The 461373-nt window shown below is 54.7% G+C and carries 435 protein-coding genes, 3 tRNA genes, 1 other RNA gene, 4 pseudogenes and 1 other annotated feature (2 of these 444 cut by a window edge); of the genes and pseudogenes, 243 read left to right on the forward strand and 200 right to left on the reverse strand.

Going from position 1 to position 461373, the window contains the following annotated elements:
* The 5 genes from artM to QMG90_RS08525 form a co-directional block, all read right to left on the reverse strand.
* Positions 1-270 carry the 5' portion of an arginine ABC transporter permease ArtM gene (gene artM, locus QMG90_RS08505; protein ID WP_283283393.1) on the reverse strand. It extends 399 nt beyond the left edge of the window, so 270 of the gene's 669 nt are visible here — the first part of the coding sequence; its start codon is at positions 268-270; its stop codon lies off the left edge, out of view.
* Positions 270-986 (reverse strand): arginine ABC transporter permease ArtQ, encoded by a 717-nt coding sequence (gene artQ, locus QMG90_RS08510; protein WP_283283394.1) that lies wholly within the window; start codon positions 984-986, stop codon positions 270-272. Before artQ ends, artM begins: the two co-directional genes overlap by 1 nt.
* 7 nt (positions 987-993) lie before the next feature.
* Positions 994-1725 (reverse strand): arginine ABC transporter substrate-binding protein ArtI, encoded by a 732-nt coding sequence (artI, locus tag QMG90_RS08515; protein WP_283283395.1) that lies wholly within the window; start codon positions 1723-1725, stop codon positions 994-996.
* A 19-nt stretch (positions 1726-1744) separates the two neighbouring features.
* Positions 1745-2473, reverse strand: coding sequence for an arginine ABC transporter ATP-binding protein ArtP (gene artP / locus QMG90_RS08520; protein ID WP_283283396.1), 729 nt, complete (start codon positions 2471-2473; stop codon positions 1745-1747).
* Positions 2474-2706: 233 nt separating this feature from the next.
* A complete protein-coding gene (locus QMG90_RS08525) occupies positions 2707-3222 on the reverse strand; it encodes a lipoprotein (protein ID WP_283283397.1) in 516 nt (171 codons plus the stop codon).
* 114 nt (positions 3223-3336) lie between these two features.
* On the opposite strand from QMG90_RS08525, the gene QMG90_RS08530 reads away from it, so the two are divergent.
* Positions 3337-3660 carry a heavy metal-binding domain-containing protein gene (locus QMG90_RS08530; protein ID WP_038154748.1) on the forward strand — a complete coding sequence of 108 codons (324 nt, stop codon included), beginning with the start codon at positions 3337-3339 and terminating at the stop codon, positions 3658-3660.
* Complete coding sequence (locus tag QMG90_RS08535) at positions 3657-4481, forward strand: N-acetylmuramoyl-L-alanine amidase (protein ID WP_283283398.1); 825 nt, start codon at positions 3657-3659, stop codon at positions 4479-4481. The genes QMG90_RS08530 and QMG90_RS08535 overlap by 4 nt, the downstream gene beginning before the upstream one ends.
* Before the next feature lie 72 nt (positions 4482-4553).
* Here the strand turns inward: QMG90_RS08535 and QMG90_RS08540 are convergent, their stop codons facing one another.
* The 4 genes from QMG90_RS08540 to poxB all read right to left on the reverse strand — a co-directional run bounded on the left by QMG90_RS08540 (position 4554) and on the right by poxB (position 9868).
* Positions 4554-5567, reverse strand: a complete 1014-nt coding sequence (locus QMG90_RS08540) for an NAD-dependent epimerase/dehydratase family protein (RefSeq protein ID WP_283283399.1) — start codon at positions 5565-5567, stop codon at positions 4554-4556.
* An 87-nt stretch (positions 5568-5654) separates the two neighbouring features.
* Positions 5655-7097, reverse strand: coding sequence for an SDR family oxidoreductase (locus QMG90_RS08545; RefSeq protein WP_283283401.1), 1443 nt, complete (start codon positions 7095-7097; stop codon positions 5655-5657).
* A 12-nt stretch (positions 7098-7109) separates the two neighbouring features.
* A complete protein-coding gene (ltaE, locus tag QMG90_RS08550; RefSeq protein WP_283283402.1) occupies positions 7110-8111 on the reverse strand; it encodes a low-specificity L-threonine aldolase in 1002 nt (333 codons plus the stop codon).
* A gap of 38 nt (positions 8112-8149) precedes the next feature.
* Complete coding sequence (gene poxB / locus QMG90_RS08555; protein WP_283283403.1) at positions 8150-9868, reverse strand: ubiquinone-dependent pyruvate dehydrogenase; 1719 nt, start codon at positions 9866-9868, stop codon at positions 8150-8152.
* A gap of 153 nt (positions 9869-10021) precedes the next feature.
* On the opposite strand from poxB, the gene QMG90_RS08560 reads away from it, so the two are divergent.
* Complete coding sequence (locus QMG90_RS08560) at positions 10022-10456, forward strand: DoxX family protein (protein ID WP_283283404.1); 435 nt, start codon at positions 10022-10024, stop codon at positions 10454-10456.
* 46 nt (positions 10457-10502) lie between these two features.
* On the opposite strand, the gene hcr is transcribed toward QMG90_RS08560, so the two are convergent.
* The 4 genes from hcr to aqpZ all read right to left on the reverse strand — a co-directional run bounded on the left by hcr (position 10503) and on the right by aqpZ (position 15003).
* Complete coding sequence (gene hcr, locus QMG90_RS08565; RefSeq protein ID WP_283283405.1) at positions 10503-11471, reverse strand: NADH oxidoreductase; 969 nt, start codon at positions 11469-11471, stop codon at positions 10503-10505.
* 10 nt (positions 11472-11481) lie between these two features.
* A complete protein-coding gene (gene hcp, locus QMG90_RS08570) occupies positions 11482-13134 on the reverse strand; it encodes a hydroxylamine reductase (protein WP_283283406.1) in 1653 nt (550 codons plus the stop codon).
* 144 nt (positions 13135-13278) lie between these two features.
* Entirely contained in the window at positions 13279-14178 is a 900-nt protein-coding gene (locus tag QMG90_RS08575; protein WP_283283407.1) for a LysO family transporter, read from the reverse strand.
* A gap of 129 nt (positions 14179-14307) precedes the next feature.
* On the reverse strand, positions 14308-15003 hold the full coding sequence (gene aqpZ, locus QMG90_RS08580; RefSeq protein ID WP_283283408.1) for an aquaporin Z: 696 nt from the start codon (positions 15001-15003) through the stop codon (positions 14308-14310).
* Between the two features lie 403 nt (positions 15004-15406).
* On the opposite strand from aqpZ, the gene QMG90_RS08585 reads away from it, so the two are divergent.
* The gene (locus QMG90_RS08585; RefSeq protein WP_283283409.1) at positions 15407-17065 is read left to right on the forward strand and encodes an ATP-dependent nuclease; all 1659 of its coding nucleotides are present in this window, start codon (positions 15407-15409) and stop codon (positions 17063-17065) included.
* Here the strand turns inward: QMG90_RS08585 and QMG90_RS08590 are convergent.
* Positions 17062-18018, reverse strand: coding sequence for a VirK/YbjX family protein (locus QMG90_RS08590; RefSeq protein ID WP_283283410.1), 957 nt, complete (start codon positions 18016-18018; stop codon positions 17062-17064). The two genes, QMG90_RS08585 and QMG90_RS08590, sit on opposite strands and share 4 nt — an antisense overlap.
* Positions 18019-18180: 162 nt before the next feature.
* On the opposite strand from QMG90_RS08590, the gene macA reads away from it, so the two are divergent.
* Both macA and macB read left to right on the forward strand, forming a co-directional pair.
* Positions 18181-19296 carry a macrolide transporter subunit MacA gene (gene macA, locus QMG90_RS08595; RefSeq protein ID WP_283283411.1) on the forward strand — a complete coding sequence of 372 codons (1116 nt, stop codon included), beginning with the start codon at positions 18181-18183 and terminating at the stop codon, positions 19294-19296.
* A complete protein-coding gene (gene macB, locus QMG90_RS08600) occupies positions 19293-21236 on the forward strand; it encodes a macrolide ABC transporter ATP-binding protein/permease MacB (protein WP_283283412.1) in 1944 nt (647 codons plus the stop codon). The genes macA and macB overlap by 4 nt, the downstream gene beginning before the upstream one ends.
* A gap of 67 nt (positions 21237-21303) precedes the next feature.
* On the opposite strand, the gene cspD is transcribed toward macB, so the two are convergent.
* On the reverse strand, positions 21304-21525 hold the full coding sequence (gene cspD, locus QMG90_RS08605) for a cold shock-like protein CspD (protein ID WP_038154727.1): 222 nt from the start codon (positions 21523-21525) through the stop codon (positions 21304-21306).
* 322 nt (positions 21526-21847) lie between these two features.
* On the opposite strand from cspD, the gene clpS reads away from it, so the two are divergent.
* A complete protein-coding gene (gene clpS / locus QMG90_RS08610; protein ID WP_038154726.1) occupies positions 21848-22168 on the forward strand; it encodes an ATP-dependent Clp protease adapter ClpS in 321 nt (106 codons plus the stop codon).
* Between the two features lie 30 nt (positions 22169-22198).
* On the forward strand, positions 22199-24475 hold the full coding sequence (gene clpA, locus QMG90_RS08615) for an ATP-dependent Clp protease ATP-binding subunit ClpA (protein ID WP_283283413.1): 2277 nt from the start codon (positions 22199-22201) through the stop codon (positions 24473-24475).
* A 124-nt stretch (positions 24476-24599) separates the two neighbouring features.
* Here clpA and infA read toward each other — a convergent pair whose 3' ends face one another.
* From infA to trxB, 5 genes are all read right to left on the reverse strand, one after another.
* Positions 24600-24818, reverse strand: a complete 219-nt coding sequence (gene infA, locus QMG90_RS08620; RefSeq protein WP_001040187.1) for a translation initiation factor IF-1 — start codon at positions 24816-24818, stop codon at positions 24600-24602.
* Positions 24819-25089: 271 nt separating this feature from the next.
* Positions 25090-25794 (reverse strand): leucyl/phenylalanyl-tRNA--protein transferase, encoded by a 705-nt coding sequence (aat, locus tag QMG90_RS08630; protein ID WP_283283414.1) that lies wholly within the window; start codon positions 25792-25794, stop codon positions 25090-25092.
* A gap of 42 nt (positions 25795-25836) precedes the next feature.
* Complete coding sequence (gene cydC / locus QMG90_RS08635) at positions 25837-27558, reverse strand: heme ABC transporter ATP-binding protein/permease CydC (RefSeq protein WP_283283415.1); 1722 nt, start codon at positions 27556-27558, stop codon at positions 25837-25839.
* Complete coding sequence (gene cydD, locus QMG90_RS08640) at positions 27559-29325, reverse strand: heme ABC transporter permease/ATP-binding protein CydD (protein ID WP_283283416.1); 1767 nt, start codon at positions 29323-29325, stop codon at positions 27559-27561.
* Positions 29326-29440: 115 nt separating this feature from the next.
* Positions 29441-30409 carry a thioredoxin-disulfide reductase gene (gene trxB, locus QMG90_RS08645; RefSeq protein ID WP_283283417.1) on the reverse strand — a complete coding sequence of 323 codons (969 nt, stop codon included), beginning with the start codon at positions 30407-30409 and terminating at the stop codon, positions 29441-29443.
* A gap of 567 nt (positions 30410-30976) precedes the next feature.
* Here trxB and lrp point away from each other — a divergent pair.
* The 6 genes from lrp to QMG90_RS08675 all read left to right on the forward strand — a co-directional run bounded on the left by lrp (position 30977) and on the right by QMG90_RS08675 (position 40034).
* The gene (gene lrp, locus QMG90_RS08650; protein WP_002439523.1) at positions 30977-31471 is read left to right on the forward strand and encodes a leucine-responsive transcriptional regulator Lrp; all 495 of its coding nucleotides are present in this window, start codon (positions 30977-30979) and stop codon (positions 31469-31471) included.
* A gap of 134 nt (positions 31472-31605) precedes the next feature.
* Entirely contained in the window at positions 31606-35142 is a 3537-nt protein-coding gene (locus QMG90_RS08655) for a DNA translocase FtsK 4TM domain-containing protein (protein ID WP_283283418.1), read from the forward strand.
* Positions 35143-35248: 106 nt separating this feature from the next.
* The gene (gene lolA / locus QMG90_RS08660; RefSeq protein ID WP_283283419.1) at positions 35249-35860 is read left to right on the forward strand and encodes an outer membrane lipoprotein periplasmic chaperone LolA; all 612 of its coding nucleotides are present in this window, start codon (positions 35249-35251) and stop codon (positions 35858-35860) included.
* A gap of 8 nt (positions 35861-35868) precedes the next feature.
* Positions 35869-37212: a replication-associated recombination protein RarA gene (gene rarA, locus QMG90_RS08665; protein WP_283283421.1), complete on the forward strand. Its 1344-nt coding sequence runs from the start codon at positions 35869-35871 to the stop codon at positions 37210-37212.
* Positions 37213-37305: 93 nt separating this feature from the next.
* On the forward strand, positions 37306-38598 hold the full coding sequence (gene serS, locus QMG90_RS08670; protein WP_283283422.1) for a serine--tRNA ligase: 1293 nt from the start codon (positions 37306-37308) through the stop codon (positions 38596-38598).
* Positions 38599-38885: 287 nt separating this feature from the next.
* Positions 38886-40034, forward strand: coding sequence for an MFS transporter (locus tag QMG90_RS08675; protein WP_283283423.1), 1149 nt, complete (start codon positions 38886-38888; stop codon positions 40032-40034).
* A 47-nt stretch (positions 40035-40081) separates the two neighbouring features.
* Here the strand turns inward: QMG90_RS08675 and pflA are convergent, their stop codons facing one another.
* The 4 genes from pflA to ycaO all read right to left on the reverse strand — a co-directional run bounded on the left by pflA (position 40082) and on the right by ycaO (position 46385).
* Positions 40082-40822, reverse strand: coding sequence for a pyruvate formate lyase 1-activating protein (gene pflA / locus QMG90_RS08680; RefSeq protein WP_038154709.1), 741 nt, complete (start codon positions 40820-40822; stop codon positions 40082-40084).
* 203 nt (positions 40823-41025) lie between these two features.
* A complete protein-coding gene (gene pflB / locus QMG90_RS08685) occupies positions 41026-43308 on the reverse strand; it encodes a formate C-acetyltransferase (protein WP_283283424.1) in 2283 nt (760 codons plus the stop codon).
* A gap of 51 nt (positions 43309-43359) precedes the next feature.
* Positions 43360-44220, reverse strand: coding sequence for a formate transporter FocA (focA, locus tag QMG90_RS08690; RefSeq protein WP_283283425.1), 861 nt, complete (start codon positions 44218-44220; stop codon positions 43360-43362).
* A gap of 398 nt (positions 44221-44618) precedes the next feature.
* Positions 44619-46385, reverse strand: coding sequence for a 30S ribosomal protein S12 methylthiotransferase accessory factor YcaO (gene ycaO, locus QMG90_RS08695; protein WP_283283426.1), 1767 nt, complete (start codon positions 46383-46385; stop codon positions 44619-44621).
* A 136-nt stretch (positions 46386-46521) separates the two neighbouring features.
* Here ycaO and QMG90_RS08700 point away from each other — a divergent pair, with 136 nt between their 5' ends.
* The 14 genes from QMG90_RS08700 to QMG90_RS08765 all read left to right on the forward strand — a co-directional run bounded on the left by QMG90_RS08700 (position 46522) and on the right by QMG90_RS08765 (position 62347).
* Positions 46522-47214 (forward strand): DUF421 domain-containing protein, encoded by a 693-nt coding sequence (locus QMG90_RS08700; protein ID WP_283283427.1) that lies wholly within the window; start codon positions 46522-46524, stop codon positions 47212-47214.
* A gap of 163 nt (positions 47215-47377) precedes the next feature.
* A complete protein-coding gene (serC, locus tag QMG90_RS08705) occupies positions 47378-48463 on the forward strand; it encodes a 3-phosphoserine/phosphohydroxythreonine transaminase (protein WP_283283428.1) in 1086 nt (361 codons plus the stop codon).
* 71 nt (positions 48464-48534) lie between these two features.
* Positions 48535-49821, forward strand: a complete 1287-nt coding sequence (gene aroA / locus QMG90_RS08710) for a 3-phosphoshikimate 1-carboxyvinyltransferase (RefSeq protein WP_283283429.1) — start codon at positions 48535-48537, stop codon at positions 49819-49821.
* A gap of 147 nt (positions 49822-49968) precedes the next feature.
* A complete protein-coding gene (gene loiP, locus QMG90_RS08715; RefSeq protein WP_283283430.1) occupies positions 49969-50727 on the forward strand; it encodes a metalloprotease LoiP in 759 nt (252 codons plus the stop codon).
* 174 nt (positions 50728-50901) lie between these two features.
* On the forward strand, positions 50902-51588 hold the full coding sequence (gene cmk / locus QMG90_RS08720) for a (d)CMP kinase (protein ID WP_283283431.1): 687 nt from the start codon (positions 50902-50904) through the stop codon (positions 51586-51588).
* Between the two features lie 121 nt (positions 51589-51709).
* On the forward strand, positions 51710-53383 hold the full coding sequence (gene rpsA / locus QMG90_RS08725; RefSeq protein ID WP_283283432.1) for a 30S ribosomal protein S1: 1674 nt from the start codon (positions 51710-51712) through the stop codon (positions 53381-53383).
* Between the two features lie 152 nt (positions 53384-53535).
* Positions 53536-53823: an integration host factor subunit beta gene (ihfB, locus tag QMG90_RS08730; RefSeq protein ID WP_049848543.1), complete on the forward strand. Its 288-nt coding sequence runs from the start codon at positions 53536-53538 to the stop codon at positions 53821-53823.
* 206 nt (positions 53824-54029) lie between these two features.
* Positions 54030-56294, forward strand: coding sequence for a ComEC family protein (locus QMG90_RS08735; RefSeq protein WP_283283433.1), 2265 nt, complete (start codon positions 54030-54032; stop codon positions 56292-56294).
* A 36-nt stretch (positions 56295-56330) separates the two neighbouring features.
* The gene (gene msbA / locus QMG90_RS08740; protein ID WP_283283434.1) at positions 56331-58079 is read left to right on the forward strand and encodes a lipid A ABC transporter ATP-binding protein/permease MsbA; all 1749 of its coding nucleotides are present in this window, start codon (positions 56331-56333) and stop codon (positions 58077-58079) included.
* Positions 58076-59059 (forward strand): tetraacyldisaccharide 4'-kinase, encoded by a 984-nt coding sequence (gene lpxK, locus QMG90_RS08745; RefSeq protein WP_283283435.1) that lies wholly within the window; start codon positions 58076-58078, stop codon positions 59057-59059. Before msbA ends, lpxK begins: the two co-directional genes overlap by 4 nt.
* A gap of 40 nt (positions 59060-59099) precedes the next feature.
* Positions 59100-60329, forward strand: coding sequence for a winged helix-turn-helix domain-containing protein (locus QMG90_RS08750; protein WP_283283437.1), 1230 nt, complete (start codon positions 59100-59102; stop codon positions 60327-60329).
* A 54-nt stretch (positions 60330-60383) separates the two neighbouring features.
* Complete coding sequence (gene ycaR / locus QMG90_RS08755) at positions 60384-60566, forward strand: protein YcaR (protein ID WP_283283438.1); 183 nt, start codon at positions 60384-60386, stop codon at positions 60564-60566.
* On the forward strand, positions 60563-61309 hold the full coding sequence (gene kdsB / locus QMG90_RS08760; RefSeq protein WP_283283439.1) for a 3-deoxy-manno-octulosonate cytidylyltransferase: 747 nt from the start codon (positions 60563-60565) through the stop codon (positions 61307-61309). Before ycaR ends, kdsB begins: the two co-directional genes overlap by 4 nt.
* 144 nt (positions 61310-61453) lie before the next feature.
* Entirely contained in the window at positions 61454-62347 is an 894-nt protein-coding gene (locus tag QMG90_RS08765; protein ID WP_283283440.1) for a YcbJ family phosphotransferase, read from the forward strand.
* On the opposite strand, the gene elyC is transcribed toward QMG90_RS08765, so the two are convergent.
* On the reverse strand, positions 62324-63103 hold the full coding sequence (elyC, locus tag QMG90_RS08770) for an envelope biogenesis factor ElyC (RefSeq protein WP_283283442.1): 780 nt from the start codon (positions 63101-63103) through the stop codon (positions 62324-62326). The genes QMG90_RS08765 and elyC overlap by 24 nt on opposite strands.
* Positions 63104-63223: 120 nt before the next feature.
* On the opposite strand from elyC, the gene cmoM reads away from it, so the two are divergent.
* From cmoM to QMG90_RS08805, 7 genes are all read left to right on the forward strand, one after another.
* Positions 63224-64018, forward strand: a complete 795-nt coding sequence (cmoM, locus tag QMG90_RS08775; protein ID WP_283283443.1) for a tRNA uridine 5-oxyacetic acid(34) methyltransferase CmoM — start codon at positions 63224-63226, stop codon at positions 64016-64018.
* Entirely contained in the window at positions 64011-65333 is a 1323-nt protein-coding gene (gene mukF, locus QMG90_RS08780) for a chromosome partition protein MukF (protein WP_283283915.1), read from the forward strand. The genes cmoM and mukF overlap by 8 nt, the downstream gene beginning before the upstream one ends.
* Positions 65314-66021 (forward strand): chromosome partition protein MukE, encoded by a 708-nt coding sequence (gene mukE / locus QMG90_RS08785; protein WP_038154673.1) that lies wholly within the window; start codon positions 65314-65316, stop codon positions 66019-66021. Before mukF ends, mukE begins: the two co-directional genes overlap by 20 nt.
* Positions 66021-70469: a chromosome partition protein MukB gene (gene mukB, locus QMG90_RS08790; protein ID WP_283283444.1), complete on the forward strand. Its 4449-nt coding sequence runs from the start codon at positions 66021-66023 to the stop codon at positions 70467-70469. Before mukE ends, mukB begins: the two co-directional genes overlap by 1 nt.
* Before the next feature lie 181 nt (positions 70470-70650).
* Complete coding sequence (gene ldtD, locus QMG90_RS08795; RefSeq protein ID WP_283283445.1) at positions 70651-72450, forward strand: L,D-transpeptidase; 1800 nt, start codon at positions 70651-70653, stop codon at positions 72448-72450.
* 178 nt (positions 72451-72628) lie between these two features.
* Entirely contained in the window at positions 72629-73180 is a 552-nt protein-coding gene (gene mepK, locus QMG90_RS08800) for a peptidoglycan L,D-endopeptidase MepK (protein WP_283283446.1), read from the forward strand.
* Positions 73181-73195: 15 nt separating this feature from the next.
* A complete protein-coding gene (locus QMG90_RS08805) occupies positions 73196-73843 on the forward strand; it encodes an MBL fold metallo-hydrolase (RefSeq protein ID WP_283283447.1) in 648 nt (215 codons plus the stop codon).
* A 47-nt stretch (positions 73844-73890) separates the two neighbouring features.
* Here QMG90_RS08805 and QMG90_RS08810 read toward each other — a convergent pair whose 3' ends face one another.
* The 4 genes from QMG90_RS08810 to pncB form a co-directional block, all read right to left on the reverse strand.
* Positions 73891-75081 carry an amino acid aminotransferase gene (locus QMG90_RS08810; protein WP_283283448.1) on the reverse strand — a complete coding sequence of 397 codons (1191 nt, stop codon included), beginning with the start codon at positions 75079-75081 and terminating at the stop codon, positions 73891-73893.
* Between the two features lie 184 nt (positions 75082-75265).
* On the reverse strand, positions 75266-76366 hold the full coding sequence (locus QMG90_RS08815; RefSeq protein ID WP_283283449.1) for a porin: 1101 nt from the start codon (positions 76364-76366) through the stop codon (positions 75266-75268).
* Between the two features lie 567 nt (positions 76367-76933).
* Positions 76934-78334 (reverse strand): asparagine--tRNA ligase, encoded by a 1401-nt coding sequence (gene asnS / locus QMG90_RS08820; protein WP_283283916.1) that lies wholly within the window; start codon positions 78332-78334, stop codon positions 76934-76936.
* Between the two features lie 165 nt (positions 78335-78499).
* Positions 78500-79702, reverse strand: coding sequence for a nicotinate phosphoribosyltransferase (gene pncB, locus QMG90_RS08825; RefSeq protein WP_283283450.1), 1203 nt, complete (start codon positions 79700-79702; stop codon positions 78500-78502).
* A 325-nt stretch (positions 79703-80027) separates the two neighbouring features.
* Here pncB and pepN point away from each other — a divergent pair, with 325 nt between their 5' ends.
* Positions 80028-82643 (forward strand): aminopeptidase N, encoded by a 2616-nt coding sequence (gene pepN, locus QMG90_RS08830; protein ID WP_283283451.1) that lies wholly within the window; start codon positions 80028-80030, stop codon positions 82641-82643.
* Between the two features lie 39 nt (positions 82644-82682).
* On the opposite strand, the gene ssuB is transcribed toward pepN, so the two are convergent.
* From ssuB to ssuE, 5 genes are read right to left on the reverse strand one after another with little or no spacing between them, the layout of a single operon-like run.
* On the reverse strand, positions 82683-83450 hold the full coding sequence (ssuB, locus tag QMG90_RS08835) for an aliphatic sulfonates ABC transporter ATP-binding protein (protein ID WP_283283452.1): 768 nt from the start codon (positions 83448-83450) through the stop codon (positions 82683-82685).
* On the reverse strand, positions 83447-84238 hold the full coding sequence (gene ssuC / locus QMG90_RS08840; protein WP_283283917.1) for an aliphatic sulfonate ABC transporter permease SsuC: 792 nt from the start codon (positions 84236-84238) through the stop codon (positions 83447-83449). Before ssuC ends, ssuB begins: the two co-directional genes overlap by 4 nt.
* A gap of 10 nt (positions 84239-84248) precedes the next feature.
* Positions 84249-85394: an FMNH2-dependent alkanesulfonate monooxygenase gene (gene ssuD / locus QMG90_RS08845; RefSeq protein WP_283283453.1), complete on the reverse strand. Its 1146-nt coding sequence runs from the start codon at positions 85392-85394 to the stop codon at positions 84249-84251.
* Positions 85391-86365: a sulfonate ABC transporter substrate-binding protein gene (locus tag QMG90_RS08850; RefSeq protein ID WP_283283454.1), complete on the reverse strand. Its 975-nt coding sequence runs from the start codon at positions 86363-86365 to the stop codon at positions 85391-85393. The genes ssuD and QMG90_RS08850 overlap by 4 nt, the downstream gene beginning before the upstream one ends.
* Positions 86358-86930: an NADPH-dependent FMN reductase gene (gene ssuE / locus QMG90_RS08855; RefSeq protein ID WP_283283455.1), complete on the reverse strand. Its 573-nt coding sequence runs from the start codon at positions 86928-86930 to the stop codon at positions 86358-86360. Before ssuE ends, QMG90_RS08850 begins: the two co-directional genes overlap by 8 nt.
* 229 nt (positions 86931-87159) lie before the next feature.
* Between ssuE and pyrD the strand changes: the two genes are divergently transcribed.
* Entirely contained in the window at positions 87160-88170 is a 1011-nt protein-coding gene (gene pyrD, locus QMG90_RS08860; RefSeq protein ID WP_283283456.1) for a quinone-dependent dihydroorotate dehydrogenase, read from the forward strand.
* A 186-nt stretch (positions 88171-88356) separates the two neighbouring features.
* On the forward strand, positions 88357-88899 hold the full coding sequence (gene zapC / locus QMG90_RS08865; RefSeq protein ID WP_283283457.1) for a cell division protein ZapC: 543 nt from the start codon (positions 88357-88359) through the stop codon (positions 88897-88899).
* Here the strand turns inward: zapC and QMG90_RS08870 are convergent.
* A complete protein-coding gene (locus tag QMG90_RS08870; RefSeq protein ID WP_283283458.1) occupies positions 88896-90005 on the reverse strand; it encodes a YcbX family protein in 1110 nt (369 codons plus the stop codon). The genes zapC and QMG90_RS08870 overlap by 4 nt on opposite strands.
* Before the next feature lie 97 nt (positions 90006-90102).
* Between QMG90_RS08870 and rlmKL the strand changes: the two genes are divergently transcribed.
* The 6 genes from rlmKL to rmf all read left to right on the forward strand — a co-directional run bounded on the left by rlmKL (position 90103) and on the right by rmf (position 98026).
* Positions 90103-92211, forward strand: a complete 2109-nt coding sequence (gene rlmKL, locus QMG90_RS08875) for a bifunctional 23S rRNA (guanine(2069)-N(7))-methyltransferase RlmK/23S rRNA (guanine(2445)-N(2))-methyltransferase RlmL (RefSeq protein ID WP_283283459.1) — start codon at positions 90103-90105, stop codon at positions 92209-92211.
* Between the two features lie 12 nt (positions 92212-92223).
* Entirely contained in the window at positions 92224-94131 is a 1908-nt protein-coding gene (locus tag QMG90_RS08880) for an ABC transporter ATP-binding protein (protein ID WP_283283460.1), read from the forward strand.
* Positions 94132-94144: 13 nt separating this feature from the next.
* Positions 94145-95413, forward strand: coding sequence for a membrane integrity-associated transporter subunit PqiA (gene pqiA / locus QMG90_RS08885; protein ID WP_283283462.1), 1269 nt, complete (start codon positions 94145-94147; stop codon positions 95411-95413).
* Positions 95403-97043: an intermembrane transport protein PqiB gene (pqiB, locus tag QMG90_RS08890; RefSeq protein WP_283283463.1), complete on the forward strand. Its 1641-nt coding sequence runs from the start codon at positions 95403-95405 to the stop codon at positions 97041-97043. Before pqiA ends, pqiB begins: the two co-directional genes overlap by 11 nt.
* Entirely contained in the window at positions 97040-97603 is a 564-nt protein-coding gene (pqiC, locus tag QMG90_RS08895; RefSeq protein ID WP_283283465.1) for a membrane integrity-associated transporter subunit PqiC, read from the forward strand. The genes pqiB and pqiC overlap by 4 nt, the downstream gene beginning before the upstream one ends.
* Before the next feature lie 255 nt (positions 97604-97858).
* Positions 97859-98026: a ribosome modulation factor gene (gene rmf, locus QMG90_RS08900; protein ID WP_054179110.1), complete on the forward strand. Its 168-nt coding sequence runs from the start codon at positions 97859-97861 to the stop codon at positions 98024-98026.
* A 92-nt stretch (positions 98027-98118) separates the two neighbouring features.
* Here rmf and fabA read toward each other — a convergent pair whose 3' ends face one another.
* Both fabA and QMG90_RS08910 read right to left on the reverse strand, forming a co-directional pair.
* Complete coding sequence (fabA, locus tag QMG90_RS08905; protein WP_283283466.1) at positions 98119-98637, reverse strand: bifunctional 3-hydroxydecanoyl-ACP dehydratase/trans-2-decenoyl-ACP isomerase; 519 nt, start codon at positions 98635-98637, stop codon at positions 98119-98121.
* 69 nt (positions 98638-98706) lie between these two features.
* On the reverse strand, positions 98707-100467 hold the full coding sequence (locus QMG90_RS08910) for an AAA family ATPase (RefSeq protein ID WP_283283467.1): 1761 nt from the start codon (positions 100465-100467) through the stop codon (positions 98707-98709).
* A gap of 184 nt (positions 100468-100651) precedes the next feature.
* Here QMG90_RS08910 and matP point away from each other — a divergent pair, with 184 nt between their 5' ends.
* Complete coding sequence (gene matP / locus QMG90_RS08915; protein ID WP_283283468.1) at positions 100652-101107, forward strand: macrodomain Ter protein MatP; 456 nt, start codon at positions 100652-100654, stop codon at positions 101105-101107.
* Positions 101108-101194: 87 nt separating this feature from the next.
* On the opposite strand, the gene ompA is transcribed toward matP, so the two are convergent.
* Together ompA and sulA are read right to left on the reverse strand one after the other, a co-directional pair.
* Positions 101195-102247 carry a porin OmpA gene (gene ompA / locus QMG90_RS08920; protein ID WP_283283469.1) on the reverse strand — a complete coding sequence of 351 codons (1053 nt, stop codon included), beginning with the start codon at positions 102245-102247 and terminating at the stop codon, positions 101195-101197.
* Between the two features lie 353 nt (positions 102248-102600).
* Complete coding sequence (gene sulA, locus QMG90_RS08925; protein WP_283283470.1) at positions 102601-103110, reverse strand: SOS-induced cell division inhibitor SulA; 510 nt, start codon at positions 103108-103110, stop codon at positions 102601-102603.
* Positions 103111-103330: 220 nt separating this feature from the next.
* On the opposite strand from sulA, the gene QMG90_RS08930 reads away from it, so the two are divergent.
* Positions 103331-103993, forward strand: coding sequence for a TfoX/Sxy family DNA transformation protein (locus tag QMG90_RS08930; protein WP_283283471.1), 663 nt, complete (start codon positions 103331-103333; stop codon positions 103991-103993).
* Here the strand turns inward: QMG90_RS08930 and yccS are convergent.
* Together yccS and QMG90_RS08940 are read right to left on the reverse strand one after the other, a co-directional pair.
* Complete coding sequence (gene yccS / locus QMG90_RS08935) at positions 103914-106070, reverse strand: YccS family putative transporter (protein ID WP_283283472.1); 2157 nt, start codon at positions 106068-106070, stop codon at positions 103914-103916. The genes QMG90_RS08930 and yccS overlap by 80 nt on opposite strands.
* Before the next feature lie 18 nt (positions 106071-106088).
* Entirely contained in the window at positions 106089-106535 is a 447-nt protein-coding gene (locus QMG90_RS08940; protein ID WP_054179102.1) for a YccF domain-containing protein, read from the reverse strand.
* A 123-nt stretch (positions 106536-106658) separates the two neighbouring features.
* On the opposite strand from QMG90_RS08940, the gene helD reads away from it, so the two are divergent.
* A complete protein-coding gene (helD, locus tag QMG90_RS08945) occupies positions 106659-108713 on the forward strand; it encodes a DNA helicase IV (protein WP_283283474.1) in 2055 nt (684 codons plus the stop codon).
* A gap of 35 nt (positions 108714-108748) precedes the next feature.
* Here helD and mgsA read toward each other — a convergent pair whose 3' ends face one another.
* Positions 108749-109207 (reverse strand): methylglyoxal synthase, encoded by a 459-nt coding sequence (mgsA, locus tag QMG90_RS08950; protein WP_283283476.1) that lies wholly within the window; start codon positions 109205-109207, stop codon positions 108749-108751.
* A gap of 101 nt (positions 109208-109308) precedes the next feature.
* Entirely contained in the window at positions 109309-109971 is a 663-nt protein-coding gene (csgI, locus tag QMG90_RS08955) for a curli synthesis inhibitor (protein WP_283283477.1), read from the reverse strand.
* A 172-nt stretch (positions 109972-110143) separates the two neighbouring features.
* Here csgI and QMG90_RS08960 point away from each other — a divergent pair, with 172 nt between their 5' ends.
* Positions 110144-110557: a CoA-binding protein gene (locus QMG90_RS08960; RefSeq protein WP_283283918.1), complete on the forward strand. Its 414-nt coding sequence runs from the start codon at positions 110144-110146 to the stop codon at positions 110555-110557.
* Positions 110558-110586: 29 nt separating this feature from the next.
* Here QMG90_RS08960 and hspQ read toward each other — a convergent pair whose 3' ends face one another.
* Positions 110587-110904, reverse strand: coding sequence for a heat shock protein HspQ (gene hspQ, locus QMG90_RS08965; RefSeq protein ID WP_283283478.1), 318 nt, complete (start codon positions 110902-110904; stop codon positions 110587-110589).
* Positions 110905-110965: 61 nt separating this feature from the next.
* Complete coding sequence (gene rlmI, locus QMG90_RS08970) at positions 110966-112195, reverse strand: 23S rRNA (cytosine(1962)-C(5))-methyltransferase RlmI (protein ID WP_283283479.1); 1230 nt, start codon at positions 112193-112195, stop codon at positions 110966-110968.
* 152 nt (positions 112196-112347) lie between these two features.
* Between rlmI and QMG90_RS08975 the strand changes: the two genes are divergently transcribed.
* The 6 genes from QMG90_RS08975 (at position 112348) to yccX (ending at position 119094) form a co-directional block, all read left to right on the forward strand.
* The gene (locus QMG90_RS08975; RefSeq protein WP_283283480.1) at positions 112348-113979 is read left to right on the forward strand and encodes a sensor histidine kinase; all 1632 of its coding nucleotides are present in this window, start codon (positions 112348-112350) and stop codon (positions 113977-113979) included.
* Positions 113976-114692 (forward strand): two-component system response regulator DcuR, encoded by a 717-nt coding sequence (gene dcuR, locus QMG90_RS08980; protein WP_283283481.1) that lies wholly within the window; start codon positions 113976-113978, stop codon positions 114690-114692. Before QMG90_RS08975 ends, dcuR begins: the two co-directional genes overlap by 4 nt.
* Before the next feature lie 636 nt (positions 114693-115328).
* Positions 115329-116669, forward strand: a complete 1341-nt coding sequence (gene dcuB / locus QMG90_RS08985) for an anaerobic C4-dicarboxylate transporter DcuB (protein ID WP_283283482.1) — start codon at positions 115329-115331, stop codon at positions 116667-116669.
* A 12-nt stretch (positions 116670-116681) separates the two neighbouring features.
* Positions 116682-116951 (forward strand): hypothetical protein, encoded by a 270-nt coding sequence (locus tag QMG90_RS08990; RefSeq protein WP_283283483.1) that lies wholly within the window; start codon positions 116682-116684, stop codon positions 116949-116951.
* A 106-nt stretch (positions 116952-117057) separates the two neighbouring features.
* Positions 117058-118704 carry a class I fumarate hydratase FumA gene (gene fumA / locus QMG90_RS08995; protein ID WP_283283484.1) on the forward strand — a complete coding sequence of 549 codons (1647 nt, stop codon included), beginning with the start codon at positions 117058-117060 and terminating at the stop codon, positions 118702-118704.
* Between the two features lie 108 nt (positions 118705-118812).
* Positions 118813-119094, forward strand: coding sequence for an acylphosphatase (gene yccX / locus QMG90_RS09000; RefSeq protein WP_283283919.1), 282 nt, complete (start codon positions 118813-118815; stop codon positions 119092-119094).
* Here yccX and tusE read toward each other — a convergent pair.
* Both tusE and yccA read right to left on the reverse strand, forming a co-directional pair.
* The gene (tusE, locus tag QMG90_RS09005; RefSeq protein ID WP_283283486.1) at positions 119091-119420 is read right to left on the reverse strand and encodes a sulfurtransferase TusE; all 330 of its coding nucleotides are present in this window, start codon (positions 119418-119420) and stop codon (positions 119091-119093) included. The two genes, yccX and tusE, sit on opposite strands and share 4 nt — an antisense overlap.
* A gap of 87 nt (positions 119421-119507) precedes the next feature.
* Positions 119508-120167: an FtsH protease modulator YccA gene (gene yccA, locus QMG90_RS09010; protein WP_038154607.1), complete on the reverse strand. Its 660-nt coding sequence runs from the start codon at positions 120165-120167 to the stop codon at positions 119508-119510.
* Positions 120168-120438: 271 nt separating this feature from the next.
* Here yccA and QMG90_RS09015 point away from each other — a divergent pair, with 271 nt between their 5' ends.
* Entirely contained in the window at positions 120439-122067 is a 1629-nt protein-coding gene (locus tag QMG90_RS09015) for an ABC transporter substrate-binding protein (protein WP_283283487.1), read from the forward strand.
* Positions 122068-122209: 142 nt separating this feature from the next.
* Positions 122210-122297: transfer RNA gene (locus QMG90_RS09020), tRNA-Ser, on the forward strand.
* A gap of 153 nt (positions 122298-122450) precedes the next feature.
* Here QMG90_RS09020 and QMG90_RS09025 read toward each other — a convergent pair.
* The 9 genes from QMG90_RS09025 to QMG90_RS09065 form a co-directional block, all read right to left on the reverse strand.
* Positions 122451-124184, reverse strand: coding sequence for a nitrilase-related carbon-nitrogen hydrolase (locus tag QMG90_RS09025; RefSeq protein WP_283283488.1), 1734 nt, complete (start codon positions 124182-124184; stop codon positions 122451-122453).
* A 50-nt stretch (positions 124185-124234) separates the two neighbouring features.
* Complete coding sequence (locus QMG90_RS09030) at positions 124235-124876, reverse strand: ANTAR domain-containing response regulator (protein ID WP_346733140.1); 642 nt, start codon at positions 124874-124876, stop codon at positions 124235-124237.
* A complete protein-coding gene (locus tag QMG90_RS09035; protein WP_283283490.1) occupies positions 124860-126032 on the reverse strand; it encodes a transporter substrate-binding domain-containing protein in 1173 nt (390 codons plus the stop codon). The genes QMG90_RS09030 and QMG90_RS09035 overlap by 17 nt, the downstream gene beginning before the upstream one ends.
* 92 nt (positions 126033-126124) lie before the next feature.
* The gene (locus tag QMG90_RS09040) at positions 126125-127114 is read right to left on the reverse strand and encodes an acetamidase/formamidase family protein (protein WP_283283491.1); all 990 of its coding nucleotides are present in this window, start codon (positions 127112-127114) and stop codon (positions 126125-126127) included.
* Between the two features lie 31 nt (positions 127115-127145).
* Complete coding sequence (locus QMG90_RS09045) at positions 127146-127865, reverse strand: ABC transporter ATP-binding protein (protein ID WP_283283492.1); 720 nt, start codon at positions 127863-127865, stop codon at positions 127146-127148.
* Positions 127862-128596 carry an ABC transporter ATP-binding protein gene (locus QMG90_RS09050; protein WP_283283493.1) on the reverse strand — a complete coding sequence of 245 codons (735 nt, stop codon included), beginning with the start codon at positions 128594-128596 and terminating at the stop codon, positions 127862-127864. Before QMG90_RS09050 ends, QMG90_RS09045 begins: the two co-directional genes overlap by 4 nt.
* Positions 128593-129654, reverse strand: coding sequence for an ABC transporter permease subunit (locus tag QMG90_RS09055; RefSeq protein WP_283283494.1), 1062 nt, complete (start codon positions 129652-129654; stop codon positions 128593-128595). Before QMG90_RS09055 ends, QMG90_RS09050 begins: the two co-directional genes overlap by 4 nt.
* Positions 129655-129663: 9 nt before the next feature.
* Positions 129664-130533: an ABC transporter permease subunit gene (locus QMG90_RS09060; protein WP_283283920.1), complete on the reverse strand. Its 870-nt coding sequence runs from the start codon at positions 130531-130533 to the stop codon at positions 129664-129666.
* A gap of 97 nt (positions 130534-130630) precedes the next feature.
* On the reverse strand, positions 130631-131797 hold the full coding sequence (locus QMG90_RS09065) for an urea ABC transporter substrate-binding protein (RefSeq protein ID WP_283283921.1): 1167 nt from the start codon (positions 131795-131797) through the stop codon (positions 130631-130633).
* Between the two features lie 908 nt (positions 131798-132705).
* Here QMG90_RS09065 and QMG90_RS09070 point away from each other — a divergent pair.
* The 5 genes from QMG90_RS09070 to QMG90_RS09090 all read left to right on the forward strand — a co-directional run bounded on the left by QMG90_RS09070 (position 132706) and on the right by QMG90_RS09090 (position 137930).
* Entirely contained in the window at positions 132706-133599 is an 894-nt protein-coding gene (locus QMG90_RS09070) for a GNAT family protein (protein WP_283283495.1), read from the forward strand.
* 25 nt (positions 133600-133624) lie between these two features.
* A complete protein-coding gene (locus QMG90_RS09075; protein ID WP_283283496.1) occupies positions 133625-134587 on the forward strand; it encodes a glycosyltransferase in 963 nt (320 codons plus the stop codon).
* 132 nt (positions 134588-134719) lie between these two features.
* On the forward strand, positions 134720-135175 hold the full coding sequence (locus QMG90_RS09080; protein WP_283283497.1) for a MarR family transcriptional regulator: 456 nt from the start codon (positions 134720-134722) through the stop codon (positions 135173-135175).
* A 27-nt stretch (positions 135176-135202) separates the two neighbouring features.
* Entirely contained in the window at positions 135203-136381 is a 1179-nt protein-coding gene (locus tag QMG90_RS09085; RefSeq protein ID WP_283283498.1) for an HlyD/EmrA/EmrK family protein, read from the forward strand.
* A 10-nt stretch (positions 136382-136391) separates the two neighbouring features.
* Positions 136392-137930 carry a DHA2 family efflux MFS transporter permease subunit gene (locus tag QMG90_RS09090; protein WP_283283499.1) on the forward strand — a complete coding sequence of 513 codons (1539 nt, stop codon included), beginning with the start codon at positions 136392-136394 and terminating at the stop codon, positions 137928-137930.
* A gap of 14 nt (positions 137931-137944) precedes the next feature.
* On the opposite strand, the gene QMG90_RS09095 is transcribed toward QMG90_RS09090, so the two are convergent.
* From QMG90_RS09095 to QMG90_RS09125, 7 genes are read right to left on the reverse strand one after another with little or no spacing between them, the layout of a single operon-like run.
* The gene (locus QMG90_RS09095) at positions 137945-138751 is read right to left on the reverse strand and encodes a phosphate/phosphite/phosphonate ABC transporter substrate-binding protein (protein ID WP_283283500.1); all 807 of its coding nucleotides are present in this window, start codon (positions 138749-138751) and stop codon (positions 137945-137947) included.
* Positions 138748-139752, reverse strand: coding sequence for an ornithine cyclodeaminase family protein (locus tag QMG90_RS09100; protein WP_283283501.1), 1005 nt, complete (start codon positions 139750-139752; stop codon positions 138748-138750). The genes QMG90_RS09095 and QMG90_RS09100 overlap by 4 nt, the downstream gene beginning before the upstream one ends.
* Positions 139749-140720, reverse strand: coding sequence for an ABC transporter ATP-binding protein (locus QMG90_RS09105; RefSeq protein ID WP_283283502.1), 972 nt, complete (start codon positions 140718-140720; stop codon positions 139749-139751). The genes QMG90_RS09100 and QMG90_RS09105 overlap by 4 nt, the downstream gene beginning before the upstream one ends.
* A gap of 4 nt (positions 140721-140724) precedes the next feature.
* Entirely contained in the window at positions 140725-141366 is a 642-nt protein-coding gene (locus tag QMG90_RS09110; RefSeq protein ID WP_283283503.1) for an ABC transporter permease, read from the reverse strand.
* Positions 141363-141986 (reverse strand): ABC transporter permease, encoded by a 624-nt coding sequence (locus QMG90_RS09115; RefSeq protein ID WP_283283504.1) that lies wholly within the window; start codon positions 141984-141986, stop codon positions 141363-141365. The genes QMG90_RS09110 and QMG90_RS09115 overlap by 4 nt, the downstream gene beginning before the upstream one ends.
* Positions 141986-143530 (reverse strand): HAL/PAL/TAL family ammonia-lyase, encoded by a 1545-nt coding sequence (locus QMG90_RS09120; RefSeq protein WP_283283505.1) that lies wholly within the window; start codon positions 143528-143530, stop codon positions 141986-141988. Before QMG90_RS09120 ends, QMG90_RS09115 begins: the two co-directional genes overlap by 1 nt.
* 9 nt (positions 143531-143539) lie before the next feature.
* Positions 143540-144427, reverse strand: a complete 888-nt coding sequence (locus tag QMG90_RS09125; protein ID WP_283283506.1) for a glycine betaine ABC transporter substrate-binding protein — start codon at positions 144425-144427, stop codon at positions 143540-143542.
* 202 nt (positions 144428-144629) lie between these two features.
* Here QMG90_RS09125 and QMG90_RS09130 point away from each other — a divergent pair, with 202 nt between their 5' ends.
* Positions 144630-145508 carry an NAD(P)-dependent oxidoreductase gene (locus tag QMG90_RS09130; protein WP_283283507.1) on the forward strand — a complete coding sequence of 293 codons (879 nt, stop codon included), beginning with the start codon at positions 144630-144632 and terminating at the stop codon, positions 145506-145508.
* Positions 145508-146083, forward strand: coding sequence for a DUF1349 domain-containing protein (locus tag QMG90_RS09135; protein ID WP_283283508.1), 576 nt, complete (start codon positions 145508-145510; stop codon positions 146081-146083). Before QMG90_RS09130 ends, QMG90_RS09135 begins: the two co-directional genes overlap by 1 nt.
* Positions 146084-146165: 82 nt before the next feature.
* Here QMG90_RS09135 and QMG90_RS09140 read toward each other — a convergent pair whose 3' ends face one another.
* Entirely contained in the window at positions 146166-146558 is a 393-nt protein-coding gene (locus QMG90_RS09140; protein WP_283283509.1) for a VOC family protein, read from the reverse strand.
* A gap of 423 nt (positions 146559-146981) precedes the next feature.
* On the opposite strand from QMG90_RS09140, the gene QMG90_RS09145 reads away from it, so the two are divergent.
* The gene (locus QMG90_RS09145) at positions 146982-148640 is read left to right on the forward strand and encodes a methyl-accepting chemotaxis protein (RefSeq protein ID WP_283283510.1); all 1659 of its coding nucleotides are present in this window, start codon (positions 146982-146984) and stop codon (positions 148638-148640) included.
* 60 nt (positions 148641-148700) lie between these two features.
* On the opposite strand, the gene QMG90_RS09150 is transcribed toward QMG90_RS09145, so the two are convergent.
* Entirely contained in the window at positions 148701-149978 is a 1278-nt protein-coding gene (locus tag QMG90_RS09150; protein WP_283283511.1) for a glycoside hydrolase family 10-like protein, read from the reverse strand.
* Between the two features lie 348 nt (positions 149979-150326).
* Here QMG90_RS09150 and QMG90_RS09155 point away from each other — a divergent pair, with 348 nt between their 5' ends.
* The 14 genes from QMG90_RS09155 to hybG all read left to right on the forward strand — a co-directional run bounded on the left by QMG90_RS09155 (position 150327) and on the right by hybG (position 163954).
* The gene (locus QMG90_RS09155; RefSeq protein ID WP_283283512.1) at positions 150327-151721 is read left to right on the forward strand and encodes a cytochrome-c peroxidase; all 1395 of its coding nucleotides are present in this window, start codon (positions 150327-150329) and stop codon (positions 151719-151721) included.
* A gap of 213 nt (positions 151722-151934) precedes the next feature.
* On the forward strand, positions 151935-152606 hold the full coding sequence (locus tag QMG90_RS09160) for a helix-turn-helix transcriptional regulator (protein WP_283283513.1): 672 nt from the start codon (positions 151935-151937) through the stop codon (positions 152604-152606).
* A 14-nt stretch (positions 152607-152620) separates the two neighbouring features.
* Positions 152621-153700 carry an alanine racemase gene (locus QMG90_RS09165; RefSeq protein ID WP_283283514.1) on the forward strand — a complete coding sequence of 360 codons (1080 nt, stop codon included), beginning with the start codon at positions 152621-152623 and terminating at the stop codon, positions 153698-153700.
* An 18-nt stretch (positions 153701-153718) separates the two neighbouring features.
* Positions 153719-154879 (forward strand): M20 family metallopeptidase, encoded by a 1161-nt coding sequence (locus QMG90_RS09170; protein WP_283283515.1) that lies wholly within the window; start codon positions 153719-153721, stop codon positions 154877-154879.
* Between the two features lie 18 nt (positions 154880-154897).
* Positions 154898-155359 (forward strand): RidA family protein, encoded by a 462-nt coding sequence (locus QMG90_RS09175; RefSeq protein WP_283283516.1) that lies wholly within the window; start codon positions 154898-154900, stop codon positions 155357-155359.
* Positions 155360-155458: 99 nt separating this feature from the next.
* Positions 155459-156742, forward strand: a complete 1284-nt coding sequence (locus QMG90_RS09180) for an MFS transporter (RefSeq protein ID WP_283283518.1) — start codon at positions 155459-155461, stop codon at positions 156740-156742.
* A 656-nt stretch (positions 156743-157398) separates the two neighbouring features.
* A complete protein-coding gene (hybO, locus tag QMG90_RS09185) occupies positions 157399-158517 on the forward strand; it encodes a hydrogenase 2 small subunit (RefSeq protein WP_283283519.1) in 1119 nt (372 codons plus the stop codon).
* Between the two features lie 2 nt (positions 158518-158519).
* On the forward strand, positions 158520-159503 hold the full coding sequence (gene hybA / locus QMG90_RS09190) for a hydrogenase 2 operon protein HybA (RefSeq protein ID WP_283283520.1): 984 nt from the start codon (positions 158520-158522) through the stop codon (positions 159501-159503).
* Positions 159493-160668: a Ni/Fe-hydrogenase cytochrome b subunit gene (gene hybB, locus QMG90_RS09195; RefSeq protein WP_283283521.1), complete on the forward strand. Its 1176-nt coding sequence runs from the start codon at positions 159493-159495 to the stop codon at positions 160666-160668. The genes hybA and hybB overlap by 11 nt, the downstream gene beginning before the upstream one ends.
* Positions 160665-162368, forward strand: a complete 1704-nt coding sequence (gene hybC, locus QMG90_RS09200; RefSeq protein WP_283283522.1) for a hydrogenase 2 large subunit — start codon at positions 160665-160667, stop codon at positions 162366-162368. Before hybB ends, hybC begins: the two co-directional genes overlap by 4 nt.
* Positions 162368-162862, forward strand: a complete 495-nt coding sequence (locus tag QMG90_RS09205; protein ID WP_283283523.1) for a HyaD/HybD family hydrogenase maturation endopeptidase — start codon at positions 162368-162370, stop codon at positions 162860-162862. The genes hybC and QMG90_RS09205 overlap by 1 nt, the downstream gene beginning before the upstream one ends.
* The gene (gene hybE / locus QMG90_RS09210) at positions 162855-163343 is read left to right on the forward strand and encodes a hydrogenase-2 assembly chaperone (RefSeq protein WP_283283524.1); all 489 of its coding nucleotides are present in this window, start codon (positions 162855-162857) and stop codon (positions 163341-163343) included. Before QMG90_RS09205 ends, hybE begins: the two co-directional genes overlap by 8 nt.
* Complete coding sequence (gene hypA, locus QMG90_RS09215; RefSeq protein WP_283283525.1) at positions 163336-163677, forward strand: hydrogenase maturation nickel metallochaperone HypA; 342 nt, start codon at positions 163336-163338, stop codon at positions 163675-163677. Before hybE ends, hypA begins: the two co-directional genes overlap by 8 nt.
* A 22-nt stretch (positions 163678-163699) precedes the next feature.
* The gene (gene hybG / locus QMG90_RS09220) at positions 163700-163954 is read left to right on the forward strand and encodes a hydrogenase maturation factor HybG (protein ID WP_283283526.1); all 255 of its coding nucleotides are present in this window, start codon (positions 163700-163702) and stop codon (positions 163952-163954) included.
* 41 nt (positions 163955-163995) lie between these two features.
* Here hybG and QMG90_RS09225 read toward each other — a convergent pair whose 3' ends face one another.
* The 3 genes from QMG90_RS09225 to QMG90_RS09235 all read right to left on the reverse strand — a co-directional run bounded on the left by QMG90_RS09225 (position 163996) and on the right by QMG90_RS09235 (position 166822).
* A complete protein-coding gene (locus QMG90_RS09225) occupies positions 163996-165384 on the reverse strand; it encodes a diguanylate cyclase (protein ID WP_283283528.1) in 1389 nt (462 codons plus the stop codon).
* Between the two features lie 138 nt (positions 165385-165522).
* Positions 165523-166005: a hypothetical protein gene (locus QMG90_RS09230; protein ID WP_419097923.1), complete on the reverse strand. Its 483-nt coding sequence runs from the start codon at positions 166003-166005 to the stop codon at positions 165523-165525.
* The gene (locus QMG90_RS09235; RefSeq protein ID WP_283283530.1) at positions 165998-166822 is read right to left on the reverse strand and encodes a winged helix-turn-helix domain-containing protein; all 825 of its coding nucleotides are present in this window, start codon (positions 166820-166822) and stop codon (positions 165998-166000) included. The genes QMG90_RS09230 and QMG90_RS09235 overlap by 8 nt, the downstream gene beginning before the upstream one ends.
* A 572-nt stretch (positions 166823-167394) precedes the next feature.
* Between QMG90_RS09235 and agp the strand changes: the two genes are divergently transcribed.
* The 10 genes from agp (at position 167395) to QMG90_RS09285 (ending at position 178277) form a co-directional block, all read left to right on the forward strand.
* Positions 167395-168636, forward strand: coding sequence for a bifunctional glucose-1-phosphatase/inositol phosphatase (gene agp, locus QMG90_RS09240; protein ID WP_283283531.1), 1242 nt, complete (start codon positions 167395-167397; stop codon positions 168634-168636).
* Between the two features lie 260 nt (positions 168637-168896).
* Complete coding sequence (locus QMG90_RS09245; RefSeq protein WP_283283532.1) at positions 168897-169520, forward strand: fimbrial protein; 624 nt, start codon at positions 168897-168899, stop codon at positions 169518-169520.
* A 61-nt stretch (positions 169521-169581) separates the two neighbouring features.
* On the forward strand, positions 169582-170310 hold the full coding sequence (locus QMG90_RS09250) for a fimbrial chaperone (RefSeq protein WP_283283533.1): 729 nt from the start codon (positions 169582-169584) through the stop codon (positions 170308-170310).
* Between the two features lie 25 nt (positions 170311-170335).
* A complete protein-coding gene (locus tag QMG90_RS09255) occupies positions 170336-172915 on the forward strand; it encodes a fimbria/pilus outer membrane usher protein (RefSeq protein ID WP_283283535.1) in 2580 nt (859 codons plus the stop codon).
* Positions 172906-173469 (forward strand): fimbrial protein, encoded by a 564-nt coding sequence (locus tag QMG90_RS09260; protein ID WP_283283536.1) that lies wholly within the window; start codon positions 172906-172908, stop codon positions 173467-173469. The genes QMG90_RS09255 and QMG90_RS09260 overlap by 10 nt, the downstream gene beginning before the upstream one ends.
* 11 nt (positions 173470-173480) lie before the next feature.
* Entirely contained in the window at positions 173481-174044 is a 564-nt protein-coding gene (locus QMG90_RS09265) for a fimbrial protein (protein WP_283283537.1), read from the forward strand.
* Between the two features lie 15 nt (positions 174045-174059).
* Complete coding sequence (locus QMG90_RS09270) at positions 174060-174656, forward strand: fimbrial protein (protein ID WP_283283538.1); 597 nt, start codon at positions 174060-174062, stop codon at positions 174654-174656.
* Positions 174657-174668: 12 nt separating this feature from the next.
* Positions 174669-175376, forward strand: a complete 708-nt coding sequence (locus QMG90_RS09275; RefSeq protein WP_283283539.1) for a fimbrial protein — start codon at positions 174669-174671, stop codon at positions 175374-175376.
* 11 nt (positions 175377-175387) lie between these two features.
* The gene (locus QMG90_RS09280; RefSeq protein WP_283283540.1) at positions 175388-176587 is read left to right on the forward strand and encodes a fimbrial protein; all 1200 of its coding nucleotides are present in this window, start codon (positions 175388-175390) and stop codon (positions 176585-176587) included.
* Positions 176588-177089: 502 nt separating this feature from the next.
* A complete protein-coding gene (locus QMG90_RS09285; protein WP_283283541.1) occupies positions 177090-178277 on the forward strand; it encodes a fimbrial protein in 1188 nt (395 codons plus the stop codon).
* Positions 178278-178322: 45 nt separating this feature from the next.
* Here QMG90_RS09285 and QMG90_RS09290 read toward each other — a convergent pair whose 3' ends face one another.
* Together QMG90_RS09290 and wrbA are read right to left on the reverse strand one after the other, a co-directional pair.
* The gene (locus QMG90_RS09290; RefSeq protein WP_283283542.1) at positions 178323-178550 is read right to left on the reverse strand and encodes a YccJ family protein; all 228 of its coding nucleotides are present in this window, start codon (positions 178548-178550) and stop codon (positions 178323-178325) included.
* 36 nt (positions 178551-178586) lie between these two features.
* The gene (wrbA, locus tag QMG90_RS09295; RefSeq protein WP_283283543.1) at positions 178587-179183 is read right to left on the reverse strand and encodes an NAD(P)H:quinone oxidoreductase; all 597 of its coding nucleotides are present in this window, start codon (positions 179181-179183) and stop codon (positions 178587-178589) included.
* 384 nt (positions 179184-179567) lie between these two features.
* On the opposite strand from wrbA, the gene QMG90_RS09300 reads away from it, so the two are divergent.
* Entirely contained in the window at positions 179568-179735 is a 168-nt protein-coding gene (locus QMG90_RS09300) for a con-10 family general stress protein (RefSeq protein ID WP_283283544.1), read from the forward strand.
* A gap of 104 nt (positions 179736-179839) precedes the next feature.
* A complete protein-coding gene (rutR, locus tag QMG90_RS09305) occupies positions 179840-180478 on the forward strand; it encodes an HTH-type transcriptional regulator RutR (protein WP_283283545.1) in 639 nt (212 codons plus the stop codon).
* Here the strand turns inward: rutR and QMG90_RS09310 are convergent.
* From QMG90_RS09310 to QMG90_RS09320, 3 genes are read right to left on the reverse strand one after another with little or no spacing between them, the layout of a single operon-like run.
* A complete protein-coding gene (locus QMG90_RS09310) occupies positions 180475-180870 on the reverse strand; it encodes a lysozyme inhibitor LprI family protein (protein ID WP_283283546.1) in 396 nt (131 codons plus the stop codon). The genes rutR and QMG90_RS09310 overlap by 4 nt on opposite strands.
* Positions 180871-180918: 48 nt before the next feature.
* Complete coding sequence (locus tag QMG90_RS09315; RefSeq protein WP_283283547.1) at positions 180919-181401, reverse strand: hypothetical protein; 483 nt, start codon at positions 181399-181401, stop codon at positions 180919-180921.
* Positions 181394-182230: a winged helix-turn-helix domain-containing protein gene (locus QMG90_RS09320; RefSeq protein WP_283283548.1), complete on the reverse strand. Its 837-nt coding sequence runs from the start codon at positions 182228-182230 to the stop codon at positions 181394-181396. Before QMG90_RS09320 ends, QMG90_RS09315 begins: the two co-directional genes overlap by 8 nt.
* 272 nt (positions 182231-182502) lie before the next feature.
* Between QMG90_RS09320 and QMG90_RS09325 the strand changes: the two genes are divergently transcribed.
* A complete protein-coding gene (locus tag QMG90_RS09325) occupies positions 182503-183483 on the forward strand; it encodes an IS5-like element ISKpn26 family transposase (RefSeq protein ID WP_000019473.1) in 981 nt (326 codons plus the stop codon).
* The gene (locus QMG90_RS22460; protein WP_346733141.1) at positions 183465-183674 is read left to right on the forward strand and encodes a hypothetical protein; all 210 of its coding nucleotides are present in this window, start codon (positions 183465-183467) and stop codon (positions 183672-183674) included. The genes QMG90_RS09325 and QMG90_RS22460 overlap by 19 nt, the downstream gene beginning before the upstream one ends.
* 290 nt (positions 183675-183964) lie before the next feature.
* Here the strand turns inward: QMG90_RS22460 and putA are convergent, their stop codons facing one another.
* Positions 183965-187927 (reverse strand): trifunctional transcriptional regulator/proline dehydrogenase/L-glutamate gamma-semialdehyde dehydrogenase, encoded by a 3963-nt coding sequence (putA, locus tag QMG90_RS09330; RefSeq protein WP_283283549.1) that lies wholly within the window; start codon positions 187925-187927, stop codon positions 183965-183967.
* Positions 187928-188340: 413 nt separating this feature from the next.
* Between putA and putP the strand changes: the two genes are divergently transcribed.
* From putP to phoH, 5 genes are all read left to right on the forward strand, one after another.
* The gene (gene putP, locus QMG90_RS09335) at positions 188341-189849 is read left to right on the forward strand and encodes a sodium/proline symporter PutP (RefSeq protein ID WP_283283550.1); all 1509 of its coding nucleotides are present in this window, start codon (positions 188341-188343) and stop codon (positions 189847-189849) included.
* Between the two features lie 200 nt (positions 189850-190049).
* A complete protein-coding gene (gene efeU / locus QMG90_RS09340; protein ID WP_283283551.1) occupies positions 190050-190883 on the forward strand; it encodes an iron uptake transporter permease EfeU in 834 nt (277 codons plus the stop codon).
* A gap of 57 nt (positions 190884-190940) precedes the next feature.
* On the forward strand, positions 190941-192071 hold the full coding sequence (gene efeO, locus QMG90_RS09345; protein ID WP_283283552.1) for an iron uptake system protein EfeO: 1131 nt from the start codon (positions 190941-190943) through the stop codon (positions 192069-192071).
* Positions 192072-192076: 5 nt separating this feature from the next.
* Positions 192077-193360, forward strand: coding sequence for an iron uptake transporter deferrochelatase/peroxidase subunit (gene efeB, locus QMG90_RS09350; RefSeq protein ID WP_283283553.1), 1284 nt, complete (start codon positions 192077-192079; stop codon positions 193358-193360).
* 570 nt (positions 193361-193930) lie between these two features.
* Entirely contained in the window at positions 193931-194719 is a 789-nt protein-coding gene (gene phoH / locus QMG90_RS09355) for a phosphate starvation-inducible protein PhoH (RefSeq protein WP_283283923.1), read from the forward strand.
* A gap of 12 nt (positions 194720-194731) precedes the next feature.
* Here phoH and QMG90_RS09360 read toward each other — a convergent pair whose 3' ends face one another.
* A complete protein-coding gene (locus QMG90_RS09360) occupies positions 194732-195166 on the reverse strand; it encodes a nuclear transport factor 2 family protein (protein WP_283283554.1) in 435 nt (144 codons plus the stop codon).
* Positions 195167-195170: 4 nt separating this feature from the next.
* Positions 195171-195734, reverse strand: coding sequence for a nuclear transport factor 2 family protein (locus QMG90_RS09365; protein WP_283283555.1), 564 nt, complete (start codon positions 195732-195734; stop codon positions 195171-195173).
* Positions 195735-195861: 127 nt separating this feature from the next.
* Here QMG90_RS09365 and QMG90_RS09370 point away from each other — a divergent pair, with 127 nt between their 5' ends.
* Entirely contained in the window at positions 195862-196755 is an 894-nt protein-coding gene (locus tag QMG90_RS09370) for a LysR family transcriptional regulator (RefSeq protein ID WP_283283556.1), read from the forward strand.
* A gap of 22 nt (positions 196756-196777) precedes the next feature.
* Here the strand turns inward: QMG90_RS09370 and QMG90_RS09375 are convergent, their stop codons facing one another.
* The 6 genes from QMG90_RS09375 to QMG90_RS09400 all read right to left on the reverse strand — a co-directional run bounded on the left by QMG90_RS09375 (position 196778) and on the right by QMG90_RS09400 (position 201094).
* The gene (locus tag QMG90_RS09375; protein ID WP_283283557.1) at positions 196778-198163 is read right to left on the reverse strand and encodes a heavy metal sensor histidine kinase; all 1386 of its coding nucleotides are present in this window, start codon (positions 198161-198163) and stop codon (positions 196778-196780) included.
* Entirely contained in the window at positions 198160-198834 is a 675-nt protein-coding gene (locus QMG90_RS09380; RefSeq protein ID WP_283283924.1) for a heavy metal response regulator transcription factor, read from the reverse strand. The genes QMG90_RS09375 and QMG90_RS09380 overlap by 4 nt, the downstream gene beginning before the upstream one ends.
* A 39-nt stretch (positions 198835-198873) precedes the next feature.
* Complete coding sequence (locus tag QMG90_RS09385; protein ID WP_430381677.1) at positions 198874-199644, reverse strand: alpha/beta hydrolase; 771 nt, start codon at positions 199642-199644, stop codon at positions 198874-198876.
* 151 nt (positions 199645-199795) lie between these two features.
* A non-coding RNA gene (locus tag QMG90_RS09390) (RtT sRNA) lies at positions 199796-199933 on the reverse strand.
* A 44-nt stretch (positions 199934-199977) separates the two neighbouring features.
* Positions 199978-200065, reverse strand: a tRNA-Ser gene (locus tag QMG90_RS09395).
* Between the two features lie 168 nt (positions 200066-200233).
* On the reverse strand, positions 200234-201094 hold the full coding sequence (locus QMG90_RS09400) for a pirin family protein (protein WP_283283559.1): 861 nt from the start codon (positions 201092-201094) through the stop codon (positions 200234-200236).
* A gap of 115 nt (positions 201095-201209) precedes the next feature.
* Here QMG90_RS09400 and QMG90_RS09405 point away from each other — a divergent pair, with 115 nt between their 5' ends.
* Positions 201210-202115: a LysR family transcriptional regulator gene (locus QMG90_RS09405; protein ID WP_283283560.1), complete on the forward strand. Its 906-nt coding sequence runs from the start codon at positions 201210-201212 to the stop codon at positions 202113-202115.
* Positions 202116-202262: 147 nt separating this feature from the next.
* Here QMG90_RS09405 and QMG90_RS09410 read toward each other — a convergent pair.
* A tRNA-Ser gene (locus QMG90_RS09410) sits at positions 202263-202350 on the reverse strand.
* Positions 202351-202622: 272 nt separating this feature from the next.
* Between QMG90_RS09410 and ghrA the strand changes: the two genes are divergently transcribed.
* The 4 genes from ghrA to QMG90_RS09430 all read left to right on the forward strand — a co-directional run bounded on the left by ghrA (position 202623) and on the right by QMG90_RS09430 (position 205544).
* Entirely contained in the window at positions 202623-203561 is a 939-nt protein-coding gene (gene ghrA / locus QMG90_RS09415; RefSeq protein ID WP_283283561.1) for a glyoxylate/hydroxypyruvate reductase GhrA, read from the forward strand.
* Between the two features lie 90 nt (positions 203562-203651).
* On the forward strand, positions 203652-204389 hold the full coding sequence (locus QMG90_RS09420) for a phosphatase (RefSeq protein WP_283283562.1): 738 nt from the start codon (positions 203652-203654) through the stop codon (positions 204387-204389).
* Between the two features lie 21 nt (positions 204390-204410).
* Positions 204411-204965 carry a TorD/DmsD family molecular chaperone gene (locus QMG90_RS09425; RefSeq protein WP_283283563.1) on the forward strand — a complete coding sequence of 185 codons (555 nt, stop codon included), beginning with the start codon at positions 204411-204413 and terminating at the stop codon, positions 204963-204965.
* Positions 204966-205061: 96 nt separating this feature from the next.
* The gene (locus QMG90_RS09430; protein ID WP_283283564.1) at positions 205062-205544 is read left to right on the forward strand and encodes a DUF1097 domain-containing protein; all 483 of its coding nucleotides are present in this window, start codon (positions 205062-205064) and stop codon (positions 205542-205544) included.
* Between the two features lie 39 nt (positions 205545-205583).
* Here the strand turns inward: QMG90_RS09430 and csgG are convergent, their stop codons facing one another.
* From csgG to csgD, 4 genes are read right to left on the reverse strand one after another with little or no spacing between them, the layout of a single operon-like run.
* The gene (gene csgG, locus QMG90_RS09435; protein WP_283283565.1) at positions 205584-206417 is read right to left on the reverse strand and encodes a curli production assembly/transport protein CsgG; all 834 of its coding nucleotides are present in this window, start codon (positions 206415-206417) and stop codon (positions 205584-205586) included.
* Positions 206418-206443: 26 nt separating this feature from the next.
* A complete protein-coding gene (gene csgF, locus QMG90_RS09440; protein WP_283283566.1) occupies positions 206444-206857 on the reverse strand; it encodes a curli production assembly/transport protein CsgF in 414 nt (137 codons plus the stop codon).
* A gap of 27 nt (positions 206858-206884) precedes the next feature.
* Positions 206885-207274, reverse strand: a complete 390-nt coding sequence (csgE, locus tag QMG90_RS09445) for a curli production assembly/transport protein CsgE (RefSeq protein ID WP_283283567.1) — start codon at positions 207272-207274, stop codon at positions 206885-206887.
* A 4-nt stretch (positions 207275-207278) separates the two neighbouring features.
* A complete protein-coding gene (gene csgD, locus QMG90_RS09450) occupies positions 207279-207929 on the reverse strand; it encodes a biofilm master transcriptional regulator CsgD (RefSeq protein WP_283283568.1) in 651 nt (216 codons plus the stop codon).
* Positions 207930-208688: 759 nt separating this feature from the next.
* Here csgD and csgB point away from each other — a divergent pair.
* The 4 genes from csgB (at position 208689) to QMG90_RS09470 (ending at position 210503) form a co-directional block, all read left to right on the forward strand.
* Complete coding sequence (csgB, locus tag QMG90_RS09455; protein WP_283283569.1) at positions 208689-209144, forward strand: curli minor subunit CsgB; 456 nt, start codon at positions 208689-208691, stop codon at positions 209142-209144.
* A 40-nt stretch (positions 209145-209184) separates the two neighbouring features.
* Positions 209185-209637 carry a curli major subunit CsgA gene (gene csgA / locus QMG90_RS09460; RefSeq protein ID WP_283283570.1) on the forward strand — a complete coding sequence of 151 codons (453 nt, stop codon included), beginning with the start codon at positions 209185-209187 and terminating at the stop codon, positions 209635-209637.
* Positions 209638-209696: 59 nt separating this feature from the next.
* The gene (gene csgC / locus QMG90_RS09465; protein ID WP_283283571.1) at positions 209697-210026 is read left to right on the forward strand and encodes a curli assembly chaperone CsgC; all 330 of its coding nucleotides are present in this window, start codon (positions 209697-209699) and stop codon (positions 210024-210026) included.
* A gap of 165 nt (positions 210027-210191) precedes the next feature.
* Positions 210192-210503, forward strand: coding sequence for a type 1 fimbrial protein (locus QMG90_RS09470; protein ID WP_283283572.1), 312 nt, complete (start codon positions 210192-210194; stop codon positions 210501-210503).
* Between the two features lie 32 nt (positions 210504-210535).
* Here QMG90_RS09470 and mdoC read toward each other — a convergent pair whose 3' ends face one another.
* Complete coding sequence (gene mdoC, locus QMG90_RS09475; RefSeq protein WP_283283573.1) at positions 210536-211696, reverse strand: glucans biosynthesis protein MdoC; 1161 nt, start codon at positions 211694-211696, stop codon at positions 210536-210538.
* A 254-nt stretch (positions 211697-211950) separates the two neighbouring features.
* On the opposite strand from mdoC, the gene mdoG reads away from it, so the two are divergent.
* Both mdoG and mdoH read left to right on the forward strand, forming a co-directional pair.
* Entirely contained in the window at positions 211951-213504 is a 1554-nt protein-coding gene (mdoG, locus tag QMG90_RS09480; protein ID WP_283283574.1) for a glucans biosynthesis protein MdoG, read from the forward strand.
* On the forward strand, positions 213497-216025 hold the full coding sequence (mdoH, locus tag QMG90_RS09485; protein ID WP_283283575.1) for a glucans biosynthesis glucosyltransferase MdoH: 2529 nt from the start codon (positions 213497-213499) through the stop codon (positions 216023-216025). The genes mdoG and mdoH overlap by 8 nt, the downstream gene beginning before the upstream one ends.
* Before the next feature lie 78 nt (positions 216026-216103).
* Here mdoH and QMG90_RS09490 read toward each other — a convergent pair whose 3' ends face one another.
* The 3 genes from QMG90_RS09490 to QMG90_RS09500 all read right to left on the reverse strand — a co-directional run bounded on the left by QMG90_RS09490 (position 216104) and on the right by QMG90_RS09500 (position 218871).
* Positions 216104-216478: a MysB family protein gene (locus QMG90_RS09490; RefSeq protein ID WP_283283576.1), complete on the reverse strand. Its 375-nt coding sequence runs from the start codon at positions 216476-216478 to the stop codon at positions 216104-216106.
* 102 nt (positions 216479-216580) lie between these two features.
* Positions 216581-217807: a multidrug efflux MFS transporter MdtG gene (mdtG, locus tag QMG90_RS09495; RefSeq protein ID WP_283283577.1), complete on the reverse strand. Its 1227-nt coding sequence runs from the start codon at positions 217805-217807 to the stop codon at positions 216581-216583.
* Between the two features lie 143 nt (positions 217808-217950).
* Positions 217951-218871 carry a Kdo(2)-lipid IV(A) acyltransferase gene (locus tag QMG90_RS09500; RefSeq protein ID WP_283283578.1) on the reverse strand — a complete coding sequence of 307 codons (921 nt, stop codon included), beginning with the start codon at positions 218869-218871 and terminating at the stop codon, positions 217951-217953.
* A gap of 222 nt (positions 218872-219093) precedes the next feature.
* Between QMG90_RS09500 and trhO the strand changes: the two genes are divergently transcribed.
* On the forward strand, positions 219094-220143 hold the full coding sequence (gene trhO, locus QMG90_RS09505) for an oxygen-dependent tRNA uridine(34) hydroxylase TrhO (RefSeq protein ID WP_283283579.1): 1050 nt from the start codon (positions 219094-219096) through the stop codon (positions 220141-220143).
* Between the two features lie 7 nt (positions 220144-220150).
* Here trhO and solA read toward each other — a convergent pair whose 3' ends face one another.
* The 6 genes from solA to mdtH all read right to left on the reverse strand — a co-directional run bounded on the left by solA (position 220151) and on the right by mdtH (position 225323).
* Complete coding sequence (gene solA, locus QMG90_RS09510; protein ID WP_283283580.1) at positions 220151-221269, reverse strand: N-methyl-L-tryptophan oxidase; 1119 nt, start codon at positions 221267-221269, stop codon at positions 220151-220153.
* Between the two features lie 107 nt (positions 221270-221376).
* Complete coding sequence (gene bssS / locus QMG90_RS09515; protein WP_283283925.1) at positions 221377-221631, reverse strand: biofilm formation regulator BssS; 255 nt, start codon at positions 221629-221631, stop codon at positions 221377-221379.
* A gap of 290 nt (positions 221632-221921) precedes the next feature.
* The gene (gene dinI / locus QMG90_RS09520; RefSeq protein ID WP_283283926.1) at positions 221922-222167 is read right to left on the reverse strand and encodes a DNA damage-inducible protein I; all 246 of its coding nucleotides are present in this window, start codon (positions 222165-222167) and stop codon (positions 221922-221924) included.
* Positions 222168-222282: 115 nt separating this feature from the next.
* The gene (gene pyrC, locus QMG90_RS09525; protein WP_283283581.1) at positions 222283-223329 is read right to left on the reverse strand and encodes a dihydroorotase; all 1047 of its coding nucleotides are present in this window, start codon (positions 223327-223329) and stop codon (positions 222283-222285) included.
* Between the two features lie 122 nt (positions 223330-223451).
* On the reverse strand, positions 223452-224012 hold the full coding sequence (locus QMG90_RS09530; protein WP_283283582.1) for a lipoprotein: 561 nt from the start codon (positions 224010-224012) through the stop codon (positions 223452-223454).
* A 102-nt stretch (positions 224013-224114) separates the two neighbouring features.
* Positions 224115-225323: a multidrug efflux MFS transporter MdtH gene (mdtH, locus tag QMG90_RS09535; RefSeq protein WP_283283583.1), complete on the reverse strand. Its 1209-nt coding sequence runs from the start codon at positions 225321-225323 to the stop codon at positions 224115-224117.
* 245 nt (positions 225324-225568) lie between these two features.
* Here mdtH and rimJ point away from each other — a divergent pair, with 245 nt between their 5' ends.
* The 4 genes from rimJ (at position 225569) to murJ (ending at position 229398) form a co-directional block, all read left to right on the forward strand.
* Positions 225569-226153, forward strand: a complete 585-nt coding sequence (rimJ, locus tag QMG90_RS09540; protein WP_283283584.1) for a ribosomal protein S5-alanine N-acetyltransferase — start codon at positions 225569-225571, stop codon at positions 226151-226153.
* Positions 226154-226178: 25 nt separating this feature from the next.
* A complete protein-coding gene (locus QMG90_RS09545) occupies positions 226179-226826 on the forward strand; it encodes a YceH family protein (RefSeq protein ID WP_283283585.1) in 648 nt (215 codons plus the stop codon).
* A gap of 2 nt (positions 226827-226828) precedes the next feature.
* The gene (locus tag QMG90_RS09550) at positions 226829-227752 is read left to right on the forward strand and encodes a Gfo/Idh/MocA family protein (RefSeq protein ID WP_283283586.1); all 924 of its coding nucleotides are present in this window, start codon (positions 226829-226831) and stop codon (positions 227750-227752) included.
* 110 nt (positions 227753-227862) lie between these two features.
* On the forward strand, positions 227863-229398 hold the full coding sequence (gene murJ, locus QMG90_RS09555) for a murein biosynthesis integral membrane protein MurJ (RefSeq protein ID WP_283283587.1): 1536 nt from the start codon (positions 227863-227865) through the stop codon (positions 229396-229398).
* A 63-nt stretch (positions 229399-229461) separates the two neighbouring features.
* Here the strand turns inward: murJ and flgN are convergent, their stop codons facing one another.
* From flgN to flgA, 3 genes are all read right to left on the reverse strand, one after another.
* Positions 229462-229884, reverse strand: a complete 423-nt coding sequence (gene flgN, locus QMG90_RS09560) for a flagella biosynthesis chaperone FlgN (RefSeq protein ID WP_283283588.1) — start codon at positions 229882-229884, stop codon at positions 229462-229464.
* 4 nt (positions 229885-229888) lie between these two features.
* Complete coding sequence (flgM, locus tag QMG90_RS09565) at positions 229889-230179, reverse strand: flagellar biosynthesis anti-sigma factor FlgM (RefSeq protein WP_283283589.1); 291 nt, start codon at positions 230177-230179, stop codon at positions 229889-229891.
* A 93-nt stretch (positions 230180-230272) separates the two neighbouring features.
* Positions 230273-230932, reverse strand: coding sequence for a flagellar basal body P-ring formation chaperone FlgA (flgA, locus tag QMG90_RS09570; protein WP_283283590.1), 660 nt, complete (start codon positions 230930-230932; stop codon positions 230273-230275).
* 158 nt (positions 230933-231090) lie between these two features.
* Between flgA and flgB the strand changes: the two genes are divergently transcribed.
* The 11 genes from flgB to flgL all read left to right on the forward strand — a co-directional run bounded on the left by flgB (position 231091) and on the right by flgL (position 240902).
* Positions 231091-231507: a flagellar basal body rod protein FlgB gene (gene flgB, locus QMG90_RS09575; protein WP_038154505.1), complete on the forward strand. Its 417-nt coding sequence runs from the start codon at positions 231091-231093 to the stop codon at positions 231505-231507.
* A 3-nt stretch (positions 231508-231510) separates the two neighbouring features.
* Positions 231511-231915: a flagellar basal body rod protein FlgC gene (gene flgC, locus QMG90_RS09580; protein ID WP_283283591.1), complete on the forward strand. Its 405-nt coding sequence runs from the start codon at positions 231511-231513 to the stop codon at positions 231913-231915.
* Positions 231916-231925: 10 nt separating this feature from the next.
* Positions 231926-232618, forward strand: coding sequence for a flagellar hook assembly protein FlgD (flgD, locus tag QMG90_RS09585; RefSeq protein ID WP_283283592.1), 693 nt, complete (start codon positions 231926-231928; stop codon positions 232616-232618).
* A 26-nt stretch (positions 232619-232644) separates the two neighbouring features.
* Positions 232645-233850, forward strand: a complete 1206-nt coding sequence (gene flgE / locus QMG90_RS09590; protein WP_283283593.1) for a flagellar hook protein FlgE — start codon at positions 232645-232647, stop codon at positions 233848-233850.
* 20 nt (positions 233851-233870) lie between these two features.
* Complete coding sequence (locus QMG90_RS09595) at positions 233871-234626, forward strand: flagellar basal body rod protein FlgF (RefSeq protein WP_283283594.1); 756 nt, start codon at positions 233871-233873, stop codon at positions 234624-234626.
* Between the two features lie 13 nt (positions 234627-234639).
* Positions 234640-235422: a flagellar basal-body rod protein FlgG gene (gene flgG, locus QMG90_RS09600; RefSeq protein WP_038154500.1), complete on the forward strand. Its 783-nt coding sequence runs from the start codon at positions 234640-234642 to the stop codon at positions 235420-235422.
* A 56-nt stretch (positions 235423-235478) separates the two neighbouring features.
* Entirely contained in the window at positions 235479-236177 is a 699-nt protein-coding gene (gene flgH / locus QMG90_RS09605; RefSeq protein WP_283283595.1) for a flagellar basal body L-ring protein FlgH, read from the forward strand.
* An 11-nt stretch (positions 236178-236188) separates the two neighbouring features.
* Positions 236189-237286: a flagellar basal body P-ring protein FlgI gene (locus tag QMG90_RS09610; protein WP_283283596.1), complete on the forward strand. Its 1098-nt coding sequence runs from the start codon at positions 236189-236191 to the stop codon at positions 237284-237286.
* Positions 237286-238236, forward strand: coding sequence for a flagellar assembly peptidoglycan hydrolase FlgJ (gene flgJ / locus QMG90_RS09615; protein ID WP_283283597.1), 951 nt, complete (start codon positions 237286-237288; stop codon positions 238234-238236). The genes QMG90_RS09610 and flgJ overlap by 1 nt, the downstream gene beginning before the upstream one ends.
* A gap of 75 nt (positions 238237-238311) precedes the next feature.
* Positions 238312-239952, forward strand: a complete 1641-nt coding sequence (flgK, locus tag QMG90_RS09620) for a flagellar hook-associated protein FlgK (protein ID WP_283283598.1) — start codon at positions 238312-238314, stop codon at positions 239950-239952.
* 14 nt (positions 239953-239966) lie between these two features.
* Entirely contained in the window at positions 239967-240902 is a 936-nt protein-coding gene (gene flgL, locus QMG90_RS09625) for a flagellar hook-associated protein FlgL (RefSeq protein ID WP_283283599.1), read from the forward strand.
* A 76-nt stretch (positions 240903-240978) separates the two neighbouring features.
* Here flgL and QMG90_RS09630 read toward each other — a convergent pair whose 3' ends face one another.
* Positions 240979-242181, reverse strand: coding sequence for an MFS transporter (locus QMG90_RS09630; RefSeq protein WP_283283600.1), 1203 nt, complete (start codon positions 242179-242181; stop codon positions 240979-240981).
* 109 nt (positions 242182-242290) lie between these two features.
* On the opposite strand from QMG90_RS09630, the gene QMG90_RS09635 reads away from it, so the two are divergent.
* The gene (locus tag QMG90_RS09635) at positions 242291-243223 is read left to right on the forward strand and encodes a LysR family transcriptional regulator (protein WP_283283601.1); all 933 of its coding nucleotides are present in this window, start codon (positions 242291-242293) and stop codon (positions 243221-243223) included.
* Positions 243224-243264: 41 nt separating this feature from the next.
* Here the strand turns inward: QMG90_RS09635 and rne are convergent, their stop codons facing one another.
* Positions 243265-246432, reverse strand: coding sequence for a ribonuclease E (rne, locus tag QMG90_RS09640; RefSeq protein WP_283283602.1), 3168 nt, complete (start codon positions 246430-246432; stop codon positions 243265-243267).
* Between the two features lie 570 nt (positions 246433-247002).
* Here rne and rluC point away from each other — a divergent pair.
* On the forward strand, positions 247003-247950 hold the full coding sequence (gene rluC, locus QMG90_RS09645) for a 23S rRNA pseudouridine(955/2504/2580) synthase RluC (RefSeq protein ID WP_283283603.1): 948 nt from the start codon (positions 247003-247005) through the stop codon (positions 247948-247950).
* 46 nt (positions 247951-247996) lie between these two features.
* On the opposite strand, the gene QMG90_RS09650 is transcribed toward rluC, so the two are convergent.
* Positions 247997-248581, reverse strand: a complete 585-nt coding sequence (locus tag QMG90_RS09650) for a Maf family protein (protein WP_283283604.1) — start codon at positions 248579-248581, stop codon at positions 247997-247999.
* Between the two features lie 141 nt (positions 248582-248722).
* On the opposite strand from QMG90_RS09650, the gene yceD reads away from it, so the two are divergent.
* From yceD to ptsG, 14 genes are all read left to right on the forward strand, one after another.
* On the forward strand, positions 248723-249244 hold the full coding sequence (gene yceD, locus QMG90_RS09655; RefSeq protein WP_283283605.1) for a 23S rRNA accumulation protein YceD: 522 nt from the start codon (positions 248723-248725) through the stop codon (positions 249242-249244).
* A gap of 16 nt (positions 249245-249260) precedes the next feature.
* Positions 249261-249434 (forward strand): 50S ribosomal protein L32, encoded by a 174-nt coding sequence (rpmF, locus tag QMG90_RS09660; protein WP_002435125.1) that lies wholly within the window; start codon positions 249261-249263, stop codon positions 249432-249434.
* 75 nt (positions 249435-249509) lie between these two features.
* Positions 249510-250544 (forward strand): phosphate acyltransferase PlsX, encoded by a 1035-nt coding sequence (plsX, locus tag QMG90_RS09665; RefSeq protein WP_283283927.1) that lies wholly within the window; start codon positions 249510-249512, stop codon positions 250542-250544.
* A gap of 6 nt (positions 250545-250550) precedes the next feature.
* Positions 250551-251504 carry a beta-ketoacyl-ACP synthase III gene (locus QMG90_RS09670; protein WP_283283606.1) on the forward strand — a complete coding sequence of 318 codons (954 nt, stop codon included), beginning with the start codon at positions 250551-250553 and terminating at the stop codon, positions 251502-251504.
* A 17-nt stretch (positions 251505-251521) separates the two neighbouring features.
* The gene (gene fabD, locus QMG90_RS09675; protein ID WP_283283607.1) at positions 251522-252451 is read left to right on the forward strand and encodes an ACP S-malonyltransferase; all 930 of its coding nucleotides are present in this window, start codon (positions 251522-251524) and stop codon (positions 252449-252451) included.
* Positions 252452-252469: 18 nt separating this feature from the next.
* Entirely contained in the window at positions 252470-253204 is a 735-nt protein-coding gene (fabG, locus tag QMG90_RS09680; protein WP_283283608.1) for a 3-oxoacyl-ACP reductase FabG, read from the forward strand.
* Between the two features lie 210 nt (positions 253205-253414).
* Positions 253415-253651 carry an acyl carrier protein gene (acpP, locus tag QMG90_RS09685; protein WP_000103754.1) on the forward strand — a complete coding sequence of 79 codons (237 nt, stop codon included), beginning with the start codon at positions 253415-253417 and terminating at the stop codon, positions 253649-253651.
* Between the two features lie 92 nt (positions 253652-253743).
* On the forward strand, positions 253744-254985 hold the full coding sequence (gene fabF / locus QMG90_RS09690; protein ID WP_283283609.1) for a beta-ketoacyl-ACP synthase II: 1242 nt from the start codon (positions 253744-253746) through the stop codon (positions 254983-254985).
* Between the two features lie 104 nt (positions 254986-255089).
* Entirely contained in the window at positions 255090-255899 is an 810-nt protein-coding gene (pabC, locus tag QMG90_RS09695; protein ID WP_283283610.1) for an aminodeoxychorismate lyase, read from the forward strand.
* 2 nt (positions 255900-255901) lie between these two features.
* Positions 255902-256924: a cell division protein YceG gene (gene yceG / locus QMG90_RS09700; RefSeq protein WP_283283611.1), complete on the forward strand. Its 1023-nt coding sequence runs from the start codon at positions 255902-255904 to the stop codon at positions 256922-256924.
* The gene (tmk, locus tag QMG90_RS09705) at positions 256914-257555 is read left to right on the forward strand and encodes a dTMP kinase (RefSeq protein ID WP_283283612.1); all 642 of its coding nucleotides are present in this window, start codon (positions 256914-256916) and stop codon (positions 257553-257555) included. Before yceG ends, tmk begins: the two co-directional genes overlap by 11 nt.
* The gene (gene holB / locus QMG90_RS09710; RefSeq protein ID WP_283283613.1) at positions 257552-258556 is read left to right on the forward strand and encodes a DNA polymerase III subunit delta'; all 1005 of its coding nucleotides are present in this window, start codon (positions 257552-257554) and stop codon (positions 258554-258556) included. The genes tmk and holB overlap by 4 nt, the downstream gene beginning before the upstream one ends.
* 10 nt (positions 258557-258566) lie before the next feature.
* Complete coding sequence (locus QMG90_RS09715; protein ID WP_283283614.1) at positions 258567-259361, forward strand: metal-dependent hydrolase; 795 nt, start codon at positions 258567-258569, stop codon at positions 259359-259361.
* Positions 259362-259659: 298 nt separating this feature from the next.
* Entirely contained in the window at positions 259660-261093 is a 1434-nt protein-coding gene (gene ptsG / locus QMG90_RS09720; protein WP_283283615.1) for a PTS glucose transporter subunit IIBC, read from the forward strand.
* A 92-nt stretch (positions 261094-261185) separates the two neighbouring features.
* On the opposite strand, the gene fhuE is transcribed toward ptsG, so the two are convergent.
* A complete protein-coding gene (gene fhuE / locus QMG90_RS09725) occupies positions 261186-263393 on the reverse strand; it encodes a ferric-rhodotorulic acid/ferric-coprogen receptor FhuE (RefSeq protein WP_283283616.1) in 2208 nt (735 codons plus the stop codon).
* A 344-nt stretch (positions 263394-263737) separates the two neighbouring features.
* Between fhuE and hinT the strand changes: the two genes are divergently transcribed.
* From hinT to QMG90_RS09765, 8 genes are all read left to right on the forward strand, one after another.
* Positions 263738-264091, forward strand: coding sequence for a purine nucleoside phosphoramidase (gene hinT / locus QMG90_RS09730; protein WP_283283617.1), 354 nt, complete (start codon positions 263738-263740; stop codon positions 264089-264091).
* A gap of 8 nt (positions 264092-264099) precedes the next feature.
* The gene (locus QMG90_RS09735; protein ID WP_283283618.1) at positions 264100-264474 is read left to right on the forward strand and encodes a YcfL family putative periplasmic lipoprotein; all 375 of its coding nucleotides are present in this window, start codon (positions 264100-264102) and stop codon (positions 264472-264474) included.
* A gap of 22 nt (positions 264475-264496) precedes the next feature.
* Entirely contained in the window at positions 264497-265129 is a 633-nt protein-coding gene (gene lpoB / locus QMG90_RS09740) for a penicillin-binding protein activator LpoB (RefSeq protein WP_283283928.1), read from the forward strand.
* On the forward strand, positions 265110-265934 hold the full coding sequence (thiK, locus tag QMG90_RS09745) for a thiamine kinase (protein ID WP_283283619.1): 825 nt from the start codon (positions 265110-265112) through the stop codon (positions 265932-265934). Before lpoB ends, thiK begins: the two co-directional genes overlap by 20 nt.
* An 11-nt stretch (positions 265935-265945) precedes the next feature.
* Positions 265946-266971 (forward strand): beta-N-acetylhexosaminidase, encoded by a 1026-nt coding sequence (gene nagZ, locus QMG90_RS09750; protein ID WP_283283620.1) that lies wholly within the window; start codon positions 265946-265948, stop codon positions 266969-266971.
* 38 nt (positions 266972-267009) lie between these two features.
* A complete protein-coding gene (gene ycfP / locus QMG90_RS09755) occupies positions 267010-267552 on the forward strand; it encodes an alpha/beta hydrolase YcfP (RefSeq protein WP_283283621.1) in 543 nt (180 codons plus the stop codon).
* 237 nt (positions 267553-267789) lie between these two features.
* A complete protein-coding gene (locus QMG90_RS09760; RefSeq protein WP_283283622.1) occupies positions 267790-269094 on the forward strand; it encodes an NAD(P)/FAD-dependent oxidoreductase in 1305 nt (434 codons plus the stop codon).
* 204 nt (positions 269095-269298) lie between these two features.
* Positions 269299-269838, forward strand: coding sequence for a glycine zipper 2TM domain-containing protein (locus QMG90_RS09765; protein ID WP_283283623.1), 540 nt, complete (start codon positions 269299-269301; stop codon positions 269836-269838).
* Positions 269839-269897: 59 nt separating this feature from the next.
* On the opposite strand, the gene QMG90_RS09770 is transcribed toward QMG90_RS09765, so the two are convergent.
* Entirely contained in the window at positions 269898-270533 is a 636-nt protein-coding gene (locus tag QMG90_RS09770) for a TetR/AcrR family transcriptional regulator (protein WP_283283624.1), read from the reverse strand.
* A 248-nt stretch (positions 270534-270781) separates the two neighbouring features.
* Here QMG90_RS09770 and bhsA point away from each other — a divergent pair, with 248 nt between their 5' ends.
* Positions 270782-271039 (forward strand): multiple stress resistance protein BhsA, encoded by a 258-nt coding sequence (gene bhsA, locus QMG90_RS09775; RefSeq protein ID WP_283283625.1) that lies wholly within the window; start codon positions 270782-270784, stop codon positions 271037-271039.
* Positions 271040-271117: 78 nt separating this feature from the next.
* Here bhsA and ldtC read toward each other — a convergent pair whose 3' ends face one another.
* The 3 genes from ldtC to QMG90_RS09790 all read right to left on the reverse strand — a co-directional run bounded on the left by ldtC (position 271118) and on the right by QMG90_RS09790 (position 276835).
* Positions 271118-272083 carry a L,D-transpeptidase LdtC gene (gene ldtC, locus QMG90_RS09780; protein ID WP_419097920.1) on the reverse strand — a complete coding sequence of 322 codons (966 nt, stop codon included), beginning with the start codon at positions 272081-272083 and terminating at the stop codon, positions 271118-271120.
* A gap of 155 nt (positions 272084-272238) precedes the next feature.
* On the reverse strand, positions 272239-275685 hold the full coding sequence (gene mfd / locus QMG90_RS09785) for a transcription-repair coupling factor (protein WP_283283626.1): 3447 nt from the start codon (positions 275683-275685) through the stop codon (positions 272239-272241).
* Positions 275686-275770: 85 nt separating this feature from the next.
* Positions 275771-276835, reverse strand: a complete 1065-nt coding sequence (locus QMG90_RS09790) for an acyltransferase family protein (protein ID WP_283283627.1) — start codon at positions 276833-276835, stop codon at positions 275771-275773.
* A gap of 195 nt (positions 276836-277030) precedes the next feature.
* Between QMG90_RS09790 and lolC the strand changes: the two genes are divergently transcribed.
* Genes lolC through cobB form a run of 5 tightly spaced genes read left to right on the forward strand, consistent with a single transcriptional unit; the run spans position 277031 to position 281972 of the window.
* Entirely contained in the window at positions 277031-278230 is a 1200-nt protein-coding gene (gene lolC, locus QMG90_RS09795; protein WP_283283628.1) for a lipoprotein-releasing ABC transporter permease subunit LolC, read from the forward strand.
* Entirely contained in the window at positions 278223-278924 is a 702-nt protein-coding gene (gene lolD / locus QMG90_RS09800) for a lipoprotein-releasing ABC transporter ATP-binding protein LolD (protein WP_283283629.1), read from the forward strand. Before lolC ends, lolD begins: the two co-directional genes overlap by 8 nt.
* Entirely contained in the window at positions 278924-280168 is a 1245-nt protein-coding gene (lolE, locus tag QMG90_RS09805) for a lipoprotein-releasing ABC transporter permease subunit LolE (protein WP_283283630.1), read from the forward strand. The genes lolD and lolE overlap by 1 nt, the downstream gene beginning before the upstream one ends.
* 51 nt (positions 280169-280219) lie before the next feature.
* Positions 280220-281131: an N-acetylglucosamine kinase gene (gene nagK, locus QMG90_RS09810; RefSeq protein WP_283283631.1), complete on the forward strand. Its 912-nt coding sequence runs from the start codon at positions 280220-280222 to the stop codon at positions 281129-281131.
* A 19-nt stretch (positions 281132-281150) separates the two neighbouring features.
* On the forward strand, positions 281151-281972 hold the full coding sequence (cobB, locus tag QMG90_RS09815) for a Sir2 family NAD+-dependent deacetylase (protein ID WP_283283632.1): 822 nt from the start codon (positions 281151-281153) through the stop codon (positions 281970-281972).
* Between the two features lie 40 nt (positions 281973-282012).
* On the opposite strand, the gene potD is transcribed toward cobB, so the two are convergent.
* Genes potD through potA form a run of 4 tightly spaced genes read right to left on the reverse strand, consistent with a single transcriptional unit; the run spans position 282013 to position 285862 of the window.
* On the reverse strand, positions 282013-283059 hold the full coding sequence (potD, locus tag QMG90_RS09820) for a spermidine/putrescine ABC transporter substrate-binding protein PotD (protein ID WP_283283633.1): 1047 nt from the start codon (positions 283057-283059) through the stop codon (positions 282013-282015).
* A 25-nt stretch (positions 283060-283084) separates the two neighbouring features.
* On the reverse strand, positions 283085-283864 hold the full coding sequence (gene potC, locus QMG90_RS09825) for a spermidine/putrescine ABC transporter permease PotC (protein ID WP_038154452.1): 780 nt from the start codon (positions 283862-283864) through the stop codon (positions 283085-283087).
* Complete coding sequence (gene potB / locus QMG90_RS09830) at positions 283861-284718, reverse strand: spermidine/putrescine ABC transporter permease PotB (protein WP_283283634.1); 858 nt, start codon at positions 284716-284718, stop codon at positions 283861-283863. Before potB ends, potC begins: the two co-directional genes overlap by 4 nt.
* A complete protein-coding gene (gene potA / locus QMG90_RS09835; RefSeq protein ID WP_283283930.1) occupies positions 284702-285862 on the reverse strand; it encodes a spermidine/putrescine ABC transporter ATP-binding protein PotA in 1161 nt (386 codons plus the stop codon). Before potA ends, potB begins: the two co-directional genes overlap by 17 nt.
* 223 nt (positions 285863-286085) lie before the next feature.
* On the opposite strand from potA, the gene pepT reads away from it, so the two are divergent.
* Positions 286086-287309: a peptidase T gene (gene pepT / locus QMG90_RS09840; RefSeq protein ID WP_283283635.1), complete on the forward strand. Its 1224-nt coding sequence runs from the start codon at positions 286086-286088 to the stop codon at positions 287307-287309.
* 63 nt (positions 287310-287372) lie between these two features.
* Positions 287373-287864 (forward strand): REP-associated tyrosine transposase, encoded by a 492-nt coding sequence (locus tag QMG90_RS09845; protein WP_283283636.1) that lies wholly within the window; start codon positions 287373-287375, stop codon positions 287862-287864.
* A gap of 113 nt (positions 287865-287977) precedes the next feature.
* On the opposite strand, the gene QMG90_RS09850 is transcribed toward QMG90_RS09845, so the two are convergent.
* The 8 genes from QMG90_RS09850 to rluE all read right to left on the reverse strand — a co-directional run bounded on the left by QMG90_RS09850 (position 287978) and on the right by rluE (position 295782).
* Complete coding sequence (locus QMG90_RS09850; RefSeq protein ID WP_283283637.1) at positions 287978-289099, reverse strand: ribosomal protein uL16 3-hydroxylase; 1122 nt, start codon at positions 289097-289099, stop codon at positions 287978-287980.
* An 82-nt stretch (positions 289100-289181) separates the two neighbouring features.
* A complete protein-coding gene (gene phoQ, locus QMG90_RS09855) occupies positions 289182-290651 on the reverse strand; it encodes a two-component system sensor histidine kinase PhoQ (protein ID WP_283283638.1) in 1470 nt (489 codons plus the stop codon).
* Positions 290651-291322 carry a two-component system response regulator PhoP gene (phoP, locus tag QMG90_RS09860; protein WP_283283639.1) on the reverse strand — a complete coding sequence of 224 codons (672 nt, stop codon included), beginning with the start codon at positions 291320-291322 and terminating at the stop codon, positions 290651-290653. Before phoP ends, phoQ begins: the two co-directional genes overlap by 1 nt.
* A 128-nt stretch (positions 291323-291450) precedes the next feature.
* Positions 291451-292821 carry an adenylosuccinate lyase gene (gene purB, locus QMG90_RS09865; protein WP_283283640.1) on the reverse strand — a complete coding sequence of 457 codons (1371 nt, stop codon included), beginning with the start codon at positions 292819-292821 and terminating at the stop codon, positions 291451-291453.
* Between the two features lie 3 nt (positions 292822-292824).
* Positions 292825-293466 (reverse strand): high frequency lysogenization protein HflD, encoded by a 642-nt coding sequence (hflD, locus tag QMG90_RS09870; protein ID WP_283283641.1) that lies wholly within the window; start codon positions 293464-293466, stop codon positions 292825-292827.
* A gap of 27 nt (positions 293467-293493) precedes the next feature.
* On the reverse strand, positions 293494-294606 hold the full coding sequence (gene mnmA, locus QMG90_RS09875; protein WP_283283642.1) for a tRNA 2-thiouridine(34) synthase MnmA: 1113 nt from the start codon (positions 294604-294606) through the stop codon (positions 293494-293496).
* Between the two features lie 52 nt (positions 294607-294658).
* Positions 294659-295120, reverse strand: coding sequence for an NUDIX hydrolase (locus QMG90_RS09880; protein WP_283283643.1), 462 nt, complete (start codon positions 295118-295120; stop codon positions 294659-294661).
* Between the two features lie 14 nt (positions 295121-295134).
* The gene (gene rluE / locus QMG90_RS09885) at positions 295135-295782 is read right to left on the reverse strand and encodes a 23S rRNA pseudouridine(2457) synthase RluE (protein ID WP_283283644.1); all 648 of its coding nucleotides are present in this window, start codon (positions 295780-295782) and stop codon (positions 295135-295137) included.
* 156 nt (positions 295783-295938) lie between these two features.
* Between rluE and icd the strand changes: the two genes are divergently transcribed.
* On the forward strand, positions 295939-297189 hold the full coding sequence (gene icd, locus QMG90_RS09890) for an NADP-dependent isocitrate dehydrogenase (protein WP_038154441.1): 1251 nt from the start codon (positions 295939-295941) through the stop codon (positions 297187-297189).
* Between the two features lie 580 nt (positions 297190-297769).
* A complete protein-coding gene (gene ymcF, locus QMG90_RS09895; RefSeq protein ID WP_283283931.1) occupies positions 297770-297964 on the forward strand; it encodes a cold shock small protein YmcF in 195 nt (64 codons plus the stop codon).
* A 125-nt stretch (positions 297965-298089) separates the two neighbouring features.
* Here ymcF and QMG90_RS09900 read toward each other — a convergent pair whose 3' ends face one another.
* The 3 genes from QMG90_RS09900 to QMG90_RS09910 all read right to left on the reverse strand — a co-directional run bounded on the left by QMG90_RS09900 (position 298090) and on the right by QMG90_RS09910 (position 302896).
* Positions 298090-301110, reverse strand: coding sequence for an autotransporter outer membrane beta-barrel domain-containing protein (locus QMG90_RS09900; RefSeq protein ID WP_283283645.1), 3021 nt, complete (start codon positions 301108-301110; stop codon positions 298090-298092).
* Between the two features lie 500 nt (positions 301111-301610).
* Entirely contained in the window at positions 301611-302135 is a 525-nt protein-coding gene (locus QMG90_RS09905) for a winged helix-turn-helix domain-containing protein (protein ID WP_283283646.1), read from the reverse strand.
* Positions 302136-302158: 23 nt separating this feature from the next.
* A complete protein-coding gene (locus QMG90_RS09910) occupies positions 302159-302896 on the reverse strand; it encodes a pirin family protein (protein ID WP_283283647.1) in 738 nt (245 codons plus the stop codon).
* Positions 302897-302963: 67 nt separating this feature from the next.
* On the opposite strand from QMG90_RS09910, the gene QMG90_RS09915 reads away from it, so the two are divergent.
* A complete protein-coding gene (locus QMG90_RS09915) occupies positions 302964-303911 on the forward strand; it encodes a LysR family transcriptional regulator (protein WP_283283648.1) in 948 nt (315 codons plus the stop codon).
* Positions 303912-303920: 9 nt separating this feature from the next.
* Here the strand turns inward: QMG90_RS09915 and QMG90_RS09920 are convergent, their stop codons facing one another.
* Complete coding sequence (locus QMG90_RS09920; protein WP_283283649.1) at positions 303921-304700, reverse strand: alpha/beta fold hydrolase; 780 nt, start codon at positions 304698-304700, stop codon at positions 303921-303923.
* Between the two features lie 141 nt (positions 304701-304841).
* Between QMG90_RS09920 and QMG90_RS09925 the strand changes: the two genes are divergently transcribed.
* Together QMG90_RS09925 and QMG90_RS09930 are read left to right on the forward strand one after the other, a co-directional pair.
* Positions 304842-305321: a MarR family winged helix-turn-helix transcriptional regulator gene (locus tag QMG90_RS09925; protein WP_283283650.1), complete on the forward strand. Its 480-nt coding sequence runs from the start codon at positions 304842-304844 to the stop codon at positions 305319-305321.
* 103 nt (positions 305322-305424) lie between these two features.
* Positions 305425-305622: a hypothetical protein gene (locus QMG90_RS09930; protein WP_283283651.1), complete on the forward strand. Its 198-nt coding sequence runs from the start codon at positions 305425-305427 to the stop codon at positions 305620-305622.
* A 65-nt stretch (positions 305623-305687) separates the two neighbouring features.
* Here QMG90_RS09930 and QMG90_RS09935 read toward each other — a convergent pair whose 3' ends face one another.
* Both QMG90_RS09935 and QMG90_RS09940 read right to left on the reverse strand, forming a co-directional pair.
* Positions 305688-306266 carry a DUF2239 family protein gene (locus QMG90_RS09935; protein WP_283283652.1) on the reverse strand — a complete coding sequence of 193 codons (579 nt, stop codon included), beginning with the start codon at positions 306264-306266 and terminating at the stop codon, positions 305688-305690.
* A gap of 95 nt (positions 306267-306361) precedes the next feature.
* Positions 306362-307096, reverse strand: coding sequence for an SDR family oxidoreductase (locus QMG90_RS09940; RefSeq protein ID WP_283283653.1), 735 nt, complete (start codon positions 307094-307096; stop codon positions 306362-306364).
* Between the two features lie 101 nt (positions 307097-307197).
* Here QMG90_RS09940 and QMG90_RS09945 point away from each other — a divergent pair, with 101 nt between their 5' ends.
* From QMG90_RS09945 to QMG90_RS09955, 3 genes are all read left to right on the forward strand, one after another.
* Positions 307198-308094, forward strand: a complete 897-nt coding sequence (locus QMG90_RS09945) for an AraC family transcriptional regulator (RefSeq protein ID WP_283283654.1) — start codon at positions 307198-307200, stop codon at positions 308092-308094.
* 20 nt (positions 308095-308114) lie between these two features.
* On the forward strand, positions 308115-308816 hold the full coding sequence (locus QMG90_RS09950) for a hypothetical protein (RefSeq protein WP_283283655.1): 702 nt from the start codon (positions 308115-308117) through the stop codon (positions 308814-308816).
* Positions 308817-309013: 197 nt separating this feature from the next.
* Positions 309014-309205 (forward strand): hypothetical protein, encoded by a 192-nt coding sequence (locus QMG90_RS09955; protein WP_283283656.1) that lies wholly within the window; start codon positions 309014-309016, stop codon positions 309203-309205.
* A gap of 41 nt (positions 309206-309246) precedes the next feature.
* Here the strand turns inward: QMG90_RS09955 and QMG90_RS09960 are convergent, their stop codons facing one another.
* Both QMG90_RS09960 and QMG90_RS09965 read right to left on the reverse strand, forming a co-directional pair.
* On the reverse strand, positions 309247-310140 hold the full coding sequence (locus tag QMG90_RS09960; protein WP_283283657.1) for a PhzF family isomerase: 894 nt from the start codon (positions 310138-310140) through the stop codon (positions 309247-309249).
* 35 nt (positions 310141-310175) lie between these two features.
* Entirely contained in the window at positions 310176-310451 is a 276-nt protein-coding gene (locus QMG90_RS09965) for a hypothetical protein (protein ID WP_283283658.1), read from the reverse strand.
* Between the two features lie 299 nt (positions 310452-310750).
* Here QMG90_RS09965 and QMG90_RS09970 point away from each other — a divergent pair, with 299 nt between their 5' ends.
* Positions 310751-311017, forward strand: a complete 267-nt coding sequence (locus tag QMG90_RS09970) for a DUF2534 family protein (RefSeq protein WP_283283659.1) — start codon at positions 310751-310753, stop codon at positions 311015-311017.
* A gap of 121 nt (positions 311018-311138) precedes the next feature.
* Here QMG90_RS09970 and QMG90_RS09975 read toward each other — a convergent pair whose 3' ends face one another.
* Positions 311139-311240: a YoaK family small membrane protein gene (locus QMG90_RS09975; protein ID WP_283283660.1), complete on the reverse strand. Its 102-nt coding sequence runs from the start codon at positions 311238-311240 to the stop codon at positions 311139-311141.
* Positions 311241-311283: 43 nt separating this feature from the next.
* Positions 311284-312315 (reverse strand): sensor domain-containing diguanylate cyclase, encoded by a 1032-nt coding sequence (locus QMG90_RS09980; RefSeq protein WP_283283661.1) that lies wholly within the window; start codon positions 312313-312315, stop codon positions 311284-311286.
* 343 nt (positions 312316-312658) lie between these two features.
* On the opposite strand from QMG90_RS09980, the gene QMG90_RS09985 reads away from it, so the two are divergent.
* Positions 312659-312964 carry a hypothetical protein gene (locus QMG90_RS09985; protein WP_283283662.1) on the forward strand — a complete coding sequence of 102 codons (306 nt, stop codon included), beginning with the start codon at positions 312659-312661 and terminating at the stop codon, positions 312962-312964.
* A gap of 134 nt (positions 312965-313098) precedes the next feature.
* Positions 313099-313806: a CTP synthase C-terminal region-related (seleno)protein gene (locus QMG90_RS09990; RefSeq protein WP_283283663.1), complete on the forward strand. Its 708-nt coding sequence runs from the start codon at positions 313099-313101 to the stop codon at positions 313804-313806.
* 42 nt (positions 313807-313848) lie between these two features.
* Here the strand turns inward: QMG90_RS09990 and QMG90_RS09995 are convergent, their stop codons facing one another.
* On the reverse strand, positions 313849-315033 hold the full coding sequence (locus QMG90_RS09995) for a CynX/NimT family MFS transporter (RefSeq protein WP_283283664.1): 1185 nt from the start codon (positions 315031-315033) through the stop codon (positions 313849-313851).
* Between the two features lie 96 nt (positions 315034-315129).
* Between QMG90_RS09995 and QMG90_RS10000 the strand changes: the two genes are divergently transcribed.
* A complete protein-coding gene (locus QMG90_RS10000) occupies positions 315130-315921 on the forward strand; it encodes an AraC family transcriptional regulator (protein WP_283283932.1) in 792 nt (263 codons plus the stop codon).
* Here QMG90_RS10000 and QMG90_RS10005 read toward each other — a convergent pair.
* Positions 315916-316362 carry a DUF441 domain-containing protein gene (locus QMG90_RS10005; RefSeq protein ID WP_283283665.1) on the reverse strand — a complete coding sequence of 149 codons (447 nt, stop codon included), beginning with the start codon at positions 316360-316362 and terminating at the stop codon, positions 315916-315918. The genes QMG90_RS10000 and QMG90_RS10005 overlap by 6 nt on opposite strands.
* A 205-nt stretch (positions 316363-316567) precedes the next feature.
* Here QMG90_RS10005 and yoaI point away from each other — a divergent pair, with 205 nt between their 5' ends.
* On the forward strand, positions 316568-316678 hold the full coding sequence (yoaI, locus tag QMG90_RS10010; RefSeq protein WP_283283666.1) for a small membrane protein YoaI: 111 nt from the start codon (positions 316568-316570) through the stop codon (positions 316676-316678).
* Here yoaI and QMG90_RS10015 read toward each other — a convergent pair.
* The 3 genes from QMG90_RS10015 to yeaG all read right to left on the reverse strand — a co-directional run bounded on the left by QMG90_RS10015 (position 316672) and on the right by yeaG (position 320575).
* A complete protein-coding gene (locus QMG90_RS10015; protein WP_430381688.1) occupies positions 316672-317154 on the reverse strand; it encodes a YbaK/prolyl-tRNA synthetase associated domain-containing protein in 483 nt (160 codons plus the stop codon). The two genes, yoaI and QMG90_RS10015, sit on opposite strands and share 7 nt — an antisense overlap.
* Before the next feature lie 120 nt (positions 317155-317274).
* Entirely contained in the window at positions 317275-318552 is a 1278-nt protein-coding gene (locus QMG90_RS10020; RefSeq protein ID WP_283283668.1) for a YeaH/YhbH family protein, read from the reverse strand.
* An 88-nt stretch (positions 318553-318640) separates the two neighbouring features.
* Positions 318641-320575: a protein kinase YeaG gene (gene yeaG / locus QMG90_RS10025; protein WP_049850335.1), complete on the reverse strand. Its 1935-nt coding sequence runs from the start codon at positions 320573-320575 to the stop codon at positions 318641-318643.
* A gap of 434 nt (positions 320576-321009) precedes the next feature.
* Between yeaG and QMG90_RS10030 the strand changes: the two genes are divergently transcribed.
* Positions 321010-321756: a MipA/OmpV family protein gene (locus QMG90_RS10030; RefSeq protein ID WP_283283669.1), complete on the forward strand. Its 747-nt coding sequence runs from the start codon at positions 321010-321012 to the stop codon at positions 321754-321756.
* Positions 321757-321830: 74 nt separating this feature from the next.
* Here QMG90_RS10030 and QMG90_RS10035 read toward each other — a convergent pair whose 3' ends face one another.
* From QMG90_RS10035 to gapA, 5 genes are all read right to left on the reverse strand, one after another.
* Entirely contained in the window at positions 321831-322739 is a 909-nt protein-coding gene (locus QMG90_RS10035; RefSeq protein ID WP_283283670.1) for a transporter, read from the reverse strand.
* 66 nt (positions 322740-322805) lie between these two features.
* Positions 322806-324248, reverse strand: coding sequence for a DUF1254 domain-containing protein (locus QMG90_RS10040; RefSeq protein WP_283283671.1), 1443 nt, complete (start codon positions 324246-324248; stop codon positions 322806-322808).
* 10 nt (positions 324249-324258) lie between these two features.
* Positions 324259-325611, reverse strand: a complete 1353-nt coding sequence (locus QMG90_RS10045) for a DUF1214 domain-containing protein (RefSeq protein WP_283283672.1) — start codon at positions 325609-325611, stop codon at positions 324259-324261.
* 373 nt (positions 325612-325984) lie between these two features.
* Positions 325985-326866 (reverse strand): D-hexose-6-phosphate mutarotase, encoded by an 882-nt coding sequence (locus QMG90_RS10050; protein ID WP_283283673.1) that lies wholly within the window; start codon positions 326864-326866, stop codon positions 325985-325987.
* 73 nt (positions 326867-326939) lie between these two features.
* Positions 326940-327935: a glyceraldehyde-3-phosphate dehydrogenase gene (gene gapA, locus QMG90_RS10055; protein WP_054178552.1), complete on the reverse strand. Its 996-nt coding sequence runs from the start codon at positions 327933-327935 to the stop codon at positions 326940-326942.
* A 340-nt stretch (positions 327936-328275) separates the two neighbouring features.
* Between gapA and msrB the strand changes: the two genes are divergently transcribed.
* Positions 328276-328689 carry a peptide-methionine (R)-S-oxide reductase MsrB gene (gene msrB / locus QMG90_RS10060; protein WP_283283674.1) on the forward strand — a complete coding sequence of 138 codons (414 nt, stop codon included), beginning with the start codon at positions 328276-328278 and terminating at the stop codon, positions 328687-328689.
* Between the two features lie 42 nt (positions 328690-328731).
* Complete coding sequence (locus tag QMG90_RS10065; protein WP_054178550.1) at positions 328732-329010, forward strand: YeaC family protein; 279 nt, start codon at positions 328732-328734, stop codon at positions 329008-329010.
* A gap of 48 nt (positions 329011-329058) precedes the next feature.
* On the opposite strand, the gene chiD is transcribed toward QMG90_RS10065, so the two are convergent.
* The 4 genes from chiD to sppA all read right to left on the reverse strand — a co-directional run bounded on the left by chiD (position 329059) and on the right by sppA (position 334056).
* On the reverse strand, positions 329059-330312 hold the full coding sequence (chiD, locus tag QMG90_RS10070) for a chitinase ChiD (RefSeq protein ID WP_283283675.1): 1254 nt from the start codon (positions 330310-330312) through the stop codon (positions 329059-329061).
* 170 nt (positions 330313-330482) lie between these two features.
* Complete coding sequence (gene pncA, locus QMG90_RS10075; RefSeq protein WP_283283676.1) at positions 330483-331124, reverse strand: bifunctional nicotinamidase/pyrazinamidase; 642 nt, start codon at positions 331122-331124, stop codon at positions 330483-330485.
* Positions 331125-331133: 9 nt separating this feature from the next.
* Positions 331134-332150: an asparaginase gene (ansA, locus tag QMG90_RS10080; RefSeq protein WP_283283677.1), complete on the reverse strand. Its 1017-nt coding sequence runs from the start codon at positions 332148-332150 to the stop codon at positions 331134-331136.
* Between the two features lie 52 nt (positions 332151-332202).
* The gene (sppA, locus tag QMG90_RS10085; RefSeq protein WP_283283678.1) at positions 332203-334056 is read right to left on the reverse strand and encodes a signal peptide peptidase SppA; all 1854 of its coding nucleotides are present in this window, start codon (positions 334054-334056) and stop codon (positions 332203-332205) included.
* A 165-nt stretch (positions 334057-334221) separates the two neighbouring features.
* Here sppA and QMG90_RS10090 point away from each other — a divergent pair, with 165 nt between their 5' ends.
* From QMG90_RS10090 to QMG90_RS10100, 3 genes are all read left to right on the forward strand, one after another.
* Positions 334222-334773: an NAD(P)H nitroreductase gene (locus tag QMG90_RS10090; protein ID WP_283283679.1), complete on the forward strand. Its 552-nt coding sequence runs from the start codon at positions 334222-334224 to the stop codon at positions 334771-334773.
* A 161-nt stretch (positions 334774-334934) separates the two neighbouring features.
* A complete protein-coding gene (gene selD, locus QMG90_RS10095; protein WP_283283680.1) occupies positions 334935-335978 on the forward strand; it encodes a selenide, water dikinase SelD in 1044 nt (347 codons plus the stop codon).
* Positions 335979-335982: 4 nt separating this feature from the next.
* Positions 335983-337923: a DNA topoisomerase III gene (locus QMG90_RS10100; protein WP_283283681.1), complete on the forward strand. Its 1941-nt coding sequence runs from the start codon at positions 335983-335985 to the stop codon at positions 337921-337923.
* A gap of 57 nt (positions 337924-337980) precedes the next feature.
* On the opposite strand, the gene gdhA is transcribed toward QMG90_RS10100, so the two are convergent.
* Positions 337981-339324, reverse strand: a complete 1344-nt coding sequence (gene gdhA / locus QMG90_RS10105) for an NADP-specific glutamate dehydrogenase (RefSeq protein ID WP_283283682.1) — start codon at positions 339322-339324, stop codon at positions 337981-337983.
* A gap of 250 nt (positions 339325-339574) precedes the next feature.
* Here gdhA and QMG90_RS10110 point away from each other — a divergent pair, with 250 nt between their 5' ends.
* On the forward strand, positions 339575-339850 hold the full coding sequence (locus tag QMG90_RS10110) for a YnjH family protein (RefSeq protein ID WP_283283933.1): 276 nt from the start codon (positions 339575-339577) through the stop codon (positions 339848-339850).
* 21 nt (positions 339851-339871) lie between these two features.
* Here the strand turns inward: QMG90_RS10110 and QMG90_RS10115 are convergent.
* Positions 339872-339946: pseudogene (locus QMG90_RS10115) on the reverse strand (pyrimidine (deoxy)nucleoside triphosphate diphosphatase); the annotation flags it as partial.
* 78 nt (positions 339947-340024) lie between these two features.
* Between QMG90_RS10115 and QMG90_RS10120 the strand changes: the two are divergent.
* Both QMG90_RS10120 and QMG90_RS10125 read left to right on the forward strand, forming a co-directional pair.
* On the forward strand, positions 340025-340591 hold the full coding sequence (locus QMG90_RS10120) for a carboxymuconolactone decarboxylase family protein (RefSeq protein WP_283283683.1): 567 nt from the start codon (positions 340025-340027) through the stop codon (positions 340589-340591).
* Complete coding sequence (locus QMG90_RS10125) at positions 340584-341195, forward strand: CDP-alcohol phosphatidyltransferase family protein (protein WP_283283684.1); 612 nt, start codon at positions 340584-340586, stop codon at positions 341193-341195. Before QMG90_RS10120 ends, QMG90_RS10125 begins: the two co-directional genes overlap by 8 nt.
* A 32-nt stretch (positions 341196-341227) precedes the next feature.
* Here QMG90_RS10125 and QMG90_RS10130 read toward each other — a convergent pair whose 3' ends face one another.
* The 6 genes from QMG90_RS10130 to xthA form a co-directional block, all read right to left on the reverse strand.
* Positions 341228-342538, reverse strand: coding sequence for a sulfurtransferase (locus QMG90_RS10130; RefSeq protein ID WP_283283685.1), 1311 nt, complete (start codon positions 342536-342538; stop codon positions 341228-341230).
* A 78-nt stretch (positions 342539-342616) separates the two neighbouring features.
* Positions 342617-343249 carry an ATP-binding cassette domain-containing protein gene (locus QMG90_RS10135; protein WP_283283686.1) on the reverse strand — a complete coding sequence of 211 codons (633 nt, stop codon included), beginning with the start codon at positions 343247-343249 and terminating at the stop codon, positions 342617-342619.
* A complete protein-coding gene (locus QMG90_RS10140; protein WP_283283687.1) occupies positions 343249-344784 on the reverse strand; it encodes an ABC transporter permease family protein in 1536 nt (511 codons plus the stop codon). The genes QMG90_RS10135 and QMG90_RS10140 overlap by 1 nt, the downstream gene beginning before the upstream one ends.
* A complete protein-coding gene (locus tag QMG90_RS10145; protein ID WP_430381678.1) occupies positions 344757-345929 on the reverse strand; it encodes an ABC transporter substrate-binding protein in 1173 nt (390 codons plus the stop codon). The genes QMG90_RS10140 and QMG90_RS10145 overlap by 28 nt, the downstream gene beginning before the upstream one ends.
* Before the next feature lie 9 nt (positions 345930-345938).
* Positions 345939-346613 (reverse strand): TVP38/TMEM64 family protein, encoded by a 675-nt coding sequence (locus tag QMG90_RS10150; protein ID WP_283283688.1) that lies wholly within the window; start codon positions 346611-346613, stop codon positions 345939-345941.
* A gap of 6 nt (positions 346614-346619) precedes the next feature.
* A complete protein-coding gene (gene xthA / locus QMG90_RS10155) occupies positions 346620-347429 on the reverse strand; it encodes an exodeoxyribonuclease III (RefSeq protein WP_283283689.1) in 810 nt (269 codons plus the stop codon).
* Positions 347430-347875: 446 nt separating this feature from the next.
* Here xthA and astC point away from each other — a divergent pair, with 446 nt between their 5' ends.
* The 5 genes from astC to astE are packed head-to-tail and all read left to right on the forward strand — an operon-like array spanning position 347876 to position 353902.
* A complete protein-coding gene (gene astC, locus QMG90_RS10160) occupies positions 347876-349096 on the forward strand; it encodes a succinylornithine/acetylornithine transaminase (RefSeq protein WP_283283690.1) in 1221 nt (406 codons plus the stop codon).
* Positions 349093-350127 carry an arginine N-succinyltransferase gene (gene astA, locus QMG90_RS10165; protein ID WP_283283691.1) on the forward strand — a complete coding sequence of 345 codons (1035 nt, stop codon included), beginning with the start codon at positions 349093-349095 and terminating at the stop codon, positions 350125-350127. The genes astC and astA overlap by 4 nt, the downstream gene beginning before the upstream one ends.
* Entirely contained in the window at positions 350124-351602 is a 1479-nt protein-coding gene (gene astD, locus QMG90_RS10170) for a succinylglutamate-semialdehyde dehydrogenase (RefSeq protein WP_283283692.1), read from the forward strand. Before astA ends, astD begins: the two co-directional genes overlap by 4 nt.
* Complete coding sequence (astB, locus tag QMG90_RS10175; RefSeq protein WP_283283693.1) at positions 351599-352924, forward strand: N-succinylarginine dihydrolase; 1326 nt, start codon at positions 351599-351601, stop codon at positions 352922-352924. The genes astD and astB overlap by 4 nt, the downstream gene beginning before the upstream one ends.
* A 9-nt stretch (positions 352925-352933) precedes the next feature.
* Positions 352934-353902 carry a succinylglutamate desuccinylase gene (gene astE, locus QMG90_RS10180; protein ID WP_283283694.1) on the forward strand — a complete coding sequence of 323 codons (969 nt, stop codon included), beginning with the start codon at positions 352934-352936 and terminating at the stop codon, positions 353900-353902.
* Here astE and QMG90_RS10185 read toward each other — a convergent pair whose 3' ends face one another.
* The gene (locus QMG90_RS10185; RefSeq protein WP_283283695.1) at positions 353903-354523 is read right to left on the reverse strand and encodes a helix-turn-helix domain-containing protein; all 621 of its coding nucleotides are present in this window, start codon (positions 354521-354523) and stop codon (positions 353903-353905) included. It abuts the gene before it with no gap.
* Positions 354524-354831: 308 nt separating this feature from the next.
* Here QMG90_RS10185 and QMG90_RS10190 point away from each other — a divergent pair, with 308 nt between their 5' ends.
* Genes QMG90_RS10190 through lpfE form a run of 5 tightly spaced genes read left to right on the forward strand, consistent with a single transcriptional unit; the run spans position 354832 to position 360234 of the window.
* Positions 354832-355362, forward strand: coding sequence for a fimbrial protein (locus tag QMG90_RS10190; protein ID WP_283283696.1), 531 nt, complete (start codon positions 354832-354834; stop codon positions 355360-355362).
* A 53-nt stretch (positions 355363-355415) separates the two neighbouring features.
* Positions 355416-356102: a fimbria/pilus periplasmic chaperone gene (locus tag QMG90_RS10195; RefSeq protein WP_283283697.1), complete on the forward strand. Its 687-nt coding sequence runs from the start codon at positions 355416-355418 to the stop codon at positions 356100-356102.
* A gap of 22 nt (positions 356103-356124) precedes the next feature.
* Complete coding sequence (locus QMG90_RS10200) at positions 356125-358653, forward strand: fimbria/pilus outer membrane usher protein (protein WP_283283698.1); 2529 nt, start codon at positions 356125-356127, stop codon at positions 358651-358653.
* A 1-nt stretch (position 358654) separates the two neighbouring features.
* Entirely contained in the window at positions 358655-359710 is a 1056-nt protein-coding gene (locus QMG90_RS10205) for a fimbrial protein (protein WP_283283699.1), read from the forward strand.
* Positions 359711-359727: 17 nt separating this feature from the next.
* On the forward strand, positions 359728-360234 hold the full coding sequence (gene lpfE / locus QMG90_RS10210) for a long polar fimbrial protein LpfE (RefSeq protein ID WP_283283700.1): 507 nt from the start codon (positions 359728-359730) through the stop codon (positions 360232-360234).
* A gap of 1 nt (position 360235) precedes the next feature.
* Here lpfE and QMG90_RS10215 read toward each other — a convergent pair whose 3' ends face one another.
* Positions 360236-360847, reverse strand: a complete 612-nt coding sequence (locus tag QMG90_RS10215) for a helix-turn-helix domain-containing protein (RefSeq protein WP_283283701.1) — start codon at positions 360845-360847, stop codon at positions 360236-360238.
* Between the two features lie 375 nt (positions 360848-361222).
* Between QMG90_RS10215 and spy the strand changes: the two genes are divergently transcribed.
* Both spy and ves read left to right on the forward strand, forming a co-directional pair.
* Complete coding sequence (gene spy / locus QMG90_RS10220) at positions 361223-361714, forward strand: ATP-independent periplasmic protein-refolding chaperone Spy (protein WP_283283702.1); 492 nt, start codon at positions 361223-361225, stop codon at positions 361712-361714.
* 204 nt (positions 361715-361918) lie between these two features.
* The gene (gene ves, locus QMG90_RS10225; RefSeq protein ID WP_283283703.1) at positions 361919-362494 is read left to right on the forward strand and encodes an environmental stress-induced protein Ves; all 576 of its coding nucleotides are present in this window, start codon (positions 361919-361921) and stop codon (positions 362492-362494) included.
* 21 nt (positions 362495-362515) lie between these two features.
* On the opposite strand, the gene nadE is transcribed toward ves, so the two are convergent.
* Entirely contained in the window at positions 362516-363343 is an 828-nt protein-coding gene (gene nadE, locus QMG90_RS10230; RefSeq protein ID WP_283283704.1) for an NAD(+) synthase, read from the reverse strand.
* Positions 363344-363564: 221 nt separating this feature from the next.
* On the opposite strand from nadE, the gene osmE reads away from it, so the two are divergent.
* From osmE to QMG90_RS10270, 9 genes and pseudogenes are all read left to right on the forward strand, one after another.
* Positions 363565-363903 (forward strand): osmotically-inducible lipoprotein OsmE, encoded by a 339-nt coding sequence (osmE, locus tag QMG90_RS10235; protein ID WP_038154359.1) that lies wholly within the window; start codon positions 363565-363567, stop codon positions 363901-363903.
* 301 nt (positions 363904-364204) lie between these two features.
* The gene (locus QMG90_RS10240) at positions 364205-364498 is read left to right on the forward strand and encodes a PTS sugar transporter subunit IIB (RefSeq protein WP_283283705.1); all 294 of its coding nucleotides are present in this window, start codon (positions 364205-364207) and stop codon (positions 364496-364498) included.
* 45 nt (positions 364499-364543) lie between these two features.
* Positions 364544-365524 carry an IS5-like element ISKpn26 family transposase gene (locus tag QMG90_RS10245; protein ID WP_117308960.1) on the forward strand — a complete coding sequence of 327 codons (981 nt, stop codon included), beginning with the start codon at positions 364544-364546 and terminating at the stop codon, positions 365522-365524.
* A pseudogene (locus QMG90_RS22465) lies at positions 365461-365685 on the forward strand (hypothetical protein). Before QMG90_RS10245 ends, QMG90_RS22465 begins: the two are co-directional and overlap by 64 nt.
* A 120-nt stretch (positions 365686-365805) precedes the next feature.
* Entirely contained in the window at positions 365806-367164 is a 1359-nt protein-coding gene (gene chbC / locus QMG90_RS10250; protein ID WP_283283706.1) for a PTS N,N'-diacetylchitobiose transporter subunit IIC, read from the forward strand.
* 54 nt (positions 367165-367218) lie between these two features.
* Positions 367219-367566, forward strand: coding sequence for a PTS N,N'-diacetylchitobiose transporter subunit IIA (chbA, locus tag QMG90_RS10255; protein WP_054178516.1), 348 nt, complete (start codon positions 367219-367221; stop codon positions 367564-367566).
* A 31-nt stretch (positions 367567-367597) separates the two neighbouring features.
* On the forward strand, positions 367598-368422 hold the full coding sequence (gene chbR / locus QMG90_RS10260) for a transcriptional regulator ChbR (protein ID WP_283283707.1): 825 nt from the start codon (positions 367598-367600) through the stop codon (positions 368420-368422).
* A gap of 108 nt (positions 368423-368530) precedes the next feature.
* Positions 368531-369877, forward strand: a complete 1347-nt coding sequence (locus tag QMG90_RS10265) for a 6-phospho-beta-glucosidase (protein WP_283283708.1) — start codon at positions 368531-368533, stop codon at positions 369875-369877.
* 11 nt (positions 369878-369888) lie between these two features.
* A pseudogene (locus QMG90_RS10270) lies at positions 369889-370260 on the forward strand (ChbG/HpnK family deacetylase); the annotation flags it as partial.
* Positions 370261-370292: 32 nt separating this feature from the next.
* On the opposite strand, the gene QMG90_RS10275 reads toward QMG90_RS10270, so the two are convergent.
* Positions 370293-371413 (reverse strand): IS3-like element ISSen4 family transposase gene (locus QMG90_RS10275; protein ID WP_108716776.1). Its coding sequence is split into 2 segments (ribosomal slippage): positions 370293-371155 and positions 371155-371413, totalling 1122 coding nucleotides; the frame shifts between segments, so codons are not numbered across the junction.
* A 72-nt stretch (positions 371414-371485) separates the two neighbouring features.
* Here QMG90_RS10275 and QMG90_RS10280 point away from each other — a divergent pair.
* A pseudogene (locus QMG90_RS10280) lies at positions 371486-371872 on the forward strand (ChbG/HpnK family deacetylase); the annotation flags it as partial.
* A gap of 40 nt (positions 371873-371912) precedes the next feature.
* Here the strand turns inward: QMG90_RS10280 and katE are convergent.
* Entirely contained in the window at positions 371913-374171 is a 2259-nt protein-coding gene (gene katE / locus QMG90_RS10285) for a catalase HPII (RefSeq protein ID WP_283283709.1), read from the reverse strand.
* A gap of 156 nt (positions 374172-374327) precedes the next feature.
* Here katE and cedA point away from each other — a divergent pair, with 156 nt between their 5' ends.
* Positions 374328-374573 carry a cell division activator CedA gene (gene cedA / locus QMG90_RS10290; protein WP_283283710.1) on the forward strand — a complete coding sequence of 82 codons (246 nt, stop codon included), beginning with the start codon at positions 374328-374330 and terminating at the stop codon, positions 374571-374573.
* Between the two features lie 57 nt (positions 374574-374630).
* Here the strand turns inward: cedA and QMG90_RS10295 are convergent, their stop codons facing one another.
* The 3 genes from QMG90_RS10295 to hxpB form a co-directional block, all read right to left on the reverse strand.
* On the reverse strand, positions 374631-376022 hold the full coding sequence (locus QMG90_RS10295) for an L-cystine transporter (protein WP_283283711.1): 1392 nt from the start codon (positions 376020-376022) through the stop codon (positions 374631-374633).
* 133 nt (positions 376023-376155) lie between these two features.
* Positions 376156-376746 (reverse strand): metal-dependent hydrolase, encoded by a 591-nt coding sequence (locus QMG90_RS10300; RefSeq protein ID WP_283283712.1) that lies wholly within the window; start codon positions 376744-376746, stop codon positions 376156-376158.
* 137 nt (positions 376747-376883) lie between these two features.
* Positions 376884-377552, reverse strand: coding sequence for a hexitol phosphatase HxpB (gene hxpB / locus QMG90_RS10305; RefSeq protein WP_283283713.1), 669 nt, complete (start codon positions 377550-377552; stop codon positions 376884-376886).
* A 167-nt stretch (positions 377553-377719) separates the two neighbouring features.
* Here hxpB and QMG90_RS10310 point away from each other — a divergent pair, with 167 nt between their 5' ends.
* Positions 377720-378256, forward strand: coding sequence for a YniB family protein (locus tag QMG90_RS10310; RefSeq protein WP_283283714.1), 537 nt, complete (start codon positions 377720-377722; stop codon positions 378254-378256).
* A gap of 34 nt (positions 378257-378290) precedes the next feature.
* Here the strand turns inward: QMG90_RS10310 and yciA are convergent, their stop codons facing one another.
* From yciA to QMG90_RS10330, 4 genes are read right to left on the reverse strand one after another with little or no spacing between them, the layout of a single operon-like run.
* The gene (yciA, locus tag QMG90_RS10315; protein WP_283283715.1) at positions 378291-378689 is read right to left on the reverse strand and encodes an acyl-CoA thioester hydrolase YciA; all 399 of its coding nucleotides are present in this window, start codon (positions 378687-378689) and stop codon (positions 378291-378293) included.
* On the reverse strand, positions 378689-379225 hold the full coding sequence (locus QMG90_RS10320; RefSeq protein WP_283283716.1) for a septation protein A: 537 nt from the start codon (positions 379223-379225) through the stop codon (positions 378689-378691). The genes yciA and QMG90_RS10320 overlap by 1 nt, the downstream gene beginning before the upstream one ends.
* A gap of 51 nt (positions 379226-379276) precedes the next feature.
* Positions 379277-380020, reverse strand: coding sequence for a YciC family protein (locus QMG90_RS10325; protein WP_283283717.1), 744 nt, complete (start codon positions 380018-380020; stop codon positions 379277-379279).
* A 25-nt stretch (positions 380021-380045) separates the two neighbouring features.
* Positions 380046-380450, reverse strand: a complete 405-nt coding sequence (locus QMG90_RS10330) for a YkgJ family cysteine cluster protein (RefSeq protein WP_283283718.1) — start codon at positions 380448-380450, stop codon at positions 380046-380048.
* A gap of 277 nt (positions 380451-380727) precedes the next feature.
* Here QMG90_RS10330 and ompW point away from each other — a divergent pair, with 277 nt between their 5' ends.
* Both ompW and QMG90_RS10340 read left to right on the forward strand, forming a co-directional pair.
* The gene (gene ompW / locus QMG90_RS10335) at positions 380728-381366 is read left to right on the forward strand and encodes an outer membrane protein OmpW (protein WP_283283719.1); all 639 of its coding nucleotides are present in this window, start codon (positions 380728-380730) and stop codon (positions 381364-381366) included.
* Positions 381367-381802: 436 nt separating this feature from the next.
* Positions 381803-381988 (forward strand): hypothetical protein, encoded by a 186-nt coding sequence (locus QMG90_RS10340; RefSeq protein WP_283283720.1) that lies wholly within the window; start codon positions 381803-381805, stop codon positions 381986-381988.
* A 179-nt stretch (positions 381989-382167) separates the two neighbouring features.
* On the opposite strand, the gene trpA is transcribed toward QMG90_RS10340, so the two are convergent.
* The 5 genes from trpA to QMG90_RS10365 are packed head-to-tail and all read right to left on the reverse strand — an operon-like array spanning position 382168 to position 388699.
* Entirely contained in the window at positions 382168-382977 is an 810-nt protein-coding gene (gene trpA, locus QMG90_RS10345) for a tryptophan synthase subunit alpha (RefSeq protein ID WP_283283721.1), read from the reverse strand.
* Positions 382977-384170, reverse strand: a complete 1194-nt coding sequence (trpB, locus tag QMG90_RS10350) for a tryptophan synthase subunit beta (protein ID WP_283283722.1) — start codon at positions 384168-384170, stop codon at positions 382977-382979. Before trpB ends, trpA begins: the two co-directional genes overlap by 1 nt.
* A gap of 9 nt (positions 384171-384179) precedes the next feature.
* The gene (gene trpCF / locus QMG90_RS10355; protein ID WP_283283935.1) at positions 384180-385538 is read right to left on the reverse strand and encodes a bifunctional indole-3-glycerol-phosphate synthase TrpC/phosphoribosylanthranilate isomerase TrpF; all 1359 of its coding nucleotides are present in this window, start codon (positions 385536-385538) and stop codon (positions 384180-384182) included.
* A 3-nt stretch (positions 385539-385541) separates the two neighbouring features.
* Positions 385542-387137 (reverse strand): bifunctional anthranilate synthase glutamate amidotransferase component TrpG/anthranilate phosphoribosyltransferase TrpD, encoded by a 1596-nt coding sequence (gene trpD, locus QMG90_RS10360; RefSeq protein ID WP_283283723.1) that lies wholly within the window; start codon positions 387135-387137, stop codon positions 385542-385544.
* Positions 387137-388699, reverse strand: coding sequence for an anthranilate synthase component 1 (locus tag QMG90_RS10365; protein ID WP_283283724.1), 1563 nt, complete (start codon positions 388697-388699; stop codon positions 387137-387139). The genes trpD and QMG90_RS10365 overlap by 1 nt, the downstream gene beginning before the upstream one ends.
* Before the next feature lie 34 nt (positions 388700-388733).
* Positions 388734-388828 (reverse strand) — a sequence feature (Trp leader region).
* Positions 388829-388986: 158 nt separating this feature from the next.
* On the opposite strand from QMG90_RS10365, the gene rnm reads away from it, so the two are divergent.
* Both rnm and QMG90_RS10375 read left to right on the forward strand, forming a co-directional pair.
* Entirely contained in the window at positions 388987-389862 is an 876-nt protein-coding gene (gene rnm, locus QMG90_RS10370) for an RNase RNM (protein WP_283283725.1), read from the forward strand.
* A 9-nt stretch (positions 389863-389871) separates the two neighbouring features.
* Positions 389872-390492, forward strand: a complete 621-nt coding sequence (locus QMG90_RS10375; protein ID WP_283283726.1) for an L-threonylcarbamoyladenylate synthase — start codon at positions 389872-389874, stop codon at positions 390490-390492.
* 35 nt (positions 390493-390527) lie between these two features.
* Here QMG90_RS10375 and QMG90_RS10380 read toward each other — a convergent pair whose 3' ends face one another.
* Genes QMG90_RS10380 through ttdA form a run of 3 tightly spaced genes read right to left on the reverse strand, consistent with a single transcriptional unit; the run spans position 390528 to position 393550 of the window.
* Positions 390528-391991, reverse strand: a complete 1464-nt coding sequence (locus tag QMG90_RS10380) for an anion permease (protein ID WP_283283727.1) — start codon at positions 391989-391991, stop codon at positions 390528-390530.
* A 48-nt stretch (positions 391992-392039) separates the two neighbouring features.
* Positions 392040-392645, reverse strand: coding sequence for a L(+)-tartrate dehydratase subunit beta (ttdB, locus tag QMG90_RS10385; RefSeq protein WP_283283728.1), 606 nt, complete (start codon positions 392643-392645; stop codon positions 392040-392042).
* Complete coding sequence (ttdA, locus tag QMG90_RS10390) at positions 392642-393550, reverse strand: L(+)-tartrate dehydratase subunit alpha (RefSeq protein ID WP_283283729.1); 909 nt, start codon at positions 393548-393550, stop codon at positions 392642-392644. The genes ttdB and ttdA overlap by 4 nt, the downstream gene beginning before the upstream one ends.
* 213 nt (positions 393551-393763) lie before the next feature.
* Here ttdA and ttdR point away from each other — a divergent pair, with 213 nt between their 5' ends.
* Complete coding sequence (gene ttdR / locus QMG90_RS10395) at positions 393764-394717, forward strand: L-tartrate utilization transcriptional activator TtdR (protein ID WP_283283936.1); 954 nt, start codon at positions 393764-393766, stop codon at positions 394715-394717.
* A gap of 209 nt (positions 394718-394926) precedes the next feature.
* Complete coding sequence (rluB, locus tag QMG90_RS10400; RefSeq protein ID WP_283283730.1) at positions 394927-395802, forward strand: 23S rRNA pseudouridine(2605) synthase RluB; 876 nt, start codon at positions 394927-394929, stop codon at positions 395800-395802.
* Between the two features lie 59 nt (positions 395803-395861).
* Here rluB and cobO read toward each other — a convergent pair whose 3' ends face one another.
* Entirely contained in the window at positions 395862-396452 is a 591-nt protein-coding gene (cobO, locus tag QMG90_RS10405; RefSeq protein WP_283283731.1) for a cob(I)yrinic acid a,c-diamide adenosyltransferase, read from the reverse strand.
* The gene (locus QMG90_RS10410; protein WP_283283732.1) at positions 396449-397207 is read right to left on the reverse strand and encodes a YciK family oxidoreductase; all 759 of its coding nucleotides are present in this window, start codon (positions 397205-397207) and stop codon (positions 396449-396451) included. The genes cobO and QMG90_RS10410 overlap by 4 nt, the downstream gene beginning before the upstream one ends.
* 257 nt (positions 397208-397464) lie before the next feature.
* Between QMG90_RS10410 and sohB the strand changes: the two genes are divergently transcribed.
* Complete coding sequence (sohB, locus tag QMG90_RS10415) at positions 397465-398511, forward strand: protease SohB (protein WP_283283733.1); 1047 nt, start codon at positions 397465-397467, stop codon at positions 398509-398511.
* Positions 398512-398546: 35 nt separating this feature from the next.
* Here the strand turns inward: sohB and QMG90_RS10420 are convergent, their stop codons facing one another.
* On the reverse strand, positions 398547-398798 hold the full coding sequence (locus tag QMG90_RS10420) for a YciN family protein (protein WP_283283734.1): 252 nt from the start codon (positions 398796-398798) through the stop codon (positions 398547-398549).
* A 385-nt stretch (positions 398799-399183) separates the two neighbouring features.
* Here QMG90_RS10420 and topA point away from each other — a divergent pair, with 385 nt between their 5' ends.
* The 6 genes from topA to acnA all read left to right on the forward strand — a co-directional run bounded on the left by topA (position 399184) and on the right by acnA (position 406687).
* Entirely contained in the window at positions 399184-401781 is a 2598-nt protein-coding gene (topA, locus tag QMG90_RS10425; protein ID WP_283283735.1) for a type I DNA topoisomerase, read from the forward strand.
* A 190-nt stretch (positions 401782-401971) separates the two neighbouring features.
* On the forward strand, positions 401972-402946 hold the full coding sequence (cysB, locus tag QMG90_RS10430) for an HTH-type transcriptional regulator CysB (RefSeq protein WP_283283736.1): 975 nt from the start codon (positions 401972-401974) through the stop codon (positions 402944-402946).
* A 327-nt stretch (positions 402947-403273) separates the two neighbouring features.
* A complete protein-coding gene (locus tag QMG90_RS10435) occupies positions 403274-403435 on the forward strand; it encodes a YmiA family putative membrane protein (RefSeq protein ID WP_072170945.1) in 162 nt (53 codons plus the stop codon).
* Positions 403436-403473: 38 nt separating this feature from the next.
* Positions 403474-403605 carry a hypothetical protein gene (locus QMG90_RS10440; protein ID WP_283284030.1) on the forward strand — a complete coding sequence of 44 codons (132 nt, stop codon included), beginning with the start codon at positions 403474-403476 and terminating at the stop codon, positions 403603-403605.
* A gap of 133 nt (positions 403606-403738) precedes the next feature.
* Complete coding sequence (gene ymiC, locus QMG90_RS10445; protein WP_235501647.1) at positions 403739-403837, forward strand: small membrane protein YmiC; 99 nt, start codon at positions 403739-403741, stop codon at positions 403835-403837.
* 174 nt (positions 403838-404011) lie between these two features.
* The gene (acnA, locus tag QMG90_RS10450) at positions 404012-406687 is read left to right on the forward strand and encodes an aconitate hydratase AcnA (protein WP_283283737.1); all 2676 of its coding nucleotides are present in this window, start codon (positions 404012-404014) and stop codon (positions 406685-406687) included.
* Positions 406688-406725: 38 nt separating this feature from the next.
* On the opposite strand, the gene QMG90_RS10455 is transcribed toward acnA, so the two are convergent.
* Both QMG90_RS10455 and ribA read right to left on the reverse strand, forming a co-directional pair.
* Entirely contained in the window at positions 406726-407175 is a 450-nt protein-coding gene (locus QMG90_RS10455; protein ID WP_283283738.1) for an NlpC/P60 family protein, read from the reverse strand.
* Positions 407176-407462: 287 nt separating this feature from the next.
* Positions 407463-408053 carry a GTP cyclohydrolase II gene (gene ribA / locus QMG90_RS10460; protein ID WP_038154295.1) on the reverse strand — a complete coding sequence of 197 codons (591 nt, stop codon included), beginning with the start codon at positions 408051-408053 and terminating at the stop codon, positions 407463-407465.
* Between the two features lie 181 nt (positions 408054-408234).
* On the opposite strand from ribA, the gene pgpB reads away from it, so the two are divergent.
* The 5 genes from pgpB to yciH all read left to right on the forward strand — a co-directional run bounded on the left by pgpB (position 408235) and on the right by yciH (position 411886).
* Positions 408235-408999 carry a phosphatidylglycerophosphatase B gene (gene pgpB, locus QMG90_RS10465; protein ID WP_283283739.1) on the forward strand — a complete coding sequence of 255 codons (765 nt, stop codon included), beginning with the start codon at positions 408235-408237 and terminating at the stop codon, positions 408997-408999.
* A gap of 151 nt (positions 409000-409150) precedes the next feature.
* Entirely contained in the window at positions 409151-409459 is a 309-nt protein-coding gene (locus QMG90_RS10470; RefSeq protein WP_283283740.1) for a LapA family protein, read from the forward strand.
* Between the two features lie 6 nt (positions 409460-409465).
* A complete protein-coding gene (gene lapB, locus QMG90_RS10475; RefSeq protein WP_283283741.1) occupies positions 409466-410635 on the forward strand; it encodes a lipopolysaccharide assembly protein LapB in 1170 nt (389 codons plus the stop codon).
* A 187-nt stretch (positions 410636-410822) separates the two neighbouring features.
* The gene (gene pyrF / locus QMG90_RS10480; protein WP_283283742.1) at positions 410823-411560 is read left to right on the forward strand and encodes an orotidine-5'-phosphate decarboxylase; all 738 of its coding nucleotides are present in this window, start codon (positions 410823-410825) and stop codon (positions 411558-411560) included.
* Positions 411560-411886 carry a stress response translation initiation inhibitor YciH gene (yciH, locus tag QMG90_RS10485; RefSeq protein ID WP_283283743.1) on the forward strand — a complete coding sequence of 109 codons (327 nt, stop codon included), beginning with the start codon at positions 411560-411562 and terminating at the stop codon, positions 411884-411886. The genes pyrF and yciH overlap by 1 nt, the downstream gene beginning before the upstream one ends.
* Positions 411887-411990: 104 nt before the next feature.
* Here yciH and osmB read toward each other — a convergent pair whose 3' ends face one another.
* The 3 genes from osmB to QMG90_RS10500 form a co-directional block, all read right to left on the reverse strand.
* Positions 411991-412209, reverse strand: a complete 219-nt coding sequence (gene osmB, locus QMG90_RS10490) for an osmotically-inducible lipoprotein OsmB (RefSeq protein WP_054178787.1) — start codon at positions 412207-412209, stop codon at positions 411991-411993.
* A 277-nt stretch (positions 412210-412486) separates the two neighbouring features.
* Positions 412487-413236 (reverse strand): DNA-binding transcriptional regulator YciT, encoded by a 750-nt coding sequence (yciT, locus tag QMG90_RS10495; RefSeq protein WP_283283744.1) that lies wholly within the window; start codon positions 413234-413236, stop codon positions 412487-412489.
* A gap of 1 nt (position 413237) precedes the next feature.
* Positions 413238-413420, reverse strand: a complete 183-nt coding sequence (locus tag QMG90_RS10500; RefSeq protein WP_283283745.1) for a YciZ family protein — start codon at positions 413418-413420, stop codon at positions 413238-413240.
* Between the two features lie 188 nt (positions 413421-413608).
* Here QMG90_RS10500 and QMG90_RS10505 point away from each other — a divergent pair, with 188 nt between their 5' ends.
* A complete protein-coding gene (locus QMG90_RS10505) occupies positions 413609-414478 on the forward strand; it encodes a crotonase/enoyl-CoA hydratase family protein (RefSeq protein WP_283283746.1) in 870 nt (289 codons plus the stop codon).
* On the opposite strand, the gene pdeR is transcribed toward QMG90_RS10505, so the two are convergent.
* From pdeR to pspF, 10 genes are all read right to left on the reverse strand, one after another.
* Positions 414475-416466 (reverse strand): cyclic di-GMP phosphodiesterase, encoded by a 1992-nt coding sequence (gene pdeR, locus QMG90_RS10510; RefSeq protein WP_283283747.1) that lies wholly within the window; start codon positions 416464-416466, stop codon positions 414475-414477. The two genes, QMG90_RS10505 and pdeR, sit on opposite strands and share 4 nt — an antisense overlap.
* A gap of 177 nt (positions 416467-416643) precedes the next feature.
* Positions 416644-418578, reverse strand: a complete 1935-nt coding sequence (locus tag QMG90_RS10515; protein ID WP_283283748.1) for an exoribonuclease II — start codon at positions 418576-418578, stop codon at positions 416644-416646.
* A 92-nt stretch (positions 418579-418670) separates the two neighbouring features.
* Positions 418671-419816 (reverse strand): carboxymuconolactone decarboxylase family protein, encoded by a 1146-nt coding sequence (locus QMG90_RS10520; RefSeq protein WP_283283749.1) that lies wholly within the window; start codon positions 419814-419816, stop codon positions 418671-418673.
* A gap of 190 nt (positions 419817-420006) precedes the next feature.
* Positions 420007-420795 (reverse strand): enoyl-ACP reductase FabI, encoded by a 789-nt coding sequence (gene fabI / locus QMG90_RS10525; protein ID WP_038154279.1) that lies wholly within the window; start codon positions 420793-420795, stop codon positions 420007-420009.
* A gap of 117 nt (positions 420796-420912) precedes the next feature.
* Positions 420913-421719, reverse strand: a complete 807-nt coding sequence (gene sapF / locus QMG90_RS10530) for a putrescine export ABC transporter ATP-binding protein SapF (protein WP_054178473.1) — start codon at positions 421717-421719, stop codon at positions 420913-420915.
* Position 421720: 1 nt separating this feature from the next.
* Positions 421721-422713 carry a putrescine export ABC transporter ATP-binding protein SapD gene (sapD, locus tag QMG90_RS10535; protein WP_283283750.1) on the reverse strand — a complete coding sequence of 331 codons (993 nt, stop codon included), beginning with the start codon at positions 422711-422713 and terminating at the stop codon, positions 421721-421723.
* Positions 422713-423603, reverse strand: coding sequence for a putrescine export ABC transporter permease SapC (gene sapC, locus QMG90_RS10540; protein ID WP_283283751.1), 891 nt, complete (start codon positions 423601-423603; stop codon positions 422713-422715). The genes sapD and sapC overlap by 1 nt, the downstream gene beginning before the upstream one ends.
* Complete coding sequence (sapB, locus tag QMG90_RS10545) at positions 423590-424555, reverse strand: putrescine export ABC transporter permease SapB (protein WP_283283752.1); 966 nt, start codon at positions 424553-424555, stop codon at positions 423590-423592. The genes sapC and sapB overlap by 14 nt, the downstream gene beginning before the upstream one ends.
* Positions 424552-426207 (reverse strand): ABC transporter substrate-binding protein SapA, encoded by a 1656-nt coding sequence (gene sapA, locus QMG90_RS10550; RefSeq protein ID WP_283283753.1) that lies wholly within the window; start codon positions 426205-426207, stop codon positions 424552-424554. The genes sapB and sapA overlap by 4 nt, the downstream gene beginning before the upstream one ends.
* Before the next feature lie 104 nt (positions 426208-426311).
* The gene (gene pspF, locus QMG90_RS10555) at positions 426312-427292 is read right to left on the reverse strand and encodes a phage shock protein operon transcriptional activator (protein WP_283283754.1); all 981 of its coding nucleotides are present in this window, start codon (positions 427290-427292) and stop codon (positions 426312-426314) included.
* Between the two features lie 152 nt (positions 427293-427444).
* Here pspF and pspA point away from each other — a divergent pair, with 152 nt between their 5' ends.
* The 7 genes from pspA to tyrR all read left to right on the forward strand — a co-directional run bounded on the left by pspA (position 427445) and on the right by tyrR (position 433280).
* Positions 427445-428113, forward strand: coding sequence for a phage shock protein PspA (gene pspA / locus QMG90_RS10560; protein WP_283283755.1), 669 nt, complete (start codon positions 427445-427447; stop codon positions 428111-428113).
* 64 nt (positions 428114-428177) lie between these two features.
* Entirely contained in the window at positions 428178-428402 is a 225-nt protein-coding gene (pspB, locus tag QMG90_RS10565) for an envelope stress response membrane protein PspB (protein WP_038154269.1), read from the forward strand.
* The gene (gene pspC / locus QMG90_RS10570; RefSeq protein ID WP_283283756.1) at positions 428402-428761 is read left to right on the forward strand and encodes an envelope stress response membrane protein PspC; all 360 of its coding nucleotides are present in this window, start codon (positions 428402-428404) and stop codon (positions 428759-428761) included. Before pspB ends, pspC begins: the two co-directional genes overlap by 1 nt.
* Before the next feature lie 33 nt (positions 428762-428794).
* Entirely contained in the window at positions 428795-429010 is a 216-nt protein-coding gene (pspD, locus tag QMG90_RS10575) for a phage shock protein PspD (protein WP_283283757.1), read from the forward strand.
* Between the two features lie 105 nt (positions 429011-429115).
* A complete protein-coding gene (locus QMG90_RS10580) occupies positions 429116-430513 on the forward strand; it encodes a YcjX family GTP-binding protein (RefSeq protein WP_283283758.1) in 1398 nt (465 codons plus the stop codon).
* Positions 430510-431559 carry a YcjF family protein gene (locus QMG90_RS10585; protein WP_283283759.1) on the forward strand — a complete coding sequence of 350 codons (1050 nt, stop codon included), beginning with the start codon at positions 430510-430512 and terminating at the stop codon, positions 431557-431559. The genes QMG90_RS10580 and QMG90_RS10585 overlap by 4 nt, the downstream gene beginning before the upstream one ends.
* A 179-nt stretch (positions 431560-431738) precedes the next feature.
* Positions 431739-433280, forward strand: coding sequence for a transcriptional regulator TyrR (gene tyrR / locus QMG90_RS10590; protein ID WP_283283760.1), 1542 nt, complete (start codon positions 431739-431741; stop codon positions 433278-433280).
* 41 nt (positions 433281-433321) lie between these two features.
* Here the strand turns inward: tyrR and tpx are convergent, their stop codons facing one another.
* Positions 433322-433828 (reverse strand): thiol peroxidase, encoded by a 507-nt coding sequence (gene tpx / locus QMG90_RS10595; protein WP_283283761.1) that lies wholly within the window; start codon positions 433826-433828, stop codon positions 433322-433324.
* A 101-nt stretch (positions 433829-433929) separates the two neighbouring features.
* Between tpx and ycjG the strand changes: the two genes are divergently transcribed.
* A complete protein-coding gene (gene ycjG / locus QMG90_RS10600; RefSeq protein ID WP_283283762.1) occupies positions 433930-434895 on the forward strand; it encodes an L-Ala-D/L-Glu epimerase in 966 nt (321 codons plus the stop codon).
* Here the strand turns inward: ycjG and mpaA are convergent.
* Positions 434886-435599 (reverse strand): murein tripeptide amidase MpaA, encoded by a 714-nt coding sequence (mpaA, locus tag QMG90_RS10605; RefSeq protein WP_283283763.1) that lies wholly within the window; start codon positions 435597-435599, stop codon positions 434886-434888. The genes ycjG and mpaA overlap by 10 nt on opposite strands.
* A gap of 189 nt (positions 435600-435788) precedes the next feature.
* Between mpaA and QMG90_RS10610 the strand changes: the two genes are divergently transcribed.
* A complete protein-coding gene (locus QMG90_RS10610; protein WP_283283764.1) occupies positions 435789-437405 on the forward strand; it encodes a peptide ABC transporter substrate-binding protein in 1617 nt (538 codons plus the stop codon).
* A 129-nt stretch (positions 437406-437534) separates the two neighbouring features.
* Positions 437535-438095, forward strand: coding sequence for a hypothetical protein (locus tag QMG90_RS10615; protein WP_283283765.1), 561 nt, complete (start codon positions 437535-437537; stop codon positions 438093-438095).
* Between the two features lie 30 nt (positions 438096-438125).
* On the opposite strand, the gene QMG90_RS10620 is transcribed toward QMG90_RS10615, so the two are convergent.
* Positions 438126-440195: a putative bifunctional diguanylate cyclase/phosphodiesterase gene (locus tag QMG90_RS10620; protein WP_283283766.1), complete on the reverse strand. Its 2070-nt coding sequence runs from the start codon at positions 440193-440195 to the stop codon at positions 438126-438128.
* Positions 440196-440516: 321 nt separating this feature from the next.
* On the opposite strand from QMG90_RS10620, the gene QMG90_RS10625 reads away from it, so the two are divergent.
* Positions 440517-441650, forward strand: coding sequence for a methyl-accepting chemotaxis protein (locus tag QMG90_RS10625; protein WP_283283767.1), 1134 nt, complete (start codon positions 440517-440519; stop codon positions 441648-441650).
* 10 nt (positions 441651-441660) lie between these two features.
* Here the strand turns inward: QMG90_RS10625 and QMG90_RS10630 are convergent, their stop codons facing one another.
* Complete coding sequence (locus tag QMG90_RS10630) at positions 441661-442803, reverse strand: GGDEF domain-containing protein (protein ID WP_283283768.1); 1143 nt, start codon at positions 442801-442803, stop codon at positions 441661-441663.
* Between the two features lie 197 nt (positions 442804-443000).
* Here QMG90_RS10630 and zntB point away from each other — a divergent pair, with 197 nt between their 5' ends.
* The 3 genes from zntB to QMG90_RS10645 all read left to right on the forward strand — a co-directional run bounded on the left by zntB (position 443001) and on the right by QMG90_RS10645 (position 445815).
* On the forward strand, positions 443001-443984 hold the full coding sequence (gene zntB, locus QMG90_RS10635) for a zinc transporter ZntB (RefSeq protein ID WP_283283769.1): 984 nt from the start codon (positions 443001-443003) through the stop codon (positions 443982-443984).
* Between the two features lie 274 nt (positions 443985-444258).
* Positions 444259-444405, forward strand: a complete 147-nt coding sequence (gene ynaL / locus QMG90_RS10640) for a proline-rich small protein YnaL (RefSeq protein ID WP_283283770.1) — start codon at positions 444259-444261, stop codon at positions 444403-444405.
* 150 nt (positions 444406-444555) lie between these two features.
* Positions 444556-445815, forward strand: coding sequence for a tetratricopeptide repeat protein (locus QMG90_RS10645; protein WP_283283771.1), 1260 nt, complete (start codon positions 444556-444558; stop codon positions 445813-445815).
* Between the two features lie 36 nt (positions 445816-445851).
* On the opposite strand, the gene ttcA is transcribed toward QMG90_RS10645, so the two are convergent.
* On the reverse strand, positions 445852-446787 hold the full coding sequence (gene ttcA, locus QMG90_RS10650; protein ID WP_283283772.1) for a tRNA 2-thiocytidine(32) synthetase TtcA: 936 nt from the start codon (positions 446785-446787) through the stop codon (positions 445852-445854).
* Between the two features lie 474 nt (positions 446788-447261).
* On the opposite strand from ttcA, the gene QMG90_RS10655 reads away from it, so the two are divergent.
* Positions 447262-447900: an EAL domain-containing protein gene (locus QMG90_RS10655; RefSeq protein WP_283283773.1), complete on the forward strand. Its 639-nt coding sequence runs from the start codon at positions 447262-447264 to the stop codon at positions 447898-447900.
* A gap of 85 nt (positions 447901-447985) precedes the next feature.
* Here QMG90_RS10655 and nifJ read toward each other — a convergent pair whose 3' ends face one another.
* Together nifJ and hlyE are read right to left on the reverse strand one after the other, a co-directional pair.
* Positions 447986-451510, reverse strand: a complete 3525-nt coding sequence (nifJ, locus tag QMG90_RS10660; RefSeq protein ID WP_283283774.1) for a pyruvate:ferredoxin (flavodoxin) oxidoreductase — start codon at positions 451508-451510, stop codon at positions 447986-447988.
* Positions 451511-451784: 274 nt separating this feature from the next.
* Entirely contained in the window at positions 451785-452696 is a 912-nt protein-coding gene (gene hlyE, locus QMG90_RS10665) for a hemolysin HlyE (RefSeq protein WP_283283775.1), read from the reverse strand.
* A 389-nt stretch (positions 452697-453085) separates the two neighbouring features.
* Between hlyE and QMG90_RS10670 the strand changes: the two genes are divergently transcribed.
* Entirely contained in the window at positions 453086-453352 is a 267-nt protein-coding gene (locus QMG90_RS10670; RefSeq protein WP_038154244.1) for a putative hemolysin, read from the forward strand.
* Here the strand turns inward: QMG90_RS10670 and hslJ are convergent.
* Together hslJ and QMG90_RS10680 are read right to left on the reverse strand one after the other, a co-directional pair.
* Entirely contained in the window at positions 453349-453771 is a 423-nt protein-coding gene (gene hslJ, locus QMG90_RS10675) for a heat shock protein HslJ (RefSeq protein WP_283283776.1), read from the reverse strand. The genes QMG90_RS10670 and hslJ overlap by 4 nt on opposite strands.
* Positions 453772-453895: 124 nt before the next feature.
* Entirely contained in the window at positions 453896-454885 is a 990-nt protein-coding gene (locus QMG90_RS10680) for a 2-hydroxyacid dehydrogenase (RefSeq protein WP_283283777.1), read from the reverse strand.
* Between the two features lie 270 nt (positions 454886-455155).
* On the opposite strand from QMG90_RS10680, the gene leuE reads away from it, so the two are divergent.
* From leuE to QMG90_RS10700, 4 genes are all read left to right on the forward strand, one after another.
* Positions 455156-455794, forward strand: a complete 639-nt coding sequence (gene leuE / locus QMG90_RS10685; protein ID WP_283283778.1) for a leucine efflux protein LeuE — start codon at positions 455156-455158, stop codon at positions 455792-455794.
* Positions 455795-455957: 163 nt separating this feature from the next.
* Positions 455958-458597: a YdbH family protein gene (locus QMG90_RS10690; protein WP_283283779.1), complete on the forward strand. Its 2640-nt coding sequence runs from the start codon at positions 455958-455960 to the stop codon at positions 458595-458597.
* 5 nt (positions 458598-458602) lie between these two features.
* Complete coding sequence (locus QMG90_RS10695; RefSeq protein WP_283283937.1) at positions 458603-458788, forward strand: YnbE family lipoprotein; 186 nt, start codon at positions 458603-458605, stop codon at positions 458786-458788.
* A 7-nt stretch (positions 458789-458795) separates the two neighbouring features.
* Positions 458796-459119, forward strand: coding sequence for a YdbL family probable chaperone protein (locus QMG90_RS10700; RefSeq protein ID WP_283283780.1), 324 nt, complete (start codon positions 458796-458798; stop codon positions 459117-459119).
* Here QMG90_RS10700 and feaR read toward each other — a convergent pair whose 3' ends face one another.
* On the reverse strand, positions 459120-460028 hold the full coding sequence (feaR, locus tag QMG90_RS10705) for a transcriptional regulator FeaR (RefSeq protein ID WP_283283781.1): 909 nt from the start codon (positions 460026-460028) through the stop codon (positions 459120-459122).
* A gap of 233 nt (positions 460029-460261) precedes the next feature.
* Here feaR and QMG90_RS10710 point away from each other — a divergent pair, with 233 nt between their 5' ends.
* A protein-coding gene (locus tag QMG90_RS10710) for an aldehyde dehydrogenase family protein (protein ID WP_283283782.1) crosses the window boundary here: on the forward strand, positions 460262-461373 show its 5' portion. It continues 388 nt past the right edge of the window; 1112 of the gene's 1500 nt are visible here — the first part of the coding sequence; the start codon lies at positions 460262-460264; its stop codon lies beyond the right edge, outside the window.

A 461373-nucleotide genomic window follows, 5' to 3' on the forward strand; every position in this document is an offset into this window, starting at 1 on the left:
CGGTTCCGACAGCAGATGCCAGATCACCGGATATTCCTGCAACGTCGGGAACTGACCCGGCCCGTAGTAAATCAGGAAGATCTGCACCAGCAGCGGCGTACCAGTGAACAGCGTGATATACGCGCGCACAATCCACACCAGCACCGGTGTTTTCAGTGTCAGAATGATGGTGAAAACCAGCGCCAGCACCAGCGCGACGAGAAGCGACGCGACGGTCAGCGTCAGGCTGGTGTGCAGCCCTTTCAGCAGTTCCGGAAAATACTCAACCATCAGCCTGGTCTCCGTTCAAAGCGAGTGGCACGCAGGTCAATGCGTTTGAGAATGTACTGGCTGAAGAGGGTGATCACCAGGTAAATGGCCGCCGCCACGATGTACCAGGTAAACGGCTCCTGGGTGCGCGTCGCGATGCTTTTAGTCTGCAACATCAGGTCATTCACGCTGATAAGCGAAACCAGCGCCGTATCCTTCAACAACACCAGCCACTGGTTACCCAGCCCCGGCAAAGCATGACGCCACATCTGCGGCATTACCAGACGGAAGAAAATCGCGCTTTTCGACAACCCCAGCGCCTGACCGGATTCCCACTGGCCCACCGGCACGGCTTTCAGCGCGCCGCGCAGAGTTTGCGAGGCATAGGCGGAATAGAGCAGCGACAATGCAATCACACCGCACAGGAACGGGCTGACGTCGAAGTTTTCGATCTCCATTTGTACGGGGATTTGCACCACGCCGAGATTCAGGGTGAAGCCGTCGGAGAGCATCAGCAGCAACTGAGAAGAGCCGAAATAGATAAACAGGACTACCAGAATCTCCGGTAGCCCGCGCAGCACGGTCACCAGCGCGGAACCCGCCCATGCGATCGGGCGCCATTTTGCCGACTCCCAGACCGCAAAGAACATCGCCAGCACAAGCCCGATGATCAATGCACAAAGGGCAAGGCCGACGGTCATCCCGGCGGCGCTTGCTAAAGGAAAAAATTCGTTCATTCAGGAATTACTTCTGAAACCATTTGTTGTAGATGGTTTCGTAAGTCCCATCTTTCTTCACTTTTTCCAGCGCAGCGTTAAATTTCTGCTGCAGGTCGGTATTGCCCTGACGCACAGCGATGCCGAGGCCGGTACCGAAATAGTCTTTATCGGTGACTTTGTCGCCGACAGCGGCCAGTTTCGGGTTGGCCTTCAGCCACTCGGTCACCACCGCGGTGTCACCGAATACCGCATCAATACGCCCGTTTTGCAGATCCAGTTTCGCATTCTGGTAGCTGTCGTAAGGCACAGTGGTGATTTCCGGATGTTTATCCATGATGAATTTCTGGTGCGTGGTGCCGTTCTGCACGCCTACTTTCTTGCCTTTCAGCTGATCAATGCTGGTGAATTTACCCTGCTGACCGATGAACAGTGCGGAGTTGTCGTAGTACGGCGTGGTAAACAGCACCTGCTTTTCACGTTCCGGGGTGATATCCATACCGGCCATGACTGCGTCGATGCGGCGGAATTTCAGGCTCGGGATCAGGCTGTCAAACGCCTGATTGGTAAAGGTACAGCTGGCGTCGATCTCTTTACACAGCGCGTTCGCCAGATCCACATCAAAACCGACAATCTTGTTGCTCGTATCCATTGATTCAAACGGAGGATAAGAGGCTTCCGTCGCAAAACGAATCGTCTGAGCAGCAGTGGCAGACAGGCTGACGCTGGCAAGCAGCGCGGCAATCAGTACTTTTTTCATTGTCATTGTCCCGAAAACTTTAGTGAGAAAGGTAGTTTTTAAAGGCATCGGTTTTCGGTTCTGCGAAACAGCTCGCGTCCCCTTGCTCGATGATATGACCGTTTTCCATATAGACCACCCGGCTGGCGGTTTTACGCGCCACTTCCACTTCATGGGTGACGATCACCTGGGTAATTTTAGTTTGTGCCAGTTCGCGAATGATACTGACGATTTGCGCGGTAATTTCTGGATCGAGCGCCGCCGTCGGTTCGTCAAACAGCAGCACTTGCGGCTCCATCATCAGCGCGCGGGCAATCGCAACACGCTGCTGCTGACCGCCGGAGAGGTGCAGCGGATAACGATCACTGAAAGGCGTAAGACGCAGACGTTCCAGCAGCTTATCCGCACGTTCACGCGCCTGATCTTTACTCAATCCCAGCACACGGCAGGGCGCTTCAATCAGGTTTTGTAGCACGGTCAGATGTGGCCACAGGTTGTATTGCTGAAATACCATGCCGACGTTCTGTCGCAGCTCGCGGATAGCCTTGTCGGATGGGGTTTTCGCAAAATCGAAATGATTGCCTTCAATGGAGAGCTTACCGGAACGCGGCATCTCCAGAAGGTTAAGTACGCGTAGCAAAGAGCTCTTGCCTGCACCGCTTGGGCCAAGCAGTACCAGAGTTTCACCCTGTTGACACTCCAGCGTAATGTCAAAAAGCGCCTGATGTGCGCCATAGAAGCAATTAATGCCGTCTAATTTAATACTCATCGATACTCTTCATGCTTACAGAAAGGGCAGACATTGAGGCCGGAAATAGTAACGTTGGCAGAATAGTTATGCAATATTTATGCGTTAAAACTTAAATATAAACCACATTACTTACTAAACTTAGCACAAAATAGCGATTGCGAAGGACGGAAGGCAGAAATGTCGGCATTCATCACAGAATGCCAGACATTTTATCGGGTTTATCATTTAATGAACGGTGGCGGCTGGCATAATTACCGTTTTTCCAGTACCTGGCGCAGCGTACCGGCTGGCGCGTGGGCATTGGCGCCAAGGTAACGCACGTCATCTACGGCCCAGCACTGGCCTTCGCGGATCATCAGCACCTCATCCTGCCAGCGTTGTGTGCCCTGTTTCAGCTCCACACGCAGCGGAATGTTCCGTGCATCGGTATTCGGAATGGTGGAGGCACTGGCAACATCAGCGCTTTCCGGCAGCGTGGTACGGCTGGAGAAGGGATCAGACTGCAGAATAGCGCGATCGTCAGGGTTATGGCTGGCATCATTCAGCAGTTTTGCCAGACTGTCACTGAGGTACGGGCGCAGACCCGTCAGGTCATTATTTTTGTGCTGAATGCGATAGTCATAAAATTGTTGAGCCACCGCGTCCGGTCCGCCATCAACACACGGGCCGCTGCGGGTGCCAATATCCTTAAATGCTGGTGTGACGGTAGTGCAGGCGCTGAGCAGCAGCGCGCCGGGAACCAGAAGAGCGAGTTTTGTATAGCGCATCAGGATTTCCTTATAAACTAATGTGTAAATATCTTTTCAAGCATAGCGTATCGATCCGATAATGCGTTTGCGTATCTGAGCTAACGCATTGAACCTAAACAAAGGAGCCTCGAAATGCAATTCTCAACGACCCCAACCCTGGAAGGGCAAACCATCGTGGAATACTGCGGCGTGGTCACCGGTGAGGCCATTCTTGGCGCCAACATCTTCCGCGACTTCTTTGCGGGCATTCGTGACATCGTCGGCGGACGCTCCGGCTCGTATGAAAAAGAGCTGCGCAAAGCGCGGGAAATAGCCTTTGAAGAGATGGGCGATCAGGCTAAATCGATGGGCGCGGATGCGATCGTCGGAATTGATATTGATTACGAAACGGTCGGTCAGAACGGCAGTATGCTGATGGTGAGCGTCAGCGGGACGGCGGTCAAAACCCGCCGATGAAACGCCTTTTACTGCTACTGGCTGTGCTGCTGACGGGCTGTGCCAGTGAGCAGGGTATTATCGACAAAGACGGGTATCAACTCGATACTCGTCATCCTGCGCAGGTCGCGCTGCCGCGTATCAAAGTGCTGGTGATCCATTACACTGCCGACGATTTTGATGTCTCGCTGGCAACGCTGACGGATAAACACGTCAGCGCTCATTATCTGATCCCACAAGACCCGCCTGTGCATCACGGAAAACCGCGTATCTGGCAACTGGTGCCGGAAGACAAACTGGCCTGGCATGCGGGGATCAGCTTCTGGCGGGGCGCTACGCGCATCAACGACACGTCAATTGGCATTGAGCTGGAAAACCGTGGCTGGCAGAAATCGGCTGGAATAAAACATTTCACACCGTTTGCGCCAGAGCAAATCAGCGCGCTGATCCCACTGGCGAAGGACATTATCGCCCGTTATGACATCGCGCCGCAGAATGTGGTGGCGCATGCCGATGTGGCACCGCAGCGCAAGGATGATCCCGGCCCATTGTTCCCCTGGCAGCAACTGGCGCAACAGGGCATCGGCGCCTGGCCGGAGCCTGCCCGTGTGGCGTTTTATCTCAATGGTCGTTCGCCGTACGAGCCGGTAGAGGTTGCCTCGCTGCTCGATCTGCTTTCCCGTTACGGGTATGAGGTGACGCCGGATATGACCGACGCGCAGCAAAAGCGGGTGATTATGGCGTTTCAGATGCACTTCCGCCCGGCCCGCTGGGACGGCACGGCGGACGCCGAAACGCAGGCGATCGCCGACGCGTTGCTGGAGAAATACGGGCAGGGGTGAGCTTATAGTGAAGCTTAACGGGATGTGTGATGCTGAGCGCCCAGGCCCGTGCAAACGGAGTGCCGCCGGGCGCTAGCGGTGCAGCTTCCCGTGGTCGCGCAGCCAGGCGGCGGTGCGCATAATGCCTTCATCCACGGAGATCACGGGCTGGTAACCCAGTTCGTCCTGTGCGCGGGTGGTGTCGAGGGTGAAATCAAAATTCAGCTTCGAGACACCGTAGTGCGTCAGGGCCGGTTCTTTGGCGGATTTATTGCCGAAGTGCTCCATGCTGCGGGCGATCATGTCCAGCATTGGGTAGGGCACCGAGCGGATGCGGCATTTGATGCCCAGCTCGTCGATGAGTTTTTGCACGATGCTGCGCAGTGTGCGGTGTTCGCCGTTGGTGATGTTGTATGCCCGCCCGGAGGGCAGCGCGTCGCACAACGGCTGGCTCGCCAGCCACATCGCGTGAACGGCATTTTCGTAATAGGTCATGTCCACCAGTGCCTCACCGCCGCGCGGCAACAGCACGCTGCCGTAGTGATGCATCATCTGCGCCAGACGGGGGATGAAAACTTTGTCATGGGGGCCGAACAGGCTCTGCGGGCGCAAAATCGTAAAACGGGTGTTGGGGTTGGCCTGCGCCAGCATCTGGATGACTTCTTCGCTTGCGGCCTTACTGCGGGCAAATTCATTGGCAAAACGGTGTGGACGAAAGTCTTCCTGAATATCCCGGTGATGGTGATAGTCGAAATAGAGCGACGGGGAGGAGATATGAATAAAATTACGCACGCCCCATGCCACAGCCCATTCGCCCAGACGACGGGTGGCGCGCACGTTAGCGAGATCAAACGCCTGCTGCGTGCCCCAGGGTGAAGTGAAGCTGGAGCAATGCCACAGCGTATCAACGCCCGCCAGCATCACTTTGGCCTGAGAGGAGACCAGTTCGGTAAGATCGGCATGGACAAACTCCGCACCCATTTTCATCAGCAGCGTGCCCATCGCTTCGTTGCGACCCGTCGCGCGTACGCTGATGCCTTTGTTGCGCAGGTATTCCACCGCATTGCGGCCTAAACCGCTGGTGGCGCCGGTGACCAGAACCTTCATATCCGTCCACATGATAAAAAAAGAATTTCGTGCGCATTTTTCCGTGAATTGCCACAGTATGCAATGGGAAACATGAAAGAACTGTTGTTATTTTAAGACCTTGATTGTGATTTGTTCTGCAAAACGCGCAATTGTCCGCGCCATGCCTCTGAAAATGAACAGATGTGCGGGGATCATCAGCAGCCAGTAAAACAGCCCCGGCATGCCATGCGGATGCCACCAGGCGCGTACATCCAGTTCGCGGTGCGAGCCTTTATCGCAAAGGGTAAAACTGAGGCGGCCGAGTCCTGGCGCTTTCATGCCGAACAGCAACGTCAGCTGTTTTTCTGGCTCGACAATAATCACTTTCCAGCTGTCCACCGCGTCGCCGGTTTGCAGGTACTGATGGTCAGGGCGACCTTTCGCCAGCTTATGGCCGACCAGCAGATCCAGACTGGCGCGGATTTTCCACAGAATATTGCCGAAGAAATAGCCCTCGTTGCCGCCGATGCGGTTGACCACTTCCCACAACGCGCTCAGGCTGGCAGAGGTCTGCACCGTGCAGCCCGCCTGTTTGGCGTAGTAGCCATATTCCGGGCGCCAGCGGGCAAACGCCTGCGGGTCGTAACCCCAGTCGCTGGAGTTCACCAGTTTTTCCTCTTCTTTCAGCGTGCGGCGCACCGCGTCATCAAAACGGATCAGCGACTGTGGAATGAGAACGCGCAGCGCGGCGTCATCGGCTAACAGATCGTGCTTCAACCCCTGGATCAGTGCCTTGGCGGTGGTTGGCGGCACGGAGGTAATCACATTGAGGAACCACACCGACACCCAACTGGTGGGGAAGGGCACGGGGATCAGCAGCCGGTGACGGCCACTGACCTGCATGAAATGCTCGAACTGCTGCTGATAACTCAGTACGTCCGGCCCGGCGGCTTCAAAAATGCGGTGATCAGGCGCAGGGTGATTTAACAGCTCTACCAGATAAAACAGCAGGTTTTCCAGCGCAATCGGCGTGGTTCGCGAGCGTACCCAGCGCGGCGGCGTCAGCACCGGCAGGTTGTACACCATATCGCGCATCACTTCGAAGGCAGCAGAGCCTGCGCCGACGATAATGCCGGCGCGCAGTTCCGTCACCGGGCAGCCCGCATCGCGCAGCACGTCGGCGGTGATTTGCCGGGCGCGCAGATGTTCTGACTGCTGACTTTCCGGTGCCTGCAGCGAGCTGAGAAAGATAATTTGCTTCACCGGCGTGTCACGCAACGCATCGCGTACGTTCAGTGCCACCTGCCGTTCATGGGCGACAAAATCGCCGCCTTCGCCCATGCCGTGTACCAGGTAATAAAGCGTGTCCACGCCGTTTAACAGGTCGGGCAGATTTTGTGGCCAGATGAGATCGACCTGATGGCAGCTGACGCCGGGCAACTGTCGTTTTTCCAGCCGTTCAATACGACGTGCCGCCGCCCGCACGGTATAGCCGCGCTGGCTAAGCTCAGTCACCAGATGTTGGCCGATATAGCCGCTGGCGCCGAGCACCAGAATGGGTTGCGACACGTACGCCACTCCTTAACGCTGTAAAAATGCCTGCCAGTGGCTGACTACCTGCGCCAGCTGTTCGCGGTTGACATCAAGATGCATTACCAGACGCAGGGCGGGAGCCGCGTTGATCAGCACGCCGCGCTCGCGCATAAACTCGCCCAGCGCGGCCGCGTGAGTTTCACCGACGCGAACAAACAGCATGTTGGTATCATGGCGCATGACATCGACGCCTGTTTCACGCAACTGCGCAGCCATCCAGGCGGCGTTGTCGTGATCCTGTTGCAGTCGCTGGACATTGTTTTTCAGCGCATACAACCCGGCGGCTGCCAGAATACCGGCCTGACGCATACCGCCGCCGGCCATTTTACGCCAGCGGGTTGCCCGTTTGATGTAGTCCGCGCTGCCGACCAGCAGCGAACCGACCGGCGTCCCCAGTCCTTTTGACAGGCAGATGGTGAAGGAGTCGCAGTATTGCGTCACGTCGCGGAGCTCGCAGCCGTAATCCACCACAGCGTTAAAGATCCGCGCGCCATCAACATGCAGGGAAAGCCCGCGCTCGCGGGTGAATTCCCACGCCTGTTTCAGGTATTCACGCGGCAGTACTTTGCCGTTGTGGGTGTTTTCCAGACTCAGCAGGCGCGTGCGCGCAAAGTGAATATCATCGGCTTTGATTTTGGCCGCGACGTTGTCGAGTGGCAGCGTGCCGTCCGGCGCGGCGTCAATCGGTTGCGGCTGAATGCTGCCCAGCACGGCAGCACCGCCCGCTTCATAGAGATAGTTATGCGCCACCTGGCCGACGATATACTCTTCGCCGCGTTCGCAATGGCTCAGCAGCGCCACGAGATTGGCTTGGGTGCCGGTGGGTAGAAACAGCGCCGCCTCTTTTCCGCCCAGTTCGGCGGCGTAGCGCTGCAGTTCGTTGACGGTAGGGTCGTCGCCATAGACGTCATCCCCGACCGGGGCAGCCATCATAGCTTCCAGCATGACACGCCCCGGACGGGTGACGGTATCACTACGTAGATCGATCACGGCATTTCCTTATCAGATACAGGGTAATGCCATCCTTTTTACCTGAGCCAGTTGGTTTTCGCCAGTTCGATCACTTCATCACCGCGTCCGCTGATGATGGCGCGCAGCATATACAGACTGAATCCTTTGGCCTGTTCGAGTTTAATTTGCGGTGGGATCGCCAGCTCTTCTTTTGCCACCACGACGTCCACCAGTACCGGGCCGTCAATGCTGAAAGCGCGTTGAAGCGCGTCATTGACGTCCGCAGCTTTCTCCACCCGAATACCGGTAATGCCGCAGGCTTCGGCGATGCGGGCAAAATTGGTGTCGTGCAGTTCGGTGCCATCGGTCAGATAGCCACCCGCTTTCATCTCCATCGCCACAAAGCCAAGCACACTGTTGTTAAAGACGATGATTTTCACCGGCAGTTTCATCTGCACTACTGACAGAAAATCCCCCATTAGCATACTGAAACCGCCGTCGCCGCACATCGCCACCACCTGACGGTTGGGATCGGTCGCTTTGGCGCCTAACGCCTGCGGCATGGCGTTGGCCATTGAGCCGTGGTTAAACGAGCCAATCAGACGGCGCTTGCCGTTCATCTTCAGATAGCGCGCCGCCCAGACGGTAGGCGTGCCAACGTCGCAGGTGAAGATGGCGTCGTCATCGGCGAGCTGGCTGATTTGCTGCGCCAGATACTGCGGGTGAATCGCTTTGTCGCTTGGTTTAGCCAGGTCGTCCAGCCCTTTGCGCGCGTCGCGGTAGTGCTCCAGTGCCTTATCGAGGAATTTACGGTCAGTTTTTTCTTCTACAAATGGCAACAGCGCAGACAGTGTGGATTTGATATCACCCACCAGCGCCATATCGACTTTACTGTGCGCACCAATACCGGCGGGATTGATATCGATCTGAATGATTTTGGCGTCGGTCGGGTAAAAGGCGCGGTACGGGAACTGGGTACCGAGCAGCACCAGCGTGTCGGCGTTCATCATGGTGTGGAAACCGGAAGAAAAACCAATCAGCCCGGTCATGCCGACGTCGTACGGGTTGTCATACTCGACGTGCTCTTTACCGCGCAGAGCGTGGACAATCGGCGCTTTCAGTTTCGCGGCAAATTCAACCAGCTCTTTATGCGCGCCCGCACAACCGCTGCCGCACATCAGGGCGATGTTGCTCGAATAGCGCAACAATTGCGCCAGTTTTCTCAGTTCTTCTTCGGCAGGCGTCACGATCGGCTGCGGTGCGTGATACCAGTGCGAACTGGCAGTTTCTGGTGCCGGTTTCAGAGCCACATCGCCGGGTAACACCACCACTGACACGCCGCGTTTCAGCACGGCCTGACGCATCGCGACGGCCAACACCTGGGGGATTTGTTCCGGGTTCGACACCAGCTCACAGTAGTGGCTACATTCACGGAACAGCTCCTGCGGATGCGTCTCCTGAAAATAGCCGCTGCCGATTTCACTGGAGGGAATATGCGCGGCGATCGCCAGCACCGGAACGTGGTTACGGTGGCAGTCGAACAGCCCGTTAATCAGGTGCAGGTTACCCGGCCCGCAGGAACCCGCACACACCGCCAGCTCTCCGGTTAATTGTGCCTCTGCGCCTGCGGCAAAGGCCGCCACCTCTTCATGGCGTGTCGACATCCAGTCAATCGTGCCCATCCGGTTCAGGCTATCGCTCAGACCGTTCAGCGAGTCTCCGGTGACTCCCCAGATACGTTTGACACCCGCCTGTTCGAGAGTTTTTGCAATATAAGCCGCCACGGTTTGTTTCATGGTTGTCCATCTCCGTTTTTGTGATAACGCTTACAAGCTTAGAAGAAAGTCACCGTATTGCCCGACAAATACCTGCCATTAAAAGGTGCTTTTCATGCGCAATTATTCGGCATAATCTGATGGTACCTCAAATGAAAACAGGAATTATTTCAAATGGCTGAATCATTATTACTTGCTGTTAATAGAAAGCTCGCGTGCGACGATCTCGGTAAACTCTTGTTACGACTTGCCGTGGGCGGGCTGATGTTGTTTCACGGCTTACATAAGTTATTTGATGGGGTTGCGGGCATCAGCGGTATGCTGGTGGCCAAAGGATTACCGGGGTTTATCGCTTATGGTGTATTGATTGGTGAAGTGGTCGCACCGGTGCTGATTATTCTTGGTGTGCTGACGCGCCCGGCAGCGCTGGTGTTGGCGCTGACGATGATCGTGGCATGGCTGATGGTCGGGATGGGCGAAACCTTCGCGCTGGACAAGGTCGGGGCATGGGCGATTGAGAGCCTGGTTTATTTCTTCATTGGCGCGCTGGCGGTGGCGTTTTTAGGGGCAGGGCGATACGCGGTAGCGAAAGATCCCGCGTGGAAATAGCGGCTTTGTAAGCCCGGTAAGCGCTGGCGCCACCGGGCTTTACAGACTACGCGAGGACAAGATCACCCTGCGGATGGCAGGAGCAGGCCAGCACGTAACCGCTGGCGATCTCCTGCTCCGTCAGAGTCATAGTACTGCTGACAGTGTAATTGCCGGAAACGACTTTGGTTTTACAACTTCCACATACCCCGGCGCGACAGGCGGCATTGACCGGGACTTTGTTGCTTTCCAGTGCTTCCAGCAACGTGGTGCCGACACGGCCAAAAAATGTTTTTGCCGGTTGCAGTTTGGTGAATTTCAGCCCGCTGGTGGCCGCTTCCGCGACCGGTGTAAAAAACTGCTCTTTATAGAACTGTGTAACACCCAGCGCTTTCACTTCATCTTCTACCATCGCCATGTACGGCGCCGGACCGCAGGTCATCACTGTGCGGGAGGCGAGATCCGGTACCCCCGCCAGCAACTCACGGGTGAGACGACCAGCAATGAAACCGTCCGTGGCGTTGTTTTCTGCGACCAGAGTGACGGGATACTGACGCCACTCATCGGCGAAAATAACGTCCTGCGGCGAACGGACGTTAAAGATCACCTGCACATCCGCCTGTGGACGATATTTTGCCAGCCAGCGACGCATCGACATCACCGGCGTCACGCCGCAACCACCGGCCAACAGCAGAAAACGGTCGGTCGCTTTGTCATCACAGGTGAATTCACCCTGAGCACCAGAAAGCCAGAGGTAATCGCCACGTTTCACGTCGTTCGTCAGCCACTGCGAACCCGTGCCATCATCAATGCGACGGATGGTCAGCGTGAGGTACTCGCTGACGCCCGGCGTTGAAGAGAGCGTATAGGCACGCAGGGTCTCCGCCGAATTGCGGATACTGACCAGCGCATATTGTCCGGCGCGGTACGGATAATAGTCGTGACACAGCAGCGACAGCGTCCAGACATCCGGGGTTTCCTGAGTGATGTGATGAACCTGCATCCGCCACGGACACTGTGATGTTGGCATCGTCATGCTTAACTCCTTACGCGCACAGTAACTGCTGCATATCCTGTTCAACGGTGGTGACCGAACGCAGGCCAAATTTCTCATTCAGCACGGCCAGTAGATCCGGCGTCAGGAAGCCAGGCGCAGTCGGGCCGGTGACGATGTTTTTCACGCCCAGCGACAGTAAAGTCAGCAAAATGACAATCGCTTTCTGTTCGAACCAGGAGAGTACCAGCGACAGCGGCAGATCGTTCACACCACAGCCCAGTTTTTCCGCCAGAGTTACCGCCAGAATGATCGCGGAATAGGCGTCGTTACACTGACCGGCATCCACCAGACGCGGCAGACCTTCGATGTCGCCGAAGTCCAGCTTGTTGAAACGATATTTACCGCACGCCAGCGTCAGGATCAGGCAGTCGTCCGGCACGCTGGTGGCGAAATCGGTGAAGTAGCTGCGTTCATCGCGCGCACCGTCACAGCCGCCGACCAGGAAGATGTGCCGCAGTTTTTCACGGCTGACCAGGTCTATCAGGGTGTCTGCCGCGCCGAGCAGCGTCTGGCGGCCAAAGCCGACGGTGATCAGATGTTCAATTTCGCTGTACGGGAAGCCCGCCATTTGCTGCGCCTGATTGATAATCGGTGAGAAATCGTCGCCTTCGAGGTGGCTCACACCCGGCCAGCCGACGATGCTGCGGGTCCAGATGCGGTCGTCGTAGGCACCCACGGTAGGGTCGATTATGCAGTTGGAAGTCATGACGATGGGGCCAGGGAAACGGGCGAATTCTACCTGCTGATTCTGCCAGCCGCTGCCGTAGTTACCAACGAGATGTTTGAATTTACGCAGTTCAGGATAACCATGCGCCGGCAGCATTTCACCGTGGGTATAGACGTTAACGCCAGTGCCTTCGGTTTGCTGTAACAGGTTGTAGAGATCTTTCAGGTCATGGCCGGAGATAAGAATGCACTTCCCGGCAACGGCTTTCACGTTGACTTGCGTCGGGGTCGGATGGCCGTAAGCGTCGGTTTCACCGGCGTCGAGGATGCTCATCACTTTGAAATTCATCTGGCCGATTTCCATCGAGCATTCCAGTAGCGCGTTCATGTCTGTCGGCCAGGTACCCAGCCACGCCATGATTTTATGATATTGCGCATAAATACTGTTGTCGTACTGCCCCAGCACATGTGCGTGTTCCATGTACGCCGCGGCGCCTTTCAGACCATACAGGCACAGCAGACGCAGGCCGAGAATGTTGTCACCAATCGCCGCTTTGTCTTTATTCGGGGTGAATTCGGCGGCCTGACGTTGCAGTTCTCCGAGGTCGTCGCTGACCAGTTGCAGACCGGCCATCGGGTTATCAACGGCTACTGCCGGATCGTTATGCAGGCACTGCGCTTTCAGCATTTCGCGTCTGGCGATGGCTTCACGCGCGTAGGCAATAATGCGGGGGGAATCAAAGTTAACGTTGGTCAGGGTAGAGAAGAAGGCGCGAGGCGCAAAGTTATCGATATCATGGTCGATAATGCCGTATTCACGTGCTTTTACAGCCCATGCCGACAAGCCCTGCAGCGTGGCGATCAGCAGATCCTGCAGATCGGAGGTTTCCGCGGTTTTACCGCACATACCCTGCGCGTAAGAACAGCCGTTACCTGCCGGGGTACGAATGGTTTGTTCACATTGCACACAAAACATGGTCACACCTTTTAAAGTTATATTTGAGATACATGTTTAAGATTAAGCCTGTGCTATGTCGCTGAAAAGGTATTTTTAATGCAACTTACACAGAGATTGATTTAGCGCAATTTTGGCGGTAATGGCATTACCGCCATGGAGGTATTATGCGGAGAAGAAAGCCATTAATAATGGCACCATCAGGCTCAAAATAAAGCCATGCACAATGGCGGCGGGAACAATTTCAATTCCCCCGGAGCGTTGCAACACTGGCAGGGTAAAGTCCATTGACGTCGCGCCAGACAGCCCCAGCGCGGTGGAGCGGCTGCGGTGTACCAGCCCCGGAATCAGCATAATCGCAATAAGCTCGCGCGCCAGATCGTTAAAGAAGGCGGCGCTGCCAATCACCGGACCAAAAGCTTCGGTAAGTAAAATACCCGACAGAGAATACCAGCCGTATCCGGATGCCATTGCGAGACTGGTTTTTAACGGCAGGTCGAGAATAAAGGCATTAATCGCGCCGCCAATCAGCGAACTGATAACAACGATCACCGCGACAATCATTCCCCGACGATTCAGTATAATTTGTCTGAGCGTCATGCCATTATTTCTTAATTGCACACCAACGAGGAATAACAAAAAGATGAGCGTATATTCGCTGGCTTCGGTGGCATGCTGAAGAAAAGCAAGTCCGGTCAGTCCAAGTAAAAAACCGAGCACCACAACGCCGCAGAGTTTTAATGATTCCAGCGCCATCGCAATGCGTGACGGTAATTTCTCCTGTTGGTGCTGATGGCGCCAGGGAAGGATTCTTTCCAGCCACAACAGCGCCACCGTATTACACAGCAAAATAATAACGATACTGACGGCAGAATAGTGAAGGATCGCGAGCAAATTACTCGTCAGGTTATCCAGAAACGCCAGACTGATCCCCATAAAAAAGAGAATGACATACACAATCCAGCTTAACAGACGATTTATCAGTTTCAGCGTTGCGCTATGGCGCAGGGGAATAAGGTAACCTGCAATCAGCGGCAGGAGGATAATCAACAAGCCTGAGAACATGAACAGCCCGATCCTTTGAATAAAAATAGCGCACCAGACACTACCGAATTCCCGGGACTCAGTAAATAGATGCGGAATAAAAAACGCCCGGCAACGCGATGAGACGCTGCCGGGCGTATGTCTGTTCGCTTAATCGCGTTTTTCGAGCAGCGTGCGATAGAGCACGCCGCCGAGGATACCGCCGACAATGGGCATCACCCAGAATAACCACAACTGCTGCAGTGCCCAGCCGCCCTGGAAGATAGCGACGGCAGTGCTGCGCGCCGGGTTAACGGAGGTGTTGGTGACCGGAATGCTGATGAGATGAATAAGCGTCAGCGCCAGACCAATGGCGATGGGCGCAAACCCGGCCGGCGCATGCTTATCCGTCGCACCGTGGATCACCAGCAGGAAGCCACAGGTCAGGACAATCTCAATGACAATGGCAGACAGCATGGAGAATCCGCCCGGTGAATGTTCGCCATAGCCGTTGGAGGCAAAGCCGCTGGCTGCCGCATCAAAACCGGCTTTACCACTGGCAATGAGATACAGAATTGCCGCAGCAATAATACCGCCAACCACCTGGGCGACAATATAACCAATCACGTCTTTTGCCGGGAAACGCCCCCCAGCCCACAGACCTAACGTCACCGCAGGGTTAAAATGGCCACCAGAGATATGACCCACGGCGTAAGCCATGGTCAGTACCGTTAAACCAAACGCCAGCGCGACACCCGCAAAACCAATTCCTAATTCAGGGAATGCTGCAGCCAGTACCGCGCTACCACAACCACCGAACACCAGCCAGAATGTACCGAAGCATTCCGCTGCTAATTTTCTGAACATAGCCACCTCAATGGATAATAGTTTATCAGTGCACGAATGAGCCGCACTGGTCATTTATTTACCGCGACAAAAGGATGCGATGAAAATAAAGACTACGTATTCTAAAAATGAAAACCATCCCTTTGCCAGTTAAATAAGACTTATTAGTTTGATTTAAGGCAATATGGTGTCATTCCTTAGGAAATTCTGAGGTAATGTAAGTGTAGAATGCTTCAATTGAAAGTAAATGTTCAGCATAAAATATAATTACAGGTTCTGATTCATATTCTTTTTACGTGTTTTCATGTTTCATCTGGAAAAGAATACGTGCATAACAGATACGATTCGACCGGTGTTCAGCGGCAGTCTCTGCCGCTATACTGCTGATAGCAAAAGGAGAATCTGGCGACGAAGGGGAGGGGTTATGCTTCTTGAACGGGTGGAAATCGTTGGTTTTCGCGGTATCAGGCGTTTATCGCTGATGCTGGAACATAACAACGTGCTGATTGGTGAAAACGCCTGGGGTAAATCCAGCCTCCTGGATGCATTAACATTACTGTTGTCTCCTGAGCCTCCACTCTACCACTTCGTACGCGATGATTTCTGGTTTCCTACTGGCGATGTACAAGGGCGCGAGCATCATTTGCACATCATTCTGACCTTCCGCGAGCGTGAGCCAGGCCGCCATCGGGTGCGTCGTTATCGCCCGCTGTCTCCGGGGTGGGTTCCCTGCGACGATGGCTATCAGCGCGTTTTTTACCGTCTCGAAGGGGAACTGGCGGAAGACGGCAGCGTGATGACGCTGCGCAGTTTCCTCGACGGCGATGGCGACGCGCTGGATCTGGACGACATCGACAACCTGGCGCACCATCTGATCCGCCTGAAACCGGTGTTACGTCTGCGCGACGCCCGCTTTATGCGCCGTATCAGCAGCGGAACGGTGCCGCATCTGCCGGATGTCGAGGTCACCGCCCGCCAGCTTGATTTTCTCTCCCGCGAGCTGGTGCGCAGCCCGCAAAACCTCACTGACGCCCAGATCCGCCAGGGGCTTTCCGCCATGGTGCAACTGCTGGAACACTATTTTTCCGAGCAGGGAACCGCCGAATCGCGCCACCGCCTGTTGCGCCGACGGTCGACGGATGAACAGCGCAGCTGGCGTTATCTCGACATTATTAACCGCATGATCGATAAGCCCGGCAGCCGCAGCCATCGGGTGATCCTGCTGGGGTTATTCTCCACCCTGTTGCAGGCCAAAGGTACGGTCAGGCTGGACCGGGACGCGCGCCCCCTGTTGTTGGTGGAAGATCCGGAAACCCGTCTGCATCCGATCATGCTCTCCGTTGCCTGGAATTTACTGAATCTTCTGCCGCTGCAGCAGGTGACCACCACCAACTCCAGCGAACTGTTGTCCATGACGCCGGTCGAGCAGGTGTGTCGTCTGGTGCGTGAGTCGTCGCGCGTGGCGGCATGGCGGCTCGGGCCGGGCGGAATGAATGCTGAAGATGGTCGCCGCATCGCGTTCCATATTCGTTTTAATCGCGCCTCTTCGCTCTTTTCCCGCTGCTGGTTGCTGGTGGAAGGTGAGACCGAAACCTGGATGATTAACGAAATGGCGCGCCAGTGTGGCCACCATTTTGATGCGGAAGGGGTGAAAGTGATTGAGTTTGCCCAGTCCGGTCTGAAGCCGCTGATCAAGTTCGCCCGCCGGATGGGCATTGAGTGGCATGTGCTGGTGGACGGTGACGAGGCTGGTAAAAAATATGCCGCGACGGTGCGCAGTCTGCTTAACAATGACGGAGAGCTGGAGCGCGATCACCTGACGGTGCTACCGGCGATGGACATGGAACACTTCATGTACAAACAGGGGTTCGCCGGGGTTTATCACCGGGTGGCTCAGGTCCCGGAAGGGGTGCCGATGAACCTGCGACGGGTGATCACCAAAGCGATTCACCGTTCGTCAAAACCGGATCTGGCTATTGAAGTGGCGATTGAAGCCGGGCGAAGGGGGATTGATGCTGTCCCGATGCTGCTGCGGAAGATGTTCTCCCGCGTGCTCTGGCTGGCGCGCGGGAGGGCGGATTAACGCTGGCACATCTGCCGCGTTTGTTGATGCAGACTGTCCAGCAACGCGTAACGGCGACGGTATTCGGCGCGTTTCTTGCTGGCAATGTCCTCCATCGCTTTGCGCGGCATTTCGCATGGCAGCACGTAATCGCCGCGCTCATCCACATGGGCGCCTATCGATGCCCAGAAACTGTTGTAATCCGCATGCAAGTGTTCCTGTTTTTTTCTGCGATAGCGCAAACTACGGTAAATGTGCGTTTCGTTACTCACCGCGCGGATCTGCTCTGCGCCGAGATGCTGCCCCAGTGTCATGGCGACTTCCAACAGCAGGCGCTTCGGAAACAGACCGTGGCAGGCTTTGGTCGCCATTTGGATCCGCTCATGCGGAACGTGCGCTTTGGCGCCCTGCATGCCACCGATATAGAGCGTATTGTTGCCCCCGAAGCGACACAGTGTAAAGGTCAGCTCCGCCAGCATGGTCTCCTGCGCGTCGCAAAACTGCAGCGTTGCTTCGCCTTCTTTATCCTGCATGGCGTCGGCCCGCAGTCGCACCGTAAAGATCTGGTCGTCTTTGCCGCTCAGCGCCGCCAGCGTGACGCCGTTCGGCGTGAGATAATGGTTGAAAACCCGTCCCGGCAACGCATTGGCGAACTGCTGATAGTGCCAACACAGGGCGTCGATCGCCTGCGTACGCGACATATTGATGGATAACCACGGACGATGCAGACGACACGGCAGCCCTGGCTGCACATTCAGCATCTGCATCAGTTGCGGCTGTTGCGCCAGCGCATTCAGTAAACGCAACGTATTGAACGGCGTGGCCAGTGAGCGAAGCATAAATTTGCGGCGATACGCAGGATTGCGCCACGCGAGCCCAGGCATCAGCTTCCCGTTTCTGAGTAACTGAAAAAGCTGCCAGCCCGACTTCAGTTGCGTGGATTCTGATTGCGATATTTCTGCGATGAATGACATGATGAAATCTGTTGGTCAGGAAGGGATGGCACTATTTCATCAGGTGAATAATCAATACTGTCTAAACAAATTTGACCTGGTGGCAAAACAGAGGGTTTCGTTGAGGTCAGGTTTAGATAGAATCATCCTTTATTTATGCCCGTGCATAGAGTTGGACTTTTTATGAATTTGAAGGGAAAAAGCAAAAAGGTTTATCTGCTGCTGGCTGTGCTGATTGTTATTGGCGGGATCTGGCTATGGCGGACGCTGAATGCTCCGCTTCCGCAGTATCAGACGCTGATTGTGCGCAAGGGAGATTTGCAACAAAGCGTGCTGGCGACAGGAAAACTGGATGCACTGCGCAAGGTGGACGTGGGCGCGCAGGTCAGCGGTCAGCTTAAAACGCTGTCGGTCAATATTGGCGATAAGGTGAAAAAAGATAAGTTGCTGGGGGTGATTGACCCGGAACAGGCGGAAAACCAGATCAAAGAGGTGGATGCCACGCTGATGGAGCTTCGCGCACAGTTACGGCAGGCGCAGGCAGAGCAGAAACTGGCGCAGGTCACGCTGGCGCGGCAGCAAAAACTGGCGAAAACCAACCTGATCTCGCAACAGGATCTGGACACCGCGGCGACCGACCTGGCGGTTAAACAGGCGCAAATCGGCACCATTGAAGCGCAAATCAAACGCAATCAGGCGACCCTCGATACGGCGAAAACCAATCTGGATTACACCCGCATTGTCGCCCCGATGGCAGGCGAAGTGACGCAGATTACCACGTTGCAGGGACAGACCGTCATCGCCGCGCAACAGGCGCCAAATATTCTGACGCTGGCGGATCTCAGCACAATGCTGGTGAAAGCCCAGGTATCGGAAGCCGATGTCATTCATCTGAAGCCGGGGCAAAAGGCCTGGTTTACGGTGCTTGGCGACCCGCTGACGCGCTACGAAGGTACGCTGAAAGACATTTTGCCGACGCCGGAAAAAGTGAATGACGCCATCTTCTATTACGCCCGTTTTGAGGTGCCGAACCCGCAGGGAGTGCTGCGTCTGGAGATGACCGCACAGGTGCATATTCAGCTCAGCGGCGTGAAAAACGTGATGACGATTCCGCTGTCGGCGCTGGGCGATGCCGTTGGCGATAACCGCTATAACGTGCGGCTGCTGCGTAACGGCGAGGTCAAGGATCGTGAAGTCACCATCGGCGCGCGTAACGATACCGAAGTGGAAATTACCAAAGGGCTGGAAGAAGGTGATGAAGTGATCACCGGCGAAGGCAAGCCCGGAGCCGCGAAATGACGGCACTGCTTGAGCTGAACAATATTCGGCGCAGTTATCCTTCCGGCGACGGCAGTGTCGATGTGTTGAAGGGGATCACGCTCAGTATTGACGCCGGTGAAATGGTGGCGATTGTCGGCGCGTCCGGCTCGGGCAAATCGACACTGATGAACATTCTCGGCTGTCTGGATAAGCCGAGCAGCGGCACCTATCGCGTTGCCGGTACTGATGTCGCCACACTGGATGGCGACGCGCTGGCAAAATTGCGCCGCGAACATTTTGGCTTCATCTTTCAGCGTTATCATTTGTTATCGCACCTGACGGCGGCGCAGAACGTGGAGATCCCGGCGGTCTACGCGGGTACAGAACGCAAGGCGCGGCGGCAGCGCTCGCTCGAATTGCTGAAACGGCTGGGGCTGGACGACCGGGTGGATTATCAGCCGTCAAAACTGTCCGGCGGTCAGCAGCAACGCGTGAGTATTGCGCGTGCGCTGATGAATGGCGGACAGGTGATCCTCGCCGATGAACCCACCGGGGCGCTGGATACCCATTCCGGCGACGAAGTGATGGCTATCCTGCATCAGCTCAAAGAGCAGGGCCATACAGTGATTATCGTAACGCATGATCCGCAGGTGGCGGCGCAGGCGGAACGCATCATTGAAATTCGCGACGGGGAGATTATCACTAATCCCCCGGTGAAAACGGCGGCGCAGCGGCGGACGGTCAGCGAGCGAAATGTCAACGCTTCCGGCTGGCGGCAGTTCACCAGCGGCTTTCGCGAAGCGCTGTCGATGGCCTGGCGCGCGCTGGCGGCTAATAAAATGCGCACCCTGCTGACGATGCTGGGGATTATTATCGGTATCGCTTCAGTGGTTTCCATTGTGGTGGTGGGCGACGCCGCCAAACAGATGGTGCTGGCGGATATCCGGGCGATTGGCACCAATACTATTGATATCTACCCCGGCAAAGATTTTGGTGACGACGATCCGCAGTACCAGCAGTCGCTGAAATATGACGATCTGCTGGCGATCCAGAAACAGTCATGGGTCAGTTCGGCGACACCGGCGGTTTCAAAAAGCTTGCGTCTGCGCGCCAACAATATTGATGTGGCGGCGAACGCAGAAGGAGTCGGCGGACAGTATTTTAACGTCTACGGCATGACCTTCAGCGAAGGGAATACTTTTAACGATATTCAGCTCAATGGCCGCGCACAAGTGGTAGTGCTTGACAGCAACAGCCGCCGCCAGCTCTTTCCCAATAAAGTGAAGGTCGTCGGGGAAGTGATTCTGGTGGGCAATACGCCCGCCACGGTGATTGGCGTGGCAGATGAAAAACAGTCGATGTTCGGTAGCAGCAAAGTGCTGCGCGTCTGGCTGCCGTACACCACCATGTCAGGGCGTGTGGTCGGGCAGTCGTGGCTCAACTCGATTACCGTCAGGGTCAAAGAGGGTTATGACAGCGCCGTGGCGGAACAGCAACTCACCCGGTTGCTGACATTGCGCCACGGTAAGAAAGATTTCTTTACCTGGAATATGGACAGCGTCTTGAAAACGGCAGAAAGAACCACACATACTCTTCAGCTGTTCCTGACGCTGGTGGCGGTGATCTCGCTGGTGGTCGGCGGGATTGGCGTGATGAATATTATGCTGGTGTCAGTAACGGAACGTACCCGTGAAATCGGCATCCGTATGGCGGTCGGCGCGCGAGCCAGCGATGTGCTGCAACAGTTCCTCATTGAGGCGGTGCTGGTTTGTCTTGTGGGCGGCGCGCTGGGTGTGACGTTGTCGCTGATGATTGCCGTGGTATTGCAGCTCTTTTTGCCGGGCTGGGAGATTGGTTTCTCACCGCTGGCGCTGCTGACCGCATTTTTCTGCTCGACGCTGACCGGCGTGCTGTTTGGCTGGCTGCCCGCGCGAAACGCGGCCCGACTCGATCCAGTTGATGCACTGGCACGCGAATAAGCGAAAAAAATGCCAGTCATAAGGACTGGCATTTTGCCTGCGGGATGTACACAATAATGCATAAGAGCTATGCGGTCGTTTCTGCTTCGACGGGCACAATCACTGAGGCATGATTGCCTTTAGGGCCCTGGTGGACATCAAACCGAACAGATTGCCCGGCTTTTAGCGTTCTGTAACCATCCATCTGAATGGTGGAGTAATGAGCGAATATGTCTTCGCCACCGCCCTCGGGACAGATAAAACCAAACCCTTTGGCATTGTTGAACCACTTAACAGTACCCATTTCCATACTTCGACATCCTTCGTAAATCTTTATAAGTAGATGGAATGACCGGTGGTAGAGTGGGGGGTTGTTCAAATCCTCGCCAACTCTCGTCAGTAGAATGTAGATAAAGCGGGTATCGCGTCAAGGGGATGGCATCGCGAAACGGTGGAAAATGAATCAAAATTTGAAGCAGTTAACGCTATTCCGGGGAATGTGACAGCCGTCGCGGATGACAACAATAGATGATAGTTATCGGCGATCTCGTGTAGATTCAATAGTGTGTAGACTCTTGTCAGCGGCAGGCCTCGGGTCTGTCGGCACCTGTAAACTAAGATGATAACTGACGATGAGCAAGACCAGAGAGTGGCTGGACTTTGACCAGCTTGCAGAAGATAAACTGCGCGATGCGCTAAAGCCGCCATCTATGTATAAAGTGATATTGGTCAATGATGATTATACTCCCATGGAGTTTGTTATTGACGTGTTACAAAAATTCTTTTCTTATGATGTAGAACGTGCAACGCAACTGATGCTCACGGTTCATTATCAAGGTAAGGCGATTTGTGGTGTATTTACCGCCGAGGTCGCAGAAACCAAAGTGGCGATGGTGAACAAATACGCAAGGGAGAACGAGCATCCGTTGCTGTGTACGCTGGAAAAAGCCTGAAGACAGGCATGAAAATTGGGGGAGGTGCCTATGCTCAATCAAGAACTGGAACTCAGTTTAAATATGGCTTTCGCCAGAGCGCGCGAGCACCGTCATGAGTTTATGACCGTCGAGCATCTGTTGCTGGCTCTGCTCAGCAACCCATCGGCCCGTGAAGCGCTGGAAGCGTGTTCCGTGGATCTGGTGGCGCTGCGTCAGGAACTCGAAGCCTTCATCGAACAAACCACACCCGTCCTGCCCGCCAGTGAAGAAGAGCGCGATACACAACCGACGCTCAGCTTCCAGCGTGTGTTGCAGCGCGCGGTCTTTCACGTTCAGTCTTCCGGTCGCAGTGAAGTTACCGGCGCGAATGTGCTGGTCGCTATTTTCAGCGAGCAGGAGTCGCAAGCGGCTTACCTGCTGCGTAAACACGAAGTCAGCCGCCTTGATGTGGTGAACTTCATTTCTCACGGCACGCGCAAAGACGAGCCGAGCCAGTCTTCAGATGCCGGCAGTCAACCGAACAGCGAAGAGCAAGCAGGCGGGGAGGAACGTATGGAAAACTTCACGACCAACCTCAATCAGCTCGCGCGTGTTGGCGGCATCGACCCGTTAATCGGACGGGACAAGGAACTGGAACGCGCTATCCAGGTTCTGTGTCGTCGTCGTAAAAATAACCCGCTGCTGGTGGGGGAATCCGGTGTCGGTAAAACGGCCATCGCCGAAGGTCTCGCCTGGCGCATTGTGCAGGGCGACGTGCCGGAAGTGATCGCCGATTGCACCATCTATTCGCTGGATATCGGTTCATTGCTGGCAGGTACTAAATACCGCGGTGATTTTGAAAAACGCTTTAAGGCGTTGCTGAAACAGCTGGAGCAGGATACCAACAGCATTCTGTTCATCGACGAGATCCACACCATTATTGGTGCGGGCGCGGCGTCGGGCGGTCAGGTAGATGCTGCTAACCTGATCAAACCGCTGCTTTCCAGCGGTAAGATCCGGGTGATCGGCTCAACCACCTATCAGGAATTCAGCAATATCTTTGAGAAGGATCGTGCGCTGGCGCGCCGTTTCCAGAAAATTGATATCACCGAGCCGTCCGTCGAAGAGACGGTGCAGATCCTCAACGGTCTGAAACCGAAATACGAAGCGCACCACGACGTGCGTTACACCGCGAAAGCGGTACGTGCGGCGGTGGAGCTGGCGGTGAAATACATCAACGATCGCCATCTGCCGGATAAAGCGATTGACGTGATCGACGAAGCGGGCGCGCGTGCCCGTCTGATGCCGGTCAGCAAACGCAAGAAAACCGTCAACGTGGCGGATATCGAATCCGTAGTGGCGCGTATTGCGCGTATCCCGGAGAAGAGTGTCTCGCAAAGCGATCGCGATACGCTGAAAAACCTTGGCGATCGCCTGAAAATGCTGGTCTTTGGTCAGGATAACGCCATTGAAGCGTTAACCGAAGCCATCAAGATGAGCCGCGCTGGCCTCGGTCACGACCACAAACCGGTAGGTTCTTTCCTGTTCGCCGGGCCAACCGGGGTCGGGAAAACCGAAGTGACCGTGCAACTGGCGAAAGCGCTGGGCATTGAGCTGCTGCGTTTCGATATGTCCGAATATATGGAACGTCATACGGTGAGCCGCCTGATTGGCGCGCCTCCGGGCTATGTGGGCTTCGACCAGGGCGGTCTGCTGACCGATGCAGTTATTAAGCATCCTCACGCCGTACTGCTGCTGGACGAAATCGAGAAAGCGCACCCGGATGTCTTTAACCTGCTGTTACAGGTAATGGACAACGGTACGCTGACTGATAACAACGGCCGCAAAGCGGACTTCCGCAACGTGGTGATGGTGATGACCACCAACGCCGGGGTACGGGAAACCGAACGTAAATCCATCGGCCTTATCCAGCAGGATAACAGCACCGATGCGATGGAGGAGATCAAGAAGATCTTTACGCCGGAATTCCGTAACCGTCTGGACAACATCATCTGGTTCGATCACCTCTCGACCGACGTGATTCATCAGGTGGTGGATAAGTTCATCGTCGAACTGCAGGTGCAACTGGATCAGAAAGGCGTGTCGCTGGAAGTGAGCCAGGATGCCCGTAACTGGCTGGCAGACAAAGGCTACGATCGTGCTATGGGTGCGCGTCCGATGGCGCGTGTAATTCAGGACAACCTGAAAAAACCACTGGCGAACGAGTTGCTGTTTGGTCAACTGGTTGATGGTGGTCAGGTTACCGTCGAGCTGGATAAAGAGAAAAATGCGCTGACTTATGGTTTCCAGAGTGCGCAAAAGCACAAACCGGAAGCGGCACATTGATTTTCTGACTGCATTAAAAAACGGGCGAAAGCCCGTTTTTTTGTCCACCACACCATGAAAAAAGGCCGGGAAGCGTTCCCGGCCTTTCAGCATAATTCGGTTGCCGTTTCGGCAAGTAAAACAATCAGCGACTACGGAAGACAATGCGGCCTTTGCTCAGGTCGTACGGGGTCAGCTCAACAGTCACTTTGTCGCCCGTCAGAATGCGGATATAGTTTTTACGCATTTTACCGGAGATATGCGCGGTTACCACGTGTCCGTTTTCCAGTTCTACGCGGAACATAGTGTTAGGCAACGTTTCGAGAACGGTACCCTGCATTTCAATATTGTCTTCTTTGGCCATCTAGTCCTCTGGGGTATCACTACCATAGTTTTGAACCGGCAAGATAATGCCGAAATTCAGCAATTAAGTAAAGATTTGTACGTAAAAAACGCAAAGCCGTTTTTGCGCATTGCCCTGATGCCACACGAAAAGAGCGTATGACAGCGCAAACGTAGAGAAGGAGCAGTGGTATTAACTGACTCGAACGGTCCCAAACGACGGCGGGGCAAGATGCAGAAACGACTCTTCGGCACAATTATATCACCCTGATAAAAAAATGTTTCGAAAACATTTATGTCGCAGGGGAAAAGAGCGTTCTCGGCACCCAGCAGCGCTGCGTGAGGGAATGAACGCGTAATGCGGAAAGGTATTCAAGGTAATCCCGTCGGGGTATCTCAGACACGCCCAGCGACGCCGTGTGGCTGTTCAGCACCTGGCAGTCGATGAGTTTGCCGCCCTGACGGGCAAAATCGGCGCTGAACACCAGCAGCGCGGTTTTAGAGGCATTCTCTGCGCGGCTGAACATCGACTCGCCGCAGAACAGCGCACCCTGGGAAACGCCATACATGCCGCCCACCAGTTCATCCTCTTTCCAGACTTCAACCGAATGCGCGTGGCCGAGCTCGTGAAGACGATGATAGGCTTCAACAATGTCATGGGTGATCCACGTGCCTTCGTCGCGATCGCTGGCGCAGCCTTCAATCACGCGCTCAAACGCATGGTTCAGCGTCACGCGGTAGGGTGAATTTTTATGGAATCGCTTCATGCTGCGGCTGATGTGAAACTGTTCCGGCCACAGAACCGCGCGGGGGTCGGGCGACCACCACAGAATAGGATCGCCTGGCGAGTACCAGGGGAAAATGCCGCGCTGGTACGCCATCAATAGCCGTGCCGGGCTAAGATCGCCCCCTAATGCCAGTAACCCATTGGGTTCACGCAGAGCCCCTTCTGGCGAGGGGAACGCAATCGAGTAACGGGAAAGCTGGACCAGACGCATGCCAGGACGACCTCTTACATGGCAAACAAGAGTAATAGTGGCCTACAGACGCTGCGTAAAATGGTAATAACGCCCCCGTTTCACCAACAGATCTGCGTGACTACCATGCTCAATAATTTGTCCGTTGTCCATTACAATTATCTGATCAAAACGCGCCAGCCCGCGCAGGCGATGCGTCACCATCAGCATGGTTTTTCCCCGCATCACAACCGCAAGTAAATCAAGAATTTGCCGCTCTGTTGCCGCGTCCAGTCCTTCGGTTGGCTCATCCAGCAGCATCAGTGGCGCATCGTGCAGCAGCGCGCGAGCGATGGCCAGACGGCGCAGTTCGCCACCCGATAACTGACGCCCGCCTTCGCCGAGCCAGCTGTTAAGCCCGCTGTCCTCAAGCAGCTTACCCAGCCCGGTACGCAGCAACACGGCTTTCAGCTCATCATCCGTCGCCGCTGGTTTTGCCAGCAGCAGGTTGTCGCGCAACGTGGCGCTGAAAAGATGAACGCGCTGCGGAACAACGCTCATCGAGCGGCGCAACGACGTTTCGTCGAACTCGCTGATGTGACGATCGTTGAGCAGGATCTCGCCGTGCTGTGGGTTCCAGGCCCGCGTCAGTAACTGCAGCAGGGTGGATTTGCCGCAGCCGGTGCGCCCGAGGATCGCCACGTGTTCCCCTGCTGCGATTTGCGCTGAAATGCTGTCCAGCGCTGGTTGTTGTTGTTCCGGGTAGTGGAATGAAACCTGTTTGAGCGTCAGCCTGACTTGCGACGGCACTGCGGTTGCGGCATCCGGGAAGCTGACTTCAGGCTGCTGTTCGGTTATCTGGCTGATGCGTAAGGCGGAAGCAATGACCTGACCGAGATGCTGGAAAGCGCCCGTTACCGGTGCCAGCGCTTCAAATGCCGCCAGCGCGCAGAACACAAACAACGCAATGAGCGCGCCAGGCTGTTTGTTGCCACCGACGTCGCCTGCGGCCATCCATAGCATGGTGATCACCGCCACGCCGCCGATCAGTAACATGACGGCCTGCGACAGGGCTGTCAGTTCGGACTGACGGCGCTGCGCCTCATGCCAGTTCATTTCCGTCTGTTCCATCTGCTGACGATAGCGGGTACTGGCGTTAAACAGCGACAGCTCGGCCTGACCCTGCAACCACGCCGTCACTTGCTGGCGGTACTGACCACGCAGCCGGGTAAGGCTTTCACCGGTGGGTTTCCCGGCGCGATAAAACAGGGGCGGCAGGACAAACAGCGTTGCCAGCATGATGCCACCCAGCGTCAGGGCCAGCGTCATATCAAGAAAGCTCAGACCAAACGTCACCACCAGAATGACCACCAGCGCGCCCACCAGCGGCGAGATCACGCGCAGATAGAGATGATCAAGGGTATCGACATCCGCCACTACGCGGTTAAGCAGCTCGCCCTGGCGAAAACGCGCCAGCCCGGCAGGGGAGAGGGGAAGCAGCTTGCTGAAAGTAAAGACGCGCAGGTGCTGCAACACACGGAAGGTAGCGTCGTGGCTCACCAGACGCTCAAAATAGCGCCCGGCGGTACGAATAATCGCCGCGCCGCGCACGCCCGCCGCAGGCAGCATGTAGTTAAAACTGTAAAGCCCGGCAACACCGACCACCGCAGAGGCTGACAGGAACCAGCCGGACAGCGTCAACAGGCCGATGCTGGCAAGCAGCGTGACAATCGCCAGCACGACACCGAGTGACAGCAGCCATTTGTGGCGTTTATAGAGCGCCAGATAGGGAAGCAGTGCGCGCATTTAAATCTCCTCCTGACGGTGGGCCAGCAGGCTGGCAAACGGGCCGTCAGCCTGTGCCAGCGTCGCATAGCGTCCCTGTTCAACCAGGCGCCCGTCGTGCATCACCCAGACGGCGTCCCAGTCGGTCAGGTTTTCCAGTTGATGCGTGACCATCAGCGTGGCCTGGCGGGTTGATGCCTGTGTTAACGCCTGCATTACGCGCAGTTCGCTGTGCGCATCAAGACTGGCAGCGGGTTCATCCAGCAGCAACAGGCGGCACGGCGTGAGCAGGGCGCGGGCGACGGCAACGCGCTGCGCCTGACCGACGGAAAGCCCGGCGGCCTGATCACCGGTTGGCGTGTCGATGCCCTGCGGTAACTGATGAATAAATTCGCTGACCCAGGCGGCGTCAAGTGCGGCCTGAAGCTGTTCGTCGCTGGCGTCAGGATCCGCCAGCAGGACGTTTTCACGCAGCGTAGCGGCGGGCAGTTGCGGGTTTTGCCCGACCCAGCTTATCAGGCGGCGCCAGCCTTCCGCATGCAGCTCGCGCAGTTCAACGCCGTTGATGCGCAGGCTGCCTTCATAAGGTAAAAAACCGGCCAGCGTATTGAGCAGCGAGCTTTTTCCGGAACCGCTTTGCCCGACCAGCACTACGCGCTGCCCGGCAGCAAGTTCAAAATCGAGCGGTCCTGCCAGTGTTTTGCCTTCGGGCGATTTGATGATGAGTCCGTGCGCCTGAATACTGACCATTTCGTCGTCAGACAGCCGGTGTTCGCCGGGTTCAGGCTGCGCCAGCGGCGTTTCGAGAAACGTTTTCAGGCTGTCAGCCGCGCCGACCGCCTGCGCTTTGGCATGGTAAAAGGTCCCGAGATCACGCAGCGGCTGGAAAAATTCCGGTGCCAGAATCAGCGCTAAGAAACCGGCCGAGAGCGTCACGCCGAGGCCATAAGAGCCGAAATTAAATTCGCCAAGGTAAGAGAAGCCAAAGTAGACCGCCACCAGTGCTATCGACAGCGAGGCGAAAAATTCCAGCACCCCGGAGGAGAGAAACGCCAGGCGCAGTACTTCCATCGTCCGCTGGCGAAAATCCTGCGACGCATGGCGGATGTTTTCGGTTTCCGCATCGCCGCGACCGAACAGTCGCAGGGTGTCCATCCCGCGCAGACGGTCGAGAAAGTGACCGCTCAGGCGAGCCAGTGCGAGGAAATTACGCCGGTTGGCATCGGCCGCGCCCATACCAACCAGCGCCATAAACAGCGGGATGAGCGGCGCGGTGCAGAGCAGGATCAGCGCGGCGGCCCAGTTATAAGGGAAAATCGTCATCACGATCAGCAACGGTACGCAGACCGCCAGCGCCATTTGTGGCAGGTAGCGGGCGTAGTAATCATGCATATCATCGATCTGTTCCAGGATCAGCGTCGCCCAGCTTCCGGCTGGTTTCCCCTGGATCCACGCCGGACCGGCCTGTTGCAGGCGGTCAAGCACCTGACGGCGGATCTCAAAACGAATCGTTTGCCCGGCGTGAAACCCGACACGCTCACGCAGCCATACCACCCAGGCGCGCAGCACCCAGGTCAGCACCAGCAGAACGAACGGCAGTAGCAGGGCTTCGCGCGGGATGTTTACCATGATCATGTGATGGAGCGTGCGGGCGAGCAGCCAGGCTTGCGCGACAATCAGGAGTCCACTGACGAAGCCCAGCAGACGAGAGAGCGTCAGCCAGCGTCGGGACAGGATACTCTGCTGTTTTAACCAGCGGGTAAGCTCTTGTTGACGGGTTTTATTCATTGCGTGCTTAGCAGGTGCAGTTATGAGTTTTATTGGGCACGGCAATGTTACATCGGGGCAAAAATAAAGGCGACTTTTCGTCGCCTTCTTTACCTTTGTTACTGACTTGTAAAGATTATTTGCACGCGTCAGCCAGACCGTCGAGATAACGCTCAGCATCCAGTGCAGCCATACAGCCGGTACCTGCGGAGGTGATCGCCTGACGGTAAATATGGTCCATTACATCGCCCGCAGCAAAGACGCCCGGGATGCTGGTCTGGGTGGCGTTGCCGTGGATCCCGGACTGCACCTTGATATAGCCGTTTTCCAGCGCCAGTTGACCGTCAAAAATCGCAGTGTTTGGGCTGTGACCAATCGCCACAAACAGGCCAGCGACGTCCAGTGTTTCAACGATATCGGTATTTTGCGTATCACGGATGCGCACACCGCTCACGCCCATCTGGTCGCCGGTCACTTCTTCCAGCGTACGATGGGTGTGCAGTACGATATTGCCGCTGGCGACTTTATCCATCAGACGATTGATGAGGATTTTTTCCGCACGGAACGAATCGCGGCGGTGAATCAGGTGCACCTCAGAAGCGATATTCGACAGATATAACGCCTCTTCGACCGCCGTGTTGCCGCCGCCGATGACCGCCACTTTCTGGTTACGGTAGAAGAACCCGTCACAGGTCGCGCAGGCAGAGACGCCGCGGCCTTTAAATGCCTCTTCAGACGGCAGACCCAGATAACGTGCCGAAGCGCCGGTCGCGATGATCAGCGCGTCGCAGGTGTATTCACCGTTGTCGCCAGTCAGGCGGAACGGACGGTTCTGTAAATCAACCTTGTTGATGTGATCGAACAGGATTTCGGTGTCGAATTTGGTCGCATGCTCATGCATACGCTCCATCAGCAGCGGCCCGGTCAGGTCGTTTGGATCACCCGGCCAGTTTTCCACTTCGGTGGTGGTGGTCAGTTGACCGCCTTTTTCCAGCCCGGTGATTAACACCGGCTTCAGGTTGGCGCGTGCTGCATAGACCGCCGCGGTGTATCCCGCAGGGCCGGAACCCAGAATAAGCAATTTACTGTGTTTGGTCGTGCCCATGAGATCCCCATAATTGTTGGCAGACGTTTGCCGCGATTGTAGGGAATTTGTTGCAGTAAAAAAAGGGCTCCGCAATGTTGTTAGCGATATGTGCAATAGAAAACGCCGATGAATAGTCGATTTTTCTGCCGTTGACTATAATAATTTCTTCTGAAAAGTGACGTGTTATAAGGCGAAAACATGAGGATCGGCAGAGTCAGTTAAGGAATATCTGGCATGTTGTACTAAAAATCGATGTTTTGCTTTGACAATCACCTGTGCTTTTGCGAAAACATTCAAGGAAGATTAAAGAAGTGTTTCGCGTGTGCTGAATTACCATGCATGCAAATACCATTTATATACACGGTTCCGTGTATACCCGGGCTAGCGCAATCCGCGCATGGCGTGGACAGACGCCATACGAGATAGCGAAAGCTGCCGACTGGCACCGGTCTTCTCAACACGTACCCTGGATTACGTTATGTCTCTGGTAACAGAGCGGCGCGTAAACAATGGGCGCAGACTCTGAACAGTGACGTGCTAAGAGTCCAGACAGGAGTAGGGAAGGAATACAGAGAGACAATAATAATGGTAGATAGCAAGAAGCGCCCAGGCAAAGATCTCGACCGCATCGATCGCAACATTCTGAATGAGTTGCAAAAGGATGGGCGTATTTCCAACGTCGAGCTTTCTAAACGAGTGGGACTTTCTCCGACGCCTTGCCTTGAGCGTGTGCGCCGGCTGGAAAGACAGGGTTTTATTCAGGGCTATACCGCGCTGTTGAACCCGCATTATCTGGATGCATCACTTCTGGTTTTTGTTGAGATTACTCTGAATCGTGGTGCACCGGATGTGTTTGAGCAATTCAACTCCGCTGTACAGAAACTTGAAGAAATTCAAGAGTGTCATCTGGTTTCCGGCGATTTCGACTATTTGTTGAAGACCCGTGTACCGGATATGTCAGCGTATCGTAAGTTACTGGGCGAGACCCTGCTGCGTCTGCCGGGTGTGAACGACACCCGTACTTACGTGGTCATGGAAGAGGTCAAACAGAGCAATCGTCTGGTAATTAAGACTCGCTAATACGGAACAGGTGCAAAATCGGCATAGTTTGATTACACTCCTGTTAATCCATACAGCAACAGTGCCGGGGAGACCCGGCGCTGTTGTCCGTTTTAGCATCGGGCAGGAAAAGCCTGAAACCTGGAGAGCCTTTCTTGAGCCAGGAATACACTGAAGACAAAGAAGTCAGATTGACAAGATTAAGCAGCGGGCGCCGACTTCTGGAGGCGTTACTGATCTTATGTTCTCTTTTTGCCATCTGGCTGATGGCAGCGCTACTCAGTTTTAACCCCTCCGATCCCAGCTGGTCACAAACAGCCTGGCATGAGCCTATCCATAATCTCGGCGGTGCGCCTGGCGCATGGCTTGCGGATACGCTGTTCTTTATTTTTGGCGTGATGGCCTACACCATTCCGGTGATTATCATCGGCGGCTGCTGGTTTGCTTACCGGCATCGCGCAAATGAAGATTATATTGATTACTTCGCCGTTTCCCTGCGCCTGATTGGCGTACTGGCGCTGATCCTGACCTCCTGCGGGCTGGCGGCGATTAACGCTGACGATATCTGGTATTTCGCCTCCGGCGGCGTGATCGGCAGCCTGCTCAGCACCACGCTGCAACCGCTTCTGCACAGCAGCGGCGGCACGATTACGCTTCTGTGCATCTGGGCGGCAGGGCTGACGCTCTTTACCGGCTGGTCATGGGTCAGCATTGCCGAGAAAATCGGTAGTTGGGTGCTGAACATCCTGACTTTCGCCAGCAACCGTACCCGTCGTGATGATACCTGGGTCGATGACGACGAGTATGAAGATGACTACGAAGACGACGAGGCGCAACCCGCACCTCGCCGTGATTCCCGCCGGGCGCGTATCCTGCGCGGCGCGCTGGCCCGTCGCAAACGTCTGGCGGACAAATTCGCCAATCCGATGGGGCGCAAAACTGACGAAGCGCTGTTCTCCGGCAAACGGATGGACGACGACGAAGACGATATCCAGTACAGCGCGCGTGGTGTCGCGGCTGATGCTGACGACGTGCTGTTCTCTGGCAACAGCGCGGTGCGCCCGACGGATTACGACCCGTATGATCCCCTGCTGAACGGCCATTCTGTAACGGAACCGGTCGCGGCGGCGGCTGCCGCAACGACCGCAGCGCAATCATGGGCGGCGCCGGCCGAGCCGGTGATGCAAACACCACCACCGGAAAACGCAGAACCGGTTGTCACCACGCCTGCCGTGGAATGGCAACAGGTACCCGGCCCGCAAACGGCGGAGCCGTCTATCGCGCCAGCGCCCGACAGCTGGCCGCCGCAGCCTCATGCACCGCATCCGGAAGAATATACATATGAGCCGGAACAGCCGGAATGGCAGACAGATGCCGTTCCGGAGCCGGAAGAAGAGGTTAAACCGCAGCGTCCGCCGCTCTATTACTTCGAAGAAGTGGAAGAAAAGCGTGCGCGAGAACGCGAACAGCTGGCGGCGTGGTATCAGCCAACGCCGGAACCGGCAAAATCCACATCAACGCCTGCGCCTTCTGTGCCGCCAGTGGTTGATCCTGCCTCGGCCTTCACGCCAGCAGCTGCCAGCGTAAAAGAGTCGACCGGAACAGCCGCCACTGCCGCCGCCGCAGCAGCAGCTCCGATCTTCAGCCTGGCCGGCGATGCGCCGCGTCCTCAGGTGAAAGAGGGGATTGGCCCACAGTTGCCTCGTCCTAACCGTGTGCGTCTTCCTACGCGTCGTGAGCGGGCCTCTTACGGTATCAAGCTGCCGTCGCAACGGATGGCAGAAGAAAAAGCCCGCGAGGCCGGGCGCTATCAGCACTACAGCGATAGCGACATGACCGACGATGAAGCAGATGCGCAGCAGCAGGAAGATCTGGCGCGTCAGTTTGCTGCCTCGCAGCTGCAGCGCTACAGCGGTGAAGACGAGTATGACGAAGAGGCGGAAGCGGAAGCCGAGCTGGCTCGCCAGTTCGCCGCGACGCAACAGGCGCGTTATGGCGGCGCTGCGCTGGATGACATCGATTTCTCGCCGATGAAAACGCTGGTGGATGATACACCGAGCGAACCGCTGTTTATGCCGAGCCCGATGCAGGAAACGCCGGCCGCGGCACCGCAACATGCTCAGCCAGTACAATCACAACCGCCAGTGCAGGAAAGTCTGCTGCATCCGCTGCTGATGCGTAACGGCGACAGTCGCCCGCTGCAAAGACCAACCACGCCGCTGCCGTCGCTGGATCTCCTCACGCCGCCGCCGACGGAAGTTGAACCGGTCGACACTTTCGCGCTGGAACAGATGGCGCGTCTGGTGGAAGCGCGTCTGGCGGATTTCCGCATCAAAGCAGATGTGGTTAACTACTCGCCAGGCCCGGTAATCACCCGTTTCGAACTGAATCTGGCGCCTGGCGTCAAAGCCGCGCGAATCTCGAACCTGTCACGCGATCTGGCGCGCTCGCTCTCCACCGTCGCCGTGCGTGTGGTGGAAGTGATCCCCGGCAAACCATACGTCGGTCTTGAGCTGCCTAACAAGAAACGCCACACCGTTTATCTGCGCGAGGTGCTGGACTGCGCGAAATTCCGCGAAAACCCATCACCGCTGACAGTGGTGCTGGGGAAAGATATCGCGGGTGATCCGGTCATTGCTGATCTGGCGAAAATGCCACACCTGCTGGTGGCTGGTACTACCGGTTCCGGTAAGTCAGTGGGTGTGAACGCCATGATCCTCAGCATGCTCTACAAAGCGCAGCCGGAAGATGTGCGTTTCATCATGATCGACCCGAAAATGCTGGAGCTTTCGGTGTATGAAGGCATCCCGCATCTGCTGACAGAAGTCGTCACCGACATGAAAGACGCCGCCAATGCCTTGCGCTGGAGCGTCAACGAGATGGAGCGCCGCTATAAACTGATGTCGGCGCTGGGTGTGCGTAATCTGGCAGGTTACAACGACAAGATTGCAGAAGCGGCGCGCATGGGGCGTCCGATTCCGGATCCGTACTGGAAGCCGGGCGACAGCATGGACGCCACCCATCCGGTGCTGGAAAAACTGCCGTACATCGTGGTGCTGGTCGATGAATTCGCCGATCTGATGATGACGGTAGGCAAGAAAGTCGAAGAGCTGATCGCGCGTCTGGCGCAGAAAGCGCGTGCTGCCGGTATCCACCTGGTGCTGGCAACGCAGCGCCCGTCGGTGGATGTTATCACCGGTCTGATTAAAGCGAACATCCCGACGCGTATTGCCTTTACCGTATCGAGCAAAATCGACTCGCGTACCATTCTCGACCAGGGTGGCGCCGAATCGCTGCTGGGCATGGGGGATATGCTCTATTCCGGCCCGAACTCCACGACGCCGGTGCGTGTCCACGGCGCCTTCGTGCGTGATCAGGAAGTCCATGCCGTTGTGCAGGACTGGAAAGCGCGCGGTCGTCCGCAGTACGTTGATGGCATCACCTCCGATACCGAAAGTGAAGGCGGCAGTGGTGGTTTTGATGGCGGTGAAGAGCTGGATCCGCTGTTTGACCAGGCCGTGAATTTCGTCACCGAAAAACGCAAAGCGTCCATTTCCGGCGTACAGCGTCAGTTCCGCATCGGTTATAACCGTGCCGCCCGCATCATTGAGCAGATGGAAGCGCAGGGGATCGTCAGCGAACAGGGCCATAATGGTAACCGTGAAGTGCTGGCTCCGCCTCCCTTCGAATGATTGCAAAGATGGGTAAATAAGTCATAAATCAGCATTTTCTTCTGTCACCCTGCCGGGCTTCCGCCTACAGTGGTGGCAGAAGCGTGACGTACACTAAGGATGAACAATGAAAAAACTCGCCATTACCTGTGCCTTACTTTCTGGCCTGGTTGCCAGCAGCGTATGGGCGGATGCCGCCAGCGATCTCAAGAGCCGTCTGGATAAAGTCAGCAGTTTCCATGCCAGCTTCACACAGAAAGTGACTGATGGCAGCGGCAATGCTGTGCAGGAAGGTCAGGGTGATTTATGGGTAAAACGACCGAATCTGTTCAACTGGCATATGACACAGCCGGACGAGAGCATTCTGGTTTCTGACGGTAAAACGCTGTGGTTCTACAACCCGTTTGTGGAGCAGGCGACTGCGACCTGGCTGAAAGACGCCACCAGCAATACGCCGTTTATGCTGATTGCCCGTAACCAGTCCAGCGACTGGCAGCAGTACAACATCAAACAGAATGGCGATGACTTCTTGCTGACGCCGAAAGGCAACAGCGGCAACCTGAAGCAATTTACTATCAACGTCGGCCGCGATGGCACCATCCATCAGTTCAGCGCCGTTGAGCAGGACGACCAGCGCAGCAGCTATCAGCTGAAATCTCAGCAGAACAGCGTGACTGACGCGTCTAAATTTACTTTCACTCCGCCGCAGGGCGTGACGGTAGACGATCAACGTAAGTAGAGGCGAGTGTGAGCAACCTGTCGCTCGATTTTTCCGATAATGCGTTTCAACCTCTGGCCGCCCGTATGCGGCCAGAAAATTTAGCGCAGTATATTGGTCAGCAGCATTTGCTGGCCCCGGGCAAACCGTTGCCGCGAGCCATTGAAGCAGGGCATCTGCATTCAATGATCCTCTGGGGACCGCCGGGAACCGGGAAAACGACGCTGGCAGAAGTGATTGCCCGCTACGCCAGTGCTGACGTCGAGCGCATTTCCGCCGTCACCTCTGGCGTGAAAGAGATCCGCGAAGCCATTGAACGCGCCCGGCAAAACCGTAATGCCGGTCGCCGTACTATTCTGTTCGTTGATGAAGTCCATCGCTTCAACAAGAGCCAGCAGGATGCCTTCCTGCCGCACATCGAAGACGGCACCATCACCTTCATTGGTGCGACGACAGAAAACCCCTCCTTTGAACTCAATTCAGCGTTACTTTCACGTGCCCGTGTCTATTTGCTGAAATCGCTGACTGTTGAGGATATCGAGCAGGTGCTCGATCAGGCGATGTCCGACAGCGCCCGCGGTTACGGCGGCCAGGATATTGTCTTGCCGGACGAGACACGCCGGGCGATTGCCGAACTGGTCAATGGCGATGCGCGTCGGGCGCTCAACACGCTGGAAATGATGGCCGATATGGCCGAAGCGGATGACGCCGGGAAACGCGTGCTTAAGCAGACGCTGCTGACGGAAATCGCCGGAGAGCGCAGCGCGCGCTTTGATAACAAAGGCGACCGTTATTACGATTTGATCTCGGCGCTGCATAAATCGGTACGCGGCAGCGCGCCGGATGCCGCGCTCTACTGGTATGCCCGGATTATTACCGCCGGTGGCGACCCGTTATATGTTGCGCGCCGCTGTCTGGCGATTGCTTCCGAAGATGTCGGCAATGCCGATCCCCGTGCGATGCAGGTAGCACTCGCCGCCTGGGACTGCTTCACCCGTGTCGGCCCGGCAGAAGGGGAACGCGCAATCGCGCAGGCGGTGGTGTATCTTGCTTGTGCGCCGAAAAGTAACGCCGTATATACCGCTTTTAAAGCGGCAATGGCGGATGCCCGCGAACGCCCGGATTACGATGTGCCGGTGCATCTGCGCAATGCACCAACCAAACTGATGAAAGAGATGGGTTACGGGCAGGAGTATCGTTACGCCCATGACGAACCCAATGCCTATGCTGCCGGTGAGGAGTATTTCCCGCAGGAAATGGCACAAACGCGCTATTATCAGCCGACAAACAGAGGTCTTGAAGGGAAGATTGGCGAAAAGCTCGCCTGGCTTGCCGGACAGGATCAAAATAGCCCTATAAAACGCTACCGCTAAGCCTGGCGTTGCGGTAATGTTGTCACTTGTATCTCTGTGGCCGCAGGCTGCGGTCTTTTTCTCCTCTTTCAATTCGATAAGCACAGGATAAGCATGCTCGATCCCAATCTGCTGCGTAATGAGCCAGACGCAGTCGCTGAAAAACTGGCACGCCGGGGCTTTAAGCTGGATGTAGATAAGCTGCGCGCTCTTGAAGAGCGTCGTAAAGTTCTGCAGGTACAAACTGAAAATCTGCAGGCAGAGCGTAACTCGCGATCGAAATCCATCGGCCAGGCAAAAGCGCGCGGGGAAGACATCGAGCCATTACGCCTGGAAGTCAACAAACTGGGTGAAGAGCTTGACCGGGCGAAAGCTGAACTGGACGTCCTCCAGGCAGAAATTCGTGATATCGCGCTGACTATTCCCAACATTCCTGACGACAGCGTGCCGGTCGGTAAAGACGAAAATGACAACGTTGAAGTCAGCCGCTGGGGCACGCCGCGCCAGTTTGATTTCGAGGTTCGCGATCACGTTACGCTTGGCGAAATGCACAGCGGTCTCGATTTCGCGGCAGCCGTGAAACTGACCGGTTCCCGCTTTGTGGTGATGAAAGGGCAGATTGCCCGTATGCACCGCGCGCTGTCTCAGTTCATGCTGGATCTGCACACCGAGCAGCATGGCTATAGCGAAAACTATGTTCCGTATCTGGTTAACCACGATACGCTGTACGGTACCGGCCAGTTGCCGAAATTCGCTGGCGACCTGTTCCATACGCGCCCGCTGGAAGAAGAAGCGGACAGCAGCAACTACGCGCTGATCCCGACGGCGGAAGTACCGCTGACCAACCTGGTCCGCGACGAGATCATCGACGAAGACGATCTGCCGATCAAAATGACCGCGCATACACCGTGTTTCCGTTCGGAAGCCGGTTCGTACGGTCGCGACACCCGTGGACTGATCCGTATGCACCAGTTCGACAAAGTCGAAATGGTACAGGTTGTTCGCCCTGAAGATTCGATGGCCGCGCTTGAAGAGATGACCGGTCATGCAGAGAAAGTGCTGCAACTGCTCGGTCTGCCATATCGCAAGATTGTTCTGTGCACCGGTGACATGGGCTTTGGCGCTGCCAAAACCTACGATCTCGAAGTGTGGGTGCCAGCGCAGAACACCTATCGCGAAATCTCTTCCTGCTCCAACGTCTGGGATTTCCAGGCGCGTCGTATGCAGGCGCGTTGCCGCAGCAAGTCTGATAAGAAAACCCGTCTGGTACATACCCTGAACGGTTCCGGTCTGGCGGTAGGGCGTACGCTGGTCGCGGTGATGGAAAACTATCAGCAGGCAGATGGCCGCATTGAAGTGCCGGAAGTGTTACGTCCTTACATGAACGGTCTGCAGTACATCGGCTAAACCCGGTTCGACTATCCTGTAAAACGCCAGCGTCCTGTGATGCTGGCGTTTTTGTCTGTTTTTCTTTCCATGAAATTTTTCGACTGTTCTTTTCCGCCTGTTTTACTGATTAATTATAAAAAACAATGGAATAAGCGAAAGAATAATTCCCGTCTCGCATTATTGAATAAGAAACTTCAATCGATGCTCTGAAAACCGCGTCATTGCTGAATTCTGGTGGATTGACAATGTTTACAGCAGTGGCATGATGCGCACGAAATATGAACTAGCTCACGGTTTTTGTATCCATGTCCACCTATTCCCGGCCAGTGCTGTTATTGCTCTGTGGCCTGCTGTTGTTGACGCTGGCGATCGCAGTATTAAACACACTTGTTCCGCTCTGGCTCGCTCATGAAAATCTTCCTACCTGGCAGGTGGGGATGGTGGGCTCATCCTATTTTACCGGTAATCTGGTCGGCACCTTACTGACGGGGCGATTGATTCAGCGCCTGGGGTTTAACCGCAGTTACTATCTCGCCTCGCTGATTTTTGCCGTCGGCTGTGTGGGACTGGGTTTCATGGTTGGTTTCTGGAGCTGGATGAGCTGGCGGTTTATCGCCGGTGTCGGTTGCGCCATGATCTGGGTTGTCGTTGAGAGCGCGCTGATGTGCAGTGGTACATCACGTAACCGTGGTCGTCTGCTGGCAGCGTATATGATGGTTTATTACGTGGGCACGGCGCTGGGCCAGTTGATGGTCAGCAAGCTGCCAACGGATCTGATGAGCGTCCTGCCCTGGGCGGCGGCGCTGACGCTGGCAGGTATTCTGCCGCTGCTGTTTACCCGCATCGTGAATCAACAACCGAACTCGCACGAAGCCAGTCACGTCTGGTCGATGTTTAAACTGCGCGGCGCGCGTCTGGGCGTCAATGGTTGCGTGATTTCCGGTATTGTGCTGGGGTCGTTATATGGCCTGATGCCGCTGTGGCTGAACCATAAAGGCGTCAGCGATTCGGGTATTGGCTTCTGGATGGCGGTCATGGTGAGCGCGGGGATCGTCGGCCAGTGGCCGGTGGGGCGTCTTGCCGATCGCTATGGTCGTTTGCTGGTATTGCGGGTCCAGGTGTTTGTCGTCATTCTTGGCTGTGTGGCGATGCTGAGCCAGGCGGCGATGGCGCCAGCGCTGTTTATCCTGGGGGCGGCGGGCTTTACGCTTTACCCGGTGGCGATGGCCTGGGCTTGCGAAAAAGTGCAGCATCACCAACTGGTCGCCATGAACCAGGCGCTGCTGCTGAGCTATACCATCGGCAGCCTGCTGGGACCGACCTTCACGGCAATGTTGATGCAGAACTACTCTGATAACCTTCTGTTCATCATGATTGCGGGTGTGTCGTTTATCTATCTGCTGATGCTGCTGCGCAAAGTGGAACACCACCCGACGCCAGTGGCGCATGCCTGATACAAAAAGGCCCCGACGGTCGGGGCCTTTTTGCTGTTCTGACAGTGTCAGTACATCACTTTGTGACCATACTGCTCAAGGATGCCCTTAACACGCTCCATGGTCTCTTTCTTCGGTGGTTTCACCCCATCCAGTTTGTACTCTTCGCCCATGGCCACCCATTTGTGTTTACCCAGTTCGTGATACGGCAGCAGTTCGATTTTTTCGACGTTGCCCATGTCACGGGTAAATTCACCGAGTCGATGCGCGGAGTCGTCGTCATCTGACCAGCCCGGCACCACGACGTAGCGGATCCAGGTATTAATCCCTTTGGCGGAAATGTACTTCGCGAAATCCAGCGTGCGGTGGTTGGATACCCCCACCAGGTTCTGGTGGATCTCATCGTTCATCTGCTTGAGATCAAGCATTACCAGATCGGTCACTTCCAGCAGTTCATCAATGACCGGATCGTAACGACGCACGAAACCGTTGGTGTCGAGGCAGGTATGAATTCCCTCTTTTTTGCAGGCACGGAACCAGTCACGCACGAATTCGGCCTGCAGGATGGCCTCACCGCCAGACGCCGTTACGCCGCCGCCAGAGGCATTCATAAAGTGGCGATAGGTCACCACCTCTTTCATCAACTCGTCAACGGTGATTTCTTTGCCGCCGTGGGTATCCCAGGTATCGCGGTTATGGCAATAGAGGCAGCGCATCAGGCAGCCCTGAAAGAAGGTGATAAAGCGGATGCCGGGGCCATCTACAGTGCCACAGGATTCAAAGGAGTGAATGCGACCAGTTACTGACATTGCGGTGTTTTCTCCAGATGTGGCCCATCCAGGGCCAGTGTATTCACAGCTCAAAACCGGCTGTGTTAAGTCTGTTTTGACAGATACCCATAGTATAGATGGCTGGCAAAGCAGGCTGGGGCAGGAGAGAGTTATTAAAAAGGCCCCACTTGCGTGGAGCCTTTATTGTACTCTTTTTAAAACTTGTTTTCAGTCAAAACCGATTACATGGTCTGAGTGAAAGTACGAGTGATAACGTCCTGCTGCTGTTCTTTCGTCAGGGAGTTAAAACGTACTGCGTAGCCAGAAACACGGATGGTCAGCTGCGGATATTTTTCCGGGTGTTCCATCGCGTCGAGCAGCATTTCACGGTTCATCACGTTCACGTTCAGGTGCTGACCACCTTCGATGGACGCTTCGTGATGGAAGTAACCATCCATCAGACCGGCCAGGTTGGTTTTACGAACGTCGTCGTCTTTACCCAGTGCGTTCGGAACGATAGAGAAGGTGTAAGAGATACCATCTTTCGCGTAAGCAAACGGCAGTTTTGCAACGGAAGTCAGAGAGGCAACAGCACCTTTCTGGTCACGGCCGTGCATCGGGTTAGCACCTGGTCCGAACGGAGCGCCTGCGCGACGGCCATCCGGGGTGTTACCGGTTTTCTTACCATACACAACGTTAGAGGTGATGGTCAGAACAGACTGCGTCGGGATAGCGTTACGGTAGGTATGCAGTTTCTGAATTTTCTTCATGAAACGTTCTACCAGGTCAACCGCCAGGTCATCTACGCGAGCATCGTTGTTACCAAACTGCGGGTATTCGCCTTCGATAGCGAAGTCGATAGCCAGGCCGTCTTCGTCACGAATCGGTTTAACTTTCGCATATTTGATAGCAGACAGGGAGTCAGCCGCAACGGACAGACCTGCGATACCACACGCCATGGTGCGGATAACGTCACGGTCGTGCAACGCCATCAGAGAGGCCTCGTAGCTGTACTTATCATGCATGTAGTGAATGATGTTCAGCGCGGTGACGTACTGTTTAGCCAGCCAGTCCATGAAGTGATCCATACGATCCATCACTTCATCAAATTTCAGGACATCGCCTTTGATCGGTTCAGATTTCGGACCAACCTGCATTTTCAGTTTTTCATCAACGCCGCCGTTGATAGCGTACAGCATGGTTTTCGCGAGGTTTGCACGCGCACCGAAGAACTGCATTTGCTTACCAACGATCATCGGGCTTACGCAGCATGCGATAGCGTAGTCGTCGTTGTTGAAGTCCGGACGCATCAGGTCATCGTTCTCATACTGCAGAGAAGAGGTATCGATAGACACTTTTGCGGCGAATTTTTTGAAGTTCAGCGGCAGTTTTTCAGACCACAGAACAGTGATGTTCGGCTCCGGTGACGGCCCCATGGTGTACAGGGTGTTCAGGAAACGGAAGCTGTTTTTGGTGACCAGCGTACGGCCGTCAACGCCCATACCGCCGATAGATTCCGTTGCCCAAATCGGGTCGCCAGAGAACAGTTCATCATATTCAGGAGTACGCAGGAAACGAACCATACGCAGTTTCATGACCAGGTGGTCAATCATTTCCTGAGCGTCTTTCTCAGTGATTTTGCCTGCTTTCAGGTCACGTTCAATGAACACGTCCAGGAAGGTGGACACGCGACCGAAGGACATTGCCGCACCGTTCTGAGACTTAACCGCAGCCAGGTAGCCGAAGTAGGTCCACTGAATAGCTTCCTGAGCGTTAGTTGCCGGCGCAGAGATATCGCAGCCATATTTCGCCGCCATCTCTTTGATCTGGCCCAGCGCGCGATGCTGTTCAGCAATTTCTTCACGCAGACGGATAGTGGCTTCCAGGTTTTCACCATTTTCCAGATCGCTCTGCAGAGACAAGAACTGTGCGTATTTGTCTTTCATCAGGAAATCGATACCGTACAGCGCGATACGGCGGTAGTCACCGATGATACGGCCACGGCCGTAAGCGTCAGGCAGACCAGTCAGAACACCGGATTTACGGCAGTTCAGGATGTCTTTGGTATAAACATCGAATACACCCTGGTTATGGGTTTTACGGTATTCGGTGAAGATTTTTTTCAGCATCGGGTCCAGTTCGCGGTTATACGCTTTGCAGGAACCTTCAACCATTTTGATACCACCGAACGGGATGATTGCACGTTTCAGCGGGGCTTCAGTTTGCAGACCAACAATTTTCTCCAGCGCTTTGTTGATGTAGCCAGCGTCGTGAGAAGTAATGGTGGAAGCAACAGAGGTGTCAAAATCAACTGGCGCGTGAGTGCGGTTTTCCAGTTTAACGCCTTCCATCACGCGGTCCCACAGTTTAGTGGTCGCCTCGGTGGCACCGGCCAGGAAGGTTTCATCACCTTCATATGGGGTGTAGTTTTTCTGGATAAAGTCACGGACGTTAACGGCATTCTGCCATTCACCTTTCGCGAAACCTTCCCACGCAGTGGCTAACTTTTCATTAAGCTCGGACATGTAACACCTACCTTCTTAAGTGGATTTTTTATTTACTGCCTGAGAAAACCATCAGCAATGATGATCGTCACCACGCAGGTAAATGACCCAGTATGTCAACCCAACTAACAAACCCCCGCCAATAATGTTACCGATAGTCACCGGAATCAGGTTATCAGTGATGAAGTTTATAACAGTCAGATGAGAAAAACTGTCAGGAGTTGAACCAATCGCGGTCCAGAACTCCGGGCTTCCAAAGTGTTTGATCACGATACCCATCGGGATCATAAACATGTTTGCAATGCTGTGCTCGAAGCCGCTGGCGACAAACATCGCCACGGGCAATACCATAATCATGGCTTTATCCATCAGGCTGCGACCGGAGTAGCTCATCCAGACCGCAAGGCAAACCATCAGGTTGGCCAGGATACCCAGGCAAACGGCTTCAATAAAAGTATGGTGCATTTTGTGGTCGGCGGTTTGAAGAACGTTAAGTCCCCAGCCGCCATTCGCGACCATATATTCACCGGACAACCACATCAACAGAACAAAGAGCAGGCAGCCAATCAGGTTACCTACATAAACGTTGAGCCAGTTGAGTGCCAGTTGGCCCCAGGTGATCCTTCCACTTGCTTTTGCAACAACGATAAGGACCGTTGAGGTGAAGAGGTCAGCGCCGCAGATGACGCAAAGAATCAGGCCGAGTGAGAAGCAAATACCCCCGATCAGTTTGGCAATGCCAAAGGGCATCGTGGCGGTGCCGGTCGTCGCGGTGATATAAAAGACAAAAGCAATGGAGATGAATACGCCCGCAGTAATTGCCAGATAAAGGGTTTTCAGCGGTTGTTTGGTGGCTTTATAGACACCTGCTTCTTCAGCGACTTTCGCCATTGCTGCAGGAAGTAATAGATCAAAAGGGTTGTCAGCTTTCACACTAACTCTCTCTTTATTAAGTCGGCGACGAGATACTAACAAAGCATTATAGAAGAGAATTTGATGTAGATCATATCTCGCCTGGCTTATAGGCCCGTAAAACGCATGGTTTTCCAGCAAATACGGCGTAACTGTTTGATTATCCAAATAAAAATAAATTTTAAAAATTACTAATACAGTTGAATTTTTTCTTCACTCCTTGCTGAATCGGTTAATTAAAATGGAGTAAATACCCTTTTATTTAACATTGCAGGTGATGTAATGAAAATATATTTCACCCGTATTTAACTTTATTATCACATTTATACTGATAAACAAGAAAATAAAAAAAGGGGCCTGTTAACAGGCCCCGTAATATATAGCAGAGAAATCGCTACGCCTACCAATAATGCAGCTTTTTAATGCTGTTTAGCCCACCAGGCGGCTTTGGCGCGCTGAAGTTTCTCATAGGCCTGCAGTAACGTCTGATGCGCAGGGAAGGCATGCAGATCGCCATCGACCGGCGGTAAACCGTAGAAGGGGGCTTCACCGCTCAGGGCTGCGCTGGCCGCTTCCACCGCTGCTGCGCCGTACATCCGCACGAAAGCGTTCAGGTACTGCAGCGGTTGACGCTCTTCTTCCTGTGCGAGCAGCAGCAGGGTCTGCAGGCAGCGATAGTAATTCGCCCGTTCAGCGCTAAAGATGGAGGCGTTAAATTCCATCGTCCACTCGGTCCAGATCAGCGCCTGCTCCAGGTCGCCGCCCGCCAGCGCCAGCATCGCTTTCAGCTCGCCGATGCGCAGCGTGTACCAGCCGTTGTCTTTACCGGTCGCCAGGCCCAGCAGCTCACGAACGCGGGTAAAGTCGTCGTGACCTTCTTCATCAAGCTGTTCAATCAGCGCCAGGTATTCTTCTTTTTCCCACTCGCTACCCGGCAACGCCAGCAGGGTTTCGCGCAGATGACTGCCCATGTTGTTGTTCGCCAGCCACAGATCTTCCGCCGGATAGATATCGGACATGCCCGGCACCAGAATGCGGCAGGCATAAACGCCCAGATGTTCATAATCGGCGATGTACACTTCTTTCCCTTCAGCCTGGAAAATAGCCATCAGCGTAGCGAACTCTTCCTGTGTCGTGCCGGAGAAGTTCCAGTCAACGAATGGATAGTCGGCATCCTGTTTAAACATATCCCAGGAGATAAGGCCGCTGGAGTCGATGAAATGGGTTTCCAGGTTGGCGTGTTCCGCCACTTCTTCGTCATCAAAGGTTGGCGGCGTGAAGACATCGAGATCTTTCAGGCTACGGCCCTGCAGCAGTTCAGTGACGGTACGCTCCAGCGCCACGCCAAAATCCGGGTGTGCGCCAAACGAGGCAAAACAGGTGCCGTTTGCCGGGTTGAACAGCACGACGCAGATGACCGGGTATTTGCCGCCCAGCGAGCCATCGTAAGCAAAGATCGGGAAACCTTCGGCTTCCAGTTTGTTGATGGCTTCCACCACGCCAGGATAGCGCGCCATCACGTCTTGCGGAATTTCCGGCAGGCTGATGCTTTCCGCAATAATGCGATTTTTGATATGGCGTTCGAATACTTCAGACAGCCCCTGAACCCGCGCTTCATCTGCGGTGTTGCCTGCGGACATGCCGTTAGAAACATACAGGTTACCGACGATGTTCATCGGGATATAAATCGTCTGGTTATCAGACTGGCGGGTGAATGGCAGACCGCAGATGCCACGCGCGTCGTTACCGGACTGTAAATCGACCAGCATGCTGGCGGTCAGTTGATTGTCCGGATCGTAAAAGGCACGCAGACGCGGGTCGAGCAGACCTTCCGGCACCTCATCGTCGTCGGTCAGCGGGAACCATTTTTCGTTGGGATAGTGAACGAAAGGACCATTGGCAAGGGTTTCGCCCAGCCAGAAGTCGGCAAAGAAATAGTTAGTGGAGAGACGCTCAAAATATTCACCGAGGGCGGACGCGAGAGCGGCTTTTTTCGTCGCCCCTTTACCGTTAGTGAAGCACAGGGCGCACTCTTTGTCGCGAATGTGCACGGACCAGACGTGCGGTACCGGATTCAGCCACGAGGCCTCTTCAATGTCAAAGCCCAGATCGAGCAGTTTTTGCTGAAAGCGAGCGATGGAATCTTCCAGCGCGGCATCTTTGCCGGGAATAAATGTTTGAGTCATGGCGATCACTTAGTTCGTACGTAAAGCGCGCAATGATACGGGTTTTGCCTGACAGGCGCTATCTTCGCGGCGCTACCGACGAAAATAAACAACCAGGCTACGCTTAACAGCAATCACAGGCGAGACGGGAGAGAAAATGAAAGCATTTGACTGGCAAAGAATGGCGCTGGACAAAGTGCCGTTCGACTTTCTCTGGGAAGTGGCGTTGCGCAGCGTCTATACCTTCATACTGGTGTTTATCTTCCTCAAAATCACCGGTCGGCGCGGCGTTCGCCAGATGTCGTTGTTTGAAGTGTTGATCATCCTGACACTGGGGTCGGCGGCGGGGGACGTGGCGTTTTATGACGACGTCCCGATGCTGCCGGTGCTGGTGGTGTTTGTTTCTCTGGCGTTGCTGTACCGGCTGGTGATGTGGCTGATGTCGCGCAGCGAAAAACTGGAGGATTTGCTGGAAGGGAAACCGGTGGTCGTCATCGAAAACGGACAACTGGCGTGGGAAAAACTGAACGCCGAAAATTTAACCGAATTTGAGTTCTTCATGGAACTGCGGCTGCGTGGTGTCGAGCAACTAGGGCAGGTTCGCCTGGCGATCATGGAAACCAACGGCCAGGTTAGTGTCTATTACTACCCTGACGATGAGGTAAAAAAAGGTCTGACGATTTTGCCGGAATACTGCAATGAGCGGTTTACCGTCATGCCCGAACAGAATGACTACGCCTGTGTACGTTGCAGCGCCGTCCGGCAAATGTACGCCGGTGATAAGCTGGTATGCCCACGCTGCGGACATCCGGAATGGTCGAAGGCGAGTAAAGCTGTTCGGGTGACCTGATAGCCATTTTGTCGGTTTTTTACCACCGGGCTGGTGGATCCTGTTGTGTGAAGCCGGCCACATTTCCCCGACCATCGCTATTAGCCATTGCGGCGCGTGTCACTGAATGATAAAACCGATATCCACAGGATTTTTTTATGGCAAATTAGCGTGGTGAGGGGAAATGAGTCAGGTCTACAATTTTAGCTCTGGTCCGGCAATGTTACCGGCCGAGGTACTTAAACAGGCGCAACAGGAACTGTGTGACTGGCAAGGCTTAGGTACATCGGTGATGGAAGTCAGCCATCGCGGAAAAGAATTTATTCAGGTCGCGGAAGAGGCAGAAAAGGATTTTCGCGATCTGCTGAACATCCCCTCCAGTTATAAAGTTTTGTTCTGTCACGGCGGCGGCCGCGGGCAGTTTGCCGGTATTCCGCTGAACCTGCTGGGTGATAAAACCACTGCGGACTACGTTGATGCAGGCTACTGGGCGGCAAGCGCTGTCAAAGAAGCGAAGAAATACTGCACGCCGAATGTCATTGATGCCAAAGTGACCGTTGATGGTCTGCGCGCCGTGAAGCCAATGCGTGAATGGCAGCTCAGCGATAACGCCGCCTATCTGCATTATTGTCCGAATGAAACCATTGATGGCATCGCCATTCATGAAACGCCTGACTTCGGTAACGCCATCGTCACGGCGGATTTCTCTTCTTCTATTCTGTCTCATCCGCTTGATGTGAGCCGCTATGGCGCCATCTATGCGGGGGCGCAGAAAAACATTGGCCCGGCGGGGCTGACGCTGGTGATCGTGCGGGAAGATCTGCTGGGCAAAGCGCAGACCGCATGCCCGTCGATCCTCGACTACACCGTGCTCAGCAACAATGACTCTATGTTCAACACGCCGCCGACCTTTGCCTGGTATCTGGCGGGGCTGGTGTTCAAATGGTTGAAAAAGCAGGGCGGTGTTGCGGCGATGAACAGCATCAACCAGCAAAAAGCGGAACTGCTGTACAGCATCATTGACCGCAGCGATTTTTACCGCAACGACGTGTCACCCGCTAACCGTTCGCGCATGAACATTCCGTTCCAGCTCGCCGACAGCGCGCTCGACAAACTGTTCCTTGAGGAGTCGTTTGCTGCAGGCCTTCACGCGCTGAAAGGTCACCGTGTCGTGGGCGGTATGCGTGCCTCTATTTATAACGCGATGCCGCTGGAAGGCGTAAAAGCGCTGACCGACTTCATGCAGGATTTCGAACGTCGTCGCGGTTAACCGGACTGCCTTTTCACCCCCGTAGCCTCGCTGCGGGGTTTTTATTGACCTGTTTTTGAGAGTTGAGTTTCATGGAATCCCTGACGTTACAACCCATCGCGCGGGTGGATGGCACCATCAATCTGCCAGGTTCGAAAAGCGTTTCGAATCGCGCCTTGCTGCTGGCTGCATTAGCCAATGGCACCACCGTGCTGACCAATTTGCTGGACAGCGACGACGTGCGCCACATGCTGAATGCCCTGAGTGCGCTGGGAGTTCATTACACGCTTTCTGCTGACCGTACCCGCTGCGAAGTAACGGGCAACGGTGGACCATTGCGAACCGATCGCGCGCTGGAGCTTTTTCTCGGTAATGCCGGAACGGCGATGCGCCCGCTGGCGGCCGCGCTCTGTCTGGGGTGCCACGACGCGGTAGTGCTGACTGGCGAACCGCGCATGAAAGAGCGCCCGATTGGTCATCTGGTTGATGCACTGCGCCAGGGCGGGGCGGAGATCGACTATCTCGAACAAGAAAATTATCCGCCGCTGCGCCTGCGCGGTGGCTTCACTGGCGGTAACGTTGAGGTTGACGGTAGCGTTTCCAGCCAGTTCCTGACGGCGTTACTGATGACGGCACCGCTGGCGCCACAGGACACGACCATCACTATTAAAGGTGAACTGGTCTCGAAACCGTACATCGATATCACGCTGCACCTGATGAAAACCTTCGGCGTGGAGGTTGAAAACCAGAATTATCAGCGCTTTGTTGTGCGCGGCGGGCAACAATATCAATCTCCGGGCGCATATCTGGTGGAGGGCGATGCGTCCTCTGCGTCCTATTTTCTTGCTGCTGCCGCCATCAAAGGCGGAACGGTGAAAGTCACCGGCATTGGCCGCAACAGTGTGCAGGGTGATATCCGTTTCGCTGACGTGCTGGAAAAAATGGGCGCTACTATCACCTGGGGGGATGATTTCATTCTCTGCACGCGAGGCGAGCTGCACGCCATTGATATGGATATGAACCATATTCCGGATGCGGCGATGACCATCGCCACTACAGCGTTGTTTGCCAATGGCACGACGACGCTGCGCAACATTTATAACTGGCGCGTGAAGGAAACGGATCGCCTGTATGCGATGGCAACGGAGCTGCGCAAGGTGGGTGCCGAAGTGGAAGAGGGCGAGGATTATATTCGCGTGACGCCACCGGTTGAACTGACTTTCGCCGAGATTGGCACCTATAACGATCATCGTATGGCGATGTGTTTCTCGCTGGTGGCGTTGTCCGATACGCCGGTCACCATTCTCGATCCGAAATGTACCGCCAAGACCTTCCCGGACTACTTCGACCAGCTGGCGCGTATCAGTACGCCAGCGTAATCGCTCCCTCCCTCAGCGCCGACCCTAGGGTCGGCGTTTTCATGTCTGCTTCTGAACTTTTTTGCCTCTTCGCCGGGTGCTATCTTCACCGCTGTTTCAACCTGTTGATTTATATATTTTAATTATGGTTATCAGTGGATGATATATATGAAGAATACAAAACTCGCACTGGCGCTCACGTTCGGCGCCGTCTTGCTGGCAGGGTGTAAAAACGGCGTCAACGGTGATCTGATTGCCAGCTCAGGAATGTCTGCCTACAACGCCATGACGCTGTCTGATGCGGACGTCAAATCGCTCAGCAACAGTAGTTGCAAACAGATGGACAGCGAAAACCAACTGGCGGGCGCTTCCAGCAAATATTCAAAACGACTGAAAAAAATCGCCAAAGCGCTGGGCAGTAACATTGATGGCACCGCGGTTAACTACAAGGTCTATCTGACCCGCGACGTCAACGCCTGGGCCATGGCTAATGGCTGCGTGCGTGTCTATTCGGGCCTGATGGATATGATGTCCGACAACGAAATCGAAGGGGTGCTGGGTCACGAACTGGGTCACGTTTCGTTGGGGCATTCCCGTAAAGCGATGCAAACAGCGTATGCCACGCTCGCTGCCCGAGATGCAATCTCTGCCACCAGCGGCGTTGCAGCACAGCTTTCGCAATCTCAGCTGGGTGATTTAGCGGAAGGCGTGATTAATTCCGCCTTTTCCCGCAGCCAGGAATCCGATGCCGACGATTTCTCCTATGACCTGCTGAAAAAGCGCGGTATTAAGCGAGAGGGGTTAGTCAGTGCATTCGATAAATTCGCGACCATGGATGCCGGACGCGCCAAATCCCTGATGGATTCCCACCCCACCTCTGCTGATCGTGCACAGCATATTCGCGATCGCATTGCCGAAGATAAATAAAAGTAAAACTTGTCATCTTTTGGGCTGGCGCGGCGTCAGCCCACTATACTTGCTTAATTCTCATACAATTCGCTACCGGTCGTCTGCATTTTGCACGCAGTAGTAACGGTCTGGTGCTTTGGCGAGTATAATGCGCGGCGTTTATGTAACTATGCCTTGCTGAAGGAGAAAAAGATGACGGCAATCGCCCCGGTAATCACCATTGATGGGCCAAGCGGTGCAGGTAAAGGAACCTTGTGCAAGGCCATGGCGGAAGCATTACAGTGGCATCTGTTAGATTCAGGCGCGATATATCGCGTACTGGCATTGGCGGCATTACATCATCATGTGGATGTGGCATCAGAAGAAGCGTTAGTCCCGCTGGCGGCGCACCTGGATGTCCGGTTTGTCTCCACTGACGGCAATCTGGAAGTGATCCTCGAAGGCGAAGACGTCAGCGGCGAAATTCGCACGCAAGAGGTGGCAAATGCCGCGTCGCAAGTGGCAGCATTTCCGCGTGTACGTGAGGCGTTGCTGCGTCGTCAGCGCGCGTTTCGCGAAGCTCCGGGTCTGATTGCTGACGGCCGGGATATGGGAACCGTCGTTTTTCCTGATGCGCCGGTGAAAATTTTCCTTGACGCCTCATCGGAAGAGCGGGCACACCGCCGTATGCTGCAGTTGCAGGAGAAGGGCTTTAGTGTTAACTTTGAGCGCCTTTTGGCAGAGATAAAGGAACGTGATGATCGTGACCGCAACCGTGCGGTGGCGCCTCTGGTTCCTGCGGCCGATGCTTTAGTGCTGGATTCCACACGATTAAGCATTGAGCAAGTGATTGAAAAAGCGTTACAATACGCGCGCCAAAAACTGGCCTCCGCCGCGTAACCGGCGAGACGCCTCAGAATTCTTGCAGTACCCCCGCAGCAATGGAGTGTTAGCGGGTATGTGAAACAACCCCATCCGGCATGAAGCCAGGTGGACGTTAATATTAACCTGAAGATTAAACATGACTGAATCTTTTGCTCAACTTTTTGAAGAATCCTTAAAAGAAATCGAAACCCGCCCGGGTTCCATCGTTCGTGGCGTTGTTGTTGCTATCGATAAAGATGTCGTACTGGTTGACGCTGGTCTGAAATCTGAATCCGCCATCCCGGCAGAGCAGTTCAGAAACGCCCAGGGCGAGCTGGAAATCCAGGTCGGTGACGAAGTTGACGTTGCTCTGGATGCAGTAGAAGACGGCTTCGGTGAAACACTGCTGTCCCGTGAGAAAGCGAAACGTCACGAAGCCTGGATCACGCTGGAAAAAGCTTACGAAGACGCTGAAACTGTTACCGGTGTTATCAACGGCAAAGTTAAGGGTGGCTTCACTGTTGAGCTGAACGGTATTCGCGCGTTCCTGCCGGGCTCCCTGGTAGATGTACGTCCGGTCCGTGATACTCTGCACCTGGAAGGCAAAGAGCTTGAATTCAAAGTGATCAAGCTGGATCAGAAACGCAACAACGTTGTTGTTTCTCGCCGTGCAGTTATCGAATCTGAAAACAGCGCAGAGCGCGATCAACTGCTGGAAAACCTGCAGGAAGGCATGGAAGTTAAAGGTATCGTTAAGAACCTCACTGACTACGGTGCATTCGTTGATCTGGGTGGCGTTGACGGCCTGCTGCACATCACTGATATGGCCTGGAAACGCGTTAAGCATCCGAGCGAAATCGTGAACGTGGGCGACGAAATCACTGTTAAAGTGCTGAAGTTCGACCGCGAGCGTACCCGTGTTTCCCTCGGCCTGAAACAGCTGGGCGAAGATCCGTGGGTTGCTATCGCTAAGCGTTACCCGGAAGGTACCAAACTGACTGGTCGCGTGACCAACCTGACCGACTACGGCTGCTTCGTTGAAATCGAAGAAGGCGTTGAAGGCCTGGTTCACGTTTCCGAAATGGACTGGACCAACAAAAACATCCACCCGTCCAAAGTTGTTAACGTTGGCGATGTTGTGGAAGTTATGGTTCTGGACATCGACGAAGAACGTCGTCGTATCTCCCTGGGTCTGAAGCAGTGCAAATCTAACCCGTGGCAGCAGTTCGCGGAAACCCACAACAAGGGCGACCGTGTTGAAGGTAAAATCAAGTCTATCACTGACTTCGGTATCTTCATCGGCCTGGACGGCGGCATCGACGGCCTGGTTCACCTGTCTGACATCTCCTGGAACGTTGCAGGCGAAGAAGCAGTTCGTGAATACAAAAAAGGCGACGAAATCGCGGCAGTTGTTCTGCAGGTTGACGCAGAGCGCGAGCGTATCTCCCTGGGCGTTAAGCAACTGGCAGAAGATCCGTTCAACAACTGGGTTGCACTGAACAAGAAAGGCGCCATCGTAAACGGTAAAGTGACTGCAGTTGACGCGAAAGGCGCAACCGTAGAACTGGCCGACGGTGTTGAAGGTTACCTGCGTGCTTCTGAAGCTTCCCGTGACCGCGTTGAAGATGCGACTCTGGTTCTGAACGTGGGCGATGACGTTGAAGCTAAGTTCACCGGTGTTGACCGTAAGAACCGCGCAATCAGCCTGTCTGTCCGTGCGAAAGACGAAGCTGACGAGAAAGATGCCATCGCTTCTGTTAACAACAAACAGGAAGAAGGCAACTTCTCTAACGCAATGGCTGAAGCTTTCAAAGCAGCTAAAGGCGAGTAAGTTACTCTGAAACTTCGGGCGTAACCGCCTGAAGTCTAATGAGTAGACTTGACAGATTGCAGGTTTCGTCCTGTAATCAACAACAAAGGGCGGCTACGGCCGCCCTTGTTTAAGCTGATAGCCAACTTTCCTGAAAGGAAACCGGAGGAATCATGACCAAGTCAGAGCTTATTGAAAGACTTGCAAGCCAGCAATCTCACATCCCTGCGAAAGCGGTTGAAGATGCTGTGAAAGAGATGCTGGAACACATGGCTACGACCCTGGCCCAGGGCGAGCGCATTGAAATCCGCGGTTTTGGCAGCTTCTCTTTGCACTATCGTGCACCACGCACCGGGCGTAACCCTAAAACAGGTGATAAAGTGGATCTGGAAGGTAAATACGTTCCGCACTTTAAACCGGGTAAAGAATTACGCGACCGCGCCAATATTTACGGCAGCTGAGTTAAGTATTAACCCGGCTGGAAAAAAGCACCTTAGGGTGCTTTTTTTATTGCCTGCTTTCGGCGCGCTGGAATCCTCCTCGCAAAATCGCTGCGGTGTTAGTGCAACGCCATCCTCTCCTTACAGCGCTCACCGCATTGCCGAAAATCACATCCTGACAGCCATTCCCGTTCTGCGTCACACTCGTGAAAAACAGAGGGGTGTTGATGCGTTTACCACAAGTCGCCTGGTGTGTCGTTCTCGGGATCTTCCCGCTGGTTTGGTTGCCCTGGTTACCAGATTTACTGCTGATAAAGGGCATTATTGTGCTGGCGGTTTTGCTGCTCTTTATTCGCACGCCTGGGGTAAGGGTTATCGCGTTGACGCTATTGTTCTTCTGTTGGGGGTGTCTTGCAGCGCACCAGACGTTGTGGCCGGTTGATCTCCTGACGGGGAAAAATCAACAGGCAGACATCGTCATCACTGCCACCGACGGGCAAACCACGCATCAGGGGAAGATAATTCGCCTGAACGGTAAGCGGCAATTTCCCGCTATCGCGGTTTCGCTCTATGGCAACTATCTGCCGCAACCCGCCTGTGCCGGGCAACGCTGGAACATGACAATCCGCATGCGGCCCATCCACGGACAGCTCAATGAAGGTGGGTTCGACAGCCAACGTACGGCGCTTGCCCGGCATATGGCAATCTCAGGCCGATTCCTGTCGGCGACGGCGCTGAGCACCTCATGCAGCTGGCGCGCACGCTATCTGGCATCGCTGACGGCAAGCCTTGCGGATCTTCCGTGGCAGCCTGTTATTCTGGCGCTCGGCGCTGGTGAGCGGATGGCGCTTCCGGTAGAGGTGAAACGCCTGCTGCAACAAACCGGCACATCACACCTGATGGCCATTTCCGGCTTACATATCGCGTTGGTGGCCTCGCTGGGCTGGCTGCTGGTTCGCGCCCTGCAGTTTTTTCTGCCATGCCGCTACATCAACTGGCGAGCACCGTTACTGGCGGGCTTCGGCTGCGCGCTCTGTTATGCGCTGTTTACCGGGTTACAACCGCCCGCGCTACGCACTATCGCCGCACTGGCTGTCCTCTACAGTTTACGACTCCGCGGACGACACTGGTCACCGTGCTCGGTCTGGATTTGCTGTGTTGGCGCGATACTCTTTACCGATCCGTTGGCGGTCCTCTCCCAGAGTTTGTGGCTGTCTGCTTTCGCGGTCGCCACGCTTATCTTCTGGTATCAGTGGATGCCTTTTCCCGCCCTGACGTTACCGCCATGGAGCCGGTGGCTGGCGGGTCTGTTGCATCTGCAACTGGGGTTAATGCTGCTGTTGATGCCGTTGCAGGTGGTGCTGTTTCATGGCATCAGCTTAAGCTCGATGGTGGCGAATCTGGTGGCGGTGCCTGTCGTTACTTTTGCGGTTGTGCCATTGATTCTTGCCGGTATGTTGCTGCACCTTATCGGGCCCGTCGTTGCCGAAACCGGCATAGGGTTACTGACTGATCGCCTGCTGGCGCTGTTGTTCGGTTTTCTTGCCCGTTTGCCCGATGGCTGGCTGGATCTTGATGCAAGGTGGTTGCCCGCCACAATGTTACCGTGGCTCGCTCTGATCGCCTGGAAACTGCGTGGCTGGAAATCTGCGCCAGCGCTGTGTCTGGTCGCGATTGTCGTGCTGACGTTTCCACTCTGGTCACAGAAAAAAACGGATGAATGGCGCGTGACGATGCTGGACGTCGGACAAGGGCTGGCGGTGGTTATCGATCGTCATGATAAAGCTATTCTGTATGACACCGGGCTGGCGTGGCCGGGCGGTGACAGCGGGCAACAACTCATTATTCCCTGGCTCCGCTGGCATCATCTGCAGCCGGAAGGGATTATCCTCAGTCACGAGCATCTCGATCATCGCGGCGGGCTGGACTCGCTCACCCGGGCCTGGCCGCAGGCGTGGATCCGCAGTCCGCTGGGGTGGGGCGGTCATCAGTCCTGTTTTCGTGGCGATCACTGGCAATGGGAAGGGCTGACGTTCCGTGTGCTATGGCCGCTAGCGGGAACACAAACGCAGGGGAACAATCGCTCCTGTGTCGTTCGGGTGGACGACGGCAAATTCAGTGTTTTATTGACCGGAGATATTGAATTATCAGCCGAATTTTCCATGCTCAGCCATTACTGGCAACATCTTACGTCTACACTTATTCAGGTGCCTCATCATGGCAGCAGCACCTCTTCTGGCGTGGCGCTGTTGCAGCGAGTCGGCGGGCAGGCGGCGCTGGCATCGGCCTCCCGCTATAACGCCTGGCGATTACCGTCGGAAAAAATAGTGAAACGCTACCGCCAGCAGGGTTATCAATGGTTCGATACGCCTCATCAGGGGCAACTTTCCGTGCTGTTTCAGCGCGACAACTGGCAAATCCGTAGCTTACGAGATCAAATTTTACCTCGCTGGTATCATCAGTGGTTTGGCGTGTCTCGTGATAACGGGTAGAATATGCGGCTATTTCAACATAAGCTGGTTTTTTGAATGCAGAACGACAAAGATCTCTCCACGTGGCAGACCTTCCGCCGACTCTGGCCAATGATTGCGCCATTTAAAGCAGGGCTGATCGTGGCGGGTGTTGCGTTAGTCCTCAACGCAGCCAGCGATACCTTCATGCTATCGCTTCTTAAACCGTTACTGGATGATGGTTTTGGTAAAACGGATCGCTCAGTGCTGCTGTGGATGCCACTGGTCGTGATCGGGCTGATGATCCTTCGTGGCATAACCAGCTATATCTCAAGCTACTGCATCTCATGGGTATCGGGAAAAGTGGTGATGACCATGCGTCGGCGACTTTTCAGCCACATGATGGGCATGCCAGTGTCGTTTTTCGACAAGCAATCCACCGGGACACTGCTGTCACGCATCACTTATGACTCTGAGCAGGTGGCGTCGTCGTCTTCCAGCGCGCTGATTACCGTCGTGCGCGAAGGCGCGTCGATCATCGGCCTGTTCGCGATGATGTTCTGGTACAGCTGGCAGTTGTCAGTGATCCTCATCGTGCTGGCGCCGATTGTGTCTATCGCCATTCGCGTCGTATCGAAGCGTTTTCGTAACATCAGCAAAAACATGCAGAATACGATGGGTCAGGTAACGACCAGCGCAGAACAGATGCTGAAAGGGCACAAAGAAGTGTTGATGTTTGGCGGCCAGGCTGTCGAAACCAAACGCTTCGATAAGGTCAGCAATAAAATGCGTCTGCAGGGGATGAAAATGGTCTCTGCATCCTCAATTTCCGACCCGATCATTCAGCTCATCGCCTCGCTGGCGCTGGCGTTCGTGCTGTATGCCGCGAGCTTCCCGAGCGTCATGGAAACCCTGACCGCCGGTACTATTACTGTCGTGTTCTCGTCGATGATTGCTCTGATGCGCCCGCTGAAGTCGCTGACTAACGTCAACGCACAGTTCCAGCGCGGGATGGCCGCCTGCCAGACGCTGTTTGCCATTCTCGACAGTGAGCAGGAAAAAGATGAAGGTACCCGTGTAATTGAGCGTGCTGAGGGGAATGTGGAGTTCCGCAATGTCTCCTTTACCTACCCGGGCCGTGAAACAGCTGCGCTGCGCGACATCAACCTGAACATTCCGCAAGGAAAAACCGTGGCTCTGGTCGGGCGTTCGGGGTCAGGGAAATCAACCATTGCCAGCCTTATCACCCGTTTTTACGATATTGATGAAGGCCAAATCCTGCTCGACGGACATGATCTGCGCGAATACAAACTGACCTCTCTGCGTGATCAGGTCGCGCTGGTTTCTCAGAATGTGCATCTGTTTAACGATACGGTCGCCAACAACATCGCCTACGCCCGTACTGAAGAGTACAGCCGTGAGCAGATCGAACAGGCCGCGCGCATGGCGTACGCCATGGACTTTATCAATAAGATGGAGAACGGTCTCGACACCATCATCGGTGAAAACGGCGTGATGCTCTCCGGTGGTCAGCGCCAACGTATCGCTATCGCCCGAGCATTGCTGCGTGACAGCCCGATCCTGATACTCGATGAAGCCACCTCCGCGCTGGATACCGAATCGGAACGCGCGATTCAGGCGGCGCTGGATGAACTGCAGAAAAACCGCACTTCACTGGTTATCGCGCACCGTCTCTCCACCATTGAACAGGCTGATGAAATCGTGGTGGTGGAAGACGGCCGCATCGTCGAGCGCGGCAGTCATGCCGATCTGCTGGCCCACCGTGGCGTTTACGCCCAACTGCATAAGATGCAATTCGGCGAATGATTTCACGCATCTGGTCCGGCGAATCTCCGCTCTGGCGGCTGCTGTTACCGCTCTCCTGGCTCTACGGCCTGGTGAGCGGGCTCATTCGTCTGAGCTATCGTCTGGGGCTGAAATCGTCCTGGCGTGCGCCGGTACCGGTGGCCATTGTCGGAAACCTGACTGCAGGCGGCAACGGTAAAACGCCGGTAGTCATCTGGCTGGTCGAGCAGCTCAGCCAGCGCGGCATTCGTGTTGGCGTGGTGTCGCGCGGTTATGGCGGCAAAGCGGCCCGCTATCCATTACTCCTTTCTGAAAACACCACCACCGCGGAAGCAGGCGATGAACCGGTGTTGATTTTCCAGCGCACCGGCGTGCCGGTAGCGGTTTCCCCGGTGCGACGTGATGCGGTCAGCGCACTACTGGAAAAGCACGATCTACAGCTCATCATCACCGACGACGGGTTACAGCACTACCGTCTGGCGCGTGATATGGAAATCGTGGTCATCGATGGCGTTCGCCGCTTCGGCAACGGCTGGTGGTTACCTGCGGGCCCAATGCGCGAACGCGCTTCACGACTGAAAACCGTTGATGCGGTGATCACCAACGGCGGCGTGGCCCGTGCTGGCGAAATCGCGATGCAACTGCGACCGGGGAATGCGATTAACCTGATGACCGGTGAGCAACGCGATCCTCGCGAACTGGCGCAGGTCGTCGCGATGGCGGGTATCGGCCATCCGCCACGCTTTTTTGCCACCCTCGAAAGCTGCGGTGTGCAACCGATCAAAACGGTGGCGCTGGCCGATCATCAGGCGCTTGTCGCCTCTGAAGTGGATGCGCTGCTGGAACCTGGGCAAACACTGATCATGACGGAAAAAGATGCCGTCAAATGCCGTGCATTTGCCAGAGAAAACTGGTGGTATCTGCCGGTCGACGCCTGTCTGGAGGACGACCGTGCCCAGCTATTGCTTCAGGCGCTGGTGGCGCTGACGCAACGACAGTAATATAGCCGCACATCGTCTGCGGCCCTGATGAGGGACTGCTATGCCCGAATTGCACCTTTCGCTGACCGCTGCACGACATCTGCACCTCGCCGCTCAGGGGATGCTCAAAAAACCCCGCCGCCGCGCTCAACCTGAGGACGTGCTGAAAACCATTGAACGCATGTCATTACTGCAAATCGACACTATCAATGTGGTGGCCCGCAGCCCTTATCTGGTGCTGTTCAGCCGCTTAGGTGATTACCCCCAGACCTGGCTTGATGATGCCCTGCGCCGCGGGGAACTTATGGAGTACTGGGCGCACGAAGCGTGCTTTCTTCCGCGCAGTGATTTCTCGCTGGTGCGCCATCGCATGCTGGCGCTGGACAACATGGGCTGGAAATACAACAAAGCGTGGATGGACGCGCATGCCAGCGAAATAGAAGCGTTGATTGCCCACATTGCCGATAACGGCCCGGTACGCTCGGCGGATTTTGAACATCCGCGCAAAGGTGAATCCGGCTGGTGGGAATGGAAACCGCATAAGCGCCATCTGGAAGGGCTATTTACCGCCGGAAAGGTAATGGTCATTGAACGGCGTAATTTTCAGCGCGTTTATGATTTAACGCACCGGGTGATGCCGCACTGGGACGATGAACGGGATCTGCTGGCGAGGCCCGAAGCCGAAGCGGTTATGCTGGAAAACAGCGCTCGTAGCCTGGGCATTTTTCGCCCGCAGTGGCTTGCGGATTACTACCGTCTGCGCCAGCCGTCGTTACCTGCGCTGCTGGGGCGCTGGCTGGAAGAGAAACGCATCGTGCCTGTTAACGTCGAAACTCTCGGCGAGATGTGGCTCGACAGCGAGTTGTTGCCGTATCTGGACGCGGCAGTGGACGGTAAGCTCACCGCAACCCACAGTGCGGTGCTGTCTCCGTTTGACCCGGTCGTCTGGGACAGAAAGCGTGCAGAACAGCTATTTGGTTTTACCTATCGGCTGGAGTGTTACACGCCCGCGCCAAAGCGTCAGTATGGCTATTTCGTTCTGCCGTTGCTGCATCAGGGCAAACTGGTAGGGCGCATGGACAGCAAAATGCACCGCAAAGAGGGCGTTCTGGAAATCTTTGCGTTATATCTGGAAGACGGCGTGCGCGTCAGCGCCTCGCTGGAGAAGGGGTTAACCCAGGCGATCAACGACTTTGCGCGCTGGCAAGGGGCAACCCGCGTCCGACTGGGGCATGTACCGTCGTCCCTGTTTGCGACGAAGGTCGAAGGTTGGGAAATTGACGCCGACTGATGCGTCGGTGTGGTATGCTGGCGGGATGATTTAGCCGGCCCATCTGGAGGAAGTATGGATCACCGTTTACTCGAAATTATCGCCTGTCCGGTTTGTACCGGAAAGCTCTATTACAGCCAGGACAAACAGGAACTGATTTGTAAAATCGACAATCTGGCGTTCCCGCTGCGCGAAGGTATTCCGGTATTACTGGAAAATGAAGCGCGTACCTTACCTGCGGAAGAGAGCCACCCATGAGTTTTGTTGTTATTATCCCCGCCCGCTATGCCTCCACACGTTTACCCGGGAAACCGTTACAGGATATCAACGGTAAGCCGATGATTGTGCATGTGCTGGAACGCGCGCGTGAATCGGGCGCTGAGCGGATTATCGTGGCGACCGATCATGCAGAGGTTGCCCGCGCCGTCGAAACGGCAGGCGGAGAAGTATGTATGACGCGTGCCGATCATCAGTCCGGCACCGAGCGTCTGGCCGAAGTGGTGGAGAAGTGTGGTTTCAGCGACGATACCGTAATCGTCAATGTGCAGGGCGATGAGCCAATGATCCCGGCGGTCATCATCCGTCAGGTGGCGGAGAATCTCGCCAGCAGCCACGCCGGTATGGCGACCCTGGCGGTGCCGATTCATGACGCGGAAGAAGCGTTCAACCCGAACGCTGTCAAAGTGGTGATGGATGCTAATGGCTATGCGCTCTATTTCTCCCGCGCCACTATTCCCTGGGATCGCGACCGTTTTGCAAAAAGCCGTGACGCTATCGGCGACACGCTGTTGCGCCATATCGGCATTTACGGCTATCGCGCCGGTTTTATTCGCCGCTATGTCAGCTGGACGCCGAGCCCGCTTGAACAAATAGAGATGCTGGAACAGTTGCGTGTGCTCTGGTATGGCGAAAAAATCCATGTTGCTGTGGCGAAACAGGTGCCAGGCACCGGCGTGGATACCCCAGAAGATCTCGAACGCGTACGTGCTGAACTGCGCTAATCTCTGTTGCCCCGAAAGCCGCGGGGCAACTGCTACCGCCTCGTTTTTCCTCACTTTTCTGCGTCACTTTTGATCTTACAAGGGTGACATATTCCCTTGCGGCGCTCATTATAAAAGCAGTAGTCAATGTGAGGGTAATCAGATATGGAACAACTGCGCGCCGAACTGAGCCATCTGCTGGGCGAAAGACTAAGCCGGGTAGAATGTGTTAGCGAAAAACCAGATTCGGCACTGTGGTCGCTCTATGATTCTCAGGGAAATCCTTTACCGCTGCTGGCACGAAGTTTCTCCACACCGGGTCTGGCGCGTCAGCTGGCGTATAAGGTGTCGATGCTGTCGCGTGGCGGCACGGTGCGTATGCCGGTGGTGTATGGTGTGCTGACGCACGAAGAGCACCCTGGTCCCGATGTTCTGCTGATTGAACGCCTGCGTGGCGTGTCGGTTGAGGCGCCTGCCCGAACTCCGGGACGCTGGGAACAATTGAAAGATCAGATCGTCGAGGCGCTGCTCTCCTGGCATCGCCATGACAGCGGCGGGCGTGTCGGCCAGGTCGACAGTACCCAGGAAAACATCTGGCCGCACTGGTATCGCCAGCGGGTTGAGGTGTTATGGGGAACGCTGAACCTGTATCAGAATACCGGTCTCACCATGCAGGATAAGCGCATTTTGTTTCGCACCCGGGAATGTCTGCCTGCGCTGTTCGACGGTTTTAACGACAATTGCGTACTGATCCACGGCAATTTTACGTTGCGCAGTATGCTCAAAGATGCCCGCAGCGATCAGCTGCTGGCGATGGTTGACCCGGGGATCATGCTGTGGGCGCCCCGGGAGTTTGAACTGTTCCGCCTTGCCGATAGCGAGCTGGCGGAAGGATTGCTGTGGCATTACCTCCAGCGCGCGCCAGTTGCCGAAGCGTTTATCTGGCGACGCTGGCTCTACATGCTGTGGGATGAAGTTTCACTGCTGGTCAACACCGGGCGGTTTAACCGCGCCAGTTTCGACCTGGCCGCAAAATCACTCCTCCCCTGGCTCTCCTGACACACCTTTCAGCCATTGCCATACACGGCCAAGCGTTTCATAACCCACGCGATCGCTGTGCATCAGCCAGAACGGCGACGGAATGGCTCGTTCCCATGGGTTCAGCGGTGAGGTAATTGCCAGTTGATTCGCCGGGGCAGGGAGTGGGTTAAGCCCGATGCGCTGGAAGAAGATCATTGCTCGCGGCAGATGCGAAGCGGAGGTCACCAGCAGGAAAGGGGCCGTGCCGACCGTCGCCTTAACGGCTGCGGCTTCTTCTTCGGTGTCTTTGGGTTGATCCAGCACGATCATTTCACTGCGCGGCACCCCGAGGCTTTCGGCGACGCGGGCACCGGCTTCCCCGGTGCTGACCGGGTTGGTTTGCGCGGCGGCACCGGTGAAAACCAGTTTCGCGCCGGGGTTGGCCTGCCACAAGCGGATGCCTTCCACCAGACGTGGAAGACTGTTGTTGATGAGGTTCGAACCCGGTGCCCAGTCCGGGTTCCAGGTATAGCCGCCGCCCAACACCACCACGTACTGCACGCGCTCGTTGCCGCGCCAGGTCGGGTATTTATCTTCAATGGGTTTGAGGAGTCCGTCGGCGACAGGCTGCAGGCTCAGTAACAGCAACGCGAGCCAGCCGACAGCGATGAAACACTTACCGGTTTTCTGAAAACGGCTGAAAACGATCAGCAACAGTCCGAAGCCAATGAACATAAGCAGCAGCGGCAGGGGTAACATCATGCCGCCGACGAACTTTTTCAGCGTAAAAAGCATGCGGAATGGGTCCTTTTTTAACCATTTGACAGGTGGAATGCCGTGATATTACACCAGATGGCTCCATTCTCGTCGCGTCTGTGACAAAATACGCCTTTTGCCTGGATCGCGGAGTGAGCCATGCGGGATCGCAATTTTGATGACATTGCAGAAAAATTCGCGCGCAACATTTACGGAACGACCAAAGGCCAGTTGCGTCAGGCGATCCTGTGGCAGGATCTTGACCGCCTTCTGGAATCTTTTGGCTCGAAACCGCTGCGCGTTCTGGATGCCGGTGGCGGAGAGGGCCAGACCGCGATTAAAATGGCGCAGCGTGGGCATCACGTCACCTTATGCGATATTTCTGGTGAGATGATTAGCCGGGCGACGCAAGTGGCAACGGAGAAAGGTGTGAGCGGCAACATGCATTTTGAACAATGCGCCGTTCAGGACATTACGCAGCATTTGGAAAGCCCGGTTGATCTGATATTGTTTCATGCTGTGCTGGAGTGGGTTGCTTCTCCGCAAGAGGTGTTACAGGCGCTGTGGTCGGTGTTGCGCCCCGGTGGGGCATTGTCGTTAATGTTCTACAATGCTAACGGCCTGTTGATGCATAACATGGTCGCCGGGAATTTTGATTACGTACAGGCAGGCATGCCGAAGAAGAAAAAGCGTACACTTTCGCCGGATTACCCGCGCGAACCACAACAGGTTTATGACTGGCTGGAAGAGACAGGCTGGCAGATTACCGGAAAAACCGGTGTGCGTGTGTTTCATGATTATCTGCGAGAGAAGCATCAGCAGCGTGATTGTTTCGATAGGTTGCTGGAGCTGGAAACGCGCTATTGCCGCCAGGAGCCTTATATCAGCCTGGGCCGCTATATTCATGTCACCGCGATGAAGCCGCTGGTAGATACAAGGAAAAATGATGAGTGAATTTTCCCAGACAGTCCCCGAACTGGTTGCCTGGGCCAGAAAAAATGATTTCGCCATTTCGCTGCCGGTCGACAGACTCTCGTTTTTGCTGGCCGTCGCCACGCTAAACGGCGAACGACTGGAAGGGGAGATGACGGAAGGCGAACTGGTCGATGCGTTTCGTCATGTCAGTGATGCGTTTGAGCAAACCAGTGAAACCATCAGCGTTCGCGCCAACAACGCGATCAACGACATGGTTCGACAACGTCTGCTGAACCGCTTTACCAGTGAGCTGACGGAAGGGAATGCGATTTATCGCCTGACACCGCTCGGCATCGGTATTACCGACTACTACATTCGCCAGCGTGAGTTTTCGACGCTGCGTCTGTCGATGCAGCTGTCTATTGTGGCGGGCGAGCTCAAGCGCGCCGCCGATGCCGCCGACGAAGGCGGTGACGAATTTCACTGGCATCGTAACGTTTATGCGCCGCTGAAATATTCCGTGGCGGAGATTTTCGACAGTATCGATCTCACCCAGCGGGTGATGGATGAACAGCAGCAGCAAGTGAAAGATGATATCGCCCAGTTGCTGAACAAAGACTGGCGGGCAGCGATCTCCAGCTGTGAAGTGTTGCTGTCTGAAACCTCCGGTACGCTGCGCGAACTGCAGGATACGCTGGATGCGGCGGGCGATAAGCTGCAGGCGAATCTGCTGCGCATTCAGGATGCCACCCTGGCCCATGACGATCTGCACTTTGTTGATCGGCTGGTGTTTGATCTGCAAAGCAAGCTTGACCGTATCGTCAGTTGGGGCCAGCAGGCGATCGACCTGTGGATCGGTTACGACCGCCATGTGCACAAGTTCATCCGTACCGCTATCGACATGGATAAAAACCGCGTGTTTGCCCAGCGTCTGCGCCAGTCGGTACAAAGCTACTTCGATGCGCCGTGGGCGTTAACCTACGCCAGCGCGGATCGTCTGCTGGATATGCGTGACGAAGAGATGGCGCTGCGCGACGAAGAGGTGACCGGGGAACTTCCGCCGGATTTAGAGTACGAAGAGTTCAATGAGATCCGCGAACAGCTTGCGGCGATGATCGAGCAACAACTAGTCATCTACAAAGATAAGTCGCTACCGCTGGATCTCGGTCTCGTGGTGCGCGAATACCTCGTGCAATATCCGCGTGCGCGTCATTTTGACGTGGCGCGAATTGTCGTTGACCAGGCCGTGCGCCTGGGTGTTGCACAAGCAGATTTCACCGGACTGCCGCCGAAGTGGCAGCCGATTAATGATTACGGAGCCAAGGTACAGGCGCATGTCATCGACAAATATTGAACAAGTGATGCCAGTTAAACTGGCGCAGGCGCTGGCCAACCCGTTATTTCCTGCCCTCGACAGTGCCCTGCGCGCGGGGCGTCATATTGGGCTTGATGAGCTGGATAATCACGCCTATCTGATGGACTTTCAGGAATATCTGGAAGAGTTTTATGCCCGCTACAATGTTGAGCTGATCCGCGCGCCGGAAGGGTTTTTCTACCTGCGTCCGCGCTCAACCACCATCATCCCGCGTTCAGTGCTTTCTGAACTGGACATGATGGTCGGCAAAATTCTCTGCTACCTGTACCTCAGCCCGGAACGTCTGGCGAACGAAGGCATTTTCACGCAGCAGGAGCTTTACGACGAACTGCTGACGCTGGCGGATGAACCCAAGCTGCTGAAGCTGGTTAACAACCGTTCGACAGGCTCCGATCTCGACCGGCAAAAACTGCAGGAAAAAGTGCGCTCGTCGCTGAACCGTCTGCGCCGTCTCGGCATGGTGTGGTTTATGGGGCATGACAGCAGCAAATTCCGCATTACCGAATCGGTCTTCCGCTTCGGCGCTGACGTTCGCTCAGGTGACGATCCGCGCGAAGCGCAACTGCGCATGATCCGCGACGGCGAGGCGATGTCGATTGAAAACCATCTGCAACTCAATGATGAGACGGAAGAAGATAATCAGCCGGATAGCGGGGAGGAAGAGTAATGATTGAACGTGGTAAGTTTCGTTCGCTAACGCTGATTAACTGGAACGGCTTTTTTGCCCGCACCTTCGATCTCGATGCGCTGGTCACTACGCTGTCAGGCGGTAACGGGGCCGGTAAATCCACCACCATGGCGGCGTTTGTCACGGCGTTGATCCCTGACTTAACGCTGTTGCACTTCCGTAACACCACGGAAGCCGGGGCGACCAGCGGTTCGCGTGATAAAGGCTTGCACGGTAAGCTGAGAGCGGGCGTCTGCTACTCGGTGCTGGATGTCATGAACTCCCGCCATCAGCGTGTGGTGGTTGGCGTGCGTCTGCAACAGATTGCCGGTCGCGACCGCAAAGTGGATATCAAACCGTTCGCCATTCAGGGGTTGCCGATGTCGGTGCAGCCGACGCAACTGCTGACTGAAACGCTTAACGAACGTCAGGCGCGCGTGCTCTCGCTTCAGGAGCTGAAAGACAAGCTCGACGCGATAGAAGGGGTACAGTTCAAGCAGTTTAACTCCATCACTGACTATCACTCGCTGATGTTTGATCTGGGCATCGTCGCGCGTCGTCTGCGCTCGGCGTCGGATCGTAGTAAATTCTACCGTCTGATTGAAGCCTCATTGTACGGCGGTATCTCCAGCGCCATCACCCGTTCACTGCGCGATTACCTGCTGCCGGAAAACAGCGGCGTACGTAAGGCCTTCCAGGACATGGAAGCCGCGCTGCGCGAGAATCGCATGACGCTGGAAGCCATCCGCGTTACCCAGTCTGACCGTGACCTGTTCAAGCACCTCATTTCCGAAGCGACTGACTATGTGGCCGCTGACTATATGCGTCACGCCAACGAACGCCGTATCCATCTCGATAAGGCGCTTGAATACCGCCGTGAACTGTTTACCTCCCGCCAGCAACTGGCGTCTGAGCAGTATAAACATGTCGACATGGCGCGTGAGTTGCAGGAACACAGCGGCGCAGAAGGCGATCTGGAAGCTGATTACCAGGCCGCCAGCGATCATCTGAACCTGGTGCAAACCGCGCTGCGTCAGCAGGAAAAAATTGAGCGCTACGAAGCTGACCTCGAAGAGCTGCAAATTCGTCTGGAAGAGCAGAACGAAGTGTTGGCCGAAGCGACCGAACAGCAGGAAGACAACGAAGCCCGCGCCGAAGCCGCCGAACTGGAAGTGGATGAGCTGAAAAGCCAGCTTGCCGATTACCAGCAGGCGCTGGACGTCCAGCAGACCCGCGCGATTCAGTACACCCAGGCGTTGCAGGCGCTGACCCGCGCCAAAGAGTTGTGCCATCTGCCGGACCTGACCCCGGACAGCGCTGACACGTGGCTGGAAACCTTCCAGGCGAAAGAGCAGGAAGCCACAGAAAAACTGCTGTCGCTCGATCAGAAAATGAGCGTGGCGCAAACCGCGCACAGCCAGTTTGAACAGGCTTACCAGCTGGTGACGGCGATTAACGGCCCGGTTGCCCGTGACGAAGCATGGAATGTGGCCCGTGACTTGCTACGCGACGGCGTTAACCAGCGCCATCTGGCGGAGCAGGCGAATGCCCTGCGTGGTCGCCTGAACGAGCTGGAGCAGCGTCTGCGCGAGCAGCAGGACGCCGAGCGTCTGCTGGCGGAATTCTGCAAGCGCCAGGGCAAACAGTACGATGCGGACGAACTGGAAACGCTGCATCAGGAACTGGAAGAGCGCATTGAATCGCTTTCCGAAAGCGTTTCAAACGCCAGTGAAAAACGCATGGAATTGCGTCAGGAGCTGGAACAGCTTCAGGGTCGCGTTCAGGCGCTGATGCAGCGTGCGCCGGTCTGGCTGCAGGCGCAAAGCAGCCTGGCGCAACTGTGTGAGCAGAGCGGCGAGCAGTTCGAATCCAGCCAGGATGTAACCGAATATCTGCAACAGTTGCTGGAGCGTGAACGTGAAGCGATTGTTGAACGTGATGAAGTCGGCGCGCGTAAGCGGGCGGTCGATGAAGAGATCGAACGTTTAAGCCAGCCGGGCGGCTCTGAAGATCAGCGTCTTAACGCGCTGGCCGAACGCTTTGGCGGCGTGCTGCTGTCGGAAATTTACGATGACGTCAGCCTCGACGATGCGCCGTACTTCTCGGCATTGTATGGCCCGTCGCGTCACGCCATCGTGGTGCCTGATCTGTCGCTGATCGCCGACCAGCTGGAAGGTCTTGAAGACTGCCCGGAAGATCTCTATCTGATCGAAGGCGACCCGCAGTCCTTTGATGACAGCGTGTTCAGCGTCGATGAACTGGAAAAAGCGGTGGTGGTGAAAATCGCTGATCGCCAGTGGCGTTATTCCCGCTTCCCGTCGGTGCCGCTGTTTGGCCGCGCCGCCCGCGAGAACCGCATCGAAGCTTTGCATTCCGAGCGTGAAGATCTCTCTGAGCGTTTCGCGACGCTCTCCTTTGACGTACAGAAAACGCAGCGTCTGCATCAGGCCTTCAGTCGCTTTATCGGCAGCCATCTGGCGGTGGCGTTTGACGACGATCCGGAAGCGGAAATTCGTAAGCTGAACAACCGTCGTGGTGAGCTGGAACGCGCACTCAGCACGCATGAAAGCGATAATCAGCAGAGCCGGGCACAATTCGAACAGGCGAAAGAGGGCGTGAGCCAACTGAACCGCCTGTTGCCGCGCCTGAACCTGCTGGCGGATGAAACGCTGGCTGACCGTGTCGGCGAGATTCAGGAGCGTCTGGATGAAGCGCAGGATGCCGTACGTTTTATTCAGCAGTTCGGTAATCAACTGGCAAAACTGGAGCCAATCGCGTCGGTGTTGCAGAGCGACCCGGAACAGTTTGAACAGCTGCGCGAAGATTATGCCAACTCGCAGCAGGTGCAGCGCGAAGCGCGTCAGCAGGCGTTCGCACTGACCGAAGTGGTGCAGCGTCGCGCTCACTTCAGTTACTCCGATTCCGCCGAGATGCTGAGCGGCAACAGCGATCTCAACGAAAAACTGCGCCAGCGTCTGGAACAGGCCGAAGCAGAACGTACCCGCGCCCGTGAGGCGATGCGTACCCACGCCGCGCAGCTCAGCCAGTACAGCCAGGTAATGGCGTCGCTGAAGAGTTCGTACGATACCAAAAAAGAGTTGCTGAACGATCTGCATCGCGAGCTTCAGGATATTGGCGTTCGTGCTGACAGCGGCGCAGAAGAGCGCGCCCGCCAGCGTCGTGATGAACTGCATACGCAGCTCAGCAACAACCGTGCGCGGCGTAATCAGCTGGAAAAAGCCCTGACCTTCTGCGAAGCAGAAATGGACAACCTGACCCGCAAGCTGCGGAGCCTGGAGCGTAACTATCTCGAAATGCGCGAACAGGTGGTGAGCGCGAAAGCGGGCTGGTGCGCGGTGATGCGTCTGGTGAAAGACAATAACGTCGAGCGCCGTCTGCACCGTCGCGAGCTGGCCTATCTCTCCGGCGATGAACTGCGCTCGATGTCGGATAAGGCGCTCGGTGCGTTGCGTCTGGCGGTGGCGGATAACGAACATCTGCGTGATGTGCTGCGCATGTCGGAAGATCCGAAACGGCCGGAGCGTAAAATCCAGTTCTTCGTTGCTGTTTATCAGCATCTGCGTGAACGTATTCGTCAGGATATTATCCGTACCGACGATCCGGTGGAAGCCATTGAACAAATGGAAATCGAACTGGGCCGTCTGACGGAAGAGCTGACGTCGCGTGAGCAGAAGCTGGCGATCAGCTCCCGCAGCGTGTCGAACATCATCCGCAAAACCATCCAGCGCGAGCAGAACCGTATCCGGATGCTCAACCAGGGGTTGCAGAATGTCTCCTTCGGCCAGGTCAACAGCGTGCGTCTCAATGTGAACGTGCGTGAAACCCATGCCACGTTGCTGGAGGTGCTGTCTGAACAGCACGAACAGCATCAGGATCTGTTTAACAGCACCCGTCTGACCTTCTCGGAAGCGCTGGCGAAACTGTATCAGCGCCTGAACCCGCAGATCGATATGGGGCAGCGTACGCCGCAGACCATCGGTGAAGAGCTGCTGGATTACCGCAGCTATCTCGAAATGGAAGTGGAGGTTAACCGTGGCTCCGACGGCTGGCTACGTGCAGAGTCCGGGGCGCTGTCGACCGGGGAGGCGATCGGTACCGGTATGTCCATCCTGGTGATGGTGGTGCAGAGCTGGGAAGATGAAGCGCGTCGTCTGCGCGGTAAGGATATTTCACCGTGCCGCCTGCTGTTCCTCGACGAAGCCGCGCGTCTGGATGCCCGCTCAATTGCTACGCTGTTCGAACTGTGCGAGCGTCTGGAAATGCAGTTGATCATCGCGGCGCCGGAGAACATCAGTCCGGAAAAAGGCACCACCTATAAACTGGTGCGTAAGGTCTTCCAGAACCACGAACACGTGCATGTCGTTGGTCTGCGCGGCTTTGCGGCACAGTTGCCGGAGACCCTGCCGGGAACGGCTGACGCTTCTTAGAAAGAGATTCTGAAAATGCAAGGGCGACACTCGTGTCGCCCTTTTTGTTATCGGGTTTGCCTGAAGAATATAGTATTATCTTTAAACTTCTTTACGTTTGGTCAGGCAAAAGAATTTTTGTCTTTATATACTGAGAGTAAGGCCCGTTTGAGAGGCCTGCAATGCCAACAGGGGGCAAGGGATGTTGCTAAAGAATGCCGTATGTCGTCGATTGTCAGCATTGAGTGTGTGTCTGGCTTTCGCATTTGCTCCACTGTTCAGCGTACAGGCTGATGAGCCTGAACTGGTGCCGACGGACAGCTCCGCCACAATGGGCGAAAACGCCACGGCACTGGTGCAACCGGCAACGGAATCTGACACGGTTGCGATGATGGCAGGGCTTAAACCGCTACCGGAAGGGGCGGCGGAAAAAGCGCGCAGTCAGATCACATCGTTGTTGCCCGCAGACTACAAACCGGTCTATATGAATGCGTTGACGGCGATGTATGCCGCGCGCGACATGAAACCGATGTGGGAAAATCGCGAGGCGGTGCAGGCCTTCCAGCAACAGCTCGCGGAAGTCGCCATTGCCGGGTTTCAACCGCAATTTACCACCTGGGTTGAATGGCTGACCGATCCCGCAATCAGCGGTGACGCGCGTGATATTGTGCTGTCAGACGCGATGATGGGCTACCTGCACTTCATCAGTAATATTCCTCTCCAGGGTAATCGCTGGCTATACAGTGCGAAGCCATACACGCTGGCGACACCGCCGCTGTCAGTCATCAATCAATGGCAGGTGGCGCTGGATAACGGCGCGCTGCCGCAATTCCTGGCTGAACTCGCCCCACAACACCCGCAATATGCTGCAATGCATCAGGCCCTGCTGGCGCTGGTGGCAGACTCGCGTCCGTGGCCGGAACTGACTTCCACCGCCAAACTGAGCCCCGGCCAGCGGAGCAAAGATGTTCCCGCGCTGCGTGAAATTCTGCGCCGCACCGGCATGTTAGAAACCACGCCGGATATCGCGTTGCCTGGCGATAACCCCGTGGTAAGCCCGTCAGCACAGTCGGAGAGCAAGGCCAAAAGCGAATCTCAGGTCTATGACCGGACGCTGGTCGATGCCGTGAAGCGCTTTCAGACCTGGCAGGGGCTGGGTGCTGATGGCGTCATTGGACAGGGCACGCGTAGCTGGCTGAACGTCACGTCGGCGCAGCGGGCAGGGGTGCTGGCGCTGAATATCCAGCGTTTGCGCTTGCTGCCGGGCAAACTTTCGACGGGCATTATGGTGAACATTCCGGCGTTCTCACTGGTGTATTACCAGAATGGCGATCAGGTGCTGGCGTCGCGCGTTATCGTCGGTCGCCCGGACCGCAAAACGCCGCTGATGAGCAGTGCGCTGAATAACGTAGTGGTGAACCCGCCGTGGAACGTGCCGCCGACTCTGGCGCGCAAAGATATTCTGCCGAAGGTGTGGAACGATCCGGGTTATCTGGAGCGCCACAACTATACCGTGCTGCGCGGCTGGAACAGCAAAGAGGCGATTGATCCGTGGATGGTGGACTGGTCGACGATCACACCATCGAATCTGCCGTTCCGTTTCCAGCAGGCGCCAGGTGCGAGCAACTCGCTCGGGCGCTATAAATTCAATATGCCGAGCTCTGACGCCATCTATCTTCACGACACGCCTAACCATAACCTGTTCCAGAAAGACGTGCGTGCGTTGAGCTCTGGCTGTGTACGCGTGAATAAAGCTTCTGAACTGGCAAATATGCTGCTGCAGGATGCGGGCTGGAACGACACGCGCATTTCAGATGCGCTGAAGCAGGGCGATACGCGCTACGTTAATATTCGCGAGAATATCCCGGTAAATCTCTACTACCTGACCGCCTTTGTCGGCACCGACGGGCGCACGCAATATCGTACAGATATTTACAATTATGACCTCACGGCGCGATCCGGCGCACAAATTCTGTCAAAAGCAGAACAATTAATCAGGTAAATGAAGCAATTCAGGCCATTTAGTTGTCGTATGAAACAGAGAAAGCGGCCCATAAAGTCAAAAAGGGCCGCTTTTCCTGGGATAGGGTGCCTTGACGGCGGTGGTATTGCCCGGTAAGGTTCCCTGAGTGCGCCAGAAGTGCATAAATAACGACCACTTACTTGTAGACCTGATTATCATGGACAAATTTGACGCTAATCGCCGCAAACTGCTGGCGTTAGGTGGCGTTGCTTTAGGCGCGGCTGCCATCTTACCTACGCCAGCATTTGCCACCCTCTCGACACCCAGACCGCGAATTTTGACGCTGAGTAACCTGAATACCGGCGAGTCTATCAAAGCGGAGTTTTTCGATGGCAGAGGCTATATTCAGGAAGAATTAGCAAAGCTAAATCATTTTTTCCGTGATTATCGCGCGAACAAAATGAGATCCATTGATCCTTCTCTCTTTGATCAGCTCTACCGCCTCCAGGGCCTGCTCGGCACCCGTAAACCTGTTCAGTTGATTTCGGGTTACCGCTCACTGGATACAAACAATGAAATGCGTGCCCACAGCCGGGGTGTAGCGAAACAGAGCTACCACACCAAAGGCCAGGCCATGGATTTCCATATCGAAGGCACCTCTTTGAGCAATATTCGCAAAGCTGCGTTATCTCTGCGCGCAGGTGGTGTAGGATATTACCCACGTAGCAACTTTGTGCATATTGATACCGGGCCTGTCCGGCACTGGTAATAAAGCAGGAGCATCATGAACTATCGAATTATTCCGGTTACGGCGTTCTCCCAGAACTGTTCATTGATCTGGTGTGAACAAACGAAACTGGCGGCGCTGGTCGATCCGGGTGGCGATGCAGAACGAATCAAACAGGAAGTGGCTGCGGCAGGGGTGAACCTGATGCAAATTCTGCTGACGCACGGGCATCTCGATCACGTTGGCGCCGCGGGAGAGCTGGCTCAGCATTACGGCATCCCGGTGATCGGCCCGGAAAAAGAAGATGAGTTCTGGCTTCAGGGCTTACCCGCTCAGAGCAAGATGTTCGGGCTGGGTGATTGCCCGGCGCTCACCCCTGATCGCTGGTTGAATGAAGGGGATACGGTCAGCGTTGGCAATATCTCGTTGCAGGTGCTGCATTGTCCGGGTCATACGCCGGGGCATGTTGTGTTCTTTGATGACGCCTCTCGCCTGCTAATTTCCGGCGATGTGATTTTCAAAGGCGGTGTTGGCCGCAGTGATTTCCCGCGTGGCGATCACAGCCAGCTCATCGACGCGATTAAACGCAAATTATTGCCGCTGGGCGATGACGTGACGTTTATTCCCGGGCACGGCCCACTGTCGACGCTCGGTGAGGAACGCCTGCACAACCCATTCCTGCAGGATGAAATGCCTGTCTGGTAAAAAACAAAAAGGCCGCGAAAGCGGCCTTTTTCATCATGCTGGTGTGCTTACAGCACAGCGACAATCGCTTCGCACAGTGGTGCCATGTTATCCGGTGTCATCCCGGCGACGTTAACACGCCCGGACGCTACCGCATACACCCCAAACTCTTCACGCAGACGCAGCACCTGCTCTTTGGTCAGGCCGCTGAAAGAGAACATGCCGTTCTGTTTAGTGATAAAGCTGAAGTCACGATCAGCGCCTTTTTCCTGCAGCGTATTCACGAACAGCAGGCGCATGCGCTGAATGCGCTGGCGCATATCCGTCAGTTCCTGTTCCCAGATGGCGCGCAGGGCGTCGTTGCTGAGAATGGTCGCCACCACGGAAGCGCCGTGGGCCGGCGGGTTGGAGTAGTTGGCACGGATCACTGATTTCATCTGGCTGAAGGTGCGATCAGCGGTTTCGCTGTCGGCGGCGACAATCGTACAGGCGCCAACGCGCTCGTTGTACAGGCCAAAGTTTTTCGAGAAGGAACTGGCAACAATCAGCTCTTTATGCAGCGCAGCGAACGCGCGCAGGCCTTCAGCGTCCTCTTCCAGACCACGGGCAAAGCCCTGATACGCGAAGTCGAACAGCGGCAGCCAGCCTTTTTCTACGGACAGGTTTGCCAGCTGTTGCCATTGTTCCAGCGTCGGATCGATACCGGTTGGGTTATGGCAGCAGCCGTGGAACAGCACAATGTCGCCCGCCTGGGCTTCGCTCAGACTGGAGAGCAGGCCGTCGAAATCGAGCGCATGGTTTGCCGCATCGTAGTAAGCGTATTCACGCACTTCCAGACCGGCGGCATTAAACACGCCTTTATGGTTTGGCCAGCTCGGATTACTCACCCACACGCGTCTGGCGCTGGTGTTTTTTGCAATGAAATCTGCAGCAATGCGCAGCGCACCGGTACCGCCCGGCGTCTGTGCTGTACGCGCACGTTTGTTGTTAATCAGCGCACTGCCTTTGCCGAACAGCAACTCCTGGGTGCAGCGCCCGAATTCCGGAATACCGTCGATGCCGAGGTAATTTTTGGTGGTTTCATTTTCCAGCAGGTACTGTTCTGCTTTTTTTACGCTGGTAAGAACCGGGGTTTTTCCTGTTTCATCTTTATACACACCGATCCCAAGGTTAATTTTAGTTGGGCGGTCATCGGCACGAAACAAATCGGCCAGCCCCAGAATAGGGTCGGCAGGCGCAGCGGTAATGTTCTCAAACATGACGAGGTTCCATTGTGGTTACAGAAGGAAATTCCGATATCAGGTTAACGGGAGATTTCTAAATTGCCAACCGTTTGCGACGAAAAGCGAGCGACATCGCAAAACTCGCCATTTTTTACTGCCGGACACAAAAAAACAGGGCCGAAGCCCTGTTTTTTAAGCATATAACAAAGTGGCGTACTGATTAGAACTGGTATGCAACACCCAGGACAACCTGGTCGTCTACACCAACCAGCGCGGTGTCAGCATCTTCTTTGTCCAGCAGGTTGATACGGTAGTCAGCATACACGTTGAAGTTCTTGTTGAAGTAGTAGTAAGAACCCACGGTGATGTATTTAGCCAGGTCGCGGTCGTAGTAAGAACCGTCTGCAGCAACCAGGTCTTTACCTTTAGTCTGTACGTAAGATACGGACGGACGCAGACCGAAGTCGAACTGGTACTGAGCTACAACTTCAACGTTCTGAGTTTTGTTAGCGATATCGTAAGCGTCTGCGCCAGTCGCAGTCTGGTTACGGGTTTCAGAGTAGATCGCTGCCAGGTAGATGTTGTTCGCATCGTATTTGGTACCGAATGCCCATGCTTCAGCTTTGTCGCCACGACCGTCAGCTTTCTGGCTCTTAGCCGGATCACTATTAACGGTACGGTTAGCATTGCTGTACGCAGCAATCACACCAAAGCCTTCGCCGAAGTCATAGCCCAGAGAGTAGCCTACACCGTCGCCGTTTGACTGTTTCAGGCTATCACGCTCATTTTTACCCTGATACTGAATACCGAAGTTCAGACCATCAACCAGACCGAAGAAATCGCTGTTACGATAGGTCAGCAGGCCAGTAGAACGGTTGTTCATGTAGTTGTCAGTGTTGCCTGCCCAGGTTTCGCCAGAGAAGGACGGCGCCACGTCGGTCAGCGCTTCTACATCGTACACGATGCCGTAGTTACGACCGTAGTCGATAGAACCGAAGTCAGCAATTTTCAGACCAGCGAAAGCCAGACGAGTTTTGTTAACCTGGGAACCTTCAGCTTCGTTAGCCAGCATACGATATTCGAACTGGCCGTAACCGGTCAGTTGATCGTTGATCTGGGTTTCGCCTTTAACACCGATCTGAGCGTAAGACTGGTCACCGTTAGTGGTGTTGTCACCAGAGGTAACAAAGCCGTGCTCACCTACTACTTTGCCGTACAGATCCAGCTTGTTGGCATTTTTGTTATAGATTTCTGCTGCGTTGGACGCACCAGCTACTAACAAGGCAGGGATAACCACTGCCAGGATATTGCGCTTCATCATTATTTATTACCCTCATTAGGTTTTTTTTATTAACACTCGCCACTGCCGCCAATAAATTCCGTCAATGAAAATTTACGGAACTATTGATGAGAGTTTGGTGTCTTTGTGTATCTAGGACGAATATTTCCATTCATGACAACGTTTCGCTAGCCTGAAAGTGCTACAAATCTCCTAAATAAGTTACAAAAAGAAATAATGTGTAAGAATTTGTGTAATTCAGGGAACTTTGTGAACCATCTCAAAGTTCCTGGAAGTGTGTTGTAAAATTCTCCTGGTCTTTATCTATCTATCTGAAAAACTTATATTAAAATCAGAAAACGCTTTTAATAGTGCGAAAAAGATACGAATCCTGATTTTTATTTTTTCTGCAAACAGCCATCCATACCGCTTTGGGTTTGGTTAAAATTTGTGCTAAGGGATGCGTATAGTCTGATCGGCAAGTAAGAACATGGTTATTTTTTGTTCGCAAATGTTACGCGACAGAGCAGGAGAGGTTAAGGACAGGAAAGCGGTAGGAACAGAGGTATAAAAAAGCCAGCATTGCTGCTGGCTTTCAGTTTTGTGAACTTAGAAGTTCGCGTTACGTGGCGTACGCGGGAACGGGATAACGTCACGGACGTTCTGCACACCGGTTACATAGGCAATGAGACGCTCAAAGCCCAGGCCGAAACCAGAATGCGGAACCGTGCCATAACGGCGCAGATCGCGGTACCACCAGTAGTCTTCTTTATTGAGGCCCATCTCGGCCATACGCGCATCCAGCACATCAAGACGCTCTTCACGCTGCGAACCACCGATGATTTCACCGATGCCCGGCGCCAGCACGTCCATCGCGGCAACCGTTTTGTTGTCGTCGTTCAGGCGCATATAGAATGCTTTGATCTCTTTCGGGTAGTTTTTCACCACCACCGGCGCTTTAAAGTGCTGCTCAGCCAGATAGCGCTCATGCTCAGACGACAGGTCCACACCCCAGTAAACCGGGTTTTCGAATGTCTGACCGCAGTTTTCCAGGATGGTGACCGCGTCGGTGTAATCCACCTGAGCAAAATCCGCAGAGACAAAACGCTCCAGACGCGCGATGGCGTCTTTATCAACGCGCTCGGCGAAGAACTGCATATCGTCCATGCGCTCTTCCAGCACCGCTTTGAAGACATATTTCAGCATGGCTTCCGCCAGGCGGGCGTTGTCTTCCAGATCAGCAAACGCCACTTCCGGCTCCAGCATCCAGAACTCGGCAAGGTGGCGGCTGGTGTTGGAATTTTCCGCACGGAAGGTCGGGCCAAAGGTGTACACCTTCGACAGTGCGCAGGCATAGGTTTCGCCGTTCAACTGGCCGGAAACGGTCAGGAAGGATTCTTTGCCAAAGAAGTCTTTGTCGTAATCCACTTTGCCCTGATCGTTGCGCGGCAGGTTTTCCAGATCCAGCGTGGAAACGCGGAACATCTCGCCAGCGCCTTCGGTATCAGAGGCGGTGATAAGCGGCGTAGACACCCAGAAGAAACCCTGCTCATCAAAGAAGCGATGCAGCGCCTGCGCCAGCGTATGGCGTACGCGCGCAACCGCGCCAATCAGGTTAGTGCGCGGACGCAGGTGCGCGACTTCACGCAGGTACTCGATGCTGTGGCGTTTCGCCGCCATCGGGTAAGTATCCGGCTCGTCCACCCAGCCGGTGACCTCAATCTGGCTCGCCTGAATTTCGAAATTCTGGCCCTGGCCCTGAGACGCCACTACCTTGCCGGTAACAATCACCGAGCAACCGGTCGTCAGACGCAGCACTTCCTGATTGTAATTGGGCAGAGAATTATTGACGACGGCCTGTACAGGATCAAAGCAGGAACCGTCATAGACGGCGACGAAGGAGAAACCAGCTTTTGAATCTCGGCGGGTACGCACCCATCCGCGCACGGTGACTTCGCTGTCAACGGCTACGCGGCCCTGGAGTACGTCGGCAACAGGCACAACGCTCATAATAATCTCTCTGTAGTAGTCCAATAAAAAAGTCATAACTCCCTCAAAAGGGAGTTATCTATGTTACCTGTCATCCGCCATCAGACAAGCAGATTTCGCAGCTCAACAGAGAGAAAATGATAAATAAATAAAGAAGAAGGGAGCCTGCGGGCTCCCGTTTCACCTTTAACTGGCTTTCTTCACCTGTGGCAGGTCGAAGGCTTCACGCAGCGCGCGAACAAACGCCTTGTCGTGGCAAATGGTTTTGCCCGGGCTGTCGGAGAGTTTCGCCACCGGCTTGCCGTTACATTCCACCAGCTTAATGACGATATTCAGCGGTTTCACCTGGGGGATATCGCAGGTTAACCGTGTACCGATACCGAAGCTCAGATTCACCCGCGAGGAGAAGTGGCGGTATAAATCGACGGCTTTGGCTAAATCGAGATTGTCGGAGAAAACCAGCACCTTGCTGAGTGGGTCGATACCGAGTTTCTGGTAATGGGCGATGGCTTTTTCTCCCCATTCCACCGGGTCGCCGGAGTCATGGCGCAGGCCCTGGTAGCGAGTGGCGAATTCCGGCCCGAAATCGCGCAGAAAGGCATCCATAGTAATGCAGTCGGTGAGGGCGATCCCCAGTTGATCCGGATATTCATCAAGCCAGGCCGCGAGCGCGGCCCGCTGGCTGGTGGCCAGGTCAGGGCTGATTTGCTGGTGCGCCTGGAACCATTCGTGGGCCTGGGTGCCCATTGGCGTCAGGGAGAGGCGGCGGGCGAGGTCGTAGTTGCTGGTGCCGATAAACCACGGCTCCTGTTGCAGTCGCTGCACGATAGCCTGCTGGACGTCGCGGGAGAAGCGGCGGCGAGTGCCGAAATCCATCAGGCGAAACGCGGACATATCAAGATCCGCCGTCATGTGCGCAAAATCGACAAGTTTATGCTCAAGCGTTTCCAGCGCCTGGGAGACGCCCATTTCCGCAGAGCGGTAGCGATGCACCAGCTCGCTTATCACCGCCAGCAGCGGCACTTCCCACATGATCACTTCGCGCCATGGGCCGGACAGACGGATATTCAGCTTGCCGTTGTCGTTGCTGACGGTCACCTGCTGCGGGTCATAGCGGAAATCGCGCAGCCAGTCGAGATAATCCTGTTTAAAGAACGGCAGGCCAGAGAGCCAGTGGTACTCGTCATCCTGCAATTTAAGCGTACGCATTGCGTCAACCTGCTCACGAATCGCATCGGCATAGATGCCCAGCAGGTCGTCACCACGGCAGCGGAATTCAGCCGCCACATGCACATCATAGTAGTGGTGAAAAACAGCCTGCTGCATGTGCAGTTTGTAGGCATCTGTATCAAGCAGCGTGTGCAAAACAGGAGAAGCAAATTGTGTCATGGCGCGCAGTAGCATCCTCTCACGGGAGCGTTTCCATCAAAATCAGACAGATAAAAAACGCAGGAGTATAGCTTGTTAACCTGGCTATGTCCTGCAATGAACGCGGCATCGTCTGCGGCGGTCATGTCGGGAACATAGTTTAATATATTGAACACGGATCACACCACAAGGAGATGCTCTGGTCGAGAGCATTTCGTGCCTCAATGTTATGTGAATGTAGCAATTCGCGTGTCTGGCCCTGAAAAGATGAACATTCTGCGTAGCGAGATTGTCACAACAGGAATAGACTGGAGTCGATACTTTACAAAGATGCTAAAGGTTTTTTATGACACAACAGCCCCAAGCCAAATACCGCCACGACTACCGTGCGCCGGATTACCAGATTAGCGATATTGACTTGACCTTTGACCTGGATGCCGCCAGAACCGTGGTGACGGCTGAAAGCCAGGTATCCCGGCATGCTGCGTCTTCTGATGTGCCTCTGCGTCTTGATGGCGAAGATTTAACGCTGGTGTCCATTCATGTGAACGACCAGCCGTGGACCGATTATAAAGAAGAGAATAACCAACTGGTGATTTCCGCTTTGCCGGAGCGCTTTACGCTGCGCATCGTCAATGAAATCAGTCCGTCCGCCAATACCGCGCTGGAAGGGTTGTATCAGTCCGGCGAAGCGCTCTGCACGCAGTGTGAAGCGGAAGGTTTTCGTCATATTACCTGGTATCTTGACCGCCCTGATGTGCTGGCGCGGTTCACGACCAAAGTTATCGCCGATAAAAACAAATATCCGTTCCTGCTCTCCAACGGCAACCGCATTGCGCAGGGCGAGCTGGAAAACGGCCGTCACTGGGTGCAATGGCAGGATCCGTTCCCGAAACCGTGCTATCTGTTTGCATTAGTGGCCGGGGATTTCGACGTGCTGCGCGACACCTTCACCACCCGTTCAGGGCGTGAAGTGGCGCTGGAACTGTATGTTGACCGCGGCAATCTCGATCGCGCGCCGTGGGCGATGACTTCCCTGCAAAACTCCATGAAGTGGGACGAAGAGCGTTTCGGTCTTGAATACGATCTCGACATCTATATGATTGTCGCCGTCGATTTCTTCAATATGGGGGCGATGGAAAATAAAGGGCTGAACATCTTTAACTCCAAATACGTGCTGGCCCGCACCGATACCGCCACTGACAAAGATTATCTCGATATTGAACGCGTTATCGGTCACGAATATTTCCATAACTGGACCGGTAACCGCGTCACTTGCCGCGACTGGTTCCAGCTCAGCCTGAAAGAAGGCCTGACTGTGTTCCGCGATCAGGAGTTCAGCTCTGATCTCGGCTCCCGCGCGGTCAATCGCATCAATAACGTGCGCACCATGCGCGGGATGCAATTCGCCGAAGACGCCAGCCCGATGGCGCACCCGATTCGCCCGGACATGGTCATCGAGATGAACAACTTCTATACCCTGACGGTGTACGAAAAGGGCGCAGAAGTGATCCGCATGATGCATACCCTGCTCGGCGAAACGAATTTCCAGAAGGGCATGCAGCTCTATTTTGAGCGCCATGATGGCAGCGCCGCGACCTGTGATGATTTCGTGCAGGCGATGGAAGACGCATCAAACGTTGATCTCTCCCATTTCCGTCGCTGGTACAGCCAGTCCGGTACGCCGGTGGTGACCGTGCATGATGACTACAACCCGGAAACGGAGCAGTACACGCTGACCATCAAACAGCGTACGCCCGCCACGCCGGATCAACCGGAAAAGCAGCCGCTGCATATTCCGTTTGATATCGAACTGTATGATAACGAAGGTAAAGCGATCCCGCTGCAGAAGGGCGGTCATCCGGTGCATCACGTGCTGAACGTCACCCAGGCGGAACAGACTTTTGTGTTTGATAACGTCTATTTCCAGCCGGTGCCATCGCTGCTGCGCGAGTTCTCCGCGCCGGTGAAACTGGAATATAAATGGAGCGATCAACAACTGACGTTCCTGATGCGTCACGCGCGTAATGATTTCTCTCGCTGGGATGCGGCGCAAAGCCTGCTGGCGACCTACATCAGGCTGAACGTGGCCCGCCACCAGCAGGGGCAGCCGCTGTCGCTGCCGGTGCATGTCGCCGACGCTTTCCGCGCCATTCTGCTTGACGAGAAGATCGATCCCGCGCTGGCGGCGGAAATCCTCACTCTGCCATCAGTTAGTGAAATCGCCGAACTGTTCGATATTATCGATCCGATTGCCATCGCCACCGTGCGCGAAGCGCTGACGCGAACGCTGGCTAACGAACTGGCTGACGAATTCTTCGCGGTTTACAACGCTAACGCCCTCGACGGCTATCGTGTGGAACATGCCGACATCGGCAAGCGTTCACTGCGCAATACCTGCCTGCGTTATCTGGCGTTTGGCGAAACGGAACTGGCCGACAGACTGGTGCGCGAACAGTATCAGCATGCCGACAATATGACCGATGCGCTGGCCGCGCTGGCGTCAGCGGTTGCCGCGCAACTGCCGTGCCGCGATGCGCTGATGCAGGAGTACGACGACAAGTGGCATCAGGATGGTCTGGTGATGGACAAATGGTTCATTCTGCAGGCCACCAGCCCGGCCAGCAACGTGCTGGAAACTGTGCGCAGCCTGCTGAAACACCGTTCGTTCAGCCTCAGCAACCCGAACCGTATTCGTTCGCTGATTGGCGCTTTTGCGGGCAGCAACCCGGCGGCGTTCCATGCGGAAGATGGCAGCGGCTATCAGTTCCTCGTGGAAATGCTGACCGATCTCAACAGCCGCAACCCGCAGGTGGCGTCGCGCCTGATTGAGCCGTTGATTCGCCTGAAACGTTACGATGCAAAACGTCAGGAGAAGATGCGTGCGGCGCTGGAACAGCTGAAAGGGCTGGAAAATCTCTCCGGCGATCTGTTCGAGAAGATCACTAAAGCGCTGGCCTGATATAACAAGCCGGGCGGCACTACCTTGCCCGGCCTTTTTTTATCCATGTTTTCTGGCAGGCAATTCATTTGAACCGCGCTTCATCACCCGATCCAGCACTTCCGCTTCCAGCTCCGCCAGTCTGGCTAATCCGACCCGCCGTGGACGTGGAATATCAACCGTCAGATCCAGACCGATCTTACCCTCTTCGATAAGCAACACCCGATCAGCCATGGCGACCGCCTCGCTAACGTCGTGCGTCACCAGCAGCACCGTAAACCCCTGTTCCTGCCACAGCGATGCGATCAGATCCTGCATCTCAATGCGGGTTAACGCATCCAGTGCGCCGAGCGGTTCATCCAGCAACAGCAGGCCGGGGCGATGGATCAGCGCGCGGGCCAGCGCGACACGCTGCTTTTGTCCGCCAGACAGCGCCGCCGGCCACTCACCGGCACGGCTCTCCAGCCCGACCGATGCCAGCGCTTGTCGCGCCGCGTCCCGCCAGTGGCCTTTCAGCCCCAGGCCCACATTGTCGATCACCGTTTTCCACGGCAGCAGACGGGCGTCCTGGAACATCAGCCGGGTGTCATCCTGAATGTCGGCAAGCGGTGTGTTTCCCGCCAGCAGTTCGCCACCGTTGGGCGCTTCCAGACCAGCGAGCAGACGCAGCAGCGTACTCTTGCCGCCGCCGCTGCGCCCGACAATGGCAACAAATTGCCCGGCGGGAATATGCAGATCGAGGGCATTAAGAATGGTGTTTTCGCCGTAGCGTTTGGTGACGCCGTTCAGCAACAGCGGCGTCCCCTGATTCAGGCGAGCGGTATTCATGCGTTTGCCTCCTTCGACGAGTAGGCCGGATTCCAGCGCAGCCAGAGGCGTTCCAGCCCTTGCGCGCTGACATCAGCAAGCTTGCCCAGCAGGGCGTAAAGAATGATGGCGACCACCACCACATCGGTTTGTAAAAATTCGCGGGCGTTCATCGCCAGATAACCGATCCCGGCATTGGCTGAGATGGTTTCTGCGACGATCAGCGTCAGCCACATCAGGCCGAGGGCAAAACGCACACCGACCATAATCGAGGGCAGGGCGCCAGGCAGGATCACATGCCGGAACAGTGCAAAACCAGAGAGCCCGTAGCTGCGCGCCATCTCCACCAGTCCACGGTCGATATTGCGGATCCCGTGCCAGGTATTGATGTAAATCGGGAACAGTGTCCCCAGCGCCACGAGGAAAATTTTGGCACTCTCATCAATACCAAACCACAGAATGACCAGCGGGATCAGCGCCAGATGCGGGACGTTGCGTAGCATCTGGATGGAGGTATCCAGCAGCCGTTCGCCCCAGCGGGACAGCCCGCTAATCAGCCCCAGCGTCAGGCCAATCGATCCGCCAATGGAAAAACCGATCAGCGCGCGCCAGGAGCTGATCGCCAGATGCTGCCATAGCTCGCCGCTGGCTGATAACGACCAGAACGCCTCCACCACCCCTTCCGGGGAAGGCAGAATGCGGGTGGAGAGCCAGCCGGTCGCAGACGCGATTTGCCAGACGATGACGATCCCGGCGGGAAGCAGCCACGGGGCGATGCGCCGTAGCAGGGCATGGGAGGCTGTAACCATCATGCGCTCCTCAGCTCTGAGCCACTTTGCGAGGAATAAAGGCGTTGGCGACGGCTTCTCCCTGCTGTGGCAACGTAGTGGATTGAGGCACCTCGGGAATAGCGACATCCAGATGCGGGAACAGCAGTTCGCCCACTTTGTACGCCTCTTCCAGATGCGGATAGCCAGACAAAATAAAGCTGTCGATCCCCAGTGCAGCATATTCGTTGATGCGCGCGGCAACCGTCGGGCCATCACCCACCAGCGCGGTTCCGGCGCCACCGCGCACCAGGCCAACGCCGGCCCACAGGTTGGGGCTGATCTCCAGATTCTCCCGACGACCGTTATGCAGCGCCGCCATGCGATGCTGGCCCACTGAATCGGTTTGCGCGAACGCTGCCTGCGCTCTGGCGATGATCTCATCGTCGAGACGGGAGATCAGCCGATCTGCATCGCGCCAGGCTTCTTCAGTTGTCTCCCGCACAATCACGTGCAGGCGAATGCCAAAGCGCACCTGTCGCCCGTGACGCGCGGCTTTTTCCCGCACCTGGGCAATTTTCTCTTTCACCTGCTCTGGTGGTTCACCCCATGTCAGGTAGAGATCAACCTGCTCCGCGGCCAGATCCTGCGCCACATCGGAAGAGCCGCCAAAATAGAGTGGCGGGCGCGGCTGTTGCACGGGCGGAAAAAGCAGCTTTGCGCCGCGCACGCGCTGGTATTTACCGTCGAAATCGACGGTTTCCCCTTCCAGCAACCGACGCCAGATATGGGTAAATTCAGCCGAGGCTTCATAGCGCGCGGTGTGATCGAGAAAAATACCGTCGCCCGCCAGCTCCTGCGGATCGCTGCCGGTCACCAGGTTAAACAGCGCGCGGCCATTGGACAGACGATCCAGCGTGGCGGCCTGGCGTGCAGCGACCGTCGGGGAGATCACGCTCGGGCGCAGCGCGACGAGAAATTTCAGTCGCTGCGTCACCGGGATCATCGACGCCGCGACCAGCCAGGCGTCTTCACAGGAGCGCCCGGTCGGGATCAACACCCCGGTAAACCCAATCCTGTCAGCGGCCTGCGCTATCTGCTGTAGATACGCGTGATCGACAGGGCGCGCGCCCTCGTCGCTACCAAGATAGTGACCATCACCGTGCGTCGGTAAAAACCAGAACAGATTCAGGCTCATGATTTCGCTCCTTGTTGAGAAGTGGGGTGCCAGATTCGGGTACGGATGTCGATCTTCTTCGGCACCAGACGATTTTCGTAAAACAGATCTGCCGTTTGCTGTTGTAGTACCGCAATGGCCTCACTGACCGGGGCGATCACTGTCGGCGGGCGATGATCGAGATAGCTGGCGATCACGGGTTCAGGTAAGCCCATGGTTTTCGCCAGCAGGGTAATGCTCTGTTGGCGATGGCTTTGGGTTAAGGCATCGGCCTGGCTGAAGGTTTCCAGCACGCCCTGCAGAAAAGCGCCATTTTTCTCGGCATACGGGCGCGCCGCGAGGTAGAAAGAGCCTGTCTGTTTGAGTGAAGTCCCGTCTTTCAGCACCCGGACGCCACCCTGTAACAGTGCGGCAGAATAGTAGGGATCCCAGATAGCCCAGGCATCAACGTTATTTTGCTGGAACGCAGCGCGGGCATCGGCAGGCGTCAGGTAGACGGGCTGAATATCGGTGAACTTAAGCCCCGCCTGCTGGAGCGCACGCAACAACAGGTTGTGCGAGCTGGAGCCTTTCTGGAACGCCACCTTATGACCTTTCAGATCGGCGACGGTTTTGATGGCGCTGTTTTCCGGCACCAGAATCACTTCCGCTTTCGGTTTTGGCGGTTCAACACCGACGTACACCAGATCCGCTCCCGCCGCCTGCGCGAAGATCGGCGGAATATCGCCGGTGCTGCCAAGATCGATGCTGCCGACATTCAGCGCTTCCAACATCTGAGGTCCGGCCGGGAATTCGATCCACGAGATGTTTGTATCCGGATAGCGTTTTTCCAGAAACTGATGGCTTTTCGCCAGCACCATGCTGACGCTACCTTTTTGATAGCCAATGCGCAGTGCATCTGGCGCGGGCTCTGCGGCCAGGCTCCAGGCAGAAAGAGTGAGCAGGCCGGTCAGCGCCAGAGACTGTATTCGCCAGTGAAACAAATTACGCATGGGCAACTCCCTGTTGTCGCGGCTGGAAAGTAGGTTCGCGGCGTTGTAGCGCCTGCCAGAAGGTGTCCAGCGCGCTGTCGAGACGATGTTGCAGATTCGGAGTAAACCGGGGCTGGTGCTGATAATCGATAACCTGGCTGTCATCAGCAAAGACGCCGTGCAGGATCTCCTGCGCTTTCAGTGCGTTCAGTACCGGTTTCAGTGCGTAATCGACCGCCAGCATATGGGCAATGGTGCCGCCAGTGGCGACGGGCAGGACGACTTTACCTTCCAGCGCCCGTTCAGGCAGCAGATCCAGCAACGTTTTCAGCGCACCGGAAAAAGAGGCTTTATACACTGGTGTGGCGACGATCACCCCGTCCGCGCCGGCAAGTTGTTCAATGAGTGTTTGCAGTGCCGGGCTGTCGAAACGGGCATAGAGCAAATCTTCCGGTTCGAAATTCTGTAGATGCCAGTGGCAGACTTCGATGTCGGCACGGGAGAGTTTTTCCCGCGCATATTCCAGTAACGCACTGGAGCGTGACGGATAGCGCGGACTTCCCGCCAGCGTAATAACTCGACGCATAACCCCTCCTATATAACCAAATGTTTGCTTTTATCTAACATTGATAACATTTATCGCAGAGCGGAGAGGGATTACTAAATGATTTATCCGGCACTGGTTTGCCAAAAAATCACTATCAAGAAAACGTTTGCGTTTTCATCGCGCTTTTTTGCCGCAGGTCAATTCCCTTTCACCGCAGGATCGAACATAATACGCCCCCGGTTTGCACACCGGGAATCCAGGAGAGTTCATGTACTACCCTTTCGTTCGTAAAGCCCTGTTTCAGCTCGATCCTGAGCGCGCTCATGAATTAACATTCCAACAATTACGCCGTGTGGCGGGAACGCCGCTGGAAGCGCTGGTGCGCCAGAAAGTGCCTGCGAAGCCGGTTTCCTGCATGGGTCTGACATTCAAGAACCCGCTGGGTCTGGCCGCCGGTCTGGATAAGAATGGCGAATGCATCGATGCGCTGGGCGCGATGGGATTCGGTTCGATCGAAATAGGCACCGTGACGCCGCGTCCGCAGCCAGGCAATGACAAGCCGAGGATCTTCCGTCTGGTCGACGCCGAAGGGCTGATCAACCGGATGGGCTTTAATAATCTCGGGGTGGATAACCTGATCGAGAATGTCAAAAAAGCCCATTTCGACGGAATACTTGGGATCAATATCGGCAAAAATAAAGATACGCCGGTGGAACAAGGTAAAGATGACTATCTGATTTGCATGGAAAAAGTCTATGCCTATGCCGGATATATCGCGATTAATATCTCTTCACCTAATACGCCAGGTCTGCGTACGCTACAATATGGTGATGCGCTCGATGATCTTCTTTCTGGTATTAAAAATAAACAGAATGAACTGCAGGCGAAGCATCATAAATATGTTCCCGTGGCAGTGAAGATCGCCCCGGATCTTTCTCCTGAAGAATTGATCCAGGTAGCCGACAGTTTAGTTCGCCATAATATCGATGGCGTTATTGCGACGAACACCACGCTGGATCGATCCCTGGTCCAGGGAATGAAACATTGCGATGAAACCGGAGGCCTCAGTGGTCGTCCGTTGCAATTAAAGAGCACCGAAATTATTCGTCAGTTGTCAGCAGAATTAAATGGTCGTTTGCCGATTATTGGTGTTGGCGGTATTGACTCGGTGATTGCTGCACGCGAGAAGATAGCGGCTGGCGCTACGCTGATCCAGATTTATTCGGGCTTTATTTTTAAAGGTCCGCCTCTGATTAAAGAAATCGTTACTCACATCTGATTTTTTATCTCTTTTTCGGCTAATACTTTCTTCCAGGGCTTTATTTCCAGCCCTGGTTGTTTTATATTCCTTCATTGTTGCTTATTTAAACATTTTAGTCTTTCATTACATTGAGACAAATTAAGCGAAGCGGAAACGGAAAAGCAAGTTGGCAAAACAGGGATGCTAACGCGGATGGAGAAGAATATGCGAATTAAACCTGATGATAACTGGCGTTGGTATTTTGATGAAGAGCATGATCGAATGATGCTCGATTTAGCCAATGGTATGTTGTTTCGTTCGCGTTTTGCCCGCCGGATGTTAACGCCGGATGCATTTTGTCCTTCGGGCTTTTGCGTGGATGACGCTGCGCTTTATTTCTCCTTTGAAGAGAAATGCCGCCACTTCGACCTTTCTAAAGAACACCGCGCAGAATTGATTTTAAATGCGCTGGTGGCAATTCGTTTTCTGAAACCGCAAATGCCGAAAAGCTGGCACTTTATCGCCCACCAGTCGCACTGGCAACCGACCCTCGGCGATGCTGCCTGCGTCTGGCTGAGCGACAGTGGTGAGCAGGTGACGTTGCTGGTGGTCGAGCCGGGTGAGAACGCCGCGCTATGTCTGCTGGCCCAGCCGGGCTTAACGCTGGCCGGGCGCACGATGCAGCTTGGTGATGCCATCAAAGTGATGAATGACCGGTTACAGCCGCAACCGGTGATAACGGATTATACCCTCGTCCAGGCCGTTTAATTGCCCAACCGCAGAGCGGTTCTGGGGACACAGCTACAGCACAGAATCGTGCCATCTTTTCCGACCGCGTTTTTCTTCAGCGGTGTGACTTCCCCGTCCAGCAGTGTTATCCGGCAGCTTCCGCAAATTCCCGCCCGGCAAGAGTAAGGGATCCGAATTCCCTGTTGTTCCAGCTGTTCCAGCAAAATTTGCTGATTGTTGCCAGTGAACGTCTCTCCCTGCCATTCGATATCAAGCACGGCGTCTTCCTGCGTCTCGGGTGCCAGCGTCTCGTCGGCCTGACCGGCACCATAACGGCGCGCTGGTTTGGTCGCCAGCACCTCGACGCTGTCGCCCACCCGCACCACGCCGCTGTTACGGGCAATCAGGTTTTGACCAAAATCGACATCGCCATTATCCAGTGCGGTGCGGAAGGTCTGTAGCGTGCGTAACGGCTCCCCGGTAGGGTGTTTTTGCCCGCGCTCAGGGCTGACAGTAGTAAAAATGCAGCGGCTGCAGGGTTTCGCCACGTCGAAAACCACCTCGCCAATGCGGATCACTTTCCAGGTGTCTTCTTCCCAGGCCGCCGTGCCGGTGACCACCAGATTCGGACGAAACTGCTCAATACGCACACTGGCCGCGCAGCGCTGCTGTAAATCACGCAGAGAGGCTTCAGTGGCGAGCAAATAGGGAAAACCATCGGCGAAAGAGAGGGGCACCGCCTCGTGCTTTTTCACCCGCCGGGTCAGTTCCGGCCCGACCCAGCGGAGCTGGACGTCACGTTTGAAAAAGCCGCTTAGCCACTGGTTAATCGCCGCTGGCGCGATGCGGGCGGTAAAATGATTTCCCCACACTTCCGTTGGCGCATCCTGAGGCGCAAAATCGGCAAAGCGAATGATCGCGCTGCTGCCGTCCGGCGCGGTCAGGTGCAGACCGTCATGCAGCGGCGCCGGGGTGAATCTGACCATCTGCGGGAACTGGCGGGCGGTAATAAAAGTGCCGTCTTGCTCCGTAATCATAAAGATACGATCGAACGCCATCCCGCTGATGTCGGCGAAAGCATGGGTCAGGCCGATGCCGCGCATAGATTTGATGGGGTGAATAAAAAGTCGCGATAACGTCGCCATGACACGCTTCCTGAAGCCAAAATAAGCCTTTAACTTTATGACATAGGCCGCAGATTGGCTATAATGCGCAACAATTTTGTTTGATAAAAGTGACGATATGAAATCTCTGTTTGCCAGTACGGCCCGTGGGCTGGAAGAGCTGTTAAAAACTGAACTGGAAGGACTTGGCGCCGACAGCTGCCAGGTGGTTCAGGGTGGTGTCCATTTTCAGGGCGACACGCGGCTTCTGTACCAAAGCCTGATGTGGAGCCGTCTGGCGTCACGGATCATGATGCCGCTGGGCGAGTGCAAAGTGTATAGCGACCTCGACCTCTACCTCGGCGTTCAGGCGGTGAACTGGACGGAGATTTTCAGCCCCGGCGCGACCTTCGCGGTGAGTTTCAACGGCCTGAATGACGAGATCCGCAACAGCCAGTTTGGCGCTGTACGGGTGAAAGACGCGATTGTCGACAGCTTCACGCGCAAGGACCTGCCGCGGCCGAATGTCGATCGCGAAAACCCAGATTTACGCATTAACGTCCGTCTTAATAAAGAGACCGCCAGCATCTCCCTCGACCTGAGCGGTGAAGGCCTGCACCTGCGCGGCTACCGTGACGGTACCGGCCTTGCACCCATCAAGGAAAACCTGGCGGCGGCGATTGTCATGCGTTCTGGCTGGCAGCCGGGAACACCGTTGTTGGATCCGATGTGTGGTTCCGGGACGCTGCTGATTGAAGCGGCGATGTGGGCGACTGATCGCGCACCGGGATTGCATCGCGGTCACTGGGGTTTTGGCGGCTGGGCGCAGCATGACGAAGCGGTGTGGCAGGAGGTGAAATCCGATGCCCAGCGCCGCGCGCGGGCAGGGCTTGCTGCTTATGGATCCCGTTTCTACGGCTCGGATATTGATGGTCGCGTCATTGAACGCGCGCGCAGCAACGCCCGCCGGGCTGGCATTGGCGAACTGGTTACTTTTGAGGTCAAAGACGTCGCACAGCTTTCTAATCCGCTGCCGAAAGGCCCGTATGGCACGGTCATCAGCAACCCGCCGTACGGCGAACGTCTGGACAGCGAACCTGCGCTGATTGCGTTGCACAACCTGCTCGGCCGCACGCTGAAAAGCCAGTTTGGCGGCTGGAATCTGTCGATGTTCAGTGCCTCACCGGAGCTGTTAAGCTGCCTGCAACTGCGCGCTGATCGCCAGTTCAAAGCGAAAAACGGACCGCTGGACTGCGTGCAGAAAAACTACCATCTGGCGGAAGTCACTGGCGAAGCGCCGGTGAGCAGCATGGGCGATGACTTCGCCAACCGCCTGAAGAAAAACCTGAAAAAGCTCGACAAGTGGGCGCATCAGGAAGGGATTGAATGTTACCGCATTTATGATGCAGACCTGCCGGAATACAACGTGGCGGTGGATCGCTATGCCGACTGGGTGGTGGTGCAGGAATACGCGCCGCCGAAAACCGTGGATGCTAACAAGGCACGTCAGCGCCTGTTTGACGTTATCGCCGCGACCATTTCCGTGCTGGGGATTGCGCCGAACAAACTGGTGCTGAAAACCCGCGAACGGCAGAAGGGTAAGAACCAGTATCAGAAAATGGGCGAGAAGGGCGATTTCATGCAGGTCAGCGAGTACAATGCGCGCCTGTGGGTGAACCTGACCGACTATCTGGATACCGGTTTGTTCCTCGATCACCGCATCGCCCGCCGCATGTTAGGGCAGATGAGCAAAGGCAAAGATTTCCTCAACCTCTTCTCCTATACCGGCAGCGCCAGCGTTCACGCCGGGCTCGGCGGCGCGCGCAGCACGACGACAGTGGATATGTCGCGCACCTATCTTGAGTGGGCGGAACGCAACCTGCGCCTGAATGGCTTAACCGGTCGCGCGCATCGTCTGCTGCAGGCAGACGTGCTCGGCTGGTTGCGCGAGGCTGACGAACAGTTTGACCTGATCTTCATTGATCCGCCGACGTTCTCCAACTCAAAACGCATGGAGGATACTTTCGACGTGCAGCGCGACCACCTGCGGCTGATGACCGATCTCAAACGCCTGTTGCGTAAGGGCGGCACCATTATGTTCTCGAACAACAAGCGTGGTTTCCGCATGGATCTCGACGGTCTGGCGAAGCTGGGGCTGAAAGCTCAGGATATTACGCAAAAAACGCAGTCTCAGGACTTTGCCCGCAATCGTCAGATCCACAACTGCTGGCTGATCACCGAAGCCTGAAGGAATTAAAGAATGTCACTGATTAGTATGCATGGCGCTTTGCTGTCGTTCAGCGATGCGCCGTTACTCGATGATGCCGAACTGCATATCGAAGATAACGAACGCGTCTGCCTGGTTGGGCGCAACGGCGCGGGCAAATCCACGCTGATGAAAATCCTCAATCGCGAGCAGGCCCTTGACGATGGTCGCATCGTCTATGAACAGGATCTGGTGGTGTCGCGTCTGCAACAGGATCCGCCGCGTAATGTTGAAGGCAGCGTCTACGATTTTGTTGCCGAAGGGATTGAAGAGCAGGCGGTCTACCTGAAGCGTTACCACGATATTTCCCGGCTGGTGATGACCGATGCCAGCGAAAAGAACCTTAACGAGATGGCACGCATCCAGGAACAGCTTGATCACCACGGTTTGTGGCAACTGGAAAACCGGATCAACGAAGTGCTGGCGCAGCTCGAACTGGATCCTAACGCGTTGCTGGCGTCGCTGTCCGGCGGCTGGCTGCGTAAAGCGGCACTCGGACGCGCCCTGGTCAGCGGCCCGCGCGTGCTGCTGCTCGACGAACCAACCAACCACTTAGATATCGAAACTATCGACTGGCTGGAAGGGTTCCTGAAAACGTTTAAAGGTACCATCATCTTTATTTCGCATGACCGTTCATTCATTCGCAATATGGCGACCCGCATCGTCGACCTCGACCGTGGCAAGCTGGTGACTTATCCGGGCAATTACGATCAGTATTTGCTGGAGAAAGAAGAAGCGCTGCGCGTTGAAGATCTGCAAAACGCTGAGTTTGACCGCAAACTGGCGCAGGAAGAAGTATGGATCCGTCAGGGTATCAAGGCGCGCCGTACCCGTAATGAAGGCCGTGTCCGCGCCTTGAAAGCGATGCGTCGTGAGCGCAGCGAGCGCCGGGAAGTGATGGGCAGCGCCAGAATGCAGGTGGAAGAAGCGACCCGTTCCGGCAAGATTGTGTTTGAGATGGAAAACGTGAATTACCAGATCGATGGCAAAGTGCTGGTAAAAAACTTCTCTGCTCAGGTGCAGCGCGGCGATAAGATTGCGTTGATTGGCCCCAATGGATGCGGTAAAACCACGCTGCTGAAGCTGATGCTCGGTCAGTTGCAGGCCGACAGCGGTCGCATTCATGTGGGTACGAAGCTGGAAGTGGCGTATTTCGATCAGCACCGTGCGGAGCTGGATCCGGATAAAACGGTGATGGATAACCTCGCTGAAGGTAAACAGGAAGTGCAGGTTAACGGCAAACCGCGTCATGTGCTCGGCTATCTGCAGGACTTTCTTTTCCATCCGAAACGGGCGATGACACCCGTGCGCGCGCTGTCGGGCGGGGAACGTAACCGTTTATTGCTGGCGCGTCTGTTCCTGAAACCCAGCAATTTGTTGATCCTCGATGAACCGACCAACGACCTTGACGTGGAAACGCTGGAACTGCTCGAAGAGCTGATCGATGGCTATCAGGGCACTGTGCTGCTGGTCAGCCACGATCGTCAGTTTGTTGATAACACCGTTACCGAATGCTGGATCTTCGAAGGCGAAGGGCGCATTGGTCAGTACGTCGGCGGTTATCACGATGCCCGCGGGCAGCAGACGCAGTCGCTGGCGCAAAAGCAGCCGGTGGAAAAGAAAGTGACGGAAGTCGCTGCGCCTAAAGCAGAAAGTGTGAAACGCGGCGGGAACAAACTAAGCTATAACCTGCAACGTGAACTGGAACAGCTACCGCAACGCCTTGAAGCACTGGAGGCGGATCTGGAATCGCTACAGGCCCAGGTGGCAGATGCCGCGTTTTTCAGTCAGCCGCATGACCATACGCAAAAGGTGCTGGCCGAACTGGCGCAGGCGGAGCAAACACTCGAAGAGGCCTTCGAACGCTGGGAATATCTGGAATCACTGAAAAACGGCGCGTAACTGAGGACTCTGCATGTGTGAACAACATCATGCTGCACGGCATATCCTGTGCCCGCAATGCGATCTGCTGGTGGAGTTGCCACACCTTGAGCACCGGCATAAAGCCGCCTGCCCACGTTGCGGGACGACGTTAACAACCGCGTGGGACGCACCGCGTCAGCGTCCCACCGCTTATGCGCTGTCAGCGCTGTTTATGCTGCTGCTCTCCAACCTGTTCCCCTTTGTGAATATGAACGTGGCGGGGGTCAGCAGCGAAATTGAACTGCTCGAGATCCCGAACGTTCTGTTCTCCGAGAATTATGCCAGCCTTGGAACCTTTTTCATTCTGTTTGTACAACTGGTTCCCGCGTTCTGTCTGGTTACCATTCTGCTGCTGGTGAACCGGGTACGCATGCCGCTGAAGCTACAAATTCACCTCGCCAACATTCTGTTTCGCCTCAAAAGCTGGGGTATGGCGGAAATCTTTCTGGCGGGTGTGCTGGTGAGCTTCGTTAAGCTCATGGCCTATGGCGACATTGGCATCGGCAGCAGCTTTATCCCCTGGTGTCTGTTTTGCGTTCTGCAACTGCGCGCGTTTCAGTGTGTGGATCGCCGCTGGTTGTGGGATGACATCGCGCCAATGCCGCTGCTTTCTGCGCCGGTGAAAGTCGGGGTTTCCGGGTTGCGGCAGGGGCTGCGCTCCTGCCCCTGCTGTACGGCCATCCTGCCCGCCGACCAGCTCGTATGCACGCGATGCCATACCACGGCGCATCCGCGGCGTAAAAACAGCCTGCAGTGGACCATGGCGCTGCTCGTAACCTCGTTCATTCTTTATCTGCCGGCGAATCTGCTGCCGATCATGATTACTGATCTGCTCGGCGACAAAATGCCGTCGACGATCATGGCGGGGGTAATTCTGCTGTGGAGTGAAGGATCATACCCGGTCGCGGGGGTGATCTTCATTGCCAGTATTATGGTGCCGACGCTGAAGATGATCTCCATCGCCTGGCTGTGCTGGGACGCCAACGGTCACGGCAAGCGCGACTGCGAACGCATGCATCTGATTTATGAAGTGGTCGAGTTTGTCGGCCGCTGGTCGATGATTGACGTCTTTGTCATCGCCGTGCTTTCCGCCCTGGTGAGAATGGGCGGCTTAATGAATATTTATCCGGACATCGGCGCGCTGATGTTTGCCTTGGTTGTGATAATGACCATGTTTTCGGCAATGACCTTCGATCCCCGACTGACGTGGGATCGTGAGCCGGAGCCCAGCCATGAGGAGTCGTACAAGCATGGAAACTAACCGCGGGGAAGCGAAAGTGCAAAAGGTAAAGAACTGGTCGCCCGTCTGGATCTTCCCCATCGTCACCGCCCTGATTGGTGCGTGGATCCTGTTTTATCACTACAGCCATCAGGGGCCGGAAGTGACGCTGATTACCACCAATGCGGAGGGGATCGAAGGAGGGAAAACCACCATCAAGAGCCGCAGTGTGGATGTCGGCGTGGTGGAAAGCGCGACCCTGACGGACGATTTAACGCATGTGGAAATTAAAGCGCGTCTCAATTCGGGCATGGAAAAGCTGCTGCATCAGGACTCTGTTTTCTGGGTGGTGAAACCGCAGGTCGGGCGCGAAGGTATCAGCGGCCTCGGCACGCTGCTTTCGGGCGCTTACCTTGAGCTGCAGCCGGGGAACAAGGGCGGGAAACTGGAACGTTACCAGTTGCTGGATGCGCCGCCGTTGGCACCACCGGATGCGAAAGGGATCCGCGTGATTCTCGACAGTAAAAAAGCCGGGCAACTTAGCCCAGGCGATCCGGTGTTGTTCCGCGGCTATCGGGTGGGATCGGTGGAAACCAGCAATTTCGATCCGCAGAAACGGACGATCAGCTATCAGCTGTTTATCAGCGCGCCAAATGATCGTCTGGTCACCAGCAACGTACGTTTCTGGAAAGACAGCGGCATTGCCGTGGATCTGACTGCGGCGGGGATGCGCGTCGAGATGGGCTCTTTGTCGACATTGTTCGGCGGCGGCGTCAGCTTCGACGTGCCGGAGGGGATTGATCTCGGCCAGCCGGTGGGTGAGAAAACGGAGTTTCGGCTGTATGACGATCAGCGAAGCATTCAGGATTCACTGTATACCGATCACATCGATTATCTGATGTTCTTCAAAGACTCTATTCGCGGCCTGCAACCTGGAGCGCCGGTGGAATTCCGTGGCATTCGCCTTGGGACCGTGGGTAAGGTACCGTTCTACGTGCCAGGGTTACGACAGGCGCTCAATGATGACTACCGCATTCCGGTCTTGATCCGTATCGAGCCTGAGCGCATGGCCAGCCAGCTCGGTGAGAATCCGGACATTGGTGCGCACATCAACGAGCTTATCCAGCGCGGTCTGCGCGGCTCGCTGAAGACCGGTAACCTTGTCACTGGCGCGCTGTATGTGGATATGGATTTCTACCCGAAAGCGCCTGCGATTACTGGTATGCGTGAGTTTGGCGGCTATAAGATTGTGCCGACGGTAAGCGGCGGTCTGGCGCAGATCCAGCAGAAACTGGTCGATACGCTCGACAAGATCAACAGCCTGCCGCTTAATCCGATGCTTGAACAGGCGACTAATACTTTGTCGGAAAGCCAGCGCACAATGCGTCGGCTGCAAACCACGCTGGATAATCTCAACAAGCTGACTGCCAGCCAGTCGATGCAGCAATTGCCGCAGGATATGCAGCAGACCCTGCGTGAGCTTAATCGCAGCATGCAGGGCTTCCAGCCTGGTTCGGCGGCTTACAACAAGATGGTCGCGGATATGCAACGCCTCGATCAGGTATTACGCGAACTGCAGCCGGTGCTGAAAACGCTGAATGAGAAGAGCAACTCGCTGGTATTTGAAGCGAAGGACAAAAAAGATCCAGAGCCGAAGAGGGCGAAAGAATGAAAAAGTGGCTAATGGTCTTGCTGACCTGCGCGTTAACCGCCTGCAGCAGCAGTGGTGAAAACAAAACGTACTATCAGCTGCCGATGGCGCAGAGTGGTGCGCAAAGCGCCACGACGCAGGGGAACCGTCTGCTGTGGGTCGAGCAGGTCGCTATCCCGGATTACCTTGCCGGGAACGGCGTGGTCTATCAGACCAGCGATGTGCAGTACGTGATTGCCAGTAACAATCTGTGGGCGAGCCCGCTCGATCAACAGCTTCGTGCGACGCTGGTGGCCAATCTGAGCAGCCAACTGCCGGGGTGGGTCGTGGCGTCACAGCCGCTGGGCAATAATCAGGATACGCTGAATGTCTCAGTGACCGGCTTTCATGGTCGTTACGATGGCCGGGTCATCGTCAGTGGTGAGTGGCTGCTCAATCATCAGGGGCAGCTTATCAAGCGGCCGTTCCATCTCGAGCTGAAGCAGCAGCAGGATGGCTACGATGAGATGGTGAAAATGCTGGCGCAGGCCTGGCAGCAGGAAGCCGGGGTTATTGCTCAGACGATAAACCAGGTGCCATAAGTAAAATTCATCGTCAAAAGGCCGCAACGGATACCGTATCAGTTGCGGCCTTTTTGTTTTTATCATCAGTAGATTAGTTGTTCTGGCTCACAGTTTTTGTACAAATGAACTTCTGAGTAGCTCACAAATATGACATTGGTGTGAATTTTGCGCATTGACGATGCATCTGATTCGGGGTATTCGTTATGTGTGATCGCATATTTTGTGACCACTGTTTTCTTTTCCACCAGATCACAAGAATGAGGGAAACGAGGCATGAAGAGACAAAAACGAGATCGCCTGGAACGAGCACATCAACGTGGGTACCAGGCTGGCATCGCTGGCAAATCGAAGGAAATCTGTCCGTACCAGACCTTAAATCAAAGGTCACATTGGCTGGGAGGCTGGCGAGAAGCCATGGAGGACAGGGCAGTAATCGCCTGATGCTGTCTCTTTAGACCAGAAGCCACCGCCCCGCGGTGGCTTCGCCGTTTTATACTTCTGCGGCATTCGCGAATGGGGATTCGCTAAGAGGATTAGAACGCTGAGGTATCCTGGAACAAACCCACTTTCAGATCTGCTGCCGTGTAGATCAGGCGGCCATCAACCAGCACTTCACCATCGGCCAGACCCATGATCAGGCGGCGGTTAACGATGCGCTTGAAATGAATGCGGTAGGTGACTTTCTTCGCGCTCGGCAGAACCTGGCCGGTGAATTTCACTTCACCCACACCCAGTGCACGCCCTTTACCTTCGCCACCGAGCCAGCCGAGGTAGAAACCCACCAGCTGCCACATGGCATCAAGACCCAGACAGCCCGGCATCACCGGATCGCCAATAAAGTGACACCCGAAGAACCACAGGTCAGGATTGATGTCGAGTTCGGCTTCCACATAGCCCTTATCAAAATTGCCGCCACCTTCGGTCATCTTGACGACACGATCCATCATCAGCATATTTGGTGCCGGTAACTGCGGGCCGTTCGCGCCGAACAGTTCACCGCGACCAGAGGCAAGAAGGTCTTCTTTTGTATAGGATTCGCGTTTATCTACCATGTTTTCAGTAAACCTTATTTTGAGTTCGGGACGCAGGATAGCTAACACGTGTACGCTGAACAAGTCCGATCAGTTAGAATTAAACCAGCCCAGCCAGCGTAACGGCCACGGAAAGCGGTGACGGGCATCCTGCTGTGACGCCTGCGCGATACGCTCCTGAATGGTCTGTAACAGCGTCGTCTGACCTTCGCCATCCCACAGCAGTTGCGTCAGCAACGGCAGCGCGTCGGTAACATCATCAACCGCCCAGATAAAGAATTGCTCCTCTTCAACCGCTTGTCGAACTTCCTGAGATAAACTCAGGTGACGCACATTAGCCGACGGAATAATAACGCCCTGCTTGCCGGTCAGATCACGATGCTTACAGATAGCAAAGAATCCTTCGATTTTTTCATTCAGGCCGCCGACAGGCTGTGCGCGACCAAACTGATCCACAGAGCCGGTAATCGCAATACTCTGGTTGATGGGCGCGCCAGACAGGGCACTTATCAGCGCACACAGCTCGGCCATTGAGGCGCTGTCGCCGTCAACTTCACTGTAAGACTGTTCGAAGGTGAGTGATGCTGAGAATGGGATCTGCTGCTCAAGACCCAGCTCCGCCATCAGGAATGACTGCATGATCAGCATCCCTTTGGCGTGAATGTTACCGCCCAGCTCCGCTTTGCGTTCGATATCGGTAAATTCACCGTCGCCGACGTGTACGACGCAACTTATACGTGATGGTTCACCAAACGCGCGCGGATGGCCCGGAAACTCAATGACCGACAGGGCGTTAATCTGCCCCACGCGCTCGCCTTCGGTTTCGATCAGGATCTGCTCAAGTAAAATCTCATCCTGCATGCGCTCGGCCAGGAAACCTTCACGCCACTGACGCTGCTCAAGCATGGTGGTGAGCTGTTCGGCGCTGAACTCGGCGCTTTCTGTAAAGGCGGCGGCTTCACGTAGCTGTCGGCCCAGCCAGAGAGGGCAGAGCGGCAACGTTTCCTGGTCGCCGGTGTAACGGGTGGCTTCCTGAATCAGCACCGGCCACGCATCGGCAGCGGGGCCTGGAAGCTCAGCATCGCGCGCGACCTGCCACACCCACTGACACCACTGGCGCAGCGAGTCTTCATCAATGATCTGCAGGTTTTCTTCAAATTCGGTATAAATAGCGTTGGCGCTGAATTCGGGTTCCATTTCCTGGAATTCCGCCAGCGAATCACGCTCGCCAACCAGCATCACTTTCAGTGACAGCGACATTGACGGTACGTGGACCGGTAGCGGGCGCGCATCGTCGAAGCTCAGCCAGTCAAAGCGCTGGCGGGTAACGATATTCTTTAAGCGCATCCACAGTAGCGGTTGAGCCAGCAACGCGCGCAGAGAAATGACCAGCACGCCGCCGTTTGCCTGATGCACCAGGCCTGGCTGCAGGGTAATGTCGCCATTGAACTGGCGCACACAGCCAAAGAGCTGCTCGGCCTCGACCCAGTCGGCGTAAATCACCGGACGGGTGCTGGCAAAGTTATCATCAGGAGATTCCGCCGGACGCTGTGTGACGACACCGTTGTTGATATCGTAACGCACACCGCAAAGCGGCTGTGAAGGTGTTTGCAGGCTCTCTGTCAGCCGGGTAAGTAACTTAAGGTACTCAGGCTCCTCGGGTGCTTTCACCAGTACCACAGGCGAGATAGCTTGCGGATAGAGGAACTGCTCCAGCGCGTAATGCAAACGGGCCTGCGTATCGCGGAGTATCGAATCGGTTGGTAAGGTCAGCTCGGTCTGGGCAAACAAAGCCTGATAGTCGGTGGTATCAGGAGCCAGCTCACGTCCGGAAAGTTTATTGATGGTCAATGTCGATATTTTTTAGTCAGATGTAAAGGGCGGGATTATACCTTATGCTGCGCAGTAGCACACGGAGAATGCAGTTGTCAGGTATAACGGAGCACACTTCTGTTCACGAATGTCGATTTCTTCTCAGTGCATCGGGAAAAAACTGATATCCTGAAATGAGTTACACGGTCACCTTGGGATCGCGATGAAATATCAACAACTGGAAAACCTTGAAAGCGGGTGGAAGTGGAAGTACCTGGTGAAAAAACACCGGGAAGGCGAACTTATCACGCGTTACATCGAAGCCAGCGCCGCGCAAGAGGCGGTGGAGATGTTGCTGACGCTGGAAAACAAACCCGTGCTGGTCAATGAGTGGATTGCCGCGCATATGAATCCGACGCTGGCGAATCGCATGAAACAGACGATCCGTGCCCGCCGAAAGCGCCATTTCAACGCGGAACATCAGCATACACGCAAGAAATCGATCGATCTGGAATTCATCGTCTGGCAGCGACTGGCGGGGCTGGCGCAACGGCGTGGGAAAACGCTGTCTGAAACCATCGTGCAGTTAATTGAAGACGCCGAGAATAAAGAGAAGTACGCCAGCAAGATGTCCAGCCTGAAACAGGATCTGCAGGCGTTGCTTGGCAAAGAAGAGTAGGCGAGTTGTCGCGCATTGCGCGCAGCGAGTGCAGATATTCAGGCAATAAAAAACCCCGCGATGGCGGGGTTTTTTGTAGACGTGAACTTAAGCCTGCGGCTGAGTTACAACGTCTTTGATGCCTTTAACTTCGATCTCTACGCGACGATCCGGAGCCAGGCAATCGATCAGTGCAGCGCGAGCTTTCACGTTGTCACAGGTAGAACCGGTAACCGGGTTAGATTCGCCCATACCACGTGCGGAGATCTTGTTAGCCGGGATACCTTTAGATACCAGGTAATCAACAACAGACTGTGCACGTTTCTCGGACAGACCCTGGTTGTAAGCGTCAGAACCGATACGGTCGGTGAAGCCCAGAACCACTACGGAACCGTCTTTTGGATCCAGGTTGCTCAGCTGAGAGTACAGCTGATCCAGTGCCTGCTGACCTTCCGGTTTCAGGGTAGCTTTGTTGAAGTTGAACAGAACGTCAGACTTCAGAGTGAAGTGCTTGGTCTGTACTTCCGGAGCCGGAGCCGGAGCCGGAGCAACTACCGGAGCTGCTTCCTGCTGACCGAAACGGTAGGAAACACCTACGCTCAGCATGCCGTTGTCCGGACGAACGCCAACAGTACCACCGTCACCGATGTTGTTAACCCACTGGTATTCCAGACGGGTAGCGATGTCACGGGTCATTGCCCACTCAACGCCGCCAGCGAAGACCGGAGAAACGCCGGTGTCGTGGTTGTCGCCGATCTGGTTGTTGCTGGAGTCAGCGCGCCATACCATGCCGCCCAGACGGGTGTATACGTCCAGATCGTCAGTGATCGGGTAACCCAGTTTAGCAGTCAGCTGAACGCCCTGAGCTTTGAAGGCACCATTGATGGTGTCGCCTTTGTACGGCATACGACCCAGCCAGTCATAACCCATTTCGAAACCAACGTACGGGTTAACCTGGTAACCACCGAACGCGCCTGCACCCAGTTGACTTTCGTGAGTCGGGCCGTCGTTGTTCAGGGAGCTGTCATACCAGCCAGTGTCGTGGAACTGGGACCAACCCAGCTTACCACCTGCATACCAGGTGTTATCTTTCGGAGCGGCCTGCGCTACGGTAGCGAAGCCAGCCAGTGCCACTGCAATCGCGATAGCTGTCTTTTTCATTTTTTGCGCCTCGTTATCATCCAAAAATCGCCATGAAGATACTCAAGAAATTCACGGTTAAATCCTTCACCGGGAGCGTGACTTGTTAATAACTATGCCGTTACTTGCGGCTTAAGCCGGTCACCCCTGGCGATGTAAAGTCTACAACGTAGTTGGAAACTTACAAGTGTGAACTCTGTCAGGCATATGAAAAAAAAAGAGTTGTATACAGAATATTTAACAATTTTGCTGAATTATTCGGCAGCATAAAATAGCGCAAACCGCGCCAGACAGGCACTCTCACCGTTTTTGCTGAAAATTGGGACGCTGCTTTTAAAAGCGAAAAAAAATTCCAGGATTAATCTTAAATTGGCTCAATGGTAGAAATTTGAATGAATTTTTAGCCCGTTTAGCTGTCTCGTGGCTGTAGAGGTTGCACGAACCGGACGCATAAGGAAGCCAATCGCTTGTCCTTCTTCGGCTGCCATGACCAGTCTCGCGTGTTCCTCTTCTGTTAGCTCATCACTTAACCAACCGATAACCACACTATAGTTGCCAGTGCGCAGCGCACGAATCATTGATTCCAGCGTATTGCAGGGCGACATCTGACTTATTTGCATCACCTTTGTCAATGGCAAACCAGACGCCTGAACCCATTCGCGGCTCAGTTTTTGCTGTGGCGTTAACCACAATTGCCAGCGCGATTGCTGACCCAGCTGTTGTAACAAGGGTAGCAACAAAAGCTGGGTCATCATGGGCTGGTCTTCGTGGTAGACCACTTCGCTAATCAGCCCGGAAGAAGACGGCGTTGACGCGACGCGTGAATGACGACCCGGCGCTGCGGAAGCCATCGTTGAGTGATTTGCATAACCAGAAGTATACATAGTTTATCCAGCCCTGTGGGTTACTGTATGAATATACAGTACAACCACTGTGTATAAAGATCAACCCCATTTTCTGAAAGCGTCTCGCAAAAATTCACTGAAGTCGTACAGATGATAAAAATCATCTTGCCGCCTGCCCGGAAGTTGCCTATTTTCCTGCTTAACGGATCCGTTAATCGAAAAAATCACATCTAACGGCATGATTAACAAAGGAATAATCATGAAAAATGATTCCTATAAAAGGATATATAAGTCGCAAGAATATCTTTCTCCGCTGGGGAGAATTGAATACCGTGCGCTGTTTGGCGGATATAGTCTGGCCATCGAAGAGACCGTTTTTGCGATGGTGGCAGAAGGAGAACTTTATCTGCGCGTGTGTGAGCAAAGCGCGCCTTATCGCGTCAATCACCCGACGCCGCTGCTCACGTTACGTAAACGTGGCCGCCCTGTACTGCTCAATTATTACCATGTCGATGATGCGCTGTGGGACGATCGCCGCACGCTGTTAACCCTCTCTTCGCATTCACTTGAGGAGGCGCAGCGGGAAAAGGATCTGCGGTATGACAGGCGAAGGCTAAAAAATCTGCCCAATATTACGTTTCATATGGAGCTGATGCTGCTGGAGGCCGGAATACGTGATTACCACATGTTATGTACGCTGGGAGCAGAACTGAGCTGGCTGAAGCTGCGGGAGAAAAGAAGGGGGATTAGCGTCAGCGTGCTTTTCGCGCTGGAAGGGGCGATTGCTGGCGTCCATGCGGCAGCGCTCCCGGCGCAGCGGCGCCAGGAGCTCATGGAGTGGGTCAGTAGCCTTCCGGGATTTCCTCTTTCGCTGGCGGAGAAACTTGCCGCTGAAGGCGACTTATCTCCGGGAGAAGCGTAACCAGCAGGCCGATTTGCTGTAACACCAGCGGCTCTTTGCTCTCAGCCCGTGGCTCCAGTTGGTGGATCCGCTGCATCAGGCCCGTCAGCGCCTGATGCACGCGTGGCTCATCTTTCGGCGTATGGTGGAACGCATCATCAACGTAACATACCGCGTCATCCAGCAGCGCGAGGATGTCAGGGTTCGTCAGCTGTTCACGATGAGCGCCCAGCGCAGAAATGTAACTGGTAAACGTGTGGTTGAGACACAGCAGGCGAAACGCCGTCTCTTTCATCTTTGCCGTCACCTTTGGCTCTGTCGACATGTTCGAGATAACCGACGCCAGTTCCGCATCGCTGTTCCACGCTTCACGACGCGCAATGCGGTAGGCCAGGCGGTTATCGCGCCCCTGGTGGTACTGCTCAAGGATCGCATCCAGATACCGGCAGTTGGCGTCCACGGCGCGCTCCAGAACACGGGGCAGATTACGAAACCGCCAGTCCGGCCAGATAAAACTGACCGCCGCCCAGGCAATGGCGCAACCGATGAGCGTATCAAAAATACGCGGTAACGCGACCTCAAAGCCTTCACCCAGCAGGTTAAAGCACAGCAGCACCAATAGCGTGATAAACATAGTGGCGTTGGCGTACTGCACGGTGCGGAAAGCAAAGAAGAGCACGCCGGTGACCACAATGAGCAACAGTTGCCCTTCGACAGAAGGGACGAGCAACAGCACGGGTAAACCAATGGCGACGCCCACCAGCGTGCCAAAAATACGCAGGGCCAGACGGTGGCGGGTGGCGTTGTAGTTTGGCTGGCAGACAAACAGGCTGGTCAGCAGGATCCAGTAACCATGATGCAGCCCGGTTAGCTGGATAAAGGCATACCCGGCGCACAGTACCAGCGACATCCGAATGGCATGGCGAAACAGCGCCGACTCCGGCGACATATTGCGGCTCAGCCTCGCGCGGATATCGCTGAACCCGTGCAACCGGTCATCCGAAAGCAGGTTTTCGGTATCGTTTCGCGGCTGGTTTTGCACCTGTTCAGACTCAATCGTCGCCAGTTGTGCATCAATGGCGCGCAGGTTGTTGAGCAGAAAACCCAGTGCGTTTATCTGCTCGACTGGCACACCGCTGGCGCGCACGCGATCCAGCGCGGCATCAAGATGGGTAAATACGCGTTCAAAGCGCGGATCGTGCTGATAAGGCGTACGCAGCAAAATGGAGCGCGCCAGTTGCTGACAGGCCTGTGACTGCATCGACATCAGACGCTGGAAACGGAACATGACATCGCTGTAGCGGAAGTTGTCGCGCAGTGTCTGATACTGAATATGCGCCGAGCTGGCGCGTTCATGAATGTCCTGCGCCACGAAATAATAATGTAGCGTCCGGCGCGTGTTGCGCTGACCACGATCGCCGCGTAAGCGTGTCAATAAAGAGGCTTTTGTCTGGTTGAGCATGGACACCAGTTGACCATTGGCAAGCACCAGTTCATAGACCGGTGCCTGGCTTTCCTCTTCGATATCCGGGTCAAACAGGCGGGACTTCAGTTCGAGATAATGGGCAAGCTGCTCATAGCTACGGGCCAGACTGTCCTGCAACGGGCGAACGGGAAAAATCAGATGCCCGGTGAGCGTCAGCAGGTTATACCAGATGGCGCCGGCCAGCAGGAAAAGAGGCTGTTGATACCAGTGCTCATACAGCGACACGCCAAGCATGGTGTAAATGGCGATCAGCAACGCGCCGAAAGCAATCGTGGCATAGCGTTGCCCGAGACCGCCGAGCAGAATAAAACCGCTGGTGGAGATAGTCAGCCCGATGGCGAACAGCCATGGCCACGGGAACAGCAGCTCCACAGAGGCCGAGGCAATAAAAAAACACACCAGTGTTATCAGCAGATTACGCAGACGACCCGTCAACCGGTCATCCAGATCGGTCAGCGCCGCCGCTACCACTCCGAGTGTCAACGGAATGGTAAGCTTAACGTCGCCCAGCCACCACGGCAGGGCAGTGGTGCCGCAAAGGGCGATAAAAATTCTGACGTTGTAGAGCCAGGAACTGTTCCATGTATAGCGGCGAAGCAACGGACTTAGCATAGTGATAATCGGTCCGGATTATTGATAACGACGGCGGGCATTGGCTTCACGCGCGGCACGGGCGGTCTCCACACTCACGACGCGGCGGCCCACGGGCCACAGAGCAATCGCGGCAATTTTAAAGTTAGCGATCCCGACAGGGATGCCGATCAACGTGATGCACTGCGCAATCCCGGCAAAAATATGTGTCAGGCATAACCACCAGCCGAAGAGAATAAACCACAGAATATTGAGAAATGTGCCGCCGGCGTTCATCACCGTGCTTTTGCTGTCCGGGTCGAGTTCATCGACATGCACGGCCTCGTTGCCGTAGGGAAGCAGTGAGAGCTTCGTTATCTCCCAGCACGAGCGACTCAGCGGCAGCGTGACAATCAGCAGAATGCTGACCAGCGTCGCCAGAAGCCAGCCTAATGTTGTGGCGAAACCACCCAGTACAAAATTCAAAATATTCAAAACAGTACGCATAAATCCTCTGTCCATTGCGAAAATGTCGTTGGCCTCGTAATTGTAACGTTTTTTTGCGCTGGAGCACCTGGTATCTGGCGGTTAAACTGTGGAGTAAGAAAACGTGGCGGGATTTGGCATGACATGGAACTAAAAGCAACAACGCTTGGCAAGCGCATGGCGCAGCACCCTTATGATCGAGTAGAAATCCTGAACGCCGGAGTGAAAGTCTCTGGCGATCGTCATGAATATCTCATTCCTTTTAACCAGTTGCTCGACATCCAGTGCAAACGCGGTCTGGTGTGGGGCGAGCTGGAATTTATTCTGCCGGAAAATAAAGTGGTGCGTCTTCACGGCACCGAGTGGGGCGAAACGCAGCGCTTCCATCATCATCTGAATGCGCTCTGGGAGCAGTGGGGCTGCGAGATGAGCGACATCGCCGCGCGCCTGCTGACAGAACAACTGGCGGAGATTTCGCGTTTCAGCGCCGAAGGCAAATGGCTGACCCGCCAGGCCACGCTCGGCGTACAACAAAAAATCCTGCGCGCGCTGGATGCATTGCCGATCCCCGTTGCGCGCCTGGAAACGTTCGATAACTGCCGTGAGCTCTGGCGGCAGTGTCAGGGTTGGCTGAAAGACATCGACAGCAGCCGTCTGCAACACAATCAGGCGTATACCGAAGCCATGCTCAGCCAGTATGCCGGTTTCTTTGAAAAAATAGAGTCCTCGCCACTGAATCCGGCGCAGGCGCGGGCTGTGGTCAATGGCGAGCAGTCGCTGCTGGTGCTGGCTGGTGCGGGCAGCGGTAAAACGTCCGTGCTGGTGGCCCGTGCGGGCTGGTTGTTGATGCGCGGGGAAGCCTCTGCCGAACAGATCCTGCTGCTGGCGTTTGGTCGCCAGGCGGCGAAAGAGATGGACGAACGGATCCGTGAACGGCTGAACACAGACGCGATTAGCGCCCGAACCTTTCATGCTCTCGCGCTGCATATCATCCAGCAGGGCAGTAAAAAAGTGCCCGCCATCAGCAAGCTGGAAAATGACAGCAAAGCGCGGCAGGCGTTGTTGATCAAAACCTGGCAGCAGCAGTGCAACGAGAAAAAAGCGCAGGCGAAAGGCTGGCGGCAGTGGCTGGACGACGAAATGGGCTGGTCGGTGCCGGAAGGCAACTACTGGCAGGATGAAAAGTTAGTGCGGCGGATGGGCGGTCGGCTCGATCGTTGGGTCGGGCTGATGCGCATGCATGGCGGTTCACAGGCGGAGATGATTGATGCGGCGCCGGAAGAGGTCAGGGAGCTTTTCGGTAAGCGCATTAAACTGATGGCACCGCTGCTCAAGGCGTGGAAAACGGCACTGAAAGCGGAGGATGCGGTGGATTTCTCCGGGCTTATCCATCAGGCCATTAACGTGCTGGAGAAAGGGCGTTTTGTCAGCCCGTGGAAGCATATTCTGGTGGATGAATTCCAGGATATCTCCCCGCAACGCGCAGCGCTGCTGGCGGCATTGAGAAAGCAGAACTCCCGCACCTGTCTTTATGCCGTCGGCGACGACTGGCAGGCGATCTACCGCTTCAGCGGCGCGCAACTGACGCTGACCACCGCCTTTACGCACTATTTTGGCGAGGGCGACAACTGCGCGCTGGATACCACTTATCGCTTTAACAGCCGCATTGGCGACGTGGCGAATGCATTTATCCAGCAGAACCCGCATCAACTGAGCAAGCCGCTGAACAGCCTGAAAGTGGGCGATAAAAAAGCGGTCACCCTGCTGGCGGATGATCAGCTCGATGCGTTGCTCGACAAGCTCAGCGGCTATGCTAAACCGGATGAGCGGATCCTGGTGCTGGCGCGCTACCATCACCTGAAACCCGCCAGTCTGGAAAAAGCAGCTACCCGCTGGCCGAAGCTGGCGATCGATTTCATGACCATTCATGCCAGTAAAGGGCAGCAGGCTGACTATGTGATTGTCATGGGGCTGCAGGAAGGGCAGGATGCGTTTCCGGCACCGGCCAGAGAATCCATCATGGAACAGGCGCTGCTGCCGCAGCCGGAGGATTTCCCGGATGCCGAAGAACGGCGTTTGCTGTATGTGGCGTTGACTCGCGCCCGTCAGCGCGTCTGGCTGCTGTTCAATAAAGAACAGCCGTCGGTGTTTGTCGATATTCTGAAGGCGCTCTCCGTCCCGGTAGCGCGCAAACCGTAACCGCAGGCTGGCGCTCGCTGCGCCAGCCCGGGAACTTACTTCAGGCGATCCGCCAGATAACGTGGGTAGTCGGGGATCAGGATGTCCACTTCATCACTGAAGTTCGGCGCCTGAATAATGAAATCCGCGGTAGCCAGGTTGGTGGCGACCGGAATATTCCACACCGTTGCCAGACGCAGCAGTGCTTTGACGTCGGGATCGTGCGGCACGGCGTTGAGCGGATCCCAAAAGAAAATCAGTACGTCGATCTTCCCTTCTGAAATCTGCGCGCCCACCTGCTGGTCACCGCCTAACGGGCCGCTCAGCATGGCGTTAACGTTAAGCCCTGTGGCGCGCTGGATCAGATTCCCCGTGGTGCCGGTGGCTGACAACGTGTGGCGCTCCAGCAACGTACGGTGGCGCTCCACCCATTTCATCAGCATGTCTTTACAGTGATCATGCGCCACCAGCGCAATGTGCTTGCGCGCCGGGAGCGTGCGTGTTGTGAGTTCCATAGTGCCCTTCCGCATTTTGAGATGCAGACAGATTACTGGATGCGATTCAGGCTGCAAACCGTGAGGGCTTAAAAATGATAAATCCGTTCAGAAATGCAGGGTTATGACGAGGGTTGCTGGCGCGCCCATTGCAAAAAACGATTGCGCGTGTCTGAGTCTGCCTGCTGAAACCAGTATTTGAGCCGCTGCTCGGCGACGGTTTGCGACTGCAGAGAGGGGAAATCAAGCTCGGTCTTTTTCGACAGCAGGGTGCTGTCATCCGGCAGCGGAGCGTTTAATGGCGATCGGGCAGCCAGCTTTCGGTTGTGGTTATAGAGTGCGGCGGCCTGTTCATAGTCGATGCCGGAGGCGGTTTTGGTCACCGCGAGAATATCAAGCTTCACCGGAATGGGGGCCGAATTGCCATCCAGCAACGTGATGTCGGGGGCGGTGCTGAAGGTTTGCGTCTCTTCCTGTGTCTCCAGCCGGGGCAGGTTAACATTCACGAGACTAATTAAACGCGTATCAAAACTGGCAATCAGCGGAGGAGAAACGTAGCGCTGATAACTTCTGTCGGGTAACTGGATGATTTTTTCTACCCGGAAAACTACCTGATGCGGGCCGTTATCGAGTTCAATGCCGTCTGCGCCGCGAAGTAACGAACTGGACACCTTTTTGCCATCCAGCACCAGCAGATCGACATCGCCCGCAAGGCGTAACGTCGTGGCCGGGGCCAGATCCGGGATCAGGAGCGTCACGCACAGAAGCAGTGTTCCAGCTTTCATTGGTATCTCCTGAAAAAGAGTTAGCCCAAGAGAGTGTATCAAAATTTTACTAATCACGATTTTATTAACATATAGACACGGGCACTGGTTTTGCCCTCATACTTCAGTATGGGATGCATGGTTGGCTGGTGTGGAATGTCGTACACTTTGATGAGTTGCCCGGAGGATAATGATGAAAGAAAACGATATTGCAGGCATTTTGACATCCACCCGCACCATCGCGCTGGTGGGGGCGAGCGACAAACCTGAACGCCCGAGCTATCGGGTGATGAAGTATCTGCTTGATCAGGGGTATCACGTGATCCCGGTGTCTCCGAAAGTGGCAGGCACCACGCTGCTGGGGCAGAAAGGGTACGCAACGCTTGCCGAGGTGCCGGAAAAAGTGGACATGGTTGATGTGTTCCGCAATTCAGAAGCCGCGTGGGGCGTGGCGCAGGAAGCCATTGCTATCGGCGCGAAAACGCTGTGGATGCAGCTGGGCGTAATTAATGATCAGGCCGCCGTGCTCGCCCGCAATGCAGGGCTGAACGTGGTGATGGATCGCTGCCCGGCGATTGAAATCCCGCGGTTAGGCCTGGCGAAATAACAAAAAACCCCGCTTCGGCGGGGTTTTGATTAATTACGCAGTCGTGGCGCCTGTAGCTGGCGGCGAATGGTTCGCGCCAGTTCATCCATCGACGGTTGCTCGGGATGTTCATCGTTCATCTCGCCGCTCAACTGAGCCTCAGCAAGATACGTATGCACTGGCTGACCGTCGTCATCTTCCATCACCACATGATACCAGGGGGCGGCCCGCAGTTCGGCATTCACCGCCATTTCATCTTCAGCCGGTTCATCAAGAGAGTATTCTGGATCGATATCAACAATCACGCCCAGATAGCCCAACAGGGAGTGGCGGACCTGCTGGCCGATACCGAATTTGCTGGCAATCATAGTCACCTCCCGGGAAACATTACCTGCTGTCGATATGCGGGCAAATGCTCCACTTTTCAAGTTACATGACGCGACAGGCAAACCCTTTCAGATACAGCCCTTCCGGGTAGGTAGCGATCACCGGGTGATCGGCGGCCTGACGGAACTGCTCTATAAATTGTACATCACGACCAGCATCAATTGCGGCATCAGCGATGATTTTCTGAAATAAATCGGTGGTCATCAACCCTGAACAGGAGAATGTCAGCAGCACGCCGCCCGGGTTCAGCAGCTGGATCGCCAGCATGTTGATGTCTTTGTAACCGCGGCAGGCCCCCTGCAACTGGCTTTTGTTTTCGACGAATTTCGGCGGATCCATGACGATGACATCAAACGTCTCGCCCTGATCGCGATATTTGCGCAGCAGCTTAAACACATCATCACGCACAAACTCTGCTTTGCTGAGATCGAGTTTGTTCAGCGCCACGTTTTGCTTCGCCACATCAAGCGCTTCCTGCGACGTATCCACGCTTACCACCTGACGGCAGCCGCCCATCAGCGCAGAAACTGCAAAACCACCAGTGTAGGAGAAACAGTTCAGAACGCGTTTGTCGGCAACGTAACGGCGCGTCGCCAGGCGGCTGTCACGCTGATCGAGGTAGTAACCGGTTTTATGACCGCCCTGAATATCTACCAGCAGTTTCATGCCGTGCTCTTCAATTGGCAGCAGGGCAGGCGGCCGTTCACCTGTCACCGGGCCTTGCGTCAGTTCCATCCCTTCTTTTTTACGCACCGCCACATCGCTGCGGTCATAAATCGCACATTCCGGATAGAGCGTCTGCAGGGCGATTATTAACGCCGCGCGCTGATACTCCGCGCCCGCGCTGAGCAACTGTAACACCAGAAAATTGCCGAAGCGGTCAATCGTCACGCCCGGCAGGCCGTCTGACTCACCGGCGATCAGACGGTAGCTGTCGAGCCCGTCCTGCTGCGCCAGCCAGTCGCGCCATTGCTGCGCCTGTCGCAGGCGGCGGATGAAGAAATCGCTGTCAATGGATTCGCTGGCGTCAAACGTCCAGACGCGGGCACGAATTTGCGACGCCGGCGAATACGCGCCGCGCGCCAGCCATTTTCCCTGGTGATCCACAATATCAATGGTTTCACCGGGACTGGCTTTTCCTTCCATACGGGCGACCGCGCCGGAGAAGATCCAGGGATGGCGGCGCAGTAACGATTTCTCGCGCCCTTTGGCTAACACTAAACGGGAAAACCTTGCTAAATCTGTTTTTTGACTTTCTTGTGCTGTCTTCATTAGGTACTCCCATGGAAAACGCGAACGATACGGTTAGAAACGGCGCGTAGGGTAGCACAACAGGACAGGGGAGAGCTTGTTGAAATCGCCTCCTTTAAATTCCCCGTCTCAACAGGGATAATACCCACACAAACAGTGGATCCGGAATCACGATGAAATACACCCTGCCTTACCGCAAGCTACGTAAACGGCCGATGAAACTCGGTACAACGGTGATATTAATGGTCAGCGCCGTATTGTTTTCTGTGCTGCTGGTGGTACACCTGATCTACTTCTTTCAAATCAGCCATATGGCGCGTGATGCGCTGGCGAACAAGGCGCTGGCGGTGGCCCGGACACTGGCGGATTCCCCGGAGATCCGCCAGGGGCTGATGAAAAAACCGCAGGAAAGTGGCATTCAGGCGATTGCCGAAGCGGTACGCAAGCGTAACGACATGCTGTTTATTGTCGTGACCGATATGAAAACCCTGCGCTATTCCCATCCGGAAGCGCAGCGCATCGGGCAACCGTTCAAAGGCGACGATATTTTGCTGGCGCTTGAGGGCAAAGAGAATGTTGCCATCAATCGCGGTTTTCTTGCCCAGGCGCTACGTGTTTTTACCCCCATTTATGATGACAACCACCGGCAGATAGGCGTGGTGGCGATAGGTCTGGAGCTGAGCCGGGTGACCGGGCAGATCAACGACAGCCGCGGCAGCATCATCTGGTCCGTCTTATTCGGCGTGCTGGTTGGCCTGCTGGGAACCTGGGGGCTGGTGAAAGTGCTGAAACGCATTTTGTTCGGGCTGGAGCCGTATGAAATTTCCACCCTGTTTGAGCAGCGCCAGGCGATGCTGCAGTCGATCAAAGAAGGGGTGATTGCCGTTGATGACAGCGGTGAAATAACGCTCATTAACGAAGCCGCGCAGGAATTGCTGGACTACCGCCGCTCGCGGGATGATGCGCAGCTCTCCACGCTCAGCAATACATGGTCGCAGGTGGTGGATTTAAGCGAAGTTCTGCGCGACGGCACCGCACACCAGAATGAGGAGATCAACATCAAAGACCGGTTGCTGCTCATTAATACCGTTCCGGTGCGCAGCAATGGCAAAATTATTGGCGCTATCTCCACTTTCAGGGATAAAACGGAAGTTCGTCAGCTGATGCAACGGCTCGATGGTATGGTGAACTATGCCGACTCACTCCGTGAACGGTCCCACGAATTCATGAATAAATTACATGTGATTCTGGGCTTGCTACATCTGAAGAGTTATAAGCAACTTGAAGATTATATTATCAAGATGGCGAACAACTATCAGGAAGAGATCGGCTCACTGTTGGATAAAATAAAATCGCCAGTCATTGCGGGATTTTTGCTAAGTAAGATTAATCGCACATTCGATTCAGGGCATAAACTGGTGATTAGTCATGACAGCCAGTTGCCGGACAGCAATAATGAAAATCAGGTTGCGGTATTGGTTACCGTCCTCGGAAATTTGATTGAAAATGCGCTCGACGCGTTAGGTCATCAACCGGAAGGTGAAATTGGCGTTTCCTTATACTATCGAAATGGCTGGCTGCATTGTGAAGTCAGTGATGACGGCCCTGGAATAGAGCCGGATCGTATTAACCCTATTTTTGTGAAAGGCGTCTCGTCTAAAGGATCTGATCGTGGCGTTGGTTTAGCCCTGGTTAAACAGCAGGTTGAAGGTCTTGGCGGTAATATTTCCGTGGAATCCGAACCCGGTGTTTTCACGCAATTTTTCGTACAAATACCCTGGGATGGGGAGAGGGCCAGCACATGATCTCTGTCTTTATTATCGATGACGATGCCATGGTCGCGGAGTTAAACCGCCGCTATGTCGCGCTGATCCCCGGTTTTGAATGCTGCGGCATCGCTTCGACACTGGAGAAGGCCAAAGAGGTTATCCTTCATAGCGATACTCATATTGACCTGATTTTGCTGGATATTTATATGCAGAAAGAGAACGGGCTGGATCTGCTTCCCCTTCTGCATGCAGCCGGCTGCAAAAGTGATGTCATCGTCATCTCGTCTGCCGCTGATGCCACCACCATTAAGGAGTCACTGCACTTCGGCGTCGTTGATTATTTAATCAAACCGTTCCAGGCATCGCGTTTCGAAGAGGCGCTCACCGGCTGGCTGCAAAAGAAAAGGGAGATGGAAAAGCACCAGTATTATGAGCAGTCAGAGCTGGATCAGCTGATTCACGGTAGCGCACCCACTGAACAGGATCCCCGCCGCCTGCCGAAAGGGTTAACACCGCAAACGCTGTGCACGTTATGCCAGTGGATTGATGCGCATCAGGATGCTGAGTTTTCCACTGATGAGCTGGCGAATGCGGTAAATATATCTCGCGTATCCTGTCGTAAATACCTTATCTGGTTAGTTAATTGTCATATTCTCTCTACCAGCATCCATTATGGCGTAACAGGAAGACCCGTCTATCGGTATCGTATTCAGGCCGAACATTATTCTTTACTTAAGCAATATTGTTAGGCGAAGATAAGACAACGTTGCGGATTATTACGTTATTTATTTGTAATAATTATTAGAATAATGAAAAATCGAAATACGTAAGGTTACAGCGCGAAAATTCGTAAATTGTGCCAGATCAAAATCATTGAAATATAACTTCTTTTTCAACGAGTTATTATTGTCAGATGTCACATTGTTTTTAATTTCAAAAACGGTAACAAAAGTTAATAAAGTATCCCCCGCCGCACGGAATGTGTATTTTTAATCCCAAAGGAGTAGTCCGTAAATAATCAGACGGGCAAATAAAAACTAAAACAGTAGCAATGGATATCTGCTACATCTTAGGGACAAGCACATTCTGTGAGCTGAAAATATGTTTATATATTTCATAAAGATACTACATAAAGCACTGAATCTGCCTCTGCTCACCTTTTTCGAAACTGCCCATCGCCGGGGAGGCATGCTCCCTGAAAACACCATAAAAGTCGATAAGAACGATCATGGATGTCATGAGAAGTCCTTATTCCATATTTACAAATTAATCACGCTTTCAGACGGAACGAATATTGGCCAGGGTCTGCACTTAATTCACAAAAAACAGAACGTGGCTGTGATCTATTTATCAAAATTGGATAGTTTTATCGCGAGGGTAAATAAATGCTATTTAGTATACAACTTCTCATAATATTAATATGTTTGTTTTATGGCGCCAGGAAAGGCGGTATCGCACTGGGTTTGTTAGGCGGTATCGGCCTGGTCATTCTGGTATTCGTTTTCCATCTCGAACCAGGTAAACCGCCTGTTGATGTCATGCTGGTGATCATCGCCGTGGTCGCCGCGTCGGCAACCTTGCAGGCGTCAGGGGGTCTGGATGTGATGTTGCAGATCGCCGAAAGACTGCTGCGTCGCAACCCGAAATACGTTTCCATCGTCGCGCCGTTCGTGACCTGTACCCTGACTATCCTCTGCGGTACCGGACACGTGGTCTATACCATCCTGCCGATCATTTACGATGTGGCGATCAAAAACAACATTCGCCCGGAACGCCCAATGGCCGCCAGCTCTATCGGTGCGCAGATGGGGATTATCGCCAGCCCGGTTTCCGTTGCGGTGGTTTCTCTGGTCGCCATGCTGGGTAACGTGACGTTTGAAGGCAAGCATCTTGAGTTCCTTGACCTGCTTGCTATCACTATTCCGTCCACGCTGCTGGGTATCCTGGCAATCGGTGTTTTCAGCTGGTTCCGTGGTAAAGATCTGGATAAAGACGAAGATTTCCAGAAGTTCATCTCTGTGCCGGAAAACCATCACTATGTGTATGGTGACACCGCTACGCTGCTGGACAAAAAATTGCCGAAAAGCAACTGGCTGGCAATGTGGATCTTCCTCGGCGCCATTGCGGTAGTTTCTATCCTCGGTGCTTTCTCTGAACTGCGTCCTTCTTTTGGCGGCAAATCGCTGTCCATGGTGCTGGTCATCCAGATGTTCATGCTGTTGACCGGGGCGCTGATTATCATCCTGACGAAAACCAATCCCGCGTCGATTTCCAAAAACGAAGTATTCCGTTCAGGGATGATCGCGATTGTGGCGGTGTACGGTATCGCCTGGATGGCAGAAACCATGTTCGGTGCGCACATGAAAGAAATCCAGGGCGTACTGGGTGAAATGGTGAAAGAGTATCCGTGGGCCTACGCGATTGTGCTGCTGCTGGTGTCCAAGTTTGTTAACTCTCAGGCGGCTGCTCTGGCGGCGATTGTTCCGGTCGCACTGGCTATCGGCGTTGATCCGGCGTACATCGTGGCGTCTGCCCCGGCGTGCTACGGCTACTACATTCTGCCGACTTACCCAAGCGATCTGGCGGCGATTCAGTTCGACCGTTCCGGAACCACCCGCATTGGGCGCTTTGTCATTAACCATAGCTTCATTCTGCCGGGTCTGATTGGCGTCAGCGTATCCTGCGTCTTTGGCTGGATCTTTGCTGCCATGTACGGATTCCTGTAAGGAGTTTTGGTTATGCCACCGGAGCTGATCACTGTGACAGAGATCATGGCAACCAGCTCCGGTGTGGTTTTCATTTCCGACGTATTCTGTCCGCGGGACAATGTCAGGGTAATTAATATGGTAAGCATGCAAGAGAATGCCGGCTCTGCCGGTGAGAAAAAAGTTGAACAACAGGACGCCCAGTTTTTGCTGGACTCCTTTATGCGCAAACATGCTTCATATAAGCAGTACCGGCATCCACTCTCACCACGAAAAAAAGCCGGGGATGAAAAGCGCAGTTAACGACAGCGGGTTTTCGCACACCTCCGCCGCCTCCGTCAGTGGAGGCGCAGGAAGGTGTGCGTATCTGCCTGAATCATAAATAACCACAATGATCAGTGAGAAAACAATGTCGAACAAACCCTTTCATTATCAGGAACCTTTCCCCCTTTCAAAGGATGACACCGAATACTATCTCCTCAGTCCCGATTATGTGTCCGTCTCCGAATTTGAAGGGCAGGAGATCCTCAAAGTAGACCCACAGGCGCTGACCCTGCTCGCGCAACACGCCTTCCACGATGCCTCGTTTATGCTGCGTCCGGCGCATCAGCAGCAGGTCGCTGATATCCTGAGTGATCCCGAAGCCAGCGAGAACGACAAATACGTCGCGCTGCAGTTCCTGCGTAACTCTGAAATCGCCGCAAAGGGCATTCTGCCGACCTGTCAGGACACCGGCACCGCCATCATCACTGGCAAAAAAGGCCAGCGCGTCTGGACCGGCGGCGGCGATGAAGCGGCGCTGGCCCGCGGGGTGTACAACACTTACATCGAAGACAACCTGCGTTACTCGCAGAACGCGGCGCTGGACATGTATAAAGAAGTCAACACCGGTACCAACCTGCCGGCGCAGATTGACCTCTACAGCGTTGACGGCGACGAGTACAAATTCCTCTGCATCGCCAAGGGTGGCGGTTCGGCCAACAAAACCTATCTGTATCAGGAAACCAAGGCGCTGCTGACGCCGGGGAAACTGAAAGACTATCTGGTCGAAAAGATGCGCACGCTGGGAACCGCGGCCTGCCCGCCGTACCATATTGCGTTTGTCATTGGCGGCACCTCGGCGGAATCCACGCTGAAAACCGTCAAACTGGCCTCAACCAAATACTATGACGGGCTGCCGACGGAAGGTAACGAGCACGGCCAGGCATTCCGTGACGTGCAGCTGGAAAAAGCGCTGCTGGAAGAGGCGCAGAACCTCGGTCTCGGCGCACAGTTTGGCGGTAAGTATTTCGCGCATGATATCCGCGTGATCCGTCTGCCGCGCCACGGTGCCTCCTGCCCGGTCGGTATGGGCGTTTCCTGCTCGGCAGACCGCAACATCAAGGCGAAGATCAACCGTCACGGCATCTGGCTGGAAAAACTGGAAGATAACCCGGGCAAATACATCCCGGAAGCGCTGCGTAAAGCGGGCGAGGGTGAAGCGGTGCGTGTGGATCTGAACCGCCCGATGAGCGAAATTCTCAAACAGCTGTCGCAGTACCCGGTATCCACGCGCCTGTCGCTGACCGGCACCATCATCGTCGGGCGCGATATCGCCCACGCGAAGCTGAAAGAGCGGATGGATAAAGGCGAAGGGCTGCCGCAGTACATCAAGGATCACCCGATCTACTACGCCGGCCCGGCCAAAACGCCGGCAGGGTATGCCTCCGGTTCGCTGGGACCAACCACCGCCGGGCGTATGGACTCCTACGTTGATCAGCTCCAGTCGGAAGGTGGCAGCATGATCATGCTCGCCAAAGGCAACCGCAGCCAGCAGGTGACGGACGCGTGTCATAAGCACGGCGGTTTCTACCTCGGCAGCATCGGTGGCCCGGCGGCGGTACTGGCACAGGGCAGCATCAAAAGTCTGGAGTGCGTGGAATACCCGGAACTGGGAATGGAAGCCATCTGGAAAATCGAAGTGGAAGATTTCCCGGCGTTTATTCTGGTGGATGATAAAGGCAACGACTTCTTCCAGCAGATCCAGTCATCGCAATGCACGCGATGCGTGAAGTAAACGAAATGGCATTGAATAATTTGCTATTCTGACAGTTCAACGATAATGAGCGACAGGTTGTATTTCTTCAGGGAAATGCAACCTGTCAGACATTACAGGAGAACAATGATGGCAAACGTCTGCACCCGCGCATGGGTTCACGGCATCGTTCAGGGTGTCGGGTTTCGCTACAGTACGCAACGCGAGGCGCTGAAGCTGGGGTTGACCGGGTATGCCCGCAATCTGGATGATGGCAGCGTCGAAGTGCTGGCCTGCGGCGAGGCGCAACAGGTGGAAGCCTTAATTGACTGGCTGAAAGCGGGAGGGCCGCGGAACGCGCGGGTCGATAAAGTGCTTACTGAACCACACCAACCCGCCAGAACGTGGGATAACTTCGATATCCGCTACTAAATGCATTTCACCGGCTTTGGCAGACCGGCGATTTTGGTCGCCTGCTTTGCCGGGCCTTTCGGGAACAGACGATACAGATAGCGGCTGTTGCCTTTCTCTTCACCAAACTTATTGGCCATCGCCTTCACCAGCATGCGAATGGCGGGTGAAGTATTGAATTCGAGGTAAAACTCGCGCACAAAACGCACCACTTCCCAGTGCTCCGGGGAGAGGGCGATACCTTCGTTTTCGGCAATCGCTGCCGCCATCGGCTCGCTCCACAGCGTGGTGTCTTTCAGATAGCCTTCGCTATCGGTCTCAATTTCTCTGCCGTCAAAAATAAACATAGTGCTTCATAATCCGAACAAACTGGCGGCAGTGTAGCAAAAAAGAAAGCCCCGCATAAGCGGAGCTTTCGTGTCGGACGTTAACCGTTAGTCTCTGCTGGCGAAGCCAAGAATGCTCAGCAGGCTGACAAAGATGTTATACAGCGACACGTACAGGCTGACGGTCGCACGAATGTAGTTGGTTTCGCCGCCGCGGATGATATTGCTGGTCTCGAACAGGATGGCACCAGAAGAGATCAGGATGAATACCGCGCTAATCGCCAGATGCAGCGCTGGCAGTTGCAGGAAGATATTCGCCACCATGCCAATCAGCACTACCACGATACCCGCCATCAGCATCCCACCGAGGAAGGACATGTCTTTGCGGGTGGTCAGCACGTAAGCCGAGCAGCAGAAGAACACCAGCGCGGTGCCGCCAAGCGCCATGCCGATGACATCGCCCATTCCGGCAGAGAGATACGCGTTAAGGATCGGGCCGAGGATGTAGCCCAGGAAGCCAGTAAACGCGAAAGCCGCCAGAATGCCGCTGGGTTTGTTCGCCAGCTTATAGGTCAGGAACATCAAACCATACATGCCAACCAGCGTCAGGATCAGCCCCGGCGATGGCAGCATCAGCACGGTGCTGGCCGTTGCCGTGATGGCAGAAAATGCCAGCGTCAGGCTGAGAAGAAAATAGGTATTACGCAGAACTTTATGCGTACTCAGCAGCGATGAACGATCGCGTGACGAGGTAATTATACGATCCATAAGTCACTCTCTTATGACAGATATCATTAACGAAGAAGCATAAAAAAAGGAAAGCAAAAGCCCTAATGCTTTTACCCAACTTTACTGATTCTGCTTCCTTTCTCAATAGCAGATTATTTCACCGTTAATCAGAAAGTCAGCATAAACGATTTTTTCACCCGGTGAAGCAGATCGACATCTTATAGGTTACTGAAAATTATTGCTTTAGCGGATTTCCATGTCTAAGACTGGATGCAGTGTCGCAAAAAATTTTCTGCATAAGGCAACGGACATGAAATCATATAAGCACAATCGCATTACGCAAATATTGCTGACTACAGGACTGCTGTGCGTGACATCGGCCACTTTTGCCGCCACGGTACCTGCCGGGACGGAACTGGCGGCAGAGCAGGTGCTGGTCAGGAACAACGGCAGCGAGCCGTCGTCGCTCGATCCGCATAAAGTTGAAAGTGATGTCGAAGCGAATATTATCAAGGATATGTTCGAAGGGCTGGTGTCGGTCAATGTTGATGGTCAGGTCGAACCGCGGCTGGCTGAAAAATGGGAGGAACAAGCCAATACCGTCTGGACATTCCATTTGCGCCCCGGCGTTACCTGGTCGGATGGCACAGCCATCACGGCGCAGGATATCGTCTGGAGCTGGCAACGTCTGGTTGATCCTAAAACCGTCTCTCCATATGCGACCTATCCGGCAAATATGCATATCGTTAATGCGGCTGAAATTGCCGAAGGCAAAAAAACGCCCGATACGCTGGGCGTGAAGGCGCTCAACGACACCACGCTTCAGGTGACGCTGAACCAGCCAAATGCCGCGTTTTTGCCGATGCTGGCTCACCAGTCAATGGTACCGGTCGATAAAATCCTCATTAGCCGCTTTGGCGACAAATGGACTCAGCCCGAGCATATCGTCACCAGCGGCCCCTATAAGCTCTCGCAATGGGTGGTGAACGAACGCATCGTGGCGCAGCGTAACCCCCGCTACTGGGATGATACGCATACAGTGATAAATACGGTCACTTACCTGCCAATCGCCTCGGAGACGGCGGATGTGAACCGCTACAAAGCGGGCGAGATTGATATTACATCAACGGTGCCAATCAACCAGTTTGCCTCGCTGAAGAAAACGCTGGGCGATCAGCTCAACGTGACGCCGCAGCTCGCAACGTATTATTACCAGTTCAATACCACGAAACCACCGTTTAACGACCCGCGCGTTCGCCGGGCGCTCAATATGGCGCTGGATAAAGACATCATTGCGCAAAAGGTGCTGGGGCAGGGGCAGCGCGCCGCCTGGGTTATCAGTCAGCCGGATATCGGCGGTGTAAAACTGACGAACCCGGACTATGCCAGCTGGCCGATGGAAAAACGCATCAGCGAAGCGCAAAAACTGCTGGCAGCGGCAGGGTTTGGCAAAGATCATCCATTGACCTTCAGCCTGCTGTATAACACCCAGGAGTCGCACCAGCGTATTGCCATCGCTGCCTGTTCGATGTGGAAAAAGAACCTTGGCGTGGAAGTGAAGCTACAAAATCAGGAATGGAAGACCATGCTCGACAACATGCACACCGGCAATTTTGACGTGGTGCGTTACGCCTGGATTGCGGACTATGACGACGCCTCGACCTTCCTGAACAACTTCCGTACCGGCGATAGCGAAAATACCAGCCGGTATAGCAGCCCGGCATTCGACGAGGCGCTCATCAATGCGTCGAAGGCGGAAAAGGTGGCTGACCGCGGTAAATACTATCAGCAGGCGGAAAACAGTCTGGGGCAGGATGTGCCGGCGATTCCCCTGTATCACTACGTCCGCGCCCATCTGGTCAAGCCGTGGGTGGGGGGATTTAACCCGGACCGGCTGGGGTACTACTACACCAAAGACATGTACATAAAAAAACAGTGACTCTGAGGGCGCTAAGGCGCTGAATAACGGGTTAATGCGCTGCAATTTCAGGCGAAAAACGGCATTTTGATGGTTTTTCAGGCAAACGATCAAAAACGGGCTTTACACGACGAACAGGGATGTTTATAGTGCGCCTCATTCCGGAAGTGTGGCCGAGCGGTTGAAGGCACCGGTCTTGAAAACCGGCGACCCGAAAGGGTTCCAGAGTTCGAATCTCTGCGCTTCCGCCAGATATAAACCCCAGCTGAGCAATCAGCTGGGGTTTTTCTTTTTGTACGGTTTCTGTTGTGCCATTTTCCTTTAGCGTGGTCGTCCGGATCAGTCTTTCTTGCTTCCCCCGTGATGAAGGGCGCCATTAAAAACCTGAGTTGTAGCGAAAGGGCTTAATTCAGTAGCGGCTTGTAGTGATGGGGCTGGCGCATGGCGACCAGGTCCTTACGACGTACCACATTCGTTGGATAGGGGCCGTTAGCAACAGAGCCAGTATTGATGCTTTGTGTTGCTACCCGCGTTTCCTGCCAGAGTAGCCGTTCTTGCCGTGGAAAGGTAAAGGTTTCTGGCCCGAAAATTCCGCTAAATCCTCCCGCCCCATTGGTATCATCAAGTGCATTAGCAAAAACCAGATAAAGATTGTTTTCTCCCGCACGGGTTCTGAATAAGTGCCAATGCAGCGGATCGGCCCCTGTCGGAATGGGGAAATTCTGCGTCACTGAGCTGCCTGCGTGGGCGGCGGTAAACCCTGTCGAAAGTGCAGCAGAACACGTAATAATATCGCATCCCATTAATGCGAGAATTCGTGCAGATTCGGGGAATAGTGCATCGTGGCCTGACAACAATCCAATTCTGCCAACCGCAGTATCAAACACTTTCCAGTGTTCTCCAGCGCTGGCCCATTTTTGGTTTTCCTGCGAAAGATGTATTTGTCTGTAACTGCCGATGATTCCTTCTGGCCCAAACAGCATCTGTGCGTTGTAGTTTTTATCCTGTTGCTTTTCGGCCATTCCGACCACCAGGTAGACCCTTAACTGCATAGCCAGGCGAGCCAGCGTCTGTACTGCCGGGCTTTCTAACGTTTGAGCATGAGCTGCGTTGTCGCAACGACCTGTCAAGGCTAATTCCGGAAAGACGACCAGCTCGCTACCTTGCTCCAGAACGGCCTCTTTTGTCATGGCGGTTATCGCCGCCAGATTATCTTCAACGTGCTCAACGGGAGAGAACTGCGCCACCGTGATACGGCTCTGCTTGCCCGGGGGTAGCGGCTGATGCCCGTACAGCCCAAAGAAATCCTGCGGGTTCCATAAAAAGCTGTCGCTTAATAGTAAGTGATAATGATCAGGGCGGCGTTGATAAAAAACCGGCTCTCCCAATACCTGGCGCTGGCGGCTACGGTTGATATCGATCCCGGCATAAGCTATCCCATCACCGTCATCGACCACTGCGGCAATGTTGCCATCAGGCTCAATAATACAGCTACCGCCGCTAAACTGGACTCCGCGCTCTAATCCCCAGCGGTTACTCTCCAGCAGATAGCAACCATTTTCCATCGCCCGGCTAATCCAGTAGGGCGCGGGGGTGCGCTCTGCCAACCAGTTGCTGATGTGACAAATGACGTCAACGCCGTCCAGTGCCAGCAAGCGGGCGGTTTCAGGGAAGTGAATATCCATACAAACCAGCATGCCAATGCGCCCTAGCGGGGTATCAAAGACCTGATGTCCAACATCACCTGCCGCAGCCCATTTGGGTTCTGAAATATAGGGATGGCTTTTACGATGGCAACCCATAACGCCCTCAGGCCCGATCAATACGGCGCTGTTGTAATACAGCGATGTAGTGGGGTCGATCTCAGGCATCCCTAAAACGATATAGCATTGATAACGTTGCGCTAATTCAGCAAAACGTGCCGTACTCTCGCCAGGGACGGTTTCCACCATCGGCGCAATCTCCTGCCGATCAAACCAACAGTATCCCGTTGTTGCCATTTCCGGGGTTGTAATCAGGCGCGCACCTTTCTGTGCCGCCTGTTCAACCAGGATAAGTAATTGACGTAAATTGGCTTCTTTTGCAAACATTAAGGGTTCGAATTGAATGGCCGCTGCAAGATAAGGGGCTATTGACATGATGATCCTCACAATTAATAAATGCGATGTTCAGGGTGCCCGGGTCAGGCTTACTTAATTTTTCCGGCGGCTGGCGCACCGGGTGTAGTCCAGGAGAAAATGTCATTGGCTTGTATTAACGAACATGAGATCTCTTCGACAGTAATACGTTTGTCCATGGCCTGATGACGCAGAATCTCATAAGCCTGTTCTTCACCAATGCTGTGCATCCTCATCAGGATGGCTTTAGCTTCACTAACCTGACGGATACCCAGCATTTTTTTCTCCAGCCGTTCTATTCGATCGCTCATCTGCCGTTGTTGCTGTGCATGGTGCAAAGCAAACACCATCGCAGACAGTAAACCTGAAGAGCGAATCGGAGTGGTTATCGTGGCTCCCGCACCCATGCTGATGGTTTGATCGATAAATGTTGGATTTTCATAGGCGATAACCGCGATAAGGACATGTTTACTCAGATCGAGCCATGACACGTCTGGTTCCGGATTATCTGACTGTAATGCATAGAAAATCAGGTCCGTATCAGCGGGGAGTCGTTCAGGAATGGGCCAGAAGGCTTGAACCTTAAACCCCATGCGGCGTAAATGGTTGGTGAGTGTTGCACCGTCATCATCATCGGGGTGTAACACGACGCAACGAATCCCCCGACTCAGTAATAAAGCTGTTGTGCTAAGCCTGCTATCGTGAGGACGCATAGGGATACCCCACTGTTGTTAGCTTTGTTATCCAATCGCCCTGAATCTGATTGGTCATATAGGGATCGGGATCGACAATACGGCGGGACTCTTGCACAATCGTAAATTGCCCGTTTTCATTCGCCATTCCAATGCGCGGATAGAGCCCGGTATGCTGATTTAGCTGATCAATACGAATGCGTCCCTGAGGAGCATCAAACTGGCTCCCCCTCAGCGCGGCTGATAACGGGTAGATATGATCACTGCCGCACTCGGCCATGGCTTTTGCAAAAAGGTGTACCTGGCTGTAAGTGGCTTCCCAATTCATGTCCGTACTCATTTCTGGTCCGAATTGCTTATGGAATTGTTTGAGTGCGGATTGATTTGCCCTGGTGTTAATACTTTGAAAATAGGGGGCGGAAGTAAAATGCCCCTGCGCGGCCTCCGCGCCCATAATCGCAATCTCAGTTTCTGATGTATTTAAGCTACCAATAGGCATACGCGCAGGATCTAAACCTGCCGCCTTATAAGCCTGATACAGGAAGGGAACGGTCTGCCCGACAACCGTGCTGAAAATAAAGTCCGGCTGCTTTTTGATGATCTCATCAATAATCGGTAGAAAAGCTTCATAGGGCGCATTCAAATCAAGATAACGCTCACCAATAACTGCACCGTCATGCCGTTGCAGAATTAATTCCTGCATGTTGCGGTTACATTCGTAGGGATAAATATAACGGGAGCCAATCAAATAAACCCGTGCCCCAAATTGAGCCGCCAGGTAGTCAGCCAGTTGTACACAATTCTGATTGGGCGCGGCACCGCCATAGAAAATGTTTTCTGAAAACTCAAAGCCCTCGTACAGTTGCGAATAAAACAGCAACCGACGATATTTTTCAACAATCGGTGACATCGCTTTTCGGCTACTGGACGTATAGCCGCCGAAAATCACATTCACTTCATGTTTGGTAATTAATTCCTCGGCCAGGGCACGAAATTGTGCATCGTCAGATTGCGGATCCAAATGAATGGTACTGAGTGGTCTGCCGTTGATGCCGCCATTTTGATTAATTTCGGCAATAGCCTGGGTTGCTCCGCGCCATTGTGACAACTCTTGTGCCGCCGTCACCCCGCTGAAGGAGTACAGTAAACCAATATTGATGGGTGTATCTGGCCCCATATGCACCTGCTTATGCTGTTAAAAATGGCGATTATCTGAACTTGCGTATTACCCCGACTTACGTTGGGGTAATATTCATCGGTTAGTTATTTCTACTGTACTAACAGGTTTTTGTTCAGCATGGCGCCAACGGTGTATTTGGGGTCTACCATGTTGCCCAGTCGCACTTTGCCGCATTGACTCAGTAGCATATAGGCATCCCATTGTTCGAAGCCAAAGTCTTCTACAAGCCAGTAAATCAGGTCGCGATAAGCAATTCGCGTCGCATCCTCCAGCGGACGTGCGCTGCCAATACTCATAATATTTTCGGCATTCTCCATTCTTGGCCAGGAAAGCTGCCAGTTTTTGATCAAATCGACTTTGATGGTGGTAATTGAGGCAAATTCCACCGCAGTACCACAAATCTCACCATCGCCCTGACAGGCGTGAGCATCACCAATAAACAGGCGGCCTCCAGGCGCACGTACTGGCAGATAAGTAATACTGCCAGGCCCTATATCCGGCACATCCATATTTCCGCCGTGATTGTCCGGCGTCAGTGAATTGATTGAGTCAATTTCTGGCGATACGCTCAGGGTGCCAATATGGGGTTTATAGGGAAGGGTATGGCGTTTGCTCCAGTAGACCTTTTCACTGTCGAGCTTAATCATGCGCACCTTTTCGGGCAGCGGGTCATTGAGCATGGCAGTCAGATCGGTCCCGGTGAGTCCGCCAAAATGCGGGATCATGGCGCAGATGCCGTGCGGATCAACGCCGCGGGGCAACATGGATTCTATATAAACAGCGATCACATCGCCTTTCTCCGCACCATTAACCATGATCGGCCCGTTTTGTGGGTTAAGAAAGGGCATTTTGAGCAACTGGCTCGGAATATCCTGTTCCGAATTAATAGCACCTTCAAAAGCGTCTCGCGTGTCGACAATAATCCGGTCACCTGGTTCGATAGTCAGGACGGGTGTGGAATAAGGGCCGATGGTGTAATGAAATTCTTTTTGCATTTCTTCCGTCAGGTGATGTGTTACCGGTTTACGTCCAGCACCAACACCGCGTCTGGCCATAATTGATTCTTCCAACCATTTCATATGTCATTCTCCACGTAATTTAAGCATCTGGTTACAGAGCCAGATGACGACGCATTAAAAGATCATCAGAAAGCTGCTGTTGGGTCAGCGTTTCTACAACCAGGCCTTTATCCATTACCGCACAACGTTGAGCGGCCCGCTGGATCATCGCAATATCCTGTTCGACCAGGATCACGGCCACATGTAGTTCCCGGGCGATACGCACCAGGGTATCGGCAATGATATTGACGATAGAAGGCTGGACACCTTCAGAAGGTTCATCCAGTAGCAGGACCTTTGGTGATCCCACCAGGGCTCTGGCAATCGCCAGTTGTTGTTGCTCACCACCACTCATAGTGCCGGCTTTTTGCTTGAGTCTTTGCCGCAAGATGGGGAAGTAATCCAGTACCCGCTCCAGCATGTCTTTTGCAAATTCGCGGTGTTCACGGACAAATTGCATACCGACTTGCAGATTCTCCAACACGGTCAGCCCGGTAAAAACTTCACGTCCTTGCGGGACGTAGCCAACGCCCAAACGAGCGCGGCGCTGCGGTGATGCCTGAGTAATATCAGTTTCACCCAACAAAATTTGGCCTTGCTTTGCCGGAACCACGCCAATTAATGTGCGCATCAGGGTGGTTTTCCCTACGCCATTGCGGCCAATCAATCCCAGTACCTCGGCTGCATGTAGTTGCAGTGTTACGCCATTGAGAACTTGCCCACCGCCATAGCCACCGGCCAGCCCCTGCATTTGTAAAACAACGTTAGTCATACGGCTTTCCCCAAATAGATATCTGCTACGTCCTCGCGGGCCAGCACTTCGCCGGCATTACCGTCCGCAAACACTTTCCCCCCATGAAGGACTGTGACCTGTGACGCTATTTGCCGCACAAATGTCATATCGTGCTCCACGACCAGTAATGTCAGACCGTCATTTTGCATTTGCTTAATTAACTCGCCGGTCAGGTAGGTTTCATCAATTGACAAACCCGCTACGGGTTCATCGAGCATGAGTAAAGTGGGTTGCAGCGACACCGCCATGGCAATTTCCAGCCATTGTTTTTTGCCGTGGGAGAGATTAGCCGCCAGTTGATGATATTCAGCGGTAAGCTTAAAACGCTCTAATAACTCATCCACACTGACTGCCTGTGAGCGAACTTCCGGGCGTAAATGGCTAAGAGATAATTGCAAATGTTGCTCAACTGTCAGCTCGGGGAAAATCCCGGGAATTTGAAACTTAATGCTCATTCCCCTTTGAATACGCTGAAAAGGCGCTAAGGTATTTATCCGCTGATTGAAAAAGTGAATATCTCCATCACTGGGTACATGTTCGCCAGTGAGTAATTTGAAAAAGGTACTTTTACCGGCGCCATTTGGGCCAATGACACAGCGCACTTCGCCACGACGTATTTGTAAATCAACGTGATTGATGACCTGGGCACCACCGAAGTGTTTGCTTAATCCACGTGTTTCAAGGATCAGTTCCTGCGAGACCTGATTCATAGCGAGCCCTCCTTTTTCCGGCGTGAGGAGATCAAGCGGGTGATGCTCTCAGCCAGCCAGGACAAAAGTCCGTTGGGCGCGGCTAATACGACTAACAGCAAGATGGCACCCAGTAGAATCAAGGCATATTCGCTACCATAAACAGCTAGCCATTGGGATAGCCACACTAGTAAGGCAGTAATGATCACCGTGCCAAAAATGTTTTTCCGCCCAGCGGTGGCTACCCAGATGACCGGCATTGCAGCGGCGGATAAACCCATTGATGACGGGGTAATATATGATCCCCACAGGGTATAAAGTGCCCCGGACAGGCCAGAAAGTACGCCTCCCAGCACAAACACCAGTAATTGGTAACGGCGGATATCAATGCCGAGCATCTCTGCCCGATGAGGATTTTCGCGAATAGAGGCCAGCGTCAGGCCAAAATTGGAGCGTAATAACTTCCGCACCCCCCAATAAACACCCGCGAGCAACAGGATAATCAGGTAATAAAAACCATTGTCTTCCAGTGGCAATTCACCACTAAACCATGGCACGGACAGGGGGGGCATGCCTGACATGCCGTTGAAACCATTCAAACGCGCACTGCCGATAGCCCATTGTGGACCTGCAGTTTGTGACATGAAGGTTTCCAGAACCAGCGTGCAGGACAGGGTAACAATACCGACAAAAATACCGGTTATCCCGCCGTAAAACATCAGGTAACCCAGTGCCGCCGCCGCAGCGGCGGCAATCAGCAACGCAACAATTAATCCGGACCAGGTAGAGAGCACGCCGGCGCCGAAGTTTAATGTCATCACACCATAGGTGTAACCCGCCAGACCAAAGAATGCCGTTTGGCCGAAAGATAAAATACCACCATGCCCCCACATTGCAGCCAATCCGATGGCGCCGAAGGTCCACAGAAGAAAGTAGGAAAAGTCGCCGATCGTAGCGCTATCGACCACTAACGGTAGCATGAGAGCACCCGCTAAAATTAACAAGGTCGCCAGACGGGTCGGGGATTGTCTGTGTTTCTTCATACCATTCGCCGATAAATTAAGAGAGGTTGTTGCCACATGCAGCTCCTAGCGGTTACGGGTAAACAGGCTGCCAACGCCATTCGGCAGTACGCGAATAACCAGTACTGCGGTGACCAGCAAGCCAATTTGGCCTGCAAGTTGCCCATACCAGGAATTTAACCCGGTCTGTATTGCGCCTAATGCAATTGCTGCAGGAATTGTGCCAACCAGTACATTTGCGCCACCCACGACGACGGAAACAAAGGCCTGGATAATAAAGCTGCTTCCCATGGTAGGGACGGCGGTCAGCGTCGGAGCATAAATAGCCCCGGCCAGCCCGGCCAGTCCGGCACCCAGCGCGAAAGTTTGTGTATAAATACGGTCAGTTTGTAACCCCAGGCAGGAGGCCATACGGGCATTTTGAATCGTCGCTCTGGCACAGACGCCGTAGTTGGTGTGGAAAAACAACCAATAGAGCATCATTAATATAGCGATGGCGAAGAAAGGCAGCAGTGCACGGTAGGTCGCAAAAGAGTATTCGCCGAGAGTGAAAGCGCCGAAAGGTGTAGAGAGCCCTTCCAGAGATGGCCCTGCGATGAGCAACATGCTTTGTTGCACAATCAGGCTAATAGCCCAGGTTGCGACTACCGAGTCATACAGACGCCCATAAAGATGGCGCACGACGAGACGCTCGACGACCCCGCCGAAAAATGCAGCGGCTAATGTACCGCACAGCATGGCAAACGGAAGCAGCAAACCCGCTTTGTTCATCAGTATGGTGACGTAGGCACCACACATAATGAACTCACCGTGAGCTAAATTTATTACCCCCATCATGCCGAATATAACCGCCAGCCCCAATGCTGCCAGCACCAGATAAGCGAAGTTATCGCCAAACTGATAGATCACTGAATAAATAAAAGAGAGCACGAACATCGTTGGCAATCCCCGGTGTCCTGATTGACACGATTAAAAATGGATCTATCAGGGAAGTTCCCGGTACACGGGCGCTTCCCTGATAACGTGGTTTGATTTACGATTTTGTGGGTGGCGATGATGGGGTGTACTGGCTGTAGTCCGGTTTTACCGGCAAATTACAACCAGCCTCTCCGAGCCAGTAAGGTTTGATATCCTTCCATACCTTAGGTATCTCGATAGAATGATCATCTTTTACATGGGCCAGATAAATGGTATGGCTCAGATGGTGACTTTTTGGATCAATACATACTTTTCCGGACGGTCCATCAGTACAGATATCACCACTTTCCAGCGATTTACGAACAGCATCCATATCCGTTGTGCCTGCTTTCTCTACCGCCGCCTTGTAAAGATAAACCGCATCATAGGCATTAGCCGCTTCCTGATTGATATAAGGTTCATTCGGGAATTTGGCATGGAAGCGTTTTTTGAAGTCATTACTGGCAGGGCTGTCTACTTCTTCTATATAATTCGCAGTGACATACATGTCTTTCAGCGCCGGGGCTTTAAAGCGTTTATGCTCATAAGCCTGACCAACGTTGACGGAACTCCCCATTGGTAAATTTAGTTTTGCGGCTGCTTGTTGCTCATAATAGGAAGACTGGTTAGCCCCAACCAATAATGTCATTACAAAATCGGGTTTGGCTTTCTGGATGTTTTGAATAGTTTGACCAAATTGCGAGACACTCAGTGGGATAAATTCTTCACCCACCATAGTACCACCATTTTCTTTCACAATTTTGCGGACCCATTCGGCCGAGATTTGCCCGAAATTATAATCGGCAGCAATGGTATAAACTTTTTTACCATACTTCGCCATCATCCATGGAATTAATGTAGAAAATTGTTGTTCAGGAACCGCGCCGGTGACGAAAACATTAGAGTCACACACGCCACCTTCATACTGATTGTTATACCAGTAAAGTTGCTTTTCACGATCCATAATCGGCCGGATAGCCTCACGCGATGCGCTGGAAAATGCCCCAAAAATCACATCCACTTTATCGTTTTTAATCAGACGACGGGCCATTTGTTGAAATCGTGTATTGTCGGATTGCGTATCATATTTTACCAAATCGATTTTTCGCCCAAGTATTCCGCCTTTGGCATTAATCTCTTCTATTGCAAGTTCAGTAGCATGAATTTTAGGAATAACCGGTAAGGCAAAATTACCTGATGCATCTTCCAGTAAACCAATTTTTATCGGTTGTTCTGCTGCCATTGCCGTACCTGAATAGATTAAGCTAAATGCAGTGGCAAGTGCGATTGATAGCATGCTGTAATGACATTTTATTCTGGACATAAGTTCCCCTGATTCAATTAAGAGTTAAACCTGAAAAAAAGCCAAAAAAAAAGCCCGGCAAAGTCAGATGACATTGCGAGGGCTCTATTGCCATAACCACAAGCCGACAACGTTGGCGTTCTTGCGGAGGAGTCAGCTTCACTATAAAAATTATTTCTGAACATTGTCAACTAGTAATTTCTTATGAAAATAAAATCAGAAATGAGAAAGTATTGCACTAACCTGGGGCGATGAGTTGCACTAAAATAGCTCATTCGCTCACCCGTGTTAACTGCGCATATATCATAGAGAAACAGCTATATTATCGAGAGCAGGTTTGAGAAATTAACGACAAAGAGTTAATAAATTGCACCAACAAGTTGGGGTTTCCTTTTTTCTCTGAATTAGCCCTCGCAGTGATCTTACTGACACATCTCCATTTCGGAACGGATCTGCCGCCGATACTGCTGTTAACGTCCGGATTTCACAGCAATATGATCGGTAAAAACGATCGATCAGAGAAAATCGATCTGCAAAATGAATTATCCAGCCCCGCTTCGCTTGTGATAGATTCTCAAAAAAATAACTCTTTGTTTATTAATTCATTTTCTGTCTTTTGACGGGGCGGGAGCCTTTTGCCCTGCGTGCGTGACAGCGGAATGCGATTAGGTAATGGAATGAAAAGATGTATGCGATGCAATAAGAAGAGGAGCCTGCTGGATCGCCTTTTCGGGCTGGACAACGAGTACTGCGATCATTGCCTGATACTCGTTAACCAGGAGATAAGGGAAAAACGGGAAATTCCTGTTAAAGCATCTGAACACAGAAAGTAACGACAAGGAACGTTCATGTACTTTTTATCCCGTCGCTTTGGCTGGCAGGAAGCCTCTTTTGAGGATTATGTCCAGGCCTGGTATCTGTTTGGTGGGAGCACACTCGCCGATCCCCGTGTACTTCATTTCTTCCATACCCGACATCGTCTTAACGAAGCATTCTTTGTTCAACGGAACAGGATGGGAAAGCTAACAGGTGGCGTATGTGTCTGGGAAGGTAAATACATTGCTGGTGATCAGAGACCAGTGAAAGCACATCAGCTATCCCGTTATCCCCTTAATTTTGACGAGCTGGTATTGCCTGTCTCTCCGGAGATCAGAACATTATTACCGTTCAGAACAAAATTTCTGTCCGGGCTTAATCATGCATCATTCATGAACTGCAGCCACTGGCTCAATGCAGGAAGAGAAATCAGTATTGTCAGACCGGTAAGTCAGAAAACACGCCAGTCCCGTAATCGGGAATTAAAACGATTTCTGAGCAGTGGCGGCGAAGTCCGCTGTGTGACCGATTATTCACATGATGAACTCATCAGTATTTATGCTCACCTGTATTTTCTGCGAAGAAATAAACAGATCACCACAGAGCCGGTCGCTGAATTACTGCATGAAATACCCGATCTCATGTTTGGAAAAATACTCATCTTCAACGGTGAACCCTGCGCCATGCAATGGCTCACTAAGTCAGAAGACAACCAACGTGTTTATCTGGATTACATTAACGCCGGAATGGATCTCTCGTTGTCATCGTTGTCTGTAGGTACGCTGGCGGCATGGGTGAATATTCAGGCAGCGCAAGATTATTGCCGAACGGCAGGGAAGCAGATGCGATTTAGCTTTGGCCGTCCGACGGCTGACTATAAAGCCCGGTGGTGTGATCGGGAACCGCTTTATCGTTTGATTTCTTAATTTCAGCGACCCTTCATAGCTAAACATGAAACACGATCAACAAAAAGATATCAGCGTTATTATCCCTGCCTTCAATGCGGCTGCCAGTCTTGGTGACCTTGTTCGTACCCTGCTCAGCGAGCAGGCGGTCAACATGGAAGTGATCGTCGTGGATGACGGTTCAACCGACGAGACATGGGCAGTACTCAGCGCTATCACCGATGAACGACTTATTACGCTTCGCCAGGAGAACCAGGGCGTCTACGCGGCACGCAACGCGGCGCTGGCCGTTCACAGCGGTGAATGGGTGGTGTTCCTTGATGCAGATGACCAGATCGCCGTGGATTTCCTGCAGAAACGCGTGCGCACAGCCCGTGAGGCACAGGCGGATGTTGTTATCTTTAACGGCTGGCATGTCAGCAGCACCGGGGAGCGTCGGCATCCCGTGCACCGCAAGCAACCTTACGGTCAGATGTTCACCGGGCACGAGTGGATACGCCGTTGCGTCAATCAGAAAGAATGGCCGCACTACCTGTGGCTGCAGATAGTCCGTTCGGCATATATCCGCGAGAATAATTTGCGTTTCCAGCAAGGCAAAAGCCACAAAGATATTTTGTGGACGGTTCAGCTTGCTACTGGCAACGGCCGGTTTTATTTCGCTGACAGAAAGGATTACTTCTATATCAGTAACCCGGCGTCGATAACGCACCGACAGGATTATTATGATATCCGCGCGACCAGCTATATTGATCTGATTGCGGAGATCCTGGTGCTCAGCGCACAACCACAGCACCACACTGTCAGACGTTCACTGGTCAGGCATGCGTTGGTGGAGACCCGGCACTTTCTGGGGCTGTACCGGCGCAAAGTGGATAACCCGCAGGCACTGAAAACGCAGTTCAGGCAGCGGATTTCGTTATACCAACTGCTGCCGGGAGTGAGCGGCCTGAGCGATGTTTTTTTCTTCCTGAAACTGGTCCGTAAAATCTACCTGCCTGCGCGTCGTTAGCGTGCTCATGCGCCGAAATAAGGGTATCTGCATGAATATAAGATAGCAAAACTTGCGCTTTCCCTGCCTCTGTATTGACAATTAAATGCCTGGTCAGTAATTTCAAATGCAATTACTGATCAGGCAAGTATCATGACGAACACGACCGATATTCCCAATATCAAACTGCACCTCGGTTTGCTGATTCATCTGGCAAACCAGTTTAAAGATCAGTTGATTAACCAGTATTTTTCCGCCACGGACATCACCGCCGCTCAGTTCAAGGTATTGATCAGTATCTATAAAGGATTCACCAGCCCGGTAGAAATCAGCAAAAATCTGCTGATGGATGCCGGCGCGATGAGTCGCATGATTGAACGGATGGTGAAGCGCGAGCTGATCGTGCGAAACCCCAATCCGGAGGATAAACGGCAGGTCATACTGGCATTAACCGACAAAGGGCGGGCCATCTGCGACCGCTTTCAGAATGAGGCGCTGGCCTCGATTATTGGCCTGCTAACGGCACGCCTGACTGCCGGGGAGTCCCGGCAACTCGAAGATCTACTCATAAAAATGTTGCCGGACGAGGCTATCCAGCCACATCGCTAAGCTGTCCTGAAAAAGGTTAAGACAAAGATGCAAACTTCATCTGCACAACCGGAACACACCTCCAGTAAGCGCAAACGTAACTTCGTTATTTTGTTCGTTATCCTGTTGCTGATAGCCGCGGGAGGCCTGGCATGGTATCTGCTTTACGCCCGCTATTATGAAACGACTGACGATGCGTACGTCAACGCGAACCTGGTAACACTGACGCCGCAAATCGCCGGTACGGTCACCCAGGTCACCGTCGACGAAGGTGATTACGTCAAGAAAGGGCAGCCGCTGGTCCTGCTCGATCCGAGTGATACCGAAATCGCCCTGCAACAGGCCGAGGCCAACCTTGCGAATACCGTGCGCCAGGTCCGTGGGCTTTACAGCACGGCCGATAACTATCGCGCGCAGGTTGCGGCGAAACAGGTCGCGCTGCAAACCGCGCAAAGCGACTTCGCCCGTCGCCAGAAGATTTTCGCCACCGGCGCGATTGCCGCAGAAGATCTCTCGCACTATCGCGATGCCGTAACCAGTGCACAAAGTGATCTGGCGGCTGCGCAACAGGCGCTGAAAACCAATCTTGCGATGGTCGATGACACGGTTATCGACAGCCATCCGGAAATCAAAAGCGCCGTCGCCACGCTGCGCCAGCGCTTCCTTGATAATGCGCGCAGCACCATCCTGGCACCGGTCAGCGGTTTTGTCGCCAAACGCGCCGTTCAGTTAGGCATGCGGGTGGACTCCGGCACGACGCTGATGTCCATCGTGCCGTTGGATCAGGTCTGGGTGGACGCCAACTTCAAAGAGAGCCAGATGAACACTATGCGTCTGGGGCAAAAAGTCACCCTCACGGCGGATCTGTACGGCGATGATGTGGAGTATCACGGCACGATTGAAAGCCTGGGTATCGGCACCGGTAGCGCGTTCTCTCTGTTACCGGCGCAAAACGCCAGCGGTAACTGGATCAAAATCGTCCAGCGATTGCCGGTACGAATCACTCTCGACCCGCATGATATGCAGAAACACCCGTTGCGTGTGGGGTTGTCGATGTTCGCCAGAGTGGATATCCGCAACGCGGACGGCAACTTGCTGCCGCAGAAAACCGTAGCCGCGCCGCGTTTCAGGACGGATGTTTATCAGAACGCGCTGGATCAGGCCGATCGGCTGGTGGCGAAAATCCTTCATGACAACAGCAAAGTGGTAGCGTCCGGCGCCCGCTAAGAGAGATGTTATGCAAGATAAGTCAGCATTTACGCCGCCCAGCCTGCTGCTTGCCACCATCGCGCTCTCGCTTGCGACATTTATGCAAGTGCTGGATACGACGATTGCCAACGTGGCGTTGCCGACGATCGCCGGTAACCTTGGCGTCAGTTCCGATCAGGGGACCTGGGTTATTACCTCGTTTGCGGTGTGCAACGCGATTGCACTGCCGCTGACGGGCTGGTTTACCCGGCGTATCGGGCAACTCAGGCTATTTATCGGTTCGGTTGTGTTGTTCACCCTGACCTCATTCCTGTGTGGGTTCGCCCACAGTATGAGCGAGCTGATTGTCTTTCGCGCGTTACAGGGCTTTTTTGCCGGGCCGATGTTCCCCATGTGTCAGACATTGCTGCTGGTCATTTTCCCGACCAGTAAACGCAGTATGGCGCTGGCGCTGCTCTCCATGGTCACGGTGGTTGCGCCCATTGTCGGGCCAATTACCGGCGGCTGGATCACCGATAACTACTCATGGCCGTGGATTTTCTATATCAATGTGCCAATCGGTATTTTCGCGGCTATCACTGTCTGGACGCAACTGCGTGCGCGTGAAGAGACCACGACGACGGCCCCCATCGATTATATCGGTATTGCGCTGCTGGTGCTGGGCGTGGGGTTGTTGCAGGTGGTGCTGGACAAAGGCAACGATCTCGACTGGTTTTCTTCGCAGACCATTATCGTGATGTCGGTGATTTCCGCTATTGCCCTGGTGTCGTTTGTCATCTGGGAACTGGGGGAAAAACATCCGATTGTGAACCTGCGGCTGTTCACCGATCGCAATTTCGCCATCGGCACGACAGCTCTGACGCTGGGTTATGCGGCATTTTTCGCCATCAACATTATCCTGCCGCAGTGGTTGCAGACCCAGATGGGCTACACCGCGATCTGGGCCGGGCTTGCCGCCGCGCCAATGGGTTTCTTACCGTTATTATTGACGCCGATTATCGGTCGCTACGCCAGTAAATTTGATTTGCGGATCCTGGCGACGCTGTCGTTCATGACCATGGGCGCGTCCTGTCTTATCCGTGCGCAATTCAATACTGACGTTGATTTTCGTACTATTGCTCAGGTGCAGATGTTCATGGGGATTGGCGTGGCATTTTTCTTTATGCCGATCACCACCATCGTGCTGTCGAATTTGCATGGTGTCGAAGTGGCGGAAGGTTCCGGGCTGGCAACCTTCTTCCGTGTGCTGGGCGGGTCGTTTGCTTCATCGCTGACGACCTGGATCTGGTCGCGGCGCGAGGTGTTTCACCATGCGAATCTGACGGAGAGTGTTTCCATCTACAACCCGGCGGCGGAGGACTATCTGCAAAAGATGGGTGGCGTGACGCAACAGCACCTGGCAGCGGTGGATAAAACCATCGAGCAGCAGGCGTATATGATGTCGACCATCGATTATTTCTGGATCCTGGGCTGGGGTTTTATGCTGTTGGTGGTGGTGATTTGGTTTGCCCGACCTCCGTTTGTCCGCTCCGGCGCACCTGGATCACCTGCGGCCTCTGGGCATTAGTAAAATTGCTGTTGTCAGCGTAACGTCTGGTAGCCTCTGGCGAAGGCGATTTCAGCCCGATCGTTGACGACGTCCCATGCGTCAGCGGGAGGCGCGATAAATTCCTGTAGCGCCAGAGGTTGTAATAGCGCGGCGTCATGTTGTGCATTAAGTGCCAGAAACGCGGTTTGTAGCGCCAGAATGGTCTGCGGATCAACGGTTTTACTCGCCACCAATAATGGCATTGGTGCCGGGGCGCTGTGTGTCAGTATGCGCACATGGCGTATTAATTCCGGCTCATGCTGACACAACAGCGACCAGGCATAGCTATCCAGCGGACCCACATCGGCCTTGCCTGCGATCAGCGTTTCCACAACGCGCCGCGGCGTGACCAGCGGCCCAACGCGTTCACTGTACAGCGCCTTCCTCGTTTCGCTGAAATACGCTGACAGGTGATAACGCACAGCATTATAGCCGGAGTGGGATTCTGGATTGGTGTATGCCAGCCGCCCACCGAAGGTGTCTTCCAGACGCCGGGCGGTTGATTCCTGCGGCACGATAAACAGTGTGCGGTATTGGCCCGGGAGCCCTTCCTCCGCGGCAATGCGCGTTACCGGCGCGACAACAGGTTGCACTGCAAACCGTTTCTGCGCGAACGGCCAGCCGCACATAAATACCGCCAGCAGATCGGCGCGCGACCATAATCCTTCAAGTCTGGCCGGGGCCGGGTAATCGAGCACTTCTGCTGTCAAACCGGCACGACGCACGATTTCACGCAGAAGCACTTTCCAGGCTTCTGCCGCCGCCGGGGTGACAGAGTACATCCGCGCGTTAACGATCATCGGTAGCGTAATTCCTGCCCGATGCCCAGAGCCCGCGCCTTCTCCAGCATCGCATGTCCCAGCGCGATATCGCTCAGCGACAGTCCGCGGTGCCAGAACAAAATGGTTTCGCGATCGCTTTCACGGCCAGGCTTTATTCCTGCGACTATTTCACCCAACTCCGCATGCAAGGTTTGTTCGCTTAATTTACCCGCATCGACATGAGCCCGCAGCGAACCAAACATTCCGCCCTTGCACTGTCCCCAGTCATCCACGACCAGTTTGTCCATAATATCGGTGATTGACAGTTCCACGGCGCTCATGGTGCCGTAAGGCACAACAAAGGCGCCGGGCTTTATCCACTCCGTTTTTAACAACGGCGTTGGTGCATTGAGGCGGGAGGCTTCAACAACAATATCGGCGTCGCGTACGCAACTTTCCCAGTCATCTGTTACGATGATTTTCTTGCCGAGATCCTGCTCCAGACGACGGGCAAACGCGTTGCGGCTTTCAGGGCGACGCGAGTGGATGCGGATTTCATCAAAATCATAAATGCTGTTGAGCAGACGGACATTCCAGTACGCGGTTCCCCGCGCACCAATATGCCCCAGTACTTTGCTGTCGCGGCGGGCGAGATGGCGTGCGCCCAGGGCGGTCAGTGCACCGGTACGCATATCGGTAATCGCTGATGCGTCCAGGATGGCGACGGGCATTCCGGTGCGCGGGTCGAACAGGTTGAGCAGCGCCATTTCGGAGGGCAGGCCGCGCGTATAGTTATCGACATAATCACCGACAATTTTTACCCCCGCGAGTCCAAGCGGCTCGATATAACCGCGCAGGACATTAAAGTGACCGTTAAACGCTTTATCAGGAATTAAATGTACACGTGGTTCAATCACGGTTTTTTTCTGCCCTTGCGCCAGCAGTCCGGCTTCTACTGCAGTGAGAATTTCCTCGTCCGTCAACGTCAGTTGCTCAACGTCCGGGCCATTAAGCCAGGTCAAATTAATGGATTGCGTCATAAGTTTCTCTCATTGATGACATGATCGGTATCAGGCTGTACGTGGGCGAATAATTGTTCGCGTGTTAATACGCCGACGGGTGCGCTGTTTTCGATAACAGTAAGACTGTCAGTGCGCCTTGAGAGCATCAGCGCCAGCGCGTCTTTCAGTGTGGCGCTGGCCTCAAGCTGGTGCGGGTGGTGAGTTGTTAAGGCAGGTGCCATCGCCTGTTTCACCGGGGTAATGGCGAGAAGTTTCAACGTGGCGTCGCTGCCAACGAAAGCGGCGACAAACTCGTCCGCGGGTGAGGAGAGCACCACGGCTGGCGGAGCATACTGGCACAGCTTCCCTTCGCGCATAATGGCGATGCGGTCGCCCATTTTGATGGCTTCATCAAGATCATGGGTGACGATGATGACCGTCTTTTTCACGCGTTGCAGGATCTGCTTAAACTCGGTCTGTAAACGTCCCCGAACCAGCGGGTCGATGGCGCCAAAGGGTTCATCCATCAGCATCACTGGCGGATCTGCCGCCAGAGCCCGCGCAACGCCGACACGCTGACGCTGCCCCCCGGAAAGCGCCGCGGGAAAGCGACGGGCGTACTGCCCGGCATCCAGTCCCACCAGTTCCATCAATTCTTCCACCCGCGCCTGAATCCGTGAGGGGGTCCATCCCAGCAGGCGCGGTACGGTGGCAATGTTGTCCGCAACGGTCATATGCGGGAACAGCCCGACGTTCTGAATGACGTAGCCGATATGGCGGCGCAGCATGACCGGGTCTTCCGTGGCAATATCCCGTCCATTCACCCATATCCGCCCGGCGGTGGGTTGTTCCAGGCGGTTAATTAAGCGCATCGTGGTGGTTTTGCCGCAGCCGGAAGGGCCGATGAGCGCGGTCGTGGTTCCCTCTTCAAAGGTCATCGAGAGGTCATCAAGCGCTTTGCGTGAGGAACCAGGGTAAATTTTGCTGATATTTTCCAGTGTAATCATGCCATTAACTCTTTGGAATATGCTGAAAAAACAAACGCTCCACCAGCGAGAAAAGCGCTTCGATACCCATTGCCAGCAAAATGATGGGCACCGCGCCGACCAGAAGGCGTGACATATCCATAATGGCAATGCCGGTAGTGACAAAATCCCCCAGTCCACCGCCGCCGATAAATGAGGCCAGCGCGGCTCCGCCAACCACCTGGACGGCGGCGGTACGACATCCGGCGAGAATACCGGGCGCCGCTAAAGGCAGTACTATCTTGCCGGTGACCTGACGGGGGGTGAGTCCCATGCCATTTGCTGCGGAAAGCGTATCCGGGTCAATGGACTGAATGCTGGTGCAGGTATTGAGTAAAATCGGTGGAATGGCCAGCACCACGAGCGCAACGATTGAGGGCAGCAGGCCAATGCCGAGAAACGGCATGGTTGCCGCAAGGATCGCCAGGCTGGGGATGGTTCGCAATGTGCCAGTCCCACTAGTGACGATTAAGGCGAGGCGAGGGGAGTTCGCAATCAAAATCCCCAGAGGAACCGCAATGATTAAGGCAATGCCCAACGAAAACCCGCACATGATCAAATGCTGCCATACCGCCTGCCAGAACAGCGGTTGGTTTTCCACTACCCACAACCACGCTTGAGTGATCATTGGCATCTCCTTTGCGCAAGGCGCCGCTGTAACCTGACAAAAAACACATCGGCGCCGATTGCCAGAAGCGATGTCAGCCCGCCGCCGATAAAGATTTTCTCCGGGTAACGTTGGTCCAGCCCGGCGAGAATAATCGCGCCAAGCCCGCCCGCGTTGATATAGGCCGCAATCGTGGCAATGCCGATAAGCGTCGTGGTGGCAATACGCAGCCCACTGATGATAAAGGGCAACGCCAGCGGTAATTCCACTTCACGCAGATTGCGCCATTTACCGTACCCCATGCCACGTGCCGCTTCGCGGACATCCTGTGGGATGGCGTGGAAACCGGCAGCAATATTGCGGGTCAGGATCATCAGCGCATAAGCCGTCAGACCGACGATGGCCGGGAGAATACCGATGCCCAGCCACGGAATGAGTAGCGCGAACAGCGCCAGCCCAGGAATCGCAAAGATTGTGCCGGTGATGGTCAGTACCACCGCGTACAGTCGTGGACGACGGGCGGTCGTAATGCCGAGAAACAACGAAATGACGAACGCCACCAGCATCGCGATGCCTACCAGCAACAAATGCTGCAAGAGCGCCAGGAGAATGTCGTCATAATGTCGGGTTACCCAACGCATCAGGCTGTCTCCAGTAGCGGAGCCGTACCGACAAGCCATGCCGGTTGCATGATTTCCCCAGCCAGTATGGCGATGTCGTCAGCGCTGGAGCGATCTTCATCCAGCGACGCCACCCGCGCGCGAACCCTGCTGTGTAGCGATTTTGCATGATGGCCGGTTTGCGCGGCATCCTGCAAATCCAGCGCCTGGGCGGCCACCAGCAGCTCAATGGCGACCAGATAACGCAGACTTTCCAGCAAACGCGTGGTTTTACTGATAACGCCCATCGCCTGTGAGGCATAATCCTCAACCCGGTCGGCCACCGGTATCGTCAACGGCGAAAGCGGTTGGGCGTGATGCGCGATATCACTCACCAGTGCAGATACCGTTTTTTGTAGCGTGGCGAATCCGGTTTGCCCGGCATGACGCGTGAGAAAACGCGGCAGTCCACTGGCGGCAGGGGACATCATTTTCATGATCCGTTCGCCAGTGCAGGCGGCGTGACGCGCAAGAGCCATCCCCAGACTTTCCAGCGTCAGCGCCAGATGTGTGGCATCAAAATTGGCATTCGCCAGCACCAGCCCGGGTTCTGCCAGCAGACCCGGGTTGTCATCAGCGCTGTTGAGTTCCAGCTCCACTGCCGCTCGGGCCAACAAATAATAGTGGCGAACGCAGGCCAGTACCGGTGCGACGCAGCGGAAGCTCAGGGGATCCTGCAACGCGCGCGCGCCATCAGGCTGTAGCAACTGGCTGCCTTCCAGAAGCGTCAGCAGATATGCAGCGGTTTCAGCCTGTTGCGGTGCAGGGCGCATGTGCGCCGCCCAGGGGGTGAGCGGTGAAATATTGGCGCGAAACGCTTCAAACGAGAGCACGATAGCCCCCGCGTGGACATTCACCAGCCGGGCGATATCCAGAAGCAGCAGTGCGCCGAGGCCGACGCTGGCGGCGTTAGATGACACCAATGCCAGCCCGTCTTTCCCGCGTAACAGCGCAGGCGTCAGGTTAAGCTGGTTCAACACGGTAGTCGCAGGCAATATCGTGCTCTGATATTCAACCTCGCCATCGCCGACAAGCGCGCGTCCTATATGCGCCAGTGGTGCGAGATCTGCCTCACCAATCGAACCGATAAGCGGGACGCGGGGATGTATCCCCTGGTTGAGGAAGGTCAGCAATGTTTGCGTCACGGGCAGGGAAATACCGGATGCCCCCTGCGCCAGTCCCGCAAGGCGAGCCAGCATGATGGCGCGAACCTGAGCACGGGTTGCCAGCTGACCGACGCCGACCGCCCGCGCTAACGGGATCCGCCGCTGAATGGTCTGAAGCCGTTCCTCATCATGATGGCCATCCGGGGTGTGCAATACCGTCGTATCGACATTTGCGCCAAGTCCGGTGGTGACGCCATAGATACGCTGTCCGGCGCTGATGCTGCGCATCAGAAAATCAAAGGATGCGCTGATGGCTTGCTGCGCTTGCGCCCCTGGTTCGACAATCTGACCGCCGTCGGCGACAGCCCGCACATCTTCAAGCGTGAGTGGCGCATCGCCCAGAATAAGTTTCGTTGCCACGATCATGCCTTATTTGATGACGCCTTTTTTGCGCAAAAAGTCTTCCGCCACGTCGCGCGGTTCTTCTTTATTCTTTTCCACTTCGGCATTGAGTTTTTGCATGGTGGCGTTATCCAGTAACTGGCTGACGTTATTTAATATTTCGCGAACCTGAGGATGTTTTTGTAGCGCGTCATCGCGTACTACCGGCGCGACTTCGTACGGTGGGAAGAGATGCTTATCATCTTCCAGCGCCACGTACTGATTTTCCGCGATTTGCCAGTCGGTCGCGAAGCCATTTGCAACGTCAATCTGCCCGGCGGCAAGTGCGTCGTAACGCAAACCGACTTTGGCAAACTGGCGGAAGGTTTTAAATTTAATGCCATAGGTCTGTTCCAGCCCTTTCAGGCCGTCCTGGCGGTCGCCAAACTCCGCGCCTGCGCCGATGGTCAGTTCCGGCGCGGCTTTAGCGAGATCGGAAAGCGTTTTCAGGTGATATTTTTCTGCTGTCTGTTTGCTCACCAGCAGTGCGTAGCCGTTGTTCACGCGGGCAGGTTGCAGCCAGGTAAGATGGTATTGCTGCTGATAGGCGTCGCTGACCTGTTTAAATACATGGGCGGCATCAGAAGAGGGCTTGCCTTTGACTACTGCGCTAAGCGCCGTACCGGTATATTCCGGGTACATATCAATTTCGCCTTTCAGCAGCGCCGCGTGGGCAATTAATGTCCCGCCCAGGTTTGTTTTGCGCTCAACCGAAAGTCCTGATTGTTCCAGTGTCCGGGCATAAATTTCCGCCAGAATATATTGTTCGGTAAAGTTCTTACTGCCAACAACGACATCAGCTGCCTGTACCTGAACGGTCGCCAGCCCCAGTCCCAGCATAAGCCAGGAGATTACGCGTTTCTTTTTACTCTTCATCCCCAATGTCCCCGCAATGAAATGCCTGAATTTACTTGTATATACAAACCAGAGAAGCTAGCAGCACATTGATGACGGACGAAATAGGAATTCGTTCTTTCTTATAACGGAAACGGGGAATATTCCATGCCGTTTATTATTCCCGCTTCCGCAAACCTCCCTCCGCTGTTAGTGTTCTTGTAACAAGTAAGGAGAGATAACAATGAATCAGCAACCTGTAGTGGCGGTGTTAGGGTTGGGAGCGATGGGGCATGCCTTTGCCGCGAACCTGCTCAGGAAGGGGTTTGCCGTGCGCGGCTGGAATCGCACGCGGGCGCGTGGCGAAGATTTGGTACCGCTGGGTTTAGCGCTGTCAGAGCGCGCCGCGCAGGCGGTCGAAGGTGCCGACGTCGTGATTGCCATGTTGTCGGATGGCGAGACGACGCAAAAGATACTGGCTGACGTGCAGTCAGCATTCAAGCCGGGTGCGACGCTCTGCCAGATGGGAACCATCGGCATGGAAGCGACCGATGCGCTGCTGGCGCAACTGACACAGGCGCGCCCTGATGTTGTGTTTATTGATGCACCGGTTTCAGGCACCAAGGCGCCCGCTGAAAATGCGCAAATACTGATCCTGGCCAGCGGCGAACGTTCGCGGGCGCAGGCGGCGGAACAGGTCTTTTCTGCCATCAGTAAAGGCACGGTATGGCTGGGTGAGGCCGGGGCCAGTTCGCGGATGAAACTGGTAGTCAACAGCTGGCTGATTGGCATGATGCAGAGCCTGAGCGAAACCGTAATACTGGCAGAGAAACTGGGTTTTACGGCCAGCGAACTGTGGAGCGTGCTGGAGGGCGGGCCGCTGGCGGCGCCTTACGCCAAAGCAAAACTCGATATGATTTCTGGTGGTGATTTTACGCCGCAGATGCACCTTATCTGGGCGCTGAAAGACGCGCGTCTGGCGAAAGAGGCTTCCGCAGATGCCAGATTACCCGCGCTGGATAACATCATCGCCCTGTGGCAGCAGGCGGCGGAGGCTGGTTACGGTGAACAGGATCTGGCGAGCATTTACCAGTACCTGAAAACGGAAACAAAGGAAGCCTGATGAACGCTGAGTTCTGCTGGGTCAATGAACCCCATTCATGGCGGCGTGAAAACGACACGTTGTGGGTGACAACAGATGCAGGAACCGACTTCTGGCATACAACCTGGTACGGATTCGAGCGTTTTTCCGGTCATTTCTATGGCTGTGATGTCACGGGCGATTTCACCTTCCAGGTGAAGATATGCGGGGATTTCAACACACTTTATGATCAGGCCGGGATCATGCTTATGCAGGATAAGGATCATTGGTTAAAAGCTGGTATCGAGTATAACGATGGCGCTCCGGCAATCGGCAGTGTGTTGACGCTTGGGCATTCTGACTGGGCAACGGGGCTGTTCCCTGGAGACGCGGCGTTGTTCTGGATGCGTCTGACCCGCAAAGGGGACAGCCTGCGTTTGCAGTATTCAGCCGATGGCAAAAGCTGGCCACTGCTGCGGCTGGCTCACTTCCCCGGTTCCGGCAAATGTTCGGTAGGCGTGATGTGCTGCACACCGGAACGCGGCGGGCTCTCCGTACGGTTCGATGATTTTCTGCTCGCGCCAGCATTTGATAATGCACTGCATGATTTGTCCTGACAGGTCGCATTCCTGACCCCGGAAAAAGAAAAGACCGCCTCCTGAGTGACGCGGTCTTTTACTGTCTGGCTTCAAAAAACAATCAGGACGCTGCGGCGTAATACACAAACGCCAGTTTGTTGCCGTCGGGATCTCTCACATACGCACTATGAAAACCGTTGCCATAATGCGCACGATGTCCCGGCGCGCCTTCGTCTGTTCCACCCAGGCGCATCGCCAGTGCATAAAGTTCTTCGATGTGCTCAGGAGAGCGGGCATTCAGCGCCACCATCACTCCATTTCCCACTGTGGCATCTTGCTTATCAAACGGTCTGCCGACACAGAGTCCGGTGGTCGTGTTGCCATTGAAAGTGCCCCATGAGGCACCTTCTTCGCCGCGTCCACCCTGATGGTACCCCAGTAGCTCCATGAGTGGATCGTAAAACCGGAGCGCGCGAGGCAGATCATTAGTACCGAGCATGATATATGAAAACATAAATCCTCCTTTTTTCATTATGCTTTCCGTATAACAACACACGCCGGAGTTCAGTGCTAATAATCTGACATTAGGATTGATATTATTTTGCCCTTCCGGCACCACGTGACATTAACTCTTTTTTTGTTATCAGTAAGGTAAAGCAAGAAAAATGAATGAGTCCGCTCACAATTTTTTTTGCATAAAAAACAGACAGATACGGCGATTTCTTTCAACATTAAGCGGTAAGATGCAAGCCTTCTGTTGTCTAAATCGCACGTAAAGTAAAACCGATTTCCGCCGATAGATCACATAGACACGTTAAAACATGATCAAATTCAATGTGTTAGACAAAACTCTGTTCGTGAGGGAGCGCACCCGTTCTTGTTCAAATTTTTCCAACGGGAGGGCAGAGAGAAAGCGACCTTTACCGTGAGATAATAGATGAAAATAAATAACTTTGGTGTAGGTACCCGAATGGGTGCTGGTTTTAGCATCGTTCTGGCCCTTATGATTATGATGGCCGTTACCGGGGTTGTTAAACTCAGTGGCATCCTTAAAGATGCAGATACGATTACCGGCCGGTTGCTGGTGCTTGAGCGCCTCACCACCGAATGGGGCGCGGCGATCGATTACAACGGCGCGATGGGACTCACCCTGCTGACCACCGCCGATCCTGAAATCAAGACCTTTGCTCAGACCCGAATGGATGAAGTGACACAGCGTGTCACGGTCATCCAGAAACAGGTGACAGAGATGGTTGCCTCCGATGAGGGGAAAGCACTGCTGGATGCCGTTGGGGCGCAAAGAAAGCAGTACATCGCTGTGCGCGCGGATGCGATTCGTCTCAGTCAGCAGGGCGACAGCGCGGCCACCAACGCGTATATCCGTGAGAAACTCATTCCCGAGATGGAAGTCTATTCCCGCACGGTGAAGGCGCTGGGGGATCATGAGAAAACGCAGATCAACAAAGCGGATGTCTCCATTAAGGGCAACGGTTCTGAGGCGATCAATCTGTTGATTATCCTCGGTGTGGTCGCCATTATTGCCGGCATCCTCGTGGCGCTGTTTATTACCCGCAGCATCACTCGTCCATTGCAGGCAGCAGTACATGTGGCGAAAGAAGTGGCTTCCGGCAATCTGGGCATCGAGGTGAAAGTCGAGTCGCGCGACCAGTTGGGGCAGTTGATGCTCTCCCTGCAGGAAATGACGGATAGCCTGAGTAATACCGTACGTAAAGTGCGTGAAGGCGCCGATAACATCGCGATGGCGGCGTCTGAAATCAGCAATGGCAACACCGATCTTGCCGCCCGTACGGAAGAGCAGGCGGCAGGCGTGGAAGAGACGGCGGCGACGCTGGAAGAGCTGACGTCCACCATCAACAACACGGCGTCGAACACCGCGCAGGCATACCGTTATGTCAACGAGACCGCGACCGTGGTGAAACAAAACGGCGTGGTGATGAGCGAGGTCTCTTCGCAGATGCAGGAGATTTACGATTCGTCATCGAAAATGTCTGACATCATTCAGGTGATTGACGGCATCGCGTTCCAGACCAACATTCTGGCGCTGAACGCGGCGGTAGAAGCGGCGCGGGCAGGCGAGTCTGGTCGTGGCTTTGCCGTGGTGGCGGGCGAAGTGCGTACGCTGGCGCAACGCAGTGCGTCGGCCGCGCGTGAAATCAAAGAGCTGATTGATGACTCCGTCTCCCGCATCGCGACTGGCCGCACGCTGGTTGAAAAAGCCGATGGCGGCATGGTGGAAATTGTCACCAACGTGCAGAACATGAGCCAGCTGATTGAAGAGATAGCCCAGGCCAGCCGTGAGCAGAGCGATGGCATTGCGCAGATCAACAGCGCCATGGGGCAGATTGACACCACCACGCAACAGAACGCGGCGCTGGTGGAAGAGTCTGCGGCGGCGGCGGCGTCGATGCAGGATCAGTCACAGGTGCTGCAGGCGATGGTCAGCGCGTTCCGTCTGAGCGAGCATGCGAAGAACATCGTCCGCACCGACACGACCCGGCGCGAACCGAAGGATATCCCGGCCTCCGGGCGATTCAAAAAGCTGGCGCCGGAAGGGGATAACTGGGAAACGTTCTGAGTGGCGTAGTCATCAGGCATAAAACAACCGGCATGGTGTCATCATCATGCCGGTTTTCTGTTATCTGCCCCAGCGGTTTCTGAGGTAGCTGACGGCGGAACCCGTCTGCGGCTGGCTGAGATAACCTTCCCGGAACAAAATCGTACCGTTGATATTGGGGTTGCTGTCGTTCAGATCGAGCTGTTTTTTCAGCTCCGGCACGCCGCCATCAATGGCCCAGTCCGGTTCGTTCTTTGACGGTTCACCCACTTTGTACAACGCCACACCGATATAAAGCCGGGTACGCGTGGGTTTCACCACCTCAGACCACCAGTTTGCCAGCACATCGTAGCGCGCGGCGCTGCGTGAAAACGGCCAGTACAGTTGCGGTGCAATATAGTCCAGCAGCCCCTGCTGCACCCAGCGGCGGGTATCAGCATAGGATTCATCATAAGCGGCAGCGCCCCGGGTGTCGGAACCCGCCGGGTCAAACGACCGGTTGCGCCACACCCCGGCCGGACTGATGCCAAATTCAACGCCAGGCCGCTGTTGCCGGATGGTGCGTGAAACCTGCTCAATCAGCAGTTGCGTATTATTGCGTCGCCAGTCGGCTTTACTGGCAAAGTGCTGCCCGTATTGCTGATAGGTGTTCTGGTCATTAAGACGGGAATCGGCAGACTCGGCATAGAAATAATCATCAAACTGCACCCCATCGACCGGATAACGGGTGATCACTTCGCTGACGATACTGGTGATCCACGCTCTGACCTCGGGGATACCCGGGTCGAGAACAAAGCGGTTGCCGGCGGTGCGGATCCAGTCGCGGTGCTCCACAAAAACGCTGGCCGGGCGCAATGATGATGTGCGGTTTAATTTCCCGATGGTCGAAGCACCGATATTGGTGGAGACGCGATAGGGGTTAAACCAGGCGTGGACTTTCATGCCGCGGCGGTGCGCTTCATCCAGCATGAACTGCAACGGGTCGTAGCCCGGATCGGCGCCGATAGTGCCCGTCAGAACATCGGACCAGGGCAGAATTTTCGACGGCCAGAGCGCGGTGCCGTCCGGTTTAACCTGGAAGAAAATGGTATTGATGCCAAGTTGTTGCAGGTTATCCAGTTTGGTTTTTAGCGCGTCCTGTTGCAGGCGGATGCGCAGCGCGCTGCTACTGACCTCGACGGACGACACGGGCGGCCAGTCAAGCCGGGAAACGGTGGTCAGCCAGATACCCCGAACGGTGGTTGGTGGTGCCGAAGGCTGCGGTTGTGGCCGTTGTCCGGTAGAGGGAAGAGGCGTAACGAGCGACGTGGGCGGGGCAGAGGAGCAACTGATTAACAGCAATGCAGCGGTAATCAGCATACCGGGTTTTTTAACTATCGCTAAAGACGAAATGCAGCGAGAAAACCGTAAACTTTCCAAGTTCTGAATTCCAGATTAAGCCAAATCCCGTGACGTACAATGCGTCGTTGCCCCTCCGAAAGCAAGGGGAATATTATTCGTAAGCTTCGTAATAATTCCAATAAAATCCAATAAATAGTCACCAGAATAGACGATAGCCGGAACCTATTACATCTATAGGTGAGACCAATAAAATTCATTGATACCCGTCAATAACCACAATATGACCAGGCTTAATATTAAGATGCCGTAAAGGTAAATATAGGGAATGTATTTCAACCCGGCCGCAATACCTCATAGGAAAGCGACATGAAAAAGGTTAAATATATAATAGCCGCCATCGTTGTTGCTGTTTTGGTGTGTTATTTAGGATTGGCAGGATATATCTCACATTACGACAGTCAAAGAAGTAAAAATAACCCCGTTCAGGCTTCTGCCGTTGCAGAAAATAATAAAATACTTGGGTTTTTCAGTGATAAAGGTTGTGACTATTGTCACACGCCGTCTGCTGAATTGCCTTTTTATGCATCATTTCCTGTTGCGAAGCAGCTAATGGAATACGACGTTCAACTCGGATATAAATCCTTTAACCTGGAGGCGGTGCGTAAAGCACTGATTGCCGATACCCCTGTTCAACAAGGTGAACTGAATAAAATTGAGTGGGTCATGCAGCATCAGACCATGCCGCCCGGGCGCTATCTTTCTCTGCACTGGAGCGCCAGCGTCAGTCCGGAAGAGCAGGCGGATATACTGAGCTGGGTTGCCGGTCAGCGCGAGAAATACTATGCCAGTGCCGATGTTGCGGCACAGCATCGTAACGAGCCCGTGCAGCCGATCCCCAGAACCGTTGCTGTCGATGATCGTAAAGTCGATTTGGGCTTCCGTCTCTACCACGATCCGCGTTTGTCCGGTGACAGCACGATCTCCTGTGCGCATTGCCATGCGTTAAATGCGGGCGGGGTGGATGGAAGAGAAACCTCAATCGGTGTCGGTGGCGCTGTCGGGCCAATTAACGCGCCGACGGTCTTTAACTCGGCTTTTAACATCGAGCAATTCTGGGATGGTCGCGCGCCATCACTTCAGGCACAGGCCGGCGGTCCGCCGCTGAACCCGATCGAAATGGCGTCTAAATCCTGGGACGACATCGTCGCTAAACTGGATAAAGACTCGGTGCTGAAACAGGATTTCCTTGCGGTCTATCCTGGCGGCTTTAGCGGTGACACCATCACCGACGCGATTGCCGAATTTGAAAAAACGCTCATCACGCCCGATTCGCCGTTTGATAAGTGGTTACGTGGCGATGACAAAGCGTTAACGGCGCAGCAATTACACGGTTATCAGCTGTTTAAAGATAACCGGTGCGCGACCTGCCACGGCGGTGTCATTTTGGGTGGTCGTTCATTTGAACCGTTAGGGCTGAAGCAGGACTTTAACTTTGGCGAAGTGACGGCCGCTGATATTGGCCGCATGAATGTCACCAAAGAAATCCGCGACAAACTGCGGCAGAAAGTACCGGGCTTACGTAACGTTGCACTGACCGGACCTTACTTCCACCGTGGTGATGTCACGTCACTGGACAGCGCCGTTAAACTGATGCTGCGTTATCAAGTCGGCACTGAGTTACCCCAGCAGGATGTGGATGACATCGTGGCCTTCCTTGAAAGTCTGACTGGCGTTTATACCCCCTATAAGCCCGCGCAGTAACTGCAGTTTTTCCCTTGCCGTGTGTCGCCCGATGCACGGCATTTTTCATTCCTCCGCTGAATACCACACCTGACAAAAAGTTTGTGACCAGACAAAAAATGAGCGCTTTACGTGATCGCGATCGTTTTTTGATCACTTTCTGGTTGCTTACTGCTCATCTTTTCCGCCATATATTACAAAAAGTTTGTTTGTCTAACTTAATTTTAGGTGGATATGGAAAGCATCAAAGAGAACTTGTACTTCTTCATCCCAATGATGGAAGGGATCGCCAACCAGTTTGGCGAGCATTGCGAAGTCGTGTTGCATGACCACTCTCAGGGGCTGGAAAGCAGCATTATTGCAATCATCAATGGTCACGTCACAGGGCGCAAGGTGGGTGATCCCAGCAGCAACCTGGGGCTGGAAGTGTTGCGCGGCACCGACGTAAACGGCGACCGCCACAACTACTTTACCCAGACGCGAGAGGGAAAAACGCTGCGTTCAACGTCCATCTACATTCGCGACAACAACCAGCAGGTGATCGGCGCGCTGTGTATCAACCTGGATATCAGCGACATCCTGCAGGCGGAAAAAACGCTTAACAAAATGGCCGGACGACCCGACACCACGCCCGCGCGGCAGGTTGAGGTCAACGAAGTGTTTGTCAAAGACGTCAACGAACTGCTGGATTATTTGATTGCAGAATGCATGTCGCTGATTAACGTCGCGGTCATCAACATGACCCGTCAGGACAAACTCAACGCCATTAAGTTTTTTGATGAAAAAGGCGTATTTCTTATCAAAAAATCCGGTGAAAAGATTTGCGAGTTTCTGAATATCTCTAAATACACCCTTTACGCCTATCTGGGAGAAATCAGAGGGGAAAACCCCGTTATTGACGAATAAACGTCGGAGGAGAAATGTTAACAACACCTTATGTCGCAGTAGATATGGAGATCATGGAACAGAATATTCGCGGGATGGTCGCAGGATTACACCGCAATAATATTCAACACTGGCCGCACATTAAAACCCACAAATCGGTGCGGCTGGCGAAACTGGAGCAGCAACTGGGCGCAAGCGGTATTACCTGCGCCAAACTGTCGGAAGCCGAAGTGATGGCTGACGGCGGGATTACGTCGATTCTGCTGGCCTATCCGTTAATTGGCGAGGACAAATGTCAGCGCTATGCCGACCTGGCGCGGAAAGTGAATATTCGTACCATTGTCGACAGCGTGGCGGGGGCGCAGGGGCTGTCACGAGCGGCGGTAAAAAACGGGCTCGAATTTGCCATCGATATCGCCATTGATTTTGGCGCGCATCGCGAAGGGATCCAGCCGGCGCAATTGCTGGCGTTTGCCCGCGAAATCGCCGCACTGCCGGGGCTGAACATTACAGGCGTGTTCACCTACGCTGGAACCATTTATCAATACCACGACGAAGCGGATATTCGCCGCGCCGCGCGCGAAGAGGCGGCGTTACTGATTAAGAGTCGGGATTTACTCAATGCGAACGGTTTTGCGGTTGAAATTCTTTCCGGCGGCTCGACGCTCTCGTCTTTTTATGCGGACGAACTGAACGGTATTACTGAATCTCGTGCCGGGAATTTTATTTTTGGCGATATGAACGCGATTAATGGCGGAATTTATACCCCGGAAAATTGCGCACTGACCATTTGTGCGACGGTGGTCAGTATTCCCCTGCCGGGCTACGCCACCATTGATGCCGGAACCAAATCGCTCACTTCAGATCTGTCAGCCACACCAGGGTCTTACGGACTGATTCAGGAGCACCCGGAAATGGCGCTGGTGAAGCTCAACGAAGAGCATGGCTATTTGCGCTATGACCCGACGAAAGTCTCGCTGACGATTGGCGAACAGCTGCATGTGATTCCCAACCACTGTTGTGTGGTCGCTAATCTGGTCGATGAAATATATGCATTTCGTGATGGCGAATTCAGCGAAACCATTACCATCGATGCGCGCGGAAAAAGTTATTAATTAACTGGGGTTATTTTCATGACAGACATTGAATTAACTGCCGATGAGCGGCAGGAGCTGCTTACGCTCCTGTGCAGCCTGATCCAGCATCCGTCGGAAAATCCGCCGGGGAATGAAAATGCGGTGGCGCACTATATTGCCAATATATTGCAGACCGAAGGGATTGAAACGCATATTCACGACGTGGTGCCTGAGCGCCCGAATGTGGTGGCCATTCTGAAAGGGCAGAAACCTGGCAAACGGCTGATCCTCAACGGTCACTCTGACGTGGTTCCCTGCGGTGAAGGCTGGTCGGTGGAGCCGTTTGCAGCGGTCATTGATGGCGACCGCGTTATCGGGCGCGGCGCGGCGGATATGAAATCCGGCGTGGCGGCGATGATGTACGCGGCGATGCTCATTCACCGTCGCCAGTATGCGTTTAACGGCGAAATCGTCCTGCTGTTTAACGTCGACGAAGAGCGCGTCAATCTCGGCATGGAGCATTTTGTGGCGCAGGGTGTGGAGGCGGATTACGCCATCATCGGCGAACCGACCTCGCTTGAAATCTGCATTGCGCATAAGGGCGTCAGCCGTACCCGCCTGATCACCCACGGCACCGCCGGGCACGCGGCAAAAGTGCGCGAACCGGACAGCGCCATCGACAAAATGGCGCATTTGCTACCGGCCGTGTTGCAGGAGTGCCAGCGGGTGAAGCAAAAAACGCATGAATTGTTGGGCAACGCCTCAATGCTGGTCACCACCATCACCGGCGGTAGTGCGCCGAACATCGTACCGCAATCCTGTTGTATTGAGATAGACCGTCGGGTGTTGCCGGGCGAAACGCGCAACGCGATCAACACGAGTTTACAGGCGGCGCTGCAACCGGTCGGGCTGACGGCAAAGAAAGACTATTCGCTGGAAAATTACCTGTTTATTCCGGCGTCGGCCATTGACGCCGCTCATCCGCTGGTCGACGCCGCCGAACGGGCGGTCACCGCTGTCACCGGCTCGGCGAAAAAGACGGTATTCGAAGCCACCTGTGAAGCACCATTTTTCTCCGTCGGCTGTCAGATCCCCACGCTGATTGTCGGGCCGGGAGATCTGTCGCAGGCGCACGTGAAAGATGAATTTGTACGTATTGAGGAATTACACCAGGCAGCACAAATCTATGCCTCACTGGCGTTAGATTTATTGAAATAAAACATCAGGGAAATTGTAATGAATATTGAAGCTCGTCTAGCGGAGCTGGGTATTACACTCAGCGAGCCCGCTGCACCTAAATTTTCATATGTCCCGGTTAAGCAGACGGGAAACTTATTATATACCTCGGGAAATGACTGCCGGGTAAACGGTGAGCTTATTTATCACGGCACGCTGGGAAAAGAGTTATCAATAGAGCAGGGCCAACAGGCAGCGCGGCAATGCATTATTAATATTCTCTCGTCCCTGAAGGGGGTTCTCGGTGATTTGAACCGCATCTCCGGCTGCGTCAAGATGCTGGGGTTTGTGCAGAGCGCGGATGATTTTAAGGCGCAGCCGCTGGTGATGAACAGTGCTTCGGATCTGCTGATTGCGGTATTTGGCGAATCTGGTAAACACGCACGCTCAGCCATCGGAACGAATACATTGCCGTTTGATACCCCCGTAGAAATTGAATTAATTTTTGAAGTTAACGCGTAATTCACACGCGGTATTGAATACCTCCGGGAAATATCCTGGCCCCTGACGCGCCATTATGCTTTCGCTAATGGCGTCATTAACATTACAAAAGGATAATATATGTCCAGTCAAGCAAGCTCTCGCCTGAAGCGTTTGCAAATTATGGCATTATTGTTTTTGCTCGTGGCGGGTATTATTAATTTTCTCGACAGAACGTCGCTGTCGATTGCCAACACCACCATTCGGGAAGAAATGGGACTGACAGCCACAGAAATGGGGTTGCTGCTGTCGGTCTTCTCCTTCGGTTATGCGCTGTGTCAGTTACCCATTGGCATGGTCATGGAGCGCTTCGGCGTGAAGAAAGTGTATGGCTTCGGCATCTTCCTGTGGTCTGTGGCGCAGACTGCGCTGGGACTGGTCGGATCGTACAGTCAGATGATTGTCGCTCGTGTGGTGCTGGGGATTGGTGAAGCGCCCCATCTGCCGACCGGCGTCAAAGTGGTCAACGACTGGTACAACATCCGCAAACGCGGTGTGCCGATGGGCATCGTCAACATGTCCTCGACGCTCGCGCAGGCGCTGGCGCCGCCGTTGCTGATTGCCCTGATGCTGGCGTTCGGCTGGCGGACGATGTTTATCATCATCGGTGTGTTAGGGATTATCGTTTCGCTGCTGTGGGCCATTTTTTACCGCAACCGCGAAGATGCCGGGCTGTCAGAGGCGGATATCGCGCATCTGGAAGAGGAAAACCCGCCGTCCAGTAAGCAGAAAGTCACGCTGAAAGACTGGGCCGGGCTGTTTAAGCAAAAATCGATGTGGGGGATGATCATCGGGTTTAACGGCGTGGGCTACATGGTGTGGTTGTTCCTCACCTGGCTGCCTTCTTACCTGGAGATGTCCCGCGGCTTAAGCCTGCAAAAAACCGGTTGGGTGGCCGCCATTCCGTTCCTGTTTGGCGCCGCCGGGATGCTGGTTAACGGCGTGGTGGCAGACTGGGTGATGAAGCGCGGCGCCGACAAAATGAAAAGCCGCAAATGGATGATTTGCCTGGGACTGCTGTGCGCGGCGGGCTTCACCTTACCGGCGGCCTACACCGAGAGCACCTTCATGGCGGTGGCCTGCATCAGTATGGCGCTGTTTTCCATCCACTTTGCTGGTACTTCTGCCTGGGGGCTGATCCTGGTCTCCGTGCCGTCGCGGCTGGTGACCTCCGTCAGCGGCATTCAGAACTTCGGCGGGTTTATCGGCGGCTCTTTCGCGCCCATCATCACCGGCATGATTCTGGACAGCACCGGTTCCTTCACTCTCGCGCTGGTGGCTTCCTCGGTCATCGCCTTTATGGCATCGCTGGTGTATTTCTTTATGGTCGATAAGCCGGTGGTTGACCCCGCTGCGCTGAGATAAGTCCACGCACGCTCCCCCCGTTTGCTCGCCATAACGCCGGGCAAACGGGGGGAGGCATTGAGTTGCAAGCCGGAATTATTCTTATTTTCATTACCGGTTTAATGTGAAGTTCTTCGCAATTAGTAACGTTTCAGCAAATATCTCGCCTGAAAAATGACAAAACGCAGTCAGCAAAATCCAGGAATTTATTAAGATTCCACTCGCCAAATGTTTATTTCTTCCGCAAAAAAAGACCTTGCATTTAGTGTGTCAAGGATTATATTGCAGAGCGAAGAAACGCTGAAAATAGATTTTACTTAGTGTGTTTTGATGTAAATCAGTAAAATGAATAATAGCTCATAATATACCCATAAAGGGGTATTGTGAGACGGTTTCATAAGTTACTTAACTGATTTTGTTAGTTATTTTAAGTCGTTTTAAATAAGGTAAAATTGAAGTTGTCGGATTATACTGCAACGAAAAAATGTACAATCGGCACGTGAAGGAGAATATGGCTGAAATCCGGGGTTGTTTGATTTAGATCTCACAATATTGAAAATTTATCCCCTTCAGGGCCGCGATATTATATTTTTGTTTATGAATGTCGAGGCGATCTCATCATTTAATGGGCAATAAACTTATATTATCGCTTTCTTGTCATAAAGGAATGACAAAAAATGGAAGGAGTAAATGCGTTAATCTCTTCTCATGGTGTTAGTCGCCGTGATTTTATGAAGCTTTGCACAGCGCTGGCGGCGACCATGGGCTTAAGCAGTGAAGCCGCGGCCGCCATCGCCGAATCTGTCAGTAGTCCGCAGCGTCCGCCGGTTATCTGGATTGGCGCGCAGGAGTGTACCGGTTGTACAGAATCTCTGCTCCGTGCAACGCACCCGACAGTAGAAAACCTGGTGCTGGAGACCATCTCGCTGGAATACCACGAGGTGCTTTCTGCGGCCTTCGGCCATCAGGTCGAAGAAAACAAACATAACGCGCTTGAGAAGTATAAAGGGCAGTATGTTCTGGTCGTCGATGGTTCCATCCCGTTAAAGGACGATGGCATCTACTGCATGGTGGCCGGGGAACCGATTATCGATCATATCCGCAAGGCAGCTGAGAATGCGGCGGCGATCATTGCCATTGGCTCCTGCTCGGCATGGGGCGGTGTCGCGGCGGCGGGGGTTAACCCGACGGGCGCAGTCGGCCTTCAGGAAGTGTTGCCGGGTAAAACCGTGATCAACGTTCCGGGCTGCCCGCCGAACCCGCAGAACTTCCTGGCGACGGTCGCGCATATCATTACCTTCGGTAAACCGCCAAAACTGGACGCCAAAAACCGTCCGGCCTTTGCCTATGGCCGCTTGATCCACGAGCACTGCGAGCGTCGCCCGCATTTCGATGCCGGTCGTTTTGCCAGAGAGTTTGGTGATGCAGGGCATCGCGAAGGGTGGTGTCTCTACCATCTCGGCTGTAAAGGCCCGGAAACGTACGGTAACTGCTCCACACTGCAATTCTGCGACGTGGGCGGTGTCTGGCCGGTATCGATAGGTCATCCGTGCTATGGCTGTAATGAACAAGGAATTGGCTTCCACAAAGGCATTCATCAGCTGGCTTCCGTCGAGAATCAGACGCCACGTTCAGAAAAACCCGACGTTGATAATCGGGAAGGCGGCAATGTCTCGGCAACGGCGGTCGGTCTGTTGGGCGGCGTTGTGGGGCTGGTAGCCGGCGTCAGCGTGATGACGGTTCGCGAACTGGGACGTCAGCAGAAGAAAGACGATGCTGATTCACGGGGAGAATAGCCGTGGATAGACGTAATTTCCTGAAAATAGCCTCCGGCGGGGCGCTGCTGATTGGCAGCACCTCGCCCGGTCATGCGGCGGCGGAAAACCGCCCGCCGATCCCTGGCTCGCTCGGTATGCTGTACGACTCCACACTCTGTGTGGGGTGCCAGGCGTGCGTGACGAAATGCCAGGATATCAACTTTCCTTCCCGCAACCCGGAAGGCCCGCAGACCTGGTCAAACAACGACAAGCTGTCGCCCTATACCAACAACATCATTCAGGTGTGGCACAGCGGTAAAGGCGAGCATAAAGATCAGCTCGATGACGGCTACGCCTACATCAAAAAACAGTGTATGCACTGCGTTGATCCGAACTGCGTTTCCGTATGCCCGGTGCAGGCGCTGACCAAACACCCGAAAACCGGCATCGTTCAGTATGACCCTGATGTCTGTACTGGCTGCCGCTACTGCATGGTCGGTTGCCCGTACAACGTGCCGAAATACGATTATGACAACCCGTTCGGCGCCATTCACAAGTGTGAACTGTGCAACCAGAAGGGCGTTGAACGTCTCGACAAGGGCGGTTTACCGGGCTGCGTCGAAGCCTGTCCTGCCGGGGCGGTGATTTTCGGTACCCGCGAAGACCTGATGGCGGAAGCGAAAAAACGTCTGCAGATGAAGCCTGGCGACGAGTATCACTACCCGCGTCAGACGGTCGATTCCGCGGACCGTTATCAGCATACAGTGCCGCATTACGAGCCACATCTGTACGGTGAGAAAGAGGGCGGCGGCACGCAGGTGCTGGTACTGACCGGTGTGCCGTACGAGAAATTAGGGCTGCCGAAACTGGACGATCTCTCCACCGGCGCGCGCTCGGAGAATATCCAGCACACGCTGTACAAAGGCATGGTGTTACCACTGGCCGTGCTTGCGGGACTGACCGCCCTGGTGCGTCGCAACACCAGAAACGACCATCACGACGGAGGGGACGACCATGAGTCATGATCCGAAACCGCTGGGCGGTAAGCTCGTCAGCAAGCCGATCCTGTTTTTCGGCCCGCTGATCCTGCTTTGTGTTCTGTTTATCGGTAAGCGTCTGGTGTTCGGTCTGGGCTCGGTCTCTGATCTGAACGGCGGTTTTCCGTGGGGGATCTGGATAGCCTTTGACCTGCTGATCGGCACCGGCTTCGCGTGTGGCGGCTGGGCGCTGGCCTGGGCGGTGTATGTCTTTAACAAAGGCGAATATCACCCGCTGGTGCGTCCTGCGCTGCTGGCGAGCCTGTTCGGCTATTCGCTGGGCGGTCTGTCGATCACCATCGACGTGGGTCGTTACTGGAACCTGCCGTATTTCTACATTCCGGGGTTCTTCAACGTCAACTCGGTGCTGTTTGAGACGGCGGTCTGTATGACCATCTACATCGGTGTGATGGCGCTGGAATTTGCCCCGGCCCTGTTCGAGCGGCTGGGCTGGAAAGTCTCGCTGAAGCGCATCAACAAAGTGATGTTCTTCATCATCGCCTTTGGCGCGTTGCTGCCGAGTATGCACCAGTCGTCAATGGGCTCACTGATGATTGTCGCCGGGCACAAGGTGCATCCGCTGTGGCAAAGCTATGAAATGCTGCCGCTGTTCTCGCTGCTGACCGCGTTCATCATGGGTTTCTCGATTGTGATTTTCGAGGGATCGCTGGTACAGAGCGGCCTGCGCGGCAAGGGCGCGGATGAACAACCGCTGTTCAGAAAACTGATGGGCACTATCAGCATCTTCCTGGCGCTGTTCCTGGTGCTGCGTTTTGGTGAGCTCATCTACCATAACAAGCTCGGTCTGGCCTTTGCGGGCGATTTCTATTCGGTCATGTTCTGGGTGGAAATTCTGCTGCTGGTCTTCCCGCTGGTGGTGCTGCGTGTGCCGAAACTGCTGCATGATTCGCGGATACTGTTCCTCGGGGCGCTGAGCATGCTGTTGGGCTGTGCGCTGTGGCGTTTGTCCTACTCGCTGGTCGCCTACAATCCGGGCGGCGGTTATCAGTACTTCCCGGCCTGGGAAGAGATTTTAATTTCTATTGGTTTTGTGGCAATTGAGGTATGTGCATACATCTTACTCATTCGTTTACTGCCGATAATTCCTCCTTTAAAGCAACAAGATCATCGTCATGAGGCGAGCAAAGCATGAGCCAACGTATAACTATTGATCCGGTAACCCGTATTGAAGGGCATTTACGCATCGATTGCGAAATTGAAAACGGCGTCGTGTCAAAAGCGTGGGCATCGGGAACCATGTGGCGCGGCATGGAAGAAATCGTCAAGAACCGCGATCCGCGTGATGCGTGGATGATTATGCAGCGTATTTGTGGCGTATGTACCACCACGCACGCGATGGCGTCCGTTCGTGCTGTTGAGAGCGCGCTGAAAATCAACGTTCCCCTCAACGCACAGTACATTCGCAACATCATTCTGTCGGCACATACCACGCACGACCATATCGTGCATTTCTATCAGTTGTCGGCGCTGGACTGGGTGGATATCACCTCTGCACTGAATGCAGATCCGGCGAAAGCGTCGGCGATGCTGAAAGGCGTGTCAACCTGGCACCTGAACAGCACCGAAGAGTTCACGAAGGTACAGAACAAGATCAAAGCGCTGGTGGCCAGCGGTCAGTTGGGGATTTTTGCCAACGGTTACTGGGGACACCCGGCCATGAAACTGCCGCCAGAGGTTAACCTGATTGCGGTTGCCCACTATCTGCAGGCGCTGGAGTGCCAGCGTGACGCCAACCGCGTGGTGGCGCTGCTGGGCGGCAAAACGCCGCACATCCAGAACCTTGCCGTGGGCGGTGTCGCGAACCCGATCAACCTTGACGGGCTCGGCGTGCTGAACCTTGAGCGCCTGATGTACATCAAGTCGTTTATCGACAAGCTGGGCGACTTCGTTGAACAGGTTTATAAGGTGGATACTGCGGTTATCGCCGCGTTCTACCCGGAATGGCTGGAACTGGGCAAAGGCTCGAAAAATTACCTGGCGGCGCCGGAATTCCCGACCGACGGTCAGAATGGCAGTTTCCTGTTCCCGGGCGGTTACATCGCCGACAGCGATCTGTCGACCTATCGCCCGATCGCCTCGCATTCTGATGAATACCTGATCAAGGGCATTCAGGAGAGCGCGAAACACGCCTGGTATAAAGACGAAGCCCCGCAGGCGCCGTGGGAGGGCACGACCATTCCGAACTTCACCGGCTGGAATGCCGATGAAAAATACTCGTGGGTGAAATCGCCGACCTTCTACGGCAAAACAGTGGAAGTCGGGCCGCTCGCCAACATGCTGTGCAAACTGGCGGCGAAACGCGAATCCACCTGGAACAAGCTCGGTGAAATCATCGCCATCTACCAGAAGCTGACCGGGAAAACGATTGAAGTGGCGCAACTGCATTCCACGCTCGGCCGTATCGTCGGTCGTACCGTGCACTGCTGCGAACTGCAACATATCCTGCAGGATCAGTACAACGCGCTGATCGCTAACATCGGTAAAGGCGACCACGTCACTTTCGTGAAACCGGATATCCCGGCAAACGCAGAGTTCAAAGGCGTCGGTTTCCTCGAAGCGCCGCGCGGGATGCTCTCGCACTGGGTGGTCATCAGAGACGGGAAAATCAGCAACTACCAGGCGGTCGTGCCGACAACCTGGAACTCCGGGCCGCGTAACTTTAACGATGAGGTTGGACCGTACGAGCAGTCACTGGTGGGCACACCAATTGCCGATCCGGAAAAACCGCTGGAAGTGGTAAGGACTGTCCACTCCTTTGACCCGTGCATGGCCTGCGCGGTGCATGTGGTGGATGCCGATGGAAATGAAGTGGTCTCGGTGAAGGTTCTGTAATGCGGATATTAGTGTTAGGCGTCGGTAACATTCTGCTGACGGACGAAGCTATCGGCGTACGTATTGTTGAAGCGCTTGAGCAACGGTACGTACTGCCGGACTACGTCGATATTCTTGATGGTGGTACGGCAGGCATGGAGCTGCTGAGCGAGATGGCGGACAGGGATCACCTAATCATTGCCGATGCGGTTGTCTCGCGCAAAGGCGTGCCGGGGGATATCTTAATCCTGCGTGATGATGACGTCCCCGCGCTGTTTACCAACAAGATTTCGCCGCATCAGCTGGGTCTGTCCGATGTGCTCTCGGCATTACGTTTTACGGGGGAATTCCCCCGTAAGCTGACGCTGGTCGGTGTCATTCCGGCGTCACTCGAACCTAAAATCGGGATGACGACCGAAGCTGAAGCTGCGCTGGAACCCGCGCTGCAACAGGTGATTGCCGCGCTGCGAGAGTCCGGCGTGGAGGTGGTGTCCAGGGAGGCGTGTTATGAGTGAGGATATCGCAGGTTTCTCTGCCAGCCCGGCAGAGGCGGTACAGGCGGCGTTTGAGGCCATTTCGCGTGACGCGATGCAGAACCTCTCGTTTTTGCACCCCAACATGCCGGTACATGTTTCGCCCTTCAGTCTGTTCGAAGGTCAGTGGGTGGGTTGCGTGGTGACGCCATGGATGCTGAGCGCGCTGATTTTCCCCGGGCCGGATCAGGTTTGGCCGCAACGGAAAGTGAGTGAAAAAATCGGGCTCAAACTGCCGTTTGGCGACATGACGTTTACCGTCGGCGAGCTGGACGGGGTTTCCCAGTATCTGACCTGTTCACTCATGTCGCCGCTGGATCATGACCTGACGGCAGAGCAGGGCGTGCGGCTGGCGGAAGACTGCCAGCGGATGCTGCTCTCTATTCCGGTCAGCGATCCTTATGCCGTGCATGCCAGCCGCCGCGCGCTGCTGTTTGGTCGCCGGAGCAATGAACATGCATGAGTTGTCTCTGTGTCAGAGCGCGGTTGAAGTGATCCAGCGGCAGGCCGAGCAGCATCAGGTGGCACGGGTCACTGGCGTCTGGCTGGAGATTGGCGCGCTGTCCTGCGTGGAAGAAAGCGCGGTGCGCTTCAGTTTTGACCGCGTCTGTCGCGGCACGGTGGCGCAGGGTTGCGAATTACATATCGCCATTAAACCGGCGCAGGCGTGGTGCTGGGACTGCAGCCAGGCCGTGGAAGTGGTCAGTCAGGACGCCCGCTGTCCCGTTTGCCAGGGTGCGCGACTGCGTATCGGGAACGGTGACATGTTAGTGGTGAAGAGTATCGAAGTGGAATAACGTCGTCTTTCAGGAGTTAACGATGTGTATTGGCATTCCCGGAAAAGTGCTGTCAGTGGGTGAAGATATCCACCAGATGGCGGAAGTGGAAGTGTGCGGCGTGAAGCGCGGCGTCAATATTGCGCTGGTTTGCGAAGGCGATCCGGCAGCGCTGGTCGGTCAGTGGGTACTGGTTCACGTCGGCTTTGCCATGAGCATCATCGACGAAGTGGAAGCGCGGGAAACACTGATCGCCCTCGAACAGATTGGCGGCCTGGAGCCGGTGCCGACGAATTAAAACAGTTTCCCCCGACGACGGGCAACGCCAGGGGGAGGTGATTATGCTTTATTGCCGGGAGTGTACATTTCTGCGCGGTTTCGGCCATTGCGTTTCGCCACATACAGCGCTTCATCCGCCGCCTGAATCAGCCGTTCGTAGTCCGGGTGTCCCTGAAACATCGCCGCGCCGATGGATAACGTGGTCGTGAGCTGTTTGCCATCCGGCGTATTCACCACCTGTTTCATCGCCTTCGCACGAATACGTTCCGCAACATGCATAGTTTCGGCAGGTGACGCTTCGGTCAGCACAATCAAAAATTCATCGCCGCCGTAACGGAAGACATAATCGCTGCTGCGAACGTTGTCATAAAAGACCTGCGAAATTTTACGCAGAATCTCATCACCGGTCGCATGTCCATGACCGTCATTGATCTCCTTAAACTTATCAACGTCGATCAGCAATACTGAAAGACTTGTCCCGACGCGGTTCGCATGGGTAATCTCACGTTTGAAAATCGCCGCCAGAAAACGCCGGTTCAGCAGTTTCGTTAACACGTCCATGCCCACTTCATGTTTGGCGACATCATCAAAGAGTCCGCGTAACAGGGTGGCAATTTGCGTCGTGTTATTCTTAATTTGCAGCATAAAATCATTACGAATATTTTTTTGCCGAAATGTCCGGGAGCTTTCGCGCGTTTTTAACAGTATTTGATCGGTTTCCTGAATTAATTTCGCAATATAACCGACTTCAGCAATACCGCTGAAATAATGGCGACCTTTATGATTAAACCACAGGCCGAAATCCGCGCGGCTGATGAGCTGAATACTGTCGAGATCAGTTTCCAGCATCACGTTATACATGACATCCATTTCCCAGCTCAGCAGGCTGCCAATTTGCCGCTCTTTTTCCTCTTCAGCATTTTCCAGAAGAGAAAAGATGCGGTAGTTTTCATCCTCTTTCATGCTGCTGCTTTCACCAAAGGTGAACGTTCGCGCCATAATTTCCAGCGCAAGGTCAATGCTGCTTAACGAAAAGCTCAGAAGTTTAATTTTGTCGTTATCGCTGCCGCTGCGTTCGATGATCAGCGGAATGAGATTCCGTTTTAAGATCCGCGCGCCCATATCGACCAGCTGTATCGGGATGCCGATGCGAGCGTGAATTTCGCCCACATGTTGCTGAATGGCGATCAGCTCATCGACGTCATTCTCCGAGCAGGAGAGAACGCGCTTTAACCACATCACCAGCGATTTTTTCAGATGCGTTTCGACCTGTTCATTGGTAAGAAAATCGACGGCTTGCGGATCGGTAAGGATATTACTGTAAAAAATTTCGCTCAGATTCTGGGCATTATCTTCACCCAGTTCCCGAGCCATTTCATGAATATGTGGCTCAGTCTCACGAATCAGGCCGAGCCATTCTTCTTTTACCCTTGCGACATAGCTTTGCATCGTGGCTTACTCCGTATTCGAACCTCATTTAATCATAATCGAAGTCTGAAAATTTGCGGGAAGGTATAACCGTCAGCCATGGAGACAGATGATGTAAGAATGTGCCACGGGAAAATCCCGTGGCATGGTGTCAAAAAATTAATGGGCGCAGAAGAAAATAGGGCGTTTACCGACGGTAAATATGAACCCCCGATGACCCTGCGTCAGAATGGTATAGCTAATCGTTTTGTTCGGATAAACGTAAAAATCCGGCAATACATTATTGAGCAGATCGTCCGAAATTGCCGCGTCGTTGGTCACTTTCGCCACCCGGTTGGAGTGAAAACGCAGGTTATCTTTATTTTCAGTCCAGGTATAGGCGACATCCTGGCGGATCACGCCAAGCGGTTTATCGTTCTGGTAGTAAGTGCCGCTGACCGCGACGACTCCGGTGCGTTTTTCCAGCGTGTACATAAAGTCGAGCGTCATATTCGCGCGCACATCTTTGTAATAAACCACGATCGATGCCGTGCATTTTTCAGGGTCGAGCAGGCGCTCGGCTCGCTGATGGTAGTAATATCCCGACATGCCGCCGAGCACGAAAAGCAGTCCACAGAGTGCGGCTGTTCTTTTCTTATTCATCATTTAGCCCCCGGAAATAGAGGGTAGTACACCCGGAATTCGATTTTCTCTCGTAAGGCCTGTGGCAAATCAGTGCCGACAGCGCAGGCGCGGTGCTGGAAGAGGAGAAATAGATCCACGGATACTTTTTACAATCGACGCCTGTTTTCATTATCGCATTTTTGTATTTCTGGAAACTGTCGCTGCCATCGATATCATCGCTACGGGAAAAGAACTGACAACCGTTCACCGTTTCATACAGTCGGTAGTTATCAAAGAAGTTCTTATCGTTTTTCAGATACCAGGGATACTGGAATATCAGCGCGCCGACGATAAACGATAACACCATCAGCAACATGCGGAGGTTACGCGCGCGTTTGCTGTTACGTTTGCTGTCAGTGGTTTCTGATGCTGGCGGCGGTGTGACATCCAGTAAGGCATTATCGCCAGCCACTTCGACATCATCATTATTGGCGACCGCTTCTGTTTCGGCTATTTCCTCGACCTGTTCAACTTTAATGTTGCTCTCAATCTGAAAACCTTTACGCGGAACGGTGGCAATCAACGTTCCTTCTGTTTCACCGACGGTGCGCAGCCCGCGGCGAACAATAGAGATATTTTGATACAGCGTATTGGCAGGCACCAGCATGCCATCATCTTCCCAGACCTTTTTAAAGAAATCCTGCTGCGGTACGACACCCGGTGCAGCTTCCAGTAAAAGGGTCAGACAGCGACTGGCAGGCGTGGTAAGTATTACGCTTAGTTCAGGATTAGTCACAGACGCCAGTCTGTTCTTTTCTGGCCTGAACTCAATGTTATTGTTAATAATCCATAACATACATCAGTCACCATGTATTTAAATGCAGCATATAAAGTTGTAACAGAAATGAAAGTTCAAGCTCATAGTTTGGCAAAAAAATGTGTACTTACAGCCGGGTATAAGTATCGCACATTTTCACCTGGAACTCATTTTTAAAAATGCAAAAACCCCGGGTCAACTAAGGGTAACCGAAAAGGAAAAATACAGCTTTATAACATCATGCTAAAAAGAATTAATGAGAGTTAACAGCTGGTTAGTCTATGGCAAGAATCTGTAACCTTTACAGGCATGGCGGGAGATAATTAAACCTTATTAATGAGTCATTCTGTCCGCCAAAACCGCGTTTCAGAGTTTATTATCGGTCTTGAGAGGGGATAACTTACACGATTAAGATTATTCCTAAAAAATAACAGGATTTGCGAGCGAGTTAACAAATCATTTATTTCCTGAGCGGACGTTATGGTGTGTTTTTCAATGGTCAAAGAGAGTGCAATGCGATGTTTGTTCTTTCGCTTTGCGAACTATCCCCCGGAAAACCGTCATAAATCTGTCACACTTAACCCACTTATTACCACAGTGAGGATGTTGGGATGAAAAAGGCGATACTAGCCAGTGCTGTTGTCGGCGCGATGTTAATGACCGCAAGTGTCCAGGCGCAAAGCGAAAGTGACGGATACAAACTGCAACAGGTGCTGATCATGAGCCGCCATAACCTGCGCGCACCGCTGGCAAATAACGGTAGCGTGCTGGAACAGTCAACGCCGGATAAATGGCCGCAATGGGATGTGCCGGGCGGGCAGTTAACCACCAAAGGCGGCGTGCTTGAAGTCTATATGGGGCATTATATGCGCGAATGGCTGGCGCAGCAGGCGATGGTGACTACCGGCGAATGCCCGGCACCGCAAACTGTATATGCCTATGCGAACAGTCTGCAGCGCACGGTTGCCACCGCGCAGTTCTTTATTTCCGGCGCGTTCCCGGGGTGTGACATACCGGTTCATCATCAGGAAAAAATGGGTACCATGGACCCGACCTTCAACCCGGTGATTACCGATGACTCGCCGGAATTTAAGGCGAAAGCGTTAAAAGCGATGGAAACCGAGCGCCAGAAAATGCAGCTCAATGACAGCTATCAACTGCTGGCGCAGATCGCCGATTATCAGGATTCCCCTTCCTGCAAGGAAAAAAAGGTCTGTTCACTGATTGATGCGAAAGATACGTTCAGCGCGAATTATGAAAAAGAGCCCGGTGTTGATGGTCCGCTGAAAGTGGGCAACTCATTAGTGGATGCCTTCACGCTGCAATACTATGAAGGTTTCCCGCTGGATCAGGTCGCCTGGGGTAAAATCAAAACCGACCAACAGTGGCGTGTATTGTCGAAGCTGAAAAATGGCTATCAGGATAGCCTCTTCACTTCGCCGGAAGTGGCGCGTAACGTCTCGGCGCCGCTGGTGAAATACATTGATAAAGTGCTGGTGAGCGATGCGACGAACGCGCCGAAAATCACCATGCTGGCAGGGCACGACTCCAATATTGCCTCGCTCATCCGCGCGCTGGATTTCAAACCCTATCAGTTGCCGAACCAGTATGAGCGTACGCCCATCGGCGGGAAAATTGTTTTCCAGCGCTGGCACGACGATAAAGCCAACCGCGACCTGATGAAAATTGAATATGTTTATCAGAGTACCGAACAACTGCGCAATGCCGAGCCATTAACACTGCAAAACCCGCCACAGCGAGTTATTCTGGCGCTGAATGGTTGCCCGGTTGATGCCAAAGGCTTCTGCCCGATGGATAAATTCAAAGAAGTGATGTCTCAGGCTGTTAAATAACGATTTAGCCCCTCTAAGATTGAGGGGCTTTTATTTTGTGTTTATTATTTCCACCCTAAAATACTGCATCAATATATTTCCCCTTTATTTTCCCTTCGAAATCCATGTTAGTTTTACTTAATGGTAAATTAAGAAAGACGAAATCCACAGCCCGCAAAACGCAGTAATCTATATCCCGACTTTAAATATTCACTCCTGCAATAAAATTTTCTGGATGAATGTGAGTCGGGGTTTGTTTTCATATGCAAAAAGGAACTTGTATGTCTCTAATCACTAAAGTAACAAAGGTTTCCCTTCTGGCGCTGTGCATGGCGGCGGCTGGGGCGCAAGCAGCTGACGACGGTGTCGTGAACGATGACGGCGGCGTTACGCTTTTGGGTCACGTCTATGCCGGCACCTGTACTGTCACGACTGACGGCCAGAGCTCTACCGATACCATCCGTCCGGAAGTCACTATGCCGAGCGTGCTGGTGGCGGATACCTCCAGTGCCAGTGTGGGTGACCTGGTGGGTGACGGCTACACGCCATTTAAAATTGAAATTTCTAACTGCGCCAGCGACACGGCACCGAGGGCAATTCAGTTTAACAAAGGCGTTTATGGTTCAGACGCCGCAGACGTCAGCAGCTATAAAAATGCTTACATCGGCAAGGGCGGTACACCGGTCGCGACAGGGGTTAACGCCGCTATCGTATCACTGGATGCACCGACTGCCGCAGTGGCGTTTAATACAGAAATTCCACTGGTTGAAACCTCAGATAGCGCGACGACAGGAGCAGATTATGTCGGTAGCGTGACGATGGGGGCGCAATTCATTAAAACGGCGGCAACGGTCACTTCGGGTGCGTTCCAGTCCATCGCGACCTTTGACATTGTCTATCAGTAATTGATGACCTGCCCAAAGCAGTGCCTTTTCGGACTGCGGCGGGCATTATATCGAGTCTATTATGAAAAAAGTTATTCTTGCTGGCATCATTGCTGGCCTGTGTACTGCTGTTCTCAGCCAGCCAGCAATGGCCGATCTGGTTCTGTCCGGCACACGCGTGATATATCCCGCGGACAAAAAAGATGTCACTATTCAAATGACCAATAAAGGCAAACGGCCTTTATTAGCCCAGTCATGGATTGATGCCGGTGATCCTTCCGCGCGTCCTGAATCCGTCGACGTTCCCTTTTTTTTAACACCGCCAGTGTCGCGTATCGATCCTGAAAAAGGGCAAACACTGCGGCTGGTTTATAACCAGCCAACATTACCGAAAGATCGCGAAAGTCTTTATTGGCTCAATGTTCTGGAAATTCCGTCAAAAGCGAAAGCCGGCGAAAAAAAGACTGATAATAATACGCTGCAACTGGCTTTCCGTACGCGCATAAAAATATTTTTCCGCCCGGGAAATTTAAAACCGTTGCCGAATGAAGCGGCGGCAAAAGTGGTCTGGCAGAAAAGCGGCGATAACAAAATTACCGCCGATAACCCGACCCCGTATTACATCTCCTATTCGAATATCGATCTGGTTTCCGGCAGTCGCACGCTCGATATGGGCGACACCATGCTGGCCCCGTTCAGCAAAGCGGATCTCACCGCGAAGCAATCCATCACTGGCGCAGGCTGGAAAGTGAAATACACCTCGATTAACGATTACGGCGGTGCCGATCTGGCAGAAACGCCGCTCAAGTAATCGAGTCAGCGAGTAAGAGAAAAGCATGAAGCCACTGAAACTATCACTCATAACGTTATCCATCCTGGCCGCCATTGCGCAAGCCAGTGCGGCCGATGCCGTGGCGAACGTGAGCAGTGCTGTGACGCAACCCGTTGAAGAAACAGCGACATCCTCATCAGAAGATGAGGTTGAGTTTGATGGCGGTTTTATCAGCGGTTATGGCATCGACGTCAAAAAGTTCAGTAAAGGCAACCCGGTGATCCCCGGCGAATATCAGGTGCGTTTTCTTACCAACACGCTAGATAAAGGCCAGCTCACCGTTAATTTTACTGATAGTGACAAAGACGGCGTTGGTGAACCCTGTTTTACCCGCGGGCTGCTGAAAAGCGCAGGGATAAAACTCCCGGATTCGGTAAAAGACCAGCCGGAAGATACCTGCCTTGTGCTGCGTGACTATATTCCCACTGCCAGCTGGCAGATGGATGTGAACTCGCAGACCTTCACGCTGAACGTGCCGCAGGCTGACACCTTTATCAATGATGACGGCACTGTTGACCCCGAATTATGGCAAAACGGCATTAACGCGCTGTTATTGCAGTACAACCTTAACGGCTACTCGTCGCGCACCAACGATCAGACCACGCGTAATCTGAGCGGCAACTTTAGCGGCGGCATCAACCTTGGCGCGTGGCGCTTACGCTCCAGCGCTTATGCCACCTGGAATGAAGACGCAGGTTATGCGTTTGATACCGGCGATTACTACCTTGAACGCGATGTCGCTTTTTTGCGCGGGCAAGTTCGCCTCGGTAGTGCCTACAGTGACGGCCAGTTGTTTGATTCCTTCAGGGTGAAAGGCGTTACGCTGAAAAGCGACGACCGTATGCTGCCATTCTCAAAGCAGGGCTTTTTCCCGGTGATCCGCGGTGTGGCAGAGACCAACGCCAAAGTGGTCATTAAGCAAGATAACTACGTCATTTATGAAACTACCGTGCCACCAGGCGCGTTTGAGTTCGCCAACATTCGCTCCGGTAACGTCGGTACCGATATTGACGTGGAAGTCACCGAGGCTGACGGTCGGGTAAAAACCTTCACCGTACCGTATTCCACGTCCAGCCAGATGCTGCGCCCCGGCGTCAGCCGCTACAACCTCACGGTGGGTGAATATGACGGCGGTACTAACTACAGCGATAAACCTGTCGTGGCGCAGGGCACCTGGCAACAGGGGCTCAGCAACGCCATTACCGCTTATGCGGGTTTACAGGGCACCGAAAACTACTGGGCGGGCGTGGTTGGTGGCACGCTGAACACCGCAGTGGGGGCGTTCTCTTTTGACGTCACCAACTCCACGACGCAGATCCCGGACGGCAAAAGCTACGTCGGCCAGAGCTACAAGCTCAGCTACGACCAGTATTTCGACACCACCAAAACCAACTTTCAACTGGCGGCGTATCGCTATTCCACCAGTGGCTACTTCAGCCTGTCGGATGCGATGGATTACATCTACGACAATGACATGAATGATCTTTCTGACCTCAGTCGCTCGCGCAACAAATTCCAGCTTAGTGTCAGCCAGACACTCGCCGAAGGTTGGGGTTCGCTCTATGCCAACGCCAGCATTGAAGATTACTGGGACTCTGACGAAGGCAAAAATACCCAGTACCAGTTTGGTTACAACAATAACTGGGGTCGCGTCTCGTACAGCCTGTCGGTCTCGAAATACAAAAACGGTTCCGATGGCAATGATGAGACCCAGTATTTCCTCAACGTCTCCGTGCCGCTGAGTTGGGGATCGGACGGTGACAGCCGCCCGTATTTCGACACCCTGAATATGAGCTATTCCACCAGCGATAAACACGATGCCACCACCAGCATCGGGGCCAGCGGTTACGATCCCGAAAATGAATTCAACTATGGCATCAATGCCAACTACAACCATTCCGGACAACCGGGGCAAAAAGACAACTCGGCCATCAGCGGCAATGCCTCCATCTCAACGCGCGCTGCCCGTTTCGGCGGCACGGTGACCCGCAGCAACGAAGGCGACCAACAGCTCTCCTTAAGCGCCAACGGAGGCGTGATTGGCCACTCTGGTGGCATCACTTTCTCACCGGACATCAACCTCAACGGCCCGATGGCGCTGATTGAAGCGAAAGGCGCCGAGGGAAGCAAAGTGCAGAACGGCAGCGCACGCGTTGACAGCAACGGTTACGCCCTCGCCACCAGCCTGTCGCCGTATATCGAAAACAAAGTCGGTCTTGATATCAGCACGCTCGAAACCGATACCGAGCTGAAAAACACCATCAGTACCGTGATCCCCCATGATGGCTCTGTGGTGCGCGTCAAATTTGATACCGACGCTCGCCGCTTCGTGTTGTTTGTGGCTCATCGTTCGCAAGGCTTGATCCCGCTTGGTGCGGATATCTACAACGCCGCCGGAGAGCATATCGGTTACGCCGGGCAGGGCGGCAAACTGATGACCCGTGGCGCGGGGCCAGAGGAAGAAATTACCGTCAAATGGGGAGAGGGTAACGACATGCAGTGTCGCTTCCGCACGCCGTCAACACTGAGCGATGCAGACGATGCACAGGGAACTACCACCGTGGAGGGAATGTTATGTCGTTAAGAACATGGGCGCTAAGTCTGGCGCTGGCAGGGCTGGTTTCACCGGTGGCGATGGCTGATTCGCTGAATATGGACTTCAAAGCGAAAATTCTGGCGGAAACCTGCACCTTCGCTGCGACCAGTCAGAGTTTTGACTTCGGCAGCAATATTTTTCCGCAAAACATACTCAATAAAAACGTCACGGCCACGCATGAAATCAGCGTCAGTTCCTGCACCGCTGCACCGCAAAACATCAAGTTCTATCTCACCCCGGTGTCGGGCAGCAATACGGCGACAGACGTCGACAACCATACAGTACTCTCCACCAAAGAGAGTAACGCCGGGTTTGGCATTCTGGTTCAGTTGGTGGTGACCGATGGCGCCGGGACAGCGTCCAGCCTGACGCCATTGCCTTTCAGCATTGATAACGCGCTTGATTTCAGTAAACGCAATATGAGCGGCGGCAAAATTCGTCTCGATGCCACGCTGATGCCGCTGAAAGACAGCAACTATGGCGCGGCGCTTCGCACTGGTGCGTTCACGGCTGCCGCTACGCTCAACATTGTTTATTACTGAGGAATGACACGATGACAACGCGATGGCTTCCTCTTTTATCGTACCTGCTGGCACTGCCGGCGATGGCAGATGAGTCAGGCAACCAGGTGCAGCTTTCTTTTAGCGGCCAGGTTGCCATTCCAACCTGCAAGCTGGTGATCCCGGAAAAATATCTCGAACTGCCGGGCGCGCTGGTGAGTGATTTTTCACCACTGGCGGCGGGTGATACCTATGGCGAAAAAGCATTCACCGTCAGCGTTGCTGAATGCACGGGCGGCAGGGATCAGGTGAGCGATGTATTACTGACTTTCGCGGCGAAAAATGGCGATACCGACGCCCGCTTCGCCGCCTTTAACAACCAGGTCGAAGACAAAGGCGACCCGTCGGCAACGGGCATTGCCGTGGTGATTCAGGATGCCCGTGACGACAGCAGCGTACTGGGGAGTGACGGTAATCCCCGTTATCTCATTTACCCGACGGCGGAATACCCGGTCGGCAGCGACTATCACTTCACCGCCCGCTATATCAAAACGGCGGATAACGTCCGGTCAGGCTTTTTTTACGCCGACGTGATCATTACAGCAACTTATGGATAACACAGGGAAACAGTTATGAAAAAAACTCTGTTTACAGTAGCGATGCTGGCATCGCTGAGCATCACCCCTCATGCACAGGCGGCGAGTGAAGCCCTGACTTTAACGGTGAATGCCACCATTCAGCCGGGTACCTGTTATTTCGACAGCACTGCGCTGACGTTTGATTTCGGCACGGTTTACCCTGCCGATATTATGGCATCCGACAGCACCTTGCGCCCGTATGCGGATAACACGGTGACTGCGGTGGCGGATACGAAATCTTCCAGTAAGGCTGACCGACATACCGCCTGCGACCAGGCTTCAACCGCGATGAATTTTAATATCGACGCTAAAGGGCATTCTGCGATGGGCGTCGATGGTAATAACATTATTACGCTACTCAGCGATAGCACGAAAACCGGCTCCGTGGCGGCGGGGTTTGGCATTGCGGTTTACCAGCTCGACAGCAATAACGTGGAAACCCCCATCAGCCTCAGTAATAACACCAATGTCGGTAACCCAGGTAACTTTACCCTGCGGGCCAGACTGCTGCCGTTACAGAACTCGACACCAGCAGATATTACCAGCGGTTACATTAACGCCCAGGCAACGCTGAATATCAGCTATCAGTAAAGGATGACAAAAATGAAAAAATACGCATTAGGTTTTGTTTGTACTGTGATGACGACAGCTTCGCTGGCGGGTGATGGTATTAACACTATCGATCTCACCTTTACCGGCACGGTCGTGCAGCCAAGCTGCAAAATTGTTTTTGATAACAACTCAGCCAATAAGACCATTGATATGGGCACGCTTGATGTTTCCGATCTTCGTTATTACGACGCTAAGGAAGTGGATAGCTCTACCTATGCCAAAAAAAGACAGTCTGATAATTTCCAACTGCAAATTTCTGGCTGTACGCCAGAGAGTGTAACCAAAGACAGTAACGGCAAACAATTTACGCTCACCATTGCGCCTGCTGCGAACTCGGAATGGACAACACCAAGCAGCACCAGTTATATGTCCGGCGGATTAGCCCCGCTTAGCGGTGCCACCGATTTTGCAGCCCGAATCCTGGTACCCGGTACATGGCCGACAACGGCAGAGCCAGACGGCTGGCGCGTATTTACCGTTAGCGGAAATACCCAGGGGCGGAATGATCCACAATCCAATGTGGTAGGTTTTACCACCACGCTCGCCGTCAGTCTTGACGACCTGGTGTCATCCGGCAGCGGCGACAGCCAGGTATGGGCGATGCCGATGCGCGTCGAACTGGGAATGAAAGACGTGAATTTGGGTGAGAATGTTGGTGCGTTTAGTGTCTCGGCGGTGATATCCGTCGCTTACTATTAACCGGTGAAGTTATGTTTCAGGTATTGATTACCCTTTTGACACTCTGCATTATCCTGGCCACGGGAACACTACCAGCACAGGCCTACCTGGTGACAGACGATAGCACGGAAGATAACTGTGTCCCTTTTAGTGGCGAAGCTCAGGTCACACAACTGTCTAATTATCCTGCTGAAGTGAAGGCGGCTGATTTTCTTGCCCTTGCTGACGGACAGTATCTTGTCGCATCAGGGTCAACACAAGTGGGTGGCAATAGCACTCCTGGATTTAAGCTCAGTCTTCGTTGTGACAATCTTGGAGCCCCGCAAACCAGCAGTGTTTTTAAAAGCGAAGTTGAATCAGCAGGTAATGGGGTGATAACGGTTAACCAGTCTTCATTTACCTCCGGACTACATTCCACGATTGTTAAAGATGATTCCAATGGTGGTGTTACACTGGTGAGAACCAATGTCCAGGGGTTATATCGTCTGATTATGTTGTTGACAGGGGGGCCGCTAGATTATCCCCCTTCGCAACATACGTATTCAAATGCAACTACCAATTTATCAGCCGCGTTTGCAAAGAGCCAATATGTTGTTGATAACTCTTTTCGCGGAATACCCGAAGGGACGACGATAGTCCCTGCGGTTGCTTCGGTGACCGTTCGCATCAGCGATGATAATGAGAGAGAGAGTAGTGGTGTTAATAAAGGTGTGAGCACGTACTACTTACATTTAAATTCAGAAAGCAACCCTATCATGAAAATCACCTCAACCTGTCAGTACACTTTATCTGACGGTGGTAATGTTGATTTCGGCGGTCAGCGGGTTTCTCAGATAACTGATGACCGTAATACCACCATCAAACGCGCAATGACGCTGAATATGGACAACTGCTACGGGGTGAATAAAGTAAAAACCTATATCACCACCACGGCAACAACCTCAGATTCCGGGCTACTGCTCAATAATGGCGTAGTGGACGGTGCGAAAAACGTTGCCGTGGCCTTACGGGTAAATCCGTCGTATACCGAAAGCGGTAATGCAGGCGATAACGCCGGTAAGGACATGTACTTCGACAGCAGTAATCCGCTGGAGTGGAATTTCGGTAATTCGTATCTCGTCACGCCGCTCAGCAAGCATATCCCGCTGGATGTCTACCTGCTGCGCACCGGTGGCGAACCCACACCCGGCGAGTATCACGCTACCGCGACCATCATGATGGATTTTATCTGACGCAAATCACAACGTACCCCTTAACGTTAAAAGACTGCCCGGTGGATGCGTCAGCCCACTGGCGCAGTTAACCGCAATACTACGAATTGGCTATAAAATTAACCTTCCTCCCTTATTTATTTCCATCATATTGATAGAAAACTTATTTAGCATTGCCAATGCGAATGGCTAAATGTTTTATACTGTTTTCATATGTGCTTTTCATTTCTGAAACAATCAATATTTACTTAAGTGTAAAGTAAGTTAATGTTCTCTTCTGTGCGGGAGCGGGCTGTATAATATCCCTCGATTTAATATTTATTGCTATGAATGCAATAAGGATTTCTTTTCTGGCATTGAGTCTTGCAGCGGCAGGAAAACAGGTTATAGACGATGAAGTAATGGGGCATGGAAGCGTATGCGCGATGCCTGTGCATGTCAAACTGGGGTATCAATGAGGGAATGTTGGTGCGTTTAGTGTCTCGGCGGTGATATCCGTTGCTTACTATTAATCGGTGAAGTTATGTTTCAGGTATTCTTTAAACTCTTTACGCTCGTCGTTATCCTGGTAGCAGGAACGACCTCAGCACAGGCGTATATGGTGAAGACTAATAGCACAGAGGAGAATTGCGTCCCTGCTACCCCCTATACTCAGGTGAGTGTTATAGCGGGGAAGTTAGTTCAACTGCAAGCGTCCGATTTTTTGAACCTTGCTGATGGACAATATCTTTTTGCTAGTGGGTCGGCGTTCATTGGCGGCTCGACGAGTGCGTCATTTAAGTTTAGCCTGCGCTGCGACAATCTCGGCGAACCACAAAGCAGCATTGTTTATAAAAGTGAATTTGAAGCCAGTGCTTCCGTCATCGTGGTTGACCAATCTTCGATTCTCGAGAAAGTTACCCCAATAATTAATGATGAGACAGGCAAGGCCGCACTGGTTAAAACAAATGTTCAGGGGTTGTACTCGGTGATTAGACTGAGAGCCGGCGCGGATGTCATTGATTACCCACCTTCACGGCTTAGCATTTCAGCACTCAGTGTGTCTAACTCGAATGCAGATGGTCGATATGTTGTTGATAACTCTTTCCGCGGAATACCCGAGGGGATGACGATTATACCGGCAGTACCTTCAATACAATTTATGGTCAGCGACGAGAATGATGGGAGTAAAAATGCGGCTGACAAAGGTATGGCCACGTTAGTTTTACATCTTGCTAATGAAACCAACCCAGTGGTGAAAATCACCTCAACCTGTCAGTACACTTTATCTGACGGTGGCAATGTTGATTTCGGCGGTCAGCGGCTTTCTCAGATAACCGATGACCGTAATACCACCATCAAACGCGCAATGACGCTGAATATGGACAACTGCTACGGGGTGAATAAAGTGAAAACGTATATCACCACCACGGGAACGAGCTCTGATTCAGGGTTATTGCTGAATAATAGCGTCAGTGATGGGGCGAAAAACGTCGCTGTCGCGTTACGCGTAAATCCGTCGTATACCGAAAGCGGTAATGCAGGCGATAACGCCGGTAAGGACATGTACTTCGACAGCAGTAATCCGCTGGAGTGGAATTTCGGTAATACGTGGGAAGTGACGCCGCTCAGCAAGCACATTCCGCTGGATGTGTACCTGCTGCGCACCGGTGGCGAACCGACGCCTGGCGACTACCACGCTACCGCGACCATCATGATGGATTTTATCTGACGCAATAAAAACCCCCGCCAGTGGCGGGGGGAGGGTGGGTGGTGATCAGACGTTTTTACGTTCGATGGTTTGTTCGCCCCAGAAGAGCGAATCTTTGTCGGTCTTCTCAAACGCGCGGATCAAGACTTCATCGCTGCCTTCTTCCCAGATTTTCTCCGCCAGCTTTTCGTCATACTCCGCGGCTTCAAAAATGGCTTCGGCAATTTCGGGAGAAGTGTTTCGCAAACTTGCCCATTCGCCTACGTGATGTGCCTTTGCTTCATTACTCGGCATGTGTCTCCTCCTGTGGAATTCGGTTGAAGGTCAGCGTTAGCCGTTCAGTTTTTTTGCCAGTCCGGCGACGTACTCACCCTGATATCGTGCAATGGAAAGTTCTTCCTGGCTCGGCTGGCGTGAACCGTCGCCGCCGGCAATAGTGGTCGCGCCATACGGCGTGCCGCCGCGCACCAGGGAGACGTCAAACAGTTCCTGCGCCGCGTAGCCAATCGGTACAATCACCATGCCGTGGTGGGCGAGCGTCGTCCAGGTGGAGGTAATCGTCTGTTCCTGACCACCGCCGGTCCCTGTCGAGCTAAAGACGCTCGCCAGTTTGCCGTACAGCCCGCCGGAAGCCCAAAGCCCGCCGGTCTGGTCGAGGAACGTGCGCATCTGCCCCGACATGTTGCCAAAACGGGTTGGCGTGCCGAAGATGATGGCGTCATAGTCAGCCAGTTCCTGTGGCGTGGCAACGGGTGCGTTCTGCGCTTTACCACCGGCTTTTTCGAAAACCTCGGCAGGCATGGTTTCCGGGACGCGTTTTACCACCACTTCTACACCGTCAACCTTGTTTGCCCCTTCGGCCACCGCTTTCGCCATGGTTTCAATGTGTCCGTACATGGAATAATAAAGCACCAAAATCTTTGCCATTTGCTTCACTCCTCGATTTTCATAGTTAACAGCCTGTGGCTGCCCTCCTTTAAAGATAAGTCGTGTGGCTGAGAGTGCAACTATCACTACCACTTCTTTGATTCATAACAAAAATGTCAAATTTCGGTTTTGTTGTAATTTGATACATTTTCCGCGCTGCCGCTTTTGACAGTGATAAGAGATGCTTATCGATCACGAAACGGGAAACTCACCCGAAAGTCGGAGATCCTGTTGCAGAATATTTCGATTAGCTGGCTGTCCGGGCGAGGTTTACTAAGATTAGTTCCACGGCGAGGGAATACTTCTCTACGTCGCAGGTGAAAGAATTCTCTTTTACTGAATGCAATATGATGTCTAATGTTTTCACATAACCGGAGGTTAGTTATGGCAAACCATCGTGGTGGAGCCGGCAATTTTGCCGAAGACCGTGACAGAGCATCAGAAGCAGGTCGTAAAGGTGGTCAGCACAGCGGCGGTAATTTTAAAAATGATCCGCAGCGTGCCTCGGAAGCAGGCAAAAAAGGGGGTAAAAACAGCCATGGCGGCAAATAATTGCTGAGTGACTGTAACATCCCTGCCGCCGGGTTCCTCCCGGCGGTTTTGTTTGTGCCCTGCCTTTTGTTATCCTGTCCGCGCATAACAAAAGGAGAGGGCGGATGGCGCAGGGCGCAGCAACAAAAACCGGTAAGCGTTCACGGGCAGTGAGTGCAAAAAAGCAGGCCATTCTTAACGCGGCGCTGAATACCTTTTCGCAATATGGCATCCACGGTACCCGGCTGGAGCAGGTGGCGGAACAGGCGGGCGTCTCAAAAACCAATCTGCTCTACTATTTCCCCTCCAAAGAAGCCCTGTACGTTGAGGTACTGCGGCAGATCCTCGACATCTGGCTGGCGCCGCTGCGCGCGTTTCGTGAAGATTTTACCCCGCTGGTGGCGATCAAAGAGTACATCCGTCTGAAGCTTGAAGTCTCCCGCGACTACCCGGAAGCCTCAAGGCTGTTCTGTCTGGAGATGTTGCAGGGCGCGCCGCTGTTGATGGGCGAACTGACCGGGGATCTGAAAACGTTAATTGATGACAAGTCGGCGATCATCGCCGGGTGGATAGCGAGCGGCAAGCTGGCGCCCGTCGACCCGCACCATCTGATTTTTATGATCTGGGCATCCACTCAGCACTATGCCGATTTCGCCACCCAGGTAGAGGCGGTCACTGGCCGTACGCTGAAAGACGAGGCGTTCTTTCAGCGTACGGTAGAAAACGTACAGCGGATGATCATCGAAGGGATCCGCGTTCGTTAATTCCCCGGCGGTAGCGGGCAGCTCAGGTCGCCTTCTTCGCACTGCAACAGCGAGGCGAGAAACGCTTCGCGCTCAACGGTTTTGTCCGCCATGCACTGGTTTTCGACCATCGGCTGAACACTGCCGCCGGTGGAGCCGGAGCTCATAAACGCACAGTCCGCGTCGCGCAGGGCAATCCACGCGTTTTGCGCCTTTTTCAACAGCTCGCGCTGTGCCGGTACCGCACGCTTAAGCGCATTCTGATACGTTTCGTTGAGTTTTTTATCGGCGGCCTGATACTGCGCGGCGGTGCAGGTGTTCAGTTCCGCCTGGGTGCCTGCACTGGCGCATTCATCAGCCAGCGCACCGGCGCTGAAGGCCAGCGCGCTAAACATAATCAGTATACGTTTCATTATCATCTCCCGATGTCATAATGAAACGTAGTATACCTGTTCTGCGCTTCAATGCGCGCAGAAGAAGATAGGACGTTGCCCAACCGTGAACAGGAACCCTTTTTTGTCCTGCGGGAGAATGGAATAGGTAATATTTTTATCAGGATAGACGTAAAAATCCGGCAGGATGTCGTCCATCACATCGTCCGGCAGGGTCTCATCATTCGACATTTTGTTGATACTCGTCGAATGCAGGCGCACTTCGTTTTTATTTTCGCTCCAGCTATAAGCCACTTCGCGGCGCACCGTCCCCACCACTTTATTGTTTTCGCTGTAGGTTCCGCTCACCGACACCACGCCCGTATGGGCCTTGGTTGAATACATAAAATCCAGCATCAGATTGGCGCGCACGTCGCCGGAATAGATCCGCACGGGCGCAGAGCAGCGCTCCGGCTGGTAGATTTTATCGACCTGAAAAGTGAAGTGATAGGAGATTGCGCCCCCTAACACCAGAAGAATGAGGCAACCCAGCGTTGTTTTTGTTCTAGTCACGAGCAACCCCACGGAAATAGAGCGAAACGCAGCCAGAGTCGCTGGCGTCGTTATAAGGTTTTTGGCAGATCAGCGCCGTCAGCGCAGGCATGGCATTGGATGACGGGAAGTACACCCATGGGTATTTCTGGCAGTCCAGCCCCGTGTTAATAATGGTGGCTTTATCTTTCTGGAATGGACTGTTGTCGTCGATTTCATCCTCGGTGGAGTAGAAGTGGCAGCCATTGCTGGTTTCGAACAGGGTGTAATTCTCGAACAGCGAATCGTTAGCATTCACAAAGGTGGCGCCGTAGACGACCAGCACGCCTAGCAGAAAGGCCACAGCCATATGCAATGCCGGCCATTTGTTATCACGCAGCACACAGACCCGACGGCGGGGCTTCGCCAGCGATTTGACAATGCGCTGGGTATCGGCAGCGAGAGGCGCGTCCGGCGTGGCTGGTGGTTCGTAAAGCGCTTCCACCTGCGCGGTGTTGTGGTATTCCTCCGCGCTGATGCGTACCACTTTCACGTTGCTCTCAATCTGAAAGCCCCGGCGCGACACCGTGGCGAGAATGGTTTTATCGGTTTCCCCAACGGCCCGCAGCCCGCGACGGACGATAGAAATGTTCTGGTAAAGGGTGTTGGTCGGCACCTGCACCACTTCGTCAGGCCACACTTTTTCGAAAAAGGTCTGGTGCAACACCACGCTGTGCGCCGCTTCCAGCAGCAACACAAGACAACGGCTGGCCGGTCGGGTTAACAGCACCGACAGTTCCGGTCTTGACAGCGAAGCCAGCTTGTTTTTTTCGGGTATAAACTCGATGTTATCGTCGATTATCCAAAGCATACGTAAGTTACCGGCAGAGAAATAAAGTTTGGGCGCAACCCCAAAATATGAGTAGTAAAAGCGACATCCTTTTCCAACAGAAGACTGGTGTATTAATAATTCATGTTAACCGCAGTGAAAACGAATCCAGGAATAACTATCAGATTCAGTATGATGGGCAATTAACAATAAGTTAAAAAAATTCCATTTAATGTAACAAGCTAAGGAAGGTGCGAACAAGTTCCTGATATGAGATCATCATATTCATCCGGAGCGCATCCCAGAGGGACATCATGAGCCATCAACTCACCTTCGCCGATAGTGAATTCAGCACTAAGCGCCGTCAGACCCGAAAAGAGATTTTCCTCTCCCGCATGGAGCAGATTCTGCCATGGCAAAACATGGTGGAAGTCATCGAGCCGTTTTATCCCAAGGCGGGCAATGGCCGACGGCCCTATCCGCTGGAGACCATGCTGCGTATTCACTGCATGCAGCATTGGTACAACCTGAGCGACGGTGCCATGGAAGATGCCCTGTACGAAATCGCCTCCATGCGCCTGTTTGCCCGATTATCCCTGGATAGCGCCCTGCCGGATCGCACCACCATCATGAATTTCCGCCACCTGCTCGAGCAGCATCAACTGGCCCGTCAATTGTTCAAGACCATCAATCGCTGGCTGGCCGAAGCAGGCGTCATGATGACCCAAGGCACTTTGGTGGATGCCACCATCATTGAGGCACCCAGCTCTACCAAGAACAAAGAGCAGCAACGCGATCCGGAGATGCATCAGACCAAGAAAGGCAATCAGTGGCACTTTGGCATGAAGGCCCACATTGGTGTCGATGCCAAGAGTGGCCTGACCCACAGCCTAGTCACCACCGCGGCCAACGAGCATGACCTCAATCAGCTGGGTAATCTGCTTCATGGAGAGGAGCAATTTGTCTCAGCCGATGCCGGCTACCAAGGAGCGCCACAGCGCGAGGAGCTGGCCGAGGTGGATGTGGACTGGCTGATCGCCGAGCGTCCCGGCAAGGTAAAAACCTTGAAGCAGCATCCGCGCAAGAACAAAACGGCCATCAACATCGAATACATGAAAGCCAGCATCCGTGCCAGGGTGGAGCACCCGTTTCGCATCATCAAGCGGCAGTTCGGCTTCGTGAAAGCCAGATACAAAGGGCTGCTGAAAAACGATAACCAACTGGCGATGTTATTCACCCTGGCCAACCTGTTTCGGGTGGACCAAATGATACGTCAGTGGGAGAGATCTCAGTAAAAACCGGAAATAACGCCAGAAATGGTGGAAAAAATAGCCTAAATAGGCTGATTCGATGTGTTTGCGGGAAAAAAATCGGCCCAGATCCGCGAAATTTTAATCAGCGAGTCAGCTTGGGAAGAAATGACCTGCTTATTCGCACCTTCCCTAATTTTTCTGCGTTTTTATTACGGCCGGCAGTTATTGCTTAAATTTACTTCAGACATGTTTCGACTTTCAATATGTAATATAAGGAAATCGTATTAAATAGGTGATTTAAGAAATAAATTCTTAGGGAAATACTTAGAATCGCCCGGGTTTACAGGGAATATGCACCATTGATGAAATGCGGGAGATTATACGAAATCAGAAATTGAGCATTTCCTGATATAAGATAAGTTCTCGTTTTGCGGTGCAAAAGCCAGATCAATGAAAACGGGGTGTGAAATATTGCGTGCGGAGAGAAGCCCGGCAACCCATTCGTTACCGGGCAAAGGATAGTTTAACCAATCGTCATCAGGCTGGCATTTCCGCCTGCGGCGGCGGTATTAATGCTTAATGAGCGTTCATGATACAAACGTTCCAGTAGCAGATTGGTTTCACCACGGGCAAAACCCTGTACCGAGACAATCGCGCCGTCGCGCGCCGCGACCTGTTCGCACAGTTCACGCAACTGATCAGAATCACCATGGTAAATCACCGCGTCAAAGCGCTGTGCCATCAGCGCATCAGGTTTCGCAAAACGGATGCGCTCAGCAACGGCTTTCGGTAACTGTTTCACCAGCGCACGTTGCAGCGGTGCGTCCGGCCACAGCACTTCGCTGCCGACCGCCATCACCGCGGCTAACTGCACCAGCGCATCATCGTCGTTATCCGCCACGCACAGCACGGCTTCGCGCGGCACGAAGGTGAGGGTGTTGCGCTCGCCGGTCGGCCCCGGCAGCAGGCGCTGCGTTCCCGCCTGCGCCAGCTCGCCGTACTGCTGGCAAAGCGCATGCAGCGCCGGGCGGTTTTCTGCCCATTGCGTTAAGGCCAGCAGCGGTTTTTCCAGCAGCGCTTTCAGTTGCGTATCTACCGGGTATTCTGCGTCCTGACGGGCGAGGGTTTTCGTCAGCGCCGTTTCCGGGCGGCTCGACAACAGGCGGTAAAGATAGAGCGGGCCGCCCGCTTTTGGCCCGGTGCCAGACAGGCCTTCGCCGCCGAACGGCTGCACGCCAACCACCGCGCCAACCATATTACGATTCACGTACAGGTTGCCGACGTGGGCATTGCCGGTGACCTGGGCGATGGTCTCGTCGATACGGGTATGCACGCCGAGCGTCAGGCCATAACCGGCAGCGTTGATCTGCGCCAGCAACTGATCCAGCTCGTTGCGGCGATAGCGCACCACGTGCAGCACCGGGCCAAAGACCTCTTTTTTCATCTCGTCGAAGCTGTCGAGTTCAATCAGCGTCGGCGGAACAAAGGTGCCACTGGTCCACTCGCGGGCATCTTCGCTGTTGTCAAAGGCCGCCTGGAAAACGTTGCGGCCTTTGGCGCGCAGGGTCTGAATGTGCTGTTCGATATTCGCTTTGGCTTCCGCGTCGATAACCGGCCCGATGTCCGTCGTCAGGCGACCCGGGTTGCCCATCCGGCACTCCGCCATCGCACCACGTAACATGGTCAGGGTGTGGTCGGCGACTTCTTCCTGCAGACACAGCACACGCAGGGCAGAGCAGCGCTGACCGGCGCTGTCGAACGCCGAGGCCAGCACGTCGATCACCACCTGTTCGGTCAGCGCGGACGAATCCACAATCATCGCGTTCAGACCGCCGGTTTCGGCAATCAACGGTGTCGGGCGACCCTGTGCGTCGAGGCGGCTGGCAATGTTGCGTTGCAGCAGCGTGGCGACTTCCGTGGAGCCGGTAAACATCACGCCACGCACACGGTTGTCGGCGGTCAGTTGCGCACCGACGGTTTCCCCGCGACCCGGCAGCAACTGGATCACCCCTGCCGGAACGCCAGCCTCGCGCAGAATGGCAATGCCCTGCGCGGCGATAAGCGGCGTCTGTTCGGCCGGTTTTGCCAGTACGCTGTTACCTGCCGCCAGTGCGGCGGCAATCTGGCCCGTGAAGATCGCCAGCGGGAAGTTCCACGGGCTGATACATACCACCGGGCCTAACGGGCGATGGGTTTCGTTATCAAAATCGTGGCGCACCTGCCCGGCGTAATAGTGGAGGAAATCCACCGCTTCACGCACTTCGGCAATGGCGTTGCTGAAGGTTTTACCCGCTTCACGCACCAGAATGCCCATCAGCTGTTGCATCTGGCCTTCCATCAGCACGGCAGCACGTTCGAGGATGGCGGCACGCTCTTCCGGCGGGGTCGCGAACCAGATTGGCGCGTTGCTCACCGCGCTGTTCAGCGCCTGTTCCACTTCGCTTTCGCTGGCTTCACGCACATAACCGACCCGGTCTTTCGGTTCCGCCGGGTTAACGACGGGTGTCAGTTCGCCTTCTTCCACCGGGTGCTCCAGCATCGGTAGCGCCTGCCACTTCTGCAACGCGCTGTTCAGTAATGAAGAGGAGAGGGAGGCGAGACGGTGTTCGTTCGCCAGATCCAGCCCCGCCGAGTTGGCGCGGCCTTTGCCGTACAGATCGCGCGGCAGCGGGATTTTCGGATGCGGCAGACCCGGCTGGCCTTCCTGCGCCGCCAGTTTTTCAACCGCATCTACCGGATCAGCAACCAGCTCGTCCAGCGGCAGGGTGTTATCGGCGATGCGGTTCACAAAGGAAGTATTCGCGCCGTTTTCCAGCAGACGGCGCACCAGATACGCCAGCAGCGTTTCATGGGTGCCCACTGGCGCATAAATGCGGCATGGACGGTTCAGTTTGCCTTCCGCCACTTTACCCACCACCTGCTCATACAGCGGCTCGCCCATGCCGTGCAGGCACTGGAACTCATACTGACCCGGATAGTAGTTCTGCCCCGCGAGCTGGTAAATCGCCGCCAGCGTATGAGCGTTGTGGGTGGCGAACTGCGGGTAAATCAGGTTTGGCACACCGAGCAGTTTTTTCGCACAGGCAATATAGGAAACATCGGTGTACACCTTGCGGGTGTAGACCGGATAACCTTCCAGCCCCTCCATCTGCGCACGTTTGATTTCGCTGTCCCAGTAAGCGCCTTTCACCAGACGGATCATCAGGCGGCGACGACTGCGGGTGGCGAGATCAATCAGGTAATCAATCACGAACGGGCAGCGTTTCTGGTACGCCTGAATGACGAAACCGATGCCGTTCCAGCCGGCCAGCTCCGGCTCAAAGCACAGTTTCTCCAGCAGATCGAGGGAGATCTCCAGCCGGTCGGCCTCTTCGGCGTCGATGTTAATGCCGATGTCATACTGGCGTGCGAGCAGGGTTAATGACTTCAGGCGTGGGTAGAGTTCGTCCATCACGCGGTTGTACTGCGCGCGGCTGTAGCGCGGGTGCAGCGCCGACAGCTTGATGGAAATGCCCGGCCCTTCATAAATGCCACGCCCGTTCGAGGCTTTGCCAATGGCATGAATGGCCTGCTGATAAGAGACCATATACGCCTGCGCGTCGGCGGCGGTCAGCGCCGCTTCGCCCAGCATATCGTAGGAATAACGAAACCCTTTTTCTTCCAGCTTGCGGGCGTTGGCCAGCGCTTCGGCGATGGTTTCACCGGTGACGAACTGCTCGCCCATCAGGCGCATCGCCATATCCACGCCTTTGCGGATCAGCGGTTCGCCGCTCTTCCCGATGATGCGGTTCAGGGAACGCGACAGGCTGGCTTCGTTATGTGTGGACACCAGTTTGCCGGTAAACAGCAGACCCCAGGTGGCGGCGTTAACGAACAGCGACGGGCTGCGGCCAATGTGCGACTGCCAGTTACCGTTGCTGATTTTGTCGCGGATTAATGCATCGCGGGTGGCTTTGTCAGGAATACGCAGCAGCGCTTCGGCCAGGCACATCAGCGCCACGCCTTCCTGCGAGGAGAGGGAGAATTCCTGTAACAGGCTCTGCACCATCCCGGCGCGACCGCTGGCGGTTTTTTGGTTGCGCAGTTTTTCTGCCAGCTGATACGCCAGCTTGTGCGCCTGTTCCGCCACGTTTTGTGGCAGACGCGCCTGCTCCAGCAGCATCGGCACCGCATCGGTTTCAGCACGACGGTATGCGGCGGTAATGTTCGCGCGGGTGACGGACTGCGGCAGGATCTGCTCGGCAAATTCGAGGAAAGGCTGGTGGGTTTCATCGACGGGGGCTACCGCCTCTTCGCTTTCATTGGCGGCACCGGAGAGCAGCGCAGGCAGCTCCGGCAGGGCATCGTCATTATCCAGTCTTTCGAGATAGTTAAAAATCGCCTGCTTAATTAACCAGTGCGGTGTGCGATCAATTCGGGTTGCAGCCGCTTTAATGCGTTCGCGGGTGGCGTCGTCAAGCTTAACCCCCATGGTGGTGGTGCCCATTGCCGTTCACTCCTGTGTCTGTTCTTTGAGTACTTTTATTTGGTTACGCAGAAATATCTATCATGTTGCAACTTTGTGCAACCTTGTTAATTGTGACCTGGGTAGCAAGCTTAAAAATGAATGAATTGTTAATAAAGAAAGAAAAATAAAAACAAGCAAGAATAAAACGCAAAACGTTTCCATGCTTTACTTAACAAAAATAAAAGGTGCAACCGTCAGAAGTGTGAGCGAGTGCAACCTGTAAGAATTTAGCTCAGGGCGCAGGGTGCAATCGTTGTAAATGATGTGTTAAATCGTTTGTGAAATTTTAAAGCTTCAGTCAGGATACTGTCCCCCCTGGCATTCACAGAATCATCACCCCGTTCCGGTGATGGAACATAACGGCGAATAAGAAAGCGTTCTGGAGAGGTTTAATGGCTATTAGTACACCGATGCTGGTGACGTTCTGCGTCTATATCTTTGGCATGATCTTAATCGGGTTTATGGCGTGGCGCTCCACGAAAAACTTTGATGATTATATTCTTGGCGGCCGCAGTCTCGGTCCGTTTGTGACGGCATTGTCAGCCGGGGCGTCTGATATGAGCGGCTGGCTGCTGATGGGCCTGCCGGGGGCGATTTTTATCGCCGGGATCTCCGAAAGCTGGATTGCCATCGGCCTGACGGTCGGGGCGTGGATCAACTGGAAACTGGTGGCCGGTCGCCTGCGTGTTCACACCGAAGTGAACAACAATGCCCTGACGCTGCCGGATTACTTCACTGGCCGCTTTGAAGATACCAGCCGCGTGCTGCGTATTATCTCCGCGCTGGTTATTCTGCTGTTCTTCACCATTTATTGCGCCTCCGGGATTGTCGCCGGTGCGCGTCTGTTCGAAAGCACTTTCGGGCTGAGCTACGAAACCGCGCTGTGGGCTGGTGCCGCAGCCACCATTATCTATACCTTCATTGGCGGCTTCCTCGCGGTCAGCTGGACCGACACCGTGCAGGCCAGCCTGATGATTTTCGCGCTGATCCTGACCCCGGTCATCGTTATTCTGACCGTCGGCGGTTTTGGCGATTCGCTGGAAGTGATCAAACAGAAAAGCATCGAAAACGTCGATATGCTGAAAGGGCTTAATGTCGTCGCCATCATTTCGCTGATGGGCTGGGGACTCGGCTATTTCGGCCAGCCGCACATTCTGGCGCGCTTTATGGCGGCAGACTCGCACCACAGCATCGTGCATGCCCGTCGTATCAGTATGACCTGGATGATCCTGTGCCTGGCGGGTGCGGTGTCAGTCGGTTTCTTCGGCATTGCTTACTTCAACAACAACCCGTCGCTGGCAGGCGCGGTGAACCAGAACGCCGAGCGTGTGTTCATCGAGCTGGCGCAGATCCTGTTCAACCCGTGGATCGCCGGTATTCTGCTGTCAGCGATTCTGGCGGCGGTGATGTCCACCCTGAGCTGCCAGTTGCTGGTCTGCTCCAGCGCCATTACTGAAGATCTCTACAAAGCGTTCCTGCGTAAAGGCGCGAGCCAGACAGAGCTGGTGTGGGTAGGGCGCTTTATGGTGCTGGTCGTGGCGCTGGTGGCGATTGCCCTTGCCGCTAACCCGGAAAACCGTGTGCTGGGGCTGGTGAGCTACGCCTGGGCGGGCTTCGGCGCGGCGTTTGGCCCGGTCGTGCTGTTCTCGGTGTTGTGGTCGCGCATGACCCGCAACGGCGCGCTGGCCGGGATGATCATCGGTGCCGTCACCGTCATCGTCTGGAAACAGTTCGGCTGGCTGGATCTGTACGAAATCATCCCGGGCTTCATCTTCGGTAGCCTTGGCATCGTGATTTTCAGCCTGCTGGGTAAAGCGCCGTCTGCCGCCATGCAGCAGCGTTTCGCGGAAGCGGATGCGCATTACCACTCGGCACCGCCGTCACGTTTACAGGCGGAATAACCCCTGAAAAATCATCCTGAGCCCGGTTTTTGGGCTCAGGAATTCCTTTCCTGAATCCATTCCCCCCACAATTTTTACATCCTGTCATTATTCTCGCGACATTTTGCTTGTGTTTATTTGTGGCGTAATGATAATCGCAATCACTAAGATTTACTTTTCTTTGCATCAACTGACCGTGATTCACATTTAAGGATGTCGGCATGTTTGTTCCATTTCTCATTATGTTACGTGAAGGACTTGAGGCGGCGCTTATTGTCAGCCTGATCGCCAGTTATCTGAAGCGCACCCAACGCGGGCGCTGGATTGGCGTAATGTGGATCGGCGTGTTTCTCGCCGCGGCGTTGTGTCTCGGTTTAGGCATCTTTATTAACGAAACCACCGGCGAGTTCCCGCAAAAAGAGCAGGAGCTGTTTGAAGGGCTGGTGGCGCTGGTCGCGGTCATCATCCTGACGTGGATGGTGTTCTGGATGCGCAAAGTGTCGCGCAACGTCAAACAACAGCTGGAACAGGCGGTGGATAACGCCCTGCAACGCGGCAATCACCACGGCTGGGCGTTGATCCTGATGGTCTTTTTCGCCGTCGCGCGTGAAGGGCTGGAGTCGGTGTTCTTCCTGCTGGCGGCGTTTCAGCAGGATGTCGGTATCTGGCCGCCACTGGGGGCGATGCTCGGCCTGGCGACGGCGGTGGTGCTCGGTTTCCTGCTCTACTGGGGCGGCATCCGGCTTAATCTCGCCGCGTTCTTCAAATGGACCAGCCTGTTTATTTTGCTGGTGGCGGCCGGGCTGGCGGCGGGGGCGATCCGCGCTTTCCATGAGGCCGGGCTGTGGAACAACTTCCAGCAGGTGGCGTTCGATTTCAGCAACGTGCTCTCCACCCATTCGCTGACCGGTACGCTGATGGAAGGCATTTTCGGCTACCAGGAAGCGCCGAGCGTCAGTGAAGTGGCGGTTTACTTTATTTATCTGATTCCGGCGCTGGTGCTGTTCGCACTGCCGCCGCGTGCCGGTACGACAGCGTCCCGTACAGCACCCTGATGTCATTCGACGCATTACACTATTTAGTTACAACATACTTATTGAAAGGGATAGGTCATGACAACTAACTTCCGCCGTAGTGCGCTGCAAGTGGGTATTGCTGCGCTGTTCGCTTCTGCTTTTGCTGTTCAGGCTGCGGATATTCCGCAGGTCAAAGTGACCGTCAACGACAAACAGTGTGAGCCGATGAGCATCACCGTCAATGCCGGTAAAACCCAGTTCATCATTCAGAACCACAGCCAGAAAGCACTGGAATGGGAAATCCTCAAAGGCGTGATGGTGGTGGAAGAGCGGGAAAACATCGCCCCGGGATTCACCCAGAAGATGACCGCCAACCTGCAACCTGGCGAATATGACATGACCTGCGGCCTGCTGACTAACCCGAAAGGCAAGCTGATTGTCAAAGGCGAAGCGACGGCGGCGGACGCGGCCAAAGCGAATGCCGTGCTGAGCCTCGGCGAGGCGATCACCAGTTATAAAACCTACGTCACCGCCGAAACCGCGGAACTGGTCAAAGGCACCAAAGCCTTTACCGATGCGGTAAAAGCCGGGGACATCGAAAAAGCGAAAGCGCTGTATGCGCCGACGCGTCAGCACTACGAGCGCATCGAACCGATCGCCGAGCTGTTCTCTGATCTCGACGGCAGCATTGATGCCCGTGAAGACGATTACGAGCAGAAAGCGGACGACCCGAAATTCACCGGCTTCCACCGTCTCGAAAAAGCGCTGTTTGGCGACAACACCACCAAAGGGATGGAACAGTACGCCACCCAACTGAACACCGACGTGCTTGAGCTGCAAAAACGCATCAGTGAACTGGCGTTCCCGCCGTCAAAAGTCGTGGGCGGCGCGGCCGGGCTGATTGAAGAAGTGGCGGCCAGCAAAATCAGTGGCGAAGAAGATCGCTACAGCCACACCGACCTGTGGGATTTCCAGGCCAACATCGATGGCGCGCAGAAAATCGTCGACCTGCTGCGTCCGCAACTGCAAAAAGAGAACAGCGCGCTACTGGCGAAAGTCGATGCCAACTTCAAAAAATTGGACGCGATCCTGGCGAAGTATCGCACTAAAGACGGTTACGAAACCTACGACAAACTGACCAGCGCTGACCGTAACGCACTGAAAGGGCCGATCACGACGCTGGCGGAAGACCTGGCTCAGTTGCGCGGGATCCTGGGACTGGACTAAGCATCATGGCACAACAAAAACATGACGACGTGAACGAACCGTCACGTCGCCGTTTACTCAAAGGTATCGGCGTGCTGGGAGGCGCGCTGGCATTCAGCGGCGGATGTCCGGTCGCCCATGCGGCAAAACCGCAGAGCGCGCCGGGCACCGTATCGCCGGATGCGCGTATGGAAACGCAACCGTTTTATGGTCTCCATCAGTCCGGCGTGCTGACGCCGCAACAGGCATCAATGATGCTGGTGGCGTTTGATGTGCTGGCAAGCGACAAAGCCGAACTTGAGCGGCTGTTTCGTCTGCTGACGCAGCGCATCGCCTTTCTCACCGCGGGTGGCCCGGCACCGGATACGCCTAATCCGCGCCTGCCGCCAATGGACTCCGGCATCCTCGGGCCGTACATCGCCCCGGATAACCTGACCATGACCGTATCCGTGGGGGATTCCCTGTTCGATACGCGTTTTGGTCTGGCCGGAAAAGCGCCGAAAAAACTGCAAAAGATGACGCGCTTTCCGAATGATTCGCTGGATGCCTCGCTGTGCCACGGTGACCTGCTGTTGCAGATCTGCGCCAACACCCAGGATACAGTGATTCATGCGCTGCGCGATATTATCAAACACACGCCGGATCTCTTGAGCGTGCGCTGGAAGCGGGAAGGGTTTATCTCTGACCACGCGGCGCGCAGCAAAGGCAAAGAGACGCCAGTAAACCTGCTGGGCTTTAAGGATGGTACGGCGAATCCCGACAGCAGCGATGCGCCGTTGATGGACAACGTTGTCTGGGTAACTGCCGATCAGGACGAACCCGCGTGGGCGGTGGGCGGCTCTTACCAGGCTGTGCGCATCATTCAGTTCCACGTTGAGTTCTGGGATCGCACGCCGCTGAAAGAACAGCAGACGATTTTCGGTCGCGACAAGCAGAGCGGGGCGCCGCTGGGGATGCAGCATGAGCACGACGTGCCGGATTACAGTCGTGATCCGAACGGCGACGTGATTGCCCTCGATAGTCATATCCGTCTGGCAAACCCGCGCACGCCGGAAACGCAGTCCAGCCTGATGATGCGCCGGGGCTACAGCTACTCCCTCGGTGCAAGCAACTCCGGTCAGCTCGACATGGGGTTACTTTTTGTCTGTTATCAGCACGATTTGGAAAAAGGTTTCCTGACGGTTCAAAAAAGACTCAACGGCGAGGCGCTGGAAGAGTACATCAAACCGATTGGCGGCGGTTTTTTCTTTGTGTTGCCGGCAGCGAAAGATAAGCAGCACTATCTTGGGCAGACGCTGCTAACTGCCTGATGCATAACCTGCCCGCAAGGGCAGGTCTCATTTTTCCTCGTCAATAAATCCTTTTGACGCTTATTGTTTTCTGTGCGCATAATTCAATTATCAATAATTCGATATTTTTTCTGATTCCAGGTTGTTGATATATTTCTGTAATATAAATACCAGATACTTCCCCGGACTGAACGGGAAGCTGAACGTTATGTTCAAGTAAAAAATATGTTGCACTAATGATAATTTGTGATGTACTTATTGACATAAGCGGTAGTTCCCGGCAGTGATGTAGTTCCACGATGGAGATCGCTAATGGTTGCGTCCTGTACTGGACAAAGCAGAAAAGTAACAACCCGCAACACCCAGCACGGAGCCTCAGCCTCCGGCAGCGACTTCTTCACCCCTGAATTTTCCCCATTTTCTACAGCAAACGCATTCACCAGTGTGGCGCAGGGTGCTTCGCAACGTGCGCCTGCACTATTTTCACCAGCAAGCAATGGCTTACAAGGAAGCCAAACCTCAATCGTTCGTACGCATAGTCGTGCCGTTCAAGGCGCGTGTGATGAATACCAACAACGCAAGGTGCTATCCATGGGAAGACAAAAAGCAGTGATCAAAGCTCGTCGTGAAGCAAAACGTGTGCTGAGACGAGATTCACGTAGCTATAAACAGCGTGAAGAAGAATCGGTCACCTCGCTTGTGCAGATGAGTGGCGTGGAATCAATTGGCATGGCACGGGAAGGCCGTGATACTTCTCCAGTTGAAGCACGCAATGACGCTCAGGTGCACTACCTGAATGCTATCGAGAGTAAGCAGCTGATCTTTGCAACCGGTGAAGCCGGATGCGGTAAAACCTGGATCAGTGCGGCGAAAGCGGCGGAGGCCCTGATACATAAGGATGTGGACAGGATCATTGTTACCCGTCCGGTCCTGCAAGCTGACGAAGATCTCGGCTTCTTACCCGGAGACATATCCGAGAAGTTTGCGCCTTATTTCCGCCCCGTTTACGACGTGCTTGTGAAGCGGCTGGGGGCATCCTTCATGCAATACTGCCTGCGACCAGAGATTGGTAAGGTGGAAATCGCGCCGTTCGCCTATATGCGTGGACGTACCTTTGAAAATGCGGTGGTGATCCTTGACGAGGCCCAGAACGTCACCGCAGCGCAAATGAAGATGTTTTTAACGCGCCTCGGGGAGAACGTGACGGTTATCGTGAACGGCGACATCACCCAGTGTGATTTGCCCTCTGGCGTCCAGTCAGGGTTAAGCGATGCGCTCGCACGTTTCGAGGAAGATGAAATGATAGGTATCGTCCGTTTCACCAAAGACGACTGCGTACGCTCTGCGCTGTGCCAGCGTACGCTGAATGCCTATAGCTAGACGACGGTTCTGTTACGCACTCAAGGCCCGGGAAACCGGGCTTTGTTTTTCATTAAACAGGGCATTCATTTTGAATGAATCATAATATCCCCAGATTTTTATGATTTTCTGATGCTCCAGGCGCAGTACCCAGCAGTAGTGCATATTGAAATCTGCCCCGTTTTTGCCTTTACCCCCGGTCGCGTGGAATTGCAGGCAGGCGAGGTCGCCATCCACCATCATCGTATCGACGATCGGCACAGGCCAGGAGGCCAGCTTGTCATCCAGTCGTTTCAGCAACTGGTTGCGGTAGTTTTCCTTACCCCGGTAGCACCCTGCGACCGGAGATGTTCCCATGGCATTGAATTCCAGATCGTCGTGCAATGCGGCCATAAAATTCTCGCCCCATCCCTGATCTGCTATCGACTGAAAGAGCGACGACAAAAACAGGCGGTTTTCTTCACTCATGATCTCACTCCGTAATGGTGAATGGCTTCGGGTAGGTTGCGTTCAGCACATCTGAAAGACCTCGCGCCAACAGCTGGCGCGGCGCCGGGCTACCGTCGACGGGAAGCAGCGTTCTGCTGCGGATTTTCCAGCGTCCGTCGTGGCATTCAAGCTCCCAGCGGTTAATGACCACCCGGTGGATGCGGTACCCCGTGGACGTGCCATGATTCGCCATTTCCCGCGGCTCGCCCTGTTTATCCAGCTGTAACAGCTGCAAATAGGAGGTGACAATGGCCTTATCGCCACGCAAATCGATAAGCGGTAAGCCGGTAAAATGCGCCAGCCCGCTGTTGATCGCCTCTTCATGCGCGGGTCTGAGAATGAACGCCGCGATGGCATCTACCCCTTTCGCACCATCCAGTCCCTCGCCACGATTAAACACGCCATCCTCCATATAGACGGAGGCCGTATATTCAGCGAGTCCGCTATCGGCACTCGGCGGATGCGCGGCAATCAGTTCATAAATCGCTAATTTCGCTTCGATTATCCGAAGCCGTTGTTCTGTGGTGAGTTGATTTTCGTCAGCCATACCTCGCCTCACTTTGTTTTTTCAGGTCGGTTTGAAACGGTATGGTCAGTATAATTATTTTGTCTGATTACATAATCGGCGTACAACTGCATGCAGTGATTAGTTTTATTTAATAATGAGAGGATAAATGATCAGCCGTACGCATTTTCTGGCGCTGAATACGTTTGTCATGGTCGCTGAGAAACTGAACTTCAGAGCAGTTGCGGACCAACTGGGCGTCTCCGCGTCTGCCGTCAGCCAGCAAATCAACGGGCTTGAAGAGGATCTGGGGTTACGGCTTTTCAACCGGACAACGCGTTCCGTAAGCCTGACAGAGGATGGAAGGGCGCTTTACCTGCAAACTGCCCCCTTACTGGAAAATCTGTCCGGTGCGATCAGGCAGGCGCAGTCCCGCAGTCAGATCATCCAGGGCAGTATTCGCATCCATGCTTTTCGTTCTGCGGCGGACATGTTGCTGGACAGCAAAATCCCTTTCTTTCTTGCCGCGTTTCCTGATGTGCATATTGATGTCGCCATCCACGACTCCCCGGTTGATCTCATCGCGGGAGGATATGATCTTTCGCTTCGGCTGGGCGAAGTGCTCGCGCCCGGATTAGTGGCGGTTCCCGTTGGTGGGCCGTTGCATCAGATCGTGGTGGCAGCACCGTCTTATCTTGCGGCGCATGACCGCATCCGGCAGCCGGAAGATTTAATTCATCACAACTGTATTGGCTGGCGATGGCCGGGAACGGTAACGCCGGAACCCTGGCAATTCGCTTATGACGGCCAGTTAAAAACGATGCCGGTGAGCGGAAATCTGGTGGTGGATGATCGCGAACGGCAATATCAGGCGGCGATCGCCGGCGTCGGTGTGGCTCAGGTCACCGAGGAGCGAGTGCGCGCACATCTCGCTTCTGGCGCACTTCATCGCATTCTTGAGACCTGGGAGACTGAATTCGCCGGATATTATCTTTGCTGGACCGCAGGACGCTCGATGTCGCCAGCAATGAGAGCATTTATTGACGCGTTGCGGCGTGCATAAACGTTATTCGTTATGTTAGCAGTTAATGGGGAAAATGCAGCCAGAATGTCGTCCGGCGCTGGTCGCATGTTACACCACAGCGCCCCTGATGCAGTTGCATAATACTGCGAACAATCGACAGGCCCAGCCCGCTGCTGTTTTCCGAGGCGTGGCGTGCGCTGTCGGCGCGCCAGAAGCGATCGAACAACCTTTCCTGTTGCTCTTGTGGAATTGCATCGCCATGATTGGTCACGCTAATCAGCACGCCATCGGATTTCTGCTGCGTCTCAATGTGGACATCGCTATGGCTGTCGGCGTAGCGGATCGCGTTAGCCAACAGATTGGCGACGGCCCGCTGTAACAGGTCGGCATCGGCCATGATGTTTCCGGTGACCGAAAAGCGCAGGGTGATATGCCGCTCTTCCGCCGGGCCTTCAAAATACTCTGCCAGCGGATGCAGAACCGACTCCAGAGACAACGGCACTTTGTGAATCGCCTGGCTGGCATTTTCTGCCCGGGCAAGGAACAACATTTTGTCGATCATCGTCGACAGGCGCACCAGCTCTTCAAAATTGGAGCCGAGTAGCGCGGTGTAATAGGCTTCGGGACGTTTTTGCGTCAGCGCAATCTCCGTTTGCCCCAGCAAATTGCTGATCGGTGTGCGCAGATCGTGGGCCATATCCGCGCTGACCTGGCTCAGCTGTTGAAAGCTGGTTTCCAGCCTGTCCAGCATCTGATTAAAGGCGTTGATCAGCGGCTGTAGTTCGGTGGGCGTGCTGCGCAGGGTGATGCGACGCCCCAGGTGGCGCACATCAATGGCTGATGTTTCTCTGGCGAGGCGTTGCAACGGCTGCAGGCTGCGCCGGGCTAATAAGGCGCTGAGGATGATCACCGCCAGCGCGGCGCACAGCGTGATCAGGACAATCTGGCGCAGATAGTTCGCCTGGATTTGTGAACGCTCCGTCATGAGCCTGCCGGTAATAATTTCAAGCTGACGTGGCGGCTGACCGGTAATCGCCAGCGCGGCGGCTGAAATAAAGGGCACGCCATTTTGCGCAGGCTGATGATGCACATCGGTCAGGTTGAGTGGTCGGCTGGCAACCACCGGCACATGCTCAGGCAACGGACGCTGACCGGGATTCACCTCTATCAGCGGCGGCTGGCCCGGAAAACGCAGCACCAGCAGCGATTCGGTGTTGCCCAGCATGTTAGTAAACAGGTGCGGCTTTTTGCGGAGCATCTGCTGGACATCTTCATCCAGCACCAGCGTGCGGATTTGATCCAGGCGGTTGAGTAACGCGGTGTCGTCGCGAATGCTCAGTTGCTGGCAAAGAGACTGATAGAGCGCCGTCCCCACGCCGATCAACACCACCAGTACCGCGGTTCCCATCATCAGTGATAATCGGGTGCTGATGGCCAGGTTTCTCATCGCTTTTCCTCACAGCAATAGCCCACGCCGTGCACGGTATGGATCAGCGGAAAGGCAAAAGGCGCATCCACTTTTTGCCGCAGGCGGCGGACGGCCACATCCACCACGTTAGTATCGCTGTCAAAATTCATATCCCAGACGCGCGAGGCGATAAGCGTCCGGGTCAGCACCTGACCGGGATTCTGCATAAACAGCTGTAGTAAGTTGAACTCTTTGTTGGTCAGATCCAGGCGTACGCCCGCGCGTTCCACCCGGCGGGTGGTGATATTCAGTCGCAGATCACCGACGTCCAGTTGTTCTTCCCGCTTCGCCTGTCCGCCCCGGCGTAGCGCGGTACGAATACGGGCCAGCAGTTCGGCAAACGAGAACGGTTTGACCAGATAGTCATCCGCACCGAGCTCCAGCCCCTTGAGTTTGTCTTCTAACGTGCCTTTGGCGGTGAGGAAAATCACGGGTGTATCAAGCTGCTTATCCAGCTGCGCCATCACTTCCCAGCCATTCATCTGAGGCATCATCACATCTAACAGGATGAGGTCGTAATAGTACTCCTGAGCCATAAACAGTCCTTCCTGACCATCTGGCGCGACATCAACCACATAACCGGATTCAGTTAAGCCGCTGCGCATGTACTCACGCGCCTTGGGTTCGTCTTCTATCACCAGTATTTTCATCATGGCTCCTGGACGTGTTCCCTGCGCAGCAGCGGTAACTCATTTCTGCGCGATGTTGGCTGCTTGCTCAATCAATGTAGCGACTTCATCGGGGCGAGACTGAAAAATGGAATGGCTGCCGTCGACTTCCACAGTATGACTTTTGGCGCGTTTAGCGTACATACGCTGCAAATCAGGATTAATGATTTTGTCCGATTTAGCCACCATATACCAGCTGGGTTTGGTTCTCCATGCGGCTTCAGTCACCACAGCCGCAAGCGAGGTTGGCGACGTGGGGATTTGCGCCTGTGCCTGAAACTGTGCCAGCTCACGCGGCAGGTCAGCAGCAAAATCACCCGGGAAGTACTTTGGATCAAGCATCACGTAGCCATCCGCGGTTTTAATAAAAGGATGGGCCGTGTTGGGATATTTTTTGCTGACTTCAGCCCGGTTCTCCCCGGCATCCAGCGCATGAGCGGCGATATAAACCAGCCCGGTGACTTTGGGGTCATTACCCGCCTGAGTGATAATCGCACCACCGTAGCTATGACCAACCAGAATGACCGGGCCATCCTGGCGGTCCAGAATACGTTGGGTTGCCGTGACATCGTCAGCAAACGAGGTTAACGGTTCCTGTACCAGCGTGACCTTGTAGCCATCTCGACTCAGAATATCGTAAACCGGTTTCCACCCGGAACCATCAACGAAGGCGCCGTGTACCAGCACAATATTTTTCACCGCGGCGGCCCCGGCGGCGTGGCTGACACCAGCCATCATCAGGGCTGCGGCGACAATGCTCAGTACTGCTTTGTTTTTCAGTTTCATGCTCATTTCTCCTCACAGGAATTGACTTTCGATGTGGGAGTGAGTGTAGCGAGAGGGTTCTGACAACAGGGTGAGTGAGTTATGACAAAAAAATGACGGAGCGGGAGAGACATGCGAAAAAAAAGCCCGCATTAGCATGCGAGCTCTTCTTCAAATATGGCGGTGAGGGGGGGATTGACTCGCTTCGCTCGCCCTGCGGGCAGCCCGCTCACTGCGTTCGCGATCTGTCCAACGTGCTAAAGCACGTTGTCGAACCCCGGTCGTGGGTTCTCATCCCCCCCGATGCGGAGCTACATGCAAAAAAAAGCCCGCATTTGCATGCGAGCTCTTCTTTAAATATGGCGGTGAGGGGGGGATTCGAACCCCCGATACGTTGCCGTATACACACTTTCCAGGCGTGCTCCTTCAGCCACTCGGACACCTCACCATATTGTCTCGTTGCCTGACCGCGTAGGGGGCAACGGGGCGCTACTATAGGGAGTTGCAGGAAAACGGTCAAGCATATTTTCAGCTTTCTGTTTCATTCGGTTAAGCAATAATCATTCCCCGCCTCGTCCATGAGGCAGGGAACGGTTTATGCTTCGATCTGCCCGGATTACATCTGTCCAAAACGGCCGGAATTGAAATCCTGAATCGCTTCGGTGATCTCCGCTTTGCTGTTCATGACAAAGGGACCATAGCCGACAATCGGCTCGTCGATCGGCTCACCAGACAGCAGCAATACGCTGGCGTCCGACGAGGCATGCAGATGCAGTGATTCGCCGTTCTGGCTCAGCACCACCAGTTGTCCTTCATGGGCGTCTGATTCGCCGTTGACCGTCACGCTACCCTCAAGGATCACCAGTGCTGTGCTCCAGCCTTCCGGCTGCGTCAGCGTAAGATCATGCCCCTGATTCAGCGTCATATCCCAGACGTTCATCGGCGACCAGGTCTGCGCCGGACCAGTTGCATTGTCATAATGACCGGCAATCACGCGCAGCGTGCCACTGTCGTCGGGCAGGGCCACGGTCGGGATGGTCTCCTGAGTGATGCTCTGATAGCCCGGCGCCGCCATTTTGTCTTTCGCGGGCAGATTGACCCACAACTGGATCATTTTCAGCTCGCCGCCCTTGCGCGAGAAGTCAGCAGAATGAAACTCTTCATGCAGAATACCTGCTCCCGCCGTCATCCACTGCACATCACCGGGGCCGATCACGCCGCCCTTGCCGGTCGAGTCGCGATGTTCGACTTCACCGGCATAGACCAGTGTGACGGTTTCGAATCCGCGATGCGGGTGCTCGCCCACGCCACGTTTTACGCCATCCGCAGGAAAGGTATGCGGACCCGCGTAATCCAGCAGCAGGAACGGACTGAGCTGCTTGCCATGGGACTGGTAAGAGAACAGAGAACGCACTGGAAAGCCATCGCCCACCCAATGCGGACGCGGCGCGGTATAAACACCGGTAATCTGTTTCATCACTCTCTCCTGCAATGTGAATTTACGATATGGATTAGCTTACATTCGGCATTAATAGATCGGTAGGGCGCAAAAATGCTCTACACTGTTCCGAAAAGGGAACAATGGAGTAAACATGCAGGATCTCAATGACTTCGCCTGGTTTGTACAGGTAGTGGATCACGGTGGATTTGCTGCCGCAGGGAGAGCGCTCGGCCAGCCGAAATCAAAACTGAGCCGTCGCATCGCGCAACTGGAAGAGCGACTCGGTGTGCGGCTGATTCAGCGAACGACGCGCCAGTTTACCGTCACCGAACTGGGGCAAACCTTTTATCAGCACTGTAAGGCGATGATGGTTGAAGCGGAAGCTGCGCAGGATGCGATAGCCGCATTGCAGGCGGAGCCGCGTGGCACGGTAAAAATGACCTGCCCGGTGACGCTACTGCATGTGCATGTCGGTGCCATGCTGGCAAAATTTATGGTGCGCTACCCGGACGTTAAATTGCAACTGGAAGCCACCAACCGCCGTGTTGATGTGGTGGGCGAGGGGGTTGATGTGGCGATCCGCGTACTGCCCCCGCCTTTTGATGACAGCGATCTGGTCATGCGGGTGATCGCTGATCGCGGCCAGCGTCTGGTCGCCAGCCCTGAACTGGTGGCGCGGATGGGTGAACCGAACGCACCTGCCGAACTCAGCCACTGGCCGGGGCTGAGCCTGAGCGAGGGCAAGTATCTGCATCGGTGGGCGCTGAACGGTCCCGAAGGCGCTCACGCCGACGTGCATTTTACCCCCCGGCTGATTACTTCTGACATGCTGGCGCTGCGTGAAGCCGCCATCGCTGGCGTGGGCATCGTGCAGTTACCTCTGCTGATGGTGCGCGATCAACTGGCTTCGGGCGAGCTGGTGGTCGTGCTGAAAGAGTGGGAGCCACGCCGGGAAGTTATTCACGCACTGTTCCCGTCCCGCCGGGGGCTGCTGCCATCGGTCAGAGCACTGGTGGATTTTCTCACCGAAGAGTATCGCGCGATGGTGGAAGATTGAGGGGTGTGTCGTTGTAGTAGTTGTAGGTCGGGTAAGCGAAGCGCCACCCGACAAACAAACCGCACAAAAGCCAACGGTTCTCATCCCCCCCTGGCGGAGAACATAAAAGAAAAAGCCCGCATTTGCATGCGAGCTCTTCTTCAAATATGGCGGTGAGGGGGGGATTCGAACCCCCGATACGTTGCCGTATACACACTTTCCAGGCGTGCTCCTTCAGCCACTCGGACACCTCACCATATTGTCTTCCCGTTGTTGCCGGGACGGGCGCTAATGTAGGGAAAACCATACTGATCGTCAACTGACTTTTCACAAAAATCGCGTGTTTAGCTAATCTTCAGGCAACTTGCTTCTAAATCGAACCGGAAACGCTTTTTTTGTCAGCAACCGGCTTTTTAAAGGCTGCACGAAAGAAATTTGCTATGCTGATAAACCGCGACAAAACAACCAGTAACCGCATGCGGGATTGGCATTAAACCGCAAAAGCGCGTTTATCCGTCTGGAGACCCAATGAATATCATTTTCTACCATCCCACCTTTGATATTCCGTTCTGGATTGCAGAACTGGAGAAACGACTCCCCGGCGCGAAAGTGGGTGAATGGAAAAGCGGCGATAACGGGCCTGCGGATTACGCTCTGGTCTGGCATCCGCCGGTGGACATGCTGGAGGGGCGGTCGCTGAAAGCGGTGTTTGCCCTGGGCGCGGGTGTGGATTCTATTCTGAGCCAGTTGCATGCCCACCCGGAAATGCTGCCGCAAACCACGCCGCTATTTCGCCTCGAAGATACTGGCATGGCGCAACAAATGCAGGAATATGCTGTCAGCCAGGTACTGCACTGGTTCCGCCGTTTCGACGATTATCAACAGCAGAAGAACAACGTTCACTGGCAACCGCTGCCTGATTATCAACGTGAAGATTTTACGGTAGGTATTCTGGGTGCGGGCGTGCTCGGTGGTAAAGTGGCGGAAAGTCTGCTCGGGTGGGGGTTCCCGGTGCGCTGCTGGAGCCGCAGCCGCAAAAGCTGGCCCAACGTCGCAAGCTTTGCCGGAAGAGACGAATTAACGGATTTTCTGCGCGAAACCCGCGTACTGATTAACCTCTTGCCCAACACACCGGAAACGGTGGGCATTATTGATAAGACATTACTGGCACAGCTCAGGGATGAGAGTTATCTGCTCAACCTGGCGCGCGGTGTTCATGTTATTGAAGAGGATCTGTTGCAGGCGCTGGAGAGCGGTAAGGTCAAAGGCGCGATGCTGGATGTCTTCAACCAGGAGCCGCTGCCGGCGGAAAGCCCGTTGTGGAAACATCCCCGGGTGGCAATAACGCCACATGTGGCGGCGGTCACGCGCCCGTTACAGGCAATCGACTTTATTTCCCGTACTATCCGGCAACTTGAGCAGGGTGAAACGGGTAGCAAACCGGTGGATCGCCGCTCAGGTTATTGAATACCGCACCCGGCGGGTCGCGTCGGGTTTTTTACTCATAAAGTTCACGCAATCCTGTTATCCTTTGCGTAAAACAGAGAGGAGAAAGCAATGTATCCCGTCGACCTGCACATGCACACCGTCGCCAGTACCCATGCCTACAGCACCCTTCATGACTATATTGCTGAGGCGAAGCGCAAAGGGATCGCGCTGTTTGCTATCACCGATCATGGCCCCGATATGGCCGATGCCCCACACCACTGGCACTTTATCAACATGCGCATCTGGCCGCGCATGGTGGATGGCGTCGGCATTCTGCGGGGCATTGAGGCAAACATTAAAAACACTCAGGGCGAAATTGACTGCACCGGACCGATGCTGACGTCCCTGGATCTGATCATCGCCGGGTTCCATGAACCGGTTTTCCCGCCGCAGGATAAAGCCACCCATACCGAAGCGATGATCGCCACCATGGCCAGCGGCAACGTGCATATCATCAGCCATCCGGGTAACCCGAAATTCCCGGTTGATATTCCGGCTATCGCCAAAGCGGCGGCGAAATATCAGGTGGCGCTGGAAATTAACAACTCTTCGTTTGTCGCGTCACGCATTGGCAGCGAAGACAACTGCCGTGCCATCGCCGAAGCGGTGCGGGACGCGGGCGGCTGGGTTGCGCTCGGCTCTGACTCGCATACCGCGTTTACGCTGGGCGATTTCACTGAATGCCAGAAAATTCTTGATGCCGTCGATTTTCCCGAAGATCGCATTCTGAATGTCACGCCGCGCCGTTTCCTGAATTTCCTTGAAGCTCGCGGGATGGCGCCGATCCCTGAATTTTCTGAACTGTAATTTGTTAACTGGAATAACTGAATGAACGAGTTTTCAATCCTCTGTCGCGTGTTGGGATCGCTGTACTACCGTCAACCGCAGGATCCGTTGCTGATGCCGCTTTTTACGCTGATCCGCGAAGGCAAACTGGCAGAAAGCTGGCCGCTGGAACAGGACGAGCTGCTGGAGCGTCTGCAGAAAAGCTGCGACGGGCAGCAGATCGCGGCGGATTACAACGCGCTGTTTGTCGGTGCCGAGTGCAGCGTACCGCCGTTCGCCAGCCACTGGCAGAGCGAGATCAAAGAAGCAGATGTACGCGCGTTCTTGTCTGAACGTGGTATGCCGCTCAGCGACGCGCCTGCCGATCACCTCGGTACGTTGCTGCTGGCCGCGTCCTGGCTGGAAGATCAGTCGGAAGAGGATGAAAGCGAGGCGCTGGAAACCCTGTTCGCAGAATACCTGCTGCCCTGGTGCGGCACCTTCCTCGGCAAGCTGGAAGCCCACGCCGCGACGCCATTCTGGCGGACGATGGCACCGCTGACCCGCGAGGCGATTTCCGCCATGTGGGATGAATTACAGGAAGAGAACGAAGAGTGATTTAAATCACACTATCAATGTAACGTGAAATCATTGCGTGATGATAATGTGCCTGATATCACAATTGCGTGGCGCGTTTCTGCTATGATCCGCGCCATGAACATACTCTTTTCAATTGCACTGACGACAGGCATTCTCTCCGGTATCTGGGGCTGGGTGGCGGTCTCTTTAGGTTTACTGAGTTGGGCGGGTTTTCTCGGCTGTACCGCGTATTTCGCCTGTCCGCAGGGCGGGCTGAAAGGGCTGCTGATCGCCACCTGTACGGTGATGAGCGGTGTCCTGTGGGCGCAGGTCATTATGTATGGCAGCGCGCTGGCACCACATCTGGAAATCCTCAGCTACGCCATGAACGGCATCGTCGCGTTTCTGATGTGCATCCAGGCAAAACAGCTACTGCTGTCGTTCGTTCCCGGCACGTTTATCGGCGCAGGCGCGACCTTCGCGGGGCAGGGTGACTGGCGGGTGATTGTTCCGTCGCTGGCGCTGGGTCTGCTGTTTGGTTATGCAATGAAAAACAGCGGTCTGTGGCTGGCCTCCCGGCGGATGAAAGCCGAATCGCCATCATTACAACGTGAATAAAAAAGCGTGGCCCGGCGCCACGCTTTTTTTTGCCTGTCATCAGGATTCCGGCGGTACCGACATCTCGCGGTACTTCGCCAGCACCGGGTTATTCAGATCGGCTTTGTTTTGCAGGTCCCACAGGCTGCGGTCGATGCCATCGTTAATCAGATAGATGACCCCCGTTTCAATCGCCGACATCAGGCACAACATCACCGGTTCGTTGGCGGTATAGCCAATTTCTCCTTCCAGCAGACGCTGATAATCAATAAAGCGGAACACCCCGGCCTGCACTTCATAAGAAAGAATGGTTTTGCTGGTATTCACCGACGACAGCACTTCGCCGGTACTGACGTTAACCACCCGCAGGTTGACCGCGATTTGATCGAGCTGGTATTGCGTGTCCGCGCCAATCCCGAAATAGCGTGCCCCCACACCACCGGATTTTACATTGCTCTCGTAACCAATAATCGAGCCTTCAATCATGATGTTGGCCGCGGTCAGCGACTGCAGCGGAATGCGGTTGTTAATCGCCACCGTGCCGTTTTCCTGCGCCGCGCGAATGATTTTGCGTTCATTCAGCAGGTTTTGCAGACCCTGGCGTTCAAGCGGCACAAACCAGCGCGAATCCTTCAGCGCTGTTACCAGCATGGCGGTGGCGCTCTGCGGTACGGCGGTCGAGAAGTTACTGGCCGGGTAGGGTTTGAACTGCCCGGTTTCATCCTGAATGTTGTACACCGAAACAAAGATCTTCCCGCTGGGCATCGGTAAATGGGTTAAATCACGATAGCTCTGCGCCCGCGGCATTAACGTCGGTTTTGCGGCTTCTTTTGGCGGGGCCGTTAAACATCCGCTCATTAAACTGACAGCCAGGAGAAGTAATAAGCGCTGCATGATAGTCGTCCTGTAATAACTGAGCGTTAGAAATCAGTGGAATTGGTTTGTAAACCCGAAACCTCAATGGTCGAGGTTTTTCCGGTTTTACGGTCGGTGACGTTTAATTGCAGCTGGCCGTCACGGTTGGTGATATCGATGATGAAATCATTAGTCACCATTCTTCCTGGTTTGCCGGTGTTAATATTGGTGAGTAGCCCGCCTAATATCTGCGACTGGATTGCCTGAGTGAAATTATCCAGCGCCGAAGGTGTTTCCACGCCGTAGTCTTCATAGCTCGGATCTTTATACGAGTTTTGCGCCTGAGCGCTGTTGAGCAGGAAAGCGCCGTTATTCGGGTTCCCACCAAAATTGGGGTTTCGGAACTGGAATACCATATTCCCGCCCCAGCTGACGGTGGGGATCAGGATGAGTGAAATCACTGCATATGCAATACGCATGACAGCCTCCGCGTTATATTCAGTTTTTTAAAATTCGTCCTGAGCTAAATCTTTGGTGCTCAGCAACGTCTGATCGATCTGCCGGCGTTTTATCGCCTCGTCAGTCGCTGCCAGCGCCTGACCCACCGTATTTTCAAAATCGCGTCTGGTAGGAAAGAGAAACGTCTGGAAAATCACATCCTGATTAATGGCGATGGTTATCCAGCTCCCCCAGCGGGCGCTGGGTCGCTCATTAATCGTCAGATTTCCCTTGTATTCACTTTCCCACTTGTCGCTGAAGGAACGATAAAAATCATGCCCCACAGACGAGACCGTGTGATCGGTGATTAAACCGGGGATTTCCACTTCAACGGCGTGCAGATCTCCGGTGGCGAGCAGGAGCTCTGCCGCCACAAACCAGGCAAAATAGCGTTTCATGGCGTCACCGTCTGAGGTTATCGTTGGCCCATGAGACTGCCTGCGTGCGGTTTTTAACGGATATCTTTTTGAAAAGGTTATAAAGATGTGTTTTGACCGTGTTCTCGCTGATAAACAGCGAGCGGGCGATCTCGTTGTTGGAAGCGCCAATCCGTAGCTTGTTGAGGATCTCTTTCTCGCGATGGGTGAGCAGAGTGGTGTCTGTCCCGTTATACCGGTAGTTGCCGGAATGGGTGATGAGATAACTCGCTAACTTTTGTGAGAAATAACATTCGCCGCGCAGAACACCCTGCAATCCCTCAAGCAGACGCGATTCATCTTCAGAGACATAGAATACCCCGTTGATATGCGGCCAGTTTTCAATATCCCGGAAAGGATATTCATCAGGCGTATTTAACAGCAGCATCCTGATATTATTGTTTTTTCTGCTTAAATTTTCTTGCCAGTAATGAATGAGCTTTTTATCGGCTTCCATCATATCAAATAATATAATGCTATTAGCCGAAATATCATCCAGAGATCGCTGAATATTATGCAGTTTTGTCGTTAATACCAGCGAATGCTTTAAATGCTGGAGCAGGGCAGTGGCCTGCAAAGAAGGTTTAGTGATCAACAATAATGTATGACCATGAATACTATGGACTTCATTAAACATGATGAAACCCCACTTTTTTGAGCGCACCTGACAGCTGCCCACGGGGTGACCGTGAGTACCAGAAGTACTGAAAGATGCGGAACTGCTGTGTGTAGAAAGTGCCATAAACCCCGCTATGGGGGCTAAAAGTAAAACTAATTGAGTACGACTATTTTCAATCTAGTCATTACTAACCTTAAAGCAAGTGTTAATCCTGTAACAGAATGTAAAAATAAATATTAAAATGTGAATATTTGGATTTTAAACTGTTTAGATTTAATAGAAAAGTTGTACATTCCGATAATTGTGCACAAATTTAACAAACCTGCTTCGCTGCTTTTATTTATTGATTTATAGAGTATTTATTCTTTCAGAAATGCCAGGTTGCGGGTGCATTATTACAAAATTCTGACAGTACGATCTGTACAAGCTCACATCTTAAGAAAAGTCGAGTCTGGTCACGTGCAAAACGTGAATAATCACTTTGCGCAATATGAATAGCGTCAACTTCTCTTGACGGCAGCCCTGTCTGGCGATGTGTCTTTATCTTCAGGATGTCAGCAAATAAGCAGAAATAAAACCAGCCTGCCGCTTCGATTGCGTGTTCCGGTTCATACTTTGGGGTGAATATAAGCAACAAAATACCACTGGCGGGTGAGATATTTAAAATGTTTCTCCAGACATACTCTTCATCGTAACGCCGCGTTAACAAAAAACGCTTGTCGTTTACATATTATCCGTACGTTATTATTACAACAGTACCAGGTCCAGGGCGACAACATGAAAAACAAATTGTTATTTATGGTGTTAATAATACTGGGTTCGCCTGGGTTAGTAATCGCAGCAGGTAATGATCTGGCTAATTCAGAATATAACCTCGCGGTTAATGAGTTAAGTAATCCATCTTACAATCAGGCAGCCATTATTGGTCAGCAGGGTGGTTATAATAATGCCACTATTCGCCAGAGCGGTTCAAAAGTCCTTTCTGTTATTTCACAGGAGGGCTCCGCGAACCGGGCGAGAATTGACCAGTCAGGAACCTATAACCTTGCTTATATTGCGCAGGCGGGCAGCGCCAACGATGCAAATATTCAGCAAGGAGGGTATGGAAATACTGCGGCTATTATCCAGAAGGGATCAGGTAATAAAGCAGATATTACTCAGTATGGTACGCAAAAAACCGCAGTTGTAGTGCAACGACAGTCGCAGATGGCAATACGCGTCATTCAACGCTAGCTATTCACGGCAATTAAAATCAATCCGATGGGGGTTTACCATGAAACTTATCAAAGTCGCAGCATTCGCAGCCATTGTAGTTTCTGGCAGTGCTCTGGCAGGTCTTGTTCCGCAGTACGGTGGTGGTCATGGCGGTGGTGGTGGCAGCACAACAGGCCCTGAGTCAACCATGAGCATTTATCAGTATGGTGGCGGTAACATGGCGACCGCGCTGCAAAGCGATGCGCGCAACTCTGATCTGACTATTAAACAGTATGGCGGCGCCAACGCAGCCGATGTGGGCCAGGGGTCTGACACCAGCTCTATCGACCTGCTGCAGAAAGGCTATGCAAACAATGCCACTATCGATCAGTGGAACAGCAAAAACTCTGAAGTCGAAGTGCGTCAGTTCGGTGCAAGCAACGGTGCTTTGGTTAACCAGTCCGCCTCTGATTCCAGCGTCACTGTCCATCAGGTTGGTTTTGGCAACAACGCAACGGCCAGCCAGTACTAAAACCCGATTTTGTCATCTAAAAAACAGGGCGCTGGCCCTGTTTTTTTCTGGAGGCGACTATGCACAGCTTGTTGCTGCTGGCGGTGCTGAGCAATCAGATTGCGTTTGACGTTGCGCAACAGGGCGATATCACCACAATTATCCCCGTTGTGACCTTAACTCAGTCCTGCGTCTGCCGCGTTCAGGTGCTGACCCTGCGGGAAGGGCAGAGCGGCACCAGCCAGATACAGCAGAGTAAGACCCTTTCTTTGCCCGCTAATCAGGCGATTGATCTCCCGCTGCTTCGTATAAATTTGACCCCTGAAGACACGGTAAAAGTGGTTGTCACTGTCACGGACGGGCAGGCGCTTCATTTGTCGCAGCAGTGGTTGTCATCGAACAAAACGTGACCAAAAAAAATCAGTAAATCAAGTCATTGAATCGACTGGCGGAAACGCAGAAACGTTAATATGCTGTAATAAATGTTAGTGACCGTGTCATCTTTAAACACAGTAGCTATCGTCTGGTGCAACGCTGACCGCACTCAAGGATGAGCCATACTGAAGAGGTTTGACATGAAAACATTTGTGAGCACAACGCTTTCCTTACTTCTCCTCATCTCATCTACGGTAAGTCTCGCGGCTACCACCTCGCCAGGCGGCGTGATTCACTTCCGCGGCGCGATTGTCGAAGACCCCTGCAACATTGCTCGCACCGCTGAAAACGTGGCGTTGAGTTGCTATCGCGATGGCGTAACAAAAACCTCTGTCTATTCTCTCGAACAAGCCGAAAAAGGGGTTAAAGGGAATAGTGCGATCGCGGCGGTAAAAATGGATTACATCAACCCGCAAAAAACCCTGGCGGTGCTGCGGGTCGACTATCAGTAGCCAGAAAAAAGCCCCTCCAGGAGGGGCTTTGATTAACTCGCGCTGGCCTGCGCTTTTTTCGGTGCCTGTAAAGGTTTGCCGGAAAAGAGGAAGCGCAGCAGCGGAATGCGCAAATGGATCTCATATAAAATCAGTGCGCAGCCGATAACAAATACCAGCCCGGCGAGAAAGCCCAGCGTATCAGATGTAATGAAAGGCGTGATCCACGCCCCATAGAAAAGCGTTAAGGGATGATGTACCAGATAGATAAACAGCGAAGCGTTGACGAAGTAGGTGACGCGCGCCGACTGAAAATTCAGCAGCCGATGCCCGAAGGCAAACACTACATTCACCATCCACAACCCCAACACCATCGTAATCACCGATTCCGTTTCGTACATCCATGCATCACCGGAACCGTATTGCTGATTCAGACGATAGGCGATAAAGCCCAGCACCGCACCGACCGCGCACCACGGGGAAGGAGTGGTGAACATCGCTTTCAACCGCGGATTGATAAACGCCTGTGCGCCGATGATAAAGAACGGCACGTAAAATAGCGTCTGCATCACGGCGAAATTGAACAGGCCGTCACTCAGAATCGGCGGATAAACGATGAACAGTGTGCGGCGGATTGCGCCATACAGCACACCGAGCGCCAGAAACAGCAGCGTCAGTTGCCCGAGTGTAACATGTTCGAAAAAGCGTTTGCGGGCGCGGGTCTGGCGACGTCTCAGCCAGCGGAACACCACAATGCTGACGGTCGTCAATACCACCAGCACCAGCAGGAACCACAGGTGCGAAATCAGCTCCCACACCAGCGTATTGTACTTGTCGTACAGCGACAGTTCCTGCCAGCTGTCGGTTTTACCTTTCACATACTGCAGCATAATAAACTGCGGCAGCGTCAGCAGCGGAATGGCGGTCAGCAACGGGATCCCGACGCGCTCCACGCGCACTTTCCACCATTTTTTAAGCGGATAGCGCAAAAACAGCATGTAGGAAAAGTAGCCGGAGATGACGAAAAAGACCTGCATGCGGAACGAATGAATGAAATCATTGAACAGCGTCAGCCACCATGATGGCTCCGCGCTGTTCACGTGCCAGACATGGCTTGAGTAGATCAACGAAATGTGAAAAGGAATCCCTAATAACATCAGCCATGCACGGATAGAATCAAGGAAATATTCACGTTGTGGCGGTACTTTATTCATAGACTTACGTACAATCTCAGACTTTTCGTCTTATCGCGAGTGGCGATAACGTTTAAATTCGGCAGCAACCCTACACGATGTCCGGGAACCTGTCTCCAGGATAAGCACGCAAAGTACAAAAAGGCAGCGGATCAGTCACTAATCCATCGGCCGGCGTGCTGAACCTGACTGGGATTCAGTTGTCGGATTGCTTGAGTTTCCATTAAAATAGATCGGATCGATTTAAGCACACAAAGGGGGAAGTGCTTACTTATATGAAACATAAACCACAGATGATGAAACTGCGCTGGATTGGCGCAGCCGTAATGTTATCCCTGTGTACTTCATCTGCATGGGCATTTAGTATTGATGACGTTGCAAAGCAGGCAAAATCACTCGCTGGCAAAGGCTACGAGGCACCAAAAAGCAACCTGCCCTCCGCATTCCGCGACATGAAATACGCGGACTATCAAAAGATCCAGTTCAACCACGATAAAGCCTACTGGAGCAACATCAAAACCCCGTTCAAATTAGAGTTCTACCATCAGGGGATGTACTTCGACACGCCGGTGACTGTCAACGAAGTGACGGCCACCGCCGTGCGTAAAATTAAATATAGCCCGGATTACTTCAATTTTGGCGATGTCCCGCATGACAAAGACACGGTCAAGGATCTGGGCTTTGCCGGTTTCAAAATCCTCTATCCGATCAACAGCAAAGATAAGAACGATGAGATCGTCAGCATGCTCGGTGCCAGCTATTTCCGGGTGATCGGTCAGGGTCAGGTTTACGGTTTATCTGCTCGTGGGCTGGCGATTGATACCGCGCTGCCGTCCGGCGAAGAGTTCCCGCGTTTTCGCGAGTTCTGGATTGAGCGTCCAAAACCGACCGATAAGCGCCTGACGATTTATGCGCTGCTGGATTCGCCCCGCGCTGCGGGTGCTTACCGTTTTGTAGTGATCCCGGGCCGCGATACCGTGGTCGACGTGCAGTCTAAAATCTATCTGCGCGACAAAGTGGGCAAACTCGGCGTGGCGCCGCTGACCAGTATGTTCCTGTACGGACCAAACCAGCCGTCGCCAACCACCAACTATCGCCCGGAAATGCATGACTCCAACGGTCTTTCTATTCATGCCGGTAATGGCGAATGGATCTGGCGTCCACTTAACAATCCGAAACACCTCGCCGTAAGCAGCTACGAAACCGAAAACCCGCAGGGCTTTGGTCTGCTGCAGCGCGGCCGTCAGTTCTCGCGTTTTGAAGATCTGGATGACCGCTACGACCTGCGCCCGAGCGCGTGGATCACGCCGAAAGGCGACTGGGGCAAAGGCAAAATCGAACTGGTTGAAATCCCGACCAACGATGAAACCAACGACAACGTCGTTGCCTACTGGACGCCTGAGCAACTGCCTGAGGCGGGCAAGGAGATGAACTATAAATACACCATCACCTTCAGCCGCGACGAAGACAAACTGCACGCACCGGATAACGCGTTTGTGATGCAAACCCGTCGTTCAACGGGCGATGTGAAACAGGCGAACCTGATCCGTCAGCCGGACGGCACCATCGCTTTCGTTGTTGACTTCACTGGCGCAGACATGAAAAAACTGCCGCAGGATACCCCGGTAACCGCGCAGACCAGCATTGGCGACAATGGCGAAATCGTTGAAAACAGCGTTCGCTATAACCCGCTCACCAAAGGCTGGCGCTTAATGCTGCGCGTCAAAGTGAAAGATGCCAAGAAAACCACGGACATGCGCGCCGCACTGGTCACTGCCGACCAGCCGCTGAGCGAAACCTGGAGCTATCAGCTGCCTGCCAATGAATAAGACAACGAAGTACATTGACGCTCTGCCGCTTTCAGATGCTGAAAAAGCCGCGTTACCCGGCACGGATCTCCGTGCCGTTCACGAAGCGCTGGATGCCGACCACCGGACTTTTGCGCGTGACGACGATACTCCCTTAGCGTCGGTTAAAGCGCGTCTCGAGCACAGCTGGCCGGACTCATTAGCGAAAGGTCAACTGATCAAAGACGATGAAGGTCGTGATCAACTGCGGGCAATGCCAGAAGCGAAACGTTCCTCCATGTTCCCCGACCCGTGGCGCACCAACCCGATTGGCCGTTTCTGGGACCGGCTGCGTGGGCGCGACGTTACCCCCCGTTATCTGGCGCGTCTGACAAAAGAAGAACAGGAGCGTGAGCAGAAGTGGCGTATGGTCGGCTCAATTCGCCGTTATATTCTGCTGCTGTTAACCCTGGCGCAGACCGTCGTCGCCACCTGGTATATGAAAACCATTCTGCCCTATCAGGGCTGGGCGCTGATCAACCCGGCGGATATGGTCGGTCAGGATCTGTGGGTCTCCTTTATGCAGCTTCTGCCATATGTGCTGCAAACCGGGATCCTCATCCTCTTCGCCGTACTGTTTTGCTGGGTGTCGGCGGGCTTCTGGACCGCGCTGATGGGTTTTTTGCAACTGCTCATCGGCAAAGACAAATACAGTATTTCCGCCTCCACGACCGGCAATGAGCCGATCAACCCGGAACATCGCACCGCGCTTATCATGCCTATCTGTAACGAGGACGTGAATCGCGTCTTCGCCGGGCTGCGCGCGACCTGGGAATCAGTCAAAGCGACGGGCCAGGCACAGCATTTTGACGTCTACATCCTGAGCGACAGCTACAACCCCGATATCTGCGTGGCTGAGCAAAAAGCGTGGATGGAGTTGATTGCCGAAGTGCAGGGCGAAGGGCAGATCTTCTACCGTCGCCGTCGTCGTCGCGTGAAGCGCAAAAGCGGCAACATCGATGATTTTTGCCGTCGCTGGGGCAGCCAGTACAGCTACATGGTGGTGCTGGATGCCGACTCCGTGATGAGCGGCGAGTGCCTGACCGGGCTGGTACGTCTGATGGAAGCGAACCCGAATGCCGGGATCATCCAGTCGTCGCCGAAAGCCTCCGGGATGGACACGCTGTATGCGCGTTGTCAGCAGTTTGCTACTCGTGTTTATGGCCCGCTGTTCACTGCCGGTCTGCATTTCTGGCAACTGGGAGAATCCCACTACTGGGGACACAACGCCATCATCCGCGTGAAGCCGTTCATCGAGCACTGCGCGCTGGCGCCGTTGCCGGGTGAGGGTAACTTTGCCGGTTCCATCTTGTCGCATGACTTTGTGGAAGCCGCGCTGATGCGTCGTGCTGGCTGGGGCGTGTGGATTGCTTACGATCTTCCGGGCTCGTATGAAGAGCTGCCGCCGAACCTGCTGGATGAACTCAAGCGTGACCGCCGCTGGTGCCAGGGTAACCTGATGAACTTCCGCCTGTTCCTGGTGAAAGGGATGCACCCGGTGCACCGCGCGGTGTTCCTGACCGGCGTTATGTCTTATCTCTCCGCGCCGTTGTGGTTTATGTTCCTCGCGTTGTCGACCGCGCTGCAGGTGGTGCATGCGCTGACCGAACCGCAATACTTCCTGCAGCCGCGGCAGCTGTTCCCGGTCTGGCCGCAATGGCGACCAGAGCTGGCGATTGCGCTGTTTGCGTCCACCATGGTGCTGCTGTTCCTGCCGAAGCTACTCAGTATCATTCTGGTGTGGTGCAAAGGGTCGAAAGAGTATGGCGGCTTCTTCCGCGTGACGATTTCTCTGCTGCTGGAAGTGCTGTTCTCGGTACTGCTGGCGCCGGTGCGTATGCTGTTCCACACGGTGTTTGTGGTCAGCGCGTTTCTCGGCTGGGAAGTGGTCTGGAATTCGCCGCAGCGTGATGATGACTCCACACCGTGGGGCGAAGCCTTCATGCGCCATGGCTCGCAACTGGTGCTCGGTCTGGTGTGGGCCGTAGGGATGGCGTGGCTTGATCTGCGCTTCCTGTTCTGGCTGGCGCCAATCGTTTTCTCGTTGATCCTGTCGCCGTTTGTCTCCGTGATCTCCAGCCGCGCCACGGTCGGTCTGCGCAGCAAACGCTGGAAGCTGTTCCTGATCCCGGAAGAGTATTCACCGCCGCAGGTGCTGGAAGATACCGACAAATATCTGGCGCTCAACCGCGGGCGTGAACTGGAGCATGGCTTTATGCATGCGGTGTTCAACCCGTCGTTCAACGCGCTGGCGACCGCGATGGCGACCGCCCGTCACCGTGAAAGCCATGTGCTGGAAATTGCCCGTGACCGCCACGTTGAGCAGGCGCTGAACGAAACGCCGGATAAGCTCAATCGCGATCGCCGTCTGGTGCTGTTGAGCGACCCGGTGACGCTGTCGCGTCTGCACTACCGCGTATGGGCTTCGCCGGAAAGATATTCATCCTGGGTAAGCTATTACCAACAGCTGGCGCTGGATCCGCTGACGCTGAAAGCGAAGTAAGCCTCAGGTTAAGAAAAATACCGGCCACTGTGCCGGTATTTTTTTCTGCTGGATGCGCATCACTATCCGTGTGACTACTCAGCGTTCGTCCCATTCATCGGCCGCTGTCTGACCTTCCTCGGTATCGAGCGGCGGCTCGAGCTGGAATTCCCCCTCATCCCACTCATGCAGGGTGTTCTCTTCCATCCACTCCTGACGAAGTTCGATTTCGTCGTAATCACCGTTAAATACGCTCTGCGCAGCCTCACCGAACAGCACCGGCAAACACTCGCCGTCATCACTTTCTTCAGCTAAAAACTCCGCCTGCCACATGATGTCGCCGTCTTCTAACACGTATTTTTGAATATTCAGTTGCTCTATATCAGCATCCTCTTCGTCGAGTTGCGGATTGTCGGCGAGGAACTCTTCGCGAGCCGCATCAATAGCTTCTTCGAGCGTGGCATATAGAGTCATCTCTTTTCTCCCTGCAGGTTGATGTGGTATTCAGGGAAAGAATAGCTGAAGTTTGTGTTATGCAAGGCGAACAGACGAAAAAACGTTCTGATAAGGGTAAGGTTAGCGTTCAACTGCCGCTTTTTGCGCCCGTGGACGGCGCAGGGTGAGCGTTGAGTAGATAACGTTAAACAGCACCACGCCAGCCGTAACGCAGAAGACCGCGCGGAAGCCATAACTGGCGGAGACTGCCGCGCCGATGAGCGGCCCGGTAACGTTGCCGATGTCGCGGAACGACTGGTTGTAGCTGAACACGCGTCCGGCAATCTGGTTGGTGGCGTTATAGACCAGCAACGTCTGTACCGCCGGGAGCAGCGCGCCATCGGCGGCGCCGAGCAGGAAGCGCAAAACGCCAAGCTGCCAGGGTGTTTGCACCAGCGCCATCGGAATTAACAGCAGCACGGAAATCACCAGCGCGGCAATCAAAATTTTCTCCGGGCCGATGCGGTCGCCGAGCTTGCCGAGCCGGGGGGCGCTGAGCAGCGCTGCGACACCTGGCACTGACGCGATCATCCCGCTGATAAATGCGATATTGCTGACGTTGCCTGCCAGATCACGGACGTACAGCGTCAGGATCGGGGCGATAGAGCCGGTCGCCACCTGAATGATCATGGTAGTGATAAACAGGCTCAGCACCAGCCGCGGGCTCTTCAGCGAGCCAATCACCTCGCGAAAATGGAGCATCTCTTTTTTCGACACCGGGGTAAATTGCTCGCGGATCAGCAGCAGGGTAATCACAAAGCAGACGAACAGCACACTGGCGGTCATATAGAAGACCGGACGCAATCCCCACATATCCGCCAGCAACCCGCCTACCAGCGGCCCCAGCAGCGCGCCGCTGACGGCGCCAGTCGACAACGTTCCCAGCGCCCAACCGCTTTTGTTGCGCGGCACCTGAGTGGCAATCAGGGCGTTGGCGTTCGGCACAAAACCGCCCAGCAGCCCGAGCAGCGCGCGAAGGATCAGCAACTGCCAGACGTTCTGCGCCAGCCCCATCAGCACCATCACAATCGCCATCCCCAGCGCCGAGCGCAGGAGCATGATTTTTCGACCACGACGATCCGCAAGACCGCCCCAGAAAGGCGAGGCGATGGCGGAGAAAAGAAAGGTGATGCTAAAGACCAGACCGGACCACATATTCAGCTCGCGCAGGCCTGTCACGCCCAGTTCTTCGACATAGAGCGGCAGAAATGGCATGACCAGGCTAAAAGCGGCGCCGGTAAGAAAACAACCGAGCCAGGCGACAGCGAGATTGCGTTTCCAGTTTATGGGTGTCTCGGAAGATGGCATAAAAATCCACAGAAGCGCGCAGAGCGGCTGTAATCAGCTGAAAAAAAGTCTATAGCAGGCTAATTATGCGCCTGCGGAAAGGGTTCTGCAAATCAGAGACGTCGGAAAGAGAAGAGGCGGCAGCCGGGCAGGCTGCCTGCGGATCAGTAACGCGAAGGAACGCCTTCAGGGCGCGTCTTGAAGCGACGATGGAGCCACATATACTGCTCTGGCGCCATCAGTATGCACTGCTCAACCACGCGGTTCATCCACGCGGCGGTAGTTTCGGCGTCATCCAGTGGCGGTGAGCATTCCGGCGGTAGCATGATCAGCTCATAACCTTTACCGTCTGCCCGGCGGCGCGGCACAAACGGCACCACGCAGGCTTTCGACATCTTCGCCAGCATCCAGGTGCCGGTGGTGGTCGCAGCCTGCTCAACGGCAAAGAACGGTACAAACACGCTGCTGCGCGGACCGTAGTCATGATCCGGCGCATACCACACCACATCACCGTTTTTCAGCGCCCTGACCATGCCTTTGAGATCTTTGCGGTCCAGCATATCTTTGTTGGAGCGCAGACGCCCCCAGGTTTGCAGCAGATCCAGCACCGGGTTGTCATTCGGACGATACACGCCGATACCAGGCCAGTTGAGGCCAAACATTCGCGCGCCCATTTCAAGAGTGAGAAAGTGGACGCCGATCAGCAGAATGCCTTTCTTTTGCGCTTCCAGTTCGCGTAACGGTTCAAAACCGGTCACTGTTGTCCAGCGTGCGATCCGGCTATCTGACCAGAACCATGCCATGCCGGTTTCCATCAACCCCATTCCCACAGACTCAAAATTCTTGACCACCCGCCGGTGGCGCTCCGCTTCGCTCATGTCAGGAAAACAGAGTTCCAGATTACGGTAAGCGATACGAGCGCGGCGCTTCATCAGACGCATTGAAAACCGGCCCATTGAGGTACCGACACGATAGATAACCGGATAGGGAAGCTGCACCATCAGCCACAGGGCGCCGATACCGAGCCAGGTTAACCAATAACGAGGGTGCAGAAGCGCTGCAGAAAATTTGGGTAAGTGGGTCATGTCATTCCTGTCATTACAAACAACTCCCTCTATTGTCGCATTTTTTTTCCGCCAGCCAAAATCCGTGCCAACGGAGTGGGGAGATAACAGACAAAGGGTGAGAGTACATATAATAAGGTGAGAGAAATGTAGCGCAAATTGTGGGGATGTAAATTGTGATTCTTTGCTATATCATGCCGCCCGACTCATTTTTCCCTTATCCGATTGCAGGAAACGAACACCATGCCAGTGTTACACAACCGCATTTCGAATGAGGCGTTGAAGGCAAAAATGCTGGCGGAAACTGAACCGCGCACAACGATCTCGTTCTATAAATATTTCACCATCACTGATCCTAAAGCGACCCGTGACGCGCTGTACGTCGCTTTCAACGCCCTTGGGGTGTTTGGTCGTGTCTATCTCGCAAAAGAAGGGATTAACGCTCAAATCAGCGTCCCGGAAAGCCGCGTGGAGGCGTTTCGTGAAGTGCTGTACGGTTTTGACCCGGCACTGAATGGTCTGCGTCTGAATATCGCCCTTGATGATGACGGTAAATCATTCTGGGTATTGCGCATGAAAGTGCGCAACCGCATTGTGGCAGACGGCATTGATGACCCAGGGTTTAACGCTGGTGACGTCGGTGAATATCTGAAAGCCGCAGAAGTGAATGCGATGCTGGACGATCCGAACGCCATTTTCATCGATATGCGTAACCACTATGAATACGAAGTCGGTCATTTCGAAAATGCGCTGGAGATCCCCGCTGATACATTCCGCGAGCAATTGCCGAAAGCGGTGGAGATGATGCAGGAGCATAAAGACAAAAAGATTGTCATGTACTGCACTGGCGGTATTCGTTGCGAAAAGGCCAGCGCCTGGATGAAGCATAACGGCTTTAACAAGGTCTGGCACATTGAAGGCGGGATCATTGAATACGCCCGTCGTGCGCGTGAGCAGGGGTTACCGGTGCGTTTTATCGGTAAAAACTTTGTCTTTGACGAGCGCATGGGTGAACGCATTAGCGAGGAGGTGATCGCCCATTGTCACCAGTGCGGTGCGCCGTGCGACACCCACACCAACTGCCTGAATGACGGTTGCCACCTGCTGTTTATTCAGTGCCCGGCGTGTGCGGAAAAATACGAAGGTTGTTGCAGCGAAGCCTGCCAGCAGGAGCATAAGCTGCCGGAAGAGGAACAGCGCCGTCGTCGCGCCGGGCGCGAAAACGGCAACAAAATCTTCAACAAGTCTCGCGGACGACTGAATACCAAACTCGGTATTCCTGATCCGGAGTAAGCGCCTGTCAGCGGTTAAAGCGCGCCAGCGAAAATGGCGTCAGATCGAATGCTGGCGTCGTGTCCTGGGCAAACTGGGCGGCGATTTCGCCGAGCACGGAGGCAAACTTGAAGCCGTGCCCGCTGAGGCCGGTAATCAGCAGTGTTTCCGGATGGCCGGGCAGGGTGTCGATGATGAAATCCTCGTCCGGCGAGTTGTCGTAGGTGCAGGACGCGCCATGCAGACAACCGCCGATCCCCGGCAGCACCTGGCGCAGGAAACTGAACGCTTCTGAGCCATCAGTGGCGACCGCGCCAAACGGTTTCCGCTCCTCTTCGCAGGAGATGGGTTGCCCACCGTTGTGTTTGCCAATCTTCAGTTCGTTATCTTCCGCCGGGAAGCCGTAATACTGATCGCCGTTCGGCAGTTCGCCGGTAAACGCCGGGAACTGGTTTTTACTGCTGTAGCGGCCATCGGCCTGGAACCACGCGAACACCTTACGCACCGGCTGCACGGGCAGCGCCGGCAGCAGTTTCGTCACCCAGGTACCGGCGCTGATGAGCAGCTTTTTACCGTGAAAATTCTCTTCGGCGGTCTCGACCATCACGCCTTCGGTCTGATGATGAATGGCGGTGACCGGCACGTTAAACTGTTGCGCCGCACCGGCTTCCCGCGCCAGGCGGATCCACGCTTTCACGGCCAGTTCGCTTTTCAGCACCCCGGAAGCAGATTCAAAAATTCCGGTGTAATCATCCGGAACCCGGATTTCCGGCCAGCGGGACATGATCGCCTGCGCATCCAGCGTTTCAATCGCCAGACCAAACTGCGTTGCACTGTGCGCGACATTGGCCAGAAACGGTGAATGAGACGGGCCGAGATTAATCACCCCGGTTTTTTCGAAAATGGCCTCACCGCTGAGAGTGGCGAGCTCATCCCACAGCGCCTGTGCCCGCAGCACCAGCGGAACATATTTTTCACCTTCGCCGTAAGCATGGCGGATCAACCGGGTGTCGCCATGATGACTACCCTGATCATGCGGCGGAAGATGGGCATCCAGCATCAGGACATTAAGACCCGCACGACGCGCGTAATAACCAGCGGCAGCACCGACGGAGCCGCTGCCAAGAACAATTAAATCGTATTGCATAGTCTCTTCCAGCAATCTTTCTTAGCAGAGTAATTAATTATCAGTTGCGATACAACACTATAAATAATAAAGGCACCCGAAGGTGCCTGTGAAGTTAAGCATTACGTTTAATGCCTGCGATACTCATCTTTCTGATAATCACCAGCTTCTATTTTGGCGATACCCGCTTCCAGAATCGAAATAAACTGGCGGGCGACATCTGTTGTCAGCCACAATGTCTGGCCGATTTCCGCGTCGTTACTGCTCGTTTGAGTGGGGTTTTGGTAGTGTAAGCGCAACATCAGCGCATCGTAGCTGTCTACGGTGCTGATGTCCCATCCGACGAGGGGATGGGTCTGAATGACTTCATTATTTTTTTCCATCATAACCCCTTATCTACGTGTTAAATGATAACGACTCTCGAGGTTCTGCGTGATTTATCTTTATCTGAAGCAAAGTAAGTATATCAATAAATAATCGATTACTCGAGAAATTAAATAATCTGCAACACAAATTACTTAATGCTGTGCATTTTTGAATGACAAACGGTCAGATTGTTCATTATTTTTTAAGCGATTAGCGAATATATCGGAAAGAGATTAAAAATTAAGCAAGGCGGGAAAACAAAAAAGCCGGGGCGACCCGGCAAGACAACACAATGACAGAGTAATATTTAATCAGTGATGAACCAGTCGTCAGCGCTTTCCCACGTTTCCTGCAGGATCTCGCTGATGCGATCTTTATCTTCTTTGATGCCGCCGATGACGGAAAGATTATTGTTAGCCGCGTACCGTACGGTGACGTTGCCATCGGCGTCAGGGTATTGGCTGTTGATGCGGCGGGAGAGTTCTCCGGCCAGCGCGTCTAATGCTCCGGCAGGTAACGGCGTTGTTTTGGCAATCGTCACTTCAATTCGCATAGTCACGTCATCCTTCAGGCTGTTTCCAGACTGGCGGCTTTCGCGCGCCCCTGTATTTATACTGTATATGTATACAGGTAAATAAAATAACTTACAACAGGGGGTTGCGATTTTTTTATGCCTTTACCGTCCAGCGCACGGTTTCACCGGCGAGGAAGGGGATGAGCGTGTCGTCCGGCAGGGCGATGCTGTCCACGACGGTACTCTCTTCGCGGACCAGCTCAATGACGCTGTTGTTAACCGGTAGGTTGTAGAAGCGCGGGCCGTTTAGCGAGCAGAAGGCTTCAAAATGCGCAAGCGCGTTCATCTCTTCAAACACGGTGGCATAGCTGCCAAGCGCGCTCGGGGCGTTGAAGCAGCCCGCGCAGCCACAACTGGCTTCTTTACGGTGACGAGCGTGCGGGGCGGAATCCGTGCCGAGGAACGCGCGGCTGAACCCACTGGCGACCAGTTCACGCAACGCCTGCTGGTGAATATTGCGTTTGAGGATCGGCAGGCAATACAGATGCGGGCGCACACCGCCGACCAGCATGTGGTTGCGGTTAAACATCAGGTGTTGCGGCGTAATAGTGGCGGCCAGACGATCATTGCCGTCGCGAACATATTCGGCGGCATCTTTAGTGGTGATGTGCTCAAAAACCACTTTCAGCCCCTGAAGGCGCTGGCGCAGCGGCTCCATGACGGTATCGATGAAGCGCGCTTCACGGTCGAAAATGTCGATCTCTGCTTGTGTCACTTCGCCATGCACCAGCAATGGCATACCCAGTTTTTCCATGCGTTCGAGTACTGGCATGATGGCATCAACACGGGTGACGCCGTGGCTGGAGTTGGTGGTGGCATTAGCCGGGTAGAGTTTGGCGGCAGTAAACACGCTTTCCTGAAACCCGCGCTCCAGCTCGTTCGGATCGAGCGTATCGGTCAGATAGCAGGTCATCAGCGGGGTAAAATCATGCCCGGCGGGCACCGCGTCAAGAATACGCTGGCGATAAGCGATGGCGGCCTCCACTGTGGTCACAGGCGGCACCAGGTTCGGCATCACAATCGCACGACCGTAGAGTTCGCTGGTATAAGGCACGACGGTTTTCAACATATCACCATCACGCAGATGAATATGCCAGTCGTCAGGGCGGCGGATTTTTAAAACCTGGGGTTGTGCTGTCATGAGGAGCTCCGGCTGGTTGGTTCAGTCATCAGGCTGCTTTTTGCCGGGCACTAAGGATAAGCGGAAACGTTTTCCTTTGCACTCTTTATCGAAAAAAAACGGGCGCCTCAGCGCCCGTCAGGTTAATCGGTGAAGGGGATGATGATTTCGCCCGGCTTCACTTCAATGCCTTTGGCATATTTCTTCGCCAGCGCTTCGCCCTTGCTGGCATCCTCTCGCAGGATGTACGCCGGTTGCTGGTTAAAGTAGTTCCGCAGCGACTGGTTCAGATAGGGCATCAGCGTCTGAACGACTGACTGCATTTTCTCCGGCGCGACTTTCGCATCCACGACTTCCATCTCCTGCAGGAAAATGGCGCCTTTTTCTTTATTGAAAACCGGCTGTGCTTTGAGTTTCAGATCGATGGTCGCTTTCTGGTTTCCGAACAGGGAAGTCATATCCAGCTTCGCGATACCGCTCAGCGTGACCTTGTTGGGATCTTCGCGCCCGATGGCGCTGGAAAGATTAGTCAGTTGTATGTGGGCATCCGCCACGCCTGGCAAACCAATGTCCTTCGAGAAGTTATTGTGCTTTTGCAGTGCCTGATTAATTTCCTGTTCACTGACGGAATACTGTGTGAGCTGGTTACAACCCGCCAGCACGCCGCCAACGAGCAGTGCGGCAATAACGAAAATCTTCTTCATGGGGTTCCTCTACATGATGCCAGCGTTCATCCTGACACAAAGCAGCATGATCTGTCAGCATTCAACTGACCAGCGGAATAAGCTGAATTTGACCGATGATGATCAGATGCGCGGCTCCAGCATCCCGGATGCGGCAGGTTTCTGGCCGAATTGCCACCACAATGCAATAAAGGTGATGAGGCCGATAATCGCCAGCATAACCCACGGCAGTTCGGGCTGGTTGAAGGCTTTGCCGGTATCAAACAACCAGCCGCCGCCGGCATAACCAAAAGCGCCGCCGAACGCCAGCCCCAGACGGCTGAACCCCATATAGCTGCCACGGGCGCGGGGATCAGCAAGCTCAGCACTGAGCGTTTCACGCGCTGGTTCGGCGATAATCGAACCAATGTAAAACGTGCAAATCAGCGTGAACAATTGCGAAAGCGAGCTGGTCAGTCCGATGGGCAGCATCGAAAGCGACATCACCACCAGCCCGGCCATCAGCCGCTGTTCGAGGCGGAAACGTTTTTCGCTCCAGCGGGCGATGGGGTACAGCAGCGACAACGACAGCGCCGCTTCGATGGCATACATCCATTTCACCGCCGAAGGCGACCCGGCAATATCGTTCACCATGATCGGCAGCATCAGCATCACCTGTACGGCGAGCATGTAGTAGCCGGTGAGGGTCAGTACGTAGGTAACAAAACGTTTGTCATGCAGCACGCGCGCCAGCCCTTCGCGCACCGGGATTTTCACGGTGGAGAGTTTCCAGGCGGGGAGATACCAGGCGTTAAACCCGGCACAGAGAATAAACAGCAATGCGCCCGCGCTGCACACCAGACGGAAATCGTATTGCAACAGCCAGCTACCGAGCAGGGCGCCGATCACCGCACCCGCGCTGTCCTGCATCATCAGGATGGAGAAAAACCGCCCGCGCTGATGCGGACGCACCAGTTTGACCACCAGCGCTGTACGTGGCGGGTCAAAGAGCGTGCCGCCAAGCCCGGAAAGAATACAGGAGAGCCAGAGCATCCATGGTTCCTGCGCCACCGCCATGGCGGCGAAACCGCCTGCACGCATTAACATCCCGGTGACGATCATCGGCTTCGCGCCGAAACGGTCGGCAATGGCGCCGCCAAACATCCCAAGCCCCTGCTGAACAAGCTGACGCAATCCGAGCGCGATGCCCACCATCAATGCCGCCCAACCTAATTGATCAACAAAACGGATTGAAATCAGAGGAAACACGACGAAAAAGCCGAGAACCACCAGCATATTGTCGATCAACAGGAAATATTTACCCAGGCTCCTTGCCTGCGATACGCGGGACATTTCCCCCCCTGGGAAATAAAAAGAAGAGTGCCGTTCTATTCTGCGTGGTTAAGGCTTGTTTTCCCATATTGCCTGCGACAATATTTTTTTATCAAAAGACAACTTCGATAGAGGCTTTTAATCGAAAAGCCGATGTCGCGCAGAAAATGGTATGTTGCTGTTTTCACAGAGTGCCTGTGGGCAGGTATTATAAGTTAAGGAAGGGTGAAACCTGCGGTCATTGCTTGCGTGAAGGAGTGGGGAGAATGTTTGGCTATCGCAGTAACGTGCCGAAAGTACGCTTAACAACAGACCGACTGGTGGTGCGTCTGGTTCATGAACGTGACGCCTGGCGTCTCGCCGATTATTACGCCGAGAATCGCCAGTTTTTGAAACCCTGGGAGCCGGTTCGCGACGACAGCCACTGTTATCCTTCTGGCTGGCAGGCGCGTCTTGGCATGATTAATGAATTTCATAAGCAGGGCTCGGCATTTTATTTTGCCCTGCTCGATCCGGATGAGAAAGAAGTCATTGGCGTCGCTAATTTTTCAAACGTGGTGCGCGGCTCCTTTCATGCCTGTTATCTCGGCTATTCCATCGGGCAAAAATGGCAGGGACAGGGGCTGATGTTTGAAGCGCTGAGCGCCGCGATCCGCTATATGCAACGATCGCAACATATTCATCGTATCATGGCGAACTATATGCCGCATAATCAGCGCAGTGGTGACCTGCTCGCCCGGCTGGGCTTTGAAAAAGAAGGCTATGCCAAAGATTACCTGTTGATTGACGGGCAGTGGCGCGACCATGTGCTGACGGCGCTGACCACAAAGGAATGGACGGCTGGCCGCTAAGCGCCAGCGTCTCTGAGGAGAAAGCATGAAGTATCAACTCACCGCTTATGAAGCGCGCGTCATTGGCTGTCTGCTGGAAAAACAGGTCACGACGCCGGAGCAGTATCCGCTGTCGGTTAACGGCGTGGTGACCGCCTGCAATCAGAAAACCAACCGTGAACCGGTAATGAATCTTAGTGAGTCTGAGGTACAGGATCTGCTCGATGCGCTGGTAAAGCGCCACTATCTGCGCACCGTTAGCGGTTTCGGTAACCGGGTGACGAAATATGAGCAGCGTTTTTGTAACTCCGAATTTGGCGATCTGAAACTGACCGCCGCGGAGGTGGCTATTGTCACCACGCTGCTGCTGCGTGGCGCGCAGACGCCGGGCGAACTGCGCGGTCGTGCGCAACGCATGTATGAATTCAGCGACATGGCGGAAGTCGAGGCAACGCTGGAAGGTCTGGCGTCGCGTGATGATGGTCCGTTTGTCGCCCGTCTGCCGCGGGAACCTGGCAAACGCGAAAGCCGCTATATGCATTTGTTCAGCGGCGATATCGAAACGCTGGCGACCGTGGTGGAAGCGGTTGCGCCAGTGGGAGACGATCTGCTGGCCCGCGTTGATGCGCTGGAAGGGGAAGTGGCCGAACTGAAGCAGCGTCTGGAATCTCTGCTCGCGCATCTGGGAGAATAACCGTGACAGCAAAACTTCGTGTCGGCGTCGTTGGGTTAGGCGGTATTGCGCAAAAAGCGTGGCTACCGGTGCTCAGCGCCGCAACGAACTGGACCCTGCAGGCGGCCTGGTCCCCCAATAAAGAAAAAGCGCAGCGCATCTGTGACACTTACCGCATGCCGTATGCAGATTCGCTGACCGCGCTGGCGGCACAGTGTGATGCGGTGTTTGTTCATACTTCCACCGCGACCCACGCGGCGGTCGTCAGTGAACTGCTCAACGCCGGTGTGCATGTCTGCGTGGATAAACCGCTGGCGGAGAAACTCACCGACGCAGAGCGGCTGGTGGATCTGGCGGCAAAGAAAAAACTCACCTTAATGGTGGGCTTCAACCGCCGCTTTGCGCCGCTGTACCGTGAACTGAAAAGCAACTTGTCTTCAGCAGCGTCGTTGCGAATGGACAAACACCGCACCGACAGCGTCGGGCCGCAGGACTGCCATTTCACGTTGCTCGATGATTACCTGCACGTAGTGGATACCGCGCTGTGGCTGGCGGACGGCGCCACCCTGAGCAGCGGCAGTCTGCAAACCACCGATCAGGGCGAGATGCTCTACGCCGAACACCATTTCAGCCATCCGCAGTTGCAGGTCACCACCAGCATGCATCGCCGCGCCGGCAGTCAGCGCGAGTGGGTGCAGGCGGTGACCGACGGCGGGCTGTTCAGCGTGACGGATATGCGTGAATGGCGGGAAGAGCGGGGCGCTGGCGTGGTTGAGCGCCCGGTGCCTGGCTGGCAGAGCACACTCGAACAGCGCGGGTTCGCCGGTTGCGCGCACCATTTTATTGAATGCGTGCAAAATCAGACGGTTCCGCAAACCGCAGGCGAGCAGGCCGTGCTGGCGCAGCGTATCGTCGAAAAGATCTGGCAGGACGCCATCAGCGAATAAGACGCTGTAACAACTGGCAGTAGTAATTCACGACGATCCCGGTAGACTATCGCCACTTTCCACGCCTGCACTGCAGGCGTTTTGCTCCAGGGTTGTGGAATATCACTTCAATGAATCTATTAAAATCGCTGGCCGCCGTCAGCTCGATGACCATGTTTTCTCGCGTGCTGGGATTCGCGCGCGATGCCATTGTGGCGAGGGTCTTTGGCGCGGGAATGGCGACAGACGCCTTTTTCGTCGCCTTTAAGCTGCCGAACCTGCTGCGCCGCATTTTTGCCGAAGGCGCGTTTTCGCAGGCCTTTGTGCCGATCCTCGCGGAATACAAAAGCAAGCAGGGCGATGATGCCACCAGAGTCTTTATCTCTTACGTCTCCGGGCTGTTAACGCTGGCACTGGCGGTAGTAACTGTTCTCGGGATGTTGGCCGCGCCGTGGGTTATCACCATCACCGCGCCAGGCTTTGCCGATACCGCGGATAAATTCGCCCTAACCACACAACTGTTGCGCATCACCTTTCCCTATATTCTGCTGATCTCGCTGGCTTCGCTGGCGGGGGCGATTTTGAATACCTGGAACCGTTTCTCGGTACCCGCATTTGCGCCGACTTTCCTCAACATCAGCATGATTGGTTTTGCGTTGTTTGCCGCACCGTATTTCAATCCGCCGGTACTGGCGCTGGCGTGGGCAGTGACGGCGGGCGGCATTCTGCAACTGGTCTATCAACTGCCACACCTGAAGAAAATCGGCATGCTGGTGTTGCCGCGCATCAATTTAAAAGATGCGGGGGCGATGCGGGTGGTGAAGCAAATGGGGCCGGCGATCCTCGGCGTGTCGGTCAGTCAGATCTCCCTCATCATTAACACCATTTTTGCGTCGTTCCTGGTGTCGGGTTCGGTGTCGTGGATGTACTACGCCGACCGCCTGATGGAGTTTCCGTCTGGCGTGTTGGGTGTAGCGCTGGGGACGATTTTGCTGCCGTCGCTGTCGAAAAGTTTTGCCAGCGGCAACCATGACGAATACTGCCGCCTGATGGACTGGGGGCTGCGCCTCTGTTTCCTGCTTGCGCTGCCAAGCGCTGTGGCGCTGGGGATCCTGGCGAAACCGCTGACAGTGTCGCTGTTCCAGTACGGCAAATTTACCGCCTTTGATGCAGCGATGACCCAGCGGGCGCTGGTGGCGTATTCTGTCGGGCTGATGGGGCTTATCGTGGTGAAAGTGCTGGCACCGGGGTTCTATTCCCGGCAGAACATCAAAACGCCGGTGAAAATTGCCATTATCACGCTCATCATGACGCAACTGATGAACCTCGCGTTTATCGGTCCGCTGAAACACGCCGGGCTGTCGCTTTCCATCGGTCTGGCGGCCTGTCTGAACGCCAGTTTGCTGTACTGGCAGTTGCGTAAACAAAACATCTTTACCCCGATGCCGGGCTGGGGCGCTTTTTTGTTACGGCTGGTGGTCGCGGTGCTGGTGATGTCCGCCGCGCTGCTGGGCATGATGTATGTGATGCCGGAATGGTCGCAGGGCACCATGCCGTTTCGCTTATTGCGCCTGATGGCGGTGGTGGTAGTGGGGATTGTCGCCTATTTTGCGACACTGGCCTTGCTGGGCTTTAAAGTGAAAGAGTTCACCCACCGGACGGTATAAACGAGCGTCACGACGCCGGTTAGCGCAATGCTAACCGGCTGGCAAAGGTCATCTGTGGGGAAATCAGACGGAGAATTTTTTCCCGCCGCGAGAGGCGTTGAAGGTTTGCCCGTCACGGCCGTACAGCCCCGGCTCCTGATGCGGTTTCAGGACTTCCAGCGCCTGCTGATTGCGGGCAATCTGCCCCTCCAGCAACCAGCCGTTATGCTTGTTCAGATCGCGCAAATGCTGCGTTTTTTTGGTAATAAGCTGCCAGCGGTCAGTAATATCATCATTGGCGCAGCGCTGGGCTTCTTGCTCCACGCGACGCTGCTGTTCCAGATAATCGAGTGCCGCCAGCAGAGAACTTTTCTCTTCGGTGATACGTTGCAGCGCGCTACTGTTCACGCTGCCAAAAGAGAGCTGCTGTTGCTCCGCATCCATCACCTCTTTCAGTGAATTCAGGATGGTGGTCATTTGGTCCAAAATATCTGACAACCGACTCATACGCTTATTGACTCAGTGAATTCTGGGCTTCCTGGATCAGCGCGTCAGCGATTTTACCTGTATCCATTTTCAGGTCGCCGTTACGAATCGCCGTCTTCAGTGTCTCAACGCGTTCCAGATTAATATCGCTGGCGCCAGCCTGGGTCAGACGGGTTTGCGCATCGCTCAGCGTCACGCTGGTGCTGTTGCTCGCCGCGGATTTTTCAGTACGTGATTTCGGCGTGCCGACGTCATTCGGTTCGCGAGGTTGTACTGCGTTCACTGGCTTCAGGGGCGATGTACGATCAATACTCATTATGCTGTCCTCATCGAGGGTTCGTGGCACTACAGCCTGCCATCATCATTTGTTGATATTTTATCGGCAGGGGCCGCAGATTCTTTATAAACATTATAAATTAATCAGAATATTCCCATCAGCACTGACTTTCCCGCTGACTACCTGGCCCGACGGCATGCGGACACGCGCATTTTGTGCGACCGCCGCGTTGTTTAACGCCTGGCCTTCGCCGTTGACATAAAAGCCGTCGCCACTGGCGATCACCTGCACGCGCTGACCGGCTTTCACGCGCCACGACTGACGTAACATCGACAACTGAATGGGCTGCCCTGGCGCGACATCCCGCAGGCTGACTGCATCCTGGGCCTGGCTGATATCCAGCATCGCGCGCGGCGGGAGCTGATCCAGTCTGCCGCGCTTAAGTTCAACGCTGCCGGGCTGCAACTTGCTACCGCGGGAAATTGCCTGCGCCGCTACCACGTAATTTCCCACCGCCTGGACATTCACCTGAAGGTAGCGTTTCTCGCTGCCGCACTGCGCCAGCACATTCAGATTCCCCCACAGACGGGCGCTTGCCGGAACACTCAGCGTCGGTTGCTCGCACTGGGGCAACTGGTTTTGCGGCGTGCGAATTTCCACTGTCACGTCGTCGCTAAAGCCGGTCAGCCGCTGGGTAAAAAAGGCCTGCAGTTGCGCGCTCAGATCCTGCGCCAGCGCCAGCGGGCTAAGCAGCAATAACATCGCTGCCAGAGTGCTTTTCAGGTTTCGCATCGCCAACTCCAGTCTGTTCAGGGATTGGCAGGATTTTACCCGCAAGGGGATTTCTTCAACGCAATAAATAGCGACGCATTTTGCGTTTATTCCGGCGATAGGGAGACAGGCCTGAGAATTAAAGTGTTAGCTGAAATTTTGTCATTTGCGGAGGAGCCATGCTCGATAAACTCGACGCCGCGCTACGTTTCCAGCAGGAAGCGCTGAACTTGCGCGCCGCGCGTCAGGAGATTCTGGCTGCCAATATTGCCAACGCCGATACCCCGGGGTATCAGGCGCGCGATATCGATTTTGCCAGTGAACTGAAAAAGGTCATGGAGCGTGGAAGAGCGGAGACCAGCAACGTTGCGCTCTCGCTCACTTCTGCCCGTCATATACCTGCCGAAACGATTTCGTCGCCTGCGGTTGATCTGATGTACCGCGTTCCCGACCAGCCGTCGATGGATGGTAACACCGTCGATATGGATCGCGAACGGACGCAGTTTGCCGACAACAGCCTGCAGTATCAGACAGGACTGACGGTTCTTGGTGGTCAAATCAAGAGCATGATGAGTGTCCTGCAACAGGGGAATTAATAGATGGCATTGCTGAATATTTTTGATGTCGCCGGTTCCGCGCTGACCGCGCAGTCCAAACGCCTGAACGTGGCCGCCAGTAACCTGGCGAACGCCGACAGCGTCACCGGGCCGGACGGACAGCCTTACCGCGCCAAACAGGTGGTGTTTCAGGTGGATGCGCCCGTCGGTGCGGCGACCGGCGGCGTAAAAGTCGCCGACGTCATTGAAAGCCAGGCGCCGGACAAGCTGGTCTACCAGCCGGGCAACCCGCTGGCAGACGCCAAAGGTTACGTGAAGATGCCGAACGTCGACGTCGTCGGCGAGATGGTGAACACCATGTCCGCGTCACGCAGCTATCAGGCCAACGTGGAAGTGCTCAACACCGTGAAGGGCATGATGCTGAAAACACTGACGCTGGGACAATAAGGAGAGAACCATGTCAATTGCCGTCAATGTCAACGATCCAAGCAATACCGGTAACAACGTCCAGACCGGGAGCAATTCGCTCACCGGCAACAACGCGGCGGATCTGCAAAGCAGCTTCCTGACGCTGCTGGTGGCGCAGTTAAAAAACCAGGATCCGACCAACCCGATGCAGAACAACGAGCTGACCTCTCAGCTCGCGCAGATCAGCACGGTGAGCGGTATCGAAAAACTGAATACCACGCTGGGCTCTATTTCCGGCCAGATCGACAGCAACCAGTCTATGCAGGCGGCGACGCTGATTGGTCATGGCGTGATGATCCCGGGCAACGTGGTGCTGACCGGCAAAGATGATGACGGTACCGTCAGCACCACGCCGTTTGGTCTGGAGCTTGAACAGGCGGCGGACAAAGTGACCGTCACCATCAGCGACAAGACCGGCAAAGTGGTGCGTACGCTTGAGCTGGGCGAACAGTCCGCCGGCGTTCATACCTACACCTGGGACGGCAAGATGGAAGATGGCTCGTACGCAACCGACAGCGCCTACAGCATTTCCGTCAACGCCACCAGCGGCGGTACGCAGCTGACCAGTCAGCCGCTGCAGTATGCGCTGGTGCAGGGTGTTATCCGTGGCGCGAATGGCAACACCCTGGATCTCGGGATCCACGGTACGACCACGCTCGACGACGTTCGCCAGATTATTTAAGCCTTTAACCATATCAGGAGAAAGACATGTCCTTTTCTCAAGCGGTCAGCGGTCTGAATGCTGCCTCCACTAACCTCGACGTCATTGGCAACAACATCGCCAACTCCGCCACCTATGGCTTTAAGTCCGGCACGGCGTCTTTCGCCGATATGTTCGCGGGCTCCAAAGTGGGGCTGGGCGTTAAGGTTGCGGGTATCACTCAGGACTTTAACGACGGGATCACTACCAGCACCGGCCGTGCGCTGGACGTCGCTATCAGCCAGAACGGTTTCTTCCGTCTGGTCGACAGTAACGGGTCGGTTTACTACAGCCGTAACGGTCAGTTCAAACTGGATGAAAACCGTAACCTGGTGAACATGCAGGGCCTGCAACTGACGGGTTATCCGGCCACCGGTACGCCGCCGACCATTCAGCAGGGCGCTAACCCGGTCGGGCTGAACATCCCGAACACGCTGATGGCTGCCAAAATCACCACCACGGCGTCCATGCAGATCAACCTGAACTCCACTGACAAACTGCCAGCGACCACGCCGTTCGATGCGACTGACGCTGACACTTACAACAAAAAAGGCACGGTCACTGTTTATGACAGTCAGGGTAACTCCCATGACATGAACCTGTACTTCGTGAAAACCGCAGACAACACCTGGCAGGTTTACTCACAGGACAGCAGTGTCGCCGGTAACGCCGCAACGCTTGCCACCACCATGGTATTCAACAACGATGGCGCGCTGGTGACTGGCGGTACCGCGAACCTGACCACCGGGACTATCAATGGCGCGACGCCGGCGACGTTTGCGCTGAGCTTTGCGAATTCCATGCAGCAAAACACCGGTTCTAACAATATTGTGGCATCTGGCCAGAATGGTTATGGCCCGGGCGATCTGGTGAGCTACCAGATCAACGACGACGGTACGATTGTGGGTAACTACTCCAACGAGAAATCGCAAATTCTGGGGCAGATCGTGCTGGCGAACTTCGCCAACAACGAAGGGCTGCAATCGGAAGGCGATAACGTCTGGTCGGCAACGCTGGCTTCTGGCGTGGCGCTGCTCGGGACGGCGGGTGAGGGTAACTTCGGTTCGCTGACCAACGGCGCGCTGGAATCCTCCAACGTCGATCTGAGTAAAGAACTGGTGAACATGATTGTCGCGCAGCGTAACTATCAGTCGAACGCGCAGACCATTAAAACCCAGGATCAGATCCTCAACACCCTGGTTAACCTGCGCTAAGCGCCTGACGGGATAACGTAATGGATCACGCAATCTATACCGCGATGGGGGCTGCCAGCCAGACGCTGGATCAGCAGGCTGTCACCGCCAGCAACCTTGCCAACGCCTCGACGCCTGGCTTTCGCGCTCAACTGACGGCACTGCGTGCAGTGCCGGTCAATGGCGAGACAGTACAGACTCGTACGCTGGTGGCGGCATCAACGCCGGGTGCGGACATGACGCCGGGTCAGCTTGACTATACCGCGCGTCCGCTGGACGTGGCGTTGCAGCAGGATGGCTGGCTTGCCGTGCAGACGCCCGATGGCAGCGAAGGCTATACCCGTAACGGCAATATCCAGGTGACGCCAACCGGACAACTGACCATTCAGGGCAACCCGGTGATCGGCGAAGGCGGCCCGGTGGTCGTGCCGGAAGGCTCCGAGATCACCATTGCCGCTGATGGCACCATCTCCGCGCTGAATCCGGGCGACCCGGCAAACACCATTGCGCCGGTCGGGCGTCTGAAGCTGGTGCGCGCCCAGGAGAACGAAGTGGTACGCGGCGATGACGGTATGTTCCGCTTGAACCCGGCGGCACAGGCGGCGCGTGGTCCGGTCTTACAAGCCGACCAGAGCATCACGCTGCAGTCTGGCGTGCTTGAGGGCAGTAACGTTAAACCTGTGGCCGCGATGGCCGATATGATCGCCAGCGCGCGTCGCTTCGAAATGCAGATGAAAGTCATCAGCAACGTCGATCAGAACGCGCAGAAGGCCAACCAGTTGCTCTCCATGAGCTAATAACAGGACCACTATGATCAGTTCATTATGGATCGCAAAAACCGGTCTCGACGCACAGCAAACCAATATGGACGTCATCGCCAACAACCTGGCGAACGTCAGCACCAATGGTTTCAAACGTCAGCGCGCGGTTTTTGAAGATTTGCTTTACCAGACCATTCGCCAGCCTGGCGCACAGTCTTCTGAGCAAACCACGCTGCCGTCAGGGCTGCAGATCGGTACCGGTGTTCGTCCGGTGGCGACTGAGCGTCTGCACAGCCAGGGCAACCTGTCACAGACCAACAACAGTAAAGACGTGGCGATCAAAGGGCAGGGTTTCTTCCAGGTGATGCTGCCGGATGGCTCCATGGCCTACACCCGCGACGGTTCGTTCCAGGTCGATCAGAACGGTCAACTGGTGACGGCGGGTGGTTTCCAGGTGCAGCCGGCGATTACCATTCCGGCGAACAGCCTGAGCATCACCATCGGTCGTGACGGCGTGGTCAGCGTGACGCAGCAGGGGCAAACCAACCCGGTGCAGGTCGGCCAGCTGAACCTGACGACATTCATGAATGACTCCGGTCTTGAGAGCATCGGTGAGAACCTCTACACCGAAACGCAATCTTCCGGCGCGCCAAACGAAACCACACCGGGCCTGAACGGCGCCGGTCTGCTGTATCAAGGGTATGTCGAAACGTCGAACGTTAACGTCGCCGAAGAGCTGGTTAATATGATCCAGACTCAGCGTGCTTACGAAATTAACAGTAAAGCGGTCTCGACCACCGACCAGATGCTGCAAAAACTGACTCAGCTCTAAGACGTAACCGGTGCGGAATACTTCGTACCGGCTTTTTTATTCAGAAGATGAAAGCAATGCAAAAATCCGCAGCGTTTCGTTATCCGCTTCTCGCCGTCATGGCGCTCATCATGACGGGATGCGCATTGATCCCTTCCAAGCCGCTGGTGGAAGGTGCCACAACCGCTCAGCCTGTTCCCGGCCCGGTACCCATGGCCAATGGCTCTATTTTCCAGACCGCGCAGCCCATAAATTACGGCTATCAACCGCTGTTTGAAGACCGGCGTCCGCGCAATATCGGTGACACGTTAACGATTGTGCTGCAGGAAAACGTCAGCGCCAGTAAGAGCTCGTCAGCGAACGCGAGCCGCGACGGTAAAACGAATTTTGGCTTCGACACCGTTCCACGCGCGATGCAGGGGCTGTTTGGCGGCGATCGCGCCAATCTCGATGCGTCTGGCGGTAATACCTTTAATGGTAAAGGCGGCGCCAACGCCAGCAACACCTTCAGCGGTACGCTGACGGTGACAGTGGATCAGGTGCTGGTGAACGGCAACCTCCACGTGGTGGGCGAAAAGCAGATCGCCATCAACCAGGGGACGGAATTTATTCGCTTCTCCGGGGTAGTGAATCCACGCACTATCAGTGGCAGCAATACCGTTCCGTCCACACAGGTGGCGGACGCGCGAATCGAATATGTGGGTAACGGCTATATCAATGAAGCGCAGAACATGGGTTGGTTGCAACGTTTCTTCCTTAATCTGTCGCCGATGTAACGAGGTGAATTATGTATAAGTTCCTGGTTGGCATTGCTCTGGTTCTGGTGGCGGGTTTCGCCCAGGCCGATCGCATTCGCGACCTCACCAGCGTACAGGGCGTGCGGGAAAACTCACTGATTGGCTATGGCCTGGTCGTGGGCCTTGACGGAACCGGCGACCAGACAACACAAACGCCGTTCACCACCCAGACGCTGAATAACATGTTGTCGCAGCTCGGCATTACCGTGCCGACGGGTACCAACATGCAGTTGAAAAACGTGGCGGCGGTGATGGTGACCGCCCAGTTCCCGGCGTTTGGTCGTCAGGGGCAAACCATTGATGTGGTGGTCTCTTCAATGGGGAACGCCAAAAGCCTGCGCGGCGGTACGCTGCTGATGACGCCGCTGAAAGGGGTCGACAGTCAGGTGTATGCGCTGGCGCAGGGCAATATTCTGGTCGGCGGCGCGGGTGCGGCGGCGGGTGGCAGCAGCGTGCAGGTGAACCAGCTTAACGGTGGTCGCATCACCAACGGGGCAATCATCGAACGTGAACTGCCGACGCAGTTCGGCGCCGGAAACACCATCAATCTGCAACTGAATCAGGAAGATTTCGGTATGGCGCAGCAGATTGCCGATACGATTAACCGCCGTAGCAGCTACGGCAACGCCACCGCGTTAGATTCGCGGACGGTGCAGATCCGTGCGCCGTCGGGCAACAGTAATCAGGTACGTCTGCTGGCGGATATCCAGAATCTGGAAGTCAACGTCACGCCGCAGGAGGCGAAAGTCATTATTAACTCCCGTACCGGCTCTGTGGTAATGAACCGCGAAGTCACGCTGGATACCTGTGCGGTAGCGCAGGGCAACCTGTCAGTGACGGTGAATCGTCAGGCGCAGGTCAGCCAGCCGGATACGCCATTCGCCGGCGGTCAGACGGTGGTCACGCCACAGACGCAAATCGATCTGCGTCAGAGCGGTGGCGCATTGCAGAGCATTCGCTCCAGCGCCAGCCTGAACAATGTGGTGCGGGCGCTGAATGCGCTGGGGGCATCGCCTATCGAGCTGATGTCTATTCTGCAATCCATGCAAAGCGCAGGTTGCCTGCGTGCGAAAGTGGAAATCATCTGATGCTGAGCGACAGCAAATTACTGGCGAGCGCGGCGTGGGATGCGCAGTCGCTGAACGAACTGAAGGCCAAAGCGAGCCAGGATCCGGGCGCTAACCTGCGCCCGGTGGCGCGTCAGATGGAAGGGATGTTCGTACAGATGATGCTCAAGAGCATGCGTGAGGCGTTGCCGAAGGATGGTATTTTCAGCAGCGAGCAGACCCGCCTCTACACCAGTATGTACGATCAGCAGATTGCCCAGCAGATGACCGCCGGAAAAGGACTTGGGCTGGCGGACATGATGGTCAAACAGATGGAAGCCGCCCAGGGCGCGCCGGCGGAGAACAACGCCCAGGTGCCGATGAAGTTTGATATGCAGACCATTACCACCTACCAGAACGACACGTTGCGCCAGATGGTGCGCAACGCCATGCCAAAAGCCCCGGCAGAGAGCGACGTTGCGTTGCCCGGTGACAGCAAAGACTTCCTGGCGCAGCTGTCGCTTCCTGCGCGGCTGGCGAGTGAGCAGAGCGGTATTCCGCATCACCTGATTCTGGCGCAGGCGGCGCTGGAATCTGGCTGGGGGCAGCGGCAAATTCGTGGTGACAACGGCGCACCGAGCTTCAACCTGTTTGGCGTGAAAGCCTCGCCAGACTGGAAGGGCAAGGTCACGGAAATCACCACCACCGAATACGAAAACGGCGAAGCGAAGAAGGTGAAAGCCAAATTCCGCGTCTACAGCTCCTACCTTGAAGCGCTGTCTGATTACGTCGGGCTGCTGACCCGTAACCCGCGCTATGCGGCGGTGACCAGCGCGGCGACGGCGGAGCAGGGCGCGCAGGCGTTGCAGAACGCCGGGTACGCGACCGATCCTAATTATGCCCGCAAGCTGACCAGCATGATCCAGCAGTTGAAATCAATGGGCGAGAAAGTCAGCAAAGCCTACGGCAACGATCTCGAAAATCTGTTCTGAAACGGCTCAAGTTCAGCGAACGCCTGCCGATAATCTTCGACAGGACCCGTGTCTGAGAGAATAAAAGGAACCACCATGTCCAGCTTGATTAACAGCGCAATGAGTGGGCTGAGTGCAGCCCAGGCGGCACTGAACACCGTCAGTAACAACATCGCCAGTTATAACGTTGCGGGCTATACCCGCCAGACTACCGTGCTCGGGCAGGCAAACAGCTCCCTGACGGCGGGGGGTTGGGTCGGCAACGGCGTGTACGTGGGCGGCGTTCAGCGTGAGTACAATGCGTTCATCACCAATCAACTGCGCGCTGCGCAGACCCAGAGCAGCGGCCTGACCGCGCGCTATGAGCAGATGTCGAAAATCAATGACATGCTCTCGGACACCACTAACTCATTGTCTGCAACGCTGCAGGATTTTTTCGCCACCCTGCAAACGCTGGTCAGTAACGCCGAAGATCCGGCAGCACGTCAGGCACTGCTTGGCAAAGCCGGCGGCCTGGTGAACCAGTTCAAGGTGACTGATCAGTATCTGCGCGACCAGGACAAACAGGTTAACCTGTCAATCTCCTCAAGCGTTGACCAGATCAACAGCTACGCGCAACAGATTGCCGACCTGAACGAAAAAATTACCAAGATGACTGGCGTTGGCGCCGGGGCATCGCCTAACGATCTGCTCGACCAGCGCGATCAACTGGTCAGTGAACTGAACCAGATTGTCGGCGTGGAAGTGACCCAGCAGGACGGCGGCACCTATAACGTCACCATGGCTAACGGTTACAACCTGGTACAGGGCAGCAAAGCCAATCAACTGGCGGCGGTACAGAGTAAAGCCGATCCGTCGCGCATCACCGTGGCGTATGTGGATGATGTGGCGGGCAACGTTGAAATCCCGGAAAAACTGCTGACCAACGGTTCGCTCGGCGGCCTGCTGACGTTCCGTTCACAGGATCTCGACCAGACGCGCAACACCCTTAACCAGATGGCGCTGGTGTTCGCCGATTCCTTCAACCAGCAGCACCGTCAGGGCGTTGACGCCAACGGCGATACCAACGTGGATTTCTTTAACTTCGGTGGCTCTTCGGTCGTTTCAAACGCCAAAAACACCGGCACGTCGGCACTGACCTCGACCATCACCGACAGCAGCCAGGTGCAGGCGACAAACTACAAAGTGGTGTTCGACGGCACTGACTGGCAGGTTACCCGCCTGGCAGATAACACCACTTTCACGGCGACGGTGACCGGCGGCAAGATGAGCTTCGACGGTCTGGAAATCGACGTGACCGGTACGCCGAACGCCAAAGACAGCTTCACGGTGAAACCAGTCAACGATGTGATCGTCAACATGGAACTGGCTATTACCAACGAATCGCAGATCGCGATGGGGGCGAACGACGCCGATAATGGTGAAAGCGATAACCGTAACGGTAAAGCGCTGCTCGACCTGCAAAACCAGAAGCTGGTGGGCGGCACGAAAACCTTTAACGATGCCTATGCGACCATCGTCAGTGATGTCGGTAACCGTACTGCGTCACTGAAAGTCAGCACCACCACGCAGGGCAATGTGGTGACTCAGTTGACGAAACAACAGCAATCCATTTCCGGGGTTAACCTGGATGAAGAGTACGGCAACCTGCAACTGTACCAGCAATATTACCTGGCGAACGCCCAGGTGCTGCAGACCGCCAATACGCTGTTTGATGCCCTGATCAACATTCGCTAAGGAGACAGCCAACAATGCGTGTAAGTACGTTAATGATGTACCAGCAGAACATGCGTGGTATTACCGACTCGCAGTCTCGCTGGCTGGGCTATGGCGAACAGATGTCTACCGGCAAGCGCGTGAATCGCCCGTCTGACGACCCGATTGCCGCATCACAGGCCGTTGTGCTGGCACAGGCGCAGGCGCAGAACAGCCAGTTCGCCACCGCACGTTCGTTTGCGACGCAGCGCGTTTCGCAGGAAGAGAACGTGATGAGCCAGGTGACACTGTCGATTACCTCCGCGCAGGAAACCCTTGTTGCGGCCAGTAACGGTACTCTGAGCGACGATGACCGTGCCTCGTATGCAGCTCAATTGCAGGGCGTTCGCGACCAGTTGATGAACCTGGCCAACAGCCAGGATGGTAACGGTCGTTATATGTTCGCTGGTTATCAGACTGACACGGCTCCGTTCGCCGCTGACGGCACGTATGTCGGTGGGACGGTGAACGTCGAACAGCAGGTGGATTACTCCCGCAGCATGGTCATTGGCCATACCGGCGACAAAATTTTTGACCACCTGACCAGCAACGCGACGCCGGGCACGGACAGTAACGTATTTGTGATGCTCGACACCGCCATTGCCGCGCTGAAAACCCCGGTAGAAGGTGATGATACGGCGGCAGCGGCAGCACAGGCAGTAGTGAATAAATCCGCGGACGGACTGAAAAACTCACTCAATAACGTCGTAACCGTTCGTTCTGAACTGGGGACCCAGCTTGTCGAACTGGGTAAACTCGACGATTTGGGTGATGACCGGGCATTGAGTCAGACGCAGCAAATGAGCGATCTGATCGATGTAGACTGGAACGCCACGATCTCTAACTATGTCATGCAGCAGGCGGCTCTCCAGGCGTCGTACAAAGCGTTTAGCGACATGCAAGGAATGTCGTTGTTCCAGCTGAACAGCTAAACGCTTTGCCTCTTAGCATGTCCTGAAACCGGCATGTTTTCTCAGCCCGCTCCCCTCACCCCGGAGCGGGCTTTTTTTAACGTGATGCCTGCGACGCTGATGTCCGCGGGGATCTGTCGGTCAGGCGAATCAACAGCGCAATTGCCCCGGTTGCGGTCGCCAGCATGACCACGCCCGGCCATCCGGCCATCGCGTACAACTGGCTGCCCAGCGCCGAGCCGGACGCCATCCCGATAAACACCACCGTAAACAGCAGCGCATTAAGACGGCCCCGCGCCTGCGGCTCCAGACCATACACCAGATTCTGGTGCGCCACTAAGCTTGACTGCAAACCGAGGTCAAAGCCAATGGCAGAGAGGGCAATCAGCACCAGCTGGCCTTCGGCTGGCAATGCGGGCAGGACAAACATCAGTGCGAAGGAGAAGGTGACCAGCGCCGCGCCCAGTTGCGTCACCCGTGCGGCGCCGACTTTGTCCGCCAGTCCTCCGGCGAGCGGTGCGGCAAGCGCGCCAGCGGCGCCAGCAATCCCATAACCGCCTGCCACCGCGCTGCCCAGTTGGAAATGCTCAAGCAACATGACTGCCAGTGTCGACCAGAAGGCGCTGAAGGCGACCGACAAAAAGCCCTGCGCCAGCGCCGCGCGGCGCAGTTCAGGATAGCGGCGCCACAGGTGTGCCATCGATTTCATCAACGCCGGATAGCTGAGCGTCGAGTGGATGGCGAAACGCGGCAGGGCAAACCACAGCAGCACGCCCATCGCCGCGATGCTGACCGCGGCGGCCTGATACATCTCCCGCCAGCCAAAGGCAGCACCAACCAGCCCGCTGACGGTCCGCGACAGCAGAATGCCGAGCAGCAGGCCGGTCATCACCGTACCGACCGTTTTCCCCTGTTTCCCGGCGGGCGACAAAATGGCAGCCGCGGGGACGATATCCTGCGCCATCGTTGCCATCATGCCTGTCAGCAGGCTGAAGACCAGTAGCGTATGCAGCCCGCTGGACAGACTGCAGAGAAACAGCAGCAGCGCCAGCAGCGCGCTTTTGCCGACAATCAGTGTGCGCCGATCGTGACGGTCGCCCAACGGCAGCAGAAACAGAATGCCGAGCGCGTAACCGGCTTGCGTTAGTGTAGGTACCAGCCCCATGCCTTCGACGCTGAGGTGCAGATCGCGCCCCATCAACGGCAGCAATGGCTGGGCATAATAGATCGCGGCGACGCTGAAACCGGCGCCCAGCGCGAGTATAAAAATAACCCAGTTGGGTCTGAAAGCCTTTGTCATGATGATGTCCTCGTAAACGGTATGGCGCTATTTTTGCCGGTTTACGGTTGGCACTGTAGCAGGAGCGGTGGTAAAACAGTTATACGTAATGCGTATGGCTAACTGATAAATGATAAAGAATGAACGTATAGATCGCGTTGAACTGATGCGCACTTTTATCCGCATTGTGGAAGCCGGGTCGCTGTCGGCCGCCGCGAGGCAACTGGAGACCACTCAGGCCACCATCAGCCGCCGTCTGCAATCGCTGGAGACGTTGCTGGGAGCAAAGCTCATCCTTCGTACCACTCATGCGATGAAACTGACGGATGACGGCGAACGTTGTTATCAGCACGCCCGAAACGTGATTGATGCCTGGCTGGCGCTGGAGGACGATCTGCAGGTCGCGGAAGACGAACCCGTCGGCATACTGAAAGTGCGCGCGCCGCATGCTTTCGGGCAACAGCAACTGCTCGCGCCGCTGGTGTCGTTTCTGCATAAATATCCGCAACTCTCTGTGGAATGGATGCTTAACGATAAATCGGTCGATTTTCTCAGCGATAACATTGACTGCGCTATTCGCGTCGGGGCGGAAGTCGATCCCGCGACCGTGTCCGTTTTACTGGCGGAAGTGCCACGCAGCATGGTGGTAACGCCTGCGCTTTTGTCCCGCTATCCGGCAATCACTACACCAGAGCAGCTTTCCGCGCTGCCGTGGGTAGCCATCAATACGTTTTATCAGCACGATGTGACGCTTCAGCAGGCGACGGGGGAAAGTTGTACGGTAGATATCGTTCCCCGCCTGAGCACCGACAGTATTTACGTTGCGCGCAATACGGCGCTGGCGGACACCGGTGTGGTCATTATTTCCAGCTGGATGGTGGAAGAAGATTTGCGGGCAGGGCGGCTGGTAGAGATTTTACCGCAGTGGCGGGCAGCCCCGTTGCCGGTACATCTGGTTTATCCCTGGGCGCGCTATTACCCGACACGACTGCGGCGCTTTCTTGACCTGATGCGTGAGGTGATGCCGCAAATTGCGGGGATGCGACGCCCGGAAGCAGAATAAAAAAAGCCGACCTGAAGGGTCGGCTTTTTCGTGCTTAGCGCTTACTCAGTCGGCTGCGGACGTGTTGGACCGGACTGTGCCTGGTGCGTCGCACTGTGACCGCCAGCGGCCCCTTTACCTTCGAAAGCAAAGGACGGACGAACCCAGTCGCTGTGACGCGGCGGTTCCGGCGTATATTCCGGAGCCGGGGCACGGGTCATCGGCGCGGTGGCGTGATGATTGTCAGCAGGCGCGGTTTGTTCGGTTACCACTGCGGCAGGTTTTACCTCTTCAACAGGCTCGACCGGCGCGGTGACAACAGGTTCAGTAACCGGCTCAGCCACGACTGGCTCAGCGGCAGCTTCAACCGGCGCTTCTTCAACCGGCGCTTCGTTGGTGACGTCAGCAGATTCCACCGCGGCTTCGACTTCAGCAGCCACTTCTTCAGCGACCACGTCGTCTTCTGCTGCGATCAGGTGCGGCTGCTCGGTCACCGGCGCGGCAATGACGTCAGGATGAGTGGTTTCAACCACCGGCTCCTGCGGCTCGCTTACCACTGGCTGCGGTTCAACCACTACCGGCTGTTCTTCCGGCGTTAACGCGGTATCTGCCACAACAGCGGCAACGTCAGGCTGAACATCGGTGATAACCGGCGCGGCCTGCTGCGTTTCTTCCTGCTCGATTTGCTCATCAGCCGGACGGGCAACCGGGTAGCGGATCCACACTTTACCGGAAGCCATTTCTGGCGAGGCGCAGGCCACGGTCAGCGGCATCGGCGACTGCAGTGGGTAACGCTCGTCACGGTAACGACGGCGGCGCTGGCCGCTGACGCGCAGGTGACGCGGTGAACGGCGTGAACGGCGCGGCATACCGGCGGTATCACGCGCTTCAGCGTTGTCGTCCTGCTCAACTGGCGTTTCAATCACCGCTGGCAGATCGATTTTCGCCAGTTCAGTGCGCTGCGCAGTGACGACCGGCTGCGGCTGCTCGGTGATGTCATCGGCAATTGCAGCAGCGGCTTCCTGCTCGGCGGAGAGGATGCGGACTTTTTGCGTCAACTGGCGCGGCTTACGGCGCGGCATGACCTGAACGCGTTCTTCCTGTTCGGTCTCCTGCACTGCTGGCTGTTCGTCACGGCTCTGCGCTTTGGCTTCCTGCTGTGCCTGGCGTTTGTCGTCGTTGTTACGACGGCGGTTACGCTCACGACGCGGTTGCTGTGGCTGCTCGTCACGGTTCTGCGCTTTTTCCGTTTCATCAACCGTCGTTTGCTGACGGGCTTCACGCGTTTCGGCGTTCTGCTGCTGTTTTTCGCGACGGTTACGGCGGTTCTCTTCACGACCCTCGCCGTTGTCATTGCGGTTGTCACGGCGATCATTACGGTCGCGACGGTTGTTCTGACGTGATTTACGACGATCCTGCTGACGCTCAGGTTTCTCTTCTTTCTTCACCGGCGCCGGTTCAGCTTCCTGCGGCGCTTCGCTGCCGGCAAAAAGATTTTTCAGCGCGCCGAAGAAGCGAGACACCAGACCCGGTTCTGCCGGCGAGGCAGGGGCTTTTGGCGCTGCCGGGGCGGCAGCTTTCGCCGCGGGTGCCGCGGTTTCGGCTGGCGGCGCCGGCGGAACATCAGGCATCGCGAAGGTCGCCAGAGCAGGCTGCTCTGGGCGCTTACGCTCAGCCGGTTCTTCTTCCGACGGCATCGCCATCTCTTCTTCGTGCAGTTTCGGCAGCAGATAACTCAGGGTTGGCGTTTCTTCGCCTTTACGTACGCGCAGCACGGAGTAGTGCGGCGTTTCCATTTGATCGTTCGGCACGATAATGCAGCGTACGCCGCCCTGACGGGCTTCAATGGCGCTTACGGCGCTACGTTTTTCGTTCAGCAGGTAGGACGCAATCGGCACAGGGACAATCGCATGCACTTCCTGGGTGTTCTCTTTCAGCGCTTCTTCTTCAATCAGACGCAGGATAGAGAGCGACAGGGATTCGTTATCACGGACGGTGCCGGTGCCGCTACAGCGCGGGCAGACGTGATGGCTGGATTCACCCAGCGACGGGCTCAGACGCTGACGGGACATTTCCAGCAGGCCGAAGCGCGAAATATGGCTGATCTGAATGCGGGCCCGGTCCTGACGCACCGCTTCACGCAGACGGTTTTCAACCGCGCGCTGGTGGCGTACCGGGGTCATATCGATAAAGTCGATAACGATCAGGCCGCCAAGGTCACGCAGACGCAACTGACGTGCGATTTCGTCTGCCGCTTCCAGGTTGGTGTTAAACGCCGTCTCTTCGATGTCGCCGCCGCGGGTCGCGCGGGCGGAGTTGATATCAATTGCGGTTAACGCTTCGGTGGAGTCGATAACGATAGAACCACCGGACGGCAGACGCACTTCACGCTGGAATGCGGATTCGATCTGCGATTCAATCTGGTAGTGGCTGAACAGCGGAATTTCACCGGTGTACAGTTTGATTTTGCTGCTGAAATCCGGACGACCCAGTGCCGCGATGTGCTGGCGCGCCAGCTCAAGCACTTTCGGGTTATCAATCAGGATTTCGCCGATGTCCTGGCGCAGATAGTCACGGAAGGCGCGAACGATAACGTTGCTTTCCTGATGGATCAGGAACGGCGCCGGGCGGCTTTCTGCGGCTTTCTGGATAGCTTCCCAGTGCTTCAGACGGAAGCTCAGATCCCACTGCAACGCTTCGGCGGATTTACCCACCCCGGCGGTACGCACGATAAGACCCATGCCGTCCGGCAGTTCAAGGCTGGACAGCGCTTCTTTCAGTTCGGTACGGTCATCACCTTCGATACGGCGTGAAATGCCACCCGCACGCGGGTTATTCGGCATCAGCACCAGATAACTCCCCGCCAGGCTAATAAAGGTCGTTAATGCAGCGCCTTTATTACCACGTTCTTCTTTATCAATCTGAACGATAACTTCCTGACCTTCGCGCAGAACATCTTTGATGTTGGGGCGGCCATGAGCGTTATAGCTGGCGGGAAAATACTCGCGGGCGATTTCTTTAAGGGGGAGAAAACCGTGACGTTCAGCGCCGTAATCAACAAATGCGGCTTCCAGACTCGGTTCAATGCGGGTGATTTTACCTTTGTAGATGTTCGCTTTTTTCTGTTCGTGTCCTGGGCTTTCGATATCCAGATCGTACAGACGCTGCCCATCAACAAGGGCGACACGCAACTCTTCCTGCTGAGTTGCGTTAATTAACATTCTTTTCATCGTAACTTACTCATTATTCGTACATTGACGACTAAGCTGCGGGCAGAGTAATGCCTTTCCGGGGGTGAACCGATGGCCTCGTGTCTGTTCACGTCGCCAACCTCACGGTTGTCGCTCGCTTAAGAGGCGCAGAGTGTCGGCTGCCTGTGTTGTTGAGACAAACACAGCGCAATTAACAGGGGAACAGCCTGGGAAAACTCTCCAGAGTTGCTTCCATTTACCGGTAAGGACTGCAACCCGCAGCCCGCTAACTGCCTGAAAGATCAATACGTCTTACGCCATTGCTGCGTGGATGATCGGTCGGGCAAAACTGGTAATTCCGCAAATTTCCTTGTTTTAACAAGATTCAACACGGAAAACGGCATCATTATTCCATTGCTAACCTTGTTATAGCAAGATGACTTTTACCATTTGTTACCCGGTTACTCACAGTTTTTGCACCTCTCTGTCAGGATTGTTCTAATAACAAGCAATCCATTCAGTGAGATGTCTGGTGTTACCGGGTCACCATAATATAAGCATAGAAAAATGAGTGGCGCGAATGCGCCTGGCTATTTAGAATCGCCGACCATGAAAACTGAGACTCCAGCCGTAAAATTTGTCGCGATTTCTGCTGATGAAGCGGGACAACGCATCGATAACTTTTTGCGCACCCAATTGAAAGGTGTGCCGAAAAGTATGATTTACCGCATTCTGCGTAAAGGGGAAGTGCGGGTTAACAAAAAACGTATTAAGCCTGAATATAAACTTGAGGCGGGCGATGAAGTGCGTATTCCGCCGGTTCGCGTCGCCGAACGCGAAGAAGACGCCGTTTCTCCGCATTTACAAAAGGTCGCCGCGCTGAGCGACGTTATCCTTTATGAGGATGACCATATTCTGGTGCTGAATAAACCGTCGGGTACGGCAGTTCATGGCGGCAGCGGGCTGAGCTTTGGCGTGATTGAAGGATTGCGCGCATTGCGCCCGGAAGCGCGTTTCCTTGAGCTGGTGCATCGCCTCGACCGCGATACCTCCGGCGTGCTGCTGGTGGCGAAAAAACGCTCGGCGCTGCGCTCATTGCACGAACAACTGCGCGAAAAAGGCATGCAGAAAGATTATCTGGCGCTGGTTCGCGGCCAGTGGCAATCGCATATGAAAGTGGTGCAGGCGCCGTTGCTGAAAAACATTCTCCAGAGCGGCGAGCGTATTGTCCGCGTCAGCCAGGAAGGGAAACCGTCTGAGACGCGTTTTAAAGTGGAAGAGCGTTACGCGTTCGCCACGCTGGTGCGTTGCAGCCCGGTGACCGGCCGCACGCACCAGATCCGCGTTCATACCCAGCATGCCGGGCATCCTATCGCTTTTGATGATCGCTACGGTGATCGTGAATTTGATAAACAGCTGGCGTCGACCGGGCTGTCACGCCTGTTCCTTCACGCCGCGGCGCTGAAATTCCAGCATCCGGGAACCGGCGAAACGCTGCGCATTGAAGCGCCGATGGATGAGCAGTTAAAACACTGTCTGAAGGTTTTGCGTGGTTGATTTATTGCCGGGTGGCGCTGTGCTTACCCGGCCTGGAGGGCATTGCTCATGCCAGCAACGGATTACAATGCTCGCGCCGTAACATCTGACAGAGTGCGATAAGCGGCAGCCCGACCAGCGTGTTCGGGTCGCGCCCCTCCAGCCGTTCGAAAAGAGAAATACCTAAACCTTCACTTTTAAAGCTGCCCGCACAATTCAGCGGGCTCTCTTTACGGATGTAATTGCGGATTTCCTGTTCGGTCAGATGGCGAAAATGCACATCAAACGGTTCGCATTCGGTTTGCAGATGGCCATTCGCCGAATTATAAAGCGCCAGCCCGGTATAGAAGGTGACAATATTTCCGCTGGCTTTCTTTAATTGTATAAACGCGTTCTCTTCTGTATGTGGTTTACCGGTAATCGCGCCGTCCAGAATACAGACCTGGTCGGAACCGATAATAAGGTGTTGCGGAAATCGCTGCGCGAGCGCCTGCGCTTTGGCCTGCGCCAGCCGCAAAACCAGCTGGCGGGGCGATTCATCCGTGACCGGCGTTTCATCGACCTGCGGCGCAGCGCATTCGAAGGGAATACTGAGTTTTTCCAGCAGCATCCGGCGGTAGGGTGAAGTCGAGGCAAGTACAAGGTTTGGCATATTTTTTTCAGTCAGGTATGGCGAATCGGTTAGCGTCATTTTAAACTACAGGCCGCAATGTGTGCGAATAAATGGCAAAAGGCGTCTTCGGGTGCCTTTTTCTTTGACTATACGACGTTACAAAGTTAATATGCGCGCCCTATGCAAAAGGTAAAATTACCCCTGACTCTTGATCCGGTTCGTACCGCTCAAAAACGCCTCGATTACCAGGGTGTCTATACGCCCGATCAGGTTGAGCGTGTTGCCGAATCTGTAGTCAGTGTGGACAGCGATGTAGAATGCGACATGTCGTTCGCCATCGATAACCAGCGCCTCGCGGTGATAACCGGCGATGCAACGGTGACGGTGACCCTCGAATGTCAGCGCTGCGGGAAACCGTTCACGCATCATGTTCACACAACGTATTGTTTCAGTCCGGTTCGTTCTGACGAACAGGCTGAGGCACTCCCGGAAGCGTATGAGCCGATTGAGGTTAACGAATTCGGTGAAATCGACCTGCGGGCGATGGTGGAGGATGAAATCATTCTCTCCTTGCCAGTAGTTCCGGTGCATGATTCTGAACACTGTGAAGTGTCCGACGCGGACATGGTCTTTGGTGAACTGCCTGAAGAGGCGCAAAAGCCAAACCCATTTGCCGCATTAGCCAGCTTAAAGCGTAAGTAATTGAGGAGTAAGGTCCATGGCCGTACAACAGAATAAACCAACCCGTTCCAAACGTGGCATGCGTCGTTCCCATGACGCGCTGACTGCAGTTACCAGCCTGTCTGTAGACAAGACTTCTGGTGAAACCCACCTGCGTCACCACATCACCGCCGACGGTTACTACCGCGGTCGCAAGGTTATCGCTAAGTAATCACGCGAAAGCGTGAAGCTTAGTGAGGATTTCCCCGCGCACGCGGGGAGAAACGAACCGGGCAGCGACGATACCTTGACACGTCTGACCATAGCGTTAGATGTCATGGGAGGCGATTTTGGCCCTTCCGTGACGGTGCCTGCAGCTTTGCAGGCACTGGGTTTCAATTCGCAACTCTCACTTCTTTTAGTCGGCGATCCCGACGCCATCTCGCCATTACTTGCCAAAGCTGATTTCGAACAACGTTCGCGTCTGCAGATTATCCCTGCACAGTCAGTTATTGCCAGTGATGCACGACCGGCGCATGCCGTGCGTAACAGTCGGGGCAGCTCGATGCGTGTGGCGCTCGAACTGGTGAAAGAAGGTCGTGCCCAGGCCTGCGTCAGCGCAGGAAATACGGGCGCGTTGATGGGGCTGGCGAAATTATTGCTCAAGCCAATAGAAGGCATTGAGCGCCCGGCGTTGGTGACGGTGTTGCCGCATCAGCAGAAGGGCAAAACGGTCGTGCTCGATCTGGGGGCGAACGTCGATTGCGATAGTACAATGCTGGTGCAGTTTGCGATCATGGGAGCGGTGCTGGCGGAAGAAGTCGTCGGTATCAGCAAGCCGCGTGTCGCGTTGCTCAACATCGGTGAAGAAGAGAGCAAAGGGCATGAAAGCATTCGTGATGCTTCTGCTTTGCTTAAAACTGTGCCTACTATCAACTATATTGGTTATCTTGAAGCCAATGAGTTGTTAACGGGCAAAACCGATGTGCTGGTTTGTGATGGCTTCACCGGAAACGTCACGTTAAAAACCATGGAAGGCGTTGTCAGAATGTTTCTTTCGCTGCTGAAATCACAGGGTGAAGGGAAAAAACGGTCGTGGTGGCTGATTTTATTAAAGCGTTGGTTACAAAAAAGCCTCGCCAGGCGATTCAGTCACCTCAACCCCGACCAGTATAATGGCGCCTGTCTGTTAGGATTGCGCGGCACGGTGATTAAAAGCCATGGTGCAGCCAATCAGCGCGCGTTTAGCGTCGCGATTGAACAGGCAGTGCAGGCGGTGCAGCGGGAAGTCCCTCAGCGGATTGCCGCTCGCCTGGAATCTGTATTACCGGAAAAAGACTGAGCGTACATGTATACGAAGATTATTGGTACCGGCAGTTATCTGCCCACACAGGTGCGTACTAACGCCGATTTGGAAAAGATGGTTGATACGTCTGACGAGTGGATTGTCACACGCACAGGTATCCGTGAACGTCGTATTGCTGCGCCAAATGAAACTGTTGCCACAATGGGCTATGAAGCCGCCCGGCGCGCGCTGGAGATGGCGGGTATCGCAAAAGACGATATCGGCCTGATTGTGGTTGCGACCACCTCCACCACGCACGCTTTTCCAAGTGCTGCCTGCCAGATCCAGAGCATGCTCGACATTAAAGGTTGCCCGGCGTTTGACGTCGCCGCTGCCTGCGCTGGTTTCACCTATGCGCTGAGCGTTGCTGATCTGTACGTAAAATCCGGTACGGTTAAAAATGCGCTGGTGATTGGTTCCGACGTGCTGGCTCGCACCTGCGACCCGACCGATCGCGGCACAATCATTATCTTTGGCGACGGCGCAGGCGCTGTCGTGGTGAGCGCATCTGAAGAGCCGGGTATCATCTCTACCCATCTTCACGCGGATGGCAGTTATGGCGAGCTGTTAACGCTGCCAAATGCCGATCGCGTGAATCCGGAAAACGCCATTTACCTGACTATGGCGGGTAACGAAGTCTTTAAAGTGGCTGTCACGGAACTGGCGCATATTGTCGATGAAACGCTGGCAGCCAATAACCTCGATCGTTCGCAACTGGACTGGCTGGTGCCGCACCAGGCGAACCTGCGCATCATCAGCGCGACCGCGAAAAAACTGGGCATGTCGATGGATAATGTTGTGGTGACGCTCGACCGCCACGGCAACACCTCTGCCGCGTCGGTGCCTTGTGCGCTGGACGAAGCCGTTCGCGATGGCCGCATTAAGCAGGGTCAACTGGTGCTGCTTGAGGCTTTTGGCGGCGGCTTCACCTGGGGTTCTGCGCTGGTTCGTTTCTAGAATAAGGAAGAATAAAGATGACGCAATTTGCTTTTGTGTTCCCGGGTCAGGGTTCGCAGACTGTCGGGATGTTGTCTGAAATGGCAACGAATTACCCGATTATTGAAGAGACTTTTGCTGAAGCCTCTGCGGCGCTGGGCTATGATCTGTGGGCATTGACGCAACAAGGGCCAGCGGAAGAACTGAACAAAACCTGGCAGACTCAGCCCGCGCTGCTGACGGCATCTGTCGCGCTGTACCGCGTATGGCAGCAGCAGGGCGGTAAAACGCCTGCGCTGATGGCCGGTCATAGCCTGGGTGAATACTCTGCGCTGGTGTGCGCGGGTGTCATTGCTTTCGCTGATGCCGTTCGTCTGGTTGAACTGCGTGGTAAATTCATGCAGGACGCTGTACCGGAAGGCACGGGCGCAATGTCTGCCATCATCGGGCTTGATGATGCCGCGATTGCCAAAGCCTGTGAAGAATCTGCCAAAGGGCAGGTAGTTTCGCCGGTTAACTACAACTCGCCGGGCCAGGTGGTGATCGCCGGGCATAAAGAGGCGGTTGAACGTGCGGGCGCCGCCTGTAAAGCCGCAGGCGCGAAACGCGCACTGCCGCTGCCGGTCAGCGTACCGTCTCACTGCGCGCTGATGAAGCCGGCTGCCGAAAAACTGGCGGCGGAACTGGCGACAATCACCTTCAACGCGCCGCAGATTTCTGTGGTGAATAACGTTGACGTGAAATGCGAAACGTCTGCAGACGCTATCCGTGACGCGCTGGTTCGCCAGCTGTACAGCCCGGTTCAGTGGACGAAGACCGTAGAATTTATGGCCGCGCAGGGCGTTGAACACTTGTATGAAGTCGGGCCGGGTAAAGTCCTCACCGGGCTGACAAAACGTATTGTCGACACACTGACAGCGTCGGCCATTAATGAGCCGGCGGCGATGTTAGCGGCGTTAGAACAATAACAGAGGAAAAACAAAACCATGAGTTTTGAAGGAAAAATCGCGCTGGTTACCGGTGCAAGCCGCGGGATTGGCCGCGCAATTGTTGAAACGCTCGTTGCCCGTGGCGCGAAAGTCATCGGCACGGCGACCAGTGAGAGCGGCGCACAGGCGATCAGCGACTATTTAGGCGCCAACGGAAAAGGTCTGATGTTGAATGTGACCGATCCAGCATCTATCGAATCTGTACTGGAAAATATTCGCGCAGAGTTTGGCGAAGTCGACATTCTGGTCAATAATGCCGGGATTACTCGCGATAATCTGCTAATGCGAATGAAAGAAGAAGAGTGGTCAGACATTCTCGAAACCAATCTTTCATCAGTTTTCCGTCTGTCAAAAGCGGTAATGCGCGCTATGATGAAAAAACGTCATGGGCGTATTATCACTATCGGTTCTGTGGTTGGTACCATGGGAAATGCCGGTCAGGCCAACTACGCTGCGGCGAAAGCAGGTCTTATCGGTTTCAGTAAATCGCTGGCGCGCGAAGTGGCGTCACGCGGAATTACTGTGAACGTTGTTGCTCCGGGCTTTATTGAAACGGACATGACGCGTGCGCTTTCTGATGATCAGCGTGCGGGTATTCTGGCGGAAGTTCCAGCGGGTCGCCTCGGTGACGCAAAAGAAATCGCCAGTGCGGTTGCATTCTTAGCTTCTGACGAAGCGAGTTACATCACGGGTGAAACTCTGCACGTTAACGGCGGGATGTACATGGTTTGATCGCGATTTGCACAATATGCTCAGGAACCACGCACTTCGTGCAATCCGGAGCAGGATAATGTGCAAAATAATTTGCGTTATTAGGGCGAATACCCGCAAAATAGCGTAAAATCGTGGTAAGACCTGCCGGGATTTAGTTGCAAATTTTTCAACATTTTATACACTACGAAAACCATCGCGAAAGCGAGTTTTGATAGGAAATTTAAGAGTATGAGCACTATCGAAGAACGCGTTAAGAAAATTATCGGCGAGCAGCTGGGCGTTAAGCAGGAAGAAGTTACCAACAATGCTTCCTTCGTTGAGGACCTGGGCGCTGATTCTCTTGACACCGTTGAGCTGGTAATGGCTCTGGAAGAAGAGTTTGATACTGAGATTCCGGACGAAGAAGCTGAGAAAATCACCACCGTTCAGGCTGCCATTGATTACATCAACGGCCACCAGGCGTAAGTGAACATCTCCAGGCGGTCACTCGACCGCCTGAGTTTTATCTTTAATTCGTCCCACGAATCTCTTTTTTTATCCCTCCCTGGAGGACAAACGTGTCTAAGCGTCGTGTAGTTGTGACCGGACTGGGCATGTTGTCTCCTGTCGGCAATACCGTAGAGTCTACCTGGAAAACTCTCCTTGCCGGTCAGAGTGGCATCAGCCTGATCGACCATTTCGATACTAGCGCCTATGCAACGAAATTTGCTGGCTTAGTAAAGGATTTTAACTGTGATGACATCATCTCGCGTAAAGAACAGCGCAAGATGGATGCCTTCATTCAATACGGAATTGTCGCTGGCGTTCAGGCCATGCAGGATTCTGGCCTTGAAGTGACGGAAGAGAACGCCGGTCGTATCGGTGCCGCTATCGGCTCTGGTATTGGCGGTCTCGGTTTAATCGAAGAAAACCACAGCTCGCTGGTTAATGGCGGTCCGCGTAAGATCAGCCCGTTCTTCGTTCCGTCCACAATTGTGAACATGGTGGCGGGTCACCTGACCATCATGTTTGGTCTGCGTGGGCCAAGTATCTCCATCGCGACCGCCTGTACTTCAGGCGTGCATAATATCGGCCATGCGGCCCGTATTATTGCTTACAACGATGCTGACGTGATGCTGGCAGGTGGGGCAGAAAAAGCCAGTACGCCGCTGGGCGTAGGTGGTTTCGGCGCGGCACGTGCGCTGTCTACCCGCAATGATAACCCGCAGGCGGCAAGCCGTCCGTGGGATAAAGACCGTGATGGTTTCGTGCTGGGTGACGGCGCGGGCATCATCGTGCTGGAAGAGTACGAGCACGCGAAAAAACGCGGTGCCAAAATCTACGCTGAAATCGTCGGCTTTGGGATGAGCAGCGATGCCTACCACATGACGTCACCGCCGGAAAACGGCGCAGGCGCTGCACTGGCGATGGTCAATGCGCTCCGCGATGCAGGCATTGAACCGGGCCAGATTGGCTACGTTAATGCCCACGGCACGTCCACCCCTGCGGGTGACAAAGCCGAAGCGCAGGCGGTGAAAAATGTATTTGGTGCAGCAGCAAGCCGTGTGATGGTCAGCTCAACCAAATCCATGACCGGTCACCTGTTAGGTGCGGCGGGTGCAGTAGAATCTATCTACTCCATCCTGGCACTGCGCGATCAGGCGATTCCGCCCACCATCAATCTGGATAACCCGGATGAAGGTTGCGATCTGGACTTCGTTCCACACGAAGCGCGCCAGGTCAGCGGAATGGAGTACACCCTGTGTAACTCCTTCGGCTTCGGCGGCACCAACGGCTCTCTGATCTTCAAAAAGGTCTGATCCTCTCTTTAAGGCCTGCGTTTGCAGGCCTTTTCTTTAAGCGCATTCCCCTTGTAACCCTTCCGGGCTGCTGCCAGACTGACAGACACAGATAAGGAGCTTCTATGTTCTTGATTAACGGCAAAGAACAGGACTCTCTGGCGGCGAACGATCGCGCTGTCCAGTTTGGCGATGGCTGTTTTACGACGGCGAGAGTCCGCAATGGCAAGGTCGATTTTCTCGCGGCTCACCTGCAACGCCTGCAGGCGACCTGTCACGCGTTGATGATCCCTTTCGCCGATGACATCCTGCTACGTGAAGAGATGCAGCGACTGGCGGCAGAGAACGGCGATGGCGTACTGAAAGTGATTATCACCCGCGGCAGCGGTGGGCGCGGTTACAGCCCGGCAGCCTGTCTGACGCCGACCCGCATCCTCTCGGTGTCGCCCGCGCCTGCGCAGTATATTCGCTGGCGGGAAGAGGGCATTACGCTGGCGTTAAGTCCGGTACGGCTCGGTCGTAATCCGCATCTCGCCGGGCTTAAACATCTGAATCGGCTTGAGCAGGTGTTGATCCGCGCGCATCTTGAGCAGACGGACGCGCAGGAGGCGCTGGTTCTTGACAGCGAAGGGTGGGTTACGGAATGCTGTGCGGCTAATTTGTTCTGGCGGGCGGGTGATACTGTCTTTACGCCGAGGCTCACCCATGCCGGCGTCAACGGCATTATGCGCCAGTATTGTCTCTCGCGACTGGCACAAAGCCGCTATCACGTTGTCGAAGTGAGTGCGCGTGAAGAGGCGGTACAGCAGGCGGACGAAGTTCTGCTGTGCAACGCGCTGATGCCGGTGGTACCGGTGAAGGCGTTTGGCGATGTTCGCTACCTGTCACATGAACTGTTTGAGTTTCTGGCCCCTTATTGTGAGTTGTCCGATTAGCCATGAAGAAAATGTTACGTTTTGTCCTGTTGTTGCTGGTGGTGCTGGGTATTGCCGCGGGCGTTGGGATGTGGAAAGTGCGCCAGATGGCGGACAGCAAGCTACTTATCAAAGAAGAGACCATTTTCACGCTGAAAGCGGGAACCGGGCGTAAAGTGCTGGGCGATCAGCTGTATGCCGATAAGATTATTAATCGCCCGCGAGTTTTCCAGTGGCTGCTGCGCGTAGAACCTGATCTCTCCCATTTTAAAGCAGGCACCTACCGGCTCACCCCTGAAATGACCGTACGCGACATGCTAATGTTGCTGGAAAGCGGCAAAGAAGCGCAGTTCCCGTTGCGTTTTGTGGAAGGGATGCGGCTCAGCGATTACCTGAAACAGCTGCGCGAGGCGCCTTACATCCAACATACGCTGAAAGACGATGAATACGCGACCGTCGCGAAGGCGCTGGAACTGGAGCATCCTGACTGGGTGGAAGGCTGGTTCTGGCCGGATACCTGGATGTACACCGCCAACACCACGGATGTCGCTATCCTCAAACGCGCGCATCTGAAAATGGTTAAAGCTGTTGCGCAGGCCTGGGAAGGGCGGATGGACAATCTGCCGTATCAGGACCAGAACCAGCTGGTAACCATGGCGTCGATTATCGAAAAAGAGACGGCGGTCGCCAGTGAGCGTGACCGGGTGGCGTCGGTGTTTATTAACCGTCTGCGGCTCGGCATGCGTCTGCAGACCGATCCCACCGTGATTTACGGCATGGGGGCGAGTTATAATGGCAAGTTGTCGCGCAAAGATCTGGAAACGCCGACGGCGTACAACACTTATGTCATCGCCGGGCTGCCGCCGGGGCCGATTGCGACACCGGGCGACGCGTCGCTGAATGCCGCCGCGCATCCGGCAAAGACACCGTATCTCTATTTTGTGGCTGACGGCAAAGGCGGCCACCAGTTTACGACCAATCTCGCCAGCCATAACCGGGCGGTGCAGGATTACCTGAAAGTACTTAAGGAAAAAAATGACCAGTAATTACATCGTCATCGAAGGTCTGGAAGGGGCAGGCAAAACCACCGCACGTAACATGGTGGTGCAAACGCTGGAACAACTGGGCATTCGTGATCTGGTTTTCACCCGCGAACCGGGCGGGACTATTCTTGCAGAAAAACTGCGCAGCCTGGTGCTGGATATCAAATCCGTTGGCGATGAAGTGATTACGGACAAAGCGGAAGTGCTGATGTTCTATGCCGCCCGCGTACAGCTGGTTGAAACGGTGATTAAACCGGCGCTGGCGAAAGGGCAATGGGTGATTGGCGATCGCCACGATCTCTCCACACAAGCCTACCAGGGCGGCGGACGCGGTATCGATCAGCACATGCTGGCGACGCTGCGCGATGCGGTGCTGGGGGATTTTCGCCCGAACCTGACAATTTACCTCGATGTGACGCCGGAAGTGGGCCTCAAACGCGCCCGCGCGCGTGGCGATCTCGACCGCATCGAGCAGGAGTCACTGGATTTCTTCAACCGTACCCGCGCGCGTTATCTCGAACTGGCGGCGCAGGACAGTAGCATTCGTACCATTGACGCCACCCAGCCGCTGGAAAAAGTGATGCAGGACATCCGCGACACCGTGACGACGTGGGTGAAGGAGCAAAATGCATGAAATGGTATCCGTGGTTGCGCCCCCATTTTGAACAGCTGATTGCCAGCTATCAGGCCGGGCGTGGGCACCATGCGTTACTGATTCAGGCGTTACCCGGGATGGGTGACGATGCGCTGATTTATGCGCTGAGCCGCTGGCTGATGTGTCATCAGCCGGATGGACATAAAAGCTGTGGACAGTGCCACAGCTGCCAACTGATGCAGGCGGGAACGCATCCTGACTACTATCATCTGGTGCCGGAGAAGGGCAAAAACAGTCTCGGCATCGACGCCGTACGTGAAGTGAGCGAAAAACTCTACGAACATGCGCGACTGGGCGGGGCGAAAGTGGTGTGGATAAGCGATGCGACGCAACTCACCGATGCCGCCGCCAACGCGCTGTTAAAAACACTCGAAGAGCCGCCGGAGAAAACCTGGTTTTTCCTCGCCTGCGAAGAGCCTGCGCGACTACTGGCGACGCTGCGCAGCCGTTGCCGATTGCACCATCTGTCGCCACCTGCGGAAAGTTGGGCAATGGCATGGCTTGAACGAGAAGTGACAACGTCACAAGAGGCCCGATTAACGGCGCTGCGCCTCAGCGCCAGCGCACCTGCGGCGGCACTGGCGTTATTACAGGAAAATCACTGGAATGCGCGCCAGCAGTTGTGTCAGGCACTGGAAGCCGTGCTCGTCAGCCAGGACTGGCTTTCACTGCTTTCTGCGTTAAACCATGACGACGCGGCGACGCGGCTACACTGGTTTGCTTCGCTGTTGCTGGATGCGCTCAAAATTCAGCAAGGGATTACGCTGTTAACCAACACCGATGCGCTGGCGCTGACCGGGAAACTGGCGCACACATTGCCAGCAGCGACGCTGCGGGCCATCGTTCAGGACGCCTGCGAATGCCGGGAGCAACTGCTGAGCGTCGTCGGGCTCAATCGCGAACTGATCCTCACCGAGCGCCTGTTGCGCTGGGAGCATTACCTGCAACCGGGAGCGGTACTTCCCGTATCTCAATTCTGAGAGAGACATTATGTTTTTAGTCGACTCACACTGCCATCTCGATGGCCTGGATTATCAATCCCTGCATAAAGACGTTAACGACGCGCTGGCCAAAGCCGCCGCCCGTGACGTGAAATTCTTCCTTGCGGTCGCCACGACGCTGCCGGGTTACCGCAATATGCGTGAACTGGTGGGTAACCGTGAAGATGTGGTGTATTCCTGCGGCGTGCATCCGCTGAACCAGGACGAAACTTATGACGTTGAAGAGCTGCGCCGTCTGGCGGCAGAAGAGAGCGTGGTCGCGATGGGCGAAACCGGGCTCGACTATTATTACACGCCGGAAACTAAAGCGCAGCAGCAGGCATCGTTTCGCCATCACATCCGCATCGGGCGCGAGCTGAACAAACCAGTCATTGTGCATACCCGTGACGCGCGCGAAGATACGCTGGCTATTCTGCGCGAAGAAAAGGTGACGGAATGCGGCGGCGTACTACACTGTTTCACTGAAGACAGAGAAACTGCGGGTAAGCTGCTGGATCTTGGGTTTTACATTTCGTTTTCCGGCATCGTGACCTTCCGCAACGCCGAACAATTGCGGGACGCGGCACGCTATGTGCCGCTGGACAGACTGCTGGTGGAGACCGATTCTCCCTACCTGGCACCGGTGCCGCATCGTGGAAAAGAGAACCAGCCTGCGCTGGTGCGCGACGTTGCTGAATACATGGCGGTACTGAAAGGTGTGACCGTGGAACAACTGGCGCAACAGACCACCGAAAACTTCGCCCGCCTGTTCCATATCGCCCCCTCTCGCCTGCAAGACGCCTGATTTGTTAGCTTATTTTAAAGCTCGTAATTAATAAGCAAACCGAGTAAAGTTCACCGCCGTAAAACGGGCGGTGAACGGATCATTTGACACATCCTGACATCAGTTATGTAAAGAAACGCAAGTTTTTCGGCTGGTGCTAACCGAAACGTGATAGCCGTCAAACAACACTGAGCTGATTTATTTTACTCTGTGTAATAAATAAAGGGCGCTTAGATGTCCTGTCCACAGCGCGGCTCTCCCCCCGCGCCAATGCGTGAATGCGTAATAAAAGCACAAATACTCAGGAGCACTCTCAATTATGTTTAAGAATGCATTTGCTAACCTGCAGAAGGTCGGTAAATCGCTGATGCTGCCAGTATCCGTACTGCCTATCGCAGGTATCCTGCTGGGCGTCGGTTCTGCTAACTTCAGCTGGCTGCCAGCCGTCGTTTCCCATGTGATGGCGGAAGCGGGCGGTTCGGTCTTCGCCAACATGCCGCTGATCTTTGCTATCGGTGTTGCGCTTGGCTTCACCAATAACGATGGCGTTTCTGCGCTGGCTGCAGTAGTGGCTTACGGCATCATGGTGAAAACCATGGCGGTTGTCGCACCGCTGGTCCTGCATTTACCTGCGGAAGAGATCGCTGCGAAACACCTCGCAGATACCGGCGTGCTTGGCGGTATCATTTCCGGTGCGATCGCAGCCTATATGTTCAACCGCTTCTATCGCATCAAGTTGCCTGAATATCTGGGCTTCTTTGCGGGCAAGCGTTTTGTGCCGATTATTTCCGGTCTGGCAGCCATTTTCACCGGTGTGATCCTGTCCTTCATCTGGCCTCCGATTGGTACTGCTATCCAGACCTTCTCCCAGTGGGCGGCATATCAGAACCCGGTTGTGGCCTTCGGCATCTACGGTTTCGTTGAGCGTTGCCTGGTACCGTTTGGTCTGCACCACATCTGGAACGTTCCTTTCCAGATGCAAATCGGTGAGTACACCAACGCTGCCGGTCAGGTATTCCACGGCGATATTCCTCGCTACATGGCAGGCGACCCGACAGCGGGTAAATTGTCTGGCGGCTTCCTGTTCAAGATGTACGGTCTGCCGGCAGCGGCAATCGCCATCTGGCATTCTGCGAAACCAGAAAACCGCGCGAAAGTGGGCGGTATCATGATCTCCGCGGCGCTGACCTCGTTCCTGACCGGTATTACCGAGCCGATCGAGTTCTCCTTCATGTTCGTTGCGCCGATCCTGTACGTGATCCACGCGATTCTGGCCGGTCTGGCTTTCCCGATCGCTATCCTGCTCGGTATGCGTGACGGTACGTCGTTCTCGCACGGTCTGATCGACTTCATCGTCCTGTCTGGTAACAGCAGCAAACTGTGGCTGTTCCCGATTGTCGGTATCTGCTACGCCCTCGTTTACTACACCATCTACCGTGTGCTGATCAAAGCGCTGGATCTGAAAACGCCGGGTCGTGAAGATGCTTCTGACGATGTGAAAGCCGGTGTTTCCAGCGAAATGGCACCGGCTCTGGTCGCCGCATTTGGGGGTAAAACCAACATCACTAACCTCGACGCCTGTATCACGCGTCTGCGCGTCAGCGTAGCGGATGTGGCGAAAGTGGATCAGGCTGGCCTGAAGAAACTGGGTGCCGCAGGTGTGGTTGTTGCAGGTTCCGGTGTACAGGCAATTTTCGGTACCAAATCCGATAACCTGAAAACCGAAATGGATGATTACATCCGCAACAACTAAGTCAGAGGGTGGGGAGAACTAAGGCAGCCAAATGGCTGCCTTTTTTACTTTTTGCCCGGTGGCGGCTACGCCTTACCGGGCCTACGGGTAACTCAGAAACTGTAGCTTGCGCTGACAGAGAAATTACGTGGTGCGCCATAGACACCGTAGGTGCCCAGATAGTCGTAATATTCTTCGTCAAACACGTTGTTCAGGTTGCCCTGTATCGCGAAGTTCTTGGTCACCTGGTAGCGGGTAAAGAGATCGACCACGGTATAGCCATCCTGAGTAATCTGCGTAACGCCGTTCGGGCCGTTATCGATATCCTGCCAGGTTTTATTCTGCCAGCGCGCGCCGCCGCCGACGGTCAACTCAGGTAGCATCGGCAACTGGTAACGGGTGAACAGCTTCAGCGAGGTACACGGCTGGCTCGGATTCACGGCGTTACCGTCTTCATCTTCCGCAATGTAACGGCTACCGCCAAAGGTTAACTGCCAGTTGTCGGTCAGTGCGCCATTCAGTTCGAACTCAATACCTTTACTCACGGTGCCATCAACCGATTTATACGCGGTCTGCCCACCGGAACCCGGGATCGTCGTGCCTGTTGAAATGGCCACATTGTCCTGTTCGATACGGAACACGGATACCGAGGCGGTCAGACGGGTATTAAACCAGTCGCCTTTCACGCCAGCTTCATAGCTCTTGCCCGTGGTCGGATCGATAAACTTGCTGTTCACGTCACGCTGACCAGACGGCTGGAAAATGGAGGTGTAGCTGGTATAAACGGACCAGGTGTCATCGATGTCGTAAATCAGACCGGCATACGGCGTGACGTCATCAAACTTCGACGTGCGGATCTCATCCGGCTTGCGCTCGAGGTTATATTTCGCGCTCCATTCGGTGTAGCGAGCCCCGAGGATCAAATGCAGTGGATCGGCGAGAGAGAGACGCGTCGCGGCATAGACCGATTTCTGGCGGATCACGTCACGCTGGTAAAGGGCAAAGTCAGACCATGTCGGATCTGCCAGCTTACCGTTGTAATCGTAAATGCTGCCCACATCCATCAGACCGTAGTTACTGTTCACTGGATAGGAGTTGTCATAGTTATTGCGCTGACGGCTGTAGCTGCCGCCGAACATCAGCTCGTGCTGACGGCCCAGCAGGCCATAGCCGCCACGCACGAACGCATCCACGGAGTCCTGCTTGCGCTCGCCGCGGTTCCAGCCGCCCCAGGCACCATACCATTTTGAGGCATCGTACAGGCCAGTGGCTTTATCCGGGTAACCGTCGACGTACATCAGCTTGCTGTCGAAGTTAGTTTCCGCGTGCATGGCGTTGAATTTTGCTTCCCAGCCGTTATCAAAACGCTGGGTCAGGTTGGCGAAGATCTTCGTGGAATCTTTATTGGAGTAAGTCCAGTCGGCGGCGGTATTAAAGCCACGACGGAAATGGGTTTTGCTGCCGTCGCTGAACATAGACGGGAAGCCGCCCCAGGTCGGGCTGTCTTCTTCGCTTTCCTGATAGTCATAACCGACGGAAAGGGTCGTGGAGTCGGTGACGTCAGCATCCACAACGCCGTAGATGAATTTTTTACGGTAGTGGTTGCGCTCGACCCAGGAATCATTGTCCTGATAACCGGTGATCACACGTCCGCGAACATTCCCTGATTCGGTCAGAGGCGCCTGCAGATCCAGCACATAGCGCTGTTTATCCCAACTGCCATACGTTGCAGAGGCCGACCCTTTGAATTCTTTGCTGTCGGCGTGTTTACGCACCATGTTGACGTAGGCGGAAGGGTTACCCGTACCGCTCATCAGACCCGCTGCGCCGCGCACCACTTCGATTTTATCGTAAATCGCCGTATCGCCAGCGGTATCGCCAAAGTTCCAGCGATTATCGAGGAACGTCGGCATATCTTCGTAGGCAAAGTTGCTGATGAAGAACCCGCGAGAGTAAAAGTTGGTACGGCTGGTATCAATGCGGGAAGCACTCACCCCGGTGGTATTATCCAGAACCTGACCAATGGTGTTCAGCTCCTGATCCGCCATGCGTTGCTGGCTGATAACGCTAACCGACTGCGGAATATCGCGCGGCACCAGCAGCAGTTTGGTGCCGGTAGTGGTGGTTTTGACGCTGTAATCCTGATCCTGGCTGTCAGAACTGGTATCCGTAGTGCCTTCAACGATGATCTTCTCTTCCTGCGTCTCGCTGGCTGCGCGCAGAGTATTGGGAAAGAGTGCTACAGCAATACAAACCGCCAGTAATGCCGGCGCGGTGGCAGGAGAGCGCTGCTCGTCCCTGATGTTATCAATGAAAATCATAATAAACCCTTTAAAATAGTTGTTGTTCTGGCTTACACCTCGTCGTGGCGAGGTCAGCGTTATGGTGAGACGCGGTTGTGCATTTTTGTGCATACAAATGCAAATGAGAAATATACGCATTCGAATTACTACTGTAAACAGATGTAACCAATGTCAATGAAACTTTGTTTTAAGACTGCAGAGGGGTCAGTGGGAGAAGAGTGGTTATTCCAGCAGCAGCTAACGGCTAAGAGGATAAGAAATCACGGTTTCAGGTTGAAAGACAGGGAGTAAGTCGCTCATACTCAGTGTTCTATTCTGTTTGTCAGATTACCGCACGGTGAATAATTAAAAAGGAACAGGCCATGGCAGAAGAAACGATTTTCAGCAAAATCATTCGTCGCGAGATCCCTTCGGATATCGTTTATCAGGACGATCTTGTCACCGCATTTCGTGATATCTCGCCGCAGGCGCCGACGCATGTCCTGATTGTTCCCAACCTCCTTATCCCCACCGTCAACCACGTCACCGCCGAGCACGAGCTGGCGCTGGGGCGCATGATGACCGTCGCCGCTAAAATCGCCGAGCAGGAAGGGATTGCCGAAGATGGCTACCGCCTGATTGTGAACTGCAACCGCCACGGCGGGCAGGAAGTCTATCATATTCATATGCACCTGCTCGGCGGTCGTCCGCTGGGGCCGATGCTGGCGAGAAAGTGAAGGTGAACATGAAGACAGGGCGTTTCACCCTGATGCTGGCTCTGCTGACGCTGGCGGGCTGCGGTTCGCGCCCGGAAATCCCGGTGGGTGATCAGCAGACGCTGGTGATGGAGTCGAACGTTATGGTCGCCGGGATCAGCGCGGAAAAACCGGAGCTGACCACCTCAGAAATTCAGGCAACCGCCTCTTCTGTTCTCTTCAACGAGCGTCGCGAACCGGTGACGCTCCATTATCGTTTTTACTGGTATGACGCCAGAGGGCTGGAAATGCATCCCCTCGAAGCGCCGCGCAGCGTGACGGTGCCGGGTAATTCCTCCGTAACGCTCTACGGCAGCGCAAACAATCTTGGGGCGCATAAAGTCCGCCTTTATCTTTATCTTTAAGGGGTAAATCGTGATGTCAAATTTGAGTCGCTATGCATTAATGACGGCGCTGGCGATCGTCCTGTCAGGGTGTGTGGGGCAACGCGAAGAGCCCGCGCCAGTCGAACAGGTAAAACCGGTGCCGCAGCAGCCGATGCCGCAACAACCGGTACCGACCGTGCCCTCCGTGCCGACTATTCCGCAGCAGCCCGGCCCGATTGAACAACCGGACCAGACCGGCCAGCCCACGCCGCGCGTTCGTCATTATGACTGGAACGGCGCCGTACAACCGATGGTCGGAAAAATGCTGCAATCCGAAGGCGTCAACGCGGGCAGCATTCTGCTGGTCGACAGCGTCAATAACCGCACCAACGGTTCTCTGAATGCCAGTGAAGCCACCACGGCACTGCATAATGCACTGAGCGGTAACGGTAAATTCACGCTGGTTTCCGTGCAACAACTGGCGGTCGCCAAACAACAGCTCGGCCTGTCGCCGCAGGACAGCCTCGGCTCCCGCAGCAAAGCGATGGGTATTGCGCGCACTGTCGGCGCACAGTATGTGCTGTACTCGAACGCTACCGGCAACGTCAATGCACCGACGCTGCAAATGCAACTGATGCTGGTTCAGACTGGCGAGATTATCTGGTCAGGTAAAGGTGCAGTGCAGCAACAGTAAACTGACGCGTGACGCGGTCCTGTCACGCTTTTTCCCGGATTTTCAGCCCGCCGCGAATTCCGTCCCTACGGGATTAAGCGGCGGTAGCTGCATCATTGAAAACGGCGATCAGCGCCTGGTGTTGCGCCAGCATCACACGCCGCAGGACGCCGAATACCATTTTCTCCGCCAGTATCATGCGTTGTCACAACTTCCTGAAGATCTCGCACCGCGTCCGCGTTTCTACACGCCTGGCTGGATGGCGGTGGACTATATCGCAGGTGAGGTTAAAAGCGCGCTTCCGGACCATCGTCAACTGGCGGCAACGCTGTATTATTTGCATCAACAGCCCCGGTTTGGCTGGCGGGTGCCGTTGTTGTCCTTGCTGCTGAGTTACTGGCAACAAAGCTCGCCTGCGCGCCGTACCCCGTTCTGGCTTCGTCAGTTGCACCGTTTGTGCAAAGCCGGTGAACCTGTTCCGCTGCGTCTGGCGCCGCTGCATATGGATGTTCATGCCGGAAACATCGTCCATACGGCGACGGGGTTGCGGCTGATCGACTGGGAATATGCCGGTGACGGCGATATCGCGCTGGAGCTGGCGGCCGTCTGGGTCAGCAGTGACGCAGCGCATCGCCAGCTGGTTGGAGATTACGCGGCACTGGCGCAGATCGATCCGCCTCATCTGTGGCGGCAGGTTCAGCGCTGGCGGCCATGGCTGCTAATGTTAAAAGCCGGTTGGTTCGAATGTCGCTGGGTGCAGACCGGCGAACAACAATTAATCACGCTGGCAGATGAGACATGGTGCCAGCTTAAGACGAATGGATAAGAGAGGTCTTTGTGGGTCCAGTAATGTTGGATGTCGAAGGGTTTGAGCTGGATGCGGAAGAACGCGAAATCCTGGCCCATCCGCTAGTTGGCGGGCTGATTATTTTTACCCGCAACTATCACGATCCCGCGCAACTGCGTGAGCTGGTGCGTCAGATCCGCGCCGCATCGCGCAATCATCTGGTGGTTGCCGTTGATCAGGAAGGCGGGCGCGTTCAGCGTTTCCGCGACGGATTCACCCGTCTGCCAGCGGCGCAGTCTTTTGCCGCACTGTTGGGAATGGAAGAGGGGGGCAAACTGGCGCAGGAAGCCGGGTGGTTGATGGCCAGCGAAATGATTTCAATGGATATCGACATCAGCTTCGCCCCGGTGCTGGATGTCGGGCATATCAGCGCGGCGATTGGTGAGCGTTCTTACCATGAAGATCCGGCCAAAGCGCTGGCGATGGCGCGTCACGTTATCGACGGTATGCACAGCGCTGGCATGAAAACCACCGGCAAGCATTTCCCGGGGCACGGTGCGGTAACGGCGGACTCCCATAAAGTGACGCCGCAAGATCCGCGTCCGCAGGCGGACATTATCGCCAAAGATATGTCGGTGTTCCGCACGCTTATCGACGAGCAGCGTCTTGATGCCATCATGCCTGCGCACGTCATCTATAGCGATGTAGACTCGCGTCCGGCCAGCGGCTCGCCGCACTGGCTGAAAACCGTATTGCGGGGCGAACTGGGTTTCGACGGCGTTATCTTCTCTGACGATCTGTCCATGGAAGGGGCCGCGATTATGGGCAGCTACGCGGAACGCGGGCAGGCATCGCTGGATGCAGGTTGCGATATGATCCTGGTCTGCAATAATCGTAAGGGTGCGGTCAGTGTGCTGGATAATCTGTCGCCGATCAAAGCAGAGCGTGTTACGAAATTGTATCATCAGGGAACATTAACGCGTCAGTCGTTGATGGATTCCTCTCGCTGGAAAATGGTCAGCGCGCAGCTGGAACAGCTGCATGAACGCTGGCAGGAGCATAAAGCGGATCGTTAATTCTCCCGCATCGGGATCGGAAGTGTTGTGAGGATGTGATGATTATTTATTTACACGGTTTTGACTCGAACAGCCCGGGTAACCACGAAAAGGTGTTGCAGCTGCAATTTATCGACCCGGATGTGCGGTTGATAAGCTACAGCACGCTCCATCCAAAACACGATATGCAGCATTTGTTGAAGGAAGTCGACAAGATGCTGCAGCTTAACGTTGATGAACGACCGCTGATTTGCGGCGTCGGGCTCGGCGGCTACTGGGCGGAACGTATCGGTTTCCTGTGCGATGTGCGCCAGGTGATGTTCAACCCGAATCTCTACCCTAATGAAAATATGGAAGGGAAGATCGACCGCCCGGAAGAGTATGTCGATATCGCCACCAAATGCGTGAGCAATTTCCGCGAGAAGAATCGTGACCGTTGCCTGGTGATCCTCTCCCGTCAGGATGAGGCGCTGAACAGCCAGCGTTCGGCGGAGTTACTGCATCACTATTATGAAATTATCTGGGATGAAGTGCAGACCCATAAATTCAAAAATATCTCCCCGCACCTGCAGCGCATCAAAGCGTTTAAAACCTTAGGTTAATCTCTTCAGGCCCGGCGGCGCTCTGCTGACCGGGCATTCAGCATCCCCCCTCAACCGCTAAACTTGTTGATCAATACAACCGCAAAACTTGATGCATATCAATTTTGGTATGACCAATGCACCGTTCGTGTTATTCTCAGTGCTGCTGAATGGTTTCGCGCAGGTAACCTGTTGTTAATTAAAGGCTATTTCAATAACTTTTAATTAACAATTGGTTAATAATTTGAGGGGGTCACGTTGACTACACCATTGAAAAAAATAGTGATTGTAGGCGGTGGTGCTGGCGGGCTGGAACTGGCTACGCAGTTAGGCAGAAAGCTGGGCCGTGGCAAAAAAGCAAAAATCACGCTGGTGGATCGCAACCACAGTCATTTGTGGAAACCGCTGTTGCATGAAGTGGCGACCGGTTCACTGGATGAGGGCGTTGATGCGCTGAGCTATCTGGCGCATGCGCGAAACCATCATTTCCAGTTCCAGTTGGGTTCAGTGGTCGATATCAATCGTGAGAGCAAAACTATCACACTTGCGGAAATCCGCGACAGCAAGGGCGACCTGCTGGTACCGGAGCGCAAACTGCCGTACGACACGCTGGTGATGGCGCTGGGCAGCACCTCAAACGATTTCAATACGCCAGGTGTGAAAGATCACTGCATCTTCCTGGATAACCCGCATCAGGCGCGCCGTTTCCATCAGGAAATGCTCAACCTGTTCCTTAAGCATTCCAGCCATCTCGGCGCGAACGGTAAGGTAAATATTGCGATTGTCGGTGGTGGGGCGACCGGCGTTGAGCTCTCTGCTGAATTACATAATGCAGTGAAACAGCTGCACAGCTACGGCTACAAAGGGCTGACCAACGAAGCGCTGAACGTCACGCTGGTGGAAGCGGGTGAGCGTATTCTGCCTGCGCTGCCGCCGCGCATTTCTGGTGCCGCGCACAACGAGCTGACGAAAATAGGCGTGCGCGTACTGACGCAAACCATGGTCACCAGCGCGGACGAAGGCGGCTTGCATACCAAAGAAGGCGAGTACATCAAAGCCGATCTGATGGTCTGGGCGGCAGGCATTAAAGCGCCGGACTTTATGAAAGAGATTGGCGGTCTCGAAACCAACCGCATTAACCAACTGGTGGTGGAGCCAACGCTACAGACAACCCGCGATGCGGATATTTATGCAATTGGGGACTGCGCTTCCTGCGCTCGCCCGGAAGGGGGGTTCGTCCCTCCGCGTGCTCAGGCGGCACATCAGATGGCGACCTGTGCGTTAAACAACATTCTGGCGCAGATGAAAGGCAAGACCCTGAAATCGTACGTTTATAAAGATCACGGTTCGCTGGTGTCGCTGTCGAACTACTCTACCGTCGGCAGCCTGATGGGTAACCTGATGCGCGGTTCGATGATGGTGGAAGGGCGTATTGCGCGAATGGTCTATATTTCGCTGTACCGCATGCATCAGATTGCGCTGCACGGTTACTTCAAAACCGGCCTGATGATGCTGGTGGGCAGTATTAACCGCGTCATTCGCCCCCGCCTGAAGCTGCATTAATTCCGCGTTTTAACGCTGACCCGGACTTGCTGCCGGGTCAATGCTTTTCAGCATATCCTTCGGCAGATCGCTTTTATCGCTTAAGAGTACTCTGAATCGATACGATTTGCCCGACGATCACGCATTTTTCATCCGTTTTCTGATTTGCTTAACCCCTTCGCTGGTTGCAAAATTGTTACTAACAGCAACAAAGGAGGAACTCCCGTGAATAAATCAATGTTAGCGGGCATAGGGATTGGCGTGGCTGCCGCGCTGGGCGTGGCGGCAGTAGCCAGTCTGAACGTCTTTGATCGCGGCCCACAGTTTGCACAGGTGGTTTCCGCCACCCCGATTAAAGAAACCATCAAAACGCCGCGACAGGAATGCCGCAACGTCGCCGTCACCCATCGTCGTCCGGTACAGGACGAAAACCGCCTTGCTGGCTCGGTACTTGGCGCAGTCGCCGGTGGGGTCATCGGCCATCAATTCGGCGGAGGACGCGGGCGCGATGTCGCCACGGTCGTCGGCGCGCTGGGCGGTGGTTACGCCGGTAACCAGGTGCAGGGGGCGATGCAGGACAACGACACCTACACCACTACGCAGCAGCGCTGTAAAACGGTGTACGACAAGTCGGAAAAAATGCTTGGCTATGACGTGACCTACAAGATTGGCGACCAGCAGGGGAAAATCCGTATGGACAAAGATCCTGGTACGCAGATCCCGCTGGATAATAACGGCCAGCTGATCCTGAATAATAAAGCGTAAAAAAGCAGTTCCCGGTATGTTAGCCCCTCATTCGCTCAGGCTGAGGGGCTTTTTTTATGTCAGGCGGCGAGGATTTGCGGCCACAGACGTAACGTAGTGTTGGTGATTTGCATCAGCGATTCAAAGCTGGCGCCGTCACGGGCGCTGATGGACATCCCCTGCAGGATGCAGCTCAGAAACTGCGCCAGAGCCTTAATATCTTTACCCTGTGGAATTTCACCGCGCTGTTGCCGTTGTGCGAGGAACTGACACAACGTCTGCTCCTGCATGGCGTGGCGGGATTTAATCGTTTTCGCAATCTCTTTTGATGATGCCGCGAGCGTCGCTGAGGTGCTGATCAGAAAACAGCCCGCCGGGGTTGCTTTGTCGGTAAAACAGGCAGCAACAGCAGTGAAATAATCACGTAAAACCTGTTCTAGCGGCTTTTCTTCGCAAAAGAGTTGTGCTTCATGTTTTGCTGCAAAACGCGCCACATAGCGGTCAAGCACGGCGCGAAACAGTCCTTCTTTATTAACGAATTCAGCGTAAAGGGTGGGGGCTTTCGCACCCGTCGCTTCTACGAGATCTGCCAGCGACGTGGCTTCATAGCCATGTTGCCAGAAGAGTGTCATGGCCTTATCAAGCGCCACATCCCTGTCGAACACTTTAGGTCGGCCACGGCTTTTTTTTGTGCAACTCGGAACGTCAGTTGTCATGGTGCCGGTGTACCTTAGTCAGTAATGAAAACGTGCCTATTATAAAAATAAATCTTATGTACGACCAGTGGCGACACCACAAAAATAAAAAAATCCTATCGGTATGAAAAATATGGATTTTTAGATTATTTTAATGATCATTAAAAAATTATATTGACGTGTGATGTGGATCACATTATGATTTCTGTATCGTTCGTTAATTTAATAATTAACGGCAGTACATAATTCATCTGCAAAGGTTCATCATCATGAAAAGTATCAAAACTCTGATTGCGGCAGCTGCTCTTAGCTCACTGTCATTTGCCAGCTTTGCGGCGGTTGAAGTGCAATCCACTCCGGTCGATCAGCATAAAGTGGGGACTATCTCCGCAACAGCAGGAACTAACCTGGGTTCGCTGGAAGACGAACTGGCGCAAAAAGCTGACGCCATGGGTGCAAAATCTTTCCGTATTACCTCTGTGACCGGTCCTAACACCCTCCACGGTACCGCTGTCATCTACAAATAAGCATCGCTAACCCTTGATGCCACTGCCACAAAAAAGCCCTGCTTCTGAAGCAGGGCTTTTTTCTTTTCGCGGGAGACATTACAGCGTTTGCTGTGCCGCTTCTTCATGACGACTCACATCCACCGGCATACCTGAGCGTATTTCCATTACTTGCGTCATCACGTCAGCATCTGTTTGTGGCGCTGCTTTGAATGTCTGCATGGCGGATGTCAGAACAATCGGCAGCGTCTGCGGATCGTCATCAATATCCTTCGACAGCGGCTGGTGCACTTCGACCAGACGTACACCGCCGGGTTCTACCGAGGTTTTGACAGGCGTATTGATGATATTGACCTTCGTACCTGGCTGAATCACTCTGAACAGCGTTTCGATGTCGTCATCGCGCAGGCGAATACAGCCGGAGCTGACCCGCATACCGATGCCGAAATCAGCGTTGGTGCCGTGCAGAAGATACACACCACCATAAGCCGCGAGGCGGATCGCGTGATGGCCCATCGGGTTATCCGGGCCCGCCGGAACCACCGCTGGCAAAATAGTGCCCTGTGCTTTATAGCGCGCGCGAATGTTAGCGGTGGGCGTCCAGGTCGGATTTGCGCGTTTGTCAGATACTGTTGTGACCATGGTTGGCGTCAGCGTATCGCCGCCGAGCTGGCCAATACCGATCGGATAAACGGTCACCACGTTTTTGCCTGGCGGATAATAATAGAGACGCAACTCGGCCAGGTTGATCACAATGCCTACCCGTGGCGCGTCCGGCAGCAAAGTCTGCAACGGGATTGTTAGTACGCTACCGGCGCGGGGAACGTAAGGATCCACTCCCGGATTTGCCTGAAGCAGCGCAAGAAAGCCGACGTTGTATTTTTTGGCAATCGCCTCCAGCGAGCCACCGTCATTTTCAACGACATGAAAGCGGTTTTCGCCCACCACGCGACTGCCTTCCGGCGGCAACGGCCAGGTATTGGCGTGAGCGGGAAGGGCGAGCGAGAGAAATGAGGCGACCATTAACAGCGGTAGCCAGCGGAAAAACGCGACAGGTTTAATCATCACTGAATATCCATCATGGTAATTGTCAGCTAATGAAACGGCTAAACGTCTATTATGGATTCAATTAATGAGAAAATGTTTCACTGGATTGCAAAGAATTTGTAAATTCACGTCCTGTACGCCGGGCAGCCACTGCCACCCGGCGGCGGCATCATTCAGGCGACCGCGTTCTCTTCAAGCTGCTGCATAAACTGGCGCACCCAGTCCATGCGGGTTTTGCGCTCGCCAAGCTCCTGCATAAATTTGAGACGGGTGGGACCGTCGAGGCGGAAATGTTGTGGTTGCTTCTGCAAAAGGCCAATCAGCCATGCCGGGTTAACGTGATTTTTCTCGTTAAATTCAATCACACCGCCTTTTTCATTGCCTTCCAGCTTCCTGATACCAAGTTTTTGCGCCTGCTGGCGCAAGCGGGCGATATCCAGCAAATTCCGCGCCGGATCGGGCAGCAGGCCGAAGCGGTCAATCAGCTCGACTTTCAGCTCTTCCAGTGCGTTTTCACTTTTTGCGCTGGCAATGCGCTTGTAGAAGGAGAGGCGTGTATTCACATCCGGAATGAAATCGTCCGGCAGCAGAGACGGCATCCGCAACTCCACTTCCGTCTGCTGGCTGGTGAGATCTTCCAGCGACGGTTCGCGGCCTGCTTTCAGCGCATCTACTGCATTTTCCAGCAGTTCCATGTACAGCGAGAAGCCGATGGTTTCCATCTGACCGCTCTGATCTTCGCCAAGCAACTCACCAGCACCACGGATTTCAAGGTCGTGCGTCGCCAGCGCGAAACCGGCGCCCAGATCTTCCAGCGACGCAATCGCTTCGAGACGCTTTTGCGCATCGGTGGTCATCGCTTTCGGGTGCGGCGTCAACAGCCAGGCATAGGCCTGATGGTGTGAGCGCCCCACGCGGCCGCGTAACTGATGCAACTGCGCCAACCCGAAATGGTCGGCGCGTTCGATGACAATCGTGTTTGCCGTCGGAATGTCGATCCCGGTTTCGATGATAGTGGTGCAAACCAGTACGTTAAAACGCTGGTGGTGGAAATCATTCATCACCCGCTCAAGCTCACGCTCGCGCATCTGCCCGTGACCAATCGCGATGCGCGCTTCCGGCACCAGTTCCGCCAGCCGATCCGCCGCTTTCTGAATATTTTCCACATCGTTGTACAGGTAGTAGACCTGTCCGCCACGCAGCACTTCACGCAGAATCGCTTCGCGTACCACCAGACTGTCGTATTCACGTACGAACGTTTTCACTGCCAGACGGCGTGCCGGTGGTGTGGCGATGATCGACAGATCACGCATCCCGCTCATCGCCATGTTCAGCGTGCGCGGAATCGGCGTTGCAGTTAGCGTCAGGATGTCGACATCCGCACGCATCGCTTTGATGCGCTCTTTATGACGCACCCCAAAACGGTGCTCTTCATCGACGATCAACAGCCCAAGATCTTTCCACTTCACATCGCTTTGCAGCAGCTTGTGAGTCCCAATCAGAATATCGATTTTGCCTGCGGCGGCCTGCTCTAGCACTTGCGTCTGCTCTTTTGCGCTACGGAAACGGGAGAGCATCTCGATGCGTACCGGCCAGTTAGCAAAGCGGTCACGGAAGTTGTCAAAGTGCTGCTGTGCGAGCAGAGTGGTTGGCACCAGCACCGCGACCTGTTTGTTGTTTTCGACGGCCAGGAAGGCGGCGCGCATCGCCACTTCCGTTTTACCAAAGCCCACGTCGCCGCAGACCAGACGATCCATCGCCAGCGGCTGGCACATGTCGCTGAGCACAGCGTTGATGGCCTGCGCCTGATCCGGCGTGGTTTCGAAGGGGAAGCTGTCACAAAAAAGCTGGTACTGTTCGCGATCGTGCTTAAAGGCAAAGCCCGATTTCGCCGCGCGCTGGGCGTAAATATCTAACAGCTCGGCGGCGACATCGCGGACTTTCTCAGCCGCTTTCTGCCGCGCCCGCGCCCAGGCGTCACCGCCAAGTTTGTGCAGTGGCGCGTTATCTTCCGCACCGCCGGCATAACGGCTAATCAGATGCAACGACGACACCGGTACGTACAGTTTTGCATCGCCTGCGTAGGTCAGCATCAGGTATTCGCCCATGATGCCGCCTGCTTCGAGCGTAGTAAGCCCGGCATAACGCCCGACGCCGTGCTCGAGATGCACCACCGGCTGACCCGGATGCAGCTCCGCCAGGTTTCGAATGAGAGTGTCCGGATTGATGGTCCGGCGACTGTCCTGACGGCGCTGCGCCACGCGCTCGCCGAGCAGGTCACTTTCACAAATGAGCGCCCGGTTGCGCAGGGTATCAATATAGCCATGCTCCGCTGCGCCGAGCATCAGGTAACGCCCGCTGTCGGCAGCATCTTCAAGACGAAGAATACGTTTTGGCGCCAGCTTGATGCGCGCCAGCAGTTCACCCAGCGCTTCACGGCGGCCCTCACTCTCCACGGAGAAAATCACCGGGCCGGTGAAGGACTCAAGGAATTTACGTAAGTTATCCAGCGGCGATTTCTGCTGCGCCTGAATGGCGAGATCCGGCAACGTCTGATAGCCCAGATTCTGATGCGCGGCTTTTTCCGTCAGATGCTCTTTTTTAAGCTGAACGCGGGGCCATTTTTTCAGCTCACTGAACAGCGCGTCAGGGCGCAGCCAGAGTTGCTCGGGCGGCAGTAACGGGCGCATCGGATCGACGCCGCGGCTTTCAAAGCGCGCCTGCGCCTCTTTCTGAAAGCGGTCAGCACTGGCCTCGAGATCGCCGGTATTCACCAGCAACGTATTTGCCGGGAAATAGCTGAACAGCGTCGGTAGCGGTTCGCTGAAAAACAGCGGCTGCCAGTATTCGATCCCCGCCGGGAGCGTGCCTTTGCTGACCTGTTGATAGATATGTTCGGCATCGCGTTTGACGTCGAACTTATCGCGCCACTGGCTGCGGAACAGTTCAATCGCGGCTTTGTCCGTCGGGAATTCATGCGCAGGCAGTAAGTTAATCGCCTCAACCTCTTCCAGCGTGCGTTGCGAATCGACATCAAACAGACGCAGGCTGTCGATTTCATCATCAAAGAAATCGAGACGATAGGGCTGTTCGCTGCCCATCGGGTAGAGATCCAGCAATGCGCCTCGGGTGGCATATTCGCCATGCTCCATCACCTGATCGACATGCCGGTACCCGGCGCTGTCGAGCTGCGCGCGCAGGGCATCGCGGGAGAGCTGCTGCCCTTTTTTCATTACCAGCGCGTGGCCGTGGAGGAAACTGTGCGGGCACACGCGCTGCATCAATGTACTCAGCGCGACGATAAGCACACCGCGCTGCATGGTCGGCAACTGATACAGCGTGGAGAGGCGGGAAGAGATGATTTCCTGATGCGGGGAAAAACTGTCGTAGGGGAGCGTTTCCCAGTCCGCGAGGTTCATCACCAGCTGATCGGTAAACTGCCTGACTTCATCCTGCAACCGTAGCGCGTTCTGCATGTCCGGCGCAATCAACACCACGGGACCGCGATGACGTTCAATGATTTCGGCAACTTCTGTCGCACAGGCGGCGCCGGTTAACTCGCCCAGCAGACGCTGCTCGCCTGCTTTTGCGGGCAGGACGTATCGTTGTTTTTCAGGCATAAATGACATCAATATCTCGTAAGGATTTGCCCCGAAGTATGGGGGCAAATCGCTGAAATTCAATGCTGATTATTATCCCCGATCGTCACGCATTAGCAAACGTTCGTGAGGGTGGCGTGAAAAGCACATCGCCAAACGCGGCGCGGGAGAGGCGGCGCGCAACGAGTCCTGCCAGTACGCACAGCCCCAGCGCCAGGAACGGATAGACTAGTATCAGCCCCAGCTCAACGGCGGCGGAGTCATTCGTTGCAGTCAGATAATGCAGCGTCGCCAGGCTGATAATCTCCACCAGAATGCGATGCGTGGTGTAGATAGCAATGGTGTTCGAGCCTATCACATTCAACACACCCGCTTCCTGCGGCTCAATACGACGCCCGACAGCGTAGAACAACTTCATGATGATGAAAATCGACAGCAACGACAGAAACAGCGGCGTGCGGGCAAACCAGGTGACCACGGCGAAGACCGCTGCGAGAGCGAGTGGTAGCCAGTAACGGCGCAGGTTGAAGTTCTTCATCCACGCCATCAGCGCCGTGCCGTACCAGGCACCCAGCGCATAGTAGATCACGTTACGCAGCACGCTGTTCATTCCCCACCACGGCGTAGGGAGGAAATTGATGGCGATGCTGAGCAAGGCCAGCGCGACCAGCGTCGGGGCTTTGAAACGGTGAGTGACTTTGCAGAAGATGAAATAGACGACCAACGCGTAGAGGTACCACAGACTGGTGCTGGCGGTCAGCATACCGTGCAGAAACTCGTTGGTATTGCCCGCGTAGGCAGCATTTGACGCTCCGCTCAGATCGCGTTCCGGCGCCAGCCAGAGGTTGATTTCACTTAACGCCAGCCATTGCAGAATGCCCCACAGCATCAGTACATAGAAAATTGCCCAGATGCGTTTGTTAAACCCGTCGCGCCAACTGACGTCGTCAATATAACGACGGATCAGAAAGCCTGAAATAAAGAAAAATACCGGCATACGAAACGGCGCCAGATATAAATTAAAGTAAACCCAGCACTTCGCCAGCGTCTCTGACCAGGGATGATGGAAGCCGCTCAGGTGGGGATAGAAGGTGATCACCGAGTGATACACCACCACCAGACAGATGCATAATCCCTTGATTTGGTTGATCCACAACGCTTTTTGTTTCATCGCGCTCAATGCCTTTCTTTGCCATTAATGAAAGGACGATCGTGCCGGGCTCAGCGCGACGAGTAATGAGTAACATTCTGTATTTTGTTCATTTTCAGATTAAGATCAGGCCCGCCAGATCTGACTTCTCAGATTTACGCTCCGCGCTTTCGCTTATATACTCGTGCATCTGCTATCAGTAACCAGACGGATTACATGTACCAACCTGTCGCACTATTTATCGGCCTTCGCTATATGCGCGGGCGTGCAGCGGACCGCTTCGGTCGCTTCGTCTCCTGGCTGTCGACTATCGGCATCACCCTTGGCGTGATGGCGCTGGTGACCGTGCTGTCAGTGATGAACGGCTTTGAACGCGAGCTGCAAAACAACATTCTGGGGCTAATGCCGCAGGCCATTCTTGGCGCGAAGCAGGGGTCGATTAACCCGCAGACGTTGCCGTCAGATGCGCTCAAATTACAGGGTGTGAACCGTATCGCGCCGCTCTCCACGGGCGATGTGGTGCTGCAAAGCGCGCGCAGCGTCGCGGTGGGTGTGATGCTGGGTATCGATCCGGCGCAAAAAGATCCGCTGACGCCGTATCTGGTGAACGTTAAACAAACTGATCTCGAACCGGGCAAATACAACGTCATTCTTGGCGAGCAGCTTGCCGGTCAACTGGGCGTGAAGCGTGGCGAGCAAATCCGCGTGATGGTGCCCTCTGCCAGCCAGTTCACCCCGATGGGGCGGCTGCCGAGCCAGCGTCTGTTTACCATCATCGGCACCTTCGCCGCCAACAGTGAAGTAGACGGCTACCAGATGCTGGTGAATATCCAGGACGCCTCGCGTCTGCTGCGTTATCCGGCCGGAAATATTACCGGCTGGCGTCTGTGGCTGGATCAACCATTGCAGGTCGATACCCTGAGCCAGCAAAAACTGCCGGACGGCACGAAATGGCAGGACTGGCGCGATCGTAAAGGCGAGCTGTTCCAGGCCGTACGGATGGAAAAAAATATGATGGGGCTATTGCTGAGCCTGATCGTCGCCGTCGCGGCATTTAACATCATCACCTCGCTGGGGCTGATGGTGATGGAAAAACAGGGCGAAGTCGCCATTCTGCAAACGCAGGGGCTCACACCGCGTCAGATCATGGCGGTCTTTATGGTGCAGGGCGCCAGCGCCGGGATCATCGGCGCGTTACTCGGTGCGGTGCTTGGCGTATTGCTTGCCAGCCAGCTCAATAACCTGATGCCGGTCATCGGCGCCTTCCTCGATGGCGCGGCGTTGCCGGTTGCCATCGAGCCGCTGCAGGTGGTGCTGATTGCGCTGGTGGCGATGGCGATTGCTTTACTTTCTACGCTTTACCCTTCCTGGCGCGCTGCCGCCACTCAACCCGCTGAGGCATTACGTTATGAATAAGATCCTGTTGCAATGCGACAACCTGTGCAAACGCTATCAGGAAGGCTCGGTCCAGACGGACGTGCTGCACGACGTTAGCTTCAGTGTGAAGGAAGGGGAGATGATGGCGATTGTCGGCAGCTCCGGCTCCGGCAAAAGTACGCTGCTGCATCTGCTGGGCGGGCTGGATACCCCCACCTCCGGCGATGTGATTTTCAGCGGTCAGCCGCTGAGCCAGCTCTCTTCCGCGGCAAAGGCAGAGCTGCGTAACCGTGACCTGGGCTTTATCTACCAGTTTCACCATCTACTGCCGGATTTTACCGCACAGGAAAACGTCGCGATGCCGCTGCTGATTGGCCGGAAAAAACCGGCGGAAATTCAGCAGCGCGCGCTGGCCATGCTGGAAGCGGTAGGGCTGGGACACCGGGCGAATCACCGACCGTCTGAGCTTTCCGGTGGTGAGCGACAGCGCGTGGCGATCGCCCGTGCACTGGTCAACAATCCGCGTCTGGTGCTGGCGGACGAGCCGACCGGTAACCTCGACGCCCGTAACGCTGACAGCATTTTCCAGTTGCTCGGCGAACTGAACGCCTCGCAGGGGACGGCGTTTCTGGTCGTGACCCACGATCTGCATCTGGCGAAACGCATGAGCCGCCAACTGGAGATGCGTGACGGACATCTGTCGGAAGAAACGACCCTGATGGGAGCAGATTAATGGCTTCACCGTTATCGTTACTGATTGGCTTACGCTTTAGCCGGGGCCGTCGTCGCAGCGGCATGGTGTCTCTGATATCGGTGATTTCCACCGTCGGGATTGCCCTCGGGGTGGCGGTATTGATCGTCGGCCTGAGCGCGATGAACGGCTTTGAACGTGAGCTGAATAACCGCATTCTGGCGGTGGTGCCACACGGCGAAATTGAGCCGGTAAACCAGCCGTGGAACGACTGGAGCAGCGCGCTCAGCAAAGTAGAAAAGGTCAACGGCATTGCCGCCGCTGCGCCATACATCAACTTCACCGGCCTGATTGAGAGCGGCAGCAACTTGCGCGCAATTCAGGTGAAAGGGGTGGAACCGGCGCAGGAGAGTCATCTCAGCGCCTTGCCGAGTTTCGTCCAGAATAACGCCTGGGCCAGCTTTAAAGCGGGTGAACAGCAAATCATCCTCGGCAAAGGCATTGCCGATGCGTTGCACGTGAAGCAGGGCGACTGGGTGTCTATCATGATCCCCAATTCCGACGACGAACATAAACTGTTGCAGCCAAAACGTGTGCGCCTGCATGTGACCGGGATCCTGCAACTGAGCGGTCAACTGGATCACAGTTTTGCGATGGTTCCCTTGCAGGATGCGCAGCAATATCTCGATATGGGCAGCAGCGTCACGGGTATCGCTATCAAAGTTAATGACGTGTTCAATGCCAATAAACTGGTGCGTGACGCGGGCGAGGTCACCAACAGCTACGTGTATATTAAGAGCTGGATTGGCACTTACGGCTATATGTATCGCGATATCCAGATGATCCGCGCCATTATGTATCTGGCGATGGTGCTGGTGATTGGCGTGGCCTGTTTTAACATCGTTTCGACGCTGGTCATGGCAGTAAAAGACAAGAGCGGTGACATCGCTGTGCTGCGCACGCTCGGGGCGAAAGACGGCCTGATCCGCGCCATTTTCGTCTGGTATGGCCTGCTCGCCGGGTTGCTGGGGAGCCTGATTGGCGTGGTGATTGGCGTGATTGGCGCCTTCCAGTTAACGCCAATTATTAAAGGTATTGAATCGCTGACCGGCCATCAGTTCCTGTCGGGCGATATTTATTTTATTGACTTCCTGCCGTCGGAACTGCACTGGCTGGATGTCATTTATGTGCTGGTCACCGCACTGTTGCTGAGTTTACTGGCAAGCTGGTATCCCGCCCGCCGCGCCAGCCGGATAGATCCAGCGAGGGTGCTAAGTGGTCAGTAATTTCGTCATGGTTTGACGGTGTTGCCGCCAAATCAGAAAGAGGAATGCGTTATGTATTATGGATTTGATATTGGCGGCACCAAAATTGCGCTGGGCGTATTTGATGACCATCGGCGCTTACAGTGGGAAAGCCGTATTTCCACGCCGCGCGACAGCTACGACGAATTTATCGAGGCCATTGCCGCGCTGGTGGCGCAGGCTGATGCGCGCTTTGGCGGCAAAGGCACCGTGGGTATCGGTATTCCAGGCATGCCGGAAACAGCAGATGGCACGCTGTATGCCGCCAACGTTCCCGCCGCCAGCGGTCGACCGCTACGTGCGGATCTCAGCGCGCGTCTCGGGCGCGATGTCCGCCTCGACAACGACGCCAACTGTTTTGCGCTCTCCGAAGCCTGGGACGATGAATTTACCCAGTATCCGCTGGTGATGGGGCTGATCCTCGGCACCGGCGTTGGCGGTGGCCTGGTGCTGAACGGCAAGTCGATCACCGGGCATAGCTATATTACCGGTGAGTTTGGCCATATTCGCCTGCCGGTTGATGCTCTTGAGGTCGTGGGCCGCGATTTCCCGCTGACGCGCTGCGGTTGCGGGCAACTGGGGTGCATCGAAAATTATCTTTCTGGCCGGGGCTTTGCCTGGCTGTATGAACATTTTTACCAGCAATCACTGTCATCCCCTGACATTGTTGCCCTCTGGCAGCAGGGTGATGCACGCGCGCGTGAGCATGTTGAACGCTATCTGGATTTGCTTGCCGTTTGTCTTGGCAATATCCTGACTATAGTCGATCCGGATTTGCTGGTAATTGGCGGCGGATTGTCTAATTTTAGTGCCATCACAGAGGGCCTTGCGGCGCGTTTGCCGCGCCATCTGTTGCCCGTCGCCCGTGTGCCGCGTATTGAACAGGCGCGCCACGGGGATGCAGGAGGAATGCGCGGAGCCGCCTTTCTCCACCTTACTGACTAATGACAGGGGTTGTGTTGTTATGCTGACGCGTCGCTTACATCGACTGAGTCGTTTTCGCCGTAACAAACGCCGACTGCGCGAACGTCTGCGCCAGCGGATTTTTTTCAGAGATAAAGTGATGCCGGAAGCGATGGAAAAACCGAGAGTCGTCGTGCTGACCGGGGCGGGGATTTCCGCTGAATCCGGGATCCGCACGTTCCGCGCTGCGGACGGTTTATGGGAAGAGCACCGTGTCGAAGATGTGGCGACACCGGAAGGTTTTGCCCGCGATCCAGCGCTGGTGCAGGCGTTTTACAACGCCCGGCGTCGCCAGCTACAGCAACCGGAAATCGCGCCGAACGCGGCGCACATCGCGTTAGCGCGTCTGGAAGAAGCCCTCGGCGATCGCTTCACGCTGGTGACGCAGAACATCGATAACCTGCATGAGCGGGCCGGGAGCCAGCGGGTGATCCACATGCATGGTGAACTACTGAAGGTTCGCTGCTCATGGAGCGGCCAGGTGCTGGAGTGGACCGGTGATGTCACGGCTGACGATAAATGCCACTGCTGTCAGTTCCCGGCGCTACTGCGTCCGCATGTGGTGTGGTTCGGCGAAATGCCGCTCGGTATGGATGAGATCTACAGCTCGCTGGCGACGGCGGATGTGTTTATCGCCATCGGCACGTCGGGTCACGTCTATCCTGCCGCCGGTTTTGTGCATGAGGCAAAACTACATGGCGCGCATACCGTCGAACTGAATCTCGAACCGAGCCAGGTAGGAAGTGAGTTTGAAGAGAAACATTACGGACTGGCAAGCCAGGTGGTGCCTGAGTTTGTCGAAAAATTATTGAAGGGGCTTTAAACGGTAGCTCACCCTCTCCTGAGCGGAGAGGGTGATGGCATTAACGACCTGCTTTCAGCTTCTGGTAATAATCCTCATAAAGACGGCTGGCATCGCCAACGTCATTCTGCCATTCGCCATGTTTAATGGTTTCCGCATCCGGATAAAGTGACTTGTCGTTCGCCACTTCCGGGCTCAGCAGTTTTCGCGCGGCCAGGTTTGGTGTCGGGTAGCCAATGGTTTCCGCTACCTGCTTTGCCACATCCGGGCGCAGCAGGAAGTTAATCAGCTTCAGCGCGCCATCGACGTTTTTCGCATTGGCCGGGATCGCGAGGCTGTCCATCCAGAAAATACCGCCTTCCTGTGGCCAGACCACCTCCAGTGGCGTGCCTGCCTGGCGCGCCACCCACGCAGAGCCGTTCCACACCATGCCCAGATTCACTTCGCCTTCCATGTACGGATTCGCCGGGTTATCGGAGTTGAACGCCGCCACATTCGGCATCAGCTTTTTCAGCTCGTTGTAAGCCGCTTCAATCTCTTTAGGGTCAGTGGTGTTACCGGAAAGCCCCAGTTTACGCAGCGCCACCTGGAAGACTTCACGCGCATCGTCGGTCAGCAGCAGGCTGCCTTTGTATTCCGGTTTCCACAGGTCAGCCCAACGAGTGACGGTTTTCGGGTCAATCGCGTCGCTGTTTACACCAATGGTGGTCGCGCCCCAGATATAGGGGATGGAATAGTCGTTGTTCGGGTCGAACGGTTTGTTGAGCATTTCCGGATCGAGATTATGGAAGTTGGTCAGCTTCGTTTTATCGATCTTCTGAATCATGCCCTCTTTGCGCATTTTGTCGACAAAATAGGTGGATGGCACCACCAGATCGTACGCGCCGTCTTTATAGGTTTTGAGCTTGGCGTACATGGTTTCATTCGATTCATAGGTCGAATAGATAACCTTGATGCCCGTCTCTTTAGTGAATTGCTCCAGCAGGCCCGGCGGCACATATTCCGTCCAGTTGTAGAAATAGAGCGTTTTGCTGTCGTCCGCGTGCGCAGCGCTCATGCCCAGTGCGAGAGCGCCTGCCGCGAGCAGGTGGCGTGACCATTTTTTCATATTAACGTCCCCTGAATAGCGAGCCTTACAGGCTCTTTGTTTTATCTCGAGCAATAACCTGGCTGGCAATCACCATCACCAGCGACAGAACCAACAGAATGGTCGCCAGCGCATTCACCTCGGGTGACACGCCAACTTTCACCATTGAGTAAATTTTCAATGGCAGAATTTCATAACCCGGCCCGGTGACGAATGACGACACGACAACATCGTCCATCGACAGGGTAAAACTCAGCAGCCAGCCCGCCGCCACGGCAGGCATTGCCAACGGCAGAATGATTTTGCGCAGAATGGTTATCTCGCTGGCGCCAAGATCTTTCGCTGCTTCCAGCATCCGCACATCAAAACCGTTCAGCCGCGAAAAGACCGTCACTACCACGAAGGGCAGGCAGAAGGTGATGTGCGAAAACAGCAGCGACCAGAAGCCTAACTGAATGCCCAGCAGCATAAACAGCACCAGCAGAGAAATTGCCATCACGATATCCGGCGACATCATCACTACAAACAGCATGCCACTGACGAAAGGTTTACCGCGAAAACGGTAGCGATACAGTGCGACGGCGGTGAGCGAGCCGATCAGCGTCGCAAAAGTAGCGGAGAACACCGCCATGGTCAGCGAATGTTGAGCGGCCTGCAGCAGGCTGTCGTTGTTCAGCAGCAGGTTATACCAGTCGGTGGTAAAGCCCTGCCAGTTGATCCCGAAGCGCGAACGGTTAAACGAGTTCACGATGAGGATAATAATCGGGATATACAGGTAAGCGTAAATGGCGGTCATGAAACCGCCGCGAAGCAGTCGACCGATCATTCCAGTTCCACCTTTTTATTCAGCATGCGTGAGACGCGCCAGTACACCAGCAGCATCAGCCCCATTACCACTGTCAGCGTGATGCTGGTAGCGGCACCGAACGGCCAGTCGCGGATATTGAGGAACTGGCTCTTGATCACGTTGCCAATGAGCAGGTTTTTCGCGCCGCCCATCAGGTCGGATACATAGAACAGCCCCATTGCCGGAAGCATCACCAGCAGGCAGCCGGCAACAATTCCCGGCATGGTCAACGGAATGATGATCCGGGCGAAGGTCTGGAACTTGCTGGCACCCAGATCCCTCGCCGCTTCCAGCAACGGTTTATCCAGTTTTTCAATGCTGGAGTAGAGCGGCATCACCATAAACGGCAGCAGAATATAGACCAGTCCGATAATTACCGCGCCGGGGGTATACATGATGCGCATCGGCGTATCAATAATGCCCAGCCACAGCAGAAACTCGTTGAGATAGCCTTTGGTACTGAGGAAAATTTTCAGGCCATAGATGCGGATCAGCGAGTTAGTCCAGAACGGGACAATCAGCAGAAACAGCAGCAGAGGCCGGACTTTCTTCGGCAGCTTAACCAGAAACCAGGCGAAGGGGTAACCCAGCACCAGACAGGCGAGGGTAGCGATCACCGCCATATTCAGCGAGTGCAGCAGCACATCAAAATAAAGCGGATCGAGCAGGCGCGTGTAGTTGTCCAGTGTAAAGACCAGGCTGACGAAACTGGCGTCGTCGCGGGTCAAAAAACTGGTGCCAATGATCATCAGGTTAGGCAGGAAAACAAACAACACAAGCCAACCGACAATAGTGACAATCACCACATTCTGGAATTTACTTGTGTTCTTCATCAGCCAGTACCACCTCCCAGCTCTCTACCCAGTTGATCGCCATTTTTTGATCGAGGGAGTGGTCAAAATCCGGGTCGTCTTCGTTGAAGAACTCACTGACCAGCACCATTTTGCCGCTTTCCAGTTCGACGACTGATTCCAGCGTCATGCCCTTGTAGTTGCGCTCGCGCACGTAACCGATCAACCCTTCGATGTGGTTGTCATGGTTGATTTCATCGACGCGTAAATCTTCCGGGCGCAACAGCACATTCAGCTTCTGGCCTTTTTCAACCGAAAAATTGACGTAGATATTACACTCGCGGCCTTCCACGTTCGCGCGAACGCGGTTTTCGTCGAGACGCTCAATCACCGTGGCGTCGAAGTGGTTAATTTCGCCAATGAAGCTGGCGACAAACAGGTTTTTCGGCTCTTCATAGATTTCACGCGGCGAGCCGTCCTGCTCAATGCGACCGTCGCGCATCACCACGATGCGGTCAGACATGGTCAGCGCCTCTTCCTGATCGTGAGTCACAAACACGAAGGTGATGCCAAGCTTACGTTGCAGCGCTTTGAGTTCGTTCTGCATCTGCTTGCGCAGTTTATAGTCGAGCGCGGAGAGGGATTCATCAAGCAGCAGCAGGCGGGGTTTGTTGACCACGGCGCGGGCAATTGCCACTCGCTGTTGTTGACCGCCGGAGAGCTGGTGCGGTTTACGCTGGGCGAATTCTTCGAGCTGCACCATCCGCAGGGCGTCGGTCACGCGCGCAGGGATTTCAGCCGCTGGCGTCTTTTGCATTCGCAGGCCGAAGGCGACGTTTTCAAAAACCGTCATGTGCGGGAACAGCGCGTAACTCTGGAAAACGGTGTTGACGTGGCGATCTTCAGCGGGCACATCAGTGATATCCTGACCTTCAAGGTGGATCCTGCCAGCATCGACATTTTCCAGCCCCGCAATCAGGCGCAGTACCGTTGTTTTACCGCAGCCAGAAGGCCCCAGCAGGGTGAGAAATTCACCGTTTTTGATGGTCAGGTTCAAATCTGCAATGACCGTTTTCCCATCAAAGCTTTTGCAAATCCCCGCCAGGTGTACCAGCGGTGATAGCGAACACGGTTGTGTAGTCAATTTTTTACTCTGTCCCTTATCAACGCAACGGAAATTGCCGATGCGGGGTGCGTGGTTAACCACCTTGGTGACTCTTAATGAGGGCGGACATTCTACGGCAAACCACAGCAATCGCCAATCCTTGTTATACATTGATAAGCGACCTTTATTTCATTTCATCGTGGAATGAAAAAAAATGGCGCTTGCAGGTCTAAAAGTGACCTGACGCAATATTTGTGTTTTCGCGCTTCTTGATAATGTTGTCACAAAAAATGAGGGTGACTACATGGATAAATTACTTGAGCGTTTTTTACAGTACGTTTCTCTGGATACGCAGTCTAAGCCTGGCGTGCGCCAGGTACCGAGCACGGAAGGACAGTGGAAGCTGTTGCGCTTGCTCAAAGAGCAGCTGGAAGAGATGGGACTGGTTAACGTCACCCTGAGCGATAAAGGCACCGTGATGGGGACGCTGTCCGCCAATGTGCCAGGTGATATCCCGGCGATTGGATTTATTTCCCACGTCGATACATCACCTGATTTCAGTGGGAAAAACGTCAATCCGCAGATCGTCGAGAACTATCGCGGCGGCGATATCGCCCTCGGTATTGGCGACGAAGTGCTTTCACCGGTGATGTTCCCGGTATTGCATCACCTTCTGGGCCAGACGCTAATCACCACCGACGGCAAGACGCTGCTGGGGGCTGATGACAAAGCCGGTGTTGCGGAAATCATGACCGCGCTGGCTATCCTGAAAGGGAAGAACATTCCCCATGGTGATATTCGTGTCGCGTTTACCCCGGATGAAGAAGTCGGGAAAGGGGCGAAGTTTTTTGACGTTCCCGCATTTGGCGCGCAATGGGCATATACCGTGGATGGCGGCGGCGTTGGTGAACTGGAATATGAAAACTTCAACGCGGCGTCGGTGACCATCAAAATTGTCGGTAATAACGTTCACCCCGGTACTGCAAAAGGGGTAATGGTTAACGCCCTGACGCTGGCGACGCGCATTCATTCTGAAGTACCGACGGATGAAACCCCTGAAACCACAGAAGGTTACGAAGGGTTTTATCATCTCGCCAGCATCAAAGGTTCGGTGGATCGCGCTGAAATGCATTACATCATCCGCGATTTTGACCGTAAGGAGTTTGAAGCGCGCAAACGTAAGATGATGGAGATCGCCAAAAAAGTCGGTAAAGGTCTGCATCCGGACTGTTACATCGAACTGGTGATTGAAGACAGTTATTACAACATGCGCGATAAAGTCATGGAGCATCCGCATATTCTGGAGATTGCCCGCCAGGCGATGCAGGATTGCGACATCGAACCGCAACTGAAACCCATTCGCGGCGGCACCGATGGTGCGCAGCTCTCTTTCATGGGGCTGCCATGCCCGAACCTGTTTACCGGTGGATATAACTACCACGGCAAGCACGAGTTCGTGACGCTGGAAGGGATGGAAAAAGCGGTGCAGGTGATTGTGCGAATCGCCGAGTTAACCACAAAGCATTAACGCTAAATATAACGTAGGCCCGGTAAGCGTAGCGCCACCGGGCAAAAGGCAAGGATGCGCTGCATGTCAAATTATCGCCGTTCATACGTTAATGGCGGCACCTGGTTTTTCACTGTTAATCTGCAAAATCGACAAAGCGATTTGTTGATACGCCACATTCAGACGCTCCGTGACGCGGTTCGCTCTGTTAAACGGCAGAAATCATTCAGGATTAACGCCTGGGTGATTTTGCCGGAACATATGCACTGTATCTGGACGCTACCAGAAAATGACAGCGACTATTCCGGTCGCTGGCGAGATATTAAGAAGACGTTCACCAAAGGAATCAATGCTTCCGGTATCTGGCAACCACGGTTTTGGGAACACACCATTCGCAATGAAACGGATTACAGACGACACATGGATTATGTCTATATCAACCCGGTAAAACATGGCTGGGCTCGTCTCGTCAAGGAATGGCCCTATTCAACGTTTCATCGTGACGTCCGGTATGGACTATACCCGGAAGACTGGGCAGGCGAAGTGGACAGTATGGATGCGGGAGAGCGGAAGTAAAACGCCCGGTGGCGCTACGCTTACCGGGCCTACAATACTAAGTTCAGGTAGGCCCGGTAAGCGTAGCGCCACCGGGCAAAAGAATACGACAATACTATGCGTGGCTGGTGGGTTTAATCCTCAAAAAACCAGTAGCCGCTGTTGACCAGCGCGGCGAGCATGGCGAGGAACGGCGGATCCTCCAGCGCATCGCCAAAGTGGCTGTCGTTCAGCACGATATGGCTGGCCAGCGCTTCCAGCGCCGGACGATGCGGCGAGTCAATCTTCTCACCATTCACGTAAACCTCGCCGTCAATGCGCAGTACGCGCAAGCCGCCGAGACGTACCAGCTTGTCGCCTTGCTTCAGCGCGTCGTAAATCTCATCGGGCTGATAGGGCGGTTCTGGCGGGGCGACATCCAGCTCGTGACGGGACTGGGTAACAAACTCGCCAAACCACTGGTTAAAGTGCTCAGGCTGGTTAATCAGCGACAGCATCATGTCGCGCAGGCGATCGAGTTCTGACGGCAGGATATCCGCAGGGTGATCGCGCGATGGCACGTCAGGGTCGGTATAGCGCAGGCTACCCAGCTCACGTTGCAGCACGTAGTCGGCAAAACCGCTGATCATTTCCCGGCCGCTCGGCGCGCGGAAACCGACGGAGTAGTTCAGCGAATTCTCCAGCGAATAACCTTCGTGCGGGAATCCTGGCGGTATGTAGAGAATGTCGCCGGGCTCCATCTCTTCATCAATGATGGCTTCAAATGGATCCACCTGCAGCAGGTCAGGATGCGGGCAGTGCTGTTTCATCGGCACTTTTTCGCCCACGCGCCAGCGACGGCGCCCGGTACCCTGAATAATAAAGACATCATACTGATCGAGGTGCGGACCCACGCCGCCGCCGGGCACGGAGAAAGAGATCATCAGATCGTCGATTCGCCAGTCAGGCAGGGCGCGGAAAGGGCGCATCAGCGCGGCAGTGGGTTCATGCCAGTTGTTGACCGCCTGGACCAGCAGCGACCAGTTGCTTTCACCCAGATGATCATAACTCTCGAACGGGCCATGGCTGACCTGCCATTTGCCGTCGAGGTGGCTGACCAGACGACTGTCGACTTCGCTTTCCATCGCCAGCCCCGCCAGCTCATCAGGGGTGATGGGATCGAGAAAATTAGCAATGCCCCGCTTTAACACCACCGGACGTTTTTGCCAGTAGCGTTCGATAAAGTCGGGCCAGTTGAGTGTTAAGTGATAGTCCATATTTATGATTCCGCAGGCAGGTAGCTGAGACGGATTATAACGGAACCTGCTGCAGAACGATGCAGGCATCGTTAAATTTATGTCATGCGGATGTTTCTTTGCTTCCGCTGTGCTGGCGGCCAAAAATCACTTCCATACGTGCGCCGCCCAGCAGGCTGTCGCCGGCGCTGATGCTGCCGTCGTATTGTTCAGCGATTTCACGTGCCACAGAAAGCCCGACGCCCTGGCCGGGGCGCAGCGTATCTGCCCGCTGGCCGCGGTCAAACACCAGCGTGCGCTTGTTGCGCGGGATGCCGGGGCCATCATCTTCAACAATAATATGCAGATGATCGTCCGTCTGGCGCGCCGAGACCTCAACAAACTCAAGGCAATATTTACAGGCGTTATCCAGCACGTTGCCCATCACTTCCATAAAGTCATTTTTCTCGCCGACAAAGCTGGTTTCTGGCGAGATATCGAGCGAGATATTTACGCCTTTGCGCTGGTAAACCTTATTGAGCGCTGAGGTGAGATTATCAAGCAGTGGCGCCACAGGGTGCAGCTCACGGCTGAGGATCCCGGTGCCGCCACGCATGCTGGCGCGATGAAGAAAGTAACCAATCTGCTGCGAGATGCGGCTTATCTGCTCCAGCATCACCGATTCTGCCTCGTTAACCGCCAGTTTTTCACTGCGCAACGAGCGCAGCGTGCTCTGTAGCACGGCCAGCGGTGTTTTCAGACTGTGGGTCAGATCGGTCAGCGTGGTGCGGTATTTGTCATAGCGCTCGCGCTCGCTCTTCAGTAGACGGTTCAGGTTTTGTACCAGGCTGGTGAGTTCTCGGGTGGTTTCCGGGTTCAGCGCCTCGCGGTGATGTTCTTCCAGTTCGCGCACTTCCCGAGCCAGCGCTTCGATGGGGCGCAGGCTCCACCACGCTGCCAGCCATAAGAGCGGGATCACCAGCAACAGATTGGCGGCCAGTACGTACACAAACCAGCTCCACACCATGTACGAACGCTTAAGTTCGATAGGGATGGTATCGACCACTACAATCGTCAGCTCCGGCATGCGGGCAGTGGCAGGGTAGATATTTACCGCCACCGAGTGGGTCATTTCTGAGTCGTCATGATCTTCACGGATTTCATTAAGCTGCTGCTGAACTTCGTGATCACTGCGAATCAACGCGCTGCTGGCGTTAATATTCGCTTCTATCTCGTGAAAACCATTGGTTTTCAGCCAGTCCGGACTGATGCGCTCGACCAGCCACGGCACGTCCTGTTGCATCCACAGCAGTTTGCCCTGTTTATCGTAAATCAGCGCCATGGTGGGGCTTTGCAGGCTGAGATTTTCGGGCACCTCAACACTGACCTTGCCGTTTTCCCATTTCGCCAGTGTATAGAAGAGATTACTTTCGCCGCGTAACAGACGGAAGGTGGTTTTATCGAAGCTGACGCTGTAGCCGACAAGCGCCACCATTCCGTACGCCAGCGACAGCACCAGCACCACGGCGGCAGTGGCAAGCAGAAAGCGGATGCGCAGGGAGAGCGGCAGAAAATGCCGTAACAGTCTGCCCATCAGCGAAGTTCGAACAGATAACCCTGGCCGCGCACGGTGGTGATCACGTCGTGCGGATACTGTGCCTGGATTTTTTTCCGCAGACGCCCCATCAGCACATCAATGGTATGGCTCTCGCGCAATTCCGCATCAGGATAGAGCTGCAGCATCAGCGAATCTTTACTGACCACTTTGCCGCTGTTGCGGATCAGCGTTTCCATGATGGTGTATTCAAAAGCGGTCAGTTTGATCACCTCGTCGCTAATCGACAGTTCGCGACGCGACAGATCCACCTGAAACGGCGGCATGGAGATCACCTGCGATGCCAGCCCGCTGTTGCGGCGCATCAGCGCCTGGATCCGTGCAGCCACTTCTTCAATATGAAACGGTTTGGTGACGTAATCGTCCGCCCCGGCGCTCAGCACTTCGACTTTATCCTGCCAGCCTTCCCGTGCGGTCAGCACCAGCACCGGCAATGAAACGTCGTGGCTACGCCAGCGGCGAATGAGCGACAGGCCGTCTTCGTCCGGCAGCCCGAGGTCAACAATAGCGATATCAGGAAGGTGTTCGCCGAGATAGTAATCCGCTTCTCTGGCGTCTTCTGCGGCATCCACCTGATGCCCCATTTCCTGGAGTTGTACCTTGAGGTGATGGCGTAACAGGGCGTTATCCTCAACAACGAGCACGCGCATAGCCTGGCTCCCTTTTCTTTGCGATGTCTCTAGTCTAACGCTGATTATGGCGCTGTGGGGATAAACATTGCTTAAACCGGGGAGAGAGAACCCTTCTGTCACAGAGGACAGAAGGGCGAAGGGGCGGATTATTTGAGGTCGTCAACCATCTGAATAGCGCGGCCAATATAGTTAGCCGGCGTCATTGCTTTCAGACGTGTTTTCTCGGCTTCCGGCAAGGCCAGGTTGTCGATGAACTGCTTCATGCCTTCCGCGTCGACACGCTTGCCGCGGGTCAGCTCCTTCAGTTTTTCGTACGGCTTTTCGATGCCGTAACGACGCATCACCGTCTGGATGGGCTCTGCCAGCACTTCCCAGTTGTGATCGAGTTCATCCAGCAGATGGTCGCGGTTCACTTCCAGTTTGCTGATCCCTTTCAGAGTGGACTGGTAAGCGATCAGCGCATAGCCAATCCCCACGCCGAGGTTACGCAGCACGGTGGAATCTGTCAGGTCACGCTGCCAGCGTGAAACTGGCAGTTTGCTGGCGAGATGCTGCATCACCGCGTTGGCGAGGCCAAGGTTGCCTTCCGAGTTTTCGAAGTCAATCGGGTTCACTTTATGCGGCATCGTTGAGGAACCAATCTCCCCGGCGATGGTTTTCTGTTTGAAGTGCCCCAGCGAGATATAACCCCAGACGTCGCGGTCAAAGTCGATCAGAATGGTGTTGAAGCGTGCGATGCAGTCGAACAGCTCAGCAATGTAGTCGTGTGGCTCGATCTGCGTGGTGTACGGGTTCCACTGAATACCCAGCGAAGAGACGAACGTTTCACTGAATTCATGCCAGTCCACTTCCGGGTAAGCGGCGATGTGGGCGTTGTAGTTGCCGACCGCGCCGTTGATTTTGCCGAGGATTTCCACCTGGTTCAACTGGCGATACTGGCGTTCCATACGGTAAGCGACATTAGCCATTTCTTTACCCATGGTAGACGGCGTGGCCGGTTGACCGTGGGTGCGCGACAGCAGCGGGATATCGCGATACTCCACCGCCAGCGCTTTCACCGCTTCAATGATCTGGCTCCAGTAAGGCAGGATCACTTCATCACGCGCGGTTTTTAACATCAGCGCGTGCGACAGGTTGTTGATATCTTCCGAGGTGCAGGCGAAGTGGATGAACTCGGATACGGCATGCAGCGCCGGAATATCCGCCACTTTCTCTTTCAGGAAATATTCAACCGCCTTCACGTCGTGGTTGGTGGTGCGTTCAATGGTTTTGATGCGCGCAGCATCCTGTTCATTGAAATCAGCGACGATCTTATCCAGGTAACCGTTTGCGTCGGCAGCAAAAGCAGGAACTTCCTTGATCGCTGCGTGCGCGGCCAGTTTTTGCAGCCAACGTACTTCAACCTGTACACGGAATTTCAGCAAACCATATTCGCTGAAAATCCCGCGCAGCGCGCTGACTTTATCGCCGTAGCGTCCATCGACAGGGGAAACGGCGGTCAGGGAGGATAATTCCATAAATCACAACTCCGGAGTTAAATGAGCGAGAATTTGTTTCGCCTGTGTGGTCAGGCGCTTACGGGAAAACATGAGTTGCAGTCGGCCACCGCCGACCTGGTGCCACAGCACCGCGGCACGGATACCGGCGAGCAGCGAGGCGCGCACTTTGGCCTGCACCTGTGGGCTTTGCAGTACGGCGGGCGAGCCAGTGACCTGAATGCGCGGCCCCAGCGGGCTAATCACATCTACATAAATGCCCGCCATTGCGCTGAGCAGCGTTTCAGATTGTAAGTCAAAATGGTCAAGCTGGCGTTGCAGCCCGGCGATACGGTTACCCAGCGTATCCATCGCCCCTTTGCTGGCGGCCAGTTTACGCTCAAGTACCATCAGGCTGAGAGTATAGCGGGTCAGTTCGGCGTTGAGCCCCTGACGGCTGCTGGCATTCAGCACCCCCAGCAGCGTTTCCAGACCGGTACGAAGATTGGCTTCGCTGCCGCCAAAAACACCCAGCGTGGATGCCGGGTTCATATCGATAATGCTGTTCAGCGAAACGTGCAGGGCATCGCTATCACAATGTCCCTGATGTGCCAGTTGTTGCACCAGTCGGGCTGACTGGCAGATCCCTGCCAGCGCCAGCGTGATGTCATAATAATTCTTCGCCACACTTGCTCCTTTCTGTGCGCAATTGGCTTATTCAACAGGCAGCGGCAGACGCTGCTCGATAATACCGCCGCCGAGGCAGACCTCGCCGCGGTAAAAGACGGCAGACTGACCTGGCGTCACGGCGGCGACCGGCTCGTCAAAACGGACGTCGATGCGATCGTCATCCAGCGCCGTGATGGTGCAGGGGATATCAGTCTGGCGATAGCGGGTTTTGACCGTGCAGCGCAGCGTACCCGTAAACGGCAGGCGGTCAACCCAGTGCAACTGCTGGGCAATCAGCCCGACGGACATCAGGCGAGGGTGTTCATGCCCTTGCGCCACCACCAGCACATTATTCTCAACGTCTTTATCGACCACATACCACGGATCTTCGGTCCCTTCTTTGGTGCCGCCGATGCCGAGCCCTTTGCGCTGACCGAGCGTGTGGTACATCAGCCCCTGATGTTCGCCGATTTCATCGCCATCAACGGTGATGATTTTACCCGGCTGGGCGGGCAGGTAGCGCCCCAGGAACTCACGGAATTTACGCTCACCGATAAAGCAGATACCGGTGGAGTCTTTTTTCTTCGCGGTGATAAGCCCCAGATCTTCGGCAATTTTGCGCACCTGGGGTTTTTCCAGTTCACCGACCGGGAACAGGCTTTGGGCGATTTGCTCATGGCCGAGGGTATAGAGGAAATAGCTCTGGTCTTTGTTACCGTCAAGCCCACGCAGCAGGCGGCTTTTGCCGTCAACGTCCGCACGGCGGACGTAATGACCGGTGGCGATATAGTCCGCACCGAGGTCTTCAGCGGCAAATTCGAGGAAGGCTTTAAATTTGATTTCTTTATTACACAGAATATCCGGATTCGGCGTACGCCCGGCTTTATATTCCGCGAGGAAATGTTCGAATACGTTATCCCAGTATTCTGCAGCAAAGTTAACGGTGTGCAGTTCAATGCCGAGTTTGTCGCAGACCGCCTGGGCATCAGCCAGATCCGCGGCAGCGGTGCAGTATTCCTCGCCATCGTCTTCCTCCCAGTTCTTCATGAACAGGCCTTCCACTTTATAGCCCTGTTGTTGCAACAGGTAAGCGGAAACGGAGGAATCGACACCGCCGGACATGCCGACGATCACTTTTTTCTGGCTGTTATCTGACATGGAATACTCACGACATTGAACTTCAAGGCGGCGTATTCTAGCACGCGCCCCCTCACTTGACACCCTCTGTGAACGGCCAGTTAAATTCCCCAACCAGCGATAGCGGGTGGCGCTCTCCGCTCTGCCAGCAACGAATACTTTCGGCAACCAGCGCGGAGCGCAGGTTTTTTGCGTTGAGGATCTCCTCTGCCGTCAGCCACAGGCAGCGATCGATGTCGCTGTCATGCGGGTCAGTCGCGCACGTATCGCTAATCTCAATGGCGAACAGGAAGCGCAGAAAGGGCGTTTTGTCCGGTGCCAGCCACTGATGCATACGGATGAAATGCTGTGGCGTGGCGCGGATGCCGGTCTCTTCCCACAACTCACGTTCGGCAGCCTGCACCAGGGTTTCATCGGCTTCAAGATGCCCGGCAGGCTGGTTCCACAGCGCCTTACCATTGATGGTTTCTTCCACGACCAGAAATTTGCCTTTGGCATGCACCACGCAGGCGACGGTAACGTGCGGCTTAAACATCCTGACTCCTTTATTTATGCCTCCCGCCATTCACCACTGGCGAGATTGTCGAGTGTGTAAGTGCCCATCGCATAGCGAATTAAGCGCAGGGTAGGGAAGCCCACATGGGCGGTCATGCGCCGTACCTGACGGTTGCGCCCTTCATATAAGGTGACTTTCAGCCAGCGGGTGGGGATCGACTTGCGCTCGCGAATGGGCGGATTGCGCGGCCAGAGCCATTCGGGTTCGTCCACCCGTTCAATGCCAGCGGGGAGGGTGGGGCCATCGTTCAGCGTGACGCCGTTACGCAGCGCGTTAATCGCCTCGTCCGTGGGTTCGCCTTCGACCTGCACGTAGTAAATCTTGCCTGTTCGCTTTCCCGGCTGGGTCAGTCGCGCCTGCAACACGCCGTCGTTGGTCAGGACCAGCAGCCCTTCGCTGTCGCGATCGAGCCGCCCGGCGGCATACACGCCCTGTATGGCGATATAGTCTTTCAACGTACGGCGCCCCGCTTCATCAGTAAACTGCGGCAACACATCGTAAGGTTTATTGAACAGAATGACGCGCTTTGGCGAGTTATCGGTACGTGGTCTGGCGGATTGTCTCGAGCTGAATCGCTCAACCCGGTGATTTCTATAAGAAGTTTTCGGCATGGTATTTTCAGGCATGGTCAATTGCCGCATTATAGCCTAATTACGAATGCCTTTCATGGAACCAAACATTCAGGTAGTATTGACAGGCCCATTACAAATCATTAACAAAAAATATTGCTCAAACTTGTCCGCGCCTGCGGTGCGAGAAAGGAGGAGCAAACCCAGAAGCGCTCGAAGGAGAGGTTAATGGAAAGCAAAGTAGTTGTTCCGGCGGAAGGCCAGAAAATCACCCTGCAAAACGGCAAACTCAACGTTCCTCACAACCCGATTATCCCGTTCATTGAAGGCGATGGTATTGGCGTTGACGTTACCCCGGCGATGCTGAAAGTGGTGGATGCCGCTGTCGAGAAAGCCTATAAAGGCGAGCGTAAAATTTCCTGGATGGAAATTTACACCGGTGAAAAATCCACCAAAATTTACGGCCAGGACGTCTGGCTCCCGCCTGAAACGCTTGATCTGATTCGTGACTATCGCGTTGCCATCAAAGGCCCGCTGACCACCCCGGTCGGTGGCGGTATTCGTTCCCTGAACGTTGCGCTGCGTCAGGAGCTTGATCTGTATGTTTGCCTGCGTCCGGTTCGTTACTACCAGGGCACCCCAAGCCCGGTAAAACACCCGGAACTGACCGACATGGTTATCTTCCGTGAAAACGCTGAAGATATTTATGCCGGTATTGAATGGAAAGCGGACAGCGCCGACGCGGAGAAAGTGATCAAATTCCTGCGTGAAGAGATGGGCGTGAAGAAAATTCGCTTCCCTGAGCATTGCGGTATCGGCATCAAGCCGTGCTCTGAAGAAGGGACCAAACGTCTGGTTCGCGCGGCTATCGAATATGCTATTGCAAACGACCGTGATTCTGTGACGCTGGTACACAAAGGCAACATCATGAAGTTCACCGAAGGCGCGTTCAAAGACTGGGGTTACCAGCTTGCTCGCGAAGAATTCGGCGGCGAACTGATTGACGGCGGCCCGTGGCAGAAAATCAAGAACCCAAGAACCGGTAAAGAGATCATCATCAAAGACGTTATCGCTGACGCCTTCCTGCAGCAGATCCTGCTGCGCCCGGCGGAGTATGACGTGATTGCCTGTATGAACCTTAACGGCGACTACATCTCCGACGCCCTGGCGGCTCAGGTTGGTGGTATCGGTATCGCGCCGGGCGCGAACATCGGTGACGAATGCGCACTGTTCGAAGCGACCCACGGTACTGCGCCGAAGTATGCCGGTCAGGACAAAGTGAACCCGGGTTCCGTTATCCTTTCCGCAGAAATGATGCTGCGCCACATGGAGTGGTTCGAAGCCGCAGACCTGATCGTGAAAGGCATGGAAGGCGCCATCGCTGCCAAAACCGTGACCTACGATTTTGAACGTCTTATGGAAGGCGCTAAGCTGCTGAAATGTTCAGAGTTTGGCGACGCGATTATCGCGAACATGTAATCCAGTTGCTGGGTTAAATGCGAAAGGGAGTCATTCGGCTCCCTTTTTTACTGCCCTCGAAAAATTCTTCCCCAAAACTTTCCCCAAAACGTTTCCCCAAAACCCCCTCATCATGACCCTGCTTTTGTGATGACGATCACCCAGTCTTTTCCGCGATCATTCTGACAACGATGCGAGCAGCGTCCGCCCTGTATCGGATTTCCGCTGATATTAAGACGTTGCTGGTATGAGGTTTTATGTCTGCTGTGAGAGCTGGTTCAGGCAGGGTAGCGCTGCGAAAGGTTTCAAGAGGGAACTGACCGATGGGTGATTAAAAGAATAGTGTCAATAGTGATGAAATTTAATATCTTGAAAAAACAGAAAGATATTATTTGTTGGCGTATTTGTAACATGAAAAGTTTAGCAAATAGTGCTATCGCAAAAATAATTAGCAGGGTATTAAAATTGTTATAAATTCTTATATAAATGAAATTGTGCCTTAAAGGTAAATGGAAATTTACATGCAAATGGTGATAAATCCAGGAACATAAATAAGTATTACCAGGAATTTATGCAGGAGGCTAATTTAGAAGCTTTACTAATATTTTACACGCCAGTTTTCCCTCTATTGACTTGCTTTTGTCACGGTTCGCAATACAGAACATCAAATTTTGATGTTTCCGAGAAAAATCCATTTGGCGCAAAATGTATTTTTTGTAAAGCTTCAATGATTACATTCGATAATGTCGCTTCGTATATACAATCAGGGCAAGCGCCACTTGATTTTCGCAAGTAACATAAATTGACTGAGTCTGTGAAGCTTTTAATTTAAGATTGGCAGGCTTATGAAAAAAGTTATCGTGACTCATTCAGTGGTGAAGAAGGGAAAAACCACCCGCGTTGACACGGGTGGTTGAAAAGTCAGAAGGCGTATTTCAGACCCAACATACCTTGTGTATCACTGTAGCCTTTGTCACCGATCTGCTGACCGACGTTACCCCACAGGGCGACATTCTTCGTCAACTGACCTTCAACACCGGCTTTCAGTTCACCGATATTGCGGGCACCTGCCAGCTCTACCTGCTCGCCGTTCAGCGACACACCAAAGTCTTTGCTGTTGTGGATCCAGTTGGCTTCCACGAACGGCTGGAAGGTGCGGCCTTTACCGTCATCCAGCTGGTTGTGGCCGTGACCGTACAGACGCACGCCGACGCGGGTCTGAATGTTGCCGTCGCCGTTGCCTTCCACGCGGGTGCCGTTGGCTTCTTTGTGCGGATCCGCTTTCACGCCCATCCAGGTGATCTGGGCTTTCGGCTGGATGTACAGCGAATTGCGTTCGCTGAGGTCCGCCAGTTTCCAGGTGTAACCCGATTCAACAGAAGCGGTGAAGCCATCAGAATCATACGCTTCAGACTCAACACCATGACCGGAAACGGTATTGTCGAACCAGTTGTACTGCGCCCAGCTGTCAACGTATGCACCTTCCAGCGTGTCGTTATCCTGCAGCCAGGTGCCGTAGACACCGACGCTGTAACCGCTGATGCTGCCGTCAGCACGGTTGCCGTTACGGTGGTTGACCGTGCGGCTCTTCTGGTTGGCATAGCCCGCCATCACACCGAGGTGATAACGGTCAGCGTTGTCCGAACTCCACTGCGCGATATCGCCGCCCAGCTGCATCACATAGCGGTTGCTCTGCATGTTCAGCTGACCGCTGCTGTCTTTCTGACGGGTATGCCCGCCAACGTTACGCAACCACATGCTGGTGACGGCGGTTTCGCCGGTCAGTGCGTCAACGTAATGCGTTTCACCCAGACGGTCATGCAGACGGGTGGTAAACAGGTTGTTGGCAGCCTGCAGGTTCATGGCATACAGACCGGCTTCCGGGCGCACGGCGTGCTCTTTCGGCTGAGTCGGTTTCTGCGGCGTCACCGGTTTTTGTGGTACGACAGGGTCAGCCGGGTCCTGTGGATCAACCGGGTCAACAGGGTCCACCGGATCAATCGGGTCAACAGGATCTTCCGGAGACAGTGCGCTGCTCAGATACCAGTTCTTAACATTCTGGCCTTCGCCGCGCTGCAGGGTGTAGTCATAGGCGCCAGCAATGATACGCCCGTTCTGTTTAAACTCGCCGTCAGAATCCCCACCCACACTAATCAACTCGATACCGTCAGTGGTAAGGCCGCCTGCGCCGCCTGCGTTCAGCACCTTGACGTTGGTGGTGCCGCTGGTGTTGCCGCTGATCAGCAGACGGTCGGTCGGAGAACTGTCATCACCCAGTTGGGTGTTCATGACGATGTTACCATTGTCGCCCTGATAATCACCGTTGACGGTCAGGGTTTTGAACGCTACCGCATCACGCGTCAGCTTACGGCTCTGCGCGCTGGCAGGCATAAAGTTGAGGGTCGCGTCTTTCAGCGACAGAGTGGTCAGCGTTGAATCGGCAACCATATCCCAGCGGCTGTTGCTGCCGTTCAGCGCGAGGTTGATCGTGCCCTGATCCGCCGTCTGAGTGTCGCCGTAAATATAAGAGTTATCGCCAGAAACGATATCAATGGTGTGATTGCCTTTGGCAAGCATGGTTCCCCAGGCAACCAGCTTGTTATGGTTGGTAATATCAGTGGTTCCGGCATACGAACCGTAAACGGAATACAGCTTATCGGCAACAGAATCATAGGAAAGCTGGCTGCCTAACGTGACATCACCGGTGAAGCGGGCATCTGCCTGGTGCAGTAAATAGGCCGTCTTGCCGCCTTCAGTCTGAATATTGATATTGCCGACGACCGTATCTGAATCCCATTGCTCCGAACCATCAACCAGGATATTGGTGCTGAAAAAGCCTCTCAGCATTGCGGTATCGCTACCTTTCATCTGAATGGTGGCATTTTTAATCAGATTCTTCGTCCTACCTTCATTCAGGTAGTCCCATAAATACACGCCGCGGACGGTGCCATTACCTGTCAATTTAATATCAAGATTATCAATGGTCAGATCGGAACTACCTTCTGCGCGCCCGGTATAAAGCACGCCATCGGTAAATCCATTCGGCAACGAGTTCAGGATAGTGATAGCTAAGTCTTTGAAATAGCGTTTTCCCGGGCCTGCGGTTGCCGGATCCGGAAGGGTGGCATGTGTATCGAGTAAAAAGACACCCCGGGGTGCTGTGGATACACTCGGCGAGTTGTTGATAATGGTAATGGTGGTCTTGCCAAGAAAATTGAACGCATCCGTTGCGCTTATTGCGTCAGTATAGCTACTGGTACCAGTTAACAGGATATTGACATCACCGGTAAAATTCGCCTCTTTACCACCCAGCGTGAGTCCGGCGCTGTGTGAGGTAACTATTTTGTCGAAGGTTGGGGTATAAACAAGGTTGAGATTTTCAACGTTTAATACCGCGTCACCATACGTACTGATCCCGCCGTTGTTGATGGTGGTGGTGCCAGTCAATGTCAGAGAGGCAGTATCATCAACGGTAATCGCACTGGAAGGCGCCTCTTCCAGTATACCCAATGACAGGGTCAGGTTTTCCGCTGTTGCCCGGGATGTCCCGGCAAACTTAAGGACGGAATAGAAATTATTACTCCATGACGATGTCGGGAAGTAATTGATGGTAACGCCACTCCCCAGATCAAACGTCCCGGCAGTAAGATGAGCAAACCGTGTAGCGCTAAGATTTGTATTGCCATCATACTGATATATCCCTTCCGCATTAATAGTAATATTATCTTTCATGCGAATCATGCCATCGGCTGACATCGAAATAAACGCCATATCGATGCTGTCATTGATATCCACTTGCCGATCTGCCGCGGGTGTACTGTCATTAATGACCACTTTGAGGCTTTCCGCGCTCACAGGGAGTGTTGACGTCGCCAGTATGGCGCTTACCATCAGCGCAATTTTACCTGGTTTAAACCAGACGTTTTTCTTGGGTGAATTCATAAGTAATACAACTCTATTTAGCATGACATTGTAAGTTAAGGAGCCATTCCCGGTTCCATGTGTGCTACTTAAATTTAATGTGGTGCGTATTAATTACGCCGAGAGGGATTTACCAAAGCGACCTGGCGGTAATGCGATAAATAAAAATAGTGGGTTTAGTCAGTACACTTCCCTGTGTATATCCTTCCGTTACGGATATTTTATTCGCCAGCGCCTGCGCATAACAAATGAAATACTCTTAGTAATGCAGTGCGGTGAAACAGGTTTTTAAATAAGGGTATTTAAAGAGAAGCTGCTGCTTTTGAATGGCTTGCTGGTTTTTCGTTCTGTTTTCCTGGCGGAAGTTGAGGTTTTCAGGAGATTAAATAAGGAAAATAAGAGACAAGAACACGAGCGCTATACCTGTTGTCAGGCATGACATAGCGCTCGTGGCAGAGGATGAGTTAATGCTGACAGTACCGGACTTGCAGGCAGGGTACGATCCCCATCGCCAGCAGCCACTATCTGAAACTCTGCTGACCTAATACACTCAAGGACGTCATGAATTTCTCGATACTGGAAAATAGCAATGCGCCAATATTCACGTTCAACTTCTCCGAGCCAGAAATACGCGCCGGGATTGACGGCAACTGAATATCCTGCCCACGGATGATGATATCAGCGACCACAGGCTGAACATCGCTGATGTTCACTTTATTTACCACAGCATCAAAATGGATGCGGAATCCTCTTCTGGGAATGGTATTGATAAGTTTATCCCCATCAGGGATCATTTCCTTAAGCGCGCGGCGAATAAGAGAAATATTCTGATACAGCGTATTCGGGGTGGTATTTGCCCCTCGTTCTTCCCAGACCTTCTGGTATAATTCAGCATGAGTAACAATTTTCCCGTGCTGCTCCAGCATCAGTTCGAGACATCTTGCCGCCGGATACGTCAGCTTTGTCGCAACGCCGGAACCTTTCAGAACCAGCTGGTTTTGCCCCGCGCGGAAATCAATACAGTTATTAATTACATATAACATCATGGTACCTGTTTCTCGTATCATTCTCAGACGCCGGATTCTGGCATTTCAATGACAATAAAATGGCTGTGCTCTGTTGTTGCCCGCAATGTCAGCGTGGCCGGGCCGCGGATTTCCAGTGAATCGCGTTCATTCAGAGTATCGATCTCATTAACCGTCAGGCTTCCTTCAACGTTGTTGATATATGCCTGGCGTCCTGCTTTCAGTTCAAACGTCACGTTATGATCATTCACCAGTTCACTGGCGTACATGTTCACATCCTGATTCAGTAACAGTGGTGCATTGCCATTGTTGATACTGCCCACAATATGCAATAGCGTATTCAGCCGATCCCCGGCGGTGAACTTATGATTGCTGTAACGCACCTCCAGCCCCTGGGCTGGCGGGATAATCCAGATTTGCAGAAAGCGACACCAGTCATCGTCATTATTCAGTTCCGAGTGCCAGACACCTTTTCCTGCGGTGACAGTCTGAACATGCCCGCGTTCCAGAACGTCCTCTTTGCGGGTGGCGCTGTCCCAGTGCGTCAGTTTGCCATCAATGATGTAGCTGACAATTTCCATATCCTTATGCGGATGTCGGTTAAACCCATGATGAGGTTTAACATTGTCATCATTGATCACCCGCAACACACCAAAGTTCATATTGTCCGGGTCATAGTAATTCGCGAATGAAAAATGAAAAAATGTGTCTGCCGGGTGATATTCACTGGCAGGCAGATAATGCAGTGCACTTGCTTTCTTTACATGATAAAGGGTTGTCATTGTCCGTCTCTGGTCTACATATAATGGATGCATAATATATTTCGCTTCGTTTCCAATAAATGGGGCGGTGACTAAAACACCGTTACGTAAAATGAAAGAATATGACCTGGTTTCGTTACGCAGTTTTGTTGCCGTGGTGGAAACGGGCAGTTTTTATAATGCCTCTGTTCAGATGGAAACCAGCAGTGCGTCTATCAGTCGTCGGGTCTCCTCTCTGGAAAATGCGCTTGGAGTTCATCTTCTTAACCGCACGACACGCCAGCTCGAACTGACGACCGCCGGGCAACAGTTTTTCCAGGATATCAAAGAGATACTTGAATCCTTCGAGCAGGCGGAAGAACGGCTTTCCAGCATTCAGGAAACCCTGAGCGGGGTAATACGCATAGCCGCGCCGATGACCTTTGGCATCCGAAAACTGTCGCCGTTGCTGCCGGCGTTTATGAATAAGTACCCGCAGATAATGATTCAGTTGCAGTTAGAAGACCGGATTTCTGACCTCGTGGGAGAAGGCCTTGATTTGTCGCTAAGGATTGGCGAACTCCAGGATTCAACATTGGTCAGTACGCGAATAACGGAACTTCCGCGACTGTATTGCGCCTCGCCTGAGTACCTAAAAAAATATGGTACGCCGCAAGCGCCTTCCGATCTTAAAGGGCATCGCTGTCTTCGCTATTCGTACCTGACCGCCCGAAGCGAGTGGGGAATTACCGAGGGGGGAGAATTACCGGATATGCATTTTCCTTTATTTGCCGGAAATGGCGAAGTTTTACGGGAAGCCGCGATTCAGGGAATAGGAATAACTATGCTGCCATGGTTTATCGTCGAGAATGCTATTCATGCCGGGATTCTGGTACCGGTACTCCAGCCCTATGCGCCGCCGCCACTTCCTTTATCCATTGTTCGTCCGACACGTCGCTATACGCCGCTCAGGGTGACAACCTTGATGGAATGGTTGCGGGGGGCGTTGTTTACGACAGGAAATTATAAACCGCCAGGGAAACCCGGCGGTTTATAATTTTTACACTTAACCCTTAATACTTTGCGCTGCATTGTCGATGGCATCAGCAACCGCTTTCGGTTGGGTGAGGAAGAGCACATGGCTGGCGTTCACCTCCACGACACGGGCGTTAATCCGCTCAGCTGTTTTGTGCAGTAATTTGGGATCGATCGCTTTATCCTGCGTGGCAATAATGGCCCAGCTGGGTTTACTTCTCCAGGCGGCATGCGTCACTTTGGCGTCAAAATTCGCCATATTCAGCGGGACTTGCGAATCACGTAGAAATGCCGCATCGCCATCACTCGTATCGCCGGCAAACCCTGTCTTAAATTTTTCCAGATTAATAAAACCAAAACCATCTTTCTGCGTGTCGATGACAAATTCAGCGGGTGGAGGGATGTCCGTGAATTGTGAAGCCGTCGATTCGCCTGCATCGGGCGCCAGTGCAGAAACATAAACCAGTCCGGCGACCTTTGGATCGACACCGGCTTCGGTGATCACAGTGCCGCCATATGAATGACCCACCAGAATCGTCGGTCCCTGCTGCCGGTCAAGAACACGTTGAGTGGCGGCCACATCATCTGACAGCGACGTCAGCGGGTTTTGCACAATAGTCACGCGGTAACCGCGTCCGGTCAGTTCGTCATACACACCGCGCCAGCCAGAACCATCAGCAAACGCGCCATGCACCAGCACGACATTACGTACGGTTTGTGTGTCGGCGATACGGTCGGCGGAAATCGCCAGGGTGGCCGTGGCAAGACCCACAGTTGCAGTAATGGCGGCCAGGAGAGCTTTTATCTTCATGGTCATAATCCTCGGTTATTCGCAATAACATTTATCGCGATAAATAAAAACTAGGGCGATCTTTGCACAATGTCAAGCGATAAAAATTATCGCGATAGTTATTGTTGTGATATGATCGAAAGTGATGACCAGGAGTGAAAGATGACCACATTAAAAACAAACAAGAATGTTCCCCCTCCGCCCCTTGATGACCAGTTGTGCTATGCCGTGTATTCGGCGGGGATCGCGATTCAAAGGATCTACAAACCGTTGCTGGATGGAATGGGGCTGACGTACCCCCAGTATCTGGTACTGAATGTGTTGTGGCGGGAAGATAAGCAGACCGTCGGCAAAATCGCCCAAAAACTGGCGCTGGAACCCAGCACGCTGACGCCGCTCCTTAAACGACTCGAAGTTGCGGGTTTTCTTCACAGGACGCGAAACCCGGACAACGAACGCCAGGTGGTGATCGCCCTGACAGAGCAGGGACGGCAGTTGCAGAACCGGGCGGGCTGTCTGGGTCATTCGCTGCTGGAGGCCTCCGGGCAATCACCTGAAGAACTGGCACAACTGAACAGCCAGCTCCGCCATCTGCGTGATGCGCTGTATTCACATCTGGATGACTGGGACACCCCCGAATAGGCAGACTTAACGCCGAACGTCCTGATAATCAGCAGATTTTTATTTTTCCATGGCGCCGTTGATACTCAGTGCTACGCTTTTCTTGGGTATCAGGGGATATATCATGAAAAATAAAGACGAACAAACCGGGCTTGTTGGACTGGCCATTGGCGCCGCCGTGATTGGCCTGATCTCTGCGCAGAAGGCGATTAACCGGAATACCATCGTTGAAGAACTGGTGCGACTGGGCAGACAAAATGGCGATGGTGTCGAAGACGAGGTATTCGTAAAAGCGGCGGAACTCGTCAGGAAGGGCATATGAATGCCCGTATCGTCCTCTATTAATTTCTTTCCGCCGCTGATTTCTTTGCGCGCACATCGTTAGCGTTATTTTCCCTCGTCCTGTTTAAAAGCCAACTGCCAGGCATACTGACGAATATCCTGTGGCCAGTTCTCAATGCAGGTTTTAAAACCGGCCTCATCATCGGCAAACAATGCCCGCAGGCTGGCTTCGTATTCCGGAAAGTCGCCAGCGATTTCATACATAAACTGATATGCGCGTTCATGTCTGCGGCGTTTGTTTTCGGCCGGTTCATTCGATTTTCTGGCTTGATCGATAAGCCTGCGCAGCGTAGCGGACGCGCCGCCTGACTGGGTTGCCAGCCATTCCCAGTGGCGGGGGAGCAGGGTGACTTCCTTAGATGAGACGCCCAGCTTCGGCCTGCCGCGAGATTTGACAACGGCGGTTTCTTCGCTCTGATGACTGCCCTGCTCCGGGTAGACCGCCAGGGCGCTGGCTTCATCGCCGTGAATATGAATATCAAGGCGCTTGCCGTTACGGTCATTAAAAATGAAAACCGGCTCTTCGCTGATGCTGGCGGCCTGAATCTGTTGCAAAAGCTCGCTCAGGTTGCCGTGGGCGATTTGTCGTTGTTGCTGAAAAGCGGTTAAGGTGACACGAGACATGAGGCTAACCTTTTTTATCCGGGTAAAAATGGGAGCCTACGGTGTTTGCAGACCCTTGTCAATTATACCCGGGTAAAAATATCTGACAGGCGAGGTTACGGCAACGCCAGCGCATCAGCCCCTGCACGAAAACGAAGTCGGTCGGAGGTGTCGTTTGCCGCCGCAAACACGGTTTCGGCGACATCGATTTCCCGCGTAAATGCCGTAGCTTTAGCAAACCCGTCAAAAACGCCACGGGCGAATGATTCATAGGCTTCCGGGATCAATCCCTGCATGCGCTGCTGACCATTAGCGGCGAAACGGGTCATCGGGCCATATCCCGGCTCAACAAGCTTAACGCGAACACCGAAATGGTTAAGTTCATGTTCCAGTGAACCGGTAAATCCTTCGATAGCCGTCTTGCTGGCAGTATAGGCTGCCACCAGCGGATACGCGGCCAGTGCGGCACTGGACGTCACGTTGACAATCGTGCCGCTCCGGCGCGCCCGGAACTGCGGGATAACCGCCTGGCACATGGCCATGACGCCGAAAGTATTGGTTTCGAAGATGTCGCGGACGGTGGTCATTGGCGTAACCTCAAATGCGCCAAACAACCCAATCCCGGCGTTATTCACCAGCACGTCGATGGGTCCGGCGGTTTTCAGAGTACGCGCGATGCTGTCAGGCTCAGTGACATCCAGCGGCAGGAGCTGAAGATGTCTGGATGCGGGAAATAGTGTCGCCTGCGGTGTGCGCATGGTGGCAATGACTTTCCAGCCCTGCGCGAGGAAATAGCGGGCGGTCTCCAGGCCATAGCCGGAAGAGCAACCGGTGATCAGTACAGTTTTCATGTCAGGCTCCAGGGTGTGGGTGAACTCGGAATAAACAATAGACGCCCGTATCAGGATTAACGATAATCGATCATCCTGTTTTGTTTAGCGTGAGTCCTGAAATGAGCGATCCGCTTTCAGACGTCGTTCGGCTGCTTCACCCTGGCGCTGCCTTTGCCAATATCATCAGCGGCAAGGGCAACTGGGCGGTGCGCTATTCCGAATACGGCCTGCCCAGTTTTTGCATTATGCTGGAAGGCAGTTGCCTGCTGAAGGTTGATGGTCATGAGCCGGTGACCATCAGTGCCGGTGATTTTATCCTGTTACCCACGACGCCCGCCTTTACGCTGTCGAGCTTTGTCCCCGCGCCGCCAGTCTTTCTCGATCCGTTCCATGTCGCGAGTGAACACCGTGAGCTGCGTTATGGCGATCAGGAGGGCTCCCCGGAAATGCGGTCGCTGGGCGGCGCTTTCCTGTTCGATTGTGCCGATCCTGGCCTGCTGGTTTCCCTCCTGCCGACGGTGGTTCACGTCCGGGGATCCGCGCGTTTGTCGCAGCTGGTACAAATGGTGGCTGAGGAATCCGCAGAGCAGAAACCGGGTAGCGCGTTTATGCTTTCCCGGCTGGCAGAGCTGCTGCTGGTTGAGGCGATGCGCTCAGCGGCCACCGGTAGCGCCCCCCCGGGGTTATTACAGGGTTTAGCGGATGAACGGTTGGCCCGCGCGTTGAAACAGATGCATGCGCGCATTGAGCATGCCTGGACTATTGATGAACTGGCGAAATTTGCCGCCTTATCTCGCTCCGTCTTCTTTGCACGCTTCACGCGCAGGGTAGGGATGGCGCCGATGGAATACCTGCTTGCCTGGCGCATGAAAATCGCGAAAGATTTACTTCGCGGCAAAGAACTCTCCGTCGCTGCGGTTGCGGAACGGACAGGCTACGGCTCGACAAGCGCGTTCAGCGTGGCGTTCAGCCGACATGTCGGGTTGCCGCCTGGGCGTTATGCACGATCACAATAATCAGAACTGAGGGGGCTGAAATGAACGCTGCCGGGCTGAACGCGCTCTACCATTCGACAACAGAACGGACATTACGCGTCTGGCAACGTCTGCGCGGTAGCGAGCAGGTGGAACAGGGCAACGCTTATGATCCGCATAAATTCGCCATCGGTGCGGGGATCCAGCCCGTAATGAGCGCGGAAATAATCATGCTGTTGCAGGAACTGGCGCACATCAGCCGGGGTGACCCGCTGGCTGATGTCATGCCACAAGCGGCTTTCCATTTTACCTTTCTGCCGATCACGCAGCCCCTCTGGAGTGCCGATGAGCCGTTACCCGCACAAACGGATGAGTTGCTCCGACTCTGGGCGGCTTATCAGGGGGCGACGGTGGTCATTCGCAATCTCAGGCTGGTGGCATTACCCGGTCAGTTGTTACTGGCAGGTATTCCTGATGAGAAATCTGTTGCCCTGCGCCAGCAGTTTTGCACGCAGCTTTTAGCGTCATCATGGGGAGAGGCGTTACGCGTACGCCATGCCAGCACGCCGCTGCCAGCCCCGTTCTGGCACAGCACGCTATTACGTTACCGGGCGCAGTGCCTGCCAGAACATCTGCAGGCATTTTTCCTTGAGCGGCAGGCGTGCCACTACGGCGATGTTTCCGGCACGCTGACGCTGACAAAGGCCATTTACAACTGGGCGATAGCGTATCCGTTGGCACCCGCGGATAAAAGTGCAAATTAATAAACGCGATAAATATCCGAATATCTAAAACAGTAAATACGGTGTTTTTGTTATTCACATTTCACATTTATCAGAATAAATATCAAATATAATGCACAATGAAAATATGTTATGCATTGTGCCTTTAATTTTTTGATTGAAAGTCGTAAATCAATTGTTATATTAATGATGCTCATTGTTAACGCAGGGATATAAGAATGAAAAAGAAAATCATTCAAAGGCGAATTAATAAAAATCAATACGTTAATCCTGAACATATCGTGAAGATTGACTGGCTTAGCCACGACGAAGTCTTTGTTATTCAGATTGTAACAGGAGAACGAATCACCCTGGATAAAGAAGAATCTCATGACTTAATGGATTATTTCGATTTTAAAAATCCATTATGATATTTGGCCGCGGTAGCGGCCTTTTTGTTTATTCCCAGGCGTTACATGCTAATTGCCAGTTCTGCGTGAAATAAGATGACTGCCGTTCCTGAAATCGTCACTTTTTCTGGCTGGTTATCGCGAATGGTCACGCTAATATCCACCACACCGCTGCGACCTATCGCGCGACCCTGATGACCGTGGATATGCAGCCGTTTTCCGTCATGCGCCATCAGACCGTGATGCACCAGCCACGCGCCCATTGGACCATTAGCGTTGCCGGTGACCGGATCTTCGGCGATGCCGATTGCCGGGGAAAACATCCTGCCGTCGGTTTCTGCTTTACCGGGACGGATAAGAAACGGGAAAAAACCATTACAACCGATTCGCTGGCTAATAGCCGACAGCGCCGGAAGGTCAGGGCTGAGCGCATCGATATCCACCTCCGGCTTCAGCGGCACCATCACTTTCGAATGGCCTGTCGAGGCCACCTGAATTGGCAGCCCAGGCAGCATATCGTCTTCATTGAGCCCAAGCGCGGCAATAATCGCGGCGCGATTTTCACCCTCCAGCGGCGGCTCAAATGTCGGCGTACCTTGTTCCAGCGCCACCCGCAGGTCGTCTCCCTCAGAAAGAATATCCACCCGATGGCGGCCCGCCAGCGATGTCTGCCAGACCGTGCAGTTCCGCAACCCAAGCACTTTCGAGCGCACATAATGCGCAGCTACGGTGGCGTGGCCGCAGATTGGCACTTCCACGGTAGGGGTGAAGTAGCGAATACGGACATCGCTGTCATCGCTGTTTAACAAAAACGCGGTCTCCGAATGACGCAACTCGCGGGCGATGAGTTGCATCTGCGCTTCACTGAGCCCATCGGCATTCAGCACGACACCAGCAGAATTGCCACGAAACGGTTCGGCGGTGAATGCATCAACGTGATAGATCTGCGGCGTCATATTTTCTCCGGGACGGTTGCAGGGGATAAAGGAAATCAGACGCCGCGTATCTGCGTGTTATAGCGAATGGCGGCCATGGTGGCGGTCATGCTACTGCAAAACAGGCGGTTATACGCCAGGTTCCAGTAATTATTGCGATGCACAAACACCATAAATTTTTCGGTGCCGCAACAGGGCACGACACAATAACAGGGCGATGTTTGTTCGTTAGGCGGGAGCCCTTCGCCGTAGGAAGAAAAGAGAATGCGGGTTTCTGCGAGAGTGAGTTGATCCATGTTGATGCTGTCCATTTCCGGGGTCTGATAACGCACAATTCAGCTTCTAACCATATCGCATTGATTTTGTTTTAGCGAGGATAATGCACAGCAAAGTGCGAGAGGCAAAAAAAACCTGCCACACGGATGCGGCAGGGAAACTAAGAATGTTTACATCGAATGTCGGAACAGATTATGAATCATTTGTATGACAAATAAAAGTCAGATTTGCGTTTAGTTTTTCGCACCATGTGCCAGCAAGGCTCGATGTAACATTAAACCTTCAAAATGTTTTTCATTAGTGTTACAACTAGCCGCAATGATGACCGTCGCCAGTCGCAGAGGAGGGAAGCGCGATGATTCTGGAAAGGCTGAAGAGTAAAAATGGCAAGAAATTTATCGCTGTTGTGGTGATTGCGTTTATTGCGGCGGTGGCCGTTGTCGGGAGAGCGACCTTCGGGGGCGTTGTCAGAGAGTACAATCTACCGTATTCCGAATGGACAACCGGCATGTTTGTGTTGCAGGGCGCAATGGTTTGTATTTACAGCATCGTCTTTACAATCCTGATTTCCATTCCTTTCGGGTTTATTCTGCTGGGTAGCGACAGTCAGAAAGAGAAATAATGATGCTGAAGGCGACGGAATACCCGAACGCCTTCACGCAGCAAGCTTTACCACCAGCCCAGTTGTGTTCCGGCAACCGCGACGACAGCAATCACTATCATGATAAGCGTGGTTTTACGCATCAGGCGCCTCCGGGAGCGGCATAGCCGCCAACAAAAAACCAGGTCAGAAACACAATGGCGGCAATGAAAATCGCCACCGGAAACAGTACGCCTAATTTCATCGTCGTTCCTTATTAACAAAACGCGCTTATCATACCCGAAGCGTCATTCCATGGTGCTGAAAAAGAGCGTCTGACGGCGACTTTTTTTATCCAGATACATGGCATCATCTGCTGCACGCAAGGCGGTTTCGGCATCAGTCGCTGCGGGGTCAACAGCCACCAGCCCAATGCTGGCACCCGGATAGGTAAACGTCACGCCGGGAAGAACGTACTCGCCACGCGTATGCGCGCGTAGCGCCTCGCGCTTTTGCTGCAGCCGCTCGCCAGTCAGCGGCCCGTCAGTTTTGCTGATGCTGGCGAACAGAAATTCGTCGCCGCCAAGACGCGCCACAATATCATCGCCGGCTCTGACGGCCGCCAGTCTGGCGGCAACCTGACAGAGAAATTCATCCCCTGCCTGATGACCGTAACGGTCGTTGATGGCTTTAAAATTATCGAGATCGATAAACGCGACAATTACCTTGTGTTCCATATGGCTGGCGATGGAAAACAGCGTCGGCAGATGATCAAACAGCGCGCGGCGATTCGGCAACCCGGTCAGTTCGTCGGTAAACGAGGAGGCTCTCAGCGCCGCATTAACTTCACGCAACTGAGCAACCAGCGATTCGCGCTCAATATGGCGGGCAATCAGCCCGGCGAAGAGGTGCAGAACATGTTCGCCGCGCAGCGTAAAATCGTGCTGAGTTTTACTGGTCGCACATAATGTGCCATACAGCGACCCGTCGTTAAGATGCACCGGGGTGCTGAATAAGGTTTTGATCCCAAGGGCACGCGCCGCATCGCAATCCTGCCAGCGGACATCCACCTCATCGGAATAAAAACAATTATCCCGGATCGCCCGTCTGCAGAGTGTCTGTTCCCAGGGCAACGTGAACCCTTCCGGCACCTGCATTTCACCGCTGTTACGTGCGAACTGAATATGTTGCAGTTCGGCCCCCATATCGATTCGGGTGAGATAGGTGGTCTCCATATCGGTCACCATCGCCAGCATCTCCAGTAGCTGGCGAACAAGGCCTTCCAGCGACTGTTCTGTAGAGAGACTGTGTGAAACCTGAGCAAGAATAATATCGGACATTACCGCGACGACTCCCGCATGCTGGTCCTGACCAGCACACGCATTGCTGAAAATTTAAACGATTCAGACATAGTAAAACATGAAAACCACAAATTTCATATATTCACGGCGCGGGATAAAAAAAAGCCCCGTCGGGGGAGACGGGGCAAAACTCATTGATTATGGAATGATCTGTTCTCTGGTCATTCGAGAACAGGGAAAGCGTACGCGACAAAAGTGCAGTTAAAATGAAGAAATCGTGAAGATTTACGGGGGCGAAAACGCGTGAGGCCAGTGACTTCGCGGGTTTGCTGCGATACACTCTCGATCGGATTTATCTGAAATCAGGATCGGCATCAGAAGTATGTTTCAGCTCAGGCCAGGCACCATGGCGATGATTATCGGTGCGCGTACCCTCGTCGGACAGGCGAACATCGGAAAATCAGTAGAACTTTTTGCGCTGTGCCAGCCCGGAGAACGGTTGCTCAACCCGGTTAACGGCGTAATGACAGAACTGCCCGCTGATGCGCCACGCCCGCTGTGGCTGGTGACCGGCGCGGTCTGCGCAAATGATGGTCAGCGCGGGTTCGCGTTTGTGCGCGCGGAACATCTGATGCCGTTATTGCCTGATACTCTGCCAGAAGATGCCCGCTTATTTGAGGTGGGCTAACCACTCATCATAAACGCGTTTGCACTGGATCATCGTTTATCTCCCCGGTTCGTGCATACCAGGATAGTCCATCCGCCGCAGATATGACAGTATTACGCCTGCGTCCAAACACTGTCAGGCACAAGGATCTTTTTATGGAACAAACCGCGCTCAACCCAGTACTCCGCATTGCTCTCGTCGGCGACCATAGCGACACAGTGCTCGCGCATCAGGCCATTCCGCTGGCTATCGACGATGCAGCCGCTGTGCTGGACAAGGTCGTTCAGTATGACTGGCTGGACACCCCGGCGATAACCTCGGCGGACGATCTCGCCGGTTACGATGCGATTTGGGTGGTGCCGGGCAGTCCCTATAAAAACGTGGAAGGGGCGTTTACCGCGATCCGTTATGCGCGCGAGAACAGCATTCCGTTTCTTGGCACCTGCGGCGGCTTCCAGCATGCGATTATTGAGTATGCCCGTAATGTAATGGGATGGGCGGACGCTGCGCATGCAGAGACCGACAGCAGCGGGCGAATGGTGATCGACGCGCTGGCCTGTTCTCTGGTGGAAAAAACCGACGCCATTGAGCTGCGCGGTAATACTCTCGTTCACCGTGCCTATGGTCGTGATGTCATTCAGGAAGGGTATCACTGCAATTACGGGATCGCTCCGGCATTTGCCCGCGAGCTGGAACATCAGCCGCTGCGGGTGACCGGCTGGGATGAAGAGGGCGATATCCGTGTGGTTGAGCTAACCACGCATCCTTTCTTTGTGGCGACGCTGTTCCAGCATGAGCGTAATGCGCTGGAAGGGCGTCCGGCGCCGCTGGTGCAGGCGTTTTTGCACGCCGCCGCGCAGTAACCGGTATTGCCCGGCGAACGCTGTCGCCGGGCATTGACATTGTCAGGAATGGATTTCCCGATCACGCCCCGCGCAGGCACCGAAGCAGGCCATGATGATGGCAAGCAGCGCCACGGCAATCAGCGGAATGTGCCAGTCACCGCTGGCGTCATGAATTTTCCCCATCAACGGCGGACCACAGGCCGCCAGCAAATATCCCACCGATTGGGCCATCCCGGAAAGCGCTGCCGCCTGATGCGCGGAGCTGGCGCGTAAGCCGATAAACGTCAGGCCGAGGATCATCGTCGCACCTGACCCGAAACCGAAAAGCAGCGTCCACGCAATGGCCTGATCCGGCAGCAACCAGAAACCGGCAGCGCTGACGGCGCACATCAGAGACACCAGCACCGCGATGCCACGCTGGTCGCGCAGCTTGTGCAGGATCAACGGAATGGCAAGCCCGGGGGCGGCGGTCGCCAGTTGTAACAGGCCGTGCAGGGAACCGGCCTGCGATTCACTGTAACCGTGGCTGATGAGGATTGCCGGCAGCCAGCCGATAATCACGTAATAGACCAGCGAATTCAGACCGAGAAACAGCGTCACCTGCCAGGCCAGCGCCGAGCGCCAGATGCCGCGATTGTGCAGCGAACGTGAACCGGTAACCGCAGAAGTCTGATGATTTCGCCACTGCGGCAGCCAGAGCAGCAATGCCAGCAGCGGGAAAAACATCAGCATCAATAACGCGCCGCGCCAGCCGAACCCATGCAGTGCCAGCGGGACGACCAGCGCGGAACCGAGCGCTGCTGCGCCACCCATCGTCAGGGAATAGGCGCCGGTGAGTCGGGCGACGTGCTGCGAAAAATCACGCTTGATGAGGCCCGGCAGCAATACGTTACCGAGCGCGATGCCACAGCCGATGATCGCCGTGCCCGCAAACAGCAAGACAGGCGAGGGGAATGACCGCACCGCGATCCCGGCACAAATCAACAGCAGGGCAGCAAACAGACTGCGCTCTATGCCAACGCGGCGGGCGACGCCTGCCGCCAGCGGTGAAACCAGACCAAAGGCCAGCAGCGGCAGGGTGGTTAACAACCCGGTCTGCGCAGTCGTCAGGCCGTATTCCGCGCGAATACTGTCAAGCAACGGTGCCGCACCGGTAAAGGTGACGCGTAGTGTCGTGGCAATCAGGAGAATGCCGGCGATAAGCAACAGAGACTGACGGCCGGACGTAGTAACAGAAACAGACATAATATTCTCAGTTCCGAAAAAGTGACGACACGATAGCGGTTTTCGTCTGTGATTAAATCAAGCTAAAATGACAGATTATCGCTAAATTCGGACAAGATAATGTACGGACTGGGACTGGATGGTTACGCCCCCGACAGCCAGCACGATGCGGCGGTGGCGTTTCGCATTCGCGTCGTTGAAGACGAACAGACTATTCCGCGCCACCAGCACCGCAAAGGGCAACTGATCCTCGCATTGCACGGTGCCCTGACCTGTGAAGTGGACAACGCCATGTGGATGGTACCACCGCAGTATGCGGTGTGGGTTCCCGGCCAGATTCCGCACAGCAACCGGGCGACGCCAGGCGCGCGGGTCTGCTTTTTGTTTATCGAGCCTGGCGCGGCGCAAATGCCTGACCACTGCTGCACGCTGAAAATCTCACCGCTGGTACGGGAGCTTATACTGACGTTATCAGAACGTACCGGCCTCGCGTCACAGACTGCGGAAACCGGACGACTGGTACAGGTGCTGTTCGATCAACTCCCGCAGCAACCGCAGCAGCATTTGCAGTTGCCGGTTTCATCGCACCCAAAAATTCGCGAGATGACCGAGACCATGGCAACGGCGCCGGATCGCTGGCAAACCTTAGGCCAGTGGGCAAGCCATTTTGCCATGAGCGAACGCAGCCTTGCCCGGCTGGTGGTGAAGGAGACCGGGCTGAGCTTTTTGCGCTGGCGTCACCGTTTACAATTGATTCTGGCGTTGCAACTGTTGATTCGTGGGCAGGCCGTGCAACAGGTGGCGCACGCGCTGGGTTACGATTCCACCACCGCGTTTATCACGATGTTCAAAAAAGTGCTCGGTAAGACGCCGAAAGCGTATATCGCAGAGCTGGATCCCGGATCATGATTTTCCGAGGATCAGCGACACCAGACCGGCGGCAATCAGCGGCCCGACCGGTACACCGCGAAAAAGCGCCACGCCAAGCACCGTTCCCACCAGTAAACCAGCCACCAGATGAGGCTGCGCGCTCATCAGCGTCACGCCGCGCCCGCCAAGCCACGAGACCAGCACGCCGATTGCGATCGCCACCAGTGATTTCCAGTTAACAAACGAATGCAGCAGTGTGGAGGGCGGCAATGAGCCGCTGGCGATTGGCGCCATGACGCCGATAGTCAGAATGATAATCCCAAGGGAAAGCCCCTGTTTTTCAATCCATGGAAAAAAGGTGTTGAGGGGCGTCACGCGGACGATGATCAGTACCAGAATGGAGACGGCAACGGTGGTGTTGTGACTGATACATCCCAGTGCGGCGAGCCCCAGAAGCATCAATAGTGTGGCGTCAAACATGCGAAAAATCCCTGCAATATAAACATTAGCCCGCTTACTTTACGCGCAAACGGGCCATCAGGCAGTGATTTTTCGCAGTGTTGCTGCGGTTTGGGCAAATGCACGTGTCATCACAAGACGGACAAAAATTGCTGGTCTGTGTCATCAAAGTGACATTATATTGTGTAAGGATTTCCTAAAGAGCAGGCTGTACGAGGTAAATACCGTGAACGATCCGATGTGGGTTGAAACGATGATCATCACCGTCAGTTTTCTGGCGATCATGATGACCCTCGTTATGTCAGTACTGTGGCTGGAGCGACTGGAAGGCTATTGACGATTGTCGCGCCGAAAGTCCACCAGTTCCGGGCGAGCGATTCGCAGGTAGTCGTTCGTGTTCAGAATAATTGATTTTTCCAGCAGCCCTGCGTTAAACGCAATTTCATCGAAACGCGAGAACAGCAGCGGATCGGCCACCAGTTTCAGCGACGGATGAAAGCTGAACGGGGGAATCGCGCCAAATTCGCAGGCTGTCAGGGCATCCACTTCCACCGGACTCGCCAGCGACGCTTTCAGCCCACCCAGATGCTGCGCCAGTCGTGCCAGGTCAGCGTGCTGATCGGCCGCCAGAATCGCCAGCACGTGTTGATTCACGCCGTTTCCCTTCACTTTACACACCAGCGCTTTAGCCCCCTGGCCTAACGCGGTTCCGCGGATCGCCGAAACGGCTTCACACTTCCCGACGGCCTCATGCGCCACCACGCGAAACTGCGCGTTCCCGTTTTGCAGTAAGTCGAGGATTTGCTGATGGATATTGCGATCTTCAAGCTCTGTCACCGGTTTCTCCTTGATAAGAACATCATCAGGATACTTTACTGCAGGCGGAGAGGGGGAACAACATCGCTGCCCTGCGGGAAGGCAGCGATGAAGGGGTTATTTTTCAGTACCCTGTTTCTGGAACAGTTCCCGGAAGACGGGGTAGATATCTTCCTGATCGCGGATGTGCTGCATGGCAAAGTTTTCGAACGTCGCCTGCAGATGCTCATACTCCCGCCACAGCGTCTGGTGTGCCCGACGGGTGATTTCGATGTAACTGTAATACCGCACCACCGGTAGCAGTTTTTTCGCCAGAATTTCATGGCACAGCGGGGAGTCATCCGCCCAGTTGTCACCATCCGACGCCTGCGCTGCATAGATGTTCCATTGTGCCGGGTCGTAGCGCTCTTTCACCACGTCATCCATTAGTTTCAGGGCGCTGGAGACAATCGTGCCGCCGGTTTCTTGCGAGTAGAAGAACTCATGCTCGTCCACCTCTTTGGCCTGGGTATGGTGGCGGATATAAACAACGTCGACGTTTTTATAGGTCCGGCTCAGGAACAGATAGAGCAGGATATAAAACCGTTTCGCCATATCCTTGGTGGCCTGATCCATCGAGCCAGAGACGTCCATCAGGCAAAACATCACCGCCTGACTCGACGGTTCCGGACGTTTCTCGTAGTTCTTGTAACGCAGGTCAAAGGTGTCGATAAACGGCACGCGTTCGATTTTCGCCCGTAATTCGGCGATCTCTTTGCGCAGGCGCTCCTCCTCAAGCAATTGCGCCGGTTCGCTGTGGCTGACGACATCAAGACTCGCTTCCAGTTCGCGCAGTTCGCGACGTTTACCGGCGGTCATTGCGGTACGACGCGCCAGTGAGTTCTGCAACGAGCGTACCACGCTGATGTTGGCGGGCACGCCGTTAGAGGTGAACCCGGCCCGGTGTGTTTTGAACTCATTCAATTGTTGCTGCTGGTTTTTCTTCAGATTCGGTAGCGCCAGATCTTCGAACAGCAAATCCAGGTACTCGTCTTTGGAAATCTGAAAGACGAACTCGTCCTGACCTTCCCCGTCAGGGCTGGCCTGGCCTTGTCCGCCGCCGGAACCCGCGCCGCCGCCCTGCGGACGCTCAATGCGATCATTCTGGACAAAATGGTCGTTGCCGGGATGCACACGATGGCGCAGCCCGCCACGACCCTGATGAAACATGGGCTCGTTAATATCATCCGTTGGAATGGAAACGGACTCGCCGCTGTCGATATCAGTCACTGACCGTTTGTTGATGGCCTCTGAAATCGACTGCTTGATTTGCGCTTTATAACGGCGCAGGAAGCGCTGGCGGTTCACCGCGCTTTTGTTTTTACCGTTCAGGCGCCGGTCAATAAACCAGGTCATAGGCCCCCCGTACTGCTTTTGCCAACCATACGCAGTTCCTGGTAATGCCGGATGGTGCTCCGCTAATCCGGCCTACCGGGTGTTACTGTTATGACGATTTACGTACGCGGAGATACCATTCGCACAGCAGACGCACCTGCTTACGGGTATAGCCTTTCTCCATCATCCGGTCGACGAAATCATCGTGCTTTTTCTGCTCGTCGGTTGAGGTTTTGGCGTTGAAGGAAATTACCGGCAACAGCTCTTCGGTGTTAGAGAACATTTTCTTCTCAATGACCGTACGAAGCTTCTCGTAGCTGGTCCAGTTCGGGTTACGTCCGTTGTTGTTCGCTCTGGCACGCAGTACAAAATTGACGATTTCATTACGGAAGTCTTTCGGGTTGCTGATCCCCGCCGGTTTCTCGATTTTCTCCAGTTCCGCGTTCAGGGATTCACGGTCAAACAACTGACCGGTATCCGGGTCGCGGTATTCCTGATCCTGGATCCAGAAGTCCGCGTACGTGACATAACGGTCAAAAATGTTCTGCCCGTACTCGGAGTAGGATTCCAGGTAGGCGGTCTGTATCTCTTTGCCAATAAACTCGGCATATTTCGGGATCAGATAACCTTTGAGGAATTCGAGATAGCGTTCCGCCTGCTCCTGCGGGAACTGCTCGCGTTCAATCTGCTGCTCCAGTACGTAGAACAGATGTACCGGGTTGGCCGCCACTTCCGCATGATCGAAGTTGAAGACACGAGAAAGGATTTTAAAGGCGAAACGCGTCGACAGCCCGTTCATGCCTTCATCTACTCCGGCGTAATCGCGGTACTCCTGATAAGACTTGGCTTTCGGGTCGGTGTCTTTCAGGCTTTCACCGTCATAGACGCGCATCTTCGAGTAGATGCTTGAGTTTTCCGGCTCTTTCAGACGCGAAAGGATGGAGAAGCGCGACAGCGTTTCCAGTGTGCCCGGCGCGCAGGGCGCATGGGTCAGCTCACTGTGATTAAGCAGTTTCTCGTAGATTTTGATCTCTTCAGAGATCCGCAGGCAGTAAGGCACCTTAACAATGTACACACGGTCAAGGAACGCCTCGTTGTTTTTGTTGTTACGGAAGGTCACCCACTCAGATTCGTTCGAGTGCGCGAGAATAATGCCGTTAAACGGCAGGGCTGAGATGCCTTCCGTCCCGTTGTAGTTCCCTTCCTGGGTCGCTGTCAGCAGCGGGTGGAGCACCTTGATAGGCGCTTTAAACATCTCGACGAATTCCATGATCCCCTGGTTGGCTCGGCACAGAGCGCCGGAGTAACCATAGGCATCCGGGTCGTTCTGCGCGTAATGTTCCAGTTTACGGATGTCGACTTTACCGACCAGCGCAGAGATATCCTGGTTGTTCTCATCGCCCGGTTCTGTTTTGGCGATGGCAATCTGTTCGAGAATGGACGGTCTGACTTTGACCACACGGAATTTGGTGATGTCGCCGCCGAATTCATGCAGTCGTTTCGCCGCCCACGGCGACATGATTGTGCCGAGATAGCGGCCAGGAATGCCGTACTCTTTGTCCAGAATCTGCGCATCTTCCTGCGGATTAAACAGACAGAACGGGTGGTCATTGACCGGGCTGCGCTCACCATTAGCGCTCAGCACATAAATCGGTACACGCTGCATCAGTGATTTCAGCCGTTCGGCAAGCGAGGATTTACCGCCGCCCACTGGCCCCAGCAGATAGAGGATCTGTTTCTTCTCCTCCAGCCCCTGAGCCGCGTGCTTCAGGTAAGACACAATTTGTTCGATGGCTTCTTCCATACCATAGAACTCTTCAAACGCCGGGTAGCGTGCGATAACCCGGTTCGAAAAGAGACGGGATAGCCGTGGTTCCTGAGCAGTATCGACCATGACAGGCTCACCGATAGCCATCAATAGCCGTTCTGCCGCGTTGGCATAGGCACTGCGATCTTGCCGGCAAATGGTAAGAAATTCCTGCAGTGTGAACTCTTCGTCCTTGGCAGCTTCATAGCGCTGGCGATAGTGATCGAATATATTCATGGCATGCCGTCCTTTCGTTTTTTAGCACAGGTTAAGAGCCGTTCGTATGAATAATGGAGGCTCCCGGAAGAGGTAAGCACAACGCCGTTCACTGATGATCCAGCAACCCTTGTGCCAGGTTGCTGGTACGCCCAGCTTAACGTGCCCGGCAATTACACCTTCTGAAATTAAGCGTAGATGGCATTTGCGAAACTTGCATGGTGCCAAAAATTAATTTCAATGACATATCAATGACTCATCCGAAAATAGTTACTGGTTATTAACACGATATGACCAGCATTCATCTGAGGTTCATCGAACGGTCAAAAGAGTGTCATCTGAAAATGCCACTTTAAGCAGTTTATTAATATAAATGAAAGTAAAAGAATTGAGCTCAGAAGGCCAGACGGTTACACTTTTTTGCCGCTTAGAATTAGACAACAGGATAATGGATTGTGACTAAACTAAAACTTTTAGCGCTGGGCGTTCTCATTACGACCTCCGCCACCGCTGTGCAAGCTGAAGGAAAATTCACGCTGGGTGCTGGTGTTGGTGTCGTTGAGCACCCTTACAAACAATATGATGCCGATGTCTACCCGATACCCGTTGTTACCTATGAAGGGGATAACTTCTGGTTCCGTGGCCTGGGTGGTGGTTACTACCTGTGGAATGACACCAACGACAAACTGTCTGTTACCGCTTATTGGGCGCCTCAATACTTCAAGCCCGGCGACAGCGATAATAACCAGATGCGTAAACTGGATCGCCGTCAGTCCACCATGATGGCCGGTCTTTCTTACGTTCATAACACCGAATACGGTTTCCTGCGCACCACGCTCGCTGGCGATACACTGGATAAGAGCAACGGCATCACCTGGGATGTAGCCTGGCTGTACCGCTATACCAACGGCGCGCTCACACTGACGCCGGGCATTGGCGTTGAGTGGGCAAGCGACAACCAGAATGAATACTACTACGGCGTTTCACAGCGTGAGTCGCGTAAGAGCGGCATGCGCAGCTATGACCCGGACAGTAGCTGGAACCCGTATCTGGAATTGTCGGCGAACTACAATTTCCTCGGCGACTGGAGCGTTTACGGTCTTGCCCGTTACACCCGCCTGTCTGACGAAATCACCGACAGCCCGATGGTGGATAAATCCTGGAGCGGTCTCATCTCCACCGGGATCACTTACTCCTTCTGATATTGCACGATGGTTGTGCACAACGTGCATCAAAACAGGGCGCTTGCGCCTTGTTTGCTTTTTCATAGTGCAGGCTACCAGGCGTACTGGATCCGGAACGTCCAGTTATCCACGTCAGGCGTTGTATAGCTGCGATGCTCAACGGTTCTTAACCACGAGACCATACCGCCAAAATGGGGCGTCAGCATAAAGCCGAGCGAGGCACCCAGCGATGTGCTTTGCTGCTGGTTATTCTGCACATCGCTGTTGACTGTCGTTTCACCGCCACCCGCCCAGGTTCCGTCTGCCGAAACCCACAGCGCCGGGGAGAAGGTATAGCTGATATGCCCTTCGGCAGCATACTGCGGCCGCTGCGACAGCGTCTGATCGCCGTGATAGTCGTTATTGTCGGTATAGAACGTGGCCCAGGTATTCAACTCAAACCAGAAGGGCCCCAGCGGGTAACCGCTCGCCAGCTCCGGGCGAAACGCCCAGCGATTAGCACCCGTGTTGATATTTTTATTCCTGTCATAACTGCCAGTGGGCACGGTCACCCAGAACGCGGCGGTAATAAAAGGTTCCGGTGTCCATTGGCGAAACGCCTCTTTACTCAGCGCCGGGCCGCCCGTCAGATTGTGCACAAAAAGAATTTGTGTGTCAGCGAGGTTGCTGGTGCCCCTTGAGCCAGTCAGCCACTCGGCATCATTCAGAGACGCCGATACATTGGCATATGGCTGAATGATTTGTATCGCCGATAATCGCCCGTCAATAGAGAACGTATGGGCGTAACGCAGAACGAACAGATCGGCATCGGTATTCACACCGTCAAAGGGTAGTGCAGTATTGATGGCGGTTGAGGCGTTAATGTTGCTGTAATAAGCAAAAACCATGTCGAGATCGGTGGGCAGTGCTTGCCAGTCACGTGCGTTGTCTGCAAGCGCCAGCGGTGAAGACAGGGCAGCAGAAAGCGTCAGCCAACAAAGGGCAGGCCATTTACGGGTCATGATAGGTATACCCCAGTATCAGATAAACGATGACGCTCTGGTAAGGTCATTACCAGAGCGGGTAGGTTATGGTTTTGGCTCCACGGCGGGTGGCTGCCAGCGGTGCTGCAAAATATCCTGCTTAGGGTCATAGGCGCGGATCATTAATGAAAACGCACCTTTCTGTGGCGTGGGCAGCCAGTTGGTTTCCCGGTCTTTACCTGGAGAGTCAGATTGAAGATAGAGGGTCAGCGAGCCATCGTCGTTATAACGAAGGTCTTTGTTGCGCGTCCCCAGCGCATAACGGTTGATGCTGTTCTCAACAAAAAAGTGATGCGGGTTATAGACCGTCAGGGACCAGAACCCGGCAACTGGTGGTGTTTGCCCGGCGGGGAAGGTCAGGGTATAGCGCGATTTTCCATCAAGCAGCGTGCCGTTTTTGTCAAAGTCCTGCACGAAATACTGTGTCTCCTCGGGTTTATTCACGAAAATGAATGCGCGGGCGGAGGCGGTACGGGTGAAGAAATCAAATCCAAACTGTGCGCCGTTGATGTTGGCGCTCCAGTAATTCCCTGCGGGTCTTCCGGCTAAATGGAACGCCAGTAGCGGCTGGGTGAGTTCGCGCTCGGCGTCCTGCGTTGCCGCATCTATCAGGTGGCGATAGCGCGGCGTTTGGTACAGCTCAAGCAATTGTTTCGCTTTGGCGTACTGCGCCTCTTCACCTGCCATCGGCCGTACGTCGTTCAGCACTTCCGGTAGTAGCTTCCAGAAGTTTTCTGGCGTTACCCAACGGGTTTCGCCTTCTGTTTTATGTTCAGCGGGATACTGTTTGAGTGCGCCCCAATCGCGCGGCTGCGGTTTGCCGGTGTAGTTCGCGAGCGGGTAGAGGTTGATACCGGAGATCAGTGCCTTCACCGCCTTTTTATCCTCAGGCGTATCTGCCTGGAATACCCGCGGGATCAACACTGCCGTGTTACTGGTGGCGCGAAATACTTTCCTGATCCCCGGCGGGACGGTGCCTTGCCAGTCAGGCCCGACCAGCAAATAGAAACCCGGTCTGGTGCCATATTGTCTGCCGAGGCTGCTAAAGCTGTCTGTACGCAGGTCAACAGCCTGGAAGACCCAGAAGCGGCTGCCAAAATCGGGGATTTGCACCACCATCGGGGATTTATCCAACGCCAGCGAGGCGAAACCATACACCACATCCTGATTCGGGCACGCTACCTGGCGCTCGTCAGGCTTGATGTAATCGTCCAGCATAGACAGCGTATTCGGCGGGCCGGCCGGTACCGTGCCGCCAAGCAGTCCCGCTTCGGGCAGATGGCTGAAGGCCAGACGGCGTTGATAGAGGTTGATCATCGGCCAGGCCCACATCCAGGTATCTTTCACTGCAAGGTCAAGCCAGGCGGCGCTGACATTCATGCTTTCTACTGTCGCGGGGGTGGTGGTCGTGCTGGTTGACGCGCTGGCGCTAAAACCCGCCGCCAGTAATACCATGCTCACCGCAAGTGCTATCGGTTTTGTTTTCATGTGTTCTCCCTTAGAACTGGTTTTCATTGACAGGTGTTACCACCGGAGGGAAACGATCGCCTGCGGCGACGTCCGCTTCAGGAACGTAAGCCCGGAAGGTGAAGGCGAACGCATGGTCGGGCGCGGAAGGCAGCCAGTTGCTTTCCGGGAAGTGTTTCGGCGGGCGAGGGCCGATGACGATATCCAGCGACCCATCGCTGTTCTTTTTCAGCCCGGAATAATTGTTGAAGTTGTAGCGCTTAAGTGGATTCGGAATAACCTGGTAGTCAGGAATGCTGACCATGATGATTGACCAGAACGCTTTTGCCATCGTCTCCGGTAATGCATTAGCCGGGAAATGCAGACGATAAAAACCGTTGCCGTTCAGCGACTGACCGTTACTGTCTTTCGATGCCAGGTAATAAACCGCTTCACCAGGGCTGTTAGCCCAGATCCCGAGCAGGTTAAGCGAGGTACGCATGCGGTAGTCGGTACCATAATGTCCGTTATAACCGCGACCTTCTCTGTGCCCGCCAAGCCAGTTGTTTTTCAGGGTGGCGATTCCGGTGTGCGCTTCCTGCATGAATGCCGGAATAACGCGTTGGGTCAGGATGTTGTCCGTTTGCTGGCGGTACTGGCTGCTGGCATGCACTTGCTGCGCAATATCGCGGACGCTTTGCTGTAACCCGGCGGCGACAGGGGTGTAATCGGGTGCGCTTTGCAGGATAGCCTCGGCGTTATCAAACAGCGCGACACCCGGCAGTTTGCCATTGGTGAAGTCAGGGATCGCCGGTGGTAGTTCGATACGCGGCGTTCCGGTGACAGACAGGGTGACTGCCTGCAGCAGTTTCGTCGCTTCTTCCGGCGTGTCTTTCAGCTCAATACGACCCATCAGTTTCGCTTTATGGGTGGGTAATATGACAGGAACCACGCCTTCCGGTAATTTGACGTTGCTATGAGCAGTAATCAACGCAAATACACCGGATGGATGATTCGGATAAACTCTGTTATTTATATTGGTAATATTATCTCCCCATTCATTTAATAATTGAATGGTGTAGTAACGATCTTTAATTTCCGGCACAGAGAGCAGTACAGCTGAGCTATCATCAATCGCAATCCACGATTCCAGATAGTTGACATCAAAATTAGGATTAACGAATGCAGTACTACTGGGGGAATTATAATATTTAATGACGTTATAATTCATTCCCGGCTCGCGCATATCGGTATTTTCCTGACGGATAATCAACGCGCGCCCGAGTAAATAACTCCAGGCGTTATAAAGCTGACTCTCGTCAGTTGGCGCCTGCGCTCTTACCGCTGAGGTCAACGACATCGCACCGATAAGTAGCGAGACAACAAGTAATCGAATTGAATTCATACCCACTCCTTTGTAAGCCTGTGTTATCTGCAGCTGCACGATTCGGTGAAGAACAGACAAGTTAGTACTGCGCACAGGACATAAGGGAAAACTTCGGATCCCATTTAATGACTATTACTATTGATATTTCTCTAATAAGCGATGCCAAATAACGACATGCCGGGAAAATAATACATAAATGATGGTCTTTAGAAAGTACGAAGGCGGGTAAAACTGAAATGCAGACGGTTTATATTTCTGAACTGGAAAAAGGCTCGCAATTTTACGTTATTGCAGAAAGATTCATACACGGTTTTAAACAGACATAACTTTGCTAAGAAATGGCTTACTGTAAAATGGCCGGTGCGTATATTCATCCGGCCATTTTCTGCGGTTAGCGATTGACCTGAATGGTCTGCGCCAGACGAGTTGGTTTGTCTTCCTGCGCTTTCTGGGTTTTGCTGGCGCAGGCGGTTTCTACACAGACGAACGTTTTATAACCGTCGTCCGGCATGTCACCCATGCTGACAGAGAGTGCAGGGCCCGGGTTCCAGCCGACCACGTCACTATTGTGGCTATGGATGACGTTGATGCGGCGCGCAAGTGCGCTATCATGGATGACGCTGCATCCTTCGGCATTCATGTACACACGGTCGGTGCGGTCCGGGAAGGTCTGCACGCCGTCGGTGAGGGCGTCTTCCTGCGCGTTATTGACCTTGTCGATGAAGCGATCGCCCAGCCCGGTGACTTTCACCGCCGCGATGTCGCCGACGTTAAAATAGGTGTGCAGGGCAGAGGTGGTTTCGAAATCACCATGTGCTTCCAGCTCGATCTCACAGGTTTTACCCAGTTTGAAACGCGCGTAGAGGGTGAATTCATGCGGCCAGAATTTGCGGGTGGCGTCGCTGCTCTGCAATTCAAACGTCAGCACCACGCCATTATCGTCTTCATTATGGGCTTTCAGCGTCCACGGCAGATTGCGGGCAAAACCGTGCGCAGGCAGTCCCTGCTGTGCGGCCGGACCAAACCATGGCCAGCAAATCGGCACGCCGCCACGTAACGCGACGCCATCCTTGAACGGCGTGTTGTTACTGAGCCACAGCACTTCTTGTTCACCCACCGGTTTCCAGGAGAGCAGATGCGCGCCCTGTAACGCCAGCGAGGCTTTAGCCAGCGGGTGATCGACGACGACAAGCTCCAGCTCATCAAGCTGGCGACGAGAAAGGACAGGGGTAAGCTGTTCAACAACCGGGAGAGCAAAAATTTTATTAATCATGGTGCAATCCTTCGTTAGCCACAAAAAAAAAGGCGACCGAGGTCGCCTTTATAGATCAGTTTCTCATCTCAACTTATTTGGAGATGTGAGCGATCAGATCCAGAACTTTGTTGGAGTAGCCAGTTTCGTTGTCGTACCAGGAAACCAGTTTCACAAAGTTATCGTTCAGTGCGATACCCGCTTTGGCATCGAACACGGAAGTGCAAACTTCGCCGTTGAAATCGGTAGAAACAACGTCGTCTTCGGTGTAACCCAGAACGCCTTTCATCGGGCCTTCAGAAGCGGCTTTGATGGCTTTCTTGATGTCTTCGTAGGAAGCTGCTTTTTCCAGACGAACAGTCAGGTCAACAACGGATACGTTCGGCGTCGGAACGCGGAACGCCATACCGGTCAGTTTGCCGTTCAGTTCCGGCAGAACTTTACCTACAGCTTTAGCAGCACCGGTAGAAGACGGGATGATGTTCTGAGCCGCGCCACGGCCACCGCGCCAGTCTTTGTGAGACGGGCCGTCAACGGTTTTCTGCGTCGCGGTAGTTGCGTGAACGGTGGTCATCAGACCTTCGATGATGCCGAAGTTGTCGTTGATAACTTTAGCCAGCGGTGCCAGGCAGTTGGTGGTGCAGGATGCGTTGGAAACGATGTCCTGGCCAGCATATTTCTCAAAGTTAGCACCACGTACGAACATCGGGGTGTTGTCTTTGGACGGGCCAGTCAGAACGACTTTTTTCGCGCCAGCGGTGATGTGTTTACGTGCGGTTTCGTCGGTCAGGAAGATACCGGTTGCTTCAGCAACAACGTCAACACCGACTTCGTTCCACTTCAGGTTAGCCGGATCGCGTTCAGCGGTAACACGGATTTTTTTACCGTTTACGATCAGATGACCGTCTTTCACTTCAACGGTACCGTCAAAACGGCCGTGAGTGGAGTCATATTTCAGCATGTAAGCCATGTAGTCAGCGTCTAACAGGTCGTTGATTGCTACGATCTCGATGTCAGAACGTTTCTGAGCAGCACGGAAAACAATGCGACCGATACGGCCAAAACCGTTGATACCTACTTTGATAGTCATATATTCCACCAGCTATTTGTTAGTGAATAAAAGGTTGCCTGTAAAATTACAAAAACCTTACGCAGCGTCAAGCGGAATCGTGTCAATCATTGCGACAAATCAATCCTCTGAATAACCTTTGAACGACTGACTCGCCTCACTCTTCCTATGAGCTTGCAACCATATGGGGGCTGCGCCCGGAATTTTAAAGGGCCAGAGAGATAAAAATGTGAACTATCTCACAATTACCCGGCCGCGCATTTACACCGTCTAAGTTTAGAACAAAAGTCTACGCCTCAGTGTTAATGTTTTGTTAGAATCGGTCTATGTGATGTCTGTTTCAACCGCGAGATGTGAGCCCATGGCGAATCAAAAAACCCCGGAAGAACTGAAAAAAGACCTGAGTGAAATGCAGTTCTACGTGACACAGAATCACGGTACTGAACCGCCTTTTACCGGACAACTCCTGCATAACAAACGCGATGGCGTCTACCACTGTCTGGTGTGCGATGCACCGCTGTTTACCTCGCAAAGCAAGTACGATTCGGGCTGCGGCTGGCCGAGCTTTTATGAGCCCGTCAGTGACGAAGCCATTCGTTATCTGAACGACTACTCGCACGGGATGCAGCGCATTGAAATTCGTTGCGGCAATTGCGATGCCCACCTCGGGCATGTTTTCCCGGATGGTCCGCAGCCAACCGGTGAGCGCTATTGTGTGAATTCGGCCTCGCTGAGCTTCACCGACGACGAAAATGGCGACAAAACGAAGGGCTGAAAAAACGATTCAGCAAATTATTCCACAGGAGCGGAAAACGTAATGAATGTTGATGAAATGATCAGCGTAATGACGCCGGAAATTTATCAGCGTCTGGTAACGGCGGTCGAGCTCGGAAAATGGCCGGACGGTGTGGCGTTGACGCCAGAGCAGAAAGAGAACAGTCTGCAACTGGTGATGCTGTGGCAGGCGCGGCATAACACCGACGCGCAGCACATGACCATCGACACCCAGGGTCAGATGGTGATGAAGAACAAGCAGCAGCTGAAAGAAGATTTTGGCATCGCGCCGAAGTCCATCGCCACGCTTAAAATGCAGTAATTTGTTTATGTGTCGGGCAGGCATCGCGCCCGCCCGACAGCCTCTCTCTTAGTGCTTAATGCCTAACGATGTCGCCAGCTGTTTCGCCAGTTGGTTTTTGTCGTCTGCGCCATACTCCCAGAACATCGCGCCGCCTAAACCTTTCTCCTTGATGTACTGCGCCTTGAGGTCTACAGAACGCGGGTTCTCATATGACAACGCAAACAATGGTTCGCCGCTGGCAGATTTCACTGACAACCACGGCATTTTGGCCTGATCGTCCCAGTGCTCAGTAAAGCGTTTTTGTGGATCGTTAATCAGCTTGCTGACGATATCGTTGTACTTCACGTAAGTGTCTTTATCGAGGTGATAACCGAGCGAGCTGAACAATGCTTTTTCTGCCTCGCCAAAATAGGGTTTGGTCACCGGATTATTCTGCGCATCTGCTTTCGTCCAGTCGATTCCTGGCTCAACGGCGCGTTTGGGTACCCGGCCATAAAACCCGATCCCCAGGTTCATCTGTTCCGGCTTGAGTCCGGCGGCCAGATAGTTGTTGACCACGAAATCAGCGCTGTATTTGTCTGCTGCGGCAACCGTCGGCCAGGCGCTGGAATCATACAGGTTCGAGTTGAAATATTGCGTGCCGTACGCCATGTCGTAAGTCATCAGATTGATGTAGTTCAGCACCGGCGCAATGGCCTTCACGTCAACCCAGCTTTTCGGACTTTCCGCATTCGCACCGACAGCAATAGTCACCAGTTTGTTATCACCCAGCGCCTGACGCAGTTCTTTCAGCAGAGCAGTGAAGTTATCACGATCCGCTGGTTGCTTATCCACCAGACCCCAGGCTCCGTTAACCGGATACTCCCAGTCAAGGTCGATGCCATCAAGGCCATAGCGTTCCATGACGTCCTGAACGGAGCGAATGAAGGTCGCGCGACTCTCTTTGTTATCCGCCGCGCCGGAGAAGCCACGCGCGCCCCAGCCACCGACCGACAGCAGGACTTTCAGATTTGGATTCTGCTTACGTAATTCAGGAACCTTTTGCAGATCGGCCTGCACTTTCGGAGACAACCAGAGCTGATGCAGCTTAGTCGGATCTTTCAGCGCGTCGTTGGTTTCGTCTTTCTCATTGTTGTAAATCAGGCCGAATGAATAGTTGAGATGGGTGATCTGGCGGACATCAAGCTTATCGATATCGCCGCCGGGACCGGCTGTGACGTCGCCGCCACCGTTAAAATAGCCGACAGAGATCAGGGGCGCGGCAAAGGCATGGGAAGCGCAGAGCAGGGGTAATGCTGCCAGCAATGGCAAAAGTTTCATACTGTTTCCTCTTTGACAATTTTTAAAAACCAACACGCCACGGAAATGGCGTGGCGAAAAAAACAACCGGATCAGAATAGCAACGAAGGGGCAACAAAACTGCGAGTGAGGTTCAACTTATTGTCATCATGCGGAAAATGCCCGGCAGGAGGTGCCGGGCAGAGGATCAATCAGGCGTGGGTTTCCTGCCAGTCTGCCAGCGTATACAGTGTGGCGCCTTCCGACGCCATATCCATAAACGCCTGCGCGCTGTCCTGAGGTTGAATGTTCACACCGCGACAGCCATCGGTGATCACGCTGACGGCATAACCCAGTTGCAGCGCGTCCAGCACAGTGAACTTGACGCAGTAGTCTGTCGCCAGCCCCATCACGATCAGTTCCGTGATTTCATGATGGCGCAACCAGACATCAAGGCCGGTTTTGTTTCGGTGGCCGTTGTCAAAAAAAGCGCTGTAGCTGTCTATTTTCGGGTTTTCGCCTTTATGAAACACCGCGTCGATCGCTTTTTGTTTTAACAACGGATGCAGGGCGGCGCCTTCGCTCTCCTGTACGCAGTGATCCGGCCACCAGGTTTGCGCTAAACCGTCCAGCTCGCCCTGCGTATAAGGTTCGGCATCATGCTGACTGGCAAAACTGCCGTGGTCCGCCGGATGCCAGTCCTGGCTGGCGACAATCGCTTCACCGCGTGCTTTGCACCAGTCAATCAGGGTATTGGCGATGTCTATCGTGCTGTCACCTTCCGGCACGGCCAGCGCGCCGCCCGCGCAGAAATCATTTTGTAAATCGACAAGTAATAGTGCCCGGTTTTTCATCAAAGCTCCTCAGTCGTCCGGCGTCAGCTCACCACGCAAGTTCTGCTGCATAGCATCACGGATCGCCGGTGCGTCCAGATGTTGACTTAACAGATAATGAAGTTTAGTCAGCGTCGCCTCAACGGTCATATCAAACCCGCTGATAACACCTGCCTGCGCCAGTGCGTTGCCGGTGGCGTAACCGCCCATATTCACTTTACCGGACATACACTGCGTGAGATTGACCACCACAATACCGCGCTGACTGGCCTGCGCCAGTTCCTGCAAAAACTCGCCGTTTTGCGGCGCATTACCGACGCCGTAAGAGCGCAGGATCAGCGCCTTCACCGGCTGGCGGAGGAAGTTACGCACCACGTCCGCAGAAATTCCCGGGTAAATCGTCACCACGCCAATCGGCTGCGGGGTAATCGGGTGAACGTTCAGCGTTCCGCTGCCGTGCGGGGCGGGTGGCGTACCGAGACGGCGGATGTGAATACCGGCCTCCAGCAGCGCGGGCAGGTTAGGCGAGGCGAAAGCGTTGAAACCGTCAGCATGCGCTTTGGTGGTGCGGTTGCCGCGATAGAGACAGTTATTGAAAAACAGCGTCACTTCGTTGATCGGATAATTCGCCGCCACATACAGCGCATTCAGCAGGTTGATCTGCCCGTCAGAACGCAGTTCGGCAAGCGGAATTTGTGACCCTGTCACAATTACCGGTTTACCCAGATTTTCCAGCATAAACGACAGCGCCGAGGCGGTGAACGCCATGGTGTCGGTACCATGGAGGATCACAAAGCCGTCATACTCGTCGTAATGTTGTCTGATGTCATCGGCGATGTGCCGCCAGTCTTCCGGCGTCATATCTGATGAGTCCATCAGCGGAGCGTATTCGTGGATGGTGAAGTCCGGCATTTCAGGACGGTGGAATTCAGGCATCAGCGCCAGCTGACGCTGCAGATGACCGGAAACGGGAATGTAACCCTGCTCGGAGCGTTGCATACCGATGGTACCGCCGGTATAAGCAACGTAAATCGATTTTTTTTGCATGGTATCAGGCTATTACGTAAAGAAAATCCCCTCCATCAGGAGGGGATACCAGTTACTTAATATTGGCGCAGGTGAGACAAAATGCATAGCGGTTTTGCGGATCGTTAAAGGCGGCGAGTTTGTCGGTCTCCGCCTTCACGGCACTGGCGGCTGTCACGACAGGCGCAGGGAAGTAAGCCTGCAACACCTGCGGCAGCGCGGCGTGAACCGAACCGCCCAGGCTGTCCATTAACCGGCTGAACAGACTCGGCTCTTCCTGATAGTAATCAACATGCCACGTTTTCACTTTGGCGAGCGACGCGGCTTTCGCCACCGCATCGTCAAAGTCGCCGAGGCTGTCGACCAGACCGTTGGCTTTCGCATCCTGACCGGTCCAGACATGACCCTGGGCGATTTTATCGATCTGCTCCGGCGTGCTCTTACGGGCCTGTGCCACCAGCGTAATAAAGCGCTGATAACCGTTTTCAATGCTCAGTTGCATCATCTGCTGCACTTCCGGCGGTAACGTTTTGGTCAGCGAGACATCCGCCAGTGGCGAAGTCGCCACGCCATCGGTATGAACGCCAATCGAATCCAGCGAGTTTTCAACGGTATTGATGACGCCAAAGATACCAATAGAACCGGTCAGCGTGCTGGCGTTTGCCACGATGTAGTTCGCCGGGGTAGAGATCCAGTAGCCGCCGGACGCCGCCATGCCGCCCATCGACACCACCACCGGTTTGCCGGCCGCTCTGGCCGCCGCCAGTTCTGAACGGATCACTTCCGATGCCGTCACGCTGCCGCCAGGGCTGTTCACCCGCAGCACAATCGCTTTCACTTTCGGATCGAGTCGCGCATCGCGGATTTGCGACGCGGTGGTATCGCCGCCAACATTCCCCGGCGTCTCCTCACCATCCATGATCGCGCCATTGGCAAAGACCACAGCGATGCTGTCGCCTTTGTCGGACGGGGTATTCAGCGAGTAATCGTAGTAACTGACCGCACGGTAGTTTTTATCTTCCGCATTCCAGCCAAACTGTTTCGACAGCACTTTTTCCACTTCAGCGCTGGATGCCAGTTGATCGACCAGTTTGTTATCCAGCGCATACTGCGCCGTGTCGCCGCCGGTTTTGCGTAAACCGTCTAACAGACCCTGCGCGCCAGGGAAGACCTGTTGCGGGGTGATTTCACGGTTCGCGGCGATAGTGTTCAGATAGTTCTGCCACAACTCGCCAATCCAGCGGCTGTCCGCTTCGCGGGCGGCGGGAGACATATCGTCGCGGATGAACGGCTCAACGGCAGATTTATACGTCCCGACGCGGAACACATGGGTGGAGACTTTCAGCTTGTCGAGCAGGGATTTGTAGTACAGCCCGTTAGTGGCAAACCCGTGCAGATCCACCAGCCCTTGCGGCGAGAGATAAATCTTGTTGGCAAAGCTCGCCAGGTAATACTGGCCCTGGGAGTAATTGTCGCCGATGGCGTAAACCGGTTTCCCGCTGTCGCGGAATTCACGCAGCGCCTTACCAATGTATTGCATGGACGGTTGATCGCCGCCGGCAAAATCTTTCAGATCCAGCACAATGCCGGTAATGTTACGGTCATCTTTCGCCTGACGGATGGTCTGCACGATATCAAACAGTGAGTTTTCCTGCAGGCGGTCGGAACTCGCACCGAAGAACTGACGGCTGAAGGCGCCGAATTTGCTGCTGGTGGAGGGTTTATCCACCACCACGCCGGTGATATCCAGCAGCAGCGCGCCGCGCGAGGCATGCTCGGTGGTGGTATTACTGAACTGCGCCCAGATACCGACAACCACCAGCACCAGCAGGATAAAAAATAAATTCAGCACCAGCTCACGGATAAAGTTGAGCAATCGCCATGTCCATCTAAAGAAACCGGCAATGATTCGCCAAAGGGTTCGCATGTATTCTCCCTGACCAGACAGATAAAGAGTGCGCTACTTCAGGCGTAACGTACGGGTATCCTAAAGTTACCGCCGCCGGTTGTCAGCAGGAATCGGCGCCTGCTCTGTAACTAAATCGCTAACCATGTTAATTTTGTGAAATATTATCCCACAGGAGCACGCCAAATGGATGCACTTGAACTACTGGTAAACCGTCGCAGCGCTTCTCGCCTGACAGAGCCTGCACCGGCGGGAGAGCAACTGGAAAATATTCTGCGCGCAGGTATGCGCGCGCCGGATCACGGGACGTTACAGCCCTGGCAGTTTTTTATTATTGAAGGTGATGGCCGCGAGCGTTTCAGTCAGTTGCTGGCTGACGGCGCGATTCAGGCGGGTGAAGATGAAAATGCTGTCGATAAAGCGCGCAGTGCGCCGTTTCGTGCGCCGTTGATCATCGCCGTGGTGGCGAAATGTCAGGAACACCATAAGGTGCCGCAGTGGGAGCAGGAGATGTCTGCCGGTTGCGCGGTAATGGCGATGCAGATGGCGGCGGTTGCCCAGGGGTTTAACGGTATCTGGCGCAGCGGTGCGCTGACCGAAAATCCGCGGGTTCGCGACGGTTTTCACTGTCGCGCGCAGGATAAAATCGTCGGTTTTCTCTATCTCGGTACCCCGCAACTGAAAGCGTCGACGACGGTATCAGTGCCCGATACGTCGCCGTTTGTGGTGCGTTTCTGACGTTTTTTGCCCGGTGTGTATCCCGCGACCGGGCATTCCCTCCGTTTTCCCCGCCAGGTCTGCGCGCTTAATGAGCAACAGTGCGCGAAATCAGACAGCAGCACTTATCACGCCACGCTTTGAGCGGTACCATAGCTGGATTGCAATGACAGGAGATGTCCATGAGCGAGCAAGCCATTCGTTTAACGCAATACAGCCACGGAGCCGGTTGCGGTTGTAAAATTTCCCCCAAAGTGCTGGAAACCATTCTGCACAGTGAGCAGGCGAAGTTTGTCGACCCGAACCTGCTTGTCGGTAACGAGACCCGCGACGACGCAGCGGTCTATGATCTGGGCAACGGCACATCGGTCATCAGCACCACCGACTTCTTTATGCCGATCGTCGATAACCCGTTCGATTTTGGTCGCATCGCGGCCACCAACGCCATCAGCGATATCTTTGCGATGGGCGGTAAGCCAATCATGGCGATTGCCATTCTGGGCTGGCCGGTCGAGAAGCTGTCGCCGGAAATCGCCCGTGAAGTGATTGAGGGCGGGCGTTTTGCCTGTCAGCAGGCGGGTATTGCGCTGGCGGGCGGCCATTCCATTGACGCGCCGGAGCCGATTTTTGGCCTCGCGGTCACCGGGATCGTCCCGACCGAACGGGTGAAGAAAAACAGCACCGCGCAGGCGGGCTGCAAGCTGTTTCTCACCAAGCCGCTGGGCATCGGCGTGCTGACTACCGCCGAGAAAAAATCGCTCCTCAGGCCAGAACATCAAGGGCTGGCGACGGAAGTGATGTGTCAGATGAACCTCGCAGGGGCGGCATTTGCCAATATCGACGGCGTGAAGGCGATGACCGATGTCACGGGTTTTGGCCTGCTGGGGCACCTCAGCGAAATGTGCCAGGGCGCGGGCGTGCAGGCGCAAATCCGCTTTGCTGATGTGCCGAAACTGCCAGGCGTGGAAGAGTACATCGCCAAAGGCGCAGTGCCGGGCGGTACCGGGCGTAACTTTGCCAGCTATGGTCATCTGATGGGCGAAATGCCGGACGAGTGGCGTTCGCTGCTCTGCGATCCGCAAACCTCCGGCGGTCTGCTGCTGGCGGTTCTCCCTGAGGCGGAAGCTGAAACACAGGCCGCGGCGGCGGAATTCGGCGTTACGCTGACGGAAATCGGCGAGCTTATCACGGCGCGCGGCGGTCGGCCGATGATCGAGATCCGTTAAGTCGATGCGTCTGTTCATCGCGGAAAAGCCGAGTCTGGGTCGTGCCATTGCGGACGTGCTGCCAAAGCCGCACCGTAAAGGGGATGGCTTTATCGAATGCGGCAACGGGCAGGTGGTCACCTGGTGTATTGGTCACCTGCTGGAGCAGGCGCAGCCGGATGTCTATGACAGCCGTTATGCTCGCTGGAACCTGACGGATTTGCCGATCGTTCCGGAAAAGTGGCAACTACAGCCGCGTCCGTCGGTCACCAAACAGCTTAACGTCATTAAACGGTTCCTTCACGAGGCCAGCGAAGTCATCCACGCGGGCGACCCGGATCGCGAAGGGCAATTGCTGGTCGATGAAGTGCTGGATTATCTGCAACTGTCGGCGGAAAAGCGCCAGCAGGTGCAGCGCTGCCTGATTAACGACCTCAACCCGCAGGCGGTCGAGCGGGCGATTTCTCGTCTGCGCGCCAACAGTGAGTTTATTCCGCTGTGCGTATCGGCACTGGCCCGCGCCCGCGCTGACTGGCTGTACGGCATCAACATGACCCGCGCGTATACGTTACTCGGGCGCAACGCCGGTTATCAGGGTGTGCTGTCGGTGGGGCGCGTTCAGACCCCGGTGCTGGGGCTGGTGGTCCGGCGTGATGAAGAAATTGAAAACTTCGTCGCCAAAGATTTTTTCGAAGTGAAAGCGCACATCGTCACCCCGAAAGACGAACGGTTTACCGCCACCTGGCAGCCGAGCGAAGCCTGCGAGCCGTATCAGGATGAAGAAGGGCGCCTGTTGCACCGTCCGCTGGCGGAGCACGTGGTGGCGCGCATCACCGGGCAACCGGCGATGGTTACCGCGTACAACGACAAACGCGAATCGGAGCCGGCGCCGCTGCCGTTTTCGCTTTCCGCCCTGCAGATCGAAGCGGCAAAACGCTTCGCCCTGAGCGCGCAGAACGTGCTCGATATCTGCCAGAAGCTGTACGAAACCCACAAGCTGATTACCTATCCGCGTTCCGACAGCCGCTATCTGCCGGAAGAACATTTTGCTGGTCGTCAGGCGGTAATGAATGCGATTGGCGTTCATGCGCCTGATTTGTTGCCACAACCCGCGGTCGACCCCGATACCCGCAACCGCTGCTGGGATGACAAAAAAGTCGATGCCCACCACGCGATTATTCCCACTGCCCGCAGCGCCTCGGTACGTTTGAGCGAAAACGAAGCCAACGTCTATGGCCTGATAGCGCGCCAGTACCTGATGCAGTTCTGCGCTGATGCGGTTTACCGGAAATGTCAGATCGATCTGGATATCGCCAACGGCAAATTTATCGCCAAAGCGCGTTTTCTCGCTGAAGCGGGCTGGCGGACGCTGCTGGGCGCGAAAGAGCGCGACGAAGAAAACGACGGCACGCCATTGCCGGTGGTAGCGAAAGACGATGAACTGCTGTGCGAGAAAGGGGAAGTGGTGGAGCGCCAGACCCAGCCGCCGCGCCATTTCACCGACGCGACGCTGCTTTCTGCCATGACCGGTATCGCTCGTTTTGTACAGGACAAAGAGCTGAAAAAGATCCTCCGCGCTACTGATGGGCTGGGCACCGAAGCCACCCGCGCCGGGATCATCGAGCTGCTGTTCAAACGCGGTTTCTTAATCAAAAAAGGGCGCTATATCCATTCGACTGATCCGGGTCGGGCGCTGATCCACTCACTGCCGGAACTGGCGTCGCGACCGGACATGACTGCGCACTGGGAGTCAGTGCTGACGCAAATCAGTGAAAAGCAGTGTCGCTATCAGGATTTCATGCATCCGCTGGTGGGCACGCTCAATGAGCTTATCCAGATGGCGCGCAATACGCCAGTGACACAGTTCAGAGGCATAGTCGCGCCAGGCGGCGGGAATAAACCGGCACGGGCCGTAGGCCGGGTCAGGCGCAGCCGCCACCCGGCGAAGGGTGGCACCGAAGCATAAAAAAGCCCGGTGGCGCTGGCGCTTACCGGGCCTACAACAGCGCAGCGCTTCGAGAGCTTAAATCACACCCTGCGCCAGCATCGCGTCGGCGACTTTTACAAAGCCAGCGATGTTTGCGCCGCGCACGTAGTGGGTCTGCTTGCCTTCACCGCCATACTCCACGCAGGCCTGGTGAATATCCAGCATAATGTGGTGCAGACGGGCGTCGACTTTCTCGGATTTCCAGCTCATTCGCGCGGCGTTCTGCGCCATCTCCAGCCCGGACGTTGCCACGCCGCCCGCGTTCGCTGCTTTACCTGGTGCAAACAGCACACCGGCTTCGAGGAACAGATCGGTCGCGGCAATGGTCGTCGGCATGTTTGCCCCTTCCGCCACCACCTTCACGCCGTTGGCAATCAACTGACGCGCGGCCTCAACATCCAGTTCGTTCTGCGTCGCGCACGGCAGGGCAATATCTACCGGCACTGACCACGGCTGTTTGCCTTCCAGATAGGTCAGGCCAAATTCGCGGGCGTAATCGGCAACGCGACCGTCGCGGCTGGTTTTGATTTCGCACAGACGCGCCAGTTTTTCTGCCGTAAACCCGGCTTCATCGACTACCGTACCGCTGGAGTCCGATGCGGTCACCACGCGGGCGCCAAAGGCCATCGCTTTTTCGATCGCATATTGCGCGACGTTACCGGAACCGGAGACCGCAACGCGCATCCCTTCCAGACCGAGCCCGTGGCGTTTCAGCATGGCGTCAGTGAAATAGATCAGACCATAACCCGTCGCTTCCGGGCGGATCAGGCTGCCGCCGAATGACAACCCCTTGCCGGTAAACACACAGGCGGTATTGTTCGACAGCTTTTTCATCATCCCGGCCATAAAGCCAACTTCACGCGCGCCAACGCCGATGTCGCCAGCCGGGACGTCGGTATCCGCACCCAGATGGCGGTACAGTTCAGTCATCAGGGCCTGGCAGAATCGCATGATTTCGCCTTCGCTTTTGCCTTTCGGATCAAAATCACTACCGCCTTTACCGCCACCCATCGGCAACGTGGTAAGGGCGTTTTTAAAGGTTTGCTCAAAGCCAAGGAATTTCAGGATCGACAGGTTCACCGACGGGTGAAAACGCATGCCGCCTTTAAACGGACCGATAGCGGAGCTGAACTGGACGCGCCATGCCCGGTTAACCTGCACCTGATTGCGGTCATCAACCCAGACAACGCGGAACTGAATCACGCGCTCTGGCTCTACCAGCCGTTCAAGTAACGACAACTGGCGATAGCGCGGGTTCTGTTCAAGAAAGGGCCAAAGGGTGGACATCACTTCTCTTACCGCTTGCGCGAACTCGTGTTGCTGGGGATCGCGCTGTTGAACGTGTGAGAGAAATGTCTCCAGAGATGCTATCTGTTCCATAGACGGTTAAACCTCTTGTGATTGTGAATCGTTTCGTAGTGTTTGTTGTATTTGCTTTACTTATAATTATCAGGACAGCGATTTTCGAATATACCATCGGCTATGCGGCGGCTGACAAGGAAAATTCAGCCCGACGGTAAAATTCATAATTTGCGGCAGGTCATAACTAAATGCGATGGTGAGTCAAATTTAAGGAAGTCAGAATATCTGCCGATAATCCGAAAGTGAGTTGTTATCAGGATGAGAAATGATGAAACAAAGTGTGATAATCGCATTGCTGGCCGTTGTCGCGTTGGCCGCGCAGGCAGAAGAACGCTACCGCCCGGATGTGGAAGTGAACGTCCCGCCCGAGGTGTTCAGCTCCGGCGGACAACGCGCGCAACCCTGTGCACAATGCTGCATCTATCAGGATCAAAACTATTCCGAAGGGGCGGTAATCAAAGCAGAAGGGGTGATGCTGCAATGTCAACGCGATGAGAAAACCCTCAGCACGAATCCGCTGGTCTGGCGGCGAGTAAAACCATAAACGCTTCCAGCAGGGGGATATCGGCGGGCGCTGCGCCAGCAGGATTTTTCCGTCGCATTCGATGATTGCGGCGACCACATCAATCGTTTTAAGCATATGAATCAACACTCTCGTTAACGTGATGCCATACTATCGTTTCCTTTGTGATGACTAAAGCACACCAGGAGTTTGCAGGTGAAAAATGATGCGCCGTGGGTTGCTCCGCTGCAACAGCTTCCCGCCAGTCTGAAACCCATCGCTGCCATGCAACAAAAACATTATGGCGCGGTGCTGAATCCCACCCGCTGGTGGGGACGGATGCCACGGCTGTTCTGGCTGGTGGCGTTGTTTGTCGGTTTTCTTGAGCGTCGCCGTTCACCGCTGTCCCCGGAATTGCGGGCGCTGCTGATGACCCGCGTGTCGCAGGTTTGCCATTGTGATTTTTGCATCGATGCCAACAGCCTGCGGCTGGCGGAGCGCAGCGGCGCCATGGAGAAAGTGCTGGCCGTTGCTGACTGGCGGGATTCTGTTTTATTTACGGCACAGGAGCAGGCGGCGCTGGCCTATGCGGATGCCGTCTCCGCCACGCCACCGCGGGTAGACGATGCCCTGAAAACGGAGCTGACTGCCCGTTTCAGCACAGACGCGATCAGCGAAATGACGGCGTTGATTGCGTTTCAGAATCTCTCGGCGCGCTTTAACGCCGCGCTGGAGATCCCGTCACAGGGATTGTGCCAGCGCGCAGGGCATCCTGATGCTTGATCGTCATCTGCATCCGCGGGTGAAACCGTGGCTCAATATTCTGGCGGAGCGGCTCGACAACACTGGCGTGACGCCGGACGGCATCACGCTGGTCGGCTTTGCCATCGGCCTGCTGGCGCTGCCGTTTCTGGCACTGGGCTGGTACGGGGCCGCGCTCGCCGTGATCATCCTGAACCGACTTTTTGACGGGCTGGATGGTGCACTGGCGCGGCGGCGGGGGCTGACGGACGCTGGCGGCTTTCTCGATATCGCCCTCGATTTTCTCTTCTACGCCCTGGTGCCGTTTGGCTTTATTCTCGCCGACCCGGCGCACAACGCGCTGGCGGGAAGCTGGCTGCTGTTCGCGTTCATCGGCACCGGCAGCAGTTTTCTGGCTTTCGCGGCGCTTGCGGCAAAACATCAGATCGATAACCCCGGCTATGCGCACAAGTCGTTTTATTATCTGGGCGGCTTAACCGAAGGCAGTGAAACGATCGCGCTGTTTGTCCTGAGCTGTCTGTTTCCGGCGTGGTTCCCGGTGATGGCGTGGATTTTTGGCGGCTTATGCTGGCTGACGACCCTGACCCGCGTGTGGAGTGGGTACGTGACGTTGAAGCAGTTTTAAGCCCGGCAGACGCGCTGCCGGGTATCTGCGGATTACAGTGTGCTGTCCGGTCCGCGTTCGCCACTGGCGACCGGGTTTTTCGGGTTCTGACTCCATTCATACCAGCCGCCGTCGTACACCGACACCTTCGGCCAGCCCATCGCCCGTGCGTACATGAAGGTTTCTGATGCGCGCCAGCCGGTGCCGCAATAGAACGCGACCTGCTGCTCAGGGAGAATATTCCAGCTTTTCCACATCGCGGTGATGTCGTCGGCGGTGCGCATGGTGCCGTCCGGGTTATGGAAATCTTCCATATGGGTCGAATCACTCCCGGCATGTCCCCAGCGGGCGCCCGCGATTTCACCTTTTGGTTTGATATAGCTGTAGCCGCTGGTCACCCCGGTAAACTCTGGCCACGACCGGATGCTGACCAGAGAGGCGTCCTGGCGGTGCAGCAGGGCGCGCGCCTGTTCCATATTGAGCATTAACTGCGGCTGACCGGGGATCGGCGCGCCGAAATCTGGCGCAGGCGTTTCTTTCGACGGTGTACCGCGTTCGACCGGCAGGCTGGCGTCAGACCAGGTTTTCCAGCCGCCATCCAGCAGGCGCACATCTTTCACGCCAGCGTAGAGCATGATTTGCGCCACGCGCGCGGCGGCATACACATCGCGTCCGTAGAGGACAACCGTGGTGTCGTGGCGAATGCCGTGTTTCGCCAGCATCGCTTTGAGCTGCGCATCGGAGACTTTATTCCACAGCGGTTCGCTTTCCACTTCGTTGGTGTCAATGTAACCCGCACCCGGAATGTGGCTTAGCAGGAAATATTTCGGCGCGCCCCAGCCCGCCTCAAACACTTTCCAGTCGCCCGTTGGTGCCGCCGTCACTGGTTTTCCCTGTTGCAGATCGTGCAGCCATTGCGGGTACACCAGTTGTTCAAAGTGCGGGAGTTTTTGCAGCCGTGCCGGGTCATTCAGTGCATCACTGAGGGTGCTCAGTTGAGTAAATCCGGCTTTTTTCAGCCGCGTGGAGACCGAACGAACATCCGCATCGTCGCCGTACAGCGCCAGCGCAGTGTCTGAGTGCAACTGATGCTGTTTCGCCCAGTTGCGCAGTTGTTCGTCGCTCATCGCCGAAAGCCAGCGTGCGGCGAGGTTACGCGCGGCGGGTTCATGACCCTGCGGCCCGTTCAGCGCTTGCGGCCAGCCGTTATAGAACGCGCTCGGGCGCGTATCGACGGCTACGCCGTGATGTTGTTGAAGCTGTGAGAATGTGAGAGAAGTCGCCATGTCAGTGGCAAAGGAGGCAGCAGAAGAGGCAAGCCCGACAATCAGGGCCAGCGCGGTCAGTTGAGAAACACGTTTCATCGAATTGCCCGTCATTGTAGATAAATTGAAGCGTCATTCTGCGACCCCGAAAGGTGAAAAACGTTGCGCAAACGCAGTTTATAGCCAGTTTTCCAGCAACATACAGCGACCGTTCGCCGGAATGTCGGCGACATCATGCGTCACCAGCACCACCGGGATCGCCAGCCGCGTCAGCTCAGAAAACACCCACTGGCGAAAGCTTTCGCGCAGGGAAACATCGAGGCGACTGAAAGGCTCATCCAGCAGCAGTGCGGCAGGTTGCGCCAGCATCGCCCGTAACAGGCTGACGCGCGCCCGTTGCCCGCCGGAGAGCGTCGCCGGGTCGCGATGATAAAATCCGGTCAGTTCTGCCTGTTCCAGCGCCGCTTCAACGCGGGCTTTACGCTCTGCGCCTTTGATCATTGCGGGCAGCGCCAGCAGCAGATTTTGCCCGACGCTGAAGTGGTCAAACAGCAGCGCATCCTGAAACAGAATGCCGATTTCCCGCGCCTGCGTCGGTAGCGTATCGCGGCGGCGATCGTTGAGCCATAATTCGCCCTGCGCCTGAAACGCGGCAGGCAGCGCACCTGCCATCCACGCGAACAGCGTTGATTTACCGCTGCCGGAAGCGCCCATTAGCGTCAGGATTTCGCCAGGCGCAACGCGGAAATTGACGTTGCGCAGCAGCGGCGTACCGTTAAGGGTCAGGGTGGTGTTTTTGACGATGAGCATCAGCGTAAACCTTGTCGGTAGTGCCCGAGCCAACGAGCGAGCAGGGCGGTCAGGGCGAAAATCAGCGCCGGCAGCAGGAGCTGCCAGAGCGACAGCAGCGCCAGCAGATGCATATCGCCGCCGCTGCTTTGCGCCACCGCGTCGGTGGTCAGCGTTGGAACGCGCCCGGCGCCCAGCCACAGGCTCGGTAAATATTGTGCAATGCTGACCGAAAAACCTATCGCCAGTGCGGCAAGCAACGGACGCAGCAGCAGCGGACATTTGATCCACAGAAAGATGCGCCCCTGCTGCCAGCCGAGCGTGCGGGCAATCAGCAACAGGCGTGGGTCGATACGTTGCCACGCCGGGCGCAGGACAAACAGCATCCACGGGATCACCCACAACAGATGCCCCCAGAATACCGCAAGAAAGGTGCCGTCGAGCCAGGCGTTCAGTGCGAGGCGATATTGCCCGGCGACCAGCGGCAGCGCAGGTAACAACAATGGCAGCCAGAGCAGCGGGGTAAGACGCGCCAGTCCCCATTCGAGCCACAGCAGGCAGAGCACGGCGCCTGTCAGCGCCGTCAGCGTTGCCAGCGCCAGGCTGTTCATCAGGCTGTCGCTGGTGGGGAGATGGAATTGCGCCAGCAGTAGCAATACCAGCGCGCACAGCAGTCCGCTGAACGGAAGCAGGGCGGTTAGGCCACGACCCGGCCATACCATGCGATTCTGGTGACGACGGCCGCGAAAATCAGGCACCCGGCGCTGCCAGAGCCGCCAGAAACCCCACCCCGACAGCACAAGTGTGGCCAGCAACAGTAGCAGGATCAGACACGCCAGCGCGCCTTTTGCCTGTTGCGACGGATCGCCCTGACTGAGCCACGTCCAGGCGAGTACCGCCAGCGTCGGCGGATTACCCGGCCCTAAAATCAGCGCCACATCCACCGCTGACAGCGTCCAGGCGGCGGTAGCGACCAGCACCAGCCCCAGCGCGGGAGCGATGGCCGGCAGGATCAGATACCACAGGCACTGCCAGTGGCTGTAGCCCTGGCTTTTCAGCACCAGCGTCTGCTGCGCCAGCCGGGTTTCGCCGAGTACGCCGTACATCGCCCAGAGAATAAATCCGCTCTCTTTGACCGCCAGCGCCAGCCCCAGCCCGATACCATAACGGTCAACCATGGGAGTGCAGACATGGCAGATCTGAAACAACCAGCCGCCTTCGGCAAACAGCAACAGCGCGCTGGCGGCAAAGGCCACGTGCGGCACCGCCAGCAGCAACGGCAAGCGGGAAACCAGCGTTTGCCAGCCATTCCCCGGCCAGCATACGGCGATGGCGGTCAGCGCGAGCGCCAGCGCGCCGAAAACCGCAATGCCTGTCGAAACCAGTGTGGCGGCGAGCGCCTGCCAGAGTTGCGGGTCAGCGAACAACACCTGCCAGTGGCGCAGCGACAGTGCTGGTTCGGTCATCAGTCTCAGTGCTGGCAACAACGGCGCATAGATGACTACTATGGCCCCGACAACCAGCAGCGTCAGTGCGTACCGTAGCGGCGTAGCCATTCCTGCTCCAGCGCGTTCACCCACAATGCGTGAGGTTCTGCCAGCACGGGTGGCGCATGCGGTGGCAGGCGAGATTCCAGCACGTTACGCTGCGTGTCCGGCAGTGCTTGCGGGTCGAGCACCGAAGGATCGCCCCAGACCGCCGGGTCGGATTTGCGTAACTGCGCTTCTGGCGACAACAGGAAGTTCGCTACTACCTGCGCCCCCGCCGCGGCGCTGGCGTTTACAGGAATAGTCACAAAATGCACATTGCCGATCATGCCGTCGCGAAAGCCAAAGCTGTAACTGTCTTTCGGCAGATCGCCGCTGGCGATCCTCTGTTGTGCATGCATCGGGTTGAAGGTCAGTGAAAGCCGCAGCGTGCCTTGCGCCAGCATTTGATCCATGCGCGCGGGCGAGGCCGGAAAATCGCGACCGTCGCGCCATAAGTAAGGATGGAGTTTATCGAGATACGTCCAAAGTGACGCTGTCACGCGCGCAAACGTCGCAGGCTGCGGCGGTTTTTTCAGCGCAGCGGGATCGTCGGTCAGCGTCAGCAACAATTGTTCGAGGAACGCGGTCGCGGTAAAGTCGGGCGGACGAGGATAGCTCACTGTGCCGGGGTGTTCAGCCGCGAACTGCAACAGCGCAGCGGGAGAATCAGGCGGCGTCGGCGTTTCACCCTGACGGGCGATAAAGGTCAGTTGCGCGCTGCCCCAGGGTGATTCCGCGCCCTCGACAGGCACTGAAAAATCTTCACGCACCGGTTTTTTGGTATCGACATTACGCCAGTTTGGCAGTGTTTCCGACCAGCCGGTATGCACCAGTCCGGCCTCTTTCAGTGTTCGGAAGTTCTCGCCATTCACCCACAACAAATCGACGGAACCGCGAGTTTTGCGCCCCGCCTGCACCTCAGCCTGAATACGTTTCACACTGTCCGCCGCATCGGCAATCGGCACAATGCGCAGGTCAATGGCGTAATCGCGCTTCACTTCGCCCCGTACCCAGTCGAGATAACGATTAACCGCCGGATCGCCGCCCCAGGCGTTGAACCAGACGGTCTGACCCTGCGCTTCCTGTTTGACAGTCTGCCAGTTATCAGCAGCCAGTGAATGGCCTGTGAACAACAGACCGACGGAGAAGAGACAATAACGCACACGGCGCATAATGCATCCTTACTGTTGAATAAAGCGTGCCATCAGCTTGCGGGAGATCAGCGGCAACAGGCCGATCAGCGCAAACGCCAGCAGCATCGCGGGGGAAAGAATATCCTGTAACGTATCAAGATTTCCAAGCTGTCGCCCGGCATTCACATACACCACCGTGGCGGGGAGCATGCCGAGCTGGCTGACCCACCAGTAACGGGCGATGCCGAGGCGCGTCACCCCGGCCAGCAGGTTCACCAGGAAAAAGGGAAACAGCGGCATCAGGCGCAGGGCGAAGAGATAAAACGCGCCGTCGCGCGCCATGCCCGCATTGACGGTATTCATCTGTCCGGGAAAGCGCCGGGCAACGCTGTCGGCCAGCAGATAGCGGCTGACCAGCATCGCCAGCGTCGCACCTGCGGTGGAGGCAAAAGAAATCACGATGAGCGCCAGCCAGAAGGGAAACAGCGAGCCGCCGAGCAGCGTCAACAGTGCCGCGCCGGGAATTGATAATGCAGACACCAGCACATAGAGAAAAAAATAGAGCACCACCCCCGCCAGCGGATGCTGGCTGAACCCTTCAGCGAGAGCGGCGTGGGAGTGTTGCAGGGCGCTAAGGGAAAGCAGATTGCGGGGCATCAGGGCGATCCCCGCAACGATACAGACCATCAGTACGACCAGCAGCAGGATTTTACGGCGCTTCAACGGCGTTTATTTTCCTTTAAAGGTCGCCCACACCGGCGCATGGTCGGACGGTTTTTCCATGCTGCGGATGTCGTAGTCGATACCGGTTTCAACACAGTGCTGCGCCAGCGGTGAACTTGCCAGCAGCAGGTCGATGCGCAGACCGCGGTTGTCATCAAACCCTTTTGAACGGTAATCGAACCACGAGAAACGATCCTGAGTTTCCGGGTTCGCGTGACGGAAGGTATCCACCAGCCCCCAGCCGAGCAGGCGCTCCATCCACTCGCGCTCTTCCGGCAGGAACGAACATTTACCGGTGCGCAGCCAGCGCTTGCGGTTTTCATCGCCAATCCCGATATCCAGATCCGTCGGGCTGATATTCATGTCACCCATGATCAGCACCGGGTTTTCTCTTTTCAGTTCGCCGTCGAGGTAGTTCTGCAGGTTTTGGTAGAACTTCTCTTTCGCCGGGAACTTGATGGGGTGGTCGCGGCTTTCGCCCTGCGGAAAATAGCCGTTGATCACTGTGACGTTGCCTAATGGCGAGGGGATTTCCGCCATGATGATGCGGCGTTGAGCTTCTTCGCCATCATCAGGAAAACCGCGGCGTACGAAAACCGGCGTCTCTTTGGTGAGCAGCGCCACGCCATAGTGACCTTTCTGTCCGTGATAAAAGACGTTATAGCCGAGCTTCGCCACCTCTTCGAGCGGGAACATGTCGTCGTGAACTTTAGTCTCCTGCAGACCGATCACGTCCGGCTGATGCTTTTCGACGATGGCTTCCAGTTGATGAGGACGGGCGCGCAGGCCGTTGATATTAAAAGAGACAAATTTCATAGTCGCTGCCACTGTGCAAGGTGAATAGTGAGGGGATGGTAGCAGAATTTCCCCCGTCTGGCCTCATCGGCCGCAGAGTTTCTGCGCTGAGTGTTGAGGTAATGATTGCAGCGCGCAATCATTGCCCCTTTCTGAAGCATATGCCCCACTTTGGGGCACTTTTCCGCGGCAAATTTCGCAGGCGATCACAAATCACGAATTAAGTTTTGCTAATGCATAATGTTGCGATTATTAGCATTGCTAATGCCTTATTATGTGGTTTTATGCACTTTTTATGCAATTTATGTGAATAGCGTCAGGTCGTAACTCATTGATTTCATGTTGTCACCTTCTGGTTATGCACTTTTAACGCTGGCTGGCACGAACTGTGCAATCTACATTTACAGCGCAAACACACCATAATATTTAACATTATTGAAACTTTTAATTTACCGGAAGAGGTCACTATGTCTCAGTCAATTACGCGTAATAATTTTGATGAATGGATGATGCCGGTTTACGCTCCGGCGGCCTTTATACCGGTACGCGGAAAGGGTTCACGCCTGTGGGATCAGCAGGGTAAAGAGTACATCGATTTTGCCGGTGGGATCGCTGTTAACGCGCTCGGCCATGCGCATCCGGTGATGATCAACGCGCTCACCGAACAGGCGAACAAGTTCTGGCACACCGGCAACGGCTACACCAATGAACCTGCGCTGCGTCTGGCGAAACAGCTGATTGACGCCACCTTTGCCGAGCGCGTGTTCTTCTGTAACTCCGGCGCGGAAGCCAACGAAGCGGCGCTGAAGCTGGCGCGCAAATATGCCCATGACCATTACGGTACGCAGAAAAGCGGTATCGTGGCGTTTAAAAACGCGTTTCACGGTCGCACACTGTTCACCGTTTCAGCGGGCGGACAGCCTTCCTATTCACAGGATTTTTCCCCGTTGCCGCCGGACATCAGCCATGCGATTTACAACAATCTGGACTCTGCCCGCGAACTGATTAATGACAACACCTGCGCGGTGATTGTTGAGCCGATGCAGGGTGAAGGCGGCGTGGTTCCGGCGGATCCGGCGTTTCTCAAAGGGCTGCGCGAGCTGTGCGACCAGTACAACGCACTGCTGATTTTTGACGAGGTACAGACCGGCGTTGGCCGCACTGGCGAGCTGTATGCCTACATGCATTACGGCGTGACGCCGGATGTGCTGTCCACCGCTAAAGCGCTGGGTGGCGGTTTCCCGGTGGGCGCGGTGCTGGCCACTGAAAAATGTGCCAGCGTGATGACCGTTGGCACCCACGGCACCACCTACGGCGGCAATCCGCTGGCGAGCGCAGTGGCCGGTGCCGTCTTTTCGGTTATTAATACCCGCGAGGTGCTGAACGGCGTTAAGCAGCGCCACCAGTGGTTTACTGAGCGCCTGCAGGCGATCAACACCCGTCTCGGCCTGTTCAATGAGATTCGCGGCATGGGGCTGCTGATTGGCTGCGTGCTGAAAGACGAGTATGCCGGAAAAGCGAAAGCCATCAGCCAGCAAGCGGCAGAAGAAGGGCTGATGATCCTGATTGCCGGCGCGAACGTTGTGCGTTTCGCCCCGGCGCTGATTATCAGTGAAGAAGAAGTTAACAGCGGTCTCGATCGCTTTGAGCGTGCCTGTGAACACTTCCTGAAAGGAGCGACATCATGATGGTGATTCGTCCGGTCGGGCGAGAGGATTTGCCGGGACTGATGACACTGGCAGGGAAAACCGGCGGCGGGCTGACCTCGCTTCCTGCGGATGAAAAAACGCTGTCGGCGCGAATCGAACGTGCGCAGAAAACCTGGGAAGGCACGTTGCCGAAGGGCGAGCAGGGCTATGTGTTTGTGCTCGAAGACACCGACAGTGGCGCGGTGGCCGGGATTTGCGCCATCGAAGTGGCTGTCGGCCTGAACGATCCCTGGTACAACTATCGTGTCGGCACGTTGGTGCACGCTTCCAAAGAGCTGAACGTGTATAACGCGCTGCCAACGCTGTTTCTCAGTAACGATCATACTGGCAGCAGCGAACTCTGTACGCTGTTCCTCGACCCGGCGTGGCGCAAAGAGGGTAACGGCTATCTGCTGTCAAAGTCCCGCTTTATGTTTATGGCCGCGTTCCGCGACCACTTCAATGAAAAAGTGGTGGCTGAAATGCGCGGCGTGATTGACGAGCACGGCTATTCGCCGTTCTGGGAGAGCCTCGGGCAGCGCTTTTTCTCCATGGCGTTCTCCCGCGCCGACTACCTGTGCGGCACCGGGCAGAAAGCGTTCATTGCGGAACTGATGCCCAAGCATCCGATCTACACCGATTTCCTCAGCGAAGAAGCCCGCGCGGTGATTGGCGACGTCCATCCGCAAACCGCACCGGCCCGGGCGGTACTGGAAAAAGAGGGCTTCCGCTATCGCAACTACATTGACATTTTCGACGGCGGCCCGACGCTGGAGTGCGATATCGACCGGGTTCGCGCGATCCGCAAAAGCCGGCTGGTGGAGGTTGTTGAAGGACAACCCGCGCCGGGCGAATGGCCTGCGTGTCTGGTGTCGAACGAACAGTATCAGCAGTTCCGCGCGATGCTGGTTAATGCTGATCCGCACACTGAACGGCTGGTACTGACCGGCAAACAACTGGATGCCCTGAAATGTCGTGCGGGTGACAAGGTTCGCCTGGTGCGCCTTTGCCCTGAGGAGAAAAAATCATGAGTTTATGGATCAACGGTGACTGGGAAACCGGACGCGGGCAGACGCGTAACAAAACTAACCCGGTGACGCACGAAACGCTGTGGAGCGGCAGCGATGCCGATGCGGAGCAGGTGGCGCAGGCGGTGACCGCCGCTCGTCGCGCTTTCCCGCAGTGGGCAAAACAGCCGTTTACCGTCCGCCAGGCGATCGCCGAAAAATTCGCCGGGTTGCTGGAAACCCACAAAATGGCGCTGACCGAAACCATCGCCAGCGAAACCGGCAAACCACGCTGGGAAGCGGCGACCGAAGTGGCGGCGATGATCAACAAAATCGCCATTTCGGTGAAGTCTTATCACAGCCGGACGGGCGAACAGGAGACGGCGATGGCGGATGGTGCTGCCACGCTGCGCCATCGTCCTCACGGCGTACTGGCGGTGTTTGGCCCGTATAACTTCCCCGGCCATTTGCCGAACGGACATATCGTTCCGGCGCTGCTGGCAGGAAATACCGTAGTGTTTAAGCCGAGTGAACTGACGCCGAAAAGCGGTGAAGTGGTGGTCAAACTCTGGGAACAGGCCGGGCTCCCGGCGGGTGTACTGAATCTGGTTCAGGGTGGTCGCGAAACTGGCGAAGCGTTAAGTGCCCAGGAGGGCATTGACGGTGTGCTGTTTACTGGCAGTTCCGCCACCGGTTTTCATCTGCATCGTCAACTGGCGGGGCAACCGCAAAAAATCCTCGCGCTGGAAATGGGTGGCAACAATCCGCTGATTGTCGACGACCCGGCCGATATCGACGCCGCCGTGCATCTGACCATCCAGTCGGCGTTTATTACCGCCGGGCAGCGTTGTACCTGCGCCCGCCGTTTGCTGGTTAAACGTGGCGAGCGTGGCGACGCGTTTCTTGCCCGTCTGGTGGAGGTCAGCCGCCGCTTAACGCCAGGGCGTTGGGATGCCGAGCCGCAGCCCTTTATGGGCGGGCTGATTTCTCCGCAGGCCGCGCAGCACGTGCATAAAGCGTGGCTGACGCACGTGGCTAACGGTGGCAGAACGCTGCTCGAACCCCGTTTGCTGGAAACCGACACCTCGCTGCTGACGCCGGGCATTATCGAGATGACTGGCGTGGCGAACGTTGCGGATGAAGAGGTCTTCGGGCCTCTGCTCTGCGTCTGGCGCTACGACACCTTTGATGAGGCGATCACCCAGGCCAACGCCACCCGTTACGGTCTGGCGTGCGGGCTGATTTCCCCGGATCGCGAGAAATTTGACCAGTTGCTGCTGGAAGCGCGCGCCGGGATCGTCAACTGGAACAAACCCCTGACCGGTGCCGCCAGCACCGCGCCGTTCGGCGGCACTGGCGCTTCCGGCAATCATCGCCCGGGCGCGTGGTATGCCGCCGATTACTGTGCATGGCCGATGGCGAGTCTGGAATCGCCCGCCATTACGCTGCCGGAAACATTAAGCCCGGGGCTGGATTTTTCGCGTGAGGAAGGGTTATGAACGCCTGGGAAGTGAACTTTGACGGTCTGGTCGGTTTAACACACCACTATGCCGGACTGTCGTTTGGCAATGAAGCCTCCACGAAACACCGCTTTCAGGTTTCTAACCCGCAACTGGCGGCGAAGCAGGGGCTGCTGAAAATGAAAGCGCTGGCGGACGCGGGCTATAAACAGGCGGTGATCCCACCGCAGGAACGGCCCAATGTGCCGTTGCTGCGGCAACTGGGTTTCAGCGGCAGTGACGAGCAGGTGGTTGAGAAGGCGGCCGCGCAGGCACCGCAACTGTTGTCGGCGGTCAGTTCAGCGTCGTCGATGTGGGTCGCCAATGCCGCCACGGTAGCGCCTTCCGCTGATACCCTTGATGGTCGCGTGCACCTGACGGTCGCCAACCTCAATAACAAATTCCACCGCGCCAGTGAAGCGCCCACCACCGAGGCGGTACTGCGGGCGCTGCTGCCTGACGAGCACTATTTCGCCATCCACAGCGCACTGCCGCAGGTGGCAATGTTTGGCGACGAAGGCGCGGCGAACCATAACCGTTTTGGTGGCGCGTACGGGCAGCCGGGCGTGCAGATGTTCGTTTACGGGCGTGAGGAAGGGGGCGAGCAGCGTCCGTCGCGTTACCCCGCCCGGCAGACGCTGGAAGCCAGCCAGGCGGTGGCGCGACTGAACCGGGTCAATCCACAACAGGTGATTTTCGCCCAGCAAAATCCGTCGGTGATCGACAAAGGCGTTTTCCATAATGACGTGATTGCAGTCAGCAACCGCCAGGTACTGTTCTGCCATCAGCAGGCATTTGTCGATCAGAGTGCGTTGCTGTCGCAACTGGCGGCGCGCGTGCCGGGCTTTACCCCCATCGAAGTGCCCGCGTCACGCGTGTCGGTGGAAGAGGCGGTAGCGACTTATCTGTTTAACAGCCAACTGCTGAGCAAAGCGGACGGCAGCATGATGCTGGTACTGCCGAAAGAGTCGCAGTCGCACGAAGGCGTCTGGCGTTATCTCAATGATTTGCTGGCGCAGGATAACCCGGTAAGCGAACTGAAGGTGTTCGATCTGCGCGAGAGCATGGCGAACGGCGGCGGCCCGGCGTGTCTGCGCCTGCGCGTGGTGCTTAACGAACATGAGATGGCGGCAGTCAACCCGGCGGCGCTGATGAACGAGACGCTGTTCATCACCCTCAATGACTGGGTGGATCGTTACTATCGCGACAGGCTGACGCAGGCGGATCTGGCTGACCCGCAACTGTTGCGCGAAGGGCGCGAAGCGCTCGATCGCCTGACGCAGATCCTGAAGCTGGGATCGGTGTATCCGTTCCAGCGCTGAGAGGGCACGATGAAGGATTTTCTGGCATTAACGCTGGCGGGGCGATTGCCCCACAGCTTTCACGGCAACACACCGCATTTTCGCTGGCACTGGCTGGATTGCGGCATTTTGCAACTGACGCCGCATCAGCCTGTTGAACGCTCGCTGGTGCTGTCGGCCGGCATTCATGGCAATGAAACGGCACCGGTGGAGATGGTCGATAACCTTCTGCACCGCCTGTTTGCCGGTGAGCTGGCGCTGCACTGTCGGCTGCTGGTGATCTTCGGTAACCCGGCGGCGCTGCAAGTCAACCGCCGCTATCTGCACAGTGATCTGAACCGGATGTTTGGTGGTCGCTGGCAGACATTCCCGCCCGGTAGCGATACGGCTCGTGCCGTGGTGCTGGAGCAAGCGCTGGCACAGTTCTGGCGCGACGCTGAGGAGGGTGAGCGCTGGCATCTGGATCTGCATACGGCGATCCGCGGCTCGCACCATGTGCGCTTCGGTGTGTTACCCGCACGCCCCACGCCGTGGACACCGCAATTTCTTGACTGGCTGGGTAGCGCCGGGCTGGAAGCACTGGTCTTTCATCAGGCGCCAGCCGGAACATTCACCCACTACAGTTGCGAGCGGTTTAATGCGCTCTCCTGTACCCTTGAGCTGGGCAAAGCGTTACCGTTCGGGCAAAACGATCTGACATTGTTTGCCCAAACCCAACAGGCGCTGGCGGCGTGGATAGCGGGTGATCATCTGGAGGCCGCAAACACGGCGCCGGTACGCTACCGTGTTTCGCAGCAAATCACCCGCCGCAGCGAAGCTTTCGAACTGTATATGTCTGACGATACGCTCAATTTTACGCCGTTCATCCAGGGAACGTTGCTGGCGGAAGATGGCGAGACCTGTTATCAGGTGGAGCATGAGCGGGAGTTTGTGCTGTTTCCTAATCCGACCGTGGCGTTGGGCTTGCGGGCCGGACTGATGCTGGTGCGGGAGTCGTGATCAGCGCAGGTCGCTGTCGTGCTGTAGCTGGCAGGAGACCAGCGCGCCCTGATGCATGGTGATTTCGCCGTTGCTGCGCAACAGGGCCAGGCATTTCATCACGTAGCTGCGGGAGAGGCCGGAACGCGTCCGCACATATTCTGCCGCCGGAATGCGTTGCCGGATTAACGAGGTTTCCTGCTCCAGCGCCTGCAGAAAATAACGGATCACTGCCAGCGAACTTTTCCCCGAGGTATTGAGCAAAATACCGTGCATGGCGGTGGCCGTTGCGCTGCTGACCTCAAACATCTCCCGCCACAGGTTTTGCGCTTCCACAATCTCTTTTACCCGGCTCAGCGGAATGACGGTGAGCGCCGTGGCGTCGTAAGCCTGAAGATAATAATCCGCGCGGTTTTCCAGGACAGTATTCACGCCGAGCATGCCCGGTGCGGACAGACAGTAAATCAGCCGCTCGTCAGAACTTCGCTGCACCGCCACCAGCCCCTCACGAATCAATAACACTTCAGCATCTTCTCCGGTGCTGAAGGTAAAGATCTGCCCGCACTCCAGTGTGTAATCAATACCCTCGTGGTGAAGGGCAGTCAGCAGCCTGTCCAGGGCGGCAACGGGTTTTATGTTCATGACAGTGGTGTTTGTTCCTGTGTCAGGCGTGTTAGCGAATACATGAAACCTTAGCCTGGATACGGGCATTTCCCCAATCAATGTTGAGAAAATAATGGGTCTCATAATGGACTTAGCTTTGGGTAATAATCAATTTGTTAACCCTGTCGAATCTTTATATCGTTTATCCCGTCACCGCATGAAGCATAAAAAAAGAAATAGTGTGATGCTTTTATAGCACACTCGTTGCTTTTTTTAGTGATGGTCGGTGAACGATATTATCAGAATTAACGCTGATAACAGGATCTATTAACTATCAGGAATGTCATATGAAAAAATTGCTTTTAGGTGCCGCGTTGTTACCGCTCGCGGTTATTGCCACAATGCAAACAGCAAGCGCCAGCGACGGGACCATTAAGTTTAATGGATCAATTGTGGATTCTCCCTGCGTCATTTCTTCAGCGTCGCAGAATCAGGAAGTGGATCTGGGTGCAGTGAAAAGCTCGACCTTTGCCGCAACGGGGGATAAATCTACCGCCACGCCGTTCCAGATTAAGCTCGAAGAGTGCGATCTGACCGCCGGTAAAACCAAGGTCAACGTGGTGTTTAACGGTATTGGCGATGATGATGATACCTCATTGCTCTCCGTTGATAATGGTGCGGGAAGCGCGACCGGCGTCGGGATCGGTATTTTTGATTCCAAAGGTGAAGCCATTGCCCTTAATGATGGCGCCTCTCTTGAGACGTTATCCGAAGGGGCAACCACGCTGAATTACGATGCCCGCTATGTCAGCACTAAAGATGCGGTCACCATCGGTAACGCCAGTGGGCAAGTCGATTTTAGTCTGACCTACGAGTAATTATTGGGTCGCTCTGGCAGGCATTCGTCTGCCAGCCTTTCATTGAGGTTAATATGTTACGTATTTCAACTGCGTTTGCCGCGGTCTGCCTTTTTGTGCCTGGCTGCTTTGCAGGTGGTATTTCATTAAATGCCACGCGGATTATTTATCAGGAAGGTCAGAAAGAAGCCTCGCTGACGGTACAGAATCATAGTCAGAAAGATGTCTTTCTGGTGCAGTCATGGATTGATGATATTAACGGCAATAAAAAGACGCCATTTATTATTACGCCGCCATTATTTCAGATGCAGCCGAATAAAAATAATGCGTTGCGGATTGTGAATATTAATAACCAGCTGCCTGCTGATCGCGAATCGGTGTACTGGATTAACGTTAAAGCGATTCCGGCGGTGAGCGAAGACGGTGCCGGGAAAAACCTGCTGCAAATCGCGGTTCGCACGCGCCTGAAACTGTTTTATCGCCCCAGCGGATTGCCTGGCGATCAGGCCAGCGCCGCGAAGATGCTGACGTTTTCCCATGCCGGAAAGCAGCTCGCCATCGATAACCCGTCGGCATATGTGATGACGTTCCACGATCTGAAAGTGGGCGACAAGACGATTAGCGATCCGGTGATGGTACCGGCGAAAGGCCATCTTTCAGTCAAATTACCGGCAAATGTCGGGGCGTTCAGCCAGGTGCAGTACAGCATCATTAACGATTTTGGCGCAGCCGGTGCGCTGATGACACAGCCGGTGCGCTGAGTCGGGGCTACGGGTTGCCATTATGGAGACGTCGCGACACTCACTCACCCTCATGGTGATGATTACGCTGGTGGGGAGCGGTGCAATTTGCACGCTACCGGCAGCCGCGGCGAAGTTTAACCCCAAATTTCTCGAAAACGCAGAGGGTATTGACCAGCATCTTGATCTCTCCGCTTATGAACAAAACGATGCGCAACGCCCAGGGAAATATCAGGTCGATATTTACGTCAATGATCAGAGACAGACCTCCGGGGCACTGACATTTACCGCCGCCCATGATGATAAGCAGGGACAAACGCTGTTGCCCTGCCTGACCAAAGCCCAGTTACAAGCCTGGGGCGTAAGAACAGCGGCGTTCGATGACATCGCGAAACTGCCTGATGACGCCTGCGTGCCGTTCTGGGCCATCATCCCTGGCGCGCAAAGCGTGCTGGATTTCAATGCGCTGAAACTGTCGTTGAGTTTCCCGCAGGCGGCGATGGAGCAGACAGCGCGCGGCACGGTGCCGGAAAATCGTTGGGATAACGGCATTCCGGCACTGCTGTTTGATTACAGCTACAGCGGCAGCCAGAACCACTATCAGTCAGAGAGCGGTGACGGCAACGAGGGCAGCAGCGAACGCAGTGACTATCTCAACCTGCGTAGCGGTTTTAACCTCGGGCCGTGGCGTCTGCGCAACAATAGCGTCTGGCAGCACGGCAGCGGTGACAATCACTGGGACAGCATGGGCACTTACCTGACCCGGGCGCTGATCCCGCTCAAATCGCAACTGACGATGGGAGATACCTCCACCTCAGGCGACATTTTCGACAGCCTGCCGGTGCGTGGCGTGGTGCTCGCATCAGATGATCAAATGCTGCCGGACAGCCAGCGTGGCTTCGCGCCCGTGATCCGCGGTATTGCTAAAACCAACGCCGAAGTGGTGGTGGAACAGAACGGCTATGTGATTTACCGCCGTTTTGTGTCACCGGGACAGTTTGAAATTAACGATCTCTATCCGACGTCGAACAGCGGCGATTTAACGGTGACCGTGAAAGAGAGCGACGGCAGCGAGCAAAAATTCATTCAGCCGTATGCGGCGGTGGCGATTATGCAGCGTGAAGGCCAGCTCAAATACAGCCTCGCGGCAGGTCGTTATCAGGCTGGTAACTACCAGAGTGAGTCGCCGCAACTCATGGAAGCGACGGCGATATACGGTTTACCCGCCGGAATGACCGCCTATGGCGGTGTACTGGCAGGCGTTGGCTATAACGCACAGGCACTGGGTATTGGTAAAAATATGGGCGAATGGGGAGCGTTGTCACTGGACGCCACCCACGCTACCAGCCTGGCGGCGGACGATGTCGTATCGAGTGGTTACGCCTGGCGGTTGCTGTACGCCAAAAGTTTTGCCGCCACCGGCACCAGTTTTAACCTCTCCGGCTACCGCTATTCCACGCCGGGCTTTTACACCTTTCAGGAAGCCACAGACAGCCGCAGCGAGGCCGACAGCGATTACGGTCATTACCATCGCCGCAGCCAGTTGCAAATTAATATGACGCAGCAACTGGCGACATGGGGCTCGTGGTACATCAACGCCACGGACCAGAAATACTGGCAGGGCGACGATGAGAGCCTGACGTTTTCGACAGGCTATAACGGGCATATCGGGCGCGCCACCTGGTCGCTGGCCTGGTCGGCAAACAGGAATCCCGATGATGACACCACCGATCGCTTGTGGTCGCTGGACGTCAGTCTGCCCATCGGATCGGCATGGAGCAGTTTCCACACCACCCGCGATCAGGACAAACGCACCGTGTCGCAGGTGGGGCTCAATGGCACACTGCTCGACGACCATAACCTGGATTACAGCGTGACCGAGGGTTATGGCAGCGACGGGCAGGGTAACAGCGGCAGCGCCTCGCTGAACTACCAGGGCGGGCGCGGGGATGTGGATGTTGGCTACAACTATGGCGCGGATTCCCGCCAGCTCAACTACAGCCTGCGCGGTGGGGTGATTATGCACAGCGGCGGCGTCACGCTGTCGCAACCGCTCGGCGAGACCATGGCGCTGGTCAGCGCGCCGGGGGCGCAGGGCAGTAGCGTCACCAATAACAGCGGTGTGACGATTGACCGTTTCGGCAACGCGGTCGTGCCGCAGTTGACGCCATACCGGGAGACAGAGGTCTCGCTGCGCAGCGAAACGCTCAACAATCAGGTGGATCTGAACGATGCCTTCCTGCAGGTCGTACCGACACGCGGCGCGGTGGTACGGGCCAGTTTCGATACCCGTGTGGGTTACCGCGCGCTGTTGACGCTAACCCGTCCGGAGAAAGGCGCGGTGCCGTTTGGCGCCACGGCGTCGCTGGTGGATGACCACGCGAAAACCCCGACCACCGGCATGGTGGCGGAAGACGGCGAACTGTATATCAGCGGTCTGCCGGAGAAAGGACGCATCGACGTGAGCTGGGGCAAAGGGCATGATGAACGCTGCGTGGCGGATTACCAGCTTCCACAATCACAATTACGCAGTGCGGTGATTTCACTGTCTGCGACCTGTCAGAGTGAATAATATGAAAATCATCATGGGATTACTGGCCTGCGGATTATGGCTGGCATTGAGCGGCGCACCGGCGCAGGCGGCAGGCGACTGGGGGCCATGCCAGTCCGATACTGTGCATCAGTTTCCATCTTCCTTTAATGAGACGATCACCGACCCGTCGCAGAACTATTCCGGGCATGAATTTGATAATTTTTACCACTGGGACAACGGTCAGAAGTACACCATTATCTGCGAATGTCCCGATAATATGTCCAATCCACCTGTGTCCTACTATAAGGCTACGGTTAATCTCCCGGCAGGGCATGCGGCGAACTGGTACCAGGTGAATGATAACCTTGAGGTGCGTACCAGCATTGATGTCTATAACCAGGGAAGTGTCATCACGCCATTCAGCGATCTGTCGAATAAAACAGTGTCGTCAGGTGAATGTGAAGCTAAAGGCGGTACGCATAATGCGTCGACAGGGACCAAGGGTAGCGTGTCACTGTATATCGCGCATCCGTTTGTCGGTACCTCTACCATTCCGCAAGTGGAAATAGCGGCATTGTATGCCAGCAAAAAAGCGGGCGTCTATTCGACGACGCCGATCGTGCGGGTCCTGCTCAGCGGCACGGTTGAAGTGGATCAGGGTTGTGAGATTGACGGCGGGTCGGTGGTGAATATTCCGCTGGGGGAGTATGACGCGCGTGATTTCGAAGTGCCCGCCGGAAGCAAACCACAGAACGTACAGATAATCAAAGAAAAGCTGGTGCTTCACTGTCATAACATTTCGGATGGCGTTCGCGCGTGGGTGCATATTGAAGGGACTGTCAATCCCAACAACGCCACCGCGATTGATATGGGCAACCCGGATATTGGTGTGCAAATTGCTGGCGACACCAGCGAGAAAGTGATGATCCCAAATGACGTTAACAGCGAAGAGCAGCTTGCGCTGGGCTTCCAGGACGCCAGTGGCAGCCGCAGCGCAGTGTTCAATATGCACGCGTGGCCCATCAACACCACCGGTAAACGCCCGGCATCAGGCGATTATCAGGGCATTGCTTCGTTGCGGGTGGAGATCGAATAATCATGAGGCGCTTTTTTTTGACGGGTTTATGTTGCCTGCCATTGCTGGCGCTGGCGAAAACCGATATCGGTTCGCCAGGCGATCTTCACTTTTCGCTGTCGATACGCCAGGGCACCTGCGAACTGGTGCAAAGCGATTTCAGCGTGGAGATGGGCGAGGTGTCGCTCGCCCGTGGGCAAAACGTTGGTGATGCGTTGAACAGCGTCCCGTTTACCCTTGGACTGCAACATTGCGGCGATGTGGTCACCGCCCGCGTGACCATGGATGGCGCAGCAGATACGGATAATCCTGATCTTTTTGCGCTCGACAAGGGCGGCGCCGACGGGGTGGCGCTGAAGATTGTTGATGCCAACGGTAAAATACAAAAACCGAAAAGCACCGATGCGACGAGTCATGATTTTGCCATTACCCCGACGCAGGGCATGATTTCGCTCGCCTGGACCGCCAGCTATGTGGTGACGCACACGCCGGTGAAAAGCGGTGCCGCAAATGCGCTGGTGAATTTTTCTGTGGAGTACGAGTAGCTTAAAAACGCTCGGGCAGGCGGTGAACGCCCAGCAGTTTGCCGTTTTCCAGCGCAATGTAATCGCCTTTTTTCAGTTCGCTCAGGATCCGCTGAATACCGCTGCGTGAGAGCAGGGTGCGTTCCTGCAGATATTCCAGCGCGGTCATATTATGACGCAGCAGTTCATCTTCCTGCATAAACGCCAGCAGCGTCTGGCGAATCAGCTGGTAGCTCGATTGACCGACGTAACTGGCGGGCTGGCGGAACAGTTCGGTGGCCATAAAGCCCTGCACACAGGCGACGCTCTTCCACAGCTGTTTTTCATCGAACAGGGTCAGCGCCTGCTGACGAGGGATTATCTCGTAGCGCACCGTATTGCGTGTTTTCAGGTAGATCTGTGGCTGTCGGGTGGTTTCCGTCAGGGCAAAACCCAGTACAAACGGAGCGTACAGGTGGGCAACCAGCAGATGGTCGCTTTCACGGAAAATGCCGACGATCCCTTCATGAAGCACACAGACCACCGGCTCCGGAATATGGCGCAGTGAGATGAGCTGCCGCGGTCTGGCGGTGCGAATGTTTTCCGGGGAGGACAACGCGTCGGTCAGCGTCTGAATATGGTCAGAGGGCTTCATGCATTAACCAAACAAATACGAATGTATGTGATTATAAAGGAGGTTGATGCTTTTGCCAGAGGAAATAAAAACAAGGGCAGCAGGTGTTTTTTTCGACATTGTTAACCAGAAAACAGAATTATCCTGGAGAAGTGCTTTTCTTTTATTCAGTAAGCAGGTATGCTTTCTCCATAATTTCTTTAAAATCATCCAGATAAAATACTTTTTTTCCATTCTTCATCATTATTCCTTATTTCCTCCATAATTGGTGAAAAGTTGTTTTTTACCCTTTCATTGTTTTACGCACACTCTGACTAATTGACGTTAAAGGTCGTAAAGTTAATCACGTCAACACGGCAACGCGCCGTCAGAATAACTGAAAGTAAGGAATAACCTATGAAGAAGATGATTGCTCTGTTTGTTGCCTCTACACTGGCTCTGGGTGCGGCTAACCTGGCACACGCCGCTGATACCACTACCGCTCCGGCCACGCAGCCGGACGGCAAAATGATGATGCACCATAAAGGCAAGCCAGGCATGCATCATGACATGATGTTCCAGGGGCTGAACCTGACCGATGCGCAGAAACAGCAGATCCGCGACATCATGAAAAGCCAGCGCGACAACATGAAACGTCCGTCCCTCGACGAACGTCGTGAAATGCATAACCTGATCGCCAGCGACAGCTTCGATAAAGCCAAAGCGGAAGCGCAGATCAACAAGATGGCAGAGCAACACAAAGCGATGATGCTCTCCCGCATGGAAACGCAGAACAAAATCTACAACATTCTGACTCCGGATCAGAAAAAGACCTTTAATGCCAATTTTGAGAAGCGTCTGACAGAACGTCGCGCGCCAGACGGTAAAATGCCAGTACCTGCTGAATAACCCAGCACCCGGACTCAAGACCGCCGGTCTTGCCCACTCTGCGCCTTATGGGCTGTGGGCAGGCCCGGCGGTTTTCTTTTTTACAGCGCGACACTAAGGTAAACATCCGGTGTGCCGATAGTCATTTTCGGACAGGAAAAAATAACCATAAAACGGCTGCTTACCTTGAGCCTTCCGGCGCATCCGCGTCGTTCAGGAGTCGCAATGGAATACTTTGATATCCGCAAAATGCCCGTCAGTTTGTGGCGCAACGGCGGCGGTGAAACCCGCGAGCTGTGTTGTTTCCCGCCCGGTACACGCGATTTTAGCTGGCGCGCCAGCATTGCCTCTATCGCCAGCAACGGTGATTTTTCTCTTTTCCCTGGCGTGGATCGGGTCATTACGTTGTTGGAAGGCGGCGAAGTGATGCTCGATGGCGGCGCGGCGTTTCAGCATACGCTGACCCATTTCAAACCGTTCTATTTTGCCGGTGAGCAGCGTGTTTACGCGCAGTTGTCTGATGGCAAGATGTCGATGGATTTTAACGTGATGACCCGGCGAGACCGCTGCCAGGCGCAGGTGCGGGTGGCGGATCGCACCTTTACCACTTTTGCGCCTCATGGCGGCGTGGTGTTTGTCCTGAGCGGCGCGTGGCAACTGGGTGATAAACTGCTGACTGCTGATCAGGGTGCTTACTGGCAGGAGGGACCGCATACGCTGCGGCTGCTGAAACCGGAAGGGCGGTTGCTGTATGGCGAGATCACCTGGTTACCGGGTCAGGCGCTGGCGGCATCCGCCTGAAGCAAATGCCGCCTTGCAGGATTATTTTTTCCAGAAATCGTCAAACACAGTGATCGGCGGGCGGCGCTTGTGCTCGGTGCGGGTATACCAGCCTTCGATGATTTTCGCGATGCTGTCGTCGAGCTTTTTACCCTCAAGATAGTCATCAATATTATCGTAGGTGACGCCCAGCGCCGCTTCGTCAGGCAGAGACGGTCTGTCGTCTTCGAGATCAGCGGTCGGCGCTTTCTTATAGAGATGCTCCGGGCAGCCCAGTGTGGCCAGCAGCTGTTTTCCCTGGCGTTTGTTCAGGCGGTAAATCGGGTTAATGTCGGTACCGCCATCGCCGTATTTGGTGAAGAAGCCGGTCACCGCTTCAGCGGCATGGTCGGTGCCCACGACAACCCCTTTGGTCATTCCCGCAATGCTGTATTGCGTTTTCATCCGCTCGCGGGCTTTTTCGTTGCCGCGCACAAAATCGCTCAGCTCAATTCCTGCCTCGCGCAACGCCTGTTCGCTCGCCAGCACGGCGCCTTTGATGTTCACGGTCAGCACGCGATCCGGCTGAATGAAATTGATGGCATCCTGACAGTCCTGCTCGTCAGCCTGAACGCCGAAAGGCAGGCGTACGGCGATAAACTGCAGGGCTGAATTCCCGGTCTCCTCGCGCAGTTCGCTGATGGCCATCTGGCAGAGTTTGCCGGTGAGGGTGGAATCCTGACCTCCGCTTATTCCCAGCACCAGGGTGTGCAGAAACGAATAGGTTTTCAGGTAATCTTTGAGGAAATCCACACTGCGACGGATCTCAGCGTCAGGGTCAATCTGCGGCTTCGCGCCAAGTGTACGAATAATCTCGTGTTGTAACGTCATGCAACACCTCCATAAATGAATAAGCGTGATGTGTTAAAGCTAACGCGTTGCCAGGAAAACGACAAGGATCACAGTTTTGATTGCTGCAAAAGGGCGCGATTCAGCAGCTTATCGTTTTTTCACTAGAATGTTCCGAAAGTTATTTCAATTAACATGCTAAGTTGAAAAATCGTCTGATCTATTCCAGGCTTATAACACGCTGATAAACAAGAGGACGGAATATGAACACGAAAATCGCAGGAATGTTAGGTGCAGCGGCAGTATTCACAATGCTGGCAGGTTGTACTGCCTACGATCGAACCAAAGACCAGTTCACACAGCCAGTGGTCAAAGATGTGAAGAAAGGGATGACACGAGCACAGGTTCAGCAGATCGCTGGTCAGCCGTCATCAGAAGTCTCCATGATCCACGCGCGCGGTACCTGCCAGACCTATATCCTGGGTCAACGGGAAGGTAAGGCTGAAACCTACTTTGTGGCGCTCGATGACACCGGACGCGTGATTAACTCTGGCTATCAGACTTGTGCTGAGTACGACACCGATCCGCAGGTCAATAAGTAGCTATCCTTAGTTTGCATGAGCGTTACGAAAGCCTGTCCTCACGGACGGGCTTTTTTGATCGCCAAATCTTATTTCTTTTCGCGAATTATTTGACTGAAGTGTGAAGGTAGTCATAACCGGAGGTCAACCAGAGACAATTTTTACTAAACAGGGATTATCCACCCCTGGTGCGTTGGCGTATACTCATCTCATCAAATCAAGTAACCAAACGGTTACAAAAACACCGGCTGGCAGGGGAATGGAAACCATCCTGGCCGTCGGAAGCAGAAAGAAGATAGAAAAATAAGTTGAGGAGGCGTCTATGGAAAAGAAACACATTTATCTGTTTTGTTCTGCGGGCATGTCGACATCGCTACTGGTCTCTAAAATGCGTGCTCAGGCAGAAAAATACGAAGTCCCGGTTATTATTGATGCATTCCCTGAAACGCTGGCAGGGGAAAAAGGACCGCAGGCCGATGTGGTATTACTTGGCCCCCAGATTGCTTATATGTTACCCGAAATTCAACGCTTACTTCCGAATAAGCCCGTGGAAGTGATCGATTCAATTCTGTACGGCAAAGTAGATGGTTTAGGGAAGGTGCGAACAAGTTCCTGATATGAGATCATCATATTCATCCGGAGCGCATCCCAGAGGGACATCATGAGCCATCAACTCACCTTCGCCGATAGTGAATTCAGCACTAAGCGCCGTCAGACCCGAAAAGAGATTTTCCTCTCCCGCATGGAGCAGATTCTGCCATGGCAGAATATGACCGCTGTCATCGAGCCGTTTTATCCCAAGGCGGGCAATGGCCGACGGCCCTATCCGCTGGAGACCATGCTGCGTATTCACTGCATGCAGCATTGGTACAACCTGAGCGACGGTGCCATGGAAGATGCCCTGTACGAAATCGCCTCCATGCGCCTGTTTGCCCGATTATCCCTGGATAGCGCCCTGCCGGATCGCACCACCATCATGAATTTCCGCCACCTGCTCGAGCAGCATCAACTGGCCCGTCAATTGTTCAAGACCATCAATCGCTGGCTGGCCGAAGCAGGCGTCATGATGACCCAAGGCACTTTGGTGGATGCCACCATCATTGAGGCACCCAGCTCTACCAAGAACAAAGAGCAGCAACGCGATCCGGAGATGCATCAGACCAAGAAAGGCAATCAGTGGCACTTTGGCATGAAGGCCCACATTGGTGTCGATGCCAAGAGTGGCCTGACCCACAGCCTGGTCACCACCGCGGCCAACGAGCATGACCTCAATCAGCTGGGTAATCTGCTTCATGGAGAGGAGCAATTTGTCTCAGCCGATGCCGGCTACCAAGGAGCGCCACAGCGCGAGGAGCTGGCCGAGGTGGATGTGGACTGGCTGATCGCCGAGCGTCCCGGCAAGGTAAAAACCTTGAAGCAGCATCCGCGCAAGAACAAAACGGCCATCAACATCGAATACATGAAAGCCAGCATCCGTGCCAGGGTGGAGCACCCGTTTCGCATCATCAAGCGGCAGTTCGGCTTCGTGAAAGCCAGATACAAGGGGCTGCTGAAAAACGATAACCAACTGGCGATGTTATTCACCCTGGCCAACCTGTTTCGGGTGGACCAAATGATACGTCAGAGGGAGAGATCTCAGTAAAAACCTGAAATAACGCCAGAAATGGTGGAAAAAATAGCCTAAATAGGCTGATTCGATGTGTTTGCGGGAAAAAAATCGGCCCAGATCCGCGAAATTTTAATCAGCGAGTCAGCTTGGGAAGAAATGACCTGCTTATTCGCACCTTCCTTAGGTGTACTTAAAGCCGCTGTCGCCGCAATTAAAAAAGCTGCAGCGCAATAATTTTATTATTTTTCCCGTCAAAGAGTAATTTCACACACATGCGCCGTAATATTCATTGCGGCTTTTAAGGGTATTTTTCTATGAGTAGAGTCATCGGTTCGCTTGAAAAGGTACTCCTTCCTTTTGCAGTCAAAATTGGAAAGCAGCCTCACGTTAATGCGATTAAAAACGGCTTTATTAAATTAATGCCGTTGACCCTCGCAGGGGCAATGTTTGTACTGATTAATAACGTCTTTCTGAGTTTTGGCGAAGGTTCATTCTTTTTCTCCCTGGGTGTTCGCTTAGATCCCGAAACCATTGAAACGTTAAATAGTTTCAAAGCCATCGGCGCCAACGTGTACAACGGTACATTAGGCATTATGTCGCTGATGGCGCCTTTTTTTATTGGCATGGCATTGGCGGAAGAGCGAAAAGTTGACCCATTAGCCGCAGGCTTATTATCTGTAGCCGCCTTTATGACCGTTACACCGTACAGCGTAGGTGAAGCCTATGCGGTAGGCGCGAACTGGCTGGGTGGGCAGAATATTATTTCCGGCATGATTATTGGCCTGGTTGTCGCGGAACTGTTTACCTTTGTCATCCGCCGTAACTGGGTGATTACACTGCCAGACAGCGTACCGGCGTCGGTCTCGCGCTCCTTCTCGGCGTTAATTCCTGGCTTCCTGATCCTCTCCATTTTCGGGATCATCTCCTGGGCGCTGACGCACTGGCAGACCAACTTCCACCAGATCATCATGGATTCCATCTCTACGCCGCTGGCGTCGATGGGTAGCGTGGTTGGCTGGGCTTACGTGGTGTTCAACTCGCTGCTGTGGTTCTTCGGTGTGCACGGTTCTCTGGCGCTGACCGCGCTGGACAACGGCATCATGACCCCATGGGCGCTGGAAAACATCGCGCTGTACAACCAGTATGGTTCTGTCGACGCGGCGATTGCTGCCGGTAAACAGTTCCACTTCTGGGCGAAACCGATGCTCGACTCCTACATCCTGCTGGGTGGTTCCGGAGCGACGCTGGGTCTGATTATCGCCATCTTCATTGGCTCCCGTCGCGCCGACCATCGTCAGGTTGCGAAGCTGGCGCTGCCGTCAGGTATCTTCCAGATTAACGAGCCGATTCTGTTTGGTCTGCCGATCATCATGAACCCGGTGATGTTCATCCCGTTTGTCCTGATCCAACCGATTCTGGCCGCAATTACCCTTGCCGCCTACTCGATGGGCATTATTCCACCGGTCACCAACCTGGCGCCGTGGACGATGCCAACCGGCCTTGGGGCGTTCTTCAACAGTAACGGTAGCATCGCAGCACTGCTTGTCGCGCTGTTCAACCTGGGGGTCTCGGTTCTGGTTTACCTTCCGTTCGTGACGGTCGCTAACAAAGCGCAGACGGTCATTGACGAAGAAGAGAGCGAAGAAGATATCGCTGAAGCACTGAAATTCTGATGTCGCGCGGTGTGGGGGAACCCTCCCACACCGCCAGTCAAAGAGGGAAAAGATATGTTGGATTTGGATCACATCACGGATGCAGAAACCCCTGAGAATGACCTCGAAGAGGTGGTTATGGGGCTGATTATTAACTCAGGCCAGGCGCGTAGCCTCGCGTACACCGCGCTGAAACAGGCAAAGCAGGGCGATTTTGACGCTGCAAAAGCGACGATGGAACAGTCTCGTGTTGCGCTCAGCGAAGCCCACCGCGTACAGACTCAACTGATTGAGAGTGACGAAGGCGAAGGCAAAATGAAGGTCAGCCTGGTGCTGGTTCATGCGCAGGATCACCTTATGACGTCAATGCTGGCGCGTGAGCTGGTCGCTGAATTGATTGAACTGCACGAGAAGGTACAATAACAGGCAATCGACGACGATGAGGCAACCGAAGATGATGACCATGGAAATCAGCACCGCCAGAGAACAACAGCTTTTCAACGGTAAGAATTTTCATGTCGTTATCTACAACAAGACGGAGAGTGCCGGCGGTTTGCATCAGCATGACTACTATGAGTTCACCATAGTGTTAACCGGTCGCTATTATCAGGAGATCAATGGCAAACGGGTGTTGCTGGAGCGCGGTGATTTTGTGTTTATCCCGATGGGGTCGTACCACCAGAGTTTTTACGACTTTGGCGCCACGCGAATTTTGAATGTCGGGATCAGCAAACGTTTCTTTGAAACGCATTACCAGCCATTGCTGCCTTCTGTTCTGGTCGCATCGCAGTTGTATTCTGTTAAAAATACCTTTCTCAGCTATATCGAATCGGTGGTCGCGTCATTAAACTTCCGCGAAACGGAATTTGATGAATTTATTGAACTGGTCTCTTTTTATGTGATTAACCGTTTACGGCATTATCGTGAAGAGCCGGTTCAGGATGTCACGCCTCAGTGGTTAAAAACCACTGTCGAGGAGATGCACGATAAACTTAAGTTTGGCGAAAATGCGCTGGAAATAATGGTTGGCCTTTCGGGAAAATCGCAGGAATATTTAACCCGGGCGACACAGCGTTATTATGGCAAAACGCCGATGCAGATTATTAATGACATCCGCATCAACTTCGCCAAAAAGCAACTTGAGATTACCAACTACTCGGTAACGGATATTGCTTATGAGTCAGGTTACAGCAGCCCCAGTCTTTTTATTAAGACGTTCAAGAAACTGACTTCATTAACGCCCAGCAATTACCGTCGGCAACTTACCGTAATAAATTAACGCTTAGCGGACGATATTTCCGCAGCAATTGATTACTGAATTTACCTGTCCGTGCTTAGCGTGGAGAGTTTGCCACGCTCAGCCTGGAGAATCATTAGGGAGAAAGTTATGAGTCAGAAATTGAAAGTCGTTACGATTGGTGGTGGCAGCAGCTATACTCCAGAATTACTTGAGGGTTTCCTGAAACGTTATCATGAACTGCCGGTCAGCGAATTGTGGCTGGTTGATGTTGAAGATGGGCAGGAAAAACTCGATATCATCCATGCTCTTTGTCTGCGGATGGTCGAAAAAGCGGGCGTACCGATGAAGGTATTCAAAACGCTGGATCGCCGTCAGGCGCTGGAAGGTGCCGATTTCGTTACCACGCAATTGCGCGTCGGCCAGCTTGATGCGCGTGAGAAAGATGAGCGCATTCCTTTAAGCCACGGCTATCTCGGCCAGGAAACCAACGGCGCGGCCGGTCTTTTCAAAGGATTGCGCACCATTCCGGTGATTTTTGACATCATTAAAGATGTTCAGGAAATCTGTCCTGACGCGTGGGTGATCAACTTCACCAACCCGGCCGGCATGGTGACGGAAGCGGTTTACCGTCACACCAACTTCAAACGCTTCATCGGCGTCTGCAATATTCCGGTCGGCATGAAGATGTTTATTACCGACGTGCTGAAACTGACCGAAAAAGACGACCTGTCGATCGACCTGTTCGGCCTTAACCATATGGTGTTCCTGCGCGATGTGCTGGTAAACGGGAAGTCACGCTTTGCTGAGCTGCTGGACGGTGTTGCCTCCGGTAAGCTGACGGCGAACTCAGTGAAAAACATTTTCGATCTGCCGTTCAGCGAAGGGCTGATCCGCTCCCTGAACCTGCTGCCGTGCTCGTATCTGCTGTATTACTTCAAGCAGAAAGAGATGCTGGCGATTGAAATGGGCGAATACTACAAAGGCGGCGCGCGTGCGCAGGTAGTGAAGAAGGTCGAGAAACAGCTGTTTGAACTGTATAAAGATCCTGACCTTAACATCAAACCGAAGGAGCTGGAGCTGCGTGGCGGAGCGTATTATTCTGACGCCGCTTGCGAAGTGATCAACGCGATTTACAACGACAAGCAGACCGAGCACTACGTCAATATTCCTCACCACGGTCATATTGATAATATCCCGGCGGACTGGGCGGTAGAAATGACGGCGATCCTCGGCCGCGACGGCGCGAAACCGCACGCTCGTATTACCCACTTCGATGAGAAAGTGCTGGGTCTGATCTACACCATCAAGGGCTTTGAAGTGGCGGCAAGCCAGGCGGCACTCAGTGGTGAGTTTAACGACGTACTGCTGGCGCTCAATCTGAGCCCGCTTATTCACTCTGATCGTGACGCCGAGGTACTGGCACGTGAATTGATCCTCGCCCATGAGAAGTGGCTGCCGAACTTTGCGGCCACCATCGAAAAACTGAAGCCGTAACGGGAGTGCAGATGGAACGTGTTTTAATCGTCAATGCCGATGATTTTGGCCTCAGCAAAGGCCAGAACTATGGGATCGTCGAGGCCTGCAAACACGGTATAGTCACCTCAACCACCGCGCTGGTAAACGGCGCGGCGATTGAGCATGCCGCGCAGCTGAGCCGTTCTCTGCCGGAACTGGCGGTCGGGATGCACTTCGTGTTAACCCTCGGCCAGCCGTTATCGCCCATGCCGTCACTGACCCGTGACGGCACGCTGGGAAAATGGATCTGGGAGATGGCGGAAGCCGATACGCTGCCGCTGGAAGAGATTGCCCGCGAACTGGACTGCCAGTATCACCGGTTTGTTGACCTGTTTGGTTATGAGCCGACACACCTTGACAGCCTCTGACCTGCCCCCACGATTAGATACAACACTCAGTTAGTAACGCCGGAATCTTCATTCTCAGAATGACCCTTTCTCCAGCCCGCTGCAAATTCAGACGGTGTCTGATAATTCAGCGTGGAGTGCGGGCGGCATTCGTTATAATCCTGCCGCCAGTCATTAATAATTTTCCTGGCATGAACGATATCGCTGAACCAGTGCTCATTCAAACATTCATCGCGAAATCGTCCGTTAAAGCTCTCAATAAATCCGTTCTGCGTTGGCTTGCCCGGCTGGATTAAGCGCAACTCAACACCATGCTCAAAGGCCCATTGATCCAGTGCACGGCAAGTGAACTCCGGCCCCTGGTCAGTTCTTATCGTCGCCGGATAGCCTCGAAACAGTGCAATGCTGTCCAGAATACGCGTGACCTGAACGCCTGAAATCCCAAAGGCAACAGTGACCGTCAGGCATTCCTTTGTGAAATCATCGACGCAGGTAAGACACTTGATCCTGCGACCGGTGGAAAGTGCGTCCATGACGAAATCCATCGACCAGGTCAGATTGGGCGCCGCCGGACGGAGCAGCGGCAGACGTTCTGTTGCCAGCCCTTTACGACGTCTTCTGCGTTTTACGCCCAGGCCACTGAGGTGATAAAGCCGGTACACGCGCTTATGATTAACATGAAGCCCTTCACGGCGCAGCAACTGCCAAATACGACGGTAGCCAAAACGCCTGCGCTCCAGTGCCAGCTCAGTGATGCGCCCTGATAAATGCGCATCAGCAGCCGGACGGTGAGCCTCATAGCGGCAGGTCGACAGGGATAAACCTGTAAGCCTGCAGGCACGACGTTGCGACAGACCGGTCGCATCACACATCAACATCACGGCTTCCCGCTTCTGGTCTGTCGTCAGTACTTTCGCCCAAGAGCCACCTGAAGCGCCTCTTTATCCAGCATGGCTTCGGCAAGCAGCTTCTTGAGTCTGGCGTTCTCTTCCTCAAGCGACTTCAGGCGCTTAACTTCAGGCACCTCCATACCGCCATACTTCTTACGCCAGGTGTAAAACGTGGCATCGGAAATGGCATGCTTGCGGCAGAGTTCACGGGCGGGTACCCCAGCTTCGGCTTCGCGGAGAATACTGATGATCTGTTCGTCGGAAAAACGCTTCTTCATGGGGATGTCCTCATGTGGCTTATGAAGACATTACTAACATCGGGGTGTACTAATCAACGGGGAGCAGGTCACCACCATCACGTGCATATGATCCCGCAGATTTTCCCGATAGTGGCGGCGTATGCGAAAGCGAAGGGCGTGGCGATGCGCATTGACAGAGGGCTGGCCGCCTTACACCAGCTCGATACCGACGGTATCCGCAGCAGTGACGGTTTCACCAGCGAATTTTATGGTGACGCAATCAGTGAAGCGTTGTTCCTGCAAACGCTGGAAAAATCCGCCGCCAGTGGAGAACGCTCGCTTGAGGTGATGTGTCACCCGGCGTTTGTCGACAATACCATCATGGGTAGCGCCTACTGCTATCCGCGCCTGGCGGAGCTGGACGTACTGACGTCCGATTCGCTGAAACAGGCGGTGAATGGAAAAGGTTATCGTCCCGGCACCTACCGGGACGTATAAAACAGGCCCGGCCGCCATACTGCGCGCGCCGGGCTTTTTTTTACGCCGGAACAGTCGGAATTTTACCTTCGCGCGACCACACCCGGTGCGCGGCCATCAGCGTCAACAGATCGTCCACCGTCTGTGTGGACAACGCGTCGCCTTCGACAATCCCTTCTTCGCCCTGCGGACTGACATTCAGTATTTCCTTAAACTGCCGCGCATCGCCAACCAGCACAATAGGTTTCAGATGCTTGTAGGCTTCCAGCAGGTAATACTGCGCATCGCCGTTGCGGCGAATGCTGTCGATATCGCCGCCCGGAACGATGACCGCATCGACGGTCAGGGAAGGGGAACCGGCAAACGTCGCCGCGATGGGAAGCGTTGAGCCGTCATCCGCTGTCACTTCGCCCATGCGTGCATAAAGCAGCTTCGCGTGAACGCCCGCGGCTTTCAGCCCGGTCAGGAGCGTCAGCACATCAGCGGAGGAAACCCTGTCGTTGAGCAGCACCGCCACCACACGACCTTTCACCGTCCCGCCCGGAATGGCGTACAGGCTCAGCGTCGGATCTTTATTAACGCCGCTGACATCCGGCGGCGGCATGATGCGCTGCTGCTCGTCGGTCAGGGTAATGCCCAGGTTGTCCGCCACCGCCTGTGCCAGCGTCAGATCGATGTGCGCCAGTTGATCCACTACGCGTTCGCGGATATAGGGACGACCGACTTTACTCAGTTCAAAACTGAATCCCCCGACAATATGTTCCTGCTCCTGCGGTGTCTGGCTGTTCCAGAACAGGCGCGGATGGGAATAGTATTCGCCAAACGACGGGCTGCGCTCACGGATTTTATGCCCGTCCACGCGTTCCTGATACGTCTCAAAACCACCGCGTTTCGGCCCTGGCGGGGTTTCGCGCGGCCAGTTGTCATTGATTGAGTTCGGCTCATAGTTCGCCGGATTCGTCTCGATATCCATCCGGTGCATACCATCACGCTGATAATTGTGATACGGGCAGGTCGGACGGTTAATCGGGATCTCATGGAAGTTTGGCCCGCCGAGGCGGCTGATTTGCGTGTCGGTGTACGAGAAGAGACGCCCCTGCAACAGCGGATCGTTAGTGAAATCCAGCCCGGGAACGATATGGCCGGGGTGGAATGCCGCCTGTTCGTTTTCGGAAAAGAAGTTATCCGGGTTGCGGTTGAGCACCATCTTACCGACCCGTTGTACCGGCACCAGCGCTTCCGGGATAAGCTTAGTCGGGTCGAGCAGGTCGAAATCAAATTTGAATTCGTCCTCTTCCGGGATCAACTGTAACCCCAGCTCATATTCCGGGTAATCACCGGCTTCAATGGCTTCCCACAGTTCGCGACGGTGGAAATCCGGGTCACGGCCAGTGAGTTTTTGCGATTCATCCCACAACAGTGAAGCCTTCCCGGCGACCGGTTTCCAGTGAAAGCGCACAAAGGTGGCTTTCCCGGCGGCGTTAATCATGCGGAAAGTGTGGATGCCAAAACCTTCCATGGTGCGGTAGCTGCGCGGAATGCCACGGTCAGACATCGCCCACATCACGTTATGCAGTGTTTCCGGCTGCAGCGAGACATAATCCCAGAAGGTGTCATGGGCGCTTTGCCCTTGTGGCAGTGCCCAGTGCGGCTCCGGTTTTACCGCGTGGACAAAGTCGGGGAATTTCAGCGCATCCTGGATAAAAAAGATAGGCGTGTTGTTGCCGACTAAATCAAAAATTCCCTCTTCGGTGTAAAACTTAGTGGCAAAGCCGCGAATATCACGCACTGTATCGGCTGAGCCTGCGCCGCCCTGTACGGTTGAGAAGCGAACGAAAACCGGGGTGATTTTATCCGGGTCCGAGAGAAAATCGGCCTTTGTGATATCAGCAAGATTTTTATAGGGTTGAAAGTAGCCATGCGCGGCGGAACCGCGGGCATGCACGATGCGCTCCGGGATGCGCTCATGGTCAAAATGGGTGATTTTCTCACGCAGGATAAAGTCTTCCAGCAGCGTAGGGCCACGGGTACCCGCGCGCAATGAGTTCTGATCGTCCGCAATGCGAACGCCCTGATTGGTGGTCAGCGGAAAGTTTTCGCTGCCTTTGCGAAACGGCTCAAGGGAGTCCAGTTTCTTGTTGCGGGTATCAGGTGCCTTCAGGCTGCCGGAAGTGGTAGGTTGCTCACCGGGCGCGCTCGGTTGCGGGGTGGGGCGATGCGATCCATCCTCCGGCGCCAGCGAATCAAGACCCGGACGGGATTCACTGGAATCATGCACCGGTGAAGTATGTTGATGAGGGTTTTTGTCGTTCTGTGACATTGCACTCGTCTCCTGTTTCCATTGCTGAAAATTGGTCGCTGTTGCACCAAAACCCTTCTAACTATAGAACAAACGAGCGGGCTCTCCTTACGAAGCGGGACAGGATCGGCTATTATAAAGGTTTATGTTTGTCGTATCTGCACTATGAATTTGTCAATGATGAAACCGTATCGCCAGCAAAATCGACGCATTATTAGCTACGTACCACGCGTAGAACCCGCTCCTCCCGATCATGCCCTGAAAGTCGACGGGTTCCGTGATGTCTGGCTGTTACGGGGGAAATACGTTGCCTTTGTGATGATGGGTGACAGCTTTCGCCGCTCCCAGGCATTCAGCGGGCCGGAAGCGGCACAGCGCTGGGCGTTGCAAATGCGACAGGAAGGTGAGGTCGGTGAGGCGTAATGACGTTTTCGGTTATTTCTGATGAAAAAAAATCGCCCGAAGGCGATTTTTTTGTTTTTAGCGGTGCGCCAGTTCGGCGTTATCTTCACTGTCGAGGACGGTTTTATCCGTCTGACGCAACCACTGGCTGGTCAGCGTACCGGCGGTCATTGAACCGCTGACGTTCAGCGCAGTACGACCCATATCGATCAGCGGTTCGACGGAAATCAGCAGCGCGACCAGCGTAACCGGCAGACCCATCGCGGGCAGGACGATCAGCGCCGCAAAAGTCGCGCCGCCGCCGACCCCAGCAACCCCGGCGGAACTGACGGTGACAATGCCGACCAGCGTGGCAATCCACAGCGGATCCAGCGGGTTAATGCCGACGGTTGGCGCTACCATCACTGCCAGCATTGCCGGGTAAAGCCCTGCGCAGCCGTTCTGACCGATGGTCGCCCCGAACGAGGCAGAGAAGCTGGCGATCGACTCCGGCACGCCCAGACGACGGGTCTGCGCTTCCACATTCAGCGGAATGGAGGCGGCGCTGGAACGGCTGGTGAAGGCAAAGGTCAGCACCGGCCAGACTTTGCGGAAATATTTGAGCGGGCTGACGCCGTTCACGCCCAGCAGAATGCCGTGGATCACGAACATAATGCCCAGGCCCAGATACGAGGCGACCACAAAGCTGCCCAGTTTGACGATGTCCTGCAGGTTGGAGCCAGCGACGACTTTAGTCATCAGCGCCAGTACGCCGTATGGCGTCAGTTGCATCACCAGACGCACCAGTTTCATCACCCAGCCCTGCAGCGTATCGATAGCCGTCAGAACGCGTTTGCCTTTGGCTTCGTCATCTTTCAGCAGCTTCAGTGCCGCAACGCCGAGGAATGCGGCGAAAATCACCAGGCTGATGATCGAGGTTGGGCTGGCACCGGTCAGATCGGCAAACGGATTTTTCGGTACGAAAGAGAGCAGCAGTTGCGGCACGGTCAGATCGGCCAGTTTGCCGACGTAGTTGCTTTGAATGGCGTTCAGACGCGCGGTTTCCGCGCTACCCTGCACCAGACCTTCTGCGGTCAGACCAAACAGGTTGGTCACCAGCACACCGACCAGCGCGGCAATCAGCGTGGTAAACAGCAATGTGCCGATGGTCAGGAAACTGATTTTACCCAGCTGAGAGGCGTTATGCAGACGCGCTACCGCACTCAGAATCGAGGCGAAGACCAGCGGCATTACAATCATTTGTAGCAGTTGCACATAGCCGTTACCGACAATGTTGAACCATTGAATGGAGTCTTTCAGTACCGCACTGTCGGAACCGTAGATCAATTGCAGTGCAAGGCCAAAGACCACGCCGATCACTAAACCGACTAAAACTTTTTTTGCCAGGCTCCACTGTTTATGGCGGGTTTGCGCCAGTGCAAACAGCAAAACCACGAACACGATAATGTTCGCGACTAATGGAAAGTTCATCCCGTTCTCCTGAATCACGTTAACGGTCGGCTTATAGAGAGGCCGACTCTGTTGGCGCAAGAGTAACAGAAGTGTCACAGGGCGCTTATATCCAAATGGAATGGGATATGCCAAAAGTGAAATCTTTGACTATTTATTGCCCGTTCTGGTGGTTTATAAATCGCTCAAAGCTGGTTTGCAGGGCGTTAATCACCCCGGATGACCAGCGCACCGCGCTATTCTCCGGTAGCGACTGCGGCATCCAGACCGCCCAGGCAAAGAACGCCATACACAGCACGCGCTCCAGCTGATTGCCTTTTTGTGGTACCAGAATCGGCAGGCGAAAGCGCCAGCGGCAGGGCCACAGCAGTGGTACGCCAGCGGGGGTGATCATGTCGGCGACAATATGGCTGAGATAACCCAGCACCATGCCCTGCAGCGCATCCGCCGGAACAATCCAGCTGTCGGGCACTTTCAGGTAGAAGAGGGTCAGTGCGGCGAAGACGGCCAGCAGACTGTGAGTGAAACCGCGGTGGCCGAAAGCGCGTGCGACGGGTTTTGAGATCCAGCGTAAGCGCTGGCCGAGAAACGATTTGGGGTGGTCGATGTCCGGTAACAGACAGGTCAGCACTGCCGACGGAATGATATGCCACCAGTCGCCCTGCGCCAGCACAGGCGTCAGCGCAGCATTTTTGGCAAATACCGCACTGGCAATGGAAAATAGCAGGTGGCCTTCCGCCGTCATGGTCAAACCCGGTAAAACTGTCGATTCATCCAGTATAGGGTTTTTATACAGTATCCGAAAGTGGTGACGTTGTAACTCTTTGTCACAATCCACGCAGAAAGCGAGAGGCGGGCAGTAAAAGACTGCCCGCAGGGGGATTAACCGCGCAAATCCTGAATTGTCAGTTGTTGCAGGCTGCTCAGTTTGACGTCAGCGAGGATGTAGCGTGGATCATGAATGTGCTCACTGTCCGGCACCACAATCGAGCGCATGCGCGCTGCTTTGCTGGCAATCATGCCGTTGACGGAATCTTCCAGCGCCACGCAGCACAGCGGATCCACACCCAGCTTCGCCGCACAGTCGATGTAGACCTGCGGATGCGGTTTACTGTAGGGCAGCGCTTCCGCCGACGCCAGCGCGTCAAACTGTTCACGCAGATCAAACATGGTGAGCACTTTTTCCAGCATATGCAGCGGCGAGGCGGAGGCGAGACCCACTTTCAGCCCCTGCGCTTTACACAGCGCCACCGCTTCACGCACGCCAGGCAGCAGCGGGCGCTCTTCTTCGACCAGCGAAATGGCGCGGTTGATAATACGGTCAGTCACTGCCGCGCGATCCGGGCCAACCCACGGCTGGTGGGCGTACCACAAATCCACAACCATATCGATGCGCAGACCCAGCGTGTCCGGCAGCTCGCCGCGACGCGTGATATCCACACCCAGACTTGCCATCACCTCCAGCTCAGCACGATCCCACAAGGGTTCAGAATCAATCAGCAGTCCATCCATATCAAAAATAGCGGCAAGAATTTGACGCGGGGTCGGCATAACCACTTCTCCTGTAGAGTCATCGGGAAGAAAACATTGCCTTCATGGTAACGTATTTCCCCTGAAAGATCGGGCGAAAAATTGCAGCTACAGGTAGACTTAACAGCTGTAATTCGAGGACGATTCGATTTGCCAGACTGGAGCAGGGTTTTTTACAAGGGGAAGTCATGACGTATCAACAAGCTGGACGTATCGCTGTACTCAAACGCCTCGCGGGATGGGTGATTTTCATCCCGGCAGTGGTTTCCACGCTGATCTCCGTTTTAAAATTTATGTACGATCACAGTGAAAAACAGACCGGTATTGATGCCGTGATGCTGGATTTCGCCCATGTCATGATTGATATGATTCGCGTTAACACCCCGTTTCTTAATGTGTTCTGGTACAACTCACCGGTACCGGATTTTAAGAACAGCCTCAATATCCTGTTCTGGATTGTCTTTGCGCTGATGTTTGTCGGGCTGGCGCTGCAGGCTTCCGGCGCGCGTATGAGCCGTCAGGCGAAGTTCATTCGCGAAGGGGTTGAGGACCAACTGATACTGGAAAAAGCGAAAGGGCCGGAAGGGTTATCACGCGAACAGATCGAATCCCGCATTGTTGTCCCGCATCACACGCTGTTTATGCAGTTCTTTCCGCTGTATGTCATGCCGGTGATTTTCATTGTCGTCGGCTATTTTTTCTTTTCGTTGCTGGGCTTTATCTGAGAGAGACCGGCCGCAGAGCGCGGCCGGGAAGGGCTTACAGCGGCGGCAACGGACGAGGTTTCCCGTCGTTGTCGACCGCCACGTAAATAAATAAGGCTTCCGTAGCTTTATAACGCTGACCAATCGGTTCGGACGACACCTTCTTCACCCACACTTCAATGTTAATGTTAATCGAGGTGTTGCCGCGTTTGACGCAGCGGGCGTAGCAGCACACCACATCGCCCACGGCGACAGGGCGTAAAAAAGTCATGCCATCGACTCTCACGGTGACCACGCGACCATGAGCAACTTCTTTCGCCATGATCGCACCGCCGATGTCCATCTGTGACATCAGCCAGCCGCCGAAGATATCGCCATTGGCGTTAGTGTCTGACGGCATTGCCAGGGTGCGCAGAACGAGTTCGCCCTGCGGCGCGTTAACGATATCGGTCATTATTGCTCATCCTGCGGCATATGACGGTAAATGTAGACACCGCTCAACAGCGTAAACACCAGCGTCAGCGCCGTCAGGCCAAACACTTTGAAGTTTACCCAGATGTTCTGCGGCAGCCAGAACGCGATATAAATATTCGCCAGCCCGCAGAGAATAAAGAACACCGCCCAGGCAATGTTAAGCCGGGACCATATCGCTTCCGGCAGGCTGATTTCTTTCCCCAGCATGCGCTGGATCAGCGGTTTTTTCATTATCCACTGGCTGATCAACAACGCGCCCGCGAACAGGGCGTAAATCACCGTCACTTTCCATTTAATAAATTCATCGTTATGGAAGAACAGCGTCAGACCGCCAAACACCGCCACCAGCACAAAGGTGACCAGCGCCATTTTTTCGATTTTACGAAAGCGCACCCAGCTGTAAATCAGCACCACGGCGGTGGCGATAATCAGCGCCGTGGTGGCGGCATAGATGTCGTACATTTTGTAGAAGGCAAAAAATACGACTAACGGTAAAAAATCCAGAAACTGCTTCATACATCGGTTCCGTTATTCATTCACGGCCCGGTAGCCGGGCCTGCAATAAGTTTAGTTGCGGATCAGCATATACAGGCGGAACAAATAGACAAGCAACACCGCGGAAATCAGGTTGCTTAACGTGTTCACCACTACGGCACCGATATACGGTGTCAGAACGGCAAAGTCTGCGGCGAAGAGCAGCAGCACGGTTTTCGCCAGCAGCCAGGCGATCACCGCAGGCGCCACAAGGCGCATATTTGCCCATGCGAGACGAATGCTGCTGCGCATTGACGAAATAATGCCCTGTTTGTCCTGCACCAGCATGATCGGCGCGAAGGCCAGTACGATAGCCATCAGCACGCCCGGCACGACGACCAGCATTACGCCCATCTGTACCAGAAAGGTGGTGATTAAAATCAGCAAAAACAGCTTCGGCAACACCGGCGCGCTGGCGCCAATCGCGCGAAGGGCGCTGACGCGATGCCCGGCGGTAATGAGCTGGATCAGCAACATCACGCCACCGGCCAGAATCGCATTACCCACCAACCCGGAAAAGGTCGACGCCGCCGACGCGCGCAGCAGGATTTGCTGCTGCTCCGGTGTCATGCTCTGCACCAGTTCGAACAGACCGACGCTGCCCTCAAGGTTATCGCCTTCACGCAGGACAGCGAGTTGCTCATCGCTGGGAGAAAACGCATGGCCAAGCACTACCGTGATAAATGCGCACAACAATGCAATCAGTAAAATCGTAACGAACTGATTACGAAAAAAATTACCCGTGTCACGGTAAACGGACTTCGCCGTGATAGACATGCACTCTCCTTGAGTATGACAGGTGTTAATGAGGCGGTGATTGTAACTCAGAAGAGGCCAGCGTGGCAGCATCAAGACCTGTATGGAAAGGCATATCTTTGTAAAGAGGGGGTAAGCCGTAGCGAGCACGCGCGCGGTTACAGGCATCGTTCTCTTCGCCATTTTCACCGGAACGCGCAAATTCGCGGCACGGCGATGGTCGGTTTTCATAGATGGAACAACTGACGTGGTTACCAACCTCACCTGACAGCGCAGTACAGCGACATTGTCGGTTGTTCGTGCCGCTCATGCAGCACAGGAAAGGGGTCAGGGGTTCCGTCAGGGATGTGGGGACACAGCCGCCCGCATCGTCGGCTTCAGCCCAGTAAAAGGAGACACGAAAATACGCACAACAGGCACCGCATGTCATGCACGGATTCAACTCGCTCATAACTCACCTGATAAAAAACGCATCAACATAAATTGTCGTTAGCTAAAGTAGCCAGCAGACATCTCCACTGCAAGCAGGCAACAGAAAAAAATCCGCAACCGCAGGAAAAGCTTAAATTTGATATGAATAGCATTTCAATCATCGAATGCTGTTTCTAAAAATTAATCTGGATCAATGAATGTTAAATCTTAGCATTTAATGTGATCTGTGTTGGATCACAGATACCCAAATATGAGTATATTTGCCGCGCAGGTAAAACCATAACGAGGGTAAGGATATGAAGAAATTAGCTGTGGCGGCACTGGTTTTAAGCACGCTTTCTGCTGGCGGGGCATGGGCGCATGAAGAAGGGGAGTTCTTTATTCGCGCAGGTAGTGCAACCGTACGACCAACGGAAGGCTCGGATAACGTTCTCGGCTCGCTTGGTGGGTTCAATGTTAACAACAATACCCAGTTGGGCTTAACTTTCACTTATATGGCAACGGAAAACATCGGTATTGAGTTGCTGGCAGCAACGCCGTTCCGCCATAAAGTGGGTACCGGCCCGACCGGCACTATCGCGACGGTGCATCATCTGCCGCCAACCTTAATGGCGCAGTGGTATTTTGGTGATGCAAGCAGTCAGTGGCGTCCGTACGTGGGTGCAGGTATTAACTACACCATGTTCTTTGATGAAAAATTCAATGATACCGGTAAAGACGCTGGCCTGAGCGACCTGAGTCTGGACAACTCCTGGGGTGCTGCGGGGCAGGTGGGGCTTGATTACCTCATCAACCGCGACTGGCTGTTGAATATGTCCGTCTGGTATATGGATATCGACACCGATGTGAAATTTAAGGCCGGTGGCGCGAATCAGACCGTCAGCACGCGTCTGGATCCGTGGGTGTTTATGTTCTCTGCGGGTTACCGCTTCTAATTCCCTCGCGAAAAATACTGCTGAACAACTGGCCCTCTGCGGCCAGTTGTTGTTTTTTTATTATCTGTAACAAACATTGCCGCTTTTCACATCCCCGTCAGGATCATTTCCGTTACGTTTCCGGCCTGCGTGACATTACCTTCATGTTAATGACACAACACGGGGTTAACGTAATTAAAGGACTCAGCCTCACGCTGTAGTCACCCCCTGGTCTCCCTTATTTTATCTTAAATCGTGGTAGTTGTTTTAAATCAACACGTTAGCCTTTTCCCGGCACAGCGCAGAGATGAGAAAAAATCAGGAAATATAAAATCAAATCACTATGGGTTCGCCAGGTGTTGCGCTACGTTAGCCACTCCCGACGGAAGGGAATATCAGGCGACATAACGCCGGAATAACAACTAAAAGGGTTTGATAAATCACTATGGCTGAATCTATGTTACTGAGCAGAATTGCAACCTGTAACTGCATTGCAAAACTCGAATTACTGCATACGCTGATTTGCAGGAATATCCCGGCGAAAGATCGCGGGCAGTATATTCTGGCGCTGAACAACCGCCACGATGAGCTGGCGAGCATCATTTATTACGAAAGAGACTACATTGACCTCGAAACCTATTGAGGCCAAAAAAAAGCCCGCACGATGTGCGGGCAAGTCATACTGGAAGCAATGTGAGCAATGTCGTACTGAATACCTGAGTGATTCGCTCAACTATTCAGTAATGAGAAAGATAATATTTCTCATCTAAGATATCAACCCCAACTTTATTGCGGGTGCTTACCTTGCTCACACTTCTGTCCTCACGCCCGGGCGGTGGCGGCTTTCATGTTCCGAACAAACGCTTTCAGCTCATCCAGCATCGCCGGGTGATTGTCGACGTTTTTCTCAATGATTTTGACAATAGCCGAGCCGGAAATCGCCCCGGCGGCGCCAGCGCCAATGGCGGCGGTGACCTGATCCGGCGATGAAATCCCGAACCCCTGTAACGGTGGTGCCGCGTGGTATTCGGTCAGTTTTTCCACCAGATGATGCAGCGGTAACGCCGCGCGGTTTTCGGCGCCGGTAACCCCCGCACGTGACAGCAGGTAGGTATAGCCGCGACCGAAGGAGGCAATCTGGCGCAGCAAATCGTCATCGGCATTCGGCGGGCAGATGAAAATCGGCGCAATATTGTGACGCATCGCCGCCTGGCGAAACTCAGCGGATTCCTCCACCGGCACGTCAGCCACCAGTACTGAATCGACACCCACGCGGGCGCACTCGGCGTAAAACGCATCAATACCACGGTTAAACACCAGGTTGGCGTACATCAGCAGACCAATCGGAATGGTCGGGTGTTTCTGGCGAATTGCTGCCAGTAGCTCAAAACATTGCGTCGGGGTGACGCCCGCGGCAAACGCGCGCAGGGTGGCGCTCTGGATGGTCGGGCCATCAGCCAGCGGATCAGAGAACGGGATCCCCAGCTCCAGCGCGTCGGCACCGGCTTCAATCAGCGTATCGATGATTTTCAGTGACTGCTCCGGACCCGGATCGCCAAGCGTGACGAAGGGAACAAACGCGCCTTCCTTGCGGGCCTTCAGTTGTGCAAACAAAGTGTCATAGCGTTCCATCAGATTTCCCCTCGCGCTTTCAGAATATCGTGTACGGTGAAGATGTCTTTATCTCCACGGCCGGACAGGTTCACCACCAGCAACTGCTCTTTTTCCGGATCGTCGCGCATCATTTTCAGTGCGTGCGCCAGCGCGTGTGACGACTCCAGCGCCGGGATAATGCCCTCGTGACGGCTCAGGGCTTTGAACGCGTCCAGCGCTTCATCGTCCGTAATAGAGACATACTCCGCGCGACCGATGCTGTTGAGGTAGGCATGCTGCGGTCCGACGGACGGGAAATCGAGCCCGGCAGAAATGGAGTAAGACTCTTCAATCTGGCCTTCATCGGTCTGCATCATCGGCGATTTCATGCCGAAGTAGATCCCTACGCGGCCGTGCTTCAGTGGCGCGCCATGTTCGCCGGTTTCGATACCGTGACCCGCTGGCTCCACGCCAATCAGCCCGACGGAGGTTTCATTGATAAAGTCAGCGAACATGCCGATGGCATTAGAGCCGCCGCCAACGCAGGCAATAACCGCATCCGGCAGACGACCTTCTTTCTCCTGAATCTGTATTTTGGTTTCTTCGCCAATCATGCGCTGGAATTCACGCACGATGGTCGGGAACGGGTGCGGACCTGCCGCGGTGCCGAGCATATAGTGCGCGTTTTCGTAGCTGCCGGACCAGTCGCGCAGCGCCTCGTTACAGGCATCTTTCAGTGTGGCGGAACCGCTGTACACCGGGATCACTTCAGCACCCATCAGACGCATACGGAAGACGTTTGGCGACTGGCGTTCGACGTCTTTCGCGCCCATATAAATGCGGCATTTCAGGCCGAGCAGGGCGCTGGCGAGCGCTGACGCCACGCCGTGCTGTCCGGCGCCGGTCTCGGCGATGATTTCGGTTTTGCCCATTCGTTTCGCCAACAGCGCCTGTCCCAGCACCTGGTTGGTTTTGTGCGCGCCGCCGTGGAGCAGGTCTTCACGCTTCAGGTACAGCGTGGTGTTGGTGCCCGCCGTCAGGTTGCGGCATTTGGTCAGCGCGGTCGGACGACCAGCATAGTTTTTCAGCAGGTCAGTAAATTCCGCCTGAAACGCCGGATCTTTCTGCGCACTGACAAACGCTTCTTCGAGCTGGCGCAGGGCAGGCATCAGGATCTGCGGCACGTACATGCCGCCAAACTCGCCGAAATACGGGTTAAGTAAAGTGCTCATTATTGCTCCTTAATATGCGCGCAGCGTCTGGAAAACCGAGGCCAGTTTGCTGGCATCTTTAATACCCGGTTGCGACTCTACACCTGAATTGAAATCGAGGCCGGCGGCGCCGCTTTTAGCGGCTTCCACGCAGTTATCGGGGCCCAGACCGCCCGCCAGCAATACGTTGCTGAGATCGGCGCCGCTGAGCAATGACCAGTCAAAACGCTCACCTGTGCCGCCCTGACCGTTGTCGAACAGGTATTTATCGACATGGTTCAGATCACGAGCGGGCAGGGTGTCGCCGACGCTGAGCGCTTTCCAGATTTGCACCTGTTCCGGTAATGTTGCGCGCAGCGCGTTGATGTAAGCCTGGTTTTCCTCGCCGTGTAACTGCACAGCGGCCAGGTTGAGCGCAGTGGCTTTAGCGACCACGTCATCAATGGTGGCGTTGCGGAACACCCCGACATAACGCAGCGGCGCCGCATTAATGACTTCGCGCGCCTGGGCGTCGTTCACGACACGGGGCGATGAGGCGACAAAAATCAGCCCACCGTAAATGGCGCCCGCTTCGTATGCCGCCTGGGCATCCTGCGCGCGGGTCAGCCCGCAGACTTTATTTTCGCCCAGCAACACGCGGCGCACCGCGGCACTGAGATCGTCATGGGACATCAGCGCCGAGCCAATCAGAAACCCGTTGGCGAAATGGCTCAGCTCGCGAACCTGGGCGTAGGTATTGATGCCGGATTCGCTGATCACCGTTACGCCGTGGCCCAGACGCGGCGCCAGCTGGCGGGTACGGTTGAGATCGATAGAGAGATCGCGCAGGTCGCGGTTGTTAATACCCACCACTTTCGCGCCGAGCGCCAGGGCACGCTCCAGCTCTTCTTCGTTGCTCACTTCGGTCAGCACACCCATATTCAGGCTGTGCGCGACCGCGGCGAGCTGGTGGTATTGCTCGTCATCCAGCACAGAGAGCATCAGCAGGCAGGCGTCGGCCTGGTAATAGCGCGCCAGGTAAATCTGGTAAGGATCGATAATGAAGTCCTTACACAGAATCGGCTGTGGCGCCATGTTGCTGACAATGGGCAGGAAATCAAAGCTGCCCTGAAAGTATTTTTCGTCGGTCAGCACGGAAATTGCCGAGGCATGATGCCGGTAAATACTGGCGATACGCGCCGGGTCGAAATCGTCGCGGAACACCCCTTTCGAAGGCGACGCCTTTTTACACTCCAGAATGAACGCGGTACGCGCCCCCTGCAGCGCGTCATAGAAGCTGCGTTTGCTGGGGATGATCTCGTTCTGAAACGTTGCCAGCGGCTGCTGTTGTTTACGGGCTTCAACCCAAATTGCTTTGTCGGCAACGATTTTCGCTAATACGGTCTGCATCATTTACCCTCTTGCCGCGAGTGCGGTCACTCTGTCATACGCTGCACCGCTGCGCAGGACATCAATCACCTGTTGCGCATTGGCTTTGAGATCGTTGTGGCCATGCAAACGCAGCAGCATTGCAACGTTGGCGGCCACCGCAGCCTCGTGAGCCGCGTCGCCCTTACCTTGTAGCAGACGGGTGAGAATGTCACGGTTTTCTTCCGGCGTGCCGCCCGCCAGTTGTTCCTGGCGATACGGCGTCAGACCGAAGTCCTCGGCGGTCAGTTGATAGCTGCTGATCTCGCCATCATTCAGTTCAGCAACGATAGTCGGCGCATGCAAGGAAACTTCATCCATACCGCCGCTGTGCACCACGGCGGCACGCTCGTAACCAAGCACCCGCAGGGTTTCCGCAATCGGCAGCACCAGTTCAGCGCTGTAGACGCCAATCAGCGCCAGCGGCGGGTGCGCCGGGTTAATCAATGGCCCGAGCACGTTAAACAGGGTGCGGGTTTTCAGTTGCTGACGCACCGGCATCGCGTGGCGGAATCCGGTGTGATATTTCGGTGCAAACAGGAAGCAGACGCCCAGCTCATCCAGCGCTTCGCGGGATTTCTCGGCATTCATATCCAGATTAATGCCGAACGCAGCCAGCAGATCGGACGAACCGGATTTACTGGAAACGCTGCGGTTGCCGTGTTTCGCCACTTTCAGACCGCAGGCCGCCGCGACAAAAGCGCTGGCAGTAGAAATATTGATGCTGTTGCTGCCGTCGCCGCCGGTGCCAACAATATCCGCAAACGGATAATCGGGGCGCGGGAAAGGCGCGGCATTTTCCAGCAGGGCCGTTGCGGCACCGGCAATCTCGTTCGGATGCTCGCCGCGCACTTTCATGCTCACCAGCACGGCGGCAAGCTGCTCTGGCTTCATCTCGCCACGCACTACGGCCGAGAACAGCTGGTGGCTTTCCTGCTGCGTCAGCGTCTTCGCCTGGTAGAGTTTTTCCAGAATCGGTTGCAACGTGTTAATTGGCTCCAGCTTCTGCTGCGCCCAGTCCAGCGTCTGCTCCAGCAGGCGCGCGCCGTGGGTGGTCAGAATCGATTCCGGGTGGAACTGGAAACCGCAGACGCGATCGGTATCGTGACGCACCGCCATCACCATGCCGCCAAAATGCGCGTTGATGGTCAGCCCGGCCGGAATGTCACTGCCGACCAGCGAATGGTAACGCGCCACCGGCAGCGGGTTTGGCAGCCCGGCAAACATCGCCTGACTGTCATGCTCAATGCTGGACGCCTTGCCGTGCAGTATTTCCCCGGCCTGGCCCACATAACCGCCATAGGCTTCAACAATCGCCTGATGGCCGAGACAGATGCCGATAATCGGCAACTTGCCGCGCAGACGGGTCAGCAGCTCCGGCATGCAACCGGCTTCGGACGGCACGCCCGGCCCCGGCGACAGCATCAGCACCGGATTTTTCATGGTTGCCAGACGGTCAATTAACGTTTGTGCCGGAACATGGTTACGGTAAATCACCACATTGTGTCCCTTCGAACGCAGCTGATCCGCCAGGTTATAAGTAAACGAATCGATATTATCGAGCAGCAGAATATCAGCCATCAGAACGTCTCCTGTGCGTGGTGTGCCTGAGCGATTGCGCGCACCACCGCGCGTGCTTTATTACGTGTTTCATCCGCTTCCGCCTGCGGGACGGAATCCAGCACCACGCCTGCACCCGCCTGCACGGTAGCGATACCGTTTTCGACGTACGCGGAGCGGATAACAATGCAGGTATCCAGATCGCCGTGGGCAGTGAAGTAGCCCACCGCACCGCCGTAGCTACCGCGGCGCTTGCCTTCGGCTGCGGCAATCAGCTGCATCGCGCGCACTTTTGGCGCGCCGCTCAGGGTGCCCATGTTCATACAGGCGCGATAAGCGTGCAGCACATCGAGATCGCTACGCAATTCACCCACCACGCGGGAAACCAGATGCATCACGAAGGAGTAGCGGTCGACTTTGGTTAAATCGGCGACGTAACGGCTGCCTGGCGTACAGATGCGCGCCAGATCATTACGGGCGAGGTCAACCAGCATCAGATGTTCAGAGAGTTCTTTATGGTCCGTGCGCATTTCCAGCTCAATGCGGCTGTCGAGGTCGCGATCCAGCGTGCCGTCGGCGCGACGACCACGCGGACGGGTACCGGCAATCGGGTAGATTTCAATCTGGCGTGAGCTGGCGTCATATTTCAGCGAGCTTTCCGGCGACGCGCCAAACAGCGTGAAGTCATTGTCCTGCATGAAGAACATATACGGGCTGGGGTTGCTTTTCTTCAGCACATCATAGGCGGCGAGCGGCGACGGGCAGGGCAACGAGAAGCGGCGGGACGGTACGACCTGGAAAATTTCCCCGGCGCGAATTTCACGCTGCATTTTGCGCACCACCGCACCGTATTGATCATCACTTTGATCGCACTCGCACTGTAAGTGCGCCATCATTTGTACCGGCAGTGGTGACACCGGTTCGCCGAGCTGCTGCTCAAGTGCGGCAATGCGCTGCGTTAAGCGTTCTTTTTCGCTGGCGGAGGGGGTGAAGAGGCTGGCCTGAATGCGAGTGCTTTTCGCCTGATGATCGATGATCAGCAGCGTTTCCGCGAGGTAAAAGCAGTAGTCCGGACAGGCGTTGTCGGCATCAAGGTGCGGCAAATCTTCAAACCCGGCCACCAGATCATAGGCAAACAGGCCGCCGAAGAACATCGCCTCGCGCTCACTGGCTGGCACGGTGACCAGTTCCTGCAACAGACGGAAGGCGTCAAACACTGACAGCGAACGCAGGCGGGCGTCTTCGTCCAGTAGCGTGCTGACCGCCGGGAAACGCAGCACGCGGGACATCGGCTGGCGTTCGTTTTCAATCCCTGACGGCAGCGCGTTATCCAGCAGCGCGAGCAGCGCGGCGCCGTTGTCTGAAAGCGCCTGCAGGGTTACCGTGCTGCCGAGCGCGGTAATGCGCAGGGCGCTGTCAACCAGCAGCAGGCTTTTTAAATCATTTTTACTGTCGATATCTGCGGATTCGAGCAACAGCGTGGCAGGACGCGCGCCACACAGCTGGTGAAACAGCGCGGTGGGGTTATCCCGATAACGGGCGTTGCTGGTCAGAAGTTCGAGCGCAGGTTTTGGTGTTTGCATCTTTGTTCTCGCCTGTCTGGATTAAATCGTGTTCAAAAAAAAGCCCGCTTATGCGCGGGCCAGGTATCTGTATGCGGATTGCAGACGTACGACACTTGCCCGTTAACAGGAAGTGCGCCACCAGCCATCATTAATGCGAATTTGCGTTTTCATTTCAGATACCGTTTTCTTATGAGCTTGCGTACTAGTTAACTGGTTCATGAAAATAAAGTCAACCCCTGATTTCAGAAAAACCGTCTGAACCGCTATGATGTTGCGCTGACCCCACTGATGTAACGGGTGCCACTTTGAGTGACCATAACGACAATTACGCCATTATTTACGACCTGCATAGCCACACAACCGCGTCTGACGGGCGTTTAACGCCGCAGGAGCTGGTGCATCGCGCCCATGAAATGCGTGTCGGTACGCTGGCGATCACCGACCATGACAGTGTGGCGGCCATTCCGGCAGCGCAGGCGGAAATCGCCCGTGCCGGTTTACCGCTGAACCTGATCACCGGCGTGGAGATCTCCACGGTCTGGGAAAATCATGAAATACATATCGTGGGTCTGAACATCGACATTGACCACCCGCAAATGACCGGCTTTCTGGCTGAGCAAAAAGAGCGCCGCCAGCAGCGGGCAAAACTGATTGCCGAGCGGCTGGAGCGGGCGCATGTACCGGGTGCCTGGGAAGGCGCGCTGGCGCTGGCGGACGGCGGGGCCGTGACCCGTGGCCACTTCGCCCGTTTTCTGGTGGAGGCAGGGAAAGCCAGCAACATGGCCGATGTGTTTAAAAAATATCTCGCGCGCGGGAAAACGGGTTATGTTCCGCCGCAGTGGTGTACAATAGATCAAGCTATTGATGTGATTCATCATTCTGGCGGGAAAGCGGTGCTGGCGCACCCGGGTCGCTACGATCTGACCGCCAAATGGCTGAAAAGGCTGTTGGCTTACTTCACCGAATGCGGTGGAGACGCAATGGAAGTCGCGCAATGTCAGCAGGCGCCCCACGAGCGCGCGCAGCTCGCTACCTACGCTCGCCAGTACGGTCTACTGGGATCGCAGGGCTCTGATTTTCACCAGCCCTGTCCGTGGATTGAGCTCGGCCGCAAGCTGTGGCTTCCCGCTGGCGTGGAAGGCGTGTGGCAGACCTGGGAACAGCCGCAGAATAATTCGTGAGAGGGAAGTATGAGTCAGTTTTTTTATATTCATCCGGACAATCCGCAGGCCCGCCTGATCAACCAGGCCGTGGAAATCGTGCGTAAAGGTGGCGTTGTCGTTTACCCCACTGATTCCGGGTATGCGCTGGGCTGCAAAATTGAAGATAAAGGGGCGATGGAACGCATCTGTCGCATCCGTCATCTTCCGGACGGGCATAACTTTACCCTGATGTGCCGTGATCTGTCCGAGCTGTCGACCTATGCGTATGTCGACAACGTCGCGTTCCGCCTGATGAAAAACAACACCCCAGGCAACTACACGTTCATTCTCAAGGGGACCAAAGAGGTGCCACGCCGCCTGTTGCAGGAAAAGCGTAAAACCATTGGCATGCGCGTGCCGTCGAATCCGATTGCGCAGATGCTGCTGGAAGCGCTTGGCGAGCCGATGCTCTCCACCTCGCTGATGTTGCCGGGTAGCGATTTTACCGAGTCTGATCCGGAAGAGATCAAAGACCGTCTGGAGAAACAGGTTGACCTGATCATTCACGGCGGTTATCTGGGCCAGCAACCGACCACGGTTATCGATCTGACCGATGAAGCGCCAGTGGTGGTGCGTGAAGGTGTCGGTGACGTTAAACCGTTCCTGTAACCAACGGGGCGACGGTCATGTCGCCCCTGCGGGATTTACAGTAAAACGAGAGGCATCCAGGTAAGCCCGGTGATGACCAGCAACACCATGAAAACCAGCCCGAAAATGGCGCCCAGCCGCCAGTAATCTGCCGTCGGCAGATAACCACTGCCGTAGTAAATCGGACTTGGACCAGTCGCATATGGCGTGAGAATGCTGCCGAGGCCAATAGCGGCGCCGACCATCAGGCAGAATACAGGTAATGGAATGTCCGGCATGGCCAGCGCGGCCGCGATCATCATTGGCGCCAGCGCGGAGGTATACGCCGTTGCGCTGGCGAAGAAGTAGCGCAATAAATAAAACACCACGATCAGCGCGACCATCACCATTACCGGCGAGTAACCGCTCAGTCCGTTTGCCAGCAGCTTGCCAAACCAGGTAATGAAACCGGTGTCGTTAAGGCCGGTGGCAAGGGTTATCAGTGATGCCAGCCAGAAGAAGACGTTCCACGCCGATTTGTTGCTGACGATGTCATCCCAGGAGATGATGCGTAATACCAGCATCAGCGCGACCACGCTGTAGCCGACCATCGCGGCATCAATATAACTTCCGCCGAAGATCCACAGCACCAGCGCGCCGACCATCAGCACCAGCATCTGTTTTTCGCGTGTGCAGAGCGGCCCCATGGCCTTCAGTTCCGCCTCTGCCCAGCGCGGTACCTGATCGCCTGATTTCAGTACCGGCGGGTACAACACATACGCCAGCCACGGCACCAGCAGCACCAGCAGAATGCTCAGCGGCAGCATGCCCAGGAACCAGTCTCCCCAGCTCAGCGCGGTATGGGAGGCGCTCTTCATCAGACCAATCAGCAACAGGTTAGGCGCCATCGCCGTCAGGAAAATGGCGCTGGTCACGCAGTCGGCGGTGATCCCCATCCACATAATGTAAGAGCCAATGGAGCGGGCGCTGCCGTCGCCAGGTTGTGAGTTATACAGTGGCGGCAGGTTACGAATAATTGGGTAGATGATCCCCGCGCCGCGCGCGGAGTTGGACGGTGTCACAGGGGAGAGGATCAGTTCAGAGAACATCACCGCGTAACCCAGGAACAGCGTGCGATGCCCCATCTTTTTGACCAGCATCAGCGCGATACGCCGACCAAGCCCCGTTTTTTCATAACCGGTGCCAAACATAAAGGCGGCGAAAATCAGCCAGATAACGGAGTTGGAAAAACCCGAAACCGCCCACGACAACGCTTTGGCGGTAAATTTGAAACCCGTCTGGGCGAGTTGTTCCGGGCTGAACAGCAGCCAGGGCGAGAGGACGGCGATAATCGAAATACCGATCATCGCCACGACCGCGCCCGGTACAGGCTCCAGAATGAGTCCTACGATGACGCCGGTAAAGACCGCGAAATAGAGCCAGGAGTGGCTCTCAAGACCGGCGGGAACGGGCAAAACAGCAATAATGGCGATGACCACCAGCGGAGCCAGATATCGCCACCAATGAGTTAATGGTGCCATAGTCGTATCCCTGCATGAAGGGAGAGACAACGTGTCTCTCCGGAAGGGTTATTTGATGTAATGCACGTGCTCGCAGATTTCGTCGACAATGGGGCCGCGACGCTCAGCGAACATTTTTTTGTTTTCGGCGATCAGGTTGTTGCCGTGGGTGTCTATCGAAACGATCAGTGGCCCGAACTCTTTTACGCGACATACCCACAGCGACTCTGGCATGCCCAGTTCCGTCCAGTGCACTTCTTCAATCTCTTCAACCTGGGTTGCCGCCAGCACGGCGCAGCCCGCCGGGAAGATCACGTGCAGCGCCTTAAATTTCTGACAGCCTTCTTCCGTCAGTGGCCCCATGCCGCCTTTACCGACCACCAGTTTGACGCCGGTCTGCTCGATGAACTCTTTTTCAAAGGCTTCCATACGCATGCTGGTGGTTGGGCCGACGGAGACCATTTCCCACTTTTCACCGTTCTTACGCACGATCGGCCCGGCGTGGAAAATCGCTTTACCGTTCAGGTCGTACGGGATGGGGCGTTTGAGTTCGATCAGCCGACGGTGACAGACGTCGCGGCAAGTAACCAGCATACCGGTCAGGTAGATAACATCACCCACGCGGATGTCTTCCAGGTCTTCGGCTTTGATCGGGGTTGTCAGGATCTTTTTCATAACGCGCTCCGGGTATGAGACAGGTTTTCGAAGGAGAGGTCAGAATGGACCCGCAGCGTACCGCGGCGGTGTGCCCAGCAACCGGTGGAAACCGCCACGCCAATCGTTGACGGGTGGCGCGCGGCGGATTCGATATGTACCCCCATCACCGAACTGTTGCCGGTGAGCCCCTGTGGACCAATCCCCAGCCGGTTCAACCCTTCTTCCAGACGCAGTTCGAGCTCTGCCGCTTTCGGATTCGGATGGCGGGTACCGATAGGGCGCAGGATGGCTTTGCGCGAAAGCACGGCAGCGGTTTCAACGGACGTAGCAATCCCCACGCCGACCAGCACCGGCGGGCAGGCATTTACCGCCAGCGTTGAGATGTTTTCAAAGACAAATTTTACGATGCCTTCATAGCCTTCAGACGGCATCAGCACTTTTGAGCGCCCTGGCAGCGTGCAGCCGCCGCCGGCCATGTAGACTTCGATTTCCGCGTCGTCGCCGTCCGGGATGATGTCCCAGGTCACCCACGGCACGCCGCTGCCAGTGTTTTTCCCGGTATTCACTTCGTCAAAAATCTCGACCGCGTTATGGCGCAGCGGCGCTTTTACCGTGGCATCTTCCACCGCGTGTTTAAGGATACGTTGCAGTTCACCCAGCAACGGGAAGCGGGAACCGACCTTCACAAAGAACATGATCTCGCCAGTGTCCTGACAAGCCGGTCGATTCAGATCGATAGCCTTTTGCATGTTGTCGAACATCGTGTGGTAGATGATTTTCCCCATGGCTGAGGTTTCGGCGTCCCGCAATTGTTTTAATTTATCCACCACGTCGTCGGGCATCCGGGTGGAAATCATGGCGGTAAAACTGGCGACAATTTCCGTCAATTTATTAACCGCATCTTGTTTATTTTGATTGCTCATCCTGTTAACTCCAGTTCTTTTATTTATCTGGAAACAAACTCTCCGGATAAAACTATCATTAAAAGTGTGGTTTTATATTTTCTGGAACTGTGTATATGCAATTAACAGTTTGTAAATCACGCCGGAAAAAGACGATGAAAATTGAGCAAGGGCAGGAATTAACGCATTGATATGAATTACACTGCAGGTATTAACACCGAGGGTAATTCGAAGATGCTGAAAACGTGGCCCTTAGCCAAAGATCTGCAGGTGCTGGTGGAAATTGTCCACACGGGAAGCTTTAGCGCAGCGGCCGCCGCGCTGGGGCAAACGCCGGCGTTTGTCACGAAGCGGATTCAGATTCTGGAGACAACCCTGGGCACCACGCTGCTTAACCGCTCAGCGCGAGCTGTAGTACTCACAGAGAGCGGGCAACGATGCTACGAACAGGCGCTGGCGATCCTCACGCAATATCAGCGGTTAATCGATGAGGTCACGCAAATCAGAATGCGACCAGAAGGGATGATCCGCATTGGTTGCAGCTTCGGATTTGGCCGCAGTCATATTGCGCCTGCCATCACCGAACTGATGCGCATTTACCCTGAGCTACAGGTTCATTTTGAGCTCTTCGATCGGCAGATTGATTTGGTGCAGGATAATATCGATCTGGATATCCGCATTAATGATGAGATCCCTGATTATTATATTGCTCATTTGTTAACAAAGAACAAGCGAATATTATGCGCTTCCCCGGCATATTTGCAGAAATATCCCATGCCGCATACCTTGCAGGAATTAAGTCAACATGATTGCCTGGTGACAAAAGAACGTGATATGACGCACGGAATATGGGAACTGGATAATGGTTCAACGAAAAAATCGGTCAAAGTGAGCGGGCATCTTTCCTCCAACAGTGGTGAAATTGTGCTGCAATGGGCGCTGGAAGGGAAAGGCATCATGCTGCGCTCGCAGTGGGATGTGCAGCCGTTTCTGGCAAGCGGCAAACTGGTACAGGTACTGCCGGAATACGCGCAAAGCGCCAACATCTGGGCCGTTTATCAGGAACCGCTGTATCGCAGCGTGAAGCTCAGAGTCTGCGTGGAATTTCTGGCGACCTGGTGCCAGTGCAGGTTGGGTAAGCCAGACGAAGGTTATCAGGTGCCCCATCATCCTGCCAGCGTCGTTTAAACCGCAGCGGTTTCAACATGGCTGATGAAACTAGATGAATCATTTAGACTAAAGTTCGTGTAGTATGTGCGCCCACGAATCAGCGTGTGAAGCACGTTGTTTACCCTGAAATAGTTTCATATCAGTGAGTTACTGTCTTTTTGTGGTTAACTCATTGTTTTATAAAGTATACCCAGACGCCTGTGAAGGCGACACCTATAGGAAGCTCTATGAGCGAAAAATTGCAGAAAGTGCTGGCCCGTGCGGGCCACGGCTCACGTCGTGAAATTGAATCCATTATCGAAGCCGGCCGCGTGAGCGTGGACGGCAAAATTGCCACGCTGGGCGACCGCGTGGAAATCACCCCGGGTCTGCGGATCCGCATTGATGGTCATCTTATCTCCGTAAAAGAATCCACCGAGCAGATTTGCCGCGTACTGGCGTACTACAAACCGGAAGGCGAACTCTGTACCCGTAACGATCCGGAAGGGCGCCCGACGGTGTTCGACCGCCTGCCGAAACTGCGCGGCGCACGGTGGATTGCTGTCGGTCGTCTGGACGTTAACACCTGCGGTCTGCTGTTGTTCACCACTGACGGCGAACTGGCGAACCGTCTGATGCACCCGAGCCGTGAAGTTGAACGCGAATATGCGGTGCGCGTGTTTGGTCAGGTGGAAGAGGGCAAAGTGCGCGATCTGGCGCGCGGCGTTCAACTGGAAGACGGCCCGGCGGCGTTCAAAACCATTAAGTTCAGCGGTGGTGAAGGCATTAACCAGTGGTACAACGTCACTCTCACGGAAGGGCGTAACCGCGAGGTGCGTCGACTGTGGGAAGCGGTCGGTGTGCAGGTCAGCCGCCTGATCCGCGTACGCTACGGTGACATTCCGCTGCCAAAAGGCCTGCCGCGCGGCGGCTGGACAGAGCTTGATCTGGCACAGACTAACTACCTGCGCGAGCTGGTGGGGCTGAAGCCTGAAACTGAATCTAAAGTGGCGGTCGAGAAGGATCGTCGCCGTATGAAGGCGAATCAGATTCGCCGCGCCGTGAAGCGCCATAGCCAGGTCAGCAGCAATCGCCGCTCTGGTAGCCGCAACAACAACGGCTAATCTTCTCTCCCGGTTCAGGGGCAAACGCCGCCCCTGTCACCGTTTCCCGCCGCAGGGCTTTAATAATCAATTCCTGGCTGCGCTTTGACGCCGGCATCAAACGCATGTTTTACCGGACGGAGCTCGCTGACGGTATCTGCCAGCGCCGTAATCTCCCGGTGACAACCGCGACCGGTGATGATCACCGATTGCTGCGCCGGGCGATTTTTCAGCGCGGTCAGCACCTCTTCCAGCGGCAGATAGTCGTACGCCACCATATACGTGAGCTCATCAAGCACCACCAGATCGAGAGAGGCGTCGGCAAGCATGCGTTTGCCATGTTGCCACACGGCGAGGCAGGCGGCGGTATCGCTTTCCCGGTTTTGCGTGTCCCAGGTAAACCCGGTCGCCATCACCCGAAATTCAACGCCGTGCGGTTCAAGTAAATTGCGCTCGCCGTTGGGCCAGTCGCCTTTAATAAACTGCACCACGCCGACTTTTTTGCCGTGCCCGACAGCGCGCGCGGCGGTGCCGAACGCGGCTGTCGTTTTACCTTTGCCATTGCCGGTAAACACCATCAGGACGCCGCGTTCGTCCTGCGCTGCCGCCACGCGGGCGTCGACTTTTTCTTTTACCCGCTGCTGGCGCTCCCGGTAACGTTCATCACTCATTGTGCGATCCCCGGTTTACGGCCCGGCTGCGCGTCAAACGTCATCCCTGTTTTGCGGCGACTGTCATCGCCCATCAGCCACAGGTAGACTGGCATAATATCCGCCGGGGTTTTCAGCTTTTGCGGATCTTCCGTCGGAAATGCGCTGGCGCGCATGCCGGTTCGGGTGCCGCCCGGGTTGATACAGTTCACGCGCAGTCGGCCCTGATACTCTTCCGCCAGCACCTGCATCATACCTTCCGTAGCGAATTTCGAGGCGGCATAGGCACCCCAGTTGGCACGGCCTTCACGACCCACGCTCGACGAAGTAAAGACCAGCGAACCGGCATCGGATTTGAGTAATAAAGGAAGCAACGCCTGCGTCAGCATAAAGGTGGCGTTTACGTTGACCTGCATCACCTGCTGCCAGACCTCCGGACGCTGCTCCGCCATTGGCGCGACATCGCCCAGCAAGCCCGCGTTATGCAGCACGCCATCCAGGCGCGGCGAATGAATAGCGATTTTCTGCGCCAGTTGTTGGCACGCTTCCGGCGTGCAGGTCAGCAGGTCGAGGGTAAACCAGTGGGCGGGAAGGAGCCCTTCGGTTTCAATTTGTTGCGCGACGGCGCGAAGTTTGTCTTCATTCCGCCCGAGCAGGATCACGGCGGCGCCGTGGCGGGCATAGGTTAATGCGGCTTCGCGACCAATACCGTCGCTGGCGCCGGTGACCAGAATAATGCGATTTTGCAGTAAATCGCGCTGTGGTTGGTAATGCACGGCAACTCCCTGGCGGGTCACTTTCGGACCAGACCTGTGTTCATTTCATCAGACATTTCGGCTTTATGCCTGAAATAGCGCCTCATTACAATCAGCCAGGCGGAAAGTCCATCGCACTGTTAACATTTTGCAACGGTTTCATTGGTCTGGAAAAAAACGGGAAGGCGGCTCGCAGCGTAGAATAACGCCAGAGACGCTGCCCGGGGTGTGATGTAAACTGAGCGCGAATGTTGGGTGAACTTAACCAAGGTGGAAGAGTGGAATTACTTTCTCAATACGGGTTGTTTTTAGCAAAGATTGTCACCGTCGTGGTGGCGATTGCCGTCGTTGCAACCATCATCGTTAACCTGACACAACGGAAACGACAGCGCGGCGAATTGCGGGTAACCAACCTGAGCGAACAGTATCAGGATATGCAGGAAGATATGTCAGTCGCCATGCTCGACAACGCGCAGCAAAAGCTCTGGCATAAAGCGCAGAAGAAAAAGCGCAAGCAGGAAGCCAAAGCCGCAAAGGCCAAAGCGAAGCAGGGCAGCCTGCAAGACTCCGGGAAACCCCGCGTCTGGGTGCTTGATTTCAAAGGCAGTATGGACGCCCACGAAGTGAGCAGCCTGCGCGAAGAGATCACCGCCGTACTGGCAGTCGTAAAACCGCAGGATGAAGTCGTGCTGCGTCTCGAAAGTCCTGGTGGCGTGGTACATGGTTACGGGCTCGCGGCATCGCAACTGCAACGCCTGCGTGAGAAAGCCATTCCCCTGACGGTGGCGGTAGACAAAGTCGCGGCTAGCGGCGGCTATATGATGGCCTGTGTGGCGAACAAAATCGTTGCCGCGCCGTTCTCCATCATTGGCTCGATTGGTGTCGTGGCGCAGATCCCCAACTTTAACCGTTTCCTGAAAAACAAAGACATCGACGTTGAGCTGCACACCGCCGGGCAGTATAAGCGCACGCTGACGTTACTCGGCGAAAATACCGACGAAGGGCGACAGAAGTTTCGCGAAGATCTGAACGAAACTCATCTGCTGTTTAAATCGTTTGTGAAGCGTATGCGTCCGGAACTGGATATTGATCAAGTCGCCACCGGCGAACACTGGTATGGCGTTCAGGCGCAGGAGAAAGGGCTGGTCGATGCCGTCGGCACCAGCGACGATCTGCTGCTGAGCCTGATGGATGGTCGCGACGTGATCAGCGTCCGTTACCTGCAACGCAAACGGATGCTGGACCGCCTGACCGGCAGCGCAGCGGAAAGCGCCGACAGGCTGCTATTGCGCTGGTGGCAGCGCGGTCAGAAACCGATGCTGTAAAAGCAAAAACGCGAGGCCTGGCCTCGCGTTTTTGTTTAATCGATCAGATGGTATTTTTCTGAGAGTTCGTGCGCCAGGTATTTAAACATGTTGAATACTGCGGTGCTCTTCGGGGTGGGCAAGCCCTGCTCATCAAGATAATACTCGCCGCTGAATACCAGCACGCCGTTACGCTGGGTGACATCGGTCGCCTCGATGCCCTTCATGGTGTCTTCGTGCTCGCGAATGAGACGGTTCGCCTCTGCCAGTAAGGTTAGTTTGTCGATGGGTTGGGTTGTACCTTGCATTATTTACTCCTTAAATCTCTGGCGTTAGTCTACGCCGCAAGCCAATTATCGGCAAATTTCCCCTTGTTTTTCCAGGGAAATGGAATAAGTTACACCGCTGGCAGGATCTGCGTTTGCATGCTAATAAAGTTGCGTAACGAATTTTATCAGGTAGAGTGTCACGCTTTCAGCAATCTGGTATCAGATTTGCTTGACAATCGACCGAAAATTCTTCGTGCTATACCACCTGACGGGAAAACGTCAGTAAACTCAGCCATCTGGCGCCGGTTTTCCGGGCTCGGTTCAGATACGGGGTTGATATCCATTGACGTCGCCGCAATATCAGGGCTCGTCGCCAGTGGAAGGTGAATCTGTGTGCGATGCATTCAATCAGGTAAAGGTGAATATGGGTAAAGCTCTCGTTATCGTTGAGTCCCCGGCAAAAGCCAAAACGATCAATAAGTATCTGGGAAATGACTACGTGGTGAAATCCAGCGTCGGTCATATCCGCGATTTGCCGACAAGTGGCTCAGCCTCCAAAAAGAGCGCCGACTCTACCTCCACCAAAACGGCTAAGAAGCCGAAGAAGGATGAACGTGGTGCTCTCGTCAACCGTATGGGCGTTGACCCATGGCATGACTGGAAAGCACAGTATGAAGTGCTGCCGGGTAAAGAAAAGGTAGTTTCAGAGCTCAAACAACTGGCGGAAAAAGCCGACCACATCTATCTCGCAACCGACCTTGACCGCGAAGGGGAAGCCATTGCCTGGCACCTGCGGGAAGTGATCGGTGGAGATGACAAACGTTACAGCCGCGTGGTGTTTAACGAAATCACCAAAAACGCGATTCGTCAGGCGTTCGAACAACCCGGCGAACTGAATATTGATCGTGTGAACGCCCAGCAGGCGCGCCGTTTTATGGACCGCGTCGTGGGTTACATGGTCTCTCCGCTGCTGTGGAAGAAAATTGCCCGTGGTTTATCCGCCGGGCGCGTCCAGTCTGTGGCCGTGCGTCTGGTGGTGGAGCGCGAGCGTGAAATCAAAGCCTTCGTCCCGGAAGAATTCTGGGAAATCGGTGCGAATACAACTACGCCTGCGGGCGATGCGTTGCCGCTGGAAGTGACTCACCAGAACGACAAACCGTTCCGTCCGGTGACCCGCGACGAGACCATGGCGGCGGTGAGCCTGCTTGAAAAAGCGCGCTACAGCGTCGTGGAGCGTGAAGACAAACCGACCAGCAGCAAGCCGGGCGCGCCGTTCATCACTTCCACGCTGCAACAGGCCGCCAGCACGCGTCTGGGCTTCGGCGTCAAGAAAACCATGATGATGGCGCAACGCCTGTATGAAGCGGGCCACATCACTTACATGCGTACTGACTCCACTAACCTGAGCCAGGATGCGCTGAGCATGGTGCGCGGTTATATCGGTGATAATTTCGGCAAGAAATACCTGCCTGCCAGCGCCAATCTGTACGCCAGCAAAGAAAATTCTCAGGAAGCGCACGAAGCGATTCGTCCGTCTGACGTCAGCGTCATGGCGGAAAGCCTGAAGGATATGGAAGCGGATGCGCAGAAACTGTATCAGCTGATCTGGCGCCAGTTCGTCGCCTGTCAGATGACGCCAGCGCAGTACGATTCCACCACCCTGACCGTGGAAGCGGGCGCGTTCAAACTGAAAGCGCGTGGTCGTACGCTGCGCTTTGACGGCTGGACGAAAGTGATGCCTGCGCTGCGTAAGGGCGATGAAGATCGCACGCTGCCAGCGGTAAATCAGGGCGACACGCTGTCACTGGTCGAATTGTTGCCTGCGCAGCACTTCACCAAACCGCCAGCGCGTTTCAGCGAAGCGTCGCTGGTGCGTGAACTGGAAAAACGCGGTATCGGCCGCCCGTCGACTTATGCGTCCATCATCTCCACCATTCAGGATCGTGGTTACGTGCGGGTGGAAAACCGCCGCTTCTACGCTGAAAAAATGGGTGAGATCGTCACCGACCGTCTGGAAGACAACTTCCGCGATCTGATGAACTACGATTTTACCGCGCAGATGGAAGATCACCTCGATGAGGTGGCAAACCATAAAGCCGAATGGAAACAGGTGCTGAATAACTTCTTCGGCGATTTTACCCGTCAGCTTGAAACGGCGGAAAAAGATCCGGAAGAGGGCGGCATGCAGCCGAACCAGATGGTGCTGACCAGCATCGACTGCCCGACCTGTGGCCGTAAAATGGGGATCCGTACCGCCAGCACTGGCGTGTTCCTCGGTTGTTCCGGTTACGCATTGCCGCCGAAAGAGCGCTGCAAAACCACCATCAACCTGGTGCCGGAAAACGAAGTGCTTAACGTGCTGGAAGGCGATGACGCCGAAACCAACGCGCTGCGTGCAAAACGTCGTTGCCCGAAATGTGGCACGGCGATGGACAGCTATCTGATCGATCCAAAACGTAAGCTGCACGTCTGTGGTAACAACCCGACCTGCGACGGCTACGAGATTGAAGAGGGCGAGTTCCGCATCAAGGGATACGACGGTCCGATCGTTGAATGTGAGAAGTGTGGCTCTGAAATGCACCTGAAAATGGGGCGTTTCGGTAAGTACATGGCCTGTACCAACGACGACTGTAAGAACACGCGTAAAATCCTGCGCAATGGCGAAGTCGCGCCGCCGAAGGAAGATCCGGTACCGTTGCCGGAGCTGCCATGCGAGAAATCTGACGCCTACTTCGTGCTTCGCGACGGTGCGGCAGGTGTGTTCCTGGCGGCGAATACCTTCCCGAAATCACGCGAAACCCGTGCGCCGCTGGTGGAAGAGCTGTTCCTCTTCCGCGATCGTCTGCCGGAAAAACTGCGTTACCTGGCCGATGCGCCGCAGCAGGATCCGGAAGGCAACAAAACGATGGTGCGCTTTAGCCGCAAAACCAAACAGCAGTATGTTGCGTCCGAAAAAGAGGGGAAAGCCACAGGCTGGTCTGCCTTCTTCGTTGACGGGAAATGGGTGGAAGGGAAGAAATAATCCTCAGATTTTCCAGTACATTTCAACAAAAAGGGCCACGTTGTGGCCCTTTTTTATAACCTTGTTATTATTTTTTGTTCCCATCTATACACATCCGGTATAAATGATATAGTGGTTATAGTTAACCCTATTTTTATTCTCTAATCGTCTTAAGCGATGGATATCGCCGAGTCAACACCGGATACCCGCCATGAAATTACAACAGCTCCGCTATATCGTTGAGGTCGTTAATCACAATCTGAACGTCTCTTCCACGGCTGAAGGTCTTTATACCTCACAGCCTGGCATCAGTAAGCAGGTGCGTATGCTGGAGGATGAGCTGGGGATCCAGATTTTTGCCCGCAGCGGTAAGCATCTGACGCAGGTAACACCCGCCGGGCAGGAAATTATCCGTATCGCCCGTGAAGTACTGTCAAAAGTGGATGCCATCAAGTCAGTGGCCGGGGAACACACCTGGCCGGATAAAGGCTCACTGTATGTCGCCACTACCCACACCCAGGCCCGTTACGCGCTACCTGGTGTCATCAAGGGGTTCATCGAACGTTATCCGCGCGTTTCACTGCATATGCACCAGGGCTCGCCGACGCAAATCGCCGAAGCCGTCTCTAAAGGCAATGCCGACTTCGCCATTGCCACCGAAGCGCTGCATCTTTACGACGATCTGGTGATGCTACCGTGCTACCACTGGAACCGCTCTATCGTCGTAACGCCGGAACATCCACTGGCGTCGAAATCCTCTGTCACCATTGAGGAACTGGCGCAGTATCCGCTGGTGACCTATACCTTCGGTTTTACCGGCCGTTCTGAGCTCGACACCGCCTTCAACCGCGCCGGGCTGACACCGCGCATCGTTTTTACCGCCACGGACGCGGACGTCATCAAAACCTACGTTCGTCTGGGGCTTGGCGTTGGGGTTATCGCCAGTATGGCGGTAGATCCGGTCTCCGATCCCGATCTGATTAAGCTTGATGCTCATGAAATTTTCAGCCACAGCACGACCAAAATCGGCTTTCGCCGCAGCACCTTCCTGCGTAGCTATATGTATGATTTTATTCAGCGCTTTGCGCCACATTTGACGCGTGATGTGGTCGATACCGCCGTCGCACTACGCTCGAATGACGACATTGAAGAGATGTTTAAAGATATTAAATTGCCGGAGAAATAATTCCACGGGTGATAATGGTATCCCCGGAAACGGGGATATCGTGAATTAGATCACTAAAGCTAAATTAGAACTGCGCGCATTATCATTTCTGTATTAATCAATTTTCCCTCCACACTAATACTTTACTAGTACTAAAGTGTCGCCAGAGCCCGACAAAAGTAGAGACTATTTATCCGTAGCGCAAATTTTGTGGGTCAATTATTTATTTGCCGTCAAAAGATTGAATTATTCCATGGTGGAATTGAGTAAATTCACTGGATTTTTGGCTAATTTTTAATTAGGATTTATCTCAGTGATGATTACTTGTACCGATTGTTTGGTGCCAAAATGATAAGCGATGTCGATTGTAAGAGGTTAGCGATGCCATCAGGAAGCGAAGGGCCGCAAAGGGATCCGGCGCTCAAGCGCAAAGCCTGGCTAGCGGTGTTTCTGGGTTCAGCGCTGTTCTGGATTGTCGTCGCATTGCTCATCTGGAAATTCTGGGGTTAAGAATGGTCGTTTCTGGTCAGTTTCAGTCAGCAAAACCAATGTGTAAATCTGATGACAAAGTTAAAGCGTCCGCTAAGGTCAGGACAACGGTTCCGCCGTCCTGGAAACTGACGCCGCAACAGCAGTCATTTATTGACGCCTTTGCCGAAGACGAATCTAAGAAACAATAATCAATTAAATAAACCCATTTAATTATCAGGACTATTTATCCTGATTATCAGCATATTATTATGCACATCAGCAATATACGCTCTGCCTGAGAAGGCGGTTCAGTTGAATAAATACTTAAATGGTAGTGGAATTATGAATCAACATAGCGAGATGAAATACTGGTCGTGGATCGGTGCCTTCACGCTATCGGTCCTGTTCTGGGGCCAGATGGCCTGGATGCTGATCAACTAATCCTCCGCAAAAACCCGGCCCTGTCGCCGGGTTTTGCTTTTCCTGCCGGCAAAGAAATTTTCTGATTTATCATTTTGGGTTGTTATCAAATCGTTACGACATGTTTGTGTTATCTTTAATAACAGACCCTGTGGATTATCAGGGTATCTTCATTTCTGTCATTAAGGAGGAGCTATGTCGTCGACCCTACGAGAAGCCAGTAAGGACACACTGCAGGTCAAAGATAAAACGTATCATTACTACAGCCTGCCGCTGGCTGCTAAACAGCTTGGAGACATTTCCCGTCTGCCGAAATCGTTAAAAGTGCTGCTGGAAAACCTGCTGCGCTGGCAGGACGGAGATTCCGTCACAGAAGAAGACATTCATGCCCTGGCCGGATGGCTGAAGAGCGCTCATGCCGACCGAGAAATTGCCTATCGTCCCGCCAGGGTACTGATGCAGGATTTTACCGGCGTTCCGGCGGTCGTTGACCTGGCCGCGATGCGTGAAGCTGTCAAACGCCTCGGCGGCGATACCGCCAAAGTTAACCCGCTTTCGCCTGTCGATCTGGTCATTGACCATTCGGTGACCGTCGATCATTTTGGTAATGACGACGCGTTCGGCGAAAACGTACGTCTGGAGATGGAGCGTAACCACGAGCGTTACGTCTTTCTGCGCTGGGGCCAGCAGGCGTTCAGCCGCTTCAGCGTGGTCCCGCCGGGTACAGGCATCTGCCACCAGGTTAACCTGGAATATTTAGGCAAAGCCATCTGGAGTGAAGAGCAGAATGGGGAATGGGTGGCTTACCCGGATACGCTGGTCGGTACTGACTCCCACACCACCATGATCAACGGCCTCGGCGTCCTTGGCTGGGGCGTGGGTGGGATCGAAGCGGAAGCGGCGATGCTCGGACAGCCGGTGTCGATGCTGATCCCGGATGTGGTGGGTTTCAAACTGACGGGCAAACTGCGCGAGGGGATCACTGCCACTGACCTCGTGCTGACCGTCACCCAGATGCTGCGTAAGCACGGCGTGGTGGGCAAATTTGTTGAGTTTTATGGTGACGGCCTGGATTCACTGCCACTGGCTGACCGCGCCACCATCGGCAATATGTCGCCGGAATACGGCGCGACCTGCGGCTTCTTCCCGATTGATGCCGTCACGCTGGACTATATGTTGCTCAGTGGACGCAGTGAAGAGCAGGTGGCGCTGGTGGAAGCCTACGCCAAAGCGCAGGGGATGTGGCGCAATACCGGTGACGAACCGGTGTTCACCAGCTCGCTTGAACTGAATATGGCCGATGTAGAAGCCAGCCTCGCCGGGCCAAAACGCCCGCAGGATCGCGTATCGCTGGCCGATGTGCCAAAAGCCTTTGCCGCCAGCAACGAGCTGGAAGTCAATGCGGCGCAGAAAGATCACCGACCTGTCGATTTTACGCTGAACGGTCAGCAATATCAGTTACCGGACGGCGCAGTGGTGATCGCGGCGATTACCTCCTGCACCAATACCTCAAACCCCAGCGTGTTGATGGCGGCAGGGTTGCTGGCGAAAAAGGCGGTCGATCGCGGCCTGAAACCGCAGCCGTGGGTCAAAGCCTCGCTGGCGCCCGGTTCGAAAGTGGTCTCTGACTATTTAGCCCACGCGCAGCTTACCACCTCGCTGGATGCCCTCGGCTTCAACCTCGTCGGTTATGGCTGTACCACCTGTATCGGTAACTCCGGGCCGCTGCCTGATCCCATCGAAACCGCGATAAAACAGGGCGATCTGACCGTGGGCGCGGTGCTTTCCGGCAACCGTAACTTCGAAGGGCGTATTCATCCGCTGGTGAAAACCAACTGGCTGGCGTCGCCGCCGCTGGTGGTCGCCTATGCACTGGCGGGCAACATGAATATCAACCTGACCACCGATCCGCTGGGCCACGACTGGCAGGGCAATCCGGTTTATCTGAAAGATATCTGGCCGAGCGGTCAGGAGATCGCGCACGAAGTGGAGAAAGTCTCCACCGAGATGTTCCACAAAGAGTATGCCGAGGTCTTTGAAGGCACGCCGGAATGGAAAGCCATTCAGATCACGCGCTCCGATACCTACGGCTGGCAGGATGATTCCACCTATATTCGTCTGTCGCCGTTCTTTGATGACATGCAAGCGCAGCCGAAACCGGTGGAAGATATTCGCGGGGCGCGCATTCTCGCTATGCTTGGCGATTCGGTCACCACTGACCACATTTCACCCGCGGGCAGCATCAAGCTCGACAGCCCGGCAGGGCGTTATCTGCTGAGTCACGGCGTTGAGCGCCGCGATTTCAACTCTTATGGTTCACGACGCGGTAACCATGAAGTAATGATGCGCGGGACCTTTGCCAATATCCGTATCCGTAATGAGATGGTACCGGGCGTTGAGGGCGGCATGACACGACATCTGCCAGGCACAGAGGTGGTCTCCATTTATGACGCCGCCATGCGCTATAAAGAAGAGAACACACCGCTGGCGGTAATTGCCGGTAAAGAGTATGGTTCCGGCTCCAGTCGTGACTGGGCCGCCAAAGGGCCGCGTTTGCTGGGCGTTCGTGTCGTCATCGCCGAGTCGTTTGAACGTATTCACCGTTCGAACCTGATCGGCATGGGGATCCTGCCACTGGAGTTCCCGCAAGGGGCGACGCGGAAAACGCTGGGGCTGACCGGGGAAGAAAAAATCGATATCGCCAATTTGAACCAGCTTAAACCCGGCGCCACGATCCCGGTGACCGTCACCCATGCGGATGGTCGTCAGGAGGTGATTCCTTGTCGCTGCCGTATTGATACCGCGACAGAGTTAACGTATTACCAGAACGACGGTATTCTGCATTATGTCATTCGTAATATGCTGAATTAAACACTGTAAAATACCCGGTGCCAAAGCCGGGTATTTTTTTATACGCCGTCAGTAACGCGACGGGCGGTTTCGTAACGTGTTTCCCAGTACTGGTTATTAAGACTGGAAATCGTCACACCCACTTTCTGCGATGCGTGAATAAATTCATCGTTACCGATATAAACACCGACATGCCGTGTACGTGCCGAGGTTTTAAAAAAGACTAAATCACCCGGACGCAATGCCCGTTTACGCACATGCCGGCCTTCCTGTTTTTGCTCGCGGGTGGTTCTTGGCAGGCGTATTGTTTTCGTGCCGCGAAAGATTTCCTGCATCAGGGCAGAGCAGTCAATGCCGCGGCGCTGATGGCCGCCGAGCTGATACGGCGTGCCTTCCCATTTCGCATACTGTTTCATCAGTTTGCTTTTCAGGCTGCTTTTATGACCGGGCGTTGACAGCATTGTAGCCGTTGACCCACCCAGCGTGGTGATTTTAGGGCTGATATTCATTGCCAGCGCACTATGCGCGGATAGCAAGGCAATAAAAAACAACGTTCGGAGGCTGAATATATGAATAGAAAACATAACGTAATAAACAATAAATAAAATGAAAATTAATTCACAAGACTCTCCTTGCGAGGCGTGGAGAAATAATACCAGCTGTTCGTTTATTGTATGGCGAGAAAAAGTCGCAAAAAAGTCCTAAATAACAGAAATATAACTCAGGAATAACATTAACCGGCGGGAATAATAAAAACACATAACAAAAAACGGCGCCGTGAGGGCGCCGTTGTGAGTTATTCGTCGAGAAGGTGGCCCATCTTCGCCGCCTTGGTATCCAGATATCCGGCGTTTTTCGGGTTGCGTCCGACAATTAACGGCACGCGCTCAACGATATTAATGCCCGCCTCGGTCAGTACTTCGACTTTGCGCGGGTTGTTGGTCAGCAGTCGCACTTCGTCGACGCCAAGCAGTTTGAACATATCCGCGCAGAGGGTGAAGTCACGCTCATCGGCGGCAAAACCAAGCTGATGATTCGCTTCGACCGTGTCATAGCCTTGATCCTGCAGGGCATACGCGCGAATTTTGTTTAGCAGGCCAATGTTACGTCCTTCCTGGCGGTGATACAGCAGAACACCACGACCCTCTTCAGCAATATGGGCTAACGCCGCTTCCAGTTGGAAACCGCAATCACAGCGCAGACTAAAAAGCGCGTCGCCCGTCAGACATTCTGAATGGACACGCGCCAGTACAGGTATCTGGCCGGAAATATCGCCGAAAACTAAGGCGACATGATCCTGCCCGGTTGCCAGTTCTTCAAAGCCCACCATCAGGAAATCGCCCCAGGGGGTTGGCAGTTTGGCTTCTGCCACACGTTTAAGCTGCATGTGATTCTCCAGACTATTCCGGCACGTAGTGTGCCTTCTGTTTGCCGTTATTTTGCCACAGTGCGACAGACTTCACCTAATCACTCACCGAAGGGTCTGCACAAAGCGCACAATTTTGTCACTTTTACCGTCACGTGGATTTTCAGTTATGATGAGGGAAGACAGAAGATAAGGAGTTCAGATGCTTTCTATTGCCAGACGTACCACTCTCGGTGCGGCGCTGCTACTGATTATGCCGCTCGCGGTCTGGGTTTCCGGCTGGCGCTGGGCGCCGGGACAGGACAGCCACTGGCTTAAATTGCTTTACTGGATGACGGAAACGGTGACGCAACCGTGGGGGATCATCACCCACATTCTGCTGTGCGGCTGGTTTCTCTGGTGCCTGCGTTTTCGCCTGCGTGCGGCCATCATGCTGTTTGCTATTCTGGCGGGCGCTATTCTCATCGGCCAGGGCATGAAGTCCTGGGTTAAAGAGCGGGTGCAGGAGCCGCGTCCCTTCGTCATCTGGCTGGAAAAAACACAGCAGATCCCCGTTGAGGAGTTCTACACTTTAAAGCGCAAGGACCGGGCCAGCCTGGTGAAAAAACAGCTGGCGCAACAGACGGAAATTCCACACTTTTTACGCAAACACTGGCAAAAAGAAACCGGATTTGCCTTTCCGTCCGGCCACACCATGTTTGCCGCCAGTTGGGCGTTGCTGGGCGTCGGGCTGCTCTGGCCGCGTCGTCGCATGCTGACCATTGCTGTCCTGCTGGTGTGGGCCACTGCGGTAATGGGCAGTCGACTGCTGTTGGGGATGCACTGGCCGCGGGACCTGGTGGTGGCAACGCTGATGTCATGGCTTTTGGTGACGCTGGCGACATGGCTGGCGCAGCGCATCTGCGGGCCGCTCACGCCGCCAGGGGAAGAGGCGCAGGACATCAAAAAGCGCGATCCGCTGCCGTAACGAGGGTTGATTTTCGGTGAAATTAACCGCAGATCAATATGTGACATTGCGGTTAACCGTTTCGCAGGTAAGGCGAAGATGATACTTTATAGGGCTGGAAGCGCCATGTTGCATAAACTTCATTCGCTCAAACCACATAACGGGAAGTAATGTGAAATATTTACTCATTTTCTTACTGGTGTTAGCGATCTTCGTCGTCTCTGTCACGCTTGGAGCGCAAAACGATCAGCAGGTGACGTTTAATTATCTGCTGGCGCAGGGTGAATTTCGGATCTCGACGCTACTGGCCGTGCTGTTTGCCGCAGGGTTCATCATCGGCTGGCTGGTATGCGGGATTTTCTGGCTTCGCGTGCGCGTCTCGCTGATGCGTGCCGAGCGCAAAGTAAAGCGCCTGGAAAACCAGATTACGCCTGCAACCGTGTCACCGTCCGAACCGGGTGTCCCGGCTGTGAAGGAATAATTATTTATGCTGGAGTTGTTGTTTCTGCTTTTGCCCGTTGCCGCTGCGTATGGCTGGTACATGGGTCGCAGAAGTGCACAACAGTCCAAACAGGACGAAGCTAACCGTTTATCCCGTGACTATGTCGCGGGGGTTAACTTTCTGCTCAGTAATCAGCAAGACAAAGCGGTGGATCTGTTCCTCGATATGCTCAAAGAGGACACCGGCACCGTTGAAGCACATCTCACCCTCGGTAATCTGTTCCGCTCCCGCGGCGAAGTCGACCGCGCAATCCGTATCCACCAGACGCTCATGGAAAGTGCCTCCCTGACCTACGATCAGCGCCTGCTGGCTGTACAGCAACTGGGGCGTGATTACATGGCGGCGGGGCTGTACGACCGCGCCGAAGACATGTTCAGTCAACTGGTGGACGAGACGGATTTTCGCATCGGCGCGCTGCAGCAACTGCTGCAAATTTATCAGGCGACCAGTGACTGGCAAAAAGCCATCGACGTCGCAGAACGGCTGGTTAAGCTCGGCAAAGAGCGCCATCGGGTGGAAATCGCCCATTTCTGGTGTGAACTGGCGCTCCAGCAGATGGCAAACGATGACATGGACAAGGCCATGCAACTCCTGCGCAAAGGGGCTGCCGCCGACCGCAACAGCGCGCGTATCTCCATCATGATGGGCCGCGTCTGGATGGCGAAGGGCGATTTCGCCAAAGCCGTGGAAAGCCTGCAACGGGTGATCGACCAGGATCGCGAGCTGGTCAGCGAAACGCTGGAGATGCTGCAGACCTGCTATCAGCAACTCGGTAAAAACGACGAGTGGGAAGTGTTTCTGCGCCGCTGTGTTGATGAAAACACAGGAGCGACTGCCGAACTGATGATGGCGCAAATCCTCGAACAGAAAGAGGGCAGCGATAACGCGCAAACCTATATCACCCGTCAGCTCCAGCGCCACCCGACCATGCGGGTGTTCTATAAGCTGATGGATTACCACCTTAATGAAGCGGAAGAAGGGCGCGCGAAAGAGAGCCTGATGGTGCTGCGTGATATGGTGGGCGAGCAGGTGCGCAGCAAGCCGCGCTATCGCTGCCAGAAATGCGGCTTTACCGCTTACACGCTTTACTGGCATTGTCCGTCCTGCCGTGCCTGGTCCACCGTGAAACCGATTCGTGGCCTCGACGGGCAGTAATTTTTAAAAAAATCCCACTTTAGTTACAACATCCTTAGTATTGATCCTGGCTGTACCTTCGGCACCGTGCCCGCATCGCACCGCAGCGGGGGAACCGCCCCTGTCAATTTGCGGACTTCGCAGGTAGAATGCTCGCCGTTTACCTTTTTCGCGCCTGAACTGCGCCCATCAACAAGAAGGTCTGCTCATGACGTCACCTGCTTCATCTTCTTCCTCTGTGGTTACCACTTCTCCCATTGTTGTCGCGCTGGATTACGCCGATCGCGACAAGGCGCTGGCGTTTGTCGATCGCATCGACCCGCGCGATTGCCGCCTGAAAGTCGGAAAAGAGATGTTTACCCTGTTCGGGCCGCAGTTTGTTCGTGAACTGCAACAGCGCGGTTTTGATATTTTCCTCGACCTGAAATTTCACGATATTCCCAATACCACTGCCCACGCGGTCGCCGCGGCGGCGGATCTCGGCGTATGGATGGTGAACGTTCATGCCTCGGGCGGGGCGCGCATGATGACTGCCGCACGTGAAGCGCTGCTGCCTTTTGGCAAAGAGGCGCCTTTACTGATTGCCGTCACAGTACTGACCAGCATGGAAGCCAGCGATTTGCAGGATCTGGGCGTGACCTTATCTCCGGCAGATTACGCCGAAAAACTGGCGGCGCTGACCCAGAGATGTGGTTTAGATGGTGTGGTCTGCTCTGCGCAGGAAGCGGTGCGCTTCAAACAGGCGTTCGGTCAGGCATTCCGGCTGGTGACGCCGGGAATTCGCCCGGCAGGCAGTGAGGCGGGCGATCAGCGCCGCATCATGACGCCGGAGCAGGCACAGGCGGCGGGCGTAGACTATATGGTTATAGGACGTCCGGTGACGCAGTCTGCCGATCCGGCGCAGACGCTGCGGGCGATTAACGCGTCACTGCGAAAGGAGGGCTAATGAGCGATTCAAACAGCCGTCTGGTCTATTCGACGGAGACCGGGCGTATTGATGAACCGAAAGCCGCACCAGCGCGACCCAAAGGCGACGGCATTGTGCGCATTCAGCGACAGACCAGCGGGCGCAAAGGCAAAGGCGTTAGTCTCATCACTGGCATTGATGAGAGCGATGAAGTGCTGGCAAAACTGGCGGCAGAGCTGAAAAAGAAGTGCGGCTGTGGCGGTGCTGTGAAAGATGGCGTGATTGAAATTCAGGGAGATAAACGTGATCTGATTAAATCACTGCTTGAAGCCAAAGGCTATACCGTTAAATTAGCGGGTGGCTGATATATTTTGGGCCACGGTGCAAAGCACGTGGCCCATAATTATTTTGGTGCGTAAGTCAGACCTGAAAACCAAATACTTTATTTTCGTTATAAGGCTGGTATGGCTTATTTCCCAACCTGGTGACCGATAATACCACCGACGGCTGCGCCACCCAACGTACCCAGGGTGCTTCCGTCAGTTAAGACTGCACCACCGAGAGCACCCGCACCCGCACCGATAGCGGTGTTGCGGTCACGTTTAGACCAGTTAGAACAGGCGCTAAGCGACATTACCAGTGCTACCGCCAGAGCGGCCGCTGTCATTTTTTTGCTCATTGAAGTCATCATATTTTCTCCTGAATTATCGATTCATGGAAGAAACTCCCTCTAAGCATAGTCGAAAAGACCTGCTTTGAGGAATTCCATGAAACACGGTTGCGCAGGTAACAAGTAGTGCTGGAAATCACGCAGGTGATAATCACGTCCTGTTATATCGCTAATATTAATTTTACGTCTCTGGAAAATAACAGACAGGTAAAAACTCTTAATTGGTGGTTAAGAAAAATCTCATATGAGTGGAATATTGTCCGGTACGTACAGAGAATGTACCGGACGTTAATTCTCAGGGGCGTTGAACGATATCAACCTGCAGGCCAGACTGCTCCAGCAACAGCTGGTTGGAGGCCGTGAGGCCGCTGTCGGTAATCACGCGATTGAATTTACTGACCGGGCCGAGCGTGTAAGGGTGCACCACGCCAAATTTTGAGCTATCGGTGAGGATAATGGCTTCACAGCCTTTCTCCAGCACGCCGTTAACGACATCGGTGCGCATCATGTCGCGGCCGGTAAAACCTGTTTCTGGCTGCCAGCCGTCAATACCAATAAAAGCTTTGCTGAAATGAACCTGCTGGAGAAATTGCCGTGTCAGCGGGCCAACCATGCTTTCACTTTTCTTCTGATATATTCCCCCCAACAAAATCACTTCACCGGGCGTCTCTTTCAGTAAATGAGCGATATAACTACTGACGGTGATGATCGTCACGTCACCGCGCTCTGCCAGCGTACGGGCGAGCAGGGCATTGCTGCTGCCGTTTTCGATGAATACCGTTTCTCCTGCATTGACGAGCGAGGCGGCAAAAGCTGCCAGTTCGCGCTTCAGGGAGAAATTATTCATCATCCGCGTTTCCATATCTTCGCTGTCGAGCGGCACGGCGAAGCCATGGGTACGGCGTAAATAGTTTTGTTTTTCCAGCAGATTCAGATCCTGGCGAATCGTGACTTCAGAAACACCGGTCATTCTGGCGAGGTCGGTCACACTCATGCGACCTTTGTCGATCACGGTCTGGAGGATAGATTGTTGTCGGGCATTCATATTATATTTCCCAGGGCGATTTAGCCGACCCCGATTTGTTTTCCTGCTCATCCTGGGCTTGCGCCAGCAGTTCAGCTTTTAAAATTTCCAGATTATTTATTGCCGAGTGGGTATCACCGGCGACAAGAATGTCCAGAACGGTATCAATACGTTGGGCGACCTGTCGTGCATCGAAATCTGACATGGCGAGATCCTGACAATAAAAATGAATGAATTCAATGATGCAAAAATTAGCGGCAAAAGAGAAGTGAAAAAAAATCCTGGTTTGGTGTCTTGCTATAAATGATTAATAGTTACCCCTGATTATACGGTGCTGATGACTGGATTACGCTATTCCTGCGCGCAATGCGCTTTTTTTATGAGGAACCTGGTATGACAGTCATTAATCAACCCACCTGCACGTTGTTCACTGATGCTGAACGTTTCACCCAGCTCTCTGCGTATTATGAGGAGGAGCGTCGAACTGTCTGGATGATGCTGCGATCCCAGCCGCGACCCTGTTTTAACCACAGCCTGATTGAAGAGATCATGAATCTCTCCTGGCTGGTGCGACAGTCCGGCTTCGCCGTGGATTTCTGGGTGACCGGTTCGCTGGTCACTGGTATGTACAACACTGGCGGCGATCTGCGGTTTTTTGTTGATTGTATTCGTCACGGTCGCCGTGAAGCGTTACGGGCCTACGCCCGTGCCTGCGTGGATTGCGTACATGCGGCGTCACAGGGTTTTGGCACCGGGGCGCTGTCATTAGCCATGATTGAAGGCAGCGCGCTGGGAGGCGGCTTTGAAGCGGCTCTGGCGCACCATTTCGTCATTGCGCAGCGTGACGCCCGGCTCGGTTTCCCGGAAATCGCCTTTAACCTCTTTCCGGGCATGGGCGGCTATTCGCTGGTCAGCCGCCGTGCGGGTATGAAGCTTGCGGAAGAGCTGATTTACCGCGGCGAATCGCACACTGCGGAATGGCACGAACAGCGCGGTCTGGTGGACGTGCTGTTTGAGCCAGGCGACAGCTATGTCACCACGCGTACCTTCATTGACACACTGCGGCCAAAACTGAACGGTGTCCGGGCGATGCTGCGTGCGCGTCAGCGCGTATTGCAGCTGCCGCGCAGCGAACTGATGGATATCACTGAAGACTGGGTGGATGCCGCATTCTGCTTAGAGGAAAAAGACATCGCTTATATGGAACGGCTTGTTCAGCTACAGGACCGGCATACGTCGGTCATTCTGCGTAAAGCCAGCTAGCGGGTTTTGCGCGACTGACGCCGTTTAAACCATCGCTCGAAAACGGCAGCGGGCATGGGCCTGGCAAATAAAAATCCCTGCCGTTCATTGACGCCGTTCTTGGTAAGAAAGGCGTCTTCTTTTGTGCTTTCAACCCCTTCGGCAATCACCTGCAAATTCAGCGCCTGCGCCACCGCCATAATCGCTCGCACCAGCGATTGCGAGACGGGGTGTTTATGGATATCACGCACAAAGGCCTGATCCAGCTTAATCGCGTCTATCGGGAAACGCGCCAGTTGTGACAGCGACGAATATCCCGTGCCGAAATCATCCAGATGTATCTGCGCACCGAGTTTACTGAACTGTTCGATAACCGACTGCGCCAGTTCCTCGTTTTCAATCAGACAGCTCTCCGTCAGCTCAACGTCGATAGGGCAGTATTCCAGGTTGAGATCGTGCAGCGCCTGTTTCAGATCGCTGAAAATAGTCTGGTCGGCAAGCTGCCGCGCGGAGACGTTGACCGCCACGCGCAGATCGATGCCTTTATCACGCCACTTCGCCACCTGACGGACGACATCCAGCATCACCCAGCGCCCCAGCGGAACGATAAGACCTGATTCCTCGGCGTAAGAGATAAACTCTGTCGGTGGGATCAGCCCGCGTTCCGGCGACTGCCAGCGTACCAGCGCTTCCAGACTGCGCACTTCGCCACGCCAGGTGACTTTGGGCTGATAGTGAATGACCAGTTGATCATTCTCCAGCGCCTTACGCAGGTTGGTGTCCAGCCACAGGTACTCAAAGACGCGCTGGTTCATCTCAGGTGAAAAAACGCAGAATTTCCCGCGCCCGCTCTCCTTCGCCGTATACATCGCGGTATCGGCGTTGCGGATCAGGCTTTCGCGATCGGTACCATGTTGCGGGGCGAGAGAGATGCCCAGCGAACAGCCGGAATAGACCTCAATCAGGCCGATACGGAACGGCACGCGCAGACGCGTCAGTATGCGGGAGGCCATCGCTTCCAGTGAGCTTTGCGACGTATCAGTCGCCAGGACGATAAACTCATCGCCGCCGAGGCGCGCCAGCGTCTGTCCCTCTTCGAGACAGCTCAGAATCGACAGCGATACCGATTGTAATAGCTGGTCGCCGAACATATGTCCGTAGGCATCGTTGACCTTCTTGAAGTTATCGAGGTCAAGGTAAACCACGCCGACTTGCGTCTCGCCCCGGTTGGTAATCGCATCGGCAATCATGTCGTGAATGGCATTACGGTTGGGCAGACCGGTAATGGTATCGGTATTTGCCAGCACGCGCAGTCGCTCCTGGGCGCGACGCTCTTCGGTGATATCCGTACCGGAGCAGATCAAAAAGATTTCGTTTTTACCGCTGCCGCTGTGCACGAACTTATTGCGGAATAAAAAGAGCCGTTGTCCTTTGCGCGTTTTGATCCAGCGCTCGACTTCATAGGAGTTGCCGTTGCGGAAAAAGCCGGTGATGTTTTTTCTTGATGCCGCTGCCTCGGTGCGACTCATAAACAGCTTAAACACGTTCTGGCCAATCACCTCATGCTCTTTCATGCCGGTATATTCTTCGCTCAAACGATTGAAGCGTTGAATATTTCCCTGCTTATCGAGAATGACGATCACCGAATTGGCTTCAGAAACCACCTGTTCGGCAAAAGAGAGCCCCTGCACCAGGTCACGGGCGACGGAAGGGGTGTCATACCAGGCTGACGCGGTACCGGCCCATTGTGATTTGCTGATTTTGCGGCCAACCAGATGAACAGGTACATTCTCGCCATACAGCGAAAGGGTCATCGTGATGCTGGAGGTGATCACCGTCATTTCGCGAATACTGCTGGCCTGTTCAGGCGTCAGGGCAATTATCTGGCGGGTATCCGTCCCTTCGGTAGCCGCCAGGTGCAGGGCGTTGCTGTCGCCTGCCAGTCGCCAGTACGGGCTGGTGGTTCCCAGATAACGAAAGAGCAAATTTTGCTCCAGATCCTCAGTCATGACTTCTCCCGGCCTGATCGCGCAGTAAACATATGTCCATATCGGAGTCGCGGTAATTCTTTTTATTGTGAACGGTTTTGGTGTTTTGTGGGGGGAGATTGCAAAAAAATTGTGTCGGATAAAGCAGATGAGAGGAATAAATGAGCGATCTCCGGACGGAGACCGCTCAGTATGGCGTCAGGCAACCGGACGCGCGATCACGCTGCGGGTTTCCATGCGCACTTCAGCGATAGTCACATCAATCACATCGGTGACTTTATAGACGGTTTCGCCTTTGATCTGCACGGTGCCGTTTTCCTGGCTGCATACCAGTTCGTCACGAACAGCATGCAGGAACGGCGCAGGAATGAACGCGACCGCACCGTTATCTACCAGTCGAACTCGCATGCCGCCGCGGCTGATATCGATGATCTCAGCCGCGTAACGGGTGTCAGTACCGGCTTTCGCATTCAGGAAACGCGCGTACAGCCAGTCGGCAACGTCACGTTCTGCCATGCGGTTCAGGCGGCGGCGTTCTGCCATCTGTACCGTCACCTCGTCCTGCGGACGGGCAATGGTTTCACCTTTGATGATCGCTTTCAGCAGACGATGGTTGATCATGTCGCCGTACTTACGAATCGGTGATGTCCAGGTAGCGTACGCTTCGAGGCCAAGACCGAAGTGCGGACCCGGTTCGGTGCTGATTTCCGCGAAGGACTGGAAGCGACGAATGCGGCTGTCGAGGAAACCGGAGGGCTGCGCATCCAGTTCGCGACGCAGCTTGCAAAAGCCGTCCAGCGTCAGCACTTCCTGCGGATCGACATGCACGTCGTGGGTTTTCAACAGGGCAGCCAGTTGTTCGCTGTTGGTCGGATCAAAACCGGTATGAACGTTGTAGATACCAAAACCAAGTCTGTCGCGCAGCACGCGGGCAGCGCAGATGTTGGCGGCAATCATGGACTCTTCAACGATACGGTTAGCAATGCGGCGCGGTTCGGCAATGATATCCAGCACTTCGCCTTTTTCACCCAGCACGAAGCGGTAATCCGGACGGTCTTTAAACACCAGCGCATGGGTGTGACGCCATTCGCCGCGCAGCTGGCAAATTCTCTGCAGCAGAGTGATCTGCTGAGCGATAGCTTCGCTTTCCGGTTTCCAGCTACCGTTGTTTTCCAGCCAGTCGGAGACATCGTCGTAGGCCAGTTTCGCTTTTGATTCGATGGTCGCGGCGAAGAAGTCGATATCGTCTTCAATGGTGCCGTCGGCGGCAATGGTCATGCGGCAGGCCAGCACCGGACGCACTTCGTTAGCACGCAGCGAGCAGAGATCGTCCGACAGTTCGCGCGGCAGCATCGGAATGTTGAAGCCCGGCAGGTAGTTGGTAAAGGCGCGGATTTTCGCGGCGTTATCCAGCTTGCTGCCTTCAACAATCCAGGCGGTCGGATCGGCAATGGCGACCGTCAGGTGCATTTTGCCATCGTCAGTGGCTTCGGCGTACAACGCGTCGTCCATATCTTCCGTGCTGGCGCTGTCGATAGTGACAAACGGCAGGGCGGTCAGATCGCGACGCTCAAGACCTTCGTCCTGCATCTCGGTAGCCACGCCATCCGGCGCTTCTTTTTCAAGGTTATGACGGGCGAGGGTGACCCACCACGGCACGAAATGATCGTCGCCAAAAGTGATGAACTGCGTCAGTTCAGCGTAAAAACTGCGATCGCCTTTCAGCGGGTGACGGCGCATTTCCGCTACGGCCCAGTCGCCTTCTTTAAAATCGTGTTCAACGCCACGGACAGCGCGGCAGGGAATCGCTTCTTTCAACAGGGGATGGTCAGGGGTAATTGACAGACGGTCGTCTTTCTTGTGGATACGTCCGACGAAGCGTGTCAGGAACGGCTCGACCAGTTCTTCCGGCTCGGCGCTTTCGCGATCTTTCTCAGAGTGGATGACCGCGATGATGCGATCGCCATGCATCACCTTTTTCATTTGCGGCGGCGGAATGAAATAGCTTTTTTGCGCGTCCACTTCAAGGAAGCCAAAGCCTTTTTCCGTGCCTTTTACCACCCCTTCCGCACGTGGCGTCTGGGAATGAAGTTGCTGTTTAAGCTGAGCAAGCAGCGGGTTGTCCTGAAACATAGTGATGTATTTTCGTGACCAAAAGAGCGGCTGACAGTTTTACGCGAATCTCACGGTGTCAGCAAGCGCTCTTTCGGTATTTTCCGCTGAGGTTATTCATTTCCCAGGGCGATGTTCAGACGGTTCAACCAGCCGCTGAGCCCGCACCATGCCAGCAACGCCACGGCGTCTGCGGCAGAAAACCCCTGTTCCTGAAGGGGAATAAGTTGCGCGGCGCTGAATCTGTCCGGCGCACGGGTTAACAGCTGAGCCGCCTGGATGACGGCGCGCTCGAAGGGATGATTATGCCCCCACGCCTGCAACGCCCGTTCGCCGTTGCGTACTGCATCAGGCAGACCAGACGCGCCTTGCCAGCGTTCAGCCAATGCAAGGAAACCGTGCTGGCTACCGTTGATGCGTGCGGCGAGCAACGCCACCAGCAAATGCGGGGCGGTCGGTTGCGACAATGCAGTCAGTGTCTCGCCGAGCAGGGAAAGCACGTCGGGATCGGTCACCAGCAGCGGCGCCAGCGCGGTGAGGTCAGGTTGCAATTGCCAGCGTTCCAGCGCGGCCAGTTGTGCGGCGCTGGCATAGCTCAAGGTGACGGCGGGGAGATCAGAAGACCAGCGCGTGGTCGTTACGGCAAAGCGTTCTGCCGGGGCATCCTCTTGCATCGGCATGCCGGGGAGCCAGCGTACCGGGTGGCCGAGACTGGCCTGAAACACCGCCAGCGTCCGTGCCTGAAAACCCACGAAACCGATAATCTGGTTGATAAGTATAATATCCGGCGTGGTCAGCCCGACTTCATCAAGCTGCCCGCGCGACGTGCTGCCAATCACTGAGGGTGAACTGGCGAGCTGGCGCGCATACTGGGTAATTTGCGCCAGCCGACGGTTGCTTTCCCGCGAGGAGTCCGGGCCGGGCAACGGCGCCAGACGTGCGGCGTAGTGATTGCACAAGCGCTGCACGCCATAGACCTGCGCGACCGTTAACGCGGTGCTGAGACGGTCATAGGCGCTGAAGGTGTGCAGGCGGCTCACCTGTACCATGTCAGGGAAAAGCCGACGGCTTAACGCTCTGGCAGGTTGCAGCCAGGAGTCGCAGGCATTCAGGAGATCATCAGGCAGGGCGAGGTCCAGCAAAAAACGATCGTCAACATGGGCGGCTTCCGGGACCAGCGGCAGGGCATCTCCCCGGGTGGCTCGTGACTGGGTTTCATGATACCAGTGGCTTTTGCCGTAAACGCGGCGTTGCTCCATGGGCATTCCTTGATCTAAAAGTGGCGACCCGGAGACAACACGCGGCACACCGGACCGTTTATGAATAAATATCCTGGCGTATGGCGCGAAAGGGAGAAAATATTGTTGAGCGATAACAAATAGCAGAAAGATATAACGCAGAAGGGGCGGGAGAGACCCCTCTTCACGGGCGCGAAGAGGGGGAAGGAAATTATTTAATTTCCAGTTCGTTCATCGCTGCGATGTTAAAACCGCCGTCAACGTGAACGACTTCACCGGAGATACCGGCAGACAGGTTGGAGCACAGGAAGGCTGCGGTGTTGCCAACGTCTTCGATGGTAACGGTACGGCGAATCGGGGTAACCGCTTCGCAGTGCGCCAGCATTTTACGGAAGTCTTTAATGCCGGACGCTGCCAGCGTACGGATCGGACCTGCGGAAATCGCGTTAACGCGAACGCCTTCCGGACCCATCGCGTTCGCCATGTAACGGACGTTCGCTTCCAGAGAGGCTTTCGCCAGACCCATTACGTTGTAGTTCGGGATCGCACGCTCTGCACCGAGGTAAGAGAGCGTCAGCAGCGCGGAATCCGGGTTCAGCATGGAACGGCAGGCTTTCGCCAGTGCCACAAAACTGTAGGCGCTGATATCGTGCGCGATTTTGAAACCATCGCGAGTCACCGCGTTAACGTAGTCGCCATCCAGCTGATCGCCAGGCGCGAAACCGATGGAGTGCACGAAACCATCAAATTTCGGCCATACTTTCGCCAGATCGGTGAACAGCGCGTCGATGCTTTCATCTTTAGCAACATCACATTCCAGAACAATGCTGGAACCCAGTTGAGCGGCGAACTCTTCAACGCGGCCTTTCAGTTTGTCGTTCTGATAGGTGAAAGCCAGCTCAGCCCCTTCACGGTGCATCGCCTGTGCGATACCGTAGGCGATGGACAATTTACTGGCCACGCCAGTGACCAGAATGCGCTTACCGGAAAGAAAACCCATAGCTTGTAATCCTTATCGTCATTGTTATGGCGATCCGCACAGGAATCCGGCAGACCGTCGTTAAAACGCGGCGATTCTAACATGAAGAATCACCGGAGTTAATCCGACCACTGAATGTCAGCGATCCTTACGCCAGGCATCCGCGGTTAACGCTTCGCCAAAATGACCGGCAATTAACCGTTTGGTCAGCTCATGCAGGGGAGAGGCCAGCACATCGGCGGTGCTGCCGCGCTCCACCACTTCACCCTGATGCATCACCAGCACCTGATCGCTGATGTGCTTCATCATGCCCAGATGTTGGGTTACATAGATATAAGAGATACCTTGCTTATCCTGTAATTCCAGCATCAGATTCACCAGTTGCGATCGCATCGACATATCCAGCGAGGCCAGCGCTTCGTCACAAATGATCACCTTCGGGCGCAGGATCAGCGCGCGCGCCAGCCCCAGACGCTGCTTCTGGCCGGGGGCCAGCATATGCGGATAGTAGCTCGCGTGATCCGGCAACAGGCCGACCATCCGTAGCGTTTCATAAACGTGTTTTTGCCGCGCATCCACGTCGAGTTCGGTGTTCAGGCGCAGTGGAAAATCCAGAATCTGCGAAATACGCTGACGCGGGTTCAGTGATGTTGACGGATCCTGAAAAATCATGCGGATCCGCTGGCTGCGGAACGAATAATCGCCAAAATGCAGCGGATGATCGTCAATCAACAGCTCGCCGGTGGTCGGCTCCACCATGCCCGCCAGCATTTTTGCCAGCGTCGATTTGCCCGAACCGTTTTCACCGATGATCGCCAGCGTTTGTTTCTCGCGCAGGGTAAAGCTGAGCGGTTTCACCGCCTCAACGTTCTGACGGTGGAACCAGCCAGTGCGATAGCGAAAGGTCTTACTCAGATTACGGACTTCCAGCAGGGTTTCGACCATCTCACTCTCTCTCCATGTTCAGCGGGAAATGACAGGCATACAGATGGTTTTTCGCCCCCGTCAGTCGCGGCGTCTCGATGCATTTGCGCTGGGCGTACGGACAGCGCGGCCCCAGACGGCAGCCCATTGGTAACTGTTCCAGCAACGGGATCGCCCCCGGCAGCGTGTTCAGACGGCTCTTGTGCGGCATCGCACTACCGAAATCAGGGATCGCGCGGATCAGCGCCTGCGTATACGGATGATGCGGCGTAGTGATCAATTCCTCGCTGGGCGCGGTTTCCACCGTTTGCCCACAATACAGCACGTTCACTTTGTCCGCCCACTGGCTGAGCATCTGCAGGTCATGGCTGATGAGCAAAATGGTGGTGTTGTTGTTCTGGTTGAGGCGCGTCAGCAGGCGGAAAATCTGCGCCTGGGTGGTTGGCTCCATCGCGTTGGTCGGTTCATCGGCGATCAATAACCGCGGCTGATTGGCGAGCGCAATGGCGATCATCACTTTCTGACATTCGCCATCAGTCAGTTCATACGGAAAACTGCGCATCGCGTCTTTGTGATCCTTAATCCCCACGCGGTGTAACAACTCAATGGCGCGACGTTTACGCCAGCCGACGCGTTGCCACCAGCGGCCTTTAAAGGTCCAGGCGGGAATGTTCTGCATCAGCTGACGGCCAATTTTCGCAGAAGGATCGAGACAGCTTTGCGGCTCCTGGAAAATCATCGAGACGTTGTGACCGACCAGCTTGCGGCGTTCGCGGCTGGAGAGACGCAGCAGATCGATATCGTCAAAACGCATACGATCCGCCGTCACCCGCCAGTTATCTTTGGTGACGCCACAGATGGCTTTGGCAATCAGGCTTTTCCCCGAACCGGATTCCCCCACCAGCCCGCGAATTTCACCCTCTGCCAGCGTCATGCTGACGCGGTCGACGGCTTTTACCCAGTCGTCGCCGGTTTTAAATTCAATGGTCAGATTGCGGATATCGAGTAACGGCATTATTCCACCCCCGCAATAATGGCACGGCGGATCCCTTCGCCAAGCAGGTTAATCAGCAGCACGCTCAGCATGATAGCGCCGCCCGGTAACATCACGGTCCACGGCGCCACATAGATTAACTCCAGCGCATCGCCGAGCATCGCGCCCCATTCCGGGGAGGGGAGTTGTGCGCCCAGATCGAGAAAGCCGAGGGCGGCGATATCCAGAATCGCCATCGACAGCGCGCGGGTAATTTCCGTCACCAGGCCGGAGGCGATGTTCGGCAGTACCGCAAACCAGAGAATATTCAGCGTTGACGCGCCATCAAGCCGCGCCGCTACCACGTACTCTTTTTCCAGCTCATCGTGCACCATGCTGTAGACCGAACGCACCATCCGCGGCAGCAGCGCCAGCCAGACGGCAAACATCGCGTGGACCAGATGCGGACCGGCAAACGCTACCACGATAATCGCCAGCAGCAGCGAGGGAATCGACAGCAGGGTATCGAGAATATGGTTCATCACCGCCGAGCGCAGGCCGTGGGTCGCACCAGCGATAACGCCTAACAACAAGCCAAACAGTGTAGCGGCGAGGGTGACGACAAACGCGCCACCCACCGTCGGCGCCGCGCCGCTGAGCAGGCGGCTTAACACATCGCGGCCTAAATCGTCAGTGCCGAGGAAGAACGACACCTCGCCATAACGCGACCACGACGGCGGCATCAACTGATAGCCGAGAAACTGCTGATCAATGCCATAAGGCGCAAACCAGCCGCCAAACACGCACAGCACCACCAGACCGGCGCAGCCGTACAGACCCACCATCGCGCTGGTATCGCCATAGAATTTCCGCCACACGGTGCGCAGCGCGCCGGGCGGGCGCTTTTCTAAATAGACGCTATCGTAAGGCATACCATTCCTTATGTTTCAGCGGGTTAGCCATTGCACCCAGAATATCGGAGATCACGTTGATGATGATGACCAGCGAACCAATCACCATCACCCCGGCGGAGATCGCCGCGTAATCCTGCTGGCGGATCGCATTAATCAGCCAGCGGCCCAGCCCCGGCCAGCTGAAAACCATTTCGGTGATCATCGCCAGCGTCAGCATGGTGGAAAATTGTAAACCCAGACGCGGGATCACTGGCGGCAGCGCGTTGTGCAGCACATGACGGCGGAGAATGGTCAGCCGCGAAACCCCGCGAGTGGCGGCGGCCTTGACGTAATTAGAATCGTACACGTCGATGGTGCTGATGCGCATCAGGCGGATCACTTCCGTCGTCGGGGCGACCGCCAGCGTCAGCACTGGCAACACCATGTGCCGCAGGGCGCTGATGATCATTTCATCGCGCCACGGCGAATCAGAAAGCCAGGCGTCGATCAGCGCAAAGCCAGTGACGTTTTTTACTTCATACAGCAGATCAAAGCGCCCGGAGACCGGCAGCCAGCCCAGCGTCAGCGAAAAGAAGAGGGTGAGCAGCAACGCCAGCCAGAAGACGGGAATGGAAAAACCAAGCAACGCTGCGGCGCTGATAAATTTATCCTGCCATTTGCTGCGCATAATGCCTGCCAGCATGCCGACGGGGATCCCCACCAGCAGGGCAAATCCGAAGGCCAGAATGCACAACTCCATGGTCGCCGGGAACACCTCTTTTAACTGCTCGGAAATCAGTTGCCCGTTGATGCTGGAGACGCCAAAGTCCCAGTGCAGCACACCGGTAAACCAGAACAGCCAGGCGTTCCAGAACGATGCGCCCTGCAGCGGCGCATGCGGCGTGAAATAGCTCAGACTGAAGCCGATAAAGGTCAGGAAAAAGAGCGTCACCAGCAGTAACAGCAGGCGGCGCAGGGTAAAGATAATCATGGCTTTTTCACCTCGCTTACTTTTTCCCTTGAGACCCCGGCGAAGGAGGCGTTACCAAACGGACTCAGCACCAGCCCTTTGATATCGTAGCGGTACGCCTGCAAACGCAGCGACGACGCCAGTGGCAGTACCGGCAACTCTTTTGCCAGGATCTGCTGTGCTTCGTCATAAGCGTCAATACGCGATGCCAGTTGTTGCGACGTCAGCGCTTTGCGCAGCACGTCGTCAAAATCGTTATGGCACCAGTGGGCGAAATTGGTCTGCGAACTGATCGCCGCGCAGCTCAGCAACGGACGGAAGAAGCTGTCCGGGTCGTTGCTGTCCGTCGCCCACCCGGTGAGGGTGAGATCATGTGTCATGTCCATCAGCCGCGCTTCCTGGAAACGCCCCTCGACTGGCACAATCACCACGTTAACGCCTATCTGCGCCATATCCGCCTGAATCAGCTCGGCGGTTTTCAGCGGGCTGGGGTTCCATGCCTGGGAACTGGTCGGTACCCACAGATGTAGCGTCAGGTTTTCCTGCCCCAGCGCTTTCAACTGCGCCCGCGCTTTTTCCGGGTTGTATTCAGTAATTTTAGCTTCATTGTCGTAGGCCCACGACGCGCGCGGCAGAATGGAGGCCGCAGTTTCGGCAGTACCGTAATAAATCGACTGCATCAGACGCTGATTATTGATAGCCAGCGCCAGCGCGTGGCGTACCGCCGGGTTATTCAGCGGCGGTTTATTGGTGTTAAACGCCAGATAGGCGATGTTCATGCCGGGGCGCAGGGTCAGACGCAAACGGGGATCGTCACGCAGGATCGTCAACTGGCTGGCGGCAGGCCAGGCCAGCACGTCGCATTCACCGGTCAGCAGCCGCGACAGACGCCCGGTTCCCCCGGCGCCGAGATCCACGACCACCTGCGGCATCAGGGGTTCGCCGCGCCAGAATTTTTCATGACGCAGCAGGCGGATGTACTGCCCGGAGCGGTATTCACCCAGCCGGAACGGCCCGGTACCCACCGGCTGACGGTCCAGTTGTTCCTGCCGATCCTCTTTGGTGAGTTTTGCGGCATATTCCGCGGACATGACGGACGCGTAATGGGTCGCCAGATGCCACAGGAACGAGGCATCTGGCCGTTTTAAGCGAAACTCAACGGTACGGTTATCGAGCTTGCGAACGCTGTCAACGCTATCGGCAAACTGCAGACTGTCGAAATAGGGAAAGTTGCCGCCATTGACGTAGTGCCACGGATGGTTGCGATTGAAAATACGCTGAAAGGTAAAGACCACATCATCGGCATTGAGGGCGCGAGACGGGGTAAACCAGTCGGTGGTCTGAAACTGCACGTTCCCGCGCAGACGGAAGCGGTACGTCGCGCCGTTGTCGAGCACTTCCCAGCTTTCCGCCAGCTCCGGCACCAGCCGGTAGGTATAGGGATCTACATCTAACAGGCGATCATAAAGCTGAGCGGCCAGCGTATCGACGATCAGGCCGCTGCCCGCCTTTTGCGGATTGAAGGTATTGACCTGTCCGCTGACGCAGTAAACAAAACCGCTGTCACGAATGTCGGCGTGCCCGGGAAGCGGGGCAGGAGGTTCTGCGGCGGCGAAAACCTGACCGCTCAGCAATCCGGCCGCTGCCAGCAGGGATGACAATTTTAGTCGCATAATTTCTTTGCAATTTAGGCTGATCTGCAAAGTGTATCGCACTTAAGGCTACCAGGTACAAATGTCTGCGTACAACTGGTGTAAAAGTCGGCAGTCGCAGCGGTTCAGAGTTGATGTTTCTTCAGTAATGCCCGCAGTTGATGATAAGTGAGACCCAGCAATTCTGCGGCTTTTTTCTGGTTGAACCGCGCCTGCCGGAGGCTCTGCTCAAGCAGCGATTTTTCCTGTTGTTGCTGGAATTCCCGCAGATCAAGCGGTAGCGTCAGTGCGTTCTCCTCCGGCTCTGGTGGCGCGGCCTGGCGCCGGAACGGATCGATAATAATCTCATCCAGCGGCGTTTCGCTGGTGCCGTGGCGGTAAACAGAACGTTCCACCACGTTTTTAAGCTCGCGAATGTTGCCCGGCCAGCGATAGCTCATCAGCGTTTCGCGAGCATGTTCCGTAAAGCCGGGGAACAGCGGTAATTTCAGCTCGCGGCACATCTGAATGGCGAAGTGATCGGCCATCAGCATGATATCGCTCTGTCGCTCGCGCAGCGGCGGCAGTTGTACGACGTCGAACGCCAGTCGGTCGAGCAGGTCGGCGCGGAAATGACCCTGTTCCACCATCGCCGGCAGATCGGCGTTTGTCGCGCACACCAGCCGGACGTTAACCTGCAATGGCTGGCTGCCGCCCACGCGCTCCAGCTCGCCGTATTCAATCACCCGCAGCAGTTTTTCCTGCACCAGCATCGGCGCGGTGGCGAGTTCATCAAGAAACAACGTGCCGCCGTCCGCCCGTTCAAAACGGCCCGGATGGCGCTTCTGTGCGCCGGTAAACGCCCCGGCTTCATGGCCAAACAGTTCGGAGTCGAGTAAGTTTTCGTTCAGCGCCGCGCAGTTCAGTGAGATAAACGGCCCCTGCCAGCGTCCGGAGAGAAAGTGCAGTCGGTTAGCGATGAGTTCTTTCCCTGTACCGCGTTCGCCGATGATCAGCACCGGTTTATCGAGCGGCGCCAGCCGGGAGACTTGTTCAAGCACCTCAATAAAGCGGTTCGCTTCGCCGAGCAGATTATCTTTGTATTCAGCCATGATGAAATTAACCATTTGTTGGTGTGATTCACCAGGTTACTCTAATTCCTTGCTGGGTAAATATCAATCAGGTCATTGAAAATCAATAAGATAAAAAACTGGCACGCGAATTGTATTACTCAGTCAGCAGGGCCATGCCCGATAACAGAACTGTGAGGATTGTAATTATGGGTATTTTTTCTCGTTTTGCCGACATCGTGAACGCCAATATCAATTCGCTGCTGGAGAAAGCGGAAGATCCGCAGAAGCTGGTACGTCTGATGATTCAGGAAATGGAAGATACGCTGGTGGAAGTGCGTTCGACCTCTGCCCGTGCGCTGGCGGAAAAGAAACAACTGACCCGTCGCGTTGAACTGGCAATTGCCCAGCAGACCGAATGGCAGGAAAAAGCCGAACTGGCGTTGCGTAAAGAGAAAGACGATCTGGCGCGTTCCGCATTGATTGAGAAGCAGAAGCTGACTGATCTGATCGGCTCGCTGGAGCATGAAATTACGCTGGTTGATGAAACCTTAACCCGCATGAAAAAAGAGATTGCCGAGCTGGAGAACAAACTCAGCGAAACCCGCTCACGCCAGCAGGCGCTGATGCTGCGTCATCAGGCGGCCAGTTCGTCCCGTGACGTGCGTCGTCAACTGGACAGCGGCAAGCTGGATGAAGCGATGGCGCGTTTCGAATCTTTTGAACGCCGCATCGATCATATGGAAGCGGAAGCCGAGAGCCACAGCTTTGGCAAGCAGAAAACGCTCGACCAGCAATTTGCCGAACTGAAAGCAGATGATGAAATCAGCGTGCAACTGGCTGAACTGAAAGCCAAAATGAAACAGAATGACCAATAACAACAACACCATTTGCCGGATGGCACCGGGTCGGGTGCCATCGCATCATCTGTAAGGAGTACATATGAGCGCGCTTTTTCTTGCTATCCCGTTGACCCTGTTTGTGCTGTTTGTCCTGCCGGTGTGGCTGTGGCTGCATTACAGCAACCGCTCAAAAAACGGCGGCCTGGCGCAAAGTGAACAGCAACGGTTGTTGCAACTGACGGACGAAGCGAAACGCATGCGCGAGCGTATTCAGGCGCTGGAAGCGATTCTTGACGCTGAGCACCCGAACTGGAGAGAAAAATAATGGCTGGACTGGATCTGAACAAAAAGCTGTGGCGTATTCCGCAGCAGGGCATGGTGAAGGGCGTGTGCGCCGGGATTGCGCAATACCTGGACGTCCCGGTCAAACTGATCCGCCTTATCACCATACTGGCGATGTTATTTGGTCTGTTCTTTTTTGTGATTGTCGCCTACATCGTTCTGACTTTTGCGCTCGATCCGATGCCGGACGACACGCTGTATAGTGAAAAACAGCCTTCCAGCGGCGATCTGCTGAACGCGGTGGATGAAGAACTGGCCGCGGGCGAACAGCGCCTGCGCGAAATGGAACGCTATGTAACCTCCGATACTTTCACGTTACGTAGCCGCTTCCGTCAGCTTTAACGTCTTTTAGCTTTAACGAATATGAGGCGAGCAATGAATAAATGGCAACAGGCAGGGCAGAAAGTGAAACCCGGCATCAAAATCGCCGGTAAGCTGGTACTGCTGACCGCGCTACGTTATGGCCCCGGCGGCCTTGCTGGCTGGGCGGTGAAATCGGTCGCCCGCCGTCCGGTGAAACTGCTGCTGGCGGTTGCGCTGGAGCCGTTATTGAGCCGGCTGGCTCGCCGTTTGTCACGCGCTGTCCGTTAGCGCGTGACGCGACTACGCTTCTTTTTTGATGTTTTACCTCTTTCGACCCTACCTGTGTAATATCATTGACGTCACATTCTCTCTTCAGGGCATAACAGGAAGGCTATGAAGCGACTGAAAAATGAATTAAATGCCCTGGTTAACCGTGGCGTGGATCGCCATCTGCGCCTCGCGGTGACCGGGCTGAGCCGTAGCGGGAAAACGGCGTTTATCACCGCGATGGTGAACCAGTTGATGAACATTCACAGCGGCGCACGGTTGCCGCTGCTCAGCGCCGTTCGTGAAGAGCGGTTGCTCGGCGTAAAGCGCGTGCCGCAGCGGGATTTCGGCATTCCGCGCTTTACCTATGATGAGGGTATCGCGCAGTTGTACGGCACGCCGCCGACCTGGCCGACGCCAACGCGCGGCGTCAGTGAAATCCGCCTCGCGCTGCGCTATCGCTCAAATGATTCGCTGATGCGCCACTTCAAAGACACCTCCACGCTGTACCTCGAAATTGTCGATTACCCTGGCGAATGGCTGCTTGATTTACCGATGCTGGCGCAGGACTACCTGAGCTGGTCTCGGCAGATGGCCGGGTTGTTACAAGGCCAGCGCGGCGAGTGGTCCGCACGCTGGCGACAGCTTTGTGAAGGGTTAGATCCGCTGGCGCCAGCCGATGAAAATCGCCTGGCGGCGATTGCCGGGGCGTGGACGGAATACCTGCACGCCTGTAAACAGCAGGGCATGCATTTCATTCAGCCGGGGCGGTTTGTGTTGCCCGGCGACATGGCGGGTGCGCCCGCGCTGCAGTTTTTCCCGTGGCCGGATGTGGATGCGACCAGCGAAGCAAAACTCGCTCAGGCGGGGAAACACACCAATGCCGGGATGTTGCGCGAGCGGTTTAACTACTACTGCGACAAAGTGGTGAAAGGGTTTTACCGCGACTACTTCCTGCGTTTCGACCGGCAGATTGTGCTGGTGGATTGCCTGCAACCGCTCAACAGCGGGCCGCAGGCCTTTAACGATATGCGGCTGGCGCTGACGCAACTGATGCAGAGCTTCCATTACGGCCAGCGCACGCTGTTCCGCCGCCTGTTTTCACCGGTGATCGATAAACTGCTGTTTGCGGCGACCAAAGCCGATCACGTCACCGTCGATCAACATGCCAATATGGTCTCGCTGTTGCAGCAACTGATTCAGGACGCGTGGCAAAACGCCGCTTTTGAAGGGATCAGCATGGATTGTCTGGGGCTGGCGGCAATTCAGGCCACACAGAGCGGGCTCATTGAAGTGAATGGCGAAAAAATCCCGGCGTTACGCGGTCACCGATTAAGTGACGGCGAGCCGCTGACGGTCTACCCCGGCGAAGTCCCGGCGCGCTTACCGGGACAGGCGTTCTGGGAAAAGCAGGGCTTTCAGTTTGAAGCGTTTCGTCCGCAGGCGATGGATGTCGACAAGCCGTTGCCGCATATTCGCCTCGATGCCGCGCTGGAGTTTTTGATTGGAGATAAATTGCGATGAGCGAACCGTTAAAACCACGGATTGATTTCGCCGGTCCACTGGATGTGGAAAAAGAGGCATCGCTGAAAACGGCCCAGACCTTTGCGGCCGGAGACGCCGAGAAATTTACCCCGGCGCTGGCGGAAGAGATGCAGCCGGAAGACGGCGCCGCCGAAGCGGTGGTCGAAGCGGCACTGCGCCCGAAACGCAGCCTCTGGCGACGCATGGTGACCGCCGGGCTGACGCTGTTTGGCGTCAGCGTGGTGGCGCAGGGCGTGCAATGGACGATGCACGCCTGGCAGACGCAGGACTGGGTGGCGCTCGGCGGTTGTGCGGCCGGGGCGCTGATTATCGGCGCGGGCGTAGGGTCGGTCACGACGGAATGGCGTCGCCTGTGGCGGCTGCGCCAGCGCGCGCAGGAGCGTGATGAAGCCCGTGACCTGATGCAAAGCCACGGCACCGGGAAAGGGCGCGCATTTTGTGAAAAACTGGCGCAACAGGCGGGTATCGATCATGCACACCCGGCGTTGCAGCGCTGGTATGCCGCCATCCATGAAACGCAAAGCGACCGCGAAGTGGTCAGCCTGTATGCGCATCTGGTACAGCCGGTGCTGGACGCGCAGGCGCGCCGGGAGATCAGCCGCTCGGCGGCGGAATCGACGCTGATGATTGCCGTCAGCCCGCTGGCGCTGGTGGATATGGCATTCATCGCCTGGCGCAACCTGCGGCTGATTAACCGCATCGCCACGCTGTACGGCATTGAACTCGGCTACTACAGCCGCCTGCGTCTGTTCCGTCTTGTGCTGCTGAATATCGCTTTTGCCGGCGCCAGCGAACTGGTGCGTGAAATCGGCATGGACTGGATGTCACAGGATCTTGCCGCTCGCCTCTCGGCACGCGCCGCACAAGGGATTGGCGCCGGGTTGCTCACCGCGCGCCTGGGGATTAAAGCGATGGAGCTTTGCCGTCCGTTGCCGTGGATCGATAACGATAAACCCCGTCTCGGCGATTTCCGCCGCGAGCTGATTGGTCAGCTTAAAGAGACCATTAATAAACGCCCGTCGTAAGACAGCATCACGCCCTTGCGCCTGTACAGGCAAGGGCAGTGCGCCGCAAAATACAAAAAGTGACCGCAGGACGCCGGTTTTTTGTCCATACTGTCAATATTTGTTGACAGCCATCTTCCCGCCAGTTGAGAACTGTCCTATTATCCCTGAGTCATTGGCTTATAAGGGTGAACGTTTCCATGCGTCTTGAAGTTTTTTGTCAGGATCGGCTGGGTCTGACTCGTGAATTACTCGACCTGCTGGTGCTTCGCGGTATTGATTTACGCGGTATCGACATCGACCCCATTGGCCGAATCTATCTCAATTTTGCCGAACTGGAATTTACCACGTTCAGCAGTCTGATGGCGGAAATTCGCCGCATCGCAGGCGTGACCGACGTACGTACGGTGCCGTGGATGCCCTCTGAACGCGAACACCTGGCGCTCAGTGCATTGCTTGAAGCGATGCCGGAACCGGTGTTGTCGCTGGATACCAAAAGTAAAGTCGAGCTGGCGAACCCGGCGAGTTGCCAGCTGTTCGGGCAGGCCCCGGAACGTCTGCGCAACCAGAACGCCGGGCAACTGATCCCCGGTTTCAATTTTCAGCGCTGGCTGGAAGCCGCCACAGTGGAATCTCACGCCGAACATGTGGTGGTTAACGGGCAAAACTTCCTGCTGGAAATCACCCCGGTTTATCTCGAAGGCGAAAACGCCGAGCGGGTGCTGACCGGGGCGGTGGCGATGTTGCGCTCCACGGTGCGTATGGGGCGCCAGTTGCAGACCATGACCAGCCAGGATACCAGCGCCTTCAGCCAGATCGTGGCGGTCAGCCCGAAAATGCGTCATGTGGTGGAGCAGGCCCGCAAACTGGCGATGCTTACTGCGCCGCTCCTGATTTCCGGCGACACCGGCACCGGCAAAGATCTGCTGGCGCTCGCCTGTCATCTCGCCAGTCCGCGCGCGGCAAAACCCTATCTGGCGCTGAACTGCGCCTCGATCCCCGAAGATGCCGTCGAAAGTGAGCTGTTTGGTCACGCCCCCGAAGGGAAAAAGGGCTTCTTTGAGCAGGCGAACGGCGGCTCTGTGCTGCTTGATGAAATTGGCGAGATGTCGCCGCGTATGCAGGCCAAGCTGCTGCGTTTCCTCAATGACGGCACATTCCGCCGTGTCGGGGAAGATCACGAAGTGCACGTTGATGTCAGGGTGATTTGCGCGACGCAGAAAAACCTGGTGGAGCTGGTGCAGAAAGGCGCTTTCCGGGAAGATCTCTATTATCGTCTCAATGTGCTGACGCTGAACATTCCGCCGCTGCGGGATCGTCCGCAGGATATCATGCCGTTGACCGAGCTGTTCGTGGCGCGCTTTGCTGACGAACAGGGGATCGCCCGTCCGAAGCTGTCTGCGGATCTTAATAACGTACTGACACGCTACGGCTGGCCGGGCAACGTTCGCCAGTTGAAGAATGCGGTGTATCGTGCGCTGACGCAACTGGAGGGCTATGAGCTGCGTCCGCAGGACATTCTGTTACCGGACTATGACGCCTCAACGGTTGCTGTTGGTGAAGATGCGATGGAAGGGTCGCTGGACGACATTACCCGCCGCTTCGAGCGTTCGGTACTGACGCAGTTGTATCGCAGTTTCCCCAGCACGCGAAAACTGGCGAAGCGTCTTGGCGTTTCCCATACCGCGATCGCCAACAAACTGCGCGAATATGGTCTGAGCCAGAAGAAGGGCGAAGAATAAAAAAAGCCTCCGCAAGGAGGCTTTGTTCGTTTTACGGTAAATCAGTTTTTCAGCGCGTCCAGAGCGGCGGTGTAATCCGGCTCTGTGGTGATTTCGTTAACCAGTTCGCTGTGGATCACGTTGTCGTTTTCATCAATCACGATCACTGCACGGGCGGCGAGGCCTTTCAGCGGGCCTGCGGCAACGGCAACGCCGTACTGTTGCAGGAACGCTGGCGCACGCAGCGTGGAGAGCGTGACCACGTTGCTCAGACCTTCTGCGCCGCAGAAGCGGGACTGGGCGAACGGCAGGTCGGCGGAGATGCAAAGAACCACGGTGTTCTCCAGCCCGCCCGCCAGTTGGTTAAACTTACGCACGGATGCCGCACACACGCCGGTATCGATGCTCGGGAAAATGTTCAGTACTTTGCGTTTGCCCGCAAACTGACTCAGCGCGACGTCGGAGAGATCTTTAGCGACCAGCGTGAAAGGTTGTGCCTTTGCTCCTGGCTGCGGAATAGCGCCATCAACGGAGACTGGATTGCCCTGAAAATGCACGGTTTGTGACATGTTTATCTTCCTGTTTACATATAATTGACGTCGCAGCTAGTGTATTCCAACCGCCGTTAACACAGCAAATTGAATTTCGTATCAATCTGAAAGGAGAGGGAATGAGAAGTCTGCGCGTGTTTGAAGAATCCTGGCCGCTGCATACCCCGTTCGTGATTGCCCGCGGCAGCCGCAGCGAGGCGAAAGTGGTGGTGGTGGAGGTGGAAGAAAACGGCGTCAAAGGCGTCGGGGAATGCACGCCTTATCCACGTTACGGCGAGAGTATTGCCTCGGTGATGGCGCAGATTATCACCATCACCGAACCGCTTGAGAAAGGCGCAACGCGCGCTGAGCTTCAGCGGCTCTTACCCGCTGGCGCTGCCAGAAACGCCGTCGACAGCGCGCTGTGGAATCTGGAAGCACGCAAAGCAGGCGTGACGTTGTCACAATTAATGGGCGTCACGCAGAGCGACACCATCACCACCGCACAAACCGTGGTCATCGGCGAGCCTGAAGCGATGGCCAGCCGTGCGAAAATTCTCTGGCAAAAGGGTGCACGCCTGCTGAAAGTGAAGCTGGACGATCATCTGATCAGCGAGCGTATCGTCGCCATCCGCACGGCAGTGCCGGAGGCGACATTGATTGTCGATGCTAACGAGTCCTGGAGCAGTGACGGCCTCGCGGCGCGCTGCCAGCTGCTGGCGGATTTAGGCGTGGCGATGCTGGAGCAACCGTTGCCTGCCAGCGAAGATGCGGCGCTGGCGAATTTCATTCACCCCTTGCCCATTTGTGCCGACGAAAGCTGCCATACGCGCGAAAGCCTGGCCTCGCTGAAAGGGCGCTATGAGATGATTAACATCAAGCTGGATAAAACCGGCGGCTTAACGGAAGCGCTGGCGCTGGCAGAAGAGGCGAAGGCGCAGGGTTTCGCCATTATGGCGGGCTGCATGCTTTGTACATCTCGCGCCATCTCGGCATTGCTGCCGTTGATTCCGCAGGTCAGATTCGCCGATCTTGATGGCCCGACCTGGCTCGCGGTTGATGTTGAACCAGCGCTACGGTTTACCACCGGGATGCTTCATCTCTGAGTGTGCCAGTGAAGCAGGTCCGTCATCGCCGCCAGATATTTTTCGCTCGCCTCATCGTTTGACACGGGTGGGAATTCGGCGGTGATGCAGGGCAGACCGATGTCCGCGCACCAGCTGCCAAATGAGCCCGGAGTTTCATAGCCGACGCTGGTGACCAGCGGCAGTGAAAACGCCTGTGACAACCATTCACCCAACTCGCTGCGCTGCGGATCTTCAATGCAGGCCAGCGGATCATGAAACGACACCACCCAGGCCGGGTGAATCTGATGAATAAGCTGGCACAGCGCCTGTGTCTCAGGCTCTGAGCCTGGTTTCTCACCGGTTAACAGCACGACATCACGACTCTCCGCTGCGCTGTTCCAGCGATAGACCGTTTCACCTGCTTTCCAGTTCGCCGCCGGGAAATTGCGGTTTAAATCGACGCCGTTGGCGTTCGCGCGTAATCCCAGTTGGCAGCCATCCGGGTTGACGGTCAGCACCACGTGATGACGACGCAGATCCGGTGCCAGGGTGCGCATCGCGCAGGACAGGGTGACGATGGAGGCGTTTTCGTCGCCGTGCGTACCCGCAATAATCAGCCCGCTGGCGTGATCGGCCAGCGGGGCGGGAAACCAGATCAACGGTGCGCCAAGCAGTGAGCGACCGTAATGTTGTGTGCCAGGCGGAAAGGCGCCGCGAAGGGCGCGAGGGCGAGTGACAGACATAGCGTTCCCGGATAAGTGGTGGCGTTACAGGCAGTGTTGTGCAAAATCGGTCGCGGATCAACGAGTTTCCGTGTCGTTTAAAAAGCCGTCTGTGTCAATTTTCTCGCACAGGAGGTTTGCAATTCCTATTGCTGAAACAAATAATTACCGGGTTTACCGGATGATTATCATTTTAATAAAGGGGATCTTATGAAGCATCCTGTCTCACTGACATGTTGTGCGCTGTGGCTCAGTACGTTGTCGTCGCTGGCGATGGCGGCGGAGGTGCCGTCAGGGACGGTTCTGGCTGAGAAACAGTCGCTGGTTCGCCATATCAAAGATGAGCCGGCAACATTAGATCCCGCAAAAGCCGTGGGTTTGCCTGAAATTCAGGTAATTCGCGACCTGTTTGAAGGTCTGGTGAATCAGGATGAAAAGGGCAATATCATTCCTGGCGTCGCCACAAAGTGGCAATCCAATGATAATCGCGTCTGGACGTTTACGCTGCGTGATGACGCAAAATGGTCGGATGGCACACCGGTCACCGCTCAGGATTTCGTCTACAGCTGGCAGCGGCTGGTAGACCCTAAAACCACCTCGCCGTTTGCCTGGTTTGCCGCCCTTGCGGGTATCAATAACGCCCAAAGCATCATTGATGGCAAGGCGGCCCCGGATACGCTTGGCGTGACGGCGATTAACCCGCGAACCCTGCGCATTCAACTGGATAAACCGCTGCCGTGGTTTGCGAAACTGACCGCCAGCTTTGCGTTTTACCCGGTGCAGAAAGCCGCGGTTGAGGGCGATAAAAACTGGACGCGCCCGGGCAAGCTGGTGGGTAATGGCGCGTATATACTCAAAGATCGCGTGGTCAACGAAAAGCTGGATCTGGTGCCGAACAGCCATTACTGGGATAACGGCAAAACGGTGATTACGCAGGTGACGTTTGTGCCCATCAACCAGGAATCTGCCGCCACCAAACGCTATCAGGCGGGAGATATCGACATCACCGAATCCTTCCCGAAAAATCTGTATCAGAAGCTGCTAAAAGATCTGCCGGGACAGGTATACACCCCGCCGCAGCTCGGCACCTATTACTACGCCTTTAATACGCAAAAAGGGCCAACCGCCGACGCCCGCGTGCGCCTTGCGCTCAGCCTGACTATCGACCGCCGGATCATGGCTGAGAAAGTGTTAGGCTCCGGTGAGAAACCCGCCTGGCGTTTTACGCCAGACGCGACAGCAGGATTCGAACCGCAGCCGTCACCGTTTGAAGAAATGAGCCAGGCGGAGCTGAACGCGCAGGCGAAAACCCTGCTGCAGGCGGCGGGATATGGCCCGACGCGTCCGCTCAACCTGACGCTGCTGTACAATACGCAGGAGATCCACCAGAAGGTGGCGATTGCGGTGGCGTCGATGTGGAAGAAAAACCTCGGCGTGGATGTGAAGCTGCAAAACCAGGAGTGGAAGACCTACATCGACAGCCGTAACACCGGTAATTTCGATGTGATCCGCGCCTCGTGGGTGGCGGACTATAACGAGCCTTCCACGTTCCTGTCGCTGCTCACCTCCACCCATAGCGGTAACATTTCGCGTTTCAACGACCCGGCGTATGACAAAGTGCTGAATCAGGCGTCGCTGGAGACTTCAGACGAAGCGCGTAATGCGGACTACAACGCGGCGGAAAAGATCCTCGCCGAGAAAGCGCCGATTGCGCCTATCTACCAGTACACTAACGCGCGTCTGATTAAACCGTGGGTGAAAGACTATCCCATTAATAATCCGGAGGATGTGGCGTATTCGCGCACGATGTACATCGTGAAGCATTAGTCGCGTAGACTAAATTTGTGAACAGCGCCAGATTTTTTGCATCATGACCCCACTTTAACTGTAAGGTTTTGCCCGCACGTGTCGATAACAGATCGATCCGGTAGTATCGACAACGCAGGGGTAACTGAAGTGACGGAAGTCTGGGTAGTACTTTTAGCGGCATGCTTAGCAGCATTTGCCGCTATTGTTGGTTTGATCATTACAAAAGAAATAAAAATAGCCGAATTTCGCCAGGCATGGATTAATGAGCTGCGCGCCTCGTTGTGTGAGCTAAGTTCCAGACTCGCGTATCTGTCTGAAAAGGCAGCCAGAAAACCCGCTGTCGCGAACGGTGATGTTTGCGTGCTGAATGATGAGGATATCTATGATATCTACAAAGTCATTTATCAGGTAAAACTGCGCATTAATTCTTTATCGCCCAGTCCGGAAGAGAAGTCGTTATTAGACTTTCTGGATAAACACACCGAAAGCCATAACTTTGCGACGTTTTTATTAAAAGACACCCAGGAGCAATTTTTGAACCTGTGCGCCTCGGTACTTAAAAATGAGTGGGAGCGGGTGAGGACTGGCGGGCGGTTTTACGTTAATTCCGGCAATCTGGCAAAAATTCTTTTTGTCTATTCTATGCTCGGCGTCTTCGCCTTCGGCATCTGGAATATTGCCAGCCAGCTGTTAGCGGATTTTCCCTGAAGCGAGCGTTTTCTGGCGCCGTTCCGCGCGTTATGCCCGGTGGAACGGCAAATTCTCCAGCAACGCGGGGATCTCCTGCGCCGGAACCGGTCTGGCGAGAAAATATCCCTGAAGTTGCCCGCAGCCCAGTTCCGTTAATAACTGCTGCTGCTCACGTGTCTCAATCCCTTCCGCCACCACGTTCATGTTCATGGTATGCGCGATATCGATAATGGCGGAGACAATTTTGCTATTTTTGCCATTCTCTCGAATCTCTTTTACCACTCGCTTATCGATTTTTAATTCGCGCGCTGGCAGGTTTTTCAGCGTCAGCATATTGGAATAACCAGTGCCGAAGTCGTCAATCGAGACGGTAACCCCGAGGCGGGCGAAATCGTTGAGGATTTCAATGCTGCGCTCGAGATTACGCAGGGCCGTGCTTTCAGTCAGCTCCAGCGTCAGCCGGACAGGAGAAATGCCATACCGCGTGAGGTTGCTATACACCAGCGTGTAGATGTCATCCTGCCCGAACTCTGTGGCGGAAAGGTTAACCGACAGTGACCAGTCGTCGTGCCCGTCGTCGCTCCACGCCCGGAGCTGACGACACGCCTGGTCGATCACCCAGCAACCCACGGGCACCATCTGCCCGGATTTTTCCAGCAGATCCAGAAATCGCCCGGGAAGCAGTACGCCTTTCACCGGATGACGCCAGCGCAGCAGGGCTTCGAAACCGGAGAGCGTCAGCCGTTGTGCGTCGAATTTCGGTTGATACCAGAGCTCAAACTGATGAAGCGCCAGCGCCTGGGTCAGATCCTGTAAAAACCGCGCGCCTTCCCAGGCCTTTTGCATCATGCTGTCGTGGTAAATCGCCCAGCCGTTTCGTCCCTGCTGTTTAATATTGTACATCGCGGTATCCGCCCGCAGTTTCAGGTCATGCAACGTGACGCCATGATCCGGAAACAGGCTGATGCCCATACTCAGCGATACCTGAATGATCTGGCCGGACTCGTAAAACGGGCACCGGAGCCGCTCTGCAATCCGGCTGGCGAGTTCAGCGGCGTCGTGGGCATCGGTATCGGGCGCCAGTAAAATAAACTCATCACCGCTGAGTCGCGCCAGTGTCATTTGTGCGCTCAGACAGGTACTGATGCGGTTGGCGACGGACAGTAGCAGGTGGTTGCCGACATGCGTGCCCCAGGCATCGTTCACCAGTCGGAACCGGTCGAGATCCATAAAAATCAGCGCGAAATGCTGCCGGTTGGGCAGGGCATTTTCGATGCAACGCTCGATGCTCAGATCGATTTGCGTACGGTTGGCAAGCCCGGTCAGCCCGTCATAATGCGCCTGTTGCGCCAGTTGCTGATTAAGGCGTTGCAGATGTTCCGTCAGACGATGGCTACGCCGCTGAGAATCCAGTATCGACATCATCAGCATCACGCCAAGGATCGCGAGTGTGGTCGCTGAAACCCAGATCGATAACCCCCTTTCGCTGACGCCACCCGGTAAAGCGTGCGCATGCGAGCTGAACGTGGCGGCACTCATGCCGGTATAGTGCATAGCGGTAATCGCCAGCCCCATCACCATCGCGGCGGCGATACGGTTGACCAGCGCGCCTTTGCTGTTCAGGCGCAGGCTGAAGGCCAGCCACAGCCCGATGCCGGAAGCGGTAACGGCGATGATGATGGACGCGGCGACCAGCCACCGGCTCCAGTGAATGCCGTCCTGTACCCGCAACGCCGACATGCCGACGTAATGCATTGTCACGATGCCGCTACTGAGAATAAGCGTCGCCAGCAGCAAATTTTTGCGCGATAAAATCACGCCATTCACCGCAATAGCAATAGATAACATGGACGCGGCTATTGCGGCCAGCAGCGACACGAGGGTGAGGGGAATATCGTAATTCATCATCATTGGCATTTTCATCGCCAACATGCCAATGAAATGCATCGACCAGATCCCCATACCTAACGTCGCACCACCGGATATTCGCCAGAACAATGCGGTGTGTTTGCCGGATACGGCAATTTTACCCGCGCTGTCGAGGGCAATAAAAGCGGCGAAAAAAGCCACCAGACAAGAAATGCCGATCAGAACAGGGTCCCACGAGACAGGCAGCATCGTACAATCCACATCGATATTATTATTCAATCAATCTAGCAGTAAAAAGACACGGCGCGAGAAAGATTTGATCACACTGGCGGGCGCTATGTTGCAGATGATCATGTTATCGTGTATTTAAGTGATGCTTAATTTTCAGGTGATAAAAATAAAAGCTGGTTGTTATTTCACCCGCAGAATATATCCTGCGCAGCTAAAACTGCCTAAAGTAAAATCTCCACATTATGATGATGAAAATAGCGTTTGCGCGTATCCCCTCTGGAAAACAATAAACCCGCTGCTATAAACAAATAACCTTCTGATGTCCCTGGTGAGTACGGTATGTTAAAAAATACAAGTGTTAGAACCGTTATATTGCTGTTTTTGTGTGCAGTCTTTATTTTGAGTACCTTTGTTTCGCTTATTTTTTCAACACAGCTGTCGCTATTATTGGTATTAAACGGCATCTGGTTGTGTACGCTTTTGCTGTTGTGGCGCTATATGACGCAATATCTGGTGACGCCTATCAACACCGTTAAAAAAAGCATTGATGAAGTAACCGCCGGTAATTTATCGATCGTCATTCCTGAATTCGGTAATAACTGCGCCGGGCGGTTGATTCCCGGTATCAATAACCTCGCCGGAAGTATTGCTTCGCTGGTGACGGAAATTCGTGGGTCATCGCAAACGGCGATGACCCTTTCCGAACAGCTCGCCAGCCGTAGCACGGCGCTGTCGGTGATGACGGAACAGCAATCAGCGACCCTGATGCAAACGGCTGCCAGCATGGATGAAATGGCCGCCAGTACCCGTAATAACGCGGAAAATACCCGTCTTGCCAGCGAGCGCGCCAGCGACGCCACATTGTGCGCACAAAAAGGCGGTTCGTTGATGGGCGACGTGGCGAACAATATGGCTTCCATCACTGACTGCGCTCGCCAGATGACTGAAATCATTACCCTGATTGATGGCATCGCCTTTCAGACAAACATTCTTGCGCTGAATGCCGCGGTCGAAGCGGCGCGAGCGGGCGAACATGGCAAAGGTTTTGCCGTGGTGGCAGGGGAAGTCCGCAGCCTGGCGCACCGCAGTGCTGAGGCGGCAAAAAATATTAAAACGCTGATCAACGTCACCAGTGAAAATGTCACCCAGGGGGCGGACATTGTGGCCGAGGCGGAAAAGAACATGCAGGAAATTGTTGCTGGTGCTGGTCTGCTGAACGGACTAATGGAGCAAATCTCAGTCACCACCCTGCAGCAGGAAAGGGGGATCGCGCAAATTGCGCAGGCGCTGACTGAGCTGGAAAAAGTCACTCACAGTAACGTCGCGGTGGTGGAAGAGCTTGCCGGTTCGTCGGATGTACTTAAACAGCAGGTCGTGGATCTACAATCACGCACCCACCGTTTTCGGCTGCATGAGCAAACCGCGCCGCGATTAACACCCGTGACGGTGTCGGCGCTGGAGCGCGCGTTCTGAGTATCCGCGGTTAGTCGTGGCGGCTCCAGGTGACGAAACAGTTTCGCCCCTGCTGTTTGGCCTGATAAAGCGCGGCATCGGCATGCGCAATCAGTGTGCGGGGCGCCATGCCGGGTCGCCAGTGGGCGATGCCCTGACTGACGGTTACGCGGGGAAGCACCGGCGAACCCGGGTGTTCAATGTTCAACTGGTGAAGGTCCTCGGCAATGGCCTTCGCCACCTCAATGGCCTGCGCTTCATTACTCTTCGGCAGCAGCACCACGAATTCTTCTCCGCCAATTCGCCCCGGTATGCCCGTCGCATGCAACGATGCGCGCGCCAGACACTGCGCCAGCGTCGCCAGACAGCGATCCCCGGTCTGATGACCAAAATTGTCGTTATAAAGTTTAAAGTGATCGACATCGAGCATGATCAGGGCAAAATCGCCGCCCTCACGTTGGTGGCGCGCCACTTCTTCTTCCAGGCGTAATTCAAAAGCCCGACGGTTGGCAATGCCGGTCAGCGGATCGCGATTGGCCAGCAGTTCCAGTTGACTGATGAGATCGGCATTTTTCTGCTGGGTTTGCAGCGCCAGGATGAACCAGTTATTCAGCATCCGCCGCCCGGACTCAATCAGCCCCGCCAGCAATACCCACAGCAATGAGTACAGCACCGTGATATTGGCATTGTAGGCCATCGAGGTGATAAAGATAGTCAGCCAGATCGGGGCGATAAAACTGAGCAAGACGTGAGGATTAAAATAGAGAGAAATCAGGGCGCTGAATAACAGCACAGCCGCAAACGGGAAGACAATTTTTACATCGTCGCTGGCAATCAGAATGTAAAAACAGGCTGACCAGCACAGGCTTTGCGTCAATACCGCCATCTGCGCCAGCTTTCCCAGCCAGGGCGCATTTTGCACCGGTGCCAGCCGCTGGATAAACAATCCTGCCGACGCGATAAACAACACAATCGCCATCACGGATTCCATCACCGCCGACGGGAGATGGCTGGCAATGGGAAGGCTGTCGGGTGAAAAATAGGTGCGTCCCAGAATAAAAAGCGCAAAAAGAATATTTACCCACAGAAACCACACGCTACTGGTTTTTAACGCCAGCCCACGCATTTCAGCAAGTAGCAGGTCAAAGGCCTGACAGGGGGCATTGGTGGTCACTGTCCTCTCCGGATAACAAAATTGCTTCAAATCTACCGCTAATTGTTAACTTTACCGATATCGCGCACATTGTCTATCTCTGACATACAGAAAAGCGTGATTCATTAAAGAATTCATAACCATGGCGATGCGCTTTATTGAATAACTTTGGCATGGCGCTAGACTAGTGGGATCAACCTGTGGTGATCGGAGGCGGTATGGAAGCCATTAAAGGCTCGGAAGTTAACGTGCCGGATGCGGTATTTGCCTGGATACTTGACGGGCAGGGTGGCGTAAAACCGCTTACAGATACGGACACGATAGACAGTCAGCATCCCTGCTGGCTGCATCTCAACTATACCAACCCGGAAAGCGCGCAGTGGCTCGCCACCACGCCGCTGCTGCCAAACAACATCCGCGACGCGCTGGCGGGCGAAAGCACGCGCCCGCGCGTAAACCGTCTGGGCGAAGGGACGCTCATTACTCTGCGCTGCATCAACGGCAGTACCGAAGAGCGCCCGGATCAGCTTGTCGCAATGCGGCTTTATATCGACGAACGGTTAATTGTCTCCACCCGTCAGCGCAAAGTGCTGGCGCTGGATGACATCGTTAACGATCTTCAGGAGGGCACCGGCCCGACAGGATGCGGCGACTGGCTGGTGGATATTTGCGATGCGTTAACCGATCACGCCAGCGAATTCATCGAAGATCTACACGACCGCATTATTGATCTGGAAGATGATTTGCTTGATCAGCAAATTCCTGCGCGCGGCGTGCTGGCACTGCTGCGTAAACAGCTGATTGTGATGCGCCGCTACATGGCGCCGCAGCGCGATATCTATGCGCGTCTCGCCAGTGAACGCCTGCCATGGATGAACGACGATCAGCGTCGCCGGATGCAGGACATCGCTGACCGTTTAGGCCGCGGGCTGGACGAAATCGACGCCTGCATCGCCCGTACGGGGGTGATGGCGGATGAGATCTCGCAGGTGATGTCGGAATCGTTGTCGCGCCGTTCTTACACCATGTCATTGATGGCGATGGTTTTTTTGCCGAGTACATTTTTGACCGGGTTGTTTGGCGTCAACCTCGGTGGTATTCCGGGTGGCGGCTGGCACTTCGGCTTTGCACTGTTTTGCATCATGTTGGTTGTGCTGATTGGCGGTGTTACCTGGTGGTTACATCGCAGTAAATGGTTGTAAAAAATCACTTTTTTAACATTTATTGAACATAAAAACGCCGCAAAGATTGAGCGAAGTCAATAAATGCAGGCCCCATTCAGGGCAAACTTTCTCTTGCAGGTGAATGCAACGTCAAGCGATGGGCGTTGCGCTCCATATTGTCTTACTTCCTTTTTTGAATTACTGCATAGCACAATTGATTCGTACGACGCCGACTTAGATAAGTCGGCTTTTTTTTGCCTCTTACTCACACTCTTCTACCCTTAACACTGGGCGACAAGAAATGGAGGCAATAATGAATCTGTATCGATTCCACATGAGTGACCCCGTACCCACCGACCCGGTGCCGGTTCCCGATCCGTTCCCGAGACCAGAGCCGATCCCGGATCCGCCGCCTGACCCCGATCCGCACCCCATTATCGATCCACCGCCTCATCTTTGAAAAAATGCCCTCCGCCGGGAGGGCATGATGAGCTGGCTCGCAGATTTTCTCTTAAAACCGTGGGATGAGATAACCCTTAAACTAAACAGGGCGATATAATCTGCAGGCGCATCCGGCGCGTTAACAGGAATTCGTGTGAGGCAGGGAATTATGCATCCTTTTAAGAAGACCACACCGCAGCAGCAGGAGCAGCGGCTCAATCAGTTGGCCCAACATTATCGGGATGCGATCGCGAGAAATGATTTTGCGGCCGGTAAAGCCGTCGCCGAAGCGACGTTACGTCTGGTGCCGCGCAACCCCGGTGTGCTTGCCAGTTACGCGCTCTGTCAGATGCGAACCGGAGAGTATGAGAAGTCCTATAAAACCTATAAAAAGCTGATGCAAAGCCTGCCGGTGGAACAGTTGCCGGACACGATGATCGACGGTCTGGCGGAGGTCTGCGGTTGGCTCAATCGCCCCGATGAACTTCGCCGCTATGGGCTCCTTTCCCTCGAACTCGGTGACAGAAAGTTCGGCAGCGGCCAGGCGTATCCGTTACCGGCTGCGCAACCGCCCGCATTTAACCCGCATAACTCGCAGGAAAACGTCATTGCCTTTACGCTGTTTGGCGCGCTGCCGCGCTATTGCGAAAGCGCGGTGATGAATGCGAAAGTCAGCAAAGAATTGTTCCCGGAATGGCGCTGCCGTTTCTATCTCGATGACAGCGTACCGCAGGCGGTGCAGCAGCGACTACGGGCAGAAGGCGCTGAGGTGATTAAAGTGGAAGGGGAGCAGCATCAAACCATTCCGCCATTAATGTGGCGTTTCCTGGTGCTCGACGATCCTACCGTCAAACGTTATCTGATTCGTGATGCTGATTCGCTGTTGTCCGAGCGCGAACAGGCTGCCGTTAACGCCTGGTTGCAAAGTGATCGCTGGTATCATCATATGCGCGATTACTTCACTCATACCGAGTTGTTGCTGGCGGGAATGTGGGGCGGTTGCCGCAATGAAAATCTGCCGTCAATTATCGATCAGACGCGGGAATACCTGAGCGATCGCGAAGGGCATCGCCGCTTTGTCGATCAATACTTTTTGCGCCAGCATCTGTGGCCGACCATCAGACAGAGCCTGCTCAATCACGACGAGTTGTTTGGTTTCCTCGACGCGCAGCCGTTTCCTGCCCACCCCCCCATCCGCTGGCAGACGGATAAGTTCCATATCGGCAGCAACACCAGCTTTCAGCTGGCGGGGAAAGAGAGTCAGAAAGCGGATGGCGAAATGCAGCGCTGGGAAGTGCTGGATGAGCATGGTCACCGGCTGTGCGAATACGCCAGCCCGGTCGATAATCATCAGTGGAAGGACAGGTTACCGTTTTTCCTGCTCGACCGTGTGCTTGCCGGCGAGTGGCAAATCAGGAATATCGACTAAGCGCCAGTAAAAAGCCCTCCGATGGAGGGCTTCGTTTTATTTGATTTCGACCACATCCAGGCGTGTCGCCTGAAAATCAGTCTCGTCATCTTCCGGCTGCCATCCGGCAGGCTGGAGGGGGATCTCTTCGCGATCAAACGCCAGATCGCCACCGGCCACCACGTCAGCGCCGTGCGTGAGGGCTTTAAAGTCAAACAACGATTCATCGCACAGGTGCGATGGCACTACGTTTTGCATGGCGCTGAACATGGTTTCGATGCGCCCCGGGTAACGTTTGTCCCAGTCACGCAGCATGTCGGCAATCACCTGACGCTGTAAATTTGGCTGTGAACCGCACAGATTGCACGGAATAATCGGGAACGCTTTCGCCTCGGCGAAACGCACGATGTCTTTTTCACGGCAGTACGCCAGCGGACGGATCACGATGTGTTTGCCATCGTCGCTCATCAGCTTCGGCGGCATGCCTTTCATTTTCCCGCCATAAAACATATTGAGGAACAGCGTCTGCAGGATATCGTCACGGTGATGGCCCAGCGCGATTTTGGTGGCACCCAGTTCGCTGGCAGTGCGGTAGAGGATCCCGCGACGCAGGCGAGAGCAGAGCGAGCAGGTGGTTTTTCCTTCCGGGATCTTCTCTTTAACGATGCCGTAGGTGTTTTCTTCAACGATTTTGTACTCAACACCCAGTTGTTCCAGATACGCTGGCAGTACATGCTCCGGGAAGCCCGGCTGTTTCTGGTCGAGGTTCACCGCCACCAGGCTGAAATTTACCGGCGCGCTCTGCTGCAGGTTGCGCAGGATCTCCAGCATCGTGTAGCTGTCTTTGCCGCCAGAGAGGCAAACCATGATGCGGTCGCCTTCTTCAATCATATTAAAATCGGCGATGGCTTCGCCGACATTCCGGCGCAGGCGCTTCTGCAATTTATTCAGATTGTACTGTTCTTTTTTATTAACTGATTGATTCTCTGACATTATATCGTATCTCTGGTGTCGCCGGGGGCATGACAGCGGCAAACTGTAAAGAAGAGTGTCGCATCAGGCATGCCAGGGTGTGGCGTGTATGGTACGGATTCTCACGCCGAATGCCAGTCTGTTTTTAAGCTATCTTCAACTGGCGAAAGCGAAATTTACCGATTAATCTAAAGAAAGAATTTGCTGAAATTATACCAGATATCCTTTTCTTTCCTTTTCACCCATTCCCGGAGTAAAACTAAGGTAAATTTTCTGCCATTCTTTTTGTCAACAATAGGAGAATTCCTTTTTATCAATCTGAATCAGCGATCATTAACGCGTTAGTGATAGTCTGTAACTATCAAATGTTCTTGCACCGATCATTTTAAACGATTTTATTCTGTTATTTACCTGTGTAATTCTCTGGCAATATTTTAAAACAAAATACAGGATGTGCGGGAGCAAGGATTGTCATCGAACCTATGTTCTGAATTCATGTTGGAACCCGTCATAAAGCGTTCCGGGGAAATACATTCCTGGGAACTAAAAAAGCAATCTGGTCATGTTAAGGTATTCTCTGGTAATAATTTGGATGAGAACGTACTTAACTTCGTCCCGGTGCGGGAGACGGCTTCTCTGGAAAGGGCGTTTGACTACGTTTCCTCTCTGTCAACAGACATCACGGACACTTCATTCGTTACCGTTAACATCGGTGACGACGGGGCGGATTATATTCTCAATAACCCCGTCATGATGAAGTTTTTATTACAGCATGCTTTTTTGCGCCTGAGCATTGACAGCGAGTTTTCTGAATTTATGCCAAACTCACCTATGATCAGGCTCCGAAGGTTGTCGCAGATTTGCCCACTCTGGATTGATGATTTCGGCGAGGGCTCCACCAATTTGACGCTACTGAGTCGATTGCCGTTTGAATATATTAAAATCGCGCCTTCCTTCTTCAATAAACATTTAAATACCCATAGCCTTCGCCATATCGTTTCCCACGCTTCGCTGTCTTGTCATGGCGCTATCGTGCGTGGCGTCAATAATGAAGAACAGCTAAAAGCCTGTTGGGCGGCGGGCGCCATTGCCGGGCAGGGGGATTACTGGCAAACACGGCAAATTAAAACGTAGTGAAACAGCGGAAGTTGTAATAAGTGCCGCTGGCAAAAAAATAGCCCGAATATCACATCGGGCTATTTTATTCGTCAGGTTTTAATTACTCGGACGATGCTTTTTCTGCTTTACCTGCCATCTGTGCCAGGAAGTCATAACGCTTCTGCAAATCAGCGGCGGCGTCTTTCCACAATTGATCTGCGACTTCTGGTTGCTGTGCGTTGAGACGACGGAAGCGTTGCTCATTCATCAACGTTTCGGCCAGCGCGTCTGACGGTGGGCGGGAATCCAGCGCCAGTGGCAGCTTGCCTTCATCAGCCCGACGCGGATCGAAGCGATACAGTGGCCAGAAGCCGGTGGCAGTTAACTGGCGCATTTGATCGTGACTCAACGCCAGGTCATAGCCGTGCTCTTCACACGGACTGTAAGCGATGATCAGCGACGGTCCCGGATAGGCTTCTGCCTCCTGAATCGCTTTCACCGTCTGGTTGAGCTGTGCGCCGAGCGAAATTTGCGCGACATACACATGACCGTACATCATCATGCTGACGCCCAGATCTTTGCGCGCTTTGCGCTTGCCATGTTCGCCAAATTTAGTGACTGCGCCGAGCGGTGTGGCTTTCGAGGCCTGGCCGCCGGTATTGGAATAACATTGGGTATCCAGTACCAGGATGTTGACGTTCTCGGTCAGGCTTAACACGTGATCCAGCCCGCCAAAGCCGATGTCATATGCCCAGCCATCACCGCCGATCAGCCAGATGGATTTTTCCACCAGCGCGTCGGCATCCGTCAGTAATTCCTGTGCGCCTTCAACACCTGCCAGATGCTGGCGCAGCGCGGCAACTTGTTCACGACGCACGTCCGGTGTGGCCTCCGCGTGCAGGGCGTCGTTCAGTTCTGCGGGCAGTTTGTCGGCAAAGGTCTCCAGCAGACGCATCACGCGCTGGCGATGCTGATCAACCGTCAGACGGAAGCCGAGGCCAAATTCGGCGTTGTCTTCAAACAGCGAGTTGGCCCACGCCGGACCGCGCCCGTTGGCATCAGTAGTGTACGGCGTCGAAGGGAGATTACCGCCGTAGATCGACGAGCAGCCGGTGGCGTTGGCAATCAGCATGCGGTCGCCATACAGCTGCGTCAGCAGTTTGATGTACGGCGTTTCGCCGCAACCAGAGCAGGCGCCGGAGTATTCAAACAGCGGGGTGATGAGCTGCGAGGTACGGATATCAATGCGTTCCAGCGAACTGCGATCGATTTCCGGCAGGTCGAGGAAGAAGTCATAATTCACTTTCTCTTCTTCCACATGTTCCAGGCGCGACATCATATTAATGGCCTTGATGTCAGGATCCTGTCGGTCTTTTGCCGGGCAGACTTCAACACACAGGTTACAACCGGTGCAGTCTTCAGGCGCGACCTGCAATACATATTTCTGCCCGCGCATATCGCGGGATTTGACATCCAGCGAGTGCAGGCTGGCGGGCGCGTCTGCCATCGCTTCCGGCGGCACGACTTTGGCGCGAATCGCCGAGTGCGGGCAGGCGGCAACGCAGTGGTTACACTGGGTGCACAGTTCTTCTTTCCAGATGGGGATCTCTTCAGCGATGTTGCGTTTTTCCCAGCGGGTGGTGCCCATCGGCCAGGTGCCGTCCGGCGGCAGCGCGGAGACGGGTAACGCATCGCCAAGCCCGGCCAACATCGCAGCGGTCACGGTTTTGACGAAATCGGGCGCCGCGTCGGAAACCACTGGCGGGCGATACGGGCTGGACGCGTTCACCGGTTGCAGCGGCACTTCAGCGAGGGATTCGCGAGCCAGCGCCAGCGCCTGCCAGTTGCGCTCGACGAGATCCTGACCTTTGCTGCTGTAGCTTTTTGCAATCGCGCCCTGCAGTTCCGTCAGCGCGCTGTCGCCGGGCAGGATCTGCGTCAAATGGAAAAACGCCATCTGCATCACGGTGTTAATGCGCGCAGCAAGGCCACATTCACGGGCGATTTTCGCCGCGTTCACCACATAAAAGCGGGCTTTTTTCTGATTCAACACTGCCTGAACGTCCTGCGGCAGACGCGCCCAGGCTTCATCGGCGCTGTACGGCGTATTGAGCAGGAAGATCCCGCCGGGCTTAAGGCGTTCGGCCATCTGGTATTTATCGATAAACTGCAACTGATGGCAGCCAACGAAATCGGCCTGTGAAACCAGATACGCTGAGCGAATCGGTTGTTCGCTGACGCGCAGATGCGAAACCGTCAGACCACCGGCTTTTTTAGAGTCATAAACGAAATAGCCTTGCGCGTACCACGGTGTCGAGTTGCCAATAATCTTGATGTTGTTTTTGGTGGCTGACACACTGCCATCACTGCCGAGACCATAAAACAGCGCTTCCAGCTTCGCGGTCGCGGGCAGGGTATTTTCCGGCAGCGGCAGGGAGAGGTTAGTGACGTCGTCATAGATCCCGACGGTAAAGCGCGGTTTCGGTTTCGCCTGGCTCAGCTCCTGATACACCGCCAGCACACACTCCGGACCAAACTCTTTCGACGACAGACCATAGCGACCACCGATCACCCGTGGCAGCGTTTCGCGTTCGCCACGGTTAAAGGCTTCCGCCAGCGCGGTCATCACATCGAGATAGAGCGGTTCAGCATGCGCGCCAGGCTCTTTAGTGCGGTCGAGCACCGCCACCGCACGGGCAGACGCCGGCAACGCCTCCAGCAGATGTTCAGCAGAGAAGGGGCGATAGAGGCGAACTTTCAGCACGCCGACGTTTTCGCCGCGGGTCAGCAGCTCATCCACCACTTCCTCGCAGGTGCCGATGGCCGAACCCATCACGATGATCACCCGTTCTGCTTGCGGGTGACCGTAATATTCAAACGGTTTGTACTGGCGACCGGTAGCGGCCGCGAAATCATCCATTGCCTGGGTGACGTGATCGCAGACCGCGTTGTACCATGGGTTAGTCGCCTCGCGAGACTGGAAGTAGGTGTCCGGGTTCGCGGAGGTGCCGCGGATCACCGGATGCTCCGGATTCAGCGCGCGAGCGCGATGCGCGTCGATGGCCTTCTGCGGCATCAGGCTGAGCAGGGTGTCATCCGCCAGCGGAATGATTTTATTGATTTCGTGAGACGTGCGGAAACCATCAAAGAAATGAATGAATGGCACGCGGCTGTTGAGCGTCGCTATCTGCGAGATCAGCGCAAAATCCTGCGCTTCCTGGACGTTACTGGCGCACAGCATCGCGCAACCTGTCTGGCGCACCGCCATCACGTCGGAGTGATCGCCAAAAATCGACAGCGCATGCGTCGCCACTGTGCGGGCCGCGACGTGCAATACAAACGGCGTTAACTGACCCGCCAGCTTGTACAGCGTCGGGATCATCAACAGCAGGCCCTGGGATGACGTAAAGGAGGTGGAAAGCGCCCCGGTTTGCAGCGCGCCATGAACCGCCGCGATGGCTCCAGCCTCTGACTGCATCTCAACCACGCGAGGCGTATCGCCCCACACATTCTTAAGCCCGTTACCTGCCCAGGCATCTGCCTGTTCCGCCATCGTTGAGCTGGGCGTAATCGGGTAGATGGCGATAACTTCACTGGTACGAAACGCCACCGAAGCGACCGCGCCATTACCGTCAATTGTGATCATATGCTATCCAGTGCTGTCTAATGTGTTGAATAATAGAGTATTTACATTACTTCCATAACCCGCCGGGTCATCCCTGGCGAAAACACTGCAAGTATCCACTTTCCTTGTGTGCCATACATCATTCTGGCAGAAGACTGCGTCATTCGCGTCGCAATTAATGTCCATCAACCCTGCGGTATGTGCCCCGTCGCGCACAGAAAAAGACAACCCGCCATATCAGCGGGTTGTCTTTTTAGTGCCATTTGCCAGAACGCCTGATGCAAATAAAAAATTATCAGGCGATTGGCCCCGGATTAACTGATTTCTTGCCATGCCGCGTCTGGTATTCGTTGCAGGTTGAAATCATTTTTCGTGCCGCGTCTTTTAATAAGGACAGCATTAAGTCATCATAGTCGACGTAGAACCGTGTGGTTTCCGTTTCAGTTTTCAGCTCGCCAATGGCTTTTATCTCGGTAATCAACTTCTGTTTAGCAGAATCGATATCGGTATTCGCCTGTTTGACTGTTTTAGATAAGTTAACAAAGAAATCCTGAACGGATTTTAGCTTTTTCTTTAACTCGGGTATTAATTTACCTTCTACGACACCCGCGGCAATGGAATAGGAAACGATTAATCCAAAGGGCCCTGCGACAACGCCAGCCGCTGCACCGCCGTAGGCTTCCTTACGAATTTTATCGACCTGAGAATTGAAATAGCTACTTTTTTCAGAGAAATCATTGGTTAACTGACTATCTAACGCCAACAGCTTTCCTGATGCAGCGTTAAAGCTCTGGGAGCTTATCAGGAGCGATTTTTGCGCATCACTGAGTTTTTTGATGCCGTCATCTAGTACTTTAATTAAAATATCTTTCTGTGCGGTGGCTTTTTTTTCATTATATTCATCAAATAATGAAATATAAGCAGCAAGCAATTGTGAAGCGACGCCACACCATTCATACACAGTCTGCGTTGCTTCAAAGTACTTGTCCTGACTATCCATCAGCAGAGTTTTAATGTCACCTACCAGAACAGATGCGGCCTGTGAATATTGATCCTTAAAACGGCTAAGCTCCTTTACTGTATCTTCAAACGTATTCCATGGTATAACCTGATCTAAATATTTGTTATAGAGATCTAATGCTTTGTCTGCTGTTTCAATGGATGTTTTAACGACTTCTACGGTTTGCCCTGCAGTCATGTCAGTCATCACTATTCTCCTCCTGGAAATTTTACTCCTGACAATGCTCTCATCATGCCTCTATTTAAAATGTAGTGTTAAATTTATATATAATTAGATAATTGCTCAAATGGGTTATGTCAATGTGATTTCGGAATGTAATATGATAAATATCAAATAAGGTGTGGTCCATTTATAGTGACAATTATAATTTATTGTTTTTAAAGGGGATGATGGCGCAGGGGAGGTTTCATGACTTCTGCTGCGGAATATATGATGAAATCTTTTAAAAGAGGAAACGGGAAAAAATCGCTAAAAAATGTTTCTGTAGCGCATAAAATCGCAATCTGGCTCTCGACGTCAGGCGTTACGCTGCCTATGATGCATAGGATTTTGCTGATATTGAGGGGAGAGAAAAGATGCGTGCAGCTTTTTTAGTGGGATGTGCCGTGCTGTTGCTGTCGGCCTGTAGCAACGAACCCGTACAGCAGGCAACTGCCGCGCATGTCGCGCCAGGGATGCGAGCTGCGATGTCTGACACCGGACAGGCAAATTGCGCAATGGTCGGCGGTTCGTTGTCCGTTGCCCGTCAACTGGATGGCTCAGCGATCGGCATGTGCGCATTACCCAATGGCAAAAGATGCGGAGAGCAGGCTCTTGCCACCGGGACGTGCGGCAACTACTAATTCATCAGATCAGACAGTCTGTATACCAGCGTTTGCTCAGCCGTTGCCAGTGTTAACTGGTCGCCGGTCAGGTCGACTTGTGCCCCTTTGCTGAGCATAGTGCTCAGAATGTTATCCAGCTCATTACGCTGTGCATCCGCGCACATCATGCGCGTCATCGCCAGATCTTTCGCTTTCAGTTCACCCTCGGACAGTTTTCCCTGACCGGTAAAACGGTTGCACATGCTGCCGGAGAGGTGCATTTTCTCACCGAAACTCAGTTCCGGTGGATTTTTCCCTGCCGGGATAGTCTTGCCGTTCACGCTTTCCAGCACGAAACGATGATGCTCTAACTGCGACGCGTTGACGGTCACTTTGCTGGTGTTAACACAACCTGCCAACAGCATTCCCGCTGCCAACAGCAAAATGGTCTTGTTCATTACTGCTTCCTTTTTTATTCACTTCATGAATACTTCAGAGGGAGTGTAACTCTACCGCTGGCGGCGTCTTTGGGGATTATCTGAAAGTGCTCCCCCGGCGCGGGGGAGCAGGCAGGCGAGGCGGTTATACCAGCGCGTTCGGGCAGGTGTCGCCGCTTTCAATCTGGCGCAGGTTTTCCAGCGTGGTTTCTGAAATGCTGGTCAGCGCCTCGGCGGTCAGGAAGGCCTGATGACCGGTAAACAGCACGTTGTGACAGGCTGACAAACGGCGGAAAACATCATCCTGGATCACGTCATTGGACTTGTCTTCGAAGAACAGGTCGCGTTCGTTCTCATACACGTCCATTCCCAACGCGCCGATTTTCTGCGTTTTCAGTGCTTCGATCGCTGCCTGGGAATCGATCAGTCCACCGCGGCTGGTGTTGATCACCATCACGCCGTCTTTCATTTGTTCGAATGCTGTCGGGTTCAGCAGGTGATAATTTTCCGGTGTCAGCGGGCAGTGGAGCGAAATGACGTCTGACTCGGAAAACAGCGTCGGCAGGTCAACGTATTCCACACCGATGTCCAGTGCAGCGGCGCTCGGGTAGGGATCAAACGCCAGCAGGCGCATGCCGAAGCCTTTGAGGATCCGCAGGGCGGCGACGCCGATTTTCCCGGTGCCGATGATCCCGGCGGTTTTGCCGTACATGGTGAAGCCGGTCAGCCCTTCAAGGGAGAAGTTGGCGTCACGGGTACGCTGATAAGCGCGATGAATGCGGCGGTTCAGCGTCATCATCATGCCAATAGCGTGCTCAGCCACGGCCTCTGGCGAGTAGGCCGGAACGCGCACTACGCGCAGACCAAGCGCTTTCGCCGCATCGAGATCGACGTTATTAAACCCGGCGCAACGCAGCGCGATATATTTCACGCCATGCTTTTTCAGTTCCTCCAGCACCGGACGGCTGCCGTCATCATTGACGAAGATGCACACGGCCTCACAACCGTTTGCCGTTTTCGCGGTTTTTTCGGTGAGCAGGAAGTCGAAAAACTCGAGTTCAAAGCCATATGCATTATTAACCTCTTGCAAATACTTTTTATCGTATTGCTTTGTGCTGTAAACGGCGATTTTCATAAGGCTTTCCTCCAGTGATTTTTAGCATCACAGTAGCATATTCGGAAGTTTCTTACAATCGTTGAAATGCTGTGTAATCAACAGGTTACACAATGCAAACCCGTGTGATTAAAACGTTATCAATGATTGTAAGCATAAACCCGAATGGGCGACGCCGTATTCGAAAGCATGTTTGGGCCTTTCAAGGCGACGCGCTCTGCGTTAGCATTCTGTGATCAAGGTAACGCTTTCTGCTTCAGGAAGCTATCAATGGACGAACGGGAGTAACACGTGTTTGCGGAGTTTGGCGTTTTAAGCTACTGGACCTACCTGATTGGCGCGATTTTCATCATTCTGGTTCCCGGACCGAATACCTTCTTTGTTCTCAAGACCGGCGTGGCTCACGGGATCCGAAAAGGCTATCTGGCGGCGCTGGGCGTCTTTATTGGTGATGCCGTGTTAATGTTCCTCGCTTACGCGGGCGTCGCGACGCTTATCAAAACCACGCCGGTGCTGTTTAACATCGTCCGTTATCTTGGTGCCATGTACCTGCTGTGGCTCGGCGGCAAAATGCTCTACGCTACGCTGACTCAGCGCGACAAGCACATGTCTGACGGCACGGAGCCGGGCAGCGCTATCCTCAAGCGCGCGCTGGTGCTCAGCCTGACCAACCCGAAAGCGATTCTGTTTTACGTCTCGTTCTTCGTGCAGTTTATTGATGTCAACGCCGCCAGCCCTGGCATTGCGTTCTTCATTCTCGCCCTGACGCTGGAGCTGGTGAGTTTCACCTATCTGAGCTTCCTGATCGTCTCCGGCTCCTTCGTAACACGCTACGTAAAAACCAAAAAGAAACTGGCAAAAATCGGCAACAGCCTTATTGGCCTGGTGTTCGTCGGTTTCGCCGCGCGTCTGGCGACGCTTCAGTCCTGATAAGCCCAACGGGTATTCGTGATTACGCATTTTGACGCCACGTTGCGATTACCCTTGCTGCATCTATCCTTAAACTGGCCGTGACTTCAACTGGCCTGGCGAACATGCCACAATACCGACTCTGTCTGGTCAGAATAACAATACAGCAGGATATTCGTTGCCCATGAAGGGTCGCTATAAAGCCGCCATTGCGCTGCTGGTGATTTTTTTTATTCTCCCCCTGGCGCTGCTGTTAACGTTGACGCGCTGGGTGCCTACGCTTGCGGGGATCTGGCTGCCGGCCGGTACCCGCATCGCGCTGGATGACAGCCCGCGTCTGACCCGTTCAGCCATCAAAATCCCCAGCCTGCGCTATCTGGTCGGCGACTGCGAGCTGGCGCGCCTGTCGGGCGCAGAAATCACTCATCCCAGCCGCTGGCAACTGCATATCGCCTCATTAGATGTGGATTCCGTCTGCCTGAGCAAACTGCCGGAAAGCGAGGCGACGCCCGGTGCGCCGCGAACGCTGGCGGAGTGGCAGTCAATGCTGCCCAATAGCTGGTTATCCATTGATCGTCTGACGCTTTCTCCCTGGCAGCAGTGGCAAGGGAAACTGAGTGTCGCCTTAACGCCCGCGGTTCAGGACATCACTTATCAGGGCGAGGCGGTATCATTACGGGCGCGCCTGAAGGGGCAGACGCTGACCGTCAGCGAATTCGAAGCAAAAATGGTGGAAGGGCAGCCGCCGGTGAAGCTGGTAGGAGATTTCACCCTGCCGCTGGTGCCGGACGGCTTACCGGTCTCCGGTCATCTTTATTCCTCGTTTGAGGTGCCGCAAGGGCCGGGGCTGGTGGATGCAGAACTGCTCTGGGAGAAGAACCGCGGGCAGCTTATCGTCACCGCCAGCGGCGATCCCGATCCGCTGCTCGATCTCCCCTGGGAAATCACCGGGCATCTGGCGACCATCAGCGACGGCCGCTGGCGCTGGCCATATCAGGAGCAACCACTGAGTGGCCGCGTGGCGCTGAAGGCAGAGCAGTGGCAGCAGGGCCCCGACACGATGCAAATCAGTGGTCGTCTTAACGTGTTGACGCAAGGCGATGCGGGTAAGGGCAACGCCGTCCTGACCTTTGGCCCGGGAAAACTGAGCATGAACAACAGCGCCATGCCAATGCAACTCACCGGTGAAGCCAAACAGGGCGATCTCATTTTTTACGCGAAGCTTCCCGCAGCGCTCAGTGGTCCGTTGAGTTCCCCGCAACTGGCGTTTGAACCGGGCGCGTTATTGCGCTCGCGCGGGCGTGTGATTGATTCGCTGAATATTGATGAAATCCGCTGGCCGCTGGCGGGCGTCAGGGTCACGCAACAGGGTGTTGACGGGCGGTTACAGGCTATTCTGCGGGCGCACGAACAGGAGATGGGGGACTTCACCCTGCATCTGGATGGCCAGGCAGATAACTTCCTGCCGGACAACGGCACCTGGCAGTGGCGTTACTGGGGCGACGGCAATTTCACACCGATGCAGGCACGCTGGGACGTTGCCGGAACCGGCATGTGGCACGACAGCGCCATCGTGCTGAAGACACTTTCCACCGGTTTTGACAAGCTGGAATATGGCACTATGCGGGTCAGTCAGCCACGCCTGACGCTTGATGAACCCATTGAGTGGCAGCGCGACGAGCAGCATCCCAAATTTACCGGTGCGTTGTCATTTGATGCCGGGCAGACCACCTTCACCGGCGGCAGCGTATTGCCGCCATCGACGCTAAAATTCAGTGTGACCGGGCGCGACCCAACGTATTTCCTGTTTAAAGGCGATCTCCATGCCGACAGGATTGGCCCGATCCGCCTGCACGGGCGCTGGGATGGCGAACGCTTGCGCGGCGAAGCCTGGTGGCCGAAACAATCCCTGACGGTTTTTCAGCCGCTGGTGCCGCCGGAAATGAAAATGACCCTGCGTGAAGGGGAACTGTATGCGCAGGTCGCATTCTCTGCCGCGGCTGGTCAGGGCTTTGAAGCCGGCGGTCATGGCGTGCTGAAGGGCGGCAGCGCCTGGATGCCGGATAACGAAATCAACGGTGTCGATTTTGTGCTGCCATTCCGTTTCAGCGAGGGCACCTGGCAACTCGGTACGCGTCGGCCGGTGTCGCTGCGCATCGCTGAAATCGTCAACCAGGTCACCGCGAAAAACCTGACGGCGGATCTGCAGGGCAGCTATCCATGGAGTGAGGAAAATCCGTTATTACTGAGCAATGTTAGCGTCGATATTCTCGGTGGACAACTCACCATGCAACAATTGCGAATGCCGCAACACGATGCGGCGCTGCTACGCCTGCAGAACATCTCCACCAGTGAACTGATTAGCGCCGTGAATCCGAAGCAGTTTGCCATGTCCGGCCCGGTCAACGGTGCGTTGCCATTGTGGCTGAACAATGAAAAATGGATTATTAAAGATGGCTGGCTGACGAATCCATCGGCAATGACGTTACGCATCGATAAAGACACCGCCGATGCCGTGGTGAAAGATAACATCGCTGCTGGCGCCGCTATCAACTGGCTGCGCTATATGGAAATTTCCCGCTCGTGGACCCGTATCAATTTAGATAATCTGGGGTTGTTAACCCTCACGGCGACGATCACCGGCATCAGCCATGTGGAAGGGAAAAGCAATACGGTACACCTGAACTATACCCATGAAGAAAATGTCTTCGACCTGTGGCGCAGCCTGCGTTTTGGCGACAATTTACAGGCGTGGCTTGAACAAAATGCGGCGCTACCCGCGCTACGCTGCGCAGGCGGCAAGGAATGTAAGGAGCAACAATAATGAGAATGTTAACCGTCCTGCTGTGCGCAGCGGCGGCCATGATGCTGGCAGCCTGCACACCGCGTATTGAAGTCGCCGCGCCAAAGGAGCCGATTACCATCAATATGAATGTCAAAATTGAGCATGAGATCCATATCAAGGTGGATAAGGACGTTGAAAACCTGCTGAAATCGCGCAGCGATCTGTTCTGAGGTGCCGATGAAAAAATTTCTGCTGGCAACACTGATTAGCCTGAGCCTGATGAGCACCTCCGTACTGGCGCTGACCCTCACCGAGGCGCGGCAGCAGGGGCGCGTGGGCGAAACCCTGAACGGTTATCTGGCGCCGATCGCCCAGGATAAAGAGACCCTGGCGCTGGTGAAAAACATTAACGATGCCCGTAGCGAAAGCTATCAACAACTGGCGGACAGCAATAATCTGCCGGTCGATGAAGTGGCGAAAATGGCCGGGAAAAAACTGGTCGCCCGCGCGCAGCCTGGCGAGTACGTAAAAGGGCTTAATGGTAAGTGGCTGAAGAAATAATTACCGGTAGCGCTTGCGGTATTCCCCCGGCGATAACCCGAAACGCTGCTTAAACGCCGTTGAAAAATGGCTGTGGTCGGTAAAGCCCCAGCGGTAACCAATTCCCGCCAGTTTTTCATCATCATGCGCATTGCGCAGCGCCTGCGCGCAGAGGTCGAGACGACGATTTTTAATGTACTGCGCCACCACCAGCCCTTTATCTGCGAACATCCGGTACAAACTGCGTACCGACATGCCGGTTTCACTGGCCAGCCATTCCGGGCGCAACTGCTCTGACTGAATGTATTCATCAATCAGCGCCATGATTTTCTGATATTGACGATCGCGACGCGTGGGTATGGCGTCCTGTTGATACAGTACCGGACGCAACAGGCAGATGATGGCTTCCAGCGCTGCCTCGCTTTCATTCTCATTCATTCCCGGGCTGGTCATGCTTTCCTGCAACAGACGGTGGCTCAGTTGCACCATCGGCAGGGTTTTCGCCAGCCGCGTTGCGTTGCTGATTGTTCTCAGACGCGTCTGTTGTTCCAGCTTCTGGCGCGGCAATAACAGCGAGACCTGGCGCGACGTTTGCTGCCAGTAAAAAGAGCAGGGGCGCGCGGCGTCGATAAGCGTGATATCACCGGCTTCGAGGATCACCTGCCGGTCATCCTGCTCCATTACTGCCTGTCCTTCGAGCTGAAACACGGTATAAAACCAGGTGTCATTACCGCGCCTGATCTCCTCCTGCGAACGGTACAGATTCACCCCGCGAGTGGTCACAGTGCTCAGTTTTAACCCCCGCGCATATCCGGATTCGATCTCACCGTAAAACTTTCCGTCCAGCGGACGTGCGGCAAAGTTTCCACATAGCTGGTTGACCTTCGCCAGCCATGCCCGATAACTCTCTTTGTCGTCTGCCTGCGTCATAGACCATCCAGGTGGGAAAATTGTTTTATTATTGTTGCTGTTATGTTGATTAAAACAACCCCGTGCTGGCAACTATATGAAAGAACTATTACCCCCGGCACACTTTTGCGGCATAAAAAAATGCCGTTTGCAGTACCTGTCACAGCGGTAAAAACGAATGTCATGGAGAAAAAAGCGCGATCTGCTATCCGCCCCTAGACTGAATGCACTATTGGTGAAAATAAGGAGTGGGTATGTCCGGTTCTCAGGTCGCAACGCTTGCCAGCGTGCAGATGTTTCTGGATCGTCAGCATGGTCTTTATATTGATGGGGGACAGCAGGCGGCACAAAGTGAAAAGCGCTTAACGATCTACAACCCGGCCACCGGCGAGCCCATCGCCACCACCGTCGATGCCAGCGCTGCTGATGTTGATAAGGCGGTAATGTCGGCATGGAAAGCGTTTGTCGCCCGCACCTGGGCGGGGCGTTTACCGGCAGAGCGTGAGCGCATCCTGCTGCGTTTCGCCGATCTGGTTGAGCAGCATACGGAAGAACTGGCGCAGCTCGAAACGCTCGAGCAGGGAAAATCCATTCATATCTCGCGTGCCTTCGAAGTGGGCTGCACCCTGAACTGGATGCGCTACACCGCCGGGCTGACCACCAAAATCACCGGCAGCACGCTGGATGTTTCCATTCCGATGCCGGAAGGGGCACGTTATCAGGCGTGGACACGTAAAGAGCCCGTTGGCGTCGTCGCCGGGATCGTGCCGTGGAATTTCCCGCTGATGATTGGCATGTGGAAGGTGATGCCTGCGCTGGCGGCAGGCTGTTCAATCGTCATTAAACCGTCGGAAACCACGCCACTGACGCTGCTACGCGTGGCCGAACTGGCGACCGAAGCGGGGATCCCGGACGGTGTGTTCAACGTGGTGACCGGTAGCGGCAGCGAGTGCGGCGCAGCGCTGACCTCGCACCCGCAGGTGGCGAAAGTGAGCTTTACCGGTTCAACGGCAACCGGCAAACAGATCGCCCGCAGCGCCGCCGACCGCCTGACCCGTGTCACGCTGGAGCTCGGCGGTAAAAATCCGGCAATCGTACTGAAAGACGCCGACCCGCAGTGGGTCATTGAAGGGCTGATGACCGGCAGTTTTCTCAATCAGGGGCAGGTATGCGCCGCCAGCTCGCGGATCTACATCGAAGCGCCGTTGTTCGACAATCTGGTGAGTGGCTTTGAACAGGCGGTGAAATCGCTGAACGTCGGGCCAGGTATGTCTGAAACGGCGCACATCAACCCGCTGGTGTCTCGGGCGCACTGCGACAAAGTGCAGGCATTTTTGCATGAAGCGCAACAAAATAACGCTGAGCT

This window comes from Trabulsiella odontotermitis (assembly GCF_030053895.1).
Lineage (GTDB): Bacteria > Pseudomonadota > Gammaproteobacteria > Enterobacterales > Enterobacteriaceae > Trabulsiella > Trabulsiella odontotermitis_C.

What these genes read in the sequence shown, in the direction of transcription:
- artQ (WP_283283394.1), bottom strand. Translation starts at nt 986, where the DNA reads ATGAACGAATTTTTTCCTTTAGCAAGCGCCGCCGGGATGACCGTCGGC.
- artI (WP_283283395.1), bottom strand. Translation starts at nt 1,725, where the DNA reads ATGAAAAAAGTACTGATTGCCGCGCTGCTTGCCAGCGTCAGCCTGTCT.
- artP (WP_283283396.1), bottom strand. Translation starts at nt 2,473, where the DNA reads ATGAGTATTAAATTAGACGGCATTAATTGCTTCTATGGCGCACATCAG.
- QMG90_RS08525 (WP_283283397.1), bottom strand. Translation starts at nt 3,222, where the DNA reads ATGCGCTATACAAAACTCGCTCTTCTGGTTCCCGGCGCGCTGCTGCTC.
- QMG90_RS08530 (WP_038154748.1), top strand. Translation starts at nt 3,337, where the DNA reads ATGCAATTCTCAACGACCCCAACCCTGGAAGGGCAAACCATCGTGGAA.
- QMG90_RS08535 (WP_283283398.1), top strand. Translation starts at nt 3,657, where the DNA reads ATGAAACGCCTTTTACTGCTACTGGCTGTGCTGCTGACGGGCTGTGCC.
- QMG90_RS08540 (WP_283283399.1), bottom strand. Translation starts at nt 5,567, where the DNA reads ATGAAGGTTCTGGTCACCGGCGCCACCAGCGGTTTAGGCCGCAATGCG.
- poxB (WP_283283403.1), bottom strand. Translation starts at nt 9,868, where the DNA reads ATGAAACAAACCGTGGCGGCTTATATTGCAAAAACTCTCGAACAGGCG.
- QMG90_RS08560 (WP_283283404.1), top strand. Translation starts at nt 10,022, where the DNA reads ATGGCTGAATCATTATTACTTGCTGTTAATAGAAAGCTCGCGTGCGAC.
- hcr (WP_283283405.1), bottom strand. Translation starts at nt 11,471, where the DNA reads ATGACGATGCCAACATCACAGTGTCCGTGGCGGATGCAGGTTCATCAC.
- hcp (WP_283283406.1), bottom strand. Translation starts at nt 13,134, where the DNA reads ATGTTTTGTGTGCAATGTGAACAAACCATTCGTACCCCGGCAGGTAAC.
- QMG90_RS08575 (WP_283283407.1), bottom strand. Translation starts at nt 14,178, where the DNA reads ATGTTCTCAGGCTTGTTGATTATCCTCCTGCCGCTGATTGCAGGTTAC.
- aqpZ (WP_283283408.1), bottom strand. Translation starts at nt 15,003, where the DNA reads ATGTTCAGAAAATTAGCAGCGGAATGCTTCGGTACATTCTGGCTGGTG.
- QMG90_RS08585 (WP_283283409.1), top strand. Translation starts at nt 15,407, where the DNA reads ATGCTTCTTGAACGGGTGGAAATCGTTGGTTTTCGCGGTATCAGGCGT.
- QMG90_RS08590 (WP_283283410.1), bottom strand. Translation starts at nt 18,018, where the DNA reads ATGTCATTCATCGCAGAAATATCGCAATCAGAATCCACGCAACTGAAG.
- macA (WP_283283411.1), top strand. Translation starts at nt 18,181, where the DNA reads ATGAATTTGAAGGGAAAAAGCAAAAAGGTTTATCTGCTGCTGGCTGTG.
- macB (WP_283283412.1), top strand. Translation starts at nt 19,293, where the DNA reads ATGACGGCACTGCTTGAGCTGAACAATATTCGGCGCAGTTATCCTTCC.
- cspD (WP_038154727.1), bottom strand. Translation starts at nt 21,525, where the DNA reads ATGGAAATGGGTACTGTTAAGTGGTTCAACAATGCCAAAGGGTTTGGT.
- clpS (WP_038154726.1), top strand. Translation starts at nt 21,848, where the DNA reads ATGAGCAAGACCAGAGAGTGGCTGGACTTTGACCAGCTTGCAGAAGAT.
- clpA (WP_283283413.1), top strand. Translation starts at nt 22,199, where the DNA reads ATGCTCAATCAAGAACTGGAACTCAGTTTAAATATGGCTTTCGCCAGA.
- infA (WP_001040187.1), bottom strand. Translation starts at nt 24,818, where the DNA reads ATGGCCAAAGAAGACAATATTGAAATGCAGGGTACCGTTCTCGAAACG.
- aat (WP_283283414.1), bottom strand. Translation starts at nt 25,794, where the DNA reads ATGCGTCTGGTCCAGCTTTCCCGTTACTCGATTGCGTTCCCCTCGCCA.
- cydC (WP_283283415.1), bottom strand. Translation starts at nt 27,558, where the DNA reads ATGCGCGCACTGCTTCCCTATCTGGCGCTCTATAAACGCCACAAATGG.
- cydD (WP_283283416.1), bottom strand. Translation starts at nt 29,325, where the DNA reads ATGAATAAAACCCGTCAACAAGAGCTTACCCGCTGGTTAAAACAGCAG.
- trxB (WP_283283417.1), bottom strand. Translation starts at nt 30,409, where the DNA reads ATGGGCACGACCAAACACAGTAAATTGCTTATTCTGGGTTCCGGCCCT.
- lrp (WP_002439523.1), top strand. Translation starts at nt 30,977, where the DNA reads ATGGTAGATAGCAAGAAGCGCCCAGGCAAAGATCTCGACCGCATCGAT.
- lolA (WP_283283419.1), top strand. Translation starts at nt 35,249, where the DNA reads ATGAAAAAACTCGCCATTACCTGTGCCTTACTTTCTGGCCTGGTTGCC.
- serS (WP_283283422.1), top strand. Translation starts at nt 37,306, where the DNA reads ATGCTCGATCCCAATCTGCTGCGTAATGAGCCAGACGCAGTCGCTGAA.
- QMG90_RS08675 (WP_283283423.1), top strand. Translation starts at nt 38,886, where the DNA reads ATGTCCACCTATTCCCGGCCAGTGCTGTTATTGCTCTGTGGCCTGCTG.
- pflA (WP_038154709.1), bottom strand. Translation starts at nt 40,822, where the DNA reads ATGTCAGTAACTGGTCGCATTCACTCCTTTGAATCCTGTGGCACTGTA.
- pflB (WP_283283424.1), bottom strand. Translation starts at nt 43,308, where the DNA reads ATGTCCGAGCTTAATGAAAAGTTAGCCACTGCGTGGGAAGGTTTCGCG.
- ycaO (WP_283283426.1), bottom strand. Translation starts at nt 46,385, where the DNA reads ATGACTCAAACATTTATTCCCGGCAAAGATGCCGCGCTGGAAGATTCC.
- QMG90_RS08700 (WP_283283427.1), top strand. Translation starts at nt 46,522, where the DNA reads ATGAAAGCATTTGACTGGCAAAGAATGGCGCTGGACAAAGTGCCGTTC.
- serC (WP_283283428.1), top strand. Translation starts at nt 47,378, where the DNA reads ATGAGTCAGGTCTACAATTTTAGCTCTGGTCCGGCAATGTTACCGGCC.
- aroA (WP_283283429.1), top strand. Translation starts at nt 48,535, where the DNA reads ATGGAATCCCTGACGTTACAACCCATCGCGCGGGTGGATGGCACCATC.
- loiP (WP_283283430.1), top strand. Translation starts at nt 49,969, where the DNA reads ATGAAGAATACAAAACTCGCACTGGCGCTCACGTTCGGCGCCGTCTTG.
- cmk (WP_283283431.1), top strand. Translation starts at nt 50,902, where the DNA reads ATGACGGCAATCGCCCCGGTAATCACCATTGATGGGCCAAGCGGTGCA.
- rpsA (WP_283283432.1), top strand. Translation starts at nt 51,710, where the DNA reads ATGACTGAATCTTTTGCTCAACTTTTTGAAGAATCCTTAAAAGAAATC.
- ihfB (WP_049848543.1), top strand. Translation starts at nt 53,536, where the DNA reads ATGACCAAGTCAGAGCTTATTGAAAGACTTGCAAGCCAGCAATCTCAC.
- QMG90_RS08735 (WP_283283433.1), top strand. Translation starts at nt 54,030, where the DNA reads ATGCGTTTACCACAAGTCGCCTGGTGTGTCGTTCTCGGGATCTTCCCG.
- msbA (WP_283283434.1), top strand. Translation starts at nt 56,331, where the DNA reads ATGCAGAACGACAAAGATCTCTCCACGTGGCAGACCTTCCGCCGACTC.
- lpxK (WP_283283435.1), top strand. Translation starts at nt 58,076, where the DNA reads ATGATTTCACGCATCTGGTCCGGCGAATCTCCGCTCTGGCGGCTGCTG.
- QMG90_RS08750 (WP_283283437.1), top strand. Translation starts at nt 59,100, where the DNA reads ATGCCCGAATTGCACCTTTCGCTGACCGCTGCACGACATCTGCACCTC.
- ycaR (WP_283283438.1), top strand. Translation starts at nt 60,384, where the DNA reads ATGGATCACCGTTTACTCGAAATTATCGCCTGTCCGGTTTGTACCGGA.
- kdsB (WP_283283439.1), top strand. Translation starts at nt 60,563, where the DNA reads ATGAGTTTTGTTGTTATTATCCCCGCCCGCTATGCCTCCACACGTTTA.
- QMG90_RS08765 (WP_283283440.1), top strand. Translation starts at nt 61,454, where the DNA reads ATGGAACAACTGCGCGCCGAACTGAGCCATCTGCTGGGCGAAAGACTA.
- elyC (WP_283283442.1), bottom strand. Translation starts at nt 63,103, where the DNA reads ATGCTTTTTACGCTGAAAAAGTTCGTCGGCGGCATGATGTTACCCCTG.
- cmoM (WP_283283443.1), top strand. Translation starts at nt 63,224, where the DNA reads ATGCGGGATCGCAATTTTGATGACATTGCAGAAAAATTCGCGCGCAAC.
- mukF (WP_283283915.1), top strand. Translation starts at nt 64,011, where the DNA reads ATGAGTGAATTTTCCCAGACAGTCCCCGAACTGGTTGCCTGGGCCAGA.
- mukE (WP_038154673.1), top strand. Translation starts at nt 65,314, where the DNA reads ATGTCATCGACAAATATTGAACAAGTGATGCCAGTTAAACTGGCGCAG.
- mukB (WP_283283444.1), top strand. Translation starts at nt 66,021, where the DNA reads ATGATTGAACGTGGTAAGTTTCGTTCGCTAACGCTGATTAACTGGAAC.
- ldtD (WP_283283445.1), top strand. Translation starts at nt 70,651, where the DNA reads ATGTTGCTAAAGAATGCCGTATGTCGTCGATTGTCAGCATTGAGTGTG.
- mepK (WP_283283446.1), top strand. Translation starts at nt 72,629, where the DNA reads ATGGACAAATTTGACGCTAATCGCCGCAAACTGCTGGCGTTAGGTGGC.
- QMG90_RS08805 (WP_283283447.1), top strand. Translation starts at nt 73,196, where the DNA reads ATGAACTATCGAATTATTCCGGTTACGGCGTTCTCCCAGAACTGTTCA.
- QMG90_RS08810 (WP_283283448.1), bottom strand. Translation starts at nt 75,081, where the DNA reads ATGTTTGAGAACATTACCGCTGCGCCTGCCGACCCTATTCTGGGGCTG.
- QMG90_RS08815 (WP_283283449.1), bottom strand. Translation starts at nt 76,366, where the DNA reads ATGATGAAGCGCAATATCCTGGCAGTGGTTATCCCTGCCTTGTTAGTA.
- asnS (WP_283283916.1), bottom strand. Translation starts at nt 78,334, where the DNA reads ATGAGCGTTGTGCCTGTTGCCGACGTACTCCAGGGCCGCGTAGCCGTT.
- pncB (WP_283283450.1), bottom strand. Translation starts at nt 79,702, where the DNA reads ATGACACAATTTGCTTCTCCTGTTTTGCACACGCTGCTTGATACAGAT.
- pepN (WP_283283451.1), top strand. Translation starts at nt 80,028, where the DNA reads ATGACACAACAGCCCCAAGCCAAATACCGCCACGACTACCGTGCGCCG.
- ssuB (WP_283283452.1), bottom strand. Translation starts at nt 83,450, where the DNA reads ATGAATACCGCTCGCCTGAATCAGGGGACGCCGCTGTTGCTGAACGGC.
- ssuC (WP_283283917.1), bottom strand. Translation starts at nt 84,238, where the DNA reads ATGGTTACAGCCTCCCATGCCCTGCTACGGCGCATCGCCCCGTGGCTG.
- ssuD (WP_283283453.1), bottom strand. Translation starts at nt 85,394, where the DNA reads ATGAGCCTGAATCTGTTCTGGTTTTTACCGACGCACGGTGATGGTCAC.
- QMG90_RS08850 (WP_283283454.1), bottom strand. Translation starts at nt 86,365, where the DNA reads ATGCGTAATTTGTTTCACTGGCGAATACAGTCTCTGGCGCTGACCGGC.
- ssuE (WP_283283455.1), bottom strand. Translation starts at nt 86,930, where the DNA reads ATGCGTCGAGTTATTACGCTGGCGGGAAGTCCGCGCTATCCGTCACGC.
- pyrD (WP_283283456.1), top strand. Translation starts at nt 87,160, where the DNA reads ATGTACTACCCTTTCGTTCGTAAAGCCCTGTTTCAGCTCGATCCTGAG.
- zapC (WP_283283457.1), top strand. Translation starts at nt 88,357, where the DNA reads ATGCGAATTAAACCTGATGATAACTGGCGTTGGTATTTTGATGAAGAG.
- QMG90_RS08870 (WP_283283458.1), bottom strand. Translation starts at nt 90,005, where the DNA reads ATGGCGACGTTATCGCGACTTTTTATTCACCCCATCAAATCTATGCGC.
- rlmKL (WP_283283459.1), top strand. Translation starts at nt 90,103, where the DNA reads ATGAAATCTCTGTTTGCCAGTACGGCCCGTGGGCTGGAAGAGCTGTTA.
- QMG90_RS08880 (WP_283283460.1), top strand. Translation starts at nt 92,224, where the DNA reads ATGTCACTGATTAGTATGCATGGCGCTTTGCTGTCGTTCAGCGATGCG.
- pqiA (WP_283283462.1), top strand. Translation starts at nt 94,145, where the DNA reads ATGTGTGAACAACATCATGCTGCACGGCATATCCTGTGCCCGCAATGC.
- pqiB (WP_283283463.1), top strand. Translation starts at nt 95,403, where the DNA reads ATGGAAACTAACCGCGGGGAAGCGAAAGTGCAAAAGGTAAAGAACTGG.
- pqiC (WP_283283465.1), top strand. Translation starts at nt 97,040, where the DNA reads ATGAAAAAGTGGCTAATGGTCTTGCTGACCTGCGCGTTAACCGCCTGC.
- rmf (WP_054179110.1), top strand. Translation starts at nt 97,859, where the DNA reads ATGAAGAGACAAAAACGAGATCGCCTGGAACGAGCACATCAACGTGGG.
- fabA (WP_283283466.1), bottom strand. Translation starts at nt 98,637, where the DNA reads ATGGTAGATAAACGCGAATCCTATACAAAAGAAGACCTTCTTGCCTCT.
- matP (WP_283283468.1), top strand. Translation starts at nt 100,652, where the DNA reads ATGAAATATCAACAACTGGAAAACCTTGAAAGCGGGTGGAAGTGGAAG.
- ompA (WP_283283469.1), bottom strand. Translation starts at nt 102,247, where the DNA reads ATGAAAAAGACAGCTATCGCGATTGCAGTGGCACTGGCTGGCTTCGCT.
- sulA (WP_283283470.1), bottom strand. Translation starts at nt 103,110, where the DNA reads ATGTATACTTCTGGTTATGCAAATCACTCAACGATGGCTTCCGCAGCG.
- QMG90_RS08930 (WP_283283471.1), top strand. Translation starts at nt 103,331, where the DNA reads ATGAAAAATGATTCCTATAAAAGGATATATAAGTCGCAAGAATATCTT.
- yccS (WP_283283472.1), bottom strand. Translation starts at nt 106,070, where the DNA reads ATGCTAAGTCCGTTGCTTCGCCGCTATACATGGAACAGTTCCTGGCTC.
- QMG90_RS08940 (WP_054179102.1), bottom strand. Translation starts at nt 106,535, where the DNA reads ATGCGTACTGTTTTGAATATTTTGAATTTTGTACTGGGTGGTTTCGCC.
- helD (WP_283283474.1), top strand. Translation starts at nt 106,659, where the DNA reads ATGGAACTAAAAGCAACAACGCTTGGCAAGCGCATGGCGCAGCACCCT.
- mgsA (WP_283283476.1), bottom strand. Translation starts at nt 109,207, where the DNA reads ATGGAACTCACAACACGCACGCTCCCGGCGCGCAAGCACATTGCGCTG.
- csgI (WP_283283477.1), bottom strand. Translation starts at nt 109,971, where the DNA reads ATGAAAGCTGGAACACTGCTTCTGTGCGTGACGCTCCTGATCCCGGAT.
- QMG90_RS08960 (WP_283283918.1), top strand. Translation starts at nt 110,144, where the DNA reads ATGAAAGAAAACGATATTGCAGGCATTTTGACATCCACCCGCACCATC.
- hspQ (WP_283283478.1), bottom strand. Translation starts at nt 110,904, where the DNA reads ATGATTGCCAGCAAATTCGGTATCGGCCAGCAGGTCCGCCACTCCCTG.
- rlmI (WP_283283479.1), bottom strand. Translation starts at nt 112,195, where the DNA reads ATGAAGACAGCACAAGAAAGTCAAAAAACAGATTTAGCAAGGTTTTCC.
- QMG90_RS08975 (WP_283283480.1), top strand. Translation starts at nt 112,348, where the DNA reads ATGAAATACACCCTGCCTTACCGCAAGCTACGTAAACGGCCGATGAAA.
- dcuR (WP_283283481.1), top strand. Translation starts at nt 113,976, where the DNA reads ATGATCTCTGTCTTTATTATCGATGACGATGCCATGGTCGCGGAGTTA.
- dcuB (WP_283283482.1), top strand. Translation starts at nt 115,329, where the DNA reads ATGCTATTTAGTATACAACTTCTCATAATATTAATATGTTTGTTTTAT.
- QMG90_RS08990 (WP_283283483.1), top strand. Translation starts at nt 116,682, where the DNA reads ATGCCACCGGAGCTGATCACTGTGACAGAGATCATGGCAACCAGCTCC.
- fumA (WP_283283484.1), top strand. Translation starts at nt 117,058, where the DNA reads ATGTCGAACAAACCCTTTCATTATCAGGAACCTTTCCCCCTTTCAAAG.
- yccX (WP_283283919.1), top strand. Translation starts at nt 118,813, where the DNA reads ATGGCAAACGTCTGCACCCGCGCATGGGTTCACGGCATCGTTCAGGGT.
- tusE (WP_283283486.1), bottom strand. Translation starts at nt 119,420, where the DNA reads ATGTTTATTTTTGACGGCAGAGAAATTGAGACCGATAGCGAAGGCTAT.
- yccA (WP_038154607.1), bottom strand. Translation starts at nt 120,167, where the DNA reads ATGGATCGTATAATTACCTCGTCACGCGATCGTTCATCGCTGCTGAGT.
- QMG90_RS09015 (WP_283283487.1), top strand. Translation starts at nt 120,439, where the DNA reads ATGAAATCATATAAGCACAATCGCATTACGCAAATATTGCTGACTACA.
- QMG90_RS09025 (WP_283283488.1), bottom strand. Translation starts at nt 124,184, where the DNA reads ATGTCAATAGCCCCTTATCTTGCAGCGGCCATTCAATTCGAACCCTTA.
- QMG90_RS09030 (WP_346733140.1), bottom strand. Translation starts at nt 124,876, where the DNA reads ATGCGTCCTCACGATAGCAGGCTTAGCACAACAGCTTTATTACTGAGT.
- QMG90_RS09035 (WP_283283490.1), bottom strand. Translation starts at nt 126,032, where the DNA reads ATGGGGCCAGATACACCCATCAATATTGGTTTACTGTACTCCTTCAGC.
- QMG90_RS09040 (WP_283283491.1), bottom strand. Translation starts at nt 127,114, where the DNA reads ATGAAATGGTTGGAAGAATCAATTATGGCCAGACGCGGTGTTGGTGCT.
- QMG90_RS09045 (WP_283283492.1), bottom strand. Translation starts at nt 127,865, where the DNA reads ATGACTAACGTTGTTTTACAAATGCAGGGGCTGGCCGGTGGCTATGGC.
- QMG90_RS09050 (WP_283283493.1), bottom strand. Translation starts at nt 128,596, where the DNA reads ATGAATCAGGTCTCGCAGGAACTGATCCTTGAAACACGTGGATTAAGC.
- QMG90_RS09060 (WP_283283920.1), bottom strand. Translation starts at nt 130,533, where the DNA reads ATGTTCGTGCTCTCTTTTATTTATTCAGTGATCTATCAGTTTGGCGAT.
- QMG90_RS09065 (WP_283283921.1), bottom strand. Translation starts at nt 131,797, where the DNA reads ATGGCAGCAGAACAACCGATAAAAATTGGTTTACTGGAAGATGCATCA.
- QMG90_RS09070 (WP_283283495.1), top strand. Translation starts at nt 132,706, where the DNA reads ATGTACTTTTTATCCCGTCGCTTTGGCTGGCAGGAAGCCTCTTTTGAG.
- QMG90_RS09075 (WP_283283496.1), top strand. Translation starts at nt 133,625, where the DNA reads ATGAAACACGATCAACAAAAAGATATCAGCGTTATTATCCCTGCCTTC.
- QMG90_RS09080 (WP_283283497.1), top strand. Translation starts at nt 134,720, where the DNA reads ATGACGAACACGACCGATATTCCCAATATCAAACTGCACCTCGGTTTG.
- QMG90_RS09085 (WP_283283498.1), top strand. Translation starts at nt 135,203, where the DNA reads ATGCAAACTTCATCTGCACAACCGGAACACACCTCCAGTAAGCGCAAA.
- QMG90_RS09090 (WP_283283499.1), top strand. Translation starts at nt 136,392, where the DNA reads ATGCAAGATAAGTCAGCATTTACGCCGCCCAGCCTGCTGCTTGCCACC.
- QMG90_RS09095 (WP_283283500.1), bottom strand. Translation starts at nt 138,751, where the DNA reads ATGATCGTTAACGCGCGGATGTACTCTGTCACCCCGGCGGCGGCAGAA.
- QMG90_RS09100 (WP_283283501.1), bottom strand. Translation starts at nt 139,752, where the DNA reads ATGACGCAATCCATTAATTTGACCTGGCTTAATGGCCCGGACGTTGAG.
- QMG90_RS09105 (WP_283283502.1), bottom strand. Translation starts at nt 140,720, where the DNA reads ATGATTACACTGGAAAATATCAGCAAAATTTACCCTGGTTCCTCACGC.
- QMG90_RS09110 (WP_283283503.1), bottom strand. Translation starts at nt 141,366, where the DNA reads ATGATCACTCAAGCGTGGTTGTGGGTAGTGGAAAACCAACCGCTGTTC.
- QMG90_RS09115 (WP_283283504.1), bottom strand. Translation starts at nt 141,986, where the DNA reads ATGCGTTGGGTAACCCGACATTATGACGACATTCTCCTGGCGCTCTTG.
- QMG90_RS09125 (WP_283283506.1), bottom strand. Translation starts at nt 144,427, where the DNA reads ATGAAGAGTAAAAAGAAACGCGTAATCTCCTGGCTTATGCTGGGACTG.
- QMG90_RS09130 (WP_283283507.1), top strand. Translation starts at nt 144,630, where the DNA reads ATGAATCAGCAACCTGTAGTGGCGGTGTTAGGGTTGGGAGCGATGGGG.
- QMG90_RS09135 (WP_283283508.1), top strand. Translation starts at nt 145,508, where the DNA reads ATGAACGCTGAGTTCTGCTGGGTCAATGAACCCCATTCATGGCGGCGT.
- QMG90_RS09140 (WP_283283509.1), bottom strand. Translation starts at nt 146,558, where the DNA reads ATGTTTTCATATATCATGCTCGGTACTAATGATCTGCCTCGCGCGCTC.
- QMG90_RS09145 (WP_283283510.1), top strand. Translation starts at nt 146,982, where the DNA reads ATGAAAATAAATAACTTTGGTGTAGGTACCCGAATGGGTGCTGGTTTT.
- QMG90_RS09150 (WP_283283511.1), bottom strand. Translation starts at nt 149,978, where the DNA reads ATGCTGATTACCGCTGCATTGCTGTTAATCAGTTGCTCCTCTGCCCCG.
- QMG90_RS09155 (WP_283283512.1), top strand. Translation starts at nt 150,327, where the DNA reads ATGAAAAAGGTTAAATATATAATAGCCGCCATCGTTGTTGCTGTTTTG.
- QMG90_RS09160 (WP_283283513.1), top strand. Translation starts at nt 151,935, where the DNA reads ATGGAAAGCATCAAAGAGAACTTGTACTTCTTCATCCCAATGATGGAA.
- QMG90_RS09165 (WP_283283514.1), top strand. Translation starts at nt 152,621, where the DNA reads ATGTTAACAACACCTTATGTCGCAGTAGATATGGAGATCATGGAACAG.
- QMG90_RS09170 (WP_283283515.1), top strand. Translation starts at nt 153,719, where the DNA reads ATGACAGACATTGAATTAACTGCCGATGAGCGGCAGGAGCTGCTTACG.
- QMG90_RS09175 (WP_283283516.1), top strand. Translation starts at nt 154,898, where the DNA reads ATGAATATTGAAGCTCGTCTAGCGGAGCTGGGTATTACACTCAGCGAG.
- QMG90_RS09180 (WP_283283518.1), top strand. Translation starts at nt 155,459, where the DNA reads ATGTCCAGTCAAGCAAGCTCTCGCCTGAAGCGTTTGCAAATTATGGCA.
- hybO (WP_283283519.1), top strand. Translation starts at nt 157,399, where the DNA reads ATGGAAGGAGTAAATGCGTTAATCTCTTCTCATGGTGTTAGTCGCCGT.
- hybB (WP_283283521.1), top strand. Translation starts at nt 159,493, where the DNA reads ATGAGTCATGATCCGAAACCGCTGGGCGGTAAGCTCGTCAGCAAGCCG.
- hybC (WP_283283522.1), top strand. Translation starts at nt 160,665, where the DNA reads ATGAGCCAACGTATAACTATTGATCCGGTAACCCGTATTGAAGGGCAT.
- QMG90_RS09205 (WP_283283523.1), top strand. Translation starts at nt 162,368, where the DNA reads ATGCGGATATTAGTGTTAGGCGTCGGTAACATTCTGCTGACGGACGAA.
- hybE (WP_283283524.1), top strand. Translation starts at nt 162,855, where the DNA reads ATGAGTGAGGATATCGCAGGTTTCTCTGCCAGCCCGGCAGAGGCGGTA.
- hypA (WP_283283525.1), top strand. Translation starts at nt 163,336, where the DNA reads ATGCATGAGTTGTCTCTGTGTCAGAGCGCGGTTGAAGTGATCCAGCGG.
- hybG (WP_283283526.1), top strand. Translation starts at nt 163,700, where the DNA reads ATGTGTATTGGCATTCCCGGAAAAGTGCTGTCAGTGGGTGAAGATATC.
- QMG90_RS09225 (WP_283283528.1), bottom strand. Translation starts at nt 165,384, where the DNA reads ATGCAAAGCTATGTCGCAAGGGTAAAAGAAGAATGGCTCGGCCTGATT.
- QMG90_RS09230 (WP_419097923.1), bottom strand. Translation starts at nt 166,005, where the DNA reads ATGAATAAGAAAAGAACAGCCGCACTCTGTGGACTGCTTTTCGTGCTC.
- QMG90_RS09235 (WP_283283530.1), bottom strand. Translation starts at nt 166,822, where the DNA reads ATGTTATGGATTATTAACAATAACATTGAGTTCAGGCCAGAAAAGAAC.
- agp (WP_283283531.1), top strand. Translation starts at nt 167,395, where the DNA reads ATGAAAAAGGCGATACTAGCCAGTGCTGTTGTCGGCGCGATGTTAATG.
- QMG90_RS09245 (WP_283283532.1), top strand. Translation starts at nt 168,897, where the DNA reads ATGTCTCTAATCACTAAAGTAACAAAGGTTTCCCTTCTGGCGCTGTGC.
- QMG90_RS09250 (WP_283283533.1), top strand. Translation starts at nt 169,582, where the DNA reads ATGAAAAAAGTTATTCTTGCTGGCATCATTGCTGGCCTGTGTACTGCT.
- QMG90_RS09255 (WP_283283535.1), top strand. Translation starts at nt 170,336, where the DNA reads ATGAAGCCACTGAAACTATCACTCATAACGTTATCCATCCTGGCCGCC.
- QMG90_RS09260 (WP_283283536.1), top strand. Translation starts at nt 172,906, where the DNA reads ATGTCGTTAAGAACATGGGCGCTAAGTCTGGCGCTGGCAGGGCTGGTT.
- QMG90_RS09265 (WP_283283537.1), top strand. Translation starts at nt 173,481, where the DNA reads ATGACAACGCGATGGCTTCCTCTTTTATCGTACCTGCTGGCACTGCCG.
- QMG90_RS09270 (WP_283283538.1), top strand. Translation starts at nt 174,060, where the DNA reads ATGAAAAAAACTCTGTTTACAGTAGCGATGCTGGCATCGCTGAGCATC.
- QMG90_RS09275 (WP_283283539.1), top strand. Translation starts at nt 174,669, where the DNA reads ATGAAAAAATACGCATTAGGTTTTGTTTGTACTGTGATGACGACAGCT.
- QMG90_RS09280 (WP_283283540.1), top strand. Translation starts at nt 175,388, where the DNA reads ATGTTTCAGGTATTGATTACCCTTTTGACACTCTGCATTATCCTGGCC.
- QMG90_RS09285 (WP_283283541.1), top strand. Translation starts at nt 177,090, where the DNA reads ATGTTTCAGGTATTCTTTAAACTCTTTACGCTCGTCGTTATCCTGGTA.
- QMG90_RS09290 (WP_283283542.1), bottom strand. Translation starts at nt 178,550, where the DNA reads ATGCCGAGTAATGAAGCAAAGGCACATCACGTAGGCGAATGGGCAAGT.
- wrbA (WP_283283543.1), bottom strand. Translation starts at nt 179,183, where the DNA reads ATGGCAAAGATTTTGGTGCTTTATTATTCCATGTACGGACACATTGAA.
- QMG90_RS09300 (WP_283283544.1), top strand. Translation starts at nt 179,568, where the DNA reads ATGGCAAACCATCGTGGTGGAGCCGGCAATTTTGCCGAAGACCGTGAC.
- rutR (WP_283283545.1), top strand. Translation starts at nt 179,840, where the DNA reads ATGGCGCAGGGCGCAGCAACAAAAACCGGTAAGCGTTCACGGGCAGTG.
- QMG90_RS09310 (WP_283283546.1), bottom strand. Translation starts at nt 180,870, where the DNA reads ATGAAACGTATACTGATTATGTTTAGCGCGCTGGCCTTCAGCGCCGGT.
- QMG90_RS09320 (WP_283283548.1), bottom strand. Translation starts at nt 182,230, where the DNA reads ATGCTTTGGATAATCGACGATAACATCGAGTTTATACCCGAAAAAAAC.
- QMG90_RS09325 (WP_000019473.1), top strand. Translation starts at nt 182,503, where the DNA reads ATGAGCCATCAACTCACCTTCGCCGATAGTGAATTCAGCACTAAGCGC.
- putA (WP_283283549.1), bottom strand. Translation starts at nt 187,927, where the DNA reads ATGGGCACCACCACCATGGGGGTTAAGCTTGACGACGCCACCCGCGAA.
- putP (WP_283283550.1), top strand. Translation starts at nt 188,341, where the DNA reads ATGGCTATTAGTACACCGATGCTGGTGACGTTCTGCGTCTATATCTTT.
- efeU (WP_283283551.1), top strand. Translation starts at nt 190,050, where the DNA reads ATGTTTGTTCCATTTCTCATTATGTTACGTGAAGGACTTGAGGCGGCG.
- efeO (WP_283283552.1), top strand. Translation starts at nt 190,941, where the DNA reads ATGACAACTAACTTCCGCCGTAGTGCGCTGCAAGTGGGTATTGCTGCG.
- efeB (WP_283283553.1), top strand. Translation starts at nt 192,077, where the DNA reads ATGGCACAACAAAAACATGACGACGTGAACGAACCGTCACGTCGCCGT.
- phoH (WP_283283923.1), top strand. Translation starts at nt 193,931, where the DNA reads ATGGGAAGACAAAAAGCAGTGATCAAAGCTCGTCGTGAAGCAAAACGT.
- QMG90_RS09360 (WP_283283554.1), bottom strand. Translation starts at nt 195,166, where the DNA reads ATGAGTGAAGAAAACCGCCTGTTTTTGTCGTCGCTCTTTCAGTCGATA.
- QMG90_RS09365 (WP_283283555.1), bottom strand. Translation starts at nt 195,734, where the DNA reads ATGGCTGACGAAAATCAACTCACCACAGAACAACGGCTTCGGATAATC.
- QMG90_RS09370 (WP_283283556.1), top strand. Translation starts at nt 195,862, where the DNA reads ATGATCAGCCGTACGCATTTTCTGGCGCTGAATACGTTTGTCATGGTC.
- QMG90_RS09375 (WP_283283557.1), bottom strand. Translation starts at nt 198,163, where the DNA reads ATGAGAAACCTGGCCATCAGCACCCGATTATCACTGATGATGGGAACC.
- QMG90_RS09380 (WP_283283924.1), bottom strand. Translation starts at nt 198,834, where the DNA reads ATGAAAATACTGGTGATAGAAGACGAACCCAAGGCGCGTGAGTACATG.
- QMG90_RS09385 (WP_430381677.1), bottom strand. Translation starts at nt 199,644, where the DNA reads ATGAGCATGAAACTGAAAAACAAAGCAGTACTGAGCATTGTCGCCGCA.
- QMG90_RS09400 (WP_283283559.1), bottom strand. Translation starts at nt 201,094, where the DNA reads ATGAAACAGATTACCGGTGTTTATACCGCGCCGCGTCCGCATTGGGTG.
- QMG90_RS09405 (WP_283283560.1), top strand. Translation starts at nt 201,210, where the DNA reads ATGCAGGATCTCAATGACTTCGCCTGGTTTGTACAGGTAGTGGATCAC.
- ghrA (WP_283283561.1), top strand. Translation starts at nt 202,623, where the DNA reads ATGAATATCATTTTCTACCATCCCACCTTTGATATTCCGTTCTGGATT.
- QMG90_RS09420 (WP_283283562.1), top strand. Translation starts at nt 203,652, where the DNA reads ATGTATCCCGTCGACCTGCACATGCACACCGTCGCCAGTACCCATGCC.
- QMG90_RS09425 (WP_283283563.1), top strand. Translation starts at nt 204,411, where the DNA reads ATGAACGAGTTTTCAATCCTCTGTCGCGTGTTGGGATCGCTGTACTAC.
- QMG90_RS09430 (WP_283283564.1), top strand. Translation starts at nt 205,062, where the DNA reads ATGAACATACTCTTTTCAATTGCACTGACGACAGGCATTCTCTCCGGT.
- csgG (WP_283283565.1), bottom strand. Translation starts at nt 206,417, where the DNA reads ATGCAGCGCTTATTACTTCTCCTGGCTGTCAGTTTAATGAGCGGATGT.
- csgF (WP_283283566.1), bottom strand. Translation starts at nt 206,857, where the DNA reads ATGCGTATTGCATATGCAGTGATTTCACTCATCCTGATCCCCACCGTC.
- csgE (WP_283283567.1), bottom strand. Translation starts at nt 207,274, where the DNA reads ATGAAACGCTATTTTGCCTGGTTTGTGGCGGCAGAGCTCCTGCTCGCC.
- csgD (WP_283283568.1), bottom strand. Translation starts at nt 207,929, where the DNA reads ATGTTTAATGAAGTCCATAGTATTCATGGTCATACATTATTGTTGATC.
- csgB (WP_283283569.1), top strand. Translation starts at nt 208,689, where the DNA reads ATGAAAAACAAATTGTTATTTATGGTGTTAATAATACTGGGTTCGCCT.
- csgA (WP_283283570.1), top strand. Translation starts at nt 209,185, where the DNA reads ATGAAACTTATCAAAGTCGCAGCATTCGCAGCCATTGTAGTTTCTGGC.
- csgC (WP_283283571.1), top strand. Translation starts at nt 209,697, where the DNA reads ATGCACAGCTTGTTGCTGCTGGCGGTGCTGAGCAATCAGATTGCGTTT.
- QMG90_RS09470 (WP_283283572.1), top strand. Translation starts at nt 210,192, where the DNA reads ATGAAAACATTTGTGAGCACAACGCTTTCCTTACTTCTCCTCATCTCA.
- mdoC (WP_283283573.1), bottom strand. Translation starts at nt 211,696, where the DNA reads ATGAATAAAGTACCGCCACAACGTGAATATTTCCTTGATTCTATCCGT.
- mdoG (WP_283283574.1), top strand. Translation starts at nt 211,951, where the DNA reads ATGAAACATAAACCACAGATGATGAAACTGCGCTGGATTGGCGCAGCC.
- mdoH (WP_283283575.1), top strand. Translation starts at nt 213,497, where the DNA reads ATGAATAAGACAACGAAGTACATTGACGCTCTGCCGCTTTCAGATGCT.
- QMG90_RS09490 (WP_283283576.1), bottom strand. Translation starts at nt 216,478, where the DNA reads ATGACTCTATATGCCACGCTCGAAGAAGCTATTGATGCGGCTCGCGAA.
- mdtG (WP_283283577.1), bottom strand. Translation starts at nt 217,807, where the DNA reads ATGCCATCTTCCGAGACACCCATAAACTGGAAACGCAATCTCGCTGTC.
- QMG90_RS09500 (WP_283283578.1), bottom strand. Translation starts at nt 218,871, where the DNA reads ATGACCCACTTACCCAAATTTTCTGCAGCGCTTCTGCACCCTCGTTAT.
- trhO (WP_283283579.1), top strand. Translation starts at nt 219,094, where the DNA reads ATGCCAGTGTTACACAACCGCATTTCGAATGAGGCGTTGAAGGCAAAA.
- solA (WP_283283580.1), bottom strand. Translation starts at nt 221,269, where the DNA reads ATGCAATACGATTTAATTGTTCTTGGCAGCGGCTCCGTCGGTGCTGCC.
- bssS (WP_283283925.1), bottom strand. Translation starts at nt 221,631, where the DNA reads ATGGAAAAAAATAATGAAGTCATTCAGACCCATCCCCTCGTCGGATGG.
- dinI (WP_283283926.1), bottom strand. Translation starts at nt 222,167, where the DNA reads ATGCGAATTGAAGTGACGATTGCCAAAACAACGCCGTTACCTGCCGGA.
- pyrC (WP_283283581.1), bottom strand. Translation starts at nt 223,329, where the DNA reads ATGACAGCACAACCCCAGGTTTTAAAAATCCGCCGCCCTGACGACTGG.
- QMG90_RS09530 (WP_283283582.1), bottom strand. Translation starts at nt 224,012, where the DNA reads ATGAAGAAGATTTTCGTTATTGCCGCACTGCTCGTTGGCGGCGTGCTG.
- mdtH (WP_283283583.1), bottom strand. Translation starts at nt 225,323, where the DNA reads ATGTCCCGCGTATCGCAGGCAAGGAGCCTGGGTAAATATTTCCTGTTG.
- rimJ (WP_283283584.1), top strand. Translation starts at nt 225,569, where the DNA reads ATGTTTGGCTATCGCAGTAACGTGCCGAAAGTACGCTTAACAACAGAC.
- QMG90_RS09545 (WP_283283585.1), top strand. Translation starts at nt 226,179, where the DNA reads ATGAAGTATCAACTCACCGCTTATGAAGCGCGCGTCATTGGCTGTCTG.
- murJ (WP_283283587.1), top strand. Translation starts at nt 227,863, where the DNA reads ATGAATCTATTAAAATCGCTGGCCGCCGTCAGCTCGATGACCATGTTT.
- flgN (WP_283283588.1), bottom strand. Translation starts at nt 229,884, where the DNA reads ATGAGTCGGTTGTCAGATATTTTGGACCAAATGACCACCATCCTGAAT.
- flgM (WP_283283589.1), bottom strand. Translation starts at nt 230,179, where the DNA reads ATGAGTATTGATCGTACATCGCCCCTGAAGCCAGTGAACGCAGTACAA.
- flgA (WP_283283590.1), bottom strand. Translation starts at nt 230,932, where the DNA reads ATGCGAAACCTGAAAAGCACTCTGGCAGCGATGTTATTGCTGCTTAGC.
- flgB (WP_038154505.1), top strand. Translation starts at nt 231,091, where the DNA reads ATGCTCGATAAACTCGACGCCGCGCTACGTTTCCAGCAGGAAGCGCTG.
- flgC (WP_283283591.1), top strand. Translation starts at nt 231,511, where the DNA reads ATGGCATTGCTGAATATTTTTGATGTCGCCGGTTCCGCGCTGACCGCG.
- flgD (WP_283283592.1), top strand. Translation starts at nt 231,926, where the DNA reads ATGTCAATTGCCGTCAATGTCAACGATCCAAGCAATACCGGTAACAAC.
- flgE (WP_283283593.1), top strand. Translation starts at nt 232,645, where the DNA reads ATGTCCTTTTCTCAAGCGGTCAGCGGTCTGAATGCTGCCTCCACTAAC.
- QMG90_RS09595 (WP_283283594.1), top strand. Translation starts at nt 233,871, where the DNA reads ATGGATCACGCAATCTATACCGCGATGGGGGCTGCCAGCCAGACGCTG.
- flgG (WP_038154500.1), top strand. Translation starts at nt 234,640, where the DNA reads ATGATCAGTTCATTATGGATCGCAAAAACCGGTCTCGACGCACAGCAA.
- flgH (WP_283283595.1), top strand. Translation starts at nt 235,479, where the DNA reads ATGCAAAAATCCGCAGCGTTTCGTTATCCGCTTCTCGCCGTCATGGCG.
- QMG90_RS09610 (WP_283283596.1), top strand. Translation starts at nt 236,189, where the DNA reads ATGTATAAGTTCCTGGTTGGCATTGCTCTGGTTCTGGTGGCGGGTTTC.
- flgJ (WP_283283597.1), top strand. Translation starts at nt 237,286, where the DNA reads ATGCTGAGCGACAGCAAATTACTGGCGAGCGCGGCGTGGGATGCGCAG.
- flgK (WP_283283598.1), top strand. Translation starts at nt 238,312, where the DNA reads ATGTCCAGCTTGATTAACAGCGCAATGAGTGGGCTGAGTGCAGCCCAG.
- flgL (WP_283283599.1), top strand. Translation starts at nt 239,967, where the DNA reads ATGCGTGTAAGTACGTTAATGATGTACCAGCAGAACATGCGTGGTATT.
- QMG90_RS09630 (WP_283283600.1), bottom strand. Translation starts at nt 242,181, where the DNA reads ATGACAAAGGCTTTCAGACCCAACTGGGTTATTTTTATACTCGCGCTG.
- QMG90_RS09635 (WP_283283601.1), top strand. Translation starts at nt 242,291, where the DNA reads ATGATAAAGAATGAACGTATAGATCGCGTTGAACTGATGCGCACTTTT.
- rne (WP_283283602.1), bottom strand. Translation starts at nt 246,432, where the DNA reads ATGAAAAGAATGTTAATTAACGCAACTCAGCAGGAAGAGTTGCGTGTC.
- rluC (WP_283283603.1), top strand. Translation starts at nt 247,003, where the DNA reads ATGAAAACTGAGACTCCAGCCGTAAAATTTGTCGCGATTTCTGCTGAT.
- QMG90_RS09650 (WP_283283604.1), bottom strand. Translation starts at nt 248,581, where the DNA reads ATGCCAAACCTTGTACTTGCCTCGACTTCACCCTACCGCCGGATGCTG.
- yceD (WP_283283605.1), top strand. Translation starts at nt 248,723, where the DNA reads ATGCAAAAGGTAAAATTACCCCTGACTCTTGATCCGGTTCGTACCGCT.
- rpmF (WP_002435125.1), top strand. Translation starts at nt 249,261, where the DNA reads ATGGCCGTACAACAGAATAAACCAACCCGTTCCAAACGTGGCATGCGT.
- QMG90_RS09670 (WP_283283606.1), top strand. Translation starts at nt 250,551, where the DNA reads ATGTATACGAAGATTATTGGTACCGGCAGTTATCTGCCCACACAGGTG.
- fabD (WP_283283607.1), top strand. Translation starts at nt 251,522, where the DNA reads ATGACGCAATTTGCTTTTGTGTTCCCGGGTCAGGGTTCGCAGACTGTC.
- fabG (WP_283283608.1), top strand. Translation starts at nt 252,470, where the DNA reads ATGAGTTTTGAAGGAAAAATCGCGCTGGTTACCGGTGCAAGCCGCGGG.
- acpP (WP_000103754.1), top strand. Translation starts at nt 253,415, where the DNA reads ATGAGCACTATCGAAGAACGCGTTAAGAAAATTATCGGCGAGCAGCTG.
- pabC (WP_283283610.1), top strand. Translation starts at nt 255,090, where the DNA reads ATGTTCTTGATTAACGGCAAAGAACAGGACTCTCTGGCGGCGAACGAT.
- yceG (WP_283283611.1), top strand. Translation starts at nt 255,902, where the DNA reads ATGAAGAAAATGTTACGTTTTGTCCTGTTGTTGCTGGTGGTGCTGGGT.
- tmk (WP_283283612.1), top strand. Translation starts at nt 256,914, where the DNA reads ATGACCAGTAATTACATCGTCATCGAAGGTCTGGAAGGGGCAGGCAAA.
- holB (WP_283283613.1), top strand. Translation starts at nt 257,552, where the DNA reads ATGAAATGGTATCCGTGGTTGCGCCCCCATTTTGAACAGCTGATTGCC.
- QMG90_RS09715 (WP_283283614.1), top strand. Translation starts at nt 258,567, where the DNA reads ATGTTTTTAGTCGACTCACACTGCCATCTCGATGGCCTGGATTATCAA.
- ptsG (WP_283283615.1), top strand. Translation starts at nt 259,660, where the DNA reads ATGTTTAAGAATGCATTTGCTAACCTGCAGAAGGTCGGTAAATCGCTG.
- fhuE (WP_283283616.1), bottom strand. Translation starts at nt 263,393, where the DNA reads ATGATTTTCATTGATAACATCAGGGACGAGCAGCGCTCTCCTGCCACC.
- hinT (WP_283283617.1), top strand. Translation starts at nt 263,738, where the DNA reads ATGGCAGAAGAAACGATTTTCAGCAAAATCATTCGTCGCGAGATCCCT.
- QMG90_RS09735 (WP_283283618.1), top strand. Translation starts at nt 264,100, where the DNA reads ATGAAGACAGGGCGTTTCACCCTGATGCTGGCTCTGCTGACGCTGGCG.
- ycfP (WP_283283621.1), top strand. Translation starts at nt 267,010, where the DNA reads ATGATTATTTATTTACACGGTTTTGACTCGAACAGCCCGGGTAACCAC.
- QMG90_RS09770 (WP_283283624.1), bottom strand. Translation starts at nt 270,533, where the DNA reads ATGACAACTGACGTTCCGAGTTGCACAAAAAAAAGCCGTGGCCGACCT.
- bhsA (WP_283283625.1), top strand. Translation starts at nt 270,782, where the DNA reads ATGAAAAGTATCAAAACTCTGATTGCGGCAGCTGCTCTTAGCTCACTG.
- ldtC (WP_419097920.1), bottom strand. Translation starts at nt 272,083, where the DNA reads ATGATTAAACCTGTCGCGTTTTTCCGCTGGCTACCGCTGTTAATGGTC.
- mfd (WP_283283626.1), bottom strand. Translation starts at nt 275,685, where the DNA reads ATGCCTGAAAAACAACGATACGTCCTGCCCGCAAAAGCAGGCGAGCAG.
- QMG90_RS09790 (WP_283283627.1), bottom strand. Translation starts at nt 276,835, where the DNA reads ATGAAACAAAAAGCGTTGTGGATCAACCAAATCAAGGGATTATGCATC.
- lolC (WP_283283628.1), top strand. Translation starts at nt 277,031, where the DNA reads ATGTACCAACCTGTCGCACTATTTATCGGCCTTCGCTATATGCGCGGG.
- lolD (WP_283283629.1), top strand. Translation starts at nt 278,223, where the DNA reads ATGAATAAGATCCTGTTGCAATGCGACAACCTGTGCAAACGCTATCAG.
- lolE (WP_283283630.1), top strand. Translation starts at nt 278,924, where the DNA reads ATGGCTTCACCGTTATCGTTACTGATTGGCTTACGCTTTAGCCGGGGC.
- nagK (WP_283283631.1), top strand. Translation starts at nt 280,220, where the DNA reads ATGTATTATGGATTTGATATTGGCGGCACCAAAATTGCGCTGGGCGTA.
- cobB (WP_283283632.1), top strand. Translation starts at nt 281,151, where the DNA reads ATGCTGACGCGTCGCTTACATCGACTGAGTCGTTTTCGCCGTAACAAA.
- potD (WP_283283633.1), bottom strand. Translation starts at nt 283,059, where the DNA reads ATGAAAAAATGGTCACGCCACCTGCTCGCGGCAGGCGCTCTCGCACTG.
- potC (WP_038154452.1), bottom strand. Translation starts at nt 283,864, where the DNA reads ATGATCGGTCGACTGCTTCGCGGCGGTTTCATGACCGCCATTTACGCT.
- potB (WP_283283634.1), bottom strand. Translation starts at nt 284,718, where the DNA reads ATGAAGAACACAAGTAAATTCCAGAATGTGGTGATTGTCACTATTGTC.
- pepT (WP_283283635.1), top strand. Translation starts at nt 286,086, where the DNA reads ATGGATAAATTACTTGAGCGTTTTTTACAGTACGTTTCTCTGGATACG.
- QMG90_RS09845 (WP_283283636.1), top strand. Translation starts at nt 287,373, where the DNA reads ATGTCAAATTATCGCCGTTCATACGTTAATGGCGGCACCTGGTTTTTC.
- QMG90_RS09850 (WP_283283637.1), bottom strand. Translation starts at nt 289,099, where the DNA reads ATGGACTATCACTTAACACTCAACTGGCCCGACTTTATCGAACGCTAC.
- phoQ (WP_283283638.1), bottom strand. Translation starts at nt 290,651, where the DNA reads ATGGGCAGACTGTTACGGCATTTTCTGCCGCTCTCCCTGCGCATCCGC.
- phoP (WP_283283639.1), bottom strand. Translation starts at nt 291,322, where the DNA reads ATGCGCGTGCTCGTTGTTGAGGATAACGCCCTGTTACGCCATCACCTC.
- purB (WP_283283640.1), bottom strand. Translation starts at nt 292,821, where the DNA reads ATGGAATTATCCTCCCTGACCGCCGTTTCCCCTGTCGATGGACGCTAC.
- mnmA (WP_283283642.1), bottom strand. Translation starts at nt 294,606, where the DNA reads ATGTCAGATAACAGCCAGAAAAAAGTGATCGTCGGCATGTCCGGCGGT.
- QMG90_RS09880 (WP_283283643.1), bottom strand. Translation starts at nt 295,120, where the DNA reads ATGTTTAAGCCGCACGTTACCGTCGCCTGCGTGGTGCATGCCAAAGGC.
- rluE (WP_283283644.1), bottom strand. Translation starts at nt 295,782, where the DNA reads ATGCGGCAATTGACCATGCCTGAAAATACCATGCCGAAAACTTCTTAT.
- icd (WP_038154441.1), top strand. Translation starts at nt 295,939, where the DNA reads ATGGAAAGCAAAGTAGTTGTTCCGGCGGAAGGCCAGAAAATCACCCTG.
- QMG90_RS09900 (WP_283283645.1), bottom strand. Translation starts at nt 301,110, where the DNA reads ATGAATTCACCCAAGAAAAACGTCTGGTTTAAACCAGGTAAAATTGCG.
- QMG90_RS09905 (WP_283283646.1), bottom strand. Translation starts at nt 302,135, where the DNA reads ATGATGTTATATGTAATTAATAACTGTATTGATTTCCGCGCGGGGCAA.
- QMG90_RS09910 (WP_283283647.1), bottom strand. Translation starts at nt 302,896, where the DNA reads ATGACAACCCTTTATCATGTAAAGAAAGCAAGTGCACTGCATTATCTG.
- QMG90_RS09920 (WP_283283649.1), bottom strand. Translation starts at nt 304,700, where the DNA reads ATGAAGATAAAAGCTCTCCTGGCCGCCATTACTGCAACTGTGGGTCTT.
- QMG90_RS09925 (WP_283283650.1), top strand. Translation starts at nt 304,842, where the DNA reads ATGACCACATTAAAAACAAACAAGAATGTTCCCCCTCCGCCCCTTGAT.
- QMG90_RS09930 (WP_283283651.1), top strand. Translation starts at nt 305,425, where the DNA reads ATGAAAAATAAAGACGAACAAACCGGGCTTGTTGGACTGGCCATTGGC.
- QMG90_RS09935 (WP_283283652.1), bottom strand. Translation starts at nt 306,266, where the DNA reads ATGTCTCGTGTCACCTTAACCGCTTTTCAGCAACAACGACAAATCGCC.
- QMG90_RS09940 (WP_283283653.1), bottom strand. Translation starts at nt 307,096, where the DNA reads ATGAAAACTGTACTGATCACCGGTTGCTCTTCCGGCTATGGCCTGGAG.
- QMG90_RS09945 (WP_283283654.1), top strand. Translation starts at nt 307,198, where the DNA reads ATGAGCGATCCGCTTTCAGACGTCGTTCGGCTGCTTCACCCTGGCGCT.
- QMG90_RS09950 (WP_283283655.1), top strand. Translation starts at nt 308,115, where the DNA reads ATGAACGCTGCCGGGCTGAACGCGCTCTACCATTCGACAACAGAACGG.
- QMG90_RS09955 (WP_283283656.1), top strand. Translation starts at nt 309,014, where the DNA reads ATGAAAAAGAAAATCATTCAAAGGCGAATTAATAAAAATCAATACGTT.
- QMG90_RS09960 (WP_283283657.1), bottom strand. Translation starts at nt 310,140, where the DNA reads ATGACGCCGCAGATCTATCACGTTGATGCATTCACCGCCGAACCGTTT.
- QMG90_RS09970 (WP_283283659.1), top strand. Translation starts at nt 310,751, where the DNA reads ATGATTCTGGAAAGGCTGAAGAGTAAAAATGGCAAGAAATTTATCGCT.
- QMG90_RS09975 (WP_283283660.1), bottom strand. Translation starts at nt 311,240, where the DNA reads ATGAAATTAGGCGTACTGTTTCCGGTGGCGATTTTCATTGCCGCCATT.
- QMG90_RS09980 (WP_283283661.1), bottom strand. Translation starts at nt 312,315, where the DNA reads ATGTCCGATATTATTCTTGCTCAGGTTTCACACAGTCTCTCTACAGAA.
- QMG90_RS09985 (WP_283283662.1), top strand. Translation starts at nt 312,659, where the DNA reads ATGTTTCAGCTCAGGCCAGGCACCATGGCGATGATTATCGGTGCGCGT.
- QMG90_RS09990 (WP_283283663.1), top strand. Translation starts at nt 313,099, where the DNA reads ATGGAACAAACCGCGCTCAACCCAGTACTCCGCATTGCTCTCGTCGGC.
- QMG90_RS09995 (WP_283283664.1), bottom strand. Translation starts at nt 315,033, where the DNA reads ATGTCTGTTTCTGTTACTACGTCCGGCCGTCAGTCTCTGTTGCTTATC.
- QMG90_RS10005 (WP_283283665.1), bottom strand. Translation starts at nt 316,362, where the DNA reads ATGTTTGACGCCACACTATTGATGCTTCTGGGGCTCGCCGCACTGGGA.
- QMG90_RS10020 (WP_283283668.1), bottom strand. Translation starts at nt 318,552, where the DNA reads ATGACCTGGTTTATTGACCGGCGCCTGAACGGTAAAAACAAAAGCGCG.
- yeaG (WP_049850335.1), bottom strand. Translation starts at nt 320,575, where the DNA reads ATGAATATATTCGATCACTATCGCCAGCGCTATGAAGCTGCCAAGGAC.
- QMG90_RS10035 (WP_283283670.1), bottom strand. Translation starts at nt 322,739, where the DNA reads ATGACCCGTAAATGGCCTGCCCTTTGTTGGCTGACGCTTTCTGCTGCC.
- QMG90_RS10040 (WP_283283671.1), bottom strand. Translation starts at nt 324,248, where the DNA reads ATGAAAACAAAACCGATAGCACTTGCGGTGAGCATGGTATTACTGGCG.
- QMG90_RS10045 (WP_283283672.1), bottom strand. Translation starts at nt 325,611, where the DNA reads ATGAATTCAATTCGATTACTTGTTGTCTCGCTACTTATCGGTGCGATG.
- QMG90_RS10050 (WP_283283673.1), bottom strand. Translation starts at nt 326,866, where the DNA reads ATGATTAATAAAATTTTTGCTCTCCCGGTTGTTGAACAGCTTACCCCT.
- gapA (WP_054178552.1), bottom strand. Translation starts at nt 327,935, where the DNA reads ATGACTATCAAAGTAGGTATCAACGGTTTTGGCCGTATCGGTCGCATT.
- msrB (WP_283283674.1), top strand. Translation starts at nt 328,276, where the DNA reads ATGGCGAATCAAAAAACCCCGGAAGAACTGAAAAAAGACCTGAGTGAA.
- QMG90_RS10065 (WP_054178550.1), top strand. Translation starts at nt 328,732, where the DNA reads ATGAATGTTGATGAAATGATCAGCGTAATGACGCCGGAAATTTATCAG.
- chiD (WP_283283675.1), bottom strand. Translation starts at nt 330,312, where the DNA reads ATGAAACTTTTGCCATTGCTGGCAGCATTACCCCTGCTCTGCGCTTCC.
- pncA (WP_283283676.1), bottom strand. Translation starts at nt 331,124, where the DNA reads ATGAAAAACCGGGCACTATTACTTGTCGATTTACAAAATGATTTCTGC.
- ansA (WP_283283677.1), bottom strand. Translation starts at nt 332,150, where the DNA reads ATGCAAAAAAAATCGATTTACGTTGCTTATACCGGCGGTACCATCGGT.
- sppA (WP_283283678.1), bottom strand. Translation starts at nt 334,056, where the DNA reads ATGCGAACCCTTTGGCGAATCATTGCCGGTTTCTTTAGATGGACATGG.
- QMG90_RS10090 (WP_283283679.1), top strand. Translation starts at nt 334,222, where the DNA reads ATGGATGCACTTGAACTACTGGTAAACCGTCGCAGCGCTTCTCGCCTG.
- selD (WP_283283680.1), top strand. Translation starts at nt 334,935, where the DNA reads ATGAGCGAGCAAGCCATTCGTTTAACGCAATACAGCCACGGAGCCGGT.
- QMG90_RS10100 (WP_283283681.1), top strand. Translation starts at nt 335,983, where the DNA reads ATGCGTCTGTTCATCGCGGAAAAGCCGAGTCTGGGTCGTGCCATTGCG.
- gdhA (WP_283283682.1), bottom strand. Translation starts at nt 339,324, where the DNA reads ATGGAACAGATAGCATCTCTGGAGACATTTCTCTCACACGTTCAACAG.
- QMG90_RS10110 (WP_283283933.1), top strand. Translation starts at nt 339,575, where the DNA reads ATGAAACAAAGTGTGATAATCGCATTGCTGGCCGTTGTCGCGTTGGCC.
- QMG90_RS10125 (WP_283283684.1), top strand. Translation starts at nt 340,584, where the DNA reads ATGCTTGATCGTCATCTGCATCCGCGGGTGAAACCGTGGCTCAATATT.
- QMG90_RS10130 (WP_283283685.1), bottom strand. Translation starts at nt 342,538, where the DNA reads ATGAAACGTGTTTCTCAACTGACCGCGCTGGCCCTGATTGTCGGGCTT.
- QMG90_RS10135 (WP_283283686.1), bottom strand. Translation starts at nt 343,249, where the DNA reads ATGCTCATCGTCAAAAACACCACCCTGACCCTTAACGGTACGCCGCTG.
- QMG90_RS10140 (WP_283283687.1), bottom strand. Translation starts at nt 344,784, where the DNA reads ATGGCTACGCCGCTACGGTACGCACTGACGCTGCTGGTTGTCGGGGCC.
- QMG90_RS10145 (WP_430381678.1), bottom strand. Translation starts at nt 345,929, where the DNA reads ATGCGCCGTGTGCGTTATTGTCTCTTCTCCGTCGGTCTGTTGTTCACA.
- xthA (WP_283283689.1), bottom strand. Translation starts at nt 347,429, where the DNA reads ATGAAATTTGTCTCTTTTAATATCAACGGCCTGCGCGCCCGTCCTCAT.
- astC (WP_283283690.1), top strand. Translation starts at nt 347,876, where the DNA reads ATGTCTCAGTCAATTACGCGTAATAATTTTGATGAATGGATGATGCCG.
- astA (WP_283283691.1), top strand. Translation starts at nt 349,093, where the DNA reads ATGATGGTGATTCGTCCGGTCGGGCGAGAGGATTTGCCGGGACTGATG.
- astD (WP_283283692.1), top strand. Translation starts at nt 350,124, where the DNA reads ATGAGTTTATGGATCAACGGTGACTGGGAAACCGGACGCGGGCAGACG.
- astB (WP_283283693.1), top strand. Translation starts at nt 351,599, where the DNA reads ATGAACGCCTGGGAAGTGAACTTTGACGGTCTGGTCGGTTTAACACAC.
- astE (WP_283283694.1), top strand. Translation starts at nt 352,934, where the DNA reads ATGAAGGATTTTCTGGCATTAACGCTGGCGGGGCGATTGCCCCACAGC.
- QMG90_RS10185 (WP_283283695.1), bottom strand. Translation starts at nt 354,523, where the DNA reads ATGAACATAAAACCCGTTGCCGCCCTGGACAGGCTGCTGACTGCCCTT.
- QMG90_RS10190 (WP_283283696.1), top strand. Translation starts at nt 354,832, where the DNA reads ATGAAAAAATTGCTTTTAGGTGCCGCGTTGTTACCGCTCGCGGTTATT.
- QMG90_RS10195 (WP_283283697.1), top strand. Translation starts at nt 355,416, where the DNA reads ATGTTACGTATTTCAACTGCGTTTGCCGCGGTCTGCCTTTTTGTGCCT.
- QMG90_RS10200 (WP_283283698.1), top strand. Translation starts at nt 356,125, where the DNA reads ATGGAGACGTCGCGACACTCACTCACCCTCATGGTGATGATTACGCTG.
- QMG90_RS10205 (WP_283283699.1), top strand. Translation starts at nt 358,655, where the DNA reads ATGAAAATCATCATGGGATTACTGGCCTGCGGATTATGGCTGGCATTG.
- QMG90_RS10215 (WP_283283701.1), bottom strand. Translation starts at nt 360,847, where the DNA reads ATGAAGCCCTCTGACCATATTCAGACGCTGACCGACGCGTTGTCCTCC.
- spy (WP_283283702.1), top strand. Translation starts at nt 361,223, where the DNA reads ATGAAGAAGATGATTGCTCTGTTTGTTGCCTCTACACTGGCTCTGGGT.
- ves (WP_283283703.1), top strand. Translation starts at nt 361,919, where the DNA reads ATGGAATACTTTGATATCCGCAAAATGCCCGTCAGTTTGTGGCGCAAC.
- nadE (WP_283283704.1), bottom strand. Translation starts at nt 363,343, where the DNA reads ATGACGTTACAACACGAGATTATTCGTACACTTGGCGCGAAGCCGCAG.
- osmE (WP_038154359.1), top strand. Translation starts at nt 363,565, where the DNA reads ATGAACACGAAAATCGCAGGAATGTTAGGTGCAGCGGCAGTATTCACA.
- QMG90_RS10240 (WP_283283705.1), top strand. Translation starts at nt 364,205, where the DNA reads ATGGAAAAGAAACACATTTATCTGTTTTGTTCTGCGGGCATGTCGACA.
- QMG90_RS10245 (WP_117308960.1), top strand. Translation starts at nt 364,544, where the DNA reads ATGAGCCATCAACTCACCTTCGCCGATAGTGAATTCAGCACTAAGCGC.
- chbC (WP_283283706.1), top strand. Translation starts at nt 365,806, where the DNA reads ATGAGTAGAGTCATCGGTTCGCTTGAAAAGGTACTCCTTCCTTTTGCA.
- chbA (WP_054178516.1), top strand. Translation starts at nt 367,219, where the DNA reads ATGTTGGATTTGGATCACATCACGGATGCAGAAACCCCTGAGAATGAC.
- chbR (WP_283283707.1), top strand. Translation starts at nt 367,598, where the DNA reads ATGATGACCATGGAAATCAGCACCGCCAGAGAACAACAGCTTTTCAAC.
- QMG90_RS10265 (WP_283283708.1), top strand. Translation starts at nt 368,531, where the DNA reads ATGAGTCAGAAATTGAAAGTCGTTACGATTGGTGGTGGCAGCAGCTAT.
- katE (WP_283283709.1), bottom strand. Translation starts at nt 374,171, where the DNA reads ATGTCACAGAACGACAAAAACCCTCATCAACATACTTCACCGGTGCAT.
- cedA (WP_283283710.1), top strand. Translation starts at nt 374,328, where the DNA reads ATGATGAAACCGTATCGCCAGCAAAATCGACGCATTATTAGCTACGTA.
- QMG90_RS10295 (WP_283283711.1), bottom strand. Translation starts at nt 376,022, where the DNA reads ATGAACTTTCCATTAGTCGCGAACATTATCGTGTTCGTGGTTTTGCTG.
- QMG90_RS10300 (WP_283283712.1), bottom strand. Translation starts at nt 376,746, where the DNA reads ATGACGGCGGAAGGCCACCTGCTATTTTCCATTGCCAGTGCGGTATTT.
- hxpB (WP_283283713.1), bottom strand. Translation starts at nt 377,552, where the DNA reads ATGCCGACCCCGCGTCAAATTCTTGCCGCTATTTTTGATATGGATGGA.
- QMG90_RS10310 (WP_283283714.1), top strand. Translation starts at nt 377,720, where the DNA reads ATGACGTATCAACAAGCTGGACGTATCGCTGTACTCAAACGCCTCGCG.
- yciA (WP_283283715.1), bottom strand. Translation starts at nt 378,689, where the DNA reads ATGACCGATATCGTTAACGCGCCGCAGGGCGAACTCGTTCTGCGCACC.
- QMG90_RS10320 (WP_283283716.1), bottom strand. Translation starts at nt 379,225, where the DNA reads ATGAAGCAGTTTCTGGATTTTTTACCGTTAGTCGTATTTTTTGCCTTC.
- QMG90_RS10325 (WP_283283717.1), bottom strand. Translation starts at nt 380,020, where the DNA reads ATGTCTATCACGGCGAAGTCCGTTTACCGTGACACGGGTAATTTTTTT.
- QMG90_RS10330 (WP_283283718.1), bottom strand. Translation starts at nt 380,450, where the DNA reads ATGAGCGAGTTGAATCCGTGCATGACATGCGGTGCCTGTTGTGCGTAT.
- ompW (WP_283283719.1), top strand. Translation starts at nt 380,728, where the DNA reads ATGAAGAAATTAGCTGTGGCGGCACTGGTTTTAAGCACGCTTTCTGCT.
- QMG90_RS10340 (WP_283283720.1), top strand. Translation starts at nt 381,803, where the DNA reads ATGTTACTGAGCAGAATTGCAACCTGTAACTGCATTGCAAAACTCGAA.
- trpA (WP_283283721.1), bottom strand. Translation starts at nt 382,977, where the DNA reads ATGGAACGCTATGACACTTTGTTTGCACAACTGAAGGCCCGCAAGGAA.
- trpB (WP_283283722.1), bottom strand. Translation starts at nt 384,170, where the DNA reads ATGAGCACTTTACTTAACCCGTATTTCGGCGAGTTTGGCGGCATGTAC.
- trpCF (WP_283283935.1), bottom strand. Translation starts at nt 385,538, where the DNA reads ATGCAGACCGTATTAGCGAAAATCGTTGCCGACAAAGCAATTTGGGTT.
- trpD (WP_283283723.1), bottom strand. Translation starts at nt 387,137, where the DNA reads ATGGCTGATATTCTGCTGCTCGATAATATCGATTCGTTTACTTATAAC.
- QMG90_RS10365 (WP_283283724.1), bottom strand. Translation starts at nt 388,699, where the DNA reads ATGCAAACACCAAAACCTGCGCTCGAACTTCTGACCAGCAACGCCCGT.
- QMG90_RS10375 (WP_283283726.1), top strand. Translation starts at nt 389,872, where the DNA reads ATGAGTCAGTTTTTTTATATTCATCCGGACAATCCGCAGGCCCGCCTG.
- QMG90_RS10380 (WP_283283727.1), bottom strand. Translation starts at nt 391,991, where the DNA reads ATGGCACCATTAACTCATTGGTGGCGATATCTGGCTCCGCTGGTGGTC.
- ttdB (WP_283283728.1), bottom strand. Translation starts at nt 392,645, where the DNA reads ATGAAAAAGATCCTGACAACCCCGATCAAAGCCGAAGACCTGGAAGAC.
- ttdA (WP_283283729.1), bottom strand. Translation starts at nt 393,550, where the DNA reads ATGAGCAATCAAAATAAACAAGATGCGGTTAATAAATTGACGGAAATT.
- ttdR (WP_283283936.1), top strand. Translation starts at nt 393,764, where the DNA reads ATGCTGAAAACGTGGCCCTTAGCCAAAGATCTGCAGGTGCTGGTGGAA.
- rluB (WP_283283730.1), top strand. Translation starts at nt 394,927, where the DNA reads ATGAGCGAAAAATTGCAGAAAGTGCTGGCCCGTGCGGGCCACGGCTCA.
- cobO (WP_283283731.1), bottom strand. Translation starts at nt 396,452, where the DNA reads ATGAGTGATGAACGTTACCGGGAGCGCCAGCAGCGGGTAAAAGAAAAA.
- QMG90_RS10420 (WP_283283734.1), bottom strand. Translation starts at nt 398,798, where the DNA reads ATGCAAGGTACAACCCAACCCATCGACAAACTAACCTTACTGGCAGAG.
- topA (WP_283283735.1), top strand. Translation starts at nt 399,184, where the DNA reads ATGGGTAAAGCTCTCGTTATCGTTGAGTCCCCGGCAAAAGCCAAAACG.
- cysB (WP_283283736.1), top strand. Translation starts at nt 401,972, where the DNA reads ATGAAATTACAACAGCTCCGCTATATCGTTGAGGTCGTTAATCACAAT.
- QMG90_RS10435 (WP_072170945.1), top strand. Translation starts at nt 403,274, where the DNA reads ATGATAAGCGATGTCGATTGTAAGAGGTTAGCGATGCCATCAGGAAGC.
- QMG90_RS10440 (WP_283284030.1), top strand. Translation starts at nt 403,474, where the DNA reads ATGTGTAAATCTGATGACAAAGTTAAAGCGTCCGCTAAGGTCAGGACA.
- ymiC (WP_235501647.1), top strand. Translation starts at nt 403,739, where the DNA reads ATGAATCAACATAGCGAGATGAAATACTGGTCGTGGATCGGTGCCTTC.
- acnA (WP_283283737.1), top strand. Translation starts at nt 404,012, where the DNA reads ATGTCGTCGACCCTACGAGAAGCCAGTAAGGACACACTGCAGGTCAAA.
- QMG90_RS10455 (WP_283283738.1), bottom strand. Translation starts at nt 407,175, where the DNA reads ATGAATATCAGCCCTAAAATCACCACGCTGGGTGGGTCAACGGCTACA.
- ribA (WP_038154295.1), bottom strand. Translation starts at nt 408,053, where the DNA reads ATGCAGCTTAAACGTGTGGCAGAAGCCAAACTGCCAACCCCCTGGGGC.
- pgpB (WP_283283739.1), top strand. Translation starts at nt 408,235, where the DNA reads ATGCTTTCTATTGCCAGACGTACCACTCTCGGTGCGGCGCTGCTACTG.
- lapB (WP_283283741.1), top strand. Translation starts at nt 409,466, where the DNA reads ATGCTGGAGTTGTTGTTTCTGCTTTTGCCCGTTGCCGCTGCGTATGGC.
- pyrF (WP_283283742.1), top strand. Translation starts at nt 410,823, where the DNA reads ATGACGTCACCTGCTTCATCTTCTTCCTCTGTGGTTACCACTTCTCCC.
- yciH (WP_283283743.1), top strand. Translation starts at nt 411,560, where the DNA reads ATGAGCGATTCAAACAGCCGTCTGGTCTATTCGACGGAGACCGGGCGT.
- osmB (WP_054178787.1), bottom strand. Translation starts at nt 412,209, where the DNA reads ATGACTTCAATGAGCAAAAAAATGACAGCGGCCGCTCTGGCGGTAGCA.
- yciT (WP_283283744.1), bottom strand. Translation starts at nt 413,236, where the DNA reads ATGAATGCCCGACAACAATCTATCCTCCAGACCGTGATCGACAAAGGT.
- QMG90_RS10500 (WP_283283745.1), bottom strand. Translation starts at nt 413,420, where the DNA reads ATGTCAGATTTCGATGCACGACAGGTCGCCCAACGTATTGATACCGTT.
- QMG90_RS10505 (WP_283283746.1), top strand. Translation starts at nt 413,609, where the DNA reads ATGACAGTCATTAATCAACCCACCTGCACGTTGTTCACTGATGCTGAA.
- pdeR (WP_283283747.1), bottom strand. Translation starts at nt 416,466, where the DNA reads ATGACTGAGGATCTGGAGCAAAATTTGCTCTTTCGTTATCTGGGAACC.
- QMG90_RS10515 (WP_283283748.1), bottom strand. Translation starts at nt 418,578, where the DNA reads ATGTTTCAGGACAACCCGCTGCTTGCTCAGCTTAAACAGCAACTTCAT.
- QMG90_RS10520 (WP_283283749.1), bottom strand. Translation starts at nt 419,816, where the DNA reads ATGGAGCAACGCCGCGTTTACGGCAAAAGCCACTGGTATCATGAAACC.
- fabI (WP_038154279.1), bottom strand. Translation starts at nt 420,795, where the DNA reads ATGGGTTTTCTTTCCGGTAAGCGCATTCTGGTCACTGGCGTGGCCAGT.
- sapF (WP_054178473.1), bottom strand. Translation starts at nt 421,719, where the DNA reads ATGGTCGAAACCCTGCTGGAAGTCCGTAATCTGAGTAAGACCTTTCGC.
- sapD (WP_283283750.1), bottom strand. Translation starts at nt 422,713, where the DNA reads ATGCCGTTACTCGATATCCGCAATCTGACCATTGAATTTAAAACCGGC.
- sapC (WP_283283751.1), bottom strand. Translation starts at nt 423,603, where the DNA reads ATGCCTTACGATAGCGTCTATTTAGAAAAGCGCCCGCCCGGCGCGCTG.
- sapB (WP_283283752.1), bottom strand. Translation starts at nt 424,555, where the DNA reads ATGATTATCTTTACCCTGCGCCGCCTGCTGTTACTGCTGGTGACGCTC.
- sapA (WP_283283753.1), bottom strand. Translation starts at nt 426,207, where the DNA reads ATGCGACTAAAATTGTCATCCCTGCTGGCAGCGGCCGGATTGCTGAGC.
- pspF (WP_283283754.1), bottom strand. Translation starts at nt 427,292, where the DNA reads ATGGTTAATTTCATCATGGCTGAATACAAAGATAATCTGCTCGGCGAA.
- pspA (WP_283283755.1), top strand. Translation starts at nt 427,445, where the DNA reads ATGGGTATTTTTTCTCGTTTTGCCGACATCGTGAACGCCAATATCAAT.
- pspB (WP_038154269.1), top strand. Translation starts at nt 428,178, where the DNA reads ATGAGCGCGCTTTTTCTTGCTATCCCGTTGACCCTGTTTGTGCTGTTT.
- pspC (WP_283283756.1), top strand. Translation starts at nt 428,402, where the DNA reads ATGGCTGGACTGGATCTGAACAAAAAGCTGTGGCGTATTCCGCAGCAG.
- pspD (WP_283283757.1), top strand. Translation starts at nt 428,795, where the DNA reads ATGAATAAATGGCAACAGGCAGGGCAGAAAGTGAAACCCGGCATCAAA.
- QMG90_RS10580 (WP_283283758.1), top strand. Translation starts at nt 429,116, where the DNA reads ATGAAGCGACTGAAAAATGAATTAAATGCCCTGGTTAACCGTGGCGTG.
- QMG90_RS10585 (WP_283283759.1), top strand. Translation starts at nt 430,510, where the DNA reads ATGAGCGAACCGTTAAAACCACGGATTGATTTCGCCGGTCCACTGGAT.
- tyrR (WP_283283760.1), top strand. Translation starts at nt 431,739, where the DNA reads ATGCGTCTTGAAGTTTTTTGTCAGGATCGGCTGGGTCTGACTCGTGAA.
- tpx (WP_283283761.1), bottom strand. Translation starts at nt 433,828, where the DNA reads ATGTCACAAACCGTGCATTTTCAGGGCAATCCAGTCTCCGTTGATGGC.
- ycjG (WP_283283762.1), top strand. Translation starts at nt 433,930, where the DNA reads ATGAGAAGTCTGCGCGTGTTTGAAGAATCCTGGCCGCTGCATACCCCG.
- mpaA (WP_283283763.1), bottom strand. Translation starts at nt 435,599, where the DNA reads ATGTCTGTCACTCGCCCTCGCGCCCTTCGCGGCGCCTTTCCGCCTGGC.
- QMG90_RS10610 (WP_283283764.1), top strand. Translation starts at nt 435,789, where the DNA reads ATGAAGCATCCTGTCTCACTGACATGTTGTGCGCTGTGGCTCAGTACG.
- QMG90_RS10620 (WP_283283766.1), bottom strand. Translation starts at nt 440,195, where the DNA reads ATGCTGCCTGTCTCGTGGGACCCTGTTCTGATCGGCATTTCTTGTCTG.
- QMG90_RS10625 (WP_283283767.1), top strand. Translation starts at nt 440,517, where the DNA reads ATGTTAAAAAATACAAGTGTTAGAACCGTTATATTGCTGTTTTTGTGT.
- zntB (WP_283283769.1), top strand. Translation starts at nt 443,001, where the DNA reads ATGGAAGCCATTAAAGGCTCGGAAGTTAACGTGCCGGATGCGGTATTT.
- ynaL (WP_283283770.1), top strand. Translation starts at nt 444,259, where the DNA reads ATGAATCTGTATCGATTCCACATGAGTGACCCCGTACCCACCGACCCG.
- QMG90_RS10645 (WP_283283771.1), top strand. Translation starts at nt 444,556, where the DNA reads ATGCATCCTTTTAAGAAGACCACACCGCAGCAGCAGGAGCAGCGGCTC.
- ttcA (WP_283283772.1), bottom strand. Translation starts at nt 446,787, where the DNA reads ATGTCAGAGAATCAATCAGTTAATAAAAAAGAACAGTACAATCTGAAT.
- QMG90_RS10655 (WP_283283773.1), top strand. Translation starts at nt 447,262, where the DNA reads ATGTTGGAACCCGTCATAAAGCGTTCCGGGGAAATACATTCCTGGGAA.
- nifJ (WP_283283774.1), bottom strand. Translation starts at nt 451,510, where the DNA reads ATGATCACAATTGACGGTAATGGCGCGGTCGCTTCGGTGGCGTTTCGT.
- hlyE (WP_283283775.1), bottom strand. Translation starts at nt 452,696, where the DNA reads ATGACTGACATGACTGCAGGGCAAACCGTAGAAGTCGTTAAAACATCC.
- QMG90_RS10670 (WP_038154244.1), top strand. Translation starts at nt 453,086, where the DNA reads ATGCGTGCAGCTTTTTTAGTGGGATGTGCCGTGCTGTTGCTGTCGGCC.
- hslJ (WP_283283776.1), bottom strand. Translation starts at nt 453,771, where the DNA reads ATGAACAAGACCATTTTGCTGTTGGCAGCGGGAATGCTGTTGGCAGGT.
- QMG90_RS10680 (WP_283283777.1), bottom strand. Translation starts at nt 454,885, where the DNA reads ATGAAAATCGCCGTTTACAGCACAAAGCAATACGATAAAAAGTATTTG.
- QMG90_RS10690 (WP_283283779.1), top strand. Translation starts at nt 455,958, where the DNA reads ATGAAGGGTCGCTATAAAGCCGCCATTGCGCTGCTGGTGATTTTTTTT.
- QMG90_RS10695 (WP_283283937.1), top strand. Translation starts at nt 458,603, where the DNA reads ATGTTAACCGTCCTGCTGTGCGCAGCGGCGGCCATGATGCTGGCAGCC.
- QMG90_RS10700 (WP_283283780.1), top strand. Translation starts at nt 458,796, where the DNA reads ATGAAAAAATTTCTGCTGGCAACACTGATTAGCCTGAGCCTGATGAGC.
- feaR (WP_283283781.1), bottom strand. Translation starts at nt 460,028, where the DNA reads ATGACGCAGGCAGACGACAAAGAGAGTTATCGGGCATGGCTGGCGAAG.